Source organism: Luteibacter sp. HA06 (assembly GCF_054061215.1).
The window spans coordinates 2489489-2944343 of sequence record NZ_JBSSDZ010000001.1; the positions used below are offsets into that span (position 1 = coordinate 2489489).

Annotated in this window: 426 protein-coding genes, 2 tRNA genes, 1 other RNA gene, 4 pseudogenes and 1 riboswitch (2 of these 434 cut by a window edge); of the genes and pseudogenes, 185 read left to right on the forward strand and 248 right to left on the reverse strand. The window is 63.1% G+C overall.

Features of this window, described 5'->3' with window-relative positions; all coding sequences use genetic code 11:
- Nucleotides 1-318 carry the end of a hypothetical protein gene (locus ACVWWJ_RS11445; RefSeq protein WP_456967894.1) on the forward strand. 522 nt of this gene lie to the left of the window's left edge, so the window shows 318 of its 840 coding nt (coding positions 523-840); its start codon lies off the left edge, out of view; it ends in the stop codon at nt 316-318.
- 113 nt (nt 319-431) lie between these two features.
- The gene (locus tag ACVWWJ_RS11450) at nt 432-1271 is read left to right on the forward strand and encodes a hypothetical protein (protein WP_456967895.1); all 840 of its coding nucleotides are present in this window, start codon (nt 432-434) and stop codon (nt 1269-1271) included.
- 125 nt (nt 1272-1396) lie between these two features.
- Here the strand turns inward: ACVWWJ_RS11450 and ACVWWJ_RS11455 are convergent, their stop codons facing one another.
- From ACVWWJ_RS11455 to ACVWWJ_RS11480, 6 genes are all read right to left on the reverse strand, one after another.
- Nucleotides 1397-2767 (reverse strand): efflux transporter outer membrane subunit, encoded by a 1371-nt coding sequence (locus tag ACVWWJ_RS11455; protein WP_456967896.1) that lies wholly within the window; start codon nt 2765-2767, stop codon nt 1397-1399.
- Nucleotides 2764-5880 (reverse strand): efflux RND transporter permease subunit, encoded by a 3117-nt coding sequence (locus ACVWWJ_RS11460; protein WP_456967897.1) that lies wholly within the window; start codon nt 5878-5880, stop codon nt 2764-2766. The genes ACVWWJ_RS11455 and ACVWWJ_RS11460 overlap by 4 nt, the downstream gene beginning before the upstream one ends.
- A complete protein-coding gene (locus ACVWWJ_RS11465) occupies nt 5877-8984 on the reverse strand; it encodes an efflux RND transporter permease subunit (protein WP_456967898.1) in 3108 nt (1035 codons plus the stop codon). Before ACVWWJ_RS11465 ends, ACVWWJ_RS11460 begins: the two co-directional genes overlap by 4 nt.
- Complete coding sequence (locus ACVWWJ_RS11470) at nt 8981-10138, reverse strand: efflux RND transporter periplasmic adaptor subunit (protein WP_456967899.1); 1158 nt, start codon at nt 10136-10138, stop codon at nt 8981-8983. The genes ACVWWJ_RS11465 and ACVWWJ_RS11470 overlap by 4 nt, the downstream gene beginning before the upstream one ends.
- Nucleotides 10138-11277, reverse strand: a complete 1140-nt coding sequence (locus tag ACVWWJ_RS11475) for an N-acetyltransferase (protein WP_200851607.1) — start codon at nt 11275-11277, stop codon at nt 10138-10140. Before ACVWWJ_RS11475 ends, ACVWWJ_RS11470 begins: the two co-directional genes overlap by 1 nt.
- 315 nt (nt 11278-11592) lie before the next feature.
- On the reverse strand, nt 11593-11898 hold the full coding sequence (locus ACVWWJ_RS11480) for a hypothetical protein (RefSeq protein ID WP_456967900.1): 306 nt from the start codon (nt 11896-11898) through the stop codon (nt 11593-11595).
- Nucleotides 11899-12028: 130 nt separating this feature from the next.
- Between ACVWWJ_RS11480 and ACVWWJ_RS11485 the strand changes: the two genes are divergently transcribed.
- Nucleotides 12029-13045: an LLM class flavin-dependent oxidoreductase gene (locus tag ACVWWJ_RS11485; RefSeq protein ID WP_456967902.1), complete on the forward strand. Its 1017-nt coding sequence runs from the start codon at nt 12029-12031 to the stop codon at nt 13043-13045.
- Between the two features lie 124 nt (nt 13046-13169).
- On the forward strand, nt 13170-13508 hold the full coding sequence (locus ACVWWJ_RS11490; RefSeq protein WP_456967903.1) for a hypothetical protein: 339 nt from the start codon (nt 13170-13172) through the stop codon (nt 13506-13508).
- 55 nt (nt 13509-13563) lie between these two features.
- On the opposite strand, the gene ACVWWJ_RS11495 is transcribed toward ACVWWJ_RS11490, so the two are convergent.
- From ACVWWJ_RS11495 to ACVWWJ_RS11525, 7 genes are all read right to left on the reverse strand, one after another.
- A complete protein-coding gene (locus ACVWWJ_RS11495) occupies nt 13564-14178 on the reverse strand; it encodes a YceI family protein (RefSeq protein ID WP_456967904.1) in 615 nt (204 codons plus the stop codon).
- Between the two features lie 172 nt (nt 14179-14350).
- The gene (locus tag ACVWWJ_RS11500) at nt 14351-15766 is read right to left on the reverse strand and encodes a family 4 glycosyl hydrolase (protein ID WP_456967905.1); all 1416 of its coding nucleotides are present in this window, start codon (nt 15764-15766) and stop codon (nt 14351-14353) included.
- Nucleotides 15744-16691: a carbohydrate kinase family protein gene (locus ACVWWJ_RS11505; protein ID WP_456967906.1), complete on the reverse strand. Its 948-nt coding sequence runs from the start codon at nt 16689-16691 to the stop codon at nt 15744-15746. The genes ACVWWJ_RS11500 and ACVWWJ_RS11505 overlap by 23 nt, the downstream gene beginning before the upstream one ends.
- Nucleotides 16670-18031, reverse strand: a complete 1362-nt coding sequence (locus ACVWWJ_RS11510) for an APC family permease (protein ID WP_456967907.1) — start codon at nt 18029-18031, stop codon at nt 16670-16672. Before ACVWWJ_RS11510 ends, ACVWWJ_RS11505 begins: the two co-directional genes overlap by 22 nt.
- A complete protein-coding gene (locus ACVWWJ_RS11515; RefSeq protein ID WP_456967908.1) occupies nt 18031-20001 on the reverse strand; it encodes a beta-galactosidase in 1971 nt (656 codons plus the stop codon). Before ACVWWJ_RS11515 ends, ACVWWJ_RS11510 begins: the two co-directional genes overlap by 1 nt.
- 2 nt (nt 20002-20003) lie before the next feature.
- Nucleotides 20004-22772: a TonB-dependent receptor gene (locus tag ACVWWJ_RS11520; protein ID WP_456969697.1), complete on the reverse strand. Its 2769-nt coding sequence runs from the start codon at nt 22770-22772 to the stop codon at nt 20004-20006.
- 224 nt (nt 22773-22996) lie between these two features.
- Nucleotides 22997-23164 (reverse strand): hypothetical protein, encoded by a 168-nt coding sequence (locus tag ACVWWJ_RS11525; protein WP_159889120.1) that lies wholly within the window; start codon nt 23162-23164, stop codon nt 22997-22999.
- 202 nt (nt 23165-23366) lie between these two features.
- Between ACVWWJ_RS11525 and ACVWWJ_RS11530 the strand changes: the two genes are divergently transcribed.
- Entirely contained in the window at nt 23367-23684 is a 318-nt protein-coding gene (locus tag ACVWWJ_RS11530; protein WP_456967909.1) for a hypothetical protein, read from the forward strand.
- Between the two features lie 24 nt (nt 23685-23708).
- On the opposite strand, the gene ACVWWJ_RS11535 is transcribed toward ACVWWJ_RS11530, so the two are convergent.
- Nucleotides 23709-23858 (reverse strand): cytochrome b/b6 domain-containing protein, encoded by a 150-nt coding sequence (locus ACVWWJ_RS11535; protein WP_456967910.1) that lies wholly within the window; start codon nt 23856-23858, stop codon nt 23709-23711.
- Nucleotides 23859-23885: 27 nt separating this feature from the next.
- Here ACVWWJ_RS11535 and ACVWWJ_RS11540 point away from each other — a divergent pair, with 27 nt between their 5' ends.
- Nucleotides 23886-24671 (forward strand): DUF4124 domain-containing protein, encoded by a 786-nt coding sequence (locus tag ACVWWJ_RS11540; RefSeq protein ID WP_456967912.1) that lies wholly within the window; start codon nt 23886-23888, stop codon nt 24669-24671.
- Between the two features lie 179 nt (nt 24672-24850).
- Nucleotides 24851-25168 (forward strand): annotated as a pseudogene (locus tag ACVWWJ_RS11545) (Abi family protein); the annotation flags it as partial.
- A 48-nt stretch (nt 25169-25216) separates the two neighbouring features.
- On the opposite strand, the gene ACVWWJ_RS11550 reads toward ACVWWJ_RS11545, so the two are convergent.
- The 4 genes from ACVWWJ_RS11550 to ACVWWJ_RS11565 all read right to left on the reverse strand — a co-directional run bounded on the left by ACVWWJ_RS11550 (nt 25217) and on the right by ACVWWJ_RS11565 (nt 28442).
- On the reverse strand, nt 25217-25984 hold the full coding sequence (locus ACVWWJ_RS11550; protein WP_456967913.1) for an anti-sigma factor family protein: 768 nt from the start codon (nt 25982-25984) through the stop codon (nt 25217-25219).
- Nucleotides 25974-26486: a sigma-70 family RNA polymerase sigma factor gene (locus tag ACVWWJ_RS11555; RefSeq protein ID WP_456967914.1), complete on the reverse strand. Its 513-nt coding sequence runs from the start codon at nt 26484-26486 to the stop codon at nt 25974-25976. The genes ACVWWJ_RS11550 and ACVWWJ_RS11555 overlap by 11 nt, the downstream gene beginning before the upstream one ends.
- A 29-nt stretch (nt 26487-26515) precedes the next feature.
- Nucleotides 26516-27088: a cytochrome b gene (locus ACVWWJ_RS11560; RefSeq protein WP_456967915.1), complete on the reverse strand. Its 573-nt coding sequence runs from the start codon at nt 27086-27088 to the stop codon at nt 26516-26518.
- Between the two features lie 139 nt (nt 27089-27227).
- Nucleotides 27228-28442, reverse strand: coding sequence for a hypothetical protein (locus tag ACVWWJ_RS11565; RefSeq protein ID WP_456967916.1), 1215 nt, complete (start codon nt 28440-28442; stop codon nt 27228-27230).
- A gap of 141 nt (nt 28443-28583) precedes the next feature.
- On the opposite strand from ACVWWJ_RS11565, the gene ACVWWJ_RS11570 reads away from it, so the two are divergent.
- A complete protein-coding gene (locus ACVWWJ_RS11570; protein ID WP_456967917.1) occupies nt 28584-29300 on the forward strand; it encodes a response regulator transcription factor in 717 nt (238 codons plus the stop codon).
- Here ACVWWJ_RS11570 and ACVWWJ_RS11575 read toward each other — a convergent pair.
- Nucleotides 29235-30674, reverse strand: coding sequence for a sensor histidine kinase (locus tag ACVWWJ_RS11575; protein WP_456967918.1), 1440 nt, complete (start codon nt 30672-30674; stop codon nt 29235-29237). The genes ACVWWJ_RS11570 and ACVWWJ_RS11575 overlap by 66 nt on opposite strands.
- A 207-nt stretch (nt 30675-30881) precedes the next feature.
- Here ACVWWJ_RS11575 and ACVWWJ_RS11580 point away from each other — a divergent pair, with 207 nt between their 5' ends.
- Nucleotides 30882-34148 (forward strand): protease pro-enzyme activation domain-containing protein, encoded by a 3267-nt coding sequence (locus ACVWWJ_RS11580; protein WP_456967920.1) that lies wholly within the window; start codon nt 30882-30884, stop codon nt 34146-34148.
- Between the two features lie 187 nt (nt 34149-34335).
- The gene (locus ACVWWJ_RS11585) at nt 34336-34698 is read left to right on the forward strand and encodes a hypothetical protein (RefSeq protein ID WP_456967921.1); all 363 of its coding nucleotides are present in this window, start codon (nt 34336-34338) and stop codon (nt 34696-34698) included.
- On the opposite strand, the gene ACVWWJ_RS11590 is transcribed toward ACVWWJ_RS11585, so the two are convergent.
- A complete protein-coding gene (locus tag ACVWWJ_RS11590; protein ID WP_456967922.1) occupies nt 34695-35288 on the reverse strand; it encodes a TetR/AcrR family transcriptional regulator in 594 nt (197 codons plus the stop codon). The genes ACVWWJ_RS11585 and ACVWWJ_RS11590 overlap by 4 nt on opposite strands.
- Before the next feature lie 126 nt (nt 35289-35414).
- Between ACVWWJ_RS11590 and ACVWWJ_RS11595 the strand changes: the two genes are divergently transcribed.
- Nucleotides 35415-35954 (forward strand): hypothetical protein, encoded by a 540-nt coding sequence (locus tag ACVWWJ_RS11595; protein WP_456967923.1) that lies wholly within the window; start codon nt 35415-35417, stop codon nt 35952-35954.
- Nucleotides 35955-36003: 49 nt separating this feature from the next.
- On the opposite strand, the gene ACVWWJ_RS11600 is transcribed toward ACVWWJ_RS11595, so the two are convergent.
- Nucleotides 36004-36351 carry a zinc ribbon domain-containing protein YjdM gene (locus ACVWWJ_RS11600; RefSeq protein ID WP_456967924.1) on the reverse strand — a complete coding sequence of 116 codons (348 nt, stop codon included), beginning with the start codon at nt 36349-36351 and terminating at the stop codon, nt 36004-36006.
- Between the two features lie 172 nt (nt 36352-36523).
- Between ACVWWJ_RS11600 and ACVWWJ_RS11605 the strand changes: the two genes are divergently transcribed.
- From ACVWWJ_RS11605 to ACVWWJ_RS11620, 4 genes are all read left to right on the forward strand, one after another.
- Complete coding sequence (locus tag ACVWWJ_RS11605) at nt 36524-37348, forward strand: alpha/beta fold hydrolase (RefSeq protein WP_456967925.1); 825 nt, start codon at nt 36524-36526, stop codon at nt 37346-37348.
- Between the two features lie 63 nt (nt 37349-37411).
- Complete coding sequence (locus ACVWWJ_RS11610) at nt 37412-37711, forward strand: hypothetical protein (protein ID WP_159891893.1); 300 nt, start codon at nt 37412-37414, stop codon at nt 37709-37711.
- Nucleotides 37712-38045: 334 nt separating this feature from the next.
- Nucleotides 38046-38795: a tetratricopeptide repeat protein gene (locus ACVWWJ_RS11615; RefSeq protein ID WP_456967926.1), complete on the forward strand. Its 750-nt coding sequence runs from the start codon at nt 38046-38048 to the stop codon at nt 38793-38795.
- Nucleotides 38796-38802: 7 nt separating this feature from the next.
- Nucleotides 38803-39114: a hypothetical protein gene (locus tag ACVWWJ_RS11620; RefSeq protein WP_456967927.1), complete on the forward strand. Its 312-nt coding sequence runs from the start codon at nt 38803-38805 to the stop codon at nt 39112-39114.
- Between the two features lie 3 nt (nt 39115-39117).
- Here ACVWWJ_RS11620 and ACVWWJ_RS11625 read toward each other — a convergent pair whose 3' ends face one another.
- The gene (locus ACVWWJ_RS11625; RefSeq protein ID WP_456967928.1) at nt 39118-39615 is read right to left on the reverse strand and encodes a hypothetical protein; all 498 of its coding nucleotides are present in this window, start codon (nt 39613-39615) and stop codon (nt 39118-39120) included.
- A 177-nt stretch (nt 39616-39792) separates the two neighbouring features.
- On the opposite strand from ACVWWJ_RS11625, the gene ACVWWJ_RS11630 reads away from it, so the two are divergent.
- From ACVWWJ_RS11630 to ACVWWJ_RS11650, 5 genes are all read left to right on the forward strand, one after another.
- Nucleotides 39793-40791, forward strand: coding sequence for a sulfate ABC transporter substrate-binding protein (locus tag ACVWWJ_RS11630; RefSeq protein WP_456967929.1), 999 nt, complete (start codon nt 39793-39795; stop codon nt 40789-40791).
- A gap of 2 nt (nt 40792-40793) precedes the next feature.
- Entirely contained in the window at nt 40794-41618 is an 825-nt protein-coding gene (cysT, locus tag ACVWWJ_RS11635; RefSeq protein WP_456967930.1) for a sulfate ABC transporter permease subunit CysT, read from the forward strand.
- Nucleotides 41615-42463: a sulfate ABC transporter permease subunit CysW gene (cysW, locus tag ACVWWJ_RS11640; protein WP_456967932.1), complete on the forward strand. Its 849-nt coding sequence runs from the start codon at nt 41615-41617 to the stop codon at nt 42461-42463. Before cysT ends, cysW begins: the two co-directional genes overlap by 4 nt.
- On the forward strand, nt 42460-43593 hold the full coding sequence (locus tag ACVWWJ_RS11645; protein ID WP_456967933.1) for a sulfate/molybdate ABC transporter ATP-binding protein: 1134 nt from the start codon (nt 42460-42462) through the stop codon (nt 43591-43593). Before cysW ends, ACVWWJ_RS11645 begins: the two co-directional genes overlap by 4 nt.
- Nucleotides 43594-43708: 115 nt before the next feature.
- Nucleotides 43709-44074, forward strand: coding sequence for a hypothetical protein (locus ACVWWJ_RS11650; RefSeq protein WP_456967934.1), 366 nt, complete (start codon nt 43709-43711; stop codon nt 44072-44074).
- 450 nt (nt 44075-44524) lie between these two features.
- Here the strand turns inward: ACVWWJ_RS11650 and ACVWWJ_RS11655 are convergent, their stop codons facing one another.
- On the reverse strand, nt 44525-45274 hold the full coding sequence (locus ACVWWJ_RS11655) for a DUF72 domain-containing protein (protein WP_456967935.1): 750 nt from the start codon (nt 45272-45274) through the stop codon (nt 44525-44527).
- 94 nt (nt 45275-45368) lie between these two features.
- Here ACVWWJ_RS11655 and ACVWWJ_RS11660 point away from each other — a divergent pair, with 94 nt between their 5' ends.
- Nucleotides 45369-45560 (forward strand): hypothetical protein, encoded by a 192-nt coding sequence (locus tag ACVWWJ_RS11660; RefSeq protein WP_159891872.1) that lies wholly within the window; start codon nt 45369-45371, stop codon nt 45558-45560.
- 94 nt (nt 45561-45654) lie between these two features.
- Complete coding sequence (locus tag ACVWWJ_RS11665) at nt 45655-46386, forward strand: 3-keto-disaccharide hydrolase (RefSeq protein ID WP_456967936.1); 732 nt, start codon at nt 45655-45657, stop codon at nt 46384-46386.
- Here the strand turns inward: ACVWWJ_RS11665 and yidA are convergent.
- Entirely contained in the window at nt 46370-47206 is an 837-nt protein-coding gene (gene yidA, locus ACVWWJ_RS11670) for a sugar-phosphatase (RefSeq protein ID WP_456967937.1), read from the reverse strand. The two genes, ACVWWJ_RS11665 and yidA, sit on opposite strands and share 17 nt — an antisense overlap.
- A gap of 248 nt (nt 47207-47454) precedes the next feature.
- Between yidA and ACVWWJ_RS11675 the strand changes: the two genes are divergently transcribed.
- Nucleotides 47455-47697 carry a hypothetical protein gene (locus ACVWWJ_RS11675; RefSeq protein WP_456967938.1) on the forward strand — a complete coding sequence of 81 codons (243 nt, stop codon included), beginning with the start codon at nt 47455-47457 and terminating at the stop codon, nt 47695-47697.
- 57 nt (nt 47698-47754) lie between these two features.
- On the opposite strand, the gene ACVWWJ_RS11680 is transcribed toward ACVWWJ_RS11675, so the two are convergent.
- The 3 genes from ACVWWJ_RS11680 to ACVWWJ_RS11690 all read right to left on the reverse strand — a co-directional run bounded on the left by ACVWWJ_RS11680 (nt 47755) and on the right by ACVWWJ_RS11690 (nt 53773).
- Nucleotides 47755-48945 (reverse strand): glycoside hydrolase family 27 protein, encoded by a 1191-nt coding sequence (locus tag ACVWWJ_RS11680; protein WP_456967939.1) that lies wholly within the window; start codon nt 48943-48945, stop codon nt 47755-47757.
- Nucleotides 48946-49016: 71 nt separating this feature from the next.
- Nucleotides 49017-50768 (reverse strand): beta-galactosidase, encoded by a 1752-nt coding sequence (locus ACVWWJ_RS11685; RefSeq protein WP_456967941.1) that lies wholly within the window; start codon nt 50766-50768, stop codon nt 49017-49019.
- A 128-nt stretch (nt 50769-50896) separates the two neighbouring features.
- Complete coding sequence (locus ACVWWJ_RS11690) at nt 50897-53773, reverse strand: TonB-dependent receptor (RefSeq protein WP_456967942.1); 2877 nt, start codon at nt 53771-53773, stop codon at nt 50897-50899.
- 282 nt (nt 53774-54055) lie between these two features.
- On the opposite strand from ACVWWJ_RS11690, the gene ACVWWJ_RS11695 reads away from it, so the two are divergent.
- On the forward strand, nt 54056-56425 hold the full coding sequence (locus tag ACVWWJ_RS11695; RefSeq protein WP_456967944.1) for a glycosyl hydrolase family 95 catalytic domain-containing protein: 2370 nt from the start codon (nt 54056-54058) through the stop codon (nt 56423-56425).
- Here the strand turns inward: ACVWWJ_RS11695 and ACVWWJ_RS11700 are convergent.
- The 7 genes from ACVWWJ_RS11700 to ACVWWJ_RS11730 all read right to left on the reverse strand — a co-directional run bounded on the left by ACVWWJ_RS11700 (nt 56422) and on the right by ACVWWJ_RS11730 (nt 64936).
- Nucleotides 56422-57069, reverse strand: a complete 648-nt coding sequence (locus ACVWWJ_RS11700; protein ID WP_456967946.1) for an RES family NAD+ phosphorylase — start codon at nt 57067-57069, stop codon at nt 56422-56424. The two genes, ACVWWJ_RS11695 and ACVWWJ_RS11700, sit on opposite strands and share 4 nt — an antisense overlap.
- Entirely contained in the window at nt 57062-57742 is a 681-nt protein-coding gene (locus ACVWWJ_RS11705) for a hypothetical protein (protein WP_456967947.1), read from the reverse strand. Before ACVWWJ_RS11705 ends, ACVWWJ_RS11700 begins: the two co-directional genes overlap by 8 nt.
- A 160-nt stretch (nt 57743-57902) precedes the next feature.
- On the reverse strand, nt 57903-59864 hold the full coding sequence (locus tag ACVWWJ_RS11710) for a heavy metal translocating P-type ATPase (protein ID WP_456967949.1): 1962 nt from the start codon (nt 59862-59864) through the stop codon (nt 57903-57905).
- Entirely contained in the window at nt 59861-60901 is a 1041-nt protein-coding gene (locus ACVWWJ_RS11715; protein WP_456967951.1) for an SPFH domain-containing protein, read from the reverse strand. Before ACVWWJ_RS11715 ends, ACVWWJ_RS11710 begins: the two co-directional genes overlap by 4 nt.
- The gene (locus tag ACVWWJ_RS11720) at nt 60898-61824 is read right to left on the reverse strand and encodes an SPFH domain-containing protein (protein WP_456967952.1); all 927 of its coding nucleotides are present in this window, start codon (nt 61822-61824) and stop codon (nt 60898-60900) included. The genes ACVWWJ_RS11715 and ACVWWJ_RS11720 overlap by 4 nt, the downstream gene beginning before the upstream one ends.
- 2 nt (nt 61825-61826) lie before the next feature.
- Nucleotides 61827-63701: an SPFH domain-containing protein gene (locus ACVWWJ_RS11725; protein WP_456967954.1), complete on the reverse strand. Its 1875-nt coding sequence runs from the start codon at nt 63699-63701 to the stop codon at nt 61827-61829.
- Complete coding sequence (locus tag ACVWWJ_RS11730; RefSeq protein ID WP_456967955.1) at nt 63698-64936, reverse strand: GTP-binding protein; 1239 nt, start codon at nt 64934-64936, stop codon at nt 63698-63700. The genes ACVWWJ_RS11725 and ACVWWJ_RS11730 overlap by 4 nt, the downstream gene beginning before the upstream one ends.
- A 162-nt stretch (nt 64937-65098) precedes the next feature.
- Here ACVWWJ_RS11730 and ACVWWJ_RS11735 point away from each other — a divergent pair, with 162 nt between their 5' ends.
- From ACVWWJ_RS11735 to ACVWWJ_RS11745, 3 genes are all read left to right on the forward strand, one after another.
- A complete protein-coding gene (locus ACVWWJ_RS11735; protein ID WP_456967956.1) occupies nt 65099-65707 on the forward strand; it encodes a TetR/AcrR family transcriptional regulator in 609 nt (202 codons plus the stop codon).
- A 99-nt stretch (nt 65708-65806) separates the two neighbouring features.
- Nucleotides 65807-66487, forward strand: coding sequence for a type 1 glutamine amidotransferase domain-containing protein (locus ACVWWJ_RS11740; protein ID WP_159891850.1), 681 nt, complete (start codon nt 65807-65809; stop codon nt 66485-66487).
- Nucleotides 66488-66513: 26 nt separating this feature from the next.
- Nucleotides 66514-67281, forward strand: a complete 768-nt coding sequence (locus ACVWWJ_RS11745) for an alpha/beta hydrolase (RefSeq protein WP_456967958.1) — start codon at nt 66514-66516, stop codon at nt 67279-67281.
- 15 nt (nt 67282-67296) lie between these two features.
- On the opposite strand, the gene ACVWWJ_RS11750 is transcribed toward ACVWWJ_RS11745, so the two are convergent.
- The gene (locus ACVWWJ_RS11750; RefSeq protein ID WP_456967960.1) at nt 67297-67941 is read right to left on the reverse strand and encodes a glycoside hydrolase family 19 protein; all 645 of its coding nucleotides are present in this window, start codon (nt 67939-67941) and stop codon (nt 67297-67299) included.
- Nucleotides 67942-68201: 260 nt separating this feature from the next.
- On the opposite strand from ACVWWJ_RS11750, the gene ACVWWJ_RS11755 reads away from it, so the two are divergent.
- Nucleotides 68202-69641 carry an APC family permease gene (locus ACVWWJ_RS11755; RefSeq protein WP_456967962.1) on the forward strand — a complete coding sequence of 480 codons (1440 nt, stop codon included), beginning with the start codon at nt 68202-68204 and terminating at the stop codon, nt 69639-69641.
- A gap of 64 nt (nt 69642-69705) precedes the next feature.
- A complete protein-coding gene (locus ACVWWJ_RS11760; protein ID WP_456967964.1) occupies nt 69706-69978 on the forward strand; it encodes a hypothetical protein in 273 nt (90 codons plus the stop codon).
- Nucleotides 69979-70067: 89 nt separating this feature from the next.
- Here the strand turns inward: ACVWWJ_RS11760 and ACVWWJ_RS11765 are convergent, their stop codons facing one another.
- Entirely contained in the window at nt 70068-73124 is a 3057-nt protein-coding gene (locus tag ACVWWJ_RS11765) for a TonB-dependent receptor (RefSeq protein WP_456969698.1), read from the reverse strand.
- A gap of 277 nt (nt 73125-73401) precedes the next feature.
- Entirely contained in the window at nt 73402-73803 is a 402-nt protein-coding gene (locus ACVWWJ_RS11770) for a hypothetical protein (protein ID WP_456967965.1), read from the reverse strand.
- A gap of 189 nt (nt 73804-73992) precedes the next feature.
- On the opposite strand from ACVWWJ_RS11770, the gene ACVWWJ_RS11775 reads away from it, so the two are divergent.
- Together ACVWWJ_RS11775 and ACVWWJ_RS11780 are read left to right on the forward strand one after the other, a co-directional pair.
- The gene (locus ACVWWJ_RS11775; protein ID WP_456969699.1) at nt 73993-74952 is read left to right on the forward strand and encodes an alpha/beta fold hydrolase; all 960 of its coding nucleotides are present in this window, start codon (nt 73993-73995) and stop codon (nt 74950-74952) included.
- Between the two features lie 147 nt (nt 74953-75099).
- Nucleotides 75100-75471, forward strand: coding sequence for a response regulator transcription factor (locus ACVWWJ_RS11780; protein ID WP_159891838.1), 372 nt, complete (start codon nt 75100-75102; stop codon nt 75469-75471).
- Nucleotides 75472-75480: 9 nt separating this feature from the next.
- Here the strand turns inward: ACVWWJ_RS11780 and ACVWWJ_RS11785 are convergent, their stop codons facing one another.
- A complete protein-coding gene (locus ACVWWJ_RS11785) occupies nt 75481-76224 on the reverse strand; it encodes a hypothetical protein (protein ID WP_456967967.1) in 744 nt (247 codons plus the stop codon).
- Between the two features lie 67 nt (nt 76225-76291).
- Here ACVWWJ_RS11785 and ACVWWJ_RS11790 point away from each other — a divergent pair, with 67 nt between their 5' ends.
- Complete coding sequence (locus ACVWWJ_RS11790) at nt 76292-77326, forward strand: alpha/beta fold hydrolase (RefSeq protein WP_456967968.1); 1035 nt, start codon at nt 76292-76294, stop codon at nt 77324-77326.
- Nucleotides 77327-77423: 97 nt separating this feature from the next.
- On the opposite strand, the gene ACVWWJ_RS11795 is transcribed toward ACVWWJ_RS11790, so the two are convergent.
- Nucleotides 77424-78401, reverse strand: a complete 978-nt coding sequence (locus ACVWWJ_RS11795) for an NAD(P)/FAD-dependent oxidoreductase (protein WP_456967969.1) — start codon at nt 78399-78401, stop codon at nt 77424-77426.
- Between the two features lie 213 nt (nt 78402-78614).
- Here ACVWWJ_RS11795 and ACVWWJ_RS11800 point away from each other — a divergent pair, with 213 nt between their 5' ends.
- Nucleotides 78615-79658 carry a hypothetical protein gene (locus ACVWWJ_RS11800; RefSeq protein ID WP_456967971.1) on the forward strand — a complete coding sequence of 348 codons (1044 nt, stop codon included), beginning with the start codon at nt 78615-78617 and terminating at the stop codon, nt 79656-79658.
- A 364-nt stretch (nt 79659-80022) separates the two neighbouring features.
- Here the strand turns inward: ACVWWJ_RS11800 and ACVWWJ_RS11805 are convergent, their stop codons facing one another.
- Complete coding sequence (locus tag ACVWWJ_RS11805) at nt 80023-80520, reverse strand: YciE/YciF ferroxidase family protein (protein ID WP_456967972.1); 498 nt, start codon at nt 80518-80520, stop codon at nt 80023-80025.
- Between the two features lie 222 nt (nt 80521-80742).
- Here ACVWWJ_RS11805 and ACVWWJ_RS11810 point away from each other — a divergent pair, with 222 nt between their 5' ends.
- The 15 genes from ACVWWJ_RS11810 (at nt 80743) to ACVWWJ_RS11880 (ending at nt 94262) form a co-directional block, all read left to right on the forward strand.
- Nucleotides 80743-81630 carry a manganese catalase family protein gene (locus ACVWWJ_RS11810; RefSeq protein WP_456967974.1) on the forward strand — a complete coding sequence of 296 codons (888 nt, stop codon included), beginning with the start codon at nt 80743-80745 and terminating at the stop codon, nt 81628-81630.
- An 88-nt stretch (nt 81631-81718) separates the two neighbouring features.
- Nucleotides 81719-82924 carry a GAF domain-containing sensor histidine kinase gene (locus ACVWWJ_RS11815; protein WP_456967976.1) on the forward strand — a complete coding sequence of 402 codons (1206 nt, stop codon included), beginning with the start codon at nt 81719-81721 and terminating at the stop codon, nt 82922-82924.
- A gap of 95 nt (nt 82925-83019) precedes the next feature.
- Nucleotides 83020-83667 (forward strand): cytochrome c3 family protein, encoded by a 648-nt coding sequence (locus ACVWWJ_RS11820; RefSeq protein ID WP_456967978.1) that lies wholly within the window; start codon nt 83020-83022, stop codon nt 83665-83667.
- Nucleotides 83664-86537: a TAT-variant-translocated molybdopterin oxidoreductase gene (locus ACVWWJ_RS11825; RefSeq protein WP_456967979.1), complete on the forward strand. Its 2874-nt coding sequence runs from the start codon at nt 83664-83666 to the stop codon at nt 86535-86537. Before ACVWWJ_RS11820 ends, ACVWWJ_RS11825 begins: the two co-directional genes overlap by 4 nt.
- Nucleotides 86534-87853 carry an NrfD/PsrC family molybdoenzyme membrane anchor subunit gene (nrfD, locus tag ACVWWJ_RS11830; protein ID WP_456967980.1) on the forward strand — a complete coding sequence of 440 codons (1320 nt, stop codon included), beginning with the start codon at nt 86534-86536 and terminating at the stop codon, nt 87851-87853. Before ACVWWJ_RS11825 ends, nrfD begins: the two co-directional genes overlap by 4 nt.
- The gene (locus ACVWWJ_RS11835) at nt 87850-88377 is read left to right on the forward strand and encodes a DUF3341 domain-containing protein (RefSeq protein ID WP_456967981.1); all 528 of its coding nucleotides are present in this window, start codon (nt 87850-87852) and stop codon (nt 88375-88377) included. Before nrfD ends, ACVWWJ_RS11835 begins: the two co-directional genes overlap by 4 nt.
- The gene (locus ACVWWJ_RS11840) at nt 88374-88931 is read left to right on the forward strand and encodes a c-type cytochrome (RefSeq protein ID WP_456967983.1); all 558 of its coding nucleotides are present in this window, start codon (nt 88374-88376) and stop codon (nt 88929-88931) included. Before ACVWWJ_RS11835 ends, ACVWWJ_RS11840 begins: the two co-directional genes overlap by 4 nt.
- Nucleotides 88928-89728: a hypothetical protein gene (locus ACVWWJ_RS11845; RefSeq protein ID WP_456967984.1), complete on the forward strand. Its 801-nt coding sequence runs from the start codon at nt 88928-88930 to the stop codon at nt 89726-89728. The genes ACVWWJ_RS11840 and ACVWWJ_RS11845 overlap by 4 nt, the downstream gene beginning before the upstream one ends.
- Nucleotides 89725-90033 (forward strand): hypothetical protein, encoded by a 309-nt coding sequence (locus ACVWWJ_RS11850; RefSeq protein ID WP_456967985.1) that lies wholly within the window; start codon nt 89725-89727, stop codon nt 90031-90033. The genes ACVWWJ_RS11845 and ACVWWJ_RS11850 overlap by 4 nt, the downstream gene beginning before the upstream one ends.
- Nucleotides 90034-90116: 83 nt before the next feature.
- Complete coding sequence (locus tag ACVWWJ_RS11855; protein WP_456967987.1) at nt 90117-90812, forward strand: SCO family protein; 696 nt, start codon at nt 90117-90119, stop codon at nt 90810-90812.
- Entirely contained in the window at nt 90809-91174 is a 366-nt protein-coding gene (locus ACVWWJ_RS11860; protein WP_456967989.1) for a cytochrome c oxidase subunit II transmembrane domain-containing protein, read from the forward strand. The genes ACVWWJ_RS11855 and ACVWWJ_RS11860 overlap by 4 nt, the downstream gene beginning before the upstream one ends.
- Entirely contained in the window at nt 91162-91746 is a 585-nt protein-coding gene (locus ACVWWJ_RS11865) for a c-type cytochrome (protein WP_456967990.1), read from the forward strand. Before ACVWWJ_RS11860 ends, ACVWWJ_RS11865 begins: the two co-directional genes overlap by 13 nt.
- Nucleotides 91733-93331 (forward strand): cytochrome c oxidase subunit I, encoded by a 1599-nt coding sequence (gene ctaD, locus ACVWWJ_RS11870; RefSeq protein ID WP_456967991.1) that lies wholly within the window; start codon nt 91733-91735, stop codon nt 93329-93331. Before ACVWWJ_RS11865 ends, ctaD begins: the two co-directional genes overlap by 14 nt.
- Nucleotides 93328-93972 carry a cytochrome c oxidase subunit 3 family protein gene (locus tag ACVWWJ_RS11875; RefSeq protein ID WP_456967992.1) on the forward strand — a complete coding sequence of 215 codons (645 nt, stop codon included), beginning with the start codon at nt 93328-93330 and terminating at the stop codon, nt 93970-93972. The genes ctaD and ACVWWJ_RS11875 overlap by 4 nt, the downstream gene beginning before the upstream one ends.
- A complete protein-coding gene (locus ACVWWJ_RS11880; protein WP_456967993.1) occupies nt 93969-94262 on the forward strand; it encodes a cytochrome C oxidase subunit IV family protein in 294 nt (97 codons plus the stop codon). The genes ACVWWJ_RS11875 and ACVWWJ_RS11880 overlap by 4 nt, the downstream gene beginning before the upstream one ends.
- Here the strand turns inward: ACVWWJ_RS11880 and ACVWWJ_RS11885 are convergent.
- The 3 genes from ACVWWJ_RS11885 to ACVWWJ_RS11895 are packed head-to-tail and all read right to left on the reverse strand — an operon-like array spanning nt 94197 to nt 97879.
- Entirely contained in the window at nt 94197-96554 is a 2358-nt protein-coding gene (locus tag ACVWWJ_RS11885) for an FdhF/YdeP family oxidoreductase (RefSeq protein WP_456967994.1), read from the reverse strand. The genes ACVWWJ_RS11880 and ACVWWJ_RS11885 overlap by 66 nt on opposite strands.
- Before the next feature lie 9 nt (nt 96555-96563).
- Entirely contained in the window at nt 96564-97061 is a 498-nt protein-coding gene (locus ACVWWJ_RS11890; RefSeq protein WP_456967995.1) for a hypothetical protein, read from the reverse strand.
- 47 nt (nt 97062-97108) lie between these two features.
- Nucleotides 97109-97879, reverse strand: a complete 771-nt coding sequence (locus ACVWWJ_RS11895) for an EAL domain-containing protein (protein WP_456969700.1) — start codon at nt 97877-97879, stop codon at nt 97109-97111.
- A gap of 189 nt (nt 97880-98068) precedes the next feature.
- Here ACVWWJ_RS11895 and ACVWWJ_RS11900 point away from each other — a divergent pair, with 189 nt between their 5' ends.
- Both ACVWWJ_RS11900 and ACVWWJ_RS11905 read left to right on the forward strand, forming a co-directional pair.
- Nucleotides 98069-98443, forward strand: coding sequence for a response regulator (locus tag ACVWWJ_RS11900; RefSeq protein ID WP_456967996.1), 375 nt, complete (start codon nt 98069-98071; stop codon nt 98441-98443).
- A gap of 103 nt (nt 98444-98546) precedes the next feature.
- The gene (locus ACVWWJ_RS11905; protein ID WP_456967997.1) at nt 98547-98777 is read left to right on the forward strand and encodes a hypothetical protein; all 231 of its coding nucleotides are present in this window, start codon (nt 98547-98549) and stop codon (nt 98775-98777) included.
- A gap of 17 nt (nt 98778-98794) precedes the next feature.
- Here ACVWWJ_RS11905 and ACVWWJ_RS11910 read toward each other — a convergent pair whose 3' ends face one another.
- Together ACVWWJ_RS11910 and ACVWWJ_RS11915 are read right to left on the reverse strand one after the other, a co-directional pair.
- Nucleotides 98795-100849, reverse strand: coding sequence for an ATP-binding protein (locus ACVWWJ_RS11910; RefSeq protein ID WP_456967998.1), 2055 nt, complete (start codon nt 100847-100849; stop codon nt 98795-98797).
- Nucleotides 100827-102323: an ATPase domain-containing protein gene (locus ACVWWJ_RS11915; RefSeq protein WP_456967999.1), complete on the reverse strand. Its 1497-nt coding sequence runs from the start codon at nt 102321-102323 to the stop codon at nt 100827-100829. Before ACVWWJ_RS11915 ends, ACVWWJ_RS11910 begins: the two co-directional genes overlap by 23 nt.
- A 209-nt stretch (nt 102324-102532) precedes the next feature.
- Between ACVWWJ_RS11915 and ACVWWJ_RS11920 the strand changes: the two genes are divergently transcribed.
- The 3 genes from ACVWWJ_RS11920 (at nt 102533) to ACVWWJ_RS11930 (ending at nt 104610) form a co-directional block, all read left to right on the forward strand.
- Entirely contained in the window at nt 102533-102745 is a 213-nt protein-coding gene (locus tag ACVWWJ_RS11920; RefSeq protein ID WP_456968000.1) for a hypothetical protein, read from the forward strand.
- A gap of 831 nt (nt 102746-103576) precedes the next feature.
- Nucleotides 103577-103918 carry a hypothetical protein gene (locus ACVWWJ_RS11925; protein ID WP_456968001.1) on the forward strand — a complete coding sequence of 114 codons (342 nt, stop codon included), beginning with the start codon at nt 103577-103579 and terminating at the stop codon, nt 103916-103918.
- 230 nt (nt 103919-104148) lie between these two features.
- Nucleotides 104149-104610 carry a helix-turn-helix domain-containing protein gene (locus ACVWWJ_RS11930; RefSeq protein WP_456968003.1) on the forward strand — a complete coding sequence of 154 codons (462 nt, stop codon included), beginning with the start codon at nt 104149-104151 and terminating at the stop codon, nt 104608-104610.
- Between the two features lie 23 nt (nt 104611-104633).
- On the opposite strand, the gene ACVWWJ_RS11935 is transcribed toward ACVWWJ_RS11930, so the two are convergent.
- The 11 genes from ACVWWJ_RS11935 to ACVWWJ_RS11985 form a co-directional block, all read right to left on the reverse strand.
- Complete coding sequence (locus tag ACVWWJ_RS11935) at nt 104634-105020, reverse strand: hypothetical protein (protein WP_456968004.1); 387 nt, start codon at nt 105018-105020, stop codon at nt 104634-104636.
- Nucleotides 105021-105146: 126 nt separating this feature from the next.
- Complete coding sequence (locus tag ACVWWJ_RS11940; RefSeq protein ID WP_456968005.1) at nt 105147-106028, reverse strand: MBL fold metallo-hydrolase; 882 nt, start codon at nt 106026-106028, stop codon at nt 105147-105149.
- A 4-nt stretch (nt 106029-106032) separates the two neighbouring features.
- On the reverse strand, nt 106033-107745 hold the full coding sequence (locus tag ACVWWJ_RS11945; RefSeq protein WP_456968007.1) for a S9 family peptidase: 1713 nt from the start codon (nt 107743-107745) through the stop codon (nt 106033-106035).
- 264 nt (nt 107746-108009) lie between these two features.
- On the reverse strand, nt 108010-108243 hold the full coding sequence (locus tag ACVWWJ_RS11950; protein WP_456968008.1) for a hypothetical protein: 234 nt from the start codon (nt 108241-108243) through the stop codon (nt 108010-108012).
- 14 nt (nt 108244-108257) lie between these two features.
- Nucleotides 108258-109052 (reverse strand): DUF1698 domain-containing protein, encoded by a 795-nt coding sequence (locus ACVWWJ_RS11955; RefSeq protein WP_456968009.1) that lies wholly within the window; start codon nt 109050-109052, stop codon nt 108258-108260.
- A gap of 10 nt (nt 109053-109062) precedes the next feature.
- Complete coding sequence (locus tag ACVWWJ_RS11960; protein ID WP_456968010.1) at nt 109063-110148, reverse strand: CgeB family protein; 1086 nt, start codon at nt 110146-110148, stop codon at nt 109063-109065.
- 9 nt (nt 110149-110157) lie between these two features.
- On the reverse strand, nt 110158-111255 hold the full coding sequence (locus ACVWWJ_RS11965; RefSeq protein ID WP_456968011.1) for a CgeB family protein: 1098 nt from the start codon (nt 111253-111255) through the stop codon (nt 110158-110160).
- A complete protein-coding gene (locus ACVWWJ_RS11970; RefSeq protein ID WP_456968012.1) occupies nt 111252-112367 on the reverse strand; it encodes a CgeB family protein in 1116 nt (371 codons plus the stop codon). Before ACVWWJ_RS11970 ends, ACVWWJ_RS11965 begins: the two co-directional genes overlap by 4 nt.
- Nucleotides 112355-113455, reverse strand: coding sequence for a glycosyltransferase family 4 protein (locus ACVWWJ_RS11975; protein ID WP_456968013.1), 1101 nt, complete (start codon nt 113453-113455; stop codon nt 112355-112357). Before ACVWWJ_RS11975 ends, ACVWWJ_RS11970 begins: the two co-directional genes overlap by 13 nt.
- The gene (locus ACVWWJ_RS11980; RefSeq protein WP_456968014.1) at nt 113434-115461 is read right to left on the reverse strand and encodes an NAD-dependent epimerase/dehydratase family protein; all 2028 of its coding nucleotides are present in this window, start codon (nt 115459-115461) and stop codon (nt 113434-113436) included. The genes ACVWWJ_RS11975 and ACVWWJ_RS11980 overlap by 22 nt, the downstream gene beginning before the upstream one ends.
- Nucleotides 115458-116573 (reverse strand): NAD-dependent epimerase/dehydratase family protein, encoded by a 1116-nt coding sequence (locus ACVWWJ_RS11985; RefSeq protein WP_456968015.1) that lies wholly within the window; start codon nt 116571-116573, stop codon nt 115458-115460. The genes ACVWWJ_RS11980 and ACVWWJ_RS11985 overlap by 4 nt, the downstream gene beginning before the upstream one ends.
- A gap of 225 nt (nt 116574-116798) precedes the next feature.
- Here ACVWWJ_RS11985 and ACVWWJ_RS11990 point away from each other — a divergent pair, with 225 nt between their 5' ends.
- A complete protein-coding gene (locus ACVWWJ_RS11990) occupies nt 116799-117812 on the forward strand; it encodes a UDP-glucuronic acid decarboxylase family protein (protein WP_456968016.1) in 1014 nt (337 codons plus the stop codon).
- A gap of 1 nt (nt 117813) precedes the next feature.
- Here the strand turns inward: ACVWWJ_RS11990 and ACVWWJ_RS11995 are convergent, their stop codons facing one another.
- The 5 genes from ACVWWJ_RS11995 to ACVWWJ_RS12015 all read right to left on the reverse strand — a co-directional run bounded on the left by ACVWWJ_RS11995 (nt 117814) and on the right by ACVWWJ_RS12015 (nt 123294).
- On the reverse strand, nt 117814-118803 hold the full coding sequence (locus ACVWWJ_RS11995) for a Gfo/Idh/MocA family protein (protein WP_456968017.1): 990 nt from the start codon (nt 118801-118803) through the stop codon (nt 117814-117816).
- Nucleotides 118800-119786 carry an MDR/zinc-dependent alcohol dehydrogenase-like family protein gene (locus ACVWWJ_RS12000; RefSeq protein WP_456968018.1) on the reverse strand — a complete coding sequence of 329 codons (987 nt, stop codon included), beginning with the start codon at nt 119784-119786 and terminating at the stop codon, nt 118800-118802. The genes ACVWWJ_RS11995 and ACVWWJ_RS12000 overlap by 4 nt, the downstream gene beginning before the upstream one ends.
- Before the next feature lie 47 nt (nt 119787-119833).
- The gene (locus ACVWWJ_RS12005; RefSeq protein ID WP_456968019.1) at nt 119834-121120 is read right to left on the reverse strand and encodes an NRAMP family divalent metal transporter; all 1287 of its coding nucleotides are present in this window, start codon (nt 121118-121120) and stop codon (nt 119834-119836) included.
- A 557-nt stretch (nt 121121-121677) separates the two neighbouring features.
- Nucleotides 121678-122808: a zinc-dependent alcohol dehydrogenase gene (locus ACVWWJ_RS12010; RefSeq protein ID WP_456968020.1), complete on the reverse strand. Its 1131-nt coding sequence runs from the start codon at nt 122806-122808 to the stop codon at nt 121678-121680.
- A 135-nt stretch (nt 122809-122943) separates the two neighbouring features.
- On the reverse strand, nt 122944-123294 hold the full coding sequence (locus ACVWWJ_RS12015) for a hypothetical protein (RefSeq protein WP_456968022.1): 351 nt from the start codon (nt 123292-123294) through the stop codon (nt 122944-122946).
- A 213-nt stretch (nt 123295-123507) separates the two neighbouring features.
- On the opposite strand from ACVWWJ_RS12015, the gene ACVWWJ_RS12020 reads away from it, so the two are divergent.
- The 3 genes and pseudogenes from ACVWWJ_RS12020 (at nt 123508) to ACVWWJ_RS12030 (ending at nt 128986) form a co-directional block, all read left to right on the forward strand.
- Nucleotides 123508-124800 carry a sigma-54-dependent transcriptional regulator gene (locus tag ACVWWJ_RS12020; RefSeq protein WP_456968023.1) on the forward strand — a complete coding sequence of 431 codons (1293 nt, stop codon included), beginning with the start codon at nt 123508-123510 and terminating at the stop codon, nt 124798-124800.
- A gap of 28 nt (nt 124801-124828) precedes the next feature.
- Nucleotides 124829-125368: pseudogene (locus ACVWWJ_RS12025) on the forward strand (chemotaxis protein CheB); the annotation flags it as partial.
- Nucleotides 125369-125428: 60 nt separating this feature from the next.
- Nucleotides 125429-128986: a CheR family methyltransferase gene (locus ACVWWJ_RS12030; protein ID WP_456969701.1), complete on the forward strand. Its 3558-nt coding sequence runs from the start codon at nt 125429-125431 to the stop codon at nt 128984-128986.
- Here ACVWWJ_RS12030 and ACVWWJ_RS12035 read toward each other — a convergent pair.
- On the reverse strand, nt 128958-129599 hold the full coding sequence (locus ACVWWJ_RS12035; RefSeq protein ID WP_456968024.1) for a hypothetical protein: 642 nt from the start codon (nt 129597-129599) through the stop codon (nt 128958-128960). The two genes, ACVWWJ_RS12030 and ACVWWJ_RS12035, sit on opposite strands and share 29 nt — an antisense overlap.
- A gap of 210 nt (nt 129600-129809) precedes the next feature.
- Here ACVWWJ_RS12035 and ACVWWJ_RS12040 point away from each other — a divergent pair, with 210 nt between their 5' ends.
- Nucleotides 129810-130649, forward strand: coding sequence for an SDR family NAD(P)-dependent oxidoreductase (locus tag ACVWWJ_RS12040; RefSeq protein WP_456968025.1), 840 nt, complete (start codon nt 129810-129812; stop codon nt 130647-130649).
- A 72-nt stretch (nt 130650-130721) separates the two neighbouring features.
- Here ACVWWJ_RS12040 and ACVWWJ_RS12045 read toward each other — a convergent pair whose 3' ends face one another.
- The 7 genes from ACVWWJ_RS12045 to ACVWWJ_RS12075 all read right to left on the reverse strand — a co-directional run bounded on the left by ACVWWJ_RS12045 (nt 130722) and on the right by ACVWWJ_RS12075 (nt 134574).
- Nucleotides 130722-131573, reverse strand: coding sequence for an NAD(P)H-hydrate dehydratase (locus tag ACVWWJ_RS12045; protein ID WP_456968027.1), 852 nt, complete (start codon nt 131571-131573; stop codon nt 130722-130724).
- Nucleotides 131573-132340, reverse strand: coding sequence for a histidine phosphatase family protein (locus tag ACVWWJ_RS12050; protein ID WP_456968028.1), 768 nt, complete (start codon nt 132338-132340; stop codon nt 131573-131575). The genes ACVWWJ_RS12045 and ACVWWJ_RS12050 overlap by 1 nt, the downstream gene beginning before the upstream one ends.
- Nucleotides 132337-132507 (reverse strand): hypothetical protein, encoded by a 171-nt coding sequence (locus ACVWWJ_RS12055; protein WP_456968029.1) that lies wholly within the window; start codon nt 132505-132507, stop codon nt 132337-132339. The genes ACVWWJ_RS12050 and ACVWWJ_RS12055 overlap by 4 nt, the downstream gene beginning before the upstream one ends.
- 83 nt (nt 132508-132590) lie before the next feature.
- Nucleotides 132591-133103, reverse strand: a complete 513-nt coding sequence (locus ACVWWJ_RS12060; RefSeq protein WP_456968030.1) for a YciE/YciF ferroxidase family protein — start codon at nt 133101-133103, stop codon at nt 132591-132593.
- A gap of 20 nt (nt 133104-133123) precedes the next feature.
- Entirely contained in the window at nt 133124-133633 is a 510-nt protein-coding gene (locus ACVWWJ_RS12065; protein ID WP_456968031.1) for a ferritin-like domain-containing protein, read from the reverse strand.
- A gap of 639 nt (nt 133634-134272) precedes the next feature.
- Nucleotides 134273-134428: a hypothetical protein gene (locus ACVWWJ_RS12070; protein ID WP_456968033.1), complete on the reverse strand. Its 156-nt coding sequence runs from the start codon at nt 134426-134428 to the stop codon at nt 134273-134275.
- Between the two features lie 14 nt (nt 134429-134442).
- On the reverse strand, nt 134443-134574 hold the full coding sequence (locus tag ACVWWJ_RS12075; RefSeq protein ID WP_456968034.1) for a hypothetical protein: 132 nt from the start codon (nt 134572-134574) through the stop codon (nt 134443-134445).
- 341 nt (nt 134575-134915) lie between these two features.
- On the opposite strand from ACVWWJ_RS12075, the gene ACVWWJ_RS12080 reads away from it, so the two are divergent.
- The 3 genes and pseudogenes from ACVWWJ_RS12080 to ACVWWJ_RS12090 all read left to right on the forward strand — a co-directional run bounded on the left by ACVWWJ_RS12080 (nt 134916) and on the right by ACVWWJ_RS12090 (nt 136986).
- Nucleotides 134916-135887: a chemotaxis protein CheB gene (locus tag ACVWWJ_RS12080; protein WP_456968035.1), complete on the forward strand. Its 972-nt coding sequence runs from the start codon at nt 134916-134918 to the stop codon at nt 135885-135887.
- Between the two features lie 65 nt (nt 135888-135952).
- A pseudogene (locus tag ACVWWJ_RS12085) lies at nt 135953-136605 on the forward strand (DUF6766 family protein).
- Nucleotides 136606-136719: 114 nt separating this feature from the next.
- Nucleotides 136720-136986 carry a hypothetical protein gene (locus tag ACVWWJ_RS12090; RefSeq protein WP_456968036.1) on the forward strand — a complete coding sequence of 89 codons (267 nt, stop codon included), beginning with the start codon at nt 136720-136722 and terminating at the stop codon, nt 136984-136986.
- Nucleotides 136987-136992: 6 nt separating this feature from the next.
- Here ACVWWJ_RS12090 and ACVWWJ_RS12095 read toward each other — a convergent pair whose 3' ends face one another.
- From ACVWWJ_RS12095 to ACVWWJ_RS12110, 4 genes are all read right to left on the reverse strand, one after another.
- Complete coding sequence (locus ACVWWJ_RS12095) at nt 136993-137574, reverse strand: DUF1989 domain-containing protein (RefSeq protein WP_456968037.1); 582 nt, start codon at nt 137572-137574, stop codon at nt 136993-136995.
- Nucleotides 137571-138233, reverse strand: a complete 663-nt coding sequence (gntA, locus tag ACVWWJ_RS12100) for a guanitoxin biosynthesis heme-dependent pre-guanitoxin N-hydroxylase GntA (protein WP_456968039.1) — start codon at nt 138231-138233, stop codon at nt 137571-137573. Before gntA ends, ACVWWJ_RS12095 begins: the two co-directional genes overlap by 4 nt.
- A 177-nt stretch (nt 138234-138410) precedes the next feature.
- Nucleotides 138411-138878: an Hsp20 family protein gene (locus ACVWWJ_RS12105; RefSeq protein WP_456968040.1), complete on the reverse strand. Its 468-nt coding sequence runs from the start codon at nt 138876-138878 to the stop codon at nt 138411-138413.
- Between the two features lie 136 nt (nt 138879-139014).
- Entirely contained in the window at nt 139015-140004 is a 990-nt protein-coding gene (locus ACVWWJ_RS12110) for a LysR family transcriptional regulator (RefSeq protein WP_456969702.1), read from the reverse strand.
- Here ACVWWJ_RS12110 and ACVWWJ_RS12115 point away from each other — a divergent pair.
- The 4 genes from ACVWWJ_RS12115 to ACVWWJ_RS12130 all read left to right on the forward strand — a co-directional run bounded on the left by ACVWWJ_RS12115 (nt 139979) and on the right by ACVWWJ_RS12130 (nt 141816).
- Nucleotides 139979-140689, forward strand: a complete 711-nt coding sequence (locus ACVWWJ_RS12115; protein WP_456968041.1) for an SDR family NAD(P)-dependent oxidoreductase — start codon at nt 139979-139981, stop codon at nt 140687-140689. The genes ACVWWJ_RS12110 and ACVWWJ_RS12115 overlap by 26 nt on opposite strands.
- Nucleotides 140690-140737: 48 nt before the next feature.
- The gene (locus ACVWWJ_RS12120) at nt 140738-140983 is read left to right on the forward strand and encodes a tautomerase family protein (RefSeq protein WP_456968042.1); all 246 of its coding nucleotides are present in this window, start codon (nt 140738-140740) and stop codon (nt 140981-140983) included.
- Between the two features lie 33 nt (nt 140984-141016).
- Nucleotides 141017-141427, forward strand: a complete 411-nt coding sequence (locus ACVWWJ_RS12125) for a nuclear transport factor 2 family protein (RefSeq protein ID WP_456968043.1) — start codon at nt 141017-141019, stop codon at nt 141425-141427.
- A gap of 74 nt (nt 141428-141501) precedes the next feature.
- A complete protein-coding gene (locus ACVWWJ_RS12130; protein ID WP_456968044.1) occupies nt 141502-141816 on the forward strand; it encodes a helix-turn-helix domain-containing protein in 315 nt (104 codons plus the stop codon).
- Here ACVWWJ_RS12130 and ACVWWJ_RS12135 read toward each other — a convergent pair.
- Nucleotides 141800-142249 carry a hypothetical protein gene (locus tag ACVWWJ_RS12135; protein WP_456968045.1) on the reverse strand — a complete coding sequence of 150 codons (450 nt, stop codon included), beginning with the start codon at nt 142247-142249 and terminating at the stop codon, nt 141800-141802. The genes ACVWWJ_RS12130 and ACVWWJ_RS12135 overlap by 17 nt on opposite strands.
- Nucleotides 142227-142997, reverse strand: a complete 771-nt coding sequence (locus tag ACVWWJ_RS12140) for a MipA/OmpV family protein (RefSeq protein ID WP_456968046.1) — start codon at nt 142995-142997, stop codon at nt 142227-142229. Before ACVWWJ_RS12140 ends, ACVWWJ_RS12135 begins: the two co-directional genes overlap by 23 nt.
- Nucleotides 142998-143191: 194 nt before the next feature.
- On the opposite strand from ACVWWJ_RS12140, the gene ACVWWJ_RS12145 reads away from it, so the two are divergent.
- Nucleotides 143192-143905 (forward strand): response regulator, encoded by a 714-nt coding sequence (locus tag ACVWWJ_RS12145; RefSeq protein WP_456968047.1) that lies wholly within the window; start codon nt 143192-143194, stop codon nt 143903-143905.
- On the forward strand, nt 143905-145218 hold the full coding sequence (locus tag ACVWWJ_RS12150) for an ATP-binding protein (protein WP_456968048.1): 1314 nt from the start codon (nt 143905-143907) through the stop codon (nt 145216-145218). The genes ACVWWJ_RS12145 and ACVWWJ_RS12150 overlap by 1 nt, the downstream gene beginning before the upstream one ends.
- Before the next feature lie 6 nt (nt 145219-145224).
- Here ACVWWJ_RS12150 and ACVWWJ_RS12155 read toward each other — a convergent pair whose 3' ends face one another.
- From ACVWWJ_RS12155 to ACVWWJ_RS12165, 3 genes are all read right to left on the reverse strand, one after another.
- Nucleotides 145225-146373 carry an alpha/beta fold hydrolase gene (locus ACVWWJ_RS12155; protein WP_456968049.1) on the reverse strand — a complete coding sequence of 383 codons (1149 nt, stop codon included), beginning with the start codon at nt 146371-146373 and terminating at the stop codon, nt 145225-145227.
- A gap of 37 nt (nt 146374-146410) precedes the next feature.
- Nucleotides 146411-147001: a TetR/AcrR family transcriptional regulator gene (locus ACVWWJ_RS12160; protein WP_456968050.1), complete on the reverse strand. Its 591-nt coding sequence runs from the start codon at nt 146999-147001 to the stop codon at nt 146411-146413.
- 74 nt (nt 147002-147075) lie between these two features.
- Nucleotides 147076-148188 carry an FAD-dependent oxidoreductase gene (locus tag ACVWWJ_RS12165; protein WP_456968051.1) on the reverse strand — a complete coding sequence of 371 codons (1113 nt, stop codon included), beginning with the start codon at nt 148186-148188 and terminating at the stop codon, nt 147076-147078.
- Between the two features lie 89 nt (nt 148189-148277).
- Here ACVWWJ_RS12165 and ACVWWJ_RS12170 point away from each other — a divergent pair, with 89 nt between their 5' ends.
- From ACVWWJ_RS12170 to ACVWWJ_RS12195, 6 genes are all read left to right on the forward strand, one after another.
- A complete protein-coding gene (locus tag ACVWWJ_RS12170; RefSeq protein ID WP_456968052.1) occupies nt 148278-148898 on the forward strand; it encodes a TetR/AcrR family transcriptional regulator in 621 nt (206 codons plus the stop codon).
- A 132-nt stretch (nt 148899-149030) separates the two neighbouring features.
- The gene (locus tag ACVWWJ_RS12175; RefSeq protein ID WP_456968053.1) at nt 149031-149993 is read left to right on the forward strand and encodes a hypothetical protein; all 963 of its coding nucleotides are present in this window, start codon (nt 149031-149033) and stop codon (nt 149991-149993) included.
- A gap of 54 nt (nt 149994-150047) precedes the next feature.
- Nucleotides 150048-150461: a hypothetical protein gene (locus tag ACVWWJ_RS12180; protein WP_456968054.1), complete on the forward strand. Its 414-nt coding sequence runs from the start codon at nt 150048-150050 to the stop codon at nt 150459-150461.
- A gap of 150 nt (nt 150462-150611) precedes the next feature.
- A complete protein-coding gene (locus tag ACVWWJ_RS12185; protein WP_456969703.1) occupies nt 150612-151499 on the forward strand; it encodes a manganese catalase family protein in 888 nt (295 codons plus the stop codon).
- Between the two features lie 361 nt (nt 151500-151860).
- On the forward strand, nt 151861-152253 hold the full coding sequence (gene sdhD, locus ACVWWJ_RS12190) for a succinate dehydrogenase, hydrophobic membrane anchor protein (protein WP_456968055.1): 393 nt from the start codon (nt 151861-151863) through the stop codon (nt 152251-152253).
- 58 nt (nt 152254-152311) lie between these two features.
- A complete protein-coding gene (locus tag ACVWWJ_RS12195; protein ID WP_456968056.1) occupies nt 152312-152746 on the forward strand; it encodes a DUF6491 family protein in 435 nt (144 codons plus the stop codon).
- Between the two features lie 78 nt (nt 152747-152824).
- On the opposite strand, the gene ACVWWJ_RS12200 is transcribed toward ACVWWJ_RS12195, so the two are convergent.
- The 4 genes from ACVWWJ_RS12200 to ACVWWJ_RS12215 form a co-directional block, all read right to left on the reverse strand.
- On the reverse strand, nt 152825-154378 hold the full coding sequence (locus ACVWWJ_RS12200) for a PAS domain-containing sensor histidine kinase (protein ID WP_456968058.1): 1554 nt from the start codon (nt 154376-154378) through the stop codon (nt 152825-152827).
- Nucleotides 154338-155153: an alpha/beta fold hydrolase gene (locus ACVWWJ_RS12205; RefSeq protein ID WP_456968059.1), complete on the reverse strand. Its 816-nt coding sequence runs from the start codon at nt 155151-155153 to the stop codon at nt 154338-154340. The genes ACVWWJ_RS12200 and ACVWWJ_RS12205 overlap by 41 nt, the downstream gene beginning before the upstream one ends.
- Before the next feature lie 107 nt (nt 155154-155260).
- Nucleotides 155261-155617 (reverse strand): hypothetical protein, encoded by a 357-nt coding sequence (locus ACVWWJ_RS12210; protein WP_456968060.1) that lies wholly within the window; start codon nt 155615-155617, stop codon nt 155261-155263.
- Nucleotides 155618-156055: 438 nt separating this feature from the next.
- The gene (locus tag ACVWWJ_RS12215; RefSeq protein ID WP_456968061.1) at nt 156056-156385 is read right to left on the reverse strand and encodes a hypothetical protein; all 330 of its coding nucleotides are present in this window, start codon (nt 156383-156385) and stop codon (nt 156056-156058) included.
- A 359-nt stretch (nt 156386-156744) separates the two neighbouring features.
- Between ACVWWJ_RS12215 and ACVWWJ_RS12220 the strand changes: the two genes are divergently transcribed.
- Nucleotides 156745-163785, forward strand: coding sequence for an autotransporter-associated beta strand repeat-containing protein (locus ACVWWJ_RS12220; protein ID WP_456968062.1), 7041 nt, complete (start codon nt 156745-156747; stop codon nt 163783-163785).
- A 621-nt stretch (nt 163786-164406) separates the two neighbouring features.
- Here ACVWWJ_RS12220 and ACVWWJ_RS12225 read toward each other — a convergent pair.
- From ACVWWJ_RS12225 to ACVWWJ_RS12235, 3 genes are all read right to left on the reverse strand, one after another.
- Nucleotides 164407-165165, reverse strand: coding sequence for an SDR family oxidoreductase (locus tag ACVWWJ_RS12225; protein WP_456968063.1), 759 nt, complete (start codon nt 165163-165165; stop codon nt 164407-164409).
- Between the two features lie 18 nt (nt 165166-165183).
- On the reverse strand, nt 165184-165819 hold the full coding sequence (locus ACVWWJ_RS12230) for a glutathione S-transferase family protein (protein WP_456968064.1): 636 nt from the start codon (nt 165817-165819) through the stop codon (nt 165184-165186).
- A gap of 214 nt (nt 165820-166033) precedes the next feature.
- Complete coding sequence (locus tag ACVWWJ_RS12235) at nt 166034-166423, reverse strand: hypothetical protein (RefSeq protein ID WP_456968065.1); 390 nt, start codon at nt 166421-166423, stop codon at nt 166034-166036.
- Between the two features lie 892 nt (nt 166424-167315).
- Between ACVWWJ_RS12235 and ACVWWJ_RS12240 the strand changes: the two genes are divergently transcribed.
- The gene (locus ACVWWJ_RS12240; RefSeq protein WP_456968066.1) at nt 167316-167555 is read left to right on the forward strand and encodes a hypothetical protein; all 240 of its coding nucleotides are present in this window, start codon (nt 167316-167318) and stop codon (nt 167553-167555) included.
- 645 nt (nt 167556-168200) lie between these two features.
- Here the strand turns inward: ACVWWJ_RS12240 and ACVWWJ_RS12245 are convergent.
- Nucleotides 168201-169136 (reverse strand): LysR family transcriptional regulator, encoded by a 936-nt coding sequence (locus ACVWWJ_RS12245; RefSeq protein ID WP_456968067.1) that lies wholly within the window; start codon nt 169134-169136, stop codon nt 168201-168203.
- Nucleotides 169137-169238: 102 nt separating this feature from the next.
- Between ACVWWJ_RS12245 and ACVWWJ_RS12250 the strand changes: the two genes are divergently transcribed.
- Entirely contained in the window at nt 169239-170027 is a 789-nt protein-coding gene (locus ACVWWJ_RS12250; protein WP_456968069.1) for an alpha/beta fold hydrolase, read from the forward strand.
- Between the two features lie 67 nt (nt 170028-170094).
- Here ACVWWJ_RS12250 and ACVWWJ_RS12255 read toward each other — a convergent pair whose 3' ends face one another.
- Nucleotides 170095-170337, reverse strand: a complete 243-nt coding sequence (locus tag ACVWWJ_RS12255) for an ATP-binding protein (protein ID WP_456968070.1) — start codon at nt 170335-170337, stop codon at nt 170095-170097.
- Nucleotides 170338-170718: 381 nt separating this feature from the next.
- Here ACVWWJ_RS12255 and ACVWWJ_RS12260 point away from each other — a divergent pair, with 381 nt between their 5' ends.
- The 3 genes from ACVWWJ_RS12260 (at nt 170719) to ACVWWJ_RS12270 (ending at nt 172228) form a co-directional block, all read left to right on the forward strand.
- Entirely contained in the window at nt 170719-171159 is a 441-nt protein-coding gene (locus ACVWWJ_RS12260) for a hypothetical protein (RefSeq protein WP_456968071.1), read from the forward strand.
- A 5-nt stretch (nt 171160-171164) separates the two neighbouring features.
- Nucleotides 171165-171611 (forward strand): hypothetical protein, encoded by a 447-nt coding sequence (locus ACVWWJ_RS12265; RefSeq protein WP_456968073.1) that lies wholly within the window; start codon nt 171165-171167, stop codon nt 171609-171611.
- Between the two features lie 371 nt (nt 171612-171982).
- Nucleotides 171983-172228, forward strand: coding sequence for a hypothetical protein (locus ACVWWJ_RS12270; RefSeq protein WP_456968074.1), 246 nt, complete (start codon nt 171983-171985; stop codon nt 172226-172228).
- Between the two features lie 174 nt (nt 172229-172402).
- On the opposite strand, the gene ACVWWJ_RS12275 is transcribed toward ACVWWJ_RS12270, so the two are convergent.
- Complete coding sequence (locus ACVWWJ_RS12275; RefSeq protein ID WP_456968075.1) at nt 172403-172687, reverse strand: hypothetical protein; 285 nt, start codon at nt 172685-172687, stop codon at nt 172403-172405.
- A gap of 641 nt (nt 172688-173328) precedes the next feature.
- On the opposite strand from ACVWWJ_RS12275, the gene ACVWWJ_RS12280 reads away from it, so the two are divergent.
- From ACVWWJ_RS12280 to ACVWWJ_RS12290, 3 genes are all read left to right on the forward strand, one after another.
- Nucleotides 173329-173706, forward strand: a complete 378-nt coding sequence (locus tag ACVWWJ_RS12280) for a hypothetical protein (protein WP_456968076.1) — start codon at nt 173329-173331, stop codon at nt 173704-173706.
- An 89-nt stretch (nt 173707-173795) separates the two neighbouring features.
- A complete protein-coding gene (locus ACVWWJ_RS12285; RefSeq protein ID WP_456968077.1) occupies nt 173796-174161 on the forward strand; it encodes a hypothetical protein in 366 nt (121 codons plus the stop codon).
- A 236-nt stretch (nt 174162-174397) separates the two neighbouring features.
- Entirely contained in the window at nt 174398-174643 is a 246-nt protein-coding gene (locus ACVWWJ_RS12290) for an HNH endonuclease (protein WP_456969704.1), read from the forward strand.
- A 48-nt stretch (nt 174644-174691) separates the two neighbouring features.
- Here the strand turns inward: ACVWWJ_RS12290 and ACVWWJ_RS12295 are convergent, their stop codons facing one another.
- The 3 genes from ACVWWJ_RS12295 to ACVWWJ_RS12305 form a co-directional block, all read right to left on the reverse strand.
- Nucleotides 174692-174868 carry a hypothetical protein gene (locus ACVWWJ_RS12295; protein WP_456968078.1) on the reverse strand — a complete coding sequence of 59 codons (177 nt, stop codon included), beginning with the start codon at nt 174866-174868 and terminating at the stop codon, nt 174692-174694.
- A gap of 453 nt (nt 174869-175321) precedes the next feature.
- The gene (locus ACVWWJ_RS12300) at nt 175322-175756 is read right to left on the reverse strand and encodes a hypothetical protein (RefSeq protein WP_456968079.1); all 435 of its coding nucleotides are present in this window, start codon (nt 175754-175756) and stop codon (nt 175322-175324) included.
- 9 nt (nt 175757-175765) lie between these two features.
- On the reverse strand, nt 175766-176236 hold the full coding sequence (locus ACVWWJ_RS12305) for a hypothetical protein (RefSeq protein ID WP_456968080.1): 471 nt from the start codon (nt 176234-176236) through the stop codon (nt 175766-175768).
- Between the two features lie 417 nt (nt 176237-176653).
- On the opposite strand from ACVWWJ_RS12305, the gene ACVWWJ_RS12310 reads away from it, so the two are divergent.
- From ACVWWJ_RS12310 to ACVWWJ_RS12330, 5 genes are all read left to right on the forward strand, one after another.
- On the forward strand, nt 176654-176965 hold the full coding sequence (locus ACVWWJ_RS12310) for a DUF3761 domain-containing protein (RefSeq protein WP_456968082.1): 312 nt from the start codon (nt 176654-176656) through the stop codon (nt 176963-176965).
- Nucleotides 176966-177158: 193 nt separating this feature from the next.
- Complete coding sequence (locus tag ACVWWJ_RS12315) at nt 177159-177503, forward strand: hypothetical protein (RefSeq protein WP_456968083.1); 345 nt, start codon at nt 177159-177161, stop codon at nt 177501-177503.
- A gap of 279 nt (nt 177504-177782) precedes the next feature.
- A complete protein-coding gene (locus ACVWWJ_RS12320) occupies nt 177783-178196 on the forward strand; it encodes a lysozyme inhibitor LprI family protein (protein WP_456968084.1) in 414 nt (137 codons plus the stop codon).
- A 42-nt stretch (nt 178197-178238) separates the two neighbouring features.
- Nucleotides 178239-178856, forward strand: a complete 618-nt coding sequence (locus ACVWWJ_RS12325) for a VgrG-related protein (RefSeq protein WP_456968085.1) — start codon at nt 178239-178241, stop codon at nt 178854-178856.
- Between the two features lie 155 nt (nt 178857-179011).
- Nucleotides 179012-179608, forward strand: coding sequence for an XVIPCD domain-containing protein (locus tag ACVWWJ_RS12330; RefSeq protein ID WP_456969705.1), 597 nt, complete (start codon nt 179012-179014; stop codon nt 179606-179608).
- 273 nt (nt 179609-179881) lie between these two features.
- Here the strand turns inward: ACVWWJ_RS12330 and ACVWWJ_RS12335 are convergent, their stop codons facing one another.
- From ACVWWJ_RS12335 to nhaA, 3 genes are all read right to left on the reverse strand, one after another.
- Nucleotides 179882-180307 (reverse strand): low affinity iron permease family protein, encoded by a 426-nt coding sequence (locus ACVWWJ_RS12335; RefSeq protein ID WP_456968086.1) that lies wholly within the window; start codon nt 180305-180307, stop codon nt 179882-179884.
- 100 nt (nt 180308-180407) lie between these two features.
- Nucleotides 180408-181178: a transporter gene (locus ACVWWJ_RS12340; protein WP_456969706.1), complete on the reverse strand. Its 771-nt coding sequence runs from the start codon at nt 181176-181178 to the stop codon at nt 180408-180410.
- A gap of 189 nt (nt 181179-181367) precedes the next feature.
- Nucleotides 181368-182567, reverse strand: coding sequence for a Na+/H+ antiporter NhaA (gene nhaA / locus ACVWWJ_RS12345; protein ID WP_456968087.1), 1200 nt, complete (start codon nt 182565-182567; stop codon nt 181368-181370).
- A gap of 308 nt (nt 182568-182875) precedes the next feature.
- Here nhaA and ACVWWJ_RS12350 point away from each other — a divergent pair, with 308 nt between their 5' ends.
- The 3 genes from ACVWWJ_RS12350 (at nt 182876) to ACVWWJ_RS12360 (ending at nt 184672) form a co-directional block, all read left to right on the forward strand.
- Complete coding sequence (locus ACVWWJ_RS12350) at nt 182876-183178, forward strand: NlpC/P60 family protein (protein WP_456969707.1); 303 nt, start codon at nt 182876-182878, stop codon at nt 183176-183178.
- Nucleotides 183179-183876: 698 nt separating this feature from the next.
- A complete protein-coding gene (locus ACVWWJ_RS12355; protein WP_456968088.1) occupies nt 183877-184218 on the forward strand; it encodes a hypothetical protein in 342 nt (113 codons plus the stop codon).
- A gap of 82 nt (nt 184219-184300) precedes the next feature.
- Complete coding sequence (locus tag ACVWWJ_RS12360) at nt 184301-184672, forward strand: hypothetical protein (protein ID WP_456968089.1); 372 nt, start codon at nt 184301-184303, stop codon at nt 184670-184672.
- Between the two features lie 101 nt (nt 184673-184773).
- Here ACVWWJ_RS12360 and ACVWWJ_RS12365 read toward each other — a convergent pair whose 3' ends face one another.
- The 3 genes from ACVWWJ_RS12365 to ACVWWJ_RS12375 form a co-directional block, all read right to left on the reverse strand.
- Complete coding sequence (locus ACVWWJ_RS12365; RefSeq protein WP_456968090.1) at nt 184774-185268, reverse strand: hypothetical protein; 495 nt, start codon at nt 185266-185268, stop codon at nt 184774-184776.
- 367 nt (nt 185269-185635) lie between these two features.
- Nucleotides 185636-191194 (reverse strand): DUF3320 domain-containing protein, encoded by a 5559-nt coding sequence (locus ACVWWJ_RS12370; protein ID WP_456968091.1) that lies wholly within the window; start codon nt 191192-191194, stop codon nt 185636-185638.
- A 331-nt stretch (nt 191195-191525) separates the two neighbouring features.
- Nucleotides 191526-191951 (reverse strand): lysozyme inhibitor LprI family protein, encoded by a 426-nt coding sequence (locus ACVWWJ_RS12375; protein WP_456968092.1) that lies wholly within the window; start codon nt 191949-191951, stop codon nt 191526-191528.
- 484 nt (nt 191952-192435) lie between these two features.
- Between ACVWWJ_RS12375 and ACVWWJ_RS12380 the strand changes: the two genes are divergently transcribed.
- From ACVWWJ_RS12380 to ACVWWJ_RS12390, 3 genes are all read left to right on the forward strand, one after another.
- Nucleotides 192436-192942 carry a hypothetical protein gene (locus ACVWWJ_RS12380; RefSeq protein ID WP_456968093.1) on the forward strand — a complete coding sequence of 169 codons (507 nt, stop codon included), beginning with the start codon at nt 192436-192438 and terminating at the stop codon, nt 192940-192942.
- A gap of 14 nt (nt 192943-192956) precedes the next feature.
- Complete coding sequence (locus tag ACVWWJ_RS12385) at nt 192957-194753, forward strand: XVIPCD domain-containing protein (protein ID WP_456968095.1); 1797 nt, start codon at nt 192957-192959, stop codon at nt 194751-194753.
- Nucleotides 194754-195386: 633 nt separating this feature from the next.
- Nucleotides 195387-196055, forward strand: a complete 669-nt coding sequence (locus ACVWWJ_RS12390) for a hypothetical protein (protein ID WP_456968096.1) — start codon at nt 195387-195389, stop codon at nt 196053-196055.
- Nucleotides 196056-196092: 37 nt separating this feature from the next.
- Here the strand turns inward: ACVWWJ_RS12390 and ACVWWJ_RS12395 are convergent, their stop codons facing one another.
- A complete protein-coding gene (locus tag ACVWWJ_RS12395; protein ID WP_456968097.1) occupies nt 196093-196986 on the reverse strand; it encodes an AbiTii domain-containing protein in 894 nt (297 codons plus the stop codon).
- A gap of 344 nt (nt 196987-197330) precedes the next feature.
- On the opposite strand from ACVWWJ_RS12395, the gene ACVWWJ_RS12400 reads away from it, so the two are divergent.
- Nucleotides 197331-197714, forward strand: coding sequence for a hypothetical protein (locus ACVWWJ_RS12400; RefSeq protein ID WP_456968098.1), 384 nt, complete (start codon nt 197331-197333; stop codon nt 197712-197714).
- Nucleotides 197715-197775: 61 nt separating this feature from the next.
- On the opposite strand, the gene ACVWWJ_RS12405 is transcribed toward ACVWWJ_RS12400, so the two are convergent.
- On the reverse strand, nt 197776-198276 hold the full coding sequence (locus tag ACVWWJ_RS12405) for a hypothetical protein (protein ID WP_456968099.1): 501 nt from the start codon (nt 198274-198276) through the stop codon (nt 197776-197778).
- Entirely contained in the window at nt 198273-199271 is a 999-nt protein-coding gene (locus ACVWWJ_RS12410; RefSeq protein ID WP_456968100.1) for a hypothetical protein, read from the reverse strand. Before ACVWWJ_RS12410 ends, ACVWWJ_RS12405 begins: the two co-directional genes overlap by 4 nt.
- A gap of 831 nt (nt 199272-200102) precedes the next feature.
- Here ACVWWJ_RS12410 and ACVWWJ_RS12415 point away from each other — a divergent pair.
- Nucleotides 200103-202178, forward strand: a complete 2076-nt coding sequence (locus ACVWWJ_RS12415) for a hypothetical protein (protein ID WP_456968101.1) — start codon at nt 200103-200105, stop codon at nt 202176-202178.
- 288 nt (nt 202179-202466) lie between these two features.
- Here ACVWWJ_RS12415 and ACVWWJ_RS12420 read toward each other — a convergent pair.
- From ACVWWJ_RS12420 to ACVWWJ_RS12430, 3 genes are all read right to left on the reverse strand, one after another.
- Nucleotides 202467-202556 (reverse strand) — tRNA-Ser (locus ACVWWJ_RS12420).
- Between the two features lie 75 nt (nt 202557-202631).
- The gene (gene serS / locus ACVWWJ_RS12425; protein WP_456968102.1) at nt 202632-203912 is read right to left on the reverse strand and encodes a serine--tRNA ligase; all 1281 of its coding nucleotides are present in this window, start codon (nt 203910-203912) and stop codon (nt 202632-202634) included.
- A gap of 89 nt (nt 203913-204001) precedes the next feature.
- A complete protein-coding gene (locus tag ACVWWJ_RS12430) occupies nt 204002-204577 on the reverse strand; it encodes a hypothetical protein (protein ID WP_456968103.1) in 576 nt (191 codons plus the stop codon).
- 115 nt (nt 204578-204692) lie between these two features.
- On the opposite strand from ACVWWJ_RS12430, the gene ACVWWJ_RS12435 reads away from it, so the two are divergent.
- Nucleotides 204693-205166: a DUF4262 domain-containing protein gene (locus tag ACVWWJ_RS12435; RefSeq protein WP_456968104.1), complete on the forward strand. Its 474-nt coding sequence runs from the start codon at nt 204693-204695 to the stop codon at nt 205164-205166.
- Here the strand turns inward: ACVWWJ_RS12435 and ACVWWJ_RS12440 are convergent.
- The 12 genes and pseudogenes from ACVWWJ_RS12440 to ACVWWJ_RS12495 form a co-directional block, all read right to left on the reverse strand.
- Entirely contained in the window at nt 205156-205452 is a 297-nt protein-coding gene (locus ACVWWJ_RS12440) for a hypothetical protein (protein ID WP_456968105.1), read from the reverse strand. The genes ACVWWJ_RS12435 and ACVWWJ_RS12440 overlap by 11 nt on opposite strands.
- Nucleotides 205449-205778, reverse strand: a complete 330-nt coding sequence (locus ACVWWJ_RS12445) for a hypothetical protein (protein ID WP_456968106.1) — start codon at nt 205776-205778, stop codon at nt 205449-205451. Before ACVWWJ_RS12445 ends, ACVWWJ_RS12440 begins: the two co-directional genes overlap by 4 nt.
- Nucleotides 205779-205792: 14 nt before the next feature.
- On the reverse strand, nt 205793-206188 hold the full coding sequence (locus tag ACVWWJ_RS12450) for a hypothetical protein (protein ID WP_456968108.1): 396 nt from the start codon (nt 206186-206188) through the stop codon (nt 205793-205795).
- Nucleotides 206189-206434: 246 nt separating this feature from the next.
- The gene (locus tag ACVWWJ_RS12455; protein WP_456968109.1) at nt 206435-206878 is read right to left on the reverse strand and encodes a hypothetical protein; all 444 of its coding nucleotides are present in this window, start codon (nt 206876-206878) and stop codon (nt 206435-206437) included.
- A 5-nt stretch (nt 206879-206883) separates the two neighbouring features.
- Nucleotides 206884-207144: a hypothetical protein gene (locus tag ACVWWJ_RS12460; RefSeq protein WP_159895101.1), complete on the reverse strand. Its 261-nt coding sequence runs from the start codon at nt 207142-207144 to the stop codon at nt 206884-206886.
- A 188-nt stretch (nt 207145-207332) separates the two neighbouring features.
- Nucleotides 207333-207947, reverse strand: a pseudogene (locus ACVWWJ_RS12465) (DUF2589 domain-containing protein); the annotation flags it as partial.
- Nucleotides 207948-208015: 68 nt separating this feature from the next.
- A complete protein-coding gene (locus ACVWWJ_RS12470; RefSeq protein WP_456968110.1) occupies nt 208016-208537 on the reverse strand; it encodes a DUF2589 domain-containing protein in 522 nt (173 codons plus the stop codon).
- Nucleotides 208538-208540: 3 nt separating this feature from the next.
- A complete protein-coding gene (locus ACVWWJ_RS12475) occupies nt 208541-209101 on the reverse strand; it encodes a glycoside hydrolase family 108 protein (protein ID WP_456968111.1) in 561 nt (186 codons plus the stop codon).
- A gap of 122 nt (nt 209102-209223) precedes the next feature.
- Complete coding sequence (locus ACVWWJ_RS12480; protein ID WP_456968112.1) at nt 209224-209877, reverse strand: response regulator; 654 nt, start codon at nt 209875-209877, stop codon at nt 209224-209226.
- A gap of 177 nt (nt 209878-210054) precedes the next feature.
- Nucleotides 210055-210573, reverse strand: a complete 519-nt coding sequence (locus ACVWWJ_RS12485; protein WP_456968113.1) for a hypothetical protein — start codon at nt 210571-210573, stop codon at nt 210055-210057.
- Nucleotides 210574-210621: 48 nt separating this feature from the next.
- Nucleotides 210622-211119, reverse strand: a complete 498-nt coding sequence (locus ACVWWJ_RS12490; protein ID WP_456968114.1) for a hypothetical protein — start codon at nt 211117-211119, stop codon at nt 210622-210624.
- Nucleotides 211120-211256: 137 nt separating this feature from the next.
- The gene (locus ACVWWJ_RS12495) at nt 211257-212798 is read right to left on the reverse strand and encodes a cation:proton antiporter (RefSeq protein ID WP_456968115.1); all 1542 of its coding nucleotides are present in this window, start codon (nt 212796-212798) and stop codon (nt 211257-211259) included.
- 140 nt (nt 212799-212938) lie between these two features.
- Between ACVWWJ_RS12495 and ACVWWJ_RS12500 the strand changes: the two genes are divergently transcribed.
- Complete coding sequence (locus ACVWWJ_RS12500; protein WP_456968116.1) at nt 212939-214123, forward strand: erythromycin esterase family protein; 1185 nt, start codon at nt 212939-212941, stop codon at nt 214121-214123.
- A 22-nt stretch (nt 214124-214145) separates the two neighbouring features.
- Here the strand turns inward: ACVWWJ_RS12500 and ACVWWJ_RS12505 are convergent, their stop codons facing one another.
- The 3 genes from ACVWWJ_RS12505 to ACVWWJ_RS12515 all read right to left on the reverse strand — a co-directional run bounded on the left by ACVWWJ_RS12505 (nt 214146) and on the right by ACVWWJ_RS12515 (nt 215590).
- Nucleotides 214146-214730 (reverse strand): hypothetical protein, encoded by a 585-nt coding sequence (locus ACVWWJ_RS12505; protein ID WP_456968117.1) that lies wholly within the window; start codon nt 214728-214730, stop codon nt 214146-214148.
- A gap of 98 nt (nt 214731-214828) precedes the next feature.
- Complete coding sequence (locus ACVWWJ_RS12510) at nt 214829-215245, reverse strand: (R)-mandelonitrile lyase (RefSeq protein ID WP_456968118.1); 417 nt, start codon at nt 215243-215245, stop codon at nt 214829-214831.
- A 12-nt stretch (nt 215246-215257) separates the two neighbouring features.
- Entirely contained in the window at nt 215258-215590 is a 333-nt protein-coding gene (locus tag ACVWWJ_RS12515; RefSeq protein ID WP_456968119.1) for a carboxymuconolactone decarboxylase family protein, read from the reverse strand.
- A 116-nt stretch (nt 215591-215706) separates the two neighbouring features.
- Here ACVWWJ_RS12515 and ACVWWJ_RS12520 point away from each other — a divergent pair, with 116 nt between their 5' ends.
- Complete coding sequence (locus ACVWWJ_RS12520) at nt 215707-216600, forward strand: LysR family transcriptional regulator (RefSeq protein ID WP_456968120.1); 894 nt, start codon at nt 215707-215709, stop codon at nt 216598-216600.
- A gap of 120 nt (nt 216601-216720) precedes the next feature.
- On the opposite strand, the gene ACVWWJ_RS12525 is transcribed toward ACVWWJ_RS12520, so the two are convergent.
- The 10 genes from ACVWWJ_RS12525 to ACVWWJ_RS12570 form a co-directional block, all read right to left on the reverse strand.
- Complete coding sequence (locus ACVWWJ_RS12525) at nt 216721-218046, reverse strand: replication-associated recombination protein A (RefSeq protein WP_456968121.1); 1326 nt, start codon at nt 218044-218046, stop codon at nt 216721-216723.
- A 56-nt stretch (nt 218047-218102) separates the two neighbouring features.
- A complete protein-coding gene (locus tag ACVWWJ_RS12530; protein WP_456968122.1) occupies nt 218103-219479 on the reverse strand; it encodes a DUF3999 family protein in 1377 nt (458 codons plus the stop codon).
- Nucleotides 219469-222252 carry a DUF2339 domain-containing protein gene (locus tag ACVWWJ_RS12535; RefSeq protein WP_456968123.1) on the reverse strand — a complete coding sequence of 928 codons (2784 nt, stop codon included), beginning with the start codon at nt 222250-222252 and terminating at the stop codon, nt 219469-219471. The genes ACVWWJ_RS12530 and ACVWWJ_RS12535 overlap by 11 nt, the downstream gene beginning before the upstream one ends.
- Nucleotides 222249-222647: an STAS-like domain-containing protein gene (locus ACVWWJ_RS12540; protein WP_456968124.1), complete on the reverse strand. Its 399-nt coding sequence runs from the start codon at nt 222645-222647 to the stop codon at nt 222249-222251. The genes ACVWWJ_RS12535 and ACVWWJ_RS12540 overlap by 4 nt, the downstream gene beginning before the upstream one ends.
- A gap of 166 nt (nt 222648-222813) precedes the next feature.
- Nucleotides 222814-223917, reverse strand: coding sequence for a pilin (locus ACVWWJ_RS12545; protein WP_456968125.1), 1104 nt, complete (start codon nt 223915-223917; stop codon nt 222814-222816).
- A 13-nt stretch (nt 223918-223930) separates the two neighbouring features.
- Complete coding sequence (locus tag ACVWWJ_RS12550) at nt 223931-224278, reverse strand: DUF805 domain-containing protein (RefSeq protein ID WP_456968126.1); 348 nt, start codon at nt 224276-224278, stop codon at nt 223931-223933.
- Nucleotides 224279-224569: 291 nt separating this feature from the next.
- Nucleotides 224570-225220 (reverse strand): outer membrane lipoprotein chaperone LolA, encoded by a 651-nt coding sequence (lolA, locus tag ACVWWJ_RS12555; protein ID WP_159895068.1) that lies wholly within the window; start codon nt 225218-225220, stop codon nt 224570-224572.
- 30 nt (nt 225221-225250) lie between these two features.
- Complete coding sequence (locus tag ACVWWJ_RS12560; protein ID WP_159895066.1) at nt 225251-225679, reverse strand: hypothetical protein; 429 nt, start codon at nt 225677-225679, stop codon at nt 225251-225253.
- Between the two features lie 6 nt (nt 225680-225685).
- Complete coding sequence (locus ACVWWJ_RS12565; protein ID WP_159895064.1) at nt 225686-228031, reverse strand: DNA translocase FtsK; 2346 nt, start codon at nt 228029-228031, stop codon at nt 225686-225688.
- Between the two features lie 32 nt (nt 228032-228063).
- A complete protein-coding gene (locus tag ACVWWJ_RS12570; RefSeq protein ID WP_159895062.1) occupies nt 228064-229128 on the reverse strand; it encodes an alanine dehydrogenase in 1065 nt (354 codons plus the stop codon).
- Nucleotides 229129-229289: 161 nt separating this feature from the next.
- Here ACVWWJ_RS12570 and trxB point away from each other — a divergent pair, with 161 nt between their 5' ends.
- The 3 genes from trxB to aat are packed head-to-tail and all read left to right on the forward strand — an operon-like array spanning nt 229290 to nt 232104.
- A complete protein-coding gene (gene trxB / locus ACVWWJ_RS12575) occupies nt 229290-230252 on the forward strand; it encodes a thioredoxin-disulfide reductase (protein ID WP_159895060.1) in 963 nt (320 codons plus the stop codon).
- Nucleotides 230253-230260: 8 nt separating this feature from the next.
- Nucleotides 230261-231397: a GNAT family N-acetyltransferase gene (locus ACVWWJ_RS12580; RefSeq protein WP_456968127.1), complete on the forward strand. Its 1137-nt coding sequence runs from the start codon at nt 230261-230263 to the stop codon at nt 231395-231397.
- Nucleotides 231394-232104 (forward strand): leucyl/phenylalanyl-tRNA--protein transferase, encoded by a 711-nt coding sequence (aat, locus tag ACVWWJ_RS12585; RefSeq protein ID WP_456968129.1) that lies wholly within the window; start codon nt 231394-231396, stop codon nt 232102-232104. Before ACVWWJ_RS12580 ends, aat begins: the two co-directional genes overlap by 4 nt.
- A 200-nt stretch (nt 232105-232304) precedes the next feature.
- Here the strand turns inward: aat and ACVWWJ_RS12590 are convergent, their stop codons facing one another.
- Both ACVWWJ_RS12590 and ACVWWJ_RS12595 read right to left on the reverse strand, forming a co-directional pair.
- A complete protein-coding gene (locus ACVWWJ_RS12590) occupies nt 232305-233702 on the reverse strand; it encodes an MFS transporter (RefSeq protein WP_456968130.1) in 1398 nt (465 codons plus the stop codon).
- Between the two features lie 45 nt (nt 233703-233747).
- Nucleotides 233748-234611, reverse strand: a complete 864-nt coding sequence (locus tag ACVWWJ_RS12595) for a pseudouridine synthase (protein WP_456968131.1) — start codon at nt 234609-234611, stop codon at nt 233748-233750.
- Nucleotides 234612-234732: 121 nt separating this feature from the next.
- Here ACVWWJ_RS12595 and ACVWWJ_RS12600 point away from each other — a divergent pair, with 121 nt between their 5' ends.
- Complete coding sequence (locus ACVWWJ_RS12600) at nt 234733-235797, forward strand: HDOD domain-containing protein (protein ID WP_456968132.1); 1065 nt, start codon at nt 234733-234735, stop codon at nt 235795-235797.
- A gap of 91 nt (nt 235798-235888) precedes the next feature.
- Here the strand turns inward: ACVWWJ_RS12600 and ACVWWJ_RS12605 are convergent, their stop codons facing one another.
- Complete coding sequence (locus ACVWWJ_RS12605; protein ID WP_456968133.1) at nt 235889-236434, reverse strand: hypothetical protein; 546 nt, start codon at nt 236432-236434, stop codon at nt 235889-235891.
- Between the two features lie 195 nt (nt 236435-236629).
- On the opposite strand from ACVWWJ_RS12605, the gene ACVWWJ_RS12610 reads away from it, so the two are divergent.
- The 3 genes from ACVWWJ_RS12610 (at nt 236630) to ACVWWJ_RS12620 (ending at nt 240992) form a co-directional block, all read left to right on the forward strand.
- Nucleotides 236630-237508, forward strand: coding sequence for a restriction endonuclease (locus ACVWWJ_RS12610; RefSeq protein ID WP_159897055.1), 879 nt, complete (start codon nt 236630-236632; stop codon nt 237506-237508).
- A 77-nt stretch (nt 237509-237585) separates the two neighbouring features.
- Nucleotides 237586-239961 (forward strand): phosphoketolase family protein, encoded by a 2376-nt coding sequence (locus ACVWWJ_RS12615; protein ID WP_456968134.1) that lies wholly within the window; start codon nt 237586-237588, stop codon nt 239959-239961.
- Nucleotides 239958-240992 (forward strand): acetate/propionate family kinase, encoded by a 1035-nt coding sequence (locus ACVWWJ_RS12620; protein WP_456968135.1) that lies wholly within the window; start codon nt 239958-239960, stop codon nt 240990-240992. The genes ACVWWJ_RS12615 and ACVWWJ_RS12620 overlap by 4 nt, the downstream gene beginning before the upstream one ends.
- Before the next feature lie 162 nt (nt 240993-241154).
- Here the strand turns inward: ACVWWJ_RS12620 and ACVWWJ_RS12625 are convergent, their stop codons facing one another.
- Nucleotides 241155-242672 (reverse strand): fumarate hydratase, encoded by a 1518-nt coding sequence (locus ACVWWJ_RS12625; protein WP_456968137.1) that lies wholly within the window; start codon nt 242670-242672, stop codon nt 241155-241157.
- A gap of 116 nt (nt 242673-242788) precedes the next feature.
- On the opposite strand from ACVWWJ_RS12625, the gene ACVWWJ_RS12630 reads away from it, so the two are divergent.
- The 6 genes from ACVWWJ_RS12630 to ACVWWJ_RS12655 all read left to right on the forward strand — a co-directional run bounded on the left by ACVWWJ_RS12630 (nt 242789) and on the right by ACVWWJ_RS12655 (nt 250373).
- Nucleotides 242789-243763, forward strand: coding sequence for a thioredoxin family protein (locus ACVWWJ_RS12630; protein WP_456968138.1), 975 nt, complete (start codon nt 242789-242791; stop codon nt 243761-243763).
- A 316-nt stretch (nt 243764-244079) separates the two neighbouring features.
- Nucleotides 244080-244691, forward strand: a complete 612-nt coding sequence (locus ACVWWJ_RS12635) for a PadR family transcriptional regulator (RefSeq protein ID WP_456968139.1) — start codon at nt 244080-244082, stop codon at nt 244689-244691.
- Nucleotides 244688-245446 carry a siderophore-interacting protein gene (locus ACVWWJ_RS12640; RefSeq protein ID WP_456968140.1) on the forward strand — a complete coding sequence of 253 codons (759 nt, stop codon included), beginning with the start codon at nt 244688-244690 and terminating at the stop codon, nt 245444-245446. The genes ACVWWJ_RS12635 and ACVWWJ_RS12640 overlap by 4 nt, the downstream gene beginning before the upstream one ends.
- A gap of 96 nt (nt 245447-245542) precedes the next feature.
- Nucleotides 245543-247027 carry a hypothetical protein gene (locus ACVWWJ_RS12645; RefSeq protein WP_456968141.1) on the forward strand — a complete coding sequence of 495 codons (1485 nt, stop codon included), beginning with the start codon at nt 245543-245545 and terminating at the stop codon, nt 247025-247027.
- 110 nt (nt 247028-247137) lie between these two features.
- Nucleotides 247138-249306: an AsmA family protein gene (locus ACVWWJ_RS12650; RefSeq protein WP_456968142.1), complete on the forward strand. Its 2169-nt coding sequence runs from the start codon at nt 247138-247140 to the stop codon at nt 249304-249306.
- Nucleotides 249307-249476: 170 nt separating this feature from the next.
- Nucleotides 249477-250373, forward strand: a complete 897-nt coding sequence (locus ACVWWJ_RS12655) for a DMT family transporter (protein ID WP_456968143.1) — start codon at nt 249477-249479, stop codon at nt 250371-250373.
- Between the two features lie 323 nt (nt 250374-250696).
- Here the strand turns inward: ACVWWJ_RS12655 and ACVWWJ_RS12660 are convergent, their stop codons facing one another.
- From ACVWWJ_RS12660 to orn, 4 genes are all read right to left on the reverse strand, one after another.
- A complete protein-coding gene (locus tag ACVWWJ_RS12660; RefSeq protein ID WP_456968144.1) occupies nt 250697-251632 on the reverse strand; it encodes an isopenicillin N synthase family dioxygenase in 936 nt (311 codons plus the stop codon).
- Between the two features lie 19 nt (nt 251633-251651).
- Nucleotides 251652-253055: a phosphoglucosamine mutase gene (gene glmM, locus ACVWWJ_RS12665; protein ID WP_159896878.1), complete on the reverse strand. Its 1404-nt coding sequence runs from the start codon at nt 253053-253055 to the stop codon at nt 251652-251654.
- Nucleotides 253056-253257: 202 nt separating this feature from the next.
- Entirely contained in the window at nt 253258-254160 is a 903-nt protein-coding gene (gene folP / locus ACVWWJ_RS12670) for a dihydropteroate synthase (protein WP_456968145.1), read from the reverse strand.
- A gap of 4 nt (nt 254161-254164) precedes the next feature.
- Nucleotides 254165-254731, reverse strand: a complete 567-nt coding sequence (gene orn / locus ACVWWJ_RS12675) for an oligoribonuclease (protein WP_159895930.1) — start codon at nt 254729-254731, stop codon at nt 254165-254167.
- A 50-nt stretch (nt 254732-254781) separates the two neighbouring features.
- Between orn and sbcB the strand changes: the two genes are divergently transcribed.
- The gene (gene sbcB / locus ACVWWJ_RS12680; RefSeq protein ID WP_456968146.1) at nt 254782-256212 is read left to right on the forward strand and encodes an exodeoxyribonuclease I; all 1431 of its coding nucleotides are present in this window, start codon (nt 254782-254784) and stop codon (nt 256210-256212) included.
- A 17-nt stretch (nt 256213-256229) separates the two neighbouring features.
- On the forward strand, nt 256230-256916 hold the full coding sequence (locus tag ACVWWJ_RS12685) for a DUF2461 domain-containing protein (protein ID WP_159895934.1): 687 nt from the start codon (nt 256230-256232) through the stop codon (nt 256914-256916).
- Nucleotides 256917-256959: 43 nt separating this feature from the next.
- Here ACVWWJ_RS12685 and gloA2 read toward each other — a convergent pair whose 3' ends face one another.
- The 3 genes from gloA2 to ligA form a co-directional block, all read right to left on the reverse strand.
- Nucleotides 256960-257343: an SMU1112c/YaeR family gloxylase I-like metalloprotein gene (gene gloA2, locus ACVWWJ_RS12690; RefSeq protein WP_456968147.1), complete on the reverse strand. Its 384-nt coding sequence runs from the start codon at nt 257341-257343 to the stop codon at nt 256960-256962.
- 232 nt (nt 257344-257575) lie between these two features.
- A complete protein-coding gene (epmA, locus tag ACVWWJ_RS12695) occupies nt 257576-258526 on the reverse strand; it encodes an EF-P lysine aminoacylase EpmA (protein WP_456968148.1) in 951 nt (316 codons plus the stop codon).
- A complete protein-coding gene (gene ligA, locus ACVWWJ_RS12700) occupies nt 258523-260913 on the reverse strand; it encodes an NAD-dependent DNA ligase LigA (protein ID WP_456968149.1) in 2391 nt (796 codons plus the stop codon). Before ligA ends, epmA begins: the two co-directional genes overlap by 4 nt.
- A 43-nt stretch (nt 260914-260956) precedes the next feature.
- Between ligA and ACVWWJ_RS12705 the strand changes: the two genes are divergently transcribed.
- Both ACVWWJ_RS12705 and ACVWWJ_RS12710 read left to right on the forward strand, forming a co-directional pair.
- A complete protein-coding gene (locus ACVWWJ_RS12705) occupies nt 260957-262432 on the forward strand; it encodes an MFS transporter (protein ID WP_456968150.1) in 1476 nt (491 codons plus the stop codon).
- 32 nt (nt 262433-262464) lie between these two features.
- The gene (locus tag ACVWWJ_RS12710; RefSeq protein WP_159895944.1) at nt 262465-263652 is read left to right on the forward strand and encodes a cation:proton antiporter; all 1188 of its coding nucleotides are present in this window, start codon (nt 262465-262467) and stop codon (nt 263650-263652) included.
- On the opposite strand, the gene ACVWWJ_RS12715 is transcribed toward ACVWWJ_RS12710, so the two are convergent.
- A complete protein-coding gene (locus tag ACVWWJ_RS12715; protein ID WP_456968151.1) occupies nt 263591-265030 on the reverse strand; it encodes a cryptochrome/photolyase family protein in 1440 nt (479 codons plus the stop codon). The genes ACVWWJ_RS12710 and ACVWWJ_RS12715 overlap by 62 nt on opposite strands.
- A 115-nt stretch (nt 265031-265145) precedes the next feature.
- Here ACVWWJ_RS12715 and ACVWWJ_RS12720 point away from each other — a divergent pair, with 115 nt between their 5' ends.
- On the forward strand, nt 265146-265595 hold the full coding sequence (locus tag ACVWWJ_RS12720) for a glycine zipper 2TM domain-containing protein (protein WP_159895946.1): 450 nt from the start codon (nt 265146-265148) through the stop codon (nt 265593-265595).
- A 139-nt stretch (nt 265596-265734) separates the two neighbouring features.
- Here ACVWWJ_RS12720 and lpxK read toward each other — a convergent pair whose 3' ends face one another.
- From lpxK to ACVWWJ_RS12745, 5 genes are all read right to left on the reverse strand, one after another.
- Nucleotides 265735-266715 (reverse strand): tetraacyldisaccharide 4'-kinase, encoded by a 981-nt coding sequence (lpxK, locus tag ACVWWJ_RS12725; protein ID WP_456968152.1) that lies wholly within the window; start codon nt 266713-266715, stop codon nt 265735-265737.
- A gap of 3 nt (nt 266716-266718) precedes the next feature.
- Nucleotides 266719-268491, reverse strand: coding sequence for a lipid A export permease/ATP-binding protein MsbA (gene msbA / locus ACVWWJ_RS12730; protein ID WP_456968153.1), 1773 nt, complete (start codon nt 268489-268491; stop codon nt 266719-266721).
- Nucleotides 268488-268916, reverse strand: a complete 429-nt coding sequence (locus ACVWWJ_RS12735) for an ExbD/TolR family protein (RefSeq protein WP_456968154.1) — start codon at nt 268914-268916, stop codon at nt 268488-268490. Before ACVWWJ_RS12735 ends, msbA begins: the two co-directional genes overlap by 4 nt.
- Before the next feature lie 3 nt (nt 268917-268919).
- The gene (locus ACVWWJ_RS12740; protein WP_456968155.1) at nt 268920-269579 is read right to left on the reverse strand and encodes a MotA/TolQ/ExbB proton channel family protein; all 660 of its coding nucleotides are present in this window, start codon (nt 269577-269579) and stop codon (nt 268920-268922) included.
- 258 nt (nt 269580-269837) lie between these two features.
- Nucleotides 269838-273230: a GH92 family glycosyl hydrolase gene (locus ACVWWJ_RS12745; RefSeq protein WP_456968156.1), complete on the reverse strand. Its 3393-nt coding sequence runs from the start codon at nt 273228-273230 to the stop codon at nt 269838-269840.
- A 210-nt stretch (nt 273231-273440) separates the two neighbouring features.
- Between ACVWWJ_RS12745 and ACVWWJ_RS12750 the strand changes: the two genes are divergently transcribed.
- From ACVWWJ_RS12750 to ACVWWJ_RS12760, 3 genes are all read left to right on the forward strand, one after another.
- Complete coding sequence (locus ACVWWJ_RS12750; RefSeq protein ID WP_456968157.1) at nt 273441-273878, forward strand: hypothetical protein; 438 nt, start codon at nt 273441-273443, stop codon at nt 273876-273878.
- A 111-nt stretch (nt 273879-273989) separates the two neighbouring features.
- Entirely contained in the window at nt 273990-274586 is a 597-nt protein-coding gene (locus ACVWWJ_RS12755) for a hypothetical protein (protein ID WP_456968158.1), read from the forward strand.
- A complete protein-coding gene (locus tag ACVWWJ_RS12760; protein ID WP_456968159.1) occupies nt 274583-275116 on the forward strand; it encodes a hypothetical protein in 534 nt (177 codons plus the stop codon). The genes ACVWWJ_RS12755 and ACVWWJ_RS12760 overlap by 4 nt, the downstream gene beginning before the upstream one ends.
- 34 nt (nt 275117-275150) lie before the next feature.
- Here the strand turns inward: ACVWWJ_RS12760 and ACVWWJ_RS12765 are convergent, their stop codons facing one another.
- From ACVWWJ_RS12765 to ACVWWJ_RS12780, 4 genes are all read right to left on the reverse strand, one after another.
- Nucleotides 275151-277463 carry a DNA internalization-related competence protein ComEC/Rec2 gene (locus ACVWWJ_RS12765; protein ID WP_456968160.1) on the reverse strand — a complete coding sequence of 771 codons (2313 nt, stop codon included), beginning with the start codon at nt 277461-277463 and terminating at the stop codon, nt 275151-275153.
- Between the two features lie 86 nt (nt 277464-277549).
- The gene (locus tag ACVWWJ_RS12770; protein ID WP_159896500.1) at nt 277550-278119 is read right to left on the reverse strand and encodes a hypothetical protein; all 570 of its coding nucleotides are present in this window, start codon (nt 278117-278119) and stop codon (nt 277550-277552) included.
- Nucleotides 278120-278257: 138 nt separating this feature from the next.
- Nucleotides 278258-279358 (reverse strand): hypothetical protein, encoded by a 1101-nt coding sequence (locus ACVWWJ_RS12775; RefSeq protein WP_456968161.1) that lies wholly within the window; start codon nt 279356-279358, stop codon nt 278258-278260.
- A 168-nt stretch (nt 279359-279526) separates the two neighbouring features.
- Nucleotides 279527-280132: a rhomboid family intramembrane serine protease gene (locus ACVWWJ_RS12780; protein ID WP_159896504.1), complete on the reverse strand. Its 606-nt coding sequence runs from the start codon at nt 280130-280132 to the stop codon at nt 279527-279529.
- Nucleotides 280133-280269: 137 nt separating this feature from the next.
- On the opposite strand from ACVWWJ_RS12780, the gene ACVWWJ_RS12785 reads away from it, so the two are divergent.
- Nucleotides 280270-281145 (forward strand): PhzF family phenazine biosynthesis protein, encoded by an 876-nt coding sequence (locus ACVWWJ_RS12785; protein ID WP_456968162.1) that lies wholly within the window; start codon nt 280270-280272, stop codon nt 281143-281145.
- A gap of 2 nt (nt 281146-281147) precedes the next feature.
- Nucleotides 281148-281603 carry a YaiI/YqxD family protein gene (locus tag ACVWWJ_RS12790; RefSeq protein ID WP_456968163.1) on the forward strand — a complete coding sequence of 152 codons (456 nt, stop codon included), beginning with the start codon at nt 281148-281150 and terminating at the stop codon, nt 281601-281603.
- A gap of 409 nt (nt 281604-282012) precedes the next feature.
- Here ACVWWJ_RS12790 and ACVWWJ_RS12795 read toward each other — a convergent pair whose 3' ends face one another.
- The 4 genes from ACVWWJ_RS12795 to ACVWWJ_RS12810 form a co-directional block, all read right to left on the reverse strand.
- Nucleotides 282013-282846, reverse strand: coding sequence for a dimethylarginine dimethylaminohydrolase family protein (locus ACVWWJ_RS12795; RefSeq protein ID WP_456968164.1), 834 nt, complete (start codon nt 282844-282846; stop codon nt 282013-282015).
- An 86-nt stretch (nt 282847-282932) separates the two neighbouring features.
- Nucleotides 282933-283214: a hypothetical protein gene (locus ACVWWJ_RS12800; protein WP_159896512.1), complete on the reverse strand. Its 282-nt coding sequence runs from the start codon at nt 283212-283214 to the stop codon at nt 282933-282935.
- Nucleotides 283215-283310: 96 nt separating this feature from the next.
- Complete coding sequence (locus ACVWWJ_RS12805; protein WP_456968165.1) at nt 283311-284192, reverse strand: NAD(P)-dependent oxidoreductase; 882 nt, start codon at nt 284190-284192, stop codon at nt 283311-283313.
- A gap of 13 nt (nt 284193-284205) precedes the next feature.
- Nucleotides 284206-285381: an NAD(P)/FAD-dependent oxidoreductase gene (locus ACVWWJ_RS12810; protein WP_456968166.1), complete on the reverse strand. Its 1176-nt coding sequence runs from the start codon at nt 285379-285381 to the stop codon at nt 284206-284208.
- An 84-nt stretch (nt 285382-285465) separates the two neighbouring features.
- On the opposite strand from ACVWWJ_RS12810, the gene ACVWWJ_RS12815 reads away from it, so the two are divergent.
- Complete coding sequence (locus ACVWWJ_RS12815) at nt 285466-285948, forward strand: YajQ family cyclic di-GMP-binding protein (RefSeq protein ID WP_159892202.1); 483 nt, start codon at nt 285466-285468, stop codon at nt 285946-285948.
- A 122-nt stretch (nt 285949-286070) separates the two neighbouring features.
- Here the strand turns inward: ACVWWJ_RS12815 and ACVWWJ_RS12820 are convergent, their stop codons facing one another.
- The 4 genes from ACVWWJ_RS12820 to ACVWWJ_RS12835 all read right to left on the reverse strand — a co-directional run bounded on the left by ACVWWJ_RS12820 (nt 286071) and on the right by ACVWWJ_RS12835 (nt 293380).
- Nucleotides 286071-289277: a ligand-binding sensor domain-containing diguanylate cyclase gene (locus tag ACVWWJ_RS12820; RefSeq protein ID WP_456968167.1), complete on the reverse strand. Its 3207-nt coding sequence runs from the start codon at nt 289275-289277 to the stop codon at nt 286071-286073.
- Nucleotides 289267-290814, reverse strand: a complete 1548-nt coding sequence (locus ACVWWJ_RS12825) for a putative bifunctional diguanylate cyclase/phosphodiesterase (protein WP_456968168.1) — start codon at nt 290812-290814, stop codon at nt 289267-289269. Before ACVWWJ_RS12825 ends, ACVWWJ_RS12820 begins: the two co-directional genes overlap by 11 nt.
- A 151-nt stretch (nt 290815-290965) precedes the next feature.
- The gene (locus ACVWWJ_RS12830; protein WP_456968169.1) at nt 290966-293026 is read right to left on the reverse strand and encodes a prolyl oligopeptidase family serine peptidase; all 2061 of its coding nucleotides are present in this window, start codon (nt 293024-293026) and stop codon (nt 290966-290968) included.
- Between the two features lie 63 nt (nt 293027-293089).
- Nucleotides 293090-293380: a GNAT family N-acetyltransferase gene (locus ACVWWJ_RS12835; RefSeq protein ID WP_159892133.1), complete on the reverse strand. Its 291-nt coding sequence runs from the start codon at nt 293378-293380 to the stop codon at nt 293090-293092.
- A gap of 120 nt (nt 293381-293500) precedes the next feature.
- On the opposite strand from ACVWWJ_RS12835, the gene ACVWWJ_RS12840 reads away from it, so the two are divergent.
- From ACVWWJ_RS12840 to ACVWWJ_RS12855, 4 genes are all read left to right on the forward strand, one after another.
- Nucleotides 293501-293926, forward strand: a complete 426-nt coding sequence (locus ACVWWJ_RS12840; RefSeq protein WP_107913992.1) for an OsmC family protein — start codon at nt 293501-293503, stop codon at nt 293924-293926.
- A gap of 60 nt (nt 293927-293986) precedes the next feature.
- On the forward strand, nt 293987-294949 hold the full coding sequence (locus ACVWWJ_RS12845; protein WP_159892144.1) for a CorA family divalent cation transporter: 963 nt from the start codon (nt 293987-293989) through the stop codon (nt 294947-294949).
- 4 nt (nt 294950-294953) lie between these two features.
- A complete protein-coding gene (locus ACVWWJ_RS12850; RefSeq protein WP_456968170.1) occupies nt 294954-295877 on the forward strand; it encodes an oxygenase MpaB family protein in 924 nt (307 codons plus the stop codon).
- A 229-nt stretch (nt 295878-296106) separates the two neighbouring features.
- Complete coding sequence (locus ACVWWJ_RS12855) at nt 296107-297180, forward strand: diguanylate cyclase (RefSeq protein ID WP_456968171.1); 1074 nt, start codon at nt 296107-296109, stop codon at nt 297178-297180.
- A gap of 29 nt (nt 297181-297209) precedes the next feature.
- On the opposite strand, the gene ACVWWJ_RS12860 is transcribed toward ACVWWJ_RS12855, so the two are convergent.
- The 5 genes from ACVWWJ_RS12860 to ACVWWJ_RS12880 form a co-directional block, all read right to left on the reverse strand.
- Nucleotides 297210-297797, reverse strand: a complete 588-nt coding sequence (locus tag ACVWWJ_RS12860; RefSeq protein WP_456968172.1) for an alpha-ketoglutarate-dependent dioxygenase AlkB family protein — start codon at nt 297795-297797, stop codon at nt 297210-297212.
- Nucleotides 297798-297804: 7 nt separating this feature from the next.
- Nucleotides 297805-298344 carry a superoxide dismutase family protein gene (gene sodC / locus ACVWWJ_RS12865; RefSeq protein WP_159892152.1) on the reverse strand — a complete coding sequence of 180 codons (540 nt, stop codon included), beginning with the start codon at nt 298342-298344 and terminating at the stop codon, nt 297805-297807.
- A 221-nt stretch (nt 298345-298565) separates the two neighbouring features.
- Nucleotides 298566-299270, reverse strand: a complete 705-nt coding sequence (locus tag ACVWWJ_RS12870) for a pseudouridine synthase (RefSeq protein WP_456968173.1) — start codon at nt 299268-299270, stop codon at nt 298566-298568.
- Entirely contained in the window at nt 299267-300325 is a 1059-nt protein-coding gene (locus tag ACVWWJ_RS12875) for a class I SAM-dependent methyltransferase (protein WP_456968174.1), read from the reverse strand. Before ACVWWJ_RS12875 ends, ACVWWJ_RS12870 begins: the two co-directional genes overlap by 4 nt.
- 51 nt (nt 300326-300376) lie before the next feature.
- Entirely contained in the window at nt 300377-301930 is a 1554-nt protein-coding gene (locus ACVWWJ_RS12880; RefSeq protein ID WP_456969708.1) for a protein adenylyltransferase SelO, read from the reverse strand.
- Between the two features lie 109 nt (nt 301931-302039).
- Here ACVWWJ_RS12880 and ACVWWJ_RS12885 point away from each other — a divergent pair, with 109 nt between their 5' ends.
- A complete protein-coding gene (locus tag ACVWWJ_RS12885) occupies nt 302040-302672 on the forward strand; it encodes a hypothetical protein (RefSeq protein ID WP_456968175.1) in 633 nt (210 codons plus the stop codon).
- On the opposite strand, the gene ACVWWJ_RS12890 is transcribed toward ACVWWJ_RS12885, so the two are convergent.
- The 18 genes from ACVWWJ_RS12890 to ACVWWJ_RS12975 all read right to left on the reverse strand — a co-directional run bounded on the left by ACVWWJ_RS12890 (nt 302657) and on the right by ACVWWJ_RS12975 (nt 333533).
- Nucleotides 302657-304339, reverse strand: a complete 1683-nt coding sequence (locus ACVWWJ_RS12890; protein ID WP_456968176.1) for a putative bifunctional diguanylate cyclase/phosphodiesterase — start codon at nt 304337-304339, stop codon at nt 302657-302659. The genes ACVWWJ_RS12885 and ACVWWJ_RS12890 overlap by 16 nt on opposite strands.
- Before the next feature lie 84 nt (nt 304340-304423).
- Complete coding sequence (gene gspD / locus ACVWWJ_RS12895; RefSeq protein WP_456968177.1) at nt 304424-306706, reverse strand: type II secretion system secretin GspD; 2283 nt, start codon at nt 306704-306706, stop codon at nt 304424-304426.
- 159 nt (nt 306707-306865) lie between these two features.
- On the reverse strand, nt 306866-307858 hold the full coding sequence (locus ACVWWJ_RS12900) for a beta-propeller fold lactonase family protein (RefSeq protein ID WP_159892164.1): 993 nt from the start codon (nt 307856-307858) through the stop codon (nt 306866-306868).
- Between the two features lie 117 nt (nt 307859-307975).
- Nucleotides 307976-308839: a general secretion pathway protein GspK gene (locus tag ACVWWJ_RS12905; protein ID WP_456968178.1), complete on the reverse strand. Its 864-nt coding sequence runs from the start codon at nt 308837-308839 to the stop codon at nt 307976-307978.
- Complete coding sequence (locus tag ACVWWJ_RS12910) at nt 308836-309498, reverse strand: prepilin-type N-terminal cleavage/methylation domain-containing protein (RefSeq protein WP_345777438.1); 663 nt, start codon at nt 309496-309498, stop codon at nt 308836-308838. The genes ACVWWJ_RS12905 and ACVWWJ_RS12910 overlap by 4 nt, the downstream gene beginning before the upstream one ends.
- The gene (locus ACVWWJ_RS12915; protein ID WP_063572214.1) at nt 309495-309923 is read right to left on the reverse strand and encodes a type IV pilus modification PilV family protein; all 429 of its coding nucleotides are present in this window, start codon (nt 309921-309923) and stop codon (nt 309495-309497) included. Before ACVWWJ_RS12915 ends, ACVWWJ_RS12910 begins: the two co-directional genes overlap by 4 nt.
- A gap of 131 nt (nt 309924-310054) precedes the next feature.
- Nucleotides 310055-311437: a substrate-binding domain-containing protein gene (locus tag ACVWWJ_RS12920; RefSeq protein ID WP_456968179.1), complete on the reverse strand. Its 1383-nt coding sequence runs from the start codon at nt 311435-311437 to the stop codon at nt 310055-310057.
- A gap of 175 nt (nt 311438-311612) precedes the next feature.
- Nucleotides 311613-323675 carry a filamentous haemagglutinin family protein gene (locus ACVWWJ_RS12925; protein ID WP_456968180.1) on the reverse strand — a complete coding sequence of 4021 codons (12063 nt, stop codon included), beginning with the start codon at nt 323673-323675 and terminating at the stop codon, nt 311613-311615.
- Entirely contained in the window at nt 323672-324049 is a 378-nt protein-coding gene (locus tag ACVWWJ_RS12930) for a hypothetical protein (RefSeq protein ID WP_456968181.1), read from the reverse strand. Before ACVWWJ_RS12930 ends, ACVWWJ_RS12925 begins: the two co-directional genes overlap by 4 nt.
- A 201-nt stretch (nt 324050-324250) precedes the next feature.
- Nucleotides 324251-324874 (reverse strand): hypothetical protein, encoded by a 624-nt coding sequence (locus ACVWWJ_RS12935; RefSeq protein ID WP_456968182.1) that lies wholly within the window; start codon nt 324872-324874, stop codon nt 324251-324253.
- Between the two features lie 9 nt (nt 324875-324883).
- Nucleotides 324884-326590: a putative porin gene (locus ACVWWJ_RS12940; protein ID WP_456968183.1), complete on the reverse strand. Its 1707-nt coding sequence runs from the start codon at nt 326588-326590 to the stop codon at nt 324884-324886.
- A 56-nt stretch (nt 326591-326646) separates the two neighbouring features.
- On the reverse strand, nt 326647-327327 hold the full coding sequence (locus tag ACVWWJ_RS12945) for an energy transducer TonB family protein (protein WP_456968184.1): 681 nt from the start codon (nt 327325-327327) through the stop codon (nt 326647-326649).
- 4 nt (nt 327328-327331) lie between these two features.
- The gene (locus ACVWWJ_RS12950) at nt 327332-327739 is read right to left on the reverse strand and encodes an ExbD/TolR family protein (protein ID WP_046969330.1); all 408 of its coding nucleotides are present in this window, start codon (nt 327737-327739) and stop codon (nt 327332-327334) included.
- Between the two features lie 10 nt (nt 327740-327749).
- Entirely contained in the window at nt 327750-329525 is a 1776-nt protein-coding gene (locus ACVWWJ_RS12955) for a DUF2341 domain-containing protein (RefSeq protein WP_456968185.1), read from the reverse strand.
- A gap of 36 nt (nt 329526-329561) precedes the next feature.
- The gene (locus tag ACVWWJ_RS12960; protein ID WP_456968186.1) at nt 329562-331175 is read right to left on the reverse strand and encodes a ShlB/FhaC/HecB family hemolysin secretion/activation protein; all 1614 of its coding nucleotides are present in this window, start codon (nt 331173-331175) and stop codon (nt 329562-329564) included.
- Nucleotides 331176-331286: 111 nt separating this feature from the next.
- A complete protein-coding gene (locus ACVWWJ_RS12965; protein ID WP_456969709.1) occupies nt 331287-332255 on the reverse strand; it encodes a FecR family protein in 969 nt (322 codons plus the stop codon).
- Nucleotides 332256-332260: 5 nt separating this feature from the next.
- Complete coding sequence (locus tag ACVWWJ_RS12970) at nt 332261-332785, reverse strand: RNA polymerase sigma factor (RefSeq protein ID WP_456968187.1); 525 nt, start codon at nt 332783-332785, stop codon at nt 332261-332263.
- A gap of 13 nt (nt 332786-332798) precedes the next feature.
- Nucleotides 332799-333533 carry an STN domain-containing protein gene (locus ACVWWJ_RS12975; RefSeq protein ID WP_456968188.1) on the reverse strand — a complete coding sequence of 245 codons (735 nt, stop codon included), beginning with the start codon at nt 333531-333533 and terminating at the stop codon, nt 332799-332801.
- A gap of 187 nt (nt 333534-333720) precedes the next feature.
- On the opposite strand from ACVWWJ_RS12975, the gene ACVWWJ_RS12980 reads away from it, so the two are divergent.
- The gene (locus ACVWWJ_RS12980; protein WP_456968189.1) at nt 333721-334116 is read left to right on the forward strand and encodes a hypothetical protein; all 396 of its coding nucleotides are present in this window, start codon (nt 333721-333723) and stop codon (nt 334114-334116) included.
- Nucleotides 334117-334298: 182 nt separating this feature from the next.
- Here the strand turns inward: ACVWWJ_RS12980 and gspD (ACVWWJ_RS12985) are convergent, their stop codons facing one another.
- Nucleotides 334299-336653: a type II secretion system secretin GspD gene (gene gspD / locus ACVWWJ_RS12985; protein ID WP_456968190.1), complete on the reverse strand. Its 2355-nt coding sequence runs from the start codon at nt 336651-336653 to the stop codon at nt 334299-334301.
- A gap of 268 nt (nt 336654-336921) precedes the next feature.
- Nucleotides 336922-338337: an NADP-dependent phosphogluconate dehydrogenase gene (gndA, locus tag ACVWWJ_RS12990; RefSeq protein ID WP_456968191.1), complete on the reverse strand. Its 1416-nt coding sequence runs from the start codon at nt 338335-338337 to the stop codon at nt 336922-336924.
- 212 nt (nt 338338-338549) lie between these two features.
- Between gndA and ACVWWJ_RS12995 the strand changes: the two genes are divergently transcribed.
- The 5 genes from ACVWWJ_RS12995 (at nt 338550) to maiA (ending at nt 342191) form a co-directional block, all read left to right on the forward strand.
- Nucleotides 338550-339269: a CoA transferase subunit A gene (locus tag ACVWWJ_RS12995; protein WP_456968192.1), complete on the forward strand. Its 720-nt coding sequence runs from the start codon at nt 338550-338552 to the stop codon at nt 339267-339269.
- A 10-nt stretch (nt 339270-339279) separates the two neighbouring features.
- The gene (locus ACVWWJ_RS13000; protein WP_159892196.1) at nt 339280-339915 is read left to right on the forward strand and encodes a CoA transferase subunit B; all 636 of its coding nucleotides are present in this window, start codon (nt 339280-339282) and stop codon (nt 339913-339915) included.
- 406 nt (nt 339916-340321) lie between these two features.
- Nucleotides 340322-341236, forward strand: coding sequence for a LysR substrate-binding domain-containing protein (locus tag ACVWWJ_RS13005; RefSeq protein ID WP_159892212.1), 915 nt, complete (start codon nt 340322-340324; stop codon nt 341234-341236).
- A gap of 88 nt (nt 341237-341324) precedes the next feature.
- On the forward strand, nt 341325-341450 hold the full coding sequence (gene ykgO, locus ACVWWJ_RS13010) for a type B 50S ribosomal protein L36 (RefSeq protein WP_029213509.1): 126 nt from the start codon (nt 341325-341327) through the stop codon (nt 341448-341450).
- Nucleotides 341451-341540: 90 nt separating this feature from the next.
- A complete protein-coding gene (gene maiA, locus ACVWWJ_RS13015; RefSeq protein ID WP_456968193.1) occupies nt 341541-342191 on the forward strand; it encodes a maleylacetoacetate isomerase in 651 nt (216 codons plus the stop codon).
- A gap of 18 nt (nt 342192-342209) precedes the next feature.
- Here the strand turns inward: maiA and ACVWWJ_RS13020 are convergent, their stop codons facing one another.
- The 8 genes from ACVWWJ_RS13020 to ACVWWJ_RS13055 all read right to left on the reverse strand — a co-directional run bounded on the left by ACVWWJ_RS13020 (nt 342210) and on the right by ACVWWJ_RS13055 (nt 349291).
- Nucleotides 342210-344033, reverse strand: a complete 1824-nt coding sequence (locus ACVWWJ_RS13020) for a GGDEF domain-containing protein (RefSeq protein WP_456968194.1) — start codon at nt 344031-344033, stop codon at nt 342210-342212.
- A gap of 4 nt (nt 344034-344037) precedes the next feature.
- Nucleotides 344038-344328: a hypothetical protein gene (locus ACVWWJ_RS13025; protein WP_456968195.1), complete on the reverse strand. Its 291-nt coding sequence runs from the start codon at nt 344326-344328 to the stop codon at nt 344038-344040.
- A 272-nt stretch (nt 344329-344600) separates the two neighbouring features.
- Entirely contained in the window at nt 344601-346235 is a 1635-nt protein-coding gene (locus ACVWWJ_RS13030; RefSeq protein WP_456968196.1) for an OFA family MFS transporter, read from the reverse strand.
- Between the two features lie 81 nt (nt 346236-346316).
- Nucleotides 346317-346673 carry a helix-turn-helix domain-containing protein gene (locus ACVWWJ_RS13035; RefSeq protein ID WP_159896486.1) on the reverse strand — a complete coding sequence of 119 codons (357 nt, stop codon included), beginning with the start codon at nt 346671-346673 and terminating at the stop codon, nt 346317-346319.
- Nucleotides 346670-347161 (reverse strand): Ohr family peroxiredoxin, encoded by a 492-nt coding sequence (locus ACVWWJ_RS13040; protein ID WP_456968197.1) that lies wholly within the window; start codon nt 347159-347161, stop codon nt 346670-346672. Before ACVWWJ_RS13040 ends, ACVWWJ_RS13035 begins: the two co-directional genes overlap by 4 nt.
- A gap of 37 nt (nt 347162-347198) precedes the next feature.
- On the reverse strand, nt 347199-347969 hold the full coding sequence (locus ACVWWJ_RS13045) for an SDR family oxidoreductase (protein WP_456968198.1): 771 nt from the start codon (nt 347967-347969) through the stop codon (nt 347199-347201).
- Between the two features lie 78 nt (nt 347970-348047).
- Nucleotides 348048-349055: a LysR substrate-binding domain-containing protein gene (locus tag ACVWWJ_RS13050; RefSeq protein ID WP_456968199.1), complete on the reverse strand. Its 1008-nt coding sequence runs from the start codon at nt 349053-349055 to the stop codon at nt 348048-348050.
- Nucleotides 349052-349291 carry a sigma factor-like helix-turn-helix DNA-binding protein gene (locus tag ACVWWJ_RS13055; protein ID WP_456968200.1) on the reverse strand — a complete coding sequence of 80 codons (240 nt, stop codon included), beginning with the start codon at nt 349289-349291 and terminating at the stop codon, nt 349052-349054. Before ACVWWJ_RS13055 ends, ACVWWJ_RS13050 begins: the two co-directional genes overlap by 4 nt.
- Before the next feature lie 188 nt (nt 349292-349479).
- On the opposite strand from ACVWWJ_RS13055, the gene ACVWWJ_RS13060 reads away from it, so the two are divergent.
- The 3 genes from ACVWWJ_RS13060 (at nt 349480) to ACVWWJ_RS13070 (ending at nt 351414) form a co-directional block, all read left to right on the forward strand.
- Complete coding sequence (locus ACVWWJ_RS13060) at nt 349480-349953, forward strand: carboxymuconolactone decarboxylase family protein (protein WP_456968201.1); 474 nt, start codon at nt 349480-349482, stop codon at nt 349951-349953.
- 60 nt (nt 349954-350013) lie between these two features.
- Nucleotides 350014-350448, forward strand: coding sequence for a cupin domain-containing protein (locus ACVWWJ_RS13065; protein WP_456968202.1), 435 nt, complete (start codon nt 350014-350016; stop codon nt 350446-350448).
- Nucleotides 350449-350538: 90 nt separating this feature from the next.
- Nucleotides 350539-351414, forward strand: coding sequence for an RNA polymerase sigma-70 factor (locus tag ACVWWJ_RS13070; protein ID WP_159896473.1), 876 nt, complete (start codon nt 350539-350541; stop codon nt 351412-351414).
- A 209-nt stretch (nt 351415-351623) separates the two neighbouring features.
- Here ACVWWJ_RS13070 and greA read toward each other — a convergent pair whose 3' ends face one another.
- Genes greA through carA form a run of 3 tightly spaced genes read right to left on the reverse strand, consistent with a single transcriptional unit; the run spans nt 351624 to nt 356523 of the window.
- A complete protein-coding gene (greA, locus tag ACVWWJ_RS13075; RefSeq protein WP_159896471.1) occupies nt 351624-352103 on the reverse strand; it encodes a transcription elongation factor GreA in 480 nt (159 codons plus the stop codon).
- Nucleotides 352100-355327, reverse strand: a complete 3228-nt coding sequence (gene carB / locus ACVWWJ_RS13080) for a carbamoyl-phosphate synthase large subunit (protein WP_456968203.1) — start codon at nt 355325-355327, stop codon at nt 352100-352102. Before carB ends, greA begins: the two co-directional genes overlap by 4 nt.
- A gap of 53 nt (nt 355328-355380) precedes the next feature.
- A complete protein-coding gene (carA, locus tag ACVWWJ_RS13085) occupies nt 355381-356523 on the reverse strand; it encodes a glutamine-hydrolyzing carbamoyl-phosphate synthase small subunit (RefSeq protein ID WP_159896467.1) in 1143 nt (380 codons plus the stop codon).
- A 217-nt stretch (nt 356524-356740) separates the two neighbouring features.
- Between carA and ACVWWJ_RS13090 the strand changes: the two genes are divergently transcribed.
- Nucleotides 356741-357424: a 2OG-Fe(II) oxygenase gene (locus tag ACVWWJ_RS13090; protein ID WP_159896638.1), complete on the forward strand. Its 684-nt coding sequence runs from the start codon at nt 356741-356743 to the stop codon at nt 357422-357424.
- Between the two features lie 31 nt (nt 357425-357455).
- Here ACVWWJ_RS13090 and ACVWWJ_RS13095 read toward each other — a convergent pair whose 3' ends face one another.
- The 6 genes from ACVWWJ_RS13095 to hrcA all read right to left on the reverse strand — a co-directional run bounded on the left by ACVWWJ_RS13095 (nt 357456) and on the right by hrcA (nt 364627).
- The gene (locus ACVWWJ_RS13095; RefSeq protein ID WP_159896640.1) at nt 357456-358466 is read right to left on the reverse strand and encodes a sodium:calcium antiporter; all 1011 of its coding nucleotides are present in this window, start codon (nt 358464-358466) and stop codon (nt 357456-357458) included.
- A 19-nt stretch (nt 358467-358485) separates the two neighbouring features.
- A riboswitch (yybP-ykoY riboswitch) is annotated at nt 358486-358678 on the reverse strand.
- A 20-nt stretch (nt 358679-358698) separates the two neighbouring features.
- Complete coding sequence (dapB, locus tag ACVWWJ_RS13100) at nt 358699-359493, reverse strand: 4-hydroxy-tetrahydrodipicolinate reductase (RefSeq protein WP_456968205.1); 795 nt, start codon at nt 359491-359493, stop codon at nt 358699-358701.
- Between the two features lie 165 nt (nt 359494-359658).
- A complete protein-coding gene (gene dnaJ, locus ACVWWJ_RS13105; RefSeq protein ID WP_159896626.1) occupies nt 359659-360789 on the reverse strand; it encodes a molecular chaperone DnaJ in 1131 nt (376 codons plus the stop codon).
- 130 nt (nt 360790-360919) lie between these two features.
- Nucleotides 360920-362845 carry a molecular chaperone DnaK gene (dnaK, locus tag ACVWWJ_RS13110; protein WP_456969710.1) on the reverse strand — a complete coding sequence of 642 codons (1926 nt, stop codon included), beginning with the start codon at nt 362843-362845 and terminating at the stop codon, nt 360920-360922.
- 97 nt (nt 362846-362942) lie between these two features.
- The gene (gene grpE, locus ACVWWJ_RS13115; protein ID WP_159896630.1) at nt 362943-363479 is read right to left on the reverse strand and encodes a nucleotide exchange factor GrpE; all 537 of its coding nucleotides are present in this window, start codon (nt 363477-363479) and stop codon (nt 362943-362945) included.
- 86 nt (nt 363480-363565) lie between these two features.
- Nucleotides 363566-364627: a heat-inducible transcriptional repressor HrcA gene (hrcA, locus tag ACVWWJ_RS13120; protein ID WP_456968206.1), complete on the reverse strand. Its 1062-nt coding sequence runs from the start codon at nt 364625-364627 to the stop codon at nt 363566-363568.
- Between the two features lie 132 nt (nt 364628-364759).
- Between hrcA and recN the strand changes: the two genes are divergently transcribed.
- Nucleotides 364760-366430 carry a DNA repair protein RecN gene (gene recN, locus ACVWWJ_RS13125; protein WP_159896632.1) on the forward strand — a complete coding sequence of 557 codons (1671 nt, stop codon included), beginning with the start codon at nt 364760-364762 and terminating at the stop codon, nt 366428-366430.
- Between the two features lie 176 nt (nt 366431-366606).
- Here the strand turns inward: recN and ACVWWJ_RS13130 are convergent, their stop codons facing one another.
- Entirely contained in the window at nt 366607-367236 is a 630-nt protein-coding gene (locus ACVWWJ_RS13130; RefSeq protein WP_159896634.1) for a response regulator transcription factor, read from the reverse strand.
- Between the two features lie 87 nt (nt 367237-367323).
- Between ACVWWJ_RS13130 and ACVWWJ_RS13135 the strand changes: the two genes are divergently transcribed.
- Nucleotides 367324-368943 carry an MASE1 domain-containing protein gene (locus ACVWWJ_RS13135; RefSeq protein WP_159896636.1) on the forward strand — a complete coding sequence of 540 codons (1620 nt, stop codon included), beginning with the start codon at nt 367324-367326 and terminating at the stop codon, nt 368941-368943.
- A 463-nt stretch (nt 368944-369406) separates the two neighbouring features.
- On the opposite strand, the gene fur is transcribed toward ACVWWJ_RS13135, so the two are convergent.
- Complete coding sequence (gene fur, locus ACVWWJ_RS13140) at nt 369407-369820, reverse strand: ferric iron uptake transcriptional regulator (RefSeq protein WP_159896525.1); 414 nt, start codon at nt 369818-369820, stop codon at nt 369407-369409.
- Nucleotides 369821-369892: 72 nt separating this feature from the next.
- Here fur and ACVWWJ_RS13145 point away from each other — a divergent pair, with 72 nt between their 5' ends.
- A complete protein-coding gene (locus ACVWWJ_RS13145) occupies nt 369893-370363 on the forward strand; it encodes an outer membrane protein assembly factor BamE (RefSeq protein ID WP_159896526.1) in 471 nt (156 codons plus the stop codon).
- Between the two features lie 9 nt (nt 370364-370372).
- On the opposite strand, the gene ACVWWJ_RS13150 is transcribed toward ACVWWJ_RS13145, so the two are convergent.
- Together ACVWWJ_RS13150 and ACVWWJ_RS13155 are read right to left on the reverse strand one after the other, a co-directional pair.
- Nucleotides 370373-370651 (reverse strand): RnfH family protein, encoded by a 279-nt coding sequence (locus ACVWWJ_RS13150; RefSeq protein WP_456968207.1) that lies wholly within the window; start codon nt 370649-370651, stop codon nt 370373-370375.
- The gene (locus tag ACVWWJ_RS13155; RefSeq protein WP_456968208.1) at nt 370644-371072 is read right to left on the reverse strand and encodes a type II toxin-antitoxin system RatA family toxin; all 429 of its coding nucleotides are present in this window, start codon (nt 371070-371072) and stop codon (nt 370644-370646) included. The genes ACVWWJ_RS13150 and ACVWWJ_RS13155 overlap by 8 nt, the downstream gene beginning before the upstream one ends.
- Before the next feature lie 82 nt (nt 371073-371154).
- On the opposite strand from ACVWWJ_RS13155, the gene smpB reads away from it, so the two are divergent.
- The 3 genes from smpB (at nt 371155) to ACVWWJ_RS13170 (ending at nt 373731) form a co-directional block, all read left to right on the forward strand.
- Nucleotides 371155-371655, forward strand: coding sequence for an SsrA-binding protein SmpB (gene smpB / locus ACVWWJ_RS13160; RefSeq protein WP_159896529.1), 501 nt, complete (start codon nt 371155-371157; stop codon nt 371653-371655).
- Nucleotides 371656-371736: 81 nt separating this feature from the next.
- Nucleotides 371737-372132, forward strand: a transfer-messenger RNA (tmRNA) gene (gene ssrA / locus ACVWWJ_RS13165).
- Nucleotides 372133-372267: 135 nt separating this feature from the next.
- On the forward strand, nt 372268-373731 hold the full coding sequence (locus ACVWWJ_RS13170; RefSeq protein WP_456968209.1) for a site-specific integrase: 1464 nt from the start codon (nt 372268-372270) through the stop codon (nt 373729-373731).
- Between the two features lie 66 nt (nt 373732-373797).
- On the opposite strand, the gene ACVWWJ_RS13175 is transcribed toward ACVWWJ_RS13170, so the two are convergent.
- Nucleotides 373798-374895, reverse strand: coding sequence for a DUF4236 domain-containing protein (locus ACVWWJ_RS13175; RefSeq protein ID WP_456968210.1), 1098 nt, complete (start codon nt 374893-374895; stop codon nt 373798-373800).
- Nucleotides 374896-375165: 270 nt separating this feature from the next.
- Nucleotides 375166-375411, reverse strand: coding sequence for a hypothetical protein (locus tag ACVWWJ_RS13180; protein WP_456968211.1), 246 nt, complete (start codon nt 375409-375411; stop codon nt 375166-375168).
- A gap of 298 nt (nt 375412-375709) precedes the next feature.
- On the opposite strand from ACVWWJ_RS13180, the gene ACVWWJ_RS13185 reads away from it, so the two are divergent.
- From ACVWWJ_RS13185 to ACVWWJ_RS13205, 5 genes are all read left to right on the forward strand, one after another.
- Entirely contained in the window at nt 375710-376159 is a 450-nt protein-coding gene (locus ACVWWJ_RS13185) for a hypothetical protein (RefSeq protein WP_456968212.1), read from the forward strand.
- 353 nt (nt 376160-376512) lie between these two features.
- Nucleotides 376513-376923: a hypothetical protein gene (locus tag ACVWWJ_RS13190; RefSeq protein ID WP_456968213.1), complete on the forward strand. Its 411-nt coding sequence runs from the start codon at nt 376513-376515 to the stop codon at nt 376921-376923.
- Between the two features lie 220 nt (nt 376924-377143).
- Nucleotides 377144-377515, forward strand: a complete 372-nt coding sequence (locus ACVWWJ_RS13195) for a hypothetical protein (RefSeq protein ID WP_456968214.1) — start codon at nt 377144-377146, stop codon at nt 377513-377515.
- Between the two features lie 26 nt (nt 377516-377541).
- Nucleotides 377542-378108 (forward strand): hypothetical protein, encoded by a 567-nt coding sequence (locus tag ACVWWJ_RS13200; protein WP_456968215.1) that lies wholly within the window; start codon nt 377542-377544, stop codon nt 378106-378108.
- Between the two features lie 440 nt (nt 378109-378548).
- Nucleotides 378549-378926 (forward strand): hypothetical protein, encoded by a 378-nt coding sequence (locus ACVWWJ_RS13205; RefSeq protein WP_456968216.1) that lies wholly within the window; start codon nt 378549-378551, stop codon nt 378924-378926.
- A gap of 13 nt (nt 378927-378939) precedes the next feature.
- Here the strand turns inward: ACVWWJ_RS13205 and ACVWWJ_RS13210 are convergent, their stop codons facing one another.
- Nucleotides 378940-379374, reverse strand: coding sequence for a hypothetical protein (locus tag ACVWWJ_RS13210; protein WP_456968217.1), 435 nt, complete (start codon nt 379372-379374; stop codon nt 378940-378942).
- Between the two features lie 409 nt (nt 379375-379783).
- Between ACVWWJ_RS13210 and ACVWWJ_RS13215 the strand changes: the two genes are divergently transcribed.
- The 6 genes from ACVWWJ_RS13215 to ACVWWJ_RS13240 all read left to right on the forward strand — a co-directional run bounded on the left by ACVWWJ_RS13215 (nt 379784) and on the right by ACVWWJ_RS13240 (nt 384253).
- Complete coding sequence (locus tag ACVWWJ_RS13215; protein WP_456968218.1) at nt 379784-379918, forward strand: hypothetical protein; 135 nt, start codon at nt 379784-379786, stop codon at nt 379916-379918.
- Between the two features lie 52 nt (nt 379919-379970).
- Complete coding sequence (locus tag ACVWWJ_RS13220; RefSeq protein WP_456968219.1) at nt 379971-381881, forward strand: S9 family peptidase; 1911 nt, start codon at nt 379971-379973, stop codon at nt 381879-381881.
- A gap of 50 nt (nt 381882-381931) precedes the next feature.
- Nucleotides 381932-382111, forward strand: coding sequence for a hypothetical protein (locus tag ACVWWJ_RS13225; protein ID WP_456968220.1), 180 nt, complete (start codon nt 381932-381934; stop codon nt 382109-382111).
- Nucleotides 382112-382130: 19 nt separating this feature from the next.
- Nucleotides 382131-382439, forward strand: a complete 309-nt coding sequence (locus ACVWWJ_RS13230) for a DUF3247 family protein (RefSeq protein WP_456968221.1) — start codon at nt 382131-382133, stop codon at nt 382437-382439.
- Between the two features lie 26 nt (nt 382440-382465).
- Nucleotides 382466-383494, forward strand: coding sequence for an SDR family NAD(P)-dependent oxidoreductase (locus tag ACVWWJ_RS13235; RefSeq protein WP_456968222.1), 1029 nt, complete (start codon nt 382466-382468; stop codon nt 383492-383494).
- Nucleotides 383495-384046: 552 nt separating this feature from the next.
- The gene (locus tag ACVWWJ_RS13240; protein ID WP_456968223.1) at nt 384047-384253 is read left to right on the forward strand and encodes a DUF2795 domain-containing protein; all 207 of its coding nucleotides are present in this window, start codon (nt 384047-384049) and stop codon (nt 384251-384253) included.
- Nucleotides 384254-385265: 1012 nt separating this feature from the next.
- On the opposite strand, the gene ACVWWJ_RS13245 is transcribed toward ACVWWJ_RS13240, so the two are convergent.
- Together ACVWWJ_RS13245 and ACVWWJ_RS13250 are read right to left on the reverse strand one after the other, a co-directional pair.
- Entirely contained in the window at nt 385266-385823 is a 558-nt protein-coding gene (locus ACVWWJ_RS13245) for a DUF4142 domain-containing protein (protein ID WP_456968224.1), read from the reverse strand.
- A gap of 42 nt (nt 385824-385865) precedes the next feature.
- On the reverse strand, nt 385866-386486 hold the full coding sequence (locus ACVWWJ_RS13250) for a DUF4142 domain-containing protein (RefSeq protein ID WP_456968225.1): 621 nt from the start codon (nt 386484-386486) through the stop codon (nt 385866-385868).
- A gap of 640 nt (nt 386487-387126) precedes the next feature.
- On the opposite strand from ACVWWJ_RS13250, the gene ACVWWJ_RS13255 reads away from it, so the two are divergent.
- Complete coding sequence (locus tag ACVWWJ_RS13255; protein ID WP_456968226.1) at nt 387127-387804, forward strand: hypothetical protein; 678 nt, start codon at nt 387127-387129, stop codon at nt 387802-387804.
- A gap of 315 nt (nt 387805-388119) precedes the next feature.
- Here the strand turns inward: ACVWWJ_RS13255 and ACVWWJ_RS13260 are convergent, their stop codons facing one another.
- Together ACVWWJ_RS13260 and ACVWWJ_RS13265 are read right to left on the reverse strand one after the other, a co-directional pair.
- A complete protein-coding gene (locus ACVWWJ_RS13260; RefSeq protein WP_456968227.1) occupies nt 388120-388617 on the reverse strand; it encodes a YciE/YciF ferroxidase family protein in 498 nt (165 codons plus the stop codon).
- A gap of 41 nt (nt 388618-388658) precedes the next feature.
- Nucleotides 388659-389168, reverse strand: coding sequence for a ferritin-like domain-containing protein (locus ACVWWJ_RS13265; protein WP_456968228.1), 510 nt, complete (start codon nt 389166-389168; stop codon nt 388659-388661).
- Nucleotides 389169-389366: 198 nt separating this feature from the next.
- On the opposite strand from ACVWWJ_RS13265, the gene ACVWWJ_RS13270 reads away from it, so the two are divergent.
- From ACVWWJ_RS13270 to ACVWWJ_RS13300, 7 genes are all read left to right on the forward strand, one after another.
- Nucleotides 389367-389522, forward strand: a complete 156-nt coding sequence (locus tag ACVWWJ_RS13270) for a hypothetical protein (protein WP_456968229.1) — start codon at nt 389367-389369, stop codon at nt 389520-389522.
- A gap of 2 nt (nt 389523-389524) precedes the next feature.
- Nucleotides 389525-389764, forward strand: coding sequence for a hypothetical protein (locus ACVWWJ_RS13275; protein ID WP_456968230.1), 240 nt, complete (start codon nt 389525-389527; stop codon nt 389762-389764).
- Nucleotides 389765-389855: 91 nt separating this feature from the next.
- Nucleotides 389856-390536 (forward strand): DUF421 domain-containing protein, encoded by a 681-nt coding sequence (locus ACVWWJ_RS13280; RefSeq protein WP_456968231.1) that lies wholly within the window; start codon nt 389856-389858, stop codon nt 390534-390536.
- Entirely contained in the window at nt 390533-391216 is a 684-nt protein-coding gene (locus ACVWWJ_RS13285; RefSeq protein WP_456968232.1) for a YetF domain-containing protein, read from the forward strand. Before ACVWWJ_RS13280 ends, ACVWWJ_RS13285 begins: the two co-directional genes overlap by 4 nt.
- A gap of 45 nt (nt 391217-391261) precedes the next feature.
- A complete protein-coding gene (locus ACVWWJ_RS13290) occupies nt 391262-391810 on the forward strand; it encodes a cysteine hydrolase family protein (RefSeq protein WP_456968233.1) in 549 nt (182 codons plus the stop codon).
- Between the two features lie 27 nt (nt 391811-391837).
- Nucleotides 391838-392491 carry a DUF6766 family protein gene (locus ACVWWJ_RS13295; protein ID WP_456968234.1) on the forward strand — a complete coding sequence of 218 codons (654 nt, stop codon included), beginning with the start codon at nt 391838-391840 and terminating at the stop codon, nt 392489-392491.
- A 16-nt stretch (nt 392492-392507) separates the two neighbouring features.
- Nucleotides 392508-392984 carry a DUF421 domain-containing protein gene (locus ACVWWJ_RS13300; protein WP_456968235.1) on the forward strand — a complete coding sequence of 159 codons (477 nt, stop codon included), beginning with the start codon at nt 392508-392510 and terminating at the stop codon, nt 392982-392984.
- 141 nt (nt 392985-393125) lie between these two features.
- Here ACVWWJ_RS13300 and ACVWWJ_RS13305 read toward each other — a convergent pair whose 3' ends face one another.
- The 3 genes from ACVWWJ_RS13305 to ACVWWJ_RS13315 form a co-directional block, all read right to left on the reverse strand.
- Entirely contained in the window at nt 393126-393374 is a 249-nt protein-coding gene (locus tag ACVWWJ_RS13305) for a hypothetical protein (RefSeq protein ID WP_456968236.1), read from the reverse strand.
- 335 nt (nt 393375-393709) lie between these two features.
- On the reverse strand, nt 393710-393997 hold the full coding sequence (locus tag ACVWWJ_RS13310; RefSeq protein WP_456968237.1) for a hypothetical protein: 288 nt from the start codon (nt 393995-393997) through the stop codon (nt 393710-393712).
- Between the two features lie 471 nt (nt 393998-394468).
- Nucleotides 394469-394786, reverse strand: a complete 318-nt coding sequence (locus tag ACVWWJ_RS13315; protein WP_456968238.1) for a hypothetical protein — start codon at nt 394784-394786, stop codon at nt 394469-394471.
- A gap of 595 nt (nt 394787-395381) precedes the next feature.
- On the opposite strand from ACVWWJ_RS13315, the gene ACVWWJ_RS13320 reads away from it, so the two are divergent.
- The 5 genes from ACVWWJ_RS13320 (at nt 395382) to ACVWWJ_RS13340 (ending at nt 401807) form a co-directional block, all read left to right on the forward strand.
- Nucleotides 395382-399542 carry a CheR family methyltransferase gene (locus tag ACVWWJ_RS13320; protein ID WP_456968239.1) on the forward strand — a complete coding sequence of 1387 codons (4161 nt, stop codon included), beginning with the start codon at nt 395382-395384 and terminating at the stop codon, nt 399540-399542.
- A 302-nt stretch (nt 399543-399844) separates the two neighbouring features.
- On the forward strand, nt 399845-400066 hold the full coding sequence (locus ACVWWJ_RS13325; protein WP_456968240.1) for a hypothetical protein: 222 nt from the start codon (nt 399845-399847) through the stop codon (nt 400064-400066).
- A 367-nt stretch (nt 400067-400433) separates the two neighbouring features.
- On the forward strand, nt 400434-400826 hold the full coding sequence (gene sdhD / locus ACVWWJ_RS13330; RefSeq protein ID WP_456968241.1) for a succinate dehydrogenase, hydrophobic membrane anchor protein: 393 nt from the start codon (nt 400434-400436) through the stop codon (nt 400824-400826).
- 73 nt (nt 400827-400899) lie between these two features.
- Nucleotides 400900-401334, forward strand: a complete 435-nt coding sequence (locus tag ACVWWJ_RS13335) for a DUF6491 family protein (protein WP_456968242.1) — start codon at nt 400900-400902, stop codon at nt 401332-401334.
- A 266-nt stretch (nt 401335-401600) separates the two neighbouring features.
- Nucleotides 401601-401807, forward strand: coding sequence for a hypothetical protein (locus ACVWWJ_RS13340; protein ID WP_456968243.1), 207 nt, complete (start codon nt 401601-401603; stop codon nt 401805-401807).
- Nucleotides 401808-401978: 171 nt separating this feature from the next.
- On the opposite strand, the gene ACVWWJ_RS13345 is transcribed toward ACVWWJ_RS13340, so the two are convergent.
- Both ACVWWJ_RS13345 and ACVWWJ_RS13350 read right to left on the reverse strand, forming a co-directional pair.
- The gene (locus tag ACVWWJ_RS13345; RefSeq protein ID WP_456968244.1) at nt 401979-402518 is read right to left on the reverse strand and encodes a hypothetical protein; all 540 of its coding nucleotides are present in this window, start codon (nt 402516-402518) and stop codon (nt 401979-401981) included.
- 1057 nt (nt 402519-403575) lie between these two features.
- Complete coding sequence (locus ACVWWJ_RS13350; protein ID WP_456968245.1) at nt 403576-403950, reverse strand: hypothetical protein; 375 nt, start codon at nt 403948-403950, stop codon at nt 403576-403578.
- A 548-nt stretch (nt 403951-404498) separates the two neighbouring features.
- Here ACVWWJ_RS13350 and ACVWWJ_RS13355 point away from each other — a divergent pair.
- The 5 genes from ACVWWJ_RS13355 (at nt 404499) to ACVWWJ_RS13375 (ending at nt 409492) form a co-directional block, all read left to right on the forward strand.
- On the forward strand, nt 404499-404690 hold the full coding sequence (locus ACVWWJ_RS13355; RefSeq protein WP_456969711.1) for an SDR family oxidoreductase: 192 nt from the start codon (nt 404499-404501) through the stop codon (nt 404688-404690).
- A 228-nt stretch (nt 404691-404918) separates the two neighbouring features.
- A complete protein-coding gene (gene guaB, locus ACVWWJ_RS13360) occupies nt 404919-406373 on the forward strand; it encodes an IMP dehydrogenase (RefSeq protein WP_456968246.1) in 1455 nt (484 codons plus the stop codon).
- Nucleotides 406374-406623: 250 nt separating this feature from the next.
- Nucleotides 406624-406938: a hypothetical protein gene (locus ACVWWJ_RS13365; RefSeq protein WP_456968247.1), complete on the forward strand. Its 315-nt coding sequence runs from the start codon at nt 406624-406626 to the stop codon at nt 406936-406938.
- Between the two features lie 25 nt (nt 406939-406963).
- Nucleotides 406964-407359 carry a hypothetical protein gene (locus ACVWWJ_RS13370; RefSeq protein ID WP_456968248.1) on the forward strand — a complete coding sequence of 132 codons (396 nt, stop codon included), beginning with the start codon at nt 406964-406966 and terminating at the stop codon, nt 407357-407359.
- Between the two features lie 1203 nt (nt 407360-408562).
- On the forward strand, nt 408563-409492 hold the full coding sequence (locus ACVWWJ_RS13375) for a hypothetical protein (RefSeq protein ID WP_456968249.1): 930 nt from the start codon (nt 408563-408565) through the stop codon (nt 409490-409492).
- 525 nt (nt 409493-410017) lie between these two features.
- Here the strand turns inward: ACVWWJ_RS13375 and ACVWWJ_RS13380 are convergent.
- Nucleotides 410018-410551: a hypothetical protein gene (locus tag ACVWWJ_RS13380; protein WP_456968250.1), complete on the reverse strand. Its 534-nt coding sequence runs from the start codon at nt 410549-410551 to the stop codon at nt 410018-410020.
- A gap of 39 nt (nt 410552-410590) precedes the next feature.
- The gene (locus ACVWWJ_RS13385) at nt 410591-412252 is read right to left on the reverse strand and encodes a hypothetical protein (RefSeq protein ID WP_456968251.1); all 1662 of its coding nucleotides are present in this window, start codon (nt 412250-412252) and stop codon (nt 410591-410593) included.
- Between the two features lie 137 nt (nt 412253-412389).
- On the opposite strand from ACVWWJ_RS13385, the gene ACVWWJ_RS13390 reads away from it, so the two are divergent.
- The gene (locus ACVWWJ_RS13390; protein WP_456968252.1) at nt 412390-412836 is read left to right on the forward strand and encodes a hypothetical protein; all 447 of its coding nucleotides are present in this window, start codon (nt 412390-412392) and stop codon (nt 412834-412836) included.
- A 266-nt stretch (nt 412837-413102) separates the two neighbouring features.
- Nucleotides 413103-413969 (forward strand): tetratricopeptide repeat protein, encoded by an 867-nt coding sequence (locus tag ACVWWJ_RS13395; RefSeq protein WP_456968253.1) that lies wholly within the window; start codon nt 413103-413105, stop codon nt 413967-413969.
- A gap of 9 nt (nt 413970-413978) precedes the next feature.
- Here ACVWWJ_RS13395 and ACVWWJ_RS13400 read toward each other — a convergent pair whose 3' ends face one another.
- Complete coding sequence (locus ACVWWJ_RS13400; protein ID WP_456968254.1) at nt 413979-414179, reverse strand: DUF2188 domain-containing protein; 201 nt, start codon at nt 414177-414179, stop codon at nt 413979-413981.
- Between the two features lie 156 nt (nt 414180-414335).
- On the opposite strand from ACVWWJ_RS13400, the gene ACVWWJ_RS13405 reads away from it, so the two are divergent.
- Nucleotides 414336-418001, forward strand: a complete 3666-nt coding sequence (locus ACVWWJ_RS13405; RefSeq protein ID WP_456968255.1) for a hypothetical protein — start codon at nt 414336-414338, stop codon at nt 417999-418001.
- Here ACVWWJ_RS13405 and ACVWWJ_RS13410 read toward each other — a convergent pair.
- The 16 genes from ACVWWJ_RS13410 to ACVWWJ_RS13485 form a co-directional block, all read right to left on the reverse strand.
- Nucleotides 417989-418363, reverse strand: a complete 375-nt coding sequence (locus tag ACVWWJ_RS13410) for a hypothetical protein (RefSeq protein WP_456968256.1) — start codon at nt 418361-418363, stop codon at nt 417989-417991. The genes ACVWWJ_RS13405 and ACVWWJ_RS13410 overlap by 13 nt on opposite strands.
- Nucleotides 418364-418601: 238 nt before the next feature.
- The gene (locus ACVWWJ_RS13415) at nt 418602-418877 is read right to left on the reverse strand and encodes a hypothetical protein (RefSeq protein ID WP_456968257.1); all 276 of its coding nucleotides are present in this window, start codon (nt 418875-418877) and stop codon (nt 418602-418604) included.
- Between the two features lie 630 nt (nt 418878-419507).
- Nucleotides 419508-419900, reverse strand: a complete 393-nt coding sequence (locus ACVWWJ_RS13420) for a hypothetical protein (protein ID WP_456968258.1) — start codon at nt 419898-419900, stop codon at nt 419508-419510.
- Entirely contained in the window at nt 419887-421431 is a 1545-nt protein-coding gene (locus tag ACVWWJ_RS13425) for a recombinase family protein (RefSeq protein ID WP_456968259.1), read from the reverse strand. The genes ACVWWJ_RS13420 and ACVWWJ_RS13425 overlap by 14 nt, the downstream gene beginning before the upstream one ends.
- Before the next feature lie 138 nt (nt 421432-421569).
- Complete coding sequence (locus tag ACVWWJ_RS13430) at nt 421570-422193, reverse strand: hypothetical protein (protein ID WP_456968260.1); 624 nt, start codon at nt 422191-422193, stop codon at nt 421570-421572.
- Nucleotides 422194-422463: 270 nt separating this feature from the next.
- On the reverse strand, nt 422464-422847 hold the full coding sequence (locus ACVWWJ_RS13435) for a hypothetical protein (RefSeq protein ID WP_456968261.1): 384 nt from the start codon (nt 422845-422847) through the stop codon (nt 422464-422466).
- Nucleotides 422844-423191: a hypothetical protein gene (locus ACVWWJ_RS13440; protein ID WP_456968262.1), complete on the reverse strand. Its 348-nt coding sequence runs from the start codon at nt 423189-423191 to the stop codon at nt 422844-422846. The genes ACVWWJ_RS13435 and ACVWWJ_RS13440 overlap by 4 nt, the downstream gene beginning before the upstream one ends.
- A gap of 662 nt (nt 423192-423853) precedes the next feature.
- The gene (locus ACVWWJ_RS13445; RefSeq protein WP_456968263.1) at nt 423854-424369 is read right to left on the reverse strand and encodes a hypothetical protein; all 516 of its coding nucleotides are present in this window, start codon (nt 424367-424369) and stop codon (nt 423854-423856) included.
- 51 nt (nt 424370-424420) lie between these two features.
- A complete protein-coding gene (locus ACVWWJ_RS13450; RefSeq protein ID WP_456968264.1) occupies nt 424421-425089 on the reverse strand; it encodes a hypothetical protein in 669 nt (222 codons plus the stop codon).
- A 153-nt stretch (nt 425090-425242) separates the two neighbouring features.
- Nucleotides 425243-426016, reverse strand: coding sequence for a hypothetical protein (locus tag ACVWWJ_RS13455; protein ID WP_456968265.1), 774 nt, complete (start codon nt 426014-426016; stop codon nt 425243-425245).
- A gap of 348 nt (nt 426017-426364) precedes the next feature.
- The gene (locus tag ACVWWJ_RS13460) at nt 426365-426910 is read right to left on the reverse strand and encodes a hypothetical protein (protein ID WP_456968266.1); all 546 of its coding nucleotides are present in this window, start codon (nt 426908-426910) and stop codon (nt 426365-426367) included.
- A 187-nt stretch (nt 426911-427097) separates the two neighbouring features.
- Nucleotides 427098-428390: a hypothetical protein gene (locus ACVWWJ_RS13465; RefSeq protein WP_456968267.1), complete on the reverse strand. Its 1293-nt coding sequence runs from the start codon at nt 428388-428390 to the stop codon at nt 427098-427100.
- A 132-nt stretch (nt 428391-428522) separates the two neighbouring features.
- On the reverse strand, nt 428523-429857 hold the full coding sequence (locus tag ACVWWJ_RS13470; protein WP_456968268.1) for a hypothetical protein: 1335 nt from the start codon (nt 429855-429857) through the stop codon (nt 428523-428525).
- Nucleotides 429820-430584, reverse strand: coding sequence for a hypothetical protein (locus ACVWWJ_RS13475; protein ID WP_456968269.1), 765 nt, complete (start codon nt 430582-430584; stop codon nt 429820-429822). Before ACVWWJ_RS13475 ends, ACVWWJ_RS13470 begins: the two co-directional genes overlap by 38 nt.
- 117 nt (nt 430585-430701) lie before the next feature.
- Complete coding sequence (locus ACVWWJ_RS13480; RefSeq protein WP_456968271.1) at nt 430702-431160, reverse strand: hypothetical protein; 459 nt, start codon at nt 431158-431160, stop codon at nt 430702-430704.
- Nucleotides 431157-432449: a hypothetical protein gene (locus tag ACVWWJ_RS13485; RefSeq protein ID WP_456968272.1), complete on the reverse strand. Its 1293-nt coding sequence runs from the start codon at nt 432447-432449 to the stop codon at nt 431157-431159. The genes ACVWWJ_RS13480 and ACVWWJ_RS13485 overlap by 4 nt, the downstream gene beginning before the upstream one ends.
- Nucleotides 432450-432679: 230 nt before the next feature.
- Between ACVWWJ_RS13485 and ACVWWJ_RS13490 the strand changes: the two genes are divergently transcribed.
- Nucleotides 432680-432976 carry a hypothetical protein gene (locus ACVWWJ_RS13490; protein WP_456968273.1) on the forward strand — a complete coding sequence of 99 codons (297 nt, stop codon included), beginning with the start codon at nt 432680-432682 and terminating at the stop codon, nt 432974-432976.
- 228 nt (nt 432977-433204) lie between these two features.
- Here the strand turns inward: ACVWWJ_RS13490 and ACVWWJ_RS13495 are convergent.
- Nucleotides 433205-433276: transfer RNA gene (locus ACVWWJ_RS13495), tRNA-Met, on the reverse strand.
- 563 nt (nt 433277-433839) lie between these two features.
- Here ACVWWJ_RS13495 and ACVWWJ_RS13500 point away from each other — a divergent pair.
- Together ACVWWJ_RS13500 and ACVWWJ_RS13505 are read left to right on the forward strand one after the other, a co-directional pair.
- Complete coding sequence (locus tag ACVWWJ_RS13500) at nt 433840-435525, forward strand: site-specific integrase (protein WP_456968274.1); 1686 nt, start codon at nt 433840-433842, stop codon at nt 435523-435525.
- A gap of 380 nt (nt 435526-435905) precedes the next feature.
- Nucleotides 435906-436454 carry a hypothetical protein gene (locus ACVWWJ_RS13505; RefSeq protein ID WP_456968275.1) on the forward strand — a complete coding sequence of 183 codons (549 nt, stop codon included), beginning with the start codon at nt 435906-435908 and terminating at the stop codon, nt 436452-436454.
- Nucleotides 436455-436517: 63 nt separating this feature from the next.
- Here ACVWWJ_RS13505 and ACVWWJ_RS13510 read toward each other — a convergent pair whose 3' ends face one another.
- From ACVWWJ_RS13510 to ACVWWJ_RS13555, 10 genes are all read right to left on the reverse strand, one after another.
- Nucleotides 436518-436973, reverse strand: a complete 456-nt coding sequence (locus tag ACVWWJ_RS13510; protein ID WP_456968276.1) for a hypothetical protein — start codon at nt 436971-436973, stop codon at nt 436518-436520.
- A gap of 165 nt (nt 436974-437138) precedes the next feature.
- Nucleotides 437139-437432 (reverse strand): hypothetical protein, encoded by a 294-nt coding sequence (locus tag ACVWWJ_RS13515; protein ID WP_456968277.1) that lies wholly within the window; start codon nt 437430-437432, stop codon nt 437139-437141.
- A gap of 71 nt (nt 437433-437503) precedes the next feature.
- On the reverse strand, nt 437504-438052 hold the full coding sequence (locus ACVWWJ_RS13520; protein ID WP_456968278.1) for a T6SS immunity protein Tdi1 domain-containing protein: 549 nt from the start codon (nt 438050-438052) through the stop codon (nt 437504-437506).
- Nucleotides 438049-438675, reverse strand: coding sequence for a polymorphic toxin type 15 domain-containing protein (locus ACVWWJ_RS13525; RefSeq protein WP_456968279.1), 627 nt, complete (start codon nt 438673-438675; stop codon nt 438049-438051). The genes ACVWWJ_RS13520 and ACVWWJ_RS13525 overlap by 4 nt, the downstream gene beginning before the upstream one ends.
- A 217-nt stretch (nt 438676-438892) precedes the next feature.
- Entirely contained in the window at nt 438893-439450 is a 558-nt protein-coding gene (locus ACVWWJ_RS13530) for a hypothetical protein (RefSeq protein ID WP_456968280.1), read from the reverse strand.
- Nucleotides 439451-439681: 231 nt separating this feature from the next.
- Complete coding sequence (locus tag ACVWWJ_RS13535) at nt 439682-440644, reverse strand: LysM peptidoglycan-binding domain-containing protein (RefSeq protein ID WP_456968281.1); 963 nt, start codon at nt 440642-440644, stop codon at nt 439682-439684.
- A gap of 646 nt (nt 440645-441290) precedes the next feature.
- The gene (locus ACVWWJ_RS13540; protein WP_456968282.1) at nt 441291-441794 is read right to left on the reverse strand and encodes a hypothetical protein; all 504 of its coding nucleotides are present in this window, start codon (nt 441792-441794) and stop codon (nt 441291-441293) included.
- A gap of 574 nt (nt 441795-442368) precedes the next feature.
- Nucleotides 442369-443880, reverse strand: coding sequence for a hypothetical protein (locus tag ACVWWJ_RS13545; RefSeq protein WP_456968283.1), 1512 nt, complete (start codon nt 443878-443880; stop codon nt 442369-442371).
- Nucleotides 443881-443916: 36 nt separating this feature from the next.
- Nucleotides 443917-444258 (reverse strand): hypothetical protein, encoded by a 342-nt coding sequence (locus tag ACVWWJ_RS13550; protein ID WP_456968284.1) that lies wholly within the window; start codon nt 444256-444258, stop codon nt 443917-443919.
- A gap of 22 nt (nt 444259-444280) precedes the next feature.
- Nucleotides 444281-444556, reverse strand: coding sequence for a hypothetical protein (locus ACVWWJ_RS13555; protein WP_456968285.1), 276 nt, complete (start codon nt 444554-444556; stop codon nt 444281-444283).
- An 80-nt stretch (nt 444557-444636) separates the two neighbouring features.
- Here ACVWWJ_RS13555 and ACVWWJ_RS13560 point away from each other — a divergent pair, with 80 nt between their 5' ends.
- A complete protein-coding gene (locus ACVWWJ_RS13560; RefSeq protein WP_456969712.1) occupies nt 444637-444912 on the forward strand; it encodes a DUF1003 domain-containing protein in 276 nt (91 codons plus the stop codon).
- 7 nt (nt 444913-444919) lie between these two features.
- Here ACVWWJ_RS13560 and ACVWWJ_RS13565 read toward each other — a convergent pair whose 3' ends face one another.
- On the reverse strand, nt 444920-445408 hold the full coding sequence (locus ACVWWJ_RS13565) for an OsmC family protein (protein WP_456968286.1): 489 nt from the start codon (nt 445406-445408) through the stop codon (nt 444920-444922).
- Nucleotides 445409-445420: 12 nt separating this feature from the next.
- Complete coding sequence (gene dhaL, locus ACVWWJ_RS13570) at nt 445421-447133, reverse strand: dihydroxyacetone kinase subunit DhaL (protein ID WP_456968287.1); 1713 nt, start codon at nt 447131-447133, stop codon at nt 445421-445423.
- A gap of 224 nt (nt 447134-447357) precedes the next feature.
- Here dhaL and ACVWWJ_RS13575 point away from each other — a divergent pair, with 224 nt between their 5' ends.
- The 5 genes from ACVWWJ_RS13575 to ACVWWJ_RS13595 all read left to right on the forward strand — a co-directional run bounded on the left by ACVWWJ_RS13575 (nt 447358) and on the right by ACVWWJ_RS13595 (nt 453427).
- The gene (locus tag ACVWWJ_RS13575; RefSeq protein ID WP_456968288.1) at nt 447358-447714 is read left to right on the forward strand and encodes a carboxypeptidase-like regulatory domain-containing protein; all 357 of its coding nucleotides are present in this window, start codon (nt 447358-447360) and stop codon (nt 447712-447714) included.
- 71 nt (nt 447715-447785) lie between these two features.
- Nucleotides 447786-448304 carry a sigma-70 family RNA polymerase sigma factor gene (locus tag ACVWWJ_RS13580; RefSeq protein ID WP_159896826.1) on the forward strand — a complete coding sequence of 173 codons (519 nt, stop codon included), beginning with the start codon at nt 447786-447788 and terminating at the stop codon, nt 448302-448304.
- Nucleotides 448297-449598 (forward strand): FecR family protein, encoded by a 1302-nt coding sequence (locus ACVWWJ_RS13585; protein ID WP_456968289.1) that lies wholly within the window; start codon nt 448297-448299, stop codon nt 449596-449598. The genes ACVWWJ_RS13580 and ACVWWJ_RS13585 overlap by 8 nt, the downstream gene beginning before the upstream one ends.
- 110 nt (nt 449599-449708) lie before the next feature.
- On the forward strand, nt 449709-452183 hold the full coding sequence (locus ACVWWJ_RS13590) for a TonB-dependent receptor (RefSeq protein ID WP_456968290.1): 2475 nt from the start codon (nt 449709-449711) through the stop codon (nt 452181-452183).
- Entirely contained in the window at nt 452180-453427 is a 1248-nt protein-coding gene (locus ACVWWJ_RS13595; RefSeq protein ID WP_456968291.1) for a histidine-type phosphatase, read from the forward strand. Before ACVWWJ_RS13590 ends, ACVWWJ_RS13595 begins: the two co-directional genes overlap by 4 nt.
- On the opposite strand, the gene ACVWWJ_RS13600 is transcribed toward ACVWWJ_RS13595, so the two are convergent.
- A complete protein-coding gene (locus ACVWWJ_RS13600) occupies nt 453406-454515 on the reverse strand; it encodes a calcium:proton antiporter (protein WP_456968292.1) in 1110 nt (369 codons plus the stop codon). The two genes, ACVWWJ_RS13595 and ACVWWJ_RS13600, sit on opposite strands and share 22 nt — an antisense overlap.
- Before the next feature lie 134 nt (nt 454516-454649).
- Here ACVWWJ_RS13600 and ACVWWJ_RS13605 point away from each other — a divergent pair, with 134 nt between their 5' ends.
- Nucleotides 454650-454855: the beginning of a hypothetical protein gene (locus tag ACVWWJ_RS13605; protein ID WP_456968293.1), read on the forward strand. 412 nt of this gene lie beyond the right edge of the window; the window shows 206 of its 618 coding nt (coding positions 1-206); its start codon is at nt 454650-454652; its stop codon lies off the right edge, out of view.

Sequence of the window (454855 nt, forward strand, 5' to 3'; positions counted from 1 at the left end):
GCTTTCCAGAAAACGGAAATGCGGGCACTGAAGAAAGCCCTCTCGTCGACGACGTTCATCGGTCATCAGTTCCACAGCGTGCGCAAGATCGTCAGCATGCAGGTGTCCTTCTACGACACGCTGCGAACGCTCGGCCCGAACGACCACGCCTTCCGCATGTCGCGTTTCCTCGCGGCCATCAACGGCATGATGGGAGCACGGCACGACGAGATGGTCGCCGAGGCCGTGTCGGGGCGCCGGCATTACGACACGCCGGCACCGCTGCCGAACGAGACCCGGTCCCGGCTGGAAACGTTAATTGCGCGCTATCCCCACTGAGTAAGTTTCTCGCGTTCTGACTGGAAACTGAAAGCAAATAGGTAAATACTTGCGAACTCGTTACATCGCAAGCGGCCTGCGCTTTCGTTGTACAAGCCAGAGGAAGCGCAGTAATGACCCGCAGTGGTGGACCCACGTGGCAGAAATTTCCGGCCGAAACGCTGGGACGTTTGTTCGACGCGGTAGATGTCGACGACGTCATCGACGCTCATGTCGCCCTGCCCGACCCGATCGTACTGGGCTGCCCGGATGAGTCGATTCGGCAGTGCTACGCGCTGTGCCTGCAGTTCTGGGAAGACGGCTTCACGCGCGAGGACGCCCTGCGGCTCGTCGAAAAATTGATGCGAAATGAAGGCCTGAGTGCCGATGAACGCCTCGAGTTCAAGCATATCCGTGCGCGATATAAGCACCTGCGTTTTGCCCAACGGCTGTACAGCAAGCGTCATCGCTCGGACCGCCTCTTCGATCTCACCACGCGCGTACTTGGTAAGCTGCAGGACGCCTTCCGCAGCGGTCGGCGCAGCGGCATCGTCCGCAGCGGCCTGAAGCTGCGCATCCTGCTGTCGAAGCCGGTGTGGTCGATGGTCCGCCGGTCGATGGAAAGCACGCCGATGGATAACGAGGCGGGACTCATCGCGTTCCAGAAGTCGGAAATAAGGGATCTGAGAGCGGCGGTGACACGCACGCATTTCGCCGGTCACCAGTTTCACGCGGTGCGCAAGATCGTCAGCATGCAGGTGTCGTTCTACGACACGCTGCGGACGCTGAGCCCGAACGACCACGCCTTCCGCATGTCGCGTTTTCTCGCGGCTATCAACGGCCTGATGGGTTCGCGCCACGACGAGATGGTCGCCGAAGCGCTATCGGGGCGTCGCAAGTACGATACCCCCGCGCCGCTTGCGAACGACATCCGTGGACGCCTCGATACCCTGATCGCACGTTATCCGCTGTAAGGGCGGCTGACGCTTCTGTGGGAGCCGATTCATCGGCGATCCCGCGGCAGCGGGCCAGCGTTATCGCCAGCACCCTATCGCCGCTGACGCGGCTCCCACAGACAGACAGACTGGGTGCGCTTCACTTACCGCGGGGATTTGGGATCGCGGACGGACTCGGGCTGCCAACCGCCGCCTAGCGCCATGATCAGGTTCACGCTGGCGTCGAGGCGGCGCAGGCGAAGCTGCATCTCACCACGCGTTGCATTGAGCGCAGAGTTCGAGGCATCGACTACGGCGGGATAATCGGCAACGCCTTCCTTGTACTGGTTGCGCGTGACGCGATCCGACTCCGCTGCCGCCTTCGCGGCCTTGGCCTGCAGGTCGGCGTTGACGGCCAGCGTGCTCGTGACCACCAGGCCGTCTTCCACTTCGCGGAAGGCATCGAGCACGGTCTGCCGATAATTCGCGACCGCCTCGTTATAAGCCTCATCGGCATTGGTCAGCTGGCCTGTCAGCTTGCCGCCGGTGAACAGCGGCGCACGAATATCCGCCGTGCCCGTCGGTCCCTTCAGGATGCCGATACCGGCAGCCAGGCTGATCGACGGCAGGGTCTCCGCCTTGGCGACGCCGATACGCGCGCTGGCGGCGGCCATGCGGCGCTCGCTGGCGGCGACGTCCGGGCGGCGCTCGAGCAGGCTCGCAGGAACGCCCGCGGGAATCGTTGGCAGGTTAGCCTCGAACGGCGCTGGGGCGATCGCGAAATCCGCGGGTGCCTTGCCTAGCATCACGGCGATCGCGTGTTCCAGTTGGGCGCGCGCGGCCTTGGCGTCGGTCAGCTCGAGCTGCGCGGCGCTCGACTTCATGGTCGCGTCCGCGACGTTGGCCGTCGACGCCTGCCCTTGCGCATACTGGTTACCGACCATGCGATCCCATTGCCCGGCGGCATCCGCGGAGCTCTGCATCAGGCCGATAACGGCGTCGTTCTGGCGCAGCGCGAAGTAGCTCTGCACCAGTTGCGCCTGCATCGACAGCGTGGCGGCAGCAAGGTCGTCCTTGCTGGCTTCGGCCACGGCGCGATGGGCTTCGACGTCACGGCGAATCCGACCCCAGAGGTCGAGTTCCCAGCTGACGCCCAGGCCGATATCGTTCTCGTTCTTGCGGCCGGACTTCAGAGTTCCGGCGGTCACCGACGGCACCGAGGCACCCTTGGCCACCTGGACCAGGGCCTGGGCCTCGCGCACACGGGCAGCGGCGGCGATCAGCGACTGGTTGTTCACCGACACCTGCGACACCAGTGCGTTGAGCGTGGGGTCACCGTAGACCTCCCACCACTTCCCGGCGATGGCGGCTTCTGCCCCACTGACACCCTGAGCGGTCGCTTCCTTGTAAGCAGCTGGCGCTTGCGTGGCGGGACGCACGTAATTCGGACCGACCTCAGTGCACGCGGAAACAAGCATCACGACGCCAGCGACCAGGAGCGCGCGGAAAGCATGGGCGGGCAAGCGCGCGCTCACGTCTGCGGACCTTCGCGGCCTGCCGACCAGACGGAGTTCCGTCGGGCCCTGAAACTCTGCGTCCATCGTCCTGCCCACCTGCTGAATCTGTCGAGATAAAGGTACACAACCGGAGTCGTGTAAAGCGTCAACAACTGGCTTACCACCAGACCACCACCCATCGCGATGCCCAGCGGCGCGTGCATTTCCGCGCCATCGCCTCGCGAGACGGCCAAAGGCACCGCAGCCACCATCACCGCCAGCGAGGTCATCAGGATCGGGCGGAAGCGCAGGCGACAGGCTTTCAGGATCGCCTCGGCCGGCGTCAGTCCCTCGCCTCGCTGCGCCGCAAGCGCGAAGTCCACCATCATGATCGCGTTCTTCATCACGATGCCGATGAGAGCGAACACGCCGATGAGGGCAATGACGTCGAAGTCGGTCCGGAACACGATCAGCGCGCACACCGCACCGACGGCCGCGGACGGCAGGGTCGAAAGGATCGTGAGCGGGTGGAAGCAACTTTCGTAAAGGATGCCCAGCACGATAAACAGCGTGAGGAACGCACCGAGGATCAACGCCGGTTCACTCGAAGCGACCTGCCTGGCAGCACCCGCCGAGCCCGCGAAGGTGCTGCGCACCGACGTCGGCATGGCGGTGCGATCCACGGCACGCTGGATCGCCTGGGTCGCCTGCGACAGCGACACACCGGGCGCCCTGTCGAATGAAATCGTCGCGGAAAGCGACTGCCCGTAGTGGGAGATTCCGAGCGGCGTGTTGAACTGGCGCACATGCCCCAGCATCAGCAATGGCACGCTGCTTCCGCCCGCACCCGGCACCTGGATCTGGTTGAACGCGTCCGGCGATTGCGCGTGCTCTGGCGCGACACCCATCAGGACGGGCACCTGGTCCGACGGCGAGAAGATCGTCGCCGCGCGCCGGTCCGCGAACGCGTCGCGCAACACGCCATCGACGCGCGCATAGCTGATGCCGTACTGCGCCGCGGTGTCGCGATCCACGTCCAGCGACGTCGCCAGCGCCGTGCCGCCGTTGTCGCTATGCACGTTGCTGATCTGCGGAATGGTGGTCATGGCCTGGGTGATACGCGGCGCCCACAGGCGCAACAGGTCCGGCGAATCGGCCTGGATCGTGTACTCGTTCGATGCCCGGCTACGACGTCCGCCAACGCGGATGTTCTGCACCGAGGTCACGGTGAACGTGCCACCCGACAGCCTGGCCAGCCTGGCGTTCAGCCGTGCGGCCACATCGTCGGCGCTGGCGTCGCGCTTCGACAGCGGTTTGAGGGTGGCGAACAAGGAGCCCGAATCGTGCTGCGCGTAGCCGGCGACGCTCTGAATGGCGGGATCGGCACGCACGACATCAAGGAAGGCGGCGAGCTTCGCTTTGGACACCGGGAACGAGGCGCTACCGTCGGTATCGAAATCACCCGTGAGTTCGCCGACGTCCTGGCGCGGGAAGAAACCCTTGGGCACGACGACGAAAAGAACAACGCTCAGGCAGAGCACCGCCAGCAAGGAAAGCATCGTCAGCGGCGCACGGCGTACCGCCACGACCAGGCTGTCGTCGTAGGCCTTCTGTAGACGGGTGAATGCGCGCTCGCTCCACTCAAAGACACGGCCATGGGCGCGCCGCGTGCTTTCCGGCTTCAGCCACAACGCGCACAGCATGGGCACGAAGGTCAGCGACACCACCAGGGAAATCGCGATCACCACGGCCAGCGTGACGGCAAACTCGCGCACGAACAGGCCGACGTAGCCGCCCATCAGCAGCAAGGGGATGAACACCGCGATCAGCACCGCGCTCATGGAAAGCACGGTAAGGCCCACCTCGCCCGCGCCGAGCCGCGCGGCTTCACGCGGCTCCATGCCATCTTCGATATGACGGGAGATGTTCTCCACCACCACCACGGCATCGTCCACGGTGAAACCCACCGCGATGGTCAGCGCCATGAGCGACAGGATGTCGAGGCTGTAGCCCAGCAGGTACATCACCGTCATGGCGCCGAGCAGCGAGATCGGTGCCACGGCGCTGGCGATCAACGCCGCGCGGACGTCGCGCAGGAACAGCAGCATCACCAGGACGACCAGCACCACGGCCAGGGCCAGCGTGTGTTCCGCGCCGCTGAGCGAACCGCGTACCGACGTCGCGCGATCGACGATGACGCTCACCTTCATGTCGCCGGGCAAGGAAGCCTGCAGCGCCGGCAACCGATGTGTGATGCCGTCGATCACTTCGATGATGTTCGCGCCAGCCTTGTGGCGCACGAGTGCCAGAACGGCGGGTTCGCCGTTGGCGATTGCCGCATTGGAAGGGTCGCGCACGGTATTGACGACATTGGCGATGTCACCGAGGGGCACGGCCGTACCGTCGCGGCCTGCCACCACGAGCGAGCGGAATGCTTCCGCCGTACTCAGCTGGCCGTTCGTAGCTACCTGCAGGTAACGATCGCCGACCTCCAGTGCACCCGAGGCCTGGTTCGATACCGCCGCGGCAACCGCGTGGCGCAGCTGTTCGAAGGTGACGCCGCGCTGGTTCATCGCGGTCGGGTCGAGGTCGATACGGACGGCGGGCACGGAGCTGCCGACGAGATCCACTTCGCCCACACCGTCCACCTGCGCCAGCATCTGGCTGAAGGTGGTCGAGGCGACGGCGTACATCTGGCTTGGGCTCGCATCGCGCGAGGTCAGGCTAAGCACGAGCACCGGGGCATCGGCCGAACTGACCGCGCGGTACGTCGGGCTGCCCGGCATGTCGGAGGGTAAGTCGCCGCGGGCGGCATTGATCGCCGCCTGCACGTCGCGTGTCGCACCGACCACGTTGCGCGAGAAATCGAAGCTGAGCCGAATGTCCGTCGAGCCGCTCGTGCTCACCGAGGTCATCTCCGTGACGCCGGCGATGCGCCCGAGGGCGCGCTCCAGCGGGGTCGCCACAGCCGAGACCATGGTGGCCGGGCTTGCGCCGGGCAACGCGGCCGAGACCTTGATCGTCGGCACGTCCACTTCGGGCAGCGACGCGATGGGCAACAGCCGCCACGCGAGTGCGCCGGCGATCACCAGCCCGATGCACAGCAGCGAGGTCGCCACCGGACGGTCGATGAATAGGCGCGAGATATTCATGCCCGGCGACGCTGCAGCACGCGTTCAAACGTGAGGTAGATCACCGGCGTGGTGAACAACGTCAGCAACTGGCTCACCAGCAGGCCCCAGAAGATGCCGACGCCCAGCGGATGACGAAGCTCGGCGCCCATGCCGCCGCCCAGCATCAACGGCAACGCACCCAGCATCGCGGCGAGCGTGGTCATGATGATGGGACGGAAGCGCAGCATGCACGCCTGCACGATGGCCTCGCGTGGTGTGAGCCCCTGCTGGCGCTGCGCGTCGATCGCGAAGTCGATCAACATGATGGCGTTCTTCTGCACGATGCCGATCAACAGGATCACGCCGATAAGCGAGATCACGTCCAGCTCGAACCCACCGATCATCAGCGCCAGCAAGGCACCGATACCTGCCGAAGGCAGCGTGGAAAGGATAGTCAACGGATGGATGTAGCTCTCGTACAGCACGCCCAGCACGATATACACGGTGATCAGCGTGGCGAGGATCAGCCACGGCTGGCCATCACGCGAGGCCTGGAAGGCCTGCGAAGAGCCCTGCCAGCGCATCTGCATGCTCGCCGGCAACTTCAGGTCGCGCCACGCTGCATCGACAGCCTTGACCGCGCTATCCAGGGCAGCGCCCTTGGTCAGGTTGAACGACACCGTCGCGGCGGGAAGCTGGTCGATACGTGTGACCACCAACGGCCCCGTACGCTCGGTGACCTGGGCGATGGACGAGAGCGGAATCAACGTGGACGACGGATCGCTCGCGTCCGCACCCGTGACGCCTGTGCCCGCCTGCGGAGCGAGGAAGATGCCGCCCATCGCGCCTGACGTACCGTCGGCATTCGGGGCTGCTTCAAGGATCACGCGCCGCTGGCTGGCCAGGGTGAGCAAGGTGCTTACCTGGCGCTGGCCGAAGGCGTTGTACAACGCGTCGCCCACGGCCGCCGACGAGATGCCGTAGCGGCTCGCGAGGTCGTGATCGACCTGCACGAAAGCTTCCAGACCCTTGTCGTGCTGGTCGCTGGTCACCCCGGAGAGCTTCCGGATGTTCTGCAGCGGCCCGACAATGCGGGGCAACTCCTGAGCAAGCAGCGCGGGGTCGGAGTTCTCGACCGAGAACTGGTACTGCCCCGGACTGACGCGATCGTCGATCGTGAGGTCGGGCACGGGCTGCATGTACAGCGAGATGCCTTCGACCTTGCTGGCGGCCTCGGACAGCCGCTGCATGACCTTGGGTGCGCGGCTGCGATGGCTGAGCGGCTTGAGGTGAATGAGCAGGCGACCGCTATTGAGCGACAACGCGCCGTCACCCACGCCAATAAAGGACGCGACACTTTCCACGGCGGGATCTTTCAGGATCTCCGCCGTCAAGGCCTGCTGGCGCTTGGCCATGGCAGCGAAAGATACCGTCGGCGAGGCGACGGAAACGCCCTGGATGTCACCGGAGTCCTGCGTCGGGAACAAGCCGCGCGGAATCACGATGTAAAGCAGGACGGCCAGCGCGGCCATGCCTGCCACGGTGACCAGGGTCGCCGTCTGACGTGCCAGCACCCATTCGAGCCCACGCGCGTACTTCGCGAGGACGTTGTCGTGCCATTCCCTGCCCTTGCGGGCGACGCGTCCCTGCTGGGACGGCTCGGGGGTACGGCGCAACATGCGGGCGCACATCATTGGCGTGAGCGTCAGCGACACCACGCACGAAATGAGGATGGCGACGGCCAGCGTGATCGCGAATTCGCGGAACAGCCGTCCGACCAGTCCGCCCATGAACAGCAGCGGGATCAACACCGCCAGCAACGACAGCGTCAACGACACCACGGTGAAGGCGATCTGGCGCGACCCCTTCAGCGCCGCGGCAAACGGATCTTCTCCCGCTTCCACGTAACGGGCGATGTTTTCGATCATGACGATCGCGTCGTCGACCATGAAGCCGGTCGCCACGATGAGCGCCATCAAGGTCAGGTTGTTGATCGAGAACCCGGCCAGGTACATGACCGCGAACGTGCCGATCAGCGACAGCGGTACTACCACGCCCGGGATCACGGTGGCCGCGCCATCGCCCAGGAAGAGGAAGATCACCATCACCACGAGCACGATCGCGAAGATCAGCTCGAGCTGCGTATCGCGCACGGCCGCGCGCACGGTCTGCGTGCGGTCGGTCAGGGTCGCGACATCGACCGCGGCCGGCAGCGTGGTCTTCAGCTGGGGCAGCAGGTCGCGGATGCGGTCGACCACTTCAACGACGTTGGCGCCCGGCTGGCGTCGGATCGACAGGATGATCGCGGGGTCCTGGCCGGACCAGGCGGCCAGGCGTGCGTTCTCCGCGCCGTCGGCCACCTTGGCCACGTCGCCCAGACGGACGACTGCACCGTCGCGGTGCCCCACGGTGAGGCGCTCGAACTCGGCAGCGGTATCGATGGGATTGCTGATGGCGATGTTCGACGAGCGCACCGGCCCTTCGAGGCTGCCCTTGGCCTGGTTCGAGTTGGCGTCGTGGATGGCGCCACGCAGGTCGTCCAGGGTCATTCCCTGCGAACGTAGCTTCGCCGGATCCGCCTGCACCACGATCGCCGGCTGCTGGCCACCTTCGAGGCTTACAAGACCAACGCCAGTGACCTGCGAGAGCTTCGGCACCAGACGCGTATCTGCCAGCTCACGAAGCACACGCAAGGAAAGCGTCGGCGAGGTCAGGGCAAGCGTCATCACCGGCGCATCGGCCGGGTTCACCTTGCGATAGATGGGCGGCTGCGAGATATCCGGCGGCAGCAGGGGCGCTGCGCCGTTGATCGCGGCCTGTACTTCCTGTTCGGCGACATCGAGCGGCAGTTCGAGGTTGAAGCGCAGAGTGATAGTCGACGCACCGGATGCACTGGTCGACGACATCTGCGCCAGGCCGGGCATCTGCCCCATCTGGCGCTCGAGGGGTCCGGTCACGGTGGAAGCCACGACCTGAGGGCCAGCGCCCGGGTAGGCCGTGACGACCTCGATGGTCGGGAAATCGACTTCCGGCAATGCCGAGAGCGGCAGGAACCGGTACGCAAAGAGGCCGACCAGCAGAATCGCGATGGCCAACAGCGAGGTCGCAACCGGCCTCAGGATGAACAGGCGGGACGGATTCACGGGTTATGGCATTCCGGAGCACTCGCGGCGGACGCTGGCGCAGGCGTGGAACTCGCCGTGGCACTGACCGTCGTGCCGGAGCGGAGCCGGTCCGCGCCTTCGACCACCACCGTCGTTCCCGGTGCGATACCGGAAGCGATGACGGCCGTAGTCGTGTCGCCCGGACCCAGCTTGACGGGCACGACGGCGGCGGTCTTGTCGTCCTTGATCACGTAGACGAAGGGACCCTGGGCACCCTGCTGGATCGCTGCGGCCGGCACAAGGATCGCCTGCGGCAACACTTGCACAGGCAGCTTGGCGGTGACGAACTGGTTGGGCAGGAGCGCGTTGTCGGTATTGGCGAACTCGGCTTCGAACTTCACCGTACCCGTGGCAGGGTCCACCTCGTTATTGGCCGCACGAAGGCGACCGGTGGCCAGCACTTCATCCGGGCTGTCGCCATAGGCGTCGACGGGAATGCAGGTGCCGCCATTGAGCCGTTCCAGCACACGCGGCACCACGTTCACCGGCACGGAGAAAATCACCTTGCTCGGCTGCGACTGCGTCACCACCACGATGCCACGCGAGTCGGACGGCCCAACGAGGTTGCCCGGGTCGACGCGACGCAGACCCACCATGCCCGCGATGGGCGAGGTGATCCGCGCATTGGCGACCTGGAGGTTGGCGGTGCCGATGCGGCCCTGTTCGGACTTCACTTCGGCCTGGTACTGCGCGACCAGCGATTGCTGGTCGGCCAGACGCTGGCGCGAGATGGAGTCCTGCGTGGCCAGCACCTGGAAATGCTTGAGGGTTTCCTGCGCGTTGGCCAGCTTGGCCTGGCTACCGGCGAGATCGCCGTTGGCCAGCTGGAGCTGTGCTTGCGACGCGCGCGGATCGATCTCGGCGAGCAGATCACCCTGCTTGACCATCTGGCCGCCGCTGAAGGCGATGTTCTTGAGCACGCCATCGACCTGGCTACGCACCAGCACGCTGTTGGACGGCGTGACCGTACCCGGCTGCGAGCGGTAGACGACGAAACCACCCTGACGGGCGGTCGCGACGACCACCGGCACCGTCTGGTCGGCGTCCGAGGCGCCCTTCTTCGAGCAGGCAACGCCAGCGATGGCGACGACGCCGAGGAGGATCGGCCCTAAGCGGGAGAACTGCATGGCCATCAGAGTGCCTTCTCGTAGACGCGGTAACGCTTGTAATCGCGCCCGCCGATCGCTTCGATGATGTTACGCATGCCGTCGTTGTCCTCGAGGATCCACGACAGCTCGACTTCCTTCACGCCGCGCGCGACGAGGTGATGACGCACGGCATCGATCACCAGGAAGGCCAGGCCGGGGCCGAGCGGGGTGTTATGGAAGCTCTTGCGCACGCCCATCAGCGGCACGCGCGACGACGTCGGGAACTTCACCTTGAGGCCCCAGAGCAGCTTCGCCCAGTTGAACGGAAGCAGCGAGCCCTTGAAGTCCTTGATGACTTCGTTGACGTTCGGCAGCGCGACGATGAAGGCCGCCGGCACGCCGTCCACTTCGGCGATCTGGATGAGCTCCGACGCGATAAGCACCTTCAGCGTGTGGCCGAGGTCCTTGAACTCCGCTTCGGTAAAGGGCACGAAGCCCCAGTTGTCCGACCAGGCGTCGTTGAAGATGTCGCGCAATACGGCGAGCTCTTCATCGAAGCGCTTACGGTCCAGCGGGCGCACGTGAATGCTCTGCTTGGACTTGCCCAACAGGCGTTTCATCACCTTCGGTGCCGGGAAGTCCGGCTCGACCACATAGGCCAGCATGTCCTTGGCCTTCTGGTAGCCAGCCTGCTCAATGCGCGCGCCGTAATAGGGCTTGGTGTGGCCCATCATGAAGTACGGTGACGTATCGAAGCCGTCGACCAGCAGGCCGACTTCGTCGTTGATCGACAGGCTGAGCGGACCGCGAACACGCTTCATGCCCTCGCTGCGCAACCAGGCCTCCGCGGCGCCGATCAGGGCGTCGAAGGTCTCCTGGTTGTCCTCGGCGTCCAGCATGCCGAAAAATCCTGCGTCATCCGCGTGGATTTCCAGATGCAGGGAGTCGATCTGCGCGCTGATGCGGCCGACGGGCTTGTCCCCCCGGTAAGCGATCCAGGCCTTCCAGCGAGCATGCTCGAACCACGGATTGGTCTTGGCTCCCAGATGCAGGCGGCGCTCGAGCTCGAGCGGCGGGATCCAGGCGGGATCGGAACCCAGGATGCTACCCGGCAGCTTGATGAAACGATCCAGGTCCGCCTTGCCATCAAGGGGGACGATACGCAGCGAATCCGAAGTGCTCAAAATGGGACTTCCCGTGATCAGGCGAAAATAATGTCCGCGCCGGTCGATGCGAATCGTTGCCGTAGCGATAACAGTGCGGTCCACCACATGGGGTCGGAGCCGGCTCTGATCCAGTACAAGCGTCGCAAACGCTCCAGCACTAATGCGGCATGCGAATCCTTCGCCCGCGAATTGTTATTTTAGACTTGGGGGAATCAATTTGATATACCCCGGGCCCCGCCAGCCCTTGCCCTTTATGCGCCACGGTACCTTTGTGCCGGCTTACATACCGGGAAGATTTCGTGCAAGCATTTTGTCCAAATCGGGATTTCCGGGCTACGGCCTGGCCGCGGGCTCAAGTCGGCCGTCTGCGATCGACCACCGGGTCCGCACCTTGCCGGTTGCATCGTAGAGCCTGACCTCTCCGCTTTTGCCCTGTGCGCTCAGCTCCAGAAGGCTGACGTCGCCGACGGCCTCATCGGGATTTTCGAGGATGAAGTGTGCCGACCGATTCGTATCGTCCACGTACATGCCAATGGCATCGCGTTCGGGATAATCGAAGGCAATAACGCCGCGGCCATTACTAAGCCATGACATGCCACCGCGTTCATTCCCGTCAAGGTCATGAATGATCATGCCCACGGAAGCGCCGACGCGATGAAAGTGGGGGATCACCTTCCCCTGCTCTGCGGCGTCGTCTGCTCATCCCGGAGGCAACCAGTTTAAGCGTCTATGATCATCCACATCTCACTTGCTGCGTAACGGGCCCACCATGAAACGCATCGGCTTCCTCTCCTTCGGTCACTGGACCGACTCCCCGCACTCGGGAACGCGCACGGCGCGCGACGTGCTTCTGCAATCGATCGACCTTGCCGTAGCGGCCGAGGAAATCGGCGCGGATGGCGCGTATTTTCGCGTCCACCATTTTGCCAATCAGCTGGCGTCGCCCTTCCCGCTCCTGTCGGCTATCGGCGCGCGTACCAAGCGTATCGAGATCGGCACCGGCGTCATCGATATGCGCTACGAGAATCCGCACTACATGCTCGAGACGGCAGGCGCTGCCGACCTCATTAGTGGCGGACGCCTTCAGCTCGGTATAAGCCGTGGATCTCCAGAGCAGGTGATCGAGGGGTGGCGCCATTTTGGCTACACACCGGCGGCAGGGGAAACGGACGCTGACATGGGGCGCCGGCACGCTGAGGTCTTCCTGCAATTACTCGAGGGCAAGGGCTTCGCCCAGCCCAACCCGCGACCGATGTTCCCGAACCCGCCGGGGCTGCTCCCTCTTCAGCCGCACCCGCCCGGACTTCGCGAGCGCATCTGGTGGGGTTCGGCGTCGAACGCCACGGCGGTGTGGGCGGCCAACACGGGCATGAACCTGCAGAGCTCGACGCTCAAGGCCAATGAGACCAACGAGCCACTGCATGTCCAGCAGGCAAAGCAGATTCGCCTCTATCGCGACACCTGGGCGAAGGCGGAACACGGTAGGGAGCCACGCGTATCCGTCCTGCGCTCGATCTTCCCGCTGATGAACGATCAGGATCACGCCTATTTCGGACGCAGCAAATCCAGCGACCAGATCGGCTTTATCGACAGTATGGAGGCCGTCTTCGGCAGGACCTACGCGGCGGTTCCCGAGGTACTGGTCTCCGAACTGGCGGCCGATGAGGCGATCGCCGAGGCCGACACGCTCCTGCTCGCCGTTCCGAACCAGCTCGGGGTGGATTACAACGTCCACCTGATTGAGTCGATTCTCACGAAAGTGGCTCCAGCGCTGGGCTGGCGATGATCTGAGGCAGCGGCCAGGAGGCATTCGCTGGCGCTATCGGGCTCATAGCAAGAAACGATTGGATAACTGGGCTGTTGCGGCGCACCATTTCCGTGAAGCCTTTGTCCCCTTGAGTCCGATACCCATGAAAAACCACTCGTTTTTCCGCACGCCTGCCCGCGTGATCCCGCTCGCCCTGGTTCTCCTGAGCGGCGGTACGCTGGCGATGGCTGCCGATTTCAGCAGCCATGCTCAGGTTGCCGTCACCACGGTCACCAGCGCGGCGACGATCCTCCCGTACGGTGCTGTCGGGCATGATGCGACGACGGTTTCGGCACCGGTGCTTCCGTATGGCGCCATGAGTGGCGAAGCCACGACTGCCTCCGCCGCCATCCTGCCGTATGGCGCGATGAGCCGCGACACGACGCTCGCGTCGGCGACGATTCTTCCGTATGGGGCGATCGGGCCGCACGCTGCTCCGTAACGGGTAAAAGATCGCCGCTGAAGCGGCTCCCACAAGAGCTTAAGGGCGAGCGCTCTCAGGTTGCTTTTACGAATTCGGTTTCGATGAGCAGGGTGACTTCGTCGGCTTCCAATGGGATCCATTGGCCGACGCCGAAGTCCGAGCGCTTGAAGGTGGCTTCACCTGAGAAGCCCATGCGCGTGCCGGCAAAGCCGCGGTAGGTCACCTTCAGGCTTAAAGGCTTTTTCACGCCATGAAAATCCAGGACGCCACTGACCACCAGCTGGTCGCCCGTGATCTTCACCGTCGTCGACGTGAAGGTCATAACCGGATATTTATCGGCTTCGAAGTACTTCTGGGCGATTCGTTTGTCGAACGCCTGGTCGCCGGTGTCGACCGATTTTGGGTCGACAGAAATCGCCAGGCCTGACGCCGTCGCCTGCGCCGGATTGAACTGATATCCCCCACTGACGCTGTCGAAGCGAAGCGTGTACCGGGAAAGGTCCATGTGGGCGAGTTTCGCGATGACCGACGTGTGGTGCGGGTCGAGTTTGTACTCACCCGCTGCCGCCGCTTTGGGATCCTTCGTCAGGTTCAGGCTCTTGTACTGCGAAGCCGCGCTCGCGTCCTCCGGTGGCTTTTGCTCCGTCTGGGCGGATGCAGCAAGTGGCACTGTCATCAGCCATGCCACAAAGATGGGGGCGAACGTGCGCGTAGTCATGAGGTCAGGCCCGAAGTTGTCGTGACGGAGGAGTCGGCGGCATCAACACTACCCCGGTCGACTACCTGACGTCACCCCAACTTCCGGCCTGCCGCCCTATCTCCGGCCAGGAGCGCATCCTGTCCTTGCGGCGGCGACTCAGTTACCCGTGCCGGTGAACTGGCCCCTGACAGAGGCATTCACCGTCTTCGTCCACATGCCCCAATAAGGCGTCGAGCAGGTCACCCGATGGCGTCCACTGCCCGATCGCCGGATGAATCAGCATGGCCTTGCGCGCCTCCAGGCGACGGTCGTTCAGCACCGAAGCGATCGCCGCGCGCTCGTACGCTTTGACCGACCGGACCAGGCCGTTCACGGCATCCGGCAAGGGTGCGATGGGCCGCGGAACGATCGAATCCAGCGAGATGTCCGAAGCAATCTCGACGATGTCGTTATCGGGCAGGTCCGGCAGCGCTCCTTGGTTACGCGTGTTAACCACGATGCGTGCGGGCTTGGCACCCGTCAGCCCGCTCATCACGTCGATCGCGATGCGGTGATAACCGGTCGCCACGCGGAACGGGTCACCCTGCAGGCTGATACCCTGGTCGAAGGCCGAACCGCCCTCGGCTTCCAGCTTCATGTACGAGCCGGAGCGTTGGTTGAGGTAGGCCGCGTAGATATCCACGGCAGCGTCGCCATCGCCTGCGTCCAGCCGCGCGGTCAGGGTGGCCAGAAGGTCATCGTTGAGCCGCTGGATTTCGCCGCCACGACTACCACCCTGCTTGCGCTGATTGTCCAGCGCGCGCTGTCGCTCGTAGTAGAAGAAGAGGTACTCGGTGGGGATGAGCCGCAGCGTGCGGATCATGTCGAAGTCGAACAGTGGCGCGAGGTAAAGCTTGCGTAGCAATTCGTCGCTGTCGAGCAAGCGGTCGATCACCTCTTCGCCGCGCACACGCACGCCACGCACCCAGCCGAGGTGATTGAGGCCGACATAGTCGCACTCGACCTCGTGGGCCGGCTCGCCGAGCGCATGCGCGATGTTGTGGAACAGCTCCGTCGGCGTGTCGCAGATGCCGACGATGCGCGCCTTGCTGTGATCGGTCACTGCCTGGGTGATGAGACCGGCGGGATTGGTGAAGTTGACCAGCCACGCCTGCGGGCTCAGGCGCTCGACCATGCGCGCCTGTTCGATAGCCACGGGAATGGTGCGCAAGGCCATCGCCACACCGGCGGGACCCGTGGTCTCCTGGCCGGGATAGCCCTGTGCAATGCTCGCACGCTCGTCCGCGGCGCGCCCCGCGATGCCGCCGATGCGAACGCTGTTGAGCACGAAGTCCGCGCCTTCGATCGTGTCCTCCAGCGAGGTCGCCGCACGCAGCTTCAGGTCGCCGCCGAAGCGACGGACCACGGCCTTGCCGAGGTCGACCATGATCCGCAGCCTTGCCGGATCCGGGTCGTAGAGCACCATTTCCGCGGCGCCGAGTGCCTCGGCCGCTTCGTTGACACCGAACACCACCAGCGGGGAACGAACACCGCCACCTCCAATCAATGCGATCTTACGATCCGTACGTTTGCTCACGAAGGGTCCTCAATTGGGGGGAATGGGGAAGCGCTTGAAGGGCACCAGCTGCAGTCGTGCACAGCGCGCCGCAGATACAGCCGCGCTCGACACAACCGTCGATGGACTCGCCATCGAGAAGACCGTCAATGACGCCCGCGTCGAACGCGTCGCCAGCACCCGTGGAATCGACCGCCTGGATGCGCGGGGCCGGCACGCGGCGCAAGCCGCGCGTGTCGGCGATCCACGCACCATCGGCACCATGTTTAAGGACAGCGCGACGGATACCTGCAACGGACGACCACGCTTCGTACGATGACGGCGTCTCGTCCCCGCACAGCAGCGCGGCTTCTTTAGCGTTGGGAAGAAACAGGTCGACGTCCCGACAGCTGAGGTGGTTGTCGGGATCCTGTAGCCATGCGGGGCTGTAGCCCACATCCAGTGAGGTCGTGCAGCCCGCTTCGCGCAATAACGGCAGCAGGGTGGCAGCGAGGTCGCGCGGCAACGGCATGGCGAAATGCACGTGGCGTGCCGCCGCAAGGTCGGCCACGATCTCCGGCGAGGCGAGCAATTCGGGCAACGCGCGGTTCACGCCGGTATACGTAAAGAACGAGCGGTCTTCCACCGTGGAAACGCTGACCGTGATGCCGGTGCCATCGCTGCCAAGACGGATGCCGTCCATGCTGACACCGAACTCGGCCAGGCGGCTTTCGAACCAGTCCAGGTCAGCTTCGCCGATCAAGCCGACCAGACGCACGCGGCGCCCCAGCCGAGACAGCGCACAGGCGGTGTTGATGCTGCCACCGCCCAGCTCACGCAGGTAGTTCTCGGCGAGCACCTCTTCCCCGGGGCCGGGCCAGGTGGGGAATCCGCTGAATACATGATCGGCGTATATCTCGCCGACCACGGCAACGTCCCATGATTTCAACGTTGCGGGAATGGCCACGTTCGGGACCTCCTTGCTTGCCACAGGAAAAGAAGCGTACCGGCCAGCACCGCGCCCACCGCCGTGACGATGGACGATGTGCCGGCGGTCGCCACCAGATAAAGCCAGCCGATGACACTGATGACGATCGGCAGCGGATACAGCGGCATACGGAAGACGTCCGCGTCCGCGCGTCGCTTGCGCAAGGCCACGACAGCGAAGCACTGCGCGATGTACTGAAACAGGATCTGGGTGACCATCAGGATCGCGATCAGGTGCTCGAGCGAAAGAAAGCAGGCCGCCGCCGAGGTCACGCCAACGAACACCAGCGACACCGTGGGGAAGCCACCACGAGGATGCAGCCGTGCAAACACCGGGAAGAACTGGCCATCGGCTGCCGCGGCGTATGGCACGCGGGAATACCCCAGCAGCACAACCAGCGCGGAACCCCAGCTTGCAAGCAGGATCAGCAACACGGCCAGGGTACCGCCGGTGCGGCCGTGGATCGCCTGCATGAAGTCCGCCACCACCGCCTTCGAATGGGCCGCCTGCTCCCAAGGCAGGACGCCGAGAATGCTCAGGTTGAGCCCGAGGTAAAGCACGGCCACCAGCGGAATCGAGATCAGCACGGCCATCGGAATCGTGCGCCGTGGCTTTTTTACCTCGCCGCCGAGCATGCAGACGTTGTTGTAGCCGCCGTAGTCGTACACGGCAATCAAGGCGACCGCGCCCAGACCGAGCCAGAATCCATGCGACGTATCCACGTGCGCCTGGAAGAAGTGGCTCGCCACGGCCGTATTGAAGTGCGTCACACCACTGAACACGATCCAAGCGCAGGCGACGACGACGATCGCGCTGACGAACACCGACAGCCGCTGGATCTGACCTACGCGACGATAGAGGACCGCCGTATTTGCAAGGCAGAGCCCCGCTGCAATGAGCGCCCTTCCCGTGTCGCCGATCGAAGGAATCAGGAAACCAGCGTATTGCGCGAAACCCACCGCGGCACTGCCGATCGACAGTGGTGCCGTGAGCAGGGTCTGCCACAGATAGAGGAAACCAAACAGACGGCCCGCCTTGTCGCGTCCATACGCTTCGCGCAGGTAGTGATAAGGGCCGCCCGACGCGGGAATCGTCGAGCCGAGCTCCGCCCAGACCAGTCCGTCGCACAGGCAAAGCAGTGCGCCGGCGATCCAGCCCAGGAACACCGACGGCCCGGCGAGCGCGGACAGTGCGATGGGAATCGTGACGAACGGCCCGATGCCGATCATGTTCAGCACGTTCGCCGACAGGCCACCCCAGAAACCGATGGCGCGCGGTGGAACGATGGGGCCGCTCGGTTCGCTTACGCTGGCGCGCATCAGGTATTCCTCGATGCTTGCAGGCTGTCTGCGGCCTTTACGACCGCAGGTGTGGTCTGGTGCAGGTCGAACAACAGTAATTCATTGTCGCCGGCCTTCAGCCACGGGCCGGGGCAGAACAGACGCTGCTGGGGACCGATATTCCAGTATCTACCGAGTAGCTGACCGTTGATCCAGAGGTAGCCTTTGGACCAGGCGCTGAGGTCGATATAGAGGTCGCCTGGGGTTTCGATGTGCAGGTTGGTTTTGAAGAAGATGGCGGGGCGTCGCGGACGGGATATCGCCGCTGAAGCGGCTCCCACAAGGGCATGACGCATACCAGCTGATGTGGGAGCCGCTTCAGCGGCGATAGGCCGCAGGCCCCGGATCCACTCATCATCCAACGGAATTGCCCAGGCCTCGACATCCGCCAACGCCACCCCATCGACCGACGCCGGCCCGATCAACCCCTTATGGTCCCCGATACGCGGCCCGAAATTGATATGCCCGAACGTGTCGACCAGGATGTCCAGCGTGCGCGGCGTCGCACCGGCTCCAGCAACCTCTCCAGCAGCAGGCGTCCCCAGCCTCACCTCAGGCAGCGAATTCAGCGTCGAATGCTCCACCCGCGACGCCACTCCCACCTCACGACCATCGACATGGACCACCGCGTAGTCGCGCACGTTCTCCAGATGCAAGACCTCGCCCTGAGCGATCCGCTTGCGATAGACCACCAGCCCCTGGTCCTGACCAAACAGGATCTCGTTCGGCCCGGGCGATGGCAGGGTCACTGCCGCACCCGGAAGGTTGTCCCATAACGATGCAAATGGCTGCGGCGTCACGGGCGCAAAGATGGCGGAAGGCGGAGCCGGCGGGAACGCAGGCGGCGCGACGTGAGTGACCTCCTCGATCACCCGACGCAGCCGCGTGTACTGCTCCGTCGGACGCCCACGCTCGTCGATGGGTGCACCGTAGTCGTAACTGGTGATCACCGGCTGGAACTGCGAACCGTCGTCTTCGGCGTTGGAGCCTGCGGTGAGGCCGAAATTGGTGCCGCCATGCACGACGTACAGGTTGAACGAATATCCCGCGCGCATGATGTGCCGCAGCGTTTCCTCATAGTCCTTCGAAGCGAACGTCGGTTCACCCCAATGCGTCAACCAGCCGGGATAACCTTCGCCCACCCACACGGGCGACTCGCCGGCGTATCCCCTGCCCTTGACCAGATCAGCCACGTCGGCACCGTCCAGTCCCAGCGCGGTGCCTTGCGGATAGGCCTTGCGACGTTGCAGGTCCTTCAGGCCATCCGATACCGAGAATGGTCCGTTGATCCCGTGCTCGCGCCAGATATCACGCAAGGCATCCAGGTAACCGATGTCGTCGGCGAACATCGAATACTCGTTCTCGATCTGCAGCATCAACACCGGACCACCCGCACCGGCCATGAGTGGCGCGATACGTGGCGCGAGCGCAGCGATATAGCGCCGCACGGCCGCCATGTAGCGTGGATCGTCGCGCGTACGCAGCCGAGTATCGGGATCGCGTAGCAGGTAGGCCGGCAGCCCGCCGTTGGTCCACTCTCCACAGATATACGGGCCCGGGCGCAGGTAGACCCACATCCCCTCCTCGGCGCACAGGCGGATAAAGCCGGCAACATCCCGGTTCCCGGTCTCGAAGTCGAAGACGCCGGGTTCGCGCTCGTGGTGGTTCCACATCACGTAGATCGCCACGGTATTCAACCCCATGGCGCGGGCCATGCGGATGCGATGCCGCCAGTGCTCCCTCGCGATACGTGCCGGATGCATCTCGCCGCTATGTACGCGAAACGCCTCCCCGTCGAGCAGAAACTCGCGCTTGCCGAACCCGAAGGCATGCGGCCGGCCGTCCGGCGCCACCGATACACGGGTGCCAGCGAGCGATGCCGCCCACCCGCGCCCGGCGAAAGCCAGCGGGGTGAGCAGCGATAACGCGAGAAAGCTACGACGATGCATGCTCAGAAGTTGTACTTCACGGTCAGGAGGGTGGTTCTTCCTGCGTCGACGATATCCGAGTTGGCCAGGCTGTTCTTGCCGATATGCGACCAGTAGGAGTACTGCTTGGTGAGGTTACTGACCTGGAGATCGAACTGCAGGCCATTCTCCATCGCGTACCCCAGATGCAGGTCGACCCGCCGAATCGGCCGGATCCACAGGTCATCCCAGGTGCTGTTCTGGTTGAGGAAGTCGTAGGTCGACAGATAGGAGCTGGTGTAGTGGTAGCTGAGGTTCGCCGAGAAACCATATTTCTCGTAGAACAGCTCGGCATTGGCCATGCGCGTCGGCGCCGACTGCAGGCGTTCGTTGTCGAAACCTTCGCGCCCCAGATCCACCTTCGAGTTCTGCCGGGTCGCGTTCACGCTGAAACCCAGGCCATCGAACGGCGACGGCAGGTTCTGGAATTTCTGCCGGTACGTCGCTTCGAGGCCCACCACGCGACCATCGCCACCGTTGGTCGGCGTCTTGGTCAACACGGTGCCCACGCCCGACGTATTCGGGTCGGCCTGGCCGCCGCCGCTGTCGTAGATGTAGTTACGCAGCTTCTTGTAGTAGCTGGACAGCGAAACGTAGCCGCCGTTCTGGGTGGTCCACTCAGCGCCCAGGTCCACATTCGTAGACTTGATCGGTTTGAGGTCCGGATTGCCGGTCGTGATCGTGGTCACGCCATCGGAAACATTGATCTGCGAGCCACCGCCAAGCTGGACGAACGCAGGGCGCGTGTAGCTCTGCCAGACCGCAGCGCGGTAGACGATGTTGCCATCGGGGCGGAAATTGATGAACAGGCTACCCAACGGCACGTTGTAAACGGTGTGGTTGTTGGAGAAGTAGCCCGGCTGCTCGTTCCCGTCGGCATCCTGCGGCGTCGTCCAGAACGTATTGCGGATGGTGGTGTGCTCGAAACGCACGCCGGGAATGACTTCCCAGGGGCCGCTGTCGAACGTCGCCATGGCATAGGCCGCAGTCACGGCCTCGGTGCCGCGCATCGTGTCGCAGTTGAAGTTGTTGTAGTCGAGCTGGCTGCAGGTATCGAGGTCGCCCGGCTGCAGGTGGTTGGCGATAAGCGACGCGACCGCCGAACGGCTGATCTGTGGCGTCGTCCAGTCGAACTTGCCCGGGAAAATCTGGTTGTAATAGCCCTTGATGATCCCAAGATCGTTGAGGGTGGTCGTGCCATCGTTGATGCCCGCCGTGGAGTAATCCCGATCGGTGAACTCACGCGAGCTGTCGCTGTACTTCACGCCGAACTTGATCGACTGCAGCGGACCGTCTTCGAAGTCGTACCGCAGGTCGAGCTTGGCGCCGCCACGCTTCTGGCCCGAGCGGATGTCGGTCACCTCGCCATAGTCGTTGGCATACATGTTCTGCAGGTTGTTGACCGAGTTCAGCAGGCCCGGGGTCAGCGCTGGATACGGAAAACCATGGCTGCCGTAGTTCAGCAGCGAACTCTGGTTGTAGGCGAAGTTGTCCTGCGAGTACTTGTCCTCGCGGCCATCGATCTCGACGTGGTTCGGACGATCGTTGCGGCCGATGCTCCAGAAAACGTTCGGCGAGATTGTCCAGCCACCCGCGGTCTTGTCGGCACCGAACTGCACCGTGGCCAGATCGGCACGCTCGGGATTGGTTTCGTACCAGAACCGGTTCGCGATGCGACCGATGTTCGGCGTGTAGACCCCCGGCGTCGCCGAAGGCACGTAGGTCACGTCCTGCGGAAGGAGCTGGCTGTACGTGGTGTTCTGCTCGGTCAGCGCGTACGCATAGGTCATGCGCGCATAGGCTTTGAGCGTGGGGTCCACGTTCCAGTCGAGCGAGATGTTGCCGCCGTAGCGGCGCTCGAAACCGGAGGCGATACCGACGTTGGTGCCAAGGCTGGTCAGGTTGTGCGCCGGATCGTAGCCGGCCGCGTTCTGGCCGTCGGCGGTGGCGTGCAGGAAGGCCCAGGAGCCATCGTTCGAGGCGCTTTCGGCCGCACCAATCTCGCTATTGGCAATGTTCCGGTAGTCGTAATAGCCGCTCACGTACACGCCGAACTGCTTCTCCGCGCCAAACTTGCCCTGCAATTCGCCGGCCAGGCCGCTACCCAGGCCACTGCCACCGTAGTCACGCGCGCGGCTCTCGACACGCCCGCTCGTGGTCACGCTACCGCTGAAATCCTTCTTGAAGTCGAACGCACTCGGCGTGCGGAAGTCGATCGTGCCACCAATGGCATCGCCGTCCATATCTGCCGTCGATGTCTTGTTGAGCACGATGGTCTGCAGACCCGAGGGCGGCAGCAGGCTGAGCTGCACGCTGCGGCTATACGGCATGCCCTGGGCCACGTTGCTGCCGTTGACCAGGTTCACGTTGTACTCGGACGGAAGGCCGCGCACGGAGGTAAACATGCCCTCGCCTCGCGCCGCACCGTCGATGCCGCCGAAGTAACCTGAGCCGGTGGTCGTCACGTTCACGCCCGACATCAGGCCCAGCGCTTCGGCCACGTTATGCACGGCGGTGTGCTGCAGGTCCGCCGCGGACAGCACATCCACGGTGTTGATCGAATCCATGCGCATGTTGGTCGCGTCGTAGCGGTTGGCAACGACGCTTAGTGCCTTCATCTGCACTGCCTTGTCCGGCTTGGCCGGCGCGGCCTGGCCGTCTGCGGCAGGCTTTGCAGGCGGCGTTGCCGGTGCGGCCGGCGTCGCATCCTGGGCGAATGCGGAGCCACCCAGCACGGCGCACAACGCCGCCACGAGACACTTCTTCTTGTTGAAACCCTTATGAATACCCACGACTTACCCCCACCCCGAGATGCCTTTGGAAGCACGCGTGGCACGACGCCACGCAATGCGCAGTTCAGCTGATCAGCGGGTTCGTCGCGCGGTCCGGACGTGACACATCGCTCACGCCAGCGCTAGCAGGCGTGCGTCGACATCACGACGGACGGGTGAACGTGCCGATCAGGTTGGTCGGACGATCAGAGGGAGGTTTGCGGCGGAGAGTAGCCGGCAACGCACTTGCCGCGCGAACGCAGGGCGCTCAGCTTGGCACGCGCGAGGATGGGCAAGCCGTCGGCCATGACGCGCGCGAACGGGCGTCCTGCAACAGCGCAGCTGGCGGTTTCATGTGAATTGGGCCGACGCATCGTAGCGGTCTGTCCGTCATTCATCGCGAGCTGCGAATCGGCGACCCGAGAGGGTCGCCGGAAGGGTTACGCGAACGGACGTCCAATCGGACACCGCGCGTGATGCAAGATATAGCGCACTGTAAAAATCGCGTCAACTGCCAAAAATGCATAGGTGACGGGATGTTGCGTCGCAGCAGCCCTTCTGAAGGAAGAGATCGCCATGAACGAGCACGCCCACTTCGACGCCATCATCTGCAGGGCTATTCGCGAGCAGCGCCTGCTCGTTCTCGAATATGACGGAGCGCGACGCGTCGTCCAGCCTCATGTCTATGGCGACGACCACACTGGCGATCGGCTGCTGAGCGCGTATCAGGTCAGCGGCGGGAGCGCCTCCGGCGAATCACGAGGGTGGAAGTCGTTTCGGCTGGATCGCTTAGCGACGGTTGAGTTGGACGACGGTTCGTTTCACGGAGCGCGTCCGGAGTTTCAGAGGAACGATGGGGCCTTCGCGCGGATCGTTTGTCAGCTCGGCGACTGAGACGCCATCGCTGCCTGATACGAATTAATCCTTCGTCGCCATCCTCCGGAGCACAGTTTTCCGCTGTACGTAGTGATGGAACAACGCAGCAAGGGCATGCAGAAAAACCAACGCGGCGAACACATTCGCCGCGAGTCCGTGCAATGCGTTGACGCAGAGGATCGTCCCTCTCACTCAGGGATGCATTTCCAGGGACACCTCATGTCACAAAAAATCAAAGCGTATAGCCCATGGCCAATGCTCCTGGCCTCCGCCTTCGTCGTCGCGACATCGCTTCTTTCGTCTGCCGCGCCCCCCCCTGCGGCCTCCTTCACCCTATTGCAGGTCCGACCAAGTCATTCCTTCATGCCCCGCCAATTGAGTAAACTGCCGCCTCCTAAGGAGATCTTCATGGAGTCCAGGATGCGTCGTTGGGGAGCGGTGAGCGTAGGTGTGCTAGGACTTCTTGTAGGTTCGTCGGCTAACGCCGATATCTACAAATGCACACGACAGGGTCAGGTGGCTTACCAGGAGACACCCTGCGATGCCGGTTCGCAGCAGGTGGCACAACAAGAAAGCCATAGCGGAGACTTCGTCGGCTGCTGGATCAACCCGGACAATCGCTACCGGAACACCTCCGTCTGGCGTATCGAAGCTGTCGGCACCGGTTTATTCCGGCGTACCGCCCCGCAAGGGTCCATGGGTTACATAGGCTCGTCTTCATTGCTCAAGCCGGCCTCTGCCGAGGAGCTGGCGATGGTGTCCAATATGGGACCGTGGCGGGCCGTGGCAGGTATCAATCGCCACGTCGACACCCCTCAGGCATATCCGTATCCCAGCCGCTATCGCATGCGCGCCTCGACTGCGTCCGACGAGATACTGCGTATGCAGAGCCAACAGCAGCTCGAGGGGCTGTACCGTGGCAGGGACAAACAAGGGCAACCGGTAGTGTTCTTCCTGGCGCAGAGCGGCGAGCGTCAACGGCTTATTTCTGCCGAGTGTCCCTAGGGAATAACTCAAGCGCATCTTGCTGGTGATCCGCGACGAAGACGGTCGCGCGGACTACGCGCGGCATTTATAAGTCTGCAACTTGACTCACTCCTGCTGTGGCGCTAGTGTCGCTCGTAACACGGCCCGATCCCCTGTGTCTCCGGACATAAGGTCGGGTTTTTTATGGACGAAAATCAGTGTCGACTTATGCACGCCCGCACAGGACGTTCCAGGATCAACTTGATCAACTAGAAGCAAGACGCCTGAACGTTGGCGATCAAACCACCGCACTCGCATATCTGCGGCAACTCGGCTACTACCGGCTCAGCGCTTATTGGTACCCGCTTAGAAAAAGAGAGGTCCTGACGGGCTTTGACGGACGACTGCGCAGTGTCGTTCGGGAAGATTTTCAAGACGGCGCATCGTTCGAACAGGCCGTTCGCCTTTACCAGTTCGACAAGCAACTCCATGCACTTCTTATGCAAGCAGTCGAGCACATCGAAGTGGCATTTCGCGTCGATATCATCCCTTCTGGCACTGACCACCCAATTCTCGCCATTCCTTTAGTGCTCCGCCCCATTCAGCAAATCCCTGAACTTCGTCAGTTCAGCCTGATCCATATCCGAGACGATGGCAGCAGGCTGCCCGCCGAGCGTGGCAGCCTCCAGCACGTAGCCCTGCATCTGCACCGGCGCGCTGCTACCCGAAGCAGTCGCCGACGACAGCACGAAAACATCGATCACGTGCTTACCGTGGCGATACACGAGTACGGGAACGCGTTCCGTACCGGCATAGTCGATACGTCCGCCAATGAGGGAGTACCCCTGCGCGGCAAAGTCCTCCACAACAGGCGCCGTCGCGATTCTCCCGGCGAACCAGGGCTTGACCGTGTGTTGATCGGTGGACACCACGTCGATCGGCGACGTTGCCGCCAATGCACGCCAGTGGCTGGCGAAAAGGTCCCTCGTAAGCTGCGACGACGCTTCGACTGACGGCGGGGACACATGGTTCCACGCAGCCAACGAGATACCACCCGCGACGAATGCGAGCACCCACGACGCAGCGAGCGCCAGCCGAGGTGCCGGCATGCGGGATCTCCGATGCGAAGCCGGCACCACCGCTTCCTCCTGTATGCGCGCGCGCAACGCATCGGGTGCGCGATAGCGCGGCGCATCCTTGCGTAACGACGTACGCAGCGCATCGAGCTCAATCAGGGTCGCGCGGCAATCCGCACATTCGTCGAGGTGAGCTTCGAATTCGCGACTGCTCGCGCGATCGAGTTCGCCATCGAAGTACAGCGGCAGCATTTCGTTAGCCGTCTTACAGTCCATGAGGGTCCTCCATGGTGCCGCCTTCGGTCAGGGCCTTCTGTAGTAACGCACGCCCACGGGCCAGACGGGACATCACGGTTCCGATGGGCGCCCGCAGCACGTCGGCGATCTCCCGATACGACAGTTCTTCGATCTCACGCAGGATGAGCACTTCGCGAAACTGCTCCGGAAGGTTTCGCAGGTGGAGCGTCATCAGCTGCCTGCGTCGGGAGCTGTCGAGCCGGTCTTCGACATCGTCGGCATCGACGCGCGGCATCCAGCGTTCGGCGGCCACAGGATTAGCGTCGATAGCGACATTTCGCTTCTCCTTGTTGCGAGCGGCCAACCTGGCCAGGCAACAGTTGCGCACGATCGCCAGCCACCATGCTCGCGCGTTGCCGCCTGCGTACGAATCAGAAGCGCGCGCAGCGCGAAGATAGGCATCGTGGACGGCATCCGCCGCATCCTGTTCGCTGCCGAGCAACCACCGACCGAGGTTATAGGCAGCGTCAAGGTGGCTCAATGCCAGATCGTCGACAAACGCGCGGCTACTCATACACGAAGCATACGCTGGATAACGCCATCGCGATCGAAGAAGCGATGCTTCAGCGCGGCACCGAGATGACCCACCACGAGGATGCACAGCGTCCAGACGAGCGACACGTGCAGGGTATCGGTGAGCAGGCGCAACGGCTCGTCCTTGCCGATCAGAACAGGCAGGTTCCCGATCCCGAAGAAGCTGACCGGGTGCCCTCCCGCCATGCGATGCATGTAGCCGGTCAGCGGCACCAGGAACATCAGGGTGTAGAGAACCCAATGCAGGGTATGCGCCACCTTCTGCTGCCACGACGGGATATGGGCAGGCAGTGCGGGTGGCCGGTGGGTCGCCCGCCAGAACAACCGGAACACCGCGAGCATGAAGATCAGCGTACCGAACGACGCATGATAGAACAGCACCACGTCATGTCCCGGGGCGCTCTTGGGAAAAGTCTCCATGAAGAAGCCGAGACTGACGTTGAGGAAGATCAGCAGAGCGATGAGCCAGTGCATGGCCACGGCCACCTTGGAGTATGAGGTTGGCGGCGAAATCGACACGGCGTTCGCCGTCTGGACGTACGTAGACATGGCAGAGCCCTCTGATCACGGCACGGGATGCGTGCCCATGACAGACAAGATCTTCGGTGGGCACGTTTTATTCCCGCAGGGCCAGGCAGCGCCAGGCAGCACTAGACGGACCGCACCGCAGTTTCCTGCGATCAAGGCGCTAGAGCATGAATTTCAGCGTGAGCACGCCGTAGGTCAGGAAGAGGGATAGCCCCAGCCAGACCGGCAGCATCCAGCGGGGGCTGTTCTCCTGCCGGAAGGCCATCCATAGGGCAAAGGGCACGATCGAATACCGGTTCTCGATGAGGGCGGACGAAGCCAGGCAGATGACGCTGAACGGGTAAATGAGCCACCCGCGTTGGTCGCGAAGACGGGTGAACACGATGGAACATGCGGCAAGCGCGACGAGGATGGAGAAACAGACCCTAGCCCAACCGTGCGCTACGAACGCGATGAACGCGTTACGGATGAAGTAGTCCTGGAACGCCTGGTTGTCACCGCTACCGTGCATCCGCGTCCAGACGGCCAGGCAAAGCGGAATAAGCAGGAGCCACGGCCTGAGGCGCACGGCCTCGCCAAAGGAAATGACGCCGCTCCAGGCTTCCCGAGGAAACAGGACGAGGAACAGGAACAAGGCGAGCCACACGTTTCCGCCGTGCAACGTAAGGTCCGGGTGGGCGCCGGATATTCCAGACGAGAAAACGATGGTTCCGTTCCACCGCCAATAAGCGAGGAAAGCCAGCGCCGGCAACAGGTAGGGAGCCGCGGCGGCGATGCTACGCCCGAGCCGTGCCCGAACGCTGTTCCCGAGAGCCGACAGCGAAGGCCATGCAGCATAAGTGGCCAGGAACACCGCCCATATGATGTTGTTCTGACGTACCGCCAAGGACAGCGTCATGATGCAGGCGGCCAGAAAATGCCGGCCGTGAAGCGCGGACAACACGGCCAGCAGCACCACCGTCAGCGAGAAGATGTCCGTGTAGACGAGAAAGTCGTACGGAAAGAACAGCGGAAACGCAAAAAAGAGCGAAGCACTTAAGAGCGCGTCGTCGTCGCCCAGCTTGCGCCTGATGAAGAAGAACACCAGGGCGGCCGTCACCCCGAACCCGGCGCTGATATCGCGCATGGCGCCTAGCGAAGACAATCCGCTCGCGCTCATCAGCGCCGCCATCACGATGTGGTAGCCCGGAATCATCGCCAGGTTCGGCTGGGTATCCCAACGGCCGGCCAGAAAGCTGGCCACCTGTGGCACATGCACGCCTTCATCGACGATGGCTTGCGATTGCCATAGCGCAAGGCGAACACAGCAGGCCAATGACACGGCCAACACAAACAAGCCCGCGGCGCGCCAGCGGACCATCACGTTCCCGACCATGGTGAAAAGCTTCCTGTTGACCCTGTTGCATAGGGTAGGCGATTTTTCTTACGAATGGCGAGGATGCTGGATTTCACGACACCAGCAAGGCAATCTCCTACCCATGGCCGCGTCTGCGGCTTCGGTCATCGGGGGTTCGGCGTGATCAATCTGCACCTGGGTGCCGGCAGACCAGCGCGAACCTTGCGCCTGGCACTCCTCGACGATGACGACATGCTCCGCGACCGGATCCTGGCGCCCAGGCTCAGGCAGTTCGGCTTCGAGGTCACGGCGAGCGGCAGCGCGGCCGAGCTGCATGCCGTGGTCGAGCATGAAGTGCCCGACATCTTCCTTCTGGATCTCGGCCTGCCCGACGGCGATGGCTTCCAGGTGGCGCGCTCGCTGCGCGCCGCCGTGCCCCGGGCCGGCATCGTCATCCTCAGCGGTCGTAGCGACAACGTCGATCGGGTACGCGGTTTATTCGAAGGTGCCGACGCTTACCTGACCAAGCCCGTGGAGATCGACGTGCTCGTCGCGACTCTCTACAGCGTGGCGCGGCGGCTCGAGCCCGAGACGAGAGCCGCCCCGGCCGGCCACTGGGCACTCATCCCGGACGAGTGGTTCCTGTTATCGCCTTCGGGTGCGCGGGTGATGCTCAGCAAAAGCGAGCGCCGCCTGCTGGACGCCATGCTCAAGCACGTGAATGAAGTCGTCTCCCGCGAGACCCTGATCGCCGTTCTCACGGACGATGTCGACGCTTTCGACCCGCACCGCCTCGACTCCATGGTGCACCGCCTGCGCCGCAAGGTGCTGTCAGCTCTTGGCGAACCCCTGCCCCTGAACGCGGCCCACGGCACGGGGTACGTTCTCCAAGCCTGAAAAAAGCGGCAGCAGCAACCGTATCGTCGTCCCCTGCCCCGGCGAACTCTCCACCGTGGTCTGGCCACCGGCTTGCATCACCAGGTCGTGTACGACGCTCAACCCCAGGCCCGTGCCACGATCCGTGGGCTTGGTCGTGAAGAAGGGATCGAACACCTGCAGGCGGATCGGTTCGGCCATGCCGGTACCGTTGTCCCGCACCGATAAAGCCACGCATCCGTCACGCTCTTCCAGCGCGATGGTGCAGACGCCCCCGCCGGGCATCGCGTCACGCGCATTCGTCACCAGGTTGATGATCGCCAGTTCGAACTGGCTGCGGTCGAAGCGAATCAGCCGTGGCCCGGGCGGGAGCTCCATGTGCAGCTGGCACTGGGACGGGAGGCATTGCCGAGCCAGCGGACGCAGTTCCTGCAACGCCGTTACTGCGTCGAATTCTTCGGTGAACGTGACGTCGTTGCGACTGAAGTTGAGCAGCTTGCGGCACACAGCCGTGCCGCGACGGGCAGCCAGCTCGATGCCTTCCATCGCGTCGGCGATGGCGCGCGTGTTCTCATCCTGCGGCTCGTCCTCGGCCGGAAGCCGGTCGCGCTCGGTCGTGAAGCCAAGGATGATGTCGAAGACGTTGTTGACATCGTGCGCGACGCCGCTGGCAAGCTTGCCTACGGCGTCCATCTTCTGTGCGTGGAGCAGTTGCTCCTGCGTTCGCTCGCGCTCGGCGATTTCCAGCGCCAGTTGCTGCCGGCGACGGTCCGACTCGAGCAGACTCTCTCGCAGGGCGTAGATACTGCGGTCCACGATCAAGGCGATCAGCAGGTAACTTGTCAGTGCACGCATCGGCAACAGGTTGTAGATGCCCAACAGAAAACCTGGCGCATCACCCATGCCCGACGCCTTCAGCGGATCTACGCTCATCACCAGGATCGCCGCTTCCACCGCGAACGTGATCCACAGCGCCTTGCGGCCAAGCATCAGGCCACTCAGCGCCAGGATCATCATCAGCGTGAGGTTGCCATCGGTCGCGTGATAACCGAACGCGGCGTACGCCACGGCGCCGGAGGCGAGCATGGTGGCCACGAACTGCGCCACGGCCAGCGGGAAACGGCCACGGCGAATCAGATAGAAGCCCAGCCACGCCGACACGGTCATCGCCAGGTCGGTGCCGATATCGATGGCCATCGCCGCCGGGACGCCGATTCGCGCCTTCCCGTAGAAATGTTCCTGGAGGTAAGCCCCGTGCAAACCGAACAGATAGAGCTTGGTCGCGGGGATGCGCAGCCCCTCGAAGATCAACAGCAGTTGCATGAAGCCGGCGTTGCGCCGATCGACCGGGTCGTCGATCGGTGGATGGGCGAACCAACGGCGAAGGCGGGACATGATCGTGACTTTCCCCTGCTCGCCCGGCGGTGAGAAATCGGTGAGAAACGGGCCAGTCGAGCGTGTGTGACTTTGCGGCCGATGTAAAGCTATCGTCGAGCGTCCGTACGAACCTGCGTCGTACGGACACGTGCCGAAGGGGCAGTTCGTTACGAACTGGGCACAAGAACTTACGAGGCTTTACGGGCTCTTTCCTTCGGGGGTTATATGTCAGCAAACACGTTCAGGCCTTGGCTTGTGGGAGGCGCGCTGCTGGTTGCCGCCGGTGCCGCATGCGACGCGCACGCCGCCGCGGCTACCGCCACGGAAGGCAGCACCACCACCACGCCGTTACTTACCAGGTCGGTCGACAAGAGTCAGATGACCACGCTGCCAGGCAGCGTGCCAGCCAAAGCCCGCAGTAGCGCTGACGCCGGGGCGATGAACACCACCGAGGTGATTGCCTCGATGACCCTTGTGCTCAAGCGCGGCGACGACCAGCAGAAGCGGTTCGATAACTACCTTGCTTCACTGGACAATCCATCCTCGCCCAATTTCCACAAATGGCTCACCGCGCGCCAGGTCGGCGAGCAGTTCGGGCCGAACCAGAAAGACATCGCCGCCGTGAAGGCGTGGCTCGGCAGCCAGGGCCTTGGCGTCAAGAATGTCTCCGCTGACGGCATGCTGATCCGCTTCACCGGTTCCGTCGGCGCCGTGCAGCAGGCCTTCGGCACATCGCTCCATCACTTCACCGGCGCCGATGGCAAGCGGCACTTTGCCAATGCCGCCGAGCAGAAGCTGCCGACGGCGCTCGTTCCCGTGGTCCGTGGCGTGGCCTCACTGACCGACTTCTTCCCGAAGCCGCAGAAGAAGGACGCTCAACCGGTCAAGCGCAACAAGAAAGGCGAGTGGATCACCGCCGGTGCGCCCTCGTCCGACTTCAACTTCGTCTACCAGGGTGACGTGCAGTACGACGTCGTACCTGCCGACTTCGGCACCATCTATAACGTCAATCCGCTGTGGAACCAACCGACCCCGGTCCGTGGCGCCGGGCAAACCGTTGCCGTGCTCGAGCGCACCGACGTGATGGATGCCGACATCGCCACGTTCCGGCATACCTTCCTGCCAGCGGATGCCAAGGGTGTCTTCACCCAGGTGCACCCGGCGGGCTTCGCCGGCGATACCAGTTGCGCCGATCCGGGCACCAATGCCGATGAGGGCGAAGCGGCCCTCGACGCCGAGTGGGGTGGTGCAGCCGCACCCGACGCCAACGTGACGCTGGCCTCGTGCGCGGATAGCGGGGCCGATTTCGGCGCTTTCCTCGCCGCGCAGAACCTGCTGGAGCAGGACGCCCCGCCGCCGATCATGAGCCTGAGTTACGGCGAGTGTGAATCCGTCAGCGCCGCGGTTGGCGACCTCGACGAAGCTGCTGCCCTATGGTCCACCGCGGCGGCTGAGGGCGTCACCGTTTTCGTCTCCACCGGCGACGCTGGCTCGGCCGGTTGCGACCAGAACCAGGTGGCTTCCAGCTTCGGTATCGCCGTCAATGGACTCGGCAGCACGCCCTATAACATCGCCGTCGGCGGTACCGACTTCGATGACTTCAAGAAAACGCAGAAGTACTGGCTGGCCGGCAACGGCGAACTGGGCGCGAGCGCGATCAGCTACATCCCGGAGCAGACCTGGAACGACTCCTGCGCCAGCGCCTCGCTCGACAAGGTGCTGGGTATCGCCAATCCGAACAACGCCTGCAACTCGGCGGCCGGTGAAAGCTTCCTCAACACCGCAGGTGGCAGCGGCGGCCCGAGCTATGTCTGGTCGCAGCCAACCTGGCAGCAGGGTATCGCTGGCATGGACCAGAATGTCACCCGCGCGTTGCCGGATATCTCGCTATTCGCGGCGAACGGGCTCTATGGTCATGCGTTGATCTTCTGCATGTCCGATGCCGATCAGGGTGGTGTGCCGTGTAACTACCTCGACCCGACCGACTCCCTGTTCAACAGCGCTGGTGGCACCTCGTTCGCGGCTCCGGCCATGGCGGGCGTGCAAGCCCTCGTCGACCAGGCCAGCGCGGCGCGTCTGGGTAACGTGGGACCGACGCTCTACGGCCTGGCTCGTACGCAGTACGGCACGGTGGCCTCGCCGGCCGCAGGATGCAAAGCCAACGACACCTCCTGCATTTTCCACGACGTGACCGTCGGCGACATCGACGTGCCCTGCTTCGCTGGTACCGGCGATTGCTTCGTCAAGAAAGGCCAGCAATACGGTGTGGTCAGCGATGGCGGCCGGGCTTCACTCGTCACCGCATGGAAGACCGGCAAGGGCTACGACTATGCGACCGGCCTGGGCTCGGTCAACGTCACCAACCTGGCCAACGCGATCGCGGCAAAGCAGACCCGGGGACAGATCATCCCGCGCACGTGGGACCTGGCCTTCGCCAACGACAGCGGCAACCCGGGCGTCGGCCTGAACTCGGTCCTCGACGGCAAGAGCACCCTGCTCCTGGTCGGTCCGAAAACGGGTAACGCCACACTCGTTCGGTTGAACGGAAGCACCGTGCTCGACAGCGATACGTGGGTGCCCGTGACCCAGGGCGACCAGATCGCCGACGGCTTCCAGCCGGGTGACCAGGTCAAGGCCATTCCGGTGGATATCTTCGGCGGCCAGCTCGTCGGCCAGACCGTGATGGAAAGCGATAACCCGACCACCCACACGATGAACCTGGCGGTCTACAGCTACGGCTGGGAGAACTTCCGCTTCCCGTATGCGGCTGGCTGGAGCCTCGTCGGCGCCGGCGTGGTCGATGCCACGGGCAAGTCGAAGCAGATCTGGTTCAACGCGACGACCGGCAAGGTGTCGTTCTGGGAGATCGATTGCAACGGCACCCTCAAGTTCGGCCGCTTCGACACCATGGACTGCCAGCAGAGCGTGGCCAAGACGGTCAACGCACCCGCGGGCTTCACTCCCTACCTGGCTGACCTCAATGGCGACGGCATCCTTGACATCGTCTGGACAGGCGCGAAGCGCGCGGTGAACTACTGGATCAACGATGGCCAGGGCAGTTTCACCAAGACCGTTGGCGACGACGCACCGGCTGGCTTTGACTTCGTCGGTGCAGGCGAAATCGCGGGCAGCGGCAAAACCGACCTGATCTGGTTCAACGCCTCCACCGGCAAGCTTCGCTGGTGGGAGATGGACGGCACGACGCTGTCGAGCCAGCAGACCATGGCGGCACCGTCGGGCTACACCGTCGCCACCATCGAAGACTTCGACGGCGACGGCCTGGCGGACCTGCTCTGGACCAATGCCAAGGGCAAGGCTGTGCTCTGGCAGGGCGTCGGTGATGGCTTCGTCTCGCAGCAGGTAGCTGACGGCACGGGCACGGCATATGTCGTCCCGGCGGGCTACACGGTGCAGATGAATCGCGTGCAGGGCGTCGTGAACGCCGCCCCGTCCGCCGCCGCTACTCAGGTGGCAGTGGCCACCACGCACTGACCTGAAACAGGGTTGCATGGGAGAGGGGCGAACAGAAAACCGTTCGCCCCTTTTTTTGAGCGCCGCCCCCACCCCGAAACCTGTGGGAGCCGATTCATCGGCGATAACCAGCCCACCTCACCCCGTCCGATTGCCAACGGCCAACCAACGATGCACTCTCTGCCACGGGATAGGGGGGAGCTCGCACATGGCAAGACTCTTGATGGTCGCCTACCGGCCCCATCCACATCAGCGAGACACCGTGCTGCGCCTTCTCTACCAGCAGTACATGCTGGTCCGTAGTCTCGGATTCATTGCCAAGCGACAACCGTGGGTGATGGAAAGCGCCAACGGGGAGCTAGTCTACGTCGCCGCGTTCGATGACGCAGGGCAAGTAGACCGCTGCTGGGAAAACGAAGTGTTCCAGGATATCGACGGCCAACTGTTGCTCATCGCCGACATGGTGCCGGTACACAGTTTGCAGGAAGCCAGTGGCCCCTTCCTGGACATGGAAGAACTGGACTTCGACATGATCGCCGCACTGGCCGAAGCACCTCCCCGCGGAAATTAAGCCTGCGCCGTGGGGATAACCGTCGTGCTGAGGAGTCGTCGCAGGCCGCCGCGTGCGACATCGGCAAACTTGGATGGATCACCAAACGCCCGGGCAGTAAGCATCGCGCCGTAGATAAGCGAGATGAATGCCTCGGTTTCCGTGCTCGCCGCACCCTGTAGCCGGAAGACGCCCTGCTGGGCGCCCTTGGTGAGAATCGTTTCGAGCCACCGCGACAGGTCGCGGAAATGCGCGCGAACGCAGTCCGCAAGCTCCGGCGGTAACGACGGCAACTCCGCGGCCAGCATGCCGGCAACGCAGAACGGAGCCGATGCATCGGCGATGCACTTCTCCCAATACCCCGTGTAGAAGCCCAACTTCTTCACCGGGTCGTAGTCGTCGCCGTCGAGCAGCGCAATCTGCTCGACGATGCCAGCGCGCGATTCTTCAACCACCGCACGGGCCAGGTCGGCCTTGCTCGGAAAATGATGATGGATGCTCGCCTTCCGGACCTGGACCTGCTCGGCGACATCGGCGTAGCTGAAGCCGTTGTAGCCACGGGTCTGGATCAGGTAGCGGGCCGAGTCGATCAGTTTCTGCTGGGTGCTCATGAGCGAATCCTACCATTTAGTAGGTTTCGTATTCAACGGACTGCCAACCATGAACGGACCTTCAACGACACATTGACGCTTTACCCTACCTACTAGTAGGGTACATCCTTCCCAAAAGGACCCCCGATGAACACCCTTCGCAACTTTTACTACCTTCGTGCCGCCGCGGCCTTCGCCTGGGTTGCCCTCGTCGTGCTGCTGTCGACCCTGGGCCTGCCCTTCGTCGTGTCGGCCGCCCTCCTCGTCCTCTACCCCACGTGGGACGCCCTTGCCAACCTCCTCGATGCCCGCCGCTCCGGTGGCCTGCGCGCCAACCCCGGACAGCGGCTCAACGCGGTAACGAGCATTGCAACGGCGGCGGTACTCATCGTCGCCCTTGCCGTCCGCGGGAACGCCGGTGGGCTGTTCGTCTTTGGCGTGTGGGCCCTCCTGGCCGGGCTGCTTCAGCTCTTCGTCGGCATCCGCCGCCGGAAGATCGGCGGCCAGGTTTTCATGATGATCAGCGGCGCACAGTCCGCGCTGGCTGGTGTCTTCATGACGATCCAGGCATTCGGCGACGCGCCGAGCATCGCCAAGCTGGCGCCGTACGCGGCGTTCGGTGGTTTGTACTTCCTTCTTTCGGCTCTGCGGCTGACCTTCAAGCGCCCGACGTACGATGCCTATTAAGGCGGCTCCGTCTCCTGACACGGGCCGACGCCTCGCCGCCTGCGCGTGCTCAGGTCTTCTTCAAGAAGCAGACCTTGAGCACGAGCCCCTTGATCTTGTCCGAGCTCCCTTCGATGTGCTCAACGTCGCCATCCACAAGGCGGATGTTACGGATCACGGTGCCCTGCTTCAGCGGGATCGAAGAGCCCTTGACCTTGAGGTCTTTGATGACGACGACCGAGTCGCCGTTGTTGAGCACGTTGCCGTGGACGTCGCGCACCACGGCAGCATCCTCCCCGGCGTTGGCCGCCTGCTGCGGCCACTCGTGCGCGCAGTCCGGGCAGACGTACATCTCGCCGTCGGGATAGGTGTTTTCCATGCCGCAAACAGGGCATGCAGGGATATCGGAAGATTCCATGGATCGTTCTCTTGCAGGCAGCCAAGGCACAGTGGCTAGTTTACGGGAGTAACCCGCCATCCATGCCGGAGCGGTCCAGTGCTACGCTGGCTTGCAGACGTCGCAATCCGGGGTTTCCATGGTTCGATGGACGATACGCGTATTTGTGTTGGCTTTCGTGTCAACGATGGCGATGAGCGCCTCCGCGCAGACGCCACCACGATGGGCAACCGTACCCGACGTGCCTCCGCTTCCCAAGCCGGACGTGCAAGGTTTCGTGGACAACGACGGCGCGCGAATCTACTTCGCCGTCTTCAATCGCCATGGTGCCTCGCCGGTAATCCTCCTTCATGGCGGATTCGCATCGTCGGCGTCCTGGGGTTACGAGGTCCCGCGGCTCGCACAAGGGCACGAAGTGATCGTCGTGGACAACCGCGGTCACGGCCGCAGCAGCATGCCCGCGGCGCCTCTCAGCTACACGCAGATGGCGTCGGACGTCATAGCCGTGATCGACGCCGCGCATGTGCGTAAGGCATCCGTGGTGGGCTTGAGCGACGGGGCGATCATGGGTCTCATTCTTGGCTTCCGTTATCCCGAGCGCGTCGACAAGCTCTTCCTGTGGGGAGCCAGTTTCAACAATCAGTCGGAACCCAGCGGACCACCCGACCCCGCCATGAAGGGCATGGGCGCTGTCTTTATGGCGCGCATGCAGAAGCAGTACGAGGCGGTGTCAGCGACGAAAGATGGCTTCGCCGCGCTGCGAAAGAAGCTCGGAAAGTTATACGCGGCGGAGCCGAACCTGACGCCGGCCGAACTCGGGGCCATCAAAGCCCCGACGGTTATTGCGGATGGCGACCACGAGCAGTTCATCTCAGCCGACCACACGAAGCGGCTTGCCAGTCTTATCCCGGGTGCGAAGCTCGTCATCCTTCCGAACGTAAGCCATGGCGGTCCCCAGCAGGATCCCGAGGCATTTCATCGGGCAGTAACCGTTTTCCTGGACCAGCCAGCGATGTAGTTGTCCGGTTGGACGAAGCGGGATGCTCGCCTATACTGCCGCGCTCGCAGCCCGGCTCCTTCCATGAAGTACATCGCAGTCCTCCTTCTCATCGCGCCCCTCGCTGCTTCCGCCACACCCAATGTTTGCGCTGAACGCGGCAGTTTCGCTTCGCTCGTGGCGGTTGCCCGAAGCAAGGGCCTCGACGAAAAATCCGTTACCGAAGCCGCGGCGACCGACCCGCATGCGTCCTTCGTCGTACGTCTCTCGCACATCGAGATCGTGCAGAGCTTGTATCGGGCCAAGGCCAGGCCGCTATCCCCCTCCGAAGCCGAGGCATCGGAGCGGCATACCTGCGAACGGGCGCTAGCGAAGAATCACTGATCGTCGAGTTGGGAAAGCGAGGTCCGAAGGCGGCGCGCAGCGCCCATAAGGAGACGTTCGTAGTGTTGCTCCAGCGGGATCCGGACGGCATCGAGTTCAGCCAGACGATGCTCGTGCCAGTACTTTCGCACGTCGCCCACAGGGAACTGGGCGGTCTCGGAGTCAAAGCCGACCCACACGACCGCCGTCCTCGGTTCGGTAGTGTTCAACGGTGGCGAGGGCATGCCTTGGCAGGTTCATGTCGAACGTCTCCATGTTCGATATATCGGCAGTAGCCGCAGAGGCTACGCCTGGATGTGGCAAGATTCGAGCATCACAAACGAGGAGTTCTGCCATGGTCAAGGGAATGCGCCACGTTATCGTCGCGTGCGTGATGGTTCTTATGGCGGCGTGCGCCGCACCGGCGCCGAAAACAACAGCGTCCCAGGAGCCGTCTGCCGACGACAAGGACGTGCACGATGGCCTGGAAATGATCACAGCAGGCCAGCCGCAGGCAGCGATCGATGGCCCGCTGAACCGTGTGGTCAAGCGCTTCGAAACGAAGTACGCCCATAGTCCCGACAAGATCTACTCAGCCCGGGGCACGGTGCAAAGCCTGCTGTACATGATGGTGGCAGCGAACGGCACTGATAAGGCAACGAAGCCTGCTGATCGCCGAAACGCGATCGCGCTCGGTCCCGACTGGGCGATGGCCTATTGGGCTCGCGGATACGCATACGGTGAAATGGGGCGATACCCGGAAGCCGAAGCAGAGCTAAAGAAAGCGCTTGCTCTTTCGCCGAACGACGCCCAATACACAGGCGAGCTCGCCTATGTCTATCAGGTGCAGAAGCGCACGGCGGAATCGCTGGCTCTCTACACAGCCATGCCCGACATGATCCCGCTGATGGATGGCTTCAGCGATGCAGGGAAGAACGAGTTACGGTGCAAGGCCCTTCGCGGGCAGGGGTACGACCTGGTCGAACTCAAACGCTACGATGAAGCTGTTGTCGCCTATAAGGCCTGTATGAAGGTCATTCCTGACGAGCCAAAGTCGAAAGCAGAGCTTGAATACATTGAAAGTGTTCGCGGTTCCGCACCATAGGCCCAGAGTGATAAAACGGATACTACTTGCAGCCGTCATCGGCGTCGTGGTCACGCTCGCACTCATCGCGCTTTCCTTTGCGGCGGATGACGCAGGCTATGAGTCCCTGTCGAACCTGTTGTTCTGGCAGAACTGGATCCTGCAGGCGCTGCTTCCCGCACCGGACATCGCGTCCATGGCGAATCCATTCGCACACGGACTTCCTTTGCCGTTCGTTGCCTGGTTCGCGAGCATTCCGCTCGGGTTCGTTGTCTACGGGGTGCTGGCATTCGTCATCATCCGAAAGCTCAAGGGAAGCGGGCAACATGGACGCGTGTAATCATCATGGAACTCGCTCGAAGTAGTTTGCCCGCATGACTCGCTTGTTGTCGCTCCCGGGATACACCACGGTTTCCACCAGGTTATGCCCGTCCGGCGTCACGGAGTAGATGCGCGTAGACACAAGTACGCCATTTTGCTGAAGAGCAGTGACAAGGACGTTGGATACCGGCTTTTCCAGCGCAATGTGGTCGGCTTCCGGGCTGCTAACGATCACCGCGTAGGTTCCATCGAGCGGAGCTGTCGACACCGAATGCACCTGCTGGCCCGAGGCATAGACTATGTCGACGTGCGTGACCCATTTGCCTCCGCCCGCCTCGGCGAAGGTGAAGCTGACGCTCTTTGGCCGCTGGTCCGGCGGCATAGGCAGGCGCGAGGTATCCAGTGCCCAGGTTCCGATCAACGGCGAAGCTGTCGCGATCAGCGGTGCCGCAGCCGGCGCTGCCGTCGATGACATCGCGGCGATGGATGTAGCTAGCAGCACTCTCGGCATAAGGTTCATCGCGTTACATCCTCATTCCCATCCAGATGCCGAATTCGCCAGCGTGATTGACTTTGAGAATCCGGCTACCAATGTCCTTGTCTGTCATTTGGGAAAGATACCCCAGGCAACCCTACAATTTCACGCTGCCCTAACGCCCCTACCAGCTACATCAACGCATCCCCCAGGAGCATGACGATGAAGCTTCGTCCCACCCTTCTGGCCCTCGTGGCCACCGTTCTCGTATTGCCGGTCGCCGCCAAGGACGTGACGTTGCTCAACGTGTCCTACGACCCCACGCGCGAGCTGTATAAGGCCGTCAACGCCGCCTTTGCGGCCGACTGGAAGGCGAAGCATGGCGACACCGTCACCATCCAGATGTCGCACGGAGGCTCCGGCAAACAGGCACGCGCCGTCGTCGACGGACTGCCCGCCGATGTCGTGACCCTCGCGCTTGCCTATGACATCGACGCCGTGGCCGACCGGGGCCTTGTCAGCAAGGACTGGCAGACGCGCCTTCCCGACAACGCCTCGCCGTATACGTCGGCCATCGTCTTCCTGGTCCGCAAGGGCAACCCGAAGAACATTCGCGACTGGGGAGACCTCATCAAGGACGGCGTCCAGGTCGTTACCCCCAACCCCAAGACCTCTGGCGGTGCCCGCTGGAACTTCCTTGCCGCCTGGGGCTACGCGCTCAAACTGCCCGGCGGCAACGATGACAAAGCCAAAGCCTTCGTCAAGACGCTGTTCCAGCATGTTCCCGTACTCGATACCGGCGCCCGGGGTGCCACGACGACGTTCACCCAGCGCGGCATCGGCGATGTACTCGTGGCTTGGGAGAATGAAGCGCTCTTGGCAAAGCAGGAAGCCGGCGGCGACCAGTTCGACATCGTCAATCCGTCCATCACCATTCTGGCCGAGCCCCCTGTCGCCGTGGTCGACAAGAACGCCACCGAGCACGGCACGCGCGAGGTTGCGGACGCCTACCTCAAGTTCCTTTACTCACCGCAGGCCCAGGACATCGAGGCCCGGAATTTCTACCGTCCACGCTCGCCCGAGGTTGCCGCGAGGTATGCGAAGCAGTTCCCGCAGGTGAAAACCTTTACCCTGGCCGAAGTCTTCGGCGACTGGCGCAAGGCCCAGGCGAAATTCTTCGCCGATGGCGCCATCTTCGACCAGATCGGACCGGGTAACTGAGCATGCGCCGACGGGTCCTGCCCGGCTTTGGATTGAGCCTCGGTTTTACGGTTACCTATCTTGGCCTCATCGTCCTGCTCCCGCTCGCGGCGCTTGCATGGAAGGCCTCGGATGTCGGTGCCGCCGGCATCATGAAGTTGTTCTCGTCTCCACGTACGCTGGCAGCGCTCAAGCTCAGTTTCGGCGGGGCGCTGCTGGCTGCGGCCATCAATGTCATCGTCGGCCTGATGGTCACCTGGGCCCTCGTTCGCTACCGCTTCCCGGGCCGGCGGATCCTCGACGCCCTTATCGACCTGCCCTTCGCGCTGCCCACCGCCGTGGCTGGCATCGCGCTGACGGCTATCTATGCGCCCAACGGCTGGCTTGGACAATGGCTCGTCCCGTTGGGCGTCAAGGTCGCTTACACGCCGCTTGGCGTGCTCCTCGCCATGATTTTCGTCGGGTTCCCTTTCGTCGTGCGCACTCTGCAACCCGTGCTGCAATCGCTTGAACAGGACGTCGAAGATGCTGCCGAGAGCCTCGGTGCCACGGGGCTACAGACGTTCGTTCGGGTAGTGCTTCCCGTGCTGGTACCGACCCTGCTGACCGGCTTTGCGCTTGCGTTGGCCCGGGCTGTGGGGGAATACGGCTCAGTGATCTTCATTGCAGGCAATATCCCCCTGCGTTCCGAGATCGCGCCGTTGCTCATCGTCCAACGCCTTGACGAATTCGATTACGCGACGGCGGCCGCCCTGGGCGTCGTCATGCTCGCGTTCTCGCTGGTGCTTCTCATCCTGGTGTCCGCGTTACAGCGCTGGACCCGGCGATGGGCGGAGCAGTCTCAATGACGGCGCGGCGCCCCGGTCGCGAGGTCAGTGCCGCGCGTCGCCTCGGCCGGGCGGCGATCATCGTGATCTCGTGCCTTTTCCTCTGTCTTTTCCTCGTCGTGCCACTGGCTTCCGTCTTCGTCGAAGCCTTTCGCCAGGGCTTCCACGCCTTTGTCGAAAACATCGACCAGCCCGAGGCCCTCGCCGCCATACGCCTGACCTTGCTGGCTGCCGCCATCACCGTACCGCTCAACGTGGTGTTCGGCGTCGCGGCCGCCTGGGCCATGACCCGCTTCACGTTTCGAGGAAAGGCCCTGCTGGGCGCCCTCATCGACCTGCCCCTCTCGGTCTCACCCGTCGTCTCAGGCCTTCTGTACGTGCTGATGTTCGGCGCACAGGGCTGGTTCGGCCCGTGGCTGGCGTCCCACGGCATCAAGATCATCTTCGCCGTGCCCGGTCTGGTCCTCGCCACCATCTTCATCACGCTGCCGTTTGTCGCGCGCGAACTGATCCCGCTGATGCAGGCGCAGGGCAGTGAAGAGGAAGAGGTCGCGCGTGTGCTTGGTGCCAGCGGCCTGCAGACGTTCTTCCGCGTGACACTTCCCAATATCCGCTGGGCGTTGCTCTACGGTGTATTGCTCTGCAATGCGCGCGCCATGGGCGAATTCGGCGCCGTATCCGTGGTCTCCGGACACATCCGCGGACTCACGACTACGATGCCGCTGGAAGTGGAAATGCGCTACAACGAATACAACTACGTCGGCGCCTTTGCCATCGCTTCGCTGCTCGCACTCCTCGCCCTTCTGACCCTGGTGGTGAAAGCCGCCCTGGAATGGCGTTTTCAGAACGCCGAGAATCCCCGATGACACTCGCCCTTAAAAGGCTGACCCGCCACTTCGAAAACCTCGCTGCGCTGAACGATGTGAGTCTCGACATCGCGCCTGGGGAATTCGTCGCCCTGGTCGGGCCTTCCGGCTCGGGCAAGACCACCCTGCTACGCATCCTGGCCGGACTCGACTATCCCGACGAGGGTAGCGTCACGCGCGACGGCCAGGACTTCCTGTCGGCCAGTGCGCGAGAGCGCAACGTGGGACTCGTCTTCCAGCACTACGCGTTGTTCCGCCACCTCACCGTACGCGAGAACGTCGCCTTCGGTCTCCGTGTACGGCCCCGCCGTCGTCGCCCATCGCGCGACCAGATTCGCGCGCGCGTCGAAGTCCTGCTCAAGCGCGTGGAGCTGGCGGAGCTGGGCGGCCGCTATCCGAGCCAGCTCTCCGGTGGCCAGCGCCAGCGCGTCGCGCTCGCACGCGCCCTGGCCGTCGAGCCTGACCTCTTGCTGCTGGACGAACCCTTCGGCGCGCTGGACGCACAAGTGCGCACGTCGCTACGTCGCTGGTTGCGCGAGCTCCATGAAGAGCTGAAGCTGACGACCGTATTCGTCACCCACGACCAGGAAGAAGCACTGGAGCTCGCCGACCGCCTGGTGGTGATGAACAAGGGTCGCATCGAGCAGGTTGGCCCGCCGCATGAGATTTACCAGGATCCTGCCACACCCTTCGTCTGCGAATTCATCGGGCGGACGAACCGCATCGCGCTGGAGCGTCGCGGCGATACCTGGTGCGCGGGTAGCTGGTCGCATCCGGCGGGTACGTCGGGCGGACGTTTTCAATCGGCGGTCGGCTACGTGCGGCCGGAGCATCTCTCGCTGTCCGTTCCTGAGGGTGAACCGGCGTGGGACGCGCGCTTAAGACACGTCTATCTCGCGGGCAGCATCGCGCACCTGGACATTCATGTGGCGGACATTGACCAGACACTGGAAGTCGACGTGGCGAGTGAGGACCTGGGAAGGCTTGGGCTTGTACCCGGGGTTGGCTTGCGTGTCGCGCCGACCAGGCTCGTTGCGTTTCCTCTCAAAGACGGCTCGACCGGCCTCCCCGTCGTCAGCGAACGCTGGGATATGCGTAGTTCGACGGCGCAAAGCGTGTCGTACCGCTGATCAGGCCCACCGGAGCCTTCATACTCCGTGACGTCAGCTCCGTGGCAATTTGCGAAGAGCATGGCAACCCGTTCTAATGACAAAGCTTTGCCAGCAAGAGCCATGGAGGTGACAAGTGGAGCCGGCGACGAGTTTCAACGATCTCATAACGTGCACCGAGGATATCGGACCGGGCGGCTTGAACGAATGGGAGCCTGAAGACCTGACAGGTCCGATCACGTTCACGCGTCAATTCTTGGCCCGCAAGCAAGTCGAGGCGCATCACGCGACGGCGTGGGTGGGCGTGGGAGATGACGAGAAGACGCCTGCTTTTGTCTACCAGATTTATCTTGAGACGGACGCGGAACACACCGCATGCCTTGAATCCGAGCTCTTCGCCGCTCTGTCAGTGCAGGACTTCGCTGCCGAACGTGATGGCCGGGTCGTCATTGGCCTCTGCTCACGAACGAAGTCCATTGCAGATGCCGATCACGTCGAGTGACCTGCTACGCGTGGCTCGCCTTCTCGCCGAGGGAAATGACGAAGTATCTTGGCGATCCGCCGTTAACCGCGCCTACTACGCTGCCTATCATTCATTGCTCGACATCTGCGACCATCTTCCAGCTAGTTGCGACGAGCAGCGGGGGCGAGACCGAGTGTCTCACGCCGAGGTCATCGCTAGGCTAAGGCAATGGAGGCCTACAGGCGAAGCCGTGCGCCTCCAGAGAATGGCCTCGAGCGCCGACACAGCATTCCGTCATATCCGTACGGCGAGAACCATGCGGGAGCGCGCGGACTACAGGCTGGCCTCATCGATTAATCAGGACGAGGCTAAACAGCAACTCGCACGCGCCGGCCAGCTCTGCCGTTTTGTTTTTCAGGTTCAGACAGAGCTGAAGCGCGCAGCAGCGTGATCATCCATTCCAGCTGAGCGCCCGGGTTGGGGCTCCCGCTATATGCTCAGCTGACGCCCTAACCACAAGGCGTTGGGAATCGCTTCGCCGCGCGCCGTATTATCGAAGATGCACCATACGACCTTGCCCTTTTCCCGAGCCAACCGCATCCGTCTTGCCATTCCCTCGAGAAATACTTCGCCATACGCCGAGTAGTAGATCTGGGGCGAACCATGCAGACGCATGTAGAGCAGCTCCGGATCATCGTGAGGTTCGACACCAGCGACGGGCGGTGGATCCGCCCACACGCATGCGATACGCGCGTCGCTCATCACGGACGCCGCCTTCGCGGTGAACCACGACGCATGACGTGGCTCGCACGCGACTGGCACCTGCGTGCATTTATGCAGAAGAGAAAAGAAGCTTCGGACGACTTTTACGTCAAACGCGAGGCTGGGGGGCAGCTGAATCAGGAGACATCCGAGCTTCCCGCCTAACGCGGAAACCTCTTGCAGAAATGCGCGCAGCGGGACTTCGCATTGCTGAAGACGCAGCTCATGCGTGATCGTGCGGGGCATCTTCACGCTGAACGAGAAGGCCTCGGGCACACTGGCTGCCCAGCGGAGATACGTCTTCTCCTGGTGCGATCGATAGAACGAAGAATTGATCTCCACGCACGTAAAGACGCGCGCATACCGCTCCAGGTGGCTTCCCTCCGTAGCGAAGGAGCTCGCGTCCTTCGAAGCGAGGGACCAGCCTGCGCATCCAACCCGCAGCGGCACACGCGGGGGACGAACCAACTCACTCATTTTGGCTTTCCGCTCCGCAACGACCCAACCAGTGTCCTCGCTGGCTTGTCGTTTTATAGTCATGACTCATCGCCAGCCTATGGAGACGCCGCCAATGACCCCTTTGGACAAGCCATTAAAGCGCGAGCTGACGATCGCCGGTCAGGCATACACCCTCACGCTGGATCCCGGCGGACTCAAGCTGGTCGAGAAAGGCAAGCGCAAAGGCGTCGAACTGGCCTGGAAGGACATCGTTTCGGGAGACGCTGGCTTGGCTGCCGCGCTGCAGGCCTCGTTGCCCCACTAAGGCCGTCCGGCCATTCTGCAACGTGACTTACGGCAGGGTATGACTGGCGATGGCGCGGGTACGCTAAACGCTTCCCCTCCCCCGGACCGCCATCATGCTTCGAGCCCTCGCCTTCGCCTGTTGCCTCGCCGCCCTGCCCGCCTTCGCCGCAGACAACGCCCTGACCACCGCGGAGAAGACGCAGGGCTGGCAGCCGCTGTTCGATGGCAAGACGCTCCAGGGCTGGCATTCGTTCGGCCAGAAGGGCACGGGCAAGGATTGGAGCGTTGTCGACGGCACGATTCAGCTCGATCGCGACCTCAAGGCGCCTGACGCCGACTTCGCGGATCTTGTCACCGAGAAGGAATACGAGAACTTCGACCTCAAGCTCGACTGGAAGATGACCGCCTGCGCCGATGCCGGCGTGATGTTCAACGTCAAGGAGTCACCGAAGTACCACTACACATGGGAAACCGGCCCGGAAATGCAGATCGCCGATCTGGTCTGCACCAAGCCGGACAGCTACACGCTGTACGAGCGCTCCGGCGATCTCTTCGACCTGATCTCGTCGGACATCGAGAACGTCAACGAACACGGCAACTGGAACGCCATCGAGATCATCGTCGACCACGGCCACATGCAGTTCTTCCAGAACGGCCACAAGACGGTCGATACAACCTTGTGGACCCCGGCGTGGAATGCCCTGGTGACGAAGACCAAGTTTGCCAGGATGGAAGATTACGCGCGATTCCACAAAGGCCGTATCGCGCTGCAGGGCGGTGAAGACAAGGGCGTTCCCCCGATCCGCATCGCCTTCCGCAATATCCGGATCAAAGAGCTGAACTGACGTCTGATCGCTGGGTCAAAACGTAGCGCTCGATCGCGAGCGCGACGCCGTCCTCGTTGTTGCTGGACGTCACATGATCCGCGACTGCCTTGGCGGCGTCGATCGCGTTCCCCATGGCCACCGCGACGCCGGCGAATTCCAGCATCACCAGGTCGTTCTCCTGGTCGCCGATCGCCATGATCCGTTCCGCGGGAACACCAAGATGCGCCGCCAGGGTAGCGAGCGCCCTGCCCTTGCCGGCTTCCGGGTTAAGGATCTCGAGGAAGTCGGCAGCGCTCTTCACCACCGTATAGCGCTGCATGAGTTCGGGCGGCAGGTGCGCAATCGCTTCGTCGAGGATGGCCGCGTGGTCCACCATCATGAACTTACGGAAACGCCACGACGGGTCGACCTGCTCGACGGAACGGTAGAGCAAGGGCGTACGTGAGATGTACGCGTCGCGCACCGTATGCGAGCTGATGTTCGCATTCGGCGTCATCATGCTGCGCTCGTAGAGCACGTGGAAATGCACGCCGAGATCGCGGGCGATTTTCTCGCAGTAGATGAAGTCGTCGTAGCCGAGCGTGGTCTCCGCGACGGACTTCGTGTCGGTGGCGTTCTGGATCACCGCACCATTGAAGGTGATGCAGTACTCGTCCTCGCTGTCCAGGCCGAGCTGCTCCAGATACTCCTCAATGCCGCAGAAGGGCCGGCCCGTGGCCAGCACGATACGGACGCCGCGAGCGCGAGCAGCGCCAATCGCGTCTTTTACCTTGGGTGAAATGGTGTGGGCGGAGTCAAGCAGGGTGCCGTCCATGTCGATGGCAATCAGGTCGATCATCGGATGTGTTCGGTTGGGGAATGGGCCATGTTACCGCATTGCAGCAAACCCACTCGCTGAGCCCGACGACTGTGACGCAGGTTCCAGACGGCCGCGCAGGCCTTCTTGCAGGGCGACCGAAACCTGGTGATCTACGGACCGACCTCGGCCGTGTGGGCTTCGAATACGGCGGGCCAGTGAATTGGCGTTTGCTTCACGCGACGGGCAAGACGATGACGCGTTGGCCATCGGCCTGATCAGGAGCAACGATGGAAGCCCGCGATCTCGGCGATACGATCACCCTGTATCTGCCCCAGGCAAGTGGCGGTCCTGAGCCCTACGCGGTGTTTCAGGACCGTCAATCCGTTGGTCATTTCGCGACGGGAGCGGACGCGTTGCGGTTCGCCATGGCGCTCGCCGAAACGATTCGTCAGGGGCGTCGCGTGCCCGTTCGCTTCCGGAGTGAGGACGAAGCGGGAAACTGGGCCTCGTTGGAAGCGCCAGACGCTTAAGCACTACGCATCGATTTGACGTCGACCGGGCCGTCGTGCCCGGTCGACGCCGCTGGCTTACTGGCTGATCCGGTACATCACGGTCGCATGCGGCTCCAGCTTCAGTTTGATCGAGCCGTCGCCCTTCGCATCACTGTGTGCCCAGAGATCACGCACCGTGTGGCTCCCCCCGGCCTTCAGGCCAATCTCGGTTGCGGCGACATTGACGTCCTTCGCGGTGTCGGCTTCATTGAACACCGCCACCGCGCGACCGCCATCCTTCAGCGGCTTGACGATCACGTGGATGCCACCAGCATCGCTCACCTGCTTGCCCTGCACGCCGAGCGGATCCTGATCGATCGCGATGACGTCCTTGTTGAGCAGGATCTGCAGCGCCTCGGGCTTGACGGTGCGCAGGTCGGTGCCGATCAGCAGCGGTGAGGCCATGATCGACCACAGGCTGAAGTGGCTGCGGTACTCGACGTCCGTCATGCCGCCGTTGCCTACTTCGAGCATGTCCGGGTCGTTCCAGTGGCCCAGATGAGCGTACTGATCGAGGACCACGTTCTGCTTGAAGATCTTCAGCATCGACGCATAGTTGTCGCTGATGTCGCCGGTGGTGCGCCAGGAGCTCGCTTCAACGGGGTCTTTGCCCGCCCACAGCCACGGCTTGTTCTCGCCCCATTCGCACATGCTGAAGAAGATCTGCCGACCACTACCGCGCAGGGCGTTGGCCATGTCGGTGTAGCGCTTGTGCGCGTCCACCTTCTGGTTGTTGCAATTGTCGTACTTGAGATAGTCAACGTGCCATGAGGCGAAGGTTTTCGCATCGTCCTTCTCGTGCCCCAGGCCACCCGGGAATCCACGATTCTTTTCCAGCGGCTCGCACGTGGAGGTGCCCGCGCTGGAATACAGGCCGAACTTCAGGCCGCGCTGGTGAATATAGTCGGCGAGCGCTGCAATGCCGCTGGGGAACCGTTCCGGGTTGGGCTGGAGATGGCCGTCCTTGTCACGCTGCCAGTTGGCCCAGCAGTCGTCCACGTTGACATACTGGTAGCCGGCATCACGCAGCCCGAGGCTGATGAACTTGTCAGCGACGCCGCGGATCATCCCCTCGTCGAACTCGGCGCGGCAATGGGTGGAGTTCCAGTTGTTGAAACCCATCTGAGGCAGGACGGATGCCGTCTCGTCCGCTTTCACCGGGGCGTTGGCGAGCGCCGCGACGCATACGAACGCGCCAACCGCCGCGCCGCGCAGGAGGGTTGCCATGGAATCTCTCATTGATACGCCTCGTGTCGGATGGGAGTGAAATCGGGAGGAAGGGGCAGTGCGGTGCAGCGTCATGGGATGCCCACCGTCGTCGTACCGAGGATGGGTTGCTTGAGCGTCGACAGCACAGGCGCACCCTCCACCAGCAGGTCGAGCACCACGATCTGGTTGCCCCGGGGCTTGAGCCACACGCCCGGTACGTAGAGCGTACGTTGCGGACCGATACTCCAGGTGCGACCCAGCGCATGGCCATTGACCCAGACGAAGCCCTTGCCCAGTCCGGCCGTGTCGAGGAATGTATCCGCGGCGGCGCTCCCGGAAACCGGTGCATCGAACGTGGCGCGATAGAAGCAAGGCGCATGCTTGCAGGCGGCGGCGGTGTAATGCAGCGACGCACTGCCGTTGAACGGCAGCGAGTAGTTCTGCCAGTCGTGCAACGGTTTGCCGTCGAGGCTCACGGCACCAAGGATGCCCTTGCGCTCGTTCAACATCTTCTCGCCGAAGTTGATTCGCCCGTCGTTCTGCACCAGCAGGTCCAGGGTGTCGCCTTTGTGCAACGCGACCTTCAGGCGGTCCTGCGCCATCCGGCGATCGAGCGTGCCGACCCGCTTGCCGTTGACGTAGATCTGCGCGTAGTCGTGCAGTGAGTCCACGAGCAACTCACCGGACGCATCGGCGTCCATGCGCTTGCGATAAAGAATGTCGCCATAAGCCTGGTCTAACGACTCCATGGCTCTCGGCTCTGCCGAGGCGACCGGGACGGGCAAGCTATCCCACAGGGACGCCGACTCACTCAACCGGATGCCCGCGATCGCCTGCGTCGGCGCTGTGGCCGGTACGGGTGGTGGCGTAACACCCGTCTCCCTGGCGATCACCTCGCGCGCGGCGAGGTACTTCGGCGTCGGACGACCACTCTCGTCGAGAGGGCTGTCGTAGTCGTAGCTGGTGACATCGGGCTGGTAGCTGTCGTCGTCCCAGTTCGCACCGTTCATCCAGCCGAACGAGGTACCGCCGTGGAACATGTAGAAATTGACCGAATAGCCCTGCTTCAGCATCCACGACAGTTCGTCGGCCACCTGCTTCGCGGGGGCGACATGGTGCGGCGCGCCCCAGTGGTCGAACCAGCCGATCCAGTACTCGCCGACCATGTAGGGGCCACCGGGCTGCCAGGTGTGCAGCTTCTCGAACTTCTGCGGGGCGTGACCCACGCCGAAGTTGATGACCTGCACCACGCCGGGCAGCGACCCCGGCTGCTCCGCGCTATCGGACGTGGTCAACAGCGTCGCGTTGAAGCCACCCTCGACGATGCCCTGACGGATCTGCTCCATATAGGCCGTGTCCGTACCGAAGCTGCCGTACTCATTCTCTACCTGCACCGCGATGATGTTGCCACCGCGGCTCAGCTGCAACGGTGCCAGCTCCGCGCCCAGTCGATGCAGCCAGCGCTGCGCTGGCTGCATGAACTTCGGATCGGTGCTGCGCACCTTGACGTCAGGGTCCTTCAACAACCACGCGGGCAACCCGCCGAACTCCCACTCGGAACAGACGTAGGGGCCGGGACGCAGAATCACGTACAGGCCTTCCTCCTTCGCCTCACGAACGAACTCCGCGACGTCGTTCTGCCCGCTGAAGTCGTAGTGTCCCGGGGTTGCCTCGTGGGCGTTCCAGAACACGTACGTCGTGATGGTGTTCAGGCCCATGGCCTTGGCCATCTTCAGCCGGTCCCGCCAGTATTCGCGCGGCACCCGTGCGTAGTGCATTTCACCGGAAACGATACGGAAGGGTTTGCCGTCGAGCACGAAGTGGCCCTTGTCGGTGGTCATCGGCTGCCCCCCCGCGACCGCGGCGGGGGCCGCGGTCGCGATACCACACGAAAGAGCGCCGACCAACAACAGGGACGTCACGACGTTTCGGGAACGACTCACTAAAACACCTCGCTGCAAAGGGAGCATCAGAACGTTCCGCGCACGCCGACCGTATAGACGGTGCCGTCCGCTTCGGCGTACAGGAAGCGGTTCTTGTAAACGGAGTAGTCGTACAGGTGCTCGTGCGTCAGGTTGGTGCCGGAGACGAACACCGAGAGGTGCTTGCTCACCGCATAGCTCGCGCTCAGGTCGACCTGGCCATAGGCACTGCGCGTTGCCGGCTGGGCACCCGAGCCATACGCCAGGCTCTCCAGGTACTTACCGCGCCAGTTGTAAGCCACACGGACCTGCACCGGACCCTTCTCGTAATAAAGGCTGGCGTTAGCCGAGTCACCGATACCGGGCACGGCGAACTTGCCCGACGCCGCGATGACGCCCGGACTCAGCGCGGTGCTGCTCTTCACGTGCGTGTAGTTGAGTGCCATACCGAGGCCGTTGAAGGGCTCGGGCAACAGATGCGTGAACTGGTAGTTGAAGGTGATTTCTTCGCCGTAGATGTTCGACGAATTCAGGTTGATCGGCTGGGTGAGCGACCAGATAAACGGCTGCCCGGTGTTCTGGTTGGTAAGGAACGGCACCGGCGTGCTCACCAGCGTACTGAAGTTGCTGACCTTCTTGTAGAACCCTTCCAGAGCGATGTAGCTGGCATCGTCGATGTACCACTCCAGGCCCATGTCGTAGTTACGCGACGTGTACGGCTGGAGGTCCGGATTGCCCTGCGAGATGGTCAGCGAGTTCGGGCGCGTGCCGAAGCTCTTGTTGTAGTACAGGTTGCTGAGTTCGGGCGGGGTCAGGGTCTTGGACGCCGAGAAGCGGTAGATCAGGTTGTCGAGCAGGTTCCACTTGACGTTCAACGACGGCAACCACTTGTGGTAGCCGCCCTTGGCCGACTGGGGCGCCAGCGGACCGTAGGTCACCTGGCCATTGCTGGTGTCGTTCGGATCGACGTAATACGCAACGGGCGGCTGATTGACCGCCGTGGAGGTCGAGACGATGTTGAGGTAGCGCACGCCGACGTCGACCGCCCAGGGCATGTTCCACAGGTCCCCTCCGAACACCGCCTTGGTGAAGAAGGACTTCTCCTTCTCGCCCACGTCGTTGTAGCTGCCCGGGTTCGGGATGGCGTCCAGCGTGCCACCGTTAGCCGCCAGACCGGCAAGCAAGGCATCGCGCTTGTCCGCCGGAAGCTGGTTGTACGCGGCCGGCGAGGCCAGCCAGGACAGGTAGGCGCGCGGATCGTACTGAATCCACTGCGACGGCTGGCCGGGAGACGACACACCATGGATCTTCGACGGCGCATTGAAAACGTACGCGCCGATCGCGTCCGGCGGAACCGGAATCGTGTAACCGCAATACGCGTTGCAAAGAATGCCGTTCGGGGTGCCGAAGCTCACCGACTTCACCCATTCGTTGGTGTACTGGACACCGGCCTCGAGCCGGGTCAGCACGCCGTCGTTGAACGCCTTATCCAGTTTGAACTGGTAGTTGTCGACCTTGTTGGTGACATTGTTGCCGGAGCCCGCGTTGCAGCAATGCGCCGCGAGGTTGTCCATGTTCGTGGTCGAGAGGATGTTCGAGACCGTCGGCGGCTCGCTGCTGCCATTGTTGGTCCAGGTCGGGTTCGTGCCGAAGTTCTTGGCGCCGACCACGAGGAAGTAGCCGTCGGCACTTTGCTTGTTCCATGCCTTGGAGCTGGACACGTCCAGGCTGAGCTTGGTCGACTCGTCGATGTCGAAGCCCAGGTTCAGGCCGTTCTGGTAGCTCTTCTCGTAGCTGGGCGCATACGACGCGACATAGTCGTTCGCCATGACGTTCGGACCCGAACTGTTACGAATGTAACTAAGCGCGGTGCCGTTCGTATCGGTAGTCATCGACTGGATGTCGGAGGTGTTGCCGTACTGACCGAACTCATGCTCGATCGGATCGACCTTGTAGCTCGAGTACAAAGTGTCGAACTGGACCGTGAGGTTATCGATCGGCTTCCAGTCCATCGCGCCGCTGAAGCCCTTGCGGGTACGCGTCTCGTCGAGCACGTTGCTTGCCAGGGTCTCCGGCAACGCCACGTTCGTATAGGTCGGGTTGGCCGCGCCGGGCGTCGTGTAGATGTCCTGGTTGGCGTACCAGGAACTGGCCTGCGTGTTGAGTTGGGTGTCCTTCCGCTTGTAGTACGTGGCCGAAGCCATCCAGCCAAAGGTGTGGTCTTTGTTCGTCCAGCCAAACAGCCCCGAGGCCTTGGGGGTGGTCTTCCCTTCCCAGTCACCGGTCAGGTTGCTGTTGATGGCCGCACCGCTCCACGCGCCGTGGTAGCCGCTGAAGTCCAGCGGCCGCGCGGTCTGGATGTCGACCACGCCACCGATATCGACTTCGGAGATATCCGCCGACGAGGTCTTGTTGACCTGGGCAACGCTGATGATCTCGGAAGGAAGGACATCGAAGTTGAAAGCGCGCGAGCCGGAGGCCGTGGCCATCGGCCTGCCGTTGATCGTGACGGCGACGAACTCGGGACCGAAGCCACGCACGGCAATCTGGCTGGACTCACCACCGCTGCGGTTAACCGAGACGCCCGGTACACGCTGGAGAGCGTCGGCCACGTTCGGATCGGGGAACTTGCCCGCCTCTTCGGCGGAGATGGAATCGACGACGTTGACCGACTCCTGCTTGATCGCCTGCGCCTTCTGAAGCGCCGCGAGCTGGCCGGTAACAGCCACCGCGCCGAGCTCAGTGACCTTCTTGTCGTCGGTCTTGTCCTTGGCTGGCTTGGCAGCCGTACCGGACGGTGCAGGCGAAGGCGCGTCGGCCGGTGCCGTCTGCGCGTACCCTGGAGCCCCGTAACCCACCATCCAGGCGACACCCGTTGCCACAATCGACCGCCGAACGGCGACCGCCAACTTCGTTAGCTGCATAGCTACCCTCCCCCACTCTGTGGATACCGACCAATGAGCAAACAGCTTGCCGCCCGATGCTCATTGGAACCGTCACCCACGACGGCGCCAGAAAGCTTCGATTACCCCGTCACCCCTTCCCCTGACAGAGCGGTTAGCTGAACACCGTCTATTTGTAGTATTTAATAATATGTCCGTTCTTTGTCACGGCAACAAGCTGCGGCGCAGCATGACAAGGTCGCTTCCGCCATCTAGATTTATTTGTCCTACAAATACATTTACCAGGGCCACAGGAACATATCGATGGATCCCATGGACAGGCGCCGATTCCTGAAAATGACGGGTGCGATGGCGGCTGTTTTGCCCTGGCTTTCCCTGCCCCGGTTCGCCGAAAGCACGCCCGTAGAACGCCCCGTCGGGGGCCTGTCTGCGGCAGCACGGCATAATCTTTGGTACGCGACAGCCGCACCCGAGTCGAACCTGCTTCGCGAAGGCTTGCCGATCGGCAACGGACGGCTGGGTGCGCTGGTCGGCGGCGACCCCGCATCGAGCGTCCTCTATCTCACCGACGCCTCGATGTGGCTGGGAAAGCGTGACGTTGTTCTCGGAAATGATGGTCAGTTCGATTACACCACCGAACACTTCGGCAGCCTGGTGATGCTGGCGAAGCTTTATCTGTCGGTGGAAGGCCACGAGGCAGCGAACATCACCGACTACCGCCGTGAACTGGATATGGGTCAGGGATACATCCGCGTCTCGTATCGGAAGGATGGCGTCGGATACATGTGCGAGGCCTTCGCGAGCCATCCTGATGACGTGATCGCCATCCACCTTTCACAGACAGGCGGCGGTGTCTATAACGGTTCAGTCGCGCTACAAGGCATGCACGCCGAAACCGCTCGGACGGGCAGCCATTTCGAAGGCAGCCTGGAGAACGGTCTCCGGTATGCCGCGCACATCGCGGGCGTAGCGGCGTCCTGGACGATCAGGGAAGACGCGAAGGGACTTCACTTCGCGGACTGCAGCGAGCTGACGATCCTTTTCTGCGGTGGCACCAATTACACGCCGGACATCGCCAAAGGCTACATGGATGCTTCCCTGGATCCGTTGAAGCTCGCCATACAGAAGACGACGGCCGCCGCGAAGCAGACGCCGGCCGTCCTGCTACATACGCATGTAGCCGACTACCGCTCCCTGTTCGATACGATGCAGGTCGACCTCGGCGCGTCGACGAAAGCCCAGCGCGGGATGGACACATGGACCCGTCTCCAGGCCAGGGCAGCCGCGGGCGCGCCAGCCGACCCGGAACTGGAGGCGTCGTATCTGCAGTTCGGCCGTTACCTGACGATTGCCGGCTCCCGCGACAGTTTGCCGACCGGCCTGCAGGGCGTGTGGCTGGACAGCAACACGTCGCCCTGGATGGCCGACTATCACAACGACATCAACATCCAGATGAACTACTGGCTGCCCGATCGCGCCGGCCTGGCCTCGTGCTTCGAGCCCTTCACTCGCTATTGCCTCAGCCAACTGGATGCCTGGACGGCCGTTACCCGGCAGCACTTCAACGACCCACGCAACGGCTACCGCAACAGCTCGGGCAAGATCGCCGGCTGGACCGTGGGTATCTCCACCAATATCTATGGCGGTGGCGGTTGGCGGTGGCATCCGGCGGGAAACGCCTGGTTGTGCAACAACTTGTGGCAGCACTACCAGTACAACCCGGACCGCGCTTATCTCGCGCGCATCTACCAGCTGCTCAAAGGCGCCTGTGAGTTCTGGGAAGCTCGCCTGATCACCACGAGTGTCACCGACCCAGCGACGGGCGATACCCGTGAGGTATTGATCGACGACGCCGACTGGTCACCCGAGCACGGCCCCACCGATGCCAGGGGCAACACGTATTCTCAGGAGTGGGTGTGGGACCTGTTCGAGAACTATCGCCAGGCGACCTCGCTGCTGAACAAGGACACCGACTATGCCGCGTCGATCGCGAAGCTGCAGGCGCGGCTCTACCTGCCCCGGGTCAGCAGCAAGACCGGGTGGCTGGAAGAATGGATGACGCCAGACAACCTCGGTGAAACGACCCATCGCCATCTGTCGCCACTGGTCGGCTTCTTTCCCGGCGATCGCCTTCGGACCGACGACAGCCCGCCCGCATTGATCGAAGGTGTGAAGAAACTGCTCGAGGCACGAGGCACCAACAACTATGGCTGGGCCTGTGCCTGGCGTGCGATGTGCTGGGCGCGCCTGCGCGACGCCGAGAAAGCCTACGGGCTGGTTCTCAACAACCTGCTGCCTTCGAAAAACCACAGCAACGGTACTGCCCAGAACTTCTTCGATATGTACAACCTGGACGGCGATACCGATGCCTTCCAGATCGATGCCAACTTCGGCACGCCCACCGCCATGCTGGAGATGCTGATGTCGTCGCGGCCGGGATTGATCGAGCTTTTGCCGGCGCTGCCGAAAGCCTGGGCTGCGTCGGGCAAGGTGACGGGCATTGGTGCACGCGGCGGGTTTTGCGTGGACCTGGCGTGGGGCCAGGGCCAGGTCACCTCGGTCACGGTGCGAAGCGTCGGTGGCGAAAAGACGCGACTGAAGTGGGGGGGCTGGAGTAAGGCCATCACGCTTCAGTCGGGCGAGTCGATCACCATCGCGCCGGGCGAAGCTTAGTTTCCGATGTCCACGCCGATCGTCGTCGCGAGATTCAGAAGCCGATCCTCCTCGTTGTTCTTCAGGATGGATCGCGCTGGCTGGACCACAGTCAATGCCGAGTCATCAATGCGATCTCCGAAAAGCAGGTAGGCGAACTCCTGGTCGTGCTGCTTCGATACCCATCTCAGCCCTTGAATCGCCCGGTGTTCTGCATGAACCGCCTCCGCGAACGAACGCGTACGCGGATAGTCTGCCCCTGTGGATTCGATCAGCTCCCCCTTGGTCGCGTTCGTTGTCTTCAGCCCTACCGAGGATAAGTCGGCAAGCACGAGCGGAGCGGTTGTCCGGAGAGTGGAGCGTACGAGTGTCTCCAGCTTCTTCTTTCGGACGATCTTGGGCGGTGGCCCGTTCGGCACGTCATGAAAGGCCGTTTCCATCAACGCGCCCTCGTACGTGTCCGCAGCGTATGCGGTCGGGATAATGTCACCGTTGCCGTTGCGAATGGGCGAGAATCGTGCGTCGCCCGCACCGGTGTCGTTGAACTGAGCGGGGCCATAAGCGTTTGGGTGCACCCGTTCAAGCGAGTGTCCGGCCGTGATGGTGATTTTGTTGAGGCTGTCGATCTGCCACGCGGGTTCAGCAGATGCGGCTCTATCAGCCATGAGTCACACCCGCGACTTCCGCCTCGGCGGCACGAACGACGGCTTCGAGGTCGGTGTCGAGCACATCGATGGGGCGCTCGCCACTCAGATAGCCGTTGTGCGACGCGAACCATTCGGCTATTTCCCAGCCGGACAGTTCAACTTTCAACACCTTCAATACCTTCTCGAGCGCCGGTTTCGGCTCAAGCACCCACTTGTCATCTTCCTTCACCAGCTGGAGCCCGTACCACGGAAACAAGTCCGCGCCATTGAGATTGATGGCAAAAATGCGGCCGCGCGTTTTCCATCGATTCGGAACTGTGCTCGGATTGCGCACAGCTCGGTCGGATCTTGCGGCGATATCTGTGGCTTTAAGCCATTCCGTACTATCGACCGCGGCCCGACGAGCGTCCTGCGCCATCTCCATGAGCCGAAGGGCATTGGCCGGCGGTGGCGGAGGCGTGATGGCCTGCAACATCAGCTCTTGGACCCGCGCTTCTTCGACCCCCGCATTTCGATCGAGGATCGCAATGGCGCGCTTCAACACGGCCAGGGCACCGTGGCTGCGCAGTCGCAGAAGCAAGAATTCCGCTGATTCGTCGTGTGCTGACTCAATCGCCTTTACAAGCGCAGCAGCCGAACCTTCGACAACGTCGGCAATCCTTGTCCCGAAAACATGTGTTTTAGCAATCATGACGACCGCCTTGGGATACAAGATATGGATTTAATCCGAATATACGCTAGATCAATCCCCTCGTCCATGCGCGGCTCACGCTAAGAAAACTTAAGATCCATTCATGTACCACCGAGTATATTAATACCCATGGCAGCCGTGAGGCGCCTGCTCCCAAGCATTACCGGCGGTTCCCCTGCTGCCCTTGCATTGACGGATGTCCATTGATGGATACCCCTAAGCCCGCAGTCCCCTCTGCGGGCTTTTCCATTTGGGCCGTTCGCTCACTGAACTTAAGCAACCGTCCCGAATTCGCCAGCACCGCGAAGGCCGCGCAGTTCTGCAGCACGGCTGCCGTGAGTGCACCGCTGCCGTGCCCACCGCCGGCCAGTGCCAGCGACATCAGCACCACTGTCCACACCGCGCTCAAGGCAAGGTTGACCTGAAGGGTACGTCGGGCCTGACGACTAAGGCGAACGCAGGTGGCCAGACGGCCGAAGTCGTGTCCCGTCAGCACCACGTCGGCCGACGCCATGGCGATGTCGCTGCCCTGCCCGCCCATGGCGATGCCCACGGCGCCAGCTCTCAAGGCGAGCGCGTCGTTGATGCCGTCACCAACCACGATGGGGCGGAGACCACCGTCGACCATGCGTTGCACGAAGGCCATCTTGTCGTGCGGCAACGCGCCGGCTTCCACCTCGTCGATACCGACGAGGGCGGCAACGCGGTGGGCTTCCAGCGAGCGATCGCCGGTGAGGAGCGCTTGCGTATCCAGACCCAGTCCGCGCAGCGCGGTGAGCGTGTCGGCCACGCCGGGACGAATATCGTCAGCCAGCAGAATCCAACCGAGGAAGCGCGCTCCTTCCGAGACGCCAGCCACCGGACCCGCGTGCGAGGGGGCCGGACTGCATGCGACATCATGCGCGGTGAACAACGCTTCGCGACCGAGAAGCACACGCCCTTTTGAACCCGTGCCCGCCATGCCGAATCCCGCTTCCTCAAGCACATCTTCGAGTACGAGCGCATCGTCGCCGGCGAGCCGGGCCAGTGCCCTGCCCACCGGATGACTACTGACGCGTCCCAGTGCCCGGGCCAGGGCTTCGATGTAGCTCGTTTCGACATCCGGTTCGGGTGCTACCGCGACGACGCGAAGCTGGCCGGTCGTAACGGTACCGGTCTTGTCGAGCACCAGGGCATCGGCGCTGGCGAGACGTTCCAGGAAGATGCTGCTCTTCAGGAGGATGCCGTGACGCGCCGCTACGCTGACGGCAGCCAGTGCCGTCGACGGCGCAGCCAACACCATCGCCGACGGACAGGCCGCCACGAGGAGCGCAAGAACCGTCGACGGATTGAGCGTCGTGAACCAGACCACGGCGGTCAGGAGGATGACCAGCAGCAGGTACTTACCGGCGTAACGCTCGAGAAGACGCGTGATCGCCGGCTTGCTGCGCTCGGCTTCCTGCATCAGGGCGACGACGCGGCCTAGTGCGCTATCACTGCCAACCCGCGTCACACGCACGCGGAGCACGCCGTTGATGCTTACCGAGCTGCCCAGCACCGTTTGGCCTACCGTGGCTTCCATCGGCAGCGACTCGCCCGTCAACGAGGCGGTGTCGAGACTGGCCATGCCTTCGACAACGACGCCATCCGCCGGCACCTTGTCACCCGCGCGAACCTCGACCACATCACCGGCCACGAGATCGGTCGCGTCGATCGACACGACGTCGCCCTCCACGGTGACACGACGTGCGACGGCGGTCGTGAGATGGGACAACGCCTCGACGGCGTCACGCGAACCCAACAGCGAGCGGTCTTCGAGTACACGACCCACCATCATGACAACCGGCAGCAGCGTGGCTGTCACGAAGTCCGCCGAGACCCAGCAGGCGATAACGGCGAGAGCGACGAGTTGATCGACCACGCCATGCAGGTCCGGCTGTCTCAGGCTTCGAACGGCCGCCAGCATGACCGGACCGCCCATGAGCAACGCCGCCAGCGCCGTGAGCAGTTGATGCTCCGGCCGACTGTCGTCGGCCGCGAGTCCGGTCAGCCATGCGAGGACCAGAAGGCCAAGCGCACTCAGCACCAGGAGGATACGTACGCGCCATCCCCTGCGTTCGCGTCGCGTCAGCAGCTGTCTCATTGACCTACTCCTGGCACGATGACCGGGCCGCGTTGTCCACCCGGCACCGTGTCCACGCGCTCCGCCACATCGAAGAGCGACTTCACGCGCTCGCGGTACACCTGGTCGAGCACGGTCGAATGGCTCATGGTGGTGTCCTTGCCAAGCGCGAGCACCAGGGCTGAACTGCCTTCCGCGCTACTGACCGCTTCCTGCGCCGTGGCGTGAGCTTCGTCGAGCGTTTGCTGGCGGGTTTGTTCGGCGGTCTGCCGACGCAACTCGGCCGTCGTGCGCGCCTGCGCCAGCGAGCGCTCCACTTGCTGGGACACCTCCAGCACATTGTCGAACGACGCTTTCGCACCCGCGGGAATGCTGGCGACGATATCCGTTCGTGCGACGCGTACGCCGAGGCCATCGCCATCGCGCCCCATGGCGTCGAGACGCCGGTTGATCAGCGCGACGAGGTCGGTGCGAAAACGTTCGCGGTTCTGTGCGTACGCGATGTCATTGGCGCGCTCGGGCCGGGCGACAAGGATGGAGTCCAGGTCGCGGCTCGCACACACGCGCACGGCCGACGCGACCACGGCACGGCGAAGCGCGGCTTCGACATGATCGGCGGACACGACGTAGGCCGTTGGATCGGTGATCTGGTAGAACACCGTGACGCGCAGATGGACGATGCCGCCGTCGCCCGTGAGGAAGAACCAGGTGTTCTCGCGCGCCTCGTCGTTGATGAGGTAGCCCGTCGTCACCTCGTCGCCGGGTGGTGGCAAGGTGCCGCCGATCTCCAGCGACTCCGGCGAGAACTGCACCTGGCGACCCGGCGACGGCAAGAGCGTGATGCGCTCGATCGGTGCCGGCCACCTCACCAGTAACCCCGGTCCGCGCTCGGCGACGACCTGGCCAAAGCGGGTCACGACGGCCTGGTTCTCCGGTGCCACACGCGAGATGCCCGTGACCACCCAGGCCAGGGCGAGCAGCCCGACCAGACCGAACAGCAAGCGAAAAGCCCACTTCAGCGTATCGCCCAGGACCGACGGCGTCGCCTCGGCATTCATGGCCTGGATTTCGCAGGCGTGGCCGGATGCAACACCGGGCCATCGACCAGGAGACGGAACGGCGCCGCATCCGTGCGAAGCACCAGTCGCGTGCTCGGGCCTACCGCAGCATCCAGCGTATCGAACGAGCGCAGTAGCGTATAGAGCGCCGGATCGGACGTGTATGCCTGTTGGTACACCGCCGCCGATTTGACCTGTGCATCTGCCTGAATGGACGCGGCTTCGGCCTTTGCACTGGCCACCGTGATACGCGCATCGCGCTCCGCCTCGGAGACGACCTGCGCGGCTTCGCGTTGACCTTCCGCCGAGCGCTGCGCCGAAGCGGTATCGCGTTCCGCCTTCATCCGCTCGATGGTCGCCTGCAAGGCTTCGGTCGACAACGTCAGACGCTCGATGCCCGCCTGCCCCACGTCGATGCCATACACGCTACGCGCCTGCTCGCCGACCAGCGTCTTCAGGCGCTCTTCGAACGCCGCCAGCCGTACCTTGCCCGGATCCGTATTGACCAGCTGCGCCAGATCGAAACTGCTCGCAGTGATCTCAAGCGATGAGGCCATCAGGCTGCGGAGCTGCGAGGCCGCGACATCCGGCTGGTTCTGCACCGCGCGCAGGTACAGTTCGACGGCTGCAGGATCATGCGGCACATGCCATACAACATAAGCCTGGACGAGCACGCGCAAGCCATCACGCGTGCCCACATCCTGCAGGCCACTCGATGTGGTTCGCAGGCGCAGGTCGATATCCGTCGTTGCCTCGATCGGTGCGGGCCACTTCACGGTGGCACCTGGCGTCACGAGCACGCGCACCGGCTTGCCCAACCGGGTGATCACGACACCCTGCCCCGGGCTCACGACCACGAAAGAAGCCGCTGCCGCCGCGAGCGCGACGATAAGCGCGGCCACGATCCACCGTCCAACGTGCATGTTCAAAGTGTTCCCCCGGTTGACCCGGCAAAAGGTCGCAGATCGAGCGTGGTCTGCGTCCCGTCGATACGGTGATCGACAATGGTGAGGTGAGCCTTGCCGAGATCCCGGCGAAGATGCGACATCCAGCTCTCGAACACGAAAACATCCGGGCCTGCCGCAAGGCTTCGTGTGTCGGCTTCGAACGTGGTTCGTGTCGCCTGCGCGACGGACAGCTGTTCCACTGCATCGGCCCGGGCCACATCGACGACACGTCCGGCCTCCTGGGCGGCCGACCCGTGCTGCGCAAAGGCACGCGCACGACTGGCGAAGCGCGTGGCATCCGCGCGAATCTCGGCCGCCTGAACATTGTGGTAGGCCATGGCGGCGGCCGGTGGCGGATGGATGGCTTCCACCACCACGCCCACGATGTCGATGCCTGCATGGAACGCGGACACCTCCGTCTGCAGGTCATGCCGGAAGCGTTCGACGAACACGCTGCGGTTCTCGCCCAGCAACTGGTCGAGCGTGGACGTCGCAAAGTGCGATACCAGTAAGCGGCCGGCCGACACACGTATCAGGCCCGTCGCATCCGACGTGCCATAGACCGCGGCGATGACTTCGTCGTGATCGTCGGGCACGCGAAACATCACGCGAAGGTCGACGTTGACGATCTGGAATCCCTCCCGTCCTCCCGCACTGCTGGCGATCAGATAGCTCGCCTCGCCGGGATGACTCGCGTCCCACAGGCGATCGGCCGGTGGTGCAGGGATCGCTTCGGCATCCATGCCGGCGTCGACGTCCGCCCGCCCCGCGCTCGCCAGTTCGGCCAGCAAGCGACCGCCCGGCTTCGCGGAAAAGACAATCGGCATCTGGTGCACCACGCCGAGTTCCACGCGTCGCGCGCGCGAGAACGGCCATGGCAGGTGCACGTGGATGCCCGGCCCGATCAGCCCGACAGGATGCCCCATGCGCTCAACGACAGCGCGCTCGTCGATACCCAGCACGGTGACGCTGGTGGATAGCCACGCGAAGGCGAGCAGACTCGCCGCAACTGGCACCAGCGCGCGAGCCGCATACGCAAGTACCCAGCTCTGCGAGACATCGACGCCATAGGACTGGCGCAGCCACTCGCCAGCAAGCTCAACCTTCGGCCATGCCAGTCGAACCTGGCTTGCCGTCACGGTCAGCGCGGGTGAGGTGCGCTCGGCATAGGGTTGTGAAGGGAGAAACAGGAGTGCGCACGCACGAAGCACGGCCTCGCTGGCCGCCAGGAACACCAGGCCAAGCGGCACCAGAGCCAACCATGCGGCCCAGACATACCCGAGCGACGCGAAGAGCGTCGCCCCACCCAGGATCAGCGTCGATACCAGCGGGATTCGCAACACCGATTCGAGAGGCGCAACCAGTACGCGTTGCCCGACCAGGATTGGAATCGCGGCGACAAGGAGAACGGCCGCCGAGTAACCATCGGGCACGCCCGTCGACTGGGCAACGGCCCTGACCAGGGCTACGCCAAGGTACAAACAGAGGCCGCCACCCACGACAGCGATGAGTCCAGGCAACCAGTCGCCCCACCAGTCGCTGGTGTCGAAACGGTGTCGCATCGCGCGCACGAACAACACAACCCGTTGAAGCATCGGATGGCGAGGCAGCCGGCGATGAGCCGTCGCCCGAAACGGCCCGACCCACTCAGCCGGGCGGTTCCGTACCTGTGCCGTCACGCCCTCGCTGAAGGCACCCGTGGCCGCCAGCACGAGCGTGAGACCAAGCACATGGATCGGCACGCTGGCGGAGAAGAGGCATGAAATAGCGGCGACCATCAACACCGCCCCGAGTGCCAGGGGCACCCATTCGGAAGGGTTGGCTGAGGGCGGCGCGGGATTGTGCGTGGTCACGACCAGACCGCGAACGGGTCTGGAATCTGTTCCCACGATACCGGGCCACGCGCGAATTCCGTATCGCGCAACAAGCAGTCGTCGAGGGCACGCCGGATGTCCGCTTCGGGCAGGTCGACACCAATGAGCACCAGCTCCTGGCGGCGATCGCCAAACCTGGGATGCCAGATATCCAGCAGCGCGCGCCGCTGCTCGGGGCTCGGCAGTTCGGATGCCTCCGGTGCGGGTGCGCCGAGATCCTTCAGACTGAACGGCCGCTTCAATCCCGCACGCACACGCCCACGGCTCGCCCACCAGTGCCCGGCGCCCTGCGTCTCGGTGGCACCGCCGGCAACCGCCAGGCTGCCCACCCAGTCCATGCGGCTGGCGAGCCAGAAATATCCCTTCGCACGAAGCACACCGGGAATGCCGTTGTTGAGGAGCGCCATGAAACGCGCCGGATGCAAAGGACGGGTCTGCCGATAGACAAAGCTGGTGATGCCGTAAGCCTCGGTCTCCGGCGTGTGCTGGCCCATCAGTTCCTGCACCCAGCCAGGCGCCTGCTGCGCACGCTCGTAGTTGAATCGTCCCGTATTCAGAACCTCGGCCAGATCGACTTCACCGTGCGCCGTATCGATCAGCTGCGCATCGCGATTCAATGCGCGAAGCACCCGCCGGACTTCATGACGCTGACCTTGATTAAGCTGGTCGCACTTGTTGACGATGATCACGTCCGCGAACTCGATCTGCTCCGTCAGCAGTGTCACCAATGGCTTTTCATCGCCCGCGTCCGAACTGAAATCAGCAAGGAAGCTCCGCCCGTCGACCACGGTGACCATGGTGTCGAGCCGCGCGACATCCGAAAGCGAGAAACCATCGTCATCGCGAACATGAAACGTCGCGGCAACAGGCAGCGGCTCGGAGATACCGGTCGATTCGATCAGCAGGTAGTCGAAGCGCGCTTCGGCGGCGAGACGTTTCACCTCCTGCATCAGGTCGTCGCGAAGCGTGCAACAGATGCAGCCGTTGGAAAACTCGACGAGTTTTTCGTCGGTGCGGCTCAGCTCCGCACCGCCGTCCCGAATGAGCGCGCCGTCGATGTTGATCTCACTCATGTCGTTGACGATGACCGCGACCCGACGGCCCTCGCGATTGCGGAGTACGTGGTTCAGCAAGGTCGTCTTTCCCGCGCCGAGAAAGCCGGAAAGTACGGTGACCGGCAGAGGGCTGACCCGGTGCGAGCCGCTGGTTGCCATCGAATTCATCCCTCGGAGCCTCATTATTGTTATGTTATAACATATGCTACATGAGGACCTGCAGGGTGCACCAGCCCCCGTCCGGCGCGGCCTTCCACCGAACGATAGGTTCCTGAAAAAAATTGTAGACGACCGGTCTAATCGTCGCTATAGTCCTGTCCCATGAGCCCAGCCACTGCCACCACTGAATCCCCGGACGTCCGCGAAAAGATCCTGGCAACAGGACAGCGGATCATGGGAGGCAAGGGTTTCTCCGCCGTCGGACTCAATGAGATCCTCACCGCTGCAGGCGTACCGAAAGGCTCGTTCTATCATTACTTCGCTTCCAAAGAAGCCTTTGGCGAGGCCATGCTCGAGGCCTACTTCGAGGACTACCTTGCCGACATGGACCGTATCCTGCGGCGGGCTGGCGGCTCGGCGGCGCAACGCCTGGAGAACTACTTCCAGGCCTGGGAAGACAACCAGTCTTTCGAGAACTGCCAGGGCAAATGCCTGGCGGTGAAGCTGGGCGCGGAGGTCGCGGACCTGTCCGAACCGATGCGTGCGTCGATGAATCGCGGTACCTCGGCGATCGTCGAACACATGTCGCGAGCCATCGAGGCCGGCGTGACCGACGGATCGTTGTCGATCGCGCAGCCAGCACCTGGCGTAGCGCAAAGCCTTTACCAGTTATGGCTCGGTGCGAGCGTCATGGTGAAGATCGTCCGCAACACCCAACCGTTCCACGAAGCAATGCGCACCACGCGACAGATCCTGCATTTCTCCGCCTGAGCAGAGTCTCGAGCGAGCACTTCGTTGCGGAGTGCTTTTTTAAACAGCCGATCACTAGACGACCGGTCTACTTAGACCTTACCCACGAAGGAAAACATCATGAAAGTCCTCATCGTTCTGACCTCCCACGACGAACTCGGCGACACGGGCCGCAAGACGGGTTTCTGGCTCGAAGAGCTTGCCGCGCCCTACTACACCTTCAAGGATGCCGGTGCCGACATCGTCCTGGCTTCGCCGAAGGGTGGCCAGCCGCCACTGGATCCGAAGAGCAACGAGCCGTCCTTCCAGACCGACACCACGCGTCGCTTCGAAGCCGACGCAGCGGCCAATGCACAACTGGCGCATACCGTTCGCCTCGATAGCGTCTCGCAGGCGGACTTCGACACCGTGTTCTATCCCGGCGGCCACGGTCCGATGTGGGATCTGGCGGAAGACAAGCACTCCATCGCACTGATCGAATCCTTCATCGAAGCAGGCAAGCCCGTCGCGCTGGTCTGTCATGCGCCGGGCGTCCTTCGCCACGTCAAGGCATCCAATGGCAGGCCACTGGTCGAAGGTAAGCAGGTCACCGGATTCACCAACAGTGAAGAAGAAGGCGTGGGCCTCACGAAGATCGTCCCGTTCCTGGTCGAGGACGAACTGAAGGCAAAGGGCGGCCTCTACTCGAAGGGTCCGGACTGGGGTTCATACGTCGTCACCGATGGCTTATTGATCACCGGTCAGAACCCGGCTTCATCGTCTGAAGCAGCGGCCATTCTCGTGAAGCGGCTTTCCGCCTGAGTACTCAACGTTATCCGGAGCATCCCATGAACATCGCATTCCACAAGACCCGCATGGCCGCCACGCTCGCTCTCACCCTCGCCGCCTTCAGCGCCACGGCGGCGCCGACCCCGCCAGTGAAGAATGTCGTCCTGGTCCACGGCTTCTTCGCTGACGGATCGGGTTGGAAACCCGTGTCGGACATCCTTACCCGGCACGGCTACCACGTATCGGTCGTCCAGCAGCCGGAAACCTCCCTCGCCGATGACGTCAAGGCCACGCTCAGCGTCCTGCACATGCAGAACGGTCCCAGCATCCTGGTAGGACATAGTTACGGCGGCGCCGTGATCACGGAAGCGGGTAACGATCCGCAGGTGGCTGGCCTGGTCTACATCGCCGCTTATCAACCCGACGCAGGCGAAAGCCTGGCAACGCTGACGGAAAAGAATCCGGGTGCCACCAAGGCCATCAAGAAGACAGCGGACGACTTCCTTTACATCGAACCGTCGCAGTTACGCGCCGACTTTGCCGCGGACGTTCCTGTCACCGTCACGAACTTCATGGCGGAGTCGCAAGTGATGCCCTCTGTCCATGCGTTCACCGATCGCGTCACGACAGCGGCATGGAAGACGAAGCCGAGCTGGGCCCTCGTCGCTACATCGGACCGCACCGTCAACCCGGATCTCGAGCGATTCATGTCGAAGCGCGCGGGAAGCACGGTTGTCGAGGTGAACTCCAGCCACGTCGCATTCCTGTCGCATCCAGCCGAGGTCGCCAGGCTGATCGAACAGGCAGCGGCTGGCTCGTCCCGGTAAGGGCCAGGCGCGTTATCAATGCCAGATGGCTTTCGTCTTCAGTAGCCACTCCTCGCGAAGAGCGAGGCCGGCGTAACCACCATTGATACGGAAAGTAATCGTCTTGATCGCATCCTGGTCAGCCAGGGGGTTGCACCCTTTTTGCTCCCAGACGGAAGCCGCTACAGCGACACCCCAATCCTCGCTGATAGCGGCGTCCGGCGTCGTCAGGAGATCCGGTGCAGTCGTCGGAAACTTCTTACGAAGAATTTCCGTTATCGCGCTGTACTCGCTCTTCCCGGTGATCTGAATGAGGCCACGACCTCGATACAGGTAACCGTCACCGGGAGCCGTGTTGCCCGTGCGTCCGCCATAAACCGCATCGGCCAGCTTTTCCGGATTGTGAGCGTACTGCGCGGGGTCCAGCGGTCCGCCCGGCTTGAATCGCGTCGGCCACACCACGGGGAGCCGCTGCGCGCTGTAGTTGAGGTTTTCGAACTGCGCCGTCAATCCACCGGATTCATGGAGAACCTGCGCCATGAAATGCGCCATGCGAAGCGCGTTATCGGAGATGCCAAAAGCGGCCAGCACGGGTCCGGACTGATCGAAACCCGTGCGATAGCTCGATCGCGCGCTCGGCGCGAGGGACTGGATATTCGCCTTGCTGATTGTCATCGTCATGGCATTGTCCTGGCATCGCAAACGACTATCGAATGCGCAAGGCTTGCGTGACAATCATCCATTCGATCTAAGTAACCCGTTTGGCACGGGCGGCCGAAGGATTCCGGCCGCGCGCCGTTTCTGTACTCAGTCAGCGCTTGAGTACGCGATCGCGCACATCGATGTCATAAATCGTCGCCCGAGCCACATTGCCGTAAAATGACCGGCTTCGCTTTCGAGCAGTGGACGCGTGCCTACCGTCCCCGCCCCCTGGAGTCATCGTGAACCGTTCGACCAACGCACCATCGCAGCCTGCGCATAAGCTCTCTACTCAGTTCATCGTCTTCATGGTGCTCGCGGCAGCCGCGCCGCTCGCGTCGATGATCGGCAATCTCCCGATCGCGATCTCGCGCGGCACCGGGGCCAACGTGCCCGTCGCGTTCCTGGTCGCAGGCTTGATCCTGGTCGCCTTCACGACGGGCTACGCCTTCATCGGCCGGCGCGTTGTCAGTACCGGCGCGTTCTATACCTATGTCGCCGAAGGCCTGGGCAAGCCGCTCGGGGTCGGCACCGCGTATTCCGCAATCATTTCTTACGGTGCCTTCGCGTTCGGTCTCGCGGCGGCCTGCGGTTACTTCGATGAGCAGGTTTCCATCGCGGTTGGTCACCGGGTCGACTGGACGATCTGCGCGGCCGTGTCGGTCCTGCTCACCGGCATCCTCAATTACCGGTCGATGGATGCGTCGACCAAGCTGCTCGCCGTGATCATCATCGTCGAGACCGCCGTGCTCGTCGTTTTCGATGTCAGTGTCATTGCCGCGAAGGGATGGGCCGCCTTCCCTCTTTCGTCCTTCGCACCCAGCCAGTGGCTTGCGCCCGGCGTCGGCGTCTCGCTGATGACGGCCTTCACCTGCTTCGTCGGTTTCGAATCCGGTGCCCTCTATTCCAAAGAAGCCGCCGATCCCGTGCGCAGCATTCCGCTGGCCAGCTATGTCTCCGTCATCCTCATCGGTTCGTTCTACCTGCTGACCGCTTGGATAACGATCGGCGCGATGGGTCCCGGCGACGCGAAGGCGCAGGCTGTCGCGCACGGCGGCACGCTCATTCTCGATCTCATCAAGCAATACGATGGCCAGACCGCGTCGGATATCGCCGGCGTCCTGTTGTGCACGTCGATGCTGGCAACCTACATCGCCATCCATGCTGCTGCCTCCCGCTACGTCTTCGCGCTCGCCCGCGAAGGCCTGCTACCGCGGATGCTTGCCCGTTTCGACGAGGTCCGTAACGTGCCGGTGGCAGCAACTCTCTGCATGTCGATCGCGACGGTGATTTGCCTGGCGTGCATCGCATCGACCCGAACCGATCCCTACGCCGCGATCATTCCGGTGCTCATCGGCATGGGCACGCTGGGCATCATCGCCCTGCAGGCTGCGGCGGCGCTCGCCATCGTGTTCTACGTGTTCCGTCGCGTCCGGGAAGCGGGCCCGGTGGTTCTGGTTGCCTCGGTGTGCGCGGCCATTGGGCTCGCGGTGGCCCTGACGACCGTGTGCGTCAATTTCACGCTCCTGTCGACCGTGAATACGCCGTTCGTGGCGTGGCTGCCGTCGCTGTATCTGGTGACACTCGCGGCCGGGCTGGCTTTCAGCCTCTGGCTGCGGAAGGCGCGCCCTGGCCAATATGCCCAGTTGGCTCTCGTCGAGCACCGGGAAACTGCCGGCTGAGGGGTACCTGGCCTATCACGTCTGGCTGATGGTTTCGTCACGCCGGGGCCTTCAGGCTAAACCCATGGCTACCATCGACGAAAACACCGTTATCACCCGCGCCCACCTCGCCCTGGACGCGGCAGCCATCGGCCAGGCCATGCTCGATGGCGATATGGAAGAAGCCCGCTTCCGGGCGCATTTCTTGCGAAGTCAGGCAGTCGACCTTGGGCTCGACGAAGTGGCTAATGCTGCGTTGCGCGTCATCACCTTCCTTCCCCCGGAAGAGCGCTCGCCGCAGCGCGGTATTGGTCTGGCTTTGCTGCATCTTTGCGACACGCTGAGCATCAAGGCCTAGGCAAGAAAAAAGCCGCCTGCGGGAGCAGGCGGCACTGGGGAGACGCTTAGTGCCCTCGCGGGGCATCTCTTTATGAAGTAACGCTTACCTTAGAAGTCGTACGTAGCCGTGAGACGTGCATAGCGCGGCGTCTGGTAGTACTGACCCAGGTCATAGTTATTGTTGACCGACAGCGACGAGGCTTCATACGTCGAGAACGAGTTGAGCGGCTTGCGCTCGTTGCTGACGTTGAACACCGACAAGCCAAACGCGAGCTTGTTGTCGAAGAGGGACGGACGATACGTGACCGCAAGATCGAGCTGCTTGTACCACGGGTTGCGAGTCTTGCCCGGGGGCGACGGCAGGCCATTGCAATTGTGGTACGCCGAGCCGTAACCGAGCGGATCCGGATCATCCGCGCCATCGAGGTAGCCAAGGCAGGACTTCGGCGCGCCCGACGCAAGACGCAGGTTGCCGGAAACCATCCACTCCGGGGCAATCTGGTACGAGCCGTACGCCTTCAGCTGATGCGTGCGGTCGTTCGCGAGCAGGCCGTTTGCGTTCTCCATCAGCAGGGCCGAATCCCAGTCCTGGGTCTTGGAGATATCGGTCTGGCCGATGTCGGACTTGGTCTGGCCTTCGGTGTTGCCGTACGAGCGCGAGAACGTGTAATCGATGCGACCCTGCCACTTACCGTTGAACGGGTGCTCGAGGTACATGTCGAGGGCGTAGTAGGCGCGCTTGGCCTTGCTGGCGAAGCCCCAGTCGTCCTTGCTCATCTTCACTTCGGTGCGACCGACGCCGTCGGCGTTTGCGAGGCTGAAGGTGTTGGTAAAACCGGGGTTGAAGATGACGCAGCCCGGGACCGTCACTGAATCCGGATCGATACCTTCCGCGGTCAGCTTGTCGCCGATCTTGCCGGTATCGCAGACGTCATCGATGGCGGTGCGCAGACGACGCACGGTGACCTTCGCACCGGTAACCCACTCGGAACCGAGCATCTTGTCGAAGCCGAGGATGCCTTCGTCCTGGTACTGGCTCTTCAGGTCACGCGCGGTGACCGACTCGGGATCGACCGGCAGGCCGAACTCGCCATCGGGCGAGGTCAGGCCACCACCGAGCGGACGCAGGCCCGTCGGCACGCCAAACTGATCGATACCCGTATACGCGAAGTATTCGCGTGTGTAGGTCGACGGCGAGGCACCACGGACGGCGACGTTGTTCGGCAGCGCGAGGTAGTAGCGACCGAGGTTGCCGTAGATCTTCAGGCTGGAATCACCGAATACATCCCACGAAGCGCCGATGCGCGGAGCCCACTGGGCCGCGTTGTTGACGTACGAGCGACCCTGGTCATTGAAGTTCTTGAAGCGGTCGTTACGTGCGCCGATGCTCAGCAGCACGCGGTCGGTGACCTGCCAGCGATCCTCGATGTACTGGGCGCGCTGATCCAGCGACATGCTGGTGACGGTACTGAAAATCTGCTTGTAGAAATAGTAGCCGTCGCCGCCCGGAGCGCCGACACCCTGCGACACGGAGATCGGAACGTTCTCATTGCCGGCGGATGCCTTGCGGTAGCGCACTTCGTAGCCCGCGCCGCTCGGCGAGGTGCCTTCGCTATTGGCGTCGTAGTGCATGTTGTCGATACCGGCAGCGAGGTGGTGATCACCGAGCTGCCACTCGAGGTCGAGACGCAGACCGCGCGTCTTGCTGCCCGCATTGGGATTCTGCGAGTCGGGCGACGAGTTGAGGTTGGTCCGCGGCGTGCCGCCGGTGATGGCGGGATCCTCGAGATCCGGACGGTCGAGGTAGGGCTGGAGACCGAGGTCCGGCGTCGGATTGCTCAGGTAATCCTTCGTCCAGTTCTTGCCGTAGGTCGCCGACAACGTGATGTCATCGGTGATGTACGAGGTGTACTTGGCGATCGCGTACTTCGACTCGAGCTTCGACGTGTCGGCATTGGCGCCGGTCGGGCCGGTGCTCGAGCGCGTGTCGTAGTTGTAGCCAGTGTAGACACCACGCTGCTCGTCATTCGAGTGAATGCCGGTCAGCTCGAGGATGTTGTTATCGTTGATGTTCCAGTTGAGCTTGGCGTAGTACTTCGGCAGGTTGTACGTGTAGTGGTTGGTCGCGACCGGATTGGCCTCGACCGACGCCGTGCTCTCGCCTTCCGACTTCTCCGCTTCAGCGGCGATGAAGAAGAACAGCTTGTCCTTGATCAGCGGGCCACCGACGTATGCGGAGTACGTGGTCGTCCACTTGGTGTTGTCCTGACGGTTACGGTAGATCGTGCCCGCCGACTCCGGGGACACATAGCCATAACCGGCCGGAAGCGTGTTGTTCTTGTAGTAGATGCTGCCCGGAGCGGACGAAGCAAACTTCGGCTCCCACAACACCTGCGCACCGAAGTGCCAGTCGTTGGTTCCGCTCTTGCCGACCTGGGAAATCACACCGCCGTCGGAACGACCGTACTTGGCGCTGTAGCCGCCCGTATAGACTTCCTGCTGGTCGATGGCGCCATACGGCAGGCCGACGCCGCCGAGGTTGCGATACGGATCCGACGAGTTGTAGCCGTTGATGTAATAGGCGTTTTCCGATGCACCGGAACCGCCGAATGACACCGTACGGTATCGGCCGTTGCCCAGGGTGCTGTTGCCCGCGACAGCACCCGGTGCGAGCAGCGCGATGGCTTCGGCGTTGCGGCCGAGCGGCAGGCGGGCCAGCGTCTCGGCCGTGACAACGGTGCGGGAATCAACGGCGGTCGCGTCGATGGGCGGCAGGCTGTTGGCGGTGACGGTCACCTGGTCGAGCGACTGCGCGGCGGAAGCCGCAGCGGCGGCCGCGAACGAAACGTCGGTGCTGCCACCGACCTTGATCTGGATGTCCTTGCGTGAATCGACGACGGCACCGTCGCGCTTGAGGCTGACCGTGTAGCTGCCGAGCGGCAGATTGCCGAGGCGGTAGCGGCCGTCAGCGTCGACGGCGGCCTCGCGGCTGAAGCCCGCGTCGCTCGTCGCGATGACGGTTTCGCCGGCGGCGGCCGGAACCTGGCCGAAGATGGCGCCGGTCGTCGACTGAGCGAAAACCGCACCGCTAGTGCTCATGCCGAGCGCGAGCGCGACAGCCAGCACCGACGGACGCATGCGAATGCGCCGTTCTGTATTCAACAATTCCATGCTTTCCCCCGAACGTGTTTCAAAGTGGCCCAAGCGGGTCCACAGAAATGCCCCTGTCCGACGCACTCTTACGGTCACTTCACCGGCGCTGCTCCCCCGAGCGAGCACCCCGACGCGTCAGAGAGGGACGTAGATTCGCCCTGCGGTTGACGTTTGCATGATGCACCTTCAACCATGAGGCGGTCGCAAGATTAGGCGGCAAGAACGCGCGGTGTCAACAGCATCTTGCGCATTGATAATTCGTAAGAAAATGCGTTTTTGACCGATGCGACTAGTGGGAGATTCCCGGCCACGTAACGGGCGCATCCCGAAAGGCTTTGGGCACGTCGCCACCACATCGGAAGTCGTCGACAACAGTGGCGTCATGATTCGGCTCGGATCCGCGTCCGACGAATCCACCTACCCATTCCTGATGTACGTTGAAAAGGCAGTCATCTCCGGCTTTGGGAAAAGCCTGCTGCTCGGAAAGGTAGATCATGAGTAGCTCTTGCCGCGTCGATGTTCTGTCCTCCACGACATCCAGACTCATCCATATTTTCAGGATGCCGGATCCGGCTACCGGGACGTCTGAAACCTTGAGTACGTGGGCATGGATGGGTATCGCGTATGCGCAGGCTGGAAGGCTCGCAAGACACAGGGCGAGCATGACCATAAAACGGCTGAAAGTACGCATGGGAATCGCCTGTCATCAAGGTCAATGTGGTCGGTAAGGGGCCAGCTCCATGAGCCTCGCTAAGGCTTTCCAACGCATGCGTTCGGTAACCCTGTCCAATCCCCCTCGCCCGCCATCCCCGATAGTGGCAGCACCACTATCCGGAGACGCCACATGTCTGACTCATTTGATTCATCCCTGTCAAACCCCATGTCGCGCCGCAGGTTCGTCGCCACGGCCGGGATCGCCGCAGGCTCGCTCGTTGCCGGTACCGCCATGGCCGCCGAAGGCGCCGTGACCAAGGCTTCGGCCGCTGCGAAACCGGCTTCCGGCAAGCGACACGCCGAATCGGCGCTATTCACGACCAAGGACGGCGTCGAGCTTTTTTACAAGGACTGGGGTACGGGTCAGCCAATCTTCTTCCACCATGGCTGGCCGCTGTCGTCCGACGACTGGGACGCGCAGATGGTGTTCTTCCTGGCGAAGGGCTTCCGCGTCATTGCCTACGACCGTCGCGGACACGGCCGTTCGACCCAGACGATCACCGGCAACGACATGGACACCTATGCGTCTGACGTTGCCGAGCTGGTCCGTCACCTCGACTTGAAGGATGCGATCCACATTGGTCATTCGACCGGCGGTGGTGAAGTTGCCCGTTATGTTGCGCAGCACGGCGAAGGTCGCGTGGCAAAGGCCATCCTCGTCAGCGCCGTTCCGCCGGTGATGGTCAAGTCCGCATCCAATCCTGGTGGACTCGACATCTCGGTATTCGACGACCTGCGGGCCAAGCTTGCCGCCAATCGCGCGCAGTTCTACCGGGAGGTTCCGATGCCGTTCTACGGCTTCAATCGTCCCGGTGTGAAGCCTATCGAAGGCACGGTCAACAACTGGTGGCGTCAGGGCATGAGCGGCGGCGTCCAGGCGCACTACGACTGCATCAAGGCGTTTTCAGAGACTGACTTCACTGACGACCTCAAGAAGTTCAAGGTACCGACGCTCGTCATGCACGGTGACGACGACCAGATTGTTCCGTACAAGGACGCCGCCCTTCTGTCTTCGAAGCTCATTCCGGGGGCGCAGCTGAAGATCTACAAGGGTTACCCGCACGGGATGCTGACGATCCACGCTGAAGAGCTCAATGACGACATCCTCGCCTTCATCAAGGCCTGAGGCGGCTATAGGCGGATTCGCGGCACGCCATACACCCGCCGCGGTTCCCGCTGATGTCATCGCCCTTATCGTACGCACCAAAACGGGCCGTCATCCGGCCTTCCCATCGGCTGCCGTATAAACGGCGTTTTCGTGCCGGGAATCATCATGCCGAACGCCAAACCGCTCGCTGTGGTCATCGAACCCCGCTCCGGCCTGGCTGGGACCCTTGCCGAAGCGCTCCATGCGAAGGGTTTCGAGGTCATGGTGGCTTCTACCCATGCAGGCGCCGCGAACCTGGTGGTGGCCCAGGCAAGGGTCGACTTTCTGATCGCAGCGGTTCCTGCTCCCGGAGAAGACCGGTCAGGGGCCTACCTTGAAGTGGCTCGAGCCCAAAATCCTGACCTCGCGGTGGTCATTATGCTGTCGGATCCCAACGAAAAAATCGATGGCGCGCCAGCCGCTGCGGTCCGCCTCGTCAAGCCGTTCGACCGGACGCAACTTGAGGCTGCCATCTTGGAAGCCATGCAGGCGCGCTGAGCAACGGAGTCAACGCCTGCTCAGCATCATGCCCAAGACAAGCGAAAGCGGCGCAAAAACCAGCATGGTCGCCATCGACAGATAGTGTGACGTCTCGCCATAACCGGAGAGTCCGCCCAGGCAGAAGAAGCCAAAAACGGTAATGGACGTAAGAAAGACCATCACGTAACGCTTCTGAACGCTATCGGGGAAAAGCCACGCGAGCGTCCTCGGCTGAAACCTCAGAAAAAACCAGAGAAGAGCCACCAGGTAAGGCAACCCCACGAATAGCAGAACCTGCATCGGTGTCCAGCCAAAGCCCATTTCCACGGTATGCATATCCGCGTGCGACGTGAACACACGCAGTGGCACATAGGACAGCAGGTTACCGACGCTCATGGTCGCCACCCAGTAGCCGAAGCAACCCAGGACGATCGCCCTTCGCCTTTTGGCGATCGCGACGACTCCCAGGCCGATGCCAAGACTCACGATCAGGTTGCCCAGCGCCGTGCCGGCCAGGGCGATCAGGCCAGCGTCGATAGCGTGCCCACTGTCGAAGACAGGTTGATAATCGACGTTTTCGTCGATCTCCTGGTGCAGCACGAGGTTCATCGGTGACGCGGTACCCCAGTCAAGATCGAAGGGGTTGCTCTTCCACCCGAGGGCTTGGGCCGAGAATGTGTGGGCGAACTCGTGACTGAAGAAGGCCACTGAGTGAGCAAACAGCCAGACCAATACGGTGATCAGCAGAAACGTCGTCCATCGGCGGGCCATCTACGCATCCACAAAGCTGTGATTTCGGTACGTTTACCATACTTCGAATCCACCGGAGTACTCGAACATGACAGCCCCCGGACCGATGCTCTCGCGCACCTTCAGCTCGCCTCGCCATACGACGCATTATGTCGAGTGTGGGCCGGCCGAGGGGCCGCTCATCATTTTCCTTCACGGCTGGCCGAGCATCGGGTTGATGTGGCGCGCTCATATGGAGGCCTTCGCCGCCGACGGCTGGCACTGTGTCGCTCCCGACCTGCGCGGCTACGGCGGCTCGTCAGCGCCCGCACGCAACGACGCCTACACCACTGAGGAAGTCGTTGCAGACATGGTCGAGCTCCATGACCAGCTTGGTGGCGAGCCGGCGATCTGGGTTGGCCACGACTGGGGCAGTGTCGTGGCCGGTGCGTTGGCTTCGCACGAGCCAGAACGCGTTCGTGGTGCGGTACTGACCTCCGTGGCTTATTTTCCCGACGCTAACGCCCTGCCCACGCTCGTACCGATGGTCGACCGGACGATTTACCCGGTCGACGAGTATCCGGATGGGCAATGGGATTATTACCGCTACTACACGACGCACTTCGAAGCGGCCGTCGACGACCTCGATGCGGATCTCGCGGCGAGCCTCGCGTCGATCTACCGACCCGGTGACCCCGATGCCATCGGCAAGGTCTGGCCAACCGCGGTGGTCACGCGCAACGGAGGGCGCTTCGGTGCCGCACACCGCGCTCCGCCCACGCAACCTGACCCGGCTCTCTGGCCGCCAGCGGACTTCGACGTACTGGTGCAGTCCTTCCAGACACATGGCTTCCGTCCACCCAGCGCGTGGTACATGAACGATGAGGCGAACATCGCCTATGCTCACAAGGCACCCCACGGTGGCCACCTCTCGCTGCCGGTGCTGTTCGTCAATGGCGACTGGGATGGCATTTGCAGCATCAACGGAAACCACATGGGCGACGCGATGCGGAAAGCTTGCTCAGACCTGACCGTGACAAACCTGCCCGCTGGTCATTGGCTGCCGCTGGAGCGCAAGGAAGAGCACATCGAGGCTATCCGCGAGTGGCTCACAGCTCGGCGACAGAAGGAAGCCCGGGGATAACGGACACTGTTTATGGATGTTTCAAACAGCCTCCGGTGCCAGACGTGAAGTAGAGGGAGCAGCGCATCGGTGATTTGAGGTTGCGATCGAAGGATCGCTACGTAACGGCTCCTACTGAGGAACGTATCGACCAAAAATTAGCAGGAAGGCGATGATGAATCGCTGTCGCCGCAATGGCTGCATGGCCGACCGCCACGCTGATCTGGTTGAGGCCTGCGACGACGTCTCCCGCCGCGAACAACCCCGCTAAGTTCGTTTCCATCGAATCATCAACGATAAGTTTTCCGGCTGCGTCGGTTTGCACATCGAGGCCGGCTAGCGGCCCGGTGCCGGCATCGCATCCCATGACGGGGTAGATCGTATCAAACCGATGAATCCGGCCGTCGGCGGTTTCCGCCGCACAGCCCTCGCTGGAAAAGGTCAGCGAGCGCACTCCGTGATGCAGCGCGACACCCATCGCTTGCGCGAGACCACGGTCCGCTACGGAGGGCGCGCCATCGTCACGACTCAGGACGGAAACGCGCCCGGAGAAGGTTCGCAGAAACCGGGCATGACGGAGGCCCTCCGGCACAGGCGCGTAAACACCGATCGCCTCGTCGCGGGCTTCATACCCGTCGCACACGGCGCAAAGTCGCAAGGCGCCGGAAGCAATCGCGTCATCAATCCCGATGGCCTCTGGTAGCCGGTCCTTGATGCCGGTGCTAATCAGAACGGTGCGAGCCGTAACAGCGAAATCTGCCGCATTGACGACGAAGAGCCCGTTTGACCGACTTATATCCGTAACCGTGCCCGCCTTGAACGGGACCTCGTGTTGCTCGGCTTGTTTACGGAACTGCCCCAGCAGCTCTCGACCGCCGACCCCGAACGGGAAGCCCGGACAGTTGTGACTAATGGGAATCCATCGGGCCCGGGACTCTCCCGCATCAATGACGAGAACGCGGCGACGGTAGCGTGCAAGGTAAGTAGCAGCCGTAAGCCCGGCAGGACCCGCGCCTATCACGACACAGTCGTAGGGCTGAGCGATCTGAGTTCCCGCGACCTGGCGCCTCATTGCCCTGCGCACAACAGCATTCATGTCTGCTCCCTCCGAGGCGGGCGGCATCTTGCCGGGGAATAAATCAAAGCGGCAGCTAACGCGTGTGAATTCGTCTCGACAAACCGTCGGGCGACCATACCGACTGGTTTCTGCCCGATCCGAAGCGATGCCTGACGACACGCGCCCCACACAGCGCGCTCACAGGTCGCAAGACAAGGTGCACCCGCAATTCGCACACCTCAGGGAAAAACCATGAACACCATACGCACCGAAACCGGCTTTGACAGGCCGGTCCATACCGATATCGCAGGGCGGGAATCGCCGTTCTTCCGTCGCATCTCCTGGGGGTCCATTTTCGCGGGCGTCATCATGGCGATCGTCATCCAGCTTGTTCTCAGCCTTATCGGCGCGGGAATCGGCTTCACCACCGCCGACCCCGTCGCTCATGACTCGCCGGATGCCTCGAGCATCGGCATCGGGGCCGCTGTCTGGTGGGCTGTCAGCAGCGTGCTGGCACTGTTCACGGGTGGCTGGGTAGCTGGCCACCTGGCGGGCGCACCGGGCCGCACGGACGCCATGCTCCACGGCCTCGTGGCGTGGGGCCTGGCCAGCCTGCTGGGCGCTTACCTGGTCGCCTCGGCGCTGACCTCGATCGTCAAGGGTGGCGCCACCGCCGCAGGCGCTGCCGCTACTGCCGCAGGGACGGGTATTGCCGCCGCCGCAGGACCCATGGCCGATGCTGCAAAGAAGCAGCTGCAGGACAGCGGCATCACGATGGACTCGCTGAAGGGCCAGGCCCAGCAGTTGATGGCGCAGACCGGGAAGCCGGCCCTGCAGCCCGACGCCGTCAAGCAGCAAGCCAACAGTGCGGCCAATCAGCTCAACAATGCCGCGCAGAACCAGGGCAACGGCGACACCGGAGAAGATGTGCAGGCCGTGGCCCAGCGCATCATCGCGTCGGGCAACGACACCGTGCAGCAGGCCGATAAGCAGGCTCTGGTCAATGTCGTCGTTGCGCGCACCGGCGTTTCCCAGCAGGAAGCTGAGCAGCGTGTGGATACGTGGATCACGCAGTACCAGCAGACCAAGGCGAAGATCGCCCAGGCCAAGGCTGACGCCGAAGTGAAAGCCCGCGAGGCCGCCGACGCTGCCGCGAAGGCTGCCGCAAAAGCCGCGTTGGGCAGCGCCATTGCCTTGATTCTCGGTGCGATGGCCGCGGCGCTTGGCGGCGCACTTGCGGGTCGCCGGTATGTCGTTGTGGTGGATGACCGATCGGTCCCGACCCGTCGGGTATGACCGTTCCCAGGAGCGCATGGATGCGCTCCTGATGCTTGACCGCTTGTTTTACTTGATTCCTTTGAACTAATCGTGGGGGACTGCACCATGACAAAGGCAGTGACTATCTACGTTTCACCGCCAGCGACAAATCGAGCACCCTGGCGAGTCGTCACGCACGACAGACCCGGGCGTGAATTCGAGACCGAAGCCGAGGCGATGGCAGCTGCGACCCAGTACGCGCGCATGAGTGAGGCGGCTGGCGGGACGGCGATAGTCAAGGTCGAGAGCCAGGATGGCTCGTGGGGCGTGCAAAAAAAACGGTGAGCGAATCCCGCTCACCGTACGGCTATCGGCATCAACGCCGGGGGCACCCAAACGCTCGTCAGGCCTTCTCGGCGACTTTCTGCTTGCCTACCTGCTCAGATAGCAGGGTCAACTTTTCGTCTGCTGCTTTTTCCTCCTTGAGCGTCGCAAGGAGAAGCGGCACGGCCTTCATGTAACCGAGCTGCTTGGCGAGGGCTGCGAGGGTGCCGTAGGAGGCAATCTCGTAATGCTCGACCTTGTTCCCTCCGCCGATGAGGGCGACGTCGCGCAGTGGGCCCTTCTCGATTTCGTCGATCACTTCCTTGCCCTCTTCCACGAGCCCTTCCATCGCTGCGCACTTCATCCGTTTGAGCTTGATGCCGAGCACTTCGACGATCTCGTCAATTCTCTCGACCTGGCCCTGCGTCTCTTCGAGGTGCGATGTGAACGCCTCTGCCAGTGCGGGCGACGACGATGCGCGTGCGAGTTTTGGCAGTGCTTTGGTTAGCTGTTTCTCAGCGCTGTAGATGTCTGAAAGCTCATGAATAAAGAGCTCTTCGAGAGTAGTGACTGACATACCGTTTCTCCATCAGGGAGCCACAACGTTGGCCCTCACACGGACGCGGCCGTGGCAACACCAGGTGAGGAAGCCGTCACCCCTGTTCATTGACGACTCGTTGCCAACCCGGGCGTGTGCCTTTGACGAAAGTCGCGGTGCCCTCACGCGCGCCGCCCCCTTTGAACACGCGCCGACATCAAGGATGGCCACTCCCGCCAGCCTACCCCCAGGTGCCAGCACATGTTCAGTCACAACAAGCGACTCCAGTACACCGTACGTGTTTCCGAGACCAATCCCGGCCTTGCCAACCTGCTACTCGAGCAATTTGGCGGACCGCAAGGCGAGCTCGCGGCGGCGATGCGCTACTTCACGCAAGCGCTGGCCGAAGAGGACATGGGCCGCAAGGACATGCTGCTCGACATCGCCACGGAAGAACTCAGCCACCTGGAAGTCATCGGATCCCTCGTTGCGATGCTCAACCGCGGTGCCAAGGGTCGTCTGGCCGAGGCGGTCGATTCAGAAGCGGACCTGTTCCGCTCATTGCAGGGTGCCGGCAACGACTCGCACGTGACGCAAGTACTGTTCGGCGGCGGCCCTGCTCTGATCAACTCGGCAGGCGTGCCTTTCAGCGGCGCTTATGTCGACTCGATCGGCGAGCCGACGGCAGACCTCCGTTCGAACATCGCCGCGGAGGCCAGGGCAAAAATCGTCTACGAGCGGCTTATCAACGTGACGGAGGATGTCGGCGTCAAAGACGCCCTGACGTTCCTGATGACACGCGAAATCGCGCACCAGAAGTCTTTCGAGAAAGCGCTTTACTCGATGGACAAGAGTTTCCCGCCAGGCAAGCTGCCGGGTGATCCACGCTTTACCAACCTTTATGTCAACACGTCGCCGGGCGAAGGCGACATGCGAGGTCCGTGGAACAGCGGCGAGCAATGGCAGGTCATGGTGCCGTCGGACGAGAACACGCCACTGGATGACGGTGACGGCACGGCGTCGGTCGCACTCGCCAGCGACGATGAGGCAGTAGTCGGCCTGTTCGCGACGCGCGGCGCCTCTGACCCCTCGCGCGACCCTGTCACCGGCGCTGACCTCGGCGTTTTGAAGCAAGAACCCAAGGGTTAAGCGGCGGGCGCCATGCCTCTACCGACTATGTGAAGACGCGGTGGAGAGCCCGGAGCCGATACCCGAGCCGGGTGTTAAACTCCACCGCATGTTCATCCCCACCACTCGGTTCCCTCAGAGCATTCCGGAGTCGGTGGATGCCATCACGCGCATCAGCATCGTCCCGAAAGTGCTGGAGACCGTATGCCGGATCACCGGCATGCGCTTCGCGGCGATAGCCCGGGTCACGGATGAGCGTTGGGCCGCCTGTGCTGTCCTGGATAAGCTCGACTTTGGCCTGAAACCGGGCGCTGAGCTGATGCTCGACACGACCATTTGCGACGAGATCCGGGTGCACCATCAGCCAGTGATCTTCGGGCACGCCAGCCGTCATCCGGTGTATTCCACGCATCACACGCCACGTATTTACGGGCTCGAGAGCTACGTCTCGGTGCCGATCATCACAGAAGACGGCGCGTTCTTTGGGTCCCTGTGTGCGATCGATTCGGAGCCCCGGGATTTCGACGAAGGTACGGTGGTGGATACCCTCACCCTGTTCGCCTCGCTACTGGCCTCTCACCTCAGTTTCGAAGCCCGCGCCCTGGACGCCGAATCCGCGCTCAAGGCCGAACTGGACACAGGCGTTCTCCGCGAACAGTTCCTGGCGGTAGTCGGCCACGACCTGCGCAGTCCCCTGCAGGGCGCAAGACTGATCGCCGAGCAGCTGGGCGATCTCCAGGAAACGGAACGTGGCCAACGTCTCGTCGAGCACCTCTCGCGCAGCGTCACGCGTATGTCGGGGCTGATCGACGACGTCATGGACTTTGCCCGTGGTCGGTTGGGCGGAGGGCTGCCCGTCGCACTCGCTGACCGGGATGACCTTGCCCGGGTCGTCCAGGAAACGGTGGACGAAGTGGCTGCCGGACAGCCGCACTGCAAAATCGTGTGCCGAATGGACCTCACACAACGGGTCCGGTTCGACAGCAAGCGTCTGCGACAGCTACTGGCGAATCTGGTCAACAACGCCGTCGTCCATGGCGACCCCACCGAAGCGATCGAGGTGGACGCCGAAGCCAATGGCGCGGGGGTCGAAATCCGGGTCACCAACCAGGGCGAACCCATCCCGCCCCACATCATCGGACGGCTCTTCGAGCCCTTTGTCCGCCCGAACAGTGAAAACCCGCGGCCAGGTCTCGGCCTTGGGCTCTACATTGCCTCGGAGATTGCTAAGGGCCACGGCGGGTCGCTCTCGGTGACGTCGAGCCGGGAAGCCGGGACCACCTTCATGCTCCGGCTGCCGCACATCGCTCAGTAGTTCCACGTGGTCGCGCGAGTCCTGTAATCCACTTCACGGGCCGCCGACGGCGCGGTCGATAGCGTTTGGTTGATTGCGCTTTTCGCCGAGGGGAGATGGCTCAGATATTCCACCCGCGCTCGGGCCTCTACGCGAAGCTGGCACTGATCGTTGCGATCGTCCTTGCCATCGCAGCGGTCGCCGTGTGGCGTACCGTCACCGCCGAGCCCGACAGCCAGAATGAAGCGGTGGAGCAGCCCGTGCCCTTCAGTCACAAACATCATGTTGGTGAGGTTGGCCTCGACTGCCGCTATTGCCACACGACCGTAGAGACCGATGCCTTCGCTGGCATGCCCCCCGTCTCGACCTGCCTGACCTGCCACTCGCAACTTTTTACGGACCAGCCAGCGCTTGCTCCGCTCATGGAAAGCTGGAAAACCGGCGTGCCGCTGCACTGGAAGCGCGTCAACCAGCTTCCCGATTTCGTCTACTTCGACCATTCCATCCACGTCGCCAAGGGTGTGGGATGCGAGTCTTGTCACGGACAGGTCGACCGCATGCCGCTCATGCGCCGCGTTGCACCGTTAAGCATGAAATGGTGCCTGGCGTGCCATCGCCATCCGGAGCAGTTCGTCCGACCTCGCGAGCAGGTCTTTGCCATGACCGAGCGCTCGCCTGACGACAACACGCTCGGCATGCACCTGGTCGAGGCATACGGCATCGACAGGCAACGTCTCACCGATTGCTCGGTCTGCCACCGATGACTGGCCTCGACACACTGCGCGCGTCGTTGCCGCCTTCGCATTCGCCACGCTTCTGGCGCGCGCTGGACGAACTTGTCGATGACCCCGCACGTCGGGCACTTGCCATCGCCGCGTGGCCCGCACTTGCCGAGATGGAGCCGTCGATGGACCGACGTGGCTTTCTCCGCCTGCTTGCGGCATCACTGGCCTTCGCCGGGCTGGCAGGCTGCTCCGGACCACCGCCGGACCATATCGTTCCCGAAGTGGGCGCGCGCGCACGGCAGAGCGCGTCGCGGGCACGCTACGCGACGGCACTCGACACAGGGGGCGATGTGGTCGGCGTCCTCGTCGATTTGCGGGATGGACGTCCGATCAAGGTCGACGGCAACCCGCGGCACCCAGCATCGCCCGGCGGGAGCGATGCCCGTATGCAGGCGGCCATCCTCGACCTGTGGGACCCTGCCCGATCAAACGCACCGCGGCACGCCGGCGTCCCTTCCAGTTGGGCCGGGTTCGAGACCGAAGCCGACGACATTCGAGTGCGCCATGCGAACGGCGGTGAAGGCCTGCGCGTGTTGTCCAACACACTTCGTTCGCCGACGTTAGCCCGTCAGCGTGACGCCGTGCTGACTCGCTACCCGAAGGCGCGCTGGCATAGCCATGAGCCGGCCGCTGGCACGGCGATGCCCCTGCTGCCGGACTTCAGGCAAGCCGACGTCATCGTCGTCTTCGACGCCGATCCCCTGGGCACCCTGCCCGGCCACGTCCGCCATGCGCGCGACTACGCCGCACGGCGTTCGGATGCGTCGACGATGAGCCGCCTCTATGCCATCGAACCCACGCCCTCCCTCACCGGTCGCAACGCCGACCACACGTGGCCGGTCGAAGCCCGGGATATCCCCGCCATCGTCGAATCCCTCGCAGCAGCGCTGGGTTGCGCCGCCCCGCACGGGAACGCCCCTGGAGGTACCTTTCCGTCAAAGGGCCGGATAGACATCATGGCGGCTGATCTTCTGGCTCACTCCGGCCGCTCCATGGTCCTCGCTGGCCCGTGGCTACCGTCTTCCGCCCATGCGACCGTCCGCGCGATCAACGAGCGCCTGGGCAATCTCGGTCATACGGTCCATGAAACGGCGGCAACCATCACAGCGACAGACGAGTTCACGGACCTGATCGCAGACATGCACGCAGGCCACGTGGACACGCTCGTCATCCTCGAGAGCAATCCGGCTTACACCGCCGCGGCGGGCCTCCGCTTTGCCGACGCCATGCGACGCGTCCGAAAAACCGTTCACCTCGGCCGGTATCGCGACGAGACTGCAACGCTCGCGCAATGGCACCTGCCCGCGTTGCATCCATTCGAGACGTGGTCGGATCTCATCGCGAGCGATGGCACGGCGAGCATCGTGCAGCCCGTACTCAGGCCGCTGGCGGATGCACGCTCTGCCCACGACGTGGTCGATCTTCTTCTGGGCGGCGGCGGCGGCGGCGACGAACCACGCGCGCGTGTCCGGGCGACGTGGCCCTCGCTGGCCGACGACGAGATGTGGAACGAGGCGCTGCGTAGCGGCGTCATCACGGATCCGGGCCCGACAACAGCCCGCGCTGCCGGAACGCGCACTCCAGACGCACTCCCCGCTATTCCCGAAGCGAAACGCTCCGGGGAGGAACTCGAGGTCGTTTTTCGTCCCGATGAGAACCTGTGGGACGGGCGTCACGCCAACAACGGATGGCTTCAGGAACTGCCCCGCGCCGTGACCTCGCTCACCTGGGGCAACGCCGTGCTGATATCGCCTGCCCTCGCCGCGTCGCGCGGGCTCGCGGACGGTGATGTCGCACGTCTCACCGTCGATGGACGTTTCATTAACGCTCCCGTGCTTGCGGTGCCAGGGCAAGCAACGCATACGGTGACGGTCACGCTCGGTTATGGGCTCCGCACCGGCCTGGCCAAAGGCCTCGGTTACGATGCGTACTCGCTCCTCGCCAGCAACAACACGTGGCGAGCCGATGGCGCCACCCTGGTGCCAACGGGCACCCGCGAGTCGCTCGCGTCAACCCAGTTGCAGCAGGACATGGGCCGTCGCGACATCATCCGCACCGGTACGCCAGCCCATCCTCCCGAAGCTGGCAGCGCGCCGCCGCCACCGAGCTTCTACGCCGACCAGCCGGCGGGTGAGTACAGTTGGGGAATGAGCATCGACCTCAACGCCTGCGTCGGATGCAATGCCTGCACTGTCGCCTGCCAGGCCGAGAACAACATCCCCGTCGTTGGGAAGGAGGAAGTCGCTCGAGGCCGGCGGATGCACTGGATTCGGGTGGACCGCTACCACCACGGGGATGCCGCCGCGCCCAGTACGTTCCACCAGCCGGTTCCCTGCATGCATTGCGAACATGCTCCCTGCGAGGTGGTGTGCCCCGTCGAGGCCACCGTGCACGACAGCGAAGGCCTGAACCTGCAGGTCTACAACCGCTGCATCGGTACCCGCTTCTGCTCGAACAACTGTCCGTACAAGGTGCGGCGTTTCAATTTCCTGCAATACGCGGACTTCGCAAGCGAAAGCCTGAAGGCCATGCGCAATCCGGAAGTCACGGTGCGGCAGAGGGGCGTCATGGAAAAGTGCACCTACTGCGTGCAGCGCATCGAGCAGGCGCACATCGTGGCGGACCGGGAGATGAGGCACATCGCTGAGGGAGAAGTGACCACGGCATGTCAGGACGCCTGCCCTGCACGTGCGATCGTCTTCGGCAACCTGGCCGATGCGCACAGCGCAGCCTCCCTGGCGCAAGGGTCACCGCGACGCTATGTGCTGCTCGAAGAACTCAATACCCGCCCGAGAACGACCTACCTCGGGGCGCTGCGTAACCCCAACCCTGCGTGGGAGGGTGCATGACGCGACCGGGTAACGCGACCGATATCGTCATCGGCCTTGTCCTCGACAGGCCGGGCGGCAAGGCATGGAAAATCGCCGTCGTTATCGCGGCGTCCCTTACCGCGTTACTTATCGTTTCCGTGGTGGTCCTGCTGAAGCGCGGTGTCGGCATCTGGGGCATCAGCATGCCCGTCGCCTGGGGATTTGCCATCACCGATTATGTGTGGTGGATCGGCATCGGCATGGCGGGCACCTTCATCTCGTCGGCCCTCTACCTGACTCGCCAGGACTGGCGTTCGCCGCTCAGCCGTTACGCCGAGGCCATGACGGTTTTCGCCCTGGCCGTCTCCGGCCTGTTCCCGGTGCTGCACCTGGGACGGCCCTGGTTTGCTTATTGGCTCGCCCCGTATCCGGATCGCATGGGCCTGTGGCCGCAATGGCGTAGCGCGCTGGTCTGGGACTTCTTTGCCATTGCCGCCTACGTCGTGGTTTCGATCGTGTACTTCTACACCGGCTTGATCCCCGACCTCGCCGCCGTGCGTGACCGCGCGACCACGCGTCGCAGGCAGGTCGTCTACGGCCTCCTTGCCATGGGCTGGACCGGAGACGCGCAGGAGTGGTCACGGCACGCCACGCTCACCCGGTGCCTTGCCGCGCTCGCCGTGCCGTTGGTGTTCTCCGTGCACAGCATGGTCGCCCTGGATTTTTCCGAGGGCCTCCTTCCGGGCTGGCACTCGACGATCTTCCCGCCTTTCTTCGTCGCCGGCGCCCTGCTCTCGGGTACCGCCATGGTTCTGGTCATCGGCATTCCCCTGCGCAAAGCGTATGCACTGGAAGGCCTCCTCACGGCGGACCACCTGGAGAAGGTCGCGAGGTTGCTGCTCGCCGTGGGTTGGGTCGTGACATACGGCTATGCCGCCGAAGTGTTCACGGCCTTTTACGGCGGTGATCCCGATGAAATCGCAATGGTACGCAACCGCATGACGGGTGCTTACGCATGGGTATTCTGGAGCACCATCGCGTGCAACAGCGTCGCTATTCAGGCCCTCTGGTGGAGAAAGGTACGCCTGAACCCGCTTGCGCTCATGGTGATCGCCCTGGTCGTACTCGCTGGGATGTGGCTGGAACGCTTCATGCTGATCGTGACCAGCCTGTACCGCGACTTCTTGCCATCCAGCTGGGGCATGTTTTATCCGACGTTCTGGGATTTTTCCTTCCTGGCGGGATCGGTCGGACTGTTCGCCCTGCTCTTCCTGCTGTTCGTTCGCGTGCTACCGATAATGCCTGTTGCGGAGTTGCGCAAACAGGCGGCATCCGGCGAGAGCGTGTCGCCATGAAGGTGCACGGTCGCCTCATGCAGTTCGCCGACACCGTAGCCTTGCTCGCTGCCGTAGACGACCTCCGCGAACGAGGCTACACGCGCCTGCAAGCGTTCACGCCCTATGAGATCGACGGGCTCGCAGGACGAATCGGCAGGGCACCGCGCCGGCTGCCGCTGACCATGGTTGTCGCGGGGCTGGCCGGAGGCGTCGCCACCCTAGCCATGGAGTACTACGCCGCCGTGGTTGACTACCCTATCAACGCCGGGGGCAGGCCCGCGGCAAGCTGGCCTGCCTTCGCGCCCGCCGCACTGGAAATGGCCATCCTCGCCGCAGTACTGGCCGGCTTCATCGGCTTTCTCTGGAAAAGTGGTCTTCCGGCTCTGTATCGGCCCGTGTTCAACGTGGACTGGTTCGACGTGGCCAGCCGCGACGGCTTCTTGCTGCTCATCCGCGCCGACGATCCGCAGTGGGAGCAACATCGGGCACTTGCCGACGCAGCGGCTCAGGAGCCCCTTCGCCATGCGGAGGTCGCCGCATGAAGCCCTACCGAGTCCTGGTCGCGTGTGCGCTGGGCATAGCCGCCGGCGGCTGCGAGCGCGGCATGCACGACATGTACGACCAACCGCGTTACAAGCGCGGCGGCGAAGCCCCGCTTTTTACGGACGACGTCTCAACGCGAACCCCGCCCGACGGCGCCGTTGCCATCACAGACCCCGAGGCGCGTCCCGCACGTCAGGCACTCACGCTGGCGTTGCTGCAGCGAGGCCAGCAGCGGTACGCGATTTACTGCGCGCCGTGCCACGGCGCCGGCGGCGATGGTGACGGCATGGTCGTACGCAGGGGTTTTCCCGCACCGCCGAGCTACCACGATGCGCGTCTCCGGGCGTCCACCGACGAGCATCTCTATGACGTGATCACCCATGGTTGGGGCGTGATGTTTCCTTATGCGGACCGTGTGACGCCAGCGGACCGCCAGGCCATCATCGCTTACATCCGTGCGCTGCAATTCAGCCGCAATGCGCCGATCGATCGCCTCGAACCGGAAGACATCGCGCGACTTCACGCCGTACCGATGTCGCGGAGCCAGCCATGATCGCCCGTGCGTGGATCGTCGCGTGGCTTCTGCTGCTGGGCGCAAGCGCAGGGGCCATCGCATGGCAGGCTATCCACCGCCTGACCGGCGGTGCGTGGTACGAGCCCATCGCCCCCTCGATGCAGCGCATGCGCTCACTGCTTCCACTGGCGGCCATGATGGGCCTGCCCCTGCTTATTGGCGCCGCGCATGTCTTCCCGTGGATGCGCGAGCCCGTGGAGGCATCGCGCCACTGGTACCTGAACTATCCCTTCCTGACTGGCCGCGCGATGGGTTGCTTCCTCGCGTGGGCGGTTGGCTGGTGGCTGTCGCGACGCGCGCCCGCCGCAAGCCTGATCCTTTGGCTATTCACAGCCGGCGTCTTCGCCACTGACTGGATCGCCTCGCTGACGCCGGCATGGCGATCGTCGGCACTCGGCCTGGTGCTCGCCCTCGGCCAGTTGATCGTCGCCTTCGCGGTATCGGTAATCTCGAACGCCGACCGCGCCGATGACGGGACACGGAGGGACTTCGGATCACTGCTCATCGCGCTTTGCCTTGGATGGAGCTACCTCGTCGGGGTGGACTATCTCACCGCCTGGATGGCCGACCTGCCCTACGAAACCGCTTGGTATCTGCCGCGGACCGAAGGTCGCTGGGCCATGGTTGCCGTAGCGATGATCGTGCTGCACCTGCTCGTGCCGGTGGGCTTGCTGCTCGCCCGGGAAACACGCAGCCGGCCGGGCGTGCTGCGTGTCGCGGCGGCGTCGATGCTGTTCGGCCAGGCCTGTCACATTGCCTGGATGGTCGTGCCATGAGCCACGAGCCGCAGAACCTCGCCTCACGCACCCTGATCGTGGCCGGCAGCGTCCTGGCGGCCTTTGCGTTCATGGTGCTTGCCGTATGCATGTTGCTGGATCGGCAATGGATCGTGCCTGATGCAAACGTGGCGCACTACCCCGCGCAACCCCGACTCCAGGTAACGCCTTCCAACGATCTTGACACCTTCAGCAAGGAGCAAAGGAACACCGAAATATGGGGCTGGGTCGACGCTGATCACCGCGTAGCGCGCATTCCGGTAGCGAGGGCAATGCAACTGATGGCCAAGGAGAACGAACAGTGAGCCTGGGGACTTTTTGCGCCACGGTCGCTCTCCTCCTGTCCGCTGCCGTGACCGCCGGTGTTCCGCCACCGCGCGATCTCGACATGCGCGCCGGCTTCGACCAGCACGTGGGCGGCGTGGTTCCCATGTCCACACGTGTCACGGATACCGACGGGCAGTCGCGGACCCTGACCGAACTTGCCGACGGCAAGCCCCTGCTGATGTCGTTCGGGTATTACCGTTGCCCTAATCTCTGCGACCTGACGCTGCACGGCATGGGAACCGCGCTCGCGGCGATGAAGCTCGACTCCGTGAAGGACTATCGCGTGGTCTTCGTCAGCATCGATCCGCGGGAAACATCAGCGAGCGCTATTGAGGCCCGGAACATGTTGGACGGCATGGACCCGAGGGCCGGCGTCCGGCACTGGGTGTTCGCCACGGCGGCGACGCCCGCCATCGCCGCGCTGACCGGCGCTACAGGTTTCCGCTACTTTCTGGATGCCCGAAACGATCAGTATGCACACCCTTCCGGGTTGATCGTCGTGACACCCGAGGGGCGCATTTCCCAGTATTTCTTCGGTGTGGGATTCGATCCGGACGCTGTGCGACTTGCCCTCGTCAATGCATCCGGCGGGCACCTGGGCACCGTCATAGACCGACTCGTGCTGCTGTGCTGCGGATACGACCCGAGTACCGGCCGCTACAGCGTACTCGTCAGCCGGATCATGATGGTCTTGGGTTGCGGCTTCGTCATCCTGATGCTCGGCGGCGCCCTGGTGCTGCGCAGGAGGGCCCGATGACCGGCTTGCCAAACGCGTCGACGTTCGCACCGCGCGTAGACGCGCTTTTCTACACGTTACTGGGCCTGAGCACCGTCGTCGTCCTGGGCGTGTTCATTACCATGTTCGTGTTCGCCGTGCGCTTCCGCCGCGGTCGCAACGTCGATCGCAGTGGCGAAACACACCGCGAACTCGGCATCGAGCTTACCTGGACGTTGATTCCCTTCCTGCTCTTCGTCGGCATCTTCGCCTGGAGCATCAAGCTCTGGATCGATATGCGCAGCCCGCCGGCCAATGCCAACACCGTTTACGTCGTGGGCAAGCAATGGATGTGGGAGTTCGAGCACCCGGAGGCCAGCGTGAAATCAACATGCTCCATGTAGCGCTGGGACAGCCCGTGCGCCTGGTCATGACCTCGCAGGATGTCATTCACGATGTCTCCGTGCCCGCGTTCCGCGTCAAGCAGGACGTCCTTCCCGGCAGGTATACCGACCTTTGGTTCACGCCCACCCTCCCCGGTACGTTCAACCTGTTCTGCGCCGAGTATTGCGGAACCGATCACTCGCGCATGGGCGGCGTCGTTGTCGTCGGCACACCTGCCGAGCACGCGCGCTGGCTGGCAAGCCACACGGTCGGTTCCCTCGCGGACCGCGGCCGAACCCTGTTCACCCGATATGGCTGCGCCGGATGCCACGACCCCGGGTCCGCAGTCCACGCGCCTCGACTGGATAACCTTTACGGAAGCACGGTGCCCCTCACCGATGGCCGTCAGGTCGTCGCCGACGATCGTTACCTGCACGACGCCATCGTCTTGCCGACAACCGAAGTGGCCGCCGGGTATGCCGCAGTGATGCCCAGCTACAAAGATCGCATCGACGAGGCCGATATCCTGGCGCTCGTCGCCTACCTGAAAGTTCGTGGCAATGACCGGGAGACGACGCATGAAGCCCGCTGAGCACGCGCCGCCCAGTTACCTCACCGAGGGCAACACGTTGTGGTCCTGGTTATCGACACACGATCACAAGCGGATCGCCATCCTCTACGCGGTGGCAATCACATTCTTTTTCTTCCTCGGCGGCATTGCCGCCGCTTTCATCCGCCTCGAACTGGCGACCCCCGCCGGCGATGTGATGAGCGCCGAGACCTACAACAAGACGTTCACCTTCCATGGCGTGGTCATGGTCTGGTTCTTCCTCATTCCGTCGATTCCAAACACCCTGGGAAACTTTCTCCTGCCATTGATGATCGGTGCGCGCGACGTCGCTTTTCCTCGCCTCAACCTGTTCAGCTGGTACCTCTATCTGAGCGGCGGCATCTTCACCATCGCGTGTCTTCTGCTTGGCGGCGTGGATACCGGCTGGACGTTCTATACGCCGTTTTCGACCATGTTTTCCAACTCCAACGTGATGCTGACCGTGGTCGGGGTGTTCATTGTCGGCTTCTCGTCGATTCTTACCGGGCTTAATTTCATCGTCACCATCCACACCATGCGCACCAAAGGCATGGGCTGGTTCCGCATGCCGCTTTTTGTCTGGTCGATGTACGGCGTTTCGCTGGTCATGATGCTGGCGACACCGGTGCTTGCCATGACCCTGGCGCTGATCGCAGCGGAGCGTCTGTTCGGCGTCGGCATCTTCGACCCCGCGCTCGGTGGTGACCCACTGCTGTTCCAGCATTTTTTCTGGTTCTACTCTCACCCGGCCGTATACATCATGGTGCTGCCGTCCATGGGCGTGGTGAGCGAGTTGATCACGGCAAGCGTCCGGCGACGGATCTTCGGTTACCGCTTCATGGTGTATTCGATCATCGGCATCGCCGTGGTCGGTTTCCTGGTGTGGGGACACCACATGTTCGTGGCCGGGCAGTCGATGTACGCAAGCGTGGTGTTCTCCATCCTCAGCTTTATCATCGCGGTGCCCTCGGCCATCAAAGTCTTCAACTGGACCGCCACCCTTTACAAGGGCGATATCGCCTTCGGTGCGCCGATGATCTACGCCCTGGGTTTCGTCGGCCTGTTCATGGTCGGTGGCCTTACCGGTCTCTTCCTCGCAGCAACGGCGCTTGACGTCAACCTGACGGATACCTACTTCGTGGTGGCTCACTTCCACTACATCATGGTCGGCGGCGCCGTCATGGCGTACCTGGGGGGTATCCATTTCTGGTGGCCAAAGATAACGGGGCGGCTCTACTCGGAAGCGTGGGCACGATTTGCCGCCATCCTCATGTTCCTCGGCTTCAACCTCACGTTTTTCCCGCAGTTCATCGCGGGCGCGGAAGGCATGCCGCGGCGGTACCACGAATATCCCGCCCAATACGCCCTCCTCAACGTCCTTTCATCGGCGGGCGCGGTTCTTCTCGCGGCCGCTTACCTGCTTCCCATTGGCTATTTCCTCTGGTCGTTCCGTTACGGTGAACGCGCCGGCCCGAACCCCTGGGGAGCCAAGGGCCTTGAATGGGAGACGTCGTCACCACCGCCCACGCACAACTTCGATCATTCGCCCGTGGTGACCGATGGCCCCTATGCGTACGCCAGCCCATGACGGAAGCCGCACGCCAGGTAGCTGAGCAGTTCGACGACGCCGCCCAGCAGCGGGACGCCGCGACGCTTGGCATCTGGGCGTTTCTTGCTACGGAAGTCCTGTTCTTCGGCGTGCTGTTTGCCGCCTATACGGTCCTCCGGCTGATGTGGCCCGACGCCTTTTCATCAGGCAGCCGGCACACCGACCTCACGCTCGGTACAGTGGAAACCGCGGTGTTGTTGACCAGTAGCTTTACGGTGGCGCTGGCTATCCGGGACGTCCAGTTAGGTGGACGCCGCATCGCCACGTGGCTTCTTGCGGGCACCGCCGTTCTCGGCCTCGGCTTTCTGGTGATCCACGGCTTTGAATACGCAGCTGATTTCCGCTCGGCCGACATCCCGGGCATTCGCTACGGTGAAGTCGGCGCGCTCGCAACACAGAAGCAGCTCTTCTTCGTGCTGTATTACGTCACCACGGCTTTCCACGGCCTGCACGTGCTTATCGGGGTGGTGTTGCTTCTGGTGATGGCGCGGCGTGTCTGCCGAGGGGTGTATTCCGCCGAGGACCACACGCCGCTGGAGGTCGCTGGCCTTTACTGGCACCTGGTCGACATCGTCTGGATTTTTGTCTTTCCGCTCTACTACCTGGTGGGACGCGCATGAGCAAACGGCCGCCATCCGTCGGTGCGCATCTGCTGGCACTGGCTGCGCTGGCTGGACTGCTTGCCTTGAGCGTGGCACTGGCCCGGATGCACCTTGGCGCCTTCAACGCGTTCGCGGGGCCGGCCATCGGCGCCCTGAAGGCAGCGATCGTGTTGTTCTTCTTCATGAAGCTCTCGTCGAGCGGGGCGCCGATCCGCTTCGCCGCCTGTTTCGGCTTTGTCTGGCTAGCTATCCTTATCGTGCTGACCCTGGGCGACTTCCTCAATCGCGTACCGGTCATCATCCTGTAGCGGAGCGCGTTCGCGGCGACGCACGCGTACGGGCACACCCTTCGCTGCAGGCGTTCTGGACTCCACGTCGTGATACCAGAGGGGAACCAACGGGTTCATCTCCGGGTAGTAGCCCCCCAGGCAGCCGGATGGAAGATTGAACGGCGTGATGGTGAGTCCCGCCACCTCGCGCAGGGCGCCATCCCCCGCGTCGCCGATGACGTCCACGAGTTCGCCCGCTTGCAGCCCGTCGCGCGCGATGTCATCAGGATTCATGAGGAGCACCATGCGCGAGCCTTCGAGCCCACGAAGACGGTCGCTGTGCCCGTAGATGGTCGTGTTGAACTGGTCGTTCGAGCGCATCGTGATCAGGTGATACCGCCCGGGCGCATCGCCGACGCCAACGGCCGAAAGAACGGACGGATCAGTGAAGCGTGCCTTTCCGGTTTCCGTCTTCCATTTCCGGTCATGGGCAGGGTTGCCTCGATAAAAGCCGCCGGCATCGAACATTCGCTGGTTGTAATCGTGGAACTGGTCCGGGTAGCTCGTCTCGATCAGATCGCGGATCTTGCCGTAGTCGCTGGTCCAGTCATCCCACTGCCACTTGGGATGCGGCGGCAGCGCCGCCTTGGCGATGCCCGCAACAATGGCAACTTCAGATAAAAGATGTTCGCTGGCGGGTGTACGACGGCCCATCGAACCATGGATGTGGCTGAAGCTGTCTTCCATCGAAACGGACTGGCTGCCACTTGCCTGCCGGTCATCCTCGGACCGTGCCAGGCACGGCAGCAGATACGATGCTCGGCCGTGGACAAGATGGCTGCGGTTGAGTTTAGTCGCGATGTAGACGGTCAGTTCCTGCTGCGTCCAGGCAGCCTCCATCCGTTCGCGCTCGGGGATGGCGCGGACGAAATTACCGCCCAGGCTGATGAAGCCCTTGACCTTGCCGGCCAGCACACCCTCGCAGGCCTCCACCGTGCCCATGCCCTTCTCGCGCGGCGGCTCGAAGTCGAATTGTTTTGCCAGCAGGTCGAGAGGCACGAGCTCCGGCTTCTCGGAGATGCCCACGGTACGCTGACCCTGGACATTTGAATGCCCGCGCACCGGACACACACCCGCTCCCCGCCGGCCGATGTGTCCGCCCAACAGCAACAGGTTGACGAGCATGCCCACGGACTGCGAGCCGTGCACGTGCTGGGTCAGGCCCATGCCATAAACGCCAATCACGTTCCTGGCGCTAGCAAACACTTCGGCGGCCGCCTCGAGCTGCACCCGGGACAAGCCGGACTCGCGCTCGATGTCGTCCCATGAGGTGCTTTCGACTTTCTTCGCGAAGGCCTCGAACTCGCTGGTATGTCCCGCGATAAAGGCGTGATCAACGATTGCCCGCTCGCCCTTGCCGACGCGCTCGGTATCCAGCACAAGCACGTGTTTGCATAAGCCAAGAAGGGCTGCGATATCTCCGCCCGGTCGCACTTGCAAGTACATGTGCGACAGTTCCGTCGCCTGCCCGGTGAGCATCTGCGCCGGATTCTGTGGGTTGATGAAGCGCACCAGCCCTTGCTCCCGGACCGGATTGAACGTCACTATCTTGCAGCCCCGCTTCACCGCCTCTTGCAGCGGATGGAGAAAGCGCGGGCTGTTGGAGCCAGGATTCTGACCAAAGTAGAAGATCGCATCGCAGTGCTCGAAATCTTCGAGCACGCACGTTCCCACAGGCGAACCGATGACCTTCTTCAGACTCACCGAAGTGGTTTCGTGGCACATGTTGGAGCTGTCGGGGAGGTTGTTCGTGCCGTAAAAACGGGCCAGCAGTCCATACAGGTAAGACTGCTCGAGCGCCGCCTTCCCTGACGCGTAAAAAACCACCGAGGCGGGGTCGAGACCTCGCAACGTTGTCCCGATGGAAGTAAACGCCTCATCCCAGGTGCATGCTACGTAGCGGTTCGTCGGCGCGTCATAACGCATCGGCTCGGTCAACCGGCCCTGCATTTCGAGGTCGTAGTCGTCCCAGGTGAGTAGTTCCGTCACCGTATGCCCGGCGAAGAACGCCGGTGTGCAGCGGTCCGAGGTCAGCTCCCACAACGTGGATTTGGCGCCGTTCTCGCAGAACTCGAACGCATGCGGATGGGCCGGTTTGCCCCAGGCGCACGAGGTGCACATGAAACCGCCGGCCTTGTTCTGATGCAGCAGCGTATCGATAACCGAAGGCGTCGGTTTTTCACGCCAGACGACTTGAGCCATGCCGCTGACCGAGCCCCAACCGCCTGCCGCACCCTCATGTTGAAGGCCTCGCTCTTTCTTGTTATCCATGTTCACCACTCACGACAGGACGGTCGGCTTCTCGAAGGGCAAGGGAACAGCTCCGGTCGCGACAACGGCTTTGTCTGCGTTCTCGACGGCCGCTCCCTCGCCATCGATAACGACCAGGATGCGACCGGACTCAATCTCTTGTTCAAAAGCCTGGCGTACCGGGTCGGGCGTCGAGGCGCCCATCAAGGCATTCGTCCAGGCGCCAACCAGTGCGCTAACGGTGCCAACAGCCACCGCTCCCGCCAGCGTCACGCCCAGTGGCGGAATGGCCATGGCGACCAGACCCGCAAGGAGTCCGGTAGCACCGCCTTCCGCGAGTCCCCGAACGGCGGCCGGCATGAAATCGGTATGCGCGTCTTTGCGATCATCGGGAATGGCTTCCAGCTCGACATCGGAGCGGGCGATCAGCGACAAGTCGTCGTTGCTTATCCCCGCCCGCCTGGCAGCCTGAATGGCCAACTGGGCCTTTTCGAGGTCAGGCGTGCTGTAGACATGGCGGATTTTCATATGCGACTCCCGGGTTTCGTCACCGGGCAATCTTTTGGCCAGTGCGGTCAACCAGGCGTGACGGAAGAGTCGATGAGTGGAAAAGCGGCGTCGCCCAGCGGAGCAAGCGCAGGACGGCCAAACAGGTAGCCTTGCTGCAGGACCACGCCAGCATCGAGCAAGGCTGCATGTTCGTCCGAGGTCTCAACACCCTCACCGACCACCCGAACCCCCAGCTCAGAACAAAGAGCCACCATGTGAGCGACGATCCGCTGGCGAACCCTGTCCTCATCAATACCCCGGATAAGGCCAATGTCCAGCTTGAGCAGGTCAGGCTGGAAATCCGCGAGGAGATTGAAGCCCGCGTAACCCGCGCCGAAGTCGTCGATAGCCGTGAGGAAGCCGCGCGCGCGGTACGTTCGAAGGATATTGAGGAGATGAGCCGGGTCAGTGATCGCTTCGTGCTCGGTCACCTCGAAGATGATATTGGCCAGGGGCCACCCTACCCGCTCAGCCGCGACCAGGGTCGCACGCAGGCAGTGCTCGGGGTTGTAGACCGCATTGGGGAGGAAGTTGATCGAGAGCAAAGCAGGAAGGCTCGCCTCGACGGCACATTCCAGAGCCCGCACGCGGCAGGCCTGGTCGAATGCGTAGTGGTTCTCGGCACTGACCCTCGCCATCACATCCTGTGCCGAGGCGCCGTCCATGCCGCGCACGAGTGCTTCATGCGCAAAGACCGTCCTGGCTGCCACGTCGACAATAGGCTGGAACGCCATTGTGATCTGCTGACCAAACGCTTCCCCGTTGCGGCACGCGCCGCACGCAGCCTGATTCCCCATCCCGCCCTCCGGTTGTCCCCTGCCTTTAACGGCAGCCTTGGCGAAGACTAAACAAGGGCGGCGGTATCCATGTGAAGACGACCTCACCGAGACCCATCGGTAGCCATAGATCAAGCGACACGCGCATTTGCGACACACGTTGTTGACCTCGGGCCGGGCATCGTCGATCAACGATTTACAGGATGCCCGATGGAAATCAATCTGGAAGAGCCGACGACCTGCCTGTTGGTTGAAGACGATGTCTTCGTTTCCGACGCTTACAAGATGGTGCTCGAGGACGCCGGGATTCGCGTCTGCCACGTTGTGACAAACGAGGTCGATGCCATCGACGCGCTCCTCGCGCGCAGACCGGACATTGCCCTGGTCGACGTCGATATTGAGGGCGGAGATTCGCTGGGGGTTGCCACGGCTCTCATTGCGAAGGACGTGGCGGTCGCTTTTGTATCCGGGCATCCGCACACGGTGCTTCCGGCACCTTTTTCGGGCCTGCCTTTTCTTCAGAAACCGGTGACCCGAGCTGCCCTGTTGGCCCTAGCCGAGACATTAAGGAAGACCATCCTGTAATGCTTATTCAGGTACCTCTAGACATTTGTGCAGGGTCTTTTGACACATCACGCTGATGTTGCAGTCACCATCGAAACGTCTTGTCCTTCGTGCGGTCCGATCAATGCTCGTGTTTGACATTCCGTTTCACCCACCCGATGACGAAAACTGGACGGTCGACCTGCCCTGTGGCGAGCAACGCGCATTCGATGCGCGCCACGATGCCGTCAGGTTCGCGGCGCGCGAGGCAGCCCGCCTCAAATCGACGGAAGGGCTCGAGACGTATTTAAGCCTTGAAGGTGAAGACGGCAAGTGGCGTTTGTTCGGGCCGGACCTCAAAGCACCCAGGCCCTGATGGCTTGCACCGTCTACTCAGATGGGTGCGAGCGGCGGAGCGAGCATGCGGGCAACGGAACTGCTGAAATCGTCGAGATCGAACGGCTTGGATATCATCGACATGTTGTCACCCAGAAAGCCTGCGCGGGTGGGAACGTTGCCTGCGTAGCCGGTCATGAAAAGCACCGGCAGGTCCGGAAGTGACTGGCGGACAAGGTCGGCGAGCTGGCGGCCATTGAGCCCTGGCAGGCCGACGTCAGTCACCAGCAGGTCGAGTCCCATGATGGACGGAAGAAGTGTGAGCGCCTCATCAGCCGCCGCTGCCGCATGCACGCTATAGCCAAGCGTCGAGAGCAATTCCGACACCAGGCTACGCACCTGCACATCATCTTCAACGACAAGGACAGACTGCCCGTTGCCGTCCACGCGCGCGGATCTTTCCTCGCTGGACGACACGAGGTCTTCCCGCGCCACGGGTACCTCTAGTCGAACCGTCGTGCCCTTGCCCGCGGCTGAACTAATGTCGATGTTGCCATTGGACTGCTTGATGAAGCCATAGATCATCGACATGCCAAGTCCGGTGCCCTGCCCCAACGGCTTCGTCGTGAAAAACGGTTCAAAAACCCGGGCGAGCAGTGCCTCGTCCATGCCAATGCCCGTGTCGGTCACGGAAAGCACAACGCACTCACCCGATGCGGCCCCGCCAACAGCTTTGCCTGCTGACGTCGCTGTCTGGACCGTCAGGTCGCCGCCGTCCGGCATGGCGTCCCGGGCGTTTATGACCAGATTGAGCAGCGCGCTTTCGAGCTGGTTGGCGTCGGCCAATGCGAGGGGAAGCCCGGCTTGAAGCACCACATGGAGTCGGATGTCTTCGCCGAGCGTTCGTACGAAGAGCTCCTCCATCGACGCGACCATGGCATTGACGTCGACGGGCTTCGGGTCAAGCGTCTGCCGTCGCGAGAAGGCCAGAAGTCGCTGAGTCAAGCCCGCTGCCCGCTGTGCCGACGCCGTGGCCGTATCGACAAGACGCCCGATCCCGTCGAAGTTGCCCGCATCGACGCGCATGCGCATGAGGTCCATCGCGGCGAGAATACCGGTGAGCATGTTATTGAAGTCATGCGCGATACCCCCGGTCAACTGGCCGACCGCCTCCATTTTCTGCGCCTGGCGCAGCGCCGCCTCGCTTGCCTCCCTTGCCTGCATTTCTGCCTGCAGTGCCGCTGTCCGCTCCCGCACCCGGACTTCGAGTGCCGCAGCCTGGAGGCGCGTGGCCTCCAGAGCCACTTTCCGATCGGTGATGTCGGTAGCAAACACGTGAAAGCCATCGACCTCGCCACTGGCTCCCATGCGGGGTAAGTAGCGGATCTCGGCCTCCCTCTGTTGCCCGTCGACCGTCGGCCAGGACGCCTCCAGTCTTACGGCCTCACCGTTGAGCACACTCGCGACGGCCTGTCTGCGTTCTTTCCACACGTCCGCGCCGAGCACTTCGTCTACCCGATGGCCCAGCACCTTGCTCACGGGCATACCGAACCAGTCTTCGTAAGCACGATTTGCGAAGCGATAGACGAGGTTCCTGTCGATGAACGCAATGAGCACAGGAAGGGAGTCTGCGATCAGCCGGAGCTCGGAATGGCTTTCGCGAAGCGCGGATTCACTTTCTTCGAGCCGCGCCATGTGTTCGCGTAGAGAAAACTGCTTCTGGCGTGCTCGCAAGGCCGTCGAGACGGCACTGGCGACCGACGTCGAGCTCAACGGACGTTCGAGCTCGATCACGTTTAGCGCCTCCTCAGGCAAGGACGGTCGCAAGCCCGGGCTGGACGACCGCGCTGCGCGGAGCAGGATGAACGGGATATCCGACCAGGGCTCCTGTCGCCGCAGCGCATCGAGCAGCGTCGTCATATCGCCAACGATGGCCTCCTCGGTAACCACCACCGCGCCGACACTGTCGTCGAGCTTGTCCGCCAGCGCCTGGATCGATGCGACATCCTCAGAGAGGAGACCTCGAACGCGTAGCACGTCGGCGAGCGTTGCAGCATCCCGACCATAGGGGGCGAGGAGTAAAACCCTCCTACTCGCCGACACGAACACCATCCAGCAAGGGGGACTCATTGCCGACGAATTTGGGTGTCCCGGTGAGCACGCCGCGGAACTCTTCCAACGGCGCGCTCAGGCGAATGCCGAGCTCGTCGATCCGGAGCTCGCGAATGGTGTCTTCGTGAGGGCCGCTCCGGTTTTTCAGAACGGAAATGGCTTTGCGAATGCGACCCTTTGCCTCGAAGAACCGGAACAGGATCACCGTGTCGGCGAGATAACTGACGTTGAGGTTTCCGGTCGACATCGTACCGACGAGGCCATGCTGGGGGTTGACCAGAAGGGTCATCACACCGTTTTGGTTGAGAAACGACAGTAATTCGTGCATCTGCAGCATCAGCTGCTTTTCCTGGGGCATCGACGACAGATACCCATTGAGGCTGTCGATGACGATAAGTTTACAGTCGTTGTCTTCCACCGCCTTGCGCACAGTCCATGCGAACTCACCGGGTGAGATCTCGGCCGGATCCATCTGTCGCAACTCGAGCAAGCCGCTATCGATGTGCGGTCGCAAGTCGAGCCCCAACGCGGCAGCTCGGGTCAGCAAGGTGCCGGTGCGTTCGTCGAACTGGAAGATGCAGCAGTGCTCGCCCCGCTCGCATGCCGACCAGACGTACTGGATGGCTACGTTGGTCTTTCCGCTACCCGCAGGACCCGTGAGCAACGCGCTGGTCCCCCGGAGCGGACCACCGCCAAGGAGCCGGTCGAGCTCGACGATGCCGCTGGGCACCGGGTCGCCGACGAAGGGGGCATGGTGCTCGGACGCGACAAGGCGAGGGTATACCTCAAGCCCACCGGTACAGATGGCAAGGTCGTGGTATCCCGCGATGAAGTCGCTGCCACGTAGCTTCTGGACCTGCATGCGGCGGCGCGCTGCGCCGAATTCCAGCGTCAGGCGTTCGAGGGAGATCACGCCGTGGCAGAGACTGCGGAGATGCGCATCCCGTTCGATGCCGTCCCCTGCCAACACGTCGACCAGAAAGACAGTGATGTTGCGAGGAGCAAAAAACTGCTTCAGGGCAAGGACTTGGCGACGGTACCGCAGGGGGTCCTGCGCGAGCAGGCGAAGCTCAGAGAGGGAGTCGAACACAACCCGGGTTGGCTTGACCCGATCGACTTCGGCCTGAATGAGCCTGACCGTGCCGTCAAGTTCCATCTCCCAGGGATGGAGAATCGATTGCTGCCGACCATCCCCGAGAACCGCTTCGGCAGAAGCGAGCTCGAACAGGTGCAACCCGTCGAGCGACCAACCGTGTGATTCGGCTACGCCATGCAGCTCATCGGCCGTCTCGGACAGTGTGATGTAAAGGCAGCTCTCCCCCCGGCGCGCTCCGTCGAGAAGGTATTGCAGGGAGAGCGTGGTCTTACCCGAGCCCGGCTGCCCTTCGAGAAGGTAGAGGCGATTGGCGGGTAGGCCCCCGCGCAAGATGGCGTCGAGGCCGGGTACACCGGTTGCAATGCGTGAAAGGGTCATGGAAGCGCCGTGCCGGGGAACGAATTCCGCCGGCGCCAGTGCGCCCTCGGAGGCCAATGCGGGCCGGAGCCTGCATGTTGATATGGTATGGAGACATTTGTGATGATTCCGCCAGCGCTGGCAGTGGCGCTCGACGCATCGGCACGTAACGATGCATCCATGGCTGCTGGCTGTTCGTATCAGTGGGTATGCCAACCAGCAGACTCGCCTTGAGCGACTATGTCCTGACGACGCGCGCAGAGCCGTCGGAAGGCTGGTTTCGCCCCGCCTTTTCGATCGTCGCTCCTGACGGAACGGAACTCTTCGCGTGGACGGCCCGGTTTGGCTTCGACACACGTCCTGTTGCTCTTGCCTACGCTCGCGAATACGGCCGCGCAGCGGCCTCTATCCTTATCGAGGATCGCGTTCTGAACCCAAGATGATTGCGATATCCGGACGGGCTTCACAGAGACGCCAGTCAGCTTTGTGAAGGCGGGAGCCGGGTGATCACACGGCATCGTGCACGCACATTGCTGAAAATTGCAGGGCGATCTGGATCCTGGGTCGTCCTGCCGCTCCGGGAGAAAAACCTTCCCCCTGTCGGTGCTCTCTGGGCGGCAGGTTTTCTCGGGGAGCCAGTAAAAGCATGGAACAGAGACACGGCTGTGAAGAGGATGGTCCGGTGCGCGGCGCGTGGCCGGATGTCAGCGACGATTTCACTGGAGCAGGTGCCCGGGCAACAGCCAAGCCACTTGCCGTGATCATAGAACCGCGTGGCGATCTCGCTGCGGCGCTCGGGGACGTTCTGGGGGCAGCAGGATTTGAAGTGGCGATCGCCGCGACGCATGGCGGGGCTGCCCTACTGTCAGAGGGACGGTGTCCGTTGCTGTTGCTTGCCTGTGTTCCCTCCCCAGGCGAGACCCTGCGCGAAGCCTACATCGCGGCGTGCCGTCATGGCTGCGGCGAAGTAGCGACGGTTGTCATGCTCTCCGACCGCTGCGCAACGTATGTGGGAGCCCCGCCGTGCGCGATACCGCTCGTCAAGCCCTTCAGCAAAGACGACCTACTCGAAGCCATCGATTGCGCGCAGCTTGCCGCCCATCTGACCGTCACACCGCTCCCGGCATGGATGCCTTCGCGGAACGCGTTTCTTGCGTCGCCGACGGAAATACGTTGCGCGCACGAAGGTTGCTTTTGCGCAAGACCGACGGGCGGCAGGTATTGCAGCGAGTTCTGCCAGGGTGCATCGCAGGCCGCGGCCGACGCCGTTGACGATGGACTCACCTGCGGCTGCAGGCATGGCCACTGCGGCGCAAGGCGTGTCGACCATGCGTAGCGACGGCTCGATGCATGAGACCAGGATTCTTGCACTGGCGTCGCTGGCCACCGACGCCAATGCCATCGGCGAAGCCGTGCTGCTTGAAGATTTCGACGAGGCCCGCTTTCGCGTCGCGTTGTTAGCGACCAATGCGCGTACTGCAGGGTTTGCCAATGTCGCCCTGGCGGCCACCCTCCTCCTGGAGGCCCTTGGTCCGGATGACAGTATTCCAGCGGTAGGCTTCGGAGCGACCTTGCTGCTGGTAGCAGACGCTCTCATGGTCTTCGGTTCCCCCTGAAATCCGAGGCGACGTTCAGCATCGTGAGCGGCACTAACGACGTTGTTTGCGCGCGCTGCTCGCGTTTCCGTGCAAAGTGTTGCCACGGCTCGCATTGAGCCGTCCTGCCGCCGCGGATGCTCCGGGCTGAGTTCCGTGGCGGCAGGGACTTGGGGCCAGCGGAGGACGCATGCTTGAACCATCTACAGGCAAGTACGCCAGCTGGCCGTCGTGACCGATGACCGCGCATCATGATGCTGGAATTCGACGTCAGCTACGAAGAAATCGACGCACTCGACACCTTCACGGGCATCAGGCGTTCGCGCACTTACAGGCCCTTCGCGCCACGCGTCGCTGAGGGCATCCGTAAGCACATCGAATCGAATCTTGACGGCGATCTTTCCACTGCGGCGCTCGCGGCCGCGGTCCGATCGACGACAACCGGTTTTTGCAGGGCCTTCCGGGCGACCTTCGGCACAACGGCGGGTGACTACGTCCTGGCACTTCGCCTTGAGAGAGCGTGCGAACTGATGCGCGAACGGCGACTATCGCTGACCGACATCGCGCTGGCCTGTGGCCTGTACGACCAGCCACATCTCTGCCGGCACCTCCGCCAGCGCTTCGGCATGCCACCGGGCAAATGGCGCAAGGCAATCGCTGCCGCCGACCGTGCCATGACAGCGACAGCCGACGGCGAACGCTCGCATACATGATTAAGGGCGTTCAGCGCTTACCTTCACTTGCCCCCGGACGTCGGCTGCGACGGCTGCGTGCTGCCACTCGTTCCGTTGCTTCCGGAGACGCCGCCGGACGACCTGTTGTGCATGCGCTTGGATCCGGTACCCGATGAGCCGGTCGTAGACGATCCCGTCGACGAGCCGTTACTGCCGCTGCTCGACATCGTCCCGTCGCGGCCGCCGGCCTGCCCCGACTGGCCCGGTTGCGCAGCCTGGCCCGATTGCCCTGCCTGCCCGGCCTGGCCCGATTGCCCCGACTGGCCGGATTGACCTTGCGTGCCTGAACTCGAAGACTGAGCCGCGGCGCCACTGCTACTTTGCGCAAGGGCAAATGTACTGAAAGCTGCGGTGCCGATCACCATGCTGAAAAGGAGAACTTTGTTCATGTGCGTATCCTGATGACTGCCCGTTCGCGGGCAGCGTCAATGTTGGACCGGCAGCGGTGAGCGTCTGGGGCAGGATCAGCGCGCGGAACCACACATCCCTGAACGGCGTGAAAGCGACCCCAACCTTCAGAACTTCTTCCGCGACAAGGGCCACAGCGCATCAGCGGGAATCGCCGGAGAGCGGCCGGATAAACGTTCGAATTCTGCCGCGTCGTGACTGCAGAAAATGGAAACGTCATTGCCATGCTCAGCTTTGAGCGTGCGCAGGCGATCCTGGTTTTCGAAACGGGCTTGCCGATCTTTCTCCAGCATCCACTGGTAAAAGCGAAGCCCTGGCGTGCAGCACGGGTTTTCCAGGCGCATCTCGTGTTCGTGAAAATAGGCGTCCGCCGCCAGCAACTGCCACCCGTTCGCAGCGCGCACCGCGATTCCGCAATGGCCGTGCGTATGGCCTGCCAGCGGAATAAGCAGGATGTCGTCTGTGACCTCCATCGGTTGGACGCTGTTAAAACCGAACCAACCTTCGCCTTTATCGACGTCGTAGGTTCTCCATCGTTCGCGATGCTGCCACTGCTGGGGGCGGAACCGTTGCCGGTCCATCCACGTGCGCTGAGCCAGCGCATCATCGCGCTCGCGGCGCAACATGTGCACGGTCGCCCACGGAAAATCATCCAATCCACCAGCATGGTCAAAATCCAGGTGACTCATGACAATATGCCGGACGTCGTGCGGGGAGTAGCCGAGCGCTTCCACCTGACGTATCGCCGTCATGTCTTCCCGGAATTCGGGCTTCACCATCGCAAGAAAGAACCAACTCAGGCGAGAAGATGGCGCGCGAACGTCCTTTAGCCCGAAGCCGGTGTCTACCAGCACCAGGCCGTCCGCCGTTTCGATCAGCAGGCAGTGACACACCAGCTCCCCGCGCGTCCACACCGAACGGCTTCGACCATCCATTAACCGCCCGCCCATGGGGCAACTTGAGATCGCGTTGAGATGATGTATGCGCATGATGTCAGGCTCGCGTCAGCAACCAGTGCGTGCAGCGACGGTTGTAGTCAACCCGGTGACTGGGGCGCCCAGAAGACGACATGGAATGGTCGCCGCCCGGGTACACGACGAGGGTAACGTCCGCCGTCGATTCCCGTATGGCGCGGCTAAAGAGCTCCTCGCTTTGACCGAGCGGACACCGGGCATCCTTTTCACCTTGCAGAAAGAGAGTCGGCGCTTTCAGTTTTTCGAAAGTGAGCAGGGGCGACAGCCGGCGGTACGCTTCCAGATCTTCCGTGGCTTCTGCATTCACTGCGTAAGGCGTGACGTAGAACCCGGTATCCGAGGTACCTTGATGCGAAAGAACATTGGCCACGGGAGCACTCACGATCCCCGCAGTAAAACGTTCCGTTTTCCCCAACGCCCATGCCGCCAGGAATCCGCCGTAGGATTTCCCGGCACAGCCAACCCGCGAACCGACCAACCCCTCCAGGCAAAGTGAATCGATCACTGCAAGATATTGCGGCAGGTCGCGCTCACCCCAGTGTCCGCGAAGCCGCTGCGCAAAAGCCGACCCATAGCTGCTCGACCCGACGGCATTCGGTGCCACGATCATCCAGCCCTGCTCGCACAGGGAAAACCAATACATCTGTCGATCATGTTCGATCGGGACGACACTCTCAGGCCCACCATGCATGTACACGAGAGTGGGCCACGGCCCGTGTCCGGTCGGCGGCTTAAGGAGCCACACATCGATGCTTTCATCACCTCCCGCTCCGTCTGGCACACGCATACGCCGCATGCTGACCCGGGGACGGGTGCGTGTTTTGAACCAGCTGTTGAACTCGCTCTGGCGGCGCAGGTCGCTGCCGTCCCACCGGCAGCTATACACTTCGGCCGGCTGTCGCATGGTCGCCCTCACGAATACAAGCCTGTCGCGCTGTGCCGTGATGGCGGTCACTTGCTGAAGAGCGGGGTGTACGAGTGCGTGGTCGCCTGTCCCGCAGTCGACGAGCGCGACAGATGCCCTGCCCCGATGTTCCACCACGACAGCCAGCTGATCGCCCCCGGAAGCCCAGATGCAACCGGCCGCAGCCACCTCGACGTCACCTTTCATGGCAGGCCGGTGCCCCCCGCGCGCAACGTCGACGAGGAACAGGTGCTTGAGCGCTTCTCCTTCCGTCTCTGACCCCGTAACAGCCAGCAGCTGGCTGTCCGGCGACCAGGAGAGGCCAAGGACAGTGGCGAGCCCATGGGTGAGTTGCCGTTCCGACGATCCGTCGGCGCTGGCCACATACAGGTCGCGAAGGTGACGCTGGCGTCCCGCGCGGGCGCGGACATACGCAATGCGGCGCCCATCCGGAGAGAACGATGCTTCGCGCACGTCAACGTCACCGCCTACGAGAATCTGCACCGCGCCGCTGGCAGTATCCAGCACCGCCAGATGACTGCGTTCACCGACGACCGGGCCGCTCCCATCCAACTTGTAGGGAAGGAAGCGCGCAACAACAGGCCGGTGCTCCGCTTCAACGTCATCGAGCTCGTCCTCCGCCCAAGGCACGGAGAGCAGCAACAGCAACCGGGCGCCGTCAGGTGACCATCCTTCGACGCTCTTCGGGACATGCTTCAGATGGCCGCATGAACGAGCCTCTCCGCCGGCCACGGAGAGCAGGAAGACCTGTTTGCCCTTCCCGCGAGAGGACAAGAAGGCAAGGATCTCACCCTTCGGATCGAGCACCGGGCTGCTCGCGGTAGATTCACGTGATGTGATGGGGCGTGCCGGGGCCGTACCCCGGGCAGCCCACACGACGGATTCGTACTTGTCAGCGCCCGCCTTCGCTTGCGAAACGACCCACGTGCATAAGTCATGAGCGCAGCTGCCTCCAAGCGAGGTGAGGTCGCGCAGTTCGTAGATGTCTTCCGGGGCGAACGCAGGCATTAAGTGTGTCTCTGCAAGAAGGGCGCCCGGAAGAATCCGGGCGCCAAGGCCGCACAATCGAACTCAACGATTCTGATTGTTCTTATTGTTTTCGTTGTTCTTCTGGTTTTCGTTGTTCTTCTGATTCTCGTTATTCTGGTTCTTCTGGTCGTTCTGATTATTCTCGTTGTTCTGCGTCGCCATGATTCCGCCTCCACTGCTCCGGCCCTTCGCCGGCAGTTGTGAGGCTGCGCCAGCTGCCGTGAGTAATCCGGGTGCATCGGCTGCTTCCGCGTTGACATAGCCAAACGTCGTCACCTATGTATGCGACGTCATCGAACCTGTTGCATCTGTCCGATGAGTTGCCTGCATCGTGACGCTGCAGCAGCCGCGCCGGAGCCCCGGCGGCAGATCAGGATGTCCGCTGCCGTCTGTTTCACCTCGTACCCGGCAGAACGGACCATGGCGCGAAGTCCGGAGGGATTTGGCACCCACCAGTTGGTCGGGTCGCCGGCCAGCTCGTGCTCCACGAACGACATGCTGGGCCACCCGTCTTCGCGTAGACGGTCGCGACCGAGGAAGCCGGGGTCGCTTTCACCACCCGGTGGTCCTGTGACTCCCTGCTTGGCAAGGCTTTGCACCAGCAGCGTGTCTGTGCATACCGCAGCCGCGAGGTCGAGGCCCAGTAAGGGATGGCGCAAATGATAGAAGACACCCAGGAACAGCACGATGTCGAACCGCTCCGCGGTGGTGGCCAGTCCGTAGACGTCGCCGCTGCGTACGAGCATGCGATCGCCGAGGTGAAAGGCCTCCTTCACCCACGCGGCCTGCCGCAGGTAGTGAGGATCGTGATCCATGGCGGTGACTCGCGCGCCCCGGCGGGCCAGCTCGACTGAGAAGAAGCCCGCATTGCAACCGATGTCCAGGACGGTCCGCCCCTCCAGGTCATCGGGAAGGTGGCTCTTGAGGGCGTCCCATTTGTACGCCGGATAATCACCCAGGGGATGATCCGGCGCCGTCTGGCGGCCATCCGGCAAGTGGAGGTTGTGGAACCAGGGACCCATTGCCTGGATCACGTCGCCGCTATCGGCCCCGGTGGGATGCGACTGCAGGGTATCTCGGCTCATGGCATCACTCTCACGCGCCCCGCATGGCGAGAGCCATGCCGGCGGCTTCAGCAAGGAGGTCGGGCAGCGCTTCCGCGCGGTGTGCTGCCGTATGTTCGCCCATCACCCGCGCGCGGGCGCGCGCCCCCATGGCGAGGCGTTCGCGCTCGCCCATGTCCTTCAGGATGCGGAGCACGGCGTCGGTCGTTTCGGCCACGAGGATTTCCGTCCCGACCTGGAAAATGGTGTCCAGTCCGTCCCATGCGTCAGAGATCGTCGGGATACCGCATGCCGCCGCTTCGAACAGGCGCACACTCGGCGACCATCCCGCGCACCGCATGTCGTCACGCGTGACATTGAGCGTAAAGCGTTGGGCGTTGTAAAAAGCACGGTGCTCGCTGGGTGGAACGTGATCGGTACGCGTTACGTTGTCGGGCCAGGCCAGCGTCGGCGGATACATCGGCCCTGCCACGGCAAACCGGCCATCCTTCCAGCGCTTCGCCGGCTCAATCAGCATCGAGCGCACGCGCGGCTGCCGGTCGTCGCTGTACGTACCGAGATAGCCAAGGTCCCACCGCACGGCGGTGTCGTCCGGAAAATAGGCCTCGGTATCGAAAGCGCAGTACAACGCCCGTGCGCAACGTGCGCCGAACTCGCTCTCGAGCCGTCGCAGCGTCGGTCCTCCGGTGAATGACAGGTAGAGGTCGTATTGCCCGATCTGACGCTTCGCCAGGTAGGTCTCGGCACCGGCAGCCAGCTGCGCCAGGGTCACGGGTGTATCGATGTCATAGAAGGCCGTGACTCCCCGTGCCGTGTCCAGTACCCAGTCCCCGACCGCTACGCCATCAGGGACATAGGAACCGACCACCACCGCGTCAGCTTCTCCGATCCGTGCGCTGAAGCGGTCGCGCAGTGCCTCGAGCGAACCGTAAAGCAGGGTCTGCGCATAGGACGGTGCAGGCAGGTCGCGGTGCGGCGCATACCAGGGGACGTCGCGTTCCAGGAAGGTGACCCGGTGGCCGAGTCGGCTGAGCTCGCGAAGCAGGCCACGGTAGGTCGTCGCATGGCCGTTGCCCCACGACGAAGTGATCGACAAGCCTAGGAAGACGATATCCACGTTGCGGTGTTACGTCGAGGCGGCGATGGCAAGTGCCGAGACGCTTCGTCCTGCAAGCAGCGCCTCGATCTGCCGGGCCCTATGCGCATAGGTGTGTTCCGCGAGGACCCTGCGAAGTGCCGCCGCACCCATCGCCTTAGCTTGCCGATCGTCCAACGCCTCCACATGGGCCGCCACCTCGTCGCCTCCGCCGGCTACCAGCACCTCCTTACCTGGCTCGAGAAACATGTCGATACCTTCCCACGCGTCGGTGATGATGCATGCGGCCGCCCCGGCAGCTTCAAAGACACGTGTGGCAGGCGAGAACCCGTAGCGAGCCATGGAGTCGCGGCTGATATTGAGGACCGCCCGCGGCGACGCATTGAAAGCGTTGTGGTCATGCGTGTAAACATGGCCGACATACGAAACGTTCGAAGGCAATCGCTTGTCTTCCCAACCGCTTCCACCCAGAACGAATGTCCTTTCCGGCAAGGCCTCCGCGGCAGCCAGGAGGAAACGTTCGACCCGACTCTCCCTATCGGGCAAGCGATTCCCCACAAAACCGAGGTCGGCGGTGAAGGCGGGATTGACTGGAGCGGGATGGTGCGTGTGCGGGTCCAGGGCGTTGTAGACCGGCTCGCAGTGGCGCGCTCCCAGGGCCATGTAGGCATCCACCACCGGCGCGCCACCGCCATAGGTACAGATCAGATCAAAACGCGGAATGAGCCGGCGAAAAGGATTAACGATCGTCGCATTGACGCTGTCGAGCGTGGCTGGCGCGTCGACATCCCAGAAGATAATGGTGTTGTTCGGCTTTTTCAGGCTCAGGACCCCTTCTTCCAAGGTTCTGTCGAGGACACCGACGCCGCTGGTTTTCACGATGACGTCGGCACTCGCAGCGTCATCCAGTGCTGCATGCGTCGCATCCGTAGTGGCCGCGTAAACCACGACGCGAGCCCAGTGCGGATCTTCCATGTCGCGGTGCTGTTGACGACCATAGGCGTCGGGCTCGTAGAAGGTGATCTCGTGGCCGCGCTCATGGAGATGTCGAATCAAACCACGGTAGTAGGTTGCTGCCCCGTTCCAATAGGCCGACACGAGGCTTGAGCCGAAGAAAGCGAATTTCATGCATATGTCCTCGACGCGGGCGCGTCGTCAAGCGCCGCATAAATGGCTAGCAATTCGTCTACGCGGTGGGCGCAGGTATGGCGAGCCCGAATGTTGGAAAGGGCGTGTGACGCCATGTGGGCAGCGAAGTCCGGGTCTTGAAGAAGCATTCGCATGGCACCCTTCATGGCTTCACCGTCGCGTGCCATCAGGAAGTCGTCTCCCGCGCGGAACAGGTGTTCCTGATCCTCCCAAGGCGCACTGATGAGCGGGATCCCGCAAGCCATGGCCTCGAAGGGCCGGATGGTTGGAATCCCGGGCAGCGCCTGGACGTACGGCCCTCGCGGCACGTGAACGGTGAACCGGTGACTCGCAAACACCGTGGGGACCTGAAAGTTAGGCAGCCATCCGGCAAACGTCAGCTCCGTTCGAGCCACGGTCTCCAGAGCCTCCGTTGGGTAACGTACCCCATGAACGGTGCCCGTGAGCTTGAGCTCTCTCGCCGGGTCCAGAACGAACTCGCGCAACTCGCGGGTTCTCTCCCCGTCGCCCCAGTTTCCTATCCACACCAGGTCGTGACGGCGCTCGACGGTTGGCATCGGATGGAACATCCGGATATCGGCGGCCTCGTGCCAGGTCCACGCCTGTGCCGCCCATGCTCGCTTCACATACATCTCGCGTATGACTTCACCAAACGCGAGAACACCGTCGTACCCGGAGAGATCGTACGCGGCCATGGAGGCTTCGTCCGTCACCGCCCGGTGGTGGGTATCGTGGAAGAACAGCCTGTAGTGACGACTGTTATGCCGGTGGCGCCCGATACGGGCAACCAACTCATGTGTGTTCCACTCATGGACAAGCACCATGGTTGCCTCATCCAGGGCCTCGTCAAGGTCAAGCGTCGCCTCGTCGTAGATGCGACTGGTGAGCGCAGGGTAGGCCTGGTGAAATCGCTCCACGGGGGCCATGCCCTGTTCGGCAATCAGCTCCTGCCGGCTCCATGCGTCGTGTGGTTCATACACGGTGACGCGATAGCCGCGCGCGAGCGCCTCACTAGCGACTCCACGCAAGAAGTGCGCGTTCCCATGGTTCCAGTCCGAGATGAGGGAGTGATAAAACATCACGATGTGCATGGCGTTGTCCTCTCGCGTTCCAGGCTCCGGTACGTTTCTCGCCACCGATTCACCATGTGTTCGGCGGAGTAGCGTCCGGCGTGCCGGCGAGCTCGGGCTCCGCGGGCATGAAGCGCTCGGCGGTCGCTGGACAACGCATTGATAGTGTCGGCAATAGCGCGCGGATCATCGGGTGGCACGTAGCACGCTGTGTCTTCCCACAATTCACGCAGCGAGGGGACGTCGCCCAGCACGAGCGCGCACCCCGCGAACGCAGCCTCGAGAACCGACAGACCGAAGGGTTCGTACCGTGCTGGCAACACGTAAATAGCCGCACGTGCGTAGAGGCTGGCCATACGAGCCTCGCCAAGACCGCCAAGCAGCTCGACATGGTCGAAAACCACGGAGCCTCCTTCGGGATGACGAACGTCCCCTGCCACACGAATGGGCCACCGGCTCATGGGAGCCGCTCTATCCAGCATTGCGACATTCTTCGCCTCGTCCCAGATGCGCGCCGCGCATAGGGCGAAAGGAAGTTTGCGCGCGCACCGGAAGTCATCGGGACGCCGCCCGTTATGCAATACCGAGGTCCGCGCGAGACCCCCGTAAATGTGCTCCAGGTCGTCGAGCATGCTACGGGTCGGTGCCGCGACGAGGACTGCTCCCATCAGCCCCGACTTCACGCGGCGCCGGTAGTCGTTCCATTCCGGTCCTGGCAGCGTGCCGCGCACGTGTTGGAACCATGTCGCCACGCAGGAGTGCGCGACCACGACGCAGGGCGCCGGCCATGGCAGATTTCCGTGACAAAAGTGGTTGAGGTGGACGATATCCGGAGCAAACGAGCGCGCCAGGCCAAGCAGCCACTCACCAGCCTCTGCCTGATTGGCATCGGTGGCCTCTCGCATCCATTCCAGCGGGTAATCACGGTGCTCGAGCCGGAGGCCGGAGATTGCCGCAGCCGAACGAAGCCGTCCGCCGTCCGGCGCGGGTCCGAGCACCGCCAAAAGCACTTCGATGCCATGGTGTTGAAGCCCCTTCGCTAACTCGAGCGAGAAGGTCCAGACGCCGCCTACTGCGTCTGTGCTCATCAGGATGCGGCGGATAGCCATGCGCGCTCGCGGGTGGATGTTCCATTGCGAAGCCAGTGGTAGAGGCGTTCGACGCCGTCGGCAGCGCCGACCGTTGCTCGCCAACCGGTTGCCGCCTGGAAGGCGCGAGTGTCGGAAACGTAATAGCGCTGGTCGCCGGGCCGCCACACGGACCGGTTGATGATGACCCGGCGGCGCGTGAGTTCTTCGATCCAGTCGACTAGCTGCATCAGGCTGATGGTGTTATCGGGACCCCCTCCCAGGTTGAACGCCCTCCCCTGAAGCTCATCTATCCGCCGCGCGGCAATCAGATAGGCGTCGACCGCGTCGTCGACATAAAGAATGTCGCGCACCTGCATGCCATTTCCGTACAGCGTGATGGCTTGTTTCTGAAGCGCCCGGATGAGGAAGTGCGCCACCCAACCCTGATCTTCGGTTCCGAACTGGCGCGGCCCGTAGATACAGCTCATGCGAAACACCACGGAGGGCACGCCCATGCAGCGCGCGTAGTCCCGGATGTATTGGTCGGCGCCGCCCTTGGAACATCCATAGGGGCTGTGGAAGTCAAGGGGCCGGTCCTCGCTCACTCCATGGGTCAGCCAATGCGGATCCACGGGTTGGTAGCGCCCATCGATCGTTTCGAGATCGATGTCTTCAAGACCGCCGTACACCTTGTTGGTCGACGCAAAAATGACCGCCGGAGGACGGGCTTGCCGGCGCGCTGCCTCAAGGACGTTGAGCGCGCCACCCAGGTTGACGTCGAAGTCGGTCATGGGATCGTCCAGGCTCGACGTCACGGCGACCTGCCCCGCCAGGTGGAAGATTTCCTCGGCGCCGCCGATGACCTCGGCCAGCTGATAGCGGTCACGGATGTCGCAGGGCGAAAATTCAATGAGGTCGCCGTGGCGCCCTCGCAGCCAAGTCAGGTTATCTTCGACGCCGTCCCGTGCGAGGCTGTCGATGATTCGAACGCGCCGGCCGACAGCGGCGAGGCGATCGACGATATTAGACCCTATGAAGCCGGCGCCACCGGTGACCACAGAGACCGGCGCGTCTGTTCGCAGCGAGGTCGGCCACGCCGCGGCGGCGCGGGCGCCCATAAGGCCGTGGTTGGACCACAACCGGTACAGGAGCTTCGGCCTTCCGTCGGCGTGCTTTATGCCAAAGTGATAGTCGCGCTCGTCATTGTGAAAGCCGGCTTGGGAAGATCGTGCTGAAGCAAGGTCGCGTAGCGAGAGCAAATACACCCGCGCGACGGGAAGACGGCTCGCCTCCGCCATCACCCGAACCTGCGCGAATTCATCATGCCGCCAAGTGGAGTATCCGGTTTCGGTCAACCAGACCTCAGCCGGGTGACCGTGCGCGTGGAGGACGTCCGTTACCTGCTTGACCCTGGTTTCCCAGGGCTCGCCCGGCATGTCGTAGCTCCCGGGGAAACCATGGATGCCGACGACGTCGATGTAAGCCATCAACCCATTCTCGAACATGGCCTCCAGCCAATGCGCATCGATCGGAGACATCCCGCCGAGAACCGTCTTCTTTCCCCGTTGCTGCGCCCACGCGGCGGCATTGCCGACCATCTCGCAGAATTTCGTCCAGCCACGGTCCAGTCCGTAGTTCCACTCGACGAGGTTGTTTGGCTCATTCCACAACTCGACGTATTGAAAGTGGTCGCCGTAGCGAGTGATGCACACATCGATGAAATCCGCAAAGTCCTTCAGCAGGCGCGGCGGTGCAGCTGTACTCGGTTTTTCACCCAGGGAGGGAGGGGTGTAGAGAAAGCACGGCAATAGTTCAAAGTGCTTCGCAAGCGCAGGAATGAGCCAGTCATACCAGTCCGGGCCACCATCACGGAAGTAGTCGGCCCATGAAACGCCGATGCGCAAGTGTCGCACCCCGAGCTCCCGGAGCTCCTCGATCGACGACTCGGCAAGGCTCCGGTCCCCCATGCAGAACCATTCGAGCATGCCGATAACCGGGCCATTGTCAGCGTCATTGCCCCGGTGGCCTTCGGCTGCGGGGCTCATAGCGTCAGGCCCCGGCGTTGCAGCTCCGCACTCGCTTCAACCACCCGGTCGACGGCCGTCGCCGTCGCGAGCCAGGCGACCAGCTCCTCCATGCCGTTGCTCATGTCGACCTCGGGGCGATAATTCATCAGCCGCTCCGCCAGCCCGATGTCCCCCACGCAGTGACGGATGTCGCCCACCCGGTATCGTCCCGTGACTTCGGGACTCTGGGGCCGCCCTGCCGCCTCTGACAACAGTCGCGCGATCTCGGCGATGGTGTAGGCGTGACCGCTTCCGACGTTGATCACCTCGCCAACGGCAGACCGCGAGTCGTAGGCCAGCCGACAAGCTCGTGCCACATCGCGCACGCTCACGAAATCGCGCTGCTGAAGGCCATCTTCGAAGATCGAAGGCGGATTTTCGTTCAGCAGGCGCGCCGCAAAAATCGCCAACACCCCTGTGTAGGGGTTCGACAAGGCTTGGCGCGGGCCATAAACGTTGAAGAAGCGAAGTGCGGTCGTGGGGATGCCATAGGCTTCACCCACCATGAGACACAGACGCTCCTGGTCGTACTTCGAGAGCGCATAGACCGACGAGAGGTCGGGCTGCTTCGTTTCGTCGGTCGGCACGGGCTGCAGAAGGTCGCCCTCAGGGCCGACCAGTTCCCACTCCCCGCGTTGAAGCAGTTCTCTGCTGCGCCGTTTCCCCGGTAGCCGCCGGCCATGAGCGTCCGTGTACATCCCCTCACCGTAGATGCTCATGCTCGATGCCACGACAAGGCGCTCGACCGGACGCTCCGCCAGTGCCTCGAGCAAAACGGCCGTCCCGAGGTTATTGATCGACGTATAGCCTGCTATCTCGTACATGCTTTGCCCAACGCCAACGGCAGCGGCCAGGTGGTATACGCCATCTATGCCGTCAAGGGCCCGGCGTACGGCGTCCGGGTCCCGCACATCGCCTTCCACCAGCTCCACCTCGGGGTCGAGGTAGGACGGCCGGCGACGTTCCGGGCCATGCACCTGCGGGGCCAGGATGTCGAGTGCGCGAACGCGATGGCCGTCGGCAAGGAGCTGGTCGCTGAGCCAGGAACCGATGAAGCCGGCGCCGCCGGTGATCAGGATGGACTTTCTCATGCGCTTGCTCCCGACGAGAGGCAGCCAGCATTGACGTAGCGCGCTGCAGGAGGGGTGAATTTCCCTGGCTCTCATCTCGACATTGCTTAACGTGCATCGGCCGGTCAGCTATGTCGCGTCGAAGGTCGGAATCCTTCACTCCTGCCGGACGTTTTGCCTCTCATCCTCCAAGGCGCCGATGGTCCCATCGACACTCTCACGTTGCAGTCAGATGAGGATCTGGACATGGCAAAAGTCTCCGTCACCAACGGATCAGGATCGGCGCCCATGCAGTCGCCCCACGTAGTGATCGCCGGCGCGGCCGGCTTCGTCGGCAGCCATCTGGTTGATCGCCTGCTCGACGAAGGCTGTCGCGTTACCGGAGTGGACGATCTCATCACCGGCCGATTGTCCAACCTCGAGCACCTGGCCGATCACCCCCGGTTTCGCCTTCTCCAGCATGACATCTCGCTTCCGTTCGACGTCGGCGGCGCCGTCGACTGGGTGATGCATCTGGCAAGCCCGGCATCGCCGCCGAAGTACCAGGAATGGCCCATCGAGACGCTCGAGGCCAACAGCTTCGGTACCCATCATCTTCTGCGTATGGCGCTTAGCCACGGCGCGAAATTTCTCCTGGCCAGCACCAGCGAAGTGTATGGGGACCCCCTTCATCACCCGCAGCAGGAAGACCAATGGGGAAACGTCAATCCCAATGGGCCTCGCAGCATGTACGACGAAGGCAAGCGCTATGCGGAAGCGGCTACCATGGCTTTCCACAGGCACTACCGGCTGCCTGTCCGGATCATCCGGATCTTCAACACCTATGGCCCGCGCATGGATCTGCGTGACGGACGTATCGTCACTAACTTCATCTGCCAGGCCCTGGCGGGTGAACCGCTCACCATTTTTGGTGATGGCGCGCAGACCCGCAGCCTCCAGTTCGTATCGGACCTGGTCGAGGGAATCGTGCGGTACATGGAATGCGACCACTGCGGACCGATGAACCTGGGTAATCCCGTCGAGCAAACGGTCAGGGAAATTGCGGAGTTGGTGATTCGCCTCACGGGGAGTTCGTCTACGCTCGCCTTCAGCGCCCTGCCCGAGAACGACCCGAGACGGCGGCGCCCGGACATCACCCGCGCGCAGCAGATGCTCGGCTGGAGCCCCCGGGTGCCTGCCGACGAAGGACTGGCCCGCACGATCGAAGCCTTCCGCCGGGAACTTGAACTTTCGTCCCCTCGGATACCGAGCGTCGCGTGACTCACGCACCGTAGATTCGATCGAGGACATCGGCGAGAGCAATCAGCGACGCGGCTTCCGGATCGAAGGCCCGCGAGCGCTTCAGGCCCGACGCCCATTCGATGATGGCGCGTCCACCCCACGCGTCCGGCGGGCCGGCCAGCAGCGTCCGGTCGCGCCCATCGAACCGCTCGAGTTGGAAGTCGTAAAAGGACCCCTCGAGATTGCGCAGACCGATGCCGCCATGTGTGCCGTAGACCCGGAAGGAGATCTCCGCGTCACATCCCACCGGCAGCTTCCACGAACACGCCAGATCCACCACGGCGCCCCCGCGCACGACGATGGTCGCTGTCGCGTAGTCTTCAACGGTATCTGCTCTGAGATCCAGGGGCTGGCCCTCGGCGAAGCAGTTGCCGCGCACATCGACGACGGCGGGATTGCCGAGCATCCACAAGGCAAGGTCGACCAGGTGAATTCCCAGGTCGATGACACATCCGCCACCCGATTGCTTCCGGTCGTAGAACCACTCCTTGCCCGGACCATAGGCATTGTGAAAAGTCGCCTGGACGGCATACACCGTGCCCAGTTGACCTTCGAGCACGGCGCGTCTGGCTGCAGCCATGCCATTGAGAAAGCGATAGCTCAGATCGACGCCTAACCTGCGGTCCGCGTTCCTCGCGGCTTCCACGACCCTGCGAACTTCCAACCCGTTTCGGCCCAGCGGCTTCTGGCAGAACACAGCCATTCCGCGCTCTAACGCTTCAATGGCCTGACTGGCGTGCGCCGCGCTCGGCGTGGCGATGACGACCCCGTCGATAGCCTGCTCAAGGAGCGCCGCGTAGCTGCCGCATTCGACGGCGGACGGCGCCAGCCGGAGCGCCTCAGCGATACACGTGGGATCGGGATCCGCCAACGCGGCGACCTCAACGTCACCAGTGCTTATAAGGGCGTCCAACCGATGACGTCCAATCCAGCCCACGCCGGCGAATCCCAGCCGCAACCGTTCACTCATGCTTCCGCTCCTGTCAGAACGACTGCCTTGACCAGACCTTCCATCCGGTCTCTTGCCGCTGCAAGGCCCTTGCCGAGATCGGCCAGCGGGAAGCGGTGCGACACCAGCAGCGAAAGATCCAGACGTCCGCTCAACACGGCGTCGACGGCCTGCCGCATTCCCTCGGCGGCCACCTGCGGGTCGCGTTCGTGCGCGTTGATGACGTCGATTCCGCGCCAGTTCCAGAGCTGCACGTTGACTGGCCGAAGGCCGTCCTGGTGATAGCCGGCGATGATGAGCCTGCCACCTTCGCCGGTGAACTCACCGGCAAGATCCAGAGGCCACGGCTTCCCGGTGCACTCGAAAACGCGCGCGCACAGGGCGCCGCCGGTGGCGTCGTGCATCGCAGCGATCACGGCATGGTGGTCACGCATCGGCACGGCCTCCGCTGCTCCGCAACGCATGGCCAGTTCCATCGCCGTGTCGGAGCGAGCGACAGCGATGACTCGTGCCCCAGCCTTCACGCAAAGCTGGGTCAGCGCCGCCCCGATGAAGCCGATCCCGACAATGGCCACGGTGTGGTGCGCCTCCACCCCGGCGCGGCGAAAGATATTCATCACACAACCCAGCGCCTCACCCGGGAAGGCTTCGCCGTCGAGTGCGGGCGGTAGCGGGACGACATACGCGGCCTCGGCAATATCGTACTCGGCGTAAGCTCGATAGCTCAGGGCAGCGACTCGCTGCCCTGGGGCAAGGTCCGTGACGTCGTCACCCACGGCATCGATGACGCCCCACCCTTCATGACCGAGGTCACCCGCGGGCATCGGGTAGCTGAACCAGTCACGTCCTTCGAAGGCGGGAAGATTGGAGGCACAGATGCCGCAACCTTCAAGCCGGATCCGCACCTGAGTGGGCCCCGGGATTGGTAAGGGAGCTTGTTGCAGGTGGATACTTCCGGGCGCAACGAGAACCGCTGCCTGCATGCGAAGAAAATCAGGGGACATCGCTACTCCTCGTCGTGTTGTAAGAACTCCCAGCGCACCGCAGCTGTTCATGCCTTTCCTGACATCCATAGCGCGAAGAACGCTATCGCCACTACCGCGGTAACGGCGGTTGTGCTCCACCCCAGTAGACGCGTGAGGCGACTGTTGGCGTGCTGGCCCATCATGTGAGGGTCCCCTGTCATGATCATCATCATGGCGAGGAGCGGCGGCACCGAAAGTCCCTGGACAATGCCGGACCACACCAGGGCACGCATCGGATTGAAGCCCAGCAGGTTCAGCACGACAGCGGCAACCGTCGCAAAAATGATCGTCGCGTAGAACAAGGGTGCTTGCCTGGGTGTGTCGTGCAGGCTGCCTGGCCTGCGGAATACCTGCACGACGTCGTATGCGGCGCCCGTCGTCATGACCGGAAAAGCCAGGAACCCTACGCCGACAATGCCCAGGGCAAATAGCCACTGCGCACCCGCGCCGGCAAGCGGTGCCAGCGCCTGCGCCGCCTGGCCGGCGCTGTCGATATCGTGCTCACCTGCCGCGTGGAGCGTGGCACCCGTCGACATGATGATGAAGTACAGGATGATGTTCGAATAAGCGACCCCCGCGAGCGCGTCGCGCTTCATGCGCTTCATCTCCCGGCTCGCCGGGGCCGGGCCATTTGCCCTCGGCGCCTCACCCGCATCCATACGTTCCTCCACCTGCTGATTGGACTGCCAGGTATAGACGTACGCCGAGAGGGATGTGCCAACACTAGCGACCATTAACGAGACGAACGCGGCGTCAGCGTGGAAGGTGGGAATGAAAGTCCCGCGGAGGACCTCCCCTATATCGGGCCCGGCCAGCCAAGCGGCTGCTGGATACGCAAACAGAGCGAGCGTCAGCCACCTGAAAATGCGGCGAAGTACAGCGTACGAACCAAGCACCTGAACACCTGTAATGGCACCTGCCACCACTAAGACAATTAGCCACGCAGGCAAGTGGATAAGCAATGCCAGCGCAGCCCCTATGCCACCGAGGTTGGCAGCGGCCTCGATGAGGTTTCCGGTCACCGCCACCACCGCAAGCGGATAGACCACCTTCCGCGGAAACCTGTCGTGCAACGCCGAGAAAAGCCCTTTCCCGTAAACACGCCCGATTTTCGCCGAAACGTACATCACCACGTACATCATCGGCAGCAGGATGGGTGCAACCCAAAGCGCTCCTAACCCGTACCGCGCACCAAGACTGGCATAGGTCCCAATGGCAGAGGGATCGTCGTCGGCGGCACCCGTGATGAGGCCGGTCCCGAGCCATCCCCAGCCCGGTGGCCGACGCCCCGATTCCTCTTTGCCGTCGGCCACCGTCTGAACCTGATGTCGTGTCGTATGCGTGGATGATGCGCTGTAGCGACGGCTGACACGGAGCGATCCGGTGAAAGGAAGATCATGTAGCTGAATGCTCAGGGCACACGGCGTGAAAATGCTGACCGCCTGCGAGGCCTCACCACCGCCGGATAATCCAGCGACTCAACAAGGCGACGCCAACCACGGCTACGACGGACCGCACGCGCGGTGACCGCCGCCCATCCGATAACGCGCTTTCGACCACATCGACACGATCAGCGAAGAGCAACATCAGCCAGTGTCGTAAATCGTTCTCGCTGTGGCGGAAGGCCCTGCGACGGACCCAGCCGCTGACGCCATGCGGCGGAACGCTTGTTCCAAACACGGGAGGCCTGCGCAGGTGTTCAGTCGACTGAAGAATTTCTACGCTCGTGACTTGAGGGGGCGGGTCGCCCCAATGCACGCCCTCGAGACGCGGCGGGGTCCGTTCCATAGGCACGGCGGGACGGTCGGCGCGGTCGAGATCGGCGCCCCAACCGACAATGCGGTCGCGCGGGTGAGACATGGCAAATTCCTCAAGCGGATGGAGCGGCGCCGACACTGACACCGGGCGGGATAAGCACCGTTTTGATGCAGCCGTCCTTCTTTCCGGAGAACATCTCATAGGCGTCACTCACTTCCTCGAGAGGGACGCGATGCGTGATGATTCCGCGTGGGTTGAGACGACCCGCGCGAATATGCTCGATGAGGCGCGGCAGGTGACGTTTGACGCTCGCCTGGTTCATGCGAAGCGTTAGACCCTTGTTCACCGCGTTGCCGATGGGCACAGCGTTGAACGTCGGTCCGTAGACGCCAACGATGGACACGTTGCCTCCCTTGCGCACCGAGTTGATCGCCCAGTGCAGCACGGTTGCCGCCCCCGCCTGAAGCTTCATGGTCACACCGGTGACCCGTTGCATCGTATTGCCGGAAGCCTCGCAGCCCACCGCGTCGATGCACACATCGGCACCCAGTCCATCCGTCATTCTCTTGATGTGGATGGCCATGTCTCCCACGCTACGAAAGTCAATGGTTTCGCATTGGGCGTACTGGCGCGCAAACTCGAGCCGGTAGTCGACGTGGTCGACAACGATGACGCGCCCGGCGCCCATCAGCCACGCACTGCGCGCGGCGAGTAAGCCGACAGGGCCCGCCCCAAAAACGACGACCGTGTCGTTCTCGCGGATGTCCCCCATTTCTGCGGCTTGATAACCCGTCGGGACCACATCCGTGAGGAGCACCGCATCTTCGATGTGCAGATCGGGCGGGATCACTGTCGGACCAATGTCGGCAAAAGGCACCCGTACATATTCGGCCTGACCACCTGCGTACCCGCCCGTCGTGTGCGAGTAACCATAAATGCCGCCTACGGCAGTCGCCTCAGGATTGACGTTGTGGCAGTTGCTGTACAGCTCGCGCTGGCAGAAAAAACAGGTGCCGCAAAAGATGTTGAACGGCACGAGCACCTTGTCACCCACTTTCAGGCGCTGGACCGAAGAACCCAGATCGACCACCTCGCCGACGAACTCGTGGCCGAAGACCGACCCCACGCGCGTGTCCGGAACAAGGCCGTGGTAGAGATGCAGATCGGAGCCGCAGATGCACGTGCGGAGCACCTTGACGACCGCGTCTAACGGGTGTTCGACGACCGGATCAGCGACACGCATAGCCGCGACGCGGTAAGGACGCCGATAAGTCGTAGCAAGCATAACGGTCTCCCTGGAGGTGTGCCTTCAAATCGTTGGCTGTGCTGACCCGCGAGGGCTCGCTTTCAGTGACTGTCTTCGCGCTCGGCGCGCTGATCAAGATCGCCCTGATCGACCGTCTCGCCTGCCCGACGAAAGCGCGACAGCCTCAAGGGGTGGGCGGGCGGCAGACTGGCGGCGCGTTGTTGCTCTCGCGGGCGTTGCCGGAAGGACATAGCCGTCCAGGCTCGTCCATATACCTTGCTCGTCCTCGATTCTCACGCGCACATGGCATCGTCGGGTTTTGCCCATGCTTTCAGCCAGGCGCAGTGCGTGCCTGAAGCATTCCTCCTGGCTCGCAAAGGCGCCCATGCGATGCAAGCCATGGAACACCTCCCAGGGAAATGCCCGTACCGTCTGAGCGTAGGGGAGGTACAGCGTTTCGAACGTGCCGGGTGTCTGGTTCATGCCCCTGTTCCTTCAAGAGCCATGCCAAGTGTCGCAGCCGCCAACGACGGGACGCTGCGGCGCGGGGTGGCAGGATTTAACCCTTGCGCACGGAAAGTCTTTCCTTTCACACGGAAAAATATTCACGGCACACACTTCTCACGCTGCCATCACGCCGCAGGTTTGAGTGTCCCAAGGGTAGGCCGCAGCCGGACGCGAACCCATAGGGATCCAATGAAGGAAAATCTGCTCATTCTCGACGACGACCTCTCCTTCGCTGCGCACGCCGCAACGATTGCCCGCGAGGCCGGCTTTGAAGTGCATCCGGCGCTGACCCTCGGCGAGGCCTTGTCGGCGGCGGAGCATCGGAGCTTTGACTGTGCCCTCATCGACATCGGGCTGCCGGACGGCTGCGGCCTGGACCTCCTCTCGAGCAAGAAGCTCGCCGGGGCGTCCAAGATTGTGATGAGCGGTGACTCGGCGCTGGCGGCATGGGCGGGACGCGAGATCCCGGGAATGCTCGGGTTTCTGACAAAGCCCTTCCGGTTTGCAGCCTTCCGTGACCTGTTGGATCTGCGCAGAGCTTCCCCCGCCGCAGCGACGCAAGTGAGCGGCAGAAGTGTCCACATGCTGGGCGAGTCCCCGGTGATGAGGCAGGTCATCCACGAAATAAGGGCCGTCGCACCCACCCGTTTTCCCGTCATGCTTCATGGTGCCAGCGGTACAGGTAAGGAATTGGCCGCACGCATGATTCACGAAGAAAGCGGGCGGACCGGCGAACTCATTACCGTCAATTGCGCCGCGATATCGCCCGATCTCCTGGCCAGCCAGATGTTTGGCCACAGGCGGGGCAGTTTTACCGGCGCCATCGAATCCCATGCCGGCCTTATTGCACAAGCCGAGGGCGGTACCCTCTTCCTTGACGAAATCACGGAAGCGCCTCCTGCCGTGCAAGCCGCACTTCTGCGCTTCCTCGAATCCGGCGAGGTCACCACCCTCGGCTCACGCGGCCCCCGGCAGCTGGACGTTCGCGTGGTTGCCGCAACCAACAGCGAGCCGCTGTCTGCGGTGGCAATGGGCCGCCTCCGGGCGGATCTGTACTTCAGGGTAGCCGGCTTCGAGATTCGCATGCCCGACCTCAGGGAGCGCGAAGGAGACGTCGAAATCATTGCGCGCGGCATGCTGACGGCACTTAACAAGGAGTACGGCACCGCCCGCTGGTTCGCGAGCGACGCGTTCGACCTCGTCCGGGGCCACCCGTGGGAAGGCAACGTACGTGAACTCAGGCAGGCCGTGCAGCGGGCCTGGCTTGGCAGCGGCGATTCCCTCGTTCTGCGACCGGCGAGTCGCCTCCAAGCGGAGTCGGTACCGGAGACCCTCGAAGCGATAGAGCGACGAGCCATCCTCGAAGCCCTTCTCACATGCGGAAACGACCGTACTGCCGCCGCCCGCCGTCTCGGCATCAGCACGAAGACGATCTACAACAAGCTCGCACGCTATCGCCTTATGCCGTCGCCATCCTCATAATCGGTACTTAATGTCGAAGGATGATGCGATGTCCATTCCTCCCCAGCCACGCGATCCTGAGACTGACCCTAACCTGCAGTCTGGCCACCTCGACTTTCCGGTGGTCGGTGTCGGTACGTCGGCCGGCGGTCTTGCGGCATTGGCCCGCCTCTTTGAGGGGCTTCCGTCCGAGCCCGGTGCCGCCTTCGTGATCGTGATGCACCTGTCGCCCAAGCACGACAGCATCGCCGACAAGATTCTGCAAAAGTCGACGCCCATGCGTGTCACGCAGGTGACCGAACCGACCCGTCTACGTAAAAACGAGGTGTTCATCATTTCGCCGCGAAGCGGCCTTTCGATGAACGACGGCTACCTCCGCCTCGTCGACATGGACCGCACGCGCGGAAAGCACGTGGCCATCGACTTCTTCTTTCGCACTCTGGCCGAGGTCCACCGCGAACGCGCCGTGGCCGTCATCCTCACCGGGACAGGCGCGGACGGCGCGGTCGGAATCGCCCGTATTCGCGAGCGTGGCGGCGTGACCCTTGCCCAGCATCCGGACGATGCCGAATACGACCAGATGCCAAGAGCGGCCATCGCGACCGGCGCGGTCGACATCGTCTTGCCCGTTGCCGAACTTTCCGAGCGCATGCTGCTGCTGTTTCGCGAGTCCTCGAGGATCATGATGCCGCCGCTTGGAGAGGCGCCTGACTCCGCGCCCGACAGCCCTCCTCCGCCGACGGGCTCGCCCGTCGACGAGGATGCGTTGCGCGACATCATGCTGATCCTCAGGGCAAAGACCACCCATGACTTCCGCTCCTACAAGCGGGCGACCGTGCTCCGCCGCATCGAGCGACGCATGCAGGTCAACGGCATCACTACGCTCGAAGCATACCGCGACTTCCTCCACGACAATCCGAACGAACGGCCTGCGCTGCTGAAGGACATGCTCATCAGCGTAACCAACTTCTTCCGCGACCGCGAAGCCTTCGAGGCGCTCGAGCGAATCGTCGTTCCGCAGCTGCTCGACGGAGCCAAAAACGAAGATCGACGCATCCGGGCCTGGTGTGCCGGTTGTGCGACCGGAGAAGAAGCGTATTCGACCGGAATGCTGCTGACGGAAGCGGCAGCGCCTTCGGACACGGTCGTGCAGGTTTTCGCCACCGACATCGACGACGATGCCATCGCCTATGCGCGCCAGGGATGCTACCCCTCCTCCGTCGTTACCGATATCGCTCCGGGTCGGGTCACCCGTTTTCTGGTCCGGGACGATAATTTCTTCCGCGTGGCGAAGCCGCTTCGTGAAAGCGTACTGTTCGCGCGGCACAACGTACTCCAGGACCCGCCCTTCTCCCGGCTCGACCTCATCACCTGCCGGAACCTTCTCATCTATCTCAACCGGGATGTTCAGGCCCACGTTCTGGAGATGTTCCACTTTGCCCTTCGGCCGGGAGGCTTTCTCTTCCTCGGCAGCTCCGAATCGGCAGATGTCGACTCGAAACGCTTTACCGCCGTCGACAAAAAGAACCGCATTTACCGGGCCAACGCGGTCGCTCGCACCGGGTTTTACCTCGGGTCCTCTGCAAGGCAGGTTCCGCCTCAGTCCGCTGTCGGCGTCGCCGCCCAGCAGTCATCGCAAAGTCGCCCGTCGCTCAGTGACATTCATCGCAAAGCAGTCGAAGACCGGCTCCCGCCCAGCATTCTGGTCGACCGGGATGGCCATGTTGCCCACACTTCGGAGGATGCCGGCTCTTATCTGAGGATCACCGCGGGGGCACCGTCGTATCTGCTGACCTCGCTGATTATTCCCGAGCTCAGGCTCGAGTTACGCGCATCCTTATTCCAGTCGTCGCAGTACAGTCGCCAGGTCCGGTCGCCGCCGGTGCGGCTCGATCGCGACGGCAAACCGGTATCGGTGACGATCGAGGTCAGGCCCGTACGGGACCAGGAAACCGAGGCGGGTTATCAGCTGGTGGTTTTCCATGAACAACCGGTGGCGGATGCTGTCGTCAGCGACCTGGCCTCTGAACAGACGCCGCTTCTTCTTCAGCTCGAAGAAGAGCTCAAGCGGGTCAAGGAACAGCTCCAGATCACGATCGAAGAATCGGAAACCTCGGGCGAAGAGTTGAAAGCGTCCAACGAAGAGCTGCAGTCCATCAACGAGGAGCTCCGCTCCGCGACGGAGGAGCTGGAGACCAGCAAGGAAGAATTGCAGTCCATTAACGAAGAGCTGATCACGGTCAACCACGAGCTCAAGCTCAAGGTGGACGAAACGGCGAAGATCAACGACGACCTGCACAATCTCGTTGCATCGACCGACATCGCCACGGTCTTCGTGGATCGTGACATGTGCATCAAGCGCTTCACGCCCAGGGCAGCCGATGTCTTCCGGCTGATTCCCGCCGATGTGGGAAGGTCATTGCTTGACCTCAATCACAGCCTCGATTACCCCGATCTGGCCAACGATGCCGAGCAGGCTTTCCATTCACTGCGAAGTATCGACAGGGAAGTCGGGAGTGCCGAAGGACGCTGGTACATCGCGCGCATCCTTCCGTATCGAACGGCGGAGGATCGCATCGAAGGTGCCGTGCTCACATTCATCGACATCACCCGCCGCCGCAATGCCGAGGAGACGGCGCGAAGCAGTGAAGAGCGTATGCGCCTGGTTGCTGATAGCGCGCTGGATTACGCCATCATCACGACGGACCCCGAAGGAGTCATCACGTCATGGAGCCGCGGAGCAGAGCGGATTTTCCGGCACTCGGCCATGGACGCCATTGGCCTGCATGGCGACCTTATCTTCACTCCTGAAGACCGGGCGCGTGGCGCCTTCAAGCGGGAGATGGAAGTCGCCAACGTCGAGGGCCGCGCGAACGACGACCGTTGGCATCTGCGCGCCGACGGGCAGCGCATCTTCTGTAGCGGAATCACCACACCACTCCGGCAAGGCGGCTTTCACGGCTACGCGAAGATCGCCCGCGACGTCACGGCCGATAAACAACGCGAGCACGAACGCGAAGAATTGCTGCTCGCCGAGAAAGCATCACGGGAACAGGCCCAAAGTGCGATCGAGCTCAAGGACGAGTTCCTTGCGGTCATGTCCCACGAACTCAAGCATCCGTTGAACCTCATTCTGATGAATGCCGAGCTGGTCGGCCGTTCGGCGTCGGGTTCGGATGATGCGACGCTCAAGCGCGCAGCGGAGGCCATCCGGCGAACCGTGGAGGGGCAAGCGCAGATTATCGACGACCTTCTTGATCTGTCTCGGCTTAATACAGGGAAGCTCGCACTCAAACTTAGCCCCGTGAACGTGTCCGAATGCATCCGTCGCATTGCAGACGGCATGGAGGAAAACCTGGCCAGGCGGCACGTGACGTTGACCCTCGACCTGCCGGATGACGACCTGGTTATCACCGCCGATGGCACAAGGGTCGAGCAGGTGATCTGGAATGTGCTGAGCAACGCGTTGAAATTCTCCCGCGATGGCGGGCAAATCAAGGTGGAAATGGAGGTCGGCGCGGACTGCGCCTCGTTGACTATCGTCGACAACGGCATTGGCATGGCGCCAGAGCTGGTCACGAGGGTGTTCGAGATGTTCGAACAGGGTATGAGCAGATCGAGCCGTGGCGGTGGTCTGGGTATCGGGCTCGCGCTAGTGAGACACCTCGTTGAGCTGCACGGGGGAACGGTCACCGCACAGTCTGATGGGCCGGATCGGGGTTCCGTGTTCACCATCGCCATCCCCGTTCACGCGAGCCAGGCCGTCAGCGACACGGTTGAGGACCCTGCTGTAGCGACCACGAGCGTGCTTCACGGCAGGCGCATCCTGATAGTGGACGACTCCGAGGAGCTCTTGCAGCCGTTCGCCGAGCTTCTCACGCTGGAAGGAGCCCATGTGGTCTCGGCTAACGGGGGAGCCGAAGCGCTTGGCCTGCTGGTGGATGGGTCGTTCGACACGCTACTGTCCGACATCGGCATGCCCGACATGGACGGCCACGAGCTGATACGGCGCGTGCGGACCATGCCTGCCACCGAGCGGATCGTGGCCGTTGCCCTGACCGGGTTTGGGCGCCAGGTGGACCACCGTAGCGCGCTGGATGCGGGATTCGACGCGCACCTGAGCAAGCCTGTCTCCATGAACGCGCTTATCCAGACGCTTACCCGTTTGTTCGACGAAGCTAGGCCAGCGCGTGAAGCGGCAAGGTGACGACCATCCAGTGGGTTCCCTCGGCCGTCACCTTGAGATCGCCGCCATGACGAGCGGCTATTTCACGGGCCGTCCATAAATTGAGGCCGTCACCGGCAAACGGAGAGCGGGTAAGTTCCGGGCGTTGCAGACCGTCGGAGCTGAGGGTCAACACCAGGCTCGCTCCCTCGCGGCGCCCCGACAGGCGCGCCATGGACGCTCGCAACGAGCTCGTCTCGACGGCGATGCGGCGCATGAGCGCCTCGAGCGCCTTGGCTGGAACAGAGACCTCGCACGAGTCGCCTTCATAGCTTATTTCCACGGTCTCATCGCCAAGGTCTACCATCGCCCGTTCCAGGCATTCCCTGGGATCGCTGCCTGCAGCGCCACCCTCGGCCATGTCGGCCATCGATGCAAAAATTTCCCGGAGATATCGGCCGAACCCCTCGCAATCGACCATGAGGGTGGCTGCGACCGTTCGCGCCTTGGCAATATCGTTGCGGCGCAGGAGGTGGTCGATCAGTTCCGATTGCAACAGCAGCCCGCCCAAGGGCGTGCCGAGCGCATGGGCCGCATCCCGGCGGAATTGCGGGTCACCGAGCACACGCCGGGCCTCGTCAGAAGTCTTCGTCATAGCTGAGTGACCGAAACCTGCGGGACGGGCCTACGAAGATACGCCGGCCGTGTGAAGGACACCGCGTAAAAGTGTAGTCATCTGATGACGTAATAAAACAACGTCAAGTCGTTTAGCCGGCTTGAACACCCGGCGTTCAACTGTTGCAGCCGACACTGCGCGTGCATCCCATCAGGAACATGTCATGAACCCGACGGTTGGTGATTTCTCATGAACGACGAAGTCGCGCTCATCACCGGTGCCACCAGTGGCATCGGTTTGCATCTTTCGCACCAGTTCGCCAGGCACGGTCATCCGTTAGTGCTGGTCGCACCCGAGGCTGGCGAATTGGACACGCTGGCCGGTGACCTGAAAGCTCGCTACGGCATTCGTACCCTGTGTATCGCCCTGGATCTGGAAGACAGTGACGGCGCGGCCCACGCCATGGAAGCGGTCGAGGGTACGGGCTGGAAGGTCGACATCCTGGTGAACAATGCCGGGCACGGTTACAAGGGCCTGTTTTGGGAACTTCCCATCGCCACGCACCTGTCCATGCTGAGGCTGAACGTGGAGGCGGTCCTTCGGATGACCGCGGTGTTCCTGCCCGGGATGGTAGAGCGTCGCCGTGGCCGCCTTCTGACGACGGCATCCATCGCAGGCTTCGAGCCGGGGCCGACCATGGCGGTGTACCACGCAAGCAAGGCTTTCGTGCTGTCCTGGAGCGAAGCCCTGGCAACAGAGCTCGACGGGACTGGCGTCACCGTGACGGCGCTCTGCCCGGGACCCACCGACACCGACTTCTTTCCCAAGGGAGATATGGAACAGAGCGTCGCGTTCCAGAAGGCGAACCTGATGGACCCGGAGGAAGTGGCTGTCGAAGGTTACAAGGCAGCAATGGAGGGCGAGCGCGTCGTCGTAGTGGGCGGCCTTAATAAGGCGATGGTGTTCTCGAGGCGGTTCATGTCGGAATCGATGCAAGCGAAGATGAACGAAAAAATGTACGAAGACGTCGACGACGGCGGACGCCAGCGCGTCCGTGGTGACAAAGAGACCACGCCAGGCGGCGGCTAAGCTCCGTTGAAGATTGGACCTATACGGCGTTGGGAGAAGATCCCGACGCGGGCTCTCAAGCACGCCTGGCCGTCAGCGCAGTCGATCCAGCAGCCGCGGCACAAAGGGCGACAGCTCCCGGGCGAGGAAGCCGACGTTCCCCGAACGCCGGCTCGCCAGTTGCCCTGCCCGTGCATGGAGCGCGACCGCCCAAGCGGCGGCCTGCTCGAGTCCCGCGCCGCGAGCGATCAATCCCACAAGAATGCCGGCGAGGACGTCACCCGAGCCTGACGTCCCGAGACCGGGGGCAACGACGTGGTGCACCCACCGTTCGCCTCCCGGGGCCGCAATCCAGGTGGTCGGGCCCTTGAGTACCACGACGGCATCGAAACGCTCGGCGGCGGCCTGGGCTACGGCTGCCGCGTCGCGCCTTACCTCGTCGGGCGTCATCCCCATCAACGTGGCCATTTCGCCGACATGAGGCGTCAGCACAGCTCGACCACTAGCGGGCGCGATGGCATCGGCGTGGAGGCTGCCAGCGTCGATGACGGCGGCGGCGGCGGTCCTGGTCACTTGCACCGACGTGGGCGACGCCGCTGTCGCCATGCCCGGACCAACGAGGACAGCGGTCGCCGCGCGCACGAGGTCGACCTGGGTCTGGCTAAGTGGTCCCAGCTCGCCACCGGGGACCGCGTCGACAGCCTCTACGGCTGCTTCGGGCACGGCGACACCCACAGGTGTCGCATTGCCCGCGACAGTCATCATCATGAGTTTCCCGGCACCCGCGCGAAGCGCGGCTTCTCCCGCAAGCACGACGGCCCCCGGAACGCGCTGCGAGCCACCGACGACGAGGACCCGACCGCGATCCTCCTTACTCTCGCTTTCATCAGCGGAAGGCAGCGGCCAGCGCCCGAGCAACGCCCTGGTAATGCGTTGCACTTCCATCAGCGAGCTCCTGCAGGTTCGTCCTTGGCCGTGGTCACTTCGTGGCGCTCCAGCGTCGGCGGGACGAAGCGGCCATGGCGCAATGTGAAACTCACCGGCGGGCCAGGGAGAATGTCGTATTCGGCATACCCGCCGTTCGGGAAGTCCCCCTCCCGGTCAATGGCGAGAATGTCGGCTTCGCGCATGCCTTCGAGCAGGTAACGAAAACAGTTGACGATGACCTGGTGGCCGACGACGAGAACGCGATGGCCGGGGCCCCGCAGGCGAATACCGTCGACGATGCTACGCAGGCGGAGTATCACGTCACACCAGCTTTCCCCGCCCGGCGGACGGAAATAAAATTTGCCGAGCAGACTTCTCTGCTCCGCGAGTGCCTGATGCTTTGCCTCGATGCCCTTACGCGTGTAACGGTCAAGAATGCCGAACTCCTTCTCGCGCAGGCGCTCATCCACCTCAATGGAGCGCTCTTCAATGCCGAGCGCTGAAGCAATGATGGCAGCGGTCTGGTGGGCTCGAACGAAGGGAGACGACAGGATGAGATTGGGGCGCTCCTCGTCAGGCCGGGAGGCCAGCCAGTCCGCCGCCGCCTCCGCCTGGCGTATTCCAAGTTCCGACAGCGGTACGTCCGCGTCACGATGCTTGAGCGTAATCATCTCGTGACCTTCCGACTCGGCAAGATCTCGAGCGACGTTGCCCGCACTCTGGCCGTGGCGGAGGATGTAGAGCTTGCCGGGGGATCCGTGAGAATGCTCGTTCGGAACGTTCACGAGCCGCCTTTCTCGTCGGTCTCCGACCCCTTGGACGCAGGCTGCTCTTTCTTGCGCTGGTTGTCCTGGCCAGTATCGTCCAGGGCATCGCCCGAAGAAGTCGTCGGTTTTTCTTTTGTCTGCTCTTTGCCGTCAGAAGAGGCCTCGTTTTTGTCGGATGTGTTCATGGTCAGATTTCTTCTGTAGCTGCGTGGTACGCAGAAATGGGAGAAAAAAAGGGCCGCGACCCACGCGGCCCTCCCCTGGGAACTCAGGCAGCTTTGGTCTTGCTCTTCTGCGCGGCTTTCTGGTTGCCGGCGGATTCCGCCAGAAGGGTGAGCTTTTCGTCAGCAGCCTTCTCCTCCTTCAGCGTGGCTTGCAGCAGAGGAATGGCGTCGGTGTATCCGAGCTGCTTTGCAATCGCAGAAATCGTGCCATACGACGCAATTTCATAGTGCTCGACTTTCTGCGCGCCGCCGATTAGAGCGGCGTCGCGAAGGGGACCCTCTTCGACTTCATCGATGACCTCCTTGCCTTCCTCGACCAGGCCTTCCATGGCGGCACACTTGATGCGCTTGAGCCGGATGTCGAGCAGCTCGACAATCTGGTCGATCCGCTCGACCTGACCGAGGGTTTCTTCAAGATGGGATTCGAATGCTTCCTTGAGCGCGGGCGACGAGGCAGCCCGGGCCATTTTCGGCAGCGCCTTAGTCAACTGTTTTTCCGCACTGTAGATGTCGGACAGCTCATGGATGAAAAGGTCTTCAATGGTCTTGATGGCCATGCTTTTTCTCCCGGATTATGTCAGCGCTTTGCTTCAACGTCAGGTGTGGCGTCCCTCGCCAGAAACTCTTCCGTCAATTCGGGCAGGTTTTCCAGGATCCACCGGGCCATGGCCTCTTCCTGGGGCAAAATCTCCTCGCACACCCGGACCGTTTCCTGGTCACCAGCGATCTGTGCGGCCGCAATCAGGGCCGTGTAAGTTGCAATTTCCAAATTCTCAAAGACATAGCCCGCGATAGCGCCCTTGACGATTTCGTCGGAGTTGAGCGCCCCGCCTGCGGCCTGACCGAAAGCCATGACCTTGCCCATGACGTCTTTCATCGCCGACGGCTTACCGCCCAGACGTTCAATGCAGCCTGCAAGCAGCTTCTGCTGGCCGAGAGTCTCTTGCAGGTGCTGCTCGATTCTCGCCTTGATCTTTGGATAGTGCTCAATGCGCGAGGCCTGGGCCTTGAGCATCTGCTCAGCTTGCTGCTCCATGGCATGCGCATCCCGGAGCCAGTCGATGAGGTTTTCGTTGAGTTCTGCCATGGTGGTACTCCTCCCGTGATTTCGTGCCGGGAGAATCGCTGCGCCGCGCGTGGAGGGAGGTCAAAACACGGTGAACAGCCTGTCCACGTTTGTGATGTCCTCATGGCGAGGCCGGACTGTCACCCCGCAAGCCGAATGACGGCCACGACAACGACACCGACAAGCACCAGGATCCCGGCTCCGATAGCGGCGACCCGCAACAAGACGACGCTGCCCACCGCCGTCGGGGTTTCGTCCTTTCCACTCGGACTTTCCCTATGCTCAGGCTTCAACGACAGCGGCATAATCAATGCTTCTTGTCGGCTGCGCGCATCGTTTCGGTGCTCGTGTTCGTACCCTGCCCTTTCAAAGGCTCGGGGCGTGGCGTCCCGTACGCGTCCCGGGGTCCCTTATTCTTGTCGCCAGTAGTATTCAGCCCGTCGGTCAGGTGTTCGTTTGCCTCTTTCTTTCGCGTGGCTGGCGTTTCGACGACGGTCTGGGGCGCCGAGTTAGCGGTCTGCTTTTTGACGTCAGCGGGGTGACCAGCCTCCTCCTGACCATACGCCAGTAGCGGCAATGAGCAGACGAGGAGACCTATAAGTAGTGAACGCATGGGGATACCCCTTTCTCAGGAGGAATTCGTCGAGAACCTGCCCTGGGTCAGCGCACGCCCTCGTCGCGCTTGGACGCCTTGTCCATTTTTTCCTCACCCTTCTCGATTTTCTTATCGCGCTGGTCCTGCAGCGGCTTGTCCTGCTTGGCGACGTAATCGAGATTCCGGTCGCCCGATTGCGGTTTGTGATTCTGGTCAGCCATGGGCATCTCCTGTCTCAGCCGTGGTCTTCGTCGTCATGGGTTTGCTGCGGGGATTCCTTGGGCTTGGGCTTTTTCTCAACATGGTCAGCCGCGGTGTCAGGCACTAACGGCGGCAGATCGGTTTTTCTCTTTTCAGATTCCGTCATGGTTGGGTCCTCTTTTGTGTGCCGTCCACGTTCGACCCTTGGGTGTAACCGGGGGAGAAAACCTGCGTGAAGACAGTATTGAGGACTTGCGATTCAAGGGTCGGACGCGCGCGGCTGGAAGTCGAGTTGGCGACGGGATCGGAGAGGAGGGCCACACTGCCAATCGCACGGAAGATCGTGAGCACGATTAGCCCTCGCCTGCATCGCCCCGTCACGCTGCGGCGGACACGATTTTCCCAGGGACATCGAAGAGAGCTTTTATGGGCAGTGAACGGGATCCGGAAGACGAAGCCACGGCGGCAGGCCCCGTCGGGGAAAGCCGCGCTCTCGAGCCCGTCTCGATGCCGCCACTGGTCGCGATCGGCGCCTCGACGGGCGGTGTCGAAGCGCTGCGCACCGTCTGCGCTGGACTGCCAGGCGACTTAGCTGCCGCCGTATTTCTCGTGCTGCATGTGGACTCGCACCCAAGCATCCTTCCGCGGATTGTGTCGCGGAGCGCGCTGCTCCCCGCGGATCATGCCCTTCATGGCGATCCCGTCGTTGCGGGGCGGATCTACGTCGCTCCGCCGGACCACCATATGACGGTGCAGGAAGGACGTGTGATGTTGTGGCGCGGTCCCAAGGAGCATCATGCGCGGCCGGCGGTCGATCCACTCTTCCGAAGCATCGCGAGCCAGGGTGTCGGAGCGCTCGGCATAGTCTTGACGGGCGACCTGAGCGACGGCACCCAAGGGCTCCTCGCCATCCGGCAAGCAGGTGGCCGGACCCTCGTGCAGAATCCAGACGAGGCGGTCGCCCCCGGCATGCCACACCACGCTCTCCTGCATGGTGCCGCCGAACGGAGTCTCCCGGTGAAGGATATTCCCAAGGCGATCATCGACTGGGTTGCAAATGTCGCGGCTGGCGGCGACCAGGAGGCCGTGGAGACGGAAACGGGCCCTGTCGAGGTCGGGTTAGGCGTCGACTTTCACGCGTCGAACCGGACAGTCTTCGTGTGCCCCTCCTGCAAAGGATCGCTACAACGCGTCAATGGCTCGCCCAGCGCGTTCACGTGTTACACCGGCCATCGCTTTACCCTCGAAACGCTAGCGCACGAGCAAAGTCAGGACACCGACCAGGCGCTGTGGTCTGCGTATCGGGCGCTTTGCGAGAAATCGTTCTTGCTGCAACTGCTTGCGGAAGAAATGCAGGCGCACGGGCAGACCGAACAGGCGTCGATCTATCAGAGCCGCTCGGCGGAGACGGCGGCGATGGCCGCAGAGGCGCTCGGCATGGCTACGCGCTCCCCTGGCAGTGTTGCGGACCGGGGCTAGGTCGGCTTCAGGTCGGACCAGCGTAGCCAACGTCACTGGCTTGTTCGGGCTTCACAAGGACATCTATGAAACGCTTCCTCAGAAGAAACGGTCTGAGCATCGTGGTTCTGCTCATGATGCTTTCGGCCTGGTCCGCCCAGGTCGCCACGGGCTTCGCTGCGCACAATCAGGAACTGGCTGAACACCACCAGCCGTCGCTGCGGTTTGCCGAATATCTGGCAAGTGGAGACTTGTGGTCGGCGACGTTTGAAAACTGGGAGTCGGAATTCCTGCAGATGGGCGTGTATGTCGTGCTCACCGTCTGGCTTCGCCAAAAAGGCTCCGCCGAATCGCGGCCGATGGACGACATCGAAGAAAAAGATGGTGAGCCCACGCCCATCCATCTCCAACCGAAGGCATGGCGCAAGGGTGGCATCATGCGCTGGCTCTATGCCAACTCCCTGTCGATCGCCTTCCTCTTTCTTTTCCTGCTGAGCTTCACGGGCCATCTTTTCGGAAGCTGGCGCAAATCCGTTGCCGACGCTCTCATGCACCACCAGCCACCGGAAAGTCTCCGCCAGTACGCCGTCGACCCTTCGTTCTGGTTTGAATCCTTTCAAATTGGCAATCGGAGTTCCTTGCCGTTTTCTCGCTCGTGGTTCTTTCCATTTTCCTGCGACAAAAAGATTCTCCGCAGTCGAAGAAGGTCGACGAAGCCAACGGCAAGACGGGAACCTGACGCTGCCGAACTGCGGCTTCACCGACGTTACGCGGCGCATACAAATCCGCGACGGCGGTGAGCGCTACCAAAACGCATGCTCAATCCCCTCCCGCCGCCGACCGGAATGCTCCGATGCTCCGACGCAAATCGCTCTCGTACGCATGTGAAGAACAGCGCATCCGACTGGCGAATCTTCTGGCCATTCTTCGAGAGCTGGACGATTTCGGCGTAGTCGGGCTCGGGGAGAAGGCGCAGGTTCTCGATGCGGACGGTGAGGTTCTGAGGTCGGTCCTTCTCGGCGAAGCGATGACTGACGCACTCGCCAGAACCCTCGAACACGCGGCGGGCAGGCCTCACTACTGGATGGATGCCGAACACCGCGAGCATTCGCGGACGTAGCAATCCTTAGTCAATCTCATAGTGGATGGGCTTGAACTGAAAGTTGTTCGACATCCCCGCCGAGCAGGCCGTCAGGCCGATGACAAGATCCATGTGTGCGCGAAACCGTGTCCTGTCGCCTGGCTTGCTCAGAGGTGGCTCGACCGTCAAGGTTCCTGTCTGTCCGTTGACTGGCACATTCATGAAGACGTTGAACGCCGTCGGGATCTGGTCGCCTTGGATACCGTGAGGCGCCAGCGCTGCACGCAGGTTCCCAAAGCAACCCCGGTGCGGCTCGTCGTGACCGTAAAGCTTACGGAACATCTCCGCTGAGCAAGGCGCCAGCAGAAAGTCATGGCGGCCTACGTCGTCTTCCATAATTTCGAGCATGACGTTGCTGCGGTTCGAATAGAGCAAGTCGCCTGTCGACAGGTAAATCTTGCTGGCGTAGTCGAGTGTCCGCCCTGACGACAGAACCTCGTTGGTGTCGTGCTTACCGAAAGCGATGAGGTCGGCGACCTGTTCGCCCTCAGGATCGATAACAGTGAGGGTTTGACCTGCCGGCAACAGGAACGCTACCCCGCTTTGGGGCTGAATCACTTCCGTCACTGCTTGCTCCCATGGGGTTTGAAGGGGCATTCCCATGCACCCTGGATGTGTCGGCCACTGTACTGCAGTGCTTCCGAGCTTTCGCCGTGCACGGCTAGCATGGGGTTCGCCGAACCGTTCAACGCAACATCGCGTTCGATGATCGCTTCACGCAGGCGGTCATAGCGTCCCTGCTCCCGGAGATATTCAAACTGGGCGTGTAGGTTGAAAACCATGGCTGGATGGGACAGCCGCCGAGCCGCGCGGCTCGCGCCTGGGTGCAAGCCGATGACATAGAAGCTTTTGCCGCCCACGCTCATCGAGAACTTTTTGTCTGACGGGTCGGGACTGACCGTTCTGTCCCACTCGAAACGCTCAAGGTCCACGTCGTGGATGCCCTGAAGGCGCGAAAAAAGGCACTGCTCGAAAGAGATCTCGTCGAGTTCCGGGCTGCCAGGGAAATGGACGACCAGGCTATGAAAGACGTGGTCGGGCTTGTGGCGTGTTGCAAACGCCTCGATGGCTTCGGCAATTGCCGCGTCGTCCTTCCCACACCTGATGTCGGTCGCTTCGACATGTGTGACCTGGTCGCGGGCGAACGCAGTTTTTGCCGCAAGGCACGGAAACGTCTTGCTCGCTAGATGTGCAGCGAAGGCTGCTTCGACGGAAGAACCGGACATGAAACGCTCGCATGGAAATGCAGAGCGCTAAGTCTTGCCGCTGGCCCGTGAATACATGGGGCCGCAACCGTGAACGCAGGACAACCTATGTCGTCGTTTGACACCAGGATGCAGACTCGGCCTTCACGGTCTGTCACGCGGAAGGGCCCCGCCTCCTTGCGGGGCCTCTATCGGTGGTTAAGCAGCGGCTTGGTCGAGCAACTGTTTAACCGATTCATGTGAAGAGCGTTCGGAATCGATGTTGATCCGACGCGGCTTCAATGCTTCCGGCACTTCGCGCTTCAGCTCAATCGACAGGAGTCCATCAGCGAGCCTTGCCCCGACGACGTGCATGTGTTCGGCAAGCTCAAACCGGCGCTGGAAGGGCCGCGTTGCAATGCCCCGGTGCAGGTACTCGCCTTCCGGCTTGTCCTGGCGCTCGCCGCTGACCGTCAGCGCATTGCCATGGATGGTGATGTCGAGGTCGTCCTCGCGAAAACCGGCCACTGCCATGGTGACGCGATATTCGTCTTCACTGAGCTTGACGGAGTCGAAGGGCGGATAGTTATCCGTCGACGGCGCGCGAGTGGACGCTTCAAGCAGGTCGAGTACGCGGTCAAAGCCGACGCTTGAGCGATAAAGGGGAGCAACATTGAGAAGGGTCATAGCCAAATCCTCGTGTGAGCAAAATGGATGGTCCTCTAAGGTTCGGACCGGACTCTGGTGCCGGTCCCGAAGCGACCGGCGATGCGTAATTTATTCCGCCGGGCGGAAATTTCAAGATGGTGGATTCAGATATTGTTTAACGAAACAACTCGGTTTCCCTCTCAAACATTTCGACGATCTCGTCAGCGATGACCCGGATGGACGCATCCTTCCGGTCGCGCCGACGGGTCACCAGGTAAACGTCCCTCGATGAGGGCAACGCACCCAGGTCACAGATGCGCAACAGCGGATCGCTTCGGCCGATGTAGTGAGGAATGAGCGCAAGGCCAGCGCCTGATCGCGCGGCAATCGATTGAAGGAACTGATCCTTGGCACGGAAGGCGACGCGAGCCCGTGGAAAAGTCTCGGACATCCATGTTGCTGCGGATATATAAGCATCCGACTCGTTGAAGCCAATGAGAACAAGGTCGCCACCGGCCTCGACGGATCGACAAGCCGCATCCGTACCGTAAAACCCATAGCCCACCGTAGTCAGCGGGCGGGCGATGATGTCACCGTCCGTCGGCTTGTCGAACCGGATGGCGATATCTGCCTCGTGGCGCTCAAGACTGACCGACCGAAGGACCGGCGCGAGGTCGATATCGAGCCGCGGGTAACGCATGGCCAGAAGCACGAGGCGCGACGTGAGGAATCCTGACGAAAGCCCCGGCGATGCACTGACCCGCACCAATCCGGCAGGGGAACCATCGGTCATGCCTCGGCCGAGGATCTGGGCTGACTGCTCCATATCGCTTGCAGCCTCCAGCGCATGCGTCCCAGCCGGCGTCAGCACGTAGCCCTCGAGCCGCCGCTCAACGAGCTTCTCGCCGAGACTTTGCTCCAGGGAATGAATCCTGCGCGCCACCGTGGCGTGACTGACAGAGAGCATGCGAGCAGTGGCGGACAGGCTGCCCTGCCGGGCCAGAGCCACGAACACCCTGACGTCCTGCCAGTCGAGGTCTGTACGTTTTTGAACAGCCATTGATCGGATATAGCCAATTTTCGAGACCCGTACAGTGCCGTAGATTCTGCCCATCACGCAAGCACAACGGAGCAGAACAATGTCACAGACCAAGAAAGTGGCCATCGTCACCGGGGCATCCCAGGGTATCGGCGAGGGCATCGTCAACGGGTTTCGTGCACGCGGTTATGCCGTGGTTGCCACGTCCCGCTCCATCAAGCCCTCCACGGATCCGGACCTGGTGACGGTGGCCGGTGATATCGGTGATCCGGAGACGGGCAAGCGCCTGGTTGCGGCGGCGCTCGAGAAGTTCGGTCGCATCGATACGCTGGTGAACAATGCCGGGATCTTCATCGGCAAGCCGTTCGTCGACTACACCGAAGAAGACTATCGGCTGAAGCTGAAGACGAACCTGGACGGGTTTTTCTTCACTACCCAGCAGGTCGCCCCTGTCATGTTGAAACAGGGCAATGGCCACATCGTTCAGATCACGGCGTCGACGGCGGAGTTCGCCAGCTCGCGGGGTCCCGCCTTTATCGCAATGCTGACGAAGGGCGGCATGAACTCCGCCACCAAGAGCCTGGCAATTGAATATGCCACGCGCGGCGTCCGAGTGAACGCCGTGGCACCCGGGGTCATCCGCACCCCCATGCACGATCCGAAAATGGTCGACCAGCTGGCGGCTTTCCACCCGATGAACAAGCTGGGCGAGGTCGAAGACATCGTCCGCGCGGTGCTCTATCTCGAGGATGCGGCCTTCTCCACGGGCGAAATCCTGCACGTCGATGGCGGCTTGATCGCCGGTCGCTGACCTAACCAGGGGCGCGCGCCAGGCGGCCCCACCCTCTTGGAGAACCTTATGCCGATCGTAAACATCCTTGTGACCCGTGAGGGCACCAGCCCGGGTGCAGTCCGCACCACCCCCGAACAGAAGGCGGCCGTTTACAAAGGAATCGCCGACCTGCTCTTCGATGTCATGGGCAAGCCGCATGACGACACCATCGTGCTTTTTCACGAGCACGACATCGAGGACATCGGGCAGAGCGGCCTGCCGCTGGACCAGTTCCGCATTCAACGTGCCCGCGAGAGGCAGGCCAGGTCCTGAAGTCAAACGCAACTAACCATAGGATTCATCCGAATGAACACGGCACATGTAGACGCCTACTTCGAGGCACTCAGCAACAGGGACAGTCTGCGGATCGTCCCCCACTTCGCCGACAACATTGTTCTCCTGGGTCCGATCTTTCCTGAGCCGACCGAAGGTAAGGAGGCGGTCGTTGAGGTGCTTACCGGGTTTCTAGAGACAATCGACACGCTAGATGTGAACCTACGGTTCGCTTCGGAGCGAGACGTCGCCGTCTTCTTCAGTTTCACCTGCAACGGAATCTCGGTGAAAGGCAACGAGCACCTGCATCTGGATGAAAACGGGCGAATTGACCAGATCGAGGTAGCGTGGCGGCCACTGCCTTCCGCCGTGCTCGTTCAAGAAGTATTTGCCGGCAAACTCGGCTTTGAGGCGATGCGCCTCGTTCCGGCATCGGCCGCGTAACTGCAATGGATGCGCACGGCCGAAAAGCTCGCGGTGCGCTAGCCAACTGGCAACTTCGCGTCGCGCTCTCGTGTATGAGCAATCAGACATCGGTGAGGTTGGCCGTTCGAGAAGCCACACGTGCTTGCGGGGTGTCCCGCGAGCACTTTTCGCGCGCGTTCAAGATTGCCACCGGCATGAGCCCGAGCCGATGGCACCTGGAAAAACGGATCGATCGGGCGCAGGGTCTGATCGCGGAAACCGAGCTATCCCTAGCCGCCGTGGCTGCACATTGTGGCTTTGCCGATCAAAGTCACCTTACCAACGCCTTCAAGAGGCTTCGCCACCAGAGCCCTGGCGCCTACCGACGGTCGCTTGTTGAGCGCAACGGGTTCACCCGTCACGATTGAACGACCAGGCCAGCGGAAGATGAAAAGCGTCGCACCCTTCCGTGCAGAAGAAGATCCCAGCCTTTCCGATAAGCACCAGCTCGACACCGTTGGCCCGCAACCGGAGTACCTGGACGGTTCTCGGGTTGGTCAAGACCGTGTTGACGAGCACTTGCGCCTGCAGGACACGATGAGCGCTGCCCCACTCCCACGTCACCGACGCGGTGTGGGCCACAACCGACATATACGCCTCGCCGGCGCGTGGGTCTGCCATGAACTGCAGGCGCTGGTCGGCCGTGTCGTGATCGTCGTGGTGCTTGGGATACATGGCCAAACCACCGGCCACCAACATGACAAGCGCGACCCAGCGCCAGACAACATGCACTATCGTGCCGCCCTCGGCCGCGCCCCCATTGTTGGGACCGGTGCCCTTAGAACTGATAGACCAGAGCATATGCACCACCCACGGCGTTCGCCTTCTGAACCACGGGACTGTCGCTAACAGCTTTTGCGTAATGCGTGCCGCCCAACGTAAGCCGGCTCGACCAGTGCGTTCCCAGGGCGTGCGTCCACGACACGCCGACCTGTTCGGCGTAGATACCCCCACGTCCCACAAAGGGCGCGAAGCGACTGGCCCGGCTCTGCTCCTGCGTCACGCCGAAGTACGTTTGCGTATAGTCCCTATTGGCGATGTCTACCGATCCTGTCAGTTCAATGCTGTCGTGATCGGCTTGCCAGACTGCCAGGCGCCCTTGCAAATGCAGGGTCGCGCCGTAGGAGTGGCCAAGCGCCTTACTCGCGACCACGGAGACATCGGCGATTTCGCTGAAACGATAGGTGGCACCAACGTTGCCGACAGCCGACTGCCTGATGTCGCCCATGCCCTTCAGGAAATCGGAGCCCGGCCGGATCGCATCGTTCTGATCTTTGCGCCCGGGATCGAACCCCGCAGAACCGGTGAACACCCAATGTTGGCCCAGTGTGATCTCATAGCCGACGCCCTGCGCGAGGTCTGCAAAGAAGCCATTACTGAAATGTGCTGAAGCCACCAACTGGGGTGCAACGCGGTAATCCTTACTTCCTGCGTAGCGAGGCAGATACGAAAATCCGCCGCCGACAAGGTAGGAAGTGTCAGCGGGGTTAGCCTGGGCGATACCGGCGAACAACATCAGAGTAGCGAGCGAAATAACCGGTTTTTTCATTGCTGGGGAGTTCTGAAGTGGGAGCGTAATCGTAGGTTGGTGCGCCCCGCGCGTCTGTGGGTAAATTGAGTCCCAAATGTCTTTTTTTGTGGTTATCTGCAGCGATTTGTCGATCGTCTCGTTCGCCGCGTTACACGCGTGTTCCGTGCACTAGATCGGCTACATTAGACGGGCCCTTTGTTGTCTGAAAAACCATGGCCTGCTACCAACTATTACTCGTCGAAGACGACGTCCGCCTTGCCGCTTTGATCGCGGAATTCCTGGGCAACTATGAATTCGCCGTACATGTCGTCAGCTCGGGGACCGACGCAGTCGAGCGCTTTGCCCAGCTGGCTCCTGACGTGGTCGTTCTCGACTTGATGCTGCCTGGCCTGGACGGCGTAGAGGTGTGCCGTCGTATACGGAGTGCTGCACGCACTCCCATCTTGATGCTCACGGCGCGGGCAGACGTATACGACCAGATCGCCGGACTGGAGATTGGTGCGGACGACTATGTCCTGAAACCCGTGGAGCCTCGACTTCTGCTCGCGCGGCTGCGTGCCATATTGCGGCGCACGGCGGTCGAGCCAACGACCGTCGAACCGACTCACCCGTCCCGGGTCGTCTTCGGCCAGCTGTGCATCGACGACGTTGCAAGGGAAGCACAATGGAAAGGTAAAGTACTCGACCTCAAAACGGTCGAGTACAACCTGCTGCGCATCTTCGCGCTTTCCCCGGGGGTTGTCCTTACTCGGGACGACTTGATGCGATCGTTGCGCGGCGTGGGTTTCGACGGCCTGGACCGAACCATTGATGCAGGAGTGTCACGGCTGCGCCGACGATTTGACGATTTAGCGCAGGAGCCGCAAAAGATCAAAACGGTATGGGGCCAAGGCTATTTGTTCAATCCGTATGCCTGGGAGGACTAATGGGCCCGCTTCGGAGTTTCTATCGGCTTTTCTTCATCCTCCTGGGTAGCATCGCACTGTCGGCGACCGTGGTGGTACCTGTTCTTCACCACCTCTTCGTCGTGCGGTTCGACACGACTCCGGACAGCGATCTCAGCGAATCGCTGTACACCTTTCGCGACAGACTCTCCCGCGTCCCACCAGACCAATGGCAGATCTACATCGATCGCTTTCGAGCGCCCCTGTCGCTCTTTCCTGTCGCGCTCGAACCGTTGGCTCGGCACCCATTCTCCCCTGCTGACGCCCGGCGACTCGCCTCGGGCATGACCGTCACCACCGGGCCCGGTGAGGTGGCGGTCGCCATGCCGGGATCCCCGACGCTACTGAAGCTGCGACGCATCCACTATAGCGTCGTTACCAACGCTTTCAACTTGCTGGCGTGGAGCATCTTCAGCCTGATCCTGGTGCTCAGTATCTACGGCTGGCTGCGGGGGCACTGGCGCGATCTCGGCCGACTACGTGGCGCCGCAGAAGCATTTGGACAAGGCCGTTTGAATGGGCGCGTCAACCTCGCTAAAGGATCGGAACTCGGGTCGCTGGCGGCGTGCTTTGACGCCATGGCCGGACGCATTGAGGTGCTGGTGGCCAGCCAGAACGATATGATTAACGCCATCTCACATGAACTGCGCACCCCCATCGCCCGTTGTGGATTTGGCTTGGCCCTGTTGCAGTCGGCGACTGCGGACGACCAGCGAAAACGCCACATCGAGGCGCTTAAAGTCGACCTGGAAGAGCTGGACGCGCTCGTCGGCGAGCTGTTGTCATACGGCGCCATCGACCGCGCCGACCGTCCACACGAGATCCAGGAGGTAAGGATGAGCGAACTGCTGGATAGCGTTGTCGGCAGCCTCGCCCTGGAAATGGACTTTCACCGTGTTCGTTGCACGGTCGATACTCCCGACGCCGCCGCCCTCCTGGATCCGAGGCGCACCTCGCGCGCGGTGTTGAACCTTTTGAAGAATGCAATGAAATACTGTCAAGATGAGATTTCCTTGACCGCCTTTATCCATGGCGACTCCTGGGTGCTCCAGGTCGACGATAACGGCATCGGCATTCCGCCCGCTGACCGACACGTCATATTCGAGCCTTTTCATCGACTGGACCGCAGCCGCGACAGGAAGACCGGCGGATTCGGGCTTGGCCTCTCCATCGCAAGTCGTGCAATCGTCTCGCAACGTGGGCATATTCAGGTCAGTGAGTCGCCTCTAGGCGGCGCACGATTTGAGATCACCTTGCCCGCCGCCGTGCCCCAAAGACACCAAGCCATGTCATGACTCGCGTCACTGATTTGGCAAAGCGGCTGCATACTCCCCGGAGCGTGGTGATGGCGTGGCCAACGGCCGAATGTCACGGACAAGGTCAACCAACATCTGGCCGGGGGCGTCGAACATGACGTCGTGGGCGGCCCGGTCTATCGTGTAGAGCGCTTTTTTCGGAGCTCGTACGTGGGTATAGAACTGCTCGACGATTGCCGAAGGGGTAGCCATGTCGTTGCGGCCGGCAAAGAAGAACACGGGGCAAGCGAACGACGTGCTCGATTCAAAATTCACTTCCATGAGTTGCGGCACCAGTTGCACAACCGACTGCATTTCGCCGCGCTGCGCTGCCTCACGGTCGCTGTCGTTGTAAGCCGCACTTAATGATTGAAAGACATCTTCGGGATCAGTGCGGCGCCCGTATCGCATGCCGCCGAACTCAACCACCCACTTGCGCTCGCCACCGATCTTTTCGAGAGAAAGCGGGCTCCCTGCCGGGCCGGGGTATGGCGCCAGTGCGTCCAGTTCGTGCACGGCGGCGGTATTACCCGCTTGCACCGCGGCAGCCCTGGCCATGACCCAACTCTGCGCCTCGTTCTTTCGAGCGTTGATCATCTGCCCCACGCCGACATAGGCATACAGCGCATCGGGCCGATGCAAGGCCACCCGCATTCCGAGGACACTGCCAAAAGAATGTCCCATGAGGAAAATCTTTTGTTTGCCATAGGTCTTGCGCAGATAATCGACCAGTTCTTCAGCGTCCGCTTGCATGCGGTCCAGGGTCAGCGGCGTTGCGGGCTGACCCGACGCGGCCGCAAGTGTTTTGCCGGCTCCGCGCTGGTCCCATTGGACGACAGTGAAGAAATCTTCCCAAGGCCGCTGGAAGATCCAACTCTCCGGCATCATGGGCGAACCGGGGCCGCCGTGGATGAACAGCAAAACCGGGTTGTCCGGATTCGTGCCCCGGACGCTGATCCACTGCTTGATCCCACCAATGTCGACCGCTTTCAGTTCGTCGATGCCACCTTGCGGGATTGCCTGCGCCTCGGCGACGATCCGCGCGGCCGAGTCCAGGGTCGGCGCCGCGGATTGTGCAGATGCTGCGACGGCGAACAAAAGAGACATGCTCGCGGTGAATCCACGGCGGATATGGCGCATCTGATTTCTGCTCATGTGACGATTCCGGAGGAGGGCCGCGCGGCGACGGCAGTCATGGCGTGAGATCGGGCGCAACAACGGAGTGCTCGCCGGCCAGTCGGGCTGCCGCCAGCCACGCGCTCAGACCGAACACAACGCTGCTGAACGGCTTTTCCTCATTGAACACGCGTGCAGACTGAAGCGCGGCAACACCGTGCAAGAAGGCCCACAGGGACATGGCTGCCTCCCCTGCCCTGTCTGTGCCGACAAGGCGGGCGACCTGCCCCGTAAAAAAGTCCCACAGCTCCTTGGGTGCGACAGCGTCCTCTCCGGACTCCGGCCGTGGCACAAGCAGCGCCTCGTACCTCAATTGATGGTCCCGCGCGAAGCGGAGGTACGCGGTGGCGACAGCGCGGATGGCGGCTTCGGGGGAGTGTCCTTCGGTGGCCTTTATCAGGACGGCGAGCAGGGCTGCGGAGACTCTCGCGCCGACGGCAGCTTCCAGCTGAGACACGTCGGCAAAGTACCGGTAGATCGTCATCGGCGTGACCCCGAGTGAGGACGCCACCGCGCGCAATGAGAGCCCGCGTAATCCGGTCGTCGCCACAATGGCGACGGCTGCTTCGGTGATTTGCCCGGCGCTGGTCTTCGAAGGATATGCCATGATCTACACTGTATATCTTTGCGTCACGGGGAGCAAGATGGCCTAATACTCAAACGGCCCGACGCGGAATGGTTTCACTGGAAGTCACGCGCAGTCGCAGCGCCAGCGTTGAGCATCCAGTGGCTGAATTTTGCGTAAGCCTCGGCGTAACTAACGGCGGTTCGCGCCTGCTCGACGCGTCGGGAATGGGTCATCACAGCTCCGTAGTGCGGCATGCGATTGCGCTCGTAAGCCGTCAGGGCCTGGCTTAGGGAACGGCCAGAGGTCAGGGCGCGCGTCAACACGCGTACGTCCTCCACGCCCAACGTTCCGCCCGCAGCAATGTGTGGCGACAAGCCATGAGCAGCATCGCCGATGAGCGCAACACGGGCGGACGTCCACGATGGCAGCTCGGGGACGAACATAATGGGATTGTGCAAAATCGCAGATTCGGGAGTGGCTTCAATCAGGCGCACTAGTGCGTTGTCACCACCCACCCCTTGCAAAAGCCCGGCACGCATCACGGCCTCTGCTTTCTTGTCGCTCGATGGTTCCGCGCTATCGAACTGGTTGACCATCCACATCACCTGGCCGTTGGCAATGCGTGCGTAGCCACCGCGCGTACCGTCGCGGCCAACGGTAAGCACACTGCTTTCTGTTGGCTCGATGCCCGAGGGTAGTAGCCCTCGCCAAGCGTGGTGCCCTTGATGGTGCTGAGCATCGAAGCCAGGCAGCAGGTGTCTCCTCACCTCCGAATACACCCCGTCGGCACCGATCAAGAGGTCGGCCTGGAGCGTCTCGCCGTTTTCAAGCTGCACCTGGACCCCTTCAACAGTCTCGGTGAAGGACGTGAGCCGAGCATTTAGCTTGATGCGATCGGTGCCCAAGGCGTCCGCCAGGCGGTCGTTAAGGGCCGGTCGCGGAACCAGAATGAAGCGATGATCCTCATCGCCATGGCCTTCGGCACGCAGCCTGTGGCCGGACGGGGTGAAGAACCACGTGTCCACCGTAACGCCCAAGCCTCGCACCGTATCGCCGAGACCTATCTCTTCGAACGCTTCGATGGCATTGGGCCAAAGCCCTATGGCAGCGCCTGCCGCCCGGACTTCGCTGGCCTTCTCGAGCACGACCACCTCGGCACCTTTCGCACGAAGCGCGATCGCGGTGGTCAGGCCCACGATACCGGCGCCCGCAATGATCACTTTCATATGAATTACTCCCGTCAGGGCCGCTTGGCAGGTCGGCGGCTGCAGACCATAATCCGGCCAACCTCATATCGGCACTACTCGCATTTCGCATGGCGAAACCCATTCCGACGCAGGCGCTTTCCGTACGTAAAAAGCCCGGTCAAAGCAGGTCCGCGGCCACATGCGATGCGATCGTGGAAGCGGCTGCTCGCATTCTGGAACGGTCCGGGCATGCGCGCTTTACCACCAACGAGGTTGCGGACCTTGCCGGCGTGAGCATTGGCTCGCTTTATCAGTATTTTCCGAACAAGGATTCGATCACGCGCGCATTGATGGAGCGTGAGCAGCTGTCATTGGTCGTCGACGTCGAAGCTGTCGCGGCTCAGATGTCCGGACCTGCCGCGATGCATGCGCTGGTCATGGTTGCCTGTCGACGCCAACTCGAGCGCAACCGACTTGCCGCCTTCCTTGAAGGTGAAGAAAGGCGGTTGCCCGTTGGAGAGGATGGGGCGATTTTGCAGGCGCGCCTCGAAATCGCAACACGCAACTGCTTGCGAAGCTGCCTCCCGCCGGTTCCGGATCAGGACGTCGTCATCGAGGACGTGCTTGCCATCATCCTGGGCATGGTCGACGCGGCAGGTGTGCGAGGCGAGTCGCTGCCGGACGCCCTGGCCCAGAGGGTCCTGCGCGCTGTGATGGGTTATTTGGCGACGGCAGACAGCCGCGCCTGAACCAGGCAGAACGCAGCGGACCGGTCCCGCTCGCCGTGGCGATCTTTTCACATGCTGTTCGACACTCTCCCCGCCTCGTTCCTGTCCGCGGCCCGCCCCATGTCGGGCCCACCATGGCAAAGAGGCACGAACATGGACTGCTTCACCGGCTCACCTACCCTCGCCCTCACGGTCTCGCATCCGCATGAGGGATCACAGGCCGTCTACGAGGCCGCTCGCCTGGCCGGGGCCCACGGCCTTGAAGATGACGACGCCGAAGCGGTGACGGCCGTTGTACGCCTCTGGTCAACGCGCTTCGCCGCGACCCCGGGAGGACGCATCCACCTACGCGTGCTCAGCGGCGAACGACGGGGCCTGGAAGTGGTCGCTTGCCACCGTGAGACGGTCGACCTGAGTCCCCCGTCTTCCCTACCATCCTCGGCCCGCCATGATCAGTGGAATGGCCCGCAAGGCACGGTAGCGATGGTGTGCGTAGGTCCCTCAGGGCCTGCCGTCGATGCCATGTTCGGCGTGGCGCAGCATGTTTTCCGGGACGGGCAATTTTGCGGCGACGCGTGGGCACTGGTCGTAGGCTCTTCGGCCGTCACCGCACTGGTCCTGGACGGACTGGGTCATGGACCGATCGCTTCCATCGCCTCCACGACCGGGGTCGAGGAATTTCTGACTGATCCAGAGCGACCAATCGCAGCCACGGCGGAGGCCATCCATGCCGCCATGGCAAGGACCTGCGGCGGTGTGGGCGCCATGGGGACATTCAACGCGCTCGACAAACGACTCAGCTTCATCGGGGTGGGCGATATCAGCGGACGCCTGATCGCACCCGATGGCGCCATGCGGGGCCTGGCTTCGCACCCTGGAATCCTGGGGGTGCGTCAGCCACCACTTCGCGTGCTTCCTTACGAAGCCGACGGGCATCTGCTTGTGCTGCATAGCGATGGCGTGCGGGACCGGTGGCGACTTCAGGACTATCCCGGACTCCAGTACCGGCACCCGACGCTCATCGCAGCGCTCCTTCACAGGGACTTCTGCCGTGACACGGACGATGGGACGATCCTGGTGGTGGACCTGGCGGCCATGGGCAACTGCTATAAGTGACCGTACGGAGTGGATCCGCAGTCACGCCAACTCGTCAATTCAAGGGACAGACCCATGCAGCTCGATGCAGATCCTCGGTACGCCGTCGTCATCGAGGCACACCACCCGTTGGCAGAAGGCGTGGCAGATAGCCTTCGGAAGCGCGGTTACGTCGTCGGTATCGCCGGGACGCATGCCAGCGGTGCAGCCTGGGCCGCTAGCCGGCCTCAGATCGACTTTCTGGTGGCATCCGTACCCGTTTCAGGAGAGAGTCCCGGAGCGCACTATCTGGCAAACGCCAGGGGCAGTGCTCCTCCGGTCGGGATGGTGATCCTATTGTCGACCCCGGACGAGCAAGTGGGCGACGCGCCCCGACATGCGGTGAAGATCGAAAAGCCCTTCAGTCTCCTGGAACTCGAGGCAGCTATCGACCGGGCGCTGGCGGCCGTTGAGTCCCCGGACGCGTCGCCCACGTCTGCAAGCGCGTAGCCATCCGGCCGATGGATGCCGCACTGTTCTAAGTAAAATTACTGCATCGCATTCATCGATGTGGATGATTCCTCACACCATGCGTGCTGGCGGCACACGGCAAACTTCCGAACCTGTGCGCTCCCCCAGCCAGCACACAGGTGCCAGCCGATGTTCAGCCATAATAAGCGACTGCAGTACACCGTACGTGTATCAGAAACAAACCCCGGTCTTGCCAATTTGCTGCTTGAACAGTTCGGTGGCCCGCAAGGCGAACTCGCCGCAGCGATGCGTTATTTCACGCAAGCACTGGCCGAAGAGGACATGGGCCGCAAAGACATGTTGCTCGACATCGCTACTGAAGAGTTGAGCCATCTCGAGGTCATTGGCTCCCTGGTTGCGATGCTCAACCGAGGCGCGAAAGGCAAACTCGCCGAAGCAGTCGATTCGGAAGCCGAACTGTTCCGCTCACTGCAGGGTGCTGGCAACGATAGCCACGTGACGCAGGTTCTCTTTGGCGGCGGCCCTGCGCTCATTAATTCGGCTGGCGTGCCGTTCAATGGTGCGTACGTCGACTCGATCGGCGAGCCCACGGCGGACTTGCGCTCGAACATCGCAGCCGAGGCGAGGGCAAAAATCGTCTACGAGCGCCTCATCAATGTCACCGAGGACCCCGGCGTCAAAGATGCCCTTACCTTCTTGATGACGCGCGAAATCGCCCACCAGAAATCTTTCGAGAAAGCGCTTTACTCGATGGACAAGAGCTTCCCACCCGGCAAGCTCCCTGGCGACCCGCGCTTCACCAACCTCTATGTCAACACTTCCACCGGCGAAGGCGATGCTGCCGGTCCCTGGAACCGGGGCGAGCAGTGGGAGGTATTCACGCCGACGGCGGACAATATTCCGGTGGACGGCGGTGACGGCCAGCCGTCCGTCGAACTGAAGGGCGACGAGGATGCCGCTGTCGGCCTGTTTGCAACACGTGGCGCATCCGATCCGGCACGCGACCCGGTCACCGGTGCGGACCTGGGGTCGCTTAAGCAGGAAGGAAAGGCGTGACCCTGCGTGGAGCGAAACGGGTCTTCAATGAGCCTCCGAATTCTTGGGCTCGCGACGGGACGTTTTGCGTCCCGTCGCGTCTTTGATCTCACTCCCTCAATAAGAGGCCGACCGATGGTGCAGAAAGATCGGAAGGTACACGCGGGGGGCGACGACGCCGCCCGGTCGGAGCCTGTGCGTGTCGCGCTAATTATCTTGGCTGCTATAGCGCTGGTAGTCACGGTAGCGTTCGTTCTATCGCGGGTATGGCCGGGCTGATCCATCTGCCGAGATGTCACGCTGGTGCACTGCCGAGGCACTCATTCACACATGTCGACGATGCATCGCGTAAAAATGCGTCGCAACTACCTGGAGCTTGGCAATGACTGCGGATTTACGAAATCCACTGAAGCGCGCCCGGAATATTGGCTCAGCAAAATCGGGGGCGGGTGCGTGGATGGCGATGCAGTTCACGTCCTACGTTCTCGCGGCGCTGTCTGTTTGGCTTGTCATCCTCGTCCTTTCTCTGGTCCACAGCGACTATCCGACGGCCGTACGCAGAGTGGGTCATCCTGCAAACGCATTGCTGATGGCGCTATTCGTGGTGCTGATGGGATGGCATACGGAACTGGGCTTGCGAAACATCTATGAAGACTATATCCACACGCACTGGAAGGGCTTCGTCGCTTTATTGGTCACGCGGACCGTATTGCTTCTCATAGTGCTCTTTTCCCTCGGCGCCATCATCAAGGTGGCCATCGTCGACCGAACTTGAAGCGCTCGACCACATTTATCACTGAATGCTTTCTGTTCTCCTTACAACAGGAATGTCCATGCATCGCCGCGCCCTTGCTCTGGCTGCTTCCTTTTTCATCAGTTCCGTAGCGCTGGCCGCAGCGCCGCAATCGCGTCGGCATGAGCTGCCGTACGGTGAGTGTCTCCAGATCGACCGGATCAATGAGTACAGCGTCGTCAACGACACGACGGTCACGGTAAGGAACGGCCCGAATCACTTCCTCGTCAAAACCAAAGTCGCCTGTCCGCGCATGACGCTCGGTGGCGGGCTGCACTTCCGCACGTCGCAAAGTGACCGGGCTGTTGGCGGCATGCGGATTTGTGGCGGCATCAACGAGGAAATCGTCCGGCGCAATGACCCACCGTGTGCGATCCAGTCAGTCAGTACGATCGACAAGCAGACGTTTGAACGGCTTGGCATAAAGTCGAAGCAGCACGGCTCCGGCGCCGAGCCGAACGGCGCGGTGCCGTGAGTGTCCCCGGAGTCTCCCTCTCCGCTTCTGGAACATGATCAATGTCTGACAACGGCCTACGCTTTCGGCACATGGTCCCTAGCGCGCGGAGCGGGGGAAGCTCGTCCGGAGCGCCGTGCCATCCTCACGCGTTGAAATCACCTCGATCTGGCCGCCATGCGCTCGCACGATGTCTTTGACGATGAAGAGGCCCAGTCCGACGCTGCGCTGTTCGGCGCCCACGGCATTGCCCCGCGTCATGGGCTCGAACAGCACCGGCATCACCGAGTCCGGGATGGGGTCGCCCCAGTTATGAACTTCAAGCTCAAACGTCTCCGGGCCCAATCTGGAAGTAACGGTAACGGGACGCGCGTGGGCGCCGTAGGTCATGGCGTTGCCGACCAGGTTGCCTATCATCTGCGTTAACCGGGCCACGTCCGCGACACATTGCCCAATGCCGTCTTCGCGATGAATCAAGGTCCGGCCTGGAAATGACATCCGGAGTTCCTGGACAGCCTGACCGACCGCCCCGTGGAGATCCACGGGCACCGGCTTCACGGTAAGGCCTGAGCCGATCCTGGCCTGGGTGAAATCAAGCAGATCATCGATCAGCCGTCGGGCTCGGTCCACCGATCCGTCGATGTGCTCAGCGACCCGGTCTCGCTTGCCCGGAGCCAGGGCCGAACTTGTGAGCATTTGCATACCCATCTTGATGGCGGTAAGAGGGTTTCGCAGGTCGTGGCTGACGATGCCGACCATCTGCTCTGCGAACCGGGCCCGGTCTTCGGCAGCTGCGCGCTGCCGCGTGAGCTCGCTGATGTCCTGAAGCACGCCCACCAGTCGAAGGAACTGACCGTTGTCGTCAAAGGCGGCATCACCGGTAGCGCGCACGGTCCTCTGGATCCCATCAGCGCCGTTGAGGCGAAAAACGCACCGGTAGGTACCCTTATCGGGATTCATTGCTTCGGCGAGGGCGAGGGCCTCCAGCTCCAGATCGGCGGTATGCACGTGAGCGAGGAACCGCTGGTCGTTTACCGGCTCCGGGGCCGGCAGACCCAACAGCTCCGCAACGGTGTCGTCGTAACGTCGAACGGACGTGCCGCGATCCACGTGCCACACATGCAACTGCGCCGACTCCATAGCCAGGCGCAGGCGCGCGTCGGCCAACGCCAGATCCTGTTGTGCGACCAAATGGGTGGCCAGGAGCTGCTGCGCCTGGGCGCGCTCATGCATCAGCTCCCGCTCGTAGCGGTGCCGGTCTTCGGCAACGAAAAAGGCCAGCTCGTGGAACACCTTCTCGCCGTGGGAACGGCTTACGGCGTTCAGCACCACCGGAAAGGTTCGCCCGTCCGCGCGTTTCAGTTCGAGTTTGACCTCGGCAATCGAGCCCTGCATCCGCAGCAGGGGAACCCAGTGGGTCTGATGGAAGATCCGCCCGCCCACGGTGAGCAGATCCTGGATCCGCCGCGCTCCAGCCATCTCGGCCAGGCTGTAGCCGATCCAGGCACAAAAGGTCTCATTGGCGTGACGAATGGTCCCGTCGGGATCGGTCAGCAGTAGTCCACACGGGGCCGCCGCGTAGAGCGTGTCCGCCGATGGCAGACCGGCATCCTCAGGACGCATCGCGCAGGTCAAGGGTGGCGAGAAACTCATTCATGGCATCGATGCTCGCATGCGGCGCACTCAGATGCGGGCAATGGCCCACATTTTCGATGAGCCGCAAGCTGCTGTTCGGCAGAACGCGGTGCAGATAATCGCCGACTTCGACCGGCGCGATGATGTCGTCCGAACACTGGAGGATCAGGCACGGGGTGGTTAACCGCTGGATGTCATGCCGGTTGTCCGACAGGAAGGTCACCTTCGCAAACTGTTTGGCAACTTCCGGATCGGTACGGCAGAAACTGTTGGTCAGTTCCTCGGCCAGTTCCGGCTGCCCGGGCGCACCCATGATGGCGGGGGCCATGGTGCTCGACCAACCCAGGTAGTTGCTGCTCAGGGTGTCCAGGAGGGAGTCGATATCCTCCCTGGTGAAGCCGCCGACGTAGTCCCCATCGTTGATGTAGCACGGGGACGGGCCAACCATGATGTGGGCAGAGATGAGTCCAGGGGACTTCAGATCCGCCAAGGCGCCGATCATCGCGCTCACAGAGTGGCCGACGAACACGACGGGCCCCTGCCCGAACGTCTTCACGACCTCGATCAGGTCATCCGCGTAGCCCTGGAGGCTGTCGTATTTGTCCCGGTCGTAGGCGGAGAGGTCAGAAGCCCCACTGCCAACCAGATCGAACAAAACCACCCGGAACCGCTCGGCGAAGCTGGGGGTCAGCAGGCGCCACATGTTCTGGTCGCAGCCAAAGCCGTGGGCGAACACGAGCGTTGCTGCCCCGTCGCCCGATACCCGTACATTGTTTCGTTCTTGAACGCCCATCGTTGCTCCGGCTGGCAGCGCCCCTCAACGGCGGCGCCGGGTCAGGATCATGGTGATGATAGCCTGCATGGAGAGTCCTCACCCCGTCATCGAACGGAACGTTCAGACTATGCGGCATGGTCCGGTGTCGACGCGCCATCGATATCCCGCACCTCGGTCACACGGCCTTGCTCGTCCAGGACTGCCTTCGCGTGGACCGTGACCGGCGGAAGCTGCCTGTCGATCAACGATGCCGGGTACACCGGTGAGTCCCAAACGATCGGCTGTGCGCCAAAAGCGTGCTCACTTCGTTTGAGCTTGTAGCTCCCTGACGAGGGCGCGACGACAGCGGTGAAACTCACCGCCCCGGTGGTCCCTGCCGCGTCATTAGCCACGGGACTACGCATGTCGGCGTGGCAGCCTCCCAGTGCGACGGCAAGCCAGAGAAGAAGGCCTACCGGCCTCTCGAGATTTCCTTCGCTCATTTTGAGTTCCTTGCCAGCCGCCTGAAAGGAAAGATATCGGGAACGAACTTCATGCCACAACCGTCGGTAGCGGCGGCCTGCCCTCTCCCCAATCTGCACGTATCCCGGCTCCCCGCCGTACGTTGCTCAATGCCGAACGTGAGGCGAGAAAAACAGTACGAGGAATATGACGAAAGGCCACAGCCAGAGCATGACCCTGGCGGTCCAGATACGTAACTGCAACGGTCCCGGGTAGTCGTCCTTCGGCAGATTCATATTGAACATGACGTAGACCACGGCTCCGGACGTTCTCGTGCTGTTAAACAACGAGGGTTTTGGCCACCTGCCCTTGTAGGACGGATCAACCTCCATGATTCTGGGAATGGCGCCCCGAGCAAGTAGCGAGTAAACCAGTCCATAAGCGACGGCGAGAAGACCAAGTTCTGCAGCTGACATTCCCTAATCCTCCGACGGCTTCAAAAGATTGAGGAAGCCGGCCAATAGCAATGCATGCACCAACGGAAAGAACAATACGAAGGCATGCAGACCGCCGCCGAGGCGCAAGCGTGGCGGTAGGACGCCCAAGATAACGCCGAGGAGCGCAGCCCAGCCAATGGCAGAGATGCGTGATGAACGCGATCGCCGGCCCGTGGCAACGGCAGCTACGTACGCCACGATGCCTACGACGCCACAGATGACCTGCTCATCGGTGTCAGTGAAAAAGAAAAGCTGACAAAAAAAGACCGCCATCGAAAGAACGAGTGCTGCGACTGCTAAGACTCTTGCCATGGCCCGCATTCCTTTGGCTTACTTCGATATGAGACGCCACCGGGAATTATTCCGCGCCGCCATTTCAGGGTGACACACGCACCCCCAAGGGTGACAAAACACGGCAGCCCTGGACGCGATGTGCCGCTACACGTCGTCACAAACGCAATCTGTGCATCAGTTCGCAGTTCTGATATGTGCCTGTAAGAATTTCTTCACATTTATCCGGAACTGCGCATTCGGTGGCTTGGCACACCGTTTGCAAATGGGTCCCTGTGTTACAGGGGGAGCCGGCCTAACCGGCATCCAACCGCTTTATTTACCGTGGTTCAAGGGAACCGCGGCGGCCTGTTGCACCCAAAATTCAGGAAATCGCCGTTTTGAATCGAGTCTTTCGGATTATCTGGAATCGCGCGCTGAACCAGTTCGTGGTCGCCTCTGAACTCTGCCGTTCGCGCGCCAAGGGCGCCCGCTCCGTCGGCGGCTCCTCTCTCGTTCCGCCTGGCATGGGCCGGCTGGCCGTCGGCGTGATGCTTGCGCTGGCGGGTACCACGAGTGCGTTCGCGCATACGACGTCGATCGGATACACGAACTCGGGCAACGACGCCCTCTCCTTCTATTTCGGCACCTATCATGCCGGTTCGGAGACGACCTACACCGAAGGTTCGTTGCACCTGACCAGCACGGCCGGCTTCGACCAGACCGTGTCGTTCTCCATCCTCACGGGCACCAAGCCGACCGGCCTCGTCGACGGCGACAACAACTTCTACTCTTACACCGGCATGACCACACTGAGCGGCAATCCGGCGGTGGTGGGAAGCGGTCCGATCCTTAACTGGCAGGGCGTGACCTTCTCCAACCTGGTCCACGGCACCTACACCTTCACGTATGTGCCGATCGCCAACCCGACCCAGGTGTGGCAGCCGATCAACACGGCGATCCTGTCGAACACGATCACCATCATCAACGCCGACCTCAGCACGGCACCGCACGTGGTCACGGGCCAGGTGGTCGACCAGACCTACGCGATCGATCCGCTCATCATGGATGGCGGCACGGTCAGGAACACCGCCGACGGCACGATGGACCAGGCGGTCAGCATCACCAACCGCAACGGAACCTTCGACACCAACGGTCACGATCTCACCCTGACCGGCGAGATGGATGGTCGCGGCGCGCTCATCAAGCAGGGCGACGGCACGCTCAACCTGCGTGGCGCCAACACGTCGGTCGGCGAAATCGACCTGAACGGCGGTGCGATCAACGTCCTTTCGGACGGGGGGCTGGGCGATCCCAGCAACGACCTCAAGTTCAATGGCGGCACGCTGCAGTGGGGCGCCGGCTTCGATCTGAACAGCGGTCGCAATGTCACGCTCGGCGCCAGCGGCGGTACGTTCGACCTGCAGAGCTACAACACCAACGTTGCCAACGTCATTTCGGGCGCGGGCTCGCTGACAAAGACCGGCACGGGCACCCTCACCCTGTCGGGTGCGAACACCTATACCGGCGGCACCAATGTTTCGCAGGGCGACGTCATCGTCGCCAGCACCGGCAAGCTCGGCACGGGCATCCTCACGGTCAACGCGGGCTCCGACGTGACCATGAATAACGCGACGCAGACCGTTGCAGGCATCGCTGGCGGCGGCGACATCGCCCTCAACGGCACGGCGCTGACGGTCAACGGCACGGGCACGAATACGAGCTTCGGCGGCGTGCTGTCGGGCACGGGCGGCCTGACCAAGACCGGTACCGGCACACAGGCCCTGACCGGCATCAACACCTACACCGGCGGCACCGCGATCAACGGCGGCACCTTGCAGATCTCGCAGGACGCCAACCTCGGCGCGGCCGGCCCGGTCTCCTTCAACAACGGCACGCTGGAAACCACAGCGACGATGGCGACCAGTCGCGATCTGGTCCTCAACGGCAATGGCACGCTCAACACCGATACCGGCACCACGCTGACCAGCAATGGCAACGTCTCCGGCGCGGGCGCCCTCGTCAAGAACGGCACGGGCTCCCTGGTCGAGAACGGCGTGCTGTCGATGAGCGGCGGCCTGACCAACAACGCCGGCACGACTGTCCTGACCAACGCCAACTCGTATACGGGCGGCACGCGCCTCAACGGCGGTACCGTCGTCGCGCAGACCGATGCCAACCTCGGCAATGCGGCAGGCAACCTGACGTTTGCTGGTGGCACCCTTGAAACGTCCGGGAATTTCGACACCTCGCGCGGCGTCGTCATGGCGGGTAACGGCACCATTCAGTCCGACGACACGACCGGACTGCACGGTTCGATCTCCGGCACGGGCACGCTGACCAAGACCGGCACCGCCACCACGACCATCGACGGCACGGTGAGCGGCGCGACCGGCCTCGGCGTCTCGCAGGGCACGCTCGTCGTGACCGGGAACAACAACTACACCGGCGGCACCAACGTCAGCGGCACCGGCGTCCTGCAGATCGCTAGCGATACCAACCTCGGCAACGCGTCGGGCGCCATCAACGCAAGCGGCGGCAGCATCCATACGACCGCGGACGTCACCTCCGGCCGCACCATCAACACGTCCGGCACGGGCCTCACCCTGACCGGCGACGGTCACACCACCACGCTCACCGGCACCATCCAGGGCGCTGGCGGCGTGCATGCAGACGCGGACAACCTTGTCCTGTCGGGCACGAACTTCTACACCGGTGGCACGACGGTCGACAACGGCTCGCTGACGATTTCGCGCGATGACAACCTCGGCGCCTCCAGCGGTTCGGTCGCCCTCAACAGCAGCACCCTGCACACGACCGGCAACGTCGATACCAGCCGTGCGATCTCCGTCGACGGCAACTCGGCAGTCGACAACGCCGCAGGCACGACGATGACGGCGCACGGCACGGTCTCGGGCAACGGCGGCCTGGTGAAGGATGGTAGCGGCACACTTGCGCTCACCGGCAGCAACACCTACACCGGTGGCACGACGGTGAACGACGGCATCCTGGCCGTTTCCAGCGATGCGAACCTCGGCAACGTGTCGGGCGGGATCACGCTTAATGGCGGCACGCTCGAGACCACGGCCACGACATCCACCGGTCGCGCCATCGACCTCGAAGGCGGTGCCCTCGCCATCGATTCCGGCACCACCCTGACGATGACCGGTACGGTCGGCGGCAACGGTGGCCTGGTCAAGAACGGCAGCGGTGACCTGCTGGTTAACGGTGTGGCCTCGCAGACGGGCGGCGTGACGGTCAACAGTGGCCTCCTCACCCTCGCCGGCGAGAACACCTACACGGGAGACACGACGGTTACCCATGGCGTGCTCGTCGTTTCCCGTGACGCAAACCTCGGCGCGGCGACTAACGACATCCATCTCGATGGCGGCATGCTAGCCACCACGAGCAGCTTCGACACGTCACGCGACCTCACGGTCGGAAGCGCCGGCGGTACGCTCGATGCCTTCACGGGCGCCACGCTCGGCGTGAACGGTGTGGTCTCCGGCAACGGCACCCTCTCTGTCAACGGCGCTGGCACGGTCGTTCTCGACGGCAATAACACCTACAGCGGCGGCACCGTCGTCAATGCGGGCACCTTGCAGGTCGGTTCCGACGCGAACCTGGGCTCGGCCAACGGCGCGGTCACCATCGACAACGGCGGCACGCTGCACACCACGGGAAACATCGCCTCGACGCGTGGCATCACCGCGGGTCTCGGCGGCGATGCCCATGTCGCCGTGGACGCCAACACGACCTTCGTCACCAGCGGTGGCGTAAACGGCGGCACCGGTCTGGTGAAGAATGGCGCCGGCACGCTCGCGATCTCGGGTGCACTGAGCCAGAGCGGCGGAACGACCGTCAACGACGGCACGCTGCTGCTCTCGGGCAACAACACGTACCAGGGCGGCACCACGCTCAACGGCGGCACCCTGCAGGTGTCCGACGACGCTAACCTCGGCGACGCGGCCAATCATGTTGCCTTCAACGGTGGCGAGCTGCATGCAACCGCCGACCTGACCACCGGCCGCACGCTCGACACCACGAACGGCGCCAACGCCGACCTCGCGGTCGACGGCGGCAAGACGTTCACGGTAAACGGTGTGGTCCAGGGTAACGGCGGCCTCTCGGCTTCCGGCGCCGGCACGCTCGTACTCGGCGGAACGAACACCTACGCCGGCAACACGTCCGTCGACGGTGGCACGCTGCAGATCGCCTCCGACGCCAGCCTCGGTGGTGGTTCGCTCGCCTTGACCGACGCCACGCTGCACGCCACTGCCGACATCGCCACGAACCGCGCAATCACGGTCGCCGGCCACTCGGCGGTCGCCACCGACGCGGGCACGACGCTCAGCGCCACTGGCACCGTCTCGGGCGACACCCTGGTCAAGAACGGCGCGGGTACGCTCGTGCTCGAGGGCAGCAACACGTACACCGGCGGCACCGTTGTCAACGGCGGTGCGCTGCAGGTCGGCAGCGATGCTGCCCTCGGCAACGCGGCCGGCGGCATCACGCTCGCCAGCGGCACGCTGCACACGACGGGCGACATCGCTTCGACGCGCAACGTGACGCTCGACGGTGGCAACTTCGCCATCGACAACGGCACGACGTTCGCTACATCAGGCAACGTTGCGGGCACCGGTGGTCTGGTCAAGAACGGCGCAGGCACGCTCGAGATCGACGGCTCCGCCTCGCACACCGGCGGTACCACGATCAACGACGGCACGCTCGTGCTTGCCGGCAACAACGGTTACACAGGCGGCACCACGCTCAACGGTGGCACGCTACAGGTCGGCAGCGATGCCAACCTCGGAAATGCCTCCAGCACGCTGACATTCAATGGCGGTCTGCTGCATGCCACGGGCGACGTCAGCGGCGCGCGCGCCGTCACGCTGAACACGAACGCCGCCATCCTCACCGATGCCGGCGCGACCTTCGGCACCTCGGGCACGGTCTCCGGCAGCGGCGGCGTGGTCAAGGAGGGTAACGGCACGCTCGTACTCACCGGCAACAACACCTACACCGGTAGCACGACGGTCGACGCCGGTACGCTTCAGATCGCCTCCGACGCCAATCTCGGTGCTTCCACGGCCGCGCTGACGTTGAACGGCGGCACACTGCACACCACCGGCAACGTCGTCAGCCAGCGGACCCTGAACCTCGCTGGCAATGCCGCCGTGACTACCGACGCGGGCACCTCGCTCACGTCGACGGGTACGGTCACGGGCACGGGCGGCCTGGTCAAAACCGGCGCAGGTACCCTGGTGCTCTCGGGCAACAACACCTTCACCGGCGGCGCGCAGCTCAATGGCGGCACGCTGAGCATTTCCAGCGATGCCAATCTCGGCGCCACGGCCAATGCCGTTACGCTCAACGGCGGCAACCTCGCCGTGACCTCCAGCATCACCACGGCACGCGACATCGTCGTCGCCAGCGGTGGCGGCTCGATCACCACGGACACCGGCGCCACCCTGAGCCAGACCGGCAGCATCAGTGGCAATGGCACCCTGACCAAGCTGGGCGGCGGCACGCTGATCGTCAGCGGCAGCAACACCTTCACGGGCGGCACGCTGGTGAACGGTGGCACGATCCGCATCGACAGCGGTTCGTCGCTCGGTACGGGCGATATCATCCTGCAGGGCGGCACACTGCAGACCTACGCCACGCTCGGCACGGGCCAGAAAGTATTGGTCAGCGGCGACTCCGGCGTGAATGTCACGGCGGGCACGACCACGGTCCTGTCGGGCGATATCGACACCAACGGTTCCTCGGGTTGCTTCATCAAGAGTGGCGCAGGTGCGCTCAGCCTCACCGGCCGGGCCTCGCTGAACCAGGGCACCTGCGTGCAGAACGGTACGCTGCGCGCCAACGGCACGCTCGACAGCAGCTTCGTCACCGTCGATTCGATCGGCACGCTGCGCGGCATCGGCCGCATCAACGGCCCGGTGAGTGTCAGCGGCCGCCTCGCTCCGGGCAATTCGCCGGGCACGCTCACCGTCGACGGAACCGTGACGATGAATGCCGGCAGCACCTTCGAAGCCGACATCGACGGCAACGGCACCGGTACGGGCAAGGGCAATTACTCGCGCCTGCTCGTCGTCGGCGCCGGCCATCAGTTCATTGCTGGTGGCACGCTCGAGCCGCTGCTTCGCGGCATCACCGGCGATGCGAGCAACACGTTCACGCCGGTACTTGGTGACACCTACCGTGTCGTCACCGCCGAGGGTGGCATCGTGGGTCGCTTCGACAGCCTGACGCAGCCCAGCGACGGCCTGCCGACCAACACGCGCTTCCTCGCGTTCTATGACCTCGGCGGAAGCAACAGCATCGACCTGCGGGTCGTGCCGAAGGCTTACAGCGACTTCCTCGGTGCAGGCGTGAGCAAGAACACGCTCGCCCTGGCCGGTGCGCTCGACCGTGCGGTCGACGCCCAGGTCGCGGGCAATGGCGCAGCCTACACGGCCGTCGTGAATGCCATCGGCGCGCTCGACACCGATCGCATCGCCGACACGGTAAAGGCTATGGCGGGTGAAGTGCACGCCGACCAGGCAGCTGCGGCTCGAGGCATGGGTCTCGCACTGAATCGCGACGCCTTCGACCACCTGAGCACGGACACGACCAACCCGGCGAACAAAGTCTGGGCAAACGTGACCCAGGACGGCCAGCGCTTCGTCGCCGACAACCAGGGCTCGGGCTACAACGCCAGCACCAGCCATGTCACCGCCGGCGTCGACCTCATCTCCAACGAGTCCACGGTCATCGGTGTCGGCGCATCCCATGGTGAGAGCAATGTCATCGCCACGGGCGGCCAGGGCACGATCCGCAGCAATGCCGGTCTGCTCTATGGCCAGCAGAAGGCCGGCGCGATCCTGATCGACGGCGTCGTGTCCTACGGCTCGGACGACTGGTCGACGCGCCGCATGGATCCGTTCGGTAACGGTTCGCTCAACACGCGTACCGACGGCCGCGACACCATGGCCAGCCTCACCGCACGCCTCCCGCTGGATACGGCGGGCCTGCGCATCGAACCCTATGCCGGCGTCATCTGGCAGAAGGTCGAGCGTGACGCGGTGAACGAGACGGGCACCTCACCGGCGGCCTTGTCGCTGGACAGGTTGTCGGTCACGGGTACCCGCGGCCTGGTCGGCGTCACAGCCGGCTCGAAGGCGAACGATCCGCTCGCTGCCGAGCTGACCTGGCGCGTGGGTGTTGCCGCAGGCGTGGATTCGGGCAAGTTGCTCGATCCGACCGTCACCGCCAGCCTGGCCGGGCAGTCGTTCGACACGAAGGCACCGGACGCGGGTCGCGGCTTCGTGCAGTTCAACGCGAACGGCACGATGCGCCTCGCTCACAACACGTACCTCTACGGCGGCCTTACCGCTGAACAGGGTTCGGGCCGGACGGCTTACGGTGTGACTGCGGGTGTGCGCGTCGCCTTCTGAGGTAGTGCGAAGTAGTGAAAAGGGAGAGCCCGCTTCGGCGGGCTTTTTCTTGGTTCTTCGCGGATTACCGGGGATTGGGCGCTCGCCATCGGCCATGTGGGAGCCGCTTCAGCGGCGATGACCCGTTGGCCGCACACTTGGGCGTCTCGCGAGGAGACCTTGGCGCCCACCCTCGCTGCTCAGACAGTCCTCCGCGTTTCGTACCGGAAGGCCGCTACCGCGGCTCATGTACTTATTTGGCCTACGGCCGCTCCACTTGTCCGGAACTCGCCTCGAGGGTGGACGCCAAGGTCTCTCACGACGATACGGTCAGCTGGAAGGAAGAGCCAACAACCGAAGCCGCGTTGCTTCGTCGGCTCGACCCGCATGAACCTCAGGGATAGGAAGAGTCTTCGGTGCCCACCCTCGAGGCGAGTTCCCGCCAAGTGGAGCGGCCGTAGGCCAGATGGATACATGGGCCGCGTAGCGGCCTTTCCGGTACGAAACGCGAAGGGGTGTCTGAGCAGCGAGGGTGGGCACCGAAGGCTCTGCGCCCCGCCCTCGAGGCACCGAAGGCTCTGCGCCGCCCGTCCCCAGCGTCCCCGGAATTCCGCGAAGAGCCTTTTTCTTTACGTCGCCTGTTCAAAAGGCCAACTTGCCGACCGAGGCTCCTCCATCGACGCGCAACGTCTGACCCGTAATGAACGAAGCGTCGTCCGACAGGAGAAACGCGATGGCGGCCGCTACTTCGTCCGGTTGGCCAAAGCGTCCCATCGGCACAGCAGACAGATAGCGCTGCTCGCCATCACTACCGGGTTTGTTGTTTGCTCTGAACAGCTCCGTCTCCGTCGGCCCAGGGGAAACCGCATTGACGGTGATGCCGGTCCTGGCGAGTTCGAGTGCCCAGCTTCGGGTAAAACTTTCCAGGGCAGCCTTGGCGGCGGCGTAAGCCGTACGCTCAACGCTCCCGAGCACCGTCAGGCTAGAGATGTTAACCACCCGTCCCCATCCACGCTCGCGCATACCCGGCAGAATGGTTTGGACGGCTTGTAGCGCCGGGTGAAGGTTCACGCGTAGCACGTCTTCCAAAGCCTGCAATTCCACTTCGCCCAAGCGCTGGGGGCACACCAGGCCGACGTTGTTCACCACCCCGTCGAACTGAAATGTCTCGCTCAGTTGAGCCAACGTTGCGTCGGTTGCTGTGGTATCGGCGAGGTCTACCGACACGAGTGTGCCTGGAAAGCCGCTGACCGCGCCCCTCGCCAGCCCGACGACATGGTGCCCTGAAGCGGCAAGGCGCAGCGCCAGGGCGAAGCCGATACCCTTGCTTGCTCCCGTGATCAGGAATGTTCTGGACATAGCGACCTCCCAGCCGTTGAGCAAATGAAACCATGCAGCCACGTCATCGGGCGCCGGTGTTTAGACAGTGGGTAGAAGCGCATTGACGCGCTCGATCGCGCGAAGGACGGCCGGTCGACTGGCGACCGCGTCGTACCAGCGTGCGACATGGGGGGATTCTGCGAAGTCGATGCCAGCAAATTCGCGGCGCCAGAGCCAGCCGAAGTGCGCAATGTCGGCGATGGTGAATGCCGCGCCCGCGACGTACGGACGATCAACGAGGAGCCCGTCCAACACCTTCATGGTGCGTCGGGCCTCAGTCACGAATCGCTCAATGGCAAGCGGCTGCGGCTCGGACGCCTGTCGCTGAAAAAAGCCGGATTGACCAAAGGCGGGACCCAGTGCGGACGCGTGGAAGAAGAGCTGCTCGAAGACCCGTGCGCGATCCTGGGGGCCTTCGCCGAGCAACTCACCCGTCTTCTCAGCCAGATAGACCAGAATGGCGGCAGATTCCGTCAGAACGAAGGGCGCTCCCTCCGATTCGAGGTCGACCAGCACGGGTACTTTAGCGTTGGCGTTCATCGCGATGAAGCTGTCGCTTCGTTGCTCACCCTTGCGCACGTTGACGCCGTGCAAGGTGTACGCGAGCCCCAGCTCTTCGAGAGCAATCGGAACCTTGACGCTGTTGGGCGTAGCAAACGCGTAGACATCAAACATACGGCCTCCTTGGGCATGGCGACTTTGGAACCGAGCAACTTTGGCTCATTCCAACTCGGCCTGGCAGATACGCCGAAGCTATAATGGTCATTCCTAATGGGAATGACATGGACCGATCTGAAGCCATGGCGACATTCGTGCGCGTCGTCGCAACAGGGTCATTCTCAGCAGCTCCACGGCAGCTCCACCCGATGGGCAAACCGTGACGCGGTCTTCAGGTCGAAGCAAGAGACTGATGCCCTATTCTGTGGACATTCTGGTCGTCGAAGTCCTCGAAGCTGGGCTCGATGTTGATACAAACTTTTGCCGGCCATCGGTGGTCGTCGACCCAGACGGACATGGACGCGTGACCGATCGGAACCTGACATTCGAAGAGCATTTCGTCGTCCGACGTCGTAACAGCGATCACTCCATTTGGCACGCCAAGGTCCCACACGCCGAGACGAAACAGGCCGAGTGGCGCAGACCCGTGCAGTATCAGTGAGACTTCGGTGTCGCCATCGCAGGGCGCTTGCGTCGCGATGGAAAGACACGAATCGTTGGACGCAACCAGGTGGTGTTCAACGTATTCCGGAATGAGAACATCCTGATTTCCTGGATCCATTACGAAAAGTATTCCGTGAGGGATATTGCGGATTACACTCCCGACCATGTCCGCACCTTCCAAGCGATGCTTTCCCTACCTTTAGTGATCGGCGGCGCCCTTCCTGCAGCGGCCGAGGCTTTGAGTTGTCTTTCTAGCGCTTGCAGCCGAAAGCACAGCGTTGCTACGGAATTGCAGGAATCCATAACCTCATGTTCAAACTGAGAGTGCCGTGATGATACGCCCGCCGAATGCGGCAACGCACCCGAATATATTAAGCGTGCCCGACCGAACGGCAAAAGGAGAGTTTGACGGGGATATGGATATTTCAATTTCGGTGATACAGAAGCGCGCCTAGCGTCATACCCGTGCCATTCCCACCTGCAGTCTGAGGATCAGCAACAAGAACGCCTGCGCCGCAAGGGCAGCGGTCAGTATGGTGTCGCGATTACTCGCGGCCGGATCCTACGGGGAACCAAATGGATTAGTGCACGGTATATTCACTGGATCTGCCCCAATACGCTCAAGTGCCACCCGTATCGCGTCCGCTGGCATGGCAGGCTGAGGCGAACATGGCTGCTCTTGAAGAGCCTGGACAAGCGCAGGAGCAGCTGAAATTGCGCGACGACCGACGAAACCAATTGAGCTAGCGGCCTCCCGACGGATAATTTCATCGTCATAGCGCATGAGCCCCGCCAGCAGGGCAATGTCCGCATCGGTGACAAGCGCCGGATTCTTCCTCACCCATTGGGTCATCTGTATAGCCGTCCGTGCCCTCGGGTCACGCTTCGGTTCTGACCAGATGGCGACGGCAGCCCTGCTCACGTAAGAACCGCTGTCCACCGCTTCCAAATGGCCCTGAGGCGCCGTCTGTGCTGCCGCGAAACAGGTTGTACACCAGACCGCACAAGCTGTGAAGCTGGAACACGAAAGCACTCGAAACATTGCGCGCACCGCTCCATCCATGTTCAACCGAAACATTCGCGCGTTCCTGTCTTCAGCCATCGTCGTACCACCGGAAAAAAACAATTACAAGCCGGACGAAAAGCGAAAAATGCTCGCCCTCACGACGTATTTGCTAGTGGTCATCCCTGCCCGCTCAGATATGAAATCGGCGGCGCGGATCGTACCTAATCATCTGGCAGTCGTTTAGCACGTGCAAAGGCGGCCCTGATGTCCAGCGTTGAATATACGATGGGCGCCGTCTCCCCGTGGTTTCCGACCATGTCCCCGCCGGCGACTGTCAGGCAGACGTTGTCAGACGGGCTCCGAAGGTCGAAGTCTCCGTCCTGCTCCGGGGAGCCTGGTGGCATCACAGGGCCCTTTGGAATATGGACGCGGACGTAGGTGTGGTAACGAAAGACACCAGGCTCACCGGGCTGGGGAGCCTGTGTAGGTGCCAAGTGGCTCGAAGCCTCCACCCGCCCGTCGTCGCCGAACAATCGTGTCGTCGTCAGCTCACGTCCGGGCGTGTCCTTCCCGCACCAGCGCAGCCGGACGTAGACGTTCAACTCTCGGCGCCGGATCAGGCGCGCGTAGTCCATGTCTGAAGCGAAATCGAGGCGGACCCAATTGTCCCGAACCCCGTAGAGCGAATGTGCGTCCTTCGAAGGAATGGCAACTCCGTCGATCGAAACGGCCGGACCGCGACGCAAGGCACCCATCGGCACCGTGCAGCCAGGCAGGGCTGCGACTGATGCGAAGATGAGGAGGAAGGCGCCATTCGAGCGGAACCCCGTTGCCATTGTCGCCCTCCCGTCAGACTGTCATCCGTAGGGGACGATGAGCTACCTGACTATCAGGCGATGAACGAATTCGGCGCAAGAGCCGGTCCATCCCAAGGGAACGGCTCCTGAAGGGAGTCAGCCAGATGGTCAACGAAGGTCCTCACCGTCTTCGGCAAGAAGGCGCGCGAAGAGTAAACGACACTGATGTCGAGGCTGTCGGCCTCAAAGCCGTGCAGCACCGGGACCAGCTCGCCGCGCTGAATATGCGGCCCGAGAATGAAGCTCGGGCCAAAGACGACTCCCGCACCCGACACGGCAGCGGCGGCGAGCATCTGCACGTTGTCCGCCGAGAGGCGGGAGAACCCGTCGATCCGATGCGCGACGCCGCCGGCATCGCGCACAGTCCAGTCCGCGACCGAAACCGCCTCACTGAACGACAACAGCGGAAGTGAAGAGAGTTCCTCCGGTGTGGTGACGGGGCCGCGTGCGGCGAGAAATGCTGGGGCAGCGCAGACCACCATGCGACAGCTGCCGAGCCGCCGCGCCACCAGTGACGAACTGGTCAACTTGCCAATGCGCAAGGCCACATCGACCGAATCACTTCGGAGGTCGCTGTAGCGGTCGTCGAGCTGAACCTGCAGGTCCACCCCCGGGTGCCGATCCAGGAAGGCGGCAAGGATGGGCCCCAGATGGAGGGCACCGAACGTGACGGGTGCGGTGACCCTCAGGGTGCCGGAGATGACGCCGGTCTGGGCTCGCGCCTCGTCGTCGGCTTCGCGGACTTCCGCAAGGATGCGCCGGCAGCGTTCGAGGTACGCCTCCCCTTCCGGTGTGAGGGTCAGCTGGCGGGTCGATCGCCGCAGGAGCAAGACACCCAGGTCCGCTTCCAATGCCGCCACATGCTTGCTCGCCTGTGACGGGGTCATGTCGCAGGCGCGGGCGGCACCGGCAAGGGAGCCGGTGCGCACGGTCGCTTCGAAAACGGCCATCGAGGTCAAGCGATCCATTCATTCCAATCCTGACCGACTGTCGGTCTGATGTTGACACTAATCACGGTGCCCCTGCGTCCATAGGATAGGTGGAATTCCTCTGATGCAAACAGGTGTCCCATGTCCGTGACAACGCAAGCACGTCCCACCTTGTACACCCGCGAGAAAGGCACACGTGGCCCCGCGCTCGTATTCCTGCACTACTACGGCGGTTCATCGCGCACCTGGACGCCCGTCATCGAGGCGCTGCCCGCCGACACCCACACTATCGCAGTCGACCTTCGTGGCTGGGGGCAGTCGGAAAAGCCCGAAGATGGCTATACCCTCGCGTCCCTCGCCGATGACGTCGAGGCGCTCATCAAGGACAAGGGCCTGGCGGACTTTGTCCTTGTGGGCCACTCGATGGGTGGCAAGGTGGCCCAGCTGCTCGCCTCGCGCGATCCGGCCGGCCTGCGCGGCCTCGTCCTGGTCGCACCCGCTACACCGACACCGCTCGCGCTGCCTGCAGAAGTCCTCAGTGGCTTCGCGACCGTCTACGACACGCGCGAAAGCATCGAAGCCGCACTGGAAAATATGTTGGTCTCAAAGCCCCTGCCCTACGACCTGCATGAACAGGTCATCACCGACAGCCTGATGGGTTCGCCCGGGGCAAAGGCCGGTTGGCCGCTGGCCATGAGCCAGGAAGACATCAGTGGCGAACTGGCCGGCATCCGAGTGCCGGTGCTAGTCGTTGCCGGCGGCGCGGACAAGGTTGACCCTGTCGAGGCGCATCAAAACGAACTGTTGCCCCGCATCGCGGACGCAGAGTTCCACGTGATTCCGGGCATTGGCCACCTTGTTCCGCTTCAGGCACCTGTCGAGGTGGCCGGACTCGTGTCGGGCTTCCTGGACAAGCGGATTTACGGTTGAGTGCGCACCCCGGCAACGGCAAGTGGGATCGGCTGGAGACGCTTCCCACTTCCCGGTGGACTTCTTCTTACGGTTCCGAGGGCAAAGTCATACGCGCCACGACCCCTCGTTCCCCGTCGCGGGCATGTAGCTCCAGGGTCCCGTCCTGAGCCTCCACGATTTGCCTCGATAGCGCCAGGCCGATCCCCGCCCCATGGGCCTTGGTCGTGAAGAACGGAACAAACAGGTTTCCGCTCGGTGGCAGCCCTGGCCCCCGATCGCTGACCTCAACCAACACACGGGTATCGAGCCGCCGCCAGCTCAGCACCACCTCTTCGCCCCCGCCCGCCTCTACCCACTTCCGTCACGTTCGGTGGACGAAGGCGGGCGAGCCTTGCGTACCGTCCTATGAAACCTTGCAGCGAGGCGCTGCGTTGTCGAGGCCCTGGCGATGATCAACGGGGAGGATCACGCTGCTGTCCTGGCGCAGTCAGTGGCGTGCCTACCAGTGACAAGTAAGTGCGACCAGTCCCTCCTATGCGATCAATGATTGCTCTTGCGTCGAGAGTGAATCCAACCGTAGTTTCCAGCACCGCACCATTGCTTTCCGGCCAGTGCCAGTCCCCGCTCGGAAGGCGATATAGTTCGCATTACGACGATCCGCCGGCTTCAGCGTCTACAACCCATCCATTCGCCAGCCACGATTGAGATCATGACCAGCTTCGTAGCCCTTGCCATTCTCCTTCTCGGAACGGCCGCCCCACAACAGCCGACTATCGAGCAATTAAACTCGAACCCGGAGCAGTTCGATGGCATGGAAATCACCGTCTCGGGCTGGATCGTCCTTGACGATGAGAAGCGGTATATCGTCGCCGATTTGCACGGCTACACAATGTGGAGGAAGGGTGCGACGTGCCTTTCAATCATCAACGGTGACAGCCTCGACGCGCGAGGAAAGTTCTACGATGGCGAGCACGTCGACCTTAAAGGCATATTTCGCGCGGACGCGAGCGCGGGAAATGTAATAAGGCTTGGTCTCTGCAGTGCAGCAGCCATCGACCTTGAAGGGAAACCAGCTGACGGGAGGATCATGCCGAGCCCCCTACGCCGCCACGACAGTACACCCCTCCCTCAAGCGAGTCAGGTGAGATAGAAGACATGGAGCACTGGAACCGAATTGCGTTACATGTCCAGGCGGCGTGCGCTCTGGTTGAGCGCGACGGAACCTGGGTTCTCATCAAGTTCGACGGGCTACGGGATAACGGCAAGATCTACACCGTGATGATTGACGGCGCCGGGGACGTCGACGCAATCGTCAGGATTAACTCGGGCGATCTCGAGCGAACCCTCTCGAAGATGTTCGGAACTGTCACGACGGCCACGGAGGTGCCTGCAGAAGACTTCGTGGAGCCGCTTCGCTCGTTTGACTTGCTTGCAAGGCGCGGCTTAGTCATCAATTTGAGAATTCTGCGCGAGCGGGAGAATTTGGAATTCGAAGTCTTTCTGTCACGAGAGGGCAACGCACCCCGACAGATTCGGGTATGCGGACCGGTGTTCAAAGACGTTGCCGACGAGATAGTCCAACGAGCGGAGCAAGCGTTCTAGCCTCAGCGCATGTGCCGTCTGAAAAAAGTACGGCTAGCCGTGCACCACCTTGCCCGGCAATCGGACTGGCAAAAAAGTGATCCCGCAGAATTGCTGGCTGGGACAATTTGCCTCAATGTATGAAGAATTCTTTTCGGTAGTATGGCTCTAGCGCGTGAAACGTCATCCATGCAGGGTGACAGCTGACACCCCTCTCCCTCGCCTGCATTCATCTCAAGACATGCCCGTATGCCAGTGTCACTTCGCCGGCTGACATGGTGCACGAGGCAGGTGCAACGTTTGGGTGGCAGTGAAAATCGGATCTGCTGAAGCAGTGTTTTGTGAAAGTTCATCACCATGGATGGTGAGGAGCAATAGCGTGGAAATATCAAATGGATTGGGTCCCCATAGTTTTCATTACCTTCAAAGTTCTCGTATTCGGCACGGGCATGTTCTTTGCCATCAAGTGGCATTACGATCAAAGCAAGAAGGGACGGCCAATTGAGAAGCGCGCAGCGCTACGCGTGGCCGGCAAGGTGGCTTTGTTCGTCGTAATCTTCGTGCTGTTGGCCGTGTCCCTATTGCTCGCCACCTTCGCCTTTGGCAAGAAACTTGGTTTGGACTTGAGTTTCCCCTGACGGTGCGACCGGAGGCCCACCCACCTCAGCCGCGATTCTCATCTTCGTTCCGGCCCGTTAAGACCGCGCATTCGGCGGCGCCGCATTCAAGCGCCTAGACAGGCAGGCAGGCGTGTCCTTGTCAAAGATCGGATGGGGCCGTGAAGTAGGAAGCCTGCGGAAGCTCCGGCGGTTCTATTGTTCACCAGGCCCAGCCTTCTCCCAACACATTCGCGCGTGCGCCTGCGCCGTGCATTGCACGCCCATGTGGGTGAGCGCACAGATGGCCTCCAGTCCGTGCGAAACACGTTGGCAGTCCACCATCTCGGATTCGTGGATAAAGTCGGCCAGCAGCCTCGTGAGGCTACGCGCGTACTGAAGCCACTCGGTAGCCTCATTCATCAGGTCGTGTGAGGTCGCTTCGGGATCGATGTGGTAATGGAAGCCGGGATGGGTGTGGTTGCCTTTCGCTTTGCTCATGACGCTCTCCTTGAGTATCGCCCTGCCCGCCGTCCAGGTGCGACACGCCACGCGAACGCAGCGTGCCGCGGATCTAACGGATTCGCGGGTTCATCAGCTGTCCGTGTCCGGACGCCGTGCGGCTTGATTGACGAAGTGTGTGGCGGGCGGCAGCCCCTGTTCTCGGGTCGCACGGCGACGTGCCGTGTAGCACGGCCGAGAAAAAACTCAGGGAAACGTCTGGCGCCGCGGTTCTTCAACCGTATCTGCAGGGACTGCAGAGCGTCCGGTGACCGATGGGGGTGTCGCTGGGGGGAGCCAGCGGGCGAGCGGTTACCGTATGATCGGTGGTAGCCATATCAACTGTTCTCTAGTTGGTTTCGGTTAGCGGGTCAGGGGTGTCTCACCACCTCTGGCCCGCGCTTCTCACCGCATTGAGCGATGGTTGGCTGCGCAGCATTTGCACGCGACGACGCAGTCAACGTGGACGACCGTATCAAAACAACTTCTTGTTGTCTGTAGGTGATGCTCATCGTTGCGTTGCGATGCCGACATGACGTTCCTGTCGAGGCATAGAACTTTTCGGAAAAATCGTTCGTTAGCGATTCAAAGGCCGACATGTCCGTCAGAATCGCCCGCTCGACATTTGAGCCAAACGATTCATGGATGGAAATCTCTCTGCCGTCGTACATACGGCAAAGCAACTTGCCTTGCTCGCGGAAGCGCTTGAGCGGAGAAGCGAAAGTGCCGTGTCGACGCAACGATCGGCCGCCTTTGCTCTCACTCGATCAGCAGCTTATATGGACGGTCTTCTGAAAAGCCTTGGGGATGAGCGTGCCATTGGCGACTCCCTGAGCCAGCTTGCGATGTCACCAGCTGGCCGCGCCTTCCGTACCGAAGGGAGCATGCAGTACGAAGAGCTCCTTCATCAGCAGGCATTGGAAGAATCGATGCAGGCTCAGCAACAGCAACAGCAACAGCAACAGCAACAGCAACAGCAACAGGTTGGCCCTGTTCTGACCCTGGGGCGTTCAGAATGAACGCGACTTCCTCCGCTCGCCTCGTTCTTTCTTGGGCAAGCTTTCTGGTGATCGGTGGCTGTACGGCGCCGCGATTACCACGTGTCAGGATGATCGATGTCGCTCCTGTCAATACATTCAAGCCTTGGGGAAACGCGACGCTGGAGACATATCCGAGCGAGCGGGCTGCCATGGATGCCGCCGCCGTTCGGTACCTAGCGGCGAATTACGAGATTCTGGATAGGCGCATCTACTATGCAAGCGCATTTTCGCGGGTTCTGCAGAGCGACCTGTATGACGTCATGGTCAAGAAGCTCGGGGGTAAGGTCGTAGATCACGATATCCCTGAAGGACTTGGAAATATCAGAATCTGGAAACGTGGAAAGGAGTACTTCGCGATGGCGTCGTCCTGGATTATCTATCCTGGGTCGAATGCTATCTATGGCTACTATGAGCTTCGCCGAAAGGGGCGATGAACCTTATCCGTGTGGCGGATCTTGCAATCGACTCGACCATAGGCTAAAAATCACGCGCCGGGCGCTGAAAGCGCCGGTGCTGTGCTCGCAAACATAGGCTGCGAGTGCCCGAGGTACCTCATAGAGGGCACGGGAATCATTCATCGATTCTTGGAGCCCCGAAGATGAGCTTAAAATCCCTCCGTAAATCCGCGTTCCACGCCCAGCATGGTCATTGCTATTACTGTGCCGGCGCCATGTGGTTTTCGTCCCCCTCTGAGCTTGGGCTTCGAACAAAGTCGTCGCGCCCGTATCAGTGCACCGGGGAACACTTGCAAGCGCGGCAGGACGGAGGCCGTGACATAAAAGACAACATTGTGGCTGCGTGCTGGTACTGCAACATGCACCGACACCGGGTCAAGAAGCCGCGCACACCGGACGACTATCGGGCGTACGTCCGGAGGCGTGTCTCAATGGGACGATGGTGCCCTCGGGTGCGGTAAATGTACGCGAGGCAGGTCGCCTGTCGAGAAACCGATCATGGCCTGGCGTCACAAGATCGCTGGCGGGACAGAAGACTTTTCAACGTCCTTCGGCACGAGGTCGCCGGCAGCCATCACACTCAATATGGCGTCAGCCAAGGCCACGCCGCGCAGGTCGAATTCAGCTTTACGACCGCGCACCGATTCGACACCCAATGACGCTCCCGCCCAAATTGACGACTTCATGCGACGCCGGTCCGACGCGCTATGCGGTGCAAGAACACGCGCCCCGCCGCGACATACGACGTCGAAAGAAAGCCAAACGCCGTCTACTCGATAGCGAGCCCGTTTGCGTGCGATAGCACATGGGGCACTCGAATCGCCGTCAGCCAGACCAAAAGATCTTTTCAGCGAGCCTTTCGTGGTCCAGGCAGCGAGCCGCACGTCGTTACCGCTACGTGGATCCAACACCATCACTCTAGCGATATGTCTCCACCGAGCCGAAGCCGGAGGATCCGCTTCGGTCCCCGTCAGCTGATCCAGAGTGGCGAACGCATCGTCAAGGGCTTTCCGAGCGGCTCGCTTATCAGCCTCCGCATGCAAGGCCGAGGTAGCCGCAAGCGTGGCAATGAGCCAAATGATTTGCAGCTTCCGTCGGCGCGGAGCGACCATCTTCATATCCCTGAGGGGGTTAACGCGCTATGGCTGATCGACGCAGTGGCCGGCCGCGCAGTGCACTTCCCAATCCGGCGGCCTTCGGTTGTAGATGCCATCGAGAATCAAGGTCTTCGTATCGAAAATGTCTAACACGTATCCCTCGAATTCATACTTCTCGATGGCACGCCTGACAGCCATGTCGAATGCAAGATTTTCCATTGATTCATCGAAGCGAAGACGATACATGGATCCCCACGGAGTCAGCAGAAACGAGACCCTGGCGCACTCGTAAGTGCCATCCTTCGTCGGAAACTCGCCGCTCAAGGTCTCGACCGGCACCGCCTTTCTGACGCTGAGGGCTGAGGCCGCTATCTCAGCCTTGTGCATGGCCGCCCCACAGTCAGACGTTGACGGGCGCGGGGCACCGACCAAGAGCAAAGCAAGCAACATATGGCCCATGTCGGAAATCATCCCCATGTCAGATGTCTACGTTGGCGAAAATGCAAAATCCATGTAGCCCTCCATCATCAAACTCGCACACCAAGTAACATCCGGATACGGAAACACATAGGTATGCTGAGGGTAGTTGGCGATAGCGGGAAGGTGCGTCACTACGTGCCTGACATCTCCGCAAATGGCCAAATCGACGAAGCCGTCGCCCAACGCTACCACCGAGCCTGCGAGGCCGTGCTGAACGACCATTTTTCCGAGGAATGCCGCGAATGCTTTCGCGGAGTCAGAAAAACTTGTCGATGCATAGGGTGCGCTGACCATCTCCGTCACCACATTCGGAACCATGGTCCACTCGAGTCGGTTGCCCGGGAATGGGAACGAACCCTCCAAAGCGCTCAGGTAGTTATCCAGGTCGGCGTCCGCTGTGAGCAGTCCTCTGCGTAACGGCTCAGTGAGGGCCGCCAGCAGATCTTTGTCTTCCGGACTCATCTGTTTAATCACCATGGCTGCATGACCGCTTCCGCGGTGAGGTCACTATCACTACCAGCGACCGCACGTCCCGGCTATGCGCGCTGGGTCATCGATTCAGTCATTCCAAGGGAGGCGCCGGCTCAATCAGTTCGAAATCGGCCAGCCATATATCTTCCTTAACGCCCCACCGAAACCTCAGTGTCCGCCGTGATCGCGACAGGGATGTTATGAGCTACAAGGGCCTTCCTCAACGCTGCCGCGAGGCCGGCGCCGCTGCGTTCGCGCGGATGCTAACACTCCGCCAGTCATGTGGCCAATACGGACTAGGCCGTCGGTGCGCACCCGTACATCGATATGCATTTCCGGCAATCCCGTTAAAGGATCGTCCACTACCGCCGACAGGACTTGGAGGGCGACACCGCGTCGCTTCGGAAAGGCACTTCAACCACCGTGACGCTCGCAATCACCCATAGAATTTTCGCGACAATCGTCGCGTCCTTACTTTTCACGTCACCTGTCATCGCAGGTCAAACGCCCAGTGCCGCCCAGCGTGACACGACGAACCAAGGCGCGACGGCGACTCTCGTCGAGGGTGGGTACTACACCAACCATGGCGGCATATCTATCCATCGGCCGGCGCACACGACAGATAACCAGGCACCGGCCGGGGCTTCGGCGCAATGTCGGGACGGCAGCTTCAGCTTTAGCGCCAGCCGGCGAGGGACTTGCTCGCGGCATGGTGGGGTCGCCGCCTGGCTCTAAAACCTCTGAGCCTCTCTCTGAAGGTGGAAGCATTGCGTATGATGGACCCAGTAACGTCGGGACGATATCAATATCCGGACGGCTACGGCGTGTATCAAAACAGTCACGAGCAAGGTGTCGATCCTGCTACGGGGAGAACGATCCCCAACAGTTCCCCGCTTCGCCTCCCCGCTTCGCCATATCGAGCGATGAGATGAATCAAGCCACCAAGATGTTGAGAGAGCACCTCGTAGGCGAGCAGCTTTCCGCCATCACCTTCGTCATGGACTATTTGCAATTTGACTTTCACGGCAAGAGACTGACGGCTTTCACCAAACCGAAGGCCGACATTTATAACGAAGACATCCCGAATTTCAGGGATCGCCTCTGTGCTTTCATCACGAGAGAAGTCACCTCAGTGGAGGAGGTACCCGGCGATGCGATTCATATAGATTTCGGGAGAAGTGGTCGACTGACGATTCCACTCGACGACGACTCACGCGTTCAGGTGGAAGCTGCCTATCTCAGCGCCCAACAAAAGACATTGTGGACTTGGTGACGGCGCGGGCAGAGATTCACGAGGGAAATGTTGTGCCCGTTATCATGCCAAACAACGCCGCCGGCTCGCGGCCGTCTTAAGGAACCATGGATGCGGACCCTATGATGCGCGCTGCCATTACTGTGACGACCCTAGCGGCTAGTTTAAACGTCTATGGAAAATGCGACGACGTCAGCGAGTATTCGTGAATGCCACCACAGGGTTGCGCTCCATTTCACGTCTTGCGTATGCTCCAGTCGCATCGCCAGGCTCAGCCCGAAGCCGTACCCAGGAATCCCAATGAGTGCTGTACCAACGCGCGTGTCCTTAGCCCTGGCCTTTTGCGTCGCCGTGAATCCTGCATGGGCTCTCCCCGCGGACGCCGATAAGGCGCCGCCCTTGCGACCCAGTTACGACAAGTGCCTGGAAGCATCGCAAGGCGTGACTCTCGCTCTGAACAACTGCATCGGGTCGGAATACGACTTCCAGGACACGCGGTTGAATACCGCCTACAAGGCACTCCGCCAATCGATCGCGGAAACTCAACGCGTTGCGTTGCGCGATCAGGAACGCGCCTGGATTGCGGATCGTGACAAGGCCTGCGCACCTCCCACCGACGGGGGCACAGCGGACATGTTGGGCGCCAACGAGTGTCGACTCAACCGTACGGCCGAACGAGCCGCTGAGCTGGAAGCGCAGCTCCAGCACCCCTGAGGCCCTCGCGCCTACGACCTGACCCATACAAGGAGTTGAACGATGACGGACGATCTCGAGCGCGCACGGCAGGCTGCGAGCGAATGGCACCTCGGGCAGACCTCAGCCCGTTACGAATCCGGCGGCGATGTCGGCACCATTTCCACCGGCAAGGATGACAAGGGTGGCGTATCGTACGGCGCCTATCAACTATCCTCAGTCTCCGGAACGTTGCGGGAATACCTTGACCAATCGCCTTATGGCGCTCAGTTCCAGGGTCTCACGCCTGCCACGCCGGCTTTCAACACGCAGTGGCAGACTCTGGCCCGGACTGACCCCGGATTCGGCCAGGACCAGCACCAGTTCATTGGGCAATCGCACTACTCCCAGCAAGTCGCCGCGCTTCAAGCTCGTGGTCTCGACCTCTCGCACCGCGGCATGGCCGTCCAGGACGCGCTATGGAGCACCTCAGTGCAGTGCCGTGGGCTGACGCCGGGCATCTTCGACAAGGGTCTGCAGGAGAAATTCGGGCAGCACTACGACCTGGCCACGTTGAGCGATAGAGATATCGTCGGTGCCGTACAGGACTATAAGACGGCACACGTCGACACGCTCTTCGCAGGATCGCCCAAGCTGCACCATTCTCTGCAGGCCAGGTTCGGGCACGAAAAGGAGCCTTAGAGACGCTTGCTGCTGCCGATGCAACTCTGACGACAAACGGAGTGACCGTGCCTCACTCGGCGTTACCCTTGCCAGCAGCGACGTCGCACGCGCAAGCGGGCCGTCACCACGGCGAAGGCGGAACTTCTGTCCGGCTGCATGACCGTGGTGCGTCGGTGGAGGCGTTGCAGCAACAGTTAGGTGCCTTGAATTACGGGAGTGCGAACGGTCAGCCAATTCGCGCAGACGGACATTTCGGTCCAGCGACGCAAGCCGCGGTCGAAGCCTTCCAGCGCGATCGCCACTTGTCGGCAGACGGCGTGGCCGGACCACGCACGCTCGAGGCACTGCATCGGGCCCAATCGGCTCCTGCTACCACTCTTGACGATCCCACGCATGCGGGCCATGCCATGTATGGGCAAGCGCTGCGACTCGTCCAGAGCATCGATGCACAACAGGGACGAGCCTCCGACCACATGAGCGCCAACCTTGCTGGATCGCTGAGCGCTCAGTCTCGAGCAGAGGGCATGACCCGACTGGACCACATTGCCCTGAGTGATGACGCCACTCGCGCCTATGTCATCCAGGGGGATTTGAATTCCCCCTTCAAGCAATACGCCTCGGTCGATGTCGCCCAAGCCGTCGTTCAGCCACTAGAACAGAGCAGCCAGGCGTGGACGCAGGCCGACCAGCAACAGCAGCAGCAACAGATCGCTGCGCCGACGATCGACGTGGAGCAGCAGGTTCCCACAGCGCCTACGATGAGCCGTTGAGGCCATCGAACAACGCAACGGCTAGCTGTACTGTGCGCGCGGAACAACGCCCGCACTAGGAGAAAGTCTAGAACCTGGGTAATTCCGGTGCCACGCGAAGACTACGAGCCAATCTTTAGGTAGTTCTAGTGGCATAACGGCATCCCAGCCGTCTAGCGGAGCTGCTCCCACCGAATATTGCCAGAGCGCGCATGGGCGCCCTCAGGGACGGTGAAATCGCACGCACGATGCCGCTGATCAGGATCAATGCGGCGCGTGACCTCTCAAGCCCCGCTAGGCGGCCCCGTCGTCAGCATCCTCAGAACCCTTTCGCCGTTCGTCCCGCCCAGCGCGCCGGGCGTCCGTTGCTTTGGCCAGATAGACCTTGCGGATCTTGTCCAACTCTTTCTCGTCGAGCTGCTCTAGGTCCAGAAGGGCTTCATTCGTGCCATGGAGCGCGTTGATCAACTCGTCCAGCTTGATCTGGAGTGCTTCCGTATCGCGGTTCTGACTGTTCTGAATCAGAAACACCATCAAGAAGGTAATGATCGTCGTGCCGGTGTTGATGACGAGCTGCCAGGTATCGCCGAAGCCGAAGATCGGGCCACTGATGGCCCAGATGACTACGACACCGATGGCAATGACAAAGGTATTCGGCTCGCCTGCCGCTTTGGAAACCGCCATCGCCATGCGCGTGAACCAGCTTTGTGACTTCGCCATGCCATCCTCCTCTGGAGGTGTGACGGCCATTCGCCGCCAGAGGCAATGTTGGGCCCTGTCCGCTGTGAGATCGTGAAGGGTGCGTCAATCAAAGAGGCGTTCACCACCGGTAGGCCAAGCCTGAGTAGATCTGATGATCCGGGGTCACCGCGTTGAGCCCTACGTTAGCGCCAATGTCTACCTGAAACGTCGGCGTGACCGCGAACGTCAGGGCGACATCCGCCGATTGTTGCTTGACTGTGCCAGCGGGATCGCGATTGTTCTGCTGCCAAAGCTCCACAGCCAGGCCCAGGCGTGAGGTGAGCGGATGGGAAACATTGATCAGGTTCGTCACAGACACGTGGTTTCCGCGACCGTCGGCATCCGCCAACAGGTCCACCTCAGGGCCCACGGTCAAAGAAAATCCGGCGGGCAGAGCGACGCCGATCGGCACAGCCACCCCGCCTTCCCACCGGTCGTTGCCAAGGCCGCTATGAGCTGTGGGGGCTTTGATGAAGGGAATGACCGCAACGGAGACCTGGTCTGAACCATAGATTCGCGATTTGAAGCGCACGATCACATCGCCGCTACCCGACACGGTATGACGCTGTCCGTTCTCCTGGGTTCGGATGCGAACCGAGGGAGCCCAGTTGACCTCGATGTCGGTCGTCGACCCCAGGCCATATTTCAAATAAAGATTGATTGGATACAACGTGTCCGTGATGGTGCCGTTCTGGCGGTCATGCGACGTGTTAGCCACGTCCGTCTCCAGTTGCCACTCGCCAACAGGCACGGTGCACGTGGCGTTCGCTTTCGTTGGCCGATCCGTGCACACGGGACCAGACGGATCCGTCTGAGCGTGGAGGGCCAACGACGCGAACATCCCGCCCATGAGGGCGGCTATCAGGGAGATCTTCGTCACGGTAGTTCCAGTGAGGCGCCCAGGACGATTCGCCTTGGGCACATGAGCAGGAACTTACGAAGTTAGATCTCGGGCCGTAAAAGCGCCGACCGTAAAACGGCTCGGAGCGTAAAGATTCTGCAAGAATCCGATGCCGCATCCGCGCCGAAAAACTGAGACTTAGGGCGCGTCCACCCCTTTCTTGCCTCGCAACAGGAAACACAGCGCCCCGGCCAAACCGGCGAGAATCGACCCGGCCAAGATTCCCAGCTTGACCTCGTCTTGAAGTTCGGTGTTCCCAGGGAACGCGAGCATGCCGATGAACAGCGACATCGTGAATCCAATGCCGCAGAGCAAGGCCGTCCCGAACAACTGAGCCGTCTGAGAGCCGTGCGGCATCGCTGCCCATCCCGCGCGAATCGCCAGCCAGGAGGCACCGAACACCCCGACAACTTTTCCGATCGCCAAGCCCAGGCCCACGCCAAGGGTGGTCGGCGCCAGCCACTGCGCCAAGCCGATTCCGCTGAACGAGATCCCCGCATTGGCAAACCCAAAGAGCGGTAGCACCGTCACAGGCACCAGCCGATGGAGCGCATGCTCCAGTTGGAGCAACGGCGAGTGCGAGCAATCGCCATCCGAAGGCAACCGACCTTCACGGTCCCGTAGTGGGATACACAGCGCGGTGGCGACGCCAGCCAGGGTGGCGTGGACCCCCGAGGCGTGGACGAATACCCAGAGAACAGCGCCCAACACCAAGTAGGCGGCAAGCGCACGCACACCCGTCCGATTGAGCACCACCATGGCGGCTATGACGGCGAACGAGGCCAATAGGTAGGCCAGGCTGAGATTGGGCGTGTAAAACACCGCAATGATGACCACCGCGCCCAGGTCGTCAATGATGGCCAAGGCCGCCAGAAAGGCTTTGAGCGATGCGGGCACCCGCGAGCCTAGGAGTGCGGCCACTCCTAAGGCAAAGGCGATATCCGTCGCCGACGGGATGGCCCACCCATCCCGGGTATCGGGATGCGTGCCATTGATCGCCAGATAGATCAACGCCGGCACGACCATGCCACCCAGGGCGCCCACCCCCGGAAGCACACGCAGCCGATTGGTCGCCAGCTCCCCGTCGATGAACTCGCGTTTGATTTCCAGGCCGACCAGCAGGAAGAAGACGGCCATGAGCCCGTCGTTGATCCAATGGAGCGCCGTTAGCGGCCCCAGCTGAGCACGGAGTAAGCCCTCGTAGGCGTCGGCCCACGGCGAGTTGGCGACCACCATCGCCAGCGCGGCGGTGGCCATGAGGACCAGGCCACCGACCGCCGAACCGGACATGAAATCGAGGATGCGCTGAAGGGGGCGCCAAACGAGGGTCTTGAACAAAACGAAATCCTGGGCTGATCCCAGAGACAGCCTATCGCAAGCAGAGCGGTCGTCCACCCCGTCGAGGCGTTCGGCGAGCTATGGATGAGACCTTATGCGCGCCCTAATCGAGGCGCGGCTTAGCGGCAAAGTACCCAGCACCCGGGTGCCCTTGACCGCACGCTCCGCTGGCTGGAAGAACATCAGGCGGTGGGTTGGGATGCGCAGACGCGGTATAGGCAGTCCCGTGCTAGTGGCGCGCCACATCGAGGTTGTGCTGAGCTTGCCGCGCAACTGGATGGATGATTCCGGTGCCACGCGCCCGCCTCATGGCGGCGCACTCAGGTTCTGCCGTCCCTTACCAGTTTGGAGGAACGACCAAACACGGCGCTGACTGCTCAGGCTCTATTTCCTCGATTTTTGATCAGGAGGGCGTGCCTATCGGACGGATGACTAGCGGGCAGTTCGCAAATAGCCCCAACTTTTCCCCGGCCACCGGACCTCACCAGGTCGGAGACGTAGGCGTCTACCCTGGCCACGTCGTACTCTATGGCGGAGATGAGACCGGCGTACCGAAAGATGACGTTTGGAGCGCTTCTCACACCGGCGGCCCCAACTACGGCCCAGCCTAAAGCACCTGGTACGGCAACCCTGTCCGGTATCGATACGATGGCAAATAAATTCTTGGGCCGCATACTCCTTGCAACCCTTCTGCCGATGTCGTCGCATGCGGGAGATGTTTGCAAAGGGGTCGGCCCGACCGAGCCTGTAGCTCATCGCGAGCTGGACCAAGCTGCTGCCACCGCACTGACGCAGTCCGATGCCACCGTCCGGCAAGTCTTCACAGACGGCAGCTGGAGGATTTTGTATGCCACTTCTTCGGCCGCGGATGGCGCGTACGTCTTCTATTCGGGGCCTTCTTTGCGGTCCAAGCCGGTGACAGTCTGGGCTGGCGCTGCACGTTCTGATGAGACAGCTGACATTACCCGATGGGTCAAGGAAAATGCCCCCGGAATCCCAGCACGTCTGGCGAACTGCTTTTCGACTTACGTGACGACGCGGCGCACGATGTAGCCTAAGAGCGGCAGCGTACGGCGGAAGCCAAGCCGCTTTGACCAACGCGCAAGCTTCCTGTCGCTGAAGTGGTCGGAGGGCACAGGAATCGGTGTGAAGAACCGAGATTCTTGCGCCCTCGGGTCCGCGAACGGTTGGCTGGACTCCAACAGGCGCGTATCGTGTCCAACCGGGCACGTGAACGGACACATGCCGGCCCTCATTGGGACCTGCAAGATGGACCGGACAATATCAATGTCCGACCGGACAACAATCAATGACCTCACCAAATAATGCCAGCTCACCCGACGGACGCACCATTGTCATCAGGGAGCGTCCGTACCGCTCGTACCTGGACGAGAAGTATTTTTACACCTGGCTAGAGTCGCTCGACGATGTTGCTGCGGTGCGCGGCACCGCTGACGGGCTTTGCATTGACCTCCGGGACAAGATGCTCTCCCGCAGCGGAGCATATGACCTGCTTGCGCTGTTGGCACGGTATGGCTATCCCCTCATGCCTGTCCGTCCACACATCAGCCCGGAAGACCTTGCCTATTTCCGAAATCCGACGGCGTACTGGTTCGACGAGTTGTTTGGCAGCGACGGCCAAGGCCAGTAGACCCTTACGGACTTGCGCTGGCTCCCCTGGGACGCCACCGCCTTGTAAGGTGGCTCAAGCACGCCGTGATTTGGGGAAAATCATGCTTCACAGACACCGCGTAATTGACCTCACATGCGCAGGGCTGGAGATCGCCCTGCTGCTCTTCCTTACACCGCTTGCAGTGCTGGGCAAGAGCTATATCGCCGCAACGATAATTGCTGTCGTGCTTGGCGGCATCGCATTCGGTCACATCAAGGGTCGCCGGTGGGCGGCCCGTACAACGCTGTATATCGTTTTTGTCGGAAACGCCTTGGCCATTTTCGGACTCTTTCCACCTTTTGATGAAAGCACGCGTCCGGAGCTGCCTTTTGGTCTTCGTGTCGCCATCATGATCGGAGTCACGGCTGGCTGCGTCACACTCCTGACCATGCTTTATCTCAGGCTTCGTCCAGCGCGCTCGGCCCTGCGCTAGTGCCAGCTTACGGGGGTTCGACACTGCGACGCGCACCGACGCGTCGCAGCATCTGTCCCCCTCCTTAACGAAATGTCTGACTATCCCCGAAGCCGCGTCGCTCACAGCACTGGAGGCGCTGGATGTGCCGTCTTCGGTCTTTCCGGCATAGCAGCGTCGGCTGCCCTGACGCTCAGCACCGCGTCGGCGAACGGCGCGCCTTGCAGGTCAAAATCGACTGTCCAGCCCTTGCCCGACTCAATGGCCAGATTCCCACCGTTCCGCACGACGGCGTAGAGACCGTTCTTCCCGGCGACGCTCTGGGGCGAAAGGACCCGCTTTCCCCCGACACACACAACCTTGAACGAAAACCAGGTGCCCCCGACCTTGTACCGGTCGGTTCTGCCGGTGTCCTCACACGCTGCTTGCAAATTGTCGCTCGCCAATCCGTACGCTGGCCTTGTCGAACCTTTCTCCGTCCAGCCGACGAGTTGTATCCGACCTCCACTTCGCGGGGCCAGGACCATCAGTCCGCCAAGCGGTGTCCACCTGGATGACGCAGGATCATCAGCGTGTTCGCCCATCACCTTGTCGAGATTGGCAAACGCATCGCTCATGACTTTTTGGGGAGATGGATTCTGAGCCATTGCTTGCGGCACGGAGGTAGCCAAAGCGGTGACCCAACCAAGTACCCAAATGAGTCTCCGGCGCGTCATTTGCATTGACGCCGCTTTCCGTCACCACGGCGAACCACCACTCGCCCGAACTGGGCAGCCATCTTCAACGCGTGTGCGACGATGTCGGGCGAAACGTTGTCACAGTCGACCAGCACTGCGACCCGTGAATCTGAGTTTTCCATCTCATGCCCTCTAGTCCGCCGATAGTACGCACAAAGAAACTTTGTAGAACAAGCTCATGAGCCATTGTCCTGCATCCTTGACGGCAGCGTCCGCAGATCACGTGCATGGCCCAAGGCGACAGTTCCTACACCTGAATCGCCAGCATGTTCTCGCTCTCAAGGATCGCCCCTCGCTGGATAAGCGAGTCCACAACATCAGAAATTCGTTCGCGAACCTGAGCACTAATAGCTCGCACACCAACAGCCCTCGCCACCCGCTCAATCACCTGCGATCGACTAGCCCCAAAGTTTCGCTCTACGACCAGCACCACGGCTGCCGCGAGCTCAGCCGGAGGAAGCATGTCAGGCTTTCTCAAGGCAATTGATTCAACCTCGGAGCGATCGCGAATAGTCGGCACCGATTCCGGTAGCGACAAGAAATCCCCTTCTTTCACTACATACCGCTGGGCGACAGCCACCTCGATCGCCGCGTTCACCGCCAGCTGTATGCGGCTCCCCGCTCGCCTCACGCCCCATGCGTCGCGAATTCGCGAGATCACCTCGTCCGCGTGCACCGGGCCTTCGATGCTTACCGCGTCGACCACTAACTGAGTGATCACGCCCATGGGCACCTCGTGCAACTCCTCCGTGCGATGCGGGGGCCGGACCAACGAGGCCTCCACGTATGGCGGGAATGCGATTGCGCCCTCTTCCGGCACCGACTCACGCTCAACGTAAGCACCTTCCTGATCCAAGGCTTCGGCCAGGGCGGCCTCTTCAAGACCCTCATCGAATGCCTTACGCGCGGCTTCGATCTGCCGGCATGCCAGCTCGAGCTGCTCTGCAGGCCGCTGGAACCAATCGGTGCTCCATATCCTATGAAGGTTCCACCCGTGGTCCTCGAGCACCTGCTGACGAAGGCGGTCGCGATCCCGAGCCGACTGGGCATCGTGATACGCGGCTCCGTCACACTCGATACCGAGAAGGAAGCGGCCCGGACGCTCCGGGTCTGTAATCGCCAGGTCGATGAAGAAGCCGGCAAGTCCAACCTGCCGCTGCACCGTGTAGCCCCTCGCCTCCAGGGCATTCGCGACCTGCTCCTCGAAGAGGGAATCGAAATCCTTCCCCGTGACCTCAGCCGTGTCGAGCAAACCTGTACGCGCGTAGCGAAGAAAGATCCGGAATGCTTCGATACCCTTCCGGTTCGCCGAGAAACCGGGGTCAATGTCTTCGTCCGTCATCGAGGCGAACACTTCGCAGCGTTGCTTTGCCCGACTGATAAGCACATTGAGGCGCCTTTCGCCGCCCTCGGTGCCCAGGGGACCGAAACGCATCGGCACACGTCCGCCCGGGACGGTCGGGCCATACCCTACTGAGATGAACATGACATCGCGTTCGTCGCCCTGGACGTTCTCCAGGTTCTTGATGAAGAACGGTTCTGACCGATGCCCCGACTTAAAGAACTCCTCAACCTCCAACGGAAGCCCGCGACGGAGTAGTTCGAGCTCGTCGATGATGGCGCGGCGCTGAGAGGCCGAGAACGCGGCTACACCAAGGGAACGCTTGGGTGACGTACGCGCGTGATGCACGATGGCCTCGGCGACCCGCTTGGCTTCCACCGCGTTAACGCGTTTGCCACCCGTGTCGAATACCCCGTCCCGGACGTGATTGAAGACAAGGCCCCTGCCCCCTTCCACCGTGTAAGGACTCGGCACGATGAACAGCTTGCTCTCGTAAAACTGCTTGTTGCTGACAGCAATCAACGACTGGTGGCGGCTACGGTAGTGCCACCGAAGCATGCGCATGGGCAGGCCTCGTGCCGTAAATAACCCGAGGATACTTTCGATATCGGTCACGCGAGTCGCGTCGTCTTCGTCGTCCTCGTCACCGTCGACGCTTGTCATCTTGGCGAAGAAGGATGTTGGCGGCAGCTGACGCGGGTCACCCACCACGACGACCTGCTTTGCCCGGGCAACGGCGCCCAGGGCATCGACCGGCTGGATCTGACTAGCCTCGTCCATGACCAGCAGGTCGAACTCCATCGTGCCGGGCGGCAGGAACTGCGCAACCGACAGCGGACTCATCATGAAAACGGGCTTCAACGCCCGGAGCGCTGGGGCAGCTTTTTCGACCAGCTTGCGAATAGGCATGTGGCCTTTCTTCTTCTGAATCTCGCCTCGCAGAATGCCCAGCGGGCCGACGGATCCGCTATCCCGCATCGGGACGCCCTGGTGGTGCACCTTCACGACCTCTGCCGCGGCAGCCACGATGCGCTGTCGATCGAGATCGGCGAACTCCCTCACCCGACGCCCGTGGGCGATGCCATCGAAGCGACCGAGCGCTGGGTTCGTGCGGACCATCCGGGCATAGGTACCCTCGAAATAGGCCATCTCGAAGGCACCGAGGACCGTCTCCGCCGTCAACCGTCCATCGGCGAGGCGCGCCACAACATCCGCACAACCGCTGGACGAAGCCTTCATCGCACGGTCGCGGTAGTTAACCCAGCGATGGAGCTCTTCGTGCTCGGCCACCCAGCGATTGAGGCGCCATGCCAGAGTGTCGAAGAGCACTTCATTGACCTCGGGCGCGCCCACGCTGGCAGGAAGATCCAGATGAATCTCGCCGGCAATCGCATTGACCGTCGAGTGAACATGCGCCCCGGAGGCATCAAGAAGCTTGGCCTTGGGCAACAGTCCCTCGCGCTCGCCGACGCGACCAGCCAGGGCCCGAATATCGGGATTGGCTTTCGTCCAATCCGCGGCGGCCGAAAGCGTTCCCCAATCCGACGAAAGACCGCCCCATGCTCCGTCGAAGGCGGCCTTCCCGATCGCGTCGCCGCGTTGAACGGACGACATCGCGGCCTGGCCGTCAGCCAGCGTCTGCAACAGGGTGCAAACCTCACCGGCCGTTGCCGGCATGGCGAGGGTAAGCGACTCGACTGCTGCATAGGCTCGGGTATGGCGGACAGCCAGCTGCACGAGTGACTCGAGATCGACCTGCTCCGGGCCTGCGGCGGCACCGAACACCTTCTGTTGTACCGGCGCAAAGTCGTCCCAGACGGACGACAACAACGGTGAATGCTGTGCGACAAGGCCCGCAAGTTGCTTAGAGCGGACCGCAATGTCGTCTTTCTCGGGTCCTTTCGACGCCAAAAGACGAGGTTCGGCACCAAGCCCCCTCAACGACCGCATCCATTCGACCAAAGCAACGAGGGGAGCCGAATGTGACTTCTCGCCGCGCCAATCCTCACCGAAGGCGCTCCGGCCGAAAGCATCTTCGTCGCGTACCGTCTTACGCGCGGCCTGGCCGCGAGTGAGTGCGTCGAGGAGCGCCAGGACGACCGGAAGTTGCGGATTGGGTGTAGTGATCACCGAGCGCATCAGGCGATTCGCCTGTCGCCATTGGCCGCTGAGATGGCGAAGCAAGCTGTTGCCCTTGGCAGCGAGAACGCTACGTGCGGCGGCGACATCAATATCCCAGGCCACGTCCGTGACCTGCCCGCCTACCGCGCTCCGCGCCCCCTCAAGCTCTGACACGGCCGACGCGAGCTCCCCGGCGCGCTCGACACCGCCGTCCCACAACTCAGAAGCGAAGGTCTCGGGGCTAGCGGGAGGAGCGCTCGCAACGCGCTCGCCGATCTTGGCAAGGCGGAGCAATTCAGTGGTCGTCGGGGGCGTCTCCCGGCCCAAGGCATGTGCCAGTCCTTTCCCCGCATGAACGATGGCGTTGGCGGCGTCTGCCACCTCTCGGAGGCGCGCGATGCCTGCGGCGCCAAAGCCCGGCGGCAACTCACTGAAAGCGAGTCGCGCTTCCGAGACATCGGTTGTCCAGGCGGGCTCCCGTACCCGAGACGACAATGCTTGTCGTACTTCCTCATAACGGCGGCCGTCGAATAGCACGGCGTCGATAGCGCCCGTCTCGTGCCACACGTCGTTGCTCATTGCGCTGGCGGTCAGTGCCGGTGCACCGGCGATCCGGCGTGCGAGCGCCGCCAGTGCCGGCAGATCCGTCAGGCGCCGAGGTGCGTCCGCCTCCAGCAGCACGGCAAGCGCATCGACATGGCTACGCGCACTGGCGAGGAGCGTTGCCAGTTTCTCGACTCGCCCGATCAGGCGATCGCGGTCGGCTGGCGTTATCGCTTCGAGCCCCACCCCGACCCAGGCGTGGTCCGCCGGAATGCCCAGGAGCTGGATCCGATCGACGAGATCCGCCAAGAGGTCGCGGCGCCGCGCGAAGCCGTCTTCACCCCATGTCTCGGGACGAACCAGCTCCAGATCGTTCGCTTCCACGCCCGTCTGACGTAGCCGCGTGAGCTGCGCCATCACCTGGAAAGCGGAGAGTCCGGACGCGTCATCCACCTTATGAAGCCGAACGGCGTGGTCGTTGAGATCGTCCCGCGCCTCGGTCAACCGGGCAATCAAGCTACCCGGTGAAGGGGCACGCGGTGCGCCGAGTTCCCACGTCCGCCGGAGCTCATCGAGAACGGCACGCTTGTTCGCCTTGTTGCTGTGCAGCTCGAGACAGGCGTCACCAACACCCTTCTCATCGAGGCGTCGCTTCACGACGTCGAGTGCGGCCATTTTTTCGGCCACAAAAAGGACCGTCTTTCCGTCCTTGATGGCGGACGCAATGATGTTTGCAATGGTCTGGCTTTTGCCCGTTCCGGGCGGCCCCTGGATCACCAGGTCACGTCCCCGACGGACCTCATGGATCGCGAGCGCCTGCGAGCTGTCGCAGTCCATGATGTGGAGCATGTCGACCGGGGGAATGACGGGATCGATATTTGCGTTCTCGTCGAGCATCCCCTCGCCACCTGGAAAGCCCTCCGCCAGCAGCCCACGGATCAACGTCCGGTCTACCAGGCTCCCGCCTTTGGGCCACACAGCCGGATCCAGATCCCGATACATGAGGAACTTGGCAAAGGAGAAAAAGCCGATCGACATCTCGTCCGGCACGACTTCCCAGCCTTCCTTACTTTGGATCGTGTCTCGGACGCCGGAGAAATACGCTTCGATATCGAAGGAATCGTTTGCCTCGAACGCCGGCATTCGAAGGGCGTGGACGCGATCGAGATAGGCCTCAAGCGAGAGGTTTGAAGCGATGTCTTCCTGGCGCGCCTTTACCTTGAAACGCTCACCCGCTGTTCCGCGATCCAGCGAAACAGGAACCAGGATGAGCGGAGCGAAACGGATGTTCGCTGCGTTGTTCGGATCAATCCATTTGAGCGCGCCCAGGGTCAGGAAGAGAACGTTGACTCCCTGCTCTTCCTCCAGCGTACGGGAGTCGAGGTAAAGCTCGAGAAGGCGCTTCTGCAGGCCTTTGCCCGTCAGTCGTGTCTGCAGCTTGGTATCCGCATGGCGACGGAAGATGCCGCGCTCATCGGTCGACTCATCGTCAGGTTGAGCGAGATCGTCAATTTCATCTTTTTCTGCACCCGCGTCGTCCACCAGTGCAGATTCGTCCGCGGCCCGGCCAGCTACGAACGTGAAGGCCTTGCCTTCGCGGGAGAGGAGCCGGAAGACTTCGGCGGATTTCTCATCGACCACGGTGATGGATCGCGCCCGCGCTCCCCGGGGCATATTGAGCAGCCGGTTCCGGGCGGAGAGGTCCAGAAGCTCGGTTCGAGCCTGCTCGAGCTTGTCCGCAAGCGGCAGACTGCTCTGAAAAATGGACGTCTCGCTGACGCCGCCGGCATTGCTATCCATGTAGTACCCCTATCACGCCTAACGTGGCACCCACCCTGGGTACCTGGGCGCTCCTTCCGGGCGGAGGGAGCACCTACGTATCGGCATTATGCGCCGGGACTTTATTTGTGGGGGCGGCGGCGTCACGATTGCCCGGGCGAATCATGCGGACAAGACTAGTGCCGACGCAAGGCGTCAAACAGTCTTGGAGCGCTACGTTGTTGGACGGCGCCCTAGATCTGTCTATCTCGGTCGCACAGAAGCGCGCCTAGCGGCGACGCTTCCCCGCCTTCATCTCAGGCCGAGACTCATTATCACGCTCCATCGTGGTGGTGTTCCGCTCGTTTATCGGTTACTTCGCCGTCAGCCGGGTTTCTAACTGAGTCGCCCGGTCTGCTGTCGCATTGAGTCGACAGCTCTCTGGCTCCAGCTGTGGCTGCAGACTGTCGCACCGTCCGTTGCGATAGGTGATCCATCGACGCTCTTCTACGCGCAGCGCCTTTTTCTCGGCGGAGCTGAGCGTCGTCATGAGTCGTCTATATACGGCATTCAGCCGCTGGTCCTGGTAATGGTATTCGTCGGCGACGCACTCCTTCGTGGCGGGCACAACAGCAGCGGCCTCATTCACGCACGAGCCGTAGGCCGAACGGAACCTCAGAATAGCGCTCCAAACAGCGACCTCAGCGCCTGTCTTTGGCTCGCGATAAGCGGGCCATTCACCCGCGTGTGCCGTAACGGACGCCACCATGAGCACGGTGGCAATTAGCTTTGCCCTCATCGTTTCATTCCTTGAATTCACTGCGAGCTTCGGGCCAGGATATCCGGACATCAAAGGGCGACGCGATCAAGCGAATACGCGGCTTCTCGGGGGCAATGAGCGCCTTGGGCGTCGCGTGATAGGCGTCGCCCGTACTCGTCCCATCGTTAGCCAGATCGGCGGCAGGCAACCGGGCTCCAACGATTGCGCGACGGGGCCCCATTGGCCCCTCGTGCTCACCCCTCGGCACCACCGAAACCGTGCATCGGTCTTAATGCAGGGAAATGTTGTGCTCGTTATCATGCCAAACAACGCCGCTGACTTGCGGCCGTCTTAAGGAACCATGGATGCGGACCCTATGATGCGCGCCGCCATTGCTGTGACGAGCCTCGCGGCCACATTGCTCCTAGCCTGCGCTACGCCGGCCCGCGACACGCCCCCGCGGCCCGCCGCTTCCGGGAGCAGCGCTGCTCCAGCGCGCCCCTCCCCCCATCAGGACCACTCCATGACTGCTGCCGCCCATGACCAGGCGCTGCTACCCGGCGCTCGCGACGCTGCCCAGCGCGTCCTCATGTTCTTGTCCACTGCAAAATCCACCAGCGACTTCACGGTGGCAAACATCGGCCAGCAACTCGGCATTACGCTGGGGCCGGACCCGGACAACGGCGCAGGGTGGTCCATCTACCATAGCCCTGACCTTGGCCAGGGATGGACTTACGGAGCGCAGTTCGCCCAAGCGCAACCACCCCTGAAACCCACCTTCCGGTTCTGGTTCTTTCATGCCGACCCGGCCGTGAGCGCGGCACCGGTGTGTGCTCTTCTTTTGGACCAACTGCGCAACGGCTTGACCACGCACGGATGGGTCGAGCGACCCGTGCCCTCGGAAATCGGCAGCGTGTTGGCGATTGAGTTTGCCAAGCATGAGCTCCTGTTGACCCTGACCCCGCGGGACATCGTGTTCAGTGGCGATGCGAAATGCGTGTTGTCCCTGCAAGCTTCAGGCGGCCACTGACCCAAGGATTGACCATGGCAACGCCCCACCCTGCCCTTGATGCGGCGGTTAACCAGTTTGCCCAACAACCCGGCGTGACACCCGCCGACGTGTCGGCACTGCGAGCGACGCTCGCCTCCGACGCCGACTTGACCCAGCGACTGGACACCGCCGCGACGTCGGGCGCGTTGCATGGTTTCGCGCCAGCTGCACCGGGAGCCGCGGACCGACCTGTCGGGGACTATGACCCCACCAGTGGCGTGGTGACCCTCCCCGCCTCGGCCTTCCCCGCCACCGGCACCGCAGCCGGTGGGGACTTGCACGCGGTGTTGCGCGTCCAATCGATGGTGGTGGAGTTTGGCGGCAAGACCTACACCGGTGGTGCCGGCGCAAGCCAACCGGTGACCCCGGACATGCTCAACAACCTGCAAGGCACCCTCAATGGATCCCCGGCGTTGGCGGAAGAGATTAAGCGCGCGGCCACAACCGCCGACCCTCAGCAGCCGCAACATCGCATTCTCGAATCCTTTGCCTTCACCAAGCCTGGCGACGGGGTGGGCGGCAGCTTCAACGCGCCTGGTCACACCATGAATTTGGTTCCGGAGTCATTGGCGACTGCCCCACCCGGGTCGGGGCAGCGCGGCTATGACCCCTATGACCTTACCTTCGTTGTCGGGCATGAGGTTCAGCACGGCTTCGATGCGCAATCCGCGGCCCATGACCGCGCCACGTTCTTCGCCGATGTGCAGACGATGGCCGCGACACCCGGACCGGTGCACGACTACACCGCGCTCGTCGAAAGGCACATTCAATCGGGACGCGAAGACGAGGCCAAGGCCGAGATTGCCGGCTGGAATGCCTTGAGGAGTCGGGTGCAGCACGACCATGGGAGCGCGAGCCTGGCGAACATGAACGTGGCTGCCCCGGGGCGCGCAGCTGACTTCACAGAATTTCGTAACGGCGCGTTCGTGCCGCACGCCAATGTCCAGCTCAATCCTGATTTGAGCATGAGTCAAACGCCTGGCAATGTGGCTGCGATGGGGCACAATTACTTCGACCGCCCCACCGCGGCGCATCAACAGCCCGGTGATGCCCGTAACGCCATGGCGTTGGCGCATGGCGGAGTCGAGGATTACCCAAACTACTACGCGGGTTGGGCGGTCGCCGTCATCGGGGCGGAAGAGCGCAACGCGACGCACGCCCAAGGTGTCACACCCCAAATCCAAATCAACATGGCGCACGCGGGGCTCTACGAAGACATGATGGAGAACGCCGGGCTCGACCTAGGCAAGAGCAAGCAATCCGTCCCGTATCTCGACAGCAGCAGCCAGCCCGCTACGCCGCACGCGTTTGACCACACGTCGGACGGTCCCCACCCGTTCAAGTATCAGCCCGTTGCGCCTGCGCGCCTGGACGACCCCGGGCATGCCGACCATGCGATGTTCCGGCAGGTGCGTGGCCACGTGGCCACCTTGGACCAAAGCCTGGGCCGAACGCCCGACCAATACACCGACCAGATCTCTTCCGCGCTCGTCGTGCAAGCCCGCGCCGACGGGCTGCATCGGATTGACCAAATTGCGTTGTCGGACGATGGCAGTCGACTGTGGGCGGTGCAGACACCGCCGGGGCGCACCGACCATTTGTTTGACCGTCAGACCAGTGTCCCGACAGCCGAATCCATGACGCCCATGGAGCACAGTGCGGCGAGGTGGCCAGAGGCCATGCAGCAGTTCCAGCAGACGCAACAACAGCAGCCGGCGCAGAGCCAGCTGTTGCCGCAGCAGGACCAGGCGCAAGCGCAAGGCCCCGTGATGACCCACGGCGGTCGTTAGGCCTACAAAGTCGACGTTAGCCAAGACCAACGAAGAACCATCTATGACGAAAGCCACCCGACATACGTCCGCGACAGCGCATTCAAGTTTTTCGTGCCGTTCTCTGGTGCTGCACGGTGTTTCACGCTCAGCCGATCAAGTGCCGTGCGAATGCTCCGTCTGGCGAGGTTAAAGGACAAGCGCTGCTCCTGGCCTTCGATTCTCCGAACGACAGCGCTCCAGACCTTCGACCAGTTGTCGACCAGGTCTCGTTGTGACCCGAATCCATTTTTATTCGGCAAGGTCCAATCGTTGATGCGCCTGGACTGAGTCTCGTCTGGCGGAGAGAGAGTGGGAGCCGGTACGTTTCTCTCTTGCGCCCCTAAAACCAAGGCTTTTCTCGGTGGCGACTGCCGCGGTAAAGTGCCTAAAGGGAGTGCCTAGGGCGAACGTAACAGCACGTTCGTCAGAGTCCAACGTTTTTGTCAGCTGCTTCGCTTAGGTGCGGGGCATGAGAGGCTGGCGGCACAGAGGCCGAGTCGCGACATCGCACCTGCCTATCGTTGTAGGGGGAACCCTACATATCGCGGTGAAAATCCGTCATATCATCAGTCAACATTAAGCCCGATATAACGTCGAAGGGAGCGTTACCGGATGTCGAAGGCCAGAATCAGTGTCAACAAACTTGGCGAGTATCTGACGGCTACGCCGGCACGGCGCCGGCGTATTGTGCAAGACCAAAAAGCACCCAAGGATTTTATCGCGACCCGCTACGGCGACGCTCGCAAGGAAATCGTCAACTATCTTGCTGACGGCATGCAGGATGAGGGCGCGCTCCGCGATGTCGCCTCGCACCTAAAAAAGGCCCCCGGCAGCGGATTCGTCAGACAGGATAAGGCGGCTTCAGCGGAAGCTATTGAAGATTTTCTTAAAACAACAGACCAGTTGGGCTTGCAGGGCTTGGTTGTAGAAGGCACGGATTCGACGATATCCGCTCAACTCGACATTGAAGGGGTTATTGTTTCAGTCCGGCCAGATGCCATTCTCCGAAATTCTTCTTCCGGAGCGGTTGTCGGTGCGGTCAAGCTGCACTTCCCCAAGACCTACCCGCTCACCGATAAGGGTGCCGAATATGTAGCCACGGCACTAAAGCAATATTTACAGCAAGCGCATCAAGGGAGTCCGATTGACCCCAAGCTCTGTTTCGTTGTTGATGTTCCAGCGCTCGCCGTTACTTGTGCCACAAAGGCAAGCAAGAAGAAGATGTCTGACATCGAGGCGGCATGTGAGGAGATAAACGCACGCTGGCAATTGTCTGACTGAAATAAAGGAGAGCAAAGCCTCGTTGTCGACGATCGCCCTACCCCGCGTATCGATGAAGCGCATCAATAACTAAGGGGAGCACCTCGCTTGACACGATGCTACCCGCGGACCTTTCTAAGATGGCGCGGACTGATTTCAAGCCCTCTCCAATCACCGTGACTTTGGGCTTCGGTGACCGAGCCTGCGCTTTGAAGGTTTCGATTTCAGCGCGCAATTCCGCGGCGTCATCTCGCGACAGGCCGTTGAGAGAAACTGTCTCAATGGCCTGAATCAGAGCCAACAAGTCAGAAGAATTTCTCTCGATCGTCTGCTGTTGATTCGCATTCGGCGATGCCTGCTGCAACTGCGAGTTCGACATGCTGCCAATGTTGTTGGTGATGTTAGTCACTCGATGCGCTGCCTCTCGTTCTTGAGCGGTAAAAGTCATGCCCTCGCCAACGACACCCCTCGACTCCAAGTCGAGAGACCAATTCAAAACCTGATTTCTCACAGCCTCCACAATGCCTTGAACGTCTGTCCGCGACCCGATACGCGTCGGTCGAAGCGGGACTTCCATCCGTGACATTAGGAGCGCTTCTTGTTCCGCCCTGAATGGAACTTGTGGAGTGCCATCGCCCGAGGTCATGAGATCTTCGAGTTGGCCAAGCGGCTGTCCCACGCTACATCTCGACAGCCCGAGCGCGATTTTCGCATCAGATATCAAAAGAGGCTGCCACCCGTGAAACCGATTCCAGACCCTTAAAGCAAAATTCAGCTGCCTATAAGGAGGCACCTGCGCAGTGCCGTAACCGTCAAGTTCGTATCTAATCCACTGCGCCAAGTCAGGAATGCGAAGCTTTTTACTAACCACGAGCGCCTTTCTCAGAACATCGCTAACCTTGGTATTGCCGTCCATCGCAGCCTGCTGCAGCTCAATTACCAATCCTGACATCTCACCTCAGAAGACCGCGTTCGAAGCCACCCACGCCCATGACAACCTCGCCATCAACGAGCACAGGAATCTTCTTTGGGCGCGAGATGAACTGGGTCGCGAGTTCGTTCTGGAGGCAAGGGAAGTCCGAGAGTGAACGCACGAGTGGGTGCCAGATAGGGCCTACAAGGCCAACAACCGCATTCAGCTCAGGACGACTCGGTTAGATACGCCCGTGCTAACGGTTCCATTCCAGCGGCACTCGGCGACCATTTGGGGAGCGCCCAAGAACGCGAGGGAATGCGAAGAGTGGCACGGGAGACTCTCGGCTTTTCTGCGTCGACCGCAGAACTAGAGCAGCAGGCATGACCAGCATGCTGGTCATGCCTTCCGTCGTAGTGGCCCACGCCATCAATTCCGCGTGCCAAGGAAGCGCCGTGCTCAAATTGGACTTACTCTCCCCCTTCCCGTTGGCCGCTGTCATTGCCGAAGCGGTCAAGCTGAAACAGACCCTCACCGCCGCTCGCTTTCCGCTAGCGCGGCACCACACGCGCGTCATCGTGGTGCGAGCCCAGGGCGGCGCACTCGTCGACATCTCGGCGGCGGCCCTACAGCTGCTTGCCGCGCTGGAATCGGCCGTGCGGCCATCGGCAGAACAATGGCCCCCTCGCTTGGAGGACTTGCTTCGTGCGGTGGACCACGCAACGGATGTGTTGCCCGAAGGCATGGGCCGATGGCCCGATTCGTAGCATCCGTTCGCATAGCCCACAGGGGAAAGCCAAGAGCACCGCTCAATCGAGCCACGTGCGCCTAATGACGCTTGCTCTCGCCCTCGCCCTTTTGCGCGGGCTTTCGGGCATCTCGAACAGCCTGATCGAGGCGGCGAAGGTATTCTTCCGACAGGTTATGCGGCAGCGAAAACGACAATAAAAAAGCAAAGACGGCAACACCTAAGGTAATGCCGTTTAGCCAGCTTCGATGCTCATCGTTTAACTGAATTTTCAACGAATCCGCAAACGCCAAAAAGCAGGCTGAAAGATAGAGCGAAAACAACATTCGGTGACGCAACAAGCGTCGCCGAATTGTCTTGGCGTTGTAGTGTTTGGCTCGCCAACTACTCCCTCTCAGCCCTCGGTCGTCGGCCGTAAGCGCGATGACTGCGACCAAGAAACCGGCTAAGACTGAGAAGAACGACAAGATGTTAGAGAGTGCGTCGGAGTTCTCATTGAGCCAACTGGCTCCGAAGACACCACTGAGCACGGACACACCAAGGGCGCCCGCGCCAAGTGCGAGGCGGCCCCAGGCGATCATTCGTCGAGCGTCCCCTGCCCGTGGAGCGTCTCACGGTACGAGCGCAGAATCGCCCACACCTCTGTATCCAACAGAGAGTTTTCGCTGTTACGTCGGTTGATTCCAAAGTTTTCGCTCACCGACGCCTCCGATACCGACACGCGGTTCTTTCTGTTGGTAATTAAGACCGGGGAGATATCTTCGTCCTCTGCCGGCGCACCGTCTGAGACTAAGCTCTGGCCTAACGCCTCAACTGCCGCACGCGAACTTTCGGGGCCGCGAAGCCCACCTTTCACGCTAATCAGAAGCTTCACCTGGACATCGGCCAAGTGTTCGTTGAGGTCCTCGCTCTCGTCCTGGTCAATGAGGGCCCGGGCACTGTCAAGAATTCCGTCGAGGGCTTCGCGGAACGGATTCAGCAAAGCGATGCCTTTCGTCGGCTGGTCCAGCGTAGCTGCATAAAGGCTGCTATTCAGCTCGATTGCTTTAATTCCCTCGTCCGCTAGCATTTTCACCTTGTTGTGCCGAGCCACCGGACGTATCTCGAACGCCGCAGCGTCCGGGATGCCGGGCAGGACGTGCCCGAACAAATCGCGAAGGTAGCTCTCCACCGGCCCAAGCCGTAGGTGATCGCCCACGCAGAGGACGTTATTTCCCTCAATAAGCAAGAAGAAATCACCACCTTTGAAGGCCATCGCATCCGGGGGAAGCGCCGAGTCCTCTGCGTTCTGGTTCGGCTGTAGCGCAAGCGGCACAATGGTGGCGTTTTCGCCAGGCGCGAGGGCGACCACTTTCACTTCGATGGAGGTGCCGTTGACCGAGAGCTGATTGATGCGCAGCTGACCGTGGTTGGGCGAATCGCGAGTGGTGGCATTTAGATTGGGGGCACCGTTCACCACGGGCAGCGCCGCAACAGCCTGCTGAAGCAGTGATTGGAGATTGATGCCAGCCGCCGCCGCCCCAGCGAAGTCCGCGCGCAATAGATAGATCCGCTTTTGTGCCTTACGTGTTGCCATCCCTAGTCCCCTGTCGAAGTCGTGACATTCTATTTGTGATGAATGTCACACAGCGGGCTATTTCCTTCATTGGTCTTGAGAAGAAGGCGCATTTTCGGCAAATCTTCTAAAGGATGGATTATGGAACTGCCGAATTACTTGTAATCGGGCGCGGGCTACATCGATATGCAAATACGGCAAATGAGTCCTTCTGCCTGTTCCTTCGGGAAAGAGGGTCCCGCAAGCTAGATGTCGACCGAAATTCCCTGCAGACTCATTCGGTTCTGCACTCTTTAAAGAATATGTGCTTAGCCTCTGCTATTTCGCCTTGCCTGCTAAATGGTAAAAAAGCCGGAGTGTCGCGAACGTACGAGAGGAAGGGTCGACATCGCGCGTCGGCGCAGACGTTGTATATTTTCGGCAAACTCTTGATGAGACCGACGAGACTTACTCGGCAAACACCTGGCATAAACCACGTTGCGAGGAAAAAACGGCGGCGACAACGTTTGAGGTGCGATACCCGTCACACGAATCGGAATGCAACTGGACTGACGTTTCTTGTCAGGCCAGTAGTGTCTGGGCGGAGCGTCAGTGACGGGATGATGCGTACCGAGTATCTCGGACTCGCTTGGGCGTAACAAAGCCGCCTTTCAACTAAAATGTATGGTCGTCGCGTCGCTCGCGCAGTCCAGCGAACCGCTCATGCTCCTGCGACGCTAAAGCCCTGCCTGCAACGGAAACAGCTGCTATTGACATAGTTGACAGTTAGGGCGCGATACTTCAATCGTACGTCCCGCGCTTGCCTGATTGAAAAATAACACTGGTCAACGCATCATGGTAGTTGGGGAATCCATGAGTTTAATGATGTCTAATGATTTAGCCGCGTTCGCTTTAGTCGCGAGCGAGTATGAGCGTACGGGCGACGCGATTCGGGGCCTGACCCCACTTTTCATACCTATCATCAACGAGTTTGCGAGCCGTCTGTACGACCCCAATGCCTTTGCTCGGAAGTTCTCAGAACGTTACGGACTCTCCATGACGGCGTCCGTCGCGAAGGCGCTAACCGAAAGGATGGTCCAGGCTGGGCTACTGGTCGAGGGGCCGCCACGAATCTTCCACTGCGTCGAATTTCCTGACCAAATTGACGGTATTGATGAATCCGGTATAGAGGCAGTTCTCGATAACTTCGCCGCCTGGGTCCACCGCATACTTGATCCAATGGGAAAGTCCTTGCCCCGGGAGAGGATCGACGCTGCTTTCCTTGAACGCATCGCGCGCCCAGAGGTCACCACAAGCTTCTTATCAGGCCAGAAGCCCTCAAAACTGTCGTTGCGTCCCAAAAAAGTTGGCGATGACGGGTGGAGCGAAAAGCAGGCGCTAGATTTCTTAGTGCCCGATTACGTGCTCCACATCCACATGGAAGCACCAGAGCTGTTCAATCTGGTGTCGCAGATTTCGTTCGGAGCGTTGGTGGCAGACGCCGTCTCGGCGCTCGCAATGCCAAAGACGAGCAACAATGACCCTGACCTCCGTGCTGCCATGGACGGCCCACTCTTACTGGATGCGCTCGACCTCAATAGCCCGGAGCACACTGAGTACGCCAAGGAATTACTAGAGCAGTTTGTCCAAGCAGGATTTCGACTGGCGACATTCGACCACGTGATCGAAGAAATGCGAAGGACGATACGGACGACCCTAGAGCAACACAAGAAGGGCGAAGCCTTTGGCCACTTGGCTGCTCGGCTGAGGACCTCCGCCGGGCACCTTATGTATGCCACGCATGTCATGGATACGCTGGAGGAGCGCCTCAAAGAACTGGACGTTTCGGTATTGCGGTCGGAGCTCTACGAGGAGACGCGCTTCAAACGATGGTTTACCGAATCGAATTTCGACAGCCTTCGAAATGCTCTGGGCGATGTCCATCTAAATCTTGAACGCCGCATTACTGATGCTAAAAGCATTGCGACCGTCATCCGCATGCGCCTCGAAAATCGCGCACCGGCTTCGGTTCTGAAAGCCGGCACCACGTTTGTAACACGGAACGCGGCGCTCGCCGGCCGTGCTAATCAGTTCCTTTCTACGGGGCGATCTGAGCCCGACCCCAGGTTCACATGCGTCACTGATGCACAACTGGTTGCCATCACCTGGTTTGCACGAAACATTTCTGCTGTTAGCCTTTCGCAGAAACGACTAATCGCAAGCTGCGCCGCAGCCATTTCGCCGCGCCCGGAAATCATGAAGGCCTTCGCGGCAAAACTGGAAGAACTCGGCGGCGAGCATCGGATGCAGTTCGAGGCATTGATGCGTGACGAACGTGCTTCACTTTGTCCCATGCGAGCCGTTGCCGGGACACAAATACCGGTGGCTCCTGCTACCGCCGAACGCGTTCTTGAAGAGATGAAGTTGGCAATTGCGCGGCCTTTGCTTGAAGCGGAACGAGCAGCAACGCAAGCTTCTCTCGAAGCAGAAATACAAAAGCGCGCGGCCGCCGAGGCACGCGCCACTGGATCCGAGGCAACGGTTGGCAGCGTCAATTTCGAGCTAGCGAGTGCTCAACATGAAATGGACACGTACCGCCGGCAGCTCGAAAGTGTGCAAAAGGAGCAGGGGGATAAAAAGTTGCTACAACAGCAATCACTCGACGGACGCGCCGCCAAACTCGACAGGAGAACGAAGAAGTTCGTCGGGGGGATCAAACTAGTCATACTAGTCATGGCCGTGACGTGTTTCGCTGCTCCATTTTCTTCCATGCTGAAGGATGCTAAGTCTATTCAAGTTGCATCCGCGATTCTTGGACTCGGAAGCTTTTGGTTCGTAACTGCATGGGGTGACCGAGCCATAGCCGCACTAGCACGCCTAAGATACAAAGCTCAACGAAATGAGCTCCGACGTTGGTCATCCGACATGGATCTCGACTTCGACGACTGACGGGCCTTTCCACCTAATCTCGAATCGTGAAGGTACGTTCGGCAGCCCCGTCACGATCCACTTCGAAAAGCCTTATTTGTAGAAAGAAATTGCCTTAAGAGCAAACCTTCGACATCGGGGCGTTAGGCGGTCCATTCTTCACATCGCGTCTCGTGACCACCGCGTTCCGCCGTTTTAACGCAGTGTGACAAAGAGTGGAAGTGACTCCGCGACTAACTGGCATGAATGCGTTGGTCGACACCTTTCACTTGCTTGGTTCATCTCGCGAGGAGCAAGCGTGCCGCCAATTGGCGGAGAGAGTGGGATTCGAACCCACGGTAGGCTCACACCTACGGCAGTTTTCAAGACTGCTGCCTTAAACCACTCGGCCATCTCTCCGTATTTTTCCAACGCGCCGGCCGGGCATTGCACCCGGCCAGTGCCCATTGTACCCGACGAGAGGGTACCAAGGGATCAGGCGATCGCTTCAATCCCCGCCATATAAGGCCGCAAAACTTCCGGCACCTCGATGGACCCATCCGCCTGCTGGAAATTCTCCATCACAGCGACAAGGGTCCGCCCCACGGCCAGGCCCGAGCCGTTCAAGGTATGCACCAGCTCCGGCTTGTTGCTGGCCGGGTTCCGCCAGCGAGCCGCCATCCGGCGGGCCTGGAAGTCCGTGCAGTTGGAGCAGCTGCTGATCTCGCGGTACGTGTTCTGGCTGGGCAGCCAGACTTCGAGGTCATAGGTCTTGGCCGCGGCGAAGCCCATGTCGCCCGTGCACAGCTGCACCTTGCGGTACGGCAGCTTGAGCGCCTGCAGCACGGCTTCGGCATGCCCGACCATCTCCTCGAGCTGGGCGAAGCTGGTCTCGGCGGTGGCGATCTGCACCATCTCGACCTTCTCGAACTGGTGCTGGCGGATCATGCCGCGGGTGTCACGGCCGTAGCTACCGGCTTCCGCGCGGAAGCACATGGAGTGCGCGGTCATGCGCATGGGCAGGTCGCCGGCGTCGACGATGCTCTCGCGCACGAGGTTGGTCAGCGTCACTTCGGAGGTGGGGATGAGGTAGCGCTTCACCTCGTCGACCATCGTGCCGAACAGATCCTCTTCGAACTTGGGCAGCTGGCTGGTGCCTTCCATCGCGGCCGCATTCACGATCAGCGGCACGTTGTGCTCGAGGTAGCCGTGGCGCGTGGTGTGCAGGTCCAGCATGAACTGGGCGAGCGCGCGATGCAGGTGGGCGAGCTGGCCGCGCATCACCGTGAAGCGCGCGCCGGACAGCTTGGCCCCGGCCTCGCCATCGAGCCAGCCGTGACGGGCGCCCAGGTCCACGTGGTCCTTGACCGGGAAGTCGAACGGACGCGGGTGACCCCAACGCAGGATCTCCACGTTGTCGTTCTCGTCCTTGCCGATGGGCACGGACTCGTCGGGCAGGTTCGGGATGCCCAGGGCGATGTCCGCCAGTTTGGCCTGGACCTCGGCGAGCGCCTGCTCGTTGGCCTTGAGCTTGTCGGCAATACCGGCGACCTCGGCCATGAGGCCGTCCACGCTTTCGCCCTTCCCCTTCGCCTGGCCAATGGCCTTGGAACGGGTGTTACGGAGGTTCTGCAGCTCCTGGGTCTCGGTCGAGAGCGCCTTGCGCTCGGATTCGAGGCGCTCGATCGTCACGACGTCGAGGTCGAAGTTCCGGGCGGCGCGCAGGCGCTCAGCCGTTTCGGCGAGCTTGCCGCGCAGGAGGGCTGGATCCAGCATGGGTGGGGCTTCCGTGGGGGTGCGAGCCGGGGATTATCGCAAATTTGGGCGGGGACGGGTCTGGCGCGGCTGCCGGGCCTCCCTTCCCCTCAGCGCTCGGGCTTCCAGTCGGCGAATGAGACCGGCTTCGCCTTGTCCGCCCGTGTGACGGAGGTCTTGTCGGGCGTTCCCTCCAGCGGGAATGACATCGTGTGGATCTCGCTCTGGAAGAGCCACTTGCCCGTCTTCGCGTCGTAGCGAAAGGTAATGAAGTCCGACCAGTGCGACCCACAGGCGACGGCGTTCTGCACGGTGAAGTACGCGCCTTTGACGGCTAGTCCTTCGTCGTCCTCGTCGAACGGATCGCACTGCCCGCCGTCGTCGGCTTTAAGCACTACAGCATCGTTGCGAGCGACCAGTTTGAAGGCGCCGTCGTCCTGGCTTTCGAAGATGAGAAGCGGACGGGGTGAGGCGTTCTGCATGGTGTCTACGGTGTGGTGTACGACGACGAGAAAGCTTGTTCGTTTGTTGCCGAGCTCCGGGCCTTGTGCGGACTGCATGACCTCAAACCCGGCAGGGATCTGCGCCTGGATGCTTTTCGGCAACTCAATGCCGGCGTTGGCGATCGGCGTCCCGCCCAACGCCACCACCATGAATGCGGAGACGGCGAATTTCTTGAGTGACATTGCTTATTCCCTTGGCGACGTATCCAATGTGTCCGCATGGTACCGGCCGTCGGACCCTTAAGTCATCGCGTGCGGCTTACGCAACGTGGAAGCGAACGGAAGGGAGATAGTTACGATGGTCCAGCACACCGGCAACGACAAGGCCGAGCAGAAGCTCCTCGATGACATCGCTGTGCACGGATGGCACTGTATTCACATCCTCGCCGATGGCGCGCGCGTCGGCTACTCCTTCACCGTTGGCCTTTTTCAAACCTACGGGCATCCGGAACTCATCGTCTTCGGGCTACCCAGACAAGTCGCCCACGAAGTGCTGGTCATATGCGCCAATGCCGCACGTTCGGGCTCTCCCATCGATCTCACCCGACCGACGGCGGCCCTCCTGGAGAGCGCCTCTTGCGACTTCGCCGAGGTACCGGCATCTGCGTTTCGCGAGTCCGTTGGGTTTGCACTCTGGTACTACGAGAAGAAGCCCTTTCCGCTCTATCAGATCGTATGGCCGTCGCGAGACGGTCTGTTCCCTTGGCATTCCGAGGCTTCCGTGAGCTTTCGCGAGGCCCAACCAGTGATTGGGATTCCCGCTACGCTTTAGGCGCGCGATACCGCTGCTTCGAGCGCCGCACCCAGGTCACCATCAGCACCGACACGCCCACATTGACGACGAGCTCTCCAGGCCAGACATGGCCATAGCTGATGCCTTCGAACCCCACCTGATCCGCCACAATGCCGAGGACGTTCACCACGGCGCCTCCGGCGACACAGGCGTGACACACGCGCAGCAACCGGCGGAAGTGGGGGTCGGTGAGCAGCCAGCATCCGCAGACCATCATCACCACGCTGCAGGCGAGATCGCCGTAGAGATAAATATCCTCGTTCATGGCTTGCCGCCTCCCGTGATGCGGTCGAGGACACGGTTGGCCAGCGTCTCGCCGCGCGTGTCGATCAATCGCTGGGCGATCTTGGTTGCGCGCAGTCCGAAGCAACCGACCAGGAAGGACACGCCGGCCTGGATATCTGCCGGCGAGTCAGGAAGGAAACGCCTTTCCACAGCGGGCGCCAGGAAGATCGCCATCATGGCGCCACAGACCACCTGGATGACGGCCCGCTGACGCGAAGGCTCGGCGCCCAGCGCCACGGGAAGGAAGGCGCCGCCGATGGCTGCAAGCAGCAGCCAGAAGCGGGTGAACAGCAGCATGGTGTCCATGATGGCGACCTCGCTCAGGGGTGGGTTGTAACCGCCGGGGACGGCTTGAGATTCCCATGCCACGTGGTTTTGGCTGAGGGAAAGTCGATCGCCAGGCGCCCATCCGCTTCCGGCGTAAACGTGAGGTCACGCCCCATGAGTCCCTCGCAGAACTTTCCGCCGTTCTTCGTCACCCCGAAGCGATACACCGTGGCCGCGCCCACCTCCTTAAGAAACGTTGCCGGTACGCTGCACGATAAGTTCGGGCCGAAGTGAACATCCGCCGAATTGACCCCGAACGTCACCTCCGACGACACATCCGTGTTGGCCTGCTGCACCAGCCCCGTCCAGACGCCCTGCGGCTGCGCCGCTAACGCCAACCCAGGCAGCAACACCCCCAACACAACGCACCCCCGCAGGAGCCGATTCATCGGCGAAGCTCTTCCTATCAACGAAATCATAAATTTCTCCTCAGTCCAGAAAGAAAAGGCACAGCCCGACCTACCGGCCAAACCACGCCACCACACCGGCACCCCCGGCAAGAACGCAAAGAACAACCAATCCCCGAAGCACCCACGCAAGACGCGATCGGCGCGCCGCAACAGGCGCCTCGTCCACACACGCCAGAACCGCCCTGGCCCACTCCCCAGAAACCCGCACCCCAGAAAGCTTCTCCATCACCCCACCCCCGCTGCGACAGGTGCACTCACCACCCGATCGTCCAGGACGATCCGCGGCTGCCACGCGTCGCGCGCAAGAAAACTGATATGCATGTGGTGCGTTCGCACCCGCTGGAACCACCGTCGCCGCGCCGGCCCCATATCGATGACGAGCTCCTCCACGCCGGAAGGCCGCCGCTCATAACGCAGCCGGCAATCGAACGACACCGATAGCTCGGCCACCTGTGGCACTCGCGGGTCGCGAAACTCGCGCAGCGGTATCACCACCGGTTCCAACGGCGCATCCGGAGACGCGTCACGCGGAATCTCCACGTGCAGGGCCTCACCATCGCTGTCATCTGCAGCGACCTGCATCGCACGGCGCCGCCGCAGCGACTCATTGGCCGCCTCCACCGACACACGCAGTGCATAAAGCAACTGGTCGAACGTGCAGACAGCCATGCGCCCTACTCCCCGACCAGCCATGACGGTTTACGTGGAAATCCCACGTGGTAGCAGATCCACTGCAGCACCACCTGGTGCTCGCCGATCTGCAGAATGGTGAAGCTCTTCTCGACACCGATGATCGAGCCGCGCGGTGAATCGGTGAGACACCGGTTGAGCAAGGCGCGCGCTTCGTCGATCTTTGCCTCATTGCTCATCTGGTTGGGGTTGTCGCTACCGACAACCACGCGTTTGACGAACTTCACGTCGGTCAGGTCGAACATCCTGTTTTCTCCGGAAAGGGATCGCGACGACCTTGCGGGCGCCGCGATCCGTATTTGGATCGAAGCATTTACGGAACGATCGTCCCACCGCCCGCGGCACCACCAGCTGCACCACCGGCCGCGCCACCCGAAGCACCACCGGCAGCACCACCCGCAGCACCACCGCCCGCAATCGCCGGCGTCGTAGCCGGGACGAGCACCGGCGCGCCGATCTTGCGAGGCGCGCAAGCGGTCTGCAGGATGTCCAGGACACGCATCAGGCCTTCCGGCGCGCCGCCGTCTTCGGCATGGACCGAAACGTTGTACTTGGCGGAGTTATCGGAAGCGCGGGTGCTCTCCTTCGCCGAGGACACCGCACCGGAGACCTTCGCGGTCGCCTTGAAAATGCCCCAGCCGATCGACATCGACGCGTCGAACGATCCGCTTTTGGAATCCTTCTCGGTCTGGCTGAAGGACGACTTCACTTCCATGTTGAAGGTGATGTCCACCGTGGTGATGCTCAGGTTGGGAACCTTGACGATGGCAAGCAGCGGAACCTCCAGTTCGACCTCTTCTTCGGCGATACCTTTGCCGCTCGGGTCGTCGACAGGACGCTTGAACTTGAAGCTCGCGGTGCGCGTGGCGCCCACGCCGGTCGGATCATTCGCAGCCGGCGGCAGGAAGCCGATGACCTTGATGAAGTCGGCGGTAGCCTGGGCGAGCTTGACCTGCGCTTCGCACGCGGCGGTGAGCGGCGAGCCGATCAGGTCGCCCATGGGCAGACCCTTGAACTGGCTTGAGATGTTGACGAGTTCGTCAGCCATGATGTGACTCCTTGTGGTGTTTGACGCGCCGCGCGGGATGCGCACCGCGGTTCAGCGCGATCGACCGATCAGTCGCCGGGCTTGAACGTCTTGAAGACCCCCTGGGTCTGTGAGAGATGGTTCATCAGGCGTGCGGCGCCATCGGTCGGCTCACTGCCTTCGACCCGGATCATCACGTGCACCGCACCGCTCTTGCCCTCCTTGCCACCGGCGGTGGGATCCACGCGCAGGTGCGGACGGGAGGATGCTGGCCTACCTTTCCAGCCGGGCTGCGCGGTGGCATCGTCGTCGGGCGTGTCGCCTTCGATCAGCGGCCCGATGTCCGCATCGAAGGTGATCTCCACCTCCTTGATGCGCAGCACGTTGGTCGAGACCAGCGGCAGGATCGGTGCGCGGTACAGGTCTTCGTCGTCTTCCGCGGCGTCGGGGTGCATCGAGGGCATGCGGATGACGACGCTCTTCGGGCGGTTGTCTTCGTCGAAGAAGTCGCTCAGGTGCGACATCTGGTGTTGCTCGATGCGATCCTGCGCGTCGACGACGGCGCCGGCGATCGCTTCAATCAAGGTGTTAAGGGAGGTCTGCGCGGCCATGGCTCAGGCGCCTCCCGTGGGAGCTGGCGCAAGATCCGGGAACGAGTTGACGCGGGCAAGCCAGCCGTTGAGGAAGCGCTGCTGTGTCGGGTCGTTTGCTACGATCCGGTTATAGAAATCCTTCCGCCCCTGCTTATAGGCCTGGTAGACCGCGACCGCGTCCGCCCTGGCAAGCGCGGCCATCGTGCCCTTGCCGACGGAGCCATCTACCGCCAGTGGCGGCGAGGCGCCGAGCGTGTTCAACACGCGCTGCAGCAACTTCCCCGCGTTGTTACCCGAGTTGACCTGGAAGTCGAACACGATGTTCGCCAGCGCCTGCAGCGAGATCTCGTCGCCGTGCACCTTGTCCCAGTACTGCGACTTGTAGATGACGCCGGCCTGGGCGTCGGTCAGTGCGCGCAGGTTGTCGATGGTGGGTTCGACGTTGAGCAGACTCTTCGCGTAGAGGGTGAAGGTACCGAAGGTCACGCCCTTGTTGGTCGCGCCGCCCCGGTCGTTCGGGTCGTTGACGAACCCACCCTCGTGCTTGAGCAAGGTTGGAAAGAAACTATTGAAGTCAGCCATGATTCGATCTCCCGATGCAACGGTTTAGTGGGCCCTGGTGGAATCCACTATCCGTTCACAGCGACACGCGCGGGATCGGGAAAAGCCTGATTACCGCGTGTGCAAATCCTGATCGCCGATCTTTACGGATCAAGTGCCGTCAGGCCCTCGCGCAAGGCATAACGCGTGAGCTGCGCGATACCGTTGATGCCGAGCTTGGCCATGATGTGTTCGCGATGCGTGCCGACGGTTTTTACGCTCACGTGCAGGCGTGAAGCGATGTCACGCGCGCTGAGCCCTTCGGCAAACAACTGGGTGATTTCCCGCTCGCGCGGGCTCAAGGGCTCGCGTGGGGCAAACGAAGGGCTGCTCGTCCGTCGCATGCCATCGACCAGCAGATGCGCAATATCCGGACTGATGAAGAAGCGCGAGCGCATCACGATGTCGATGGCTTCGTGGAGCACGTCAAAGCCGTCGTGCTTCAACACGTAACCATGCGCACCGGCATCGAAGGCGGCGCGCACCCAGCGTGAGTCGTCGTACGAGGAAAGGCAGAGCAGTCGCGTACGCGGACATCGCGGCGCGATTCGACGGATGGCCTCAAGGCCACTCAAACCGCGCATGGCGCAGTCGAAGATGATCAGTCCTGGCTGGCAACGCAACGCACTGCGCACGCAGTCGCGACCATCGGCGGTGCTGCCGATCACCTCGTAATGTGGCAACGCGGCGAGCAGCGACGCGACACCTTCGCGTAGCAAAGCCTGCTCATCCGCGAGCAATACGGTAACGGGCATCATGATGCCCGTCCTGGCGTCGCCGGCGCGCGGTCATAACTAAAAACACCGCCACGATGGGCGGTGGTGTGGCGTTGCGAAGACATCCTGGACCCCCTTAAGACCCTATGCCAGCTCCCCTGCCGGATGGAACGTCCGCCGGGCTTTCCCGACGGACGTCGCGCGCGCGGGCGTCGGGCCTCAGAGGTTGCCGACACCGGTGGTGATCTCGTCCACCGGATCCTGCTTCCTGAATTCCTTCCAGAGCGTCTGGCCGGAGGGATTGATCGGAGAGAGGCCGTGCGACGAACTTCCCGCAAACGCCAAGCCCTTGCCGACTTCGTCGAACAGCAGGTCGCGCGTGGTGGCCAGCACGGCGGCACCGGTATCGTTGGCCAGGCGCTGCGCCGGTGACCAGAGCTCGTTCTGATCGCTGAGCGTGCCACCCGACTTGGCCACCGCGCTCTCGCAGTTGGCCATCGTGACGTAGTGGACGCCGAGATGGGTGACACACTGGGACAGCGCCTTCAACGTATCCAGGCCTTTGATCTCGTCGCGATGTCCAACAACAACGAGGAGCGAAATATCTTTCGAAGTGACGCCGCCGAGCGATGCGCCATCCGCCCAGAGAGACACGCCCGGATAGAGGGCCTGCAGTCGTTTACCTTCGCGCTCGCCGTCGGTGGAACCGTGCGGCCAGATGATCAGCGTCTTTGACATGATGTTTTTCCTTTGATGGATGAGGTATCAGGGTGCTCGAAGCCTTGATCAGGGCGCCCAGCTCCAGCCGCCGGTGTCGACACGAGCTGCCTGCAACGCGTCGTTACGGGCGCCTACGGTGAAGTCGTAGTAACGCGCAGGCAGGACGCCGGTACGCGGGGCCGACTCGGCGCGATGCGAGAACACGCGCACAGACAGGCCGTCGTAGCCCGCGGCCTTCATCAACGCGGGTACGGTGGTGGTGCAGCCGTTCGAGCTCTCGCAGGGCAACAGCGTGCAATCGATCTCGACGCGCACGATGTCGCGCGCATTGGCACCGGCTTTCGAAAGCACATCCGCCAGCGCCTTCGCCGACTCCCGCCAGAACTTCTGGTCGGGGTGGTTGGTGGCGCCGGAGCCGCTGCCGTCCACGGCCTTGCCGATCGCAACGACCCGGTTATTGGTCAGGATGAGGTGGGCGATGTACTCGATCGCGCCGGTATTCTTCGAATAATCGGCGGTAACGTTATAAATCGGTTGTTTGGTACGTGAAAAATCGGCAGGCATGACACGCTCCGTTCGGTGGTTGGTGCGGGAACCGTAGTTCCGCGCACCCCACCGGCCGTATCGGCCAAAACCTGATTTTCGGGACCGTAAGTACCTGGGTGAGAACCACGCCTCAGTTATCGAGGCGCGTCGTCGGCCTAGCCGCCACTCATCCGCGTCACCTCGGCAGGAAGGACGGTGAGTTCACGCCAGTCCAGCTGCTCGAGCAAGAAATTGTAGTCGTCATCACTGAGCTGAAAGTCCAGCCGGCAGCGTTCCAGCTCCGCACGCTGGGCCGCGACGGCGGCCTGGGAGTGTGCGCAGTGACGGTCGAAGGCCTCGGTGCTTCCGCGCTCGTCCAGCGCCTCGACTTCGATGCGGTAGAGCGCTGTAAGGCGCATGCCCTCCTCGTCCGCTTCCACGGACATGCGCTCCATGGCGGCCTTGACCAGACCCAGCCGGACGACGCGCAGCTCCTGCTCACCCACCGAGCGCCGGTCGAGACCGAGCAGACGAATGACCGGTGCCAGGGTAAGACCCTGTAGCACGAGGGTGACCAGCACGACGGAGAACGCCGTAAGCACCACGGTGTCACGCATCGGAAAGTCATCGGGAAGAATGAAGGCGGTCGCGAGGGTTACCAGACCACGCATGCCGCACCAGCCGGCGAGCACCGCCTGTTGCCAGCTGGCTGGACCCGCCCGTCCGTGACGCTTACGGTTCCAGACGACGGTGCGGTTGACACCCAGTGCGAGCGCCATACGCACGACCACGACGATGACCGTGACGACGCCCGCGAAGATCAGTGCCTGGCGAAGATGCTCCCCGCTCATGCCACCGACGATGCGCCGCGCCTGCAGACCCATCAACAGGAAGGCGGTAACGTTGAGAACGAACACCACGGCGCTCCACACGGCGTACGAATGCACGCGCAGGCGTGGCGAGGAGGGATCCGAACGCTTACTGGCAACGGTCATCGCCATGGCGACCACGGCCAGCACGGGCGACACATGGAGATGATCAGCGACAATCCAGACCAGGAACGTGTTGACGAACTGCAGCAGGTTGCTATCCAGGACGCCCGAGATGTATCGCGTGGCATACGGCAACGCCAGACCCACCAGCACGCCGAACAACACGCCGCCCGGCGCCGCCAGCGCGAAGCCAAGCACCTGCGGCGCTGTCACCACGCCCGAGGTCTGCACCGACAACGCCACGCCGAACAACAGCAACGCCGCCGCATCGTTGAACAGACTCTCGCCGCGAATGATCGCGTCGGTGTCCCGGGGAATGGACATACCGGAGAGGATCGCCGTGGCCGCCGCGGCGTCGGGCGGCGCGACAATGGCACCGAGCACCAGCGCGGCGGCGAACGGCAAACCTGCAAGCGCCCAGCCGGCCCAGGCGACGAGCAAGGCCGTCAACAGCACACCTCCGAGCGCCAGGATAAGCAGCGGCATCCAGAACCTTCTCGCCCGGGTCAGCGGGAAATCGAAGGCCGCGTCCATCAGCGCCGGCGCAATGAACAGGGGCAAGGCGGTGCGAGGGTCGATCGGGAAATCCGGCGCACCGGGCAACAACGCCACGCCAACACCCGCAAGTGCCAGCAGGGAGGGATACGGCAGCGACAGGCGTCGCGCCACCTGCAGCAGCACCACGGCGGCCAGGAGCAACAGTAGGAGGCTTTCGAAAAGTGTCACTTGCGGTGGGCCTCCCTCAGTCGAAGTCTGGAGGTTACGTCTCACGAGGCAGAGTAGCTACTGTAGGAGCCGATTCATCGGCGATCCCACCCGCGTCGAACTCCCATCAGTGAGACACGTCCCCAAAGAAAGGATTCTGCATGATCCGCCTGCCATCTTTACTGCTATGTCTCCTCATCTTCGGATCCGCGTACGCCGCCGACGCCCCAGCGCCCGTATCCGCCAACGACCTCGCCCCTGCCCTGCACGAGATGTGCTCAAAAAAGATCGTCTTCCTCGGTGAGGACGCCAACCACGCAGGCGCGCAGACGATCGCCGTAAAAGCAAAGCTCGTCGAAATGCTGGTCCAGAACTGCGGCTTCCGCGGTGTCGTCTTCGAAAGCCAGTTCTACGACATGCTCGACTTTCAGCATTCGCTGGACACCGGCACGGCGACACAAGCCCAACTGTCGAGCGCCATCGGCGCGCTCTGGTCGCGCTACGCCGTCTTCCAGGGCTTCGAGACATGGCTTTTCAAGGAGGCGTTTGCTGGACGCGTGTTGATTGCAGGCGTCGATCCGCAGGTCGGTGGCGTGGGTGCGCACTACTCACCCGAGGCGCTGCCGAAGGCATTGGCGGCGGTCCTCGACGGCGACGACCGGAGCCGTTGTCAGGAGGCCCTCTTAAGGCACAACGGATGGATGTACGACGATGCACACCCATTCAACGAAGAGGCATTCGAAACGCTCAAGGCTTGCCTTCGCAAGGTGACTGCTGCGCCCGCGCTCCATTCGGGGCCAGCATCGTCGCGCCTCTCTGCCATGGCGTCGTCGTACCTTGTTTACCTGGATGGGATCGACCCGCATGGCGCCGATGAAGGCGCGCGTGACAGGGCGATGTATCAAAACCTGACGTGGTTGATCTCGCAGTGGCTGCGGGATACGAAGGTGGTCGTGTGGACGGCGTCCGTGCACGCGTCCAAGACCCACATCGAAGGCAGAGGCTCCAGGGACCTGCCCTTCGGCGCCAATGTGCACCGTGCCATGGGAGACGACGCCTATGCTCTGGGTTTCAGCGCGGTCAGTGGAGCGTATGGGACGATAGGAGGCCATGGTCCGATCCATGACCTGGCTCCGCCACCGCCCGGTTCACTTGAAGCGTTCGCGTTTGCGTCGCACGCTGATCAGCACGCCGCGCGCTTTCTCTCTACCACCGCTTTGAGGCAGCTAGGCAACGTCCCGGGTCGCGCATTCGTGTACAGCAAGTTCCAGACGCTCCAATGGTCGGATTATCTGGACGGAATACTGGTGCTCCGGGGGGAGACCGCCGCAACGGCTTCGCCGTGAGCAGCGTCGTGCGGCGACATTTTCACCGCGCCACAAAGCCCCGACGCTCACCTCTACCCAACCACCACCCCATCGCCGCACCGGCCAACAACCAACCGAATGCCTGCTCGATCAGCGTGCCGACAGTGAACGCAGCCGGAAACCGGTACCAGTTCCAGAACGGCACCATCAGCGACAGCCAGGCGAACACGCCAAACGCCAGTCCGGTGTAGAGGCCGCGCATGGCGTTGACCGTCGCACGGATAAGGATCAGGGCGATCAGCAAGGCCGCGAGTGTGTCAGACAGCCACTGGTGGAAAAGGTTGTAGCCCATTTCCATGTAGTCACGGCCATAGGGCGCGTAGACGATGAAGGCGAAGGGCGAGGACTTGGCCTTGACCGAGAACGCCTCTTTGGCCTTCGGATCATCGCCCTTGGCCATGTCGAAATACGGCAGCACGAAGATCGCATGCTCGGCCGGCAGGTTGTCGTGCAGCGCGGCGATCACCTTGTCTTCGTTGACAGGCGCCCGGAACGACATCTCGCCGATCGGTAACACCATGTGCGCGAACGCACCCCAGAGGAACATCACAAGCCCGCCCAGCAAGGCGGCTATGGCAATGCGCATGGTCCTTCTCCGTGGCCGTGGTGATCCGAGGGTACGTCCGCGGCGGCCCTCCGGGCTATCGGTCTTTTGGGAGGGGTCAAGCTTCTGCGGGAGCCGATTTATTGGCGATCAGCGCCCGGTCCCGCGAAATACTCCTCATCCGTCACCTTCTCCAACCAGACGACGTTCTTCCCATCGAGCGCTTCCTGAATAGCAATGTGCGTCATGGCCGTCGTCGGTGATGCGCCATGCCAGTGTTTGTGACCCGGCGGACACCAGATGACGTCGCCCGCACGAATCTCCACGATTGACTCGCCCTCGCACTGCGTCCAGCCGCACCCAGCCGTCACCAAAAGCGTCTGGCCCAGTGGATGCGTATGCCACGCCGATCGTGCACCCGGCTCGAACGTCACCGCAGCGCACGAATGCCTCGCGGGAGCGGGTGGCACGTTCAGGGGATCGATTCGTACTGTGCCTGTGAACCAGGCTTCGGGGCCTTTCTGGGAGGGTTGTGAGCCTGCGCGTTTCAGTTCCATCGTGTGTTCCTCTTAGCCATTGCTTTCGTTCGCTTCCACAAAAACCTTTTCCGCGATGGAGAGTGCTGTCATCGAGGGCGGCCACCCGGCGTAGAAAGCGAGGTGTGTGATCGTTGCGATGATCTCCTCCTTGCTGACGCCGTTTTCGAGCGCTCGCTTCAGGTGGAAGGGCAATTCATTGATTCGATATAGCGAGATGAGGCTGGTGATAGTTACCAGACTGCGGTCGCGTTTCGACAGCGCGGGATTCTCCCAAACGTCACCGAAAAGCACCTTGTCCGTGATCTCGGCCAGGTGCGGGGCCATAGCGCCAAAGGCCTTTCGTGCGTTCGTCGGTTCGTTCATCGCCAAATTCCTTAAGCTCGTGAGCTAGTCACTTTGGAGCCTGCCAACCCATCGGTAAATAGCCATAATACGAATGGCCTTATAAGATGCACTAATAACTGACGACGGAGCCGACCATGGCGCGAGAAAGCCTCGACGATCTGGAAGCCGTGCTGACCGTGGCGCGGGAAGGCAGCTTCACCAAGGCGGCGGCCAAGCTGGGCGTATCGCAGTCGGCCCTCAGCCAGACCGTCCGTGCCGTTGAAGAGCGGATTGGCCTTCGCCTACTCGATCGCAATACGCGCAGTGTTTCCGCGACCCAGGCCGGCATGCGGCTACTGGAATCGGTTGCGCCGCGGATCGAGGAGATTCGTGGCGAGATATCGGCGCTTGGTGATCTGCGGGATACGCCATCCGGGAACGTGCGAATCACGACCGATGAGTACGCGGCCGAGGCGATCCTGTTGCCGAAGTTGGCGAGGTTTCTTCCCGCCTATCCGGACATCAAGGTCGAGGTCATCATCGACTATGGCCTGACGGATATCGTGGCTGAGCGCTACGACGCCGGCGTGCGTCTCGGCGATGTGGTCGCCAAGGACATGGTGTCCATTCCCATCAGCGGCGACCAGCGGTTGCTCGTCGTCGGTTCACCGGGCTACATCGCGGCACGCGGCGTGCCTTCGACACCACAGGACCTTCTCGAACATACGTGCATCAACCTTCGCCTTCCGACGCGCGGTGGACTGTATGCATGGGAGTTCGAGAAAGGCGGGCGCGAGATGAATGTTCGCGTCGACGGGCAATGCACCTTTAACAGCCTCGGCGTGATGGTCGGAGCCGCTATCGCAGGCCTTGGGTTTGCCTACGTGCCTGAGGGAGAGGTGAGGCCTTACATCGAGCAAGGCGTGCTGCAAGCCGTACTTAAAGACTGGTCGCCTTCGTATCCGGGGTACCGTTTGTTTTATCCGAGCCGAAGGCAGCACTCGGCTGCATTCGCTTTGCTCATCAAAACGCTTCAGCAAAACAGCTGATTCACTCGCCCTGCGTGTGTGGGAGCCGATTCATCGGCGATCCCGCGGCAGCGGGCCAGGTTGCCGCAGGCAAGGTTGTCGCGACCACCCAATCGCCGATGAATCGGCTCCCACAACATCCTAGGATTTGCGGGCGGCGGCTCTTGCGGCGCGGAGGGCTGCCAGCTTTTCGCCTAGCTTCAGTTCCAGGCCGCGGTCGACGGGCTCGTAGAAGGTCATGCCTACCAACTCGTCGGGGAGGCATTGCTGGTCCAGCGCCACGCCGCCTTCGGCATCGTGGTCGTACTGGTAGCCGCTGCCGTAGCCGAGGCCTTTCATCAGCTTCGTCGGCGCATTGCGCAGATGCATTGGGACGTCGAGCGTGCCCATCTGCTTTACGGTGGCTTTGGCCTTGTTGAATGCCATGTATGCCGCGTTGCTCTTCGGCGAAATCGCCAGCCAGATCGCGAGCTGCGCCAGACCGAGTTCACCTTCCGGGCTGCCGAGGCGCTCGAACGTGTCCCACGCATCGAGTGCCATGCGCCACGCGCGCGGCTCGGCCAGGCCGACATCTTCCACGGCCATGCGCGTCATGCGGCGAGCGAGGTAAAGCGGATCGCAGCCACCGTCGAGCATGCGCGTGAGCCAGTAGACAGCGGCATCCGGATCCGACGAGCGCACGGATTTATGCAGTGCCGAGATCTGGTCGTAGAACTGCTCGCCGCTCTTGTCGAAGCGCCGCGTGCGATCGGCGAGCACCTGCTCCAGCGTTGCGTCATCGATATGCCCGCCCTCGGCAAGCTCGGCAGCGATTTCCAGGAGCGTGAGTGCGCGACGCACGTCACCGTCTGCCGCACTGGCGATGAGGCGCAACGAAGCGTCTTCGACGGTGAGGTTGAGATCGCCGAGGCCGCGCTCGCTATCGGCCAGTGCGCGACGCAGCGCGGCGACGATGTCGTCCGGGCTGACCGAATCGAGCACGTGCACGCGGCAACGCGAGAGCAGCGCGGAGTTGAGCTCGAACGACGGATTCTCGGTCGTTGCGCCCACGAAGATGATGACGCCGCGTTCGATATGCGGCAGGAAGGCATCCTGCTGGGCTTTGTTGAAACGGTGCACCTCGTCGACGAAGAGCACGGTGCGACGACCCTGCGCGAACTTCACTTCGGCTTCGGCGAGCGCCTTGCGCACGTCGGGCAAGCCGCTCATCACCGCGGAGATCGCGCGGAAGTCGGCGTCGGCATAGCGAGCGACCAGCAAGGCCAGCGTGGTCTTGCCGCAGCCGGGCGGACCCCACAGGATCATGGAGTGCACCTTGCCCGCCTCGAGCGCACGACGCAGCGGCGTGCCCTCGCCCGCCACACGCCGCTGCCCGACGATTTCGTCGAGGCTGCGCGGACGCATGCGCTCGGCCAGGGGCTTGAGGGCTTCGGGTTCGGCAAAAAGGCCGGGGGACTGGAAAGACATGAGACTCGTTGCCGACGGTGAACGCCTAGTATCGCGCGTTCACCGTGCAGGCGGGCTCAAGGCGCTTCACGCGGCCCGCCAGGCGGCTTCCGCAGCAGGCTCACCGCCATGCCGCCGACCACCAGCACGCCCAGACCCAGCACGCCCCAGAGAATCAGGCGAGTCCAGTCAAAGGGTACCGCCGGGGCTGCCAGGGCGTCTTCCCCGGCCATGCGCTCGCCGGGGCCGGTGGTGGCCGGCGTCGGCCGCCAGCCTTCCGGCTGCTGTTTGCGCAGACCGGCCAGGGCGTCGGCAATCGGCCAGGCCGGGCGACGCGCGACCCGGCTGCCAGCGAGCAGGCGATACGGCGCCTGCCCCTCCGGCAGGAAAACGAAGCGATCCGGCACCCAGCCCAGTTCGAGACGCGGTGCTTCGCGCAGCGGCGTGGCGGAGTGCAGGCGTAGCGCGTTACGGCGACCCGCCGGAATCTCCAGCGTGGTGGTGCCGTCGCCCTGCCCGGCGGTTACCACGAGGGTGCCGAGTGACTCACTCAGGTGCTCGCCGTCGAGGGATGCCGCGTCCACGCGGGCCACGGCATCGCTGCCGCGTTTCAGGCGGAGCGCATCGATCGGCAGGGCCGCGGGAAGCTTGTAGTCGTAGTCGACGCCCTGCCCGCTGGCGTGCGTGGTGCTCGGCTGTACATCGAGCCACTGACGGGCGGATTCGTCGGCGGTGAGCTTTTCTTCGACGCGTCCGGAGAGTGTCGCGGTAGCCTCCCCTGCCGTCGCCCAATGCACGCTGCCGCTGACGATGCGCACGCGGAAATAACGGCCGCTCGCACCTTCGATTTTCACCGTGCTGACATCGGACGCGTTGCCGCTGCGACCCATCGAGAGAATCGTCGCCTGTCGCACCAGGCTGGTCCACGACTGCAGGTCGTCACTCACGTCGATCGAGACGTTGTCGAGCTGCACGTCCGCACCCTCGCTCACCTGGGTGGGTGGCAGGGTCATCTGCGTGAGGTCGATCGGCGTACGCGCGTCGATCAGCCATTCCTTGACCGGGCCCGGCGCGTTGTCGTTGCCCGGCTGGATGACGATGTCGCCATTGGTGCTGCGTTCGATGCGAGGGCCGGGCGAGCCGGCTTCGGCCGGTGGCACCGCGAGCAGCGGAAGGGTCAACGTCACCGGGCGCGAGATCGATTGCAGCGGCTGGTACGGCCCCGACGGGACCTGCTGACCCGTGGCGTCGACGACGACCACATCGGTCAACGCGGTGTCCGGCCGGCTCCAGGTATAGGCATCCTGCGGCAACGAAACGACATACGCAGGCGCGCCAGCCGTCGTCTTGATCGGGTACGCGAAGGCGAACTGATCGGTGGCAGGCGCGGCGGCATAGGCGCTCGAAGCGACCAGGGCGAGGGCCAGCAGACCATGGCGAACGTCAGGACGCATGCGAAGACTCCGGAGCGGGTTCGGCGGCCTGCCGTGGTGGCGCAGGCGCGAGGTAACCGATGACCGTGCAGAGCACGCCATAGGCCATGAACGAAGCGATGCCGAACAGGTTGCCCAGATGCCCGCGATCGACAAGCAGCAGCTTCGCCAGCACGAGAGCCATGGTGACTGCGCCAGCCATCCACAACAGGCGCTGGCCGCGTTTCGAACCAAGCACCCACGCGACGACACCGATGATGCTCCACACCACCGTGAGCGACAGCTCCGCGAGGCTCGAGCCGGGCATGCTGTTATCCCAGGGCACACCGCCGAGGTGATGCACGGAGCGCAGCGTCATGCTCGTGGCGATGATGAAGAACATCACCGCGATGACGGCGGGCCGGAGGCGTCGCGTGCTGGCGGGCACGACGGCGTCCGAGATGCCACGTGCGGTGAGCAACAACACGGCGATCAGCAGCAGGTCGACCGGGTTGAGCACGGGGATGAAGACCAGCGGATTCGAGGCGCCCGCCGTGCCCAGCGCGATGACGCCGGCAAGGAACAACGCCAACGCGGCACACGCACCGACGGCGTTACGGATGGCATCCGCATACGCGTTGAGCGGCGCAGCGACGACACGCGGGCGCCACAGCACCAGGCCCGCGAGGAGCAACGTGGGCATGGCGGCAGCGAGTAGCTTCCATCCCTGGCCCATCGTCGTGACGAAGTCGAAGGCAAGCGCGATCGCCGCCGTGCCGATGACGAGCCAGCGCACCCAGCCGATGGTCGCCGCGAGAATCGCCGCCACGCGATGGGCTGCGATAGCGCGCAGCGTGAGCCAGCCCGTCGCCAGCATCACCGCGATACCCGCAAGCGGCCAACCGTTGAACGGCTGGATGTTCTCGCCCACCGCCGAAAGTGCGACCACCATGCCGGCAGCGAGGAACAACGGCACGGCGAAAGCCAGGACGACGCCGAGATCGAGCTTGCGCACGCGTTTGCACGCTTCCGCCAACAACCACGCCGTGACCGCGAGCAAGGCAAGCCACTCACCGAAGGCGAGCGGACGCTCGAACACGAACGTGTCGATCTCGTTGCCGAAACTCACCAGCCACCAGATCACCGCCCAGACCAGCAAACCGATACGCGCAAGGCCGGACACGCCACGCGACATGCCATGCCGGTCGAACTGCCACACCCCGACGCCCGCACCGAGTACCAGCAGCAGGCTGCCGATGAAGGCGGCATTGAGGATCGGCAGGTCGTTGTAGTGGTGGGTGAACAACGCCGCGAGCGCCCAGGCGACACCGGCCGCCAGCTGCAGGAAGACGCCCGCCCAACGTGGCAGACGGCGCGCCTGACGGAAGCCCAGCCAAATCAGACCTGCGCCTTCCAGCGCGAACACGCTCGCGGTCACGCTCGCACTCAAGGCCAACGGCACGGCGATCGTCGCGAAGGCGACGGACAGCACGGCCCAGGTCTCGCGCAGCAGGCCCATGTCTTCGCGCTTGCGAATAGCGAACGCGATGGCCACGTAGATCGCCGCGGCAACCAGCGCGGAAATCGCGAGCGGCATCGGCTCCCAGTCGAGCAAGGCACCTTGCAGCAAGAGGCTGGCGATCGGATTGCCGAACATCAGGCAGCCATCGAGGATCGCGCGCCCACGCCTCGGCGAACGCAACACATGCAGCCAGGGCACGGCGAGATACAGGAGGAAATGCAGGATCAGGAAAGGCTCGGTACTGGCGAACAGCGCGGGCCGATAACTCAGCACACCCCACGCCGTGCCCACGCCGAACGTCCCGATGAAACCGAGTACGTTGAGCACGCGCCAGGCTTTCTTCCAGGCGATACCGAGGATGCCAAGGTTGAGCACCGCGTAATATGAGAACAGCGCAACGTGATTGCCCTGCCCCGTCGACGCGATGATCGGTGCAGCAAAGCCCGCGATCAGGCCGAGCACGGCGAGCGCCAGGGCATCCTGCAACACCGCAAGCACGCCCAGCCCTGCGACAAAAACGATAAGCAACCCGAACGTCGCCGTCGCCGGCAACAAGCCATACAACCGGTACGCGGCGAACACCGTCATCACCAGCACGCCGAGTGCGCCACCCTGCAACGACAGCGCAAAGGCCCGGCGCTTCTCCCGCTGCATCCAGCCAAACGCCACACCGGCGATCGCAACCAAAGGCACCAGGCTCAGGCGGACCGACACCGGCATATGGAACATCCCCTGGTCCGAGGCGTACTTAAGAAAAGCAGCCACGCCGGCAAACAACACCAGCATGCCCACCTTCACCGGCACGTTCCCCTCGGTAATCCAGCGCTTCCCCGCTTCCAGCAACCGCTCGATCCAGGAGGGTCCGGCCGGTACAGCAGGTCCGGCAGGCACGACAGGTGCTGCAGGTGAAACAGGTGCGGCAGGTGGCGAGACGATGGGCCGCGGCGCCGATCCCCCCGAAGGCAACGGCGGCATAGCCGGCGGTATGTGGGAGCCGGCTTCGCCGGCGATAGGCGCCCGATCAGGCCACGCCGCCGGATCAGCCTCAGCCCGCCCGGCATCCACATCCAGCCGATGCTCCATCTGGGAGCCGGCTCCGCCGGCGACCGGCGCCCCAACCTTGGCGGCAGTTCCCAACTCAGCCAGCCGAGCCCGCACAGCATCAAGATCGCTCTTGAGCCCCGACATCCGCCCCCAGAGAAGCCCGATCGCGAACCCCGCGACCGCGCCTTCCCAGCCCTGCGTTACCAGCGCTCCGGCGATCGCGCCGATGATGGCCCAGATGACAATCATGCCGTTCCTACTCCCCGCCCCATCCTTTGTGCGGCGAGTCTGGCACGAAATGCCGGGTTCGTAGGAGCTTGCGGATAGCCGGCTGAGTCGATGAACGACTGGGCTACCCGACGATATCTCTGTGCTGCGCGGGTCTTCGCGACCAGGCGCAGGCGCTGTGCGAGGAATTCTTTCGTGTACCCACGAACGCTGATCAGGCCGCCGAACGCTTCTTCCAGGAACGACGATCCGTAGCCTTCCGCATCATCGAAGACCACGTCGACCGTGTCCCCAGCATCAAGCGGCGGAACCAACCACTCCTCGCGAAAACGCTCGCCGTTGAAGTCGCCGTCAGCCGGATGTCGGCCGCTCGGGGCGGCGCAAAACTCTTGCGCGATTCGGATGACCTTGCTCATTGCCAAGAGTCTATGACGGCGCGGGACCTTTCCCCCTGATGCGCGCCGCCGGAGAGCCATTGGGCACGGAGTAGCGCGGCTTTGCGGAACTCAGCGCGCGACGTGCCAGAGCACACTCGCCAGAACCACATGAACTTTTTCTCACCAAGTCCCGGACGCGTAACAACTACCGACACGCAACCGGCAAATACTGCGGCCGTATGCTCGCCGAACCACACCGCCAGACAATCTGTCCTCCGGCGACGTTGGGACTGGAAACGAGCTGGCCACTCCGGATGATCCGGTTGGCGTCGTCGCCATACAACACCACGACATTCCCGTTCGTTACGGTCACGCTGGCGGTGTACTTTCCACGAATGGACTGGGCATCGGCAAGACCTGCCGCGGCGTTATCGACCGGCATCTTCCCGTGGCTGTTGTAGTACTCCGCAACGGCGGTCCTTGCAGGGATCGCGAGGTTCACGCCCTCGTAAACCTGGGTACGAACGATGTAGTTCTGATATTGGGGAATAGCGATGGCGGCCAGGACGCCGATGAGTCCAGGAAAGATCATCAGAAGCCAGAACACGCCTTTGGGTGCTTGCGGCAAGGTCTGTCCGGTGTCCTTCCAGCGCGCCAGCCAGGTCAGCTGACCCTGGAGATACAACATCTGGAAAAAGAACAGCGTTACACCGCCGATCTCCAGAGGCAGCCGCAGCCGTGCCGCTTCCTGCCGGAGCGATCCCGCCATGGAGAAGCAGCCGATGATGACCAGCACCGTCCCTGCCAGGGTACCCAGCACCGTCATCGTGGGCACGTTGAAAGCGCCGCTGACGAACCCACCGCCGAATGCAACCAACAGACCGGCAACGAAAAACGCTCTGGCACTGCTGGATCGGTCGATCCGCTTCACCCAGTTCGACTGCACGAACAACCAGACCCACTGGAAGAGCCCGAAGGTGACGACGACCAGGAGGAGCACCACTAACCAGTGCATCGCCGGAGGACGCGGGAAGCTCTCACGCACTTCGTCCGGCGTTTCCGCGCCGTAGAACCCACCCGCCGATCGAAGCGGCGGAGGCGGTGGCGGCGACGGCGGCACGACGCCCGTAAACTTATCGGACATGCCGAACGTCGATAGCGGCATCCATTCCGTCATGCCCGTCCGCCAGGCGAGGGTGTCGAGCGTCAGCTGCCCCTCCCGGAGCCATTGGCGAACGTTCGCGTCGGTATAGGGACCGTACTTCTGGCCGTCACGTCCGATCCAGATGCCGCCGTCGTCATTCGTCATGCGTGTCCCTTGCTCAGGCGAGCTGTTCGCTCAGCTTCGGATCGGCGCCGAAGCGATTCGGCCCGCGCGTGCCTTCGGTGCAGGCGAAGATCAGGTTGACGATGGGAAGGAGAATCCACCAGCCGCTGTGATCGGTGTCATGCATGCGACGCACGCCGACGGCAACGCTCGGCAGCAGTACGGCGAGCGAATAAAGGTTCACCACCATCGAACCCGCCTTCGCGCCGCCAGCCATCGCGACGACGAACATCAGTGCGAACGAGATGATCGTATTGATCAGAAAGAACATCCAATATTCTTTACGACGTGCGCGGCCATCGAAATCGACGTACTTCTTCAGAACATCCAGGTACCAATTCATCGCATCTCTCCATGTAGCCGTCAGGTTATGCAGCGCGAACTTACGCGCCGCGCACACAGTGACGGCTCCGGAGGCGCGACAAGCACGCAAATACGGAACGGACGACTAAATCCGAGAGTGCAGATTTGAATCCACAACGAAGGTGAGATGACGCGCTGCAGCGAACCCGTGAAGGGTGCCGCTTCTTCCCTGCTGCGTTTTCGCTTTCCCCTGCGACGCCCCTGCCGTCACCGGGGGGTACTTTCGCGGGTGAACGGGGCTCGCGTCAACCGCCGTGTCTTGTGTGGGAGGCTATTTGACTGGCTGGGTTTGCAGGACCGGGGCGTCGCCGATCACGTCGGTGCCTTGGGGAGGCACGAAGTCGAAGGTGCCGGCCGCAACCGGCCCGTTCTTCACCCAGCCGGCGAACTGGATCTTCGTCGTATTGCCGAGCTGGTCCTTGAAGACCATCTGCGCCAGGCCACCCGCGTCGAAGCCGAGATCGGCATAGTCGAACTGGGGATCCTTGCTGGTGGACTGCAGGCGGAGCCAGACCAGGCCGTCGTGGTCACCCTTCTCGGTGACCTTGAAGTCCTTGTCCATCTGCGACAGGTCGGTGAGGACCGTAAGCGGGCTCTGGGCTTCTTCGCTGCTCTGCTTGCGCACGGTGACCTGCTCGAGGTCCGGGTCGTACAGCCACACGCGGCTGCCGTCGGCGACGATGGTCTGCTTGTACGGCGCCAGCGTTTCCCAGCGGAACTGGCGCGGTGCTTCCAGGGCCATCGTGCCCGTGGTGGTCTTGCCCGCGTCGCCGTTGGCGTTGACCAGGGTCTGGCTGAAGCGGCCGGTGACCGAGTGCAGGCCCTTGGAGAAGGCATCCAGCCGCTCGCGCGCCGGACCAGCGGCGGCGAAGGTCGGCAGGCTGAGGAGGGACAGCGTCGCGGCGAGCAGGAAGCGTTTCATGGGCAGATTCCGTAAGGTTCGGCGCGATTGTCAGCGATCGGTTTCGAACAGCGACTTAAGCATGTCGATGGCTTCGGCCGGGCTGATCTCGCCCGCCTCCATCTTCTCGCTGATATCGGCGATGGCCTTGCCGTCGCGATGCCAGAACGGCGCCGCGCGGGTGGCGTGGTGCACGGGCCGGACTTCCTGGCCGAGCACGACGATTTCAGCGATCTCTTCCTGTTCGGCGAAGATCACTTCCAGTGCATCGTCCACGCCGGCCGTGTGGCCGACGGGATAGTCGCGGGTGACGAAGCAGGCACGGCCGTCGTCGGCGCGCAGCTCCAGCCCGGGAATGGAGGGGTTGAGCTCGAAAATGCTCTCGACCTCGTCCAGTACTTCGGACGTCGGCGCGAGATCACCGGTAACGAGCAAGCCCCAGGGGCGCTGGCGTAGCGCGCCCGGCTTCATGTCGTTCATGGCGAATCAGTCCTTCGGGGGCGGCGGCGCGAGGACTTCGCGGTTGCCGTTGTGCTGCGGCGCGCTGACGATGCCGTCCTGCTCCATCTGTTCGACGAGGCGGGCGGCGCGGTTGTAGCCGATGCGCAGGTGACGCTGCACGCCGGAGATGGAGGCGCGACGCGTCTCGGTGACCACGCGCACGGCGCGGTCGTAGAGTGCGTTGTCGCTGTCGCTATCGCCTTCGGCGTCCTGCGGCAGGCCGGAATCGTTGATGATCTTGCCGTCCGAGGTGGACTGGACTTCTTCGAGCACGCCGGTGATGTAGTTCGGCGCGCCCTGCGCGCGCAGCCACTCGACCACGTTATGGACTTCGTGATCGTCGACGAAGGCGCCGTGCACACGCTCGGGCGTAGCCGTGCCCGGCGGCAGGTAGAGCATGTCGCCGTGGCCGAGCAGTGCTTCGGCACCGGACTGGTCGAGAATCGTGCGCGAGTCGATCTTCGACGACACCTGGAACGCGATACGCGTCGGGATGTTCGCCTTGATCAGGCCGGTGATGACATCCACCGACGGACGCTGCGTAGCGAGGATCAGGTGCACGCCGGCCGCACGCGCCTTCTGCGCCAGGCGTGCGATGAGCTCCTCGACCTTCTTGCCGACGATCATCATCATGTCGGCGAATTCGTCGATGATGATGACGATGTGCGGCAGCGGCTCGAGCGGCTCGGCAACCATGCCCGGCATGTCAGGGTTGGCGCGGAACAGCGGATCGAGCAGCGGCTGGCCGCTGTTCTCGGCGTCCTTCACCTTCTTGTTGAAGCCGCCGAGGTTGCGCACGCCCACGGCTGCCATGAGCTTGTAGCGGCGCTCCATCTCGGCGACGCACCAGCGCAGGGCGTTGGCGGCTTCCTTCATGTCGGTGACGACCGGCGCCAGCAGATGCGGAATACCCTCGTAGACCGAGAGCTCCAGCATCTTCGGGTCGATCATGATCATGCGCACGTCTTTCGGGCTGGCCTTGTACAGCAGGCTCAGCACCATGGCGTTCACCGCCACGGACTTACCCGAACCGGTGGTGCCGGCAACGAGCAGATGCGGCATCTTGGCGAGGTCGGTGACGACAGCCTTGCCGCCGATGTCCTTGCCCAGCGCCAGCGCCAGCGGCGACTTCATCTGGTCGTACTTTTCCGAACGAAGGATCTCGGAGAGGTAGACGATCTGCTTCTTGGTATTGGGGATTTCCAGGCCGATGACGTTCTTGCCGGGAATCACGTCGACCACGCGCACGCTGACCACGGAGAGGCCGCGGGCGATGTCCTTGTCGAGGCTGGAGACCTGGCTGCCGCGAACACCGGCCGCGGGTTCCAGTTCGAAACGGGTAATGACCGGACCCGGATAGACGCCCATGACGCGGGCCTCGATGCGGAAATCCTTGAGCTTCAGCTCCACCTGGCGCGAGAGCACTTCGAGGGTTTCCTCGGAGTAGCCCGGGCCTTGCGGCGGTGCTTCGTCGAGCAGCGACAACGGCGGGACTTCGCCGTCCATCGATGCGCCGGTAAACAGGGGGATCTGGTTTTCGCGGGACGCGCGGTCGCTCTTCACGACCATCGGTACCGGTGTTTCGATACGCACGGGCTCGCGTTTGGCCTGCTTGATCGCGTCGGCTTTCTTGACCACCTCACGCTCGGCGCGGGCGTTGCGTGCCGCCATGACTTCCGGCGCGCGACGCATCTTGCCGCCGAACCAGCCGCCCAGACGCACGACGCCCTGCCCCGTCAGGTCCATGAGCTTGAACCAGGACAGGCCGGTGGCGAGGGTAACGGCGATGAGGAACACGGCGAGCAGCAACAGCGGCGCACCCTTGTCGCCGAAGGCGCTGTGCAGGCCGCGGCCTACCCACTTGCCGACGATGCCGCCCGGGCCTTCCGGCAGCACGGGCGAATCGACGTTCAGGTACACCAGCGCGGGGCCGGTGATGAAGAAGAACACGAACCCGATCAGGCGCAGCGAGGGCTCCCACGGCGCGACGACACGTTCGCCGCGCGCGCGGAGCACCTGGATGCCGAGGGCCAGCAGGAGCAGCGGAAAGCAGTAAGAAACCAGGCCGAAGATGTACCTGAGCAGGTTGGCGATGTTCGCCCCGATCGAGCCACCGAAGTTGGTGGCCCGGTCGGCGATGCCCATGTGACCCCAGCTCGGGTCCTGGTCGTTGTAGCTGAGCAGGCAGACGAGCAGGTACAGGGCAAGCGGCAACAGCAGCAACGCCCCGGCTTCACGCAGGCGGCGCTTGAGCTCGTCGCTCAAGCCCTCGCGCTGGGCCTTGACCTGGCTCCGTGCCTGTTTCTTTACGACTTTCGCGCTGCGCGCCACTTAGCAGAGGACCTCGGATCGGGTTTTCGGCATCATGCCATGCCCTGAAGGGCCGGGTGCACGACCTTGCCACCCTCGATGTTGATGCCGCCAGCCAGCGCCGCGTGGTCGCGCCATTCGTTGCCGGCAGCCAGGCGCTGCACGTACGGCAGGATGGCGGCCGAGATGGCGGTGGACGAGGTCTGCGGGACGGCGCCCGGCATGTTGGTCACGCAGAAGTGCGTCACGCCGTGGACGTCGTAGGTCGGCTCCTTCCAGGTGGTCGGACGCGAGGTCTCGAAGCAGCCGCCCTGGTCGATCGAGATGTCGACGAGCACGGAGCCCTTCTCCATCGTCTTGACCATGGCTTCGGTGACGACGCGCGGGGCCTTGGCCGACGGAATCAGCACGGCACCGACGACGATATCGGCGTTACGGACCTCTTCGGCGACCGACGACTCATAGGCGTACAGCGCGGTGACGTTCGGGCCCATCGCCATCATTTCGGCGAGGCGGTCCTGGCGCTTGTCGAAGACGACGACGTTGGCACCGGCCGAGGCGGCCAGGGCAGCCGCGTTACCACCGGCAGCGCCGGCGCCGAGGACGACGACCTTGCCACGCGGGGTGGAGGCCATGCCGCCGAGCAGCTTGCCCTTGCCACCGTTGGGCTGGTGCAGGAGGGTCGTGCCGATCTGGGTGGCGATGCGGCCGGCGATGACGGACATCGGCAGGAGCAGCGGCAGCACGCCGTTCTCGTCCACGGACTCGAACGCGATACCGGTCAGGCCGATGTCCAGCAGGCTCTTGGTGAGCGCCGGCTCGGCGGCCAGGTGCAGGTAGCAGAACAGCAGGTGGTGCTTCTTGAGCAGCTTGAGATCGCCCTCGATCGGCTCCTTGACCTTGACGATCAGCTCGCCCTTCTCGTAGACGGCAGCGGCATCAGCCACCACGGTCACACCCAGCAGGGAATAATCGGCGTCCGAGTAGCCGCTCTTGGTGCCGGCGCCGGACTGGATGAAGACCTCGTGGCCACGGCGGACCAGATCGGCCGCGGCGGCGGGGATGAGGGCCACGCGGCCTTCGAGGGTCTTGGTTTCGGAGGGGATACCAATGCGCATCTTATGGAGGATCCTGAATGAGATAAAAGTCGCCCCGTGGGGACAAAGCGACAGCCGTCATTGCATCGATGTCTTGAATCGCACCCCGGTCTTCCCCATTCTTCCGGGTCGACACATCTCGCCACACCGAAACACGCCGCAGTAAACCTCAAGGATTATACATGAGCACCCCCAAGCACAGCCGCCTGCTGATCCTCGGCTCCGGCCCCGCCGGCTACACGGCCGCCGTCTACGCGGCGCGCGCCAACCTCAAGCCGACGATGATCACCGGCCTGGCTCAGGGTGGCCAGCTCATGACCACCACCGAGGTGGACAACTGGCCGGGCGACGAAAAGGGTGTTCAGGGTCCTGAATTGATGCGGCGCATGGCCGAGCACGCCGAGCGCTTCGAAACCGAGATGGTTTTCGACCATATCCACAGCGTGGATCTGGGCAACCGCCCTTTCCACCTGAAGGGTGACAGCGGCGAATACACCGCCGACGCGCTGATCATCACCACCGGCGCCACCGCCAAGTACCTGGGCATCGCCTCGGAAGAGAAGTTCAAGGGCCGCGGCGTCTCCGCCTGCGCCACCTGCGACGGCTTCTTCTTCCGTGACCAGGACGTGGTCGTGGTCGGCGGCGGCAACACCGCGGTCGAAGAGGCGCTGTACCTGGCCAACATCGCCCGCAAGGTCTACCTGGTCCACCGCCGCGACAAGTTCCGCGCGGAAAAGATCATGCAGGACAAGGTGTTCGAGAAGGTTGCTGCCGGCAAGATCGAGCTGCTGTGGAACCACCAGGTCGACGAAATCCTCGGCGACGATGCTGGCGTGAATGGCGTCCGCGTCAAGGACGTGAACTCCGGCGTGAAGCGTGACCTCGACGCCCAGGGCTTCTTCGTCGCCATTGGCCACACCCCGGCCACCGGCATCTTCGAAGGCCAGCTGGAGATGAAGGACGGTTACATCCAGATCCAGTCCGGCCTGCACGGCGGCGCCACGGCGACCTCGGTCCCGGGCGTGTTCGCCGCCGGCGACGTGGCCGACCACGTCTACCGCCAGGCGGTCACTTCGGCGGGCTTCGGCTGCATGGCGGCGCTCGACGCCGAGCGCTGGCTGGACCAGCAGCACATGCTGACCTGAAGGAGCCGATGACCGGCATCCGGTTTCTCGACAGCCTCGGCGGCATTCCGGCCGCCGACTGGGACGCGCTTGTGCCCGACGGCAACCCGTTCGTGTCGCACGCCTTCCTCAGCGGCATGGAAGCCAAGGGCTGTCTGCGCGAAGACTATGGCTGGAAGCCGTACCACCTGGGCATCTTCGACGCCCACGATCGCTTGATCGCCGCCGCTCCCACCTACCTCAAGGGCAACTCGCACGGCGAGTTCGTCTTCGACTGGAGCTGGGCCTCGGCCTGGGAACGCGCCGGCGGCGATTACTACCCGAAAATGCTGGTCGCCTCGCCCTACTCGCCCGTACCCGGGCCGCGCCTGCTGGTGCGCGAGGGCATCGAGGCGGAGATCCTGCGCAACCGGCTCACGGCTGCGCTGGTCGACGAAGCGGACCGCCTCGGCCTCTCCTCGATCCACGCCAACTTCCTGGCCGATGCGGACCTCGATGCCTTCGACGACCGCTGGCTGGTCCGTTCCGACTACCAGTTCCACTGGCATAACCAGGGCTACGCGGATTTCGATGGCTTCCTCGCCTCGCTGAAGGCAAAGAAGCGGAAGAACATCCGCCAGGAACGCACCCATGCGCTGGCTTCCGGCCTGAAGCTGGAGATGCGTGGCGGCGACGAACTCTCCGACGCGGAGTGGCGCGAAATCCACGCGCTTTACGAGCTCACGTTCGACCTGAAAGGCAATCACGCGGCGCTGACCGCGCGCTTCTTCCAATACCTGGGCCGCACCCTCGGCGCAAAGGTGCAGGTAGCGATGGCGCGCGACGGCCAGGAAATCGTGGCCATGGCGCTGTTCCTGCGCGGTGGCGATGCGCTTTACGGACGCTACTGGGGCGCCAGCGTGGAGATCTCAGGACTGCACTTTGAGCTTTGCTACTACCGCGGCATCGACTATGCGATCCGCGAAGGCATCGCGCGTTTCGAACCCGGCGCCCAGGGCGAACACAAACTGGCCCGCGGCTTCCTGCCGACGCTGACGCACTCGCGGCACTACATCGCCCACGAAGGCTTCCGCCAGGCGGTGGCCGGTGCGCTGGAACAGGAAGCGCTCCATCGCGAAGCGTATCGCGATGAACTGCTCGCGCATTCGCCGTACGCGGACCGATGATCCGCCTGCCGCAGCTCAACCCGCTTCGTCCCGGCCTCTTTCCGGACCCGGAGGATGCGCTTGCCGAACCGAACGGGCTGCTGGCCTGGGGCGGTGACCTGTCGGCGGAACGTCTGGTTGCGGCTTATGGGCAAGGCGTCTTCCCTTGGTTCAACGAAGACGAGCCGATCCTCTGGTGGTCACCGGATCCGCGCTGCGTGTTTCGCACCGACAGCATCCACGTCAGCCGCAGCCTGCGGAAGCAGCTTTCGAAGTCCAACTGGCGGCTCACGGCCGATACGTCGTTCACCCGCGTGATGCGCGCCTGCGCGGCACCACGCAGCGGCGCGGTGGGCACGTGGATCGGCGACGACATGATCGCCGCGTACGAAGAACTGCACCGCCAGGGTCACGCGCATAGCGTGGAAGTGTGGGATCGCGGCTCGCTGGTCGGCGGCATCTACGGCGTGGCCGTGGGTCGGTTGTTCTGCGGCGAGTCGATGTTCTCGGCACGCACCGGTGGTTCGAAAGTCGCGCTGGCCGGCATGTGTCAGTTGCTGCATCGCTGGGGGTTTCCCTTCCTCGATGCCCAGGTCACGAACGATCACCTGCTGTCGATGGGCGCCGTGGAGATTCCGCGGCGTCAGTTCGTCGCGCAGGCGAGGCGCCTGGCCTCGATGCCCGGCATGGTCGGATCGTGGGTGCAGCACCCCATCGCGTTGCCGTAAACCTGACATATGGGATCTGGCCCTGTGTGGGAGCCAAGGCCCTGTGTTCCAGACTACCGGGCTCTGTGTGGGAGCCGCTTCAGCGGCGATGCTTTTGCCGGGGAAGAGCATCGCCGCTGAAGCGGCTCCCACATAGAGCCTTGGCTCCACAGCCTTGGCTCCAGGGCCTTGGCTCCAGGGCCTTGGCTCTCAGTTCCAGACTAGCGGGCGCGGTGGCCGCTCATTTCGGCGCCGGCATTGCGCGGCAGCGCCAGGCATACCGGGGCGGCAATCAGCGACACGAAGGTCACCACCAGAAACGCCACGCTGAAATCGGGCAGCTGCGCGTGCGCATGCCCGTTCCAGGTCACCGACACATGCAACGCCGCCGCAGCCACGCAGATACCCAGCGACAGCATCAACTGCTGGAAGGTCGTGTAGAAACTGGTCGCGCTCGAGAACCGCTCGCTCGGCACATCCGCGTACGCCACCGTGTTGTATGCGCTGAACTGCAGCGACTGGAAGAAGCCGCTCAACAGCAGCACCGTGTAGATCGTCCACAACGGCCAGTCAGGCCGGAAGGCAGCGCACAACGCGACGCAGACCATCGACAGCACGCCGTTCCAGACCAGGGTGGCGCGGAAACCCCACAGGCGCAGCACGGGCGCGGCCGTCGCCTTCATCAGCATCGCGCCGAGTGCGGAGACGAAGGTCACCACGCCGCTGTGTGCCGCGGAAAAGCCGAAGCCCAGCTGCATCATCAGTGGCAGCAGGAACGGGACCGAACCGGCGGTGATACGCGTGAGCGAGCCAGCGATCACCGAGAGCCGGAAGGTCGGAAAACGCATCAGCGAGAGGTCGAGGATCGGATTCGCCACGCGCTTCGAGTGCCATACGTAGACGGTGCCGACGAGCAAGCCGCCAAGGATCAGCCCCACGGAACTCACGCCCGAGGTACCGCCGCGACTGGCCAGCTCCAGCCCGAACACCAGGCATGACAGCGAGATACCCGAGAGCACGAAACCCAGACGATCGAAGCGTTGCCGCTCGGCGATGCGCACGTCGGGCACGTACTTCGTCGCCAGCCACATGCCGGCGATGCCGATCGGCACATTGATGTAGAAGATCCAGCGCCACGAGGCCCAGGTGACGATGAAACCACCCAGCGGCGGCCCGACGACGGGCCCGATCAAGGCAGGCACCAGCAGCCACGACATGGCGCTGACCAGCTCGGACTTCGGCACGGAGCGCAGCAACACCAGGCGCCCCACCGGCACCATCATCGCCCCGCCCATCCCCTGGAGCAGGCGCGACAGCACCAGCAACGGCAGGTTGCTGGAAAGCCCGCAGAGGATCGAACCGATGGTGAAAATCGCGATGGCCGAGCGGAACACATTGCGCGAGCCGTAGCGGTCGGCGATGGCACCGCTGGCGGGAATGAACACCGCGAGGCTGAGCATGTACGAAGTGAGCGCCACGCTCATGTGCAGCGGCGACACGTCGAACGATTCCGCCATGGAAGGCAACGCCGTGGCCAGGATGGTGCCGTCCAGCTGTTCCATGAACATCGCGCTCGCGATGATCAGGGCTACGGTGCGGAAGCCAGGGGCGGGAGTCATCCGGGGAGGGTTGGCGGGGAAGCGCATAGTCTGCGCCCGCAAGGATCAAAGGTCGAGTGAACGTAAACTTAGGAAACGCCGCTCTTCCTCGGTGAAGGGGTCGATGAAGCTGAGCTCGCGCGCCAGCAGCTGCATCGGCTCGCTGAAATCTGCCGCTTCGTCACGCAGCACGGGATACATCGGATCGCCCAGGATGGGCGCTCCCAGGCCCGCCATGTGCACGCGCAACTGATGCTTACGCCCGGTCACCGGTTCCAGGCGATAACGCCATGCGCGCTCGCCGCGCTCGATGACATCGACATGCGTGGTGGCGTTCGCGGGCCCTTCCACTTCATGGGTGCGGAAGAACGGCTCGCCGCGCTCGATCCGGCTACAGCGCGACAGGGGAAAGGCCAGCCCGGGTAACGGCGGCGCCAGCGCCTCGTAGGTCTTGGCGATGGCGCGCTCGCGGAACAGGCGCGTGTACGCGTCGCGGCTGGACGGCCTCGCCGAGAACACCACCAGGCCGGCCGTGCCCCGATCGAGCCGGTGCAGCGCGACCAGGTCCGGATTGTCGAGGCGACGGACCAGGCGCACGGAAAGGGTCTCCTCCACGTAGCGCCCGGCCGGCATCACCGGCAGGAAGTGCGGCTTGTCGGCCACGACGAGGTCGTCGTCCTGGTAGACGATCGTTTCCTCGAAGGGAATGCGTGGCTCGGCGGTTACCTCGCGCCGGTAGGTGACCACGTCACCGGGGCGGTAGGGGGTGAGCCTGTCCACGAGGCGTCCACCGGCCTCGACGAGCCCGCGCACCATGCGATCTTCCCAGGCGTCGCGACTGACCGCCGGGAAGCGCTCGCAGAGGAAATCGAGCACGCTCGGCCAGGCGCCGGGGGGCAAGGCAATCCTGCTTAGGGGCATGTGGTCCATGACGACATCCTAACCGCGCCACGCCACGCCGCGAACACGCCGGCCAGCGCACGGGCGGCCAAGTGTTTCGCACCCCGGCGCAGCTTATACTTGCGCCGTCCCCCACATCGAGACACTCCGCGTGATCGGCCGGTTCTTCAGGAAGTTGTTCGGCGGCGGCAGTGCGCCTCCCGCCCCCGCCTTCGCGCCCGCGCATCCCATCGTGTCCGGCACGCCGGTGACGATCGACGCGCCCGTGGTGGACGTGTCCGTGCTCGAAGCGCCGGTAAGCGCATTGGCGCCGGAAGAAATCGAAGACCGTTTCTATCGCCTCGTGCTCGGCCTCGCGCCGTCGGACGACGCCGCCTTTTCTCCCGCCGAGCAGGGCGTGCTCCGTCGCGTGCGCGAGGCCTTCGGCGGCGAACGCTTCGACGTCGGCTCCCTGCCCCGCCTGCCTTCGGTCGTACCGCAGCTGATGCGCTCGCTGCGCAACGACGACAGCGACAGCCGTGCGCTGGCCGAGCTGATCGCCCGCGATACTGTGCTGGTCGGTGAGATCGTGCGCGTCGCCAACAGCGCCTTCTTCAAGACCGCGCGCCCCGTGACCGGCCTGCCCCAGGCGATCACCCTGCTCGGCCAGGACGGCCTGCGACGCGTGGTCATGCAACTGGTGATGCGGCCGATCCTGCGCACCAACATGGGTGGCGCAAGCCAACACGCCGGCGAGCGCTTGTGGGAACACGCCGAGCGCTGCGCCCGCGCGTGCATCTACCTCGGCCGCAATGTCTGCGACCCGTTCGAAGCTTTCCTTGCCGGCCTGATCAGCCAGACCGGTGCGCAGACGATCCTGCTCGAGCTGGAAGAACAGAACGACACCCGCGCCACAGCCTTCAGCCGCCCGCTGGTGGCCGCGCTGGCCCAGCAGATCGAACGGCTATCGCTGCACGCGGCACGTCACTGGGCTTTCCCCTCGCGGGTGGTGCAGGCACTGGCCGAGCGAGCCGATCCGGCCGACGCAGGCGCACGCACGCCACTGGGACGCGCGCTGTTGGCCGCCAGCCGCGTGGCCATGCTCGATGTCCTGATCGAACAAGGCCTGGCCGACCCGGACTCCGCCCTGCTGGCAAGCCCCGGCCAGACCTTCAGCCAGGCCCAGCTGATCGCCTGCCGCGACGCCCTACGCACCCCCACCCCCGCCGAAGCCTGACCCCCCTGAAGCCTGAGCCCCCTGTGGGAGCCCCTTGTGAGAGCCCCTTGTGAGAGCCCCTTGTGGGAGCCGCTTCAGCGGCGATACGGTGCTACCGCCGCACCCCCGTCGCCACCACATCGGCCCAAAGCTGATCAGCCAGCTGCGCCGAAACACCACTGATGAGCTTCGGCACCAGCGTCTCCAGCCGCGGTGCATCCGCCTGCACCGGCGCCGTCTGCACCAGGTGGTAAGCCTTCGCAACGACGATGCCGCGCGCCACGATGCGGCAGTTCACCTGCACGTCCATCGTCGCCACGGACGGCTCTCCATCCGGCGAGCGGACCGAGGTGGTCTGCTGCAACCCACGGCAGCCGATGATCAGATCGGTGAAATACTTCGGCTGCAGGGCCGTGCGTAGCTCAGCCTCTACCGCCGAGGCGATATCCGGCGACACCTGCACCTTCGCCGAAGCCGGCAGGCCACTCACGCTGATCACGTGGTCACCCTTGTTCTCCAGCGTGAGCCACGGCGACGCCGGGCTGGCCGCCACGATGCGGCTCATATCGCTTTCGATCATCGTCTTGCCGCCGCAGGCGGACAACATCGCTACCGCGGCCATCGCGGCCGCGCACTTCATGACTGCAAACTTCTTCACGTACTCAAACCCCTGTATTCCCCCAAGACAACCCTCCCAATTTAGCGGGTGCCTGCCATAGCGGCAACCACTCACAAATGTGAATACGCTTGCCGGACAGGCTAAAGCGCCGTTCCGTGACGCCGATATCCTTTTCGACTGGGATGCACGAGCGGTTATCATCCCGGATTGATCCCTGGCAGGACCTCATCAAGCATGTTTGCAGCTCGACCGACTTCCCCTGGTGGAACAGACGCCCTCGCGCGCCTCACCTGGCAGGACTTCGAGCACCTGCTGGCCGAGCACTACCGCGCCCAGGGTTATCGCGTCGAGCATCACGCACCCGCCACGTCCCTCAAGACGGTCGCCAGCGGCGTCGACCTGCGGCTGACCCGTGGCACCGAGTCGGTGATTCTGCAGTGCAAGCACTGGGACGCCGTCGAAGTGGGCGTTCAGGACGTGAACGAGCTACTCAGCGTGATGCTCAATGAGGCGGCGACGAAGGGCATCCTCGTCACGCGTGGCCGGTTCAGCACCGAGGCGGTCAACATCCAGCGTCGCCAGCCGCGCCTTCAGCTGATGGACGGCGAAGTGTTGCGCGTCCTGCTCAAATTACCCGATCACCTCGACACCAGCGTGGCTGGCAGCGCGGTCGCGTCGCCGCGTGCGAAGAAACCTGCGAAGACTGCACGCCGCCGCGGCACGTCGTCGCATGGGTCGCGCCTGCTGCCCGCCTTGCTCGGCGTCGGCATCCTCGTGCTGCTCGGCCTGTTCGCGTGGAGGGCCATGTCGCGTCGCGATGCGGTCGCCGATGCGATGCCTCCTGCCGAAACCGCTGCGCCGGCTGTGTCGGTTGCGCCCAGGCCCATTCCAGACCTGCCGCCCGCGCCAGCACCACTTCCACCGACGAGTGGTGCCTCCGGCTTCGTGTCAAAGACCTCATCCGCCTCCGATCCGCCGCCGCCCACGCGCGAACTGCTGGAGCGCCAGCGGGTGCTCGAGCAATCCGAGCGCGAGCGTGCCTCGCAGCGCAAGACCGAGGACGGCCTGAAAGTGCTCGAGAAGAATACGCGCGAGCTTGGTTCGCACGACTGAGGGCAGTTTTGTTCACGCCGGGACAATCCCCCGGCGCTTAGGCTGCTTGGCGACCCCGTCGCCTGGAAGTCTTCTTCATGACCGCAACGCTTGCGCCCGACCTCCTACGCCGCATGCACGCCTACTGGCGCGCCGCCAACTACCTCACCGTTGGCCAGATCTACCTCCGTGACAACCCCATGCTGGAGGAGCCGCTCTCCAAAGAGCACATAAAGCACCGCCTGCTCGGCCACTGGGGCACCACCACCGGCCTCAACTTCATCTACACCCATCTCAATCGCGCGATCGTCGAGCGCGACCTGAACATGATCTACGTCATGGGCCCCGGCCACGGCGGCCCGGGCGTGGTGGCGCACACCTACCTCGAAGGTTCTTACACCGAGATCTACCCGCATATCGACCGTAGCGTGGCCGGCATGCGCGAGCTGTTCCGCCAGTTCTCCTGGCCATACGGCATTCCCAGCCACGTGGCACCGGAAACACCGGGCTCGATCCATGAGGGCGGTGAACTCGGCTACTCGCTGTCACACGCCTTCGGCGCGGCCTTCGACAATCCGGACCTGATCGTGAGCTGCGTGGTCGGTGACGGTGAAGCCGAAACCGGCGCACTGGCTACCGGCTGGCATTCGAACAAGTTCCTTAATCCCGCGCGCGACGGCGCCGTGCTGCCGATCCTGCACCTCAATGGTTTCAAGATCGCCAATCCCACGGTGCTCGCCCGCATCGAACCGGAAGAACTGCGCGACCTCATGCGCGGCTACGGCTACGAGCCGCACTTCGTCGAGGGCCACGAGTTCGAGCCGATGCACCAGGCCTTTGCCGCGGCGCTGGATACCTGTCTGGACGAGATCAAGCGCATCCAGACCGAAGCGCGCGAGGGCAAGGCGTCGGAAGCGAAGCGTCCGCGCTGGCCGATGATCGTGCTGCGTAGCCCCAAGGGCTGGACCGGCCCCAAGGTCGTTGACGGCAAGCCCGTCGAAGGCACGTGGCGTGCACACCAGGTGCCTATCGACAAGTTCGATAACGAAGGTCACCTGAAGATCCTCGAAGACTGGATGAAGAGCTACGACGCGCACGAACTCTTCGACGAGCGCGGCCAGTTCCGCGAAGAATTCGCATCGCTCGCACCACGCGGCCAACGCCGCATGGGCATGAACCCGCATGCGAACGGTGGCCTGCTGCTGAAGCAGCTGCATATGCCGCACTTCCGTCCGTTCGCCGAAGACGTGAAAACGCCCGGCGACCACAAGGCCGAAGCCACGCGTGTGCTGGGCAAGTTCCTGCGCGGCGTGATGCAGCAGAACATGGAGACGTTCCGTCTGTTCGGCCCCGACGAAACCGCGTCCAATCGCCTCGAGGCCGTCTATGAAGCCAGCGGCAAGACGTGGATGGCCGAGTATGAGGATGTCGACGAGAACCTCTCGCCGGACGGTCGCGTCATGGAAGTGCTCAGCGAGCACCAGTGCCAGGGCTGGCTGGAGGGTTACCTGCTTACCGGCCGGCATGGTTTCTTCTCCTGCTATGAAGCCTTCATCCACATCATCGACTCGATGTTCAACCAGCATGCGAAGTGGCTGAAGGTCACGCGAAAGATGTCGTGGCGGCCGCCGATCGCCTCACTCAACTACCTGCTCAGCTCGCACGTGTGGCATCAGGACCACAACGGTTTCTCGCACCAGGATCCGGGTTTCATCGATCACGTGGCGAACAAGAAGTCCGAGATCGTGCGCGTCTATCTGCCACCTGATGCCAACTGCCTGCTCTCCGTGGCGGATCACTGCCTGCGCAGCCGGCATTACGTCAACGTCATCATCGCCGGCAAGCAGCCGGACTGGCAGTGGCTCGACATGGAATCCGCCGTGCGCCATTGCACGGCCGGCGCGGGCATCTGGTCGTGGGCCAGCCGTGGCGAGGAGGATCCCGACGTGGTGATGGCATCCGCAGGCGATGCGCCAACCGTCGAAGTCCTTGCCGCGATCATGCTTTTGCGCGAGTACGTGCCGGACATCCGCATTCGCATGGTCAACGTGGTCGACCTGATGTCGCTGGAAACGCCGGACGAGCATCCGCACGGCATGGACGACGACGTCTTCGACGATCTATTTACTAAGGACAAGCCGGTGATCTTCGCCTTCCATGGCTACCCTGGCATCATCCATAAGCTGACGTATCGCCGGCACAACCACGACAACATCCATGTGCGTGGCTACAAGGAAGAAGGCACGACCACCACCGCGCTGGACATGATGGTGCTGAACAACATGGACCGCTTCCAGCTAGCACTGGACGCGATCAACCGCGTTCCGCGGCTCGCGGGCGAACGCGAGAAGGCCACGCAGCGTTACTGGTCGGATATCCAGCGCCACAAGCTCTACGTCAGCGAACACGGCCAGGACCTGCCGGACGTACGTGACTGGCAGTGGAAGGCCGAGCCCGAGGAGGCCGGCGAGTGAGCATCGCCACGGGCCATGTGCTCGCTCTCAACGCCGGCTCGTCGTCGCTGAAGTACGGCCTCTATCGTGTCGATGGCGACACGTGCGAGGCCTTGCTTACCGAGAACACCGAGTCCGCGGGCAGCGGCAGCGACCCGGTCGCTACCATCGTCGGCACACTGCGCGATCGAGGGCTGCCCGCGCCGGATGCGATCGGGCATCGCCTCGTGCACGGTGGCCCGAACGTGCGCGCGCATGCGCGCATCGACGAAGCGCTCATGGTGCATCTGGATGAGGCGCGTGCCTTCGCGCCCTTGCATGTGCCGGCGGCGGTGCAGATGGTGAAGCGCTGCCGCGTGGCGTTTCCCGGCGTGCCGCAAGTGGCGTGCTTCGATACGGCCTTCCACGCAACCATGCCGGAGGTGGCCCGCACCCTGCCCCTGCCGGCGGACCTGCGAGCCGGCGGTATCGAGCGTTATGGTTTCCATGGGCTGTCGTACGAATCCATCGTGCGGCAGCTCGGCGATAACGTGCCTTCCCGACTCGTTATCGCCCACCTCGGCAATGGCGCCAGCCTGTGCGCGGTACTCGACGGCAAGTCCATCGATACGACGATGGGTTTGACGCCCACCGGCGGCATCGTGATGGGGACGCGTCCCGGCGATCTCGATCCTGGGGTGTTGCTCTACCTGATGCGCGAGCGCGGCTTCGATGCCAAACGGCTGGAGACCCTGGTCGATCGTGAGTCGGGGCTCAAGGGTTTGTCGGGCGGCACGAGCGATATGCGCGAGTTGCACAAGATGGATAACGCGGCGTCGCACCTCGCGCAGGATGTGTTCGTGCATGTGGCGCGCAAGCAGATCGCGGGGATGATTACGTCGCTGGGTGGTCTCGACCTGTTGGTGTTCACCGGTGGAATCGGCGAGAACGACGCGATCACCCGCGACGCGATCCTCGCCGGCCTGCAATGGATCGGCGATTTCGATTCCCGCGTCATCCCGACGGAAGAGGATGAGCAGATCGCGCGGCATACCTGGCAGCTGGCCCAATAACTTCCATATGTAGGCCTGGCTGCTCCATGTGGGCCTGGCTGCTCCATGTGGGCCTGGCTGCTCTATGTGGGAGCCGCTTCAGCGGCGATGCTCCTCAGTTTCATGAAGAGCATCGCCGCTGAAGCGGCTCCCACACACAGCCGGCCACAGAACAACCTGGCTTTAAACGACAACCACCGGGATCTTGCCGATGCGCGACTGCCATTCCTTCGGGCCGGAGATGTGCACCGACGAACCGGCGCTGTCGACTGCCACCGTCACCGGCATGTCCTTCACCTCGAACTCGTAGATCGCTTCCATGCCGAGGTCTTCGAAGGCCAGCACGCGCGAGGCCTTGATCGCCTTCGACACCAGATACGCGGCGCCGCCCACGGCCATCAGGTACACCGCCTTGTTGTCACGAATGGCGTCGATGGCCGTCGGCCCACGCTCGCTCTTGCCAACCATGCCGAGCAGGCCGGTCGTTTCCAGCATCTGGCGCGTGAACTTGTCCATGCGCGTCGCCGTGGTCGGACCGGCCGGACCCACCACTTCGTCCCGCACGGGATCCACCGGACCCACGTAGTAGATGAAGCGGTTGGTGAAATCGACCGGCAGCGTTTCGCCGCGGTTGAGCATGTCGATCATGCGCTTGTGCGCGGCATCGCGGCCGGTGAGCAGCTTGCCATTGAGCAGGATGGTCTCGCCCGGCTTCCAGCTCTGCACTTCCTCACGGGTGATGGTGTCGAGGTTCACGCGGCGACCCTTGGAGGAGTCGTAGGTGAGCTTCGGCCAGTCTTCCAGCGACGGCGGCTCCAGCGCGACCGGGCCCGAACCGTCGAGTACGAAATGCGCGTGGCGCGTGGCCGCGCAGTTCGGAATCAACGCGACCGGCAGGTTCGCGGCGTGGGTCGGATAATCCTTTACCTTGATGTCGAGCACGGTGGTCAGGCCACCGAGACCCTGTGCACCGATGCCGAGTGCGTTGACCTTCTGGTAAAGCTCCAGGCGCAGCTCTTCGGCACGGTTGGACGGACCACGGGCGATGAGGTCGACGATATCGATCGGCTCCATGAGAGCCTCCTTCGCCAGCAGCATCGCCTTCTCGGCGGTGCCGCCGATACCGATGCCGAGCATGCCCGGCGGGCACCAGCCGGCGCCCATCGTCGGCACGGTCTTCAGCACCCAGTCGACGATGGAATCGGACGGGTTCAGCATGGCGAACTTGGACTTCGCTTCCGAACCGCCGCCCTTCGCCGCGACGATGACGTCGAGCTTGTCGCCCGGAACGATCGTCACGTTGACCACCGCCGGTGTGTTGTCGCGCGTGTTCATGCGCTTGCCGGCGGGATCGGCGAGTACCGAGGCGCGCAGCTTGTTGTCCGGGTGGTTATAGGCGCGGCGCACGCCTTCGTTGACCATGTCCTCGACGCCCATGGTGGCGTCGTCCCAACGCACGTTCATGCCCACCTTGAGGAAGACCGTGACGATGCCGGTGTCCTGGCAGATCGGACGGTGACCTTCGGCGCACATGCGCGAATTGATCAGGATCTGGGCGATGGCGTCTTTCGCCGCCGGCGACTCTTCGCGCTCGTAAGCAGCGGAGAGGTTCCGGATGTAGTCGACCGGGTGGTAGTACGAGATGTACTGGAGGGCGTCTGCGACGCTCTGGATGAGGTCGTCCTGCTTGATCGAGGTCATGGCGCTACGGCTGGCTCGCGAGGCTGGCAAAGCACGGATTTTAGCGCACATGCCGGTGTAAGGTGCCGGCATGTCGGCCGGTCTACTCACGGCACCCAGAAAAACACGGAGTTTCCATGCGCCCCATCCGCCTCGCCTTCCTCGCCCTGTTCGTCGCCCTGGCCTCCCTGGCCGCGGCCGGTACGGCGACGGCTGCCCAGACCGCACCCGAATTCGCCGGGATCGCCAAGTGGCACAACTCGCCGCCGCTGACCATGAAGGGCCTGCGCGGCAAGGTCGTCCTGATCGACTTCTGGACCTACTCCTGTATCAACTGCCTGCGCACGCTGCCTCACGTCACGCACTGGTACGACCAGTACAAGGACAAGGGCCTGGTGATCATCGGCGTGCATTCGCCGGAATTCCCGTTCGAGAAGCAGGAGGGCAATGTCCGCGACGCGATCGCCCGCTTCGGCATCAAGTACCCGGTGGCCCAGGACAACGACCTGGAAACCTGGGACGCCTGGGACAACCAGTACTGGCCAGCCGAGTACCTGGTGGACCAGCGCGGCAATGTGGTTGCGCACCACTACGGTGAAGGCAACTACATGGACATGGAAAACGCCATCCGCACCCTGCTCGGCCTGCCGCGCCTAGCGGACGTCGCAGCTAGCAAGGAGACCGACAAGGACGCCCCGGACTTCACCCAGCTCGGCTCACCGGAGATGTATTTCGGCGCCGATCGCAGCGCGAACAACGCCAGCCCCGAAGGCAAGGACACCGGCACGCGCGATTACACAGCGCCTTCCCGCCTCGAACTCAACAAGTTCGCGCTGGTCGGACGCTGGGAAATCGGCCGCGACAACGCCAGCCTGGTCGGCGCCAGCGGTGAGATCCGCCTGCATTTCAAGGCAAAGATGGTCCACATGGTGGCCAGCGCGAACGACCCGATCACCGTCGAGGTGGCCGTGGACGGCAAGCCCCAGCCCCCGGTCACCGTGCAGGCGAGCAAGCTGTACACCCTGTTCGACGGCGACGGGTACAAGGATCACGTGCTGACGATCAAGATCCCGAAGGCCAATTTCCACGCGTTTACCTTCACCTTCGGCTAAGCCCAAGCCTTCCTGCGGGCGATCCAGCTCCCTGTGGGAGCCTCAGCTCCTTATGGGAGCCACAGCTCCTTATGGGAGCCACAGTTCCTTATGGGAGCCACAGCTCCTTATGGGAGCCACAGCTCCTTGTGGGAGCCACAGCTCCTTGTGGGAGCCGCTTCAGCGGCGATGGGAGCTCGCGAAACAGTTAGGAATCGCCGCTGAAGCGGCTCCCACATAAAGCGGCCCCCGCGCCCCCGAAACCTCGGGCTATTGCCAAGAGTGTTTCTTAAGATATATCGTACGATCACTACGTACGATACATCGGAGAACACCCATGCACTTTTTCCACCACGCCCGGGATCGCTTCCACGACAAGATGGCCGCTATGGCCATGGGCCGCGGCGGTCGCTTCGGCGGCAGCCCGTTCGGCTTCGACGACCGTGACGGCATGCGCGGAGGCCGCGGCGGCGGTCGTTTCGGCGGCGGCCGCATGTTCGGCACCGGCGACCTGCGCCTCCTGCTTCTGGCCCTGATCGAAGAACAGCCGCGCCACGGCTACGAGCTCATTCGCACCATCGAAGAGATGTTCGACGGCCAGTACAGCCCCAGCCCGGGCGCCATCTACCCGACGCTGACCATGCTCGAAGAGCTCGGCTACGCCCGCGTGGAAGCCGAGACCGGCGGCAAGAAGCTCTACGCCATCACCGAAGCGGGCAGCACGTTCCTCCGCGAAAACCGCGACACCCTCGAGGCCCTGACCGAGCGCCTGCAGGTGATGTCCCGCCACATGCGTCGCATGGGCGTGCCGAACGCCATTCGCGAGGCCATGCACACGATCAAGCACCAGCTCATGAACCATCACAAGAGCTGGGACGACGCCGAGACCAAGCGTGTCGCCACGATCATCGAAGCCGCCGCAAAGGCCATCGCGGAGCGCAACGCATGAGTGCGACCGAACGGCATGCCATCCAGCGCGTGCGTCATGAACTGAAGATGCGCCTGCTCGATGTGAAGCGGGTGACGCGCCTCACACCGCACATGGTTCGCGTCACGCTGACCGGCGACGACCTGAAAGGCTTCGTTTCGGCGTCGCCCGACGACCACGTCAAGGTGTTCCTGCCGGTCGAAGGCGGTGCGATCAACCGCCCGACCATGGGCCCGGACGGCCCGGTCTACCCCGAAGGCGTCACGCCCTCACCCGCCCGCGATTACACGCCCCGTCGATACGACGCTGCCAGCAACGAGCTCGACCTCGACTTCGTGCTGCACGGCGAAGGCCCGGCATCGACCTGGGCAGAGTCAGTGAAGGTCGGCGATAAAGTCGGCGTGGGTGGCCCGCGCGGATCGATGGTCATCCCCGACGATTACGACCACTACGTGCTGGTGGGCGATGAAACCGCCCTGCCCGCTATCGGTCGCTGGCTCGAGGAAATGCCTTCGACCACGCCGGTGACCGTGTTCGTCGAAATCGCTTCGCTCGAGGAGAGGCAGTCCCTCAAGCGGGACGTGCGCTGGTTCGTGCGCGGCGAGTCGCCTTCCATGGATGAAGCACTCGCGGCCCTGCCGGTCCCGCCCGGCGACACCTTCTGGTGGGTTGCCGTCGAGTCTATGCGTGCACGGACGCTGCGTTCGCTGCTGGTCGAGAAGCGTGGCATCGACAAGGACTGGGTGAAGGCGACGGGGTATTGGCAGGCCGATTGAACTAGCCTCACACTAAGAACCCAGGGCACACGGACGGCGTCGCGTATGAAGTTCATAGAGTGGCTGAATCGCTGGCGACAACGTTCCAATCCGACGATGTTCGCTCAGGAAAACCTTCTAGAGGACGTGCTGCGCTGGGTCCTTCTGAGCATCGACCCCCGCCTTTTTCGAAGCAATGCGCAGGTTCCGGTGAGAACCGTACTCAATGCGCTGAGCCCGACCTTTCTTGTCGACATCGATCAGCGTATGCGTTCCCATCGAAGGCGACGAGATGACGATCTGCCCAACGATTTACTCGATCGTCTGGCCAGACCTGATATCGATGATGCTACCCGCGAAGCCGGCCAGTTCCTCCTATCGATGCACTGGTCCGGCTATCTGCGTGAGCAAGCCCTACGCGAACTGGAACGACGTGGGTCGCGTCTAGCGCTGGCCGCAGCCCTTATCCGGTCGGCAGACTGGGTAGATTCAGTTCGCGAACTGGCGACGGATGTGGCGGAGAGACTCATCGATAGCTGCTCGGACGACGACGTTTTTGCCGTGATGCCGCTTGTCTTCCGTTTGCAGTCTCACACGCGCTTCGACCACGCTCGCGTGCATGGCAAGTTCGAAACCTGGCTGAGAAGCCGCGACAGACGCCTCGTGCGCGGTCTGCGCGAGGGCTATCCGCCTATGCGGCGCTGGTCCTTCGAGCTTCTTCTGGCGCGATCTGCAACGATTGATCCGTCTCTGCTGGAACTGGCCATCAACGATACGGATCCGACAATCGCCATGGTCGCCTTCCGCCTGCTGGACGATTTGCCCGAAGGAACGTGCCAAAGCCTGATCGCCATCGGCCTGGAAGCGAAGCACCCGCTCATCCGGCAATTCGCACTGCGAAGCATGGCGCGCGTTTCGCCTGCCGTACCCATCGACATACTTCATCGCGCCCTCTTCGACCGTTCGGCGGGAATGCGTTCGTTCGCCGCGCATACTCTGCGCGTCCAGTACAACGCGGATCCAGCCGATATCTGGCGCGCACGCATCGACGTAGGGGTCGCGCCACCCGCGGCGGCGCTGTCGCTCGCTGAACTGGCTTCCCCGGACGACGAGGCGCGCCTGCGGCGGCTCCTTGCGCATACGGATGCGCGCACACGTGCCGCGGCTCTGCGAAGCCTGGTAAAGATGGGGATGGCCGTCACGGACGATGCGTTCCTGCAAATTGCCGCGGATCCCAGTCGTCGCGTCTCAGGTGTTCTCGCCACGCTTTGCCGCAAAGGCGACATCCGTCTGGACCCTCACCGACTGCGCCTCATCTGGACCTCGCTGCCTGAGCGGGCGGCAGAGGTGCTCACGGCATTGCTCGATGCCCTGCCTGCCGGCGAGCGCGAGGGTCTGCTGCTCACGTTCGAGCCCGCTACGGAAGCCGCGCGGATGTGGTGGAACGGCATGCTCGCGGCGTGGTCAGCTCAGGCCCTGGGTTGGTGGGAACCTTCGACACAGCTGCATCGCCGACTTGAAGATCTGCTCACGCGGCAGGCTGCCGCGCTTGAAGCCCAGCTCAGGCAACGCTTTGAGCAGGCGGTATCTCCACGGGCCTGAGGGGTCGTCACACTCCGTGGACGTCACTTAACCGCGCCCCTCCATGAACACATAACCTTGTCGGCCCTCGGGTTACCTCTGTCACCGTTATGGGAGTGGAGGCGACACAGATGCGGCGTGGAAGGAAGATAGTGGCGTGGGTGGTGGGCATCTTTGTCCTGCTGATCATCGTGATCATTCTGTTTATCGCCCTGTTCGACTGGAACAGGCTGAAACCGACGATCAACGAGAAGGTTTCCGAGGCCATCGGCCGGCCCTTCGCCATCAATGGCGACCTTTCCGCGCACTGGTCGCGCGAGCCTGGCGAAGGCGGCCTGGTCAGCCTGATCCCGTGGCCGCACTTCACGGCGCTCGATATCACCGTGGCGAACCCAGACTGGGCGAAGACAAAACAGTTCGCCACGTTGCAGTCGCTGCAATTCCGCCTCTCGCCGTTTCCGCTTATCTCGCATCGCATCGTGGTGCCGGAGATTCGCCTTGGCCAGCCGAACATCGACCTGGAGCGGGTAAAGAACGGCGACAACACCTGGACGTTCAAGATGCCCGAAAGCACCGGGCCGTCCGAATGGCAGCTCGAGCTCAACGCCATCGCGTTCGATAAGGGTCACATCGACTTCAACGATGCCACCAACCAGGTCGCGATGGGTATCGACGTGACGCCGCTGGGCAAGGGCATTCCGTTCGACGAGATCATGGCGCAACAGGAAAAGGATTCCCGCGCGCAGGCCGCGAAGACCAACGGCGCGACGACGAAGACCATGGCCAAGTCTGGCGCGGACGAGAACGATCGGAAGGACCAGACCAAGCAGAAGCAGGTGTACCAGTTCCAGTGGGTCGCCAAGGGCACTTACAAGAAGTCGACTGTCGAGGCCAAGGCCAAGACGGGTGGCGTGCTCGCCCTGCGTGATGCGAACCGTCCCTTCCCGGTGCAGGCCGATGCGCGCTTCGGCGACACGCATATTGCCTTCGTCGGCACCTTGACCGATCCGTTGAGCGTGGGTGCGCTGGATATCCGCCTTTGGTTCTCGGGAACCAGCATGTCGCACCTCTACGACCTTACCGGCGTGACCCTGCCGGACACCCCGCCGTTCGCGACGGAAGGCCATCTCAAGGCTAACCTCAAGAAGGGTGCGAGCGTCTTCACCTATGACAACTTCACCGGGAAGGTCGGCGGTAGCGATCTCGGTGGCAGCCTCACCTTCAATACGGGCGGCCAGCGTCCCAGCCTGACCGGCAAGCTGAAGTCGAACCAGTTGCTCTTCACGGATCTCGCCCCGCTGATCGGCGGTGGTTCCAACGCCGAGAAGTCTGAGCGCGGCGATGCAGTTAAGCAGCCGGACGACAAGGTCATTCCGGTCGAGCCGTTCAAGACCGATCGCTGGAACGCCATGGACGCCGATGTTGAGTTCACGGGCGTGCATATCGTGCACGGCGATCGCCTGCCGGTCGATAACCTCTACACGCACCTCACCATGAAGGATGCCGTCCTTGCGCTGGATCCGCTGAAATTCGGCGTCGCTGGCGGTACGGTGGGCAGCAATATCCATGTCGATGGTTCAAAGACGCCGATGAAGGGGACGTTCAACATGGGCGCCCGCCATTTGAAGCTGAAGGAACTGTTCCCGAAGTTGGCACCGGGCGATACCACGCTGGGTGAGCTCAACGGCGACGCATCGCTCACGGCCGTGGGTAATTCGCCGGCTGCCCTCCTCGGCAGTTCGAATGGCGAGATCAAGCTGCTCATCAACGATGGCGCCGTGAGCAGCTCGCTGCTCGAGCTCGCTGGCCTGAATGTCGGTAGTTACGCGGTCAACAAGCTGTTCGGCGACGAAACGGTGAAGATCAACTGCATGGCGGCCGACCTGGTCACGACCAACGGTGACATGGACTCCAAGCTGTTTGCGTTCGACACCGAGAAGGCGCTGATCAACGTCACCGGCGACATCGACTTCAAGAGCGAGAAGCTCAATCTTGATATCGTCCCGCACACGAAGGGCTTCCGTCTGTTCTCGCTGCGCTCGCCGCTTTACGTGCACGGCACGATGAAGAACCCGTCCGTCGGCGTGCACCCCGGCCCCCTGATCCTGCGTGGCGGTGGCGCCGTGGCACTCGCAGTCTTCGCCGCCCCGGTCGCTGCCATCGCCGCCCTCGCGGTACCGGAAAGCGGCAAGGCAGACGCCACTCAATGCAAGCCGCTCCTGGACGATCTCAAGAGCGCCCCGCCCAAGGCCCCTCCCGCCGGCAAAACCCAGGCCCAGGCAGACGCCAAAAAGAAGTAACGCCGGCGCAAAAAATGTGGGAGCCGCTTCAGCGGCGATGCTCCTGCCCGCTGTGGGAGCCGCTTCAGCGGCGATGCCTTCGCCGCTGAAGCGGCTCCCACAGGGGCGAGAGGCATCGCCGATGAATCGGCTCCTACACAAGCGGGGCGTTTTACCTCAAGATTTGCGGCATGCTGCCCTCCCGCAAAGCCCATCTACAAATCCACTTCTGCGTCCTGCTCTGGGGCTTCACCGCCATCCTCGGCAAGCTGATCACCCTGGCGGCGCTGCCGCTGGTGTGGTGGCGCATGTTGCTGGTCTCGGTCACCCTGCTCTGCGTGCCTCGCGTATGGCGTGGCATACGTGCGCTACCGCCGAAGCTGCTGCTTTCGTATGCGGGCATCGGCGTTATCGTCGCCCTGCACTGGCTTACGTTCTACGGCGCGATCAAGCTCGCGAATGCATCCGTAGCTGCCACATGCATCGCGTTATGCCCGGTCTTCCTCGCCATCGTCGAACCCCTCGTCGCCAGGCGACGTTTCGACCCACGTGAGCTGCTGATCGGTGCAGCCGTGGTGCCGGGTGTTGCCTTGGTCGCCGGCGGTGTGCCGGGGGAGATGCGGTCGGGCCTGGCGGTCGGCGTGCTTTCCGCGTTGTTCGTCGCGTTCTTCAGTGCGTTGAACAAGCGCCTCGTCGACCAGGCGGATTCGCTGACCGTGACCTGTGTCGAACTGGGTACGGGGACTCTTTTCCTGACCGTGCTCGCGCCGTTCATGGCAACGCCGGCGTTCGTGCTGCCGAGCCTGCACGATGCCTCGCTCATCGCCGTTCTCGCCTATGGGTGCACGCTGCTCCCGTTCGCGCTCGCCCTGGCGGCGCTGCGCCACCTGACGGCCTTCGCCACGCAGATGGTGACGAACCTGGAGCCGGTTTACGCGATCGTCCTGGCGATTCCGTTGCTGGGCGAGCAGCGGGAGCTCGGGTGGACGTTTTACCTCGGTGTCGCGGTGATTATCGGCGCGGTGTTCATGCATCCGCTGTTGCATCGGGGCGAGGCTGCCGGGCCGTCGGATCTGGTCGCCCCGTAGCGCAATGGGCCGTGCACATGTGGGAGCCGATTCATCGGCGATGCTCTTTGCCGCTGCCGCGGCATCGCCGATGAATCGGCTCCCACAATTACCGACCTGACGTTACCGATGAATCGGGTTCTGCAGTTACCGCCGGCCGCCTCGGGAGGCGATGGTGCGTTGGCGCCGCGCGCGTTGCGCTGGGGACCGCGTGCTGGCCTTTTTCTGAGGTGACGAACGCTTCGCTCGCAGTTGCGGGCTGGATGTATTCACGGGGTACTCCGGAAACAGGACCGGGAGGGTCCATGGTGGACCCTCCCGGTAAAAAACCCGCTAAGGGTTCGTCAGATCAGTTTGATTTCGCGGAGGCGCTCGAGCAGGTACTCGTGGGCCGTGATCGGCTCCGGGTAGCGCTTCGGGTTGTCGGGCGTCACGCAGGAAGGCAATACGTCGAGGACGACGTCCGGGTTCGGGTGGAGGAAAAACGGTACCGAATACCGGGGCTTGCGCGCGTTCGCGTTCTGCGGATTGGTCACGCGGTGCGTCGTCGACGGGTAAACGTGATTGGTCAGGCGCTGCAGCATGTCGCCGATATTGACCACGATGGCGTCGCCTTCGGTCGTGATGGGCAGCCAGTCGCCTTCACGCGTCAGCACTTCCAGACCCTCGGCGCTGGCGCCGACTAGCAGGGTGATGAAGTTGATGTCTTCGTGGGCACCCGCGCGCACGTTCGGAACATCGTCCTGGACGATCGGCGGGTAGTGGATCGGGCGCAGGATCGAGTTACCGGAATCGATCTTGTCATCGAAGAAATTCTCCGGCAGATCGATATGCAGGGCCAGGGCACGCAGCACGCGCGCACCGAGCTGGTCGAGCGCTTCGTAAATACCGTAACCCTTGTCTTCGAAGTCCGGTACTTCCGTCGGCCAGACATTGGCTGGCATGACGTCGGCGAACTTCGAGTCGCGAGGAATCTCGCGACCGATGTGCCAGAACTCTTTCAGGTCGGCGAACTTGCTGTCTTTCGCAGTTTCGACCTTGAACGGCGTATAGCCGCGGGCGCCACCGCCACCGGGGATGTGGTACTTGCGCTTGGTGTCGTCCGGCAGCGCGAAGAAGCGCTTGAACGCGTCGTATGCGCCGTCGACGGCCTCGACGGGAATGCCGTGGCCGCTGATGCAGCAGAAGCCGAATTCGCGATAGGCCGCGCCCAGCTCGGCCACGAAGGCCTCGCGGTCGGTGTCGTAGCGGCGGATATCGAGGGTGGGTACCTTTTTCATGCAGGGTCCGGTCGAGGCGTCAGGCGGTCGCCTGAGCCGCCGATTTTACGGCGTCCGCCAGTCGCGCCGCCAGCCGGTCCACTTCGGCGGCATCGGCGGCTTCGATCGTCACCCGGACCAGGGGCTCGGTGCCCGAGGCGCGCAGCACGACGCGACCGCGGCCTTCCAGCGCGGCTTCCACCTCGGCCAGTACCTGCTTTACCGACTCGCTTCCCAGCGCCGCCTTGGCGCCTTCGACACGGACATTGAGCATGGTCTGCGGGAGCTTGACCAGATCGGCGCGCGCCTGGGCGAAGGTCTCGTTGTCATCGGCGAGGGCTTCGAGCACCGCGAGGGCCGCCACGATGCCATCGCCGGTGGTGAAACGGTCCAGGCACAGCACGTGGCCGGAGGTTTCACCACCGAGGATGCCGCCGTGCTCCTTAAGCTGCTGTAGCACGTAGCGGTCACCCACGTTGGCGCGGATGAACGGAATATCCATCTGCTTGAGCGCGCGCTGGAGGCCGTAGTTGCTCATCAGCGTGCCGACCACTGGGCCAGGCAACGAACCACGGCGCTTCCAGTGGCGGGCGATGACGTAAAGCATGTCGTCGCCGTCGGTAACCGTGCCGTCGCGGTCGACGATACGAACGCGATCGCCGTCACCGTCGAAGGCGATGCCGAGATCGGCGCCCCGCTCCACCACGGCTTTGGCCAGGGCGTCCGGCTCGGTGGATCCGACGCCGGCATTGATGTTCAGGCCATTCGGTTCGGCACCGATGGTCGATACCTCGGCGCCCAGCTCACGGAACACCTTCGGAGCCACCTGGTAGGTCGCGCCATGCGCGCAGTCGAGCACCACGCGCAGGCCGTTGAGCGTGAACTCGTCGGCCACGGTGGATTTGCAGAATTCGGCGTAGCGGGTCACGGCGTCGTCGATGCGGCTGGCCTTGCCCAGCGCTTCAGAGGCCACGGTGACGAAGTCGGCGTCGAGCTCGGCCTCGATCTCGGCCTCGAGGGCGTCGTCGAGCTTCTCGCCCTGGGCCGAGAAGAACTTGATGCCATTGTCCTGGTGGGGGTTGTGCGATGCGCTGATGACGATGCCGGCGTCCGCCCGCAGCGAGCGGGTCAGGAAGGCCACGGCCGGGGTCGGCATCGGGCCGAGCAGGCGGACATCGGCGCCCGAGGCAACCAGCCCGGCTTCCAGCGCCGATTCGAACATATAGCCGGAAACGCGTGTGTCCTTGCCGATTACCACGGTCACCTTGCGGCCGCGGTCGCGTCGCTCCGGACCGCCGCCGACGCCCCGGTGGTCGGCAGCGCGACGGCGCGCCAGCACGGCTCCCAGGGCCCGGCCGAGGCGCAGGATGAAGTCCGCGCTGATGGGATAGGTGCCCACGTGACCGCGGATGCCGTCGGTGCCGAAGTATTTACGCTCGCTCATGCTGGTCATCCTGCCGGGGACGGAGAAGCATACTCCGACAGCGGCTTTAGCCAGATATTCCAAAGGCCTGTAGCACTTTCGTTGATGTGGAGGCGCTTTGGGGAGGGGCTTCGGGGAGGGGCTCTGTGTGGGAGCCGGCTATGCCGGCGATGGGAGGTGCGGCAACCTGGCTATCGCCGCTGAAGCGGCTCCCACATTGGAGTTACTCGTCGTCGGGCCAGCGGGGCATCGAGGGTTTATCGATGCGGGGGGCGGTGTCGCCGGCTTTGACGGCGGCCCAGACCGCCAGGGCGTCTACCGTGGGGCCCACGTCGTGTACCCGAACCATGATCGCGCCGCGCTGGACGGCTATGAGCGCCGCAGCCACCGAGCCGTGGACGCGGGCCGCAGGGTCGGTCCGGCCGGTCATGGCGCCGATCATCGACTTGCGGGACACGCCCACGTAAGCCCCGGCGCCGAGCTCGGCGAAGCGCGCCGTGGCACGCAGCAAGGCCAGGTTGTGCTCGAGGTTCTTGCCGAATCCAAAGCCCGGGTCGACCAGGACGCGCTTGCGGTCGATGCCCGCCAGCTCGCAGGAAAACAGGCGATCGGTGAGGAACCGATGGACCTCGCCGACCACGTCGTCGTAGTCCGGCGCTTCCTGCATGCTGCGCGGCTCGCCCTGCATGTGCATCAGGCACACGGGAACGCGCAGTTCGGCAGCGGTGTCCAGCGCGCCTTCGCGACGGAGCGCGAAGACGTCGTTGATCATGCCCGCGCCCGCGCCCACCGCCGCACGCATCACTTCCGGCTTGGAGGTGTCGATGGACAGCGGCACGGTCGTCGCTGCGGCCAGTCGCTCGATCAGCGGGACGACGCGGCGGATTTCATCCTCAGCGGAGACATCGTCGGCACCGGGGCGAGTGGACTCGCCGCCGATATCGAGCATGTCCGCTCCCTCCTCCACCAGCTTCAGCGCATGCGCGTAGGCCTTGTCCAGGCTGTCGTGCTGGCCGCCGTCGGAGAACGAATCCGGCGTGACATTGACGATGCCCACGACGCGCGGCCGGTCGAGAACCAGGGCACGGCCGTTGCAGTCCAGCACGGTGGCGAAGGGGTCGTTCATGCCGTTAGCCCTGCTGGGTGCCCGCCATCGGGCCCATGAAACGGCGGTAATAGCGCAGCTCGTCGATCGAGTCGCGGATATCGGACAGCGCCGTGTGCGCGGAATCCTTGGCGAAGCCGCGCGAAATCTCCGGCGACCAGCGGCGCGAGAGTTCTTTCAGGGTGGATACGTCGAGGTTGCGGTAGTGGAAGTAGCGCTCGAGCTTCTGCATTTCCCGGTGCATGAAGCGACGGTCCTGGCAGATCGAGTTGCCGCACATCGGCGACTTGCCGGCGGGCACCCACTTCTTGAGGAAGGCGATGGTGGCCTCTTCGGCCTCTTCCGGCGTGGCGTCGGATTCCACAGCGCGGCCCCACAGGCCGGAACGCTGGTGCTGGTTACGGTTCCAGGCATCCATTTTCTGCAGACGGGCATCGCTGTGCGAGATGGCGAAGACCGGGCCTTCGGCCAGCACGTTCAGATCCTTGTCCGTCACGATCGTGGCAATCTCCAGGATGGAGTCGTTGTCCGTGTCCAGACCCGTCATCTCGAGGTCGATCCAGATGAGGTTGTCGTCGTGTGCGGGCGTCATGGGTTCTCCTTGGAAGTACCGGTCAGTCTAGCGTATGCGATCATTCGGCGATGGCTGAACCGACCTTCTTCTGGCACGACTACGAAACCTTCGGCGCCGACCCCCGCCGGGACCGCCCCAGCCAGTTCGCCGGCATCCGCACCGATGCGGACCTGAACGTGGTCGGCGAGCCGCTGATGATCTACTGCAAGCCCCCGCGGGACATGCCCCCGCAGCCGGCCGCCTGCCTGATCACCGGCATCGCCCCGCAGCTGACCGAGCGTGAAGGCCTGCGGGAAGCCGAGTTCGCCGCCGCGATCCACGAGCAGCTGGCCACGCCCGGCACCTGCACAGTGGGCTACAACTCGTTGCGATTCGATGATGAGTTCACCCGCCACCTCCTGTACCGGAACTTCTACGACCCGTACGGGCGTGAGTGGGAAAACGGCAATTCACGCTGGGACCTGATCGACCTGGTGCGGCTGTGCGAGGCCCTGCGGCCCGAAGGCATCGTCTGGCCGACGCGTGAAGACGGCAGTCCCAGCTTCAAGCTGGAGCACCTGGCCACCGCGAACGGGCTGAAGCAGGACCGCGCGCACGACGCCCTTTCCGACGTGGAAGCGCTGATCGCCCTCGCTCGCCTGATCCGCCAGCACCAGCCGAAACTCTGGGACTGGTACTTCGCCCTGCGCCGTAAACAGCGCGTTTTCGAGCTTTTGGATGTCGCAGCGATGACGCCAGTCGTCCATGTGTCGTCGCGCTACCCCGCAAGCCGCCACTGCCTGACGGTGATCGCGCCGTTGGCCGCGCACCCGTCGCGCCCCGGCGAAGTGATCGTTTACGACCTCAGCGCCGATCCCTCCGACCTGCTGGCGCTGGACGCCGGCGACGTTGCCGACCGCGTCTTCACCTCCCGCGCCGACCTTCCCGAGGGCGTGGAGCGAATCGCGCTGCGCACCGTGCGCGCGAACCAGGCGCCGGCTCTCGCGCCGCTCTCCGTCCTCAAGGGCGCCGACCACGGCCGCCTCGGGCTCGACATGGCCGCCGTCGAGCGGCATCTGGACATGCTTCGCCAGGCGGACGGCCTTGCCGAAAAACTGCGCGGCATCTACGGCCAGGCGGCGTCCATGCCGCCTGCCGAGGATCCGGAACTCGCCCTCTATGGCGGCTTCCTTCCGGATGCCGATCGCCGCCTGCTCGGGGATGTACGCGCAACGCCGGCCGACCAGCTCGGCACCCGCCCCTTCAACTTTCGCGATCCGCGATACCCGGAACTTCTGTTCCGTTATCGCGCGCGTAACTGGCCGGAAACGCTCAGCCCCGAGGAACGCGAGCGCTGGGAAGCCTTCCGCGTCGATCGCCTCACCCGGCACAGCGCCCTGACCACGCTCACGCTCGACGACTACAACGCCGAACTGGCCGCACTACGCGCCCTGCCCGGCTCGCCCCTGCCCCTGCTCGACGAGCTGGAAGCGTGGGGCCTCGAACTCGCCTTGAACTGACCCGACCTGACTGACCCATGGCCAAGACCTATTTCACGCCTGCAACGTTTCGCTTCTTCAAATCACTGATGCGCCACAACAACCGCGAGTGGTTTCACGAGCACAAGGACGATTACGAAAAGCACGTGCGAGAGCCCTTTCTCGCCTTGATCGGCGACCTGGACGCGCCGCTGAAAAAGATCAGCCCGCACTACCGCGCCGATACGCGCAAGGTCGGCGGCTCGCTGTACCGCATCCACCGCGACACGCGCTTCGCCAACGACAAGCAGCCGTACAAGGGCTGGCAGGGCTCGCGCTTCTTCCACGAGCGTCGCCACGAGATCCAGGCGCCCGGCTTCTACCTGCATATCCAGCCGGACGAATGCTTCGCCGGTGGTGGCATGTGGCATCCGGAACCGCCGGTGCTGAAGAAGCTCCGGGACTTCCTCGCCGACAACCCGGATTCGTGGAAGCGGGCGACGCATGGGAAGGCGTTCAAGGAGCGCTTCGAGTTCTGGGGCGAGAGCCTCACGCGTCCGCCGCGCGGGTTCGATCCGAACCACGAGCTGATCGAGGACCTGAAGCGGAAGAATTTCGCGGCCGGTCAGAATTTCGACGAAGCGCTGGCGTGCTCGCCGGAGCTGCTTCCGTTCGTCGTCGACACCTTCAAGCGCCTCGCGCCCATGGTCGACTACCTCTGCGCCGCCCAGGAACTCGAGTTCTAAGGTAAGAGCCGATGCCCTTGTGGGAGATCAAGAACCACTCGCCTCACCGCTCATACAACTCGATCGGCAAGTCATCCGGATCGGCGAAGAACGTAAACCGTTTCCCGGTGAACTCATCGACACGAATCGGTTCGCAAGCAACGCCACGTTGTTCCAGCGTCGCGACCACTGCCTCGACGTCGGCGACGACAAACGCCAGATGACGCAACCCCTGCGCCTCTGGCCGCGACGGCCGCTTCGGAGGCGATGGGAATGAAAACAGCTCCATCTGCAATCCTGGACTCACTTCCAGATCGAGCTTCCAGGAATCGCGCGCCTCACGGTAGACCTCGTGGATGGCCTTCAGGCCTAACGTTTCGGTGTAGAAGGCCTTCGACCGTGGGTAGTCGGAACAGATGATCGCGACATGGTGGATGGATTCGAGCATGGAAGGTGGCAATCCGGCAGTTGTGGGGAAGTCGGGAGCATCGCCGCTGAAGCGGCTCCCACAAAGGCGTTGCTCTTGTGGGAGCCGATTTATCGGCGATGTGGGGAAGTCAGGAGCATCGCCGCTGAAGCGGCTCCCACAAAGGCGATGCTCTTGTGGGAGCCGATTTATCGGCGATGTGGGGAGGTCGGGAGCATCGCCGCTGAAGCGGCTCCCACAAGGGGGGGGCGCGTTACGCCTCGGAAAACGGAAACGCCAGCACATCGCCTATCGCATCGGTATCCGCCAGTACCATCAACAGCCGCTCGATCCCCAGCGCAACACCCGCGCACGCAGGCATATCACCCAGCACCGCGAGCAGCCGTTCATCCATCGGCACCTCGGCATCGCCGCGCTCACGGCGCTTCGCGTTATCGCGTTCGAACCGCAGCCGTTGTTCGGCAGCATCGTTGAGCTCGTGGTAACCGTTGGCGACCTCGTACCGACCGACATACGCCTCGAAGCGCTCGGCCACCGGTGGATCGCTCTGACGGACGCGCGCCAGCGCACACTGACTTGCCGGAAACTCCGAAACGACGGTGATCCGGTCGCGCGGAAATTCCGGCTGGATGCGATGCGTGAGCAGCAGGTCCAGCCAGTCGTCGCGCTCCAGGCCCTCGCCGCTGATGTTCGCATCGGCTAGCGGTTTCATCAGCACTTCGACGGGATCGAGCAGCGCGTCGACACCAAGAACGTCGTGGAACAACCCGCGGTAGGTCGTCTCGACGATCTCGAAAGTACGGCCCGCCTGCAGCAGCAGACGTTCGAGAAGATCGATGACCTCGCGAGCGAGACGGTTATGGTCCCAGCCCACGCGGTACCACTCGAGCATGGTGAATTCCGGATTGTGCCGGCCACCGGCTTCGCCGTTACGGAACACGCGACCCATCTCGTAACAATCGCCCACGCCAGCGGCTAGCAACCGCTTCAGCGGAAACTCGGGCGATGTGCGCAGCCAGCGCTCGCGTGCACCAGCATCCACGTGACCGCTGAAGGTCGCGTGGAAGCTCTGGATATTCGGGTCGGTGTTGCCGGCAGCGGAGAGAATCGGCGTCTCCACTTCGAGCACGTCGCGCTCGCCGAAGAATCCGCGGATCGTGGCGTAAACCTGCGCCCGCAGACGCAGGTTCTCCAGGCCGGTCATGGCGCCACACCGTGCTCGGTCAGCAGCGCCAGCAGGTCCGCTTCCGTATAGACCGGCACGCCGAGTTCGTTCGCTTTATCCAGCTTCGAGCCCGCCGCCTCGCCGGCGAAAACACCGGTGGTCTTCTTCGACACCGAGCCCGCGACTTTCGCACCGAGCGACTCGAGTCGCTCCGTCGCGTCGTCGCGCTTGAGCGTTTCCATCGTGCCGGTGATGACGTAGGTCAGTCCTTCCAGCGGCAACGCGCTCGCCGCCTTCGCAGGAAGCGCCGCCGCCAGCGAGCGCATCGCTTCGTCCGACTGCCGAAGCTCCGCCAGACGTTCGGGATCGGCCAGCAGCGCCGTGAGGTTGGATGCTGCCGCCTGCGGCACGCCGGCGACGATCCATTGGTGCTCGCCCGCCTTCACCAGTGCGTCGAGACTGGCGTAATTCTTCGCAAGGATGCCCGTGCTCTTCGGACCGAGCTTGGACACCTTGGCGGCATCGAGCAGTACATCGAGCCCCAGGCGCTCGCGCAACTTGGGCGACGGCGCGCCCTCGTCGGCAAACGTGATTCCCGCTTCAAGCAACGCATCGACGACTTTCTGGTTGCCCTCCTGCTCGAAAAACGCGGCGATGGAACTAGCCACCTCATCGCCAATGTCCGGCAGCACACGCAGTACCGGCGCCGGCGTATGCCGGACGTGCTCCAGCGAACCCAGCCACAGGGCCAGCGTCTTCGCCGTGCTTTCACCGATGTGCATGATGCCAAGACCGAACAGGAAGCGCGGCAGCGTGGACTTCTTGCTGGCCTCGATCGCATCGACCAGGTTCTCTGCCCACTTGGTCGCGACCTTGCCCTGCTTCACTGTCTCGGGCGTGGACCCATCGCGCTCATCGGCCAGTGTCTTCATCCTGACGAAGCGGTCGACGGTGAGTGTGTAGAGGTCGGCCGGCGTATGCACCATGTCGAGCTCGACCAACGCGTCGACGAAGCGATCACCCAGACCATCGATGTCCATGGCACGACGCGAGGCGAAGTGAATCAGTGCTTCCTTGCGTTGCGCGCCGCAAATAAGGCCGCCCGAGCAGCGATAGGCGGCGGCGCCTTCTTCACGCAAAAGTTCGGAGCCACACACCGGACATACGTCGGGCATCTTCCAGGCCACCGTACCCGCCGGGCGGTTCTCCTCGACCACGCGCGCGACTTCGGGAATCACGTCGCCCGCACGGCGGACGATGACGGTGTCGCCGACGCGAACGTCGAGCCGCGCGACCTGATCGGCGTTATGCAACGTGGCGTTGGTGACCGTGACACCGCCGACCGAGACCGGCGTCAGACGTGCCACGGGCGTAGCCGCACCCGTGCGACCGATCTGGATCTCGATCGCCTCCACCGTCGTCGTCTGTTCCTGCGCGGGATACTTATGCGCGATAGCCCAGCGTGGCGCACGCGAGACGAAACCCATCTCGCGCTGGCCGGCGTAATCGTCCAGCTTGTACACCACGCCGTCAATGTCGTACGGCAGGCTGTCGCGCTTCTCACCGATCTTGTGAAAATACGCCAGCAGGCCCTTGAAACCCTTCGCCGTGGAGACTTCCGGCGACACCGGAAAGCCCCAGTCGCGCAGCTTCGCGAGCGTGGCCGAATGCGTGTCCGGCAGCTCACCGTCTTCGACGCGGCCCACCGCATAGGCGAAGAAGGCCAGCGGCCGTTTCGCCGTGATCGCCGGGTCGAGCTGACGCAGTGACCCCGCAGCCCCGTTGCGCGGATTGGCCAGCGGTTTCTCGCCCGCGGCACGTGCGCGCTCGTTGAAGGCCTCGAACGCGGCGCGCGGCATGATCACTTCACCACGCACCTCCAGCACACGCGGCCAGCCTTCGCCACGCAGACGCAGCGGAATCGCCTTCACCGTGCGCAGGTTGGCTGTGACGTCTTCGCCGACGGCACCGTCGCCACGCGTCGCACCCTGCACGAACACGCCGTCTTCGTAGCGAAGACTGATGGCGAGGCCATCGAGCTTGGGCTCGACCGAGAACACGGGCTCGCGACGATCCAGCGTCTGCTCGATACGCCGCTCGAAGTCGGCGACTTCGCGATATTTTTCGCGCTCGGTGTCACCTTCCTGTTCGAAGGCGTTGCCCAGCGACAGCATGGGCACCGCGTGGGTCACTTCGGCGAAGCCGCCCTGCGCACGTGCGCCAACACGCCGCGTGGGCGAATCGGTGACGGCGAGCTCCGGATACGCCGCTTCCAGCGCCTCGAGCTCGCGCATCAGGCGATCGTAGTCGGCATCGGCGAGCGTGGGATCGTCGAGCACGTGGTAGCGGTAATTGGCGTCTTCGAGGCGACGGCGGAGCTCGGTGGCGCGCTCGACGGCATCGACCGGGGCGGAGGCTTGGGGCATGTGCGGGGTCCGTCAGGCTCTGATCGTCTATAATGTTACAGCCATGCCACCCCACGACGTCATCGACAGCCTCCCTCCGACCGACGTCCACGCCCTCTCCACCGACCGCCCGGCGCTCGCGCCAGCGGAGCCGTCGAGCAAGGCCCGCTACCGGGGCCTCATCTGGCTCGTTTCGGCCGCATTCTTCATGCAGGCGCTGGATTCGACGATCGTGAACACCGCGGTGCCCGCCATCGCCGGGGCACTCGCCGTCAGTCCGTTGAGCATGCGCACGGCGCTGACCAGCTACGTACTCACCCTGGCCATCTTCATCCCCATGAGCCCCTGGCTCTGCGACCGGTTCGGCACAAGGCGCGTTTTCGGCGGGGCGATCACCGTGTTCGCGCTGGGCTCGCTACTTTGTGGGTTGGCGCAGACGCTGCCGGAGCTGGTCGCCTCACGCATTGTCCAGGGCCTGGGCGGCGCCGCGCTCATGCCGGTAGGCCGCTACGTGCTGGTGCGCAGCATCGACCGGCGTGAATTCGTCAGCGCCATGACGACGGTGGCGACCTTCGGCCTGCTGGGCAGCGTCTTCGGGCCCCTGCTGGGCGGCGCGCTGGTGGAATTCACCAACTGGCGGCTCATCTTCCTGATCAACGTGCCGGTCGGCATCGTCGGCTTGCTGCTCAATCGGCGCGAAATGCCCGAATACCGCCTGGAGCAAGCCAACCCCTTCGACACCACGGGATTCCTGCTGTTCGCGGGCGCGTCTGCCCTGCTTCTCATGGCCGCGGAAACCGTGGGCGCCTCGGGCCACTGGCTCAGCATCGCCGGCTACGCACTGGCTGCGGTGGGCCTGGGCATGCTCTACGTTCGCCATAGCCGCCGCACACCGTTCCCCGTCAGTGACCTCTCCCTGCTGAAGGTGCGCAGCGTGTGGGTGTCGCTGGCCGGCAACCTTTTCACCCGGCTGGGCGTGTCGGGCATGTACCTGCTGCTGGTGCTGTTCCTGCAGATCGGCTGTGGCTGGTCGCCCCTGCACGCCGGCCTGATGATGGTGCCCCAGGCGATCGGCTCGATCACGGTCAAGCCCTTCATCCATCGCCTGCTGACGCATTTCGGTTACCGCCGCCTGCTGCTCGGCAACACGATCGCCGTTTCCATCGTGCTGTGCTCGTTCGCCCTGCTCACACCGGAAACCCCGATGTGGATCATCGCCGGCTTCGTGTACATCTATGGCGCCTTCATGTCGCTGCAGTACACCGCGATGAATACCCTGGCCTACGTGGACCTCGACGTGCGGCATGCCTCGATGGCTTCGTCCATGGCCTCGACCGCGCAGTACCTGTCGATGAGCTTCGGTATCGCCCTCGCTTCGCTGCTGATGGGCGGCTTCCTCGGTGCACATAATGCCCAGGGCTACGTATGGGCCTTCCGCTGGTCGGTGATCGTGCTGGGCATGATCACCCTCGCCGCCAGCTGGATCTTCAGCCGCCTGCGCGAGACACGGGTTGGCAAGGTCGCCGACGCCACGGCATAAAGGGTACCCTCGGGAATACAAGGAGCGATCCCATGCACGATTCCGCCGGCATCCTGCTGACCCTTTTCATCATCTTCGTCGCCGCGCAGATCGGCGGCGAAATCGCGCAACGCCTCCGTTTACCGTCCGTGGTAGGCGAAATTGCCGCCGGTTGCGTGGTCGGCCCCTCGGCGCTCGGCTGGGTCACGGTGCCCGATATCGCCACCGGCACCCCCCTGGATGTCCTCGCCGAAATCGGCGTCATCCTCCTCCTTTTCTCAGTCGGCCTGGAAACGCGGCTCGACGACCTGAAGAAAGTCGGCGCCAGCGCCTTCATGGTCGGCGTGCTCGGCGTCATCATTCCCTTCGCCTGCGGTGCGGTGTGGGCCCACGGCTCGGGTTTCGACTGGATCCGTTCGATGTTCGTCGCGGCAGCCTTCGTTGCCACGTCCGCCGGTATCACCGCGCGCGTATTGCAGCAGCTCGGCGTGCTGCAACGGCGTGAGGCACGGATCATCCTCGGCGCCGCCGTGATCGACGACATCCTCGCCATGCTGCTGCTCGGCATCGTCTCGTCCCTGCAGGGTGGCGGCGCGGTCGATGTCGGCAGCCTCGTCGGCACGCTGGTCGGCGCGATTGGTTTCGTGGCGGTGATCGGCTGGGGTGGCACGCGCGTCATGCGTCGTGGCTCCGGCTGGCTGGACAAGCCGAGCAACCCGATGTCGCCGCTGGCGATCGTGCTGGCGTTGTGCCTCGGCCTCGCCTTCCTCTCGATGAAGTTTCACCTGGCGGCGATCATCGGCGCCTTCCTCGCTGGCATGATCGCGTCGGAAACCAGCCAGCGGCATCAGCTGGAAGAACAGACGGCGCCCCTGCTCGCCTTCCTCACGCCCATCTTTTTCGTGGTCACCGGTGCCAAGGTGAACCTTCAGGCGCTGGCCAATGCCAGTGCCCTGGGCATGCTCGCCGTGGTCACCGTGATCGCCATCGTGTCCAAGCTGGCCGGGGGCTACCTCGGTTCGATGTCGCTGGGTCGACGCGGTGCGCTCATCGTCGGCTTCGGCATGGTGCCGCGTGGCGAAGTCGGCGTCGTGATTGCATCACTGGGACTCGCCGCCGGCGTCTTCGACGAGAAAATCTATGCGGTAATCGTGGCGATGTCCCTGCTCACCGCCATGGTCACTCCGCCGGTGCTTGCGCTGCTGCTGAAGAACCACTCCGAACCGACTGATACGCCGTAAGCGCGTCGTCCCGGCTGGTCTTCAGGTCGACCAGGGGCCGCGGGTAGCCGGACTGCTTGAGGAACGCCTCGTCCTCCCACGGCGCATGGACGAGGCGGCCCTTCGCGTTCGCCAGCTCCGGCACCCATCGGCGGATGTACGTGCCGTCCGGGTCGAACTTCTCCGACTGCGTTACCGGATTGAAGATGCGGAAGTACGGTGAAGCATCCGCGCCACTACCAGCGACCCACTGCCAGCCCATCGTGTTATTGGCCAGGTCGGCATCGACCAGGGTGTCCCAGAACCACTTCTCACCGAGCAACCAGTGCTGGCGGAGATTCTTCGTCAGCAGGCTGGCGACCAGCATACGCACCCGGTTGTGCATCCAGCCGGTCGCCCACAACTCGCGCATGCCGGCGTCGACGATGGGGATGCCTGTCTTGCCCTGCTTCCAGCGCTTGAGCGCGTGCGCGTCGCGTTTTTCCCAGCGGAAGGCGTTGAACTTCGGATTGAAGTTCTCCTTCGGCGTTTTCGGAAAGTGATACAGCAGGTGGTGGCCGAACTCGCGCCAGCCGAGCTGACGCAGGTAAGGCTCGATGTCGGCGGCGCTCTTTCGTTTCCTGACTCGCTCGCGCAAACCGGCTGCCACCTGGGGTGGCGATATTTCGCCGAAATGAAGGTGCGGCGAGAGGCGTGAGGTGCCGTGTCGTGCGGGTATATCGCGGCCTTCGACGTAGTGACCGACGGCATCGTCGGCAAAGAGGTCGAGCATCTCGTGCGCGCCCTTTTCGCCCGGTGTCCAGTCGCCGAAGCCGCTTGCCCAATCGCGTGTTGGCAACAGACCCAGCGTTTCAAGCTGCGCCGTTTTCGGCAACTTTGCCAGGTGCAGGACCGCCGGCTCATCGACCGGCGCGATCTGATCGATCCTTGTGCGCAGATTGCGCCAGAACGGGGTGAACACGCGGTAGGGGTCGTTCTGCTGGGTGGCTATGTCCCACGGCTCACACCACAACGCGGCGTTGGACGACACCACCTCGATGCCATCGCCCTCGAGCACCTTGCGCAGTCGCTTGTCGCGAGCGATGACCTTCGGTTCGTATAGGCGATTGAAGTAGACGGCCGTGGCGCCGGTCGCCGCGATGGCAGCGCGCAATGCCTCCAGGCTGTCACCCTGCAGTATCTGCAGGCCACCTTTGTGGCGTCCCAGGGACGCGTCCAGAGCGGCAAGGGAGTGATGCAGCCACCAGCGACTGGCGGCGCCCGGCGCCCATTCGCCCTCCTCGCCCGGCGCGTGGATATAGAGCGGCACCACCTTCTCGTGGGCGGCCACGGCGGCGGCAAGGGCGGGATTATCTGCAAGACGCAGGTCGCGGCGGAACCAGAGGATGGCGATGCTCATCCCCCTAGTATCCATGCAATGCGTGAAGCTGGAATCGCTCCACGTTCGTTCAGCCGACATGCTTAGACTGTGGTCATGCGGCTAACCCTGCCAGCCGCCCGATAGGAGATACACCATGAACTTCAAGACCGTCCTCGGCATTCCCATGGCCGCCCTGCTCGCCTCAGCGGCCATCGCCCCCGCCTCGGCCGCCACGATCACCCGCTCCGACGGCATTTACGTCCGCTGCGACCAGTGCGGCGTGGTCCAGGCCATCGAGCGCAACGTGACCCAGGGCCGTGACCACGGCACGGCAGGCGCGGTCATCGGCGCCATCGCCGGCGGCGTGCTGGGTAACCAGGTCGGCCGCGGCAACGGCCGCAAGGTCGCCACGGTCGCCGGCGCGGTCGGCGGCGGCTTCGCCGGTAACGCCATCGGCAAGGGCGGCGGCAGCGAAAGCTACACCCTGCGCCTGAAGATGGGCGGCGGCGGTTACACCAACGTCCAGGTGGCCGACGCCTCAGCCATCCGCGAAGGCGACATCGTCGTCGTCGACGAGAAGGGCAACATCCAGCGCGTGCAGTAAGCGCAGCCGGATTATTTCCTGAGTGAGAGGCCGGCCTTCGGGTCGGCCTTTTTTTGCTTTGTGTGAGAGCCGGCTATGCCGGCGATGGGGTTACCGCGACCTGGCTATCGCCGATGAATCGGCTCCCACACTTCTGCCGTCAGCTGTGACGCGACGCTCGTGCGTGCACTGCGTCGTAGAAGGACTCGGGTAATACCGCTCGCACGGGTACACGCCACCAGTTCGCTCGCGCGAAATCGCGGCACTTCACGGCGTCCTTGTCCGTCATCAACACGGGGCATCCGTCGGCGAAGGTGAAGTCGTCGCGGGTGAAGGCGTGGTGGTCGGCGAAGGGATGGCCGTCGACGGCGATGCCCTGCGCTGTAAGGCTGTTGAAGAAGCGAGCGGGATTGCCGATGCCGGCGACGGCGTGCGCGGGGCGTCCGGCGAAGTCGGACAATGGCGCCGACAACGACGGATCGGCCATGTTGATAGCGACGCCGCCTTCCAGCGTCATGCCGGTTTCGCCTGGACCAGGCGTTCCGCTGTTCACCACGACGAAGTCCACTTCGGAAAGACGCGTCGCCGGCTCGCGGAGCGGCCCCGCAGGCAACAAGTGCCCGTTACCCAGCCGACGCTCACCATCGATGACGCAGATCTCGACATCGCGACCGAGCCGGTGATGTTGCAACCCGTCATCAGCCAGAATCAGATTGCAGCCGGCATCGATCAGCAAATGCGCCGCCTCCGGCCGCTCGCGCCCGATAGCGACCGGCACCCCACTCTGCCGGATGAGGCTCGGCTCATCGCCGACCTTCGACGGATGGTCGTTGCCCGTGAGCAAATACGGTCCGCGCTCGCTGCCGCCGTAACCACGGCTTACGACACCCGGCACGAAGCCACGCGCCGACATGGCCGCTGCCAGCGCGACGATCAGCGGCGTCTTCCCGGTGCCGCCAATGGTGATGTTTCCGACGACCACCACCGGCACCGAAAGCCGCACGACGGAGGAAGGATCGTTGCGAAAGTCCGCGGCCCGACGACCCACCACCGAGCGATAAAGCGCCTCGAGAGGCAGCGTCCAGAGTGGCGGCTTTCCACCGCCGTACCAGTGTCGCTGCAGTGAGGCGCCGAGGCCCACGGCTTAACTCGCCGCTTGCTCGTGGAACTGCATGCGGTTCAGGGCCGAGTACTGGCCGCCCAGGTCGAGCAGTTCGCGATGCGTGCCGAGCTCGACGATCCGCCCCTGATCCATCACGGCGATCTGGTCGGCGTGCTCGATCGTCGACAGGCGATGCGCGATCACCAGCGTGGTGCGGTCGCGCATGAGGCGCGTCAGCGCGTCCTGTATCAATCGCTCCGACTCGGTGTCCAGCGCACTCGTGGCTTCGTCGAGCACGAGAATCGGGGCATTCTTGAGAATGGCGCGCGCGATGGCGATGCGCTGGCGCTGACCGCCGGAGAGCGAGTTACCCGCCTGGCCGATCTGCGTCTGCAGGCCTTCAGGCAGGCGCTCGATGAACTCCATCGCGTTGGCAGCCTTCGCAGCAGCCACGATGTCTTCTTCGGACGCGCCAGCCATCTCGCCATAGGCGATGTTGGCGGCCACGGTGTCGTCGAACAGCACCACGTTCTGGCCCACCCACGCGATCTGCCGGCGCAGCGAGGGCAGCGTGTACTGCGAGTAGTCGCGACCGTCGACGAGGATCTTGCCCTCGGTCGGCTGGTAGAAACGCGGCAGCAGGCTGACCAGACTGGACTTGCCGCTACCGGAGCGACCGACCAGCGCAGTAACCGTACCGGGCTTGCAGACCAGGTCTACACCACGCAGGGCGACGTGGTTGTTGCGTTCGTATACGAGGTGGATGTTCTCGAAACGGATGTCGCCCTTCGTGCGAACGAGGTCTTCCGTGCCGGTGTCGATTTCGGCCGGGGTGTCGATGATTTGGAACAGGTCTTCGGCGGCCGTAACGCCCTTCTGCAGGCTGGCCTGGATGCCGGCCAGACGCTTGAGCGACGGCAGCATGCCGCCCATGGCGGTTAGCACGGCGGTAAAGATGCCGGGGGTGATCGTACCGATGATGCCCGGGCGTGAGCCGAGGAACACCAGGGTCGCCAGTGCGATAGCGCCTACGGTCTGGATGGTGGCGCTGGAAGCCGCGCTGGTGGCGGAAACCTTGAGGTTGAGTCGGCGCTGACGCTCGGCGATCTCACCGAAACGATCGCCCTCGCGTGCCTGACCACCGTAGATGCGTACTTCGCGATTCGCGGCAACAGCTTCCTCTACGGCGCTGGTCACCGTGCCCATGTTGCCCTGGATGCGCTTGCTGATCTTCCGGTAGCGGCGACTGATGACGGTGACGATTACCACGACGCACGGCACCAGCACCAACAACGCCATCGCGAGATAGGCACTCCAGTAAAGCATCACACAGAGCATGCCGACGACCGTAAGGCCCTCGGTGATGGCTACCTTGAGTGAGTCCGCCGATGCCGAGGCCACCTGCTCGCTCGTATAGGTGATGCGCGATATCTGTTGACCCGATGGCTCCTTCGCGAAGAAGGTGGCGGGCAGCCGCAGGTAAGACGCAAACACGTCGATACGAATCGCCTGCACCACGTTACGGCCGACATACGCGATGCCGTAGTCGGTAGCGTAAGAGGCGATGCCGCGCACGCCGAAGATCGCGATGATCCAGATCGGCATCCAGAAGATCGTGTACGGGTCCTTTTCGACGAAGATCTTGTCGACCAGCGTTTTCAGCAGGCTGGTGAACAGCGACAGGCACGCCGGGTCGATGATCATCCCGAGGACCGCAATGAGCCCCGCGGTCCGGAAACGCTTCGTGTAGCCCAGCAAGCGCTTGTAGGTCTGCCAGGTCTTGGCATCCCAGACCGAGACTTTTTCCTTGCTCACTGAGCCGCGCCCGCTTCGCTCGGCGTGGTGGCGATCGACAGCCGGGTGAAGCCGACCTGGCCGAGCGCGTCCATCGCGCGAACCACGTTCTGGTGCGGGGTCATGGCGTCGGCGCGTATCACTACAAGGCGATCGCGGTCGTTACCGGCGACGCGCTCGATAGTCGCCTTCAGCGGCTCGATGCCCTCGCCGAGCACCTCGTCGCTGCCGACCGAGTAATGGCCATCACGGTCGATGACCACGGTGAGCGCGTTGTCCGTGGACTCGCGCGCCTGGCTGTCGGCTTTGGGCAGGTCGACCTTCAGACGGGAGTGCTGCACGAAGGTTGTGCTGAGCACGAAGAACATCAGCAGGGTCAGCAGCACGTCGATCAACGAAATGACGTTGATCTCGAAGTCGTCCTCGCGACGGGAACCGATGCGCATGGATCAGCCAACCTGCGAGGTGACTGCGTCCGACGCGGCGGTGCGGCGGCGTGGTGCCGGGCGCGGTGCGGACAGGTCGTCCAGCAGGGCCGTGGCTTCCTTTTCCATCTGGACGACGTAGCCGCCGACCTTGCTACGGAAATAGCGGTGCAGCACGTAGGCCGGAATCGACACAATCAGGCCGAAGGCGGTGCAGATCAGTGCCTCGCCGATACCGCCGGCCATCTTCGTCGGGTCGCCGATACCGCCGGCCATGACGCTGAGGAACATACGAATCAGGCCGATGACCGTGCCGAGCAGACCCAGCAGCGGACCGATGAGGGCGACCGTACCCAGCGTATTGAGGTAGCGCTCCATGCGATGGACCACATGACGGCCGGTGTCCTCGATGCGCTCTTTGATGATCTCGCGCGGGCGGTCACGAACGGCAAGCGCGCCGGCGAACAGTTCACCGAGCGGGGAGCCCTTCTCGAGTGCCTGGAGGTGCGAGGCGTCGAGCGAGGCCGAGCGCGCCCATTCGCGCACTTCGGCACCCAGGCCCGGCGGGAAGACGGCCGTGCGACGCAGCGCCCAGAATCGCTCAAGGACGATAGCAAGCGCGACGAACGAACAGATGAGGATCGGCAGCAAAGCCCAGCCGCCAGCCAGAAGGATCTCGAGCACGTCAACCCCGGATGAACAAAAGTCAGGCGGGCATCATAGCAGGGCCCGCCGCGGGGACTGAGGCGCCCTTAACACTTGCGAGAGCCGGTGCCGCTGTGGGAGCTGATCCCACTGTGAGAGCCGGTCCTACTGTGGGAGCTGGTCCCACCGTGAGAGCCGGTCCTACTGTGGGAGCCGCTTCAGCGGCGATGGGTGTGCCGCAACCTGCCATCGCCGCTGAAGCGGCTCCCACATGAAGCGGCTCCCACATGAAACGCCTCAACGGTGGCCGAGGAACTCGACTTCGCTGAGGTCCAGGCCGTTCGTATCACCTGCGACGAGACGCAGGCGGTACCAGGCGTAGGCGCCCGGCGTACCAACAGCGAATGCCCGCGTCTCCTTGCGCCACGGCCAACTCTCACCCTCGCGCTTGTCCACGGTGGTGTAGTGCTTGCCGTCGGTCGAGCCCTCGAGCACCCACCCAGACGCATCGCCCGTGTTCGCACCTGACGTCAGGCTGATCATCTCCACTGTCACCGGGTGATCGAAATGCCAGCCGACCACCGGCGCCTTCGCCGCGAGATGCGCCGAGGTATCCGAGGTGTTGTCGAACAGCTTCGCCAGATCCTCAGCCTTCAGCGAACCGAAGGCCTTGCCATCCGCGCCCGTCAGGTCGATCAGCGGCGCGGGCTTGCTGCCCTCGGCACTTATAGAAGCCGGCAGCGCGTCGGCACCGGTGCCCCACTTCGACGGCGCCGGACCCATGGTGAACTCGAGCGTCGCACCCTTCGCCAGCAACTCGTGCGGCAGGGTGAGCTTGTTCCAGGGCTGGCCATTGACCGTCAGCGACTGCACGTAGCGATTGGTATCGCTCACGCCGGGCGCCTTCACGTCGATCGTGGCGCCACCTTCCAGGCGAAGGCTCATGTGCGGGAAATGCGGCGCGCCGATCACGTACTCCGGCGTGCCCATGCGCAGCGGGTAGAAGCCGGCCGCGCCGAACAGCCACCACGCCGACATCTCGCCGTTGTCTTCGTCGCCCGGATAGCCCTGCCCGATCTCGCTACCTACGTACAAGCGGGAGACGGCATCACGCAGCTTGTCCTGGGTTTTCCAGGGCTGGCCGGCTTCGTCGTACATCCAGATGATGTGGTGCGAAGGCTGGTTCGAGTGCCCGTACTGGCCCATGCGCACATCGCGCGCCTCGATCATTTCGTGGATCACGTCGCCATAGTCACCGACGTCGTACTTGCCAGGCGTGCTGAAGAACTGGTCGAGTTTCGCACCGAGTGCCTCGCGTCCGCCGTAGAGCGCGGCCAGGCCAGCACCGTCCTGAGGCGCATGGAAGGCCATGTTCCAGGCATTGGTCTCGGTGTAATCACCCCCCCAGCGGATCGGGCTGAACTCCTTCGCATCCCAGCGCCACTTGCCTGCGGCGTCGCGCGCCACGAAGAAGCCGACGGCGGGATCGAACAGGTTGGTGTAGCCGAGGGCACGCGAGCGGTACCACCTGGCATCGTCCGCATACGACGCACGGTAGGCATCGCCCGCCGGAGCATCCTTCGCCAGCGCGGTAGCGAGATTGCCGATGGCGAAATCGTTGATATAGCCGTCCATCGACCAGGACAGGCCTTCCTTGACGCCATCGTCGGTGTAGCCATTGAACAGCGAGCGCTGGATGCCCTTGCGGCCGGCACCCTTCACGTCGCTGACGCTGGACGCGTTGCGAATGGCCGACTGGTAGAACGCGGAGACGTCGAAGTTGTGCACACCCTTCAGCCAGGCATCGGAGAAGGCGACATCGGAACTGGTGCCCACCATGAGGTCGGCATAGCCGGGCGACGACCAGCGTGCGATCCAGCCCGAGTCACGGTACTGCTGCACGAAGCCGTCGATCATCTTGCCCGCTTCGTTCGGGGTGAGCAGAACATAGGCCGGCCACGCCGTGCGGTACGTATCCCAGAAGCCGTTGTTGACGAACGGCTGGCCATCGACGATGCGCGCGCCCGTGGTCGTATCGGTGTTGGCACCCGCCGGTGCTGCGAAGGGGCTGGCGTAGCGCCACACCGGCGCGTCTTTGCTGCCGGTGTTCTCGTAGGCATGGTTCGGGTAAAGGAACAGGCGGTACAGGTTCGAGGAGAGCACGGTCTTCTCGTCGGGCGAGGCGCCCTCGACCTTGACCGCGTCCAGCCGATCGTCCCAGGCCTTGCGAGCGCGCTCGTGCACGCTGTCGAAAGTATCGTCCGGGGCGATCTCCTGCGCGAGGTTGGCCTTGGCCTGGTCGACGCCCATTAGCGAGGTCGCGATCCGCATGGTGACGACGCGATCGCTCTTCTTCGACGTATCGAAGCCGAACCAGGCCGAAGCGGCATCGCGCTTCTCGCCGGTGAGGCGGCCGCTTTCGGCCACCGGCTTGTCGAACACGGCATAGAAGAAGAGTCGCGTGGCACCGGTGGAGAGAGCGCTCTTCACGTCCGACCAGCCCTGGATGCTGCGCTGACCGGGATCGAGCGTCACCGACGCCTTCTCGTTGAGGTTGTCGAAGACCAGCTGCGAGCGCTTGTCGGCGAAGGTAAAGCGGAAGATCGCCGCGTGATCGGTCGGCGTGATCTCGGTGGTGATGCCGTCGTCGAAGCGCACGCGGTAGTAATCCGGGTGCGCCACCTCGGCGTCGTGTCCGAACGAGAGCGCACGCGTCTCACGCTTAAGCGCGGGCGCGCCGGAGGCGGCCTGGGCCGGCATCACCTGGAAGGTCTGGCGCTCGCCCATCCACGGGCTGGGCTCGTGCGAGAGAGCAAACGCCTCGATACGCGGGCGGTTGTCGTCGCCGTTACGTGCCTGGTACTGGTAGATCCAGTTGGAGCCGGCATTGGTCGTCGGCGTCCAGAAATTGAAGCCATGCGGCATCGCCACGGCCGGGAAGTTGTTGCCGCGCGAGTAGTTTTCGTTGGCATTGGAGCCGCGGCGCGTGTCGACGTAGTCGGTCGGGTGCGTGCTGTTGATCGGCTTGATGTCGCCGATGCGCACGTCGTCGAGGAAGCCCTCGAAAGCTTCGCCCGCGGGGGCCGCAGCCGTCAGTTCGATCGAGCGGACGCGGCGACCCTTGGCGACGTGGCCGAGGTCCACGCTCACGAAGTTCCACTGATCGGGATAAAGCACGCGACCTTCGCCCTGCCCCTTCGCCGTGGCGGGGATGCGGTGCTGGTCGAGCGCGGCCGTGGTCGAGAGGCGCGAGCCGTCGTCGAACACGAGGTCGACAGCCACGTAATTCGCCGGATTGACGAGGTCGTCCTTGTTCGAGCGCGGAAAGACCAGCCAGGACAGCACGGTGTCGTCGCCGATGCGGACATCGGTGTCGAACAGCTTCGTGGTCGTCGGGCTGCCGTTGCCGCTACCCGCGTAACGCAGGGAGTGCAAGCCGGTGAACCCCACGTTGGCCTTGGCCGTCAGCACCGCCTCAGGCGGCGGGCCGCCAACCACGCGAACGTCGAGCGCACCCTTCGCCGCCACCGGTGCGGGCTGACCCGACTCGAAGGAGCTATCGAAGCGCTGGGTAGCCGCCAGGGCTCCCACCGGTACCACAAGAGACGCTGTCACCAAGGCGAATGCCGCCCTGCCCCAACCGTGCTTCGATACCGTCACGCTTATCCCCTCGTCTAGCAGAACCTGCATTTAAATCGTTCTAAATTGAAATTGTCAAACGGCGGTGCAGCAAGAAGGGGGCGTTTGGGGGGCTGGCGTGGCGCCGGGTTAGCCGCGGCCGCCGTCGATTGGGTCGACCAAGTCACAAACGCGCGCCGGGTAGGCCTTCCCCTACAGACTTGAATATATGGCCGACTTAGCATGGGCCCAGTCGGTAGCCGACGATGGGGATGTCACGCAGTGAGCGATGTACGTATGAGGATTTCCGTCAGCTTGAGGATCGTCAGTCACTCTCTCACCGCTGACGACATCGTAGCGTCGCTTGGCTTGACCTCGACGAGGCAGTGGACCAAACACGAAATCAGAACGTCACCAAGTGGTCTTGTACTTGATGGCGTGTGGGGCAACACCTACGTGACGTTTCGACTTATCGACAGGGAGCGTATCGGGCTCGCAGATGCCTTGTCATCCTGCACACGCCAGCTGGCTTATCTCGCCCCTGTTTTGGACAGGTTGCGAGAAACTGGTGCTGAGGTCGAACTCTTTGTTGGGTGGTTCCTCGAACGGGACGGCGGCGACAAACTACCGAGCGATCTGCTGGAAGCGTTAGCGAAGTTAGGCCTGGCTCTCTCGTTGGACGTCTACGGGCCCGACCCTCCGAAAGACGCATCGCCGTAGGAGCTATTCAGACTGTCGGGAATCCCGTCTAACCCGAAGCGGATTTATCCTTGGATTGGCGCGAAACCCATGCTCAGGTCCTTACCTCCCACGTCCAGCCAACGGCTTTCTGTGACCGACATCGTCGCAGACGACATTGAACGCCGTCCGTTCGGACACCTTCTGTCGATTCCGGATGGCTTTCATTCGTCCGTGGAGCTTCTGGTCCATGAATCAATATCCCATTCCGTCGACGAAGACATTTCCCAAGCAATACCCGACTCCCCTACCGTGCCTTCCTTGGGTGGCCGAGGCACCTTGATCGTCGGAGCAATGGATGTCGGCCGAGCCCTCGCCACGAACATCAGCACGGCGATCTCGGAAAACGACCGCCTGACGTTCCTCGTTCCGCACGCTTATGCCATCCCGAGCGAGGCTGATTCTTTGCAGGGCACCTTCGGCGGGAATGTCGTTACGTTCAACGACGGCGTGTATGTGAAGTTCAGAGACACGAGCTTCGACCCAGAGATCATTCGACGCGCTATGGCGAGCATGATTGGCTGCTACTCCGTGGCGTGGCTTTTCGATGATGGCGAAGCGCTCGTCCACCCTGTCGTTGCTGTGGTTCCTATCTTTGATGGCGATGGATTCGCGCTAGTGGCGCCGTCCCGAACCTCGATAAGAACGGTCCTTCCCGCTATGAATCTGAGTGCCGAGGCAACACGATGAAGCCACGAAACACGCTTGGCCTGAAAACACTTCTCGTGACAGCCTGCCTGTGTTTTTCGGACTGGGTTTCCAGCGCCGAACACGCTGCCCATGATGGGGGCAGGCAGATCGTCGCAACCCTCTATAAGGACTTTGCATGGGAGGCCATGGCGTCGTCAGACGTGTCCGATGAGCTCTTTGGCCCCACCCTCGCTGAAGAACCGAGGCAGGTCCTGCAAAAATACTTCGACGCCAAGCTCGCGGGCCTGATAGCCAGGGATGCCGCCTGTGTGGCCGAACACCAAGGAGATGAATGCAACCTGGATTTGGATCTGCTGTTCGCTTCGCAGGACCCGTCTGTCGCAGACCTCCGAATCGTCGCGCTCAGCCCGGAGCGCGTCAGCGTTTCGTTCGCCTCCCCCTCTGACAATCAGAAGTTCGACCTCGAGTACGTCACTACTCGGACTGCTGCAGGCTGGCGAATAAAAGATGTCGTCTACCGTAACCGTGAAGACCTGAGCCTCACGCAGCTGTTATCTCGGAAGCCTTGAGGGAAAATGAGGACGATGACCTGTCCACTGAAACCTACTCCCGCCAGTAACGATCAGCCGGTCGCCGCCATTCCCTGGCAACACGCGGCACGGCGTCACGAGAAAGGTCGACCGCGATGGCGCCGCTCGCTGCCGTGTTGAGCACCGCTGAACCGGCGTCCTCAAGCCTTACAAGCACCGACGCATGCGGGTGCCCAAAGCGGTTACGCCACCCCGCCGACACGATCGCCAGATCCGGCTGCACGGCCCGAAGCCACAGCACGTCCGAAGAATGCTTGCTGCCGTGATGCGCGACGGTCGTCACGGTCGGTAATTCGGACCAGAGCGCTTCGCGAACCATGCGTCGCTCGGCCTTGGCGCTTATGTCCCCCGTCAGCAGGAAGCGGCCGCCCTCTCCCTCGACCGAGAGCACGCATGAGCGATCGTTGCTCGCTGTCTTTCCCTGTTTTTCGCGGGGCACGTCGAGGAACCTGAACCTGACGCCATCCCATGACCAGTCGGACTCCGACGTGCAGTCGTCTGCAGGGAACCCCAGGCGTTCCGGCTCACCGGATAACCTTCGTGCGTCGGGATAACGGGCAACGACAGCCGCCGCCCCACCAGCATGGTCATTGTCACCATGGCTGACCACGAGCGTGTCGACGGGCCCGATACCCAACGCCGTGATCGACGGCAGCACAATGCCAGCGCCTGCATCGCGTCCGGCACCATAGGCAGGCCCCGTGTCGTAGACCAGCGTGTGGTGACGCGTATGGATAACCACGGCAAGCCCTTGCCCCACGTCCAGCACCCAGGCGCGAAAGGCTCCCGCCTTTGGCATATCCCGTGTCGGCAGCAGCAGTGGCAGGAACAGCAGCGCGCCGTAGGCACGCAGCGGAACGCCGCGCGGCATGAACAGCCACAGCGCTCCCATGGTCGCGAGGGCTACGGAAAAGACACTACTGTCGGCCACGCTCAGCTGGGCCCCCGGCACCTTGGCCAGCTCGCTGAGGAGTCGCCAAAGCCAGCCGATGATCCACGCCGAGGCGATAAGTACAGGCGCCGCCAACAAGGGCAGTGGCAGGAGCACGCACCCCATCAACGTCAGCGGGACAACCACGAAGCTCACCAGTGGCGCGGCGACCAGGTTAGCCACGAAGCCCATCAGTGACGTGCTACCGAACAGGTACAGGGAAAGGGGCAGCAACGCGACACTCATGGCAGCCTGCGCCCTGAGCAACTCGCCCGCCCAGCCGAGGAGTCCGCGCGAACGCGGTGCCACGCAACAGATCAGAAAACCGACACCGGCGAACGACAACCAGAAGCCCGCCGAGAGCACCGAGAGGGGATCGAAGACGAGTACGGTGAGCATCGCGAACGCCAACAACGACAGTCCACCTGCACGCCGTCGCGACAACCCTCCCAGCACGACGACACCGATCATCAGCAACGTCCGCACCGTGGGAAGGCCAAGGCCCGCGAGCGTGCCGTAACCGCCGGCGACCACCAGGCCCAGCATCGCCTGCGCCAAAGGTCGTGGCAGGCGCAGGCCGAGCAAGGGCCACCACGCGTACAGCAACCGCACCGCCAGCACGCCGCCGCCCGCGGCGACACCCACATGAAATCCTGAGATGGCGATCAGGTGCGACACACCCGTGGCACGCGCGACATCCCAGTCCGAGGCATCGAGGCCGCGCGTATCGCCTATAGCGAGGGCTTTGAGGACGCGGGCGTTTTCCGCGCCCAGGTGCGTGTCCAGCGCGCGTGCGATGGCATCGCGCCACCCATCCACGCACACGCCCTGGCGAATGCGCTCGTTTTCCTCGGCAGCGCGCACATAGCCCGTGGCGACGATGCCGCGCTGAAGCGCCGTACGTTCGGCGTCGCCGCCGCCGGGATTGACGCTGCCGCGCGGGCGACGAAGGCGAACCGTCAGCCGCCAACGCTCGCACGACGCAGGCGAGACCCGCGTGCGATACCACGTAAGACGAAACTTTCCTCGTGACGCAGGCGGAGCACCACCCACGCTGTCGGGCGCCATGACGAACGACGTGTCGCCGCCACGGGCACGCGGCAGATCCACGATACGTCCCGTGACGACGACATCCTGCCCCTCGTTTTCCACCGGCAGGCGTGCGGCCATGCCGAGGGCGCCTTGCAAGGCAGCCCACGCGGCGAACAGGACGAACACGGCGAGGAGTCGCGCGGGACGCCAGGGCGCGGCGGCGATGCACGCCAGCGCGACAACGACGCCCGTCATCGACCAGGGCCACGGCGGCAGCCGGGCACACGCCTGTATGGCTGTGCACCCGAGCAGGCCGGCCACAGCCATCCACACAAGCGTTAAAGGAGGAGCACGACCCAGCATGACGGAGACCGCGGCAAACGGCACTCCAGACTAAATGCGGCAGCGCGCGTCCATGCCCGTCAAACGCTGTGGGTCGTCACCGCGAGTTAGTGCCCGCCGTCACGCCCGCCCGAACCCCGGTTGAAGTTTCCACGAGGCGACGAACGTACATTCGACGAGCCTCCCTGCGACGGACGTCCGCCACCATGCCATCCACCCGGCGGCGGATTCGGACGACCGCCACCATGCCATCCGCCTGGCGGCGGCGGGCGGTTGCCCTGCCAGCCACCCGGGTGCGGTGGACGCCCACCTTGCCAGCCGCCCGGCGGGCGATGGTCGCCGTCGCCGGGACGTCCGTGCCAACCGCCCGGAGGCGGCCGATGGTCGTACCCGCCACGGTCACGGTAGTAACCACGGTTATAACCACGCCCGCCATACCAGGCCGAGCCAAGGACGATGTCGTTATACCCACCGTAATACCCCGGACCGAAGCCGTAGCCATAGCCGAAACCCGGGTCGTAGTAACCACCACCCGGCTGGACGACGGTCGTCGTTTCGGTGCCGTAATACGCGTCGCCGCCCCCGGAGCTGCTACGAACGTAGCCAGGGTCGTAGTAACAACCAGCAAGCGGCAGGATGGCCGCGGCAGCCAGAAGCAATGAATACGCACGACGCATAAGGATTCTCTGTTGAGAAGAACGGCGGTGGACGACATTGACACTGCGCCCGTGCGATTGAACGCCCGCTAAAAAAGAAAGGGTCGCGAAAGCGACCCTTCCTCTTCGTTCAGTCTACGCGGTCAACCGCGTCGAGAATCAGCCCTTGCTCTTCTGCTGATCGCCACGCTGGTGCGCCTCGTTGGCGTAGTTTGCTTCCGGCGAGGCCTGTGAGGGCGACGGCGGATCTCCCTCGGTGCCCGGCTGCGACGCCGGTACGCCATTGCTGTTCTCGCCCGTCGGCCACGAGGGCGGCTGACGATCGCGCTCACGCTTGGCTTCGAGCAGCGCCTGGATGTGCGCGACGGCTTCTTCCTGGCTGATGTGCTGCACGGGCTCGTCGTTGCTTGCCGGGGCGGCAGGCTTCGCGACCGGCTTCGGACGCGGCTTTGGCGCAGGCGTTGCCTTCGCTTCGGGCTTCGATGCCGGTGCGGGCTTCGATGCCGGTGCGGATGACGCGGCCGGCGGCACGCTCAACGGCGGCTTACGCGGGGTGCTGGTGGCTGGCACACGCGATACGGGCTTCTGCTCGATGGTATGCGCACTCGCACGGCGCGTGGTCGGAGCGGACTTCGACGAAGGTGCAGTTGCAACCTTTTTCGCCGGGGTGGCGACCTTGCGTGCCGGCGCCTTAGTGGCGGCAACCTTGCGCGCAGGTGCCTTCGCGGGGGCTTTCTTCGCGACAACCTTGCTGGCGGCGGTCTTGCGGACCGGAGCCTTTGTGGCCGCGGTCTTCCGGGCTGGTGTCTTGCGTGCGGAGGCCTTGGTGCTGGCCTTCTTCGACGCGGCTTTGCGCGGTGCTGCTTTCTTGGCCGCTACCTTACGTGCCGGCGACTTCTTCACAGCGGCCTTGCGAGCCGATGTCTTCGTTACGGCCTTCTTGACAGCGGCTTTCCGGACGGCAGTCTTCTTGCCAGACGCCTTTTTCACCGCTGTCTTCTTACCGGCTGCCTTTTTGACCGCCGTCTTCTTAACTGCCGACTTCTTTACAGCCGACTTTTTCACCGCCGACTTCTTGACCGCTGTCTTCTTGACGGCTTTCTTCGCCGCTGCCGGACGGGCAGCTGCCTTGCGCGCTGTCTTCTTGGCAGCAGCGCGAACGCCCGCCTTCTTCGCGACGGTCTTCTTTACGGCGCTCTTTTTCGAGGCCGATTTACGGGCCGCTGATTTCTTCGCGGTGGACTTGCGGGTAGTAGCCATGCGTTCACTCCTCCTACGTTAGTAGCCGACGCGAACTGCCCCACCGGGGAAGACCCGCGTGCATGCCGGACGACTTCGAAAAGGGTGGCACTCGATCCGGACAAACGCATGATGTATCAGCTGTCGTCCGAAGTCACATAACTGGTTCGTAAAAGTTCAGGTTCGCGGTCAGGAAAAGCTCGGTTGTGACAGCAACGCGATGAACCGGGGCAGCAGCGAAGGCTCGAGCGCGATGGTGAAGATCACGCCGTAGACGGCACCCCACAGGTGGGCGCTGTGATTCACGTTGTCGCCGCCGCGCTTGTCCATGTAGATCGAATACGCGACGAAAAGCACGGCGTAGACGATCGCCGGCAGCCTGATGAAGTAGACGAAGATGCTGGACCATGGGCTGATCAACACGTACGCGAAGAGGATCGCCGAGACCGCGCCGGATGCACCCAGGCTCCGGTAGGACGGGTTGTTACGGTTCTTCAGGTAGGTCGGCAGGATCGAGAAGATCAGCGCACCGATATAGAACGTGACGAACCCCAGTGGGCCCATGGCCTGGGTGAAGATGCCTTCCATGCTCCGGCCGAAGAAGTACAGCGTGAACATGTTGAAGATCAGGTGCGACCAATCCGCGTGGACGACGCCGTAGCTCACCAGCCGGTAGTACTCACGGCGGCGCGAGAGCGCGGGAGGCCAGAGAATCAGGTCGTCCATCAGGCGATGGTTGCGGAACGCGACGATCGAGACCACACAGGTCACGAGGATGATAAGCAGTGTGATCATGCGACGAAACTGCGTCCTTTAGGACCGGGCCAGCGCGCATCTTGGCGGTAACGCGCGCCGATGTCGAACCCCCGGGCCATGCCGGACAGGCGATGGACGGCTATCATGACCGACCTCCCCCGCTCCCGGCTCGACCGATGTCCCCCATCCGTTACAAGCAGCTCGACGTCTTCGCCGCCCGTCACGGCGGCGGTAATCCCCTGGGTGTCGTGATCGACGCCGAGGGCTGGTCCGACGAACGCATGCAGCGCTTCGCTCATTGGACCAACCTGGTCGAAACCACGTTCCTGATGCCCGCCCGCGCCGAAGGCGCCGACTACCGGGCACGTATCTTCACGCCCACCAAGGAAATTCCGTTCGCCGGCCACCCGACCATCGGCAGCGCGCACGCCGCGCTCGACGCCGGCCTGGTCACCCCGGATGCCGCCGGCATCATCTGGCAGGAATGCGGCGCCGGCGTGCTTCCCATCCGCGTGGAGAAGTCCGGCAAGGAGCGCGAGCTGTTTGTGCAGTCGCCCAAGGCGCGCATTGTCGGCGACGCCTCGTGCGCCGGTGAGACGCTGTCCGCCGTGCTCTATGGCGTCAAGCTCGGCGCGCTGGCTCCGGCCTGCGTGGAAGGTGGCCGCCGCTGGTGGGTCGCCGAGTTCGCCGAGGAAAGCGCGCTGCGTGGCTGGCGTCCCGATCATGCCGCGATCCGTGCGCTTGCGCTTGCCACCGATACTCTCGGCCTGTGCGTGTTCGCGCGCTCGGCCGAAGGCCTGGCCGTACGCGCCTTCCCGGCCGGTGTCGGCATCGTGGAAGACCCCGCCTCAGGCGCCGCCAACGGCCTGATCGCCGCCTATGTCGCCGCCCGCGACACCAGCGGCACGCTGACCAAGGGCTACGTCGTGAGCCAGGGCCGCGAAGTCGGCCACGATGCACGGATCATCATCCGCATCGATGGCGAAGCCGTGTGGGTCGGCGGTTGCACCAACACCATCGTCGACGGCCACGTGGACTGGACGGACGCCTGAGCATGCAGATCTGGGTCGACGCCGACGCCTGTCCCAACGTCATCAAGGACATCCTGTTCCGCGCCGCCGAGCGCGAACAGGTCAACGTCACCCTCGTCGCCAACGCCTGGATCCGCACCCCAGCCTCACGTTTCATCCGCTCGATCCAGGTACCCGGTGGTTTCGACGTGGCGGATGACGAGATCGTCCGCCGCGTCGAACCGGGCGACCTCGTCGTCACCCAGGACATCCCGCTGGCCGCCTTCGCGATCGAGAAAGGCGCCCTGGCCCTGCACCCGCGCGGCGAGATGTACACCAAGGAGACGATCGCGCAGCGCCTGTCCATGCGGAATTTCATGGAAGAACTTCGTGGCTCCGGCGTAAACACGGGCGGCCCCACCACCATGCACCCCCGCGACCGGCAGAACTTCGCCAACGCGCTCGATACATGGCTGGCAAAGCGTCGCTCGGCGACCTGAGTCGCGAGGGTCGCGGTCGGGTTGGCCCTTGGGGCCGCGGCGCGGCACTTCGTGACGGGCCGTAGCTCCTCTTTCGCATTCCATGTGGACTGGGCGGCCCTCAGCTTAGGCGGCCCCAAGGGCCAACCCGACCGCGACACCGGACGTTGACGTTGCGTGTCGCAAGAGCGCAAAGCGGCTTCGTCGTCACACTTAATAAGTGTGCCGCAACACGCTGTCGTAGGAGCCGATTCATCGGCGAATCCTCAGGGTGTCGCGTTTGCGAAAAATGCATTGCATTCGTCAGGCCAGCGGTTGAACCGCCTGCACGATGCGACTCAATTCCTCATTCGCGATAGCAACGTCGAGGCGTTCGCCGCTGAAGCGGCTCCCACAATGAGAGCATGGGCTCGCGCAGCGAGCCATCCGCTTAAGCGCCTACTGCCTCGTCGAGGCGCAGCGTCAGGCACTTTGCGGCGCCGCCGGATTTCATGAACTCGTCGAGGGCGACCTCGGCCAACATGAAGCCGGCGCCCTCGAGGCGGGAACGGAGATCGGGGCTTGCGCGGTTGAGGATCACTACCTTGCCTAAATTCACCGCATTGCAGGCGAAGTCGAGCGCATCGTGCTCGTGGACCGCGATGCGGTGGCTCGGCGGGACGTGCTTCTCGATCAGTGCCAGGGACGGCGCGTCGAACGCCGCCGGGAAATACAGCGTGTAGCCATCCGCCAGCGGACAGAAGCACGTGTCCAGATGGTAAAAGCGCGGATCGGCAAGCTTCAGTGCCAGTACTTCCACATCCAGCAACCGGGCCAGCGCGGCTGCGGCGGTCTGGTCGGAGCGGTGGCCGTAGCCCATCCACAGGCGGCGCGAGATGCCGCGATCGAACAGGCCGTCACCGGCGCCTTCGAAGAAGACGTCTTCGGGGAGATCCACGATGTCGAAGCCGTGGCGGCTGAACCAGGCGCGATTAGGAGCTTCCTCGCCCTGCCGCTCGGTGTAGCGGAAGCGACTGGGGACGAAGGCGTTGCCGAAGACCAGGCCAGCGTTGGCGGCGAAGGTCATGTCCGGCTGGCCGGGCGTGGCTTCTTCCAGCGCGACATCCGCGTGGCGCGAAACCGTTTCGCGGAGCGCATCCCACTGCCGGCGGGAGCGCTCGGCCGTGGTGTCGTGCACGTGGTCCGTCATCCATGGATTGATGACGTAGCTGACTTCAAAAAAGGTGGGCGGGCACATCAGGACGCGAGGAACGGTACGTTCCATCGTCGGGGACATCGTTTCTGCCATGGACGGTACTCACCGGGATGGGGGAACGAGCCCCCATCATGGCAGAAACGCTGACCGGGTCGTCAGGACAACTTGGCGGTGACCGCCGAGATCGTGTCCGACGAAAAATGCAGTTCCTTCAGGGCTTCCTCGAGCGAATCGCGCGAGTTCGCCTCGACTTCCACTTCTTCGCCCACGCTGGCCGGCGACACATGCACATAGCGGCTGCCTTCCTGGTAGGCGATGCCCTCGTCATGGAAGATCTGCTTGGTGGCGAGCTTGAACGTGCTGTCGTTCGATTCCTTGATGGTGATCGCACGGCCTTCGTGCATGCCCTCGTATACCGTCTTCCAGCTTACCGTCATGATGTCCATCCTCAGCTGCACAACAACGTGCGGGTCCCATTGTTGCGGACCCGCGGGGGTATTGATTGTGAAGGCTTGCCGAAATCCGGCCTCGTTTCAATCCTTCAGGCGCGCCCGGGCAGCCGCCACGCGGGCCAGGCCCGAAAAATCCAGATCCCCGTCACCGGCCGCCAGCGACTCCAGCAGCGCGTCGTGGAGCACGCTGGCGAAGGGCATGGGCACGCGCTTGGCGTCCGCTGCGGCGCGGGCCAGGCCGATGTCCTTGAAGCCAAGGCTCAGCTTGAAAGCAGCCGGCGTATAGGTCTGCTCGGCGATCATCCCCCCGTAGATCTTGTAGATCGGTGAGGCGAACAGCGAGTTCGACATGACGTCGAGGAAATCCTTCGCCGAGACGCCATGGGCGCGCGTCAGCGTGGTGGCCTCGGCCATGCTCTCGATAGCGGCGCCGATCAGGAAGTTACCGCCGATCTTGAGGATCGTTGCGCGAATCGGGTCATCGCCCATCGGCCAGACTTTCTGGCCGATCAGTTCGAGCAGCGGCTGTACTTTGGCGATGGCGTCCGGCTTGCCGGAAGCGACGACGTTGAGGTTGCCTGCAGCCGCCACTTCGGGACGACCGAAGACAGGCGCCGCGACATAGCCGAGACCGCGCTTCTCGTGCGCCTCGATGAGTTCCTGCGCCAGCGCGACCGAGATCGTCGCGTGGTTCACGTGCACGGCACCCTTGGGTAGCGCGTCGAGCACGCCGCTGTCGAGGATGACCTCGCGCACGGCGGCGTCGTTGGCCAGCATGCTGTGCAGCACCTCGACACCGGAGGCGGCGTCGACCGGCCTGGCCGCGACCTTCGCGCCCTGCTCCGCCAGCGGTTTCGCCGCGTCTGCCGAGCGGTTCCAAACCGTCAGCTCGTGGCCGCCCTTGATCAGGTTGCCGGCCATGCCGGTGCCCATGTTGCCCAGTCCGATAAAACCGATACGCATGCGTTGCTCCGAGTCAGACGGCCAGGCCGGCGGCGTTGCCGGAGGCCCAGGCCCATTGGAAGTTGTAGCCACCCAGATGCCCTGTGACATCGAGCACTTCGCCGACGAAGTACAGGCCGGGCTGGCGTTTGGACATCATGGTGGACGACGACACCTCGTCGGTATCGACGCCGCCGAGCGTGACCTCGGCCGTGCGATAGCCCTCGGTACCGCTGGCCACCACGGGCCAACTGGCCAATTGTGCGCCGATGTCCTTGAACTCCGCGTCACGGTACTGGCGCATCGGCCGGTTCGGCAGCCATATTTCGCAGAGGCGCTCCGCCAGGCGGCGCGGCAGAAGGCCAGCAAGCACGGTTTTCAGCTCGGCCAGGGGACGTTCGGCGCGGGCTTCGAGCAGGGCCTCCGCGGCGTCGACACCGGGCAACAGGTCCACGCGCAGGTCCGTGCCCGGTTCCCAGTACGAGGAGATCTGCAGGATCGCCGGGCCGCTCAGGCCGCGATGAGTGAACAGCAGTGCGTCGCGAAAACTTGCGTCGTTCGCGGCAGCTTCCACCGGCAAGGCCACGCCCGCCAGGCCTTCAAAGCGCTCCTGGTGCTTGCCGCTCAGCGTCAGCGGCACGAGGCCCGCACGCAGCGGCAGCACGGCGTGACCGAACTGCTTCGCCAGTTCGTAGCCGAAACCGGTGGCACCGAGGCTGGGAATCGAAAGCCCGCCGGTGGCGACGACCACCGACGTGGCACGAACATGCCCCAGCAGCGTGTCACAGCCGAAACCGGTGTCCGTGGCCCGGAGGCGTGAGACAGCGCAGTTGATCTCCACGCGCACGCCTGCCGCAGCACATTCATCGAGCAGCATGCGCACGATCTGCTTGGAGGAATCGTCGCAGAACAGCTGCCCGGGCGACTTCTCGTGCCAGGCGATACCGTGTTTGTCGACCATGGCGATGAAGTCCCACGGCGTATAACGCGCCAGCGCGGACTTGCAGAAGTGGGGGTTCGCCGAGAGGAAATTGGCCGGCGTGGTGGCCGTATGGGTGAAATTACAGCGCCCGCCACCGGACATCAGGATCTTCTTCCCTGCCCGGTTGGCGTGGTCCACCACCAGCACGCGCTTGCCGCGGCCACCCGCGACGATGGCCGTCATCAGGCCCGCCGCACCCGCCCCGATGACGAGGACGTCGTATTCCATGCTGGGTTTTCCGCCGTGCAAACACACATGGTACCGCCCTCGCGTAAACTTGGTGACCTCGCCACGACCACCGGGATCCCCGCCATGCCCTCCTTCGACATCGTTTCGGAAGTCGACAAGCACGAACTGACCAACGCCATCGACCAGGCCAACCGCAAGGTAACGAGCCGCTTCGACCTGAAGGGCACCTCGGCCGGCATGGAACTGGACGACAGCACCGTCACGCTGAAGGCGGACAACGAATTCCAGCTCGAGCAGCTGATGCCGATCCTTCGCGAATGCCTCGCCGCGCGCCACATCGACGTGCGCGCCATGGATCTGGGCAAGGTGGAAACCAACCTCGCCCAGGCCCGGCAGAAGATCACCATCAAGCAGGGTATCGAGCAGCCGGTCGCGAAGAAGCTCATCGCGACGATGAAGGAAGCCAAGCTGAAGGTCGAAGCGCAGATCAACGGCGACAAGGTCCGCGTCACCGGCAAGAAGCGCGACGACCTGCAGACGGCGATGGCATTGCTGCGCAAGGCGGATGTGGAACTGCCGCTGCAGTTCGATAATTTCCGCGACTGAAAGCTCGCTCTGTGTGGGAGCCGCTTCAGCGGCGATGCTCCAGCCTGTCAAAGGCATCGCCGCTGAAGCGGCTCCCACACAGAGCGGGCTCCGACGCAGAGCGGGCTCCCACAGTAAGGCCGCTACAACCCAGCAATACGACTGCGATTGCGCCCGTCGTTCTTCGCCTCGTACAGCGCTTCATCCGCGCGACCCAGCAGTGAATTCAGCGACTCCGGCGAACGCCACATGGCGACGCCTGCGCTCACCGTGATGCGAATCCGATAATCCCCATGCACGATCACCAGCGCCGCCAGGGCATGGCGCACGCGCTCGGTGATATCCAGGGCATGCTCGGCCAGTGCGCCGGGCAGGCAGAGGATGAACTCCTCGCCACCGAAACGCCCCGCCAGATCGTCCGCCCGGCACATCGACGAAATCACCCGCATGGTCTCGCGGATCACCGTATCGCCGGCCAGATGGCCGAAGGTGTCGTTAACCGACTTGAAGTCGTCGATGTCCAGCAGTACCAGGCTGAAGGGGATGCCATCGTTGGCGGCGCCCTGACGCACGCGCTCGGCCTGCTCGAGGAAGCGGCGGCGGTTGAGCGAGCCGGTGAGTTCGTCGGTGCCGGCAAGATGGTCGAGTCGTTCGTTGGCGGCCTTGAGGTCGCGCGTCCGCGCATCGACCTGGGCTTGTAGCAGTTCGGCGCGCCGGCGCAGGTACATCGTACGCAGCGAGACCAGCCCGAAGAACGCAGCCACGGCCAGCGCTACCGCCGCCAGCAGGGTCCAGGGACTCTCATACCAACGCGGCGTCACGTCCACGCGCACGGAGGTTTCCACCGTGCGCGCATCGAGGCCGCGCATCGTCGCGCGCAGGCGCAGGGTGTAGGTGCCGCTGGCGAGGTTGGTGTAGATCGCACTGGGCGGAATACCGCGCGCCACTTCGTTCCAGCCTGTGTCCGCGTCGTCCATGCGGTAGGCGTAATGGGTTTCCATCGGCGCGCGGTAGTCGAGCAGCGCGAAGTCCACGCGCAGGTTACGGCCGTCGGCACCGATGGTGAGGCGTCCGCCATCCTCCGGCACATCGGCCAGCGGCAGCGAGCGGTCGTTGATGCTCACGTGCGTGACGGCCATGCGCGGCGGCATGAGCTGCGGTGCCACCCAGTACGGGCGAATCACGGTAAGTCCACCCAGCCCGCCGAACATCAGCTCGCCACCCGGCGCTTCCGCCGCCGCGCGGTGGATATAGCTGGGAATGCGCAGGCCATCGCGAATGCCCAGGTCCATCACGCGATGGCTGGCCGTGTCGACCATGGCGACGCCGTTGGCCATCGACGCCCAGATGCGGTCGTCGTGGTCGACCAGCAGTGCGTTGATCTTGGTATTGACCAGGCCCTCGCGCGCGCCGATCAGGCCGAAGCGGAACGGCCCGTGGGGCTTGAACGTATCAAGGTAAGCGATGCCGCCGAACGTGCCCAGCCAGAGCCGATGGTGGGAATCGAAGACCATCGAGCCGGTGTAGTCCTGCGGCAGGCTGGTCGGGTCGGCGGGGTCATGCCGCAGGTTCACGAAACCGGGCTGGCCGTCGTAACCGATGCTGATGCCGCTGATGGTGGCGAACCACCAGGCATCGGGCATGCGCACGATGTGACGCACCTGGTCGCCGACGATGCTGGCGGGATCCCGCGCGTCGTGGCGCATCTGGATGAGCTTGCCGGTCACCGTGTCGTACTGGAAAAGACCGTCATAACCGCCGATCAGTATCTCGTTGCCGTTGCGCTGCATCGACAGGATCAACCGGCCGTCGAGGCTGGGGATCATCGAGCTGTGCAGGGCGAAGGTGTCCGGATCGATGCGCGAGATGCCCTGCGCGCCTGCCCAGATGGAGCCGTCCGGTGCGACGACGAACGCCTGGACGTCACGCTCGGCCTGCTCGCCACCGAGTTGCAGGTGACGCATCGTGCCCTTGCCCAGGTCGAGCACGTCGATACGGCCCATGCCGAGGCCCAGCCACACGCGCCCACGCGGGTCGACGAAGACCGAGTGCACGTTCGCGTTGGACAACGTATGCGACTGCAGCGGTGAAGGCAGCACGGAAAACACCTTGCGACCGTTCGGGTCGTAATGCGCCGCGCCGAGCTCGGTGGCGACCCAGATGTTGCCGGTGCTGTCCTGGAAGATGTCGCGCGTGATGTCGCCCGGCAACGAGGACGGCATGGCCGCGTCGTGACTCAGGATGCGCAGCTGGTGCGTATTAAAGTCGTAGGTGACAACGCCGGCACCATCCGTCGCGGCCCAGAGCACGTGCTGTGGCGTCTCATGGAAGGCGCGCACCGTGCGTCGGCGCGCCATGCCGTTCTTGCCGGAGAAGCCGGGCACCAGTTGTGCGTGTCCCTGCGGGTCGACGTAGACCGCCCCGGACTGCCCTGTGCCGACCCACAACCGCGACTCACTGTCCTGGAAGAGCGCCCAGACCTGGTCGTGCAGGATCTCGTCGACCGCCGGTTCCTCCGACGTCACGCGCTGGAAATGGCCGCCCGGATGGCGCACGAACAGGCCGTTATCCGCGCCTGCCCAGACGTTTCCCGCCTTGTCTTCGGTGACCACGAAGGTGCGCGCGAGCATGTCTTTCGCGTCGCCGGGCTGGCCGGATTCGTGGGTGATCCTGCCCGAGCCGACATCGACGCGATCGATGCCGCTTTCGGTGGCGATCCAGAACACATTGCGCTCGCGGGCCCGCGAGATCGCGAAGATCTTGCCGTTCGAGGTACCACCCGGACCGACGGGATAAACGTGGAAGCGCGTCGTCACCGGGTCGAAACGCACCAGGCCACCGGCATTGGTGCCGATCAGCAAGCCGCCGTCGGCCAGCGGCATGAGATCGCGCACGTAGGCATCGGGTAGCACGGCACCGGCGTAGGAGTCGGGCTCCTGGCCGAACACCTGCATGCGGTAGCCGTCGTAGCGTGCGAGGCCGCCGAACGTGCCGATCCAGATGACGCCGCGGGTGTCCTGCACGATGGAGGTCGTTGTCGAATGGGGGAGACCGTCGGCAACGCCGACCGTGTCGAACCAGGCAGTCTCGTAGACAGCCCAAGGGTCGACGGCAACCGTGGTGCTCTGAGTGGGAGCCGGCTGTGCCGGCGATGCGCTTTGTGTGGGAGCCGGCTGTGCCGGCGATGGGGCTTGCGGCGGACTGGCTATCGCCGCTGAAGCGGCTCCCACAGGGGCTGTCGCCGCTGAAGCGGCTCCTACAAGGGCTATCGCGGCTGAGGCGGCTCCCACAAGGACACCGGCGCGCCAGCGCGGGAAACGCTGTCTACGCGGCCGCACGTCAGCCTGCATAGACCAGCGTCGGATCGAGATAGCGGCTGAAGGCGGCGGGGGTCATGGGCCGCGCGAAGAAGAAGCCCTGCCCCACGTCGCAACCGAGCTCGCGCAGCCAGTCGGCCTGGGCTTCGGTCTCAACGCCTTCGGCGATGGTGCGCATGTTGAGTTTCTTGGCCAGGCCGACGATGGCCTCGGTGATCTCGCGATCCACCAGGTTGGAGTCGCTGCCGCGCACGAAGGACTGGTCGATCTTGATCGTGCCGACCGGCAATTCGCGCAGATGGCCAAGGTTCCAGTACCCCGCACCGAAGTCGTCGATCAGCAGGTCGAACCCGTGCGAGCGCAGCTTGACCAGCTGGCGCAGGGTTTCTTCCGGCTCGCGCATAGCCGTGGACTCGGTGAGCTCGAAACGGATCCGCATGGGATTCACGCCATAGGAGCGCACCGTGCGGGCCAGCGTATCGACGAAAGCCGGTCGGCTGAGTTCGTGCATGGAAAGGTTGATGGCGACGTAGGCGACGTCGGTACCGGCGGTGTCCCACAGCTTGACCTGGGTGAGCACGGAACGCAGCACGAATTCACCCAGTGCGTGAATCAGGCCGGAGCGCTCGGCAATCGCGACGAAGATCGCCGGTGGTACGTCTCCGCGCGTCGGATGATGCCAACGCGCCAATGCTTCGACGCCTGCCAGTGTACCGTCGCTCAGATTGCGCTTGGGCTGGTATTCCACGTCGAGCTCACCGCGCTGCAGTGCCTCGCGCAGTTCCACCGTGAGGGCGAGCCGCTCGCGCGCCTGCTCGAGCATGCCTTCTTCGTAGAAACGGAAGTCGGCCTTGCCGGTTTCCTTGACCGCGTACATCGCGGCGTCGGCGTTGCGGATCAGAGTCTCGGCTACGTCGCCGTCGCGCGGCGCCACGGCGATACCGATGCTCGGGCTTACGGCAACGAACTGGCCGGCGACGTTCACCGGCTGCGACACCAGGTCGAGCACCTTGCGGCAGACGCGGACGAGGTTCTCGAGACCACCGTAGGCCTGCACGACCACCACGAACTCGTCGCCACCGAAGCGCGACACCACGTCGCGTTCGCGCACGCTGCTGCGCAACGAGGTAGCCACGGCACGCAGGAAAGCATCGCCCGCCTCGTGGCCGAGCGTGTCGTTGATCGACTTGAAGCCGTCGAGGTCGATGAAGAGCACCGCCAGCGTCGGGGTTTCCTCCACGGACAGCGCCTGCTCCAGCTCCTGCATCAGGTAGGCGCGGTTGGGCAGCCCGGTGAGGGTGTCGTGGTAGGCGTGGAAAGCGAGCGCGCGGCGCGCCTGCTCCTTGGGATCCTTCAGGCGGGCATGCAGGCGCCGGCGCTGGGTGTACAGCCAGCCGATGACCAGGCCGGCCAGCGCACTGACCACGATGAGCGCAACCAGCCAGCCCAGGCCAGCGCCGACGGTGCTGAAACCCGAGCAGCGCTCGCCCTCGCCCGGTCCGATGAGAGACCAGCGAGCGCATTTCGCCATCGCCACGTTGAGGCCGGCGTCGCTAAATTTTGTCAGCACGCCACGCTCCGGCCCTGCACAAGACGCTTCCCTTGGGAGTATCGGCCACCACCGCCCCCGACTTTAGAGTCGAAACCAGCCCGAATGATGATGGGTCGGTGGAAAAACGCAATGCACGATGGCCGTTCAGTCAACCATCGTTCGGGTTTGTCTATTTGCCGCTCGGCGGGAGGTAGCGATCGAACCAGGCCAGGGCCCGGGCGAGCACGTCGCGCCGGCTGGCATCCCGCGCGAAACCATGCCCTTCACCCGCGTAGACGACGAGCGATGTCGGTACGTTCTGGGCGCGCAGCGCGTGCCAGAACTCGAACGACTGTGGCGCCGGCGTTTCGGCGTCGCGCTCGCCGACCACGATCAGCGTCGGCGTTTTCACTTCCTTGATGAAGTTGATCGCCGAGCTCTTCGCGTACACGCCCGGGTCGTCGTATACGGAGGCACCGAAGTACGGCTTCATCCACTGGTCGATCAGGTTCTGGCCGTAATAGCTCTGCCAGTTCGAGATACCGGCGCCCGCCACCGCAGCGCTGAAGCGATGGGTCTGGGTGACCGCGAACATGGTCATGAAACCGCCGTAGCTCCAGCCGGTGAGGCCCAGGCGCTTATCGTCGACGGGATGGGCTTTCTCGATGGAATCGACGCCGGCGAGGACGTCGCGCAGGTCGCCGTAACCGAAGTCCTTGCGGTTGGCCTGGACGAACGCTTCGCCCTGACCGTAGCTACCACGCGGGTTGGGCATGAACACGAAATAGCCCAGGGCGGAGAGCGGCGCACCGCCGTAACCGGCACCCGGCCAGCGCGGCGTCACGGCTGCCGCCGGACCGCCGTGGATCGTGACGATCATGCCGTAGTGCTTCTTCGGGTTGTAGTTGGCCGGGTACAGCAGCCAGCCCTGCACGTCGTGGCCTTCGTTGGTCCAGGTGATGGATTCGGCCTTGCCCCACGACGGTTTGAGGCCGGCGTTGAACGAGGTGATAGCGACCGGTGAGGCCTTGCCGTCGAGGTCGGCGACGTGCACTTCGTAAGGCTTGTCGTACGAGCTGGCAATGAAGGCAGCCTTGCTCGCATCCGAATTGAGCGACACGGACATCGACAGGCGACCGTCGCCGATGGTCATCGGCACTTCGAACACGGTGGTCGCCGACGCTTCACCATTGGCCGAAAGCGCGTAGCGGGACACGCGCGAAGCGCCAGCGGCGGCCTCGGACACAAGCAGGCTGTCGGCACCCGTCCAGGCGATCCATGCGGGCGTGGTGGTGATGCCCGGGGTGACGTCGACCGGGGCGGCGCCGCCGGTGCTCGCTACCGTCCAGACGTCACCACCGGTGGAACCCTGATCACTCATCAGGCCGCCGATGAACGCGATACGCGAGCCGTCCGGTGAGAAGCGCGGCACGGCGATCTGCAGGTCCTTCAGGGGACCGGTGAGCGCGGCGGTGTCGACCACAGTGACGGGCTTGCCCTTGGCCGTCGGCGTCGTCGGCTGCACGTAAAGCTTGGCCAGCCACCAGTTGTTGTCGCCCGGCGGTTCGGCGGCGACGTAGGCGAGGCGGTGGCTGTCGGCCGAGAAGCTGAATTCGTAAACGTGCAGGCCAGCCGGCGTCAGCGTGGTGACGGCGCCACCGGCCGCGTCGACCATGGCCACCTGCTGGATTTCGATGCCTTCCACGCCGACTTCGCCGGTCTGCACTTTCGCCGCGGCGGTCGCGCTGGCGCGGCGGGTGGCGTTAGGTACGTAGAGGAAGCCGAGGGCCTTGCCGTCGGGACGCCACTCGAGGCCGTCGATATAACCGGTGAGGTGGGTCAGGCGCTGCGGCGCTGCCTTGCCGGAGATATCGACCACGCTGATGTCGTTCTGCTTGCCCTCTTCCACCCCCGGCGCCTTGCCGGCGCAGTCGGAGAGAAAAGCCAGGTGCTTCGAGTCCGGCGCCCAGGCGACCGAGATCTCGCTGCAGCCCTTGGAGGCCGTGATGCGGTGGGCGTTACGGCCATCGGCGTCGGCGACTTCGACAACCGGCTTGCCGTTGGTCTTCACGGCCCATGCGAGGTGCTTGCCATCCGGCGAAAGGGCCACGGATTCGACGGTACGGACTTTGCCTAGCGAGTCGAGGATGGCGGCGATGCGCGGATCGTCCGCGGTTTTCGCGGCGGTTTCGGCCTGGGCAGCGCCCGCACAAGCAAGCGCCACGGCGGCGGCAATCCACTTCGTTCGCATCGATGACCCTGAATCTGAATGGGGAGGACGAAAACTAGCACGTCCGTTCAGGTTCGGGCTATCTCAAGCCAACAGGTGGCCGTACTCCGGGTTCCGCTTGAACCACGCCTCCGCATACGCACAGGCCGGATCGATCTTCCAATGCTGCTTCTCCGCCGTCTCGACGGCGAACTTCGTCAGCAGGGCCGCAATACCCCGCCCGCCCACCGGCGAAGGCACGCCAGTGTGCGTAATGCTCATTATTTTCCCCTGCAGCCGGTATTCCAGCTCGCAGTCGTACCCATCCACCTTGGCCACGAACAGCTGGTTCGCGGTGTCGTGACTGATTTCCAACGGTTTCTGCGTTTCGCTCATCGTTCTCTCCAATCAAGGCAGGCCAACCCTTCGCATTATGTGGATGCATCGGCCGGTAACGTTCGCGGGTCAGCATGCGCGTGTTCCAACCGGCATTCCATCACCAGTGAGGAGAGCATCATGCAAAAGTGGGGATCAGCGGTATGGCAAGGCGGGATCAAGGACGGCCAGGGCGTCATTTCGAGCCAGACCGGCGTTCTTAAGGAAGCCCCGTACGGATTCAAGTCCCGTTTCGAGGACGGCCCGGGTACCAATCCCGAAGAGTTGCTGGGTGCCGCCCATGCCGGTTGCTTCAGCATGGCGCTGTCCGGCCTGCTCAACGCGGCCGGCCTCACCGCCGACAAGATCGAAACCAAGTCCACGATCACTCTGGAGAAGGATGGCGACGGCTTCACCATCACCAAGGCCCACCTCACCGTGAAGGCGAAGGTGCCCGGCACCGACCAGGCCGGCTTCGAGGCGATCGCCAAACAGGCCGAGCAAGGCTGCCCGGTCTCGAAAGTACTCAAGGCGGCCATCACGATGGACGCGACGCTGGAAGGGTAAACTGCCCGCGCCGCCGGCTCCGTCGGCGGCGCTCCCAGCTTGCCAAGGACACCATCGCACGTGCTGATCGTTCACGAACACGGCAACCACACCGGCCCCGTCACGTGGTCCGCCGAGATGGGCAAACCCCAGTCGCCGATCTGGATCGACCTTTTCGATCCCAACGAAGAAGAGCGCCGTTGCGCCGCCGAGATCACCGGCCTGCGCGTACCCGAGCGCAGCGACATCGTGAACCTGGCCCTGTCGAGCCGTATCCGTACGGACGACGACGCCATGTACCTATCCATCCCGTATTTCGCCGACACCGACAACGGCCACTACCCCGGCCCGGTCGGCATCGTCGTGACCAACCACGTGCTGATGACGCTGCGCTTCGCCGAATCACCGGCGTTCAAGCTGGCCAGCGCCAGCTGCCAGGAACATCGCTGGGAATCCAGCGCCGACGTGTTGGCCACCCTCATCGAAGCCATCGTGAACCTCGCCGCCCAACGCATGGAAGATGTCTCGGCCGAGCTGAAGAAGCTCTCCGATCGCGTGTTCACCCCGGAGCGCCTGGGCACCCCGATCCTGCGCGACATCATGCTGGAGATCGGCCGGCTCGAAGGCCTGCAGGCGCGCAATCGCTCGTCCATGCTGGGCGTGCAGCGGATCGTCTCGTTCGTCCGCGCGAAGAAGCCCGACTGGGTCTCCGAAGATGTCGAAGTGCGCCTGCGCGTGGTGGACCACGACCTGCGCACGCTGGACGAGTTCGACGACCAGCTGACCAACAAGCTGCAGTTCCTGCTGGACGCCACGCTCGGCTTCATCAGCACCGACCAGAACCATGTGATGAAGGTGCTGACCGTCGCCTCGGTGGCGACCATTCCGCCCGTGATCCTCGCCGGCATCTGGGGCATGAACTTCAAGGACATGCCTGAGCTCAACTGGCACTACGGCTACCCGCTCGCGCTCGGCGTCATCGTCCTGAGCATGCTTCTGCCGGTGTGGTTCTTCAAGTGGCGGGGCTGGTGGTCGGGAGACTGAGCCGATGACGGCCTTCGCGCGCCTGCTGCGCCCCGCGTCCGCGCCGATCCGGCGCTGGGTACTGACCGCCTTTCCGCGGCCGCCGTCGGGCGGCATCGACTACGACCATCCGGCTGGCGACCCCGGCCTGTTCGGTCCCTCGAGCGTGACCTGGCGCATGCACTCGGACTTCTGCGGCATGCTCGCCGGCGGCCTGTGTGCGCTCTACCTGCAGCTGCTGCATCCGCGCGCGCTGGCGGGCGTTTGGGACCACTCCAACTTCCGCGAGGATCTGGTCGGCCGGCTGCGCCGCACGACCGCCTTTGTCGGCGGCACCACTTACGCACCCACCTACGACGCCCAGGCGATGATCGAGCGCGTGCGCATGATCCACGGCCAGGTGCGCGGCGTGGACGAAGCCGGACTGCCCTACTCCGCGGACGATCCGGACCTGCTCACCTGGGTGCATGTCAGCGAGATGTCGAGCTTCCTCGCCGGTTACCGCGCGTATGGCCCCATGGCCGTGCCGCTGCATGTCGCCGATGCCTATCTGGATGAGACGCGACGCGTCGCCGAAGCCCTGGGAGCGCGTGACGTGCCCGGCTCGGTGGCCGAGATGGACAGGTATATCGCCCGGGTGTTGCCTTCGCTGCTGTTCGGCGAGCGCTCGCGCGTGGTCCTTGGGGTGCTTGGCAAGCTCGATCTGCCGGTACCGATGGCCGGGCTGTCACGTGATCTGTTCCTGCATGCGGGCGCCGCGCTGCTACCGGATTGGGCCGCCTCGCTGCTCCAGCGGACGGACAGCGACCTGCGTAAGGCGCGTCTGGCAAAGCGGACGTTGCGCGGCATGGCGCCACTGTTCCGCGCCGCGCTGACCGAGGGGGTCGCGTCGCGCTCCTGCCGTCGCGTAGGTGTCGATCCCGGTCTGCTGTCGCATTGGCCTACGTGATTTCGGCGTTTTAACCGATCTAAACACTTTCGTGAAGACCTGAAAGCGGAACCTGTTCGCACTTTCCGACGTTCCTGCCGAATTTGCCCCTAAAGTTTGCGGTTGCCGCGCCGCTATTACCTTCGACCAACGCAGGGTACGCATCGCGCGTGCCCGACTCGGGGGAGGATCGGTCGGTGCCAACGAGCTGCTTACATCACGGACACCACGCCACGGGATACGTGCACTCATGAGGTCGCCCTGGCATTCGCTGGCCGGCGGACCACCCGAGTCGCGCCTGCTCGCCTCCGTGGCCGAGTTCACGCATCACCGGGATATCGACGCGCTCGATCACAGCCTGGTGCTGTCGCTGGCCGAGCTGGTTTCCGTCAGCAGCGTGACGCTGTGCAAGCGCGGCGAGAGCCTGCAGCTGCCGGTGGATTCGATCGTGGTCTGCTCGCGCAACGCCGAAGGTGCCTTTGTCGTCGAAGCACTGGATCCCACGCGTGACGGCGATCCCATCGACACGATCGTCTGCGCGATGGAAACCCTGGAAGCCATCAGCGATGTCACCGACGACGGCACCTGCCGCCTGGTGATCCCGATCCAGCGCGATCATGCGGCCATCGGCGCACTGATGCTCGAGTCGGAAGATTCGCTGGACGGCGTGCGCAGCATGGTCGAAGGCTATGCACGCATCTACGCCAATTACATTGCCCTGCTCAACGAGAGCGAGCGCGACAAGCTCACCGGGCTGTACAACCGCCGCAGCTTCGAACAGCGCCTGCAGCGCCTTCTCAAGCTGCAGCGCCAGCGCGCCCGCGCTGCAGCCAAGGGCGACGAAGAGCGCCGGCTGCCGATGCAACAGGATGTCTCGCAGATCTGGCTGGCCATCCTCGACATCGATCACTTCAAGCGCATCAATGACACTTACGGCCATGTGTATGGCGACGAAGTCATCCTGATGCTCGCGCAGCAGATGCGTCACAGCTTCCGCCAGAGCGACGTGCTCTTCCGCTTCGGCGGCGAGGAATTCGTCATGCTCATCACCGCGCAGGACGAGCGCGTGGCGCACATGGCTTTGGATCGTTTCCGCCACTTCGTCGCCGAGTACGCCTTCCCGCAGGTCGGCCACGTCACGGTGAGCATCGGCTACGCCCGCATCACCGAGAACGATTATCCCGAGATCGTCCTCGACCGCGCAGACAAGGCGCTGTACTTCGCCAAAGAGAACGGCCGGAACAGCGTGCACGGCTACGAGGCACTAACCGAACGCGGCGAACTAGGCTCCGCCGTAGCCCTGGGCAGCATCGACCTCTTCTAAGCCACTCCCTGCCTTCTGTGGGAGCCGCTTCAGCGGCGATGCTTCGGCCTCACCCTAAACGCCAGACTGATCCTCGCCCCCACCTCACCACGCGCCTTGGGAATCCCGTGATCCCAATGAAACTGCGTGGCATAGCTCATCGTCAGCAGGCTGCCCGGCTCCAGCTTCACATCGAACTTCCGCTTCGGCGACTCGCGCTCGCGCAACGTCATCGTGCGCGTCGCCCCTAGTGACAACAAGGTAATCGGCGCGCCCTCGGCGATCTCTTCGATGTGATCGTTATGCGGCGCCACGCTGTCACGGCCGTCGCGATAAAGGTTCAGTCCAACCGAGGTAAACGTCACGCCGGTCAGTGCGATCGCTTCGCGGCCGGCATCGCGCAATACCGCAGGCAACGCGGGATCTTCCAGCGCGTAGTGCTGCACCAGCCGCGGCACGTCCACCTCGCGGCCATACATCTCGCGACGTTGCGCCTGCCAGGGAATCCCGGCGAGCAACGTGTCGAACCAGGCTTCAGCGAGCGCGGTGGGAATGACCCCGGGCTCATACGCAAACCGCCCGTGGTCGTCATCGACGATCACGAGCGGTTCGGCTGCGAAAAGACCGCCTTGCGACATGCAACCCTTACTTGACCACACCGCAGGCAATGCGAGCACCACCGCCGCCCAGCGCTTCGGGCTGGTCGGAGTAGTTGTCGCCACCGGCGTGGATCATGAGCGCATGGCCTTTCAGCGTGGCCAGGCTCTTCAGGTGCGGTGCGGTGACCGCGGTGGTGTCGGTGCCGTCAGCACCAATGGTGATACGCGGAAGATCGCCTTCATGACCGGCGGCGTCGGGGCCTTCGTGCTTGCCGGTGTGCTGCGGGTCGAAGTGACCGCCCGCGGCGAGGGCCGCACCCTTCTTGCCATCCTTCTCGCCCGGATCGCAGCTGGGCTTCTCATGCAGGTGGAAGCCATGGTCGCCGGCCGGGAGGCCCTTGAGGTTCGGGGTGAACACGAGGCCGTCGGCCGACTGGGTCACGGTGACGGTACCCACCGAGGCGCCCGCGCCATCGGCGGTCACCAGGGTCATGGGGATGACGACACTCTTGTCGACGACGTTGCCCGCGGTGGCGGTGCCGGCGAAGAGGCTGGCGAGGGCAACGGCGATAGCGATCTTGGTCATGAGGTGCTCCTTGGGGGATCGGGTGGACCCTTCGATACTGCACCCCCGGTGGACCAAAGGTCCACACCCCCAGCTAAAGCGGAAGCTGGCTGTTGTGGGAGCCGGCTATTGCCGGCGATGGGGGTCGAGGCGGCCTGGCTATCGCCGCTGAAGCGGCTCCCACAGTGAAGCAGGCCCCGCCGATGAATCGGCTCGCACAAGAGCGCGCGACGACCAGGGTGTCACGCCCCGGCGAAAATGCGCGCGGTATCTTCTGCCGTTAGCTGGCGCCACGCGCCTTGCGCCAGGCCATCGAGCGTCAACCCACCCAACGCCACACGCTCCAGCGTTTCCACATGGTTGCCAATGGCAGCGAACATGCGGCGAACCTGGTGATAACGACCTTCGGTAAGCGAAAGGCGGACATGGCGCGCTCCGAGCACCTCGAGCACCGCCGGCTCGAGCGGATCGGTCTCGCCATCCAGCATCAACGTGCCAGCGGCAAAGGTCGCCGCCTCATCGCCGCGCAAATCTTCCGCCAGGGTCGCCTCGTACACCTTGGCCACCGAGGACTTCGGCGAAATGATCCGGTGCAGCAGCGGGCCATCGTCGGTGAACAGCAGCAGGCCGGAGGTCTCGCGATCCAGGCGGCCGACCGTCGACAGCACCGGGTTACGGATGCCGTAGCGCGGCGGCAGCAGCTCATACACGAGGCGGCCGACATCCTTGCGCGAACACGTATAGCCCGCCGGCTTGTTCAACATGATCAGCATGCCCGCCGGCGGATCCAGCGGTTCGCCTTCGAAGCGCACGTCCGCGTGTTCGACCTTGTCATCGGCGTAAAGCACTTCGCCCGAGGCATCGGTGACCAGGCCTTCGCGGAACATGGATGCGACCTGTTTGCGGCTGCCATAGCCGAGGTTCGCCAATAGGCGCACGAGTTTCATCGACGAGGCTCCTTCGCTTCGATCACTTTGAACCCGTCGCGCTCGACGACGGTACGAACATGGGCGAAGCACGCGTCGAGCGTGGCTTCGTAGGCAAGATGCCGATTGGCTACCATCCAGAAACGGCCCTGCGGCGACAACGCGCGCGCAGCGACCGCGATGAACGCGCGACCCAGCTCGGGCTGGTCGGCACGTCCCTGGTGAAATGGGGGATTGGAAACGATGGCGTCGTAGCCACCGTCGATGCCATGGGTAACGTCATGCCACTCCACGCGCGGCGCGACGGACCGGCCGGACGCGGCGATGGCAGCGGCAACGTTCTGCCGCGCCGGCTCGATCGCGCGCCCTTCGGCTTCGAACAGATCGATGGCAGTGACGGCGGGATTCGAAGCGATCACCTGGCAGGCGAGATAACCAAAGCCCGCGCCGAGATCGGCAACACGCCCCGAGAAGTCGCGAGGCAGCACCGACGACAGCAAGGCGGACGCAACATCGATGCGATCCCACGCGAACAGCCCGCGTCGACTGACGAAGTGCCCTTCGTCGATGGGCAACGCCTCATCCAGTGCCAGCCACGCGGCCAGCAGCGACGCATCGGGCACTGCGCCAGGACGCGTCCAGAACACCCGACACTTATGCTTGGAGAGGTTCGACACCCCACCTGCCAGCAAGGCGAGATCGGCCTCGGCGGTCTTCGCCCCTTCCGCGTTAGGCACGGCGGCGAGCACCACGCCATCCGCGGCCACATGGGCCATCGCCTGCGCGAACAACGCGCGCGACTCCTCGCGCTGCCGGGTCGGCAGCACCATGACGACACCGAAACGTCCTTCCGGAATCTCGGCGCTCACGGCAAACCCGGACCGCGCCAGCGCGTCGGCGGCCGGCTTGAACGACTGCTGCAGCACCCACCCCGGCCGACGCTGCTCGCGCAGGACGAAGCCGTCGCGCGCGCGCAGGATCAGCACCTCCCCGGACGCCGGCCACGCGAGGTCGCCCGTGGCGAACGGGACAAACAGCGCGTCGAGCGCGGCATCGGAGGCGGAACCAGCGGACAACGCAAGGGCCTGAGGGGGAGATCCGGACCGGTGATTCTACCCCGAGGCCGCTCAGCTGCTGCAGGAAAGCATGGAACAGCCTACCCGGTCGCGCGCCCATTCCGGCCGGCGACCGGCCAGATGATCCCTGCCCGGCTGCTCGTCGTAGGGCTGGCGGAGCGTCTCCATGAGCTCATGGAGAGGCGCGTAGTCGCCCTGCTCTGCCGCATCGATCACCTGCTGCGCAAGGTAGTTACGCAGCACGTAGCGCGGATTGCTCGCATGCATCAGGGCCAGGCGCTCCGAGGCAGGCGCCTCATCGGCGCGCACGCGCGTCGCATAACGCTGCAGCCACGCAGCGAGCGCCTCCTGCGTCGCCACGCGCTTCTCCTCCTCATAGAAGGAAGCTCCCACCACGCCCGGATGCGGCGCGTCGAGATCGAGCAACGCGAGGTCGCGAAAGAAAATCGTCATGTCCATGCCGCCCAGCGTCAGCAGTCCACGCAGGTCGGCTATCAGGGTGTCGTCGCCGTCGCGGGCGTTGACCAGGCCGAACTTGGCCGCCGAGAAGGCCGCATCGGTGGCTTCGAACACCTCGACGTAGTGGTCGAGACCGGCCTGCAACGCATCGACACCCGTAAACAGCGGCGACAGCGCCTGGGCCAAGCGCTGCAGGTTCCAGTAAGCCACGCGCGGCTGGTGTCCGAAGCGGTAGCGCTTGTGCGCACGATCGGTGGTGTTCGGTGTCCAGTCCGGGTCGAAGTCGTCGACCCAACCGTAGGGGCCGTAGTCGATGGTGAGCCCGAGGATGGACATGTTGTCCGTATTCATCACGCCGTGGACGAAGCCCACGCGCATCCAGTGCGCCATGAGGCGTGCCGTGCGTTCGCAGACCTCGGTGAAGAAGGCGGCGTAGCGATCTTCCCCGGGGAGTGAGCCAAACGCCGGGTAGTGCGTGGCGATGGTGAAGTCCGCCAGGCGTCGCAACAGGTCGATGTCGTTGCGGGACGATGGCAGCTCGAAGGACCCGAAGCGGATAAACGACGGCGCGACACGACAGACGATCGCCCCTGGCTCCATTGCCGGGTTGCCGTCGTACATCACGTCGCGAAGCACCTCGTCCCCAGTCAGCACCAGCGATAGCGCCCGTGTGCTCGGCACGCCGAGGTGATGCATGGCCTCGCTGCACAAGAACTCACGAATGGAGGAGCGCAGCACGGCCCGTCCATCGGCCCCGCGTGAGTACGGCGTCCGACCGGCGCCCTTCAGCTGCAACTCCTGGCGACCATCGTGGGCGGTAACGACCTCGCCCAGGCCCAGCGCCCGGCCATCGCCGAGCTGGCCGGCCCAGTTGCCGAACTGGTGACCTCCATAGGCCATGGCATAACCGGTCATACCCGGCCAGCGCGCATTGCCCGAAAACACGTTCGCAAAATCCGGCGCATCCGGCGAAACGCCCAGCATGGCCGCGACATCCGGCGCCACGGCGACCAGGCGGGGAGCCGCCACGGGTGTCGGATCGACCCATGAGAAGGCCACACCGGCGACCTGGCGCGGGCCGTTGGCCCGTTCGGGGTCGGCCGGCAACTCGCGGACGAAGGCGTTATCGAAGCGCAGGTCTGTCATCGGGATCACGGTCTGGACGTTGTTCCCGATATCCGGGCATTCATGGCGCATGCAAGGGCGTACGCAACTCGTGCAAACTAGCGCCCCTGCTCACCCCAACCTGGCCCTCATGCGTCCGACCCGCCTCCTGGCCATCCTGCTCGCCACCGCGCTCGCTCCCCTCGCGGCGGCAGAGCCCGTTAGCGTCCCTCGCAGCGACAAGACCCTGGTCGAGATCATCAACTCGACGATGGGCACCCTGCCTAACGCCGTCGATTCGCTGTCCGGCAAGCTGCCCGGCGGCCTCCACGCCACCGCGGACGCGCCGCCGCAGATCGTGCGCAGCGTGCCCTTCGTCACCCGCGACGGTTATCGCGTCAGCGCCTTCGAGGCGCGCGGTTTCAACGAGGGTGGCGACGTACCCATGGTTCGCTTCACGTCGATCCAGCTGGAGCAACGCCCCTGTTTCCCGCGCAGCGAGCTGGCCGAGGCCTTCCACGCCGCCACCTCCGAGACCAACCTGCCCGCCGCCCCGGCCATGCTGCCGAACCGCTACATGGTCATGCAGATGCCCTGGGGACGCTTGTCATTCGGAAGTTCGCAGGAAAGCGGCGCCTGCATCATCGCCATTGTCGGCGACGCGACGGGCGGCCTCGTCGACGTGCACACGCCCTTGCCGCTACCGCAGCCGACCACCATGCCCGGCATGCCCGACCTGCGCCGCACCTGGCCGATGCCAGCGGACGCCTATCCGGCCGAATAAGCCGCCATGGCGACCGGGGCCGGGTATGGACCGGTAACCCGGTCGATGCGATCTTCCGCCACGGCCGGCGAGAACAGGAAACCCTGCAGCTCGTCGCAGCCGGCTTCGCTGAGGAAGGCCCGTTGCTGCTCGGTCTCCACGCCCTCGGCCACCACGCACAGGCCGAGCGCGGCACCCAGGTTGGACACCGCCCGCACGATGGCCGCGGAATCGCCGGCCTGGGTCGCGTTCTGCACGAAGGAGCGATCGATCTTTACCTTGTCGACGGCGAGGTCCTTGAGCAGGGTAAGGCTCGAGTAACCCGTGCCAAAGTCGTCCAGCGAGATGCGTACGCCGGCCTTGCGCAGGCGCTTGAGCAGCTGCACCGCCGCCCCGTCCGCGTTGACGATGGCCGTCTCGGTGATTTCCAGTTCCAGTCGTTTCGGTGACAGGCGTGTCTCGATCAGTGTGCGCATCACCATGTCCGCGAAGCCGTCGTCGCGCAGTTGTACCGCGCTGACGTTGACCGCGATGAACACATCGTCGAGCTTGGCCACGCGGGCACACGCCGTGCGCAGCACCCATTCGCCGAGCTGGCCGATCAGGCCGGTTTCTTCGGCCACGGCGATGAACTGCACGGGCGAGACCACCCCCAGCGCTGGATGCCGCCAGCGAGCCAGGGCTTCCAGGCCGACCACCTTGCCATCCGCCGCACGGATCATCGGCTGGTAATGGCAGCTCAGGCCTTCGCCGCTCAGCAGGGCCTCGAGTAGCGCGCGCTCGATGTCCCGGCGATGGGCGAGCGCGGCGTCCAGGGTCTTGGTGTAGACGACCAGCCGGTTGCGTTTCTTCTTCGCCTCATACAGCGCGCTGTCGGCCTTGCGGGCCAGCTCGCCCGCGGCCACCGCCTCGGCATCGATCGCGACCATGCCGATGGACGTGCCGATGAAGGTCGTCGTCGCCAGGACGTCATAGGGTTCGCCGGCCAGCATGAGGATGCGGTCGGCAAGGCCGCTCACGTCCAGGCCGCCGTTGTCGTCGACCAGCAGGGCGAACTCGTCGCCGCCGATCCGGGCCACGGTGTCATCCGGACCGACCGCGCTGCGCAGACGCGCACCAAACTGCACCAGCAGCTCGTCGCCGATCAGGTGGCCGTAGGTATCGTTGACCTTCTTGAAGCCGTCCATGTCCAGGTAGAACAGCGCGGCGTGCGCGCCGCCGCTGGCGGCCCGGCCGATGGCGGCATCCAGACGGCTGAACAGCGCGGTGCGGTTGGCCAGCCCGGTCAGGGCGTCATGGCAGGCAAGCCAGCGCACGTGCGCCTCGGACTCGCGCAACTCGGTGATGTCGGTGACAGAGGCGAGCACATGCGGCGCCCCCTCCAGGTCGATGCGGGTCTTGCGGGTGAGCAAGGTGCGCACGTGGCCCTGCGGGTCGGTGACCGTTTCCTCGGTCTCGACCACCTGCTGGCTGCGCAGCACGGCATCGTCACCGGCCTCGAAGCGGGCGGCCTGCTCCGGCGGAAAGATCTCGGCGTCGGTGCGGCCGAGCACGTCCCCGGCTTTGACGCCGAAGTACTCGCAGCCCATCTGATTGACGTACACCCAGCGGTGCGCCGCATCGCGCACGAACATTGCCGTGGGCATCAGCTCCAGCACTGTGGACCAGCCGGCCAGATCCTGTATCAAGCGAGTCTCCCCCCGTCAGGAACACGCGTCCAATGTGAAACGCGGTCCGTGACGTAGGTGTATGCACCCTTGGTCACCCTGTGGTCAAGGTGTGGCGGGCTGGGTCAGGGGCCGGAGCGACTCGAACTTGCGCTGGTACTCGTCGGTGACCTGCTTGGCCTCGTCCCCGTTGGTGATCACCCGGGGGGTGATCAGGACGATCAGCTCGGTACGGGTCCGCGTCCGGCTGGTGGTACCGAACAGCCGGCCGAAAATGGGTATCTGGTTGAGGCCGGGGATGCCGGTATCGGTCAGGGCATCGTTCTGCTTGATCAGGCCGCCGAGCAGCACCGTCTGCCCGCTCTGGACCGCCACCTGGGTGGCCACCTCGCGCTGCTGGATCGGGAAGTTGCCGGTGGTCGTGTCCTTGATGCCGGGGCTGCTCACCACCTGGCTCACGTTGAGGTAGACCAGGCCACCCGGATTCACGCGCGGGCGCACGTTGAGGATCACGCCGGTGTCCTTGTACTCCACCTGGCCGATCGTGTTGTCGGTGTTCGCGCCGGTGTTGACGAAGGTCTGGGTGATCGGAATCTGGTCACCGACTTCGATATGCGCCTTCTGGTTGTTCAGCACCACCAGTGACGGCGCCGAGAGCACCTTGGTGTTCCCGTTCTGCTCCATGGCATGCAGGGCCACGGAGATGTTGTTGTTGACGAAGGAGTAGAAGAAATTGTCGTTGACATTAAGCGTTGCGCCGCCACCGCCGAGCGCGTACTGATGCTTGTTGCCGGGCTGGGTCGGCTGACCGTTGGTCGTGCCCGTCAACCCTTCGAGGTACCACTGCACACCGAACTCGAGATCGCCGCTGAGCGTCACTTCGAGAATGCGCGTTTCGATCTGCACCTGCATCGGCACCGCGTCGAGACGCTGGATCGCCTGCTCGATCTCGGCCCACTGCGCCGGACGGCAACGCACCATCAGCTGGTTGTTCGCATCGACCGAGGTGATGCGCACGCCGTCGTCGGTGGTGGTCGAGGAATGGCGATTACCCGGATCACCCGAGCTATCGTCGGAAGAACCCGAACCGGAACCCAGGCCTGAGGTCGACGTGCCACCCAGACCCGAGCTGCTACCACCGAGACCGCTACCGGTGCTCATACCCCCGGTGGTCGACGAGCCGGACGACGACGAACCCGCGTTGCCGAACGCACCCGTCGTGCTACCGATACCGGAGCCACCACGATTGCCGAGATCACTGTCACCGCCGCCGAGCGTACCGGAGCTGAGACCGGGGCCGACCTTGCCACCCTTGTCACCCGAGCGGCCACCCGACCCGCTGCCATAGATGTCCGAAAGGTAATCGGCCATGTCCGAGGCCTGCACGTTACGCACATCCACTACGTACAACTGCGGCTCGTTACCGCCGCCCCGATCGATGCGATCGATCCAGCTGCGCACTTCCTCGAGGTACACAGGCTGCGGGCTCAGCACGACGAGCGAGTTGGTCCGTTCGATCGGAATGAAACGCAGCATGCCGGCCATCGGCGTGTTGCCCTTGTCGCCGAAGATGCCTTCGAGCTTGGGCGTGAGGTCCTTCACCTGGGCACGCTGCAAGGCGAACACACCGACCGACATGCCGCGCAGCCAGTCCACGTCGAAGGTGGCCACGGTGCGCTGGTAGTTGTCGAGCTCGGTCGGTGTTCCGGCCATCACCAGCACGTTACGTGTGGGATCGGCGAGCAGCGTCGCGTCCGGACGCGCAAACGGTTTGATCAGCTTCTGCATCTCCGTCGCGGAGATGAAGTGCAGCGGAAAGAGGCGCGCCTGAAGACCACCGGCCGGCGCATTCGCGCCAATGCTCGGCACGAGGTTGCCGGCGACGGCATCCTTCGCGGGCATCACGACATAGCGGCCATTGCTGTGGACGAGCGCATTCCCCGTCCACGAGAGCAGCGTCTCGAGGATCGGCAGCGCCTGCTCGGCCGTCACCGGCTGCGAGGTCGAGAAGGACACGTTGCCCTGCACGCCCGGGACGATCGAATAGTTCTCGTGCAGCAGATCGCCCAGGATGGCTTTCACCACCGACTCGACCGGCTGGTTCTCGAAATTGAAGGTAACCGTACCTGCGCCTTCGGCGACCGGCTTCGGCTTGGCCAGCCCGACAGGTTTAATGAACTCGCCAGTACCCGTCGTTACCTGCGGCGCCGTGCTGGCCGGTACCGAAGGATTGTTCGACGGCACGATATGCGGCTTCGGCGCCGGAAGTTCGGTGCCGGCCATGGCTTCGCGCTGCAGTGCGCCATCGTCGCGGGGCTGGGGTAGCGTGGAGCAACCTGCCAGGGCCACCGCCAGCGCCGTGGCGCCGATCGTAAGAAAACGAGTCATGCAAAAACCATCATGGTTACCGAAGCCTGCGAGATTGGGGGGTGCGTGTTGCGACCCCGTGACGCACTGTTGCATGGCATACGGAAACCGGCAACTCGCGCAAGGAAAACGGCCATCCCCGGAGGATGGCCGCTGCTTCCACGAACGTCGGCCGAGCCGTTACTGCGGCTGGGTGGCCACGGCGGTCGGCGCACTACCCACGTTCACCGTCGCGATCACCGTATTGCGAAGCGGGTCGATCACGGAAACGTTGTTGGTGCCCGAGTTGGTGACATAGACACGACCGGAGTCGCGACTGACCGCCACGGACTCCGGGGAATTGCCCACCGGCACGGTAGCGAGCGTCTTCTTGCTGAAGGTCTCGATCACCGACACCGTGTTGTCGCCGAAGTTGGATACATACGCCGGCGTACCGACGATGCTGGTCACCACATCATAGGTACCGTTACCGGCGGTGAGGTTGCCAACTACCTTGTTCTGCAGCGTATCGACGATGGAGACATTGCTGGAGCCGACGTCGGGCACGAACAAGCGCGCTCCGAGGGGCCCCATGCCCAGACCGAACGGCACGCCATTGACTGCCACCGTGGCCGTCACCCTGCCCGCACGCACGTCGATCACCGACACGGTGCCATCGCCGATGTTCCCCGTGTAAACGCGAGCCCCACCGGGACCGACCGCGATACTGAGCGGCGCGCTGCCGACCGCGATCTCGCCAACCACCGAGTTGGTGACCGCGTTGATCACGGAAACGGTGTTGGCGGCGGAATTCGCGACATATACCTTCGTACCGTCAGCGCTGACGGCGACGGCGGCGGGCGTCGAACCCACCAGCACGTTAGCGGCGACGATGTTGGTCGCTGCATCGATCACGGAAACCGTATTGGCCTGGCTGTTGACCACATAGACGTGATTGCCGTCGGGACTGACCGCAGCAGCCACGGGTGTGATGCCCACCGGAATCGTGGCGGTCACGGCATGGGTAGCCATATCGATCACGGAAACCGTGTTGTCGATCTGGTTCACCACATACGCATGGTTGTTGTGGGCAGCCGATGCCGGCAGTGCCACGCCGGCAGCCAGGAGCGGAAGCGTGCAGCGCGCCGCGGAAGCGAGCCAGCGGCGACGGGACGGCACGTTTTGAGTCGTCATGAGAACACCTCGGTGATGGATGTCGGTGGTGGATCACTTACGACGCTATCGCGTACTCGTGACCATTCAGCGATGTCCATATCTCCGTGGACATGACGGTTCCAAGACGCATGTCCGTCAGGACGATGTAACGGACGTCCATCGAAGCACGCGATAAGCACGCGGATCACCGGGCGCGTTCTGAAGGGTCACCGTGGCCCGGATACTTACCGCGAGTGCGTCGCTCAAGGTCGCGGTAGAGACGATGGTGACCGTGCCACTACCCTGTACGAAGGACTGTGCTGCTCCCACGTTGCCGGGCACCGCAGGAAGGCCGCCGTGTTCGGGATCCATCGCGCGAACGTCGGTCACATAGGCTTCCGCAGCCGCCCGCCCCGCCCCTGTCATCGCGACGACGACAACCGCGGGCGCGTGAGCCAGGTTCGGTCCCGAGCCCGACCACAGCGTCACCGCCGGTTCCAGTCGATCGACCACGTCGCCGGGCAAACCAGGCACGCGACGCAATTCTTCCAGACTGGTGAATCCACCCTTCGCCAACAGGCTATCGGAGTAGCGTTCACCGCCACTCCCCCATCGGACGATGGCATCGCGCAGCCTCGGCACCTGCCCAGCATCGACGCCCACCGCCTCGAGCAACGCACCCAGCTGTGCGGGTGACGCCTTGTTGAGGTTGAGCTTGCCATCCTCATCGGTCACGGTGACCGATACGGTCGCGTCGCCCTCGCGCAGGCGGTAGGTCCGGCCATCGACAGCCCATCGCTGTGATGCCGTCTGGGCGCGTAGCCGGAACACGGCCTGCTCGATGCCGGCCTCCGCAGCGTAGAAACCCCTGGTCTGCAGGTACTGGCCCCTCGCCTGGATGCCTTCGACCTTCGCGCCGCTCGCCAACGCACCAAGCGTGATCGCCGCCAGCGTGCATCCCCACAGCACCACGAGAAGTGCGATGCCCCGCTGCCCACCGACGCGCCCATGCGCTTTCACGATTTCGCCTGCGTAGCGGCCAGCCGGGTAAAGGCCTCGCGCGTGTTCACCGCTTCCGGATCCATCCGCAGCGGCACCACGAAGGTTGGCCAGCGCAGGCCAACACGCAACCGAAGCTCCAGGCCGATCATCGTCGGCATGCGATCTTCATAAGGCCACGATGGCCTCCAGGTTACCGGGTGACCCTGGTCATCCATGCCGCTGTAGACGATACGCCCCGACGCGACATGCTCGAGCAGCGTTTCGGGCGATGCCGGTACAATGCCTGCACCCGCACGGGTGGCGAGCGGTGCAAATGACACTTCAAGCCGCTGGTCACCCGGTGTGCCGACAATCGACAGCGTCTGTCGCTGGAGTCCATCGGCAGCGAGATAACCCGGTCCGGGCGATACAAAGGTGACTGCCTGCGCACTGCCACGAAACACCACCGCTTGCCTGTCGTGACCGAGCGCCCACGGATAAGCGAGCGCGCCCGAGAGCGCCCTTCGCAGGTAGTTCTGCGCAGCGCGCATCTCGTCGAGTCGTTGTGTCGCGGCAAGGCTCGCGTGCGTCGATCGTGCAATCGTGTCCAGCGATGCCACCACACCGAGAAGCAGCAACGCCAACAAGGCGAGCGCGGCCAGCGTTTCCATGAGACTGAAACCTGCCGACCGCTTCACGAGTCGCCCCCCGGTGATGGGACATCCCTGGGCGGAACCTCTGAGACGGCGCGGAGGGTTTCGAAACGCGCCGACGCATCCTTGCCCTTCTCATTCCAAACGACGGTCAGCTCGATGCGGTAAAGCCGCATCGGCGCACTCATCCGCATGACTGCCTCCGATGGCGGTTCGGACACCGTCATCTTCCATCGGTAGGTCTCATCGAACCGCCCCTCATGCACACCGGTGGAGGGAAACTCGGTCACGTATTGCCTGTCGAGCAAGCCAGTGGCCCATAGCGAGGCCTGCGTGTAATCGGCGGCCCGGGCGTTGAGTGCCATGGACGCTCCCGCGGCTTTCATCAAGGCGCCAAAACACAACGCGAGCAGGAACATCGCTGCCAGCGTTTCCAGCAGGCTGAATCCGTGTTCGCGACGTTGCCGCATCGTGTTCCCCTCCTTCCTGCACAAGAGTACGGCGCGTTAGGTTTCGTTCGCATGACGCAGGAAAAGAAGGGGCCCCGAAGGGCCCTTTCCGCTCGTCCATGACTCATCCGTGATATCCGATCAGATATCGATCAGGCGTTGATGCAGGTGTTGATCTTGACGTTGGCGGTCGGCGCGGTGACGAACGCATAGCCGGTGCCGGTGCCGATGAGTGTGGCGCCAACGCGGCGGGTGGCGCTGTAGGTGTACGACATCAGGTCACGCACGGCCGTGACATCCGTGCCGTTGCCCTTCTCGTTGAAGATCAGGTTGGAGACGGCAAGGATCGGATAGCTCGTGCCGATGCCGTTGGCGTAGGCCGTCGGGTTGACCATCAGCATGCAACCACCGACCGGGGCGGCCGGGCTCAGGGCCTGCAGCTTCGGCGTACCGAGCGTGCCGGTGGTATTCCAGCCATTGATGACGTTGTCGACCACGATCGTGGTGAAGGTGTACGACGAGGCGAGATCCGAGTACGGGTTCTTGCCGTTGACATTGGCAACGTGGGTGTTGGCCGAAACCGATGTGTGCTGCAGGTTGGCCGACTCCGCGTAGCCGATCGCGCCCGGTGTGGTGCTGATGGCAGTCACGACGCCCGGGTTACCGGTGCCGGCGACCGAACCCGCAGGCAGACCAAACTGGGCCACAACGGTGGAGAACGCCTGGTCGGCCTGGAAGAACTTGCCAGCGATCGTGCCGCACACCGTGCTCAGGTGGTTGGCCAGCGAGAAGGTCGTACCGCTGCCATCGCCACGATAGGCGACCTTTAGCGCGCGGGCCGGCAGCGGGAAGGTCGACGGCAGGGTGTGGAAATCGGACGACACCAGGTTGGTCCAGTCGGTCACCTGGCCGGAGAAGATGCGGCAGATGCCGGCATCGCTCAGGTCGAGGCTCGACGCGTCCGGATTGTTGAACGCGATGGCGACGGAACCGACGATGGCCGGGAACTGCGACGGCTGGCCGTACTTCGTAGCCTTGTTGCCGAGGTTGGTACCGTTGCCGAACCAGCTGAACTCAGCCTGGGACATCGGCGCATCGCTGCCCACGAAGTGCGGATCGACGATGGAGGTATCGGCGCCGAAGCCGGAGGTCGCACTAGCGGTGGCCGAGCAAGCCTGACCAGCGCCACCCCACGTAGCCGTACCGTCGGAATGATCGAAGATCTTCTTGCCGCCGCCGCTGCCCGTCTGGCAGTACGAAATGCTGTTACCGCTGGTGCTGGCCCAGTTGCCGATCAGCGAGGTCGAGTCGACAGTCGCGCCCGGCTTGCTCGCCACGCTGCTCGAAAAGATCGTGGACGTTGCGCCCGAGGTGGTGAAGTTCCAACCGACGTACCCGCCGGCCGGCAGCGTCGCACCGCCACCGCCGACGTTGGTGCTCATCGCTGCACCGGCAGCCGTCAAACCGAGCGTCATCAGGACGGCGCCAGCGAGAAGCTTGGCGCGGGTGTTCCCCATAGCATTACGCTTGAACATGGTGTTACCCCTAGTCGTTAGACCTCCTCTTGGAGGCGTTCCGAGTATTCGCCCGATAATTGTCGTACCAGTGACGGCGGGGATGTCCCTGCATATGCCAGGACCGTGACAGCTTTAACGCACGGTTGGCATTATCACGTTAATGACAAATCACATGACAACGGAAGGCACGGCGCTACTGCATGAGGCGAGCACGCTCCGTGGGCGTCAGTCCATCGCCCGCCACGCCTGCGCGACGCACCACCTGCACCGGACTTTCGCTGTCATAAGCCGAACCATGCGTTCCGCTATCGATGCTTGCGGTGGGGTCGCCTCCGATCACCTGCACCGAGATGATCGACGGCTGGCGATCGCGCGCGTCTGACTGTTGCTGGCGTGCAACGTCCTCGGCAGCCTTCGTTGCCGCCGTCGCTGCAGAACTCACCGCGTTGAGTGCACCGACATTTACCGCCTGCACGACAGGCAAGCCGACGGAATCACCCTTGACCTGTACGTTATCGGCATTGGCAACGTGCGCCGCCGCGACGACGAGATTGCCGGACACCCGTATGCCTGCATCACCAGCATCCACCGTGCCCCGCGGGGCCATGAGGTACACCGATCCTTCTGGCGCATCCGGAATCGTCTGTAGCGTGGCGATGCCCGCACCGCTTACCTGCCCCGCCGCATCCTGCGAACACCAGGCGTCCAGCGTGCACTCGTAACGAACCGGCGGGATCTCGCTGTTGGTCTTCGCCCCCTTGCCCGCATTGATGTCGCCGTTGGAGCTCCAGATGGTGACGTCACCGCCCTGCTCGGTGAAGATACGGCTCTGCGCAAGTAACGTGCTGGTGTCGGTGAAGATCGATACGTCGCCCTTCTGAAGCGTCAGGATGCCTTGGGTATTCGGGCCCGCAAGCACGCCGCCGCGCGTGTCGACGATGACAGGCGGAGCGGAAACACTTCCCAGCAGCGCCTCACCGCCGGGAGCAAGAATGGAAACATCGCCTCCCCGCTGGGTCTGGATCGTGCTGCCGCGGATATCCAGGTCACCCGTGTGGACGAGCTGTTGGGCGCCATTGCTGCCGCCATCCAGTCCGTTGGCGGTATAACCCAGCGAGGCGGGGAACAAGGTGTTCAGGGCTGCATACCCGCGGACATACTGGTTGGCGTACGGGCTCGAAGCATCGCTGTAGTCCTTGCCCACCTGTGCCAGCACGCCGAACAGCGTCTGCTGTACGAAGATCGCCTTCGCGTCATCCGGCAAGGCCTGGAACCTCGCCCACGCCTGGTCGACGGTATAGGTCGGCACGTGCCGATCGGCAAGAAGCCCCGTATCCACCGCCTGACCAGCGTCATAGTTCTCGACGAACGTCACCAGGCCAGCGGAGCCATCGTCGAGGCCGGGCGGCTTGACGGCGGACGGGTCGATGTAGCGCGCAATGAAGGCCGCGCCGTCGACACCTGGCGCGACACCGTACGATGCCATGATCGACGCGCCCTGACCCGCAAGGTTGGTGTTGTAGATGTTGCCGACCGAGTCGATACCGGTGTAATTGCCGCCACCCGGGGCCAGAAGCGTGCTGTACTGAACCCTCGTGTTGCCATAGAACTCCGTCTGCGATGCGAGACGGCCGAGATTGCGCCCGGCTTCGACGGAAAGGTAACCAGGCCCGGCCTGGGCGATGACGGCCAGGATGCCACGAGGCAGGTCAACCGGAGGAACGGCGCCCAATGGCGTATCGATAATATCCCGACCTGCCTTGATGACCGAGATATCGTTGCCATGCAGCTGCTGGCCAACGTAAGCGAGGTCCACGATGTCACGGCCCGCCTCGATATGCGACACCTTGTCGGGCATGAGGAACACCGCGCCCGCTCCACCGCCCGTACCATTGACGATATCGCCGTCCAGCGCGTAAACGCGCACGGGGTCGATATCGGCAGCATGCCAGGGATCGGCAGCATGGAAGAGAACCGCATCTTGCGGGTTGGTGGAAATCTGCTGCGCAAGGTATCCGCCGGTGGGTGCGTCGGTCCCGGGCGAGACATTGGGATCGATCGGGAGAAGGTTCAACGGCGACACCATGGAACTCAACGGTGCGTCGATCATGCCCCAGGCGTAGCGCGTTGCCAGCCCGAGCCCCGTGAGGGCGAAATTCACGTCGCCCTGCGCCAACAGGGTCAGGTCGCCGTTGTCCGACGGGAAGAGTTCTCCGCTGGTCAGCAAGCGCAGGTCGCCGTGAGCGGCCGTGAAGTTGACGGATGCCGGGAGGATATCGCCGCCCGTATCGGAGGAGATGCTGGTCTGCGCGCGTACACCGGGCACGAACAGCGACATCGGCGAGGCGAGGTCGCCATAGACGACATCGCCCGCGAACGATGTCACGTCGACGCTCGAGGTCGTCGAATAGTTCTGTCCATCGAGATGACCTGTCGGCGCAAGGGCCATCACGCTGCTGCTGTTGAGCAACGATGGATCGAAAATGCCGCCAAGCCTCACCGACCCGCCAGCCTGCACCGACACCTGGCTGTCCTGCATGGCGATGAGTGTGGAAACGGGCATGGTCGCCGACGTGCCGCCGATCGGCGTCGCATAACCCACCGAGAAATCGCTACCGATCTGGCCGCTGGCCTGGATGCTGCCCTGCCCTCGCGCTACGAAGTAGCTGCCGCTGAGGATGTCGCCACCGGCCTTGACGTCGAGATCGCCACCACCGAAGGTCTGCAGGCTACGTGTACCAGCTGCATCGGTGTTGATCATCCAGGTGGTGGGCAGCGATACCGAGAGATCGCGAATATCGCCACCGGCCTGCACGCTCACGTTACCACCAACACTCATCACGCCCTGGTCGAAACCGCCGAAGTTGATCGACGAACGCGTGTCGGTGTTGCCTGTCTGCATCCACGGCCACCAGTACTGTGCCGTGCGCGTTCCTGCCGTACCCGTCAGGTCGCCGGTCGTGTCGACGGTGTTCTGGATACCGTCGATGTCGCCGCCCGCGCGCAAGCTCAGGTGACCCGCATCGTCGGGGTTGACCTCGGCGGTGACGACGAGTTCCGGCGTCGCCGACTGCTCCAGGCCGATGTTCAGCGAAGGACGGAGTATCGACACGCCATCATCCGCCGTGGTGCCTTGCGCGGGTGCGCCTGCCGTATAGACGGCGGCTGGAGCGCGATCATCCGTCCAGCGGATGTCGCCCGCTGCAGCGATTTCGATGTCTCCTGTTCCCGTGCGCACAACGGTGGGTGCGGCAAGCACGCGATTCGTCTGAGGGTCGCTGTAGTCGGTATGCCCACCCAACAGTACCGCGCCAAGGGCGCCCTGCAGCGTGGCGCCGGGATCGCTCGACGTAAAATCCGCACCTGCCGTGAGCCGATAGCTGGAACTGTTGCCGCCGGTCAGGGTGGCGCTGAGAATCGGCAGGGGATTGGTCGCAGTCGCACGCGGCGACGGGCTGTTGTCGAGCGGGGCCGCCGTGGGAGTGATGAGGTCGAGCGTCGTCGGTGGTCCATCCAGGGTGGCGAAGTCGTTCGGCACCGAAAAAGTATCCGGAAAGTCGGTTGATCGTGCCGAGGTAAGTAGATAGCTCTTGTACGCGTTCAGATAAGACGGAAATTCGCCCAGCGTTTGCGGCGTCGGCAGTTTCGCGGGCGCTTCCACCGTCGGGTCGACGAGACCGAAACCGACGCCGAACGCGATGATCGTGGCCGGGCTGATGTCGTTACCGACCGAGCTGAACTCATCGATCTTCGCCGTCAGGTACTTCGCATATTCCACGTACTGGCCGTAGTACTCCTTCACCGCTTCCGAATCACCGTCGGCAAACTCGGCCGGCTTCGAGAAGACACCATCGATCTGGTCAGCACCATTGCCCTGGCTGACGATCGTGTCGTACCACGTCTCCGCTTCCGCCTGGTCGGATTCCGGCGGTGCACCACCCACGCCACCCGCGCTGCCCTGCTGGTAGAAGCCATCGGTAATGCTCGCCCGGATGTCGAGGTCGCCCCCGGCGCGCAGGCTCAGCGCCGGCGCCTGATCGCCGTAACGATACGCAAGGTGAAGCGTGCCGTCGGCGTCGCTGGTGCCTGCACCAAGGTTCCAGTTGGTCAGCACGGCGATATCGCCGCCATTCCAGTCGGCATTGTCATTGCGCAACTCAACGCCAGGCCGTACGACCAGCCCGGGCACCGCGCTCTTCAATCGGGATTCGAAGCTAAGACCCGGATTCTCGATGAAGCTCATCAACGAGCCGGCACCCTGCGCTTCGTCGCCGTTGACATAGCCGTAGAACGTGGCATGCGCCTGATTGGGGTCGGTGGGCGTGAAGCGGTAACGGGCCAGGTAGTCGGCCACCTGTGCCGCGTTGGTGGGATCCGGCCCGGCAATCGGATTGCCTGCGTTGTCGGAGAACGTCCCGGAAACCAGCATCGGAACGCCCGTCACCGGATCGGCCGCGTACCAGCCTGCGGCGTCAACCAGACCGTCGAAGTGCTTACCTGCATCGGCTACGGGATCCGCCGGCGTATCGCGCGTGTCCCACACCGCATAGGCTTCGACCGTGGGATTGCGGCTGTGTGAGAGATCCACCGCCGTTGCGATGTCGATGGGTACGTCGCCGTCACTGAGCAAGGGTGCTCGCAGGTACAGCTTGCCATCGGCATCTGTGCCGTCCTGTACGATCCTCGCACCGCTGCCGATGCGGATATGACCCGCGTCGGTGCGCTGCACTTCCTCGTACCCGAAGGTTGCGTTCAGCTGCCCATCGCTAGTGCCACCGGTGCCGATGAAGATGTCACCGCCGTCCTTCCCGGCAGCGGATGCACTGGTGTTCAGGCCGCCGTCGATATCGACACCGCGCGCACCGGTCAGGTTGATCGTGCCGCCGAACGTTCCCGACGCGTCGATATCGCCGGCGACATTCACATCGCCGCCGTCCGCGGTGAGCTTCACCACATGGGCGCGCAGTGTCTGGCCGCCGCCGATCGAAAGGTCGCCGCTACGCGTATGCACGGAGATCGACCCGTCCATGCCACCTGCGTCTGCCACCGAGGCCAACGAACCGAGGTCCACCGCATTCGCCGTATCGACCGAGAGCGTACCTCCCAGGTATCCATCCGCGGCGTGGCCGATGAAAGAGCCGCCCAGCATGGCGCTCCGGTTAGACGCGACAACATCCAGCTCACCGGCGCTGCCAGAGCTCTTGCCGCCGTCAGGACCGCTAACGTCGATCAAGGAGCCGGCGGACGTCACGACATTGCCTTCGTCAGCCTGCAAGGTCACCTCGCCACCCGGCACAGGCACGGTCGTATCGATGAAGGGTAACGTGACACCGGCGACGTCGATGATCGCGTGGTTACCGAGGTGGACATCGCCCTGCGTGGCATGCAGCGAGACATTTCCGCCCGGCGCCAAGATAGCCGTGCCGACATCGAGGCTTCCCGCCTGAAGCGCGAGTTTGCCGCCGGTGTTATCGCTTGAGGCAGGTGCCGGGCCGTTGGTGGACAGATGCATGGCACCCGTCGTCTCCACGCGATTGTCCGCGCCGATCGAGGCAACGACACCTGGTGTGGCGACGTCGACGTTGGCGCCCCCCAGATCGATCGTGCCGACGCCCGAAGCGTAGACCCCTGACCCGGCAGTCGCGGTGAACTGTCCAAGCCCGCCGAATACCGTGGTACCCGAGCCCAGATGCAGCTCGTTTGCGTCGACCTCCAGCTGGCCGGTGCCAACCGACCATGTCGGCGATGCAGCGCCAGTATCGTTCTCAATGGTAAGCGAACCCGCAGCGAGCGAAGCGTTTCCGCCGTCGCTCTGGATCGACGGGGCGCTCAGCGTCAGCGCATTCGACACGGATAGCGAGGCGTCGCCGATCAGGTCGATCGCCTGGCGACCACGCAAGGTGGTTTCGTCGCTGTTGGCGAACTGCGCGAGGATACGCGGTCCGATAAGCAGGCTACCAGCCTGGTCCTGCACCGTAGGATCGCTGCCGGTCAGGCCGATACGTCCAGCCGTCACATCGATCTCGTGTGCGCCAAGGGTGGCATCGGGCGCGAGCGAGGTCAGCCCCGTCGCATCCATGCTGATGGAGTTCGCAGCACTGATCACGGCACCCGCGCCGATGGCGAGATTGCCGCCCGGCGTGCCGGCAGGACCGTCAAGGCCCGTGATGTTCGTGCGCACGATGGGCGCGGCATCGAGCCCGGACACACGCAACAGGGCGCCGTCGCCACTGACCGCTGGCGTCGTACCGCTGGCCGCCTCGCCGATGAGCAAAGATGGAGACGCGACATCGTCGGTGGCCGTGGCACGCAGCACGCTGCCGTTGTCGAGCACTACACCGCCCTGGCCACTGGCGACAAGGACGATCTCACTACCCTGCAACGGGTGCGCTGCGTCGTTCGAAAGCAGTACATCGCTCGCCAGCACATCGATCCTGTCGCCGGCGTCGGTGCTTTCGCGTTTGCCACCGATCAAGAGGCTGCCTGCAGCCAGGGTCGTAAGCTCGTCGGCAGAGACGTGCAGATACCCATCGCGCGCGGTTTCGCCGGCACCCAGTATCTGGATAGCTTCGCCGGCAATGTCCACCTGTGAGCCACGGCCTCCCTTCGCCGGAGCGGCATCCAGTGTCGCCCCCAGGGTCAGTGCTGCCGTGGCAGCAATGCTCAACCGACCGGCATCGGCGCCCAGACGGGGAACGACGTCACCATTCGCGTTGGCCTTGTCGGTGAAGAATGTCGATGCCGAGGTCAGCGAATACTCCGAGTACTGACCCCACGTATCCGCGGACTGCACGACGAACGAACTCGACCGTGCATCCCGCGCGCCAGTCAGCGTATCGGTGAAGTAACCCGTCACGAGGTGGCTGCCATCGGGCGCCTTGGTGGATGCACCTGGCACCGGGTCTTTTACGCCCGTGTTCTGCACGACGCGATAGGCTCCGGGTAGCGTCGCATAGCGGGCAGGCAGCAGCGTGTAGACGCCATCGGGGAGCCCCGGCACACCGGAAAGGTACACCGCCTGACCGACGCCAGGCGCCGCACCGGCCCCTGATTCGAGCGCGGCGTCGTGTGCGGCGAGCGGCGACTGGACGCCGGGGATGATCGCGTAGATCGGGCGGTCGTCTGCGTATTGCGACTTCTGCACGCCTGCCTGCGAATTCGTATAGTCGGTATAGGTCTGCGCCAACACGTCGCGCGATCCGCCCGTACCCGGAATCCATTCCACGGCCTGGAGGTCGCCGCCGCCGGAAAGGTCCACGGTCGCCCCCGCATCCATGGACACCGAACCACCTGCGATCGACACCGATTTCTCGGGCGGACGATCGACCAGTGGCTGTGCCGACGTGGCGTTTTCGTAGTGCCAGTCCTTCCCGTCCTCGGTGGTGCCGTAGGGCACGATCGCATTGTCCAGCGATACCGAGGTGACGCTCCCGGAAGCGAGATGCACGTCCCGCGTCGACGCGACCGGCAGCGCACTGCCCAGTCCGAGAGCCGTCTTCATGTCCGAAGGATCGTCGGTACCCAGGACGATCGATCCCGAGGGCACCCAGAGCGTGCCGTCCTGCTCGATGTGATCGGCAGCCACGGCGAGCGTGCCACCGGCACTCAGCGGCGTCGAATCGTCCGCAGCGCCTGTCTGGTGAAACGTGACCGTGGTCTCGGAGGACGGACTGGCTGCGTCGATCAGGAACGCGTAGTGCGTCATCGGATAAAGGCGGCTGGCCGTGAACTCCAGGTTGCCCGTGCTGTAGAGCCATCCGGTCTGATTGATGCCGGCGTCGTTCGTCGGCAGGGTGAAGCGGATATCACCGCTCGCATCGAACGATGCCTGGCCGAAGCCGGCCAGATTGACGCGTCCGCCGAGATCGATGACGTCGGCGTTGACCTCGAGCGTTCCGTCAGACGGGGTGGTCTGAGAGGGCGCCGCAGGAACCGCCGCCGCGATGCTTGAGCCCAGGATCGACACATAGGGCGCCTGGAGATCGACCTGGCCAGCATGGCCGTCCAGGGCATCGCCGGGAGTACGCGCATCGGAAGCCATCGCGGACAGGCCGATCGTCTGCAGTTGGATGCTCCTGCCTGTGCGCAGGGAAACGTCACCGGCAAAAGCCACCGTCATCGCCTGCAGCTGCGTGGTGTCGCCGCCGGCAATCGGAAGGCCAAGATAGAGATCGTCGACGCCGGACCCATCGAGACGGTCGACGGCGAATCGCAGGTCACCGCCATCCAGTTCGTCCAGGCTGGTGGACGAGAACGGATCGCTACCTTCCGGCAGGCGCCACCCGTCCTGAGTGAGCACGAGCAGCCCCTTGCTGAGGCTACCCTGTTGAGCACCCACCCGAGCCGAGATGGCTACCTGGCCGCCCCGGGCCTGTGCCGCACCACCATGGGCGTCGAGACTCCCGTCGAAATACAGGCCCGCGTTTGCCTGAATGTCCAGGGTTCCGGCATCGCTCCACACCGGGGTTGCCAGATACGTCGCCTGTTCGATGCCCGTGCGGCGACCTTCCGTCGGCAGGTCGTACGTATCGCTTGCGCCGGAAAGGAGAATCCGGGAACCGCGCTCCGCGACCACGTCATGGTCCGTATACAACTGCACCGTGCCGCCCGCGAGAACCACGCCGTCTGCACGAAGTACGTTATCGGTACCGTCGCCAGGAAGCGCGCCGGCCGCAGGATCCCGCAGGGATACACCGCTGGCGTCGAGCACGCTGGCGGCACCCAGCCAGACACTGCGATTGGGCGCATCGGGTTTCGCTGCCGCAGGCTCGAGGTCGTGTAACGCGATCGTTCCGCCATGAGCGACCAGCGCACCGTCTACCACCACGTTGCCTGTCGCGTTGAGCGCAATCGTGTCGCCCGCATCCACCTCGATATGCGCGCCTTCACCCACCGTCACGCTACCGGTGATGCCAAGCAGGTCTGGGCCCCGCCAGTTGCGATAGTCGCCTGCCTCGATGGTCAGGCCGTCGTTCGCCTCCCGATGCGTATACCGCACATACGGATCGAGAACGCCCACGGACGCCACATCGCCCTGCCCGTCTGCACCCAGCAGGTGGGCGCGACTGCTTATATCGAGCAGTGCCGGCTGGTCGGCAAGCATCGCGCGCGACCTCACCATGATCTGCGCGCCCGGCATCACGGTAGCATCCGTGTCGGCAATCACGTCGTATTGCGAGAAGCCCAGCGAAGAAAACATGGCGGGGTCGAGGTAAAGCGACGCGGTGTCGGATCCGGACGATTCCTCGCCACCGATCTGCACCTGCGGCGCGTGCAATGTAAGTGTTCCACCGCCCGAGAAGCCCTCGGCGATAAGCGTGGCGCCGAGCGCGATCGCACCTCCCGACAGCTCACTGGGCTGAACGCCCAGCGAGTTGTAGTTGAACCCCGGGCCGTCCACATGGGTCTGAATGGTGACGTCGCCACCGCGCCCGCGCGGCACGTCGCCGTCCATCGACAACAGGTCGTCGGTCCCGACATAGCCACCGCTGGAGACATCGATCACGGCGCCATGGGCCAGCAGGATATCGGGCGTGGTGTCGGGCGCATTGCCACCGCCGCTCGTCAAACCGGTCAGCGACACGCTACCTCCGTTTATCCAGTGGTCTCCCTGCAACTCATCCGCCGTGCGTCCGGCATCGTTCACCCAAAGGCCGCTCGCGTCCAACCGGGCCCGCTCGCCCATGGCGATTGACGAGGACACGTCGCTCAGGTGGTCGCCGTTGGTGTTGCGCGAAGACAGATTGATCGTGCCACCGTGGGCGACGATCGATCCCTCGATGTCGACGTTTGTCGCGGTGATATCCACTTCGCCACCGTCGGCAACGTGCAGGTCGGCACCGTCTTTCACCAACACCGTGCCGGCCGTGGTCAGGCGAACCTTGCGAAGGCCTGCGTTGTCGATCATGGCCGTCGAAAGGCTGTGCCACCACAATGGATTGTTCGGGTCCGTCGGATCCCCTCCGGGGGTTGGCCACGGATCCTTGGCACTGAAGTCGGGTGCATAGCTTTCGAGCGGAACGCGATCCGTCTGAATCACGAAGTTGACTGCTCTACCCGGATTGTTGTCGGTCGCCTGGAAAAACGGGATGTCGACGATGTCGATATCGAGCGTGCCGCCCAGCGGCTCGGTCCCGCTGCGCACCTGCTCGCGGCCGGCATAAGCGTGTGCGCTCACCTCACCATCCAGGATAACGTCGTCGACCAGGGTCACATTTCCGCTCTGGCCGAACGACAGCGTGCCGGCGTTACCACCGCTGATGAAGCCAGGATCCCACCGGCCCATATTCGCCAATAGCGGGTTCGTATAGGTTTCGGTCACGCCCCAGCGGGCGTGGTTCTGGCTGAAGACGCCAGCAAAGCCGGTGTAGTCGACGCTCGGGTCCGCCGAGGCGATGTCATAGACCAGGCCGTTCGCCGCCTGAAGACGCGGGGTGGTGATGTACCCGGGCAGGTAGTTCAGGAAGCCGCCTTCGAGGCGCAGCTGGGCGCCAGTGCGAACAATTCCGCCGAGCTGGAACGCAATACTGCCGCCGTTGATCATCAACTGGTCGACGGTACGCGGCACGTTGTTCACGTAGCCCGCTGCGTTGAGCACGGGGCTGCCCACCCAGTCGAGGCCATCGCTGCGCGTTCCCGACTGCGTGCTGTCCACCGCCACGTTCTTTGCCGAGAACAGGAAGCTGTTGCGCAACAAGGGCGAGTTGGCAAGCTCGTTAAGACCAATGCGCGGAATGATCACGAGCAGCGCCGACATGGGCAAGGTAACGTTCGCCAGCCCCGAGACGTCGATCGTGGCGCCGCTGTCCACGTACGCCTCCCGGTGGAACGTGACGGTCCCGGCCGGGACCTCGACCAGTGCCCCGGGATTCAACACGGCCTTCATGTTGAAGTCCACGCTGCTCGTGACGAAAGCCGCGTCGGCATCGGACGTGGACGTGGTGGTTTCACCGTCCTTTTCGGGAAGGATCGTGGTGACCGAGCCCTGGCCCAGCGTCACCACCGTCGACACGTTGTGTGCATTTCCCAGATCGAAACTGATACTGCCCGGGTGGCTCAGGCTCGTGGACGACACCAGCACGCCACCCTGGTGCAGGTCTTCGCCGAGCCACTGGATCCCGCCCTGGCGCGCCTGGAGAAGACCTGTGTTCTCAATCGATCCGTTGAAGTCCGTCGACGTGACAGGAGCGACCGCGCTCAAACCACCACCAGACGCCTTCGTGGCAATACTGAGACCCTGCACCGCCGCGAGGATCACCTGGCCGTTATCGGCGACGATTTCGCCCGCCTGACTGATGGCCGGAGCGGCTACGAGGGCGAAGCCATCCGTGGAGGCGGTGATGGACGCGCCCTGCTCCACCTTGATCGCACCACGTTGCGCACCCGGCTTGGCCGCGTCGCCGTTATCGGTGAGGGAAATGACCGAAGCGCTACCGTTGCCCAGGATATTCTCCGGGTCCGCCCCGCTACCGACACCGTACTTCAGGAAGAACGCGTTGCTCCTGGTCACGTCATGGGTGAACAGATCCAGCGAACTGGCGATCAACGAATGTGTATCGACCTGCGCCCCGCCGCCGAAAATCATGCCATTGCGGTTGAGCAGGTACACCGTACCTTCCGCCTTGATCTGGCCAAGAATCGTGCTCGGATTGCCGGAAGGATCGTTGATCCGGTTCAGCGCGATCCACTGGTTGCTGCCGTCCGTCCTTGTGCCACCGGTCTGGTCGAAGTGAACCGTCGTATTCCGGCCGACATTGAACGACTCCCAGGTCAGGATTGCTTTGGCGGCATTCTGCTTGATCTCGACGTCGGTATGCCCGTTAGCCACCGACTGCGTGGGCGCGTTGGCGTTCTGCCAGAGCGTCGGATCGCTGAGGACGTTGCGATCGACCTTCAGGCCACCCGCGGCGATGCCATCGGGCACGTTCGATGCCAGCTGCTGCGCGGCCTTCTGAGCGCTGCTCTGCGCCGCCATCTGCGCCGCAACGGCCTGTGCGGCGGCGTCCAGGTTGGAGATGGACTGTTGCACGCGCTGCTGCAACATCACGTTGCCGGGCGTGAATACGTTGCCGCCGTTATTGCCTGCAGCACTGCCCGGGGTGGGTGTCGTCGACTGCGCGGCACCGGCATGCTTCGCGGCCAGCCAGGCCTGGCTGAAGGGCGGCGGCGTCGCGGCGTGAGCCGTGCCACCGAACAGCGCCATGGCGATGAAGTGGCACATGGCATTGCGGCGGAAAGTCGGGCGCGGCTTGTTCATGAGAAATCACCAGTCATCGATGCCACTTCATCATTGAGTTCGGGTAGTGCGGCGAGCTCCCTGAGCTCGTCATCGCAGAGTTCACGCAGCACCGCGCGGATCGCCAGCCGGCGTCCGTCGTGCAGCCACGTGTTGAGCACGCTGGCGATCGCGCGGATGGTCGGCAGCGTCGTGTCTTCCTGTGTCGCCTTGCGGTGTTTCAGCCGGTCGTCGACCGCATAGCGCACGCGACCGCCGAGGAACGCCGTCGATTCGCCGAGCAGCTGCTCCAGCGTTTCCCGCGAGCAACGGTCGATGAGGACCTCGGCCGCCTTGTTCTGCCTCGCCGTATACAACTGGCGCAGCATCTCGGCCAGAGCATGCAGGCAGCTCATACCGCCCACCCGTGCGTCCACTTCGGCTCTTGCGCGTGAAGCACGCGGCTTCGGTGCGCGGTATTCGGGCAAACATGGCGAATCATGGTCGGGATACATCGCGTGCCTCGCTGACCTGCTTCATGAAAGAGAGACGTCCCTGTCCATTGCGATGTCCGATGCATTCCTTTGCGCCCCACCGCCGGGCTGACGGGTCCTGGTTCATTGCGTGGCGGAAACCTGGCCGGCACGGGGATCGAAGCGCTGTTCGTAGAGCTTGTCGCCGAACGACTGCGCGGCGTTTTCCAGCTTCACCCGCGACTTCGCCGCGAACGGCTGGCGGGAGCTGACGATGTCCGTCGTGTCGATGTTCTCGTAGGCGGCGATCACTTCCTTGCCTACCTGGTACATCTGCACGTTGCGCGCGGTGCAGGCGTCCACCTGCGAATGCGACAGCTCCAGTTCCTTGGCCAGGCGTGAGCGCTCGGCTTCTGCCGTGCGCATGGCCACGCCGGCCGATTCAGCATCGGACTTGTTCCGCTGCAGAATCGCTTCGGCGGCCTCGCGTCGCTGGCGTTCGGCGGCCAGCTCACGCGTGCTATCCGGCGACACTGCGGGGACCGCCTTGGTCGCATGCGCCGCTGCAGCTTCCTGCTTCGCGGCGTCGCGCTCCTTTTCCAATGCCGCCTTCTCGGCGGCCCAGGTGGACTGCTGGGCCTGGAGCTCCTGCAACTGCGTGCGCGTTTCCCGCAGCTGATCGCGCATGCGGCTTTCCAGGCTGGTGGTTTGTGCCTGTGCCGCGGGGAACACGGCAAGCAGGACCAGCGCGATGAGGGTGCGTTTCATATCGCCTCCTTAGAACCGGGCATTCATTTCAAGCTGGAACACGTCGATCGAGAGCGGCGGGCCGAACACTTCCTTGGCGTTGAAGTAGCGCAGGCTCAGCCACGCGTACTTGGAAATGCCGTAGCTGCCGCCGAGGATGAAGCCCTTGGCATTGGTGCCACCCAAGTGGAAGTCGGTATCGGTCAGGCCGTCGAGCGTGGCGTCCGGCTGCAGGTACTTGTAAGCAAGGCTCATGTTCCAGTCGCCGGCCGCATGCGGGTTCACATCGCCGAGCGTGGCGCGCAGCATCCAGCCCACCGGGCCGCTCTTGTAGGTCGACTCAGCGATATCGCCGGCGCCGAAGTTGTTGACCAGGCGATTCAGGCCGACATCCGCACGGAACGCGTCCGCGCGGTGGTAAGCCATGTTGCGGATGTAGTCGGCCTCGATGCGCAACGGCGTATCGGCCACCTTGGTGTCGAACTGGGCGTTGGCATCGGCGACGTGATAGTCGTAGACCAGGCCCACGAATTGTGGCTGGGCGTAGTTGGTCGGCGAGTTCGGGTCCGGCACGATGTCGCGGATCAGAAACAGCGAGTTGCCCTTCTGCATGAAGGCCGAGCGGCTGGTGTCCGTATCGCAGGCGGTCACGCCCAGGTAGATCGAGCACGGCGAGGACAGCTGGCCCTGCATGTGGTCGAAGCGGTAGTAGGCCAGCGCGGCCTTCAGCTCGGTGTCTTCGTTGAACTTCCACTTCGCGCCGAGCTGAGCACCGGTCATCCACTTGTCGCGGCTGGCCTGCTTGACGCCCTGCTGCGACGGAAAGTCGTCGGCCTGATATTCGATCGGGAACATGCCGACGTTGGCGAAGGTGCTGAGCTGGTCGGTCATCGGCACGTTGAACTTGCCGACGATGCCGTCGAAGTTCAGGTCGTTCGAGTAGACCAGGTCCGTGCTCATGAACGGGTTCGCCATGCGGCCGCCGACGACCTGCGCCCACTCGGTCGGCTTCCAGGCCAGCCAGGCCTGGTCGAGCCACACGTCCTTCTTGGCAAAGCCACCGCCGAGGGTCTGCGTGGTCGAGACAGGGTTGTTGTCATTGCCCGAGCCGAGACGGATCCCCGCGGTGACGCCCTCACCCAGATCCACGTTTACGCCCAGGCGCGCGCGGATGCGCAGCGAGTTCGTCCGGTTTTCCAGCGTATTGAGCAGCGGCGGCGGGTTGTTGCCGTTGAGGTCGTACGGACCGGTCTTGTTGAGCTGCGCGAAGTCCACGACCGGCGAGGCATTGCCCTTGTCGTAGTAGTGGAACTCGTCACGCACGCGCATGTCGCCCGTCCAGCTGATCCGGTCGAGCCATTCGGGCAGCTTGCCCGGCTCGGCCCAATGCTCGGTCTTGGCCTGTGCGACCACTTCCTGGCGCAGCTCATCCTTGATCTGGTTGCGCACCACTTCCGGCACGTAGGTAACGCGCACCTGGCCCGGCGTGGCCGGCGCCGCGTTGGCGGTACCGGCGAGCTTCTGTGCCTGGGCGGCTTCGGCGTTGGCCTGGGCGATAAGGCCGTCCGCGTCCGACTGGGTGAGCACGCCGCGCTTCACCAGCAGGCGCACGAGGTTGATCGTGGCGTTGTCCGACGCGGCACTCTGCGCCTGGGCAGCGCCCGCGCAGAGCGACAGCCCGATGGCGAGGGCCAGCATGGCTCGCGCGGGTCGATGGCGGGCCTTTCCGATGGTCATGCGAACTCTCCGGGGTTCCAAAGCGTGTGTTTCAAAGGGGGTTGGCGTGGTGGGCGTCATACGGGGCGCTTCCCGCGGATGGACACGCGCACGGGGAAGTGCAGCGTCGCCGGAGGCGCCACGTCGATACGTGGCATCGCGCGCAGGACTTCGAGCAGCGCTTCATCGGTCTTGGCGTTACCACTGCCGTTGACGATCTCGGCGCGGGCAAGCTTGCCGTCGGCGTCCAGCCAGACATCCGCGTGAACATCGAAGGACAGGCGGTTGACCCGTTCGTCGCGCTGCACAGCCTGCTGGATCGCATAGCCGAGGTACTGGCCATAGCTGCCAGTACCCGTACCGTTGCCGCCACCGGAACCGACCATCCCACCGCCATCACCGGCGCCAATATTGAAGTTGTCGCTACCGGCCTGAGGGTCACCATTGATGGTGACGCTCTTGGGCGCGTCGTTGCTGGGCTTCGGCGCGTCCGTCGGCTTCTGCGGGATGTCCTGCGGCTTGTCGATGGGCTTCATGTCTTCCTCGACTTTCTTCGGCTCCGGCGGCTTTTCCTTCGGCGGCGGAGGCGGTGGCGGCAAGGGCGTGATGGTGGCGATACGCGGCGCCTCGCGACGCACGCCGACGCTGCTGCCGGCGAAGTGCCAGATCAGCAGGCCGAGCAGGACGAGCGCGACCACACCGACCGCCGGACCGAGCCAGCGTTTGGGTGTTCCGCGACGGGAAGTGGGCAAGGTCACGCGCTCATCCCTTCGGCGACTTGCCGGTGACCAGGCCGACCTGCGGCAGGTCCACGCGACGCAGCAGGTCCAGGATGTCCATCACCTTCTGGTACTGGACCGTGGAATCGCCTTTCACCACCACCGGAAAATCCGGGTTGAGCGCCTTCAGCGAGCGAAGACGTTCTTCGAGTTCGCCGATCGTCACCGGATAGGCATCGAGGAAGATCTGTCCCGATTCCGAGATCGTGATCGCCTTGGTCTGCGGCTTGGCCATGCTGACCGCCGCGCTGGCCTTGGGCAGGTTCACCTTGATGCCCTGCACCGATGCGGTCGTCATGATGATGAAGATCACAAGCAACACGTACGCCAGATCGAGCATGGGCGTGATGTTGATATCGTCGTACGGTTTCTCTTCGTCTTGCGCGCGCATGATCCGTTCCTCAGGCCGCGACGGCCGACGGGTGGGTGGCGCGCTGCTGTTCCGCCAGGCGAGTCACGAACTCGTCGACGAACACCTGCATGTTCGCGGTGACGTTCTTGTTGCGGATCAACAGGTAGTTGTAGCCAAACAACGCGGGGATCGCGACGAACAGACCGGCCACGGTGGCGAGTAGCGCAGCGGCGATACCGGGTGCGATGGCGTTGACGTTCACGTCGCCGGCCGCCGCGATCGCCGCGAAGGTGATCATGACGCCGACCACGGTGCCGAGCAGGCCGAGGAAGGGCCCACCGGAAATGGCGATGGTGAGCAAGACCATCGACTTCGACAGCTTCTGGTTCTCGCGCACCAATACCGAATCCATCGTGGCGCGGATCGCTTCGATGGATTCCGCAGCGATGTGGTCGTGACCGTCCGCGTCGCGGCGATTCCACACTTCACCCGCGCCGACCTTGTACAGGCGATACAACGAGGCGTCCTGCAGACGCGCGGCGGCCGGATCCTTCGAAAGTGCGAGGATATTACGGCCCTGCTGGCGGAACGCGTCGAGGAAGTCCTCGTTGGCGTTCGTCACGCGGTTCACGTACGACGCACGCTGCCACATCACCACCCACGACAGCACGGCCATGATCATCAGGATACCGATGATCGACCAGGCGTCCGCGGTAACGGACTTGACGATGATCCCGAAGTAGCCGAAGCCGACACCCGACTGCTTCTCGTCCGCGCCGTAGTTGAGCAGCTTCGACTCCGCACCCTGGGTCTGTGCGTCCACGGCGATCAGCGTCGCCGGGCGGGCGATACGCGACAGGCGCACTTCGTCCATCTGGCCGGCGAAGGGTACGAAGGTTTCCGTCTGGCCCGGGGCGTCACCACCAAGCGTCGCCTGGCTGGTCATCGCAGGCAGCTTCGCGGCAAGCTTGGCGTACGGCTTGCCATCGACATACAGCTCGATGTCGTCGCCCGTGGCCGTGACGGCCAGGTGCGTCCAGGCGCCGGCCTTGATCGGCTCACCGGAGGCGCTGGTCGTATCGCCCGTCTGCACGAAGGGCACGCCATGGTCGAGACCGATCAGGAGCTTCTGGTCACCCTGGCGGCGGGCGTAGACCAGCGCGCGACCATCGGCGATGGCATCCAGCTTGATCCACGCGCTGAAGGTGAAGGTGCCGCCCTCGGCGACATTCATCGAGACGCTGCCCGGCAGCGTCACGATCTTCGAACCGTCGAAACGAGCCGACTTGCCGATGATCCCGTCCACACCGGCGATGTCGTTACCGACGGCGTTGTTGCCGTAGGCCGTGGCATCGTGCGGCGGCGTGCCGGCGGGCTCCTCGAAGTGATAGATGGCGGCGTAATCGGCATCGAAAACCGCGCCGGCCTTCTCGCCGCCCTGCGCTTTCGTGTTGCCGTAGTACATCCAGATCTGCTGCTGGGCATCCGCCGCTACCTGCGGCACATCCACCCAGATAAGCGCCACGCCAAGCACGGGGTCGAAGCTCTCGATCTGGAAGTTCAGCGGTGTCTTGTCATCGGCGGCGACGAAACGGACATCCGCCCCGGACTCCGAAACACCGTCGAAGGTGAAGTTGCCCGAGTGCAGGCGGACCAGCAAAGGCGTGCGCCCGACCGCCGTGGTGACGTTGCCACCCTTCGCCGTCGTGTCGACGGTGATGGCCTTGCGGAAGGAAAAGTCCTGGTTCCACCACGAGGTCTCGGCGTGTGCCGAAGGCACCCAGCCTAGGATCAGCAAGCAGGTCAGTAACAAGATTCGAGTCACGGTGATACCCCTGGTGTCTATGGTCCGACCTGCCGGTCAGAGATCCGCTTTGAGTGAGAAATGGATGCGAGTGTCGTGCGCACGCGTGGCCTGCCCGTTGTTGAACGGATAGGCCACCTCGAACGCACCAGTAGCGATGTTGAAGATCTGGAAACGGGTACCGACGCCGACGCTGGAAAGGTCGTAGCTCGTCACGCGCGTGTTGCCTGCGGCGGGATTGGCCGGATCGACAAGCTGCGGTAAGGCGTTCATCAGCGCGAGGTGCGCAGCGTCGGCAAAGGCGTGGAAGCGCCAGTCGTTCACCCAGCCACCGATGTGCTGGGCGATGGACGGTGTACGGAATTCGATCGAGCCGATCACGCCATGGTCGGCAGTCTCTTCGGCTTCGAGGTAGCCACGCACCGTGCTGTCGCCACCGGCCGCGTACTGTTCGCTGGAGACCAGCGACGAGGTCGACAACTGCAAGCCGAGGCGTCCCGCGAGGCTGAAGCCGCCCTCGAAGTTGAGGGTATGGCCACCATCGAACTTCATGTAGAAGAAGTTCTGCTTCGCCTTGTAGCGCTGGTTATCGAATTCGGCGGAGTCGCTAGCACCGGCGCGGAAGCCGAACGTGCCGCTGATACCGATGCTGCTCGACGAGTGTTCGCCGATGGACTGGCCCTGATAGCCGGCCACCACCGGGATATACGTGATCGGTGCCTTCGAGGTCTGCCCGCCAAGGCTTATGTTCTGGTCGAAATGCTTGCGCGTCACACCGAGCGACAGCGACTGCGAGTACTCGCCGTGCGTCGGTAGCGTGCGTACGAGGGTGAAGCCGAATGCGTTGCCCTTGCCGAGCACCGTCGTACCGCCAACGGCGTTGGCATTGCTGTTGGACTTGTAAGCAGAGCCGAGCACGCTCCAGTCGTTACCCAGCGGAATCAGGTACGAGCCTGCCCAGACTTCCGCCGCGCTGCGGTCCTGCGGCGCAACGATGTAAGTGAGCGAGGCGGACTGCCCCTTCTGGAACAGGTTGTCATCGCGCACGCTCGCCACCGTGCGCAGTTCCGGCGTGTTGACGCTGTGGTCGTTGTTGACCTCGAGGCTCGCGTGAAGCGGCGAGCTGTCGGTGACTTTCAGCGTCACGTCCATGGTTTGCGGCAACTTGCCCGGCGCCAGCACTGGAACGACCTGCGCACCACCGCGCTTGTTCACGTCGGTAAGCTGCTGCTGGGCATCGGCGAAGTTCGGTACATCGCCTTCGCGCAGGGCCGGCACCGCATCGCGGATATCCTTGGGGGAACGGTACGTAGCGCCTTCCACACGCACGCGCCCCACGGTGTTCTCGGTGACCTGGAATCGCACCACGCCGCCCTTCACCTGCTGCGGCGGAAGATCCACCACTACGGACTGGTAGCCGTGGCTCTGGTAGAGCTTCTGCAGCGCATCGCGCGCGCCGTTCACGTCGTTCATCGATTTGCCGGGGCCGAGGAACGGATAGACCGCCGTTTCGATATCCAGCGCCTGCAGTGTCGTGTTGCCGTCGACGACGTATTCGTTCACGTCGAACGCGGTCGGCGCGTCCTGCGCCATGGCGGCACCTGTCAACGACAGCGAAATCGCCAGCGCCAGCGCATGTGCGCCTCGCACCCATACTGCTCGTGTAGCCACGCGGAGCTTCCCCTGATGTTCCATCTGCCCTAAGGACGCGTGGGCAGTGGCGGCACTGAACCGTTGTCACGAAAAATTCATGAGGCCGACGGTGCCGACCCCGCGCGACAGTCAGCTCAACAACACCCAACCACCCGGAAGGTGGGTCGCGTGCGCGCCATAGGCGTCTTCGATCAGCGTGGCCACGTCGGCCATCTGGTCCAGGGTGAAACGCGCATGCACACGGCGCTCGCCGAGCGCATGGTCGGTGATGACGATGCGGCCCGGACGGTAGCGGTTGATGTCGGTGACGACGTCGGCGAGGGGCTGGTTGTCATAGATCAGGACGCGGTGCCTCCATGCGAGCGCGGTATCGGGATTCACGGCAACGGCATCGCCGAGGCCATCGGCATCGAAGGCCAGTTGCTGCGAGGGCTTGACCAGGGTCTTCGTCGCGGCGCGCGCGAGCACGGCCTGCCCTTCCAGGCAGGTCACCGTGGAGACGCCATCCACGCAGCGCACGGCGAACGAGGCGCCCGGGCCCGAGAGCACTCGGGCATCTTCGAGCTCGACGACGAAGGGTGCGCTGTGGTTCGGGTCGATGCGCACGACGGCTTCGCCTGAGCGCAGCCGAAAGCCGGTAATCGTGTTTCCGGAGGAACGCACGCCGATGTCCGTGGCCGTGTTCATTTCAAGTGCGACGCCCTGCGTCACGTCCACGTGCGTCTGCTCGCCGACCGCGGTGCGCAGCGTTGCGCCGGTGCCACGCTGGCCGCCCGTATCGAAGCCGTAGCGAGCCACGACCACGGCGGCCACCGAGGCGGCGATGGCGGAGCCAAGGAAGGCGCGACGGCTCAGGCGGACGCCATGGCGGGCCGCCGGTCGCTCACCGCGCGACGCGGAGGCCTGGCGCCGGGCGACGGCCGGACCGAGGTCCTGCCACATCTGCCGCGTCCGCGCGAAGGCCTCGGCGTGCTGCTCGTTCGCCATGCACCAGCGACGGAAGGCTTCGCCGTCCTCGCGGGTAGCCGTGCCCGAGGTCAGATGCACGAGCCACGCCTGGGCCTGGCGCTCGCTCTGCGTGATGTTGGTCGTGTCCATACCGGTCAAGACGCATCTCCGGCCCCGGGACCGAACCGCTGTACCGATTTTCGTCCCACTTTTGTGGCACAGGTCTCAAGCGCCTTCTTCAGTTCCTTGCCCACCATGCGCACGGAGATGCCATGACGGGCGGCGATTTCCACCTGTGGCAACTCGTCGATGCGCGCGGCGATGAGGATCTCGCGCTGTCGGCGGGTGAGCATGTCCAGGGCCAGGCCGAGCGCCGCGATGTCCTGCTGCGAGGAAAGCACGGTAGGTGGATCCAGGTGATCGTCGACACCTTGTATGAGGTCGTCGACTTCCTCGCCGGTCAGCAGGCGGCCCGAGGCGCGGTGGTGATCCGCAGCCATATTGAGTGCCATGCGGAACAGGTAACCGGTGGGGTGCGTGGCGCGTTCCGCCTGGGGATCGAGGCGTTCGACACGCAGGTAGGTTTCCTGCAGCACATCGTCGACGAGGTCGTCCGAACGCAGGCGGCGACGCAGCCGGCGACGGAAGTCTTCGTAGTTGGCGAGGAAGAGGCCGAGCATGGACGTCTCCATCTCAGCCCTCCCACGCGCGCGCGCCAGCGCCAGCGCCAGCGCCAGCGCCAGCGCAACGGTAGCTGCCAGTGCTCGACGGTGTTAGCAGAACTGTCACAGGGCTGAAACGGGAAGTCGACGGAGGTAGACGAACACCACGCAGCGTCGCGACGACGCGAGCGTCGCGCCGCGGGTCGTCCGAGGGCGCCAGCGCCGACACGTCGTTGATGACGCCGGCAGCATCGATCCAAACCTGCATGGCGAGACGGAAGCTGCCCGGGCGCGTCGCGGCGTGCGCACACAGCGCTGCTTCGATCGCCGCCTGGACCAGCCCGGCACCGTGTTCGTCGAGCAGTGGCGCCTGGGTATCCGACGCCGTAGGCGGCGCCATCGAGGCGTCCGCTTCGCTGACCGGATCGGCGGTGACGGTAAACGCGCTCATCGAGGAGAAACGGGCGTTGAGGCCCGTTCCGACGAGCAAAACGCGCAACGCATCGCGCGCGTCCGCGACACCGTGGATGCCCGGCGACACGCGCCCGGCGACCAGTGCATCGTCGAAGAGGACAGCGATACCCGTCGCTTCGCTATAACCGCGAAGGGCGGTCGCGAGCGGCTGTGCCTCGATGTCGAAGCGCGCTGGCGCATGCGTTTCTTCCGACCCCTGTGATGCCTCCGCCGGCATACGCACCTGCGCCGCGAGCTGCGGCGACGCGAGCAGAAGGGTGAACGCGACCAGCGCGAAAACGCAGCGTGTCACGGTCATTCCTTCGCACATGGGCGTACGTGACGGGGACTTGTCTCGTGGGAAGGCTAGGCGCGGTAAATGACACAACCGCGCTTTTTCCGTGACAAAAAGAGTGACAACTCGATGACAACGGCCGCGCCACTTCCGTAGACGCTGTCGCGCATGCTATCCAACGCAGCGAAGACTCAAGGAATGATGTATGCGTATTCGGCAATGGTTGTTCGTACTGACCGCCGCGGCGACGTCTGCGGGCTTTGGCGTGGCATTTGCGCAGGATGCGCCGGTCGCATCGCGTGCAACGGGCACGCCGGACGTCATCACCCTGCCCGGCGTACATGCGTCGGCGACGCCCGGGTGTGTCGAGCATGACGAGAGGTCGACGTTGTCCTATGCCTGCCTCAACCGCCTGGTCGCCACCAGCGTGACGCCGGCACCCATGCCCGGCGATGCAGACATCACCAAGCGCCCGTCGAACACCATCGGCCTCTACAACGCGAACAGCCTGAGCCACCGCATGGGCCCCAACCTGGGCATCTCCGTGCAGCCCTACCGCCCCAAAGTCGTCTACCCCACCCCGCTAGCCAAGCCCTTATAGGTACCGGGATCCCTGTGGGAGCCGCTTCATCGGCGATAGCAACCCTGTGGGAGCCGCTTCAGCGGCGATAGCACCCCTGTGGGAGCCGCTTCAGCGGCGAAGAGCCTACGGAGCGGCAATGCCGCACCTATCGCCGCTGAAGCGGCTCCCACAGGTTTTGGCAACAGCCACAAGTTTTGCGGTTATTGAGGGCGCAACGGCACCGTTGTCGCCGGCGCGGCTGTCGGCACGGCGGCGCGTGGCTTCACCGCTCCATCGCGATACGGCTGCAGCGACTCGAACTTGCGCTGGTACTCATCCGTGACCTGCTTCGCTTCCTCGCCATTGGTGATGACGCGCGGTGTGATCAGCACGATCAACTCGGTGCGATTGCGGCTGCGCGTGGTCGAACCGAACAACCGGCCGAAGACCGGAATGCGGTTGAGCCCCGGAATACCGGTGTCGGTGACACCTTCGTCCTGCTTGATCAGACCGCCAAGCAACACCGTCTGTCCGCTCTGCACGGCGACCTGCGTCGCCACTTCGCGCTGCTGGATCGGGAAATTACCGGTCGTCGTGTCCTTCTGCCCCGGCGCACTCACCACCTGGTTGATGTTGAGATACACCAGACCACCCGGATTCACGCGCGGACGCACGTTGAGGATCACACCAGTGTCTTTGTACTCGACCTGGCCGATCGTGTTGTCCGTGTTGGCACCGGTGTTGACGAAGGTCTGCGTGATCGGAATCTGGTCACCGACCTGGATGTGCGCCTTCTGGTTGTTCAACACCACCAGCGAGGGCGCGGACAGCGTCTTCGTGTTGCCACTGGTTTCCATCGCCTTCAGCGCGACCGAAATATTGTTGTTGACGAAGGAGTAGAAGAAGCTGTCCGTGGAGGGGTTATACGATGCCCCGCCACTACCCAGCGCCCACTGCTGCTTGTTGCCCGGCTGGGTCGGCTGCCCGTTGGTGCTGCCGACCAGTCCTTCGAGGTACCACTGCACGCCGAACTGGAAGTTGCCGGTGAGCGCGACTTCGAGGATGCGCGTTTCGATCTGCACCTGCAGGGGCACGGCATCGAGGCGCTTGATCGCCTGCTCGATCTCGGCCCACTGCGCGGGGCGGCAACGCACCATCAACTGGTTGTTCGAATCCACCGAGGTGATGCGCACACCCTCGTCGGTGGTGATGCCGCCGGTATGCGAGCGATGCGAGTTGTCATCGTCACCGAAGCCGCTGCCGGCAAAGCCGCTCTGCGACCCGCCGCTCGACGAACCGCTGCTGCCGAAGCCGGACGACGAACCGTTGATGCCGTTGCCGCTCGTGGTATTGATGTAGCCGCCGTTCGACGAGGATGACGACGAACCGCTGCCAAAGGTGCCCGAGCTGCTGCCGAAACCGGAGCCGCTGCGGCCAGAATCACTGTCGCTGCCACCGAGGGTGCCCGAGCTGAGGCCCGGACCCGTCTTGCCGCCGCGATCGCCCGAGCGACCGCCACTGGAGCCGCCGCCGTAAATGTCGGAAAGGTAATCGGCCAGATCCGACGCCTGCACGTTGCGCACGTCGTAGACATAAAGCTGCGCTTCGTTGCCACCGCCGTGATCGATGCGGTCGATCCAGCTGCGCACTTCATCGAGGTAAGCGGGCTGCGGACTGATCACCACCAGCGAATTGGTCCGCTCGATCGGAATGAAACGCAGCAGGCCCGCCATGGGCGTATTGCCCTTGTCGCCGAACAACTTGTCGAGCATCGGCGTGAGGTCCTTGACCTCGGCGCGTTGCAGACTGAATACACCGACAGACATGCCGCGCAGCCAGTCCACGTCGAACGTGGCCACGGTGCGCTGGTAGTTCTCCAGCTCGGTCGGCGTGCCGGCCATGACCAGGACGTTGCGCGTCGGATCGGCGAGCAGTACGGCATCGGCACGGGCGAATGGCTTGATCAGTTTCTGCATCTCCGTCGCGGAGATGAAGTGCAGCGGAAAGAGGCGCGCCTGAAGACCACCGGCCGGCGCATTCGCGCCAATGCTCGGCACGAGGTTGCCGGCGACGGCATCCTTCGCGGGCATCACGACATAGCGGCCATTGCTGTGGACGAGCGCATTGCCCGTCCACGAGAGCAGCGTCTCGAGGATCGGCAGCGCCTGCTCGGCCGTCACCGGCTGCGAGGTCGAGAAGGACACGTTGCCCTGCACGCCCGGGACGATCGAATAGTTCTCGTGCAGCAGGTCGCCCAGGATGGCTTTCACCACCGACTCGACCGGCTGGTTCTCGAAATTGAAGGTAACGGTACCCGCGCCCTCGGCGACCGGCGTCGGCTTGGCCAGGCCCACGGCCTTGACGAATTCGCCCGTGCCCGTGGTGACTTCCGGCGGGGCCACGCCCGGCGTGGCCGGATTGGTGCTGGGAACCGGCACCTGCCGCGGTGCGGGTTTTTCGGTGCCAGCCATGGCTTCGCGCTGGAGTGCACCGTCATCGCGCGGCTGAGGCAGGGTCGAGCACCCGGCCAGCGCCACAGCGAGCGCCACGGCGCCGGTCAGCTTACGTCTCAGCATCAAACGAACTACTCCCTGGTTGGTCGCGAAAAGGCCGCCACGCACGCAGCGACCCTCTCGATTCCGCCAACTCTAAAGGGAGGTTCCCTGTCAGCGCTAGTTCTTGCGTCCGAAGTCGCGACACAAGTCCGCCTACAAGGCAGCCCACCTCCTCTGTAGGAGCCGATTCATCGGCGATCCCGCGGCAGCGGGCCAGGTCGCAGCAACGGGTAAGGTCGCGGCGACCGGGTTATCGCCGATGAATCGGCTCCTACAGAAGCGTTGTGGGTTATTCGGCCGCCCACTCGGCGTGGAAGCTGCCTTTCTCGTCGACCCGCTCGAACGTGTGGGCTCCGAAAAAGTCGCGCTGAGCCTGAATGAGATTCGCCGGAAGGCGGTCGGCCCGATAGCTGTCGTAGTAGGCAATGGCGGCGGAGAACCCTGGTACCGGGACGCCGACACGCACGGCCTCGGCGACAACTTCGCGCAACGCGCCCTGGTAGTTCTGCACGATATCGCGGAAGTAAGGATCGAGAAGCAGGTTTTTCACGTCGCCGCCGGTCTTATAGGCATTGGTGATCTTCTGCAGGAAACGGGCCCGGATGATGCAGCCGGCGCGAAAGATCTTGGCGATGGCGCCGTAGTCCAGCTTCCAGTCGTTCTCGTCCGAAGCCGCGCGCAGCTGGGCAAAACCCTGGGCGTAGGAAATGAGCTTGCTCATGTACAGGGCGCGACGCACCGACTCCTTGAAGGCCGAACGGTCGCCCGAGAACTTCTCCGCCTTCGGCCCGGCAAGAACTTTGCTCGCCGCGACCCGCTCTTCTTTCAGGGATGACAACCCGCGGGCGAACACCGACTCGGTGATCAGCGTGAGCGGCACACCGAGGTCAAGCGCGCTCTGGCTGGTCCACTTGCCCGTGCCCTTCTGCGCGGCGCGGTCAAGGATCATGTCGACGAGCATCTTGTCGCTCTTGTCGTCCTTCTTGGTGAAGATCTTCGAGGTGATCTCGATCAGGAAGCTGTCCAGCTCGCCCTCGTTCCACTCGCTGTAGACGTCGGCCAGTTCCTGGTTGTCCAGGCCAAGGACGTGCTTGAGCACGGCGTAGCTCTCCGAGATGAGCTGCATGTCGCCGTATTCGATGCCGTTGTGCACCATTTTCACGTAGTGACCGGCGCCATCGGGGCCGATATAGGTGACGCAGGGCTCGCCATCCGGCGCCTTCGCGGCAATCTCGGTGAGGATCGGGGCGACCAGGTCGTAGGCGTCGCGCGGACCACCGGGCATGATCGAGGGACCCTTCAACGCACCCTCTTCGCCACCGGACACGCCGGTACCGATGAAGTGCAGGCCGTCCTTCGCCAGTTCCTCGCCACGGCGCACCGTGTCCTTGTAGTACGTGTTACCGCCATCGATGAGGATGTCGCCCTTGTCGAGCAAGGGGCGCAACTCCTCGATCACCGCGTCCGTGCCCTTGCCCGCCTGCACCATGAGCAGGATGCGGCGGGGCTTCTCGAGCGAGTCGACGAATTCTTTCAGCGAGTACGTGGGCACGAGTTGCTTACCCTTGCTCTCGGCCATCACGTCGTCGGTCTTTTCTTTACTTCGGTTGAAGATGGAAACAGCGTGACCACGGCTTTCGATGTTCCAGGCCAGGTTGCGACCCATGACGGCCATGCCGATCACGCCAATCTTCTGCTTGCTCACGGAGAACCTCCAGTTTGGGAATTGCGGGAGACGGGCCAGTGGATACCTGTCAATCAAACCGCCAACCGGGCAAGAGTTCTTGGTCGAATCGAACTTTGCTGCCCAGCACCATGGACCAGCGTGAACCCACGAAGTACCACGGGACGTGATGGTGCTCGGCTATGATGGCGGGCGAACCGGCGGCCGGACCGCCCGGATGGACTCGACAACGCATGAACCAGGTGAAGTCGCATTCGCGCGACAAACGTGTCGCCAGCGCTCGTGAAGCCCTGGCCGGCCTCGTGGCCGACGGACAGATCATCGCCGTGGGTGGCTTCGGCCTCTGCGGTATTCCCGAGTTGCTCATCGAGGCCCTGCGCGATTCCGGGGTCACGGGCCTGACCGCCGTTTCCAACAACGCCGGCATCGACGGCGTCGGCCTCGGCCTGCTGCTGGCGACCCGCCAGATCCGCAAGATGGTTTCGTCCTACGTAGGCGAGAACAAGGAGTTCGAGCGCCAGTTCCTCGCCGGCGAGCTCGAGGTCGAGTTCACCCCGCAGGGCACGCTGGCCGAAAAGCTGCGCGCCGGCGGCGCGGGCATCCCCGCCTTCTTCACCCGCACCGGTTACGGCACGCAGGTGGCCGAGGGCAAGGAGACGCGCGAGTTCGACGGCAACATGTACGTGATGGAGCGCTCCATCCTCGCCGACGTGGCGCTGGTGAAGGCGTGGAAGGCCGATCCCTCGGGCAACCTCGTGTACCGCAAGACCGCGCGCAACTTCAATCCGATGGCGGCCACGGCCGGTAAGGTCTGCATCGCCGAAGTCGAGATCATGGTCGAAGTCGGCGAGCTGGATCCGGACCAGGTCCACACGCCGGGCATCTACGTCGATCGCATCGTGCACAATCCCGCGCCGTCCAAGCGCATCGAACAGCGCACCGTGCGCGCCTGAGGAGAACACCATGGCCTGGACTCGTGAACAGATGGCGCAGCGCGCCGCCCTGGAACTCTCCGACGGCGACTACGTGAACCTGGGTATCGGCTTGCCGACCCTGGTCGCCAACCACCTGCCGGAAGGCGTGGACGTGTGGCTGCAGTCGGAAAACGGCCTGCTCGGCATCGGCCCCTTCCCTACCGAAGAGGAAGTGGACGCCGACCTGATCAACGCCGGCAAGCAGACCGTCACCGCCCGCCCCGGCGCGTCGTACTTCTCCAGCGCGGACTCCTTCGCGATGATTCGTGGCGGCCATGTGGATATTTCCATCCTGGGCGCCATGCAGGTGACCGCCGAGGGTGACATCGCCAACTGGATGGTGCCCGGCAAGATGGTCAAGGGCATGGGCGGCGCGATGGACCTGGTCGCCGGCGTCAAGCGCGTCGTCGTGGTGATGGAACACACCGCCAAAGACGGCACCCCGAAAATCCTCACCGAATGCAACCTGCCGCTCACCGGCAAGGGCGTGGTCGACCGCATCATCACCGACCTGGCAGTTTTCGACGTCACCCCGAACGGCCTCGAACTGATCGAACTGGCCACAGGCGTCGACGAAGCCCACGTACGCGCCAGCACCGAGTGCAACTTCACCTCGAAGCTCTGACTGTGGGAGGCATGTAACTGTGGGAGCCATGTAACTGTGGGAGCCATGTAACTGTGGGAGGCATGTAACTGTGGGAGCCGCTTCAGCGGCGATGCTCTATGTGGGAGCCGGCTATGCCGGCGATGGCCGTGAGGCTAAACCGCTCCGTTGGCTTTTCGCCGCTGAAGCGGCTCCCACACAGGGCAGAAAGGTTTTCGGCGCCGGAAATAAAGTCGCCCCGCAGAGGACGCCTCGGTATGGGCCTCGGGGGGGGAGGTAGGCCAGATACCGGTGTTTAGCGTCGATGCGGGGCGAGGGACCTACCGACCCAGGGGGAGGGTTGATTGGTAGGTCGAGGTGGATGATAGATTTCCTAGGAAATTCTCGCCAATATATCTTTCACCGCTCACTAAGACGAAAATCGACTATGTTCGATCTGCGCCAGCTGCGCTACTTCGTGGAAGTGGCAGAAACCCTCAGCTTTACCCAGGCCGCCCAGCGGCTGCACATCTCGCAGCCTCCGCTGTCGCAGCAGATCCTGGCCCTGGAGGCGGATCTCGGTGTGCGCCTGCTCGATCGCAACCGCCGCCGCGTGGCTCTGACTGAGCCGGGCCGGCTGTTCCTGCTCGAGGCCAAGGCCATCCTGGCGCGGGCGGAAAGCGCACGAACCGTGGTCACCGAAGCGGCCGCCGGGTTCACTGGCCAGCTGAGGCTTGCCTATGCCGTCTCCGTATCATTCCACCGTGCGCTGCCGGAAACCTTGCTGCGCTTCACACAAGCGGCACCGGGCGTGAGCCTGCACCTGGGCGAGATGCTGACCGGCGCCCAGTACGACGCCATTCTCAGCGGACAGATCGACGTGGGCCTGCTGCGGGCGCATCCCGAGGGCGTGGCCAATGCCCGCCAGCTGAATGTCGAAGTCATCGACCACGAGCCGCTGGTCATCGCCCTGCCCACCCGGCACCGCCTGGCCAACCGCGAGTCGCTGCGCATGGAAGAGCTGGCTCATGAGCGCTTCGTTGCGCCACCTCGTGCCCATGCGGCGACCCTGATCGACCGCCTGATGCTGCTGGCGAACAAGGCGAAGTTCCGTCCCAACGTGCGCCAGGAAGCCCAGCAGATCCCTTCCCTGCTGCCGCTGGTGGCGGCAGGACTAGGCCTGGCACTGGTGCCTGGGTCGCTGCGTGCCGTGCACCTGGACGGCGTGGCCTTCGTGCCGGTGGACGACCCGGAGGCCTACCTGTTGCTTGCCGTGGCCAGTCGCGTGGACAATACGTCTCCGGTGCTCGACAGTTTCCTTCGCACGGTGCGCGAGGCCCGCACGGCACTAGGCCTCGCCTGAAAGGTCAATCTTTCCCGGCGCTTGCGTAACGCCGACCGGATCGCTACAATTCCGTTTTTCCTTGTCCTTAAAGTTTCAGGAGCTATCCGTGAAGGTGCTTTCCTCTTTGAAGTCCGCGAAGTCGCGTCACCGTGACTGCAAAGTCGTTCGCCGTCGCGGCAAAGTGTTCGTGATCTGCAAGAGCAACCCCCGTTTCAAGGCTCGTCAGCGCTAATCTCTAGCTGCGACGGGTTCATGAGAAAGGCCGCGAAAGCGGCCTTTTTTTATGTTTGGTGGCTGCATCGAACGAAGCGGATACACAACCATGACTATTCAGCTGTACGGTTTCTGGCGTTCGAATGCGGCGTTTCGTGTCCGTGTCGCGCTTGCGTTGAAGAAGCTCCCCTTCGAGGAAATCGAGATCGACATCCTCTCGGGACGCCAGTTCGATCCCGACTATGCGGCAGTGAATGCGGAGCATGTGGTCCCGACCTTCGTCCACGACGACCACCGCATCTTCCAGTCCCTGGCGATCATGGAGTATCTCGACGAGATCCAGCCGGAGCCGCCGCTGCTGCCCACCGATGCAAAGGAGCGGGCGTATGCCCGGTCGCTTGCGCTTGTATCCGTCGCCGATTCGCATCCCCTGATCGTGCCCCGCGTTCGTAAGCATCTGGGCGAAGCGTTCGGTGCTGACACCGACGCGGTCGAGGCATGGTGCAGTCATTGGATCGAGGAAGGCATGGCCACCTACGAGCGGCTGCTTACGCGACGCCCGGCCACGCCGTTCGCCCTGGGAGACACGCCGACGATCGCCGACATCTGTATCGCCGGCCAGATCATCCTGGCGCAGTTTTACAAACTGGACTTTGCGGCGTATCCCACCGTGGCGGCGCTGGGGAAGCGTTGCTTCGAGCTACCGGCATTCGCCGATGCGCATCCGCTCCGTCAGTCCGGCGCCCCGTCGCCGGCATAGCCCGCTTTTGCGCAGGCTCTAGCCGCGCGCTTCGGTCAGGTAGGGCGAATCCGGAATATCGCCGGTGTCGCCCATGAACACGCAATTGCGCCCTGCCCGCTTGGCGCGATAAAGCGCTGCATCGGCCACGACGAGCAGCCGATGCAGCTCGAAGCCACACTGCAGTGTCGACGAGACACCGAAGCTCGCTGTCACCGCCAGTTCGGGACGCGCCTGGGTGGCCGCGGTGGCCGAAATCGAAAGACGCAATTGTTCGGCACGGGCGCGTGCCTGCGCCGGACTGCAATCAGGCAGCAAGATCGCGAATTCTTCTCCACCGAGTCGACCGAATACGTCGCAGGCGTGCAGCGCACGGTGGCACACGTCGACCGCACGCTTGAGGACCTCGTCACCCACGGCGTGGCCATAGGTGTCATTGACGCCCTTGAAGTGATCGAGATCAAACAGGATCACGCACAGCCCGCGATCCGAACGTGCGCCATAGGCAAGCACGCGGTCGGCCTGTTCCACGAAGTGTTCGCGATTGCAGATACCGGTAAGGCCATCGCGACGTGCCAGCTTCATGAAACGCATCTGCGAACGACGCAGCCAGAGCACCAGCCATGCAATGGCGAGCAGGCTAAGGCCGAGGATGAAGATGTACAGACGCCCCGTCTCGACCTCCTTGCGGTCGACCACCCCGTTGAGGCGCAGTATTTCGTTCTGCTTGTTGAGCGCATCGACCTCGGCCTTGCGTGCGACCAGCTGCTGGTCGACGATCTGGAAAGCCAGGCTGCGCGCACTCAGGTCGTTGAGGTAGGCCTTATCGGCGAGCATGTATTGCTCGTGGAATCCGAGCGCAGCGGTGGCATTGCCCAGCCGTTCCTCGACCTGGTAGAGCACTTCGTAAGCCGAGCGCCGCGGATCGGTGAACTCGCCCTGGATCGAGCTGGCGAGTGCGGAAAGACCGTAACGCCGGGCGTTCGGCAAGTCACCCAGCTTGAGGTAAGCCTGCGCAAGCAAGCCATCGAACTCGGAAAGCGTAGGCGGGTAACGCAGTGCGCGAAGGCCGTCGCGATTCGCGACCAGGATTCTTACCGCTTCTTCCGGATGGCCATTCGCCATCTGGAAGGCGGCGACGTCGGCTCGCATGCCATCGGCGAAGACTTCGTCACCACTCCCGACGCAGGAATCGATGGCGCTCTGGTAGATCGGATCGAGCGTGTGCAACCGACCACCTTCGCGTCGCGCACGCAGGAGATGCGCCGCCCCCTTGCAGATCGATTCACCCGGCGGCGGGTTGTCCATCATCTGCTGCGCATACGCCTCGGCCTGATCGAACTGCCCGGCGGTGCTGAGCATCTGCGATGCCTCACCGAGGGCCTGGAAGCGGGCCTTGCGGTCGCGGAGGGAAGGCAGCATGTCCTGCAACTGGGTCAGGCGCGTGAAGGCCTCTTCGTAGCGATGACCGATACCGAGCAGGTTGATCAGGGTTGCCGTGGCGCGCGCTCGTAAAACGTTGCTGGTGGACGAGTCGGCCACCGCATCGAGCTCCGCCTTCCCCCTCCCGTAATCGCCCACCCAGGTAGCTCGCCAGCCGCGCAGGAAATGGAAGAGCGACTTCTGCTCACTGTCGAGCTCCTTCTCCCTCGCGCCGATCTCGTCGAGAAGCTGGGTGAACGCGCCGAGGTCTTTGATCTTGATCGCGTCCGCACGTGCCAGCATGTCGCCGAGATCCGCATGGTTCGCGGTGGCGGGGGACGGCATCGGTCCCGGTAACTGGGGCGTCGCCAGGGTGATCGTCGCCGTGCTCGTGAAGACAAGCAGGACGAAGGTCAGGCCAAGGCGAGCGGCTACATTCATGCGGTCAGTGCCGGGAACCGGGAACAGGTAGCCTGGGGCTGCGACGCGGCGGCTTCTCGCCGTCTTCGTCGTCCTCGTCGTCTTCTTCCTCTTCCTCTTCCGGCTCTTCCACCTCGCGCTGAGGGCTGGGCATCTGGCCGCTGAAGTAGATGTTGTGCCCGACCCCGGCGTGAAGTGCCGTCACGGCCTCACTCATGCCGGCCTCGCTGATGAGGTCGGCAAGCGCCTCGTCGGACGCATGGCGCAGCGACGCGTCTTCCCCAAGACGCGCCAGAAACTCGATGACGTTACCCATCCCACTCATCCCGTGAGCACAGAGGACCTACCCCTGGCCCGATTTGACGAGTCCTCCCCTCGAGGTCGCCGTCCGTGGATGATAGCCGCATGGGTGCCGGCGTTGAAGTAGGCCAGTCGGCCGGTCGGGGCGCCTGCCTTTCAGGCTAAGTAAAAATGCCCAACTCCCGGCTTCGGGCCTGCCACAGGCCTGCAACTTTCCGCGTAACCCCAGGCAACATGATGACCGCCAGGTTCGAGGTGGCCGTTTTCCTGACGACGCGGTGCCAGGGGCTACAGCAACGCCGAAGCCTTCTGCAAAGCAATCCACACGCCGATCAGGAACGGAATACCCACGGCCAGCCAGGCCAGTCCGCCCACCGCGCCAAAGGACCCGCGTGCCGCGGCGGCAAGTGTGGCCTCCGAGGCCTGCACGTCGTGCTGCAGGGAACGCTCACGGCGCAGCTCTTCTTCGGTCATGTGGTACTTCGGGTCGACCGGGCGGACAAGGAGATTGCAGATCAGGCCGATAACCAGCAGCCCCGCGAGGATATACAGCGTGCGGTCGTAAACGAGGTTCTTCGCCACACCGGCGCCGAGTTGCGCTTCACGGATGCCGGCGATGAGTACCGGGCCGATCACGCCAGCCACCGACCATGCCGTGAGCAACCGGCCATGGATGGCGCCGACCATCTGCGTACCGAACATGTCGGCCAGATACGCCGGCACCGTGGCAAAGCCCCCGCCGTACATCGAAAGGATCACGCACACGGTAATGACGAACAGCGCGGCCGCACCCAGATGACCCAGCGTCGGCAACAGGCAATACAGGACGATGCCGAGGAGGAAGAAGATGAAGTAAGTGACCTTGCGGCCAAGGTAATCCGACGCCGAGGCCCAGGCCAGGCGACCCACCGAATTGAACAGGCTGATCAAGCCGACCAGACCCGCCGCGGCGGCAGCGATGGCGGTCTTCTGCGCGGTGGTGAGCGCCGTGCCCGGATCGACACCGAGCAACCCCGCGCCGAACACGTCCTGCAGCATCGGGCTGGCCATGGAGAGCACGCCGATGCCGGCGGTCACGTTCATGCACAGCACGCCCCAGATCAACCAGAACTGCGGCGTCTTCCAGGCCCGGCTCAGATGCACGTGACCATGGCTGATCATCGGCCGCTTGTTGGCGGTGCCGGCGACCGCGGGCTGATAACCCACGGGCTTCCAGCCGTTGGGCGTCACGCGGAAGCCGAAGGCACCCAGCGACATGGCCACGAAGTAGATGACGCCCATGACGATGAGCGTGGTCGACACCCCGGGGATATCGCCCGTCTTGAAGACGTCCATGAGCTTGACGGCAATCGGTGCACCGATCATCGCGCCACCACCGTAGCCCATGATGGCGAAGCCGGTCGCCAGGCCGCGACGATCGGGAAACCATTTGATCAGCGTGGAGACCGGGGTGATGTATCCGAGCCCCTGCCCGACGCCGCCCAGTAATCCGCAGCCGAGATAGACCAGCCACAACTGGTGGATGGACACGCCAATGCCGCCCAGTACCAGGCCACCGCCCCAGCAGCACGCGGCAATGAAACCCGCCTTGCGCGGACCGGCATGCTCCAGCCAGCCGCCCCAGATCGCCGCAGCGAGGCCGAGCATGGCGATGAACGTCTCGAAGATGTGGTTGACCGACGGAACGGTCCAGTTGCAGGTGGTCGTGGTCAGCTGATCGAGGAAGCCCTGGCTCGCGCAGACCGCGGCATCGGCACCGGGCACCAGCTTGGTCATCGGCAACCAGAAAACCGAGAAGCCGTAGGCCATACCGATGCACAGGTGGATGGCGAGTGCGGCGGGTGGCACCAGCCAACGGTTGAACCTCGGACCCGCGATCGTACGTTCCCGGGCCAGCAAGCCAGCCGTGTCGTTCCCTGCCATCAATGATCCCCTGCCAGTGAGTGGTACTGCCCCGGATCGCATCTTAGGCAGGTTTTCGCGTGGCGCCACCCTACGATGGTCTTATGGGGGAAATGTGACAGCACGCTCGCGGCGGCGCCACTCGCCCGGCGGGGCATCGAAGGCGCGCCGGAAGCGCCGCGTGAAGTGCGCCTGGTCGGCGAGACCGCAGCGCACGGCGATGTCACTGAGCGCATCGTCTGTGGCGAGCATGAGCTCGCAGGCGCGCTCCAGGCGACGCATCAGCACATAAGCGTGGGGCGTGCTGCCGAAGCTCGCCTTGAACGCGCGGAAGAAATACGACTCGCTGTACCCGATCGCGGAGGCGAGCTCAGCGATGGCAAGGCGACGTCCGAGATGGATGTCGATGAAGCGTTGCAGACGCTCGCGCGCCCAGGGGGGAAGACGACTTTCGGTCATGGCTCTAACGAAACGATGCACTCGATGCCCTGGCGGGCCATCTTGGCGTAAGGACAGATACGTTCGGTGTTGCGCACCAGCTGTTCGGCGACGGTGCGTTCGACACCGGGCAGCGTGATGCGAACATCCGCAACAAGAGTGAAAAGCCCATCCATGGGATCGCGGCCGAAGGTCACCGAGGCGATGACGTTAGCGTCCGCAATGGTCAAGCCACCACGAGCGGCCAGAAGGCTGAGCGCGCCATGAAAGCAGGCGGCGAAGCCTGCCGCGAACAAGGCTTCGGGGTTTGTGCCGCCGCCCTGCCCGCCGAGTTCCGGCGGCATCCGCAACTGAAGGTCTAGCGTACCGTCGTCCGAGCGCGCCACGCCCGACGCGCGTCCATGTGCGGCATCTCCCCCCGAGACGGACACGGTTGCGGTGTACAGCGGGGCGAACTCGGCGCCCGTGTAGCGCTGGAGAAACGAAACAGGGGGACGTGTCGGTTTCATCGGTCGGTGCGCGGCGGTCAGGCGGCGACGTCGCTCTTCATGCGGCCGCCCCGCCCTTTGCAAATTCGGACTGCGCGAACCAGGTGTCGAAGTCGATCTTGCCGAGGGTCGCACCCGGCCCCGGTACCAGAGAGTCCTCCTCCAACACGGTACCGAAGTACAGGGCCTTCGGATCCGGAATCACCTGGCGCGGATCCTTGATCGCGCTGAGGAAGCGCTGGACGAGGTCGGCCATGCGGACCCTGTACGGGCCACCAATCTCGATGATGCCGTTGACCGGCGCACTGATGGTCGCCGTGGTCATGGCGTCAGCCACCTCGTCGGAGGCAATCGGCTGCATGTACCCCGTCGACAGGTGCACGGATTCACCCTTCGCGCTGGCCTGGACGATGCCGTTGAGGAACTCGAAGAACTGAGCCGATCGAACGATGGTATAGGGCACGCCCGAATCGCGGATGATCGCTTCCTGCACGACCTTGGCGCGCAGGTAGCCGCTGTCGGGAAGCTGGTCGGCACCGACCACGGAGAGCGCGACATGGTGCTGCACGCCAGCCTTGACCTCCGCCGCAGCGATGTTACGACCGGTGGTCTCGAAGAACGCGAGCACGTCCTTGTCCGCGAAGGACGGTGAGTTACTGAGATCCAGCACGGTATGCACTCCAGCGATAGCCGCGTCGAGGCCTTCACCGGTCATGGTGTTCACGCCAGACGAGGGAGACGCTGAAATCGCTTCATGCCCGAGGGCACGCAGACGAGCAACGACCTTGGTGCCGATGAGGCCTGAGCCTCCGATCACGAGAACTTTCATGGCGAATCTCCTACGGCGATGCCGTTGTGTGGAAACATTAGGCTGCTGCGGTGCCGGCCGGTAGAACCCTGGCCGGGACTACCGTGTTGCTTCTGATGCACCAATCGTCAGATCGCCCATGCACTGCAGGTCCAGCGCACGTACACGAGTGATCATGTAGTCGAGGAAGACGCGGATACGCGAGGGCAATTGCTGGCGGCTGAGGTAGCAGATGTAGTGGCCACGATCGTCCGGCGCATGCTGCGGAAGACAGGCCACGAGCCTCCCGGCCCGCAAGTGCTCGCACACCTGGTAGGCCGCCAGCTGCACGAGGCCGCGTCCGTCGAGTGCCGCTTCCATCAGGAGGTCGGTGTCGTTGAAGGTAAGCATGGCCTTGGGCATCAGCTTCTGCAGACGTCCCTCGACCTTGAATTCCCACTCGTGGATACGCCCGGAGGCCAGCCGGAAGTTGAGGCATTCATGGTCGGTCAGTTCGGCCACGCTTCGGGGCAGACCGCGTGCTTCGGCATAGCCCGGCGAGGCGCAGACGATCATCTGCATGGGAATCAGTTGTCGCGCGATGACCTGACTGTCTTCCATCCGCCCGTTGCGAAATGAAACGTCGATCTGGTCGGCAGTGAAGTCCGCGGCGTGGTCGTCGAGAATCAGGTCTACCGCGATATCCGGATAGAGATCGCGAAAGCCGTTGAGCAGCGGCGCCACGACCTTGCGGCCGAAGCCGACGGCGGAGCTGATACGCAGCTGCCCGCGTGGCGGCCCCTCACGCAGCTCCTGCATGTCTGACAGCGCCTGGGTGATTCGGTCGACGCCGGGCTTGCAGTTCTCGAAGAAAATCTCTCCCTCGCGGGTCAGCGCGTTACTGCGCGTGGTACGAATGAACAGTCGTGCGCCCACCTGCCCTTCCAGCTTCTGAACACTGCGGCTGACCGCCGACCGACCGATGCCAAGCCGGTCGGCTGCCCTGGCGAAACTGCCTTCATTGACCACCGCGATGAAGGCGATCACACCCGCGTAACTTGCGGAAAAACTCGAGGCCAGTGCATCCGACGGGTCGGTGACGATGTGGCCCAATCGGTCGATAGTCATAGGTTGCCTCCGCGTTCTTTGTGCTCGTGGCGGACGGACTGGATGCGGGTACGCGCGTGCTCGATGAGCTCGCGACAGCGGGCGGCATCGCTGCCTATCAGGGCCGCCACGTCCTCCGCGCGCATGTCGAACACCTCGCTCAGAAGGAAAGCAATACGCGCGTCCGCAGGCAGCTGATCCAGTGAAGCCAGCAACCCCGCCCAGACCACATCAGGTGCGTCTTTCAGTTCGTCCATAAACAACAGACGCGGTAGCCGGTCCACTTGTGACAGCGAAGCAAAGTTTTCATATGGGAAGCACTGAGCTCCACGCATTGGTGCCTGCGACGCAACACGCTAGTCCCACCCACGGATCTACCGGGGTGGTGCAGGCATACCTAACCTTTGACTCGACCCCCTACCCTGACACCCACGAGGTTGTGCCAATGCGCGTCGACTACCAGAAGCAGTCCCCGGAACTGGCGAAGAAGTTTCTCGAATTCAGCATGGCGCTGAGCCACTCGTCCATCGAGGAATCCATTCGCGAACTGATCCAGCTGCGCGTTTCCCAGATCAACGGCTGCGCGTTCTGCGTGGACATGCACGTCAAGCACGCGACCATCCACGGTGAGCGGGCGCTGCGCCTGCACCATGTCGCCATCTGGCGTGAATCCACCCTGTTCACGCCGCGCGAGCGCGCCTGCCTGGCGTGGGCCGAAGTACTGACGCAGATCCCTGCCCACGGCGTCGCCGATGAGACCTACGAGCGCGTGCGCACGCAGCTTTCCGAAAAAGAAATATCCGACCTGACATTTTCTGTCATGGCCATCAATGGCTGGAATCGCGTGAACGTCGCCTTCCAGGTCGAGCCGGGCATTTACGACAAGGCCTACGGTCTGGACAAGTCTGGCCTCTCCTGAGGCGGCCCCCGTGGCGGGGCGCACGTCGCCCCGCCCTTCCCACATGACGAGGAAACCACGATGCGACACTTCAAGATGCTCGCCCTGCTCCTGCTGCTGATCACCGGCAGCGCCGCCGCCCATGACGCCGTCCACGACGCGACCGCCCATGGCGACGCATCGGCGCCGCAGGCCAAAGTGACCGAGAACATGACCAAGGCCCTTCCCGATTATCCGGGCAAGGAGATCCTCACCATTACGGTCGACTACCCGCCGGGTGCCGTGGACCCCGTCCACCGCCATGACGCCCACGCTATCGTCTACGTGCTCGAAGGCTCGATCATCATGGGCGTGAAGGGGCAGAAGGAGCAGGTGCTGAAGGCCGGCGACACCTTCTACGAAGGTCCGAACGACGTCCACACCGTCGGCCGCAACGCCAGCAAGACCGAGCCGGCGAAGTTCGTGGTGTTCCTGCTCAAGAAGCAGAACGCGCCGGTGCTCACCCTCGTCCACTGAGGGCCTCCCGGTGAGGTAGCTTCGCCAAGTCGCGCCCGTTCGACTGACGTACCCTGTCACACAGACCCGGGGAGCAACGTCTTAGTGTCTATGAACGAAGCAACCGCTACTTTCACCGGGCTCCGCCCGCGCCTGCATGGCATCGCCTATCGGATGCTCGGCTCCGTGTCCGAGTCCGAGGATGTCGTGCAGGATGTCTGGATCAGCTGGAATGACGCTACCCAGGCTTCTATCGAGAACGCCGAGGCCTGGCTGGTGACCGCCACCACGCGGCGCGCCATCGACCGCCTGCGAGCTGCGAAGGCGCGTCGCGAGCATTACGCGGGCATCTGGCTGCCCGAACCGATGTTGACCGGCGAGTCTTCCTCGCCTGAATCCCTGCAGGAACTGTCCAGCGACGTCTCGGTGGCTTTTCTGCTTCTCCTGGAGCGCCTGACCCCCGAGGCACGGGCTGCCTTCGTCCTGCGCGAAGTCCTCGACTCCGACTATCCCGAGATCGCGCAGACCCTGGGCAAGACCGAAGCGGCCTGCCGGCAGCTCGTCCATCGCGCCAAGGACCAGATCCGCGACGAACGGCCCCGCCAGTCGGTGACGCCCGACGCACACCGCGAGCTCATGCATCGCTTCGCCGGCGCCCTTTCCGCCGGCGACTTCTCCGCCATCCGGTCGATGCTCGCGCCGCACGCCGTGCTCATGGGCGACGGTGGCGGTAAGGTCACCAGCTTCCCGAAACCGATGGTCGGCGGCCAGCGTATCGCCCAGCTCTTCTACGCAGCGAACCTTCGCTACAAATACGGCCTGCGCCTGGAGCTCGCCACCATCAACGGCGAAGCCTCCCTGCTGCGCTACCTCAACGGCGCGCTGGAGTCCGTGCAGACCTACGTCATCGACGGCGAGCACATCACCCAGATCCACGTGCAGCGCAATCCCGACAAGCTGGAGCGCATCCTGCAAGCCCTCCACTAACCCGCCTTTTGCGGGAGCCGCTCCCCGTGGCAGCCGATTCCCCTGCAAGCCGCTTCCCGTGAGAGCCGATTCCTGTGGGAGCCGCTTCAGCGGCGATCCCGCGGCAGCGGGCCGGACTACCGCAAGCACCCATCGCCGATGAATCGGCTCCTACAAAAAAACAAAGCCCCTCAAAGAGGGGCTTGTCTTTCGTAGCATGAAAAAGACGATCAGCTATAGCGCACTTTCTCGATCGAATACGTCTTCACACCATTCGGCGCAGTAAAATCGAACTCGTCGCCTTCGCTCTTGCCGATCAGTGCACGCGCGATCGGCGACGACACCGCGATCAGACCCTTCTTGATGTCGGCCTCGACATCGCCAACGATCTGGTAGGTCACGGGCGTATCCGTATCCACGTCGATCAGGTCGACGATGGCGCCGAAAACGATGCGCGTGCCGACGGTGAGGCGCTCGGTGTCGATGATCTCCGAGTTCGACAGCGCCGCTTCCAGCTCGGCGATGCGACCCTCGTTGAAACCGTGCTCCTCGCGGGCGGCATGGTACTCGGCGTTCTCCTTGAGATCGCCATGCGCACGAGCCTCGGCCACGGCGGCGATGATGCCCTGCCGCTTCGGCCCCTTCATGTGCTCCAGTTCCAGACGCAGGCGATCGGCGCCCTTCTGGGTCATGGGAGGACGACTGGTCATGCGTTCAGCTCCTTGTGCAGATCCTGCAGGCTATTGACCTCGCCATTGGCGTGGAAGTCGAGCGAGTGCACCAGGGCACGCGCGCCTGCGACCGTCGTGGAATACGTGACGCGCTGCTGCAGCGCTTCACGGCGGATCGAGAACGAGTCGGAGATGGCCTGCTTGCCTTCCGTCGTGTTGACGATATAGACCACTTCGCCGTTCTTGATCAGGTCGACGATGTGCGGGCGACCCTCGAGCACCTTGTTGATGCGCTCGCAGGCGACACCGTTGTCCTGCAGGAACTTCGCCGTACCTGAGGTCGCGACCACGACGTAGCCGCGCTCGGCCACGTCCTTGGCGATCGGGAGCAGGCGGTCCTTGTCGGCATCGCGCACCGACATGAACACCTTCCCCTTCGGCGGAGCCTTGATGCCCGCGGCTTCGTGGCCACGTGCGAACGCGGCGCCGAACGTGCGGCCTACGCCCATCACCTCGCCCGTGGACTTCATCTCGGGACCGAGGATCGGATCGACATTCTGGAACTTAAGGAACGGGAAAATCGCTTCCTTCACCGAGTAGTACGACGGGATGATTTCCTTCGTCGCGCCCTGCTCGATGAGCGTGCGACCAGCCATGGCGCGCGCGGCGATCTTCGCCAGCGACATGCCGGTGGCCTTGCAGACGAAGGGCACCGTACGCGAGGCGCGTGGATTCACTTCGAGGATGAAGACGTCGTCGCCCTGGATGGCGAACTGCGTGTTCATCAGGCCGACGACCTTAAGCTCACGCGCCAGCAGGGTGACCTGGCGGCGCATTTCGTCCTGCACTTCCTGCGAGAGCGAGTACGGGGGCAGCGAGCACGAGGAGTCGCCCGAATGCACGCCGGCTTCCTCGATGTGCTCCATGATGCCGCCAACGAGTACGTTGCCGTCGGCATCCGCCACGATGTCCACGTCCACTTCCACGGCGTGGTCGAGGAAGCGGTCGAGCAGCACCGGTGAATCGTTGGAGACCTGCACGGCGTCGCGGATGTAACGCGAGAGGTCGGCGTCGGCGTAGACGATTTCCATGGCGCGGCCGCCGAGCACGTAGCTCGGGCGCACGACCAGCGGGTAACCGATCTCGCGGGCCAGGGCCAGCGCTTCGTCGGCGTTGCGCGCAGTGCGGTTCGGCGGCTGCTTGAGGTCGAGCTTGGTGATCAGGTGCTGGAAGCGCTCACGGTCCTCAGCCAGGTCGATCGACTCGGCATTGGTACCGATCACCGGCACGCCAGCGGCTTCGAGCGCACGCGCCAGCTTCAGCGGGGTCTGGCCGCCGTACTGCACGATGACGCCCTTCGGCTTTTCGAGGTCGACGATCTCGAGCACGTCTTCCAGCGTCAGCGATTCGAAGTACAGGCGGTCGGAGGTGTCGTAATCCGTCGAGACGGTTTCCGGGTTGCAGTTGACCATGATGGTTTCGTAACCATCTTCGCGCAGGGCGAGCGCCGCGTGCACGCAGCAGTAGTCGAACTCGATACCCTGGCCGATGCGGTTGGGACCACCGCCGAGCACCATGATCTTGTCACGGTTGGTCGGGTTCGCTTCGCACTCCTCCTCGTATGTGGAATACATGTACGCGGTGGTGGTGGCGAACTCGGCAGCGCAGGAGTCGACGCGCTTGTACACCGGGCGTACGCCCAGCGTATGACGCAGGTGGCGCATCGCGTTCTCGTCCGTACCGACCATCTCGGCCATGCGCGCATCCGAGAAGCCCATGCGCTTGAGTTCGCGGATGCGATCGGCGTTGAGCGCGGTGAGGCCCTGGCGCTGCATCTCGCCTTCGGTCATCACGATGTCTTCGAACGCGGCAAGGAACCACGGATCGATGCGCGTGAGGTCGTGTACTTCTTCCAGCGACAGGCCGGCGCGGAAGGCGTCGGCGACGTGGAAGACGCGGTCCGGACGCGGTTCGCGCAGCTCGCGCTTGAGCGTCAGGAAGCCCTCTTCACTGCCGATGTCCAGGCCGGTCGGGTTGAGACCGGTCTTGCCAATTTCCAGGCCGCGCAAGGCTTTTTGCAGCGACTCGTGGAAGGTGCGGCCCATCGCCATCACCTCGCCCACCGACTTCATCTGAGTGGTGAGGCGCGCGTCGGCGGTCGGGAACTTCTCGAAGGCGAAGCGCGGAATCTTGGTGACGACGTAATCGATGGAGGGCTCGAACGAGGCCGGCGTGAGACCACCGGTGATGTCGTTGCGCAGTTCGTCCAGCGTGTAGCCGACGGCGAGCTTGGCGGCGACCTTGGCGATCGGGAAGCCCGTGGCCTTGGAGGCCAGCGCCGACGAACGCGACACACGCGGATTCATCTCGATGACGACGACGCGACCGTCTTCGGCATTGATGCCGAACTGCACGTTGGAGCCGCCGGTGTCGACGCCGATCTTGCGCAGCACCGCGATGGAGGCGTTACGCAGTCGCTGGTATTCCTTGTCCGTAAGCGTCTGCGCCGGCGCGACGGTGATCGAGTCGCCGGTGTGCACGCCCATCGGATCGAAGTTCTCGATCGAGCAGACGATGATGCAGTTGTCCGCCTTGTCGCGGACCACTTCCATCTCGAATTCCTTCCAGCCCAGCACCGACTCTTCCACGAGCACTTCGTGCACGGGCGAGAGTTCGAGGCCGCGACCGACGATCTCGATGAACTCTTCCTTGTTGTACGCGATGCCGCCACCCGAACCGCCGAGCGTGAAGCTCGGGCGGATGATGGTCGGGAAGCCGACGGTGGTCTGGATTTCCAGCGCCTGTTCCATCGAGCGCGCTACTTCCGCTTTCGGGCAGTCCAGGCCGATGTCGGCCATGGCGTGGCGGAACAGGTTGCGGTCTTCGGCCATGCGGATGGCTTCGCGCGACGCGCCGATCAGCTCGACGTTGTACTTCTCGAGCACGCCGTTGTCGGCGAGGTCGAGCGCGCAGTTGAGGCCGGTCTGGCCGCCCATCGTCGGCAGCACCGCGTCCGGACGCTCCTTGGCGATGATGCGTTCCACGGTCTGCCAGTTGATCGGCTCGATGTAGACGGCGTGGGCCGTCTCCGGGTCGGTCATGATCGTCGCCGGGTTCGAATTGACCAGGACGACGCGGTAACCCTCTTCCTTCAGCGCCTTGCAGGCCTGGGCGCCGGAGTAGTCGAACTCACAGGCCTGGCCGATGACGATCGGGCCGGCACCGATGACGAGGATGGTCTTGATGTCTGTGCGCTTGGGCATGATTTCTCTCGCGAATCGAAGCTGATGGGTGAGTGGACTGGGCTAGCTGCGCGTCAGGACGCGCGCTTGGCCTTGTGCTCTTCCATCGAGGCAATGAACGTGTCGAACAGGTAGCCGACGTCTTCGGGACCCGGGCTGGCTTCCGGATGGCCCTGGAAGCAGAACGCCGGGCGATCCGTGAGCGCGAAGCCCTGCAGGGAACCGTCGAACAACGAGGTGTGCGTCACGCGCACGTTGGCTGGCAGCGTTTCCGCATCCACCGCGAAACCGTGGTTCTGCGAGCTGATCAGCACACGGCCGGTATCGAGATCCTTCACCGGGTGGTTCGCGCCGTGGTGGCCGAACTTCATCTTCAGCGTCTTTGCGCCGATGGCCAGCGCGAGAATCTGGTGGCCCAGGCAGATGCCGAACAGCGGGATCTTCGTTTCGAGGATCTGCTTGGTCGCTTCGATCGCGTAGTCGCAGGCAGCCGGATCACCCGGGCCGTTGGCCAGGAAGATGCCATCCGGATTCATGGCGAGCACTTCGGAGGCCGGGGTCTGCGCCGGAACCACCGTGATGTCGACGCCGCGATGCGCGAGCAGACGCAGGATGTTCTGCTTCACGCCGTAGTCGTAGGCCACCACGCGGAATTTCTTCGGCGCGTTGAAGAAGGCCTGCTTGTCGAGGTCGTAGGTACCCTCGCTCCACTGGTAGGTCTTGGTGGTGCTGACCACCTTGGCCAGGTCCATGCCGTTGAGGCCCGGGAAGGACTTCGCCTTGGCAACCGCGGCGTCCACGTCGATCGCATCACCGGCGACGATGCAGCCGTTCAGCGCGCCCTTCTCGCGAAGGATGCGCGTGAGGCGACGCGTGTCGATACCGGCGATCGCGACGACGTTGTGGCGTTCGAGGTAATGCGGCAGCGGCTCGGTACTGCGCCAGTTACTGGCCAGACGCGGCACGTCGCGCACGATCAGGCCCGCCGCGTGAACGCGGTCGGCCTCAACGTCGACGTCGTTGGTGCCTGTGTTACCGATATGGGGATACGTCAGCGTGACGATCTGGCGGGAGTACGAGGGGTCGGTCAGGATTTCCTGATAACCGGTCATGGCGGTGTTGAACACCACCTCGCCAATCGTTTCGCCTCGTGCACCGACCGAGTGGCCGTGAAAAACGCTGCCGTCTTCGAGAGCAAGCAGAGCAGGAGTACGCATGGGATGGGCCGCCTTCAGGTGCAGCAAAGCCCGCAAGCCTGCTTAGAGCGGCTCGTGGGCCTTGGGGATAAGGGATCGTTGGGCGGGTATGAATGATAGGTGTGAAGGCGGGTTTTGTCCATCGGAAAACGATGAACGCCCATGTAGGAAAAATCGCTGGCAACCCTGCCTGACACGATACAATGACGCCCGAGGTACCTACCCGAGATCCGCCCGCATGCTGCTCGACCCCGCCCGACTGGAGCGTCCCGACACCGATATCCGGCATGAGCCGTTTTCGTTCATGATCGCCCATGGCCAGTTACCGGACGAATCGCGCAACGAACTGGAGCGGGATTTCCCCCAGTACACCAGCGCCGGGTTCTTCCCCTACGACGCCAGCGACTGCGGCCCGTCGGTGAACGAGCTGGTCGGACAGATGACTTCCCGGGACTTTTCAGCCGCTATCGGGCGCCGTCTCGGCATTCCGGGTCTGGAGGACTACCCCACCCTGGTTACCCTGTGCCGGCTGCTCAATCGCCGCCACGGCACCATCCACACGGACAGCAAGTCGAAGATCGCCACGGCGCTCATCTACCTCAACCCGATGTGGCCGGACACCAGCGACGGCTGCCTGCGCTTCCTGGCCTCCATCGACAACATCGACGACACCGTGGCGCCGGAGCTCAAGCCGCTCTACGGCGAGTTCGCCGTCTTCCGTCGCTCTGAAAACTCCTTCCACGGCCACCTTCCCTATGAAGGCGAGCGCCGGGTCATCCAGGTCGCCTGGCTGACCTCGGAAGAAGAAAAGGCCCGCAAGACCAAGCGGGGCAAGTTCTCCCGGGTCTTCAAGAAGATCTTCGGCAAACTCGACCGCCAGCACGGCGCCGGCCGCGACCGCAGCGCCAGCCACCCGGATTAAGAGGTAGCCGGCCCTTGTGGGAGCCGCATGCTCAGTGCGTTCCGAACCACCAGCCGACGAACACCGCGAACACCCCATAAAGCCCGCCGATCGGCATCAGCCAGCGGGCTTCCACCGCCCCGCGCCGGAACATCGCCCACAGCGCCACCACCGCCACCATCGTGATGATGCCCGCCACGATCAGCGGCGTATCGAACAGCCACGGGGTAGCGAACAGGGCAAGTGAACTGGGAATCGTCGCCTGAATCATCATGGCGCCAGAGATGTTCGCCAGGGCCAGCCGTTCCTTGCCTTGCCGTACCCAGATCAGCGCATTGACGGTCTCAGGCAGCTCGGTCGCGACCGGGCTCAGCACCAGCGCCACGATGTGCGGCGACAGGTGGAAGAAGTCACCGAATGCCTCCAGCTGCCAGACAAAAGTGCGCGAAGCGACGGCGATGACGACCAGGGCGAGGCCCGTCTGCAGCATCACCCAGTTCATCGAAGGATTGGCGTCATGCGGCCGGAAAGTTAGTGGCTCGAGTTCGTCCTCGCCCTCGGGGGCACTGGTGTCGTCACGCATCTCGCGCCAGACGTAGGCCACGTAGGCCAGCAGGAAGAGCACGCCCAGCCAGGGCTTCCACGCGAAGGCGACGAGGCCGAGGCCCACCTTCACGACGAAGATGGCGAGGAACCAGGACTGGTCGCGGGCCAGGCGCTTGTTGTCCACACGGACCCGCGTATCCGGCCTTTTCAATCGCTTACGGCCTGCATATAAAGCAAATCCGACCACCGCATAGGCTATCGTGGCGAGCACCAGCGGACCGCCGAGGGCCGCGCCGACGCCGATGTCCTTGGCCTCAGGCGTCTTGCCGAACATCACGGCGACGAAGGTCACCGCACTTTCCGGCAGCGCCGTGCCGAAGGCGGCAAGCACCGTACCGGTCGCCGTGGCGCCGAGATTGAGCTTTCGCCCAAACCATTCGACACCATTGACGAAGTATTCGCAGGCGAAATAGATAGCCCCGGCCGAAACCAGGAACAGAAAGCATGTCAGCAGCATGTTTTGTCTAAGGCCGGGCGAGCGAGACATACCGATGGCACAGCCACACCGCTCGCCCGGCCCGGGTAAGCATGTCGCTGGCCAAAGGTCTCGCCGGGCGGGCAGCGCACTCTCCGGGCGCTGTGCCGTTCGCGCCATGGGGCACAAGGCCACCAAGTGTGTTGACGCGAACTCCTCGGGGCAGAGGATGGCTACTCCCCAATGACTTCGGCGCGAATGTTAACACGCACTCCTACATCTTGCTGGCGATCACGTCTTCAATGGACCACGAACCCGGCGCCCGGCCGGCGATCCAGTTGGCAGCTTCCAGCGCCCCGCGGGCGAATATCGAGCGGTCCGTCGCGCGGTGCGCCAGTTCGATGCGCTCGCCCTGCCCCATCAGCAAGGCCTGGTGCTCGCCAACGATGTCGCCGCCGCGCACCACGGCAAAGCCGATCGTGCCGTTCTTACGCGCGCCCGGACGGCCTTCGCGCGAATACACAGCCAGTTCCTCGAGCGTGGCGCCACGGCCGGCAGCGGCGGCATGACCGAGCGCCAGCGCCGTGCCGGAGGGTGCGTCTTCCTTGCGGCCGTGATGCGCTTCGACGATGTCCAGGTCCCAACCCGGCAGCGCCGCGGCGGCTTCGCGCAGCAGGCGTGTAAGCACGGCGACGCCGAGACTGAAGTTGGCGGCACGCAGTATCGCGATGCGCTCGGCCGCCTTGGTCAGTCGTTCTTCGAGAGCAGGTTCGAGGCCGGTCGTGCCGGTGACGAGCGAAGCGCCCGAGGCTTCGCAGTAGTCGAGCGCGGCAACGAGACCTTCCGGCCCACTGAAGTCGATGACGACATCGATGTCACCGGGGTCGACCCAGTCAGTGAAGCGCAACGCGGAGACGTCGCCAAAGGCCGCCTTGCCCAGACGCGGCGACGAAGACGAGACAATGGCGCGAGCGAGCTCGAAGCGCTCGTCCTCGCGCACGAGGTTGAGCAAGGCAGTGCCCATGCGACCGGAGGCGCCGCTGATGGCGAGACGGGCGGGACGAGTCATGGGGAGTGCCTTCGAAATGCGGGAAGGCAATCCTAGTCGATGGTCGCGTCGTGTGGGAGCCGCCTCATGTGGATTCCCTTTTTTGTGGGAGCCGCTTCAGCGGCGATTCCTGCAGAGCAGAAGCATCGCCGCTGAAGCGGCTCCCACATGAAGCGGCTCCTACACTTAGGAGGTCACCTTCGACCAGAAATCCTTTACACCGTCGATGAAGGTCGTTGAGCGCGGCGTGTGCTTTGCTGCGTCTTCGCCGACGAAAGTGGCTTCGAGCTGCGTGAGCAGGTCGCGCTGTTCCTTCGTCAGGCGGACCGGAGTCTCGACGACGACAGTGCAGATGAGGTCGCCCGTGCGACCGCCACGCACCGACTTCACACCACGGCCGCGCATGCGGAACTGATGACCCGTCTGCGTCTCGGGCGGCACACTGACCGGGATCTCGCCTTCGAGCGTCGGCACCATGAGGTCGGTACCGAGCGCTGCCTGCGCGAAACGAATCGGCACTTCGCAGTACAGGTCGCTGCCGTCACGCTGGAAGATCGCGTGTTCGCGCACACGCACTTCGACGTACAGGTCGCCCGACGGTGCGCCGGCCGGGCCGGCTTCGCCCTGCCCCGTGAGACGAATGCGATCGCCGTTGTCGACGCCCGCGGGAATCCGCACTGACAGCGTGCGCTCTTCCTCGAGGCGGCCTTCGCCGTGGCACTTCTTGCAGGGCTTGTCGATCTTCTGGCCGGAGCCATGACATGTCGGGCAAGCCTGCTGGATGGAGAAGATGCCGTTCTGCATGCGCACGCGGCCGTGACCGGCGCAGGTGCTGCACTTGGACACCTTGCCGTCTTCCGAGCCGGAACCGTTGCAGTGGTGGCAATTGACCTGGGTCGGCACTTCGATCTTCTTCTCGATGCCGAACACGGCTTCTTCGAGATCCAGATCCATCATGTAGCGGAGGTCCGCGCCACGACGCGCGCGCTGGCGACCCGCGCCACCGCCGCCGAATATGTCACCAAAGATGTCGCCGAAGATATCGCCGACGTCGCCGAAACCGGCGCCACCGCCACGACCGGCCCCGCCACCTTCGAAGGCAGCGTGCCCGTGCTGGTCGTACATCGCGCGCTTCTGCGCATCGGCCAGCACTTCGTAAGCCTCTTTGGCTTCCTTGAATTTGTCGATCGCTTCCGGATCGTCCGGATTGCGGTCAGGGTGGTACTTCATCGCGACGCGACGAAAGGTCTTCTTGAGGTCACCCTCGGTCACGGTGCGTTCGACACCGAGAATTTCGTAGTAGTCGCGCTTGCTCATTACACGTTCGCTTTCCCTGGACGGACGAACGCGCCGGCGGGTTACCCCTCGGCGCGATCGTTCCGGTTAACCGTCAGTACCGCACCGCGGGCATCGAGCCCGCGGCGCGTCGTTGCTTGCCGAGGAAGAATTACTTCTTCTCGTCCTTGACTTCGGTGAACTCGGCGTCGACCACGTCGTCCGGCTGGGCCGAACCACCACCCGGAGCCGACTGCTGCGCGGTGTCCTGCGCGCCGCTGGACTGAGCGGCGGCAGCAAGCGCCTGGGCAACGTTCTCGAGGTTCGTGATCTTCGACTCGATCGCGTCCTTGTCTTCGCCACCCAGTGCCTTCTCCAGATCGGAGACCGCGCTGTCGATACCGGCAAGCTGCTCGGCCGGGATCTTGCCGCCGTGCTCCTTCAGCTGGCTGCGCGTGGCGTGGACCAGCTGGTCACCGCGGTTGCGCACCTGCACGAGCTCGTGGAACTTCTTGTCTTCTTCGCGGTTCGCTTCCGCGTCCGCCACCATGCGCTGGACTTCTTCGTCCGAGAGGCCCGAACCGGCCTTGATCTCGATCTTCTGTTCCTTGCCGGTGTCCTTGTCCTTAGCCGACACGTGCAGGATGCCGTTGGCGTCGATGTCGAAGGTCACTTCGATCTGCGGCTGACCGCGCGGGGCGGAACGGATGCCGGAGAGGTCGAACTTACCCAGCGACTTATTCGCATTGGCACGCTCGCGCTCGCCCTGCAGCACGTGCACGGTGACAGCGGTCTGGTTGTCGTCGGCGGTCGAGAAGGTCTGCGAGGCCTTGGTCGGCACCGTGGTGTTCTTCTCGATCAGCTTGGTCATCACACCGCCCATCGTCTCGATACCGAGCGACAGCGGGGTAACGTCGAGCAGGAGGACGTCCTTGACGGTACCGCCCAGCACGCCGCCCTGGATCGCGGCGCCGACGGCGACGGCTTCATCCGGGTTGACGTCCTTGCGCGGCTCACGGCCGAAGAAGTCCTTCACGGCTTCCTGCACCTTGGGCATGCGGGTCTGGCCACCGACGAGGATCACCTCGTGGATGTCCGAGATCTTCAGGCCGGCATCGTTCAGCGCGGTGCGGCACGGATCGATCGTGCCCTTGACCAGGTCTTCCACCAGCGACTCGAGCTTCGCGCGCGTCAGCTTGATGTTCAGATGCTTCGGACCCGAAGCATCGGCGGTGACGTACGGCAGGTTCACGTCGGTCTGGTGAGCCGAGGAGAGCTCGATTTTCGCGCGCTCGGCGGCGTCCTTCAGACGCTGCAGGGCGAGCTGGTCCTGGCGCAGGTCGATGCCCTGCTCCTTCTTGAACTCTTCCACGAGGTAATCGATGACGCGGTTGTCGAAGTCTTCGCCACCGAGGAAGGTGTTGCCGTTGGTGGACAGCACTTCGAACTGCTTCTCGCCGTCGACGTTGGCGATCTCGATGATCGAGACGTCGAACGTGCCGCCACCAAGGTCATACACGGCGATCTTGCGGTCGCGTGCGTCGGTCTTGTCCAGGCCATAGGCCAGGGCAGCCGCCGTCGGCTCGTTGATGATGCGCTTGACGTCGAGGCCGGCGATCTTGCCTGCGTCCTTGGTGGCCTGGCGCTGGCTGTCGTTGAAGTAAGCCGGGACCGTGATGACCGCTTCGGTCACGGCCTCACCGAGGAAGTCCTCGGCGGTCTTCTTCATCTTCATCAGCACCTTCGAGGAGATCTCCTGCGGCGCCATCTTCTTGCCGTCGGCGGTCTGCACCCATGCGTCGCCGTTGTCATGCGCAACGATGCCGTAGGGGACCAGCTTCAGGTCTTTCTGGACTTCCGCGTCGGTGAACTTGCGGCCGATGAGGCGCTTGACGGCGTAGAAGGTGTTCTTGGGGTTCGTCACGCTCTGGCGCTTGGCCGGCGCGCCCACGAGGACTTCGTTGTCCTTGGTGAAAGCCACGATGGACGGCGTGGTGCGATCGCCCTCTGCATTCTCGATGACGCGTGCGGTCGAACCTTCCATTACTGCTACACAGGAATTGGTCGTACCGAGGTCGATACCGATGATCTTGCCCATAGTCACGTTGCTCCGAATTTCATGCGGCCCCCGCGGCCGCTACTGTTTTGGAAAATGGGGGTAACCCCCATCGATTCAATATCTTTGGTGAAGCTGTTCAGTTGTCGCGCACCACGGCGACGAGCGCCGGACGCAGCAGACGGTCGTTCAGCACGAAGCCCTTCTGGACCACGGCGACGACGGTGTTCGGCGCGTGCTCGTTCGACTCGACCGAGCTGATGGCCTGGTGGTGCTCCGGATTGAACGGCTGGTGCAGCGGGTCGACCACGGACAGTCCGTTGGACTGGGTGACCTTTTCCAGCTGCTTCAGCGACATATCCAGACCTTCTCGCAGCGTCTTCGCATCGGCTGCCTGATTGGCCAGGCCAAGAGCGATGCCGTCGTACACCGGCAGAAGCTCGGCCAGCAGCTTCTCGTTGGCGAAGCGGCGAGCCTGGTCGATGTCGCGCTGCATGCGGCGGCGCTGGTTCTCGATCTCCGCCTTTTCGCGCAGCACCGTCTCGCGCGCCTGAGCCAGTTCGGTTTCCATCGCGGCCAGCTTGATGTTCAGGGCCTCGATCTCGGCATTGACGCCGTTGTCGGCCACACCGCCGTCCTGCGCCGGATCCGGCACGTGGGGATCGTTGTTTTGCATTACTTGCTCCAAATGTCAGCGTCCCGACCCCTCCGAGGAAGGGCCGAACATTCGCGGGAAATACTAAACCCGCCTCCCGTGGCGGTTTATGAGGTCGCCGCGGCGCGATTCAAGGCATCACTGAGCAGTCCGGCAGTCGCTTGTACGACTGGGATGACCCGCTCATATGCCATACGCGTCGGTCCAATAACTCCGATCGCGCCTAGCATTCTGCCGTTCGTGCCGTAGGTGGCGGTGACGATGCTGCATCCGTCGAGAGCGGAAAAGCCCGACTCCTCGCCGATGAACAGACGTACGCCCGGGGCTTTGACGCACATCTCCATGAGCTGCAGGAGGTCACGCTTTTGCTGGAAAGCGTCAAAAAGATCGCGGAGTCGCTCTATATCAGCGAGCTCGGAATACCCCATCAGATTGGTCTGACCGCTCACCAGCACGTCGTCCGCGTCCTCTTCGGCGCTGAACGAGGCCGTGGCCAGTTCGACGACCCCGTTGAGCAGGCGATTGATCTCGCCCCCGGCCTCGCGTAGTTCGGTCGCCAGATGCGCGCGGATATCGACCAGGCGGAAACCGGCGAACTGGGCATTGAGGTAGTTGGCGGCTTGCTCCAGCTCCGCCGATTCCAGTGGCTTGGCCAGCTGGACCACGCGGTTCTGCACCTGGTTATCGGAGAACACCAGGATCACCAGCACCCGCGCGTCGGGCAAATTGACGAAATCGATATGACGAAGCGGAAAGTCGCCCTGCCGGGGCACGGTGACCACGCCGGCGAAATGGGTCATCGCCGAGAGCAGGTGCGACACGTTGCCGAGCAGGTCGCGCGTGGTCGTCTGGTGCGGCGGCAGTCCGCCCTGCAGGCGAGCCATCTCGTCGCGCGGCAGCGGCTTGAGCTCCAGCAGGCTGTCGACGAACAGGCGCAGGCCGCGCGGCGTGGGGATTCTGCCCGCCGACGTATGGGGCGAGGAGACCAGCCCGGCCTCTTCGAGGTCGGCCATGATGTTGCGGATGGTCGCCGGACTGACTTCCAGGCCGGACGACTTCGCCAGCGTGCGTGAGCCGACCGGCTCACCGTCTGACAGGTATTGAGAGATCAGGGTACGCAGCAGCCGGCGCGCGCGTGCATCGATGTCGTGACCGGAAAACGGATTCATGCGCGTGGGCGGGCCGGAGGGTTGGTTCGTCGGGCTATCAATAAGGTCTACACGCTCCTGTTGCAAGTCTCGGCTTCTGCGACGCGCCTGCCGCTACAATCGGCGCGATTCCATCCGCCGCCATCGGTAGCCATGCTCACCTCGCTCTACGTCCGTCAGTTCGCCGTCGTCGAAGAAGCCGAGATTGCCTTCGGGCCAGGGCTCACCGTGGTCAGTGGCGAGACCGGGGCCGGCAAGTCCCTGCTCGTGGACGCCCTGATGCTGCTCGCCGGCGCCCGCGCCGACAGCGGCATGGTGCGCTCAGGCAGCGACCGCGCCGAGCTCGCTGCGGAATTCGACCTCACCGGCCTGCCGGAGGCCACCGACTGGCTGCGCCAGGAGGAACTGGACGACGGCGAGACCTGCCAGCTGCGCCGGGTGATCCGCGTTGAAGGCAGCTCGCGTGGCTGGATCAACGGCCGGCCCGCCAGCCTCGCGCAGATGTCCGCCCTGGCCGCGCTTATCGTCGAGATCCACGGCCAGCACGAACACCAGGCCCTGCTCTCGCGCCAGCACCAGATGGCCCTGCTCGACGCCTACGCCGGCAACGAAGTGCTCCAGACCAGCGTCCGCGAAACGGCGAAGTCCTGGCGCGAGGCAGTTGCCCGCATCCGCACCCTCTCCGGTGGCGACGATCGCGAGCGCCAGATCGAACTGCTGGCCCATGAACTGGAAGAACTGGATCGCTGGGCGTTGACCCCCGCGGCACTGGATGAGCTCGAAGCGCAGCACCGCCGGCTCGCCAACGCCGGTCGACTGGCCGAAGGTGCCAACGGCGTGGTCGAGATCCTCGACGGCGAAAGCGAGTTCGCCGTGGGGCGTGCCCTGCTCCGCGCCCACGCCGAGCTGTCGCGTCTGGCCGAGCTGGATGCTTCCTTGATACCGACCCTCGAGCTCCTCGACAGCGCGCAGATCCAGATCGGCGAAGCCGTCGATGGGCTCGGGCGCTACGCCCAGGACGTCGAACTGGACCCGGAGCGCCTTGCCGAGGTCGACACCCAGCTCACCCACCTGCACGACCTCTCGCGCCGTTACCGGCTGCCGATCGAGGAATTGACGGTAAAGGCTGAAGAAATCCGCGAACGCCTGGGCGAACTCGAAGGCGCCGGCGACGCGCTCGACCGCCTCGGACGCGAGCGGGACCGCCTGGCCAAGGCTCACGACGAAGCCGCCGCCGCCCTCTCCAAGGCGCGCGCGGAAGCCGCAGGTCGCCTGGGCACCTCGGTAGCCGCATTGATGGGCGAGCTCGGCATGGCCGGCGGCCGCCTGGAAGTCTCGCTGGAACGCGTCGACGGCAACGAACCCGACCCGCAGGGCCGCGAACGCTGCGAACTCCTGGTCAGCGCGAACCCCGGCCAGCCGCCGCGTCCGCTGCGCAAGGTAGCCTCGGGCGGCGAGCTCGCCCGCATCAGCCTGGCCATCGAAGTAGCCACGCTCGGCAACGACAATATCGGCTGCATGATCTTCGACGAGGTGGATACCGGCATCGGCGGCGCCGTCGCCGAAGTGGTCGGCCAGAAGCTCCGCGCCCTCGGCGAGAGGGTACAAGTCATGTGTGTCACCCACCTGCCCCAAGTGGCCGCGCAGGGTCACGCGCACCTGCAGGTCGCCAAGGAAACCGACGGCGAAGCCACCCGCACGCGTATTCACACCCTGGATGCCGCCGGCCGCCGCGACGAACTCTCGCGCATGCTCGGCGGCGTGGAAATCACGAAGGAAACGCGCGCCCACGCCAAAAAGATGCTCGACCGCGCACAGGGCTAAGAGCCGTGCTGGGGCGTGCCAGGCACCGGGTTAGGCGCTGCTGCGCGGGGAGGCGCCCTGTCTGGAGGCGCGTTGTGTGGGAGCCGCTTCAGCGGCGATAGCCAGGTTGCACCAACCCCCATCGTCGGCCTAGCCGGCCCCCACAGAGAGCCGGCCCCCAAAAGGTAGCCAGCCCGTCAGGCGCGAATGAGCCCCCGCTCCTGCGCCATACGATAAAGGTCGAGTTCCGACCCCGCGTTGAGCTTGTTCATCACCGCGGCGCGGTGGATATAGATTGTCTTCTGCCCGATACCCAGCTCCGCGGCCACCTGCTTAGGCGCCCGGCCAGCTGCCAACAGGAGGAAGACCTCACGCTCTCGCGCCGTCAACCTGCTGAATGGATCAAGGTCCACCGACGACCGACCCGAGCGACGCTCACGCAGATCCGAGCTCAGGTACTGCTCGCCGGCCAGCACGGCTCGGACCGCTACGACGAGTTCCTCAGGCGCGACGCCCTTGGTCACGTAACCCCGCGCCCCGCGGCGCAAGGCCTCGGAAACGTAGGGTTCACCATCGTGCATGCTCAGCACGACGATCTTCATTTCCGGCGAAATGCTGGCCAGGTGCTCGATCAACGGCAGGCCGCTGCCATCGGGCAGCGACAGGTCCACGGCCACCAGATCGGGCAGATGCTGGGTGACAGCGTCGACAGCCTCGTCGGCATTCTTGGCCTCGGCGACGACGTCGAGGTCAGGTTCCAGCTCGATGAGGCGTTTGAAACCCTCACGAACGATGGCGTGGTCATCTACAAGGACGATTCTTGGCATGGACAGAATGTAGCAGGCTCGCCCGACGCGTGCGTATGGGTGGAAGCGTGCAACGTGATTCGAGGTTCGGCGTGTAACATTCGGGGAATGCGACTAAATGCCGTCTCCCGGTTCGCCGGCCCTCTGTTCGCCCTCGCCTACGCTGCAGCCTGGATCCTGCTGTGGCCGACGGAACAGCCTTATTGGGTGCTGCCGTTCGGCCTGCGCTTCGGCGCCCTGCTTCTCATGCGCACGCGCAACTGGTTCTGGATCCTCGGCGCCGAGATCCTGGCCAGCGCCTTCTGCGAGTGGCGTAGCGGCCTGCCCATCGGCGGCGCCGGCTTCGTGCTGGGCGATGCCCCCGAGCCCCTGATGGTCGCCGCCTGCCTCTGGCTGCTCCGTCGCGCCCATCTGCACGCCAGCCTCAATACCCCGGAAGACGTCGCCCGCCTGCTGTTGTCGGCCATGGTCACGGCCACGGTCGCCACCGCCGGCAACGCCGCGATGATGGCCTCGCTGCATCCGGCGGCGCCGGTCGAGATGCTCGGCACCACCTTCGGCAGCGACCTGCTCGGCAACTATCTGGGCGTGCTGCTCGTCGTACCGGTCATGATCCTGATCTTCCGCGAGCGGCCCACCCAGTCCGCCCTGGCCGAGCTGATGCTCGACGGCCTGCTGGTGATGCTGCCTTCGCTGGCGATCCTGGTGACCCTCGCCGAGTATTCGCCCCAGCCGCAGTTTGCCCGGGTGCTCTCGCTGGCCCCGGTGCTGTTCTTCGCCTTCCGTCATGGCTGGCGCGGCGCCGGCCTTGCCATGCTGATCACCAGCGTCGGCCTCAACGTCACCGAAGACATGATCGGCCGCGGTGCACCGACGGCCGCCGCCCACCTTTTCCTCGCCGTGGCCGGCACCGGCACCCTCATGCTCGGTGCCGCGACGGACGCCCTGCGTCGAAGCAGCGAGCGGGTCGCCCAACAGAACACCCATCTGGCCGCTGCCAACCAGCGCCTCGACCAGTTGGCCCGGCAGCTACGTGACGCCGCGCGCGGCAACCTGCAGGCCGAAGAAGACCTGCGCAAGCACATGGCCGCCGAGCTCCACGACGAGCTGGGCCAGAACCTCACCGCCATCCAGACCCACCTCAAGCTGGCCCAGGCACGGCTCGGCAGCGCCGGCCTCGACGACATCGGTGCCTCCATCAACGGCATCCTCGGCCACATGCGCCGGGCCCTGCACAAAATGCTGGACAGCCTCCGCCCCTCCGTTCTCGACGAATTCGGGTTGCTACGGGCACTGGATGAAGGCCCGGTACGCGACATGCTCACGGCTGCTGGCATTCATTATGTGACCGACCTTCGAGGCGAACCGAGGCTGCTCGACGACGACACACTGACCGCGATTTATCGTGTCGTGCAGGAAAGTGCGACCAATGTGGTCCGCCATTCGGGCGCGAAGGAACTTAAATTGCGGCTGCGCATCGGCATTCGTGACAGCGGACCGGTGGCCCTTCTCGACATCCGTGACGACGGTACCGGCCTGCCCTCCACCCCAAGGCCGATTCGTACAGACGGTGGTGGGCGCGGCCTACAGGGTATGAGCGACCGCATCACGGCCCTCGGCGGCATCTTCCGGATACGTCCCGAACCCATCGGACTACACCTCCGCGTGCTGCTACGCAGCACAAGTATCGGAACTCACATAGGAAATTTTCCGATACCGGGTCAGTGAACCGTTCGTTACGATTCCGTCATCGATGTGGGGGAGCCGCCGTCGAGAGACGGTGAGCCCAGGTCGGTCGTGGGGACGATCGACCTGATGAGGCGACAGGATGTCAGCCTCGCCGATGCGAAGTGGTGACCCGTGGGTCTCGCGAGCAACTCGCGATTCACGAACCATGGAAACATCGGATCAAGCCGCTAGTGGACAGGAGTCCGCTAGCGGCGTTTTTATTTGTGGCGAAGGAAATCCGAGAGCAGGTCAACTGCAAGTCAACTGTGGGAGCCGCTTCAGCGGCGATAGCCCGGTTCCCGCAAGCCCCCATCGCCGGCATAGCCGGCTTCCACAAAAGCCAGGCTCCCACGGAAGCCTGGCTCTCCAAAAAAACCAGGCTCCCCAAAAAGCCAGATTTACAGCAAAGAAAAAGGGCCCCCTCGCGGGAGCCCTTCTCATCTGCCAAGCCGGATTTCCCGCCTCAGCGCTTCTTCTTAGGCCGCACATAGAGCACCAGGCTGTGATCTTCGATCACGTAGCCATGGCGATCCGCGATTTCATGCTGGAGGCGCTCGATCTCCTCACTAATGAACTCGATGACCTTACCGCTGTCCACATCGATCATGTGGTCATGATGCTTGCCGCGGTCCAGCTCGTAAACGGCCTGCCCACCCTCGAAGTTGTGCTTCTCGACGATGCCAGCAGCTTCGAACTGGGTCAGCACCCGATACACCGTGGCAAGCCCGATGTCTTCCTGGTGCGCAAGCAGACGCTTGTAGATGTCTTCGGCGGTGAGATGGGGTTGCTCCGTCTCCTCGAAGATCTGCAGGATCCGCATGCGCGGATGTGTGACTTTGAGCCCCGCTTTACGGAGTTCTTTTGTTTCCTGGTCCATAGAGACCCCCTCGCGGTGCCGTCAGGCGCTTAGTGTATCATCGCAGGCTTCACGATCCGGACGTTACTACGCATGCAAAAGCTCATTCGCCGCACGCTGGGTATGGCCATGATGGCGCTCGCCATCGCGGGCTGCGGCCTTATCTATACCCCCGACGTGCAGCAGGGCAACCTGCTCGACAAGAAAAACGTCGAACAGCTGCAGCCGGGTCTGACCAAGCGCCAGGTTCTGGTGCTGCTGGGCACCCCTTCGGTAGCCTCCCCGTTTGACAACGATCGTTGGGATTACGTCTCCACCTTCGCGCATCGTGGCGGGAAGATGACCACCCGTACGCTCACCCTGACCTTCAATAACGACACCCTGGTCCGTACCGAAGGCGATTTCTTCGCCCAGGATGCCCAGCAGTTGCTGAAGGACTCGAAGAAGTACAAGAACGACCCGGTCAATGGCACCAAGGGTGACAAGAACACCAGCGCCAACGACAAGAAGGATGACGACAACGGCGGCATCTTCGGCGGCAGCTCGTCGGACGACAAGAAGTAAGAAAGGCTCTCAGGCGCCGCGTTTTGCGCGGCGCCGCCTGGCTTCCATCGGGTCGAGTGTGAGCGGCCGGTACAGTTCCACCCGGTCGCCCTCCTCCAGTACACGGTCAGCGGTTACCTTCTTCGCGAAGATACCCAGACGACCCGGGTCCGGCGCCACGCCGGCCGGCAATCCGCCTCGAGCCAGCTCGACCGCCTGCCACGCGGTGGTCCCTGACGGGACAGCCAGCGCCAGGACTACCTGCCCCTCCGGCCCGACGTAGGCCACTTCGATGGCGAGCTCAGCCATACTGGCGGCGCGCCTCGTCACAGAAGTCATCGACCATCCGGTTGGCCAGCTGCTGGAATCCCATCCTAAGCACCGAACCACCCAGTCCGGCGTAGTCGAAGTCCAGTGCCAGGGCGATCTTGCAGCCCACATCGCCAAGCGCCTGGAAGGTAAACACCCCATCCAGCGAGCGAAACGGGCCTTCTACGAATTTCATGGCCAGGCTGTGCGGCTTATCCGTGGTATTCCGGGTGGTGAAACTCTGCTTCAGGCCGGCGAACTTGAGATCCAGCCGGGCCACCAGCACGTTGTCTTCCCGTTCGAGCACCTCGGCGGCGTCACACCAGCCGAAGCGCTTTGGGTATGCTTCTACATCGTTGACCAGGTCGAACATCTGCGCGGGCGTGAAAGGCACGATCGCACTGCGGCGGATTTCAATCACTGCTTAGACCTCGTCTCATTTTTGCCGGCTCACGGACCCGCCGGCCTTGTATCAGGGATCCGATAGACCGATTTTAGCGGACATGGCAAAAGCGAAACCGAAGGACACGGAAAAAGACGGCGGCGGCACGATTGCGCTGAACAAACGCGCACGCCACGAATATCACATCGACCAGCGCTTCGAGTGCGGCATGGCCCTGGAAGGCTGGGAGCTGAAGTCCCTGCGCGCGGGCCGGATCAACTTCGGCGAGGGCTGCTACGCGATCATCCAGCACGGTGAGGTTTATCTTGTCGGCGCCCAGATCCCGCCGCTGATCAGCACCTCCACCCACGTGATCGCCAACGACCGGCGTACGCGCAAGCTGCTCCTGCACCGCGAGGAAATCGACCGCCTGATCGGCGCCGTCGAGCGCAAGGGCTATACCCTCGTACCCACCGCGATGTACTGGAAAAACAACAAGGTGAAGTGCGAAATCGGCCTGGCCAAGGGTAAACAGGACCACGACAAGCGCACGGCGGAGAAAGAACGCGAGTGGGCGGTCGACAAACAGCGGGTCATGCGATCCCACAACAAGATGGGCTGACCTGAACGGACGGGCGGCGCCCATTGTGGGTAGCCTGCCCCGCCCATATACTGAGAGATGTAGTCACACAACGTTTTCCCCGGGGATGTTCTGGTTTCGACGGGGGTAGTGCGATCTACTGGTGCATGCCGAGGGGGTAGCTTTCCTCGTTAAACCAGCTGCAAAAACTATAGTTGCCAATGACAACTACTACGGTAATGACGCTTCGGTGGCTCTCGCCGCCTAAAGCGTTCGGCCCCTAAAAAAGGCCCTACCCCCGAACCGATCTTGTGCTCATGCTCGTCGGTGTAGGGTCACTATCATGAGACCGCCGAAAGACTCTCCATCTGTGGGTCTGACGCTAGATCAATCAGGTATGTCCATCGGTGCGTTTCGCACACCGTACTGCTGACGGACGAGATCTAACGGTGAGCTAAGCATGTAGATCTGGAGATTAAACGCCTTCGGACGCGGGTTCGACTCCCGCCATCTCCACCAAGTCCGGACTAAACCCCTTGCATCGCAAGGGGTTTTTTCTTGCCCGATTGATTCCCTTGGGTATCAATCTGGGTATCAATTGTGCCAAAACCGTATTTGATGACACGTCCGTCTGGCCTGTACGCCCGGTACTTCGTGCCCGTCTTTCTCCAACCCGCAGTGGGCTCCCGCTATCTCGTCTTGTCCCTTTATGGAGAGCGACGTGATGCGGCGCGTTTCACCGCCGCGCGCATCGGTTATCTTCTGTCGCGACTGTTCGAATGGATGCGAAAGAATCCTGTGGCTGACCCCAAAGACCTGCTGACGAAAGCGCTCAACGCGGCACGGAATGGTCGCGAGCTCGTCATCGACCTGCCGGACGGCACGCGGATTACCACCGATGGGTCGGCTGCCGACTACGAAGCGGCCAAGGCCATCGTCGCCGAGCGCGAGCGGGTCCGGCTTGAGGCGGGGGTCGTAACCGGGGTTGCATCACCGGTCGCCGCCGCCGCGCCATCCGATGATGGGGGCGACCTGATGTCCCTTCGCGTGGACAAGCATCTGGCGTACCTGCGCAGCCAGGAGCTGGGCGCCAAGAATGTCCTGGACTACGAATACTCCCTCAAGCTCTTTATCGACCTGATGGGCGACAAGACGGTCACTGCAGTGTCGTCTGACGACATCGAGTCGTATCTCGCGATGCTCGTCGACTACCCCCCGAACGCATCGAAGAAGAAGGAATACCGGGAGCTCTTGCCGAAGGCGGCGCTGGACAAAGCCCGCGCCGACAAGGCGGCCGGTCTGTCCTTGCGGACCCGGGAAAAACACCTCGACCGCTTGCGGGCGTTCTTTGGCCGCCACGTCAAACAGCGACGCCTGCCGTTCAATCCCTGCGACGGCTTCTCAGTCAGTTCCAAGGCCCAAGACCAGCGCCGCTCGCGGGAGCCGTTTACGCCTGCCGAACTCACCACCGTGTTCGACCATCTCCAGTCCCTGGTTCCCCACCAGTACTGGCCAGCCGTCCTCGCCCTGTATTCGGGCGCACGGGTCAATGAAATCGGGCAACTCGAGTGTGAGGACATCGAGGAAATCGCGGGCATCTGGGGCATGCACATCCGGCGGAAGACCAAAAACGAAGCAAGCCGCCGCTTTGTGCCCCTGCATCCGGAAGTCATTCGGCTTGGCTTTCTCGACTACGTCCGTACTGTCAAACGGTTCGGATTCGCCACGGTGTTTGCGGGAATCGACGGCGGCAGCAACGGGCCTGGTGACGTGATTGGCGACTGGTTCAACCGCACGCATCTTCGCAAGCACTGCAAAATCCTCTCGCCATCAAAAGTGTTCCATTCGTTTCGCCACACTTTTGCCACCGCTGCCGAACGCGCTGGCGTGCCCGATGGTCGTCCCATCGGTCAACTGACCGGACATAGCACTGGCGGGACGGTGCTCCGTGACCATTACATTCAAGTCGCGACATTGCCGGACCGCCTGCGGGACATCTCCAAAGTCAAATATCCGACGGTGAAGCTCACGCCGAAAGCAGCGAGCTTGTTCGAGCACTACCTGCGTCGTGAGCGGGCGCTGCAGCAGCGGGCGCAACGGACACATCTGCAGAACTAATTCACAAACCGCGCAGGGACCATGACGATCCCCCCGCGAATCAGCGTGGTCATGAAAGGCTGATTCTCAGGCTGTTTCCGCCGGCAGACATTGCCCCAGCCATGCCACGGACTTGCAAAATGATTCGCCTGCGCCTGCCCGCGACAGCTGAACGAGTTCATTGAGGCCGGTGTGACTGCTGAGGCGAATTTCCTCGTAGTTGCAAATGGGGATTTGCCGGTTGTTGCTAAAGCGCCGGTCGGGACCGCCGTTTTTGTTGACGAATCGCCACGTGTGTCCGACCACCGTGGCGTCGTGCGGGACACTTTCTGATTCAATGAACCTCGCATCAGACGCAGTTGCACGAAGCGCCCTGTAGCTCACTGCACCCACCTGAAGCCCCTCATAGACCAGAACGCGGTCCGGGAGGAAATGCAGGGTTTGCCGCCCCACTTGCACCGACACCGTTTCCACGTTGGTCTTGATGCCCGGTGGCGAACCCATGCTGATGCTGGTCCGTTTGCGGGTGACCAGGTTGCTCGCACCTGCGTGGTATTTTCGGTTGTACACATCACCCCTGGCTTCGATGTGCCATGCCGCTGCTGCCGCAGCCATTCCGCGCGCCGCCGCATGCATGCCGGCATACCCACGCTCCATCGGGTCGTCAAACGCGTAAAATAGGACCACCGTCTTGACCATGACATCGCGCAGGTGTGCAGCGGCAGCGGCAATGACGAGCAACACTGCGAGCATTCCGGCCGCCCACGTCGGCAGCTGCCGGATCGCCCACCAGAGCGCCACTCCACCCAACGCAAAGACAATGGGTGCCCACCCCAGCCGCGCACGCTTCGCGCGGATTTCCTCGAGCAAGTCGGCCGATGAGGAATCGACGATGGTCGAGGTCTCCGCCGATTCGATGTCTTCAAGGGCACCATGGGTGCCGTCCGGGATGACAGGTTCACGCGTGCGCGGGGGTCTTGTGGTACCGGGCCTTACCGACGCGTGTTGCCTGGGTCCGAGCGTGGATCGGTACGTGAGGCCGGCGTGGCTCATCTGGACATAATTGCCCCTTGGTCCGGCACCGATGCGAAACCCCGGAACCCCCACCGACACGCCAACGCCGCTCCCGGAAAGGTTGAACCGGAGCGGACCGACGTTGATGGACTTGCGAAGATAAAATCCCATGGGTTTCCATTCCGAGAATATTGCCGCCGACGCATCCGGCAAATTGATGCCAGGCCCATCCGGATGAGCGTGTCGCGCTACAGGCCGTGTGCGGCGAACAAACCAGCAAACGGCGAAAGTTACATTCACCGACGCAGCGCTGGCCCGAGTAGATGGCGTCCCAGTGAGGATATCGGCGGTGACGCCGTTGGCTTGAGCACGCGTGTGGTACCCGTCCAAACAAGCTGCGGGTGGTCTGCCACCGTCGCTTTTCGCGGCCCGACAGGATGACTACCAGCCTTCCGGCTTTTCGCCTTCTCCCCGGTTTGCGCCAAAGTCGTAAGCGGCCTCCATTCTCAGCCGCTCAATGGCATGCAATGCCTCAACTGCGGCCTTCATCATTTCGAATCCTGTTTGCCCCTTAAAGAACGTTTCAAACGTGCCGTCCGCCCGCATGAACACTTCGCACCCCCAGACGACTGGCATGGGCTCTTTGTCCGGAGATTTCTTTTCAGGGTTCCATTTGACTCGGGCCATGTCTTCACCTCGCGCTGTCAAAAAAACGATGCTAGAGGCAGCTCCCACGGGCGTTATTCTGGCCCGGCGGAGTGGCAACAATTATTTTCGCCTACCCCCCTTGACAGCGCCCGGATCCTGGTTATCGTCAATGAAGAGATGCAGCATGGTGTGCCACGGTGTACGTGGCTTAGAAAAAATTGCTTGTGACCCTTTTCAGGGTATCGCCGCATCTCGACGAGCCGTCCTTCGGGGCGGCTTTTTTTTACGGCGCCGGTCAGTGCGAGCGACAAAATCGGCCCATCACACGAGGCTCTCCGTGCCAGACGAAGAAGCAATCCTGGAAGTTGCCGCACTCATCGTCGACGGGGTCTCGGTCAGCGAAGCCCTGCTTGCTGGCGACATCCTTGAGGCGCGCTTCCGCGCGCAGATGGTGGCGGCCCACGCCCTTGGTCACTGCATGAATGGCGTGCAAGCCGCCGCGGTGAAAGTGATCCGGCTGCTCCACGGCGAGTCCGGGCCGCAGGCCGAAACGACAGCGGCCATCAACGGCGCCGTCGAAGCGCAGTTGGAAAAATCGCCTTTCGCCACAACGGCCCGATTTCGTTCCGTTCTCGGATCTCACGACAGTTCCACCGCATGGCTGGGACACGCTTCGCCATCACGGCCAAATCTTTGTCACTCTCCACCCCGGTTTTCCAGCCGTACTCGACTGAATCTCCTTCCCCGGCAATCCTGCAGCCATCTCCAGGGCGGCACCGACGGCTGACGTCCCGCCTTTGGAGGGCTCGCCCTCGTTGCCATTGACCACATGCCGGGGCCGGTGGGGCCGAGGGGTTGCATCACAAAAAAATCCGGATTAGGGACTTGATGGTCCGTGTTGTAGACGCCCTTCGGCATTGCCGTCCGGCTCATTAAAGGGCGGGTCTTTCATTGGATACGAAGGCACGTGTGAACGGATGGGCATGCACCTATACGGCGCGCTCACCCCCGCAAAGTGCATGCTCCACCCATATGAGATGGCATACCGCCTGACCAACCGCCGCCGTGGCTAGATGCCTTCCCGCACGCTGCAACGCGGGGACCTGCCAACTGTCGGCAGCGCTTCATCTGGAGCGTGTGATGAGTCTCGATACCGCTGCGCGCAATACCGGCAGAGCCGCTGAAAATTGGACTCCAACCCGGTACATGGTGCTGTACGATTGCACGCCCCTCGCTGGCACGGCCGTCTTGCGGGCGTTTGGCCATGCGGCCAGTGACCGTGCGTCTGTGTTCATCGCCGGGTTGCTGCTCCCGGCGCCAGGGAATGCGCCGGCATTGCCCGACCTACAAGACGAGCTCGACGCGTTGGTCAGGACAGGCAAACGGGCTGGCGTCAAGGTCACCGCCGCCATCGTGATGCCGCCGACCATTGAGGCGGTTGCAGAGAGGGCCGACACCGAGAATGTGACCCACGTCATTTGCATGCATCCGCCCCATGCGCTGCATGAGCTGTTTACCAAGCGCGGCATGTTGCTCACTTTGCGCGAATAAACCGGTCGCGCCTCGAACATCGCTTGCTGGCACCTCGGCGCCCACGCTGGCCGTTGCGGCGGATTTCGGGCTGCCAGACTGCCATGTGCCGACAATATTGCGAGGTTTCGCCCAGCCAGAAGTCAAAGCCAGTTTGTGAACGGCAGCCTTGAGCGTTGGGGGGAGCAACACGCGCCCCTCATCTCCGACGGACCACCTTGGGCGTCCATAGGAGACTGCCATGTCCCACGCGCCCCTGTCCGGCCTGCGCCTGTTCCTGGTCCAGGACGACGCCACCGTCGGTCCGATGCTCGCCGGGATGCTTGAAGAGAAAGGGGCTGTCGTGGACGGCCCCTGGTCGAGCCTTAGAATTGCCTTCGGTGCCATGCACCACCATCCGCCCGAAGCGGCGCTGCTCGACGTCAATCTGTGCGACGGCACGACTTTTGCTCTCGCCGCCTCCCTGCAGTCGATGGGCATCTCTTACGCATTTTTGTCGGCCTCAGACCCAGCGGACGTGCCCATGGGTCTTAAGCCCTTTGCCTTCATTCGAAAGCCTGCGTCGCCCATGGCCGTGCTGGCCATGGCCCACCGGCTGTCGAACGAACGGTAGTCTCCACGCACCGGGACGAACAGCCGGTGTCAGCCAGCGCCTTCGTGACCGGTGCGGCCCTGAGGGTTGGGTACCGACCTGGCGCCGAGCAGCTGCTCTTGCTGACGAAACGAGATGCGGGCGGCCAGGGCGCGGACTTTTATGCAGACCTGCCGGACATTTCCGGTGACGCCAGCCAAGAGCAACCGGTCATTCTCCAGCGACACTCGCGCTATGTCAGCATCAACGGTCAATGCGTGCACTTCCCGTTCGAATACCGCAAACCAGTGTGCAGAAGGCACGCTGTCGAGAAAGGCAACGACAGGCTCTCCGTCGGGATCGGCGACGAGGCTCAGGTCTGGCACCTCAAAGCCGACAATGCGTGGATATCGGGAGTCTGGCACGGCGAGCTGTCCTTGGAGGACATCAACTATAAGCCCGCGGCGCCTGCAGCAGACACCGAAAGCCACTCATCGTGTCTCAACCGACAGAATGCGGTTCCCACGCGTTTGCCTCTCCATCCAGACGGCGGACTGCGCAGATTCGGCACAGGTTGCATCCAGCCCAGCCATAGCCCCGTCGCTGGTTGGATGGACATCCAACAGGCGCGCTGAACCAACTTCCTCAAGGTCATTCGCCATCTCGACAGCCGGGGCATTGTCGGGTGGGCGGCGCAAGCGAGATGGCTCGACAGCGCCCTAAGCCCGGGCCGACTTGCCTCAATGCTCCTCGGCAGGCACCCGCAAGCCAGCGCGGTGGCGCCGTACGAGCCCCGGCCAGGCAACGCGCGTGAGCCGACACAGCCTGAGCGAGTCTGCCGGTTACCGGCGGTGGTTGCCCGCACGAGCGACAACAGCCGTCTCCCGTTGAGCGCTTCGTCGGTCCTTGGTTCAAGCGAGCCATCCGGCAGGTGCATCATTCGATATTTCGCGCGAGGGCTTCCCGGATGGGTCGATGGTCGGAATGCTTCGCGTCCGGGTCGGTCTCGTGTAAATGGTCCAGACAAGAATTGGGTCGCAAGGTATAAGAGCGGTTTTCAACCCGAGCATTTTGGATGGCATACAAGCGCCCTCTTGCCGTCGTTATTGAGCCCGTTGTACCACTCGCCACCATGGTTGCCAGTGCACTGGCACAGAGAGGCTACGAAGTGGTCACCTCCGCCACGCATGCCGGTGCAGCGTCGTTGGTCGCCGCACGGGACCGGGTGGATTTTCTCGTTGCTGCTGTGCCGGCGCCGGAGGAAGACCAGCAAGACACCTACCTCCGAGGCGCCCGTCAGAACAACACGGCCCTGGCAATGGTGGTTACCCTGCCGGCGACCGGGGAGCGGGACAATGTCCCTCCAAGGGCGGTTACGCTGTGCAAGCCATTTGACCTGGCGCAGCTTTCGCGGGCTGTGGAGGACGCGACATTTCCGCCTCCGCCGGCTTGAGTTCCCGGCGTGCTCAGTCCGCGCCCGCTGCTTCCGCTTCAATCACGCGGAACATGGCAGCGGCGCCGACCGCTTTACCTGTTGCAGAAAATACGGGCTCAGCGTCGATGGAGAGAAGGCGGTACTGTCCGTCAGGCCGTCGCACGAGAAGACGGACATCACGGAGGACGTCCCGGCAGAGGACGGCGCGGGCCAAGGGCAGGTCATCGGCTGGGTAGGGGCGACCGTCTTCCATGAACAATCCGTGCATGCAGCTGTAGTCGTCAATGCCTGCGCCGATACGCACATGCCCGAGGATATCTGTGGCAAGCGTGTTGGCAAAAACAAGAGTGCCCTGGATGTCACTGACGATGAGCCCACGGCTCGCGTCAGCGAGCACATGCCGTTCAAGCTTGAGCGCCTCCCTAATCAGGTCACTTTCAGTAGTCCGAATCTTATCGAGCCTCACAGCTCCTCCTTTCAAGTGTCCTCCAGAATTAGCCTATCGCTCGGCGCGGCCACTGCACAAGGCGTGATTCGGCAAAGACTTCACAGGGACCGTCACCTGAGGCGCTGTGCAGGCGGCACCGTTTGCGGAGGAAATGCAGGCGCTCGGACCGAACAGGCAGGCATCTATCGGAGGCGCTCAGTCGAGACGGCGCCTATGGCAGCACAGGCGCCCGGCATGGCTACGCGCTCCCCTGGGCAGTGTTGCAAATCGGGTTAGTACCAGTCATTCAACGCTACTGCGCAAGTTCGTGACGGCGTTTAATCATGTGAAGGCCGATCACTCTCCCACCTGCAACTCGTCGACGCGCACCGTAAGAACCTCTCAACGCCGACGCGCCGTCGGCGACTTTATTAAATGAGGTATCGGCATGAGCAGTCAGCAGAACAACGAAAATAACGAAAACAACAAGAACAACGAAAACAACAAGAACAACGAAAACAATCGCGACAACGAAAACAATCGTAACGAGCGTCAGGACGAAAACCGCGAGAACCAGCGCTGATCGCGCAAGGCGCCTGCTGCGGCAGGCGCCCTCCTCACCGGGAGTAGACTTCATGACGGCATTTTCTGCCGACGACATTCATGCGTTGCGCGATTTGATCAAGCTCGAGGGGTCCGTTGGTCATCAACGTGCAACTTTCATCGTGTCGCAGACAAAAGCACAGACAGACACTTACGAGTCAATCGTGTGGATGATGGATGGCGCTGCGCCGCCGAGGCCGGTTACCTCGCCACAGTCATCGGCAAGTAGCCCGTTGATAAATCCGCGCGGGACACGCCTCGCCTTTCTTGCTTCCCGCGGAAATGGCAAGCAGGTGCATCTGCTCGACATGAGCGGAGGCGAGGCGAGGCCCTGTGGCGGCCTTGAGCATGTGCCGCAAACCATCGAAGGATGGTCTCCGGATGGCAGTCATTTGCTCCTCACCTGGTCGGTGCCGTGGGCAGAAGACGAGCTTGACGATCCCGAAGCCAAGCAAAGGCCGTTGGTGGCGCGCTTCCTCCCGTACAAGCTCGACGGAAGTGGGCCGACCGTGGGCAAGCGCACGCATCTTGTGCTGTTAAACGTCGATGATGGCTCCGTTCGCAGCCTCGTCGACGGCGACGTAGAGGTCAGCGAGGCCGCATTTTCGCCTGACGGGCGCCACGTCGCCTTTGTACGGGCGCGATTGGGTAGGCAGCGCCACGTAAAAGACCTCTGCGTGGTCGATGCGGAGGGCGGTGGCGAGCGGCAGCTCACATGCGGCCTCACGAGCATCATGGGACTCCGTTGGTCCCCCGACGGAGCGACCGTTGCAGTAGCGGGTTCGGAAGCCGAGGGCGAGGCGGTGAGCTACCTGTGGCTGGTGGATGTAGCCAGCGGGGGGCGGCGGTCGGGCGCTGACGATCTGGAGGTCATCGGTTCGGGGACGACCTGGTCGGCCGACGGTAGACAGATCGCCGTTATCGCCGAACATCGCGGTAAGGCATCGGTCGCCGTCGTCGAGGTCGCGAGCGGCGACTACAGGATCTTCGACCGGGGCTTGCGGCAAGTGTCAGGGCTCGCAGCCCAGGGCGACCACCTGGTCTTCGTGGCTGCGACGATGCGGCGTCCTTCCGAGGTGTACACGTGCGACTGGGATGGCGGCAATGAGCGCAAGCACAGCCAGTTCAATGGCTGGTTCGCGGACCGCCCGCGGCCCCGCGTAAGCAAGCGGCGTATCCAGGTTCCGGACGGCTTGGGAAACCAGGAATGCATTGACGTCTGGCTGCTTCGTCCGCCACACGGCGATGGGCCGTGGCCGGCTTTGCTCTACATGCACGGCGGGCCCGAGAGCATCGTGCCAATCGAGCACGACCGGCAGATGTATTGGTACGAATTATGCGAGAAAGGCTGGCTTGTCATCGCGCCCAACGCCGTCGGATCGAGCAGCTACGGGAGGGAATTTGCCCAACGGTTGCGCGGGCATTGGGGTGAGCGGGATCTCCCACAGTATCTGGCCGTGATCGACAAGCTGCACGACGAAGGCCTTGTCGATGGTCGACTGGGCTGCGCTGGGAAATCCTATGGGGGCTTTCTTTCAGCTTGGGCGCTGGGGCATACCGATCGCTTCACGGCAGGCATCATCAGCGCACCGGTGGCTAATGTCCTGTCGCATCAGGGCACCTCTGACACGGGTTATTACGTCACCCCCTACTCGGTTGACGCGGAAGCCAACGAGGACATGGACGCCTACCGGCGCCTGTCCCCGCTCTCCATGTTCGAGAACCTCAAGGCGCCAACGCTCTTTCTCCAGGGCGCTGAGGACGCACGCTGTCCGCTTGGACAGACGGAAGAACTCTTCGCCCGCGCCATCCGGCATTCCGAGGCCGAGGTGGTGATGGTGGTCTATCCGGGCGGCTCGCATCTGCTCTCCGCGAGTGGACGCCCGAGTCATCGGGTCGACTATAACCGCCGTTCCGCGCGTTGGCTTATCGATAAAGCATGACCCGTGCAGGATCTATCCAACTGCGCACCCGCCCACAGGAGCTTCGAAAGATGATCAGCCGTATGCAAAAGCGACCGGGGACTTCCGTCCCGCCGATGTTTGCCGCAGACGAACCGACCAGCCAGGGCCCACGCAAGGACGATATGCCGACGCGCGCCCCGGATGACTACCAGAAGCCGGCGAACGACGCACCGGGTGGCGGCGGCGAGTCTGAGCGAAAAAGACAGTGACATGTGGCGGGAGACCCGGATGAATACCAACATCGAGCAGGGAGTCATTGCGCAAGCCGAGGTGGACCGACTGAAAGGTCTGGTCAGGTCTCTGGCGGTCAACGCAAAGGTCCGACTTCACATGAGAGACGGCTGCACCGTTTGCGGCATCGTATCGGTGACACCGACGGTGCAGATGGTGCGCAATGCGCATGGCGACGAAAGCGTCGGGGGCACTGTCAAGCTCGAAGATCCGGTTCAGCCCGGCTGGGACGGCTTGGTGCACCTCGTCGATATCGTCTCCGTGGAGCACCTCGACTCGGTGACGATGGGCGTCAACAAGGCCTGATGCGCATGAGTCGGGCATCTACAGGCGTGTTCGGTGTCCTCGGCGCGGCGGTGACGCTGTCTTTGATTGCGTGCGCGTGCACCCGCGCGGCCGTACGCACTTCGCCCCCATCCGTGTATGTCATTACCGGTGCGTCTAGTGGTTTCGGTCGCGGGGTGGCGTTAAGTCTGGCGGCTGAGCATGCGTCCATCGTGCTCGTTGCGCGCCGTGCCGAGGTGCTCCGAGACGTGGCGGACCAGGTCGCCGCGCTTGGCGGGTCCGCCGTTGTAGCACCGGCGGATGTCACTGACCCACGCGCCCTTGAGGCGGTCTCAAAGATCGCGATCGCGCGGTTCGGCCGGATCGACGTGTGGATCAACGACGCAGGCGTTGGCGCGGTCGGGCGCTTTGACCAGATTCCTGTGGAGGACCAGGCCCGGGTCGTGGATGTCAATCTGAAGGGTGTCATCTTCGGAAGCGCCGCGGCACTCCAGGTATTTCGCCACCAGGGATTCGGCACCCTGATCAACATCGGATCAATTGACAGTGAAGTGCCATTGGCTTATCAGGCCACCTACGCCGCGACGAAAGCGGCGGTGCTCTCGCTTGGCCGCTCACTCAACGAGGAACTGCGACTCTCGGGGCAACACTCGGTGAGGGTGTCGACGGTCCTGCCCTGGGCATCGGACACGCCGTGGTGGCTACACGCCGCGAATTACACCGGAAGAGTGCCAGCGATGACAGGCATCGATCCGCCGGACCCAGTGGTGCAGGCGATCGTGCGGACTGCCAAGCGCCCGCGGGAGGAGGTACTGGTTGGCTGGAAATCGCGCAGTGCCTACTGGGCCCATCGCTTGGCGCCGGATCTGACCGAAAGAACGGCCGCGAACATCGCCCACCGCGTGCAGATGGTCGAGGCGCCTCCCTCGCCTGCGACGAGCGGGGCGGTGTTCACACCCAAAAGCGAGGGCCACGAGGTGGAGGGTGCATGGCGCGACGCCATACGTGAGGGCCCGGACCTGTGCCGCGGCAACGCAGGAAGCGAGTGCACTGCCCCTGGCCCGAACGGGAAGTAACGGCGCTTGAGCAAGGGCATCACCATCAAAAACTCAGGCGCGGTCCGTTCGGATGAAACGATCATCGCAAAGCTCACTGCCCTGTGAGCTTCTTCATGGGTCCTGTGCCCCTTAGTTTCGTCGTCCGCCACCCTCCCTGCTCGCCTCAGCGCAAGCCCGCCGGAGCGCGGCTGCGGCCAGAGCAGAATTGCGGACGCGCCCTGTCCTGCCGCGCCCCCGCTGAAATTGCCGCCTCATGCCGCCCCGAAAAACCACTCGAGCTGCGGCCACCGTCGCTTGGCCCCGCGTTGCCGGCTTTTTGCGTTGTCAGGGCCGTACCCGTGGTTACATCAACGAAATTGCGAGCGCTGAAGGTCGATCCGTTTGATATCCACCCGCTTCTCAAGCCAAAGTTGCCAGCGTGGCCGCGACTGGGTCAGGACGGCGCGCAGTCAGCATCGTTGTCACTTCATCACGAGTGATGAGCACCGCATCGGCACGGGCGGGAGCAACCTTGCAGTGTGATTCCTTTGTCGAATGTCCGAACCGATGTAGCCAATGAGGAGAAAGACCATGACCCGAGGTGTCGGCGGCAAGTCGCCCGCCAACGTGCAGACCTATCTTGAAGGCGTGAGCTATCCTGCCGACAAGGCCGTGCTGATCTCGCGCGCAAAGGAGAACGGCGCACCGAGCGAGGTGATGCAGATCATCGAACACCTTGCCGACCGCCAGTACGGGGGGCCACAGGAGGTCATGAAGAGCTACGGTGACATCGAGTAGTCGATGACCGCAGTCTCTACGGAGCTGATTCGAATCTGTGTAGGACGACATCGCCGCGCCCTATTTCTGCCCTGGGTTCGGGAGGTGCCGCAGTCAAAAGGGTCCAAGCCCTCTTGCTATTGTCATTGAACCGCCCCCTTCAAAGAGTCCCTGCGGGGCTGCCCGAACTAGCTGGCACGATACAGGGATGTTCTTGACGAGGTCGGTTTCGACGCAGTAACGGCTGTGATCCATCTTGGTGCCGCCCTAGCCGTCGCCGTCGCCGCCCCGACTTTCTTTTGGCCTGTGTTCCGGCCTTCGCCGAAGACGTTTCCTGCGTCTATCTCGGTACCCTCCGGCGATCCCACGCCCACCTCCCCTCCATCCTTATGCTGCCCGACCTGCGTTCTACGCCTGTCGCGCCGAACGGCTTGACCATCCGGTCAACACGGTGCTGATGGCCCGCTTTCTGGTCCTCATCGCGGAGGACGCGGGGGCCAGGTCTTCGCCATATCTACGAAGGCCACGTTCGCCAGCCCATGCTTGGGTTCTGGTCCCTGATGATCACCCGGTTCGTGCTCACCATCGTGGCGCCATTTCTCCTGGGTGCCTGATCGCAATCGCGCTCAACGGCGCACTCCAGTAGCACTAGACGGGAACGACCACTTGCACAAAGCCCTCAGGTCGGGCCCGCGTAGCTCGCGTCGCTCGCTTGCTCTGCCCGGGTCTGCCGGTGCTCGCAGAGCTCATGCCCGCAGCGGCAAGGCCCGGCTTTGCCTGCCGACCTCTCGCAGTGCTCGCTGCACCACGCGCTGCCATCCATGACCGTGCACTCGCAGGCGGCGTGCCCGCAGCGGTATCCGTTGTCAGACATGTTTCACCTCATAGGATGGTGTGGAACAGGGCGTTGCCAGAATGTCGAAGCGGCATGCACCGACGGCATGCTAGCGCCGGGACGACACCGACGGACGAGGCTGTCGCTGAGCAGCGGGCGATGATGTCCCCGAGCGGCCGCCTCAGATGAAAGAGTTGCCTACTTGTCACCGCCGGGAAGCTGCTGGGCCATCTCAAGATGATGCTTCAGAACCGGCAGCGTTTTGGTGGCAAATGCCTTGAGGTCAGCGTCCTTTCCGTTGCTCGCCTCTGCCGAGAAAAGCTTCACCACTTTCTCATGATCGCTGACCATTCTCTTTTTGAACGCAGCGTCGAACTCGCCCCCCTTCTTGTTGCCGATCATCGCCGCGGCCTTGATGTCGCTGGCCGTGGGCAGCGCCGCCACGCTGATGGATTTTGAGCCCGCAATGGACTTCAGTTCATCGTTCGCCTTGGTGTGATCGTCGATCATCTGCTGCGCAAAGGCCTTCACATCGCCGGACTGACCCTGCATAGCGCCGAGTTTGCCGAGGCTGACCTCAGCCAATCCCGCAGCGCTGGCCTTCTCGACGAACGGCGCGTCGGGCGCATCGGATTTCGCTGAAGGTGTCGGCGCGGCCCGATCGGCCTGGGCTTCGTTGGTCTGTGCGCGGGCGACGGGTCCAGCCGCAAGAGCCAGGACAAGAGAAGAGAGGATATAGCGACGCGTCAGGATCATGATGGCACCTGCAGTTGGGGGTAGTAGTTGTGTTCCGGCTGTTCATTCACCGGCGGAAGCTTTGCCATCGAGCCTGATGGCTTGCCCGGAAGGATCTCTTGTCCTGAGCGGATCGTCTCCGAGGGTTTTTACATCGGCCAGCCGCTTTTTCGACCAGAGCACGCCCCATTGGGCGACTGGCTTCAAATCGGGGTCGCGGCCCTTTTCAAACTCGGCACCGAAGACCGCGCCGAGTCGCTCGAACAGCGCGACGAGTTGGATTTTCAGGGACGAGTCGAGAGCATGACCAGATAACCGACCCAAGGCGTCGAGTGTCTTCTGGTCGTCAGGCGACGGATCAGCGCTCCATTGATAACCTTTTTCACCGCTTGCGGCTGGCTTGAGCCGGGCGCCGAAATCGATGAAATCCCGTACGAGTTCAGATCCCTGACGCTTGATCGCGTTGTCCGTGGCTCGTACCGCCGCCATCATGGCAAGCTTGCTACCCATCTGATAGGCACCGCTTGCACCACGGACAAATCCTTCGTCAGTCGGGGTCACTGTCGCCTTGTTTTCGTCCGCTGCCGTGACCTTCATCGTTTCGCCGCGGCGCTGTGAATAGGCCTGACCGGAGGCAGTCATCGCAATGGCCGCAACAGCCGCCATCAGCAGTCTAATTGACATGGTCACCGGCGCCCCGCCGATTATCGGTCTTTACCGCCGCAGCGGGGAGCCCTCCGGCGTTGTCTGTGCCCTGGCCTCTGGGTGGCGTGACCTTCGGCGCACCATACTCGTCGCGCTTCGGGGGATTGGGCGTGTGAGTCGTGTTCATGCCGTCAGACCAGTGCTCTTCCCCCGCCTGCTGTCGCGAACGCGGACGCGACGGTACCTTTTGCGGTCTCCCACCGTTCGCGGTCTGATAGACCTGCTCGGTCTGCGCTGGCGGAACTGCCTGAGCGGCGGCGACTGTGACGCTGGCGGCGAAGTAAAGACTCAGCAACATGGTGTCAATCTCCGATCCAATGCACCTGCCATGATTGGGCCCGCTGTATCGCGACGCCTCAAGAGTGAGCCTAGTCCCGTGAACGAAATTGCGCGGACGATACACAACGCAAATCACGAAAATAAACAACCTGCGTTTCAGCCGCGCCCGACGAGTCAGGTTCGTGAAGGCTGAGGACGCGCTCGGGCACGCTTTCGTTGCCGTTCGACGTGAATAATCTTCCGGCGACTTGGGCCACGGGTCGCCCTGTCGCCCGGAGCGCTGCCTTCCCTCCTTTCAGCGCTCTCCGGGCGACAGGTTTCTTTAGGAACGAGGGTATACATGGACCAAAAGCGCAGCCGCGATCGCACACATCTCGAGCTCACGGTAGAGCGTGCCGCGGCACACAGCTTCTTCGGGGAAGCGCGCGACACAGTCGCAAAACCGCTCGCCATTATCATCGAGCCCCGCCGGCGCCTTGCAACAGCGCTCGCTGACGTCGTCAGCGCGGCGGGCTTCGAGGCGGCCATCGCGGCGAGCCACGACGGCGCTGCGGCGCTCGCAGAAGGACGGTGTCCACTCCTGCTCCTTGCCTGTGTTCCCGCGCCGGACGTAAAGCCCGCAGAGTCGTACCTTGCTGCATGCCGTCAGGGCTGTGGGGAAATAGCCACTGTCGTCATGCTGTCGGACCGATCTGCGAACTGCCGGGGTGCGCCCTCTTGTGCCGTCCCGATCGTCGAGCCCTTCAGTAAAGACGAGCTGATCGAATCGATGGAAAGGGCCCAGCTCGCAGCGCACCTGTCGCTTTCCGAGACGGCCACGCCGAATCCAGCGTGCCATTCGGTGCCGGTCGTACGTTGCGCGCACGAGGGTTGTTACTGCACCCGACCGAGCGGCGGCCCTTATTGCAGCGACATTTGCCAAGGTGCCGCACAGGCGGCCGTGACCGTCTCTGTTGCCGACGGAAGCTGCGGCTGTAATCACGACTACTGTGGCGATGAAAGGTCGGAGCGTCCCTAGCAACGGTGTCACTTGTTTTTTGCGCCGGTTCCCACGTTGACATCTCTGGCGGTCGACGCCGATGCCCTTGACAGGCGGTGCTCTGGCATGACGTCGCCAAATAATCCCAGTACGTTCCACTATCGACCCGCCCTGTGGAAGGTATGAGGCCCGGATTGAGCCCGATGCATAGCTCTACCTGACGATGCAGCGCACCTATGGCGTCGTCGCCTATGGCGTCGTCCCTCGGAGCGGCCATACAAACGCAAAAAAGGCAGGCATCAAAGACGCCTGCCACCGAGCACCGCTCATAACGTCAGTTATTTTCGAAGGCTCTCAACCGTTTTCGGCCGCCTTTTGATTGGCGAGCTGTTCGGCGAGCAGAGTCAGCTTCTCGTCGGCTGCCTTTTCTTCTTCGAGAGTTTCCAAAAGCAGTGGAATTGCTTTGGTGTATCCGAGCTGCTTGGCGAGTGCTGCCAGGGTGCCGTAACTTGCAATCTCGTAGTGTTCAACTTTGTTCCCTCCGCCGATAAGGGCGACGTCCCGCAGGGGACCCTTCTCGATTTGCTCGATGACTTCCTTACCCTCTTCCACGAGACCTTCCATCGCCGCACATTTCATCCTCTTGAGTTTGATGCCAAGGATTTCGACGATTTGATCAATGCGCTCAACCTGGCCTTGCGTCTCTTCGAGGTGGGATTCGAACGCATCGGCGAGATCCGGTGACGAGGACGCGCGGGCAAGCCTCGGCAACGCCTTTGTCAGCTGCTTTTCGGCGCTGTAGATATCGGACAACTCATGGATGAAAAGCTCTTCAATGCTTTTGACGGACATTATGCTGTCTCCTCGTTGTGACGGTTATAGATGCTTGCGGATTAGCGTTTGGCTTCCACGTCGGGGGCGGCGTCCCTGACCAGGAACTCCTCTGTGAGCTCGGGCAGGTTCTCGAGAACCCACTTCGCCATGGCCTCTTCCTGGGGCAGAATCTGCTCGCACACGCGCGCCGTTTCCTCGTCCCCGACGGTTCGGGCCGCAGCGATGAGCGCGGTATAGGTTGCGATTTCGAGATTTTCGAACACGTAACTGGCGATGGCGCCCTTGACGATTTCGTCGGAATTGAGCGCACCACCTGCGGCCTGTCCGAAAGCAGCGACCTTTCCCATCACATCCTTCATCGCTGACGTCGAGCCACCGAGGCGTTCGATGCAGCCCACCAAGAGACGCTGCTGGTCCAGGGTCTCTTCCAGATGCTCTTCAATGCGCGCTTTAACCTTGGGGTAATGCTCGATGCGGGCCGCCTGGGCCTTGAGCATGTGTTCTGCCTGTTGCTCCATGGCATGCGCGTCCCGCAGCCAATCGATGAGGTTTTCCTGTATCTCAGCCACAGTCGTCTCCCGAAGCGAAAGTCAGACGATGGGCAAGCCTCCGTCTGTCCCCCATGCGGGATGTGTGAAACGCCAGCCACAATCCTGACTGCAATGAGAGATCGCATTGGCCACCCGGACGCGCACATTCAGACTCATGACGGTGCATTGACATCATTAACTACCGTCGGCGACGCCAGTAACAGAAAAATCCGGCTCATGATACTGCTCGCTCCCGCCGACATCCCCGAGCTTCGCGAGCGCCCCCCGGCCGCGAACGAACCGCTCATCGAGCCTGTGTCGAACGGAGGCTACCAGCCATCGCCTCGCGACTTGCAACTGGCCTATGAGCTCGGCGGCTACGGTGGAATCTGAGGATGGACGCCCTGTTTTTCGACGACATGCAGGCGCTCTTGGCCGCCTTTGATGCCAACGACGATAGCGAAGTGGAGTTTCGGGCACACCGCATTCACGAGCGGGCACGCGCCCGCAACCAGCTGATCGTCAGCAATGCGGCCGCCAGTGTGGTCGCGGCATATCGCTGCACCTTCGACATGCGCGTGCGGCGCATCGCGGTGGACTGCCTTGCAAGCGAGCTGGGAACGCCGGCACGGTGAGTCCCGCTTCTGCACCATCCCCACATGGCGCCGACGGGCCGCTCACAACCCACACCGCATCTTGGCAAGACCGCTTCGCACGGTGTCCTCCATGTTCCATCTGACCGACTTCCACCGGGTGTTACTGGGTGAAGCATCCGCATGGTTCCTGCTTGAAGTATGTCTTCGTGCAGCGCTGACGTACGCGGGCGTCGTGGCCGTCATGCGGCTCTTAGGAGCCCGCGTGGCAGGTCAGTTCACGCTCTTTGAGATGTCCGTCACGGTGGTCGTCGCAGCGGCCATCGGTGTGCCCTTGCTGAGCGCCGATAGAGGTCTGCTCCCAGCCCTCGTGCTTGTGCTGACCATGGTCGGCCTGCAGCGGCTCATTGCTGAAGTCGGGATACGAAACCGCCGCCTCCAGACACGCGTCTCGGGTGATGTGGCCTTGCTCTTTGCCGACGGCCATCTGCACCTGGATGCGCTCCGGAGCAGCGCGATATCCCGGGAAACTGTCTTTAGCCAGGTGCGTGCCTGCGGCTACGTGCACCTCGGCCAGGTGTCTTGCATTTACATCGAGCCCTCAGGCGCGTTCAGCATTGTGCCCTCCGACCCGATCGAGCCCGGCCTTCCTGTCGTACCCGAGACCGACATCGCCCTCCTCAACCTGATGCGACAGCACGGGCGCGCCTGTACCTCGTGTGGGGCCCGCGCCGCGTCGTTCGGCAGGGCGTGTTCCGTGTGCGGCAAACAGGATTGGGTGCCGGCTCGCCTCGCGCCTGAGGAGGGCGTATGAGCCTGCTCAAATGGCTCAGGCACTTGTTGATTGGCGACACATCCTGGCTCTTTTTGCTGGAGATCATCTACAGAGCCGCCATTGTCTACGTCGTCCTGCTGGTTGCGATGCGTATCATGGGAAAACGGATGGCGGCACAGCTGGGCATCGGGGAGCTCGCCGTCATCCTCATGCTCGGTGCGGCTATCAGCGCGCCCATCCAGATGCCGACACAAGGCCTGCTGCCGGCGGTGGTCATCCTCGGTACCGTTGCCGCGCTTCAACGCGGGGTGTCCGTCTGGTCGTTTCATCGGCAACGGGTCGAACTGGGCATCCATGGCGATGTGCGCACCATCGTCCTCGACGGACGGCTTCTTCTTGATGCGCTCAGGCAGACGAAGCTGTCCCGCGACATGGTGCTCTCACAACTGCGCAGCCAGCGCGTCTGGCAGCTCGGTGAGCTGCGCAGGGTGTATCTGGAGCCGGCAGGGGGATTCAGCATCATCAGGTACGCGCACGCGACGCCCGGCCTCTCGGTCTCGCCCGACGAGAATAGCAAGGACTGGCCCGCGCGGCCGGTCGGGCACCTTGCCGTTTGCGCGACATGTGGCGGGACATGGCAGCCCGGGCAAACCGCCTGCCCCTGGTGTGGCCATGACAGTCCGGCCGCGGCCTGCGCCGTTGATCCGTCGAATGGATGACCTTCCTCCACCAAACCTTCAACCCGGCGCCCGCACCATGGCGGCATGAACACCGCCGTGCCGCCGTCAGCCCTGCTGGTTCTCGATGTCTTTTCCACCTTCGATTTTCTAGGTGGAGATGCGCTGCTCGCGCAAACGTCGGGCATCACAGATAACGTTCGTCGTCTATGCGGGCGATACCGGGATGCCGGACGACCTGTTGTTTTCGTCAACGACAATTTCGGACGATGGGAAGAGAGCTTCGGCGACCTGGTCACGCGGGTGGGCGGCTCGAAAGGCAGCGCCATCGCCGCCATGTTGCGCCCCAAGCCTTCGGATTACCGGTTGCTCAAGCCACGTCATTCGGCATTCTTCGAAACCTCCCTGCCTTCCCTTCTCGCCCATCTCGATGTAGCGCGCATCGTCGTCGCGGGCATCGCTGCCGATTCGTGCGTGTTGTCCACCGTCATGGACGCCCACGTCCGGGGCTTTGAAAGTGTCGTGCCTAAGGATACGACCGCCTCCCAGAGTGCTGAGCGAACCGCGCGCGTGTTGGCCCATCTCAGCGAATCATGCGGCATCGACACACCAGTCTCCGACGAGGTTGTCCTCTGACGCCCCTCCGGACCCACAAGGACATCTATGAAAAGCTTCCTCAGAAGAAACGGTCTGAGCGTCGTGGTCCTTCTCATGATGCTCGCGGCCTGGTCCGCCCAGGTCGCCACCGGCTTCGCTGAGCACAATCAGGAACTGGCTGAACACCATCAGCCGTCGCTGCGGTTTGCCGAATATCTGGCGAGTGGAGACTTGTGGTCGGCGACGTTTGAAAACTGGGAGTCGGAATTCCTGCAGATGGGCGTGTATGTCGTCCTCACCGTCTGGCTTCGCCAAAAAGGCTCCGCTGAATCGCGCCCGATGGACGACATCGAGGAAAAAGAGGGTGAGCCGACGCCCATCCATCTCCAGCCGAAGGCATGGCGCAAGGGTGGCATCATGCGCTGGCTCTATGCCAACTCCCTGTCGATTGCCTTCCTGTTTCTGTTCCTGTTGAGCTTCACGGGCCATCTTTTTGGAAGCTGGCGCAAATCAATTGCCGACGCTCTCATGCACCACCAGCCACCGGAAAGTCTCGGCCAGTACGCCGTCGACCCTTCGTTCTGGTTTGAATCCTTTCAAAATTGGCAATCGGAGTTCCTTGCCGTCTTCTCGCTCGTGGTTCTGTCCATTTTCCTGCGACAAAAAGATTCTCCGCAGTCGAAGAAGGTGGACGAAGCCAATAGCAAGACGGGAACCTGAGCTGGGAGAGAGTCCATTGAACGACATACTGGCGCTGTCCATGCCGTGGTGGTCTTTTGCACTCCGGGGTGCCGTTACCTATTTAGGCTTGCTCATTTTGATGCGCCTGGCAGGCAAGCGAAGCTTTGGCGAGATGTCCGCGTTTGATGTCATCGTTATCGCCTTGGCTGGCGGTACGCTGCGGCCGGCGATTATCGGCGACGACACCGGCATGCTGGGCCCCTTCATCGGTGTGGCCGCCATTCTTGCCACGGACAAGGCGATTGCCTTCGTGTCAGCGAGATCCCCTGCGTTCAACCGGCTCATGGAGGGTTTTCCGACGTTGCTCATCCGAAAGGGCGAGCGGGATCCGGGCGCGCTCAAAGAGCAGAACCTTCCCGGCGCCGCCCTTGACCGCGCGCTGCATGCGGGAGGCATCGAAACGGATGACGACGTTGATACGGCAAGGCTTGAGCCGAATGGCAAAATTACTCTTATCCGGAAGAACAAATGAGCCGCCGGCGGCTAAGTCTCGGTCAGTCTCAGGTCTCTCCGTCGACAACCCAGCATTGTCCCCGTGCCGGTCAAGCCGTCGTCGCGGGCACGCCTATGGACCTGCTCGGGTCTCAGGGGGACGTGACCTACGGGCGTTCCATCAAGGACCGGAATTCCCGTCCTGGACCGGCTCGTTCCTGGGCCAGGTGCCCATCACCGGGGAAAGCGCGGGCCGCTTCCGAAGCATCTCCAGCGTGTCTTGAAGTTGCTGGAGATGCTCGGAAAGGGCGCCAAGTGCTGTTGCCGCCGCGTGCCGCGTCGATGCCGCCTCGCGGTAGGTCGCCGCCAGCATGACAGCATGTCCCCAGTGCGGGGAGCCTTCGCAGAAGGTGTCGATATCGTCGTTCATTTGCGCTCCACGGAAGCGATTATGAGGGCATCGAACATCGTCAATGGCGACCCGCGCCGCGTGATGAGGAGACAGAGTTGTTCGGGAAAGAACGGGACGGCCAGCTAATGTCGATGTGCGGATAGTGCGCATGCCTCAGGTTCGATGCAACTGCGGCGGCCAAGTCTTTAGCAATTGCGCCCGTTCCCGCCCTCGCCTGCCCTGACGGCCCCTGGCCGGGCTGCGATGGGGATTCTTCCCGGGCCCACGCACATTCACGAACTTCAAGCCATTCTCAATGGCGACGAAGCATGGTTCTTGCTGGCAGCACGCTTTGCGCTGGGTCCTGGCTCTAATCAGGCGTTTGCCCTATCCCCATCGGGCGTCGCATCTTCGAAGCCGGAACGATGCCCGTCGGCGACCAACATCACCAGGCGGCGGAGATCCCCGAGAAATGCTCTTCCCGGGATGGTCAGGGTCGACGCAAGGGCTGTTGCCGCGTTGGCAACCGCCGAGTCGCCCCTCGACCAGGCGCGTTCAGCCGTGCAACGGGCAGCCGAAATGGCCCCGATGCGGTCACCGGCTTTAAGCAAAACCAGCACCCGGTGCACAGAGCGGTGCCCGTCGTTTTCGACAACGTCCATGATCGCGCTCCTTTGGCGTCACGGACTATACGAACGCAAGGCCAGCACGGATGCATGCTCGCCACTAGAACTTCCACTCCAAGGTGTTTCCACCTCTCTCACGCTTGTCACGCCCCGGCCGTCACCGCGAACACTGACGAGTGAACCATGGCGCACAGCGCGCGCGGGAAGCCCGCCCGTCCATTGCGGAGCGGGCGGTTCATCCAGGCCACGTGGCGCACGAATCCGCGGCGGCGACAAAGCCTGACGCAGTGCTCCTGGATGCGGGAAAAGGCGAAGATTCTCGATTCAGACGTGGAGGCTTTGAGGTCGGTTCTGCTCGGCGAAGCGATGACGGATGCGCATGCGAGGAATCTCGAACATTCGGCAGACAGGCCCCGCTACTGGATGGACACCGACCACGAAGCCCGACCGTCGGTTGAGGCCCCCCGGGGACAGCACCCGTCTCGGTGAGGCGGGAGAAAAAAGACCTTAGTGAGCTCCGGCCAACCGACGACGCGCGGGTGTTGCGGCCAATGGGGACGGCACATAGCCGTCGACGCTCGTCCAGGTGCCCTGCTCGTCTTCAATCCGAAGGCGAACCAAGCGTTGCTGATTTCGGCCAATGCTGTCAGCGAGCCTGAGGGCGTGGCGGAAGCATTCCTCCTGCGAGGCAAATGCGCCCATGCGGTGCAAGCCGTGAAAGACTTCCCAGGGGAATGCCCGGGTGGTTTGCGCGAACGGAAGGTACAGGGTTTCCATAAAATCCGGCGTCGGGGTGGTGCCCACCGGCTTCAAAATGCGTGCCAAGCCAGGCTCCCGGTAACGCGGGTCTTGCTGCGCCAGGTTCGCCGGGTGCAACGCAGACCGCTGGGAATTTCTTTCCAGTCAGGCGGAAAATATTTCAGGTCAGAACCGTCGGTTCTATGCACCCAAGGCACCCATACAGCTCCACGGGTCACGCGCCGGGTTCTTGCCGGCGTCTGTCCAGCCGGGGTTTGCGCACGCCTCCACGCGGCTCCTCTGGAACCCGCGACTGTGAGGCTGCGCACGTGCACAACAAGGATGTCGTTCGCCGTCCTTGCACCTTCACGTGAATGGATACGACCACTCAGCCGGTGTGATTCGACGATGAAACGGCAGAAATGACCGTGCGAGACGTCCCGGCCGGTTGTGACGGCACCCCACGAACACCAGCAAAACCAGATGTTCGGCGACTGGCGCGCCTGATTCACAGGCGCCGCCGCGTCCAAATCCGTGTAATCGAGGGGCTGGAACCCTGCGCCTCTTTTCCGAGCCACCACCGGGAACGCCTCGGTCAAGCGGCTCTGGTTAGCGCAGCGGCGCCTCTTTTTTATCACACGGCATGGCTCATACTCAGGCCCTGTTGCCGAAGGATGCCGCGATGTCCCTTCCACCCCAGCCCAGCGACCCCGAAACCGACTCCAACCTGCAGCCGAGCCATCTCGATTTTCCTGTGGTTGGCATCGGCACGTCGGCCGGCGGCCTTGCCGCACTGGGACGCTTCCTGGAAGGACTGCCGGCCGAGCCCGGCGCCGCCTTCGTGATCGTGATGCACCTCTCACCCAAACACGACAGCATCGCCGACAAGATCTTGCAAAAGTCGACGCCCATGCGCGTGACCCAGGTTACGGAACCGGTTCCACTGCGCAAAAATGAGGTCTTCGTCATCCCACCGCGAGCAGATGTGTCGATGAACGACGGGTACCTGCGTCTCGTCGATGTCGACCGCGCACGCGGCAGGCACGTGGCCATCGATTATTTCTTCCGCACGCTGGCCGAAGTCCATCGTGAACGCGCCATCGCAGTCGTTCTCACCGGGACTGGCGCAGACGGGGCCGTCGGCATCGCCCGCATCCGTGAGCGTGGCGGCATTACTTTTGCCCAGCATCCCGACGATGCCGAATACGACCAGATGCCCAGAGCGGCCATCGCGACGGGTTCGGTCGACATCGTCTTGCCCCTTGGCGAGTTACCCGAGCGCATCACGCACCTGGCGCGCGAAGCCGAAAACATCTCGATACCGCCGCTTGGACAGCCGCCCGATAGCGAACCCGACACCCCGCCCCCGCCGGAGGGCTCACCTGTAGATGAAGATGCGCTGCGCGACATCATGCTGATTCTCAGGGCCAAGACGACCCACGATTTTCGCGCGTACAAGCGGGCCACCGTACTTCGCAGACTAGAGCGTCGCATGCAGGTCAACGGGATAACGACGCTCGAGGCGTACCGCGACTACCTGCAGGACAATTCACACGAGCGGCCCGCATTGCTCAAGGACATGCTCATCAGCGTGACCAATTTCTTTCGCGACCGCGAGGCGTTCGAGGCCCTGGAGCGGACCGTGGTCCCGCAATTGCTGGAAAACGCCAAGGATGACGCACAACGGATACGCGCCTGGTGTGCTGGTTGCGCAACAGGAGAAGAGGCGTATTCGATTGGGATGCTTCTGTCGGAAGCGGCAGCCCCCGTGGACGCGGTCGTGCAAGTCTTCGCCACCGACATTGATGACGATGCCATCGCCTATGCCAGACAAGGCTGCTACCCGTCCTCCGTTGTTACCGACATCGCTCCCGGGCGGGTAAACCGTTTCCTTGTGCGGGACGACAATTTCTTCCGCGTGGCCAAGCCTCTGCGCGAGAGCGTACTGTTTGCGCGTCACAACGTCTTGCAAGACCCGCCCTTTTCCCGGCTTGACCTCATCACCTGCCGCAACCTTCTCATCTACCTCAACCGGGACGTGCAGGCTCATGTTCTTGAGATGTTCCATTTCGCCTTGCGTCCAGGTGGCTTCCTGTTTCTGGGTAGCTCCGAGTCGGCGGATGTCGCCTCCAAGCTCTTTACGCCCGTTGACAAGAAAAACCGAATCTACCGCGCCAACGCCGTCGCCCGCACCGCGTTTTACCTTGGCGCGTCTTCTCGAAATGTCCCGGCTCAGTCGGCCGCCGTCGGCGTCATGGCGCAGCAGAGCGCGCAGAGCCCCCCATCGCTTGCAGAAATTCATCGCAAGGCTGTCGAGGACCGGCTGCCGCCCAGCATGCTCGTCGACCGCGATGGCCATATTGCCCATATCTCGGAAGACGCTGGCGCCTATCTCAGGATGACTGCGGGCGCGCCCTCCTATCAGCTCACGTCCCTCATCATTCCCGAATTGCGACTGGAATTGCGGGCGTCGCTGTTCCAGTCCTCGCAAGAGGGCGGTCAGGTGCGCTCTTCCCCCGTACGGATCGAGCTCGATGGAAAAGCCGTGTCGGTGACGATAGAGGTCAGACCTGTACGCGACCAGGAGACGGACGCTGGCTACCAGCTCGTGGTCTTCCATGAGCAACCGGCGCCTGCCGTTAGCACTGACAATGAGGCCAATGAACAGAGCCCGCTTCTTGTTCAGCTCGAGGAGGAATTCAAGCGGGTCAAGGAGCAGCTTCAAATCACCATCGAGGAGGCGGAAACCTCCGGCGAGGAGCTCAAAGCGTCCAACGAAGAGCTGCAATCGATGAACGAAGAACTCCGGTCTGCAACTGAGGAACTGGAGACCAGCAAAGAGGAGTTGCAAGCGATAAACGAAGAGCTCATCACAGTCAATCACGAGCTCAAGCTGAAAGTCGACGAGACGGCCAAAGCCAACGACGACCTGCAGAACCTTGTGGCATCGACCGACATCGCGACCGTCTTCGTAGACCGCACCATGTGCGTCAAGCGCTTCACGCCGAGGGCAGCCGATGTTTTCCGGCTCATCCCAGCAGACATTGGCCGGTCGCTCCTCGACCTCAACCACCGCCTTGACTACCCTGACCTCGCCAACGATGCCGAACAGGCCTTTCATTCGCTGCGCAGTGTTGACCGGGAGGTCGGTGGCGCTGACGGGCGCTGGTATATCGCAAGAATCCTGCCGTACAGGACGGCGTGGGACCGGATTGAAGGCGCCGTCCTGACCTTCGTTGACATCACCCGTCGGCGCAACGCCGAAGAATCTGCCCGAAGCAGCGAAGAGCGCATGCGCCTCGTTGCTGACAGCGCATTGGATTACGCCATCATCACGACGAATCCGGAGGGCGTCATCACGTCCTGGAGTCGAGGTGCGGAGCGGATTTTCAGGCACTCGGCGGCGGACGCCATCGGCGCGCACAATGACCTCATTTTTACGCCAGAAGACCGTGCCCGTGGTGCCTTCAAGCGGGAGATGGAAATCGCGAACGTCGAAGGCCGCGCGAACGACGACCGTTGGCACATGCGCGCCGACGGGCAGCGCATCTTTTGCAGTGGTATCACCACGCCACTCCGTCAAGGCGGCTTTCACGGATATGCGAAAATCGCACGGGACGTTACGGCGGACAAGCAGCGCGAGCGAGAACGGGAAGAGCTGCTGCTCTCAGAGAAAGCATCCCGGGAACAGGCGCAAAGCGCCATCGAGCTGAAAGACGAGTTCCTTGCCGTCATGTCCCATGAGCTCAAGCACCCGCTGAATCTCATTTTGATGAACGCCGAACTCGTGGGACGCTCGGCTGCAAGCACGGACGACCCTGCGCTCAAGCGCGCGGCCGATGCCATTCGGCGGACGGTTGAGGGTCAGGCGCAGATTATCGACGACCTGCTCGATTTGTCGCGGCTCAACACTGGCAAGCTCGCATTGAAGCTCGGGCCCGTCAATGTGTCCGACTGCATTCGCCGCATCGCCGGTGGCATGGAGGAAAGCCTCGCAAGGCGCCATGTGGTTTTGGCTCTGGACCTTCCGGATGCGGACCTGGTCATCATGGCTGATGGCACACGGGTTGAGCAGGTCATCTGGAACGTGCTCAGCAACGCCCTGAAATTCTCGCGCGATGGCGGACGAATCACTGTGACCATGGTGGTCGGTTCAGAGCACGCGTCCCTGACGATTGCCGACAACGGCATCGGGATGTCGCCAGAGCTCGTTCCAAAGGTCTTTGAGATGTTTGAACAGGGTATGAGCCGGACGAGTCGCAGTGGCGGCCTTGGCATCGGGCTGGCGCTCGTAAGACACCTCGTGGAACTCCACGGCGGCACGATCACGGCCCATTCCGACGGCCCTGACCAGGGCTCGACGTTTACGATAGCCATTCCCTTGCATGCAAGCGAGGCTGTCGACGACGCCGGAGAGGACTTGCAGCTTTCGACATCAAGTGTACTGAGGGGACTGCGCATCCTTATCGTTGATGACTCAGTGGAACTCCTACAGCCGTTCGCGGAGCTCCTCGGCATGGAAGGGGCGGATGTGGTCGCCGCGAGCGGGGCCGAGGAAGCCCTCACGCTGCTGGCGGGGCGCCCCTTTGATGTCTTGCTGTCTGACATCGGCATGCCGGGGATGGATGGCCATGCGCTGATTCGGCGCGTGCGGGCAGCGCCCGCAAACACCGGCATCGTTGCCGTGGCCCTCACCGGCTTTGGCCGTCAGGTGGACCAGCGCAGCGCGCTTGAGGCGGGCTTTGACGCGCACCTTGGCAAACCTGTGTCCATGAATGCATTGATGCAGACTCTCAGCCGCCTGATGGGCCCGGAGCGCCCGCCGACCGGAGCGGCAAACTAACGGCCATTACGCTCGGACCGTCGCGTACCGGAGGTCGACGTAATCAACAAGTCGGTAGTTTTGTCGAGGTGACCCGCGCGGGGCCCTTGCAGGCCGGGACGACAACATTTGCAAGCGGGAAGAAGGTGCCGCATGCGGCGACCGGGCAGTAACTCGGGGCACACACATTCATGAACTTCAACCCATTCTTGATGACGACCAAACGCAGTTTTTAGAACGCTCGCCCTATGATTTTCGCGTCGGTGGCGGAAAGCGCAACGCGCCGACAACCATGCCATCCCATGCGCTCGGAGATCATTTCAATGGCCAACTCCAATAACCAGAATGCCGCCGGTCGCGGCGGCGACCACGCGAGCCACGAGCAACATGTCCGTGCGGGCGAACAGTCCCACAAGAACACGACCGGAAAGTCCGGTGCGGACCAATCTGGCGGCAATCAGTCGACCGGTGGCAACGGCGGCACCCGAGGTGGGTCGAGCGAGCAGCACGCCAAAGCCGGCGAGCAAAGTCACAAGAACCGCTAGTTTTGCGCAGCTGCAGACGGGACGCTTTGCGTCCCGTCGTTTTTATCATCCTAGCGAGCAAGGGGACGACTTATGGCACGTCGTAATGAATCAGTGGAATCGGGCGCCGACAGTTTCGCCCCGCCAGGAACCCGTCTGGCAGAGCCGTTACGGGCCACGCTGATCACCTTGGCTGCCATCGCTGTGGTCGTCGCAGTAGCCTTCCTCCTTTCAAAAGTGTGGCCCGCCTGAGCAAGCGGTCCAACTGCCGCGCCAGACCTCTCGCGCCCCCCTCCTTCACACATGTCGTCGATACGTTTTGCCCCGCCGGTTGCACGCTTAGCGGCGCCTGTCGTAAAAATATGTCGAAACTACCTGGGGCTTGGCCATGACAGAGGACCTGAGAAATCCACTAAAGCGCGCGCGAAATATTGGTTCAGCAAAGTCGGGCGCAGCAGCGTGGATGGCGATGCAATTTACGTCCTACGTCCTCGCCGCACTGTCTGTCTGGTTTGTCGTCCTGGTCCTTTCCCTCGTCCACAGCGACTATTCCACCGCTGTACACAGGATTGGCCACCCTGTGAACGCACTGCTGATGGCACTGTTCGTCGTGCTGATGGGTTGGCACACGGAACTTGGCTTGCGAAACATCTATGAAGACTATATCCACACGCAGTGGAAGGGCTTTGTCGCCCTGTTGGTAACGCGGATCTTGCTGTTGCTTCTGGTGCTGCTTTCCTTTGGCGCCATCATCAAGATTGCCCTCTTCCACAGAGCCTGAATGGCTTTGAATGTGCCTTCGGCCGGCGTTGTCACCGCATGCAATCCGCTTGCGATGTCCACCAGGAGAGTCCATGCGTCGCCACACCCTTGCTCTGGTCGCTTCCTTTTTCATCGTCCCTGTGGCACAGGCCGCAGTGCAACAACCGGCCCCGCGTGAGTTGCCGTACAGTGAGTGTCTGCAAATCGACCGCATCAACGAATGGAACGTCGTCAACGACACGGCGGTCACAGTGAGAAACGGGCCCAATCATTTCCCAGTCAAAACCAAAGTCTCTCGCCCGCGCATGACGCTCGGCGATGGGCTCCATTTTCGAACATCACAAAGCGACAGGGCGGTCGGCGGGATGCGGATTTGTGGCGGCATCAGTGAGGAAATCGTCCGTCGCGACGACCCGCCTTGTGCCATTCGGTCAGTGAGCACCGTCAACAAGGCAACATTTGAGCGGCTCGGCAAGAAATCAAAACAGCGGGGCTCCGGCGCCGAGCCGAATGGCGCCGTGCCGTGAGCAAGGCCGACAGAACCGGCGGCGAAGGTGAACCCGCAGACACAGGGCTCGACTTCGGGCTCGCCTTGCCGTCGTCCTGCCCTGCTTTCCCGTCAACGAGCAGAGCCAGGCCGATGGTGGTCACATGCTTGAAGCAGTACGTCACACCAAGGCGCTCGACGTCATAGTTGTGGCGGAGGTCCACCGTGTGCCCACCGAGTTCAATAAGGCGGCCGACGCGCCCGGCGTCCCTTGCCAGAACCGCGTTACCTAGAAGCCGCGCTGCAATGAACCTGGCAAAGAGTGGAAAGCCGCCCGTGTATGACGGCAACACGGTTGCCCCGTCGGGATTGAAGTATGCGATGGCATCCATCTGGTTTTTGAGCCAGACCAGAACCAACGTCGCCCATTCGGCCTCGGGGATGATCGGCTCGTCGTCGACACGGGCCGCCCAACACGGCGGTACGGTTGTTGGTCTCTCCGTTTCACTGTGATCATCGGGCGCGGTCGTGTTGCATGTGACGCGGTGAGCAGCCCAATCCTGGGGCGCAGCGTCTTTCCTCGAGGTCTAGTGAACCCGGACCACGCCGGATGACTGCACCTGTGGCCGTTTCGCTGCGGCATGGTGTCGACTCCCGGCCACCTCCGCAAGCGCCGCTATCGTCTTACAAGCGGTTCGGCGGCCGAACCGGCGTCTCAACACCAGGGAGGGCTTCCCCGAGCCGCCACGCGGCAAGGGCCTCGACGGCGGCGGCAGGCAAACCAAACCCGGCGTCGTCATCGCTGCCATCGGTGCCCACGTCGGGCGGACTGGCACCGTGCTCAAGCAGCCAGCGGGCAACGTGGATGTCATTGGCAAAATGCAGCAAGGTCCGGCCACTGGAATCGACCTGATGCAGGTTTGCGCCGTGCCCTGCCAGCAAAGGCAACAGCTGCACCGCGTGTGTCTGGCTGTCGACCAGGGTTGCCAGTGACACCAGCGTCAGGTGCGCCAGGGGCTCTTCGTCCTCTGCCGAGAAAGAAACAAACTCAACGTCAGTCCACGCACCGCATCCGAGGGCCGCGGTCGCGCCCTCCACGTCTCCCGCAAGAATGGCATCCCGCAAGTCGCCCATTGCCTCAATTGCCGTCCGGTGCACGCCCACATCGACGGGAAACGCCGTTCGTGTCGTGTGGCGCTGGGCCGCCTGCACGGCGTCTTTCAATCTCTGAAGCGACGAATCCGCATCTACAGGTGACGGGGCGGCGCAGGCAGGTTCGGGTGCCGCAGACGGGTGACGCATCAGAATTCCAGGCGCGGGATCCCCACCGTAACCGAGCGTGGCAGTTCGTCAAGGGGGCTCGGGCATCGAGACCTTACTCGCTCCCCCGTGCGCCATCGCGGCCAAGCCGGAGGCCGCTCCAGGCTTTGCACGCCACGGATGGACCGGGACTTCACCCGGTCGGCATCCGGCGCTTTTCAGTACGCTAGGATGGGACCTCCTCGCAGCACAACGGATTCGCTGCGACGCCTCGCGATTGCTCTTTATGGTCGATATCCCCACCCTGCTCGGCTACAGCAGCATCTTCCTGACATGACAGCGGAGACGAGCTTTTCATACGCCAGCGCGATGGCTGGCCAAACGACGCCCCATGCAAACGCCCATCCTGACCGGGGCCGCTCCATGGTGTCTATGAATTGATCCCACACCCGCCGAGCCCATCCAGGCAAAGTGCCGGATGAATTCGAGCCATTTGATGACTGCGATGGACAACGATGCTGCTGCAAAATGCGACCACGCTTTCGACAGCCAGGCCATCGCGCGACACTCAAAGCAGCTAGGGACAGTGACTGCGAACTGGCGGAGTGGCGGCGAACGCATGCAAATTCTACGTGGCCGGCATGCGGTATCAATAAAAAGCAATGCACACCCATCCATCGGTGGCACTTTCACGCTCCTCTCACTGCCGCTGCCAGCGGCCTGTTGCTCTCGCCGGTGCCGTTGCATCAAGCGTCGACCACACGGGCAAAGCCATTCGCACTGGCGTCATCAGGGATCGGAACACTGGAATGTTGCATGCAAGGGCGTGCGCCGTGATTCGAGTGATGAGGCATGGAGAACGCGCCGCTCGCCGACAGCCCCTGGAACTTTCCGGTGACATCGGCGCATTGCGGCACTCAGGTCCTGTCCCGTCCATCATGAGCAGGCACATGACCACTCGAGAGCTGTGCTTCAGTGCGTAAACCACGTCGTCATGAGCGGTTGCATTCCGTGCACCCGTTCAGCGCACGCCCATCAGCCGACCAAGCTGCGTCACAGCGACGTTGTGGTTTTTGAAAACGACGTCGAGCAAGAGAGTTTGCGTGAGGTTACGGACGGTGTCTGCTCCGAACGGGCAGTCGCCCGCCCAGCTGACCGAGTCACCCGCTTCTGCCCTTCCTGAAACCAGTTCAAATACACTGAAGGCGCCATCCGTGGTCAGGGCCGCCACCAATCCGGTGAACGGATTGATGTATTGGATTGTTCCCCTCATTCCCAGCTCCCGAGCGTATGTTGAGCGTTCTGCAAGACCGTTTTTTTGCGTGCCGGGATTCGGGCGTGTCGGGCCACGCGAGCGGGCCATCTCCACACTGCCATTTCCTTCGGCGCCTGCCATGACGGGTGCCTGCTCACCCCCCGACCCCTGAGGCGTGACGGTCCAAAGACCGCGCCGCCGCCACATCGTGCCCATAACCGACAGGCAAAGCAGCCCCGACTTTCCGGATAACTGCTATGCCGTGGCAGACCATATCCTCTGTAAAGGAAGTTGCGCCCGCCAATTCGCAAAGCGCCAGCGGAGCGAACCCGAAAGCACGTGGCACTGCAGGGCCGCGCTGCCGGGTGCCCGTCGCGCCGGTGCCGACAAGGTCAATTTTGGACCCGGGCGATGGCGACAAAACACTGGCCGCTGGTGGCAAAGTGCGCGGTAGGCATGGCGCTTTCCGCTGCGGTAGGGGTGGCCACAGGAAAGGCGGCCATCTACGAACTACGGTCCGCAAGGCACATTGAAGCGCTTGCCGAACACAACGGCCGCCGGCGCTCCGACATCGAAGCCTTGCGCCACCATTTGGAAACGCTCGCCCTGCGCGCAGAGCGCTCTTCGGGACCTGCTCAAGAGCTGCGGGTAATCGTCCTTGAAATTCGGGCGGGCTGCAGGCTTTTGCCATCGATCCAGACTCTTCCCACGGCAAGCGTCTGGTTGAGACCACCATCGAGGAGTTCGGCACGCAGGCTCCAATGCAGCGTCCCGGCCAGCCGGTGGAACTGGCAGGCGCCTACGTCTACCTCGCGTCGGACGAAAGCACCTACACCCACGCCGCGATGATTACGGTGGCGGGCGGAGCGCCGAATATCTGAGAGCATCGGGGAGGTGCAGCTCCTGGGGTTCCAGCAGCTGCGCCTCTTGCTCGACTTCTGGTTCAGGACCACCAAGACCCGGTCCGCCCGAAGCTCCATCGTTAGGCGCACCGCCAAGGACGGGGGACTCTGCGAAACGTGGAATGATTGACAGTATGACGCTCATAATCTAAATTGACAGCGCATGGCGGGCCCACATCGTGTCCGCGCCGACTTCCGGAGCTCCCCATGCGCATCCTTGCCCAGGCCCTGACCTTCGACGATGTTTTTCTCGTTCCCGGCCACTCGACGGTCCTTCCCCGCGACGTAAGCCTGTCAGCGCGCTTCACGCGCGGCCTGCAGCTCAACATTCCCATTGTTTCCGCCGCCATGGACACCGTGACCGAGTCAGGCCTCGCCATTGCCATGGCCCAAAACGGCGGCATCGGCATCATCCACAAGAACATGGCGCTGCAAGACCAGGCGGCAGAAGTACGCCTCGTCAAGAAGCATGAAACGGGCGTCATTCGCAATCCGGTCACTGTCGGCCCCGAAACCTCTATCGGAGAGGTGTTGCAGCTCACCCGCCGCCACAACATCTCCGGCGTTCCGGTTGTCGATGGCGAGAGGCTGGTTGGCATCGTGACCGGGCGCGACATGCGGTTCGAGCGCAACCACGCCGACCCGGTGCGCCACATCATGACCCGGCAAGAACGTCTGGTCACAGTCCGGGAAGGGACTTCGCACGAGGTTGTTCTCGGCCTGCTCCACAAGCACCGGATTGAGAAGATCCTTGTCGTCAACGATGACTTCCAGCTCCGTGGCCTCATCACGGTCAAGGACATCCAGAAAGCCACCGACAACCCCCATGGCGCGAAAGACGCCCACGAGCGGTTGGTCGTCGGTGCTGCCGTCGGGGTCAGTGGCGATACCGAGGCGCGTGTTGAAGCGCTCGTTGACGCGGGCGTGGATGTCATCGTGGTCGACACCGCCCATGGCCACTCCCAGTCGGTGATTGACCGCGCCGGCTGGGTCAAGAAGCGCTATCCCCAGATCCAGGTCATCGCCGGCAACATCGTTACGGGTGAGGCAGCCCTCGCGCTGCTCGACGCGGGCGTTGATGCGGTCAAGGTTGGCGTTGGTCCCGGTTCCATCTGCACCACCCGCATCGTTACCGGCATCGGTGTCCCACAAATCACGTCCATCGATCTGGTGGCCACCGCGCTGAAGGGACAAATCCCCCTCATCGCCGACGGCGGCATCCGCTATTCCGGCGACGTGGCCAAGGCTCTGGCCGCGGGTGCGTCAACCGTGATGATCGGATCCATGTTTGCCGGAACCGACGAGTCGCCGGGGGATGTCGAACTCTTCCAGGGCGGTTCGTACAAGAGCTACCGGGGCATGGGGTCGATTGGCGCCATGGAGCTCGGCTCCAAAGACCGCTATTTCCAGGAGGAGTCGGATCTCGACAAGCTCGTGCCAGAGGGCATCGAGGGACGCGTGCCCTACCGGGGGCGAGTCGGCAACATCATCCACCAGCTCACAGGTGGCCTCCGTGCCTCGATGGGTTACATGGGCGCGGCGAGCATTGACGAAATCCATGCAAAGGCGCAGTTCGTCCAGGTGACGGGCGCGGGGATGCGCGAAGCCCACCCGCACGACGTCCAGATAACGAAAGAGGCCCCGAACTACCGTCTCGACTGACTCGGTATGTGGGAAGACGTGGCCGGGGTCACGGGGTGACATGTGCCCCGCACCGACTCTGCCCTGGGCTGGAGAAGCAGCTGACAAAAACTCTTTCGGAACTCCACCTGGTCTCCGCCGGGCTCTGCCAAGCGCCATCGAGCGATGTTTTTCGACTGCATATGAGTTATGTGCCGCGGTAGCAGCCCTCACTGTCAAGAAGTGGCGCGGCGGGCCGATGAATCTCACACCACCTCGCACAAGTGCAGCCATGTCCCTCCGCCACCTGCTCGCTATGTCCCTCGTCGCCGTGCCCGCCCTGGTCCACGCGCAGACGACCCAACCGGAGCTTGTCGCCGGTTCGCACGACCGCGACTTCAGTCTCATCTGCACACGCGGCCACGACCTGCTCATGAACATCCGACCCGACCGCAGGGACAACTGGCGATATGCACGGGACATTTACCGCCAGCACCTTGTCGGCGGCGTGACCGAGTGGCGCTTCATGCGGGGCTTTGCCTCCGCTGACACGCCTGATGTCTTCGTCGCAGGGGCCGACGTGACTTGCGACGCGACGCCTCTTTGACACCCGTCCAAAGCAGAAGAACTCGATGAACTTCGCAACGGTTGAAAACGAGTACCGCGTCCATCAGGGTCGACTCGGCCTGTTCGCCCTCGAATATGTCGAATGGGACCTGGACCTGCAAGCGGACCCGCCGGTGAAACGGGAGGTCGGGCGCTACAGCGTCATTGTGTCGACGTCGGGCCATTACAGCTCGCGACTCGTCGATAGCTTCGCAAGCGCCTGTGCAGAGCTCGATATCTTCGACGCTGAAGTCAGGCTGGCCAAACAAGAATCACTCGACGCCTGGAAAGGCTCGTGCAAGCTGACCGAGGCCGAATGGCGTGACGCCTTTCATCTGAAGGCGCCGTCCCTGGCGCAAGCGGCAACGCTCCGGAGCGCGCCGCTTGCGATTGATGCAAACGATCTCACGCACGGCCTTTGACCCTCAAAGGCGCGGCCGCGAAGCGAGCGTACTGGGCGGCGTCCATATCCTGCGCGACAGCAGCCCGCGTTCGGCGCTCTCCACTGTCCTGAGCAAGGACCGGTTGAGTTGGTCAATCAGCTGCCCATAGATGCGCGCGGTCCGGGCGTAACCTTCCCAGAGTCGTCCGCCGGCCTCCCATCGGGTGTCATCGAGCACAAACCCTGGCGGAGCAACCTGGAAGCCGGTCCTGATGCACGCTGGGGGAAGCCGCAGGCAGGGCGGCAAGGCGGCCATATCGCATACCTCTCCCCTGCTGGTCACGAAGGCCCGAGCCGCGTCCAGCGTCCCTGCCGTCGCATCGACCAGCTCTCTCGCCAAAATGGCCGGCATGCCGTGGCGAAGATAGGCCGCGCCGACCTGGCACTCGAGGATGCTGTAGAGGGTCGGAAGCGTGCCGCAAAGGTGTCCGTTCGGGTTCGGCCAGTCATTCGCCGGGCCGACAAGCCAGGCTCCCAGGCCACGTGCCCGGTCAGATTGGGACGTGCGCCGGACGCGGTAGTTGATGAGTGCAAGGTGGCGCCGGAACGTGGTGTTGAAAGGCTCGTGTGCCCGAGCGGGACTGTCCTGGTCCTCCGGCAGGCCGGCATCAGAAGGATGACTCCGCCTGCCTGTTGCCGAAGCGCAGGCCGTTACGCTCACGCGGTCCGGTAACGCAATGCGACCCGCATCCGCCTCGCTGTGCAGCTGGGAAAACGGGTGGGCACGGGTCTGTGGCACGGGAAACCCTGTTCGGGATTCCTATCCTTGCGCGCGCGACGCGGGGCACAAGTCCGGTGCGACCGAATGTCCAGGATAAGGACTGGTGGTATTTCCTGTCAGAAGGCGCGGACCACTACTTGCTGGGAGCGATCAGCGCTGTTTTCGTCGTCAGCAACAGGCGCACCGGTTTTGATAATCAGCTCGGCGTTCGGTCTGAAGCCTTGCGGGCGTTACGGGACGTTGCGAGGTGCGGGCGGCCGACGGGAGCGGCGCAGCGTGAGACAAACGCCGGGCTTCGGCACGCCGTCCGTCGAACCTGAGCCATGTATCCGCGGTTAGCACACCGCCCCGGGAAAGGGTCGTCGCAAAAGCGCCCGTTTCGGATTCTGGCGTCCCCAGCGAACACCTACCCTACTCAAGGCACGGGCGTTTCCCGCTGCCTCATACAATGAGGAAGAAACCATGAACGTGTTGACCCCATACGCCATCAAGCTGCGACGTCTCGCCGTCGCCGTCGACCGCATCCTGCGCCGCAACGCGGACGCTCCCGCAAGTGATCCAGTGTCGGAGCAGACCCACACCGGAAATGCATCCGCGCGCTGGCTTGGCAGAATACAGATGCAGATTCCCATCCCGTTTCTCGCTCGTCTCGACGACATCCAGCTGCTTACGCGCATGGTCACCGTAGGCAGGGTCCCCTTGTTCCTGAGTTTGGGAACCGCGCTCATCGGCTTGGGGACGCCGGCCCACGTCGAACGCATTTTCGTTGGCGCCATCGGCGGCCTTGTCTCAACGGCCATATGGAAACTTCTCGCCTATCCGTCCTTTATCCTGATGGGCACAGCGTTTGTCGCTTCCGCTGCGCGCCTGGAACGACCGTTTCGGTGGGCCGCATGTGTCTTGTCGGGGCTTGCCTTCGATCTGCTCGCGGGGGGCCTTGGCGTTTTCATTGGCATATTGCCGGCCCTCACCGCCGAACTCGGATGGCGAGGATTCTTCGGGGGCCTGTACCTTGTGGCAGTCGCAATCACAGGCATGGGCGCCATGCGCCTGCCCGCCCGAACGATCTACGGGTTCAACGGCCCGGCGATGCTTGAGCGCCGCGCGCTCATGGTAGCCCTGGGCCTCTTCGTGGCGGGAGCTGCGCTTGCCGCGGCAGGGACCGAACGCTGGCCCGAACTGCGAGCGGGCCGAGTTCATCGAGGCCATGCAGGCATGCGCGGCCGAAGCCGACCTCGCCGGCACGGTCGTCCCGATCTGGAACAACGGCCGGGATGTGTCGTTCATTGCACCGCCGCCATGGCACCCCTTCTTCAAATGCCCCGGCATCTGGTCGCTGGTCACCCGCAACCTCTACCGCGAGCTCATCGTCGGTTAGGCGACGTCCCCTGACTGGCCGCATCAACCAGATGCGCACTCCAGAACTTGCGACGGGGCCCACAGAGGCGCTCGACCAGACGGCGCTCGGTGTCTCGGAGTTCGTCCCACTCGTGCGCGTCCCACGCATGCGGGTCTGAAACCGGCGCGAGCAGGCGGATGCACGACGCGTGGCGGTTCTTCGCAGCCCGCAGCAATGCCTCGGAGCATGGGCCAAAGGGTCACTGTGGGGAGGAGGCGTTCGACGGGCCAGCGATGACCCCGGCGTGCTGCATGCAACAGACCGCAGCTGTGGTGGCTCGACAGGCATACCTCCGGGTCAGCCAGGAGCTCCTCCAAAGCGCCCCGGTCACCGTCCCAGCATGCGTCGTGAAACCGACGCTGTTTGTCCATGTCCATGGATTGTCCCAGTCTTCAACCCGTCCTGGGTCACCTTGATTCAAGCAGAAAACGGGGCGCCGTCAAGACGGTCACAAACCATGCGGGACTCGCCAGATGTATCCGGCGCACCAGCCACCGCAAGAGAGCCATTGCCACCCCTTACTCCTCGAGACCCATCCGGGCCCGCTTTTCCTCAAGAGCGTGCTTTGCCCGATTGAGGTAAAGCCACCTGTTTTCCGTCTTTTCGATGGCTTCCCGCACTTCATTCGATTGCGATGCCGGACTTGCCTTCAGGACCGCCAGCTCCTTTTTGGTTCGCTGCAGCTCCTTGAGATTCGACGCCTTCGCCAGGTCGAGCCGACGGGTTTCCTCTGCGTGGAGCTGGGCTGCACGCGCGGCTATCGCCGCGCCAAACAGCGCGCCTCCAATGCCAAGGGCAACGGACATCCACGCCAATTCGAAGAGTCGGAACTTCTCGTAAAACGCGTTGAATTCAGCATTGTTTGAGAGATGAGCAGGCTGGCCCGAGAGCATGAGCTGAAAAACAGTTACGGGACCCACCACGAGCGCTGCAACGGCCATCATCCGCCAGGGTCGCGCCTGCATGCGGGCCGACACCAGGCCCCACAGCAATACGGCCGGAAATATCGCAATGGCTGCACCGGCCATCAGTTCGCTTGCATCGAGTTGCATCAAACATTCCCGCAATGCACGAGTTTTCTCGGAGCACCGTCAACCATTGACGGGTGGACCCCAACTGGTCTGGGCGAACCCGATGTCGTCGGCGAGCAACAAACCAAAGGATTCACTGAAGTGCTGGCCGTCCATCGCGGAATAGGACACCGTGATGGGCAAAACCGCGCCGGGCTTCCAGCAACCCTGGGTGCCGAGCTGGCCGAATGCGTTGGTCACCATGCGCCCGTTGGCCAGAACGGGAATTCGGATATCCGAGAAAAACACGCGTCCAGCATCCTTCGGTACAAGGGCATTCTCCGATTCGTCAAGCATGACTTGCCTGACATCTTCGATGCCCGCTTCGAGGACCACGTTTAGTGCGGGGCGGGTGCCGGTGTTCTCCACCACGATGTCAAGGCTGATGCCGAGGTTTCCGCCGTCGTGGGCTGTGATTCGCACCGATACCAAAGGCCGGTGGGCGCGGCGATGAAGCGCCAGGGTGGCCATGAGGGACATCACGGACACGCACAGTGCACCGATGGCCACCCAGATGGACGGTTCGACGTGCATCGATGCCCCGGACGCAACAGCAGTCGCTACCGGGACAGCACTCGCGTCCACCTTTACCGCCGCGCCGGATGGTGGACAGCTTGAAACGCCCTGGACCTGGACCGCAGGAATGACGATGGTCGTGCTCCGGGTATCCCGTTTGACGTAGTAGGTGTCGTCGAGCCGGGTCGCCCACAGTGGCACCGTGGTGCTTGCACCCGACTCGAGAATTCCCGACCAGTCGTCTCGCTTTGCACCGCTGGTGGGCGTCAGCGTGACGCAGCTGCGGCCGTCGGGCCCTCTCAGGCGAAAGGGAACGGAAGCGACGGACGCGCCGAGCGGTGGGACAAGCAGGGGGACTGCGACCAGACCCAGCATCAGCAGCACAAAGGTTCGGGGCGTGTTTCGAACTGGGCCTTTTGCGATGGCCAACGCCATGGCGTATTGCGCAATGGAAACCATGACAATGCCACCGGATCCAAAGGCGATGAGCTGCATCCAACCGACAAAATTGAGCGACCCTGTCGCTGTGAGTCCGGCTTGCAGGACACCGAACTGTACGAGGCCCTGGACCAGTCCCGAGACGAACTGGAGAAAAAACAGGATCCACGCCGCATCACCCTCGATTCGGGCACGCCGGCGGACGGGCCCGAACGCCAGCCACGAGACGGCGGTGCTGGCGACCAAGACACCCGACCCGAGCCACTGAAGGCTGACGTTCGCTTCGTCCATGACGGAAATGGCGATGACGCCAGCCCAAAGCGCGCCCAGAAAGCAATTGACGGCTACCCAGCCGCGCTCAAGGTCACCGCTGCGAAAGGGGTCCCGCGGGCCCTTCAGCGCGGAGTTTCGAGCGCGATGCCCGTCGAGCAGTCTGCGCCGCTCCTTGCCAAGGGGCACCCAAAGGGCGAGTGAGGGTATCAGGCAGAAGACGGCGATGATGGCGATGACGGCAAACATGGTTGCCGCAAGAGCCGGCAATGCGGTCAGTCCTGCGGATGCCCCGAAGTTGACCGGAATGGCGAAGTACCGAATGAATTCGACCCAGTACAACGCGGCGATGGACAGGGATGCTGCCGCAAGCGGCGCCCAGGCTTTGGACAGCCAGGCAATCAATGCAAGGCTTAAAGCGGCAAGAGAGGGTGGCTCGGAGGCTCGGGACGGGGGCATGCAAACTCCATGTCGGCCCGGGATATGTCGGCACCAATCCAGATCACTTGAGCCCACCCGGCGCGAAAGGCTCCATCGGCGTGCCGGCATGCTGCGCCCGGGGTGCCGCCCTGTCATGGGGATGCGAAGGACCATCGGTGCGTCAGACCTTCAACGCGCGCTATCTTGTCAACCAGCCACCCGGGACGACCGTCATGACCATTGCGTCAGTCACCTGCTCCCAGTGCTGCATGGCCCTCCCCGCCGACACGCCACGTTCGCCCTGCCCCAGGTGCGGAAGCACGCTCCGCACAATCCTGGAGCTCGTCGAAGAGCGCCTCAAGGCGTATACCGGCCACATGCTGAAAATTCGTTCGCCGCGCGCGGGAAAGCGGCGATACCGGCTCGAGGAAAAAAGCCTGTACGAGTGGTCATTTGACCTCAAGCGGCTGGTCCACCGAAGTGTCACCATCGACCGCCTGGCTGACCGATATGCAGAGCACATCGTCGACCCACTGACAGGGGACGTGATTCGCAGCTGTGACGAGCCGCTACATCTGCACGTGGGCCACGGGACCGCGCGGCGTCGCCCCCAACAGAAGTGAGCGGCCCGCCTGTAGCCCGTCAGCGAACGCCCATCAGGCGGCCGAGCTGGGTCACAGGGACGTCATGGTTTTCGAACACGACATCAAGCAGTTCGTTCTGCGTCAGGCTGCGCACGGCGTCTCCTCCTAGCGGATGGTCCCAACCTGGAGCGCCCCTTGCAGCGCAGAGAGCGCCGGACACTCGTTGCTCTCTGTCGCGACGTCGGCCGAACGGCCTACGGACGCGTCCGGAACGGGTTGCTAAAGTCCGCGCAGGGGGAACCAACATGACTCGTCGAATCGCTGCAGCCAGCATGCTGCTTGTCTCGCTCTGCGCTTGCACGTCGCTGCGCGCGCCCAGTCGCCAGGGGCTCATCGCCATGGAAGACCACCGGTGCAAGGACGCCATTGCTGTGATGCAGGGCCCTGCGGCCGCGGGTGACGGCTATTCCATCAACAACCTCGGCGCCATCATCGAGGCCGGGTGCGCGGAGAGGGGATGGCCCGCAGACCCGGCGAAGGCGTTTGCCTATTACCGGGACGCGGCCGAGCGTGGCGTGCCCATGGCGTTTTCAAACGCCGGCGCCCTGCTCGAATTCGGCAGGGTCACCGATACGCCTGACCCGGACGCGGCAGCAGTGCTCTACACCGAGGGCGCACGTTACGGGGACGAGAATTCCATCAGGGGGCTCGAGCGGCTCCACCGGCCGGTGCCGTCTGTCGACCGCGTGGCGCCCGACATTGCCGAACGGCGGCAAGCACAGCTGGACTTTGCCCTCCTGGTCGCAGGGGTTGTGGTCGACCGGCAGGCGCCGGCCCCACAGGCCCGACCCGGCCCCCGCCCGCAGCAGAGGCGTATCACCCCTGCAACGTCCCTAGCAGGCGGTTCGCAGACGTGTCGTGTCAGCACCGATTGTGTGACGGGCCAGACCTGCGTGGTCCCCGCAGGCCAGGTGTCCGGCCTTGGCGTTTGCGCGACTCCGACCGAGGGCGGCATGGCGGTGATTCCGCCGCCGCGCCTCATGCCGGTCACCGTCGCTTCGTGCCAACTCGACACGCAATGCCCCGCCGGCTTCAAGTGCGAACGCGTCAAACCGGAAGATCTCAATGGCCTTTGCACAGGCCCCGAGGGTGCACGTTCGTACTTTCACTGACCGGCGGTGTCAGGCCTTACGCCATTTGTCGGGACTGCCATTTTTCGTATTGCGAACCCGCTCGACGTCGGGGTGCGCGGCGCCCATGTCCTTTGCCTTTGCAATCGCTTCTTTCTGCGTGGGCAACACAGCACTGGCCCGTTCCGAGCCCGGCTTGCGGACGGCGAAATCGCCCTGCTCACGCTTTTCGACAAACAGTTTCTTGGACATGCAGTGACTCCTGTGAGGGTGCAGTGCCACCTTATGCCCTGCAGCAAGCGACCGCAAACCTATCAAAGGACGTTGCACGGACAAGGACATCCCACGTGACAGCAGTGGCCGCATTTGACTTTGATATCCTCAGCCCAGACCCGAAGACGGACGACCATGGACAGGTTCCAATCGCTCGACCACGCCCCTTCCGAAGCACGCCGCCTGCTGCGCCACCGCTTCGCCAAGAATCTCCTCCCCTCTCCGCCGGCCACCATGCCACTGGATGGATTGCAGTATCCGGATGAAGCCGTGCTCGAGCTGCTCAATGACCTGACGGTCGAACACAACGCAGACCTTGGACGCACGAGGCGGGCCTACGCTGCCATCAGGGCAGCGAACCCCGGCGCGCCGACATTCAAGGCGCTGCAGGACGCAGGATGGATACGGGTTGCCCGCGGCCGGGTGCAGTGCAAGCACGACGTGGTGGCCATGCACGGGCATGACTCCCCGTTGTCCCGCGCGCTCCGGGCTTTGCGAAGCCACCTCTATGGCGTGCGCTACCGCGTTCGTCGCTCGCGGTATCACGCCAACCGGCTTGCCGACCTGACCGAGCTGCTGCTGACACGGCCGGACAACGTGCGCGTCGTTCGCTGTGCAACCCCGTCCTGGGTCGCGGCGAGGCTGTGGGAACGGTTGTGCGACCGTGACGAAGGCAACGCCGCCGGGATGGCGCTATGGGAAAGCTGGTGGAGACTCCTCGGCTATCCCGCTTTTGCCCCGAGCAGTGCGCTCTCGCCATCCCATGCCGAGGCGTTCCTGGCGTCTGCGTTGCGGGTGCTCGACGAGCCCGGTGTCCTCATGACGTGGGACGACGTCGTCGAGCGGCGTGCACTGTTTCGTGCCTTCGTCCGGAATGCGGGCGCCATGCCTTCCACGCTTGACCGGGACACGTTGGCGGCGGCCCTGATTGACCGCTGGGCGTGGCTCGATACGGCCACCGTCTCTGGGAGTCATGAAGAAATAGAACTGCTGACCGGTGCACCTCAGCTTTGCGGATTGCTGTGTGAGGAGCTCGCAGTGGCAGACATCGGTCCTGCCCCGCATCCGCTCGCCTCAGCCGTCCTTGCACTCGCTGTCGACCGGCCTGAGCTGCTGTCTTCCCTGCAATGGCGGGTCAACAGCCAACCTGCCCTGCTTGCCGACCTTTGCCTTGTTCCCACAACGACTGCCCTCGCCTGTCTGTGGGTCGCAGGGCGAGGCCACTACCCCAGCGCGTTCGACCGGCACACGGTTGCGCAGCACGACGACGAGATGCGGCTCGTGGCGTTTGAAGACGCACTTTCTGTTGCCGACCATCACCTGCGCGCCGGAGCCCTACCGCCGGCTGAAATAGCCCCACTTGCCAGGGTGATGCGCGAGCGGGCCAACAGTGCGCCTGCCACCGCACTTCTTGATGCAGGGCTGCTGCGCGCCACGTACGACATGCTCTCCGGCCAGTCCCGCGAAGTGCTCGAGGCCATCGTCGAGACTCTCGCTGCAGGCTCGGGAAGCACGGCGTCCGGGCGTGCGTCCCTTGCCGCTGCGCTTGACCTTGTCGCCACAGGCCTTTTGCACGATACAATCAAAATCCTCCCCATCCTCGACGCCTACAGCAAGACGCTGGGCAACCACGGCGGCCGGTACTTTGCTGCGTACATCGACGCGCGCGCTGCGGCCGCGCTTGTCGCACTCGCCCTTCGTGGCAACGCCGGTACAACGCGAGGCTTTTTTCATGCGGTCGATGTCGCCCGCATCACGGATGACGCCGTTGCCCTGTACGACAACCGGTATCTGGCGGTTGATGATGCGTCCCGGGCGTTGCGTGCACACATCCGCATTCTCGCCCGCGCCGTCACCGGATGGGTCGGCACCATTCCCTCCATCCTCGCCGACGCCCTTGTAGCGAACGTCCAGGAAGGCCAGTTCGAGGATGCAGGCAGCGGCCAATGGCCTGGAAGACAGGTCGACGTGTTTTCCGCCCTCTTCGAAACGTCACTGTCCGGAAACGCCGAGCCGTCCATCGCCGACGACCTCGCGCTCGCCTTTGACAGGCTCCACGTAGACCAGCGGGCACCGCTTCTTGCCGCCGCATTGGAGACGCGCGAACCCGCGTTTCTCGCGCGTCTGATGGCACAAAGCCCCGCGTCCCTGACCGACGCCATCGCCACGCGCCTGAAAATGCTCGCAGAGCCGGGCGCAGCCGGGGCCATCGTCTCGCTGACCGAAGCGCAGGTGCGCATCAACCAGCTGCTCTGCGCCGGCAAGCTTGAAGAGGCCGAGCACTTCATCAAGGAAGAGGCTGCAGCCGAAACATGGGGAAAGGTGCCCGAACGTGACCTTGTCCGCCTCCAGCAGTCTTTGCAGCTCCTGTACCGCAAGCGTGACTTTGCATCTTTGCGCGAGTTCAAAGTGCCTGCCATGCCGGGCGGGCCGCTCCAACAGGCGAGCGCGGACACCGTTGAGTTCTTCAAGGGCCTCGCCTGGATGGAAGCGCCTGGCGAGTCTTTGGATTTTGCCGCAAGCCTGTTTGCCCGCCTGCGAGAACACCGGAGAGATGTTTCCGGTTACACCGTCAATTATTTTGCCGCGCGCATCCGTTTCCTCATCGGGCCTGACGCTTTCGGACAGATTCCGGCCGCAAACGCGGACGCTGCACGCGAAGTGCTGGCGGATGCCAGACAGGTGTCGGCGATTATCCAGACGTGGCAGGCTGCTGACCGCGACATCTTCGACGTCAACCTGGCGCTTTTGCTTCTGGCCGCCGGTTCGCCCGACGAAGCCCTGGCCCGCCTCAGTGCAATTCGCTCGCCTGCTTTGGAGGGTTCGGTCGCCGTGTACACCGCCATCGCCCAGTCGCGGACCGGGCGCTCCATGGCCGCACTGGCAACCATCGAAGCCGCAGTGTCTCGACTCGGCCCCGAACCCATGCTGGTCGCGGCAAAAGCCCATGTCGACCGGGGTGAGGAGTACAAGGGGCAAGCCGTGGCCGTTGCTGCCCGCGATACGCTCAGCCCCGGCCTGCTCATCCACTTCCTTGCCATGTCACCGCACCAGCGGGCCGGCGTACTGGGTGCCGGCCCATCGCCCGAACGTGCACGGGCCATCGAAGAGGTGCGGGGTGCCGTCGGTGCACTGCAGGAACTGACCTTCGTGCTTCGGTCAAAGTCAGACCATCCGATTGAGGACGACATCACCAGCCTCTCGGCGAAGCTGCTCGAAGCGCGCCAGAGCCTGCTTGGCTGGACGTGGCACGAACAGTCGCGGGGCGGGACCACGGCTGCCGGCAATCCCGGGAGCCGTGACCTCGCCCTCAAAGGCCAGAACACCACCTATGCCGTCCTCGAAGCCGTCGTCATCGACCGGCCCGTGCACCACAAGTGGTCACAAGGCGAGCTTCTCAGCCATTACCTCAAGCTGCCGGCCTACTCGACCACGAAATTGTTTTTCCATGTCGTCTACAGCTATGCCCCGGAACCCCGCCTTGTCCTCGACACCATGCGTGAGATTGCAAGAACCCGTCCGCCGGTGGGCTTTAGCTACATCGACCAGTCGGGACTTGACCAGACGGGCTCGATGCCACCGGGTTTCATGGCCGAGTACACGCACTCGATGGGCCAGGCGTTTGTCGTCTTCCTCGTGGTCGACCTGCGCCAGCAACTGCAGCGCGATAACGCAACAGCCGCTGATGCTGAAAATCCACGACGGAAGAACGCTGTTGCCAAAACCACGAAGGCGACCGTGAAGCCGAAGGCAAAGGGGCGGCAAAGACACCTGACGGGTACGTCAGATCATGGCGTTTGAGCAGCAATGCCTAAGTGCGATGTCCGCTGGCGGGCATCGTCGACATCGACGACTCTCGCAGCCATGGTGAAGGTGCCTTCAAGAATCACGACCGAAGCGACGAGGAGCACCAGTGCAAAGGTTTTCCCGGCCTTCGTCCTCGGCCAGTGACGCAAGGCGATGTACCCGGTGGACACAATTCCATAGGCAACGCCCACTGCCGTCAGAAACCCACCCACGAGGTGGCCGTCGTGTTCGGATCCGACCATCATGGGGTCGACGTAGATGGTGCCGCCAAGTTTGATGAGTACTGCCGTGACGATGAGATTGCGGACGAACTCGAGGCCGTCCTTCATGAGGTTGAGGGTGGCTTCGTTGGACATGGCGTTGTTTTTGTGCGGATGGGGACGTCCTTATCGACCACCACCCGTGAGTCTTTAGCGTCACCAGTCAGCGCGGCAGCACGAAGCAAGTGGCACGGTGGCTGACCAGTTTCGTTGCATGCGGTTGAAGGGCACGCCACTGCCTTCGCAAGCACAACGCTCCAGCGACACCTGCTGACGTCACCAGTGGCGCAATCGATTTCGTTACCCGAAGCGATTTGCTGTGGCGCGGACCTCATTACAGGCGCCGATTGCAAACCACGGTGGCTGCAGTGGAGACCGACGAGTCCAGCGCTTCCCGGTCGTCGGCGATCAGAAAAGTGGCCATCGCCTCACGCACCTCGCTTGCGACGTCAGGGAGCATTGCGATGACGCGCATTGACGGCGCGCCCACTGAAACGATGTGCTCCGCCCAGTCGGCACGCCTGTCCCCCGTGGACAACGTGCGTGCAGATGCCGACGCTCCAGGAAGAATGGCCGTGGCCGGGGTGACATCATGCGGAAGCGGAGCCATGGCATTTCATCGCGCGGGTATGCCAGTCTGACGTCCGGATTGCGGTCGTCCAGATCACTGCGGCAAACTGCCCCTGGGATGTTCAGTTTCCACCCAGCCAGCTTTCATGTTGGACAGAGCAATGCAGTGCAGGGGACGACCATCTGCCACCCGGCGGGACCTCGTCGACGCGAAAATCACACGACGCACCGCGTGCGGTCATCCACGAACTACTTTCAGCGACACCGCCGTCGTGACCGTTTCGGTGGCACGTACGACGCAATGAACGCGTCGTACCGCGCCCTCTCTTCCGCAGTTGGACCTGCGTAGCCCGTGGCACCCGCGCCTGGTCCGGTGCCAGGGGTTGCAGCCTTGCGGCCGAGACTGCCGACCCGGTGCAACGCAAACCGCTCGACCCAAAGGCGCCCCTTGTCCCGGGTTGGAACTGCCGTCGTTCCCTTGGGCCCCACCCACCAGACGACGACCCATTGATCGCCTTCCCTGGAGACCGACGCAAACGGGCCACCCTGGGACGCGGCTCGTGCGTCCGCCCGCTCACCCACCTCGTTCCACAAGATTGCCGTCATGGCACGCACGGTACGGTGGGGTCGTCTCACCCGTGCAGACGCTGTCGGGATTTTGCGGGGCCTGTCAGTGGCCCATGGCCTTTGTCGCAAACCCGTGGGCACCCGATGCGGGCGCGATGATTTTGAGCAACGTGACGAGGGCATCGGGGTGGGCACGGGCCAGCCATCCGAGCACTTCCACACGGGCCAGCATTGGCTGCAAGGTCGCCCGCGCCACGGCAAGCCCCAGGATGGCATCGGCCCGGTGCATGTGCATCGAGGGGGCCAGGGACGCCGGCAACGCCGCAAACAGCCCTTCGTGACCGTGGGCGAGTTCACGGAACTGCGGGTCGTCACCGAGTTGAAGCAAGGCACGGGACGCGTCGGCACACAAATCCCAGGCGACCTTTGCCGCTGCCGCGAGTTCAGCTGTGATGGCCGCTTCGCGCTTGGCCCGCTCGCTTTCACGCATGTACATGACCATCCCCCTGCCGCGAAATGCGCGCGAGTTCGACTATCTGAGCCAGTGAGGCGTAGGCGTAAAAGCGCACCGCTGCCGAGGGACGGGGGGTCACCCACTCCGGCCACGTGTGACTCATCGCCTGGGGCAGCAAAAGATAGTCGAGCGGCATCGTGCCATCGGTCGTCATCCGTGCCGCGATGACAATGTCGACAGCGCGGCGCCAGGGGCGCACTTCCCACCGGATGGCGCCGTGGTACCGGCCGGCCTGGAGCAGCCGGACTCCCAGCGTCCAGGCGCCATCGATCCGCAACACCCATCCGTCGCGTTCGACGATTGATCCCTGCTCTTCCAGGGCATCGATGAGGAAGTGGAGAATGCTCACGCGCCAGGGCCGTGACAGTTCGCGGAGGTCGCCGTAAGACAGATCCCTGTTTTGCTCGTACCCAATTTCGCGGTACGCGGCCCGCAGGCTTCCAAAGCGCAGGATGTAAGCGCGTGCGCTGGGGGTTTGGGCAAACGCGTTCAGGCGGCGACTGCTGATCTTGCCGTCTTGTTGCCAAAGCGCGCGCATGGCGTCGAGCATCTGCTCACTGGTCATGCGTCGGTTGCGCTCTTCCCGGGCGAGTCGGGCTCGTTCAAACAGTTCGGGTGACACAAGGGCCGCAAAGGCATGTTCGACCCGGACTTCCCGCTCGGGTGTACGGGCGCCTCTTCTGCGACCGATTGCTTGCGTTGTCCGCGCAAAAATTGAGGTGCCGATGTAGCGCTCGTCGTCGAGCATTTGCCGGACCCCGTTGAAGCTCCAGCGACAACCCCGCGCATTGAGCACGCCACGCTCGTTGAGCTTTCGCATGATTGTGTTGCACTCCATGCCTGCGGCCGACTGGCGGAACATCCATCTGACAACACGCACTTCATTGACAGGTCCGAGCACGACCTTGATGTGGTCGGTCGTCAAGGCCTTTTGCTGACCGGGTTCCAGAATGCCCTTCGGATTGCCCTGTCCGTCAACCAACATGCGGCGCAGGCCATAGCCCGGAGCTCCGCCCATATGAAAGCCCGCTTCCACAACACGGCGCTGACCGGCGTAGACCTTCGCTGAGAGCTCGCGCGAGTACTCCGCGGCCATCGAGCGTTTGAGCCCTTTCATCATTGACGACAGTGGTGAACTGTCCGACTCGAACGTTTCACCCACGTAGACAAGCCGCACGCCGTTTCGCAAACACAGGTATTCGTAAAAGGCGGCTTCATCCGCGTTCTGGAAACGGCCCCATCGGCTGACATCGAGCACCAGGACCGCATCAAAACCCGGATGACCCTGCTGGATGTCTTCAATGAGCCGTTGCAACGCCACGCGGCCCTTGAAGTGCAGGCCACTCCGCCCTTCATCGCAGTACGTGCGCACGACGGTCATCGCGTGGCCGGCCGCGTACGCCTCAATGGCGGCGGCTTGATTGACGGGCGAGTATTCCTGGCGCTCCGTTGACATACGCAGATATTGCGCGACCCGGACGGGCGCATGGGACACAGGGGTGACGCTGGCCATGAGGCGGCCCTCGGAGTTCCCTGCCCGGCCAAGCTACGCTGGCTTTGGGGATGGTGCAAGCGGTGCGAATCGACCACTCGGAGACCTTGTTTCCCGTTCACAGGCTTCCAGCCCATCCAGGACCCAACTGGGCTACCGCTACTTCTGGTTTAGCGCATCGAGATGCGCCCTGGTCTCAGCAACGGTCGGAATGCCCATGGCTTCGCGTTGCGCCTCGGTCACGGCTGTCGGGTCCGTCGGGGACATCTCCCACTTGCCTGACGCCTTGTTCTTGAAGAACTGCGTGCCGTACCACTGAGGCTTTCCGCGCTTGACGAGGATGCGGTCCCACGCCCGCGCCGTCAGGATTTTCGCGTCCTTGTTGTCGCTGTCGATGTGGACGGCTGTCGTGGCAAGCGCCAGTGCGAGCTCGGTGTCGTCAACGCTGTCCCCGTGCTGGAAAATCAGGGCGGCGTTGAAGTAATCGTCGGCGGTCCGGACATCGCCCGCTTTCAGAATTTCGGCCGCACGGGCCCGACGGGCCAAGTCGTGCTTGCCGACGACGTCCCAGTCAATCTTGTTTGAGCCCGGGCCACGGTCAGCCTGGTCGGCCTCTTCGAGCTTTTGCAACTCGGTGTTCGCTGTTGCGGCGACGCACGCGCCGATGGGCGCGCTGCACAGCAGCGTGCAGAGAATGACTGACCTGCCCTTTACTTGTTTTACGAAGCCCATCTGACCCTTGATCCTTTTTAGAGCAGCGTTTGATTCAATCGGAGATTGCAAGCATCACCACGACAAGCGCGCTGAGGAGCCCGCCGCACGTCCAGGCCACTGCGGCAGATTGCCCACCGCACCGTTAGTGGTGATGCGGTGGCAGTGAATGCAGCCTGTTACATGTGACGCTTTGGCGAGGAAGGGACTCGCGTGCCTCGCTTTGACCGGAACGCGCCTTTGCCACCCCATCCGCGATACGCGGCTCGTGGTTCTGCAGGCATGGCTAGACTTCGCTTGCTTAAACGCGGGCCGACGGAAGCGCGCGCACGAGGCAGTGTCTTAGTCGAATCGGGTGGCGCTGCTCTCATCACTCCCCGTCTTTCCCGGAAGGGCATTCCTCTGGCGCATGAGATCAAAGGTCAACGCATCGACGTCAAAGCCATACCTTCCGGCCCAGAATTCGCCGAGAGCCTGCGCCGCTGAACGGTCGCCCATGACGACATCCTCCAGCACATGGAGGGCCTCGAGCACGCCCTCTGCGGCAACGGTCGATTTCACTCTCTGCAAGACACACCGGCCATCGATGTCTGCCACGCCTGGGGGCCACTCCAGCCCCACAGCTTCACCGCTGTACGGTTCGGTCGGCAGCTCAAGCACGCCGTAAACAATGGCGTATGGCTCAGTCGGCGCTGAAAACAGGGTAAAGCCGATTCGTATTTTCATGAATCTTCGGGCGCGCGCCTGGGGCGGGGGAACCACCCCACTCGCCTGATGAAGACAAACCAGAAAAACATCACCGCCAAGACCGAGTTGAAGATGCACAGTACGAAAATTTCGCCACCAAAGATGGTGTCGGCGACAACGGCCGGATCGATACCAAAGCACTCCATCGCCCACACAAGCAAACCCAATGGAAAGGACAATAGGGCCCCTGCGACCTTGTTGAACAGTCCGATACAATGCACCTGGACACCACAGTCGAGCCTGCTGACGACGACCGCGAATGTGAGACCGGTATGGGCCAACAGGCAAAGCAAGAGGAAAACCGCTGCTATTATTTTGTTCATCGATTCCAGGAACGGTGGTTTCTCGGGTACGAGTCGTGACGAACCAGCGCTCCTCGGCTCAAGCCGAACCGAATCGCCTGCGACATCAAGTGACATCGGTCGGGAGCGGCGGGCACATATGCCACCCCTCACTGAGTACGGTCGGCACGCAGACGACAGCACCCTTCATACCCCAAGCACGTCTGTCCAGGCAAGTCGCCGAGCCATTCCAAAAACGCCATAGACCTGCCCCGGGACCTGATGACAGGGCCAGCTTACAGCCCTCTGGCAGCGCCGTCCCTTGGCCACGGATCTTCATCAGGTTCGAGCGCCGGCTGCTGGACAACACGGTCTTTATGTCGTCGTTGGTGATTGAACAATAGGCGGGGGGGATGCACGATTCCACCGCTTTGTGCGTTACAGCCGAGTCCGACCCGCGGACACCGTCGTACTCTCCTTCGTGAAACCGTTCCCGGACAGATGCGCGTTGACGATAGCGGCGACCTCCGGCGGCAGGACGTCCAGTGGCAGTCTGCCTTCGCTGTCGGTCACGTCACAGGGCGCGCCGTGCTCCATTCGGGAAGCCTCGCAATGCGCCTACCGGCGAGTCTTGAGTCCGCTGCATGCTCCCGAAGATTCAATGATGCATTCTTCGGGGGTGCCTGCCGGAAGCACGGACAACGTTATGACTGCGGCACCGGATTGTCGCGAAAATGCGCCTTGCAGAACGCCGACGGGTTTCCATTTGGCCAGTCCTGGTTGAACCACTGGTTGGCATAGTGAAGCGCAGGCATGGTTACCCCAACCCTTTGAAGTACTGCAACTGCCTGCGCGTCGGACAGCCCCCGCCACACCGTACCGCTTGCGGTATCGATAACGTTGTAACCCTTGCAGGGCTTCTCATCGGGCAGCGGCACGGCGTTGGCATCCGGGCGCACCTCACATCGAGCGACGACGAAGCCTTTGGCGAGTCCGACCTGAAGCACATATCGCTCAAGGACAGCGGTCTGCTGACGGTCGTAGATGCCCGTCTCGGCATGGCTGGGGGCGGCGACCCAGTAGCCGTCCGACAGGCAGCCAAAGTCGCGCACCTTGGCGCAAGAGGACACAAGCAAGCAAAGCATGACTACGGCGGCTAAGCGATACGTCACAGCTGTCCACTCCGACATAATCAAACTGGTCAGCAGCCCCGAGTGCATGAACCGGACCACCCCGCCTTGCCGCAAACCGACGCAAGGCGGGACCTGGACTTACCGTTGGTCCGGCGTCATCAAGGCGCCGTCGGCTATCGTCCAGCGTGTTTTTACCTTGCCAGCGGCGTCAAACAACTTGAGCTCCCCGCCCTTCCCCTTCGCCGTGAGCTCAAGGAGGCTTTTGTCTCCGACAGCGGCATCGGGGTTCTCCAGAACGAAGGTGGCCGACCTGTCTTTGTCATCGACATACATGCCGATGGCATCGCGCTCAGGATAATCAAAAGCGATCCCGCCCCGTCCGTTGCTGAGCCAGGACATCCCGCCACGCTCGTTGCCATCGGTGTCGTGCAGGGTAATACCGACGCCCACGTCGATTCGGTGAAAATTCGCCGGAACCACGCCCTTGATTTGCGGCGTAAACGACTCGCCGACTGTCAGCCGGTCATGCCCCTTCTCGTCGAGGAACTCCATCGCAGTTGTCCGCTCGTCATGCCGGATGCGTCCGGGCACATCCGGAAACGGGGCTCCAATGAGAATGCGGGGATGACCGTTGGCATCCTCAATGACGAGCCCCTTGGCGCGAATCACGTCGGGTTCGTTTCGCGTGGGGCCGGCGACGGCGAACGTCGTGCCCAATCCCATGCAGAGGATTGCCAATGCACCGCAAATCACGGTGAGCTTCGTGTTGCGGGCCTCCAGTCTGGCCAGCCGTGTTTCGATGTCCATGTCTTCCCTTCGAGATTGGCGCGTTCGGTACCATGCATGTGGATGCCGCTTGCCCGCGAAGGGTTTATAGCATCGGAACGACTGAATCCGGAGGAATTCCGTCACGGCGCCAAATGCCGGGTGTTTCCCCTCGTACAACGGTGCCTTGATGCCTCAGTGCAGCGACGGGGGTATCCCGGCCTCACTCTCAGCGGTGAGACGATGTGCCTCCTCCCGCCCGTCGCCTAAGCCGTCCGCACATCGCTTGACCGACTCCCCTTCGACGCCCTGCCCAGAGAGCTCTGGGAGCACGTCGACGAGCACAGCGTTGACGGCATCGAAGTATGAATCCGTAAAACGGGTGTCGAACCAGTGCAGCACCAGAGCCTGTTCGGCCCAGTCCGGTTGTTGCTGGATTTCGAGCCCGTCAGCAGGCGACTCCGGCACCATGGCCCAGGGCCATCCCCTGCCAATCATTTCCCCGTCTTCCCACACCACTGCTGACCAGGGCCACTGGCTTTCGTCGACCGCCCGGCCATCGAAGTCGACGACGGGTGCGCCTTGGTCTCCCGACGCCGGATAAGCCATGCCGCCGGACCGGATCCAGCGCACCACGTCACGACGCTCATCGGCCGAAGCGGAAATCAGTCGCTCCTTGATGAGCTCAATGCAGCGGGCTTCGCGGGCAAACCGGTGCTGGGTCGCCGCCCATGCGCGCCACAGCCTTGCGAGGGACGGAAACTCTTGTGCCTCAGTGGGGACCTGCCCCGCCGGCACGGCCCGGGCGCGCCAATGGGCAGGCATCGGGTACGGCGTGCCGTCCACGTCAGCCAGCCACCATGCTTCAGGCTGGCCCGCCGGGTCACAGCGGTGGCTGAGGACAAAGCCCGACCGGTCGAAATACCGGCGCATCTCGGGGGCGGTGGGTGTTCGCCTTGCAGTGCTCATGAATGTTCCTTGAGGGTTGGGTCATGCACCATCTTGGCGACGATCCGATGTCTGTCAAGGGGTCCAAAACATCATCAAATACGATGTTTTAACGCGTAAAAAGCGAGCGACTTAGCGATTCCTTTGAACGCCATGTCACGTGATTCGCGACTGCGTCTCGCGCGAGAGCGAGACCGCACCACTACGCTGCGAAGCAAACGACAGCAGCGCAAACGTCACGCTTCCGCGATGACCTTCCGCCGCATCACGAGCCGGTCTGGAGATGGAAGCACAAGACTCGTTGACTCCGCCGAGGACTGAGCACCGTGCTCGTTCGCCTCGCCGAAGAGCTGTTCCTTCCAGGCTTGTTCAAAGGCGAGCACGGACTGCCGCGGTCGCGTTATGTGCAGCAGCGAGTCCGGCACCCAACAGGTGCGCGTCGACGATGGTGGCAACCTCCGGCGGTAACACATCACCCGGCAGCTTGCCTTCGTCGTCAGTCACGTCACAGGGTGCCCCGTTTGCAATCAGCCACCGGGCAACATCTGGTTCCCGCGCGAAATGCATGAGGGACTTCCCGCCCGCGCCGTGGACGCCGGACCAGTCAGCGCGGTCCTTGAACAGTGGCACCATCCAAAGTTTTCGGTCGGGCGCGTGGCAAAGCGGACCATGCAGAATCTTTGCTCCGAGCCGGCGGTCGTCTTCGAGCGCATCGCACTCAACCAGCACTGCGAGGGCGGTCGCCGTCAATTCCGGCCAGTCACGAATGACGCCATCGAACCGCACCTCATACGAAAATTTTGCGTCTTTTGCGCTGGCACCCATCTCCAGCAACCGGCGCACTTGGATCGGCCGGAATTCGACCAGCGCTCGCCATAGTTCATGGGATGTTGACGGCGATGTTGGAGTTGGCATGGCTTTCTCGATGGAGGAATTACATCCACGCTAACGGCGTTTCCGGAACCGTCCAGGCCTGTGCGGCAAATTGCGCATCCAGGCTTGGTGCCGCATCAAGACGCATCACCGCAAGAGGTGCTCTAGCCCTCCACAATGTCGCAGCACATGACGGCAAGGTCACACACAACGTCGATGAAGGGATGGGTCAGAGACGCAGGTTTGACGACGGTGTCTTGTTGGCGGGCTCGAGCGTATTGTCGAGCAGGTGCTGGTTGACCATGGCGGCAACCGCCGCGGGGAGGATATCTCCCGGCAGGTTCCCGTCATCATCCGCCACGTCGCACGGTGCGCCATGCTCGATGAGCCAACGGGCAACTCCGGGTTCGCGCGCAAAATGCATGAGGGTCTTACCGCCATCGCCGTGGACGCCGGAAAAATCAGCGCGCCCTTCCATGAGCGGGAGCATGTGGGGGCCCCTGGACGAAGGCTTGCTTGTCTTCTGCGGCTTTCTCCCGGCACCGCGGTTCTGAGCCGCGTTGCAGTCGGCGAGCACGGCAATGGCCGTTGCGGTCAGACGGGTCGAGTACGCTCCGTCATCCCCATCGTGCTTGTAGCCGAAGATCGGAAGGTTCGGATCCGTGCCGAGCTCCAGGAGTGCGCGTACGGCGTTGCTCCGCCCTTCAAGCAAGGCGTCGTGGAGTTCGACGAACGGCGACAGCTCCGCCCGGAGCGCCGGTCGTTGTTCTGCCATCGATGAGCTGCCGCTGGCGCCGGTCGCGTCGCCGTCAACAAAGCCGATGTCGACGAGTCCTTTGTACAAGTGCGTGGGCAGCACGGCCTTCCAGTGCGACTGCGGAAGGGCAATGGCCTCAGGCTCCGTGTATTTTGCAGCCGTCGACGTTCTCACACATGACAAAGTTGCGGGCTCCTCGCCTACGTTGTCGACCATGCCGAGTGGTACATCGTCGTCGAACGAGGCAATCCCCAACGGTTTTTCCAGGGCTTCGAGAAGTGCCTCGCGCTTGCCCTCGGCAACTGGCACCCCTTGTTCAATGAGATAGCGCGCCATACGGCGCGTCCGGGCAAAGTGCAGCAAGGTCCGGCCGTGGGAGTCGACCTGCCCAACTTCGCCGCCCAGATGGAGCGCGAGTGGCAACAGCAGCAAAGCGTCCGCCGCGGTATCGCGCACGACAGCCAGCGAGGTGACTGTCAGATCTTCATACTCATCTCCCTCATATGACTTGGCACCATAAGCCTCCATCGAGAGATTGAGGCCCTTCACGACGAACTCGCGAAAGTGCGCAATCTCCCGCTGCGGGACAACCAGCGTCCACATTTCCAAGAGTGGTGCCGAGAACCTTGCGTATCCGGACGTTGCGACGGGGCGCTGTTCGGCAAAGGGAACGGTGGTTTGCGGAAGGGGGGAGCGTACTGGCGCGGCCATGGCGTTCTCGAAGCGGGATTTCATACACGCTAACCAGGTTTCGCACTTCGTCAAGGGCGCTGCAGCATATCTTCACCGTGACAGCGTTACATGTGACGCAATGGCCGTTACATGTAACGCGCCCGAGCTCATCCAGCAGCCCGCGCCAGCGCAAACCTCCCGGGCCGCAATTTCGCTGGTCCACCTTCAAAGACGTCTTGCGGTTCGAGCCTCCACGCGTGTCGCCTTCGGCAGGTTGGATTCGAGATGCTTCCGGTTGACGGTGGCGGCGACCTCAGGCGGCAAGACTTCCCACGGCAACTTTCCCCTGGAGTCCGGGACATCGCAGGGTGCACCGTGGTCGACGAGCCACTGGGCGACCTGAGCCTCACGCGCCAGGTGCATCAGGGTCATGCCATCGGGCCCGTGCACGCCGGAAAAATCAACAAACCGCGCAAAATGCGGCAAGAGCAGTTCGCGTTCGGGCACCGGGCGGTCCCGGGCCGGGTCGTCACCATCGCAGTCGTCGCGTACGTGATCGATGTACCTGCAATCGTCCATCGCTGCCGCAGCGAGCGCACTCAGGCCCTTCATGTAGCAGACCCAACGCCCTCCGGGCACCTCCCGGATGAACTGGCCGTGGCTCGGGTCCGCACCCAGTGCGAGACAGGCGCGCAGCCTCGGTCCATCGCGCCCTTCGACCGCATCACTGAGTGCGAAAGTTGCCGAGAGCTCTGCGCGCAGTTCTGGACGGTTGGCCTTGACGAACGGGTCGCGCTCTTTGCGCACCTCATAACGCTCGTTGTAGCCGATGCCGAGCATGCCGTTGTAGACCGATTCGTGCACGGCGGACTGCCATTTGTTTTTCGGGATGAGCACCGATTCCGGTGTGGCATGGCGAGCCGCGGTCCCGCGCCTGACGGCCGCGAGGATGGCAGGCTCGTTGCCCTTGGCGTCTTGCATGCCCAGCACCGTGCCCCTGGCGAAGGTGCCTTTCCCGGGCGGCTCGTTGAATGCTTTGATGAGCGCGTCGCGCATGCCGTCTGCCACCGGCACACCTTCCTCGATGAGATAACGGGCCACACGGCGGGTGCGGGCGAGATGTAAAAGGGTGCGGCCCTCGGAATCGATTTGCCCGATGTCGCCGCCGAGATAAAGCGCAAGCGGCAGCATGAGAAGCCCGTCGAAGTCGGCGTCGGCCAGTGTCGCAAGCGCGGCCGGTGTGAGGTTGCGGATGAGAGGCCCCTTGGCAGGCTTGTAAGTGTGGCCTTCGGTCACCAAAGCGGCGCGACGCTTGACGGCACGGCGAAAGCGGACGATGTCGCGGGACATGATGATCTCCCACCAGGCCGGCCCGCGGGGCAATCCGGCGTGGGAGATGGTGGTTTGGGCAAGCTGGTTTGAGTTGGGTGCGGACATGCCGGTCTCGGTTGTGAATTTCCACCAAGTTAGCGAGCACCCCAAAAGCGTCCAGGCCAGTGCGGCAAATTGCGCAATCGTCCGGTCACAGCCGGCGTACCGCGGACACGCGGTCGCGCCCAATTGCATCAGCCTGCGGCAACACGTCATCCAACAGGTTTTGCTCCAGCGCTGCCAGATGCTCTGCCTTCATCGTCTGCCAGGCGAAGTGGAGTTCCGGCGCCTCATCCCGAAAGCGGTCCGGTGCAGTCCGGCCCCAAATGTCGGTGATGGCGTCACTGGCTCCGGCGTCAAGCAGGGCCGACATCATCATGAGGATTCTGTCGTCGCGTGGGCGGTGGTGATGATGCAGGCGGGCGTCGACCAGCGCGTGCAACGCGGTTTGCTTGTCCCGGTCCAGCGCATCGGGACTGACATCGAACGGACTTTGAAGAATGCGGGACAGCATTCGTGGTGCCCGGTGGCGGACGACGCGAGTCAGCAGTTCGCCGTCGTCAGCCGCGTCGTTCCACCTCATGCCGCAGTCGACAAGCGCGTCAAAGAAGCCGACTTCGTCGTCCGTGCCGCGCAGCCAGCCCATGGTGTGCAATGACCCCGCCCCACCTTCTGGCCTTGCAAGGTCTGCGCCGTGTCTTGCAAGCACATGGACGAAGGGAGACGGGTCCGGCAAGACGGAACTGGTTCGCCAGGCTTCGATGAAGACACCGAGCGGATAACGCCACCGCTCGTCCATCGCGTGGATGTCTGCGCCGTCGTCGAGTGCCTGGGACATGGCTGAAAAATCGAGGGCTTTGCAGGCCCTGAACAAAGCCTCGGTTGCGGCAAAGGGTGGAAGATGTCGTCCTGACATGAGAGCTCCTTGGTTGTTTCACCATCCTGGCGCGGGATCGGAACCTGTCAAGGGGGTACCCCCCCCATTCGTTCGACCGCCGGCAAGCACGGGTGGCAGGGACCATCAAGTGACCTCCTAATCGTCGTAACCCGAGAGCCGCATGAGACGATTGACGAGCGCCCGTTCCCGTTCGTCATCGGGACACTGCGAGCCGAGGCAGGTGCGCAATTCAACGACGAGGCGTGTTGCCTCGGAGACATCGAGCAATGCCCGGCTGTCGTCATCGAACGCACCGACGGGAAAGCCGCGCGCCCACAACATCCGCAGGTGATTCAACTCGTTGCCGATGAGGTCATTGCCAGGATTGTTGGCGACGAGCTTGACCAGGATGCGCAGACGGTCGCGGTCATCCTGACGCACGAGGCTGGGGTCGATGTGGAGGAAGGTGAGGAGCGCACGGCTGATGGGCTGCAGGTTTTTGAGCGTGCTGACGGTGGCCGCCTCGGTTGAATCAAATGCGCTGGTGCACGGGTCCGCTTTCACCCCTGGTTTGGCAAAACGACCCAGTACCGCTGTTGGTGGAATGGCGCTCAAAGGCGTTTCCCCCGCCCTGACTCCGTGGCCTGCGGCAGGTGGCGCGAGAGATGGAACTGCCCGATGAGTGGCACGACAACGTCGGGCAAGACGTCTGCCGGGAGGCGTCCTCCGTCATTGGGGACGTCATAGGGCGCGCCATGGTCGAGGAGCCAGCTCGCCACAGCTGGTTCAAAGGCGAGATGCATCAGGGTCGCGCCTTTCGCGCCATGGACACCGGAGAAATCAGTAAAGCCCTCAAACACGGAGAGAAGGGGGAACCGGGACGACCGCTTGGACACCGGCAAGGACATGATGGCGTCGTCCATCTCGTCAATGAAAATCGGGTTTTCATGGGCGATGGCGTCGCACTCGAGCAAGACTGCAAGGCCAAGGGGTGAGAGCTCACCGAAGGTGCGCGTTTGTCCGCCCACTTGCACCTCAAACTGGAAGCGGCCGACGTCGGGTTCGGCGCCAGACGCGAGCAGTCGCAAGGCCCGGACAATGTCGTGCTCGATGAGGGCAAGGCGCAGCTCGTGGCTCGCCGAGAAGCTGGCATTGAGGGGGTGGCGGATGGCGGGATAGACGATGTCTGCGTTGGCAGCAATGAGCCGTCCGACGTCCCCGTATCGCTGCGCCCCGAGTGCGTCTTGGAGCATCTGCACGAAGTGCTGCTCGCGACGGCGGTGTTTGGTGTCACTGACACCGATGTCTTTCATGGCTGCAACGAGGTACGCCGGGAGCGTCGCCTTCCAGTGGGCCGGGGGGAGGATTTTCGATTCCACGAAGGGATGGGTCACGGCGGTCGAGTGGCGCACGCAGGTAAGGATGGCGGGCTCGTTGCCCTTGGCGTCGCCGAGTCCGAGGACCATTCCGTCGTCAAACGTGCCGGTCCCGGGTGGTTTTGCAAAAGCTGCGAGGAGCGGTGCTTGCATGTCGTCATTCACCGGCACGCCCTGCCCGATGAGATGGCGGGCGACTTTCCGCGTGCCTGCCAGATGCAAAAGAGTCCGGCCGGCGGAGTCGACCTGCCCAATGTTGCCACCGAGGCGCAAGACGAGCGGGACCAGCAGCAGCTGGTCGTGGTCGGAATCGACGAGCACGGCGAGAGAGGTCAGGGTGAGCCGGGTGAGCTTTGTTCCATTGAACGCCGTGTACTGGACACCCTCCATGTTGAAATCAACACCGCGTGCGGCGCAGTCGCACACGCCGGCAATGTCCCGCAGGGTCATCACGTCAGCGCACTGGTCTGACTGCGGGTTGGTGTGGCGCGGGTGGGTGTTGCGGCGAAGGCGTCTGGGAAGGGGCATGAGGGACTCCGGGTATGTTGATTTAAGCTAACGTCAGTCCTGGAATTGGGATACGGGTGGGCGACAAGTTGCCCGGTGGATGTTTGTTGGGTGGTAAGCCGGACGTAAAGCCGCTTAGAATGTTGCTTGTCATTCCTGCAACCGATTCCTTCGAGGGTGATCTGAGGATGACGCCACCCATGGCACGGCGTTGCTGTGGAACCGCAAGCGAACAACCAAAAGGAACGGTGATGGACGACCAGTACATGATCTTTGTCGCGCTGTGCTTTCTTGCCGGCATTGGTGCCGGATTTCTGTTTTTCATTGTGGTACTGGGTCTCGGCGCCTCAAAGCGAATGGCGCAGTTCTTCGCAATTGTCATCTCCATGGCCCTGCTCGCCTTTTTCCTATTTCCAGGCAACATTGCTCCAACCCTCGGTTCGGGCCTCCCGGGAGTCGTGGGGACGATGCGTGCCTTCGCTCCGATGTGCGTGGCATGGCTCACCTCGGGCCTCGGGGCACACCTGTCGCGCAAGCTGCTGCCTTGACGTCATGATGGCCCGCCGCGCGAAAGTCCGGCGAGAACGCGTCGAGAAGCGCTGTCGACGCCAGGAGGGCGACAAGGCTTACCAGCATTGCGCCAACCCATATCCGTTCGAATGTCGTTGACGTTTCACGTCGCCATGCTGCGGTCATGGCTTTGCGTTGCAGGCGCGCGCGCTGGAAATGCGCCCTGCCCAACCGAACAATCTCATTCATTGTCGTTCTCCTGGTAGATGCGGAGGGTGGAATCGAACCACCGGCCTCCAGGTCATGGGCCTGGCGAGCTGCCACTGCTCCACTCCGCATAACAAATTTCACCGGTCTGGCAATGCGACAATCTGCCACCCACTTTTTTTGACCGGATTTCAAACTTTTCAAAAACACCCCGTTCGGGGACCCTTGCGGAGGGAGTGACCTGGCCGGAACAAGTAAGGCTTGTAAGGAAAGGGACCGGTACCTACCGTCGATCTGCCAGCGTGTTGATCCGCTGAAGGTTTTTCCCGGAATTCCGGATCACTCCACCGCAACCAGACAGATGGCTATTTGTTGGTACGCAACGTTCGTTGCCACGGGTTCAAAGGCAACTTTTGAGCACCTGCGGACGACCACCCATGCGTTACGTGTGACGCTTGGCGAATTTCGTCGTGGGACCGGTCGATTCATGCAGACATCGAATGTTTTGCAATGCACGTAAAGCGTGAGATGTGTCTTTAAACAGGACTTTTCTTCGCCACGAAATTATTTTCAGTGAATGAAAAATACCGGCATCTTAGTGTTGGTTTCCGGGACGTTTTTTCGATGATGAAGCCCCTTGACAGGTTCGGATTAGTTGCTTGGATGGAGTAAACCCACAACCCAAGGAACACCCATGCACCCTGTTAATCCCACCCTCTCCGACACCCCAAACCCCCTCCCCTCCGCAACCGGTGTCCAGCACGCCAACGCCACCTCGCAAGGCCTCGCAGTTGCCGCACCCCGCTATACCGTCCAGGGCCCGAATGGCTGGACGTTCGAGGTCAACAGCATCGACGAGCAGCTCCAGGCCGTCATGGCGCTGTCGCAAATGGCATCGATGGGCATCCCGTCCCTCATGCCGAACGCGCCGCCTCCCTTCCCGGCCCCCGGCGGTCACCAGCCGTTTGCATACGCCCAGCCCGTCATGACGCCCGGCATGCATGCAACCCTTGCTGCCGCGCAGACGACGATGGCGGGTCACGGCATCGGCATGGACATCCACCATGGCGCGTACCAGTACGACGATGACGGTGAACTCGAAGGCTTTGCACCCTCGGCCCACCGCACCAAGCACGCCCGCTTCGGACCCGGCCGCTTCCAGAAAGACGAGCGTGTTGCCGATTCCTCCCGCCGTCTGGTGACCGAACTGATGGATGAGTACCTCGCCCAGCTGCCGTCGTCGGGCATGCTCAACGCCAAGGGACAGTACGAGTGCGGGTTTGCCCTGCAGCTCTACCTCAAAGTCACCGGTGACAAACCTTTGATTGGCGTGACCCGTCTGGATGCCCAAAGGTTTGTCCGCATGGCGGAGAAGTGGCCGAAGAACCACACGAAGTACCGGGCCTACAACGGCCTGACCGCAGACCAGGTTATCGAGACGGCAGACTTGCTTGCCGCCAAGCGTCTGTCACCGGTCACGGTCAACAACAAGGTGGCCTATGTCCGCGGCTTTTTCGAGTACATGCGGCTGACCAACGCGCTCCGCTACAACCCCTTCGATTCCGTGGCGCTGCCCGCGCCTGTTGCCCAGTTCGTGAAGCTGCCGTTTTCCACCCAGGACCTCCAAGCCATCTTCGACCCTGCGCATCTGAAGCGCTTCCTCGCCCCACAGGGCTACTGGTTGCCGGTGCTCGCACACTTTACCGGGGGGCGTCTTCGGGAAATTGCCCAGCTCCGCGTCGAAGACGTCGAGACCATCACCGGCATTCCGGTGGTCCACTTTGCCGAGCGCCACGAGCTGCAGCAAATCAAGAACGAATCGAGCAACCGCGTCGTGCCCCTGCACGACGACCTCCTCAAGCTCGGCTTTCTCGAGTATGTGGAGATGATTCGGTCAATGGGCCACGAGTGGCTGTTTCCGGGGATGCCCTGGTTTCACAAAAACGCGGGCTTTTTGATGGGCAAAAGGTTGAACGAAACCTACTACAACAAGGTCTGCAAGCTCGGCGCGGGCAAAACCTTCCACTGCCACCGCCACCATTTCATCGACCAGGCGGCGAAGTCCGGCCTTCCCGATCCTTACATCGCACGGCTGACCGGGCACGCTTTGGACAACCAGTCGATCATGCGGACGAACTACATCCAGGCGTCAACATTGGCCGAACGCCACCAGCACCTGATGAGCATCCCGCTCGCGCCGGTGTCCATTCCGCCCTATGACCACGCGCAGTTCCAGCCCTACTTCGTGCAGCTCGAGCGCAACTCGCGTCTGGTGGCCAACCACAAGGCAGCAAGGCCACTGCGGGTGATGACGAGCCCGCCGAGGAAGGGGTCCGTGGGTCCTGTGGACGACAGCGGCGAGGGTCACGTGGAGGAGTGAGATGCAGAGCTTCGCGGGAGCAAAACAGGGCGGCCTCGGCCGCCCTGTTTTGTTGGGCGCGCAGGCATGTCGGGCTGTCGACGACGTCGGCAATTTGGACGCGGGCGGACTGAGCGGTGGTGACCGCCCTGAGGAGAATCTCCGGGGAGCCGACGGCATTTCCGCTTGGACGAGATGCCGCACCCACCATTGACGAACACTTGCCTGTTGTTATGACTGGTGCCCTCTGCTTCCCTGGCAACACTCATGTGCCGTCTTGTGATCACTGCAACGGTCAGGGTTCAGCCACAAAGTTCCAGCTTTGTATGCAAGCGGTCACGGTCAGGGCGGCCTCGACACTCGCCGTCCGTGCGCGGACCGCGGCTTGATGAATCGTTCCCATGAATGCCGCAAGTCAAAGGCAGTACTTCGAGCGCATGGGCTACACCGTGGCCTCCGGATATAGCCTCTGGGACGAAGACGACCGAGGAGGAAACGAAAAAGTCTTTCTCTCTCATGACTTCGAACAAGAGGGAATCAGCCTAGGTCCCGATGAGTTCGAATCCAGGATGGATCTGTGGCGCTGGTGGAAACGAAACCACCAACTCAGGAAGCAGGCCCTGTGGGCAGCTAACCGCTTCGCAAGAGACGTTCTTGCTGGAAACCCCCACGCCAACGTCTTGGTCGACTGGAACAACGGTCCGAAACATGGCGCTATTCCCGAGCCTGGCCGGGCTTACTTCATCGAAGTGCAAGCGCAGGCTGAGCGTTCATGTCGAAAGCTAGAACCGTCCTGGCTCAAAGAGGCTTTACGGTTTGAGCAATACAATTGGCCGTCATGGTATTCCCTTGACCTCATCGAGGCGAGCCTGTCCACAACTCAAGAGCGACGGTTGCAGTCGCTAATCCCTTCGTCTCTCATGGCAGCCATCCCAACGGCGCGGTTGTGATAAAACTGGCTTGATGCATTGAATGAGGTGCAATCCATCGGGCACCGTTGCGCGCTCCAAAAGCTACGACAAAGCGGCATCAACTCGGTCTGTTTTTTGACCGTCGGCCAGTGTTTCCCAGAACAAGTGCGTCGCAGCGGGAATATCGATATCGACGAACTCGACCGGCAGAACTTCCTGCCACGACCTCATATGGCTCGATGAGCACAGTGGGCACTGTGCATGCCGCCCAATATGAAACGGCCTTCCGTCAGAGTCAGGGTCACAAGCAACCGCGCCGTAGATCCGCCTCAAGGTATCTGCACGTCCCGTAGCTGGCACATCAATCAAACCGGGGTGCCGCTGCAAGAGAACATCTACTTCTTTGTAAGTCGGATCGGCAAGCGCATTCACGTATGCCATCTCAGCACCCGTCTCACTGCGAATAAGAAACTCTCCGTACGCATCGGCTGGGAGTTCGGGTGCGCGAAAAACGTGCCCCGCCGGCTCACAATGGTATTCAAAAATTTGGAGTCTCATGGCTTCGCCGATGTCACGTGCTCGTCGTGGTGACTAGCTCATCGACGTAGAACCCGCGACGCCGATGGCCAACATAAACAGGAACGCCCGAGCAAGTCAGACGTTACATTCTCCAAAGCTATCCGGCCAGGTAGCTTTGTCAAAAAGCATTACCGTCATGTCCCGCTACTTCACCGATGAAGGCAATTCGCTAGACCGCAAGAAAGCAGAAAATACCTCTTCAACCTCTTGAGCAGTAAACCATCCATCGGCCGACAATCGAATTTCCCCGCTCCCGAACACCAGGGCAGTCCCGTTGCGAAAAACCTTAATACCCTCATCTTTGTAGCCACGGAAGTGGCGCCCCGTCGCAGCATCTTTGCGTTCCAACGTGCACGTCACGCTGCCGCCCGCAACTTGCGCGTAGTTGCCTTCTTGATCGGTTATCGCCGTCTGCACAAAGACGCGTAATTTCCTCATACGTCGTCTCATCCAGCACTGGTTGCTGTGAAGACAATCGCGAGATGGATTCCGCGAACGCCGTGAGCGTCTCACCGCCGGACCACCGCGCTAGCGGATCTCATGGTTTGTTCTACCGACTGACCGACAAGGTTTACATAGACGGTCAGATCCCCTCTTTGATAGCTCCCCGGATCACCACTCCCTCCAAGCCGCAGCCAAGGTTCGGCTATGTAGCACTCGCCGTAACGAAGAATACCCAACCTATCAGAGATCGCATCAAAGAGGCCTTTCTGCAGTACCCGACTGCGAACTTCATCTTGCACCAAAAAGTCGTTCAGAAAGAAATCCACGTCTCGATCCACGAACGTCGATTTCCCGCGCTGCACTTCCAAAAAGTACACAGCGGCGTGTTTTTCAGACCAAAAGAAGATATCGCCAAGCGAAGTCGCCGAGAGTGCGACTGCGTCATCGCCTAGAAGCCATCTCCACGAATCAAGGACCGACACCGACCGAGCTTGATCCAGGACCGAGATGACGCCGCCATCAAATACGCCAGCCAAATGCACGTATTCAGTGACCTTCTGCGTGGGCGGCGTAGACGAGGTCTCGTCAATCTTGTATGTGCTTAGAAATGTCATGGACTTTTGACCTCAAAAATGAAACGCACCTTCGTGTCGGCTGGCACGGTTTTCACCGCATCATAGATGATGTCTTGCCGGTAAGCATTCTGCGCGCCAAGAGAGCTATTTACTCTAAGGTCCCCATATCCATTGACAGCATTAACTGTGCCTCCAATAACCAAATCTGGCTCATGCAAAGCAGCGAACCGCGGAGTGGCACCTTGGGATACTTGCGCAAGATATGATTCGACGAATGGATCTTCGGAGACGGGGTTCTCACGTCTGAATTCACCCACGGCTCCGCCAGCACCGGGAGGCCTCCCTTGGGCGTTGAACTTTTCAATATTTGTGCGTATTTCGCCAGCAGTAAGCGCATTTATTCCTCGCTCCTGGCCAGCGAGCTGACGCGCGAATTCGGCTTCGCTTCCTTCCAGAGGGGTGTACTGAACCCTAACCGTGAGCACTGGGCCTGTCTCAGCGGCATTGGGTGGACTGAGGCGCGCGAGCGGCGAACGCACGCCCACCGGCACCCCCGAATTCAACTGATAGGGCGAACCGGCGGGATAAATTGGCGACTGAAGACGATAGGACTGATTCGGCGTGCTGACAGTTACACCGCCGCGACCCACCCCGATGGGCACGTCGCTTGCCGCCCTACCTGCAACGTCCGATCCTCAAGCGCTCGTTTAGCGCCACTGCAGCCCTCGCCACTAGGCCCTGATATTTCGTTTAGATCGCAGCCGAGAACTCCTGGGCGAAAGCATAGCCCGGAGTCACCAATCGAGGTTGCTGTCGCGCGTGAAACATCAAAACGCCCGCGTAGTGCGGGCGTCTTGACGACAAAGCCGATTGCGCTTGCTACTTGGCCAAGTAATCCCAATATTCGGCACCTAAACCACCAACTTCGGATGAAATATTTCGAGCCAGTGCAACCTTGTCGGCGACAATGTTGCGCTCGAGGATGACTGTTCCGACACCTCGTAAATAGATGTCGAAATCGGGAGCCACGCATACGGCTTCCCTACTTCCTCGCTCAGGGTCCATCACCCAAATTGCTCCCGTGTCGATGCTAATCAATATTGCGTAGGGATCCGAATTCGCCACCATCAGCCACTCCGCGGGACGCGGGCCTTCGCCCCACCAGTGAACAGAAATGTTTAGCCTCATCATCTCAGCTAAATAGTCCCCCGTATAGCAAAACGCAACCGGTCCTATTGTGAAGTGTTCAAAGCTAAGCAACTTAATCGCTTCACGAAATGCACGAGGAAAACTGACGCCAAGCACAGATTCAGCGTGCACGACGCGCTCGTCATCCAACCCGCCATCCAAAAGTCGAAAACCCGTCAACATCGGCTCTTGATGGGCAAACTTAACATCGAGAGAATGTTGAAGATCCTTTAGCGAATACAAAGCCACAATTGCTATCTCCTACAAATGCCAAGGACCGCCAGAACCAACATGTGTTTGACCTGGAACCGGGATGGTGTACCGAAGCCGAGCCAATTTCCACGGTGATGAAGTTGTTGGGTGCGTTTATTCCCTGAATCAATGCACGAAGCGAATCCGCCTTGGCCACCCCGTTTTGCGCGGCGTAGCTCGTGGCGCTCAGCACCGCCTGGCCGCCAGCATTGAGGTGCCCGGCGCTGTCTAGCAGGATGTTTCCGCCTTCCGCCCCCCTGAATCAGCCCGCCCACACCGGACGTCAACCCCGCAGTGATGCCGGACGTGAGCGCCTCTCCCAGTGAGAAGCCGTGAGACACCCCAAGCGAATCGCCCGTGAGCTGCCCCCGCCACATTGCCCACAAAGCCACCAATGGCCGCTGCGCCGGCAGTGGCGGCAGTGGCGGCAGAGAGACCACCTGCACCCGTCAGCGCACCGACGCCGCTGGCGAAGGTGCCACCGGACGACACGGCCGCGCTGCCGAAGGCCTCGGCTGCCGCACCTGCCGTGTAAATGGTCACCACCACGATGACGGCAATGATGATGATCATCGTCAGCGTGCTGCAGTGGCCGCCACTCGGCGGCGGTGGCGGTGGTGCAATCGTCGGCAAACCCGGCGTCGTGCTGCCAGCAATCTCCGTGCTGTTGTATGGCTTGTAGGTGGTCGAGTCGTTCTGGTTGGTCTTGACCTCGGGAATGGTCAGGTCCTGCCCCACTGCCAGCTGGCTGTCCCCATCGATGGCGTTGGCTTGCGCGATAACGTACCAAAGGCTCGCGTTGCCATACACCGCCTGCGCGATGCTCTTCAATGTATCGCCGGTTTGCACCACATAGCCGGAGGTCGCGCCGCTCGAGAATGCAGTGACCTGGCTCAGGACATCGAGCGTGCCGCCTTCGTCATAGTGGGCAACTTGCTCACCGTTGACGTAGACGTAATGCTGGTTTTCATGCGCGGCATTGCTGCCCTGGTCGAGGTTTGCACCGCTGGCGGTGCCGTCGCGCCGCTCGATGATTTCACCGTTGGCGTCATAGGCAAAGACGCGGACGGTGTCGGCAATGGCGCCACCGGTGTACTGGATGTGCTGGGCACTGGCGACCCGGTTGCCGTGAGGGTCATAGACATTGCACCGTTCGACCACCGAGATGGACCGATGCGAACCCAAATGCACATGCGAATCCAGACGTTTCGTTGCCGCCTCGGACGGGCTTGCCGTCCGACCTTAGTGAAAACGCTAGGTGAGCGGCGAGCTCAGGCGCGCAATCTATTGCGCCTTTTCGGGCATCAGCTAATTGACCGGTGGCGTTCGCAAGCTCGCCAGCGAGCGGCAAATCGGCATCCGCGATGGGCATCTGCGTTCCGGTAGAAACCGCGTCGCCGACGCTCGTTCCTAGCGGCGCCTCGGAGGCGGGTGGCCGCAGTAGTGCTGTCAAACCTTCGACTAATTTCGGGCTCGTCGTTTCGACCAGCTTGACGAGCGAAATCGCGTCGTCAGCGCCGACGGTCAAATCGACGGCGTGCGAAGCTGCCTCCCCAAACGGCGTGATCGCAAACAGCGTCGCCGGCGGCTTGGCTGCGTCCTGGAGCGCGACAGCGCGAAGTCGGTTGCGAATTTAATCGGCATTCCCTTCGCCACGGGCGAATGCGCTCAACTGGGCGTATTGGGCCGCCTGGAACCCGCCGCCGATCTTAGCCTTGGTGTAGACGAAGTTGCGAACTTTAATCCGGCGCCCTTGATGGCGTAGTAGGCCGGAAAGGCAACCTTGTACGAATCGTTGTTGAAGAAATCGTTCGTCGCACGCTCGAGAAAGCGCCTATCAAGCGGCCAGAAGCACGCGCTCATTGCCAGATGTTATCGCGACAACTAGCTCTTTCCCGAACTGCCGCATTGCTTCTTCCCACTCGGGCACCGGAGCAAGCAAGGGGGACGCGGTGCTTTGCAGCCGCTCACAACAATCGACCGCCTTCTCCTTTTGCCCAATCCAAGCGTAGAGAATAGCCAACATCATGAGATCGTTAGTAGTCTCGCGGGCCTCTGCTTCGCACAGAGCTAAGACTTCAGTCGGGTCGAGCGGTTTTCGAATGCTTGGCATGAACTGTAACTCCATAGCGCTCACCACGTTGACCATTTGGCTAGCGTGCGAGGCGTACTTGATCTCTCGATTGCGAATATCGAGGTGTTGAGCCAGCATCCGAGGCATCGATATGGGAAGAGCCTTAACCACGTGACTCGGTCGATACGCAGCGTAGTTCATCTTCTGGAACCAAATCATCTGTTGGATCGGGCCAGACTGTCTGACGAGAGCAATCTCTTGGAACAAGGTCCATCCTGGGAGCGCACTCGCGTACTGAGCGACAACCTCCCGCAGCTGCTTATCAGTCATTGGCTTGTGAGCAGCTATCATGGATTCACCTCGTAAACAGGGACCTCGGGACTGCGTGTCCCCAAGCGAATTTGCTGAACTCTAGTCTGCGAGAGCTTAGCGTTTCCGAACTTGTAATCCCATACCTGCTGCGGCGACGCAAGAGGCCCCTCAACCAAGTCGAGGCGAATGGAGCCAGACACCGGATCTCCTGGCGACCAGGGAACCCCGTTGACATAGCGGGCCTCCGTAGTCAGTTCGCGATCTCCAACTAGCCGCTGGTATCGGTTAAGCATGTTTTCCGCGTATCCATGCTTTAGCGTCCCAGCCACCGGACCATTTCCCAGCCCCTGCCTGGAACCCCAGGCATCCGCGCGCTTGGCGATGCTTGATACGAGAGCCTGATTTGTTGGATACGCGCCCCCAAACTCGCTGCGCGCGCCGACCCTATTCGCGTCTGAGACGCTACCACGATTCGCCGCGCTCAATACTGAGTTGTCAATTCGCGAAGTTGTTGCTGCAGCGTCCTGAGTCAGCTGGCTAGCGGCCGACGCTCCCTCCAGCGTGTCCGCAACCGCGCCGCTTCGCCGAGCTCGCCAAACGCGAGCGGGCCGACTGCGCTGAATATTGCGCCTGTTAGACGCCCCGCGAACTTCGCCTTGTCCCCGTTCGCTAGGTCTTTCTGGTACTCCTTCGTGACCCCATTGACGATGGCTTTCATGGTTGCGAGAGACTGCTGGGGATTGGTCGCCCAGCGGGTAATGTTAATAACCGAGTCAACGGCGTCAGCCGTGCTGTAGGCGGTTACCAAGTGATCAACATTTCGCTGGGGATCGAGCGCCCATGCCACCGGATTGGCGAGGTCGGATGCCGCTACCGCGAGGCCGGCCGTCCCCGTCACCGCGTGCGCTGCGGTTAGCCCGACGCCTTCGACGAATCCAATCTGGTCAGACAGCGACTTGCCCACTGACGCGACATAAGCGTTCCCGTGTTCCCTGGACCAGTCACGAACGTCGTTCCGGAAGCTGTCAACGGACGACTCTGCCCCGGAGATTGCGCGGTCCGCGGCTGCCAGTTCGTCATCAACAGCCTGGCGACTTGCGCGGTAGGTCTGAGCAATGCGGTCGACCACCCCGCCGACAGACCCGTCATCTCGCGGAACCGATGCAAACACCTGGACCGCGTCCAACGTGGGTATTGTGGAGAGGTCAAGGTTATCCACCCTCGGCAGATCGGTTGTGTCGATGGGCGGCAGGTCGTCGAACGTTCCCGGGTAATCCTTTTCCATGTCGTAGGGCGCCCGCAATACGGTAAACGACACGGGAAGCTCGCCATTGGACTGGGTCCGCCAGCGGAGAGTCGGCCCCTGGTCGCTTGAGCGCAGCGGATTGGCTTGCGACGAAGGGTCCTTGACCCCAGGCACGTCTTCGGCCGCTGCAAGATCGGGATTGCCAACACCGGAATAAGCCGAGGTGTCAGCGGAGGCAATCCAGTCAGCTCGTGCCCCATAGGCCACAGATGCCATACCGTCATCAGCCGAGAGAATGGACGGGTCCCGAAGCACGGCGCCTGCGAGGCCCTGCCGGTTGTAAGCTTCGAGCACATCGGTCGGGTCAGCAACGTCCGTGAAGGGACTAATGCTGCTGTAGGCACTCAGCCCACCGGACTCCTGCCGCCAATCGTCCAGCGGCGAGCCCGAGGACTTCGTCAGCGCAGGCGTCGCCTCGCGCTCCATCGCTGCCTGCACTGCTGCAGACCCGATGGCGGTTCCAATTGCCGTGCTTGCCACATCGCCCCAACCGCTGACGCGGTCGTCACCCAGGGCCAGGCTCGTTTCGCGCTGAATCGTGCCCGAGAGCAGGCTGCCCGCAACGTCACGTCCGACGTCACCTGTCGAGAGACCCAGGCCTTGTGCATTGGTGCCGTTGAGGCCGGTGCTTGCGGTAATGCCGCTGGCGGCCGCGCTCGCCACGAGCCCTGCCCAACTGAACTGGCTGCGCTGCCCGGTGACGTTGGCAATGCCGCTTTGTGCGGCGTAGCTCATTGCGCTCAGCACCGCCGCGGGCGTTCTGGTAGTTCGCTAGGCGTTATCGCCTTTACGTTCCTCGTACTCTTCGAACCGACTTGGAAACACGATTTCCTCAAAATCCTGCAGTAAGTGCGCCCCTTTCTTCCTCTCACCCTGCTGGTAGGCCAGAAGCGCATCTTGGAGAAGCTGCTGCAGTTTCTCCAACCGAGCAGGATCTTTGATCTTCTTCTCGACCAAAGGAAACCCTTCTTGGAGGATATCGAACGCGATCAGAAGATTTTTTTTCTGATCGCTGCCGAATGCCCCAACCGCTGGGAATCGATCAGGGGCCGATAGGAGAGTGAATCCAATTCGATCACTCAAGTCTGAAAGTTTATTGATTCTCTGTGCCATAAATAATCCTTGCCCTCAGACTTCAACGCGGCACCAAAACGCTGTAAGAGCCACCAATCTCGCTCGGCCTCACGATAGTAGTAGTGCTCCCGCCCGAATATTGGTAGAAGCCTCTCACCTGTGGCGAAGACCAAGTTTTAAAGCCTAAGGTTGCATCGTAGATCTGGTTTGCACCAGGAATATTCACATCCGGAATCCGGTACGACCCGCTATCAGCCGGATCACGCAAATAGCGGTTCACTTGAATCAGCTGCCCTGCACCTTCATCAATGCCCTCTCCTGTCAGCCATTCCTGCATCGCAGTTCGGGCATATTGATCCGTTCGAGTGCCAAGCGCGGTCCGCTCCGAAACGCCTGAGGGAACGCGCAATATTGGCCGTGGATCCCTATCCGTACATCTTCCTAAACCTGATGCTGTCCATGCTGGCCGCCTTCCAGGCACCCGTGATCATGATGAGCCAGAACCGGCAGTCGTCGAAGGATCGCGAGATGGCCTCCTACGACTACGAGGTGAACCTGAAGGCGGAAGTCGAGATCCTCGCCTTGCACGAGAAACTCGACTCACTGCGCAATGAGCAAGTGATGCAACTCCTTGCGCAGCAGCAGGCCCAGATCGACCTGCTCACCCGCCTGGTCAAGGAAGGCGACCGCTAGGCGGTCCTCAGGCGTCCATCTCGTCGCAGGCCTGCTCCATCGCGCCGGGGTGTGTCTGGTCGCAGGGCCGATTCGGGATGACGGGTTCGGTCTTCGGCGCCAGGTGAGTGACGATGTCCGCCCCTGCACTAAGCGTCTTGCCGACGGGACAACGGTCGGCCATCGCGAGCAGGCGCGCCGCCTGGGCGTCGTCGAATGAACCCTCGATATAGAGAGCGCGGTCGAAGGTATCGCGCCCGGTGATGGCGTCGCGACGATGCGTGACCGCGACCTGCACGTCGGTCAACGACAGGCCCTTGCGGCGCGCATACAGGCCCAGCGTCATCGCCGTGCACGCACCGAGGGCTGCACTGAGGAGATCGTACGGTGTCGGTCCGGTTGCGAGGCCACCCATGGCCACCGGTTCATCGACGAAAAACGACGGGCCCTGTGCGCTCACGCGCACCTGGAACTCACCTTGTCCGGTGGGCTGGACGATCACCGGTTGCGATGTCATCGATGCGTCTCCTTAGCGGGCCGAGCCGATCGCTTCGAGCCACAGCGCCACGGCGTAGGCGCCGGGGTCTGCGTGGCCCAGGGCGCGATCGCCGAGGTAGGACGAACGGCCCAGGCGCGGCCGCATCTGTTTGGTTGCTTCCACGCCGGCATGGGCCGCCTCGATCGCTGCCGCGAGAATGGCTGGCACTGCGTCGCCGCGCGCAACGGCAGCATCCGCTGCGTCGGCGGCGGGAATCAGCGCGTCGAGCATAGTGCGGTCGCCCGCCTTGCCTCCACCCAGTGTCTGCACGCCTTCGATGCCCGCGCGGAACGCATGCGCCCAGGCACGGGCGGAATCGACCTCGTCGTGTTCGGCGAGATGACTTGCCGCACGCACGATAAACGACGCGTACAGCGGGCCCGAGGTACCGCCGAGTTCACGACGCAGGATCGAAGCGATTGCCTGCAACGCGACGGCCGGATGCTTCCTGTCGAGGTCCGGTAGCGCGGCTTCTACACCGCGTGCGCCACGCGCGAGGCTCAGGCCAATGTCGCCATCGCCGACCACGGAATCGAGGTCGGTCAACGCATGCTCCGCCTTCTGCAAGGCGGCGGTGACCGCGCGGAGCGCAGCTTCGAAACGATCCGCATGCGCTGCCGATGCCCATGCCGGCCCCGCGGCCAGGGCTTCCCGGGTTACCGTGCGCGCCTCGACGCTCGCACCGACCTTGACCGGGTGAGTCGGAACGCTCCAGGCGGCTGCCGATGCGGGTGCAAGCAGACGTTCGCGGCGCCCTTCGTCAAGACGCATCAGCGAGAGTGAACAGCCCGGCATCTCGAGTGCCGTGAGGAAGGTACCGACCTGCACCAGGGCAACTTCGATCTTCGCGGCGTCGAGGCGTTGCAATGCGTGGCGCGCGACGATGTCGAGTTCCTGCACGGCGGTGCCACCCAGGTTGTTGACCAGTAGCGCAACCCGTTCGTTCGCGCGAAGCTTGCTGCGCTCCAGCAGGCGATCGAGCAAGGTATCGAGCATGACATCCGCCTTCGCGATCGGGCCACGCTTCGCGCCACGCTCGCCGTGGATGCCGAGGCCGTACTCGACTTCCGTGTCTGACAGTTCGAAACCGGGTGTTCCGGCCGCGGGAACGATGCAGGCGCCCAGGCCAAGGCCCATGCTGAAAACGGCGTCGATGGCTCCCTGTGCCTCCTGCCTGACTTCGGCCAGCGAACGACCGGCTTCCGCTGCGGCACCGGCGACCTTGTGCACCAGAACCGTGCCGGCGATACCGCGTTGCCCGACGACGCCGTCTTCGGTATCAAGCGCAACGTCGTCGGCGACCACGACCAGATCCACCGTGATGCCCGTGGCGCGAGCGAGTTCCGCCGCCAGGCCGAAGTTGAGCCGGTCGCCGGTGTAATTCTTGACGATGAGCAGGACACCCGCCGGGCCGGCGACAGCGAGAATGGCGGCGAGCACGGCGTCCACGCTGGGCGAGGTGAACACTTCGCCGACCACGGCCGCGGTGAGCATGCCCTGCCCGACGTAACCGGCGTGTGCCGGCTCGTGCCCGGCGCCTCCGCCGGAAATGAGGGCGACCTTGCCCGAGGCGGCGTACGTCGCGTGATCGCGACGCAACACGACGTTATGTCCTGCAATACGGGCGAGGCGGTCGTCGGCAAGGACGAGGCCTTCGATCATTTCGCTCACGACCTGGAGCGGATCGTTGATCAGCTTCTTCACGTTTCGTACCTCGGGGCAGGTTGACGGAAGCGCCCGACCTTGGCCAGGCAAGTGCCGGAAGTCTGGCATAGATTCGCGCCCGCGGGCGTTGACTGGGTCCGTGGATGAAAGCAATCATCCATTGGTTCCACGGGGGCAATACAGTCATTCCATCCGGCGTACTTTCTCGCACGAACGGGCTGGAATAAAACATCAAGGACCAACACCGTCTCATAAGGGGATTCATGAAGAGCATCGGCTATCGCACGTTCCTGCTGGGCGTCGTCACGTCCGCCGTCGTCATCCTGTTCGCCACGGCGGGCGCACCCGCCCAGGCCCAGGGCACCACGGCAAGCATGTTTGGCCAGGGTCCAGCCGGCGGCATCGTCACTGCCAAAAGCGATACGGGCGCCCAGCGCCATGCAACGATCAGCGACAGCGGTCGCTACAAGATCTCGTCGATTCCCACGGGGACCTATTCCGTTACCCTCGAGAAGGACGGCAAGGTGCTCGATACACGCAACAGGATCCCCCTGACCGTCGGCCGGGGCGCTGAAGTCGATTTCGCCTGCGAGAACGACAAGTGCGCCGCCGGCAGTTAAGGCTTCCGGCCTCCTGACGTAACGCTGCAACATTCGGCCCCTAGGCTCCCGGGCTTCACCCTGGAGCCGACGTGTCTGCCGAGACGCCGCAAAGCTGGGCGCGGCTGCTGGCCGACAAGGGGCCCTCCCTCGCCTCCTACTTCCTTCGTCGCGTCTCGCATCGCTGGGACGCGCAGGACCTCGTGCAGGAGGTTTACCTCCGCCTGCTGCGGTCGGGTGATGCCAGCGCGGGCGCGGTGCGCAATCCCGAGGCCTACCTGTTCACCGTTGCCGCCAACCTGGTGAAGGAACACGCGCAGATGCAGCAGCGTGCACCGATCAGCAGCGAAGGCCTGGAAGAGGTGATCGAACGCCTGGCCACACCGTGCCACGCGGGTGCCGACGTCGATCGTGCGCTGCGCAGGCAGCGTCTGGCCACGCTGATCGGCCGCCTCTCGCCTAAGTGTCGGGCCGTGCTGGTCATGCACTACCGCGACGACCTCTCGTACAAGGAAATCGGCGAGCAGCTCGCGATCTCGCCGAACATGGTCAAGAAGTACATCGTCAAGGGACTGGCCGCGTGCCGGCAGGGAATGGCACGCTATGAATGACCGGCGCCTCACCGAGGAAGCGGCGACCTGGTATCTCGATATGCAGGATGTCCCGGATGCGCGCGCGCAGGCCCGATTCATGGCCTGGCTACGGCGCTCGCCACAGCATGTGGCGGAGTACATGGCGATGGCGCAGATGCACGGCGACCTGCGTGCGGCGACGGCGGCCGAAGGGATGTCGGTTGGGGAGTTGCGGGAGTTGGCGGCGGCGGAAAGTGCGGTTGTGGCGTTTCGTGGGGTGGCTGGGTTTCGCAGGGTGGATGGTGGTGCCGGGGTTGGTGATCGCGAGCACCCATCGCCGATGAATCGGCTCCCACAACAGCATGAGCAGCGCACCGCCCAGCTCAGTAGCCGCCTCAGCGCCGAGGCCCCCTGTGGGAGCCGCTTCAGCGCCGATGCCCCTTGTGGGAGCCGCTTCAGCGGCGATGCCCCCTGTGGGAGCCGCTTCAGCGGCGATGCCCCCTGTGGGAGCCGCTTCAGCGGCGATGCTCTCCGGCGCCACAGCGCCCAGGGTCTGCGCTGGACCGCGGCGGCGGCAGCGATCCTCCTGCTATGCGCAAGCGTCACGGCAACCTGGCCATCACCCGACCCACCCGGCATCCGCTACGCCGCAGGCCTGGACGTGCGCGAAGTCACGCTCGACGATGACACCGTGGTCCAGCTCTCACCGCAGAGCGCCATGAAGGTGAGCTTCGATACCCGCGCACGCCACATCGAACTACTGCAAGGAAGCGCATCGTTCGACATAGGCAAGGACGCCGCGCGACCGATGAAGGTCACCGTCGGCCGCCAACAGATCGACGACGTCGGCACGGTGTTCGACGTGCAACGAAGCGATGCCGGTGCGCAGGTGACCGTGGTCAGCGGCGAGGTATCCGTGTGGAACCTGCCCTCCCCATGGCTGTCACGGATACATGCGCGACTGACGGGTACCGCCGCGTCCCGGGAGCGAATCGTGGGCCTGCGCGGTGGCGAGACGGCCCGCGTCGACGGTGTTGGCCGCCTTGTCGCACACAGCCATGCGGACCTGGCCGCGGCAACGCAATGGCTGCCGGAAGACATCCGCTTCCACGACGCCACGGTCGCCGAGGTCGCCCGACGCTTCAATGCGTACGCGACCACACCACTGGTCGTCGACGATCCGGACCTCGCCGCCAAGCGCATCAGTGGCGTGTTCCACGCGCGCGATCCCGAGGCCTTCATCGCATACATCGGCGGCCTGCCGCGCGTGCATATCGATCGCACGGCTGGCCGTGTCCGATTCACCACCGCACGTGGCGCGACACGGCTGTAAGAAAAAATTCATCGAATGAGAGGTACCCGACCGCCGGCGGCGGGACTCTTAGATGGGGTCGGACAGCGATGACTGTCCTCAACGACCTCCCATCCAAGGTATGTGACGCCATGCGAAACTCGCTCGCCCTCTGCATCGCCCTTGCTATCGCCGGCGCGACCCTTGTCCCTACGGTGGCACTGGCCGCATCCACGCAGCCCATCGAAGCCATGCCGCTGGCACGCGCGCTCGACCGCTTTGCCCATGAGAACGGCTGGCAGGTGGTTTACGGTGCCGAGGTGCCCGACGGCGTGCGTAGCCATGCCGCGCCCGGCGGCATGACGGCCGGCGAGCAGTTATCCGCCCTGCTCGCCGGCACCGGCATGACGTATCGCCTGGTCACCCCCACCACGGTGAGTATCGTGCCGGGAAACGCCGGAGCCGGCCCGGCGCCGGCAGCCGCGGCGCTCCCGCCTATCGACACCCGTGACGAAGCGCAGAAGCTGGCACCGATCAGCGTGCACGCGAACGCGGTCGATACGCTGGCGCCCAGCGCCCCGCCGCTCGATGCCACGCAGCCGACGTCGGTGATCGACGAGCGCTTCATCCGCGACGGCCTGCGCTTCAACGCCAATTTCGACGACATCATCAAGTACGCGCCCAGCGTCACGGTCACCTCGCCCGAGGGCCCGGGCCTGGGCAAGAACGAAGGCATAAGCATCCGCGGTTTCCAGGATGGCCAGTTCAACATCACCTTCGATGGCATCCCGTTCGGCGACGCCAGCGACCTGCACCATACGACGTCGGCGTATTTCAATAACCACGTGCTCGGCCAGGCGGAAATCGACCGTGGTCCGGGCGGCGGCAGCACCGTCGGTAACGCGACGTTCGGCGGCACGGTGGCCCTGCGTTCGCGCGAACCGTCGGACGAGCCGGGCATCACGCCCTATCTGACACTGGGAAGCTGGAACACGCGTGCCGGCGGTGTCTCCGTCGACGAGGCCGTGGGCAACACTCGTATTTTCGCGGACATCTCGAAGGAGTCGAGCGATACCTACCTTCAAGGCACCGACGACAAGCGCGATCATGTCTTCATCAAGACGATCAGCCAGCTCGGCGATGTCACCAGCCTGACCTTCGTGACCAGCTACAACCGCGAGCACCAGAACACCGTGCAGGGCGCGACGAAGGACGAGATCGATCGTTACGGGTGGCGCTTTGGCCTGGGTAACGATCCCACCGTGCAGAACTTCCAGGGCGCCAACAATGCCGCGTATTACTCGAGCTTCACCTACCTGGGGCTGACCAGCCAGATCGCCGGCTGGGACGTCGATGACAAGCTGTACCTGAACACCTTCGACCATTGGGCGCGCAAGACCACGGATGCCTCGGACATCGATCCGGCCGACAACGGCGTGACCTTCTACAACGACAAGGGCAAAAAGGTCTCGACGTCGAAGACCGATCTGCCCGGCAAGCTTGCCGACTCCGGCTTTCATGCCTTCGGCAACGTACTCCGGCTCGGTCGCGACCTGGGCGACGGCACCCTGCTTACCGGCGTGTGGCTCGAGCGCAGCCTGGACGCCCGCTATCAGTACCCGGTGGACCTGACCACGGGCACAAAAACCGGCACGAAGTACGGCCCCGTCGATAACTACATGCTCGACGACCGCACGGATACGGTGCAGCCCTACCTGCAATACGACTGGAAGGTGACCGATGCCATCACGGTCAGCCCGGGCGTGCGCTATTCCGAAGTCACGCGCAGCCTGGATGCACCGTTGAACAAGGTATCGCCGCCCGTGCCGCTCACCGCCGAGGCGACTTACCATGCTGCCCTGCCCTCGATCAGCGTGCATGATCGCCTGAGCGACACGTGGAGCGCGTATGCCCAGGCCGCGGAAGGCTTCCTCGCCCCGCCGATCGACGTGATCCAGGTGAACGGCTCGCACAGCCTGCAGCCGGAGAAAACGCGGAACTACCAGCTCGGCACCGCGTATGCATCGAGCAAGCTCACCTTCGGCACTGACGTCTATTACATCGACTTCTCGAACTTCATCACCGAGACCGAGGTGGCGACGGACAACGGCAACGAGGACACGTTCGTCAATGGCGGCGGTGCGATCTACAAGGGTGCCGAAGCCGAGGCGACGTTCGCGCTGACCCGCGCGCTGAGCCTCTACGGCAACGCCAGCTATAACAAGGCCACCTACAAGAACAGCAGTGTGCAGGTCGCGGGGACACCCAAGGTCACCGCGGCCCTCGGCCTTCTGTACAGCAACACGAACGGCTATTTCGGCTCGTTGATGGGCAAGTTCCTCGGGCACCAGTACGGTCTCGACAACACCACCGACGACGATGGCAACGTCCATTTCCTCAACGACCAGCGTATCGCCGGCTATTTCAGCGTCGATGCCGCGGCGGGTTACCGTACCGACAAGGGTCCGGCCGGCACCAAGGGCTACTCGATCAGCGTCGACGTCAACAACCTGTTCAACGTGCACAAGCTCACCGGTTATGCCGGTACGCAGGCCGTGAGTGGCGGTCCGCTCTATTTTGGCTTGCCGGGCCGCGGCATCTTCCTCGACCTCTCGGTGAAGCTATGAGAATCGTGCTGGGCCTCCTGCTCTCGGCGATCGCTTCGACGGCCGCCGTCGCATCGAACCCGCCGACGGAAACGACGCAGCTCGATGTCGTACTGATGCGCCACGGCGTGCGTTCACCGACCAAGGCTGCGGACACCTATGCGGCCTATGCGCTGGGTGAATGGCCCGCCTGGCCGGTCGCTCCCGGCATCCTCACGCCCCACGGTCACGACGGCATGACGGCCATCGGCGGACGTCTTCGCCGATTGCTGCGGGACGACGGTGTGCTGGCACGGGATTGCCCCGTGGCCACGTCGTTCGTGGTGATCGGCGACAGCACACCTCGTAACCGCGAGAGTGCGGGCGCCCTTGTCGACGGCATGACGCCCGGTTGCAAAGGCTCGTTTCTTGCGGTCGACAACGGCGGGAACAATGCCCTTTTTCACTTCATGAAGGAGGCAGGCAAGGCCACCGAGGACGACGACGAGGGTTCCACGCCTACTACCCCGGTGCCGCCCGCGCTCGCCGAACTGCAGACGGTGTTGCTCGGTTGCACACCGGCGACGTGCGCGGAGACCGCAGCGCAGAAAAACAAGAAGTTGCTGCTCGACAGCCCGGACCACGCCGCGAAGGCCATGAAGCTCGCCGGAACCTTGAGCGAGAACCTGATGCTTGCCTACGCCGAAGGGATGCCCATGGCCGCGGTCGGCTTCGGGCGGGCGAACGTCGCCGTGCTCGGCCGTCTGATCACCCTGCACAACCAGCAGTTCGCGGCGACGAAGAAAGCCATGCCCGCCGCCGCGAACGCCGGTTCCAACCTCGTCGCGCATATCGTGGCCAGCCTGGATGCGGCGCGCGGCGGAAAAACGGACGTGGCTCCGCTTTCGAGCTCGGGCCATGGCGTCGTCATGCTGGTCGGACACGATACGAACCTCGCGAACGTCGCCGGCGTCCTTGGCCTGGACTGGCATGATCCGGCAAATCCCGACGATTATCCGCCCGGAGGCGCCCTCGTCTTCAGCCTGGTGCATCGTGGTGGCACGGACATCGTCCGTATCCGCAGCCTCATGCCGTCGATGGATGCGCTTCGTACCAATCGCTTCGACGACGTGCCCGCCAGACCGGTGCGTGTGCTCGGGTGCCACAAAGCCGGCGAGTGCACCGTTGCCGAGTTCGACGTCCTTGCGCGCAAGGCCATCGACACGGCGCGCGTCGACGCTTCACTGCCGGCGATGAACCCGACTCAGGGCGAAAACAGGAAGTAGACGAAGCACACGAAGAGCGTCAGGTGCACCGCGCCCTGCAGCAGGTGCGTCCTGGCGCTCGAGAACGTGAGCAGGGAAAGCATCAGCGTAAGCACGAACAGGATGAGGTCGGTATGTTCAAGCCCCAGGATGACCGGGTGATGGGTCATCTGGCCGATCAGCAGGATGGCGGGAATGGTCAGGCCGATGGTGGAAAGCACCGAGCCGAGGAAGATGTTGACTGCGCGCTGCAGGTCGTTGCGGCTGGCGGCGCGAATCGCGCCGAGTCCTTCGGGCAGCGCGACGAGGATCGCCATCGCCAGTCCGCCGAGGGCGGCCGGGGCATGCAACGTCTCGACGACGTAGTCGACCGGGATGGCGAGCTGATCGACCAGGAAGACCACTGGAATCATGTAAGCGATAAGCAACACACCCGACGCCACGGGCCCGTTCGTCGCTCGCTCGCCCGCGCCGTCGTGGCGTGCGGTGGAGGCGTCCGACATGAAATAGCCTTTCAGGCGCTTCGTCTGCAAGCCAAGAAAGGTCGCATAGAGCGTAAGAATGACCACCACGAGGAACATCTGGTGCGCGAACGGCAGAGGGGATCCTTCGGCCACGTTGGTGAAGCGTGGCAACACCAGGCCGAGTACGCCCAGCGGAATGATCAACCCGAGATACGCATTCGCGCCCTGCAGGTTGTAAGCCTGCTCGCGATGCTTCCAGCCGCCCCATAGCAACGACACGCCGACCATGCCGTTGAGCACGATCATGGTGACCGAGAACAAGGTATCGCGGGCCAGCGTGGGGTTGTTCGCGCCATGCAGCATGACCGCCGAGATACTCATGATCTCGATGGAGGTCACCGCGATGGTGAGAACCAGGGTACCGATCGGCTCCCCCAGGTGATGGGCAAGACGCTCCGCATGCCGCAACACGGACAGGGCGGAGCCGAGGATGACCACGAACAGCCAGACGAACATCAGGATGAGCCAGGCCCGCGACTCGAGTCCGGCCAGGAGTCGGTCGTGCATCCCGAGGAACACGGCGCATGTCGCCACCGTGACGACCAGGAACCACTCCTCTCGTGCCATCGCTACCGGTCGCTTCATGCGGCCTAACGTGCCCGAGGCGGTGCCGCTTGGCAAGCCAGCCCAGTAGAACTACCTAGCCCCGGACGGTGGTCCTACGCTCGCCGCGGGCTGGCCGCGTGGACGACGATGCGAGCTCCCAGAGGAGCCGACCCATGCGTAAGCTGACTTTCTTCATGATCCCCGCGCTCGGCCTTGCACTGACCCTGCCGCTTGCCGTCACTGCCCGGACACAGGCACCCGCCCCCGCGTCCACGGCGCCCGGCGGCTCGTTCGAGCTGGCCCACGAACAGGAAGTACGGACGGCCACCGTGGTCGATATCGACAAGCAAAGCCGCTTTGTCACCCTGCGAGAGGGCAA

What these genes read in the sequence shown, in the direction of transcription:
- ACVWWJ_RS13130 (WP_159896634.1), bottom strand. Translation starts at nt 367,236, where the DNA reads ATGCCAAGAATCGTCCTTGTAGATGACCACGCCATCGTTCGTGAGGGT.
- ACVWWJ_RS11895 (WP_456969700.1), bottom strand. Translation starts at nt 97,879, where the DNA reads ATGGGGAATCAGGCTGCGTGCGGCGCGTGCCGCAACGGGGAAGCGTTT.
- ACVWWJ_RS12080 (WP_456968035.1), top strand. Translation starts at nt 134,916, where the DNA reads ATGCCGCCACTGGTCGCGATCGGCGCCTCGACGGGCGGTGTCGAAGCG.
- ACVWWJ_RS13255 (WP_456968226.1), top strand. Translation starts at nt 387,127, where the DNA reads ATGGACCAAAAGCGCAGCCGCGATCGCACACATCTCGAGCTCACGGTA.
- ACVWWJ_RS12200 (WP_456968058.1), bottom strand. Translation starts at nt 154,378, where the DNA reads ATGAGTTTCTCGCCACCCTTGACCTGCGCGATGCGTCCTGAGGATGCC.
- ACVWWJ_RS12405 (WP_456968099.1), bottom strand. Translation starts at nt 198,276, where the DNA reads ATGATCGCCTGGGGCCGCCTCGCACTTGGCGCGGGCGCCCTTGGTGTG.
- ACVWWJ_RS12855 (WP_456968171.1), top strand. Translation starts at nt 296,107, where the DNA reads ATGAGGTCGCCCTGGCATTCGCTGGCCGGCGGACCACCCGAGTCGCGC.
- ACVWWJ_RS12790 (WP_456968163.1), top strand. Translation starts at nt 281,148, where the DNA reads ATGCAGATCTGGGTCGACGCCGACGCCTGTCCCAACGTCATCAAGGAC.
- ACVWWJ_RS12325 (WP_456968085.1), top strand. Translation starts at nt 178,239, where the DNA reads ATGACGGACGATCTCGAGCGCGCACGGCAGGCTGCGAGCGAATGGCAC.
- ACVWWJ_RS11965 (WP_456968011.1), bottom strand. Translation starts at nt 111,255, where the DNA reads ATGAAATTCGCTTTCTTCGGCTCAAGCCTCGTGTCGGCCTATTGGAAC.
- ACVWWJ_RS12830 (WP_456968169.1), bottom strand. Translation starts at nt 293,026, where the DNA reads ATGCGAACGAAGTGGATTGCCGCCGCCGTGGCGCTTGCTTGTGCGGGC.
- ACVWWJ_RS11605 (WP_456967925.1), top strand. Translation starts at nt 36,524, where the DNA reads ATGAGCGCCTCCGCGCAGACGCCACCACGATGGGCAACCGTACCCGAC.
- ACVWWJ_RS13305 (WP_456968236.1), bottom strand. Translation starts at nt 393,374, where the DNA reads ATGAACGACGATATCGACACCTTCTGCGAAGGCTCCCCGCACTGGGGA.
- ACVWWJ_RS11825 (WP_456967979.1), top strand. Translation starts at nt 83,664, where the DNA reads ATGACTGGCCTCGACACACTGCGCGCGTCGTTGCCGCCTTCGCATTCG.
- ACVWWJ_RS13095 (WP_159896640.1), bottom strand. Translation starts at nt 358,466, where the DNA reads ATGCTGCTGACATGCTTTCTGTTCCTGGTTTCGGCCGGGGCTATCTAT.
- ACVWWJ_RS12455 (WP_456968109.1), bottom strand. Translation starts at nt 206,878, where the DNA reads ATGGCTGTCTGCACGTTCGACCAGTTGCTTTATGCACTGCGTGTGTCG.
- ACVWWJ_RS12090 (WP_456968036.1), top strand. Translation starts at nt 136,720, where the DNA reads ATGCTCCGACGCAAATCGCTCTCGTACGCATGTGAAGAACAGCGCATC.
- ACVWWJ_RS13375 (WP_456968249.1), top strand. Translation starts at nt 408,563, where the DNA reads ATGAACGTGTTGACCCCATACGCCATCAAGCTGCGACGTCTCGCCGTC.
- ACVWWJ_RS11735 (WP_456967956.1), top strand. Translation starts at nt 65,099, where the DNA reads ATGAGCCCAGCCACTGCCACCACTGAATCCCCGGACGTCCGCGAAAAG.
- ACVWWJ_RS12610 (WP_159897055.1), top strand. Translation starts at nt 236,630, where the DNA reads ATGTTTGCAGCTCGACCGACTTCCCCTGGTGGAACAGACGCCCTCGCG.
- ACVWWJ_RS12520 (WP_456968120.1), top strand. Translation starts at nt 215,707, where the DNA reads ATGGCGCGAGAAAGCCTCGACGATCTGGAAGCCGTGCTGACCGTGGCG.
- ACVWWJ_RS12445 (WP_456968106.1), bottom strand. Translation starts at nt 205,778, where the DNA reads ATGGACACCATGCTGCTGTTCACCCGCTTCTGGCTGCTGCTTGCAGCC.
- ACVWWJ_RS11695 (WP_456967944.1), top strand. Translation starts at nt 54,056, where the DNA reads ATGGATCCCATGGACAGGCGCCGATTCCTGAAAATGACGGGTGCGATG.
- ACVWWJ_RS11970 (WP_456968012.1), bottom strand. Translation starts at nt 112,367, where the DNA reads ATGCACATCGTGATGTTTTATCACTCCCTCATCTCGGACTGGAACCAT.
- ACVWWJ_RS12480 (WP_456968112.1), bottom strand. Translation starts at nt 209,877, where the DNA reads ATGATGCCCGTTACCGTATTGCTCGCGGATGAGCAGGCTTTGCTACGC.
- ACVWWJ_RS11720 (WP_456967952.1), bottom strand. Translation starts at nt 61,824, where the DNA reads ATGCACGTTGGACGGTGGATCGTGGCCGCGCTTATCGTCGCGCTCGCG.
- ACVWWJ_RS12265 (WP_456968073.1), top strand. Translation starts at nt 171,165, where the DNA reads ATGGAGCACTGGAACCGAATTGCGTTACATGTCCAGGCGGCGTGCGCT.
- ACVWWJ_RS13500 (WP_456968274.1), top strand. Translation starts at nt 433,840, where the DNA reads ATGCACCCTGTTAATCCCACCCTCTCCGACACCCCAAACCCCCTCCCC.
- ACVWWJ_RS13505 (WP_456968275.1), top strand. Translation starts at nt 435,906, where the DNA reads ATGAATGCCGCAAGTCAAAGGCAGTACTTCGAGCGCATGGGCTACACC.
- ACVWWJ_RS11885 (WP_456967994.1), bottom strand. Translation starts at nt 96,554, where the DNA reads ATGGATAACAAGAAAGAGCGAGGCCTTCAACATGAGGGTGCGGCAGGC.
- ACVWWJ_RS12110 (WP_456969702.1), bottom strand. Translation starts at nt 140,004, where the DNA reads ATGGCCACTTTCTTGGTCTGTGACATTGTTCTGCTCCGTTGTGCTTGC.
- ACVWWJ_RS11780 (WP_159891838.1), top strand. Translation starts at nt 75,100, where the DNA reads ATGCCGAACGCCAAACCGCTCGCTGTGGTCATCGAACCCCGCTCCGGC.
- ACVWWJ_RS11575 (WP_456967918.1), bottom strand. Translation starts at nt 30,674, where the DNA reads ATGTCCCGCCTTCGCCGTTGGTTCGCCCATCCACCGATCGACGACCCG.
- ACVWWJ_RS11565 (WP_456967916.1), bottom strand. Translation starts at nt 28,442, where the DNA reads ATGGTCGGGAACGTGATGGTCCGCTGGCGCGCCGCGGGCTTGTTTGTG.
- cysT (WP_456967930.1), top strand. Translation starts at nt 40,794, where the DNA reads ATGCGCCGACGGGTCCTGCCCGGCTTTGGATTGAGCCTCGGTTTTACG.
- ACVWWJ_RS12165 (WP_456968051.1), bottom strand. Translation starts at nt 148,188, where the DNA reads ATGAAAGTGATCATTGCGGGCGCCGGTATCGTGGGCCTGACCACCGCG.
- ACVWWJ_RS11775 (WP_456969699.1), top strand. Translation starts at nt 73,993, where the DNA reads ATGTCGCGCCGCAGGTTCGTCGCCACGGCCGGGATCGCCGCAGGCTCG.
- ACVWWJ_RS11690 (WP_456967942.1), bottom strand. Translation starts at nt 53,773, where the DNA reads ATGCAGCTAACGAAGTTGGCGGTCGCCGTTCGGCGGTCGATTGTGGCA.
- ACVWWJ_RS11630 (WP_456967929.1), top strand. Translation starts at nt 39,793, where the DNA reads ATGAAGCTTCGTCCCACCCTTCTGGCCCTCGTGGCCACCGTTCTCGTA.
- smpB (WP_159896529.1), top strand. Translation starts at nt 371,155, where the DNA reads ATGGCAAAAGCGAAACCGAAGGACACGGAAAAAGACGGCGGCGGCACG.
- ACVWWJ_RS11985 (WP_456968015.1), bottom strand. Translation starts at nt 116,573, where the DNA reads ATGAGAAAGTCCATCCTGATCACCGGCGGCGCCGGCTTCATCGGTTCC.
- ACVWWJ_RS13310 (WP_456968237.1), bottom strand. Translation starts at nt 393,997, where the DNA reads ATGGACGTTGTCGAAAACGACGGGCACCGCTCTGTGCACCGGGTGCTG.
- sdhD (WP_456968055.1), top strand. Translation starts at nt 151,861, where the DNA reads ATGACTGCGGATTTACGAAATCCACTGAAGCGCGCCCGGAATATTGGC.
- ACVWWJ_RS13070 (WP_159896473.1), top strand. Translation starts at nt 350,539, where the DNA reads ATGAACGAAGCAACCGCTACTTTCACCGGGCTCCGCCCGCGCCTGCAT.
- ACVWWJ_RS13405 (WP_456968255.1), top strand. Translation starts at nt 414,336, where the DNA reads ATGGACAGGTTCCAATCGCTCGACCACGCCCCTTCCGAAGCACGCCGC.
- ACVWWJ_RS13270 (WP_456968229.1), top strand. Translation starts at nt 389,367, where the DNA reads ATGATACTGCTCGCTCCCGCCGACATCCCCGAGCTTCGCGAGCGCCCC.
- ACVWWJ_RS11820 (WP_456967978.1), top strand. Translation starts at nt 83,020, where the DNA reads ATGGCTCAGATATTCCACCCGCGCTCGGGCCTCTACGCGAAGCTGGCA.
- greA (WP_159896471.1), bottom strand. Translation starts at nt 352,103, where the DNA reads ATGACCAGTCGTCCTCCCATGACCCAGAAGGGCGCCGATCGCCTGCGT.
- ACVWWJ_RS13395 (WP_456968253.1), top strand. Translation starts at nt 413,103, where the DNA reads ATGACTCGTCGAATCGCTGCAGCCAGCATGCTGCTTGTCTCGCTCTGC.
- ACVWWJ_RS13565 (WP_456968286.1), bottom strand. Translation starts at nt 445,408, where the DNA reads ATGACATCGCAACCGGTGATCGTCCAGCCCACCGGACAAGGTGAGTTC.
- ACVWWJ_RS12440 (WP_456968105.1), bottom strand. Translation starts at nt 205,452, where the DNA reads ATGAACGAGGATATTTATCTCTACGGCGATCTCGCCTGCAGCGTGGTG.
- ACVWWJ_RS12840 (WP_107913992.1), top strand. Translation starts at nt 293,501, where the DNA reads ATGCAAAAGTGGGGATCAGCGGTATGGCAAGGCGGGATCAAGGACGGC.
- ACVWWJ_RS11915 (WP_456967999.1), bottom strand. Translation starts at nt 102,323, where the DNA reads ATGACCCTTTCACGCATTGCAACCGGTGTACCCGGCCTCGACGCCATC.
- ACVWWJ_RS13550 (WP_456968284.1), bottom strand. Translation starts at nt 444,258, where the DNA reads ATGGCACAGAGAATCAATAAACTTTCAGACTTGAGTGATCGAATTGGA.
- ACVWWJ_RS12125 (WP_456968043.1), top strand. Translation starts at nt 141,017, where the DNA reads ATGAACACGGCACATGTAGACGCCTACTTCGAGGCACTCAGCAACAGG.
- ACVWWJ_RS13050 (WP_456968199.1), bottom strand. Translation starts at nt 349,055, where the DNA reads ATGACTATCGACCGATTGGGCCACATCGTCACCGACCCGTCGGATGCA.
- ACVWWJ_RS13335 (WP_456968242.1), top strand. Translation starts at nt 400,900, where the DNA reads ATGCGTCGCCACACCCTTGCTCTGGTCGCTTCCTTTTTCATCGTCCCT.
- ACVWWJ_RS13555 (WP_456968285.1), bottom strand. Translation starts at nt 444,556, where the DNA reads ATGCAGGAATGGCTGACAGGAGAGGGCATTGATGAAGGTGCAGGGCAG.
- dapB (WP_456968205.1), bottom strand. Translation starts at nt 359,493, where the DNA reads ATGACTCGTCCCGCCCGTCTCGCCATCAGCGGCGCCTCCGGTCGCATG.
- ACVWWJ_RS11745 (WP_456967958.1), top strand. Translation starts at nt 66,514, where the DNA reads ATGAACATCGCATTCCACAAGACCCGCATGGCCGCCACGCTCGCTCTC.
- ACVWWJ_RS12635 (WP_456968139.1), top strand. Translation starts at nt 244,080, where the DNA reads ATGCACTTTTTCCACCACGCCCGGGATCGCTTCCACGACAAGATGGCC.
- ACVWWJ_RS11450 (WP_456967895.1), top strand. Translation starts at nt 432, where the DNA reads ATGACCCGCAGTGGTGGACCCACGTGGCAGAAATTTCCGGCCGAAACG.
- ACVWWJ_RS12390 (WP_456968096.1), top strand. Translation starts at nt 195,387, where the DNA reads ATGTCGAAGGCCAGAATCAGTGTCAACAAACTTGGCGAGTATCTGACG.
- ACVWWJ_RS11530 (WP_456967909.1), top strand. Translation starts at nt 23,367, where the DNA reads ATGAACGAGCACGCCCACTTCGACGCCATCATCTGCAGGGCTATTCGC.
- ACVWWJ_RS13285 (WP_456968232.1), top strand. Translation starts at nt 390,533, where the DNA reads ATGAGCCTGCTCAAATGGCTCAGGCACTTGTTGATTGGCGACACATCC.
- ACVWWJ_RS12275 (WP_456968075.1), bottom strand. Translation starts at nt 172,687, where the DNA reads ATGAGCAAAGCGAAAGGCAACCACACCCATCCCGGCTTCCATTACCAC.
- ACVWWJ_RS11705 (WP_456967947.1), bottom strand. Translation starts at nt 57,742, where the DNA reads ATGATTGCTAAAACACATGTTTTCGGGACAAGGATTGCCGACGTTGTC.
- ACVWWJ_RS13415 (WP_456968257.1), bottom strand. Translation starts at nt 418,877, where the DNA reads ATGGCTCCGCTTCCGCATGATGTCACCCCGGCCACGGCCATTCTTCCT.
- ACVWWJ_RS12285 (WP_456968077.1), top strand. Translation starts at nt 173,796, where the DNA reads ATGATCGATGTCGCTCCTGTCAATACATTCAAGCCTTGGGGAAACGCG.
- ACVWWJ_RS12560 (WP_159895066.1), bottom strand. Translation starts at nt 225,679, where the DNA reads ATGAACGACATGAAGCCGGGCGCGCTACGCCAGCGCCCCTGGGGCTTG.
- gloA2 (WP_456968147.1), bottom strand. Translation starts at nt 257,343, where the DNA reads ATGCTCGAATCCATCCACCATGTCGCGATCATCTGTTCCGACTACCCA.
- sbcB (WP_456968146.1), top strand. Translation starts at nt 254,782, where the DNA reads ATGGCTGAACCGACCTTCTTCTGGCACGACTACGAAACCTTCGGCGCC.
- ACVWWJ_RS12940 (WP_456968183.1), bottom strand. Translation starts at nt 326,590, where the DNA reads ATGACCATCGGAAAGGCCCGCCATCGACCCGCGCGAGCCATGCTGGCC.
- ACVWWJ_RS12010 (WP_456968020.1), bottom strand. Translation starts at nt 122,808, where the DNA reads ATGCGTGTCGCTGATCCGGTCGTCGAACACCCGTTAGACGCGGTCGTC.
- ACVWWJ_RS11685 (WP_456967941.1), bottom strand. Translation starts at nt 50,768, where the DNA reads ATGACCACCGACAAGGGCCACTTCGTGCTCGACGGCAAACCCTTCCGT.
- ACVWWJ_RS12655 (WP_456968143.1), top strand. Translation starts at nt 249,477, where the DNA reads ATGCTGCCCTCCCGCAAAGCCCATCTACAAATCCACTTCTGCGTCCTG.
- ACVWWJ_RS12795 (WP_456968164.1), bottom strand. Translation starts at nt 282,846, where the DNA reads ATGGAACGTACCGTTCCTCGCGTCCTGATGTGCCCGCCCACCTTTTTT.
- ACVWWJ_RS13520 (WP_456968278.1), bottom strand. Translation starts at nt 438,052, where the DNA reads ATGACATTTCTAAGCACATACAAGATTGACGAGACCTCGTCTACGCCG.
- ACVWWJ_RS13205 (WP_456968216.1), top strand. Translation starts at nt 378,549, where the DNA reads ATGGCATACAAGCGCCCTCTTGCCGTCGTTATTGAGCCCGTTGTACCA.
- ACVWWJ_RS13455 (WP_456968265.1), bottom strand. Translation starts at nt 426,016, where the DNA reads ATGAGCACTGCAAGGCGAACACCCACCGCCCCCGAGATGCGCCGGTAT.
- ACVWWJ_RS12860 (WP_456968172.1), bottom strand. Translation starts at nt 297,797, where the DNA reads ATGTCGCAAGGCGGTCTTTTCGCAGCCGAACCGCTCGTGATCGTCGAT.
- ACVWWJ_RS12035 (WP_456968024.1), bottom strand. Translation starts at nt 129,599, where the DNA reads ATGACGAAGACTTCTGACGAGGCCCGGCGTGTGCTCGGTGACCCGCAA.
- ACVWWJ_RS13410 (WP_456968256.1), bottom strand. Translation starts at nt 418,363, where the DNA reads ATGTCCAACGAAGCCACCCTCAACCTCATGAAGGACGGCCTCGAGTTC.
- ACVWWJ_RS12530 (WP_456968122.1), bottom strand. Translation starts at nt 219,479, where the DNA reads ATGCGTCCTGACGTTCGCCATGGTCTGCTGGCCCTCGCCCTGGTCGCT.
- ACVWWJ_RS12970 (WP_456968187.1), bottom strand. Translation starts at nt 332,785, where the DNA reads ATGCTCGGCCTCTTCCTCGCCAACTACGAAGACTTCCGTCGCCGGCTG.
- ACVWWJ_RS13065 (WP_456968202.1), top strand. Translation starts at nt 350,014, where the DNA reads ATGCGACACTTCAAGATGCTCGCCCTGCTCCTGCTGCTGATCACCGGC.
- ACVWWJ_RS13510 (WP_456968276.1), bottom strand. Translation starts at nt 436,973, where the DNA reads ATGAGACTCCAAATTTTTGAATACCATTGTGAGCCGGCGGGGCACGTT.
- ACVWWJ_RS11930 (WP_456968003.1), top strand. Translation starts at nt 104,149, where the DNA reads ATGATGCTGGAATTCGACGTCAGCTACGAAGAAATCGACGCACTCGAC.
- ACVWWJ_RS12625 (WP_456968137.1), bottom strand. Translation starts at nt 242,672, where the DNA reads ATGACCTCGATCAAGCAGGACGACCTCATCCAGAGCGTCGCAGACGCC.
- ACVWWJ_RS11615 (WP_456967926.1), top strand. Translation starts at nt 38,046, where the DNA reads ATGGTCAAGGGAATGCGCCACGTTATCGTCGCGTGCGTGATGGTTCTT.
- ACVWWJ_RS12160 (WP_456968050.1), bottom strand. Translation starts at nt 147,001, where the DNA reads ATGGCATATCCTTCGAAGACCAGCGCCGGGCAAATCACCGAAGCAGCC.
- ACVWWJ_RS13340 (WP_456968243.1), top strand. Translation starts at nt 401,601, where the DNA reads ATGAACCTGGCAAAGAGTGGAAAGCCGCCCGTGTATGACGGCAACACG.
- ACVWWJ_RS13195 (WP_456968214.1), top strand. Translation starts at nt 377,144, where the DNA reads ATGTCCCACGCGCCCCTGTCCGGCCTGCGCCTGTTCCTGGTCCAGGAC.
- ACVWWJ_RS11680 (WP_456967939.1), bottom strand. Translation starts at nt 48,945, where the DNA reads ATGGCAACCCTCCTGCGCGGCGCGGCGGTTGGCGCGTTCGTATGCGTC.
- ACVWWJ_RS12380 (WP_456968093.1), top strand. Translation starts at nt 192,436, where the DNA reads ATGACTGCTGCCGCCCATGACCAGGCGCTGCTACCCGGCGCTCGCGAC.
- ACVWWJ_RS11845 (WP_456967984.1), top strand. Translation starts at nt 88,928, where the DNA reads ATGATCGCCCGTGCGTGGATCGTCGCGTGGCTTCTGCTGCTGGGCGCA.
- ACVWWJ_RS12210 (WP_456968060.1), bottom strand. Translation starts at nt 155,617, where the DNA reads ATGAGCGAAGGAAATCTCGAGAGGCCGGTAGGCCTTCTTCTCTGGCTT.
- ACVWWJ_RS11600 (WP_456967924.1), bottom strand. Translation starts at nt 36,351, where the DNA reads ATGGAATCTTCCGATATCCCTGCATGCCCTGTTTGCGGCATGGAAAAC.
- ACVWWJ_RS12685 (WP_159895934.1), top strand. Translation starts at nt 256,230, where the DNA reads ATGGCCAAGACCTATTTCACGCCTGCAACGTTTCGCTTCTTCAAATCA.
- trxB (WP_159895060.1), top strand. Translation starts at nt 229,290, where the DNA reads ATGAGCACCCCCAAGCACAGCCGCCTGCTGATCCTCGGCTCCGGCCCC.
- ACVWWJ_RS12120 (WP_456968042.1), top strand. Translation starts at nt 140,738, where the DNA reads ATGCCGATCGTAAACATCCTTGTGACCCGTGAGGGCACCAGCCCGGGT.
- ACVWWJ_RS12735 (WP_456968154.1), bottom strand. Translation starts at nt 268,916, where the DNA reads ATGCGCATCGGTTCCCGTCGCGAGGACGACTTCGAGATCAACGTCATT.
- ACVWWJ_RS11990 (WP_456968016.1), top strand. Translation starts at nt 116,799, where the DNA reads ATGGCAAAAGTCTCCGTCACCAACGGATCAGGATCGGCGCCCATGCAG.
- ACVWWJ_RS12015 (WP_456968022.1), bottom strand. Translation starts at nt 123,294, where the DNA reads ATGAACCAGACACCCGGCACGTTCGAAACGCTGTACCTCCCCTACGCT.
- ACVWWJ_RS13515 (WP_456968277.1), bottom strand. Translation starts at nt 437,432, where the DNA reads ATGAGGAAATTACGCGTCTTTGTGCAGACGGCGATAACCGATCAAGAA.
- ACVWWJ_RS11785 (WP_456967967.1), bottom strand. Translation starts at nt 76,224, where the DNA reads ATGGCCCGCCGATGGACGACGTTTCTGCTGATCACCGTATTGGTCTGG.
- ligA (WP_456968149.1), bottom strand. Translation starts at nt 260,913, where the DNA reads ATGCCCCAAGCCTCCGCCCCGGTCGATGCCGTCGAGCGCGCCACCGAG.
- ACVWWJ_RS12370 (WP_456968091.1), bottom strand. Translation starts at nt 191,194, where the DNA reads ATGGATAGCAATGCCGGCGGCGTCAGCGAGACGTCCATTTTTCAGAGC.
- recN (WP_159896632.1), top strand. Translation starts at nt 364,760, where the DNA reads ATGCTCACCTCGCTCTACGTCCGTCAGTTCGCCGTCGTCGAAGAAGCC.
- ACVWWJ_RS12360 (WP_456968089.1), top strand. Translation starts at nt 184,301, where the DNA reads ATGCTTCACAGACACCGCGTAATTGACCTCACATGCGCAGGGCTGGAG.
- ACVWWJ_RS12130 (WP_456968044.1), top strand. Translation starts at nt 141,502, where the DNA reads ATGAGCAATCAGACATCGGTGAGGTTGGCCGTTCGAGAAGCCACACGT.
- ACVWWJ_RS11585 (WP_456967921.1), top strand. Translation starts at nt 34,336, where the DNA reads ATGGCAAGACTCTTGATGGTCGCCTACCGGCCCCATCCACATCAGCGA.
- ACVWWJ_RS12060 (WP_456968030.1), bottom strand. Translation starts at nt 133,103, where the DNA reads ATGGCCATCAAGACCATTGAAGACCTTTTCATCCATGAGCTGTCCGAC.
- ACVWWJ_RS11525 (WP_159889120.1), bottom strand. Translation starts at nt 23,164, where the DNA reads ATGCGTCGGCCCAATTCACATGAAACCGCCAGCTGCGCTGTTGCAGGA.
- ACVWWJ_RS11805 (WP_456967972.1), bottom strand. Translation starts at nt 80,520, where the DNA reads ATGTCAGTCACTACTCTCGAAGAGCTCTTTATTCATGAGCTTTCAGAC.
- ACVWWJ_RS12460 (WP_159895101.1), bottom strand. Translation starts at nt 207,144, where the DNA reads ATGTTCGACCTGACCGACGTGAAGTTCGTCAAACGCGTGGTTGTCGGT.
- ACVWWJ_RS13060 (WP_456968201.1), top strand. Translation starts at nt 349,480, where the DNA reads ATGCGCGTCGACTACCAGAAGCAGTCCCCGGAACTGGCGAAGAAGTTT.
- ACVWWJ_RS12770 (WP_159896500.1), bottom strand. Translation starts at nt 278,119, where the DNA reads ATGCGTCGTGCGTATTCATTGCTTCTGGCTGCCGCGGCCATCCTGCCG.
- ACVWWJ_RS12630 (WP_456968138.1), top strand. Translation starts at nt 242,789, where the DNA reads ATGCGCCCCATCCGCCTCGCCTTCCTCGCCCTGTTCGTCGCCCTGGCC.
- ACVWWJ_RS11905 (WP_456967997.1), top strand. Translation starts at nt 98,547, where the DNA reads ATGCTCGTGTTTGACATTCCGTTTCACCCACCCGATGACGAAAACTGG.
- ACVWWJ_RS12640 (WP_456968140.1), top strand. Translation starts at nt 244,688, where the DNA reads ATGAGTGCGACCGAACGGCATGCCATCCAGCGCGTGCGTCATGAACTG.
- ACVWWJ_RS13450 (WP_456968264.1), bottom strand. Translation starts at nt 425,089, where the DNA reads ATGGACATCGAAACACGGCTGGCCAGACTGGAGGCCCGCAACACGAAG.
- ACVWWJ_RS13385 (WP_456968251.1), bottom strand. Translation starts at nt 412,252, where the DNA reads ATGCCCCCGTCCCGAGCCTCCGAGCCACCCTCTCTTGCCGCTTTAAGC.
- ACVWWJ_RS12020 (WP_456968023.1), top strand. Translation starts at nt 123,508, where the DNA reads ATGAAGGAAAATCTGCTCATTCTCGACGACGACCTCTCCTTCGCTGCG.
- ACVWWJ_RS13400 (WP_456968254.1), bottom strand. Translation starts at nt 414,179, where the DNA reads ATGTCCAAGAAACTGTTTGTCGAAAAGCGTGAGCAGGGCGATTTCGCC.
- ACVWWJ_RS12235 (WP_456968065.1), bottom strand. Translation starts at nt 166,423, where the DNA reads ATGGATCCAGGAAATCAGGATGTTCTCATTCCGGAATACGTTGAACAC.
- ACVWWJ_RS12590 (WP_456968130.1), bottom strand. Translation starts at nt 233,702, where the DNA reads ATGACTCCCGCCCCTGGCTTCCGCACCGTAGCCCTGATCATCGCGAGC.
- lolA (WP_159895068.1), bottom strand. Translation starts at nt 225,220, where the DNA reads ATGAAACGCTTCCTGCTCGCCGCGACGCTGTCCCTCCTCAGCCTGCCG.
- ACVWWJ_RS11590 (WP_456967922.1), bottom strand. Translation starts at nt 35,288, where the DNA reads ATGAGCACCCAGCAGAAACTGATCGACTCGGCCCGCTACCTGATCCAG.
- ACVWWJ_RS12950 (WP_046969330.1), bottom strand. Translation starts at nt 327,739, where the DNA reads ATGCGCGCGCAAGACGAAGAGAAACCGTACGACGATATCAACATCACG.
- epmA (WP_456968148.1), bottom strand. Translation starts at nt 258,526, where the DNA reads ATGACCGGCCTGGAGAACCTGCGTCTGCGGGCGCAGGTTTACGCCACG.
- ACVWWJ_RS12765 (WP_456968160.1), bottom strand. Translation starts at nt 277,463, where the DNA reads ATGCTGGGTCGTGCTCCTCCTTTAACGCTTGTGTGGATGGCTGTGGCC.
- ACVWWJ_RS12920 (WP_456968179.1), bottom strand. Translation starts at nt 311,437, where the DNA reads ATGTTCAAGCGTAATGCTATGGGGAACACCCGCGCCAAGCTTCTCGCT.
- ACVWWJ_RS12870 (WP_456968173.1), bottom strand. Translation starts at nt 299,270, where the DNA reads ATGAAACTCGTGCGCCTATTGGCGAACCTCGGCTATGGCAGCCGCAAA.
- ACVWWJ_RS11540 (WP_456967912.1), top strand. Translation starts at nt 23,886, where the DNA reads ATGTCACAAAAAATCAAAGCGTATAGCCCATGGCCAATGCTCCTGGCC.
- ACVWWJ_RS12055 (WP_456968029.1), bottom strand. Translation starts at nt 132,507, where the DNA reads ATGAACACATCCGACAAAAACGAGGCCTCTTCTGACGGCAAAGAGCAG.
- ACVWWJ_RS11890 (WP_456967995.1), bottom strand. Translation starts at nt 97,061, where the DNA reads ATGAAAATCCGCCATGTCTACAGCACGCCTGACCTCGAAAAGGCCCAG.
- ACVWWJ_RS12540 (WP_456968124.1), bottom strand. Translation starts at nt 222,647, where the DNA reads ATGAGCAAGGTCATCCGAATCGCGCAAGAGTTTTGCGCCGCCCCGAGC.
- ACVWWJ_RS12965 (WP_456969709.1), bottom strand. Translation starts at nt 332,255, where the DNA reads ATGGACACGACCAACATCACGCAGAGCGAGCGCCAGGCCCAGGCGTGG.
- ACVWWJ_RS13320 (WP_456968239.1), top strand. Translation starts at nt 395,382, where the DNA reads ATGTCCCTTCCACCCCAGCCCAGCGACCCCGAAACCGACTCCAACCTG.
- ACVWWJ_RS12785 (WP_456968162.1), top strand. Translation starts at nt 280,270, where the DNA reads ATGTCCCCCATCCGTTACAAGCAGCTCGACGTCTTCGCCGCCCGTCAC.
- gspD (WP_456968177.1), bottom strand. Translation starts at nt 306,706, where the DNA reads ATGACTCGTTTTCTTACGATCGGCGCCACGGCGCTGGCGGTGGCCCTG.
- ACVWWJ_RS12775 (WP_456968161.1), bottom strand. Translation starts at nt 279,358, where the DNA reads ATGGCTACTACCCGCAAGTCCACCGCGAAGAAATCAGCGGCCCGTAAA.
- ACVWWJ_RS11800 (WP_456967971.1), top strand. Translation starts at nt 78,615, where the DNA reads ATGAACACCATACGCACCGAAACCGGCTTTGACAGGCCGGTCCATACC.
- ACVWWJ_RS12295 (WP_456968078.1), bottom strand. Translation starts at nt 174,868, where the DNA reads ATGAAGTCGTCAATTTGGGCGGGAGCGTCATTGGGTGTCGAATCGGTG.
- ACVWWJ_RS12925 (WP_456968180.1), bottom strand. Translation starts at nt 323,675, where the DNA reads ATGAACAAGCCGCGCCCGACTTTCCGCCGCAATGCCATGTGCCACTTC.
- ACVWWJ_RS12470 (WP_456968110.1), bottom strand. Translation starts at nt 208,537, where the DNA reads ATGGCCGCGCAGACCTCCCTTAACACCTTGATTGAAGCGATCGCCGGC.
- ACVWWJ_RS12780 (WP_159896504.1), bottom strand. Translation starts at nt 280,132, where the DNA reads ATGATCACACTGCTTATCATCCTCGTGACCTGTGTGGTCTCGATCGTC.
- ACVWWJ_RS11790 (WP_456967968.1), top strand. Translation starts at nt 76,292, where the DNA reads ATGACAGCCCCCGGACCGATGCTCTCGCGCACCTTCAGCTCGCCTCGC.
- ACVWWJ_RS13090 (WP_159896638.1), top strand. Translation starts at nt 356,741, where the DNA reads ATGCTGCTCGACCCCGCCCGACTGGAGCGTCCCGACACCGATATCCGG.
- ACVWWJ_RS13260 (WP_456968227.1), bottom strand. Translation starts at nt 388,617, where the DNA reads ATGTCCGTCAAAAGCATTGAAGAGCTTTTCATCCATGAGTTGTCCGAT.
- ACVWWJ_RS12115 (WP_456968041.1), top strand. Translation starts at nt 139,979, where the DNA reads ATGTCACAGACCAAGAAAGTGGCCATCGTCACCGGGGCATCCCAGGGT.
- ACVWWJ_RS12155 (WP_456968049.1), bottom strand. Translation starts at nt 146,373, where the DNA reads ATGAGCAGAAATCAGATGCGCCATATCCGCCGTGGATTCACCGCGAGC.
- ACVWWJ_RS12140 (WP_456968046.1), bottom strand. Translation starts at nt 142,997, where the DNA reads ATGAAAAAACCGGTTATTTCGCTCGCTACTCTGATGTTGTTCGCCGGT.
- dnaK (WP_456969710.1), bottom strand. Translation starts at nt 362,845, where the DNA reads ATGGGCAAGATCATCGGTATCGACCTCGGTACGACCAATTCCTGTGTA.
- ACVWWJ_RS11875 (WP_456967992.1), top strand. Translation starts at nt 93,328, where the DNA reads ATGACGGAAGCCGCACGCCAGGTAGCTGAGCAGTTCGACGACGCCGCC.
- ACVWWJ_RS12205 (WP_456968059.1), bottom strand. Translation starts at nt 155,153, where the DNA reads ATGGGCGTTCAAGAACGAAACAATGTACGGGTATCGGGCGACGGGGCA.
- ACVWWJ_RS11865 (WP_456967990.1), top strand. Translation starts at nt 91,162, where the DNA reads ATGCTCCATGTAGCGCTGGGACAGCCCGTGCGCCTGGTCATGACCTCG.
- ACVWWJ_RS13435 (WP_456968261.1), bottom strand. Translation starts at nt 422,847, where the DNA reads ATGAAAATACGAATCGGCTTTACCCTGTTTTCAGCGCCGACTGAGCCA.
- ACVWWJ_RS13135 (WP_159896636.1), top strand. Translation starts at nt 367,324, where the DNA reads ATGCGACTAAATGCCGTCTCCCGGTTCGCCGGCCCTCTGTTCGCCCTC.
- ACVWWJ_RS12040 (WP_456968025.1), top strand. Translation starts at nt 129,810, where the DNA reads ATGAACGACGAAGTCGCGCTCATCACCGGTGCCACCAGTGGCATCGGT.
- ACVWWJ_RS12250 (WP_456968069.1), top strand. Translation starts at nt 169,239, where the DNA reads ATGTCCGTGACAACGCAAGCACGTCCCACCTTGTACACCCGCGAGAAA.
- ACVWWJ_RS11700 (WP_456967946.1), bottom strand. Translation starts at nt 57,069, where the DNA reads ATGGCTGATAGAGCCGCATCTGCTGAACCCGCGTGGCAGATCGACAGC.
- ACVWWJ_RS13040 (WP_456968197.1), bottom strand. Translation starts at nt 347,161, where the DNA reads ATGAAACCGACACGTCCCCCTGTTTCGTTTCTCCAGCGCTACACGGGC.
- ACVWWJ_RS12815 (WP_159892202.1), top strand. Translation starts at nt 285,466, where the DNA reads ATGCCCTCCTTCGACATCGTTTCGGAAGTCGACAAGCACGAACTGACC.
- ACVWWJ_RS11660 (WP_159891872.1), top strand. Translation starts at nt 45,369, where the DNA reads ATGACCCCTTTGGACAAGCCATTAAAGCGCGAGCTGACGATCGCCGGT.
- cysW (WP_456967932.1), top strand. Translation starts at nt 41,615, where the DNA reads ATGACGGCGCGGCGCCCCGGTCGCGAGGTCAGTGCCGCGCGTCGCCTC.
- ACVWWJ_RS11580 (WP_456967920.1), top strand. Translation starts at nt 30,882, where the DNA reads ATGTCAGCAAACACGTTCAGGCCTTGGCTTGTGGGAGGCGCGCTGCTG.
- ACVWWJ_RS13145 (WP_159896526.1), top strand. Translation starts at nt 369,893, where the DNA reads ATGCAAAAGCTCATTCGCCGCACGCTGGGTATGGCCATGATGGCGCTC.
- ACVWWJ_RS12645 (WP_456968141.1), top strand. Translation starts at nt 245,543, where the DNA reads ATGTTCGCTCAGGAAAACCTTCTAGAGGACGTGCTGCGCTGGGTCCTT.
- ACVWWJ_RS13215 (WP_456968218.1), top strand. Translation starts at nt 379,784, where the DNA reads ATGAGCAGTCAGCAGAACAACGAAAATAACGAAAACAACAAGAACAAC.
- ACVWWJ_RS11925 (WP_456968001.1), top strand. Translation starts at nt 103,577, where the DNA reads ATGGACTCACCTGCGGCTGCAGGCATGGCCACTGCGGCGCAAGGCGTG.
- ACVWWJ_RS12980 (WP_456968189.1), top strand. Translation starts at nt 333,721, where the DNA reads ATGCGTATTCGGCAATGGTTGTTCGTACTGACCGCCGCGGCGACGTCT.
- ACVWWJ_RS12715 (WP_456968151.1), bottom strand. Translation starts at nt 265,030, where the DNA reads ATGAGCATCGCCATCCTCTGGTTCCGCCGCGACCTGCGTCTTGCAGAT.
- ACVWWJ_RS12545 (WP_456968125.1), bottom strand. Translation starts at nt 223,917, where the DNA reads ATGACGAATGACGACGGCGGCATCTGGATCGGACGTGACGGCCAGAAG.
- maiA (WP_456968193.1), top strand. Translation starts at nt 341,541, where the DNA reads ATGACTATTCAGCTGTACGGTTTCTGGCGTTCGAATGCGGCGTTTCGT.
- ACVWWJ_RS13380 (WP_456968250.1), bottom strand. Translation starts at nt 410,551, where the DNA reads ATGCAACTCGATGCAAGCGAACTGATGGCCGGTGCAGCCATTGCGATA.
- ACVWWJ_RS11850 (WP_456967985.1), top strand. Translation starts at nt 89,725, where the DNA reads ATGAGCCACGAGCCGCAGAACCTCGCCTCACGCACCCTGATCGTGGCC.
- ACVWWJ_RS12435 (WP_456968104.1), top strand. Translation starts at nt 204,693, where the DNA reads ATGGTCCAGCACACCGGCAACGACAAGGCCGAGCAGAAGCTCCTCGAT.
- ACVWWJ_RS13425 (WP_456968259.1), bottom strand. Translation starts at nt 421,431, where the DNA reads ATGGCCAGCGTCACCCCTGTGTCCCATGCGCCCGTCCGGGTCGCGCAA.
- ACVWWJ_RS12320 (WP_456968084.1), top strand. Translation starts at nt 177,783, where the DNA reads ATGAGTGCTGTACCAACGCGCGTGTCCTTAGCCCTGGCCTTTTGCGTC.
- ACVWWJ_RS12885 (WP_456968175.1), top strand. Translation starts at nt 302,040, where the DNA reads ATGCGTCCGACCCGCCTCCTGGCCATCCTGCTCGCCACCGCGCTCGCT.
- ACVWWJ_RS12215 (WP_456968061.1), bottom strand. Translation starts at nt 156,385, where the DNA reads ATGGCAAGAGTCTTAGCAGTCGCAGCACTCGTTCTTTCGATGGCGGTC.
- ACVWWJ_RS11750 (WP_456967960.1), bottom strand. Translation starts at nt 67,941, where the DNA reads ATGACGATGACAATCAGCAAGGCGAATATCCAGTCCCTCGCGCCGAGC.
- carA (WP_159896467.1), bottom strand. Translation starts at nt 356,523, where the DNA reads ATGCGTACTCCTGCTCTGCTTGCTCTCGAAGACGGCAGCGTTTTTCAC.
- ACVWWJ_RS11550 (WP_456967913.1), bottom strand. Translation starts at nt 25,984, where the DNA reads ATGGACTGTAAGACGGCTAACGAAATGCTGCCGCTGTACTTCGATGGC.
- ACVWWJ_RS13240 (WP_456968223.1), top strand. Translation starts at nt 384,047, where the DNA reads ATGACCCGAGGTGTCGGCGGCAAGTCGCCCGCCAACGTGCAGACCTAT.
- ACVWWJ_RS12180 (WP_456968054.1), top strand. Translation starts at nt 150,048, where the DNA reads ATGCAGCTCGATGCAGATCCTCGGTACGCCGTCGTCATCGAGGCACAC.
- ACVWWJ_RS13180 (WP_456968211.1), bottom strand. Translation starts at nt 375,411, where the DNA reads ATGGCCCGAGTCAAATGGAACCCTGAAAAGAAATCTCCGGACAAAGAG.
- ACVWWJ_RS12485 (WP_456968113.1), bottom strand. Translation starts at nt 210,573, where the DNA reads ATGTCAAAGACGCTGATCATCTGGCCGCACGGTTCCACCGACGGCGAG.
- ACVWWJ_RS12805 (WP_456968165.1), bottom strand. Translation starts at nt 284,192, where the DNA reads ATGCGTATCGGTTTTATCGGACTGGGCAACATGGGCACCGGCATGGCC.
- aat (WP_456968129.1), top strand. Translation starts at nt 231,394, where the DNA reads ATGATCCGCCTGCCGCAGCTCAACCCGCTTCGTCCCGGCCTCTTTCCG.
- ACVWWJ_RS11955 (WP_456968009.1), bottom strand. Translation starts at nt 109,052, where the DNA reads ATGAGCCGAGATACCCTGCAGTCGCATCCCACCGGGGCCGATAGCGGC.
- ACVWWJ_RS11980 (WP_456968014.1), bottom strand. Translation starts at nt 115,461, where the DNA reads ATGAGCCCCGCAGCCGAAGGCCACCGGGGCAATGACGCTGACAATGGC.
- ACVWWJ_RS13190 (WP_456968213.1), top strand. Translation starts at nt 376,513, where the DNA reads ATGAGTCTCGATACCGCTGCGCGCAATACCGGCAGAGCCGCTGAAAAT.
- ACVWWJ_RS12185 (WP_456969703.1), top strand. Translation starts at nt 150,612, where the DNA reads ATGTTCAGCCATAATAAGCGACTGCAGTACACCGTACGTGTATCAGAA.
- ACVWWJ_RS11730 (WP_456967955.1), bottom strand. Translation starts at nt 64,936, where the DNA reads ATGGCAACCAGCGGCTCGCACCGGGTCAGCCCTCTGCCGGTCACCGTA.
- ACVWWJ_RS13030 (WP_456968196.1), bottom strand. Translation starts at nt 346,235, where the DNA reads ATGGCAGGGAACGACACGGCTGGCTTGCTGGCCCGGGAACGTACGATC.
- ACVWWJ_RS12030 (WP_456969701.1), top strand. Translation starts at nt 125,429, where the DNA reads ATGCTGCTGCTGTTTCGCGAGTCCTCGAGGATCATGATGCCGCCGCTT.
- ACVWWJ_RS11880 (WP_456967993.1), top strand. Translation starts at nt 93,969, where the DNA reads ATGAGCAAACGGCCGCCATCCGTCGGTGCGCATCTGCTGGCACTGGCT.
- ACVWWJ_RS13020 (WP_456968194.1), bottom strand. Translation starts at nt 344,033, where the DNA reads ATGAATGTAGCCGCTCGCCTTGGCCTGACCTTCGTCCTGCTTGTCTTC.
- ACVWWJ_RS13460 (WP_456968266.1), bottom strand. Translation starts at nt 426,910, where the DNA reads ATGCCAACTCCAACATCGCCGTCAACATCCCATGAACTATGGCGAGCG.
- ACVWWJ_RS13485 (WP_456968272.1), bottom strand. Translation starts at nt 432,449, where the DNA reads ATGCCCCTTCCCAGACGCCTTCGCCGCAACACCCACCCGCGCCACACC.
- orn (WP_159895930.1), bottom strand. Translation starts at nt 254,731, where the DNA reads ATGACGCCCGCACACGACGACAACCTCATCTGGATCGACCTCGAGATG.
- ACVWWJ_RS11470 (WP_456967899.1), bottom strand. Translation starts at nt 10,138, where the DNA reads ATGGCCATGCAGTTCTCCCGCTTAGGGCCGATCCTCCTCGGCGTCGTC.
- ACVWWJ_RS12660 (WP_456968144.1), bottom strand. Translation starts at nt 251,632, where the DNA reads ATGAAAAAGGTACCCACCCTCGATATCCGCCGCTACGACACCGACCGC.
- glmM (WP_159896878.1), bottom strand. Translation starts at nt 253,055, where the DNA reads ATGAGCGAGCGTAAATACTTCGGCACCGACGGCATCCGCGGTCACGTG.
- nrfD (WP_456967980.1), top strand. Translation starts at nt 86,534, where the DNA reads ATGACGCGACCGGGTAACGCGACCGATATCGTCATCGGCCTTGTCCTC.
- ACVWWJ_RS12705 (WP_456968150.1), top strand. Translation starts at nt 260,957, where the DNA reads ATGCCACCCCACGACGTCATCGACAGCCTCCCTCCGACCGACGTCCAC.
- ACVWWJ_RS11935 (WP_456968004.1), bottom strand. Translation starts at nt 105,020, where the DNA reads ATGAACAAAGTTCTCCTTTTCAGCATGGTGATCGGCACCGCAGCTTTC.
- ACVWWJ_RS11740 (WP_159891850.1), top strand. Translation starts at nt 65,807, where the DNA reads ATGAAAGTCCTCATCGTTCTGACCTCCCACGACGAACTCGGCGACACG.
- ACVWWJ_RS12800 (WP_159896512.1), bottom strand. Translation starts at nt 283,214, where the DNA reads ATGACGGTAAGCTGGAAGACGGTATACGAGGGCATGCACGAAGGCCGT.
- ACVWWJ_RS13590 (WP_456968290.1), top strand. Translation starts at nt 449,709, where the DNA reads ATGCGAAACTCGCTCGCCCTCTGCATCGCCCTTGCTATCGCCGGCGCG.
- ACVWWJ_RS11710 (WP_456967949.1), bottom strand. Translation starts at nt 59,864, where the DNA reads ATGAGACAGCTGCTGACGCGACGCGAACGCAGGGGATGGCGCGTACGT.
- ACVWWJ_RS12410 (WP_456968100.1), bottom strand. Translation starts at nt 199,271, where the DNA reads ATGGCAACACGTAAGGCACAAAAGCGGATCTATCTATTGCGCGCGGAC.
- ACVWWJ_RS12915 (WP_063572214.1), bottom strand. Translation starts at nt 309,923, where the DNA reads ATGCGGCAACGTCGCGAACACGGATTCAGCCTGCTGGAAACGCTGGCA.
- ACVWWJ_RS11855 (WP_456967987.1), top strand. Translation starts at nt 90,117, where the DNA reads ATGCGCGCCGGCTTCGACCAGCACGTGGGCGGCGTGGTTCCCATGTCC.
- ACVWWJ_RS12650 (WP_456968142.1), top strand. Translation starts at nt 247,138, where the DNA reads ATGCGGCGTGGAAGGAAGATAGTGGCGTGGGTGGTGGGCATCTTTGTC.
- ACVWWJ_RS13000 (WP_159892196.1), top strand. Translation starts at nt 339,280, where the DNA reads ATGGCCTGGACTCGTGAACAGATGGCGCAGCGCGCCGCCCTGGAACTC.
- yidA (WP_456967937.1), bottom strand. Translation starts at nt 47,206, where the DNA reads ATGATCGACCTGATTGCCATCGACATGGACGGCACCCTGCTTGACTCC.
- ACVWWJ_RS13175 (WP_456968210.1), bottom strand. Translation starts at nt 374,895, where the DNA reads ATGGGATTTTATCTTCGCAAGTCCATCAACGTCGGTCCGCTCCGGTTC.
- ACVWWJ_RS13290 (WP_456968233.1), top strand. Translation starts at nt 391,262, where the DNA reads ATGAACACCGCCGTGCCGCCGTCAGCCCTGCTGGTTCTCGATGTCTTT.
- ACVWWJ_RS11975 (WP_456968013.1), bottom strand. Translation starts at nt 113,455, where the DNA reads ATGGCTATCCGCCGCATCCTGATGAGCACAGACGCAGTAGGCGGCGTC.
- ACVWWJ_RS12105 (WP_456968040.1), bottom strand. Translation starts at nt 138,878, where the DNA reads ATGACCCTTCTCAATGTTGCTCCCCTTTATCGCTCAAGCGTCGGCTTT.
- ACVWWJ_RS11835 (WP_456967981.1), top strand. Translation starts at nt 87,850, where the DNA reads ATGAAGGTGCACGGTCGCCTCATGCAGTTCGCCGACACCGTAGCCTTG.
- ACVWWJ_RS12570 (WP_159895062.1), bottom strand. Translation starts at nt 229,128, where the DNA reads ATGCGCATTGGTATCCCCTCCGAAACCAAGACCCTCGAAGGCCGCGTG.
- ACVWWJ_RS13035 (WP_159896486.1), bottom strand. Translation starts at nt 346,673, where the DNA reads ATGACCGAAAGTCGTCTTCCCCCCTGGGCGCGCGAGCGTCTGCAACGC.
- ACVWWJ_RS12490 (WP_456968114.1), bottom strand. Translation starts at nt 211,119, where the DNA reads ATGCCTGCCGATTTTTCACGTACCAAACAACCGATTTATAACGTTACC.
- ACVWWJ_RS11485 (WP_456967902.1), top strand. Translation starts at nt 12,029, where the DNA reads ATGAAACGCATCGGCTTCCTCTCCTTCGGTCACTGGACCGACTCCCCG.
- ctaD (WP_456967991.1), top strand. Translation starts at nt 91,733, where the DNA reads ATGAAGCCCGCTGAGCACGCGCCGCCCAGTTACCTCACCGAGGGCAAC.
- ACVWWJ_RS13275 (WP_456968230.1), top strand. Translation starts at nt 389,525, where the DNA reads ATGGACGCCCTGTTTTTCGACGACATGCAGGCGCTCTTGGCCGCCTTT.
- ACVWWJ_RS12280 (WP_456968076.1), top strand. Translation starts at nt 173,329, where the DNA reads ATGGATGGAAATCTCTCTGCCGTCGTACATACGGCAAAGCAACTTGCC.
- ACVWWJ_RS12075 (WP_456968034.1), bottom strand. Translation starts at nt 134,574, where the DNA reads ATGACGGAATCTGAAAAGAGAAAAACCGATCTGCCGCCGTTAGTGCCT.
- ACVWWJ_RS11810 (WP_456967974.1), top strand. Translation starts at nt 80,743, where the DNA reads ATGTTCAGTCACAACAAGCGACTCCAGTACACCGTACGTGTTTCCGAG.
- ACVWWJ_RS11715 (WP_456967951.1), bottom strand. Translation starts at nt 60,901, where the DNA reads ATGAATGCCGAGGCGACGCCGTCGGTCCTGGGCGATACGCTGAAGTGG.
- ACVWWJ_RS11770 (WP_456967965.1), bottom strand. Translation starts at nt 73,803, where the DNA reads ATGCGTACTTTCAGCCGTTTTATGGTCATGCTCGCCCTGTGTCTTGCG.
- ACVWWJ_RS12365 (WP_456968090.1), bottom strand. Translation starts at nt 185,268, where the DNA reads ATGAGCGATGCGTTTGCCAATCTCGACAAGGTGATGGGCGAACACGCT.
- ACVWWJ_RS11940 (WP_456968005.1), bottom strand. Translation starts at nt 106,028, where the DNA reads ATGCGCATACATCATCTCAACGCGATCTCAAGTTGCCCCATGGGCGGG.
- ACVWWJ_RS13545 (WP_456968283.1), bottom strand. Translation starts at nt 443,880, where the DNA reads ATGAGCTACGCCGCACAAAGCGGCATTGCCAACGTCACCGGGCAGCGC.
- ACVWWJ_RS12355 (WP_456968088.1), top strand. Translation starts at nt 183,877, where the DNA reads ATGACCTCACCAAATAATGCCAGCTCACCCGACGGACGCACCATTGTC.
- ACVWWJ_RS12450 (WP_456968108.1), bottom strand. Translation starts at nt 206,188, where the DNA reads ATGAATCGGCTCCTGCGGGGGTGCGTTGTGTTGGGGGTGTTGCTGCCT.
- ACVWWJ_RS12615 (WP_456968134.1), top strand. Translation starts at nt 237,586, where the DNA reads ATGACCGCAACGCTTGCGCCCGACCTCCTACGCCGCATGCACGCCTAC.
- ACVWWJ_RS12350 (WP_456969707.1), top strand. Translation starts at nt 182,876, where the DNA reads ATGGCGGCGCACTCAGGTTCTGCCGTCCCTTACCAGTTTGGAGGAACG.
- ACVWWJ_RS12385 (WP_456968095.1), top strand. Translation starts at nt 192,957, where the DNA reads ATGGCAACGCCCCACCCTGCCCTTGATGCGGCGGTTAACCAGTTTGCC.
- ACVWWJ_RS12995 (WP_456968192.1), top strand. Translation starts at nt 338,550, where the DNA reads ATGAACCAGGTGAAGTCGCATTCGCGCGACAAACGTGTCGCCAGCGCT.
- serS (WP_456968102.1), bottom strand. Translation starts at nt 203,912, where the DNA reads ATGCTGGATCCAGCCCTCCTGCGCGGCAAGCTCGCCGAAACGGCTGAG.
- ACVWWJ_RS12300 (WP_456968079.1), bottom strand. Translation starts at nt 175,756, where the DNA reads ATGGGGATGATTTCCGACATGGGCCATATGTTGCTTGCTTTGCTCTTG.
- ACVWWJ_RS12270 (WP_456968074.1), top strand. Translation starts at nt 171,983, where the DNA reads ATGGATTGGGTCCCCATAGTTTTCATTACCTTCAAAGTTCTCGTATTC.
- ACVWWJ_RS12500 (WP_456968116.1), top strand. Translation starts at nt 212,939, where the DNA reads ATGATCCGCCTGCCATCTTTACTGCTATGTCTCCTCATCTTCGGATCC.
- ACVWWJ_RS13350 (WP_456968245.1), bottom strand. Translation starts at nt 403,950, where the DNA reads ATGGCAGGCGCCGAAGGAAATGGCAGTGTGGAGATGGCCCGCTCGCGT.
- ACVWWJ_RS12510 (WP_456968118.1), bottom strand. Translation starts at nt 215,245, where the DNA reads ATGGAACTGAAACGCGCAGGCTCACAACCCTCCCAGAAAGGCCCCGAA.
- ACVWWJ_RS12900 (WP_159892164.1), bottom strand. Translation starts at nt 307,858, where the DNA reads ATGACGACTCAAAACGTGCCGTCCCGTCGCCGCTGGCTCGCTTCCGCG.
- ACVWWJ_RS13600 (WP_456968292.1), bottom strand. Translation starts at nt 454,515, where the DNA reads ATGAAGCGACCGGTAGCGATGGCACGAGAGGAGTGGTTCCTGGTCGTC.
- ACVWWJ_RS13280 (WP_456968231.1), top strand. Translation starts at nt 389,856, where the DNA reads ATGTTCCATCTGACCGACTTCCACCGGGTGTTACTGGGTGAAGCATCC.
- ACVWWJ_RS12535 (WP_456968123.1), bottom strand. Translation starts at nt 222,252, where the DNA reads ATGATTGTCATCTGGGCCATCATCGGCGCGATCGCCGGAGCGCTGGTA.
- ACVWWJ_RS11795 (WP_456967969.1), bottom strand. Translation starts at nt 78,401, where the DNA reads ATGAATGCTGTTGTGCGCAGGGCAATGAGGCGCCAGGTCGCGGGAACT.
- ACVWWJ_RS12070 (WP_456968033.1), bottom strand. Translation starts at nt 134,428, where the DNA reads ATGGCTGACCAGAATCACAAACCGCAATCGGGCGACCGGAATCTCGAT.
- ACVWWJ_RS12150 (WP_456968048.1), top strand. Translation starts at nt 143,905, where the DNA reads ATGGGCCCGCTTCGGAGTTTCTATCGGCTTTTCTTCATCCTCCTGGGT.
- ACVWWJ_RS13220 (WP_456968219.1), top strand. Translation starts at nt 379,971, where the DNA reads ATGACGGCATTTTCTGCCGACGACATTCATGCGTTGCGCGATTTGATC.
- grpE (WP_159896630.1), bottom strand. Translation starts at nt 363,479, where the DNA reads ATGCAAAACAACGATCCCCACGTGCCGGATCCGGCGCAGGACGGCGGT.
- ACVWWJ_RS12245 (WP_456968067.1), bottom strand. Translation starts at nt 169,136, where the DNA reads ATGGATCGCTTGACCTCGATGGCCGTTTTCGAAGCGACCGTGCGCACC.
- ACVWWJ_RS12175 (WP_456968053.1), top strand. Translation starts at nt 149,031, where the DNA reads ATGGACTGCTTCACCGGCTCACCTACCCTCGCCCTCACGGTCTCGCAT.
- ACVWWJ_RS11510 (WP_456967907.1), bottom strand. Translation starts at nt 18,031, where the DNA reads ATGCGCGCCAGCGTAAGCGAACCGAGCGGCCCCATCGTTCCACCGCGC.
- carB (WP_456968203.1), bottom strand. Translation starts at nt 355,327, where the DNA reads ATGCCCAAGCGCACAGACATCAAGACCATCCTCGTCATCGGTGCCGGC.
- ACVWWJ_RS11840 (WP_456967983.1), top strand. Translation starts at nt 88,374, where the DNA reads ATGAAGCCCTACCGAGTCCTGGTCGCGTGTGCGCTGGGCATAGCCGCC.
- ACVWWJ_RS12550 (WP_456968126.1), bottom strand. Translation starts at nt 224,278, where the DNA reads ATGAATTGGTACCTGGATGTTCTGAAGAAGTACGTCGATTTCGATGGC.
- ACVWWJ_RS11860 (WP_456967989.1), top strand. Translation starts at nt 90,809, where the DNA reads ATGACCGGCTTGCCAAACGCGTCGACGTTCGCACCGCGCGTAGACGCG.
- ACVWWJ_RS12835 (WP_159892133.1), bottom strand. Translation starts at nt 293,380, where the DNA reads ATGAGCGAAACGCAGAAACCGTTGGAAATCAGTCACGACACCGCGAAC.
- sodC (WP_159892152.1), bottom strand. Translation starts at nt 298,344, where the DNA reads ATGACCAAGATCGCTATCGCCGTTGCCCTCGCCAGCCTCTTCGCCGGC.
- ACVWWJ_RS12850 (WP_456968170.1), top strand. Translation starts at nt 294,954, where the DNA reads ATGACGGCCTTCGCGCGCCTGCTGCGCCCCGCGTCCGCGCCGATCCGG.
- ACVWWJ_RS11645 (WP_456967933.1), top strand. Translation starts at nt 42,460, where the DNA reads ATGACACTCGCCCTTAAAAGGCTGACCCGCCACTTCGAAAACCTCGCT.
- hrcA (WP_456968206.1), bottom strand. Translation starts at nt 364,627, where the DNA reads ATGAATCCGTTTTCCGGTCACGACATCGATGCACGCGCGCGCCGGCTG.
- ACVWWJ_RS12820 (WP_456968167.1), bottom strand. Translation starts at nt 289,277, where the DNA reads ATGCAGGCTGACGTGCGGCCGCGTAGACAGCGTTTCCCGCGCTGGCGC.
- gspD (WP_456968190.1), bottom strand. Translation starts at nt 336,653, where the DNA reads ATGCTGAGACGTAAGCTGACCGGCGCCGTGGCGCTCGCTGTGGCGCTG.
- ACVWWJ_RS12415 (WP_456968101.1), top strand. Translation starts at nt 200,103, where the DNA reads ATGAGTTTAATGATGTCTAATGATTTAGCCGCGTTCGCTTTAGTCGCG.
- ACVWWJ_RS11460 (WP_456967897.1), bottom strand. Translation starts at nt 5,880, where the DNA reads ATGAATATCTCGCGCCTATTCATCGACCGTCCGGTGGCGACCTCGCTG.
- ACVWWJ_RS12745 (WP_456968156.1), bottom strand. Translation starts at nt 273,230, where the DNA reads ATGCAGGTTCTGCTAGACGAGGGGATAAGCGTGACGGTATCGAAGCAC.
- ACVWWJ_RS13440 (WP_456968262.1), bottom strand. Translation starts at nt 423,191, where the DNA reads ATGAACAAAATAATAGCAGCGGTTTTCCTCTTGCTTTGCCTGTTGGCC.
- ACVWWJ_RS12395 (WP_456968097.1), bottom strand. Translation starts at nt 196,986, where the DNA reads ATGTCAGGATTGGTAATTGAGCTGCAGCAGGCTGCGATGGACGGCAAT.
- ACVWWJ_RS11625 (WP_456967928.1), bottom strand. Translation starts at nt 39,615, where the DNA reads ATGAACCTTATGCCGAGAGTGCTGCTAGCTACATCCATCGCCGCGATG.
- ACVWWJ_RS13045 (WP_456968198.1), bottom strand. Translation starts at nt 347,969, where the DNA reads ATGAAAGTTCTCGTGATCGGAGGCTCAGGCCTCATCGGCACCAAGGTC.
- ACVWWJ_RS13370 (WP_456968248.1), top strand. Translation starts at nt 406,964, where the DNA reads ATGAACTTCGCAACGGTTGAAAACGAGTACCGCGTCCATCAGGGTCGA.
- ACVWWJ_RS13575 (WP_456968288.1), top strand. Translation starts at nt 447,358, where the DNA reads ATGAAGAGCATCGGCTATCGCACGTTCCTGCTGGGCGTCGTCACGTCC.
- ACVWWJ_RS12170 (WP_456968052.1), top strand. Translation starts at nt 148,278, where the DNA reads ATGGCGAAACCCATTCCGACGCAGGCGCTTTCCGTACGTAAAAAGCCC.
- ACVWWJ_RS13475 (WP_456968269.1), bottom strand. Translation starts at nt 430,584, where the DNA reads ATGTCAGGACGACATCTTCCACCCTTTGCCGCAACCGAGGCTTTGTTC.
- ACVWWJ_RS13245 (WP_456968224.1), bottom strand. Translation starts at nt 385,823, where the DNA reads ATGATCCTGACGCGTCGCTATATCCTCTCTTCTCTTGTCCTGGCTCTT.
- fur (WP_159896525.1), bottom strand. Translation starts at nt 369,820, where the DNA reads ATGGACCAGGAAACAAAAGAACTCCGTAAAGCGGGGCTCAAAGTCACA.
- ACVWWJ_RS11595 (WP_456967923.1), top strand. Translation starts at nt 35,415, where the DNA reads ATGAACACCCTTCGCAACTTTTACTACCTTCGTGCCGCCGCGGCCTTC.
- ACVWWJ_RS12595 (WP_456968131.1), bottom strand. Translation starts at nt 234,611, where the DNA reads ATGGACCACATGCCCCTAAGCAGGATTGCCTTGCCCCCCGGCGCCTGG.
- ACVWWJ_RS12065 (WP_456968031.1), bottom strand. Translation starts at nt 133,633, where the DNA reads ATGGCAGAACTCAACGAAAACCTCATCGACTGGCTCCGGGATGCGCAT.
- ACVWWJ_RS12475 (WP_456968111.1), bottom strand. Translation starts at nt 209,101, where the DNA reads ATGGCTGACTTCAATAGTTTCTTTCCAACCTTGCTCAAGCACGAGGGT.
- ACVWWJ_RS13230 (WP_456968221.1), top strand. Translation starts at nt 382,131, where the DNA reads ATGAATACCAACATCGAGCAGGGAGTCATTGCGCAAGCCGAGGTGGAC.
- ACVWWJ_RS12045 (WP_456968027.1), bottom strand. Translation starts at nt 131,573, where the DNA reads ATGGAAGTGCAACGCATTACCAGGGCGTTGCTCGGGCGCTGGCCGCTG.
- ACVWWJ_RS11815 (WP_456967976.1), top strand. Translation starts at nt 81,719, where the DNA reads ATGTTCATCCCCACCACTCGGTTCCCTCAGAGCATTCCGGAGTCGGTG.
- ACVWWJ_RS13490 (WP_456968273.1), top strand. Translation starts at nt 432,680, where the DNA reads ATGGACGACCAGTACATGATCTTTGTCGCGCTGTGCTTTCTTGCCGGC.
- ACVWWJ_RS11655 (WP_456967935.1), bottom strand. Translation starts at nt 45,274, where the DNA reads ATGAGTGAGTTGGTTCGTCCCCCGCGTGTGCCGCTGCGGGTTGGATGC.
- ACVWWJ_RS12760 (WP_456968159.1), top strand. Translation starts at nt 274,583, where the DNA reads ATGAAGCCACGAAACACGCTTGGCCTGAAAACACTTCTCGTGACAGCC.
- ACVWWJ_RS12340 (WP_456969706.1), bottom strand. Translation starts at nt 181,178, where the DNA reads ATGGGCGGGATGTTCGCGTCGTTGGCCCTCCACGCTCAGACGGATCCG.
- ACVWWJ_RS12505 (WP_456968117.1), bottom strand. Translation starts at nt 214,730, where the DNA reads ATGCGCATTGCCATAGCCGCCTTGCTGGGCGGGCTTGTGATGTTCCTC.
- ACVWWJ_RS13150 (WP_456968207.1), bottom strand. Translation starts at nt 370,651, where the DNA reads ATGGCTGAGCTCGCCATCGAAGTGGCCTACGTCGGGCCGGAGGGGCAG.
- ACVWWJ_RS12935 (WP_456968182.1), bottom strand. Translation starts at nt 324,874, where the DNA reads ATGAAACGCACCCTCATCGCGCTGGTCCTGCTTGCCGTGTTCCCCGCG.
- ACVWWJ_RS12145 (WP_456968047.1), top strand. Translation starts at nt 143,192, where the DNA reads ATGGCCTGCTACCAACTATTACTCGTCGAAGACGACGTCCGCCTTGCC.
- ACVWWJ_RS13585 (WP_456968289.1), top strand. Translation starts at nt 448,297, where the DNA reads ATGAATGACCGGCGCCTCACCGAGGAAGCGGCGACCTGGTATCTCGAT.
- ACVWWJ_RS11515 (WP_456967908.1), bottom strand. Translation starts at nt 20,001, where the DNA reads ATGCATCGTCGTAGCTTTCTCGCGTTATCGCTGCTCACCCCGCTGGCT.
- ACVWWJ_RS13025 (WP_456968195.1), bottom strand. Translation starts at nt 344,328, where the DNA reads ATGGGTAACGTCATCGAGTTTCTGGCGCGTCTTGGGGAAGACGCGTCG.
- ACVWWJ_RS12430 (WP_456968103.1), bottom strand. Translation starts at nt 204,577, where the DNA reads ATGTCACTCAAGAAATTCGCCGTCTCCGCATTCATGGTGGTGGCGTTG.
- ACVWWJ_RS12580 (WP_456968127.1), top strand. Translation starts at nt 230,261, where the DNA reads ATGACCGGCATCCGGTTTCTCGACAGCCTCGGCGGCATTCCGGCCGCC.
- ACVWWJ_RS12810 (WP_456968166.1), bottom strand. Translation starts at nt 285,381, where the DNA reads ATGGAATACGACGTCCTCGTCATCGGGGCGGGTGCGGCGGGCCTGATG.
- ACVWWJ_RS13595 (WP_456968291.1), top strand. Translation starts at nt 452,180, where the DNA reads ATGAGAATCGTGCTGGGCCTCCTGCTCTCGGCGATCGCTTCGACGGCC.
- ACVWWJ_RS13420 (WP_456968258.1), bottom strand. Translation starts at nt 419,900, where the DNA reads ATGTACATGCGTGAAAGCGAGCGGGCCAAGCGCGAAGCGGCCATCACA.
- ACVWWJ_RS12135 (WP_456968045.1), bottom strand. Translation starts at nt 142,249, where the DNA reads ATGCTCTGGTCTATCAGTTCTAAGGGCACCGGTCCCAACAATGGGGGC.
- ACVWWJ_RS12880 (WP_456969708.1), bottom strand. Translation starts at nt 301,930, where the DNA reads ATGACAGACCTGCGCTTCGATAACGCCTTCGTCCGCGAGTTGCCGGCC.
- ACVWWJ_RS13295 (WP_456968234.1), top strand. Translation starts at nt 391,838, where the DNA reads ATGAAAAGCTTCCTCAGAAGAAACGGTCTGAGCGTCGTGGTCCTTCTC.
- ACVWWJ_RS12335 (WP_456968086.1), bottom strand. Translation starts at nt 180,307, where the DNA reads ATGGCGAAGTCACAAAGCTGGTTCACGCGCATGGCGATGGCGGTTTCC.
- ACVWWJ_RS13005 (WP_159892212.1), top strand. Translation starts at nt 340,322, where the DNA reads ATGTTCGATCTGCGCCAGCTGCGCTACTTCGTGGAAGTGGCAGAAACC.
- ACVWWJ_RS12930 (WP_456968181.1), bottom strand. Translation starts at nt 324,049, where the DNA reads ATGAGCTGCCTGCATGCTCTGGCCGAGATGCTGCGCCAGTTGTATACG.
- ACVWWJ_RS13055 (WP_456968200.1), bottom strand. Translation starts at nt 349,291, where the DNA reads ATGGACGAACTGAAAGACGCACCTGATGTGGTCTGGGCGGGGTTGCTG.
- ACVWWJ_RS12000 (WP_456968018.1), bottom strand. Translation starts at nt 119,786, where the DNA reads ATGTCCCCTGATTTTCTTCGCATGCAGGCAGCGGTTCTCGTTGCGCCC.
- ACVWWJ_RS11910 (WP_456967998.1), bottom strand. Translation starts at nt 100,849, where the DNA reads ATGGTGTTCGTGTCGGCGAGTAGGAGGGTTTTACTCCTCGCCCCCTAT.
- ACVWWJ_RS12315 (WP_456968083.1), top strand. Translation starts at nt 177,159, where the DNA reads ATGAATCAAGCCACCAAGATGTTGAGAGAGCACCTCGTAGGCGAGCAG.
- ACVWWJ_RS13365 (WP_456968247.1), top strand. Translation starts at nt 406,624, where the DNA reads ATGTCCCTCCGCCACCTGCTCGCTATGTCCCTCGTCGCCGTGCCCGCC.
- ACVWWJ_RS11560 (WP_456967915.1), bottom strand. Translation starts at nt 27,088, where the DNA reads ATGTCTACGTACGTCCAGACGGCGAACGCCGTGTCGATTTCGCCGCCA.
- gntA (WP_456968039.1), bottom strand. Translation starts at nt 138,233, where the DNA reads ATGTCCGGTTCTTCCGTCGAAGCAGCCTTCGCTGCACATCTAGCGAGC.
- ACVWWJ_RS11995 (WP_456968017.1), bottom strand. Translation starts at nt 118,803, where the DNA reads ATGAGTGAACGGTTGCGGCTGGGATTCGCCGGCGTGGGCTGGATTGGA.
- ACVWWJ_RS12375 (WP_456968092.1), bottom strand. Translation starts at nt 191,951, where the DNA reads ATGAGGGCAAAGCTAATTGCCACCGTGCTCATGGTGGCGTCCGTTACG.
- ACVWWJ_RS13325 (WP_456968240.1), top strand. Translation starts at nt 399,845, where the DNA reads ATGGCCAACTCCAATAACCAGAATGCCGCCGGTCGCGGCGGCGACCAC.
- ACVWWJ_RS13445 (WP_456968263.1), bottom strand. Translation starts at nt 424,369, where the DNA reads ATGCACTCGGGGCTGCTGACCAGTTTGATTATGTCGGAGTGGACAGCT.
- ACVWWJ_RS12525 (WP_456968121.1), bottom strand. Translation starts at nt 218,046, where the DNA reads ATGTCTTTCCAGTCCCCCGGCCTTTTTGCCGAACCCGAAGCCCTCAAG.
- ACVWWJ_RS12710 (WP_159895944.1), top strand. Translation starts at nt 262,465, where the DNA reads ATGCACGATTCCGCCGGCATCCTGCTGACCCTTTTCATCATCTTCGTC.
- ACVWWJ_RS12400 (WP_456968098.1), top strand. Translation starts at nt 197,331, where the DNA reads ATGACCAGCATGCTGGTCATGCCTTCCGTCGTAGTGGCCCACGCCATC.
- ACVWWJ_RS12720 (WP_159895946.1), top strand. Translation starts at nt 265,146, where the DNA reads ATGAACTTCAAGACCGTCCTCGGCATTCCCATGGCCGCCCTGCTCGCC.
- ACVWWJ_RS11490 (WP_456967903.1), top strand. Translation starts at nt 13,170, where the DNA reads ATGAAAAACCACTCGTTTTTCCGCACGCCTGCCCGCGTGATCCCGCTC.
- ACVWWJ_RS11900 (WP_456967996.1), top strand. Translation starts at nt 98,069, where the DNA reads ATGGAAATCAATCTGGAAGAGCCGACGACCTGCCTGTTGGTTGAAGAC.
- dnaJ (WP_159896626.1), bottom strand. Translation starts at nt 360,789, where the DNA reads ATGAGCAAGCGCGACTACTACGAAATTCTCGGTGTCGAACGCACCGTG.
- guaB (WP_456968246.1), top strand. Translation starts at nt 404,919, where the DNA reads ATGCGCATCCTTGCCCAGGCCCTGACCTTCGACGATGTTTTTCTCGTT.
- ACVWWJ_RS11610 (WP_159891893.1), top strand. Translation starts at nt 37,412, where the DNA reads ATGAAGTACATCGCAGTCCTCCTTCTCATCGCGCCCCTCGCTGCTTCC.
- ACVWWJ_RS13250 (WP_456968225.1), bottom strand. Translation starts at nt 386,486, where the DNA reads ATGTCAATTAGACTGCTGATGGCGGCTGTTGCGGCCATTGCGATGACT.
- sdhD (WP_456968241.1), top strand. Translation starts at nt 400,434, where the DNA reads ATGACAGAGGACCTGAGAAATCCACTAAAGCGCGCGCGAAATATTGGT.
- ACVWWJ_RS12305 (WP_456968080.1), bottom strand. Translation starts at nt 176,236, where the DNA reads ATGGTGATTAAACAGATGAGTCCGGAAGACAAAGATCTGCTGGCGGCC.
- ACVWWJ_RS12515 (WP_456968119.1), bottom strand. Translation starts at nt 215,590, where the DNA reads ATGAACGAACCGACGAACGCACGAAAGGCCTTTGGCGCTATGGCCCCG.
- ACVWWJ_RS12260 (WP_456968071.1), top strand. Translation starts at nt 170,719, where the DNA reads ATGACCAGCTTCGTAGCCCTTGCCATTCTCCTTCTCGGAACGGCCGCC.
- ACVWWJ_RS11675 (WP_456967938.1), top strand. Translation starts at nt 47,455, where the DNA reads ATGGAAGCCCGCGATCTCGGCGATACGATCACCCTGTATCTGCCCCAG.
- ACVWWJ_RS12290 (WP_456969704.1), top strand. Translation starts at nt 174,398, where the DNA reads ATGTGGTTTTCGTCCCCCTCTGAGCTTGGGCTTCGAACAAAGTCGTCG.
- ACVWWJ_RS11760 (WP_456967964.1), top strand. Translation starts at nt 69,706, where the DNA reads ATGGCTACCATCGACGAAAACACCGTTATCACCCGCGCCCACCTCGCC.
- ACVWWJ_RS11665 (WP_456967936.1), top strand. Translation starts at nt 45,655, where the DNA reads ATGCTTCGAGCCCTCGCCTTCGCCTGTTGCCTCGCCGCCCTGCCCGCC.
- ACVWWJ_RS13225 (WP_456968220.1), top strand. Translation starts at nt 381,932, where the DNA reads ATGATCAGCCGTATGCAAAAGCGACCGGGGACTTCCGTCCCGCCGATG.
- ACVWWJ_RS12195 (WP_456968056.1), top strand. Translation starts at nt 152,312, where the DNA reads ATGCATCGCCGCGCCCTTGCTCTGGCTGCTTCCTTTTTCATCAGTTCC.
- folP (WP_456968145.1), bottom strand. Translation starts at nt 254,160, where the DNA reads ATGAACGACCCCTTCGCCACCGTGCTGGACTGCAACGGCCGTGCCCTG.
- ACVWWJ_RS12230 (WP_456968064.1), bottom strand. Translation starts at nt 165,819, where the DNA reads ATGTTTGATGTCTACGCGTTTGCTACGCCCAACAGCGTCAAGGTTCCG.